This is a genomic window from Hydrogenophaga sp. YM1 (assembly GCF_016903055.1).
GTDB classification, from domain to species: Bacteria; Pseudomonadota; Gammaproteobacteria; order Burkholderiales; family Burkholderiaceae_C; genus Hydrogenophaga; species Hydrogenophaga borbori.
Window position 1 is genome coordinate 2,392,477 of sequence record NZ_CP070223.1, and the last position, 448,787, is coordinate 2,841,263.

Annotated in this window: 426 protein-coding genes, 7 tRNA genes and 2 pseudogenes (2 of these 435 only partly in view); 234 read left to right on the plus strand and 201 right to left on the minus strand. The window is 69.1% G+C overall.

Annotated elements, in window-relative coordinates; genetic code table 11:
• From JNX00_RS11160 to JNX00_RS11175, 4 genes are all read right to left on the minus strand, one after another.
• Positions 1-671: the 5' portion of a hypothetical protein gene (locus JNX00_RS11160; RefSeq protein ID WP_204742304.1), read on the minus strand. It extends 508 nt beyond the left edge of the window; only the first 671 of its 1,179 coding nucleotides appear in the window; it begins with the start codon at positions 669-671; the stop codon falls past the left edge of the window.
• Positions 668-1,285 carry a hypothetical protein gene (locus JNX00_RS11165; RefSeq protein ID WP_070398596.1) on the minus strand — a complete coding sequence of 206 codons (618 nt, stop codon included), beginning with the start codon at positions 1,283-1,285 and terminating at the stop codon, positions 668-670. Before JNX00_RS11165 ends, JNX00_RS11160 begins: the two co-directional genes overlap by 4 nt.
• A 134-nt stretch (positions 1,286-1,419) precedes the next feature.
• A complete protein-coding gene (locus JNX00_RS11170; protein ID WP_204742305.1) occupies positions 1,420-2,103 on the minus strand; it encodes a GNAT family N-acetyltransferase in 684 nt (227 codons plus the stop codon).
• Complete coding sequence (locus tag JNX00_RS11175) at positions 2,090-2,599, minus strand: MarR family transcriptional regulator (protein WP_070398594.1); 510 nt, start codon at positions 2,597-2,599, stop codon at positions 2,090-2,092. The genes JNX00_RS11170 and JNX00_RS11175 overlap by 14 nt, the downstream gene beginning before the upstream one ends.
• Before the next feature lie 146 nt (positions 2,600-2,745).
• Here JNX00_RS11175 and JNX00_RS11180 point away from each other — a divergent pair, with 146 nt between their 5' ends.
• The 5 genes from JNX00_RS11180 to JNX00_RS11200 all read left to right on the plus strand — a co-directional run bounded on the left by JNX00_RS11180 (position 2,746) and on the right by JNX00_RS11200 (position 6,385).
• Positions 2,746-3,384 carry a LysE family translocator gene (locus JNX00_RS11180; RefSeq protein ID WP_204742306.1) on the plus strand — a complete coding sequence of 213 codons (639 nt, stop codon included), beginning with the start codon at positions 2,746-2,748 and terminating at the stop codon, positions 3,382-3,384.
• A gap of 22 nt (positions 3,385-3,406) precedes the next feature.
• Complete coding sequence (locus tag JNX00_RS11185) at positions 3,407-3,760, plus strand: hypothetical protein (protein ID WP_204742307.1); 354 nt, start codon at positions 3,407-3,409, stop codon at positions 3,758-3,760.
• Between the two features lie 118 nt (positions 3,761-3,878).
• On the plus strand, positions 3,879-4,550 hold the full coding sequence (locus JNX00_RS11190; RefSeq protein ID WP_204742308.1) for a thioredoxin domain-containing protein: 672 nt from the start codon (positions 3,879-3,881) through the stop codon (positions 4,548-4,550).
• Positions 4,551-4,593: 43 nt separating this feature from the next.
• Positions 4,594-5,178 carry an NnrU family protein gene (locus tag JNX00_RS11195; RefSeq protein ID WP_070398590.1) on the plus strand — a complete coding sequence of 195 codons (585 nt, stop codon included), beginning with the start codon at positions 4,594-4,596 and terminating at the stop codon, positions 5,176-5,178.
• 88 nt (positions 5,179-5,266) lie between these two features.
• Entirely contained in the window at positions 5,267-6,385 is a 1,119-nt protein-coding gene (locus JNX00_RS11200; protein WP_070398589.1) for a PQQ-dependent sugar dehydrogenase, read from the plus strand.
• 87 nt (positions 6,386-6,472) lie between these two features.
• Here the strand turns inward: JNX00_RS11200 and JNX00_RS11205 are convergent, their stop codons facing one another.
• Positions 6,473-7,252, minus strand: coding sequence for an IclR family transcriptional regulator (locus JNX00_RS11205; RefSeq protein ID WP_239478122.1), 780 nt, complete (start codon positions 7,250-7,252; stop codon positions 6,473-6,475).
• A gap of 89 nt (positions 7,253-7,341) precedes the next feature.
• Here JNX00_RS11205 and JNX00_RS11210 point away from each other — a divergent pair, with 89 nt between their 5' ends.
• From JNX00_RS11210 to JNX00_RS11265, 12 genes are read left to right on the plus strand one after another with little or no spacing between them, the layout of a single operon-like run.
• Complete coding sequence (locus tag JNX00_RS11210; protein ID WP_204742310.1) at positions 7,342-7,542, plus strand: rubredoxin; 201 nt, start codon at positions 7,342-7,344, stop codon at positions 7,540-7,542.
• Positions 7,543-7,561: 19 nt separating this feature from the next.
• Complete coding sequence (locus JNX00_RS11215) at positions 7,562-8,899, plus strand: Rieske 2Fe-2S domain-containing protein (protein ID WP_204742311.1); 1,338 nt, start codon at positions 7,562-7,564, stop codon at positions 8,897-8,899.
• Complete coding sequence (locus JNX00_RS11220; protein ID WP_070398587.1) at positions 8,896-9,681, plus strand: aldolase/citrate lyase family protein; 786 nt, start codon at positions 8,896-8,898, stop codon at positions 9,679-9,681. Before JNX00_RS11215 ends, JNX00_RS11220 begins: the two co-directional genes overlap by 4 nt.
• 6 nt (positions 9,682-9,687) lie before the next feature.
• Positions 9,688-10,668 carry a thiamine pyrophosphate-dependent dehydrogenase E1 component subunit alpha gene (locus JNX00_RS11225; RefSeq protein ID WP_204742312.1) on the plus strand — a complete coding sequence of 327 codons (981 nt, stop codon included), beginning with the start codon at positions 9,688-9,690 and terminating at the stop codon, positions 10,666-10,668.
• Positions 10,661-11,674: a transketolase C-terminal domain-containing protein gene (locus JNX00_RS11230; RefSeq protein WP_204742313.1), complete on the plus strand. Its 1,014-nt coding sequence runs from the start codon at positions 10,661-10,663 to the stop codon at positions 11,672-11,674. Before JNX00_RS11225 ends, JNX00_RS11230 begins: the two co-directional genes overlap by 8 nt.
• 11 nt (positions 11,675-11,685) lie before the next feature.
• A complete protein-coding gene (locus JNX00_RS11235; RefSeq protein ID WP_204742314.1) occupies positions 11,686-12,678 on the plus strand; it encodes an NAD(P)H-quinone oxidoreductase in 993 nt (330 codons plus the stop codon).
• Positions 12,675-13,451, plus strand: a complete 777-nt coding sequence (locus JNX00_RS11240; protein ID WP_204742315.1) for a class II aldolase/adducin family protein — start codon at positions 12,675-12,677, stop codon at positions 13,449-13,451. The genes JNX00_RS11235 and JNX00_RS11240 overlap by 4 nt, the downstream gene beginning before the upstream one ends.
• Before the next feature lie 18 nt (positions 13,452-13,469).
• Positions 13,470-14,438: a tripartite tricarboxylate transporter substrate binding protein gene (locus JNX00_RS11245; RefSeq protein WP_204742316.1), complete on the plus strand. Its 969-nt coding sequence runs from the start codon at positions 13,470-13,472 to the stop codon at positions 14,436-14,438.
• 1 nt (position 14,439) lies between these two features.
• On the plus strand, positions 14,440-15,798 hold the full coding sequence (locus JNX00_RS11250) for an aromatic ring-hydroxylating dioxygenase subunit alpha (protein ID WP_204742317.1): 1,359 nt from the start codon (positions 14,440-14,442) through the stop codon (positions 15,796-15,798).
• Complete coding sequence (locus JNX00_RS11255) at positions 15,791-16,291, plus strand: aromatic-ring-hydroxylating dioxygenase subunit beta (RefSeq protein ID WP_204742318.1); 501 nt, start codon at positions 15,791-15,793, stop codon at positions 16,289-16,291. The genes JNX00_RS11250 and JNX00_RS11255 overlap by 8 nt, the downstream gene beginning before the upstream one ends.
• A gap of 13 nt (positions 16,292-16,304) precedes the next feature.
• Positions 16,305-16,622, plus strand: a complete 318-nt coding sequence (locus tag JNX00_RS11260; protein WP_204742319.1) for a non-heme iron oxygenase ferredoxin subunit — start codon at positions 16,305-16,307, stop codon at positions 16,620-16,622.
• Complete coding sequence (locus JNX00_RS11265) at positions 16,619-17,812, plus strand: FAD-dependent oxidoreductase (RefSeq protein WP_204742320.1); 1,194 nt, start codon at positions 16,619-16,621, stop codon at positions 17,810-17,812. The genes JNX00_RS11260 and JNX00_RS11265 overlap by 4 nt, the downstream gene beginning before the upstream one ends.
• 5 nt (positions 17,813-17,817) lie before the next feature.
• On the opposite strand, the gene phnE is transcribed toward JNX00_RS11265, so the two are convergent.
• The 4 genes from phnE to senA form a co-directional block, all read right to left on the minus strand.
• Positions 17,818-18,594: a phosphonate ABC transporter, permease protein PhnE gene (phnE, locus tag JNX00_RS11270; RefSeq protein ID WP_204745049.1), complete on the minus strand. Its 777-nt coding sequence runs from the start codon at positions 18,592-18,594 to the stop codon at positions 17,818-17,820.
• A 95-nt stretch (positions 18,595-18,689) separates the two neighbouring features.
• On the minus strand, positions 18,690-19,529 hold the full coding sequence (locus tag JNX00_RS11275) for an ABC transporter permease (protein WP_204742321.1): 840 nt from the start codon (positions 19,527-19,529) through the stop codon (positions 18,690-18,692).
• 8 nt (positions 19,530-19,537) lie between these two features.
• Positions 19,538-20,371: an ATP-binding cassette domain-containing protein gene (locus JNX00_RS11280; RefSeq protein ID WP_204742322.1), complete on the minus strand. Its 834-nt coding sequence runs from the start codon at positions 20,369-20,371 to the stop codon at positions 19,538-19,540.
• A 72-nt stretch (positions 20,372-20,443) separates the two neighbouring features.
• Entirely contained in the window at positions 20,444-21,631 is a 1,188-nt protein-coding gene (senA, locus tag JNX00_RS11285) for a selenoneine synthase SenA (RefSeq protein ID WP_239478123.1), read from the minus strand.
• Between the two features lie 13 nt (positions 21,632-21,644).
• Between senA and senB the strand changes: the two genes are divergently transcribed.
• Positions 21,645-22,673, plus strand: coding sequence for a selenoneine biosynthesis selenosugar synthase SenB (gene senB / locus JNX00_RS11290; RefSeq protein WP_204742324.1), 1,029 nt, complete (start codon positions 21,645-21,647; stop codon positions 22,671-22,673).
• Positions 22,670-23,743: a selenide, water dikinase SelD gene (selD, locus tag JNX00_RS11295; RefSeq protein ID WP_204742325.1), complete on the plus strand. Its 1,074-nt coding sequence runs from the start codon at positions 22,670-22,672 to the stop codon at positions 23,741-23,743. Before senB ends, selD begins: the two co-directional genes overlap by 4 nt.
• Positions 23,744-23,766: 23 nt before the next feature.
• Here the strand turns inward: selD and JNX00_RS11300 are convergent, their stop codons facing one another.
• The gene (locus tag JNX00_RS11300) at positions 23,767-26,397 is read right to left on the minus strand and encodes a [protein-PII] uridylyltransferase (RefSeq protein ID WP_204742326.1); all 2,631 of its coding nucleotides are present in this window, start codon (positions 26,395-26,397) and stop codon (positions 23,767-23,769) included.
• 12 nt (positions 26,398-26,409) lie between these two features.
• On the minus strand, positions 26,410-27,243 hold the full coding sequence (gene map, locus JNX00_RS11305; RefSeq protein ID WP_204742327.1) for a type I methionyl aminopeptidase: 834 nt from the start codon (positions 27,241-27,243) through the stop codon (positions 26,410-26,412).
• A 235-nt stretch (positions 27,244-27,478) separates the two neighbouring features.
• Here map and purL point away from each other — a divergent pair, with 235 nt between their 5' ends.
• The 4 genes from purL (at position 27,479) to JNX00_RS11325 (ending at position 33,971) form a co-directional block, all read left to right on the plus strand.
• Positions 27,479-31,489 carry a phosphoribosylformylglycinamidine synthase gene (gene purL / locus JNX00_RS11310; RefSeq protein ID WP_204742328.1) on the plus strand — a complete coding sequence of 1,337 codons (4,011 nt, stop codon included), beginning with the start codon at positions 27,479-27,481 and terminating at the stop codon, positions 31,487-31,489.
• Positions 31,490-31,588: 99 nt separating this feature from the next.
• Positions 31,589-32,413 (plus strand): phytanoyl-CoA dioxygenase family protein, encoded by an 825-nt coding sequence (locus JNX00_RS11315; protein WP_083293067.1) that lies wholly within the window; start codon positions 31,589-31,591, stop codon positions 32,411-32,413.
• A gap of 15 nt (positions 32,414-32,428) precedes the next feature.
• Positions 32,429-33,349, plus strand: coding sequence for a DUF808 domain-containing protein (locus tag JNX00_RS11320; protein WP_204742329.1), 921 nt, complete (start codon positions 32,429-32,431; stop codon positions 33,347-33,349).
• An 85-nt stretch (positions 33,350-33,434) separates the two neighbouring features.
• Positions 33,435-33,971 (plus strand): hemerythrin domain-containing protein, encoded by a 537-nt coding sequence (locus JNX00_RS11325; protein WP_070398575.1) that lies wholly within the window; start codon positions 33,435-33,437, stop codon positions 33,969-33,971.
• A gap of 148 nt (positions 33,972-34,119) precedes the next feature.
• On the opposite strand, the gene JNX00_RS11330 is transcribed toward JNX00_RS11325, so the two are convergent.
• Entirely contained in the window at positions 34,120-34,638 is a 519-nt protein-coding gene (locus tag JNX00_RS11330; protein WP_204742330.1) for a hypothetical protein, read from the minus strand.
• A 212-nt stretch (positions 34,639-34,850) separates the two neighbouring features.
• Positions 34,851-36,824 (minus strand): U32 family peptidase, encoded by a 1,974-nt coding sequence (locus JNX00_RS11335; RefSeq protein WP_204742331.1) that lies wholly within the window; start codon positions 36,822-36,824, stop codon positions 34,851-34,853.
• Positions 36,825-36,871: 47 nt separating this feature from the next.
• Here JNX00_RS11335 and JNX00_RS11340 point away from each other — a divergent pair, with 47 nt between their 5' ends.
• Both JNX00_RS11340 and JNX00_RS11345 read left to right on the plus strand, forming a co-directional pair.
• Positions 36,872-37,624, plus strand: a complete 753-nt coding sequence (locus tag JNX00_RS11340; protein WP_204742332.1) for an alpha/beta hydrolase — start codon at positions 36,872-36,874, stop codon at positions 37,622-37,624.
• Positions 37,621-38,367 (plus strand): heparan-alpha-glucosaminide N-acetyltransferase, encoded by a 747-nt coding sequence (locus tag JNX00_RS11345; RefSeq protein WP_204742333.1) that lies wholly within the window; start codon positions 37,621-37,623, stop codon positions 38,365-38,367. The genes JNX00_RS11340 and JNX00_RS11345 overlap by 4 nt, the downstream gene beginning before the upstream one ends.
• Before the next feature lie 10 nt (positions 38,368-38,377).
• On the opposite strand, the gene JNX00_RS11350 is transcribed toward JNX00_RS11345, so the two are convergent.
• Both JNX00_RS11350 and JNX00_RS11355 read right to left on the minus strand, forming a co-directional pair.
• Positions 38,378-38,926, minus strand: coding sequence for a hypothetical protein (locus JNX00_RS11350; protein ID WP_204742334.1), 549 nt, complete (start codon positions 38,924-38,926; stop codon positions 38,378-38,380).
• Positions 38,927-39,083: 157 nt separating this feature from the next.
• Positions 39,084-39,989: a LysR substrate-binding domain-containing protein gene (locus tag JNX00_RS11355; RefSeq protein ID WP_204742335.1), complete on the minus strand. Its 906-nt coding sequence runs from the start codon at positions 39,987-39,989 to the stop codon at positions 39,084-39,086.
• 124 nt (positions 39,990-40,113) lie between these two features.
• Between JNX00_RS11355 and JNX00_RS11360 the strand changes: the two genes are divergently transcribed.
• The 9 genes from JNX00_RS11360 (at position 40,114) to JNX00_RS11400 (ending at position 47,617) form a co-directional block, all read left to right on the plus strand.
• Complete coding sequence (locus JNX00_RS11360) at positions 40,114-40,800, plus strand: substrate-binding domain-containing protein (RefSeq protein WP_204742336.1); 687 nt, start codon at positions 40,114-40,116, stop codon at positions 40,798-40,800.
• 40 nt (positions 40,801-40,840) lie between these two features.
• Positions 40,841-41,875: an amidohydrolase family protein gene (locus tag JNX00_RS11365; protein ID WP_070398568.1), complete on the plus strand. Its 1,035-nt coding sequence runs from the start codon at positions 40,841-40,843 to the stop codon at positions 41,873-41,875.
• A gap of 29 nt (positions 41,876-41,904) precedes the next feature.
• Positions 41,905-42,588 (plus strand): 4-carboxy-4-hydroxy-2-oxoadipate aldolase/oxaloacetate decarboxylase, encoded by a 684-nt coding sequence (gene ligK / locus JNX00_RS11370; protein ID WP_070398567.1) that lies wholly within the window; start codon positions 41,905-41,907, stop codon positions 42,586-42,588.
• 117 nt (positions 42,589-42,705) lie between these two features.
• Positions 42,706-43,638: an amidohydrolase family protein gene (locus JNX00_RS11375; RefSeq protein ID WP_070398566.1), complete on the plus strand. Its 933-nt coding sequence runs from the start codon at positions 42,706-42,708 to the stop codon at positions 43,636-43,638.
• A 1-nt stretch (position 43,639) separates the two neighbouring features.
• Entirely contained in the window at positions 43,640-44,074 is a 435-nt protein-coding gene (gene ligA, locus JNX00_RS11380) for a protocatechuate 4,5-dioxygenase subunit alpha (protein WP_070398565.1), read from the plus strand.
• A 1-nt stretch (position 44,075) separates the two neighbouring features.
• Complete coding sequence (locus JNX00_RS11385) at positions 44,076-44,930, plus strand: class III extradiol dioxygenase subunit beta (protein ID WP_070398564.1); 855 nt, start codon at positions 44,076-44,078, stop codon at positions 44,928-44,930.
• On the plus strand, positions 44,931-45,899 hold the full coding sequence (locus JNX00_RS11390) for a Gfo/Idh/MocA family oxidoreductase (RefSeq protein ID WP_070398563.1): 969 nt from the start codon (positions 44,931-44,933) through the stop codon (positions 45,897-45,899).
• A gap of 37 nt (positions 45,900-45,936) precedes the next feature.
• Entirely contained in the window at positions 45,937-46,611 is a 675-nt protein-coding gene (locus tag JNX00_RS11395) for a class I SAM-dependent methyltransferase (protein WP_070398562.1), read from the plus strand.
• Between the two features lie 64 nt (positions 46,612-46,675).
• Positions 46,676-47,617 carry a class I SAM-dependent methyltransferase gene (locus JNX00_RS11400; RefSeq protein ID WP_070398561.1) on the plus strand — a complete coding sequence of 314 codons (942 nt, stop codon included), beginning with the start codon at positions 46,676-46,678 and terminating at the stop codon, positions 47,615-47,617.
• On the opposite strand, the gene JNX00_RS11405 is transcribed toward JNX00_RS11400, so the two are convergent.
• The 5 genes from JNX00_RS11405 to JNX00_RS11425 all read right to left on the minus strand — a co-directional run bounded on the left by JNX00_RS11405 (position 47,595) and on the right by JNX00_RS11425 (position 57,664).
• Positions 47,595-48,443: a class I SAM-dependent methyltransferase gene (locus JNX00_RS11405; protein WP_204742337.1), complete on the minus strand. Its 849-nt coding sequence runs from the start codon at positions 48,441-48,443 to the stop codon at positions 47,595-47,597. The genes JNX00_RS11400 and JNX00_RS11405 overlap by 23 nt on opposite strands.
• A gap of 61 nt (positions 48,444-48,504) precedes the next feature.
• On the minus strand, positions 48,505-53,523 hold the full coding sequence (locus JNX00_RS11410) for a glycosyltransferase (RefSeq protein ID WP_204742338.1): 5,019 nt from the start codon (positions 53,521-53,523) through the stop codon (positions 48,505-48,507).
• A gap of 4 nt (positions 53,524-53,527) precedes the next feature.
• Positions 53,528-55,375: a glycosyltransferase gene (locus JNX00_RS11415; protein WP_204742339.1), complete on the minus strand. Its 1,848-nt coding sequence runs from the start codon at positions 55,373-55,375 to the stop codon at positions 53,528-53,530.
• A gap of 74 nt (positions 55,376-55,449) precedes the next feature.
• A complete protein-coding gene (locus JNX00_RS11420) occupies positions 55,450-56,292 on the minus strand; it encodes a FecR domain-containing protein (RefSeq protein ID WP_204742340.1) in 843 nt (280 codons plus the stop codon).
• A gap of 52 nt (positions 56,293-56,344) precedes the next feature.
• A complete protein-coding gene (locus JNX00_RS11425; RefSeq protein ID WP_239478124.1) occupies positions 56,345-57,664 on the minus strand; it encodes a surface lipoprotein assembly modifier in 1,320 nt (439 codons plus the stop codon).
• 212 nt (positions 57,665-57,876) lie between these two features.
• Here JNX00_RS11425 and JNX00_RS11430 point away from each other — a divergent pair, with 212 nt between their 5' ends.
• The 3 genes from JNX00_RS11430 (at position 57,877) to JNX00_RS11440 (ending at position 60,615) form a co-directional block, all read left to right on the plus strand.
• Entirely contained in the window at positions 57,877-58,815 is a 939-nt protein-coding gene (locus tag JNX00_RS11430) for a WcbI family polysaccharide biosynthesis putative acetyltransferase (RefSeq protein WP_204742341.1), read from the plus strand.
• 70 nt (positions 58,816-58,885) lie between these two features.
• Positions 58,886-59,893 carry an aldo/keto reductase gene (locus tag JNX00_RS11435; protein WP_204742342.1) on the plus strand — a complete coding sequence of 336 codons (1,008 nt, stop codon included), beginning with the start codon at positions 58,886-58,888 and terminating at the stop codon, positions 59,891-59,893.
• On the plus strand, positions 59,890-60,615 hold the full coding sequence (locus tag JNX00_RS11440) for a glutamine amidotransferase (RefSeq protein ID WP_204742343.1): 726 nt from the start codon (positions 59,890-59,892) through the stop codon (positions 60,613-60,615). The genes JNX00_RS11435 and JNX00_RS11440 overlap by 4 nt, the downstream gene beginning before the upstream one ends.
• A gap of 2 nt (positions 60,616-60,617) precedes the next feature.
• Here JNX00_RS11440 and JNX00_RS11445 read toward each other — a convergent pair whose 3' ends face one another.
• From JNX00_RS11445 to JNX00_RS11475, 7 genes are all read right to left on the minus strand, one after another.
• Positions 60,618-61,490, minus strand: coding sequence for an isocitrate lyase/PEP mutase family protein (locus tag JNX00_RS11445; protein WP_204745051.1), 873 nt, complete (start codon positions 61,488-61,490; stop codon positions 60,618-60,620).
• A gap of 17 nt (positions 61,491-61,507) precedes the next feature.
• Positions 61,508-63,019: a tripartite tricarboxylate transporter permease gene (locus JNX00_RS11450; RefSeq protein WP_070398553.1), complete on the minus strand. Its 1,512-nt coding sequence runs from the start codon at positions 63,017-63,019 to the stop codon at positions 61,508-61,510.
• 10 nt (positions 63,020-63,029) lie between these two features.
• Positions 63,030-63,467, minus strand: a complete 438-nt coding sequence (locus JNX00_RS11455; protein WP_070398552.1) for a tripartite tricarboxylate transporter TctB family protein — start codon at positions 63,465-63,467, stop codon at positions 63,030-63,032.
• A gap of 64 nt (positions 63,468-63,531) precedes the next feature.
• Positions 63,532-64,461, minus strand: coding sequence for a tripartite tricarboxylate transporter substrate-binding protein (locus JNX00_RS11460; protein WP_239478335.1), 930 nt, complete (start codon positions 64,459-64,461; stop codon positions 63,532-63,534).
• Positions 64,462-64,655: 194 nt separating this feature from the next.
• A complete protein-coding gene (locus JNX00_RS11465; protein ID WP_204742344.1) occupies positions 64,656-66,080 on the minus strand; it encodes a sensor histidine kinase in 1,425 nt (474 codons plus the stop codon).
• Positions 66,077-66,745, minus strand: a complete 669-nt coding sequence (locus JNX00_RS11470) for a response regulator (RefSeq protein ID WP_070398549.1) — start codon at positions 66,743-66,745, stop codon at positions 66,077-66,079. Before JNX00_RS11470 ends, JNX00_RS11465 begins: the two co-directional genes overlap by 4 nt.
• 14 nt (positions 66,746-66,759) lie before the next feature.
• On the minus strand, positions 66,760-67,179 hold the full coding sequence (locus JNX00_RS11475) for a lysozyme inhibitor LprI family protein (protein ID WP_175442820.1): 420 nt from the start codon (positions 67,177-67,179) through the stop codon (positions 66,760-66,762).
• A 146-nt stretch (positions 67,180-67,325) separates the two neighbouring features.
• Between JNX00_RS11475 and JNX00_RS11480 the strand changes: the two genes are divergently transcribed.
• The 5 genes from JNX00_RS11480 to JNX00_RS11500 all read left to right on the plus strand — a co-directional run bounded on the left by JNX00_RS11480 (position 67,326) and on the right by JNX00_RS11500 (position 71,501).
• On the plus strand, positions 67,326-67,796 hold the full coding sequence (locus JNX00_RS11480; RefSeq protein ID WP_204742345.1) for a Spy/CpxP family protein refolding chaperone: 471 nt from the start codon (positions 67,326-67,328) through the stop codon (positions 67,794-67,796).
• Positions 67,797-67,808: 12 nt separating this feature from the next.
• Positions 67,809-68,111, plus strand: a complete 303-nt coding sequence (locus JNX00_RS11485) for a hypothetical protein (RefSeq protein WP_070398547.1) — start codon at positions 67,809-67,811, stop codon at positions 68,109-68,111.
• Positions 68,112-68,121: 10 nt separating this feature from the next.
• A complete protein-coding gene (locus JNX00_RS11490) occupies positions 68,122-68,814 on the plus strand; it encodes a response regulator transcription factor (RefSeq protein WP_070398546.1) in 693 nt (230 codons plus the stop codon).
• On the plus strand, positions 68,811-70,154 hold the full coding sequence (locus JNX00_RS11495) for a HAMP domain-containing sensor histidine kinase (RefSeq protein ID WP_204742346.1): 1,344 nt from the start codon (positions 68,811-68,813) through the stop codon (positions 70,152-70,154). Before JNX00_RS11490 ends, JNX00_RS11495 begins: the two co-directional genes overlap by 4 nt.
• 171 nt (positions 70,155-70,325) lie before the next feature.
• Positions 70,326-71,501 (plus strand): HD domain-containing phosphohydrolase, encoded by a 1,176-nt coding sequence (locus JNX00_RS11500; RefSeq protein WP_139146985.1) that lies wholly within the window; start codon positions 70,326-70,328, stop codon positions 71,499-71,501.
• Positions 71,502-71,540: 39 nt separating this feature from the next.
• On the opposite strand, the gene JNX00_RS11505 is transcribed toward JNX00_RS11500, so the two are convergent.
• Complete coding sequence (locus JNX00_RS11505; RefSeq protein WP_204742347.1) at positions 71,541-72,353, minus strand: TlpA disulfide reductase family protein; 813 nt, start codon at positions 72,351-72,353, stop codon at positions 71,541-71,543.
• 127 nt (positions 72,354-72,480) lie between these two features.
• Here JNX00_RS11505 and dusA point away from each other — a divergent pair, with 127 nt between their 5' ends.
• Positions 72,481-73,497: a tRNA dihydrouridine(20/20a) synthase DusA gene (gene dusA / locus JNX00_RS11510; protein ID WP_204742348.1), complete on the plus strand. Its 1,017-nt coding sequence runs from the start codon at positions 72,481-72,483 to the stop codon at positions 73,495-73,497.
• 28 nt (positions 73,498-73,525) lie between these two features.
• Here the strand turns inward: dusA and JNX00_RS11515 are convergent, their stop codons facing one another.
• Positions 73,526-74,407 carry a TauD/TfdA family dioxygenase gene (locus JNX00_RS11515; RefSeq protein ID WP_204742349.1) on the minus strand — a complete coding sequence of 294 codons (882 nt, stop codon included), beginning with the start codon at positions 74,405-74,407 and terminating at the stop codon, positions 73,526-73,528.
• Between the two features lie 19 nt (positions 74,408-74,426).
• On the minus strand, positions 74,427-75,389 hold the full coding sequence (locus JNX00_RS11520; protein ID WP_204742350.1) for a tripartite tricarboxylate transporter substrate binding protein: 963 nt from the start codon (positions 75,387-75,389) through the stop codon (positions 74,427-74,429).
• Positions 75,390-75,455: 66 nt separating this feature from the next.
• Here JNX00_RS11520 and JNX00_RS11525 point away from each other — a divergent pair, with 66 nt between their 5' ends.
• Entirely contained in the window at positions 75,456-76,277 is an 822-nt protein-coding gene (locus JNX00_RS11525) for an IclR family transcriptional regulator (protein WP_204742351.1), read from the plus strand.
• Positions 76,278-76,296: 19 nt separating this feature from the next.
• Here JNX00_RS11525 and JNX00_RS11530 read toward each other — a convergent pair whose 3' ends face one another.
• Positions 76,297-76,953: a GntR family transcriptional regulator gene (locus JNX00_RS11530; protein WP_204742352.1), complete on the minus strand. Its 657-nt coding sequence runs from the start codon at positions 76,951-76,953 to the stop codon at positions 76,297-76,299.
• 132 nt (positions 76,954-77,085) lie between these two features.
• On the opposite strand from JNX00_RS11530, the gene scpA reads away from it, so the two are divergent.
• The 6 genes from scpA to JNX00_RS11560 all read left to right on the plus strand — a co-directional run bounded on the left by scpA (position 77,086) and on the right by JNX00_RS11560 (position 85,082).
• Complete coding sequence (gene scpA / locus JNX00_RS11535) at positions 77,086-79,242, plus strand: methylmalonyl-CoA mutase (RefSeq protein WP_204742353.1); 2,157 nt, start codon at positions 77,086-77,088, stop codon at positions 79,240-79,242.
• A gap of 2 nt (positions 79,243-79,244) precedes the next feature.
• Positions 79,245-80,255, plus strand: a complete 1,011-nt coding sequence (gene meaB / locus JNX00_RS11540) for a methylmalonyl Co-A mutase-associated GTPase MeaB (RefSeq protein ID WP_275564526.1) — start codon at positions 79,245-79,247, stop codon at positions 80,253-80,255.
• 18 nt (positions 80,256-80,273) lie between these two features.
• Positions 80,274-81,806, plus strand: a complete 1,533-nt coding sequence (locus JNX00_RS11545) for an acyl-CoA carboxylase subunit beta (protein ID WP_070398538.1) — start codon at positions 80,274-80,276, stop codon at positions 81,804-81,806.
• Positions 81,807-81,826: 20 nt separating this feature from the next.
• Positions 81,827-83,875, plus strand: coding sequence for an acetyl/propionyl/methylcrotonyl-CoA carboxylase subunit alpha (locus JNX00_RS11550; protein WP_204742354.1), 2,049 nt, complete (start codon positions 81,827-81,829; stop codon positions 83,873-83,875).
• Positions 83,876-83,973: 98 nt separating this feature from the next.
• Positions 83,974-84,582: a methyltransferase domain-containing protein gene (locus JNX00_RS11555; RefSeq protein WP_175442819.1), complete on the plus strand. Its 609-nt coding sequence runs from the start codon at positions 83,974-83,976 to the stop codon at positions 84,580-84,582.
• A 2-nt stretch (positions 84,583-84,584) separates the two neighbouring features.
• Entirely contained in the window at positions 84,585-85,082 is a 498-nt protein-coding gene (locus tag JNX00_RS11560; protein WP_204742355.1) for a VOC family protein, read from the plus strand.
• Between the two features lie 21 nt (positions 85,083-85,103).
• Here the strand turns inward: JNX00_RS11560 and JNX00_RS11565 are convergent, their stop codons facing one another.
• Positions 85,104-85,253 carry a hypothetical protein gene (locus JNX00_RS11565; RefSeq protein WP_204742356.1) on the minus strand — a complete coding sequence of 50 codons (150 nt, stop codon included), beginning with the start codon at positions 85,251-85,253 and terminating at the stop codon, positions 85,104-85,106.
• 207 nt (positions 85,254-85,460) lie between these two features.
• On the opposite strand from JNX00_RS11565, the gene JNX00_RS11570 reads away from it, so the two are divergent.
• On the plus strand, positions 85,461-86,975 hold the full coding sequence (locus JNX00_RS11570; protein ID WP_070398534.1) for a methyl-accepting chemotaxis protein: 1,515 nt from the start codon (positions 85,461-85,463) through the stop codon (positions 86,973-86,975).
• Positions 86,976-86,990: 15 nt separating this feature from the next.
• Here the strand turns inward: JNX00_RS11570 and rsxB are convergent, their stop codons facing one another.
• Together rsxB and phaZ are read right to left on the minus strand one after the other, a co-directional pair.
• The gene (rsxB, locus tag JNX00_RS11575) at positions 86,991-87,650 is read right to left on the minus strand and encodes an electron transport complex subunit RsxB (RefSeq protein ID WP_204742357.1); all 660 of its coding nucleotides are present in this window, start codon (positions 87,648-87,650) and stop codon (positions 86,991-86,993) included.
• A 31-nt stretch (positions 87,651-87,681) separates the two neighbouring features.
• Positions 87,682-89,091, minus strand: a complete 1,410-nt coding sequence (phaZ, locus tag JNX00_RS11580) for a polyhydroxyalkanoate depolymerase (protein ID WP_204742358.1) — start codon at positions 89,089-89,091, stop codon at positions 87,682-87,684.
• Positions 89,092-89,219: 128 nt separating this feature from the next.
• On the opposite strand from phaZ, the gene ygiD reads away from it, so the two are divergent.
• On the plus strand, positions 89,220-90,032 hold the full coding sequence (gene ygiD, locus JNX00_RS11585) for a 4,5-DOPA dioxygenase extradiol (RefSeq protein WP_204742359.1): 813 nt from the start codon (positions 89,220-89,222) through the stop codon (positions 90,030-90,032).
• A 90-nt stretch (positions 90,033-90,122) separates the two neighbouring features.
• Here the strand turns inward: ygiD and JNX00_RS11590 are convergent, their stop codons facing one another.
• Positions 90,123-91,319, minus strand: a complete 1,197-nt coding sequence (locus tag JNX00_RS11590) for an amino acid aminotransferase (protein WP_070398530.1) — start codon at positions 91,317-91,319, stop codon at positions 90,123-90,125.
• 260 nt (positions 91,320-91,579) lie between these two features.
• Between JNX00_RS11590 and JNX00_RS11595 the strand changes: the two genes are divergently transcribed.
• The 16 genes from JNX00_RS11595 to JNX00_RS11670 all read left to right on the plus strand — a co-directional run bounded on the left by JNX00_RS11595 (position 91,580) and on the right by JNX00_RS11670 (position 110,328).
• A complete protein-coding gene (locus JNX00_RS11595) occupies positions 91,580-92,203 on the plus strand; it encodes an XrtA/PEP-CTERM system exopolysaccharide export protein (protein WP_070398529.1) in 624 nt (207 codons plus the stop codon).
• 69 nt (positions 92,204-92,272) lie between these two features.
• Positions 92,273-93,841 (plus strand): XrtA system polysaccharide chain length determinant, encoded by a 1,569-nt coding sequence (locus JNX00_RS11600; RefSeq protein ID WP_070398528.1) that lies wholly within the window; start codon positions 92,273-92,275, stop codon positions 93,839-93,841.
• A gap of 15 nt (positions 93,842-93,856) precedes the next feature.
• The gene (locus JNX00_RS11605) at positions 93,857-94,771 is read left to right on the plus strand and encodes an XrtA-associated tyrosine autokinase (protein WP_204742360.1); all 915 of its coding nucleotides are present in this window, start codon (positions 93,857-93,859) and stop codon (positions 94,769-94,771) included.
• A 78-nt stretch (positions 94,772-94,849) separates the two neighbouring features.
• Positions 94,850-96,382, plus strand: coding sequence for a TIGR03016 family PEP-CTERM system-associated outer membrane protein (locus JNX00_RS11610; protein ID WP_204742361.1), 1,533 nt, complete (start codon positions 94,850-94,852; stop codon positions 96,380-96,382).
• Between the two features lie 3 nt (positions 96,383-96,385).
• A complete protein-coding gene (locus JNX00_RS11615) occupies positions 96,386-97,534 on the plus strand; it encodes an XrtA/PEP-CTERM system-associated ATPase (RefSeq protein ID WP_070398525.1) in 1,149 nt (382 codons plus the stop codon).
• A gap of 22 nt (positions 97,535-97,556) precedes the next feature.
• A complete protein-coding gene (locus JNX00_RS11620) occupies positions 97,557-98,423 on the plus strand; it encodes an XrtA system polysaccharide deacetylase (protein ID WP_204742362.1) in 867 nt (288 codons plus the stop codon).
• Positions 98,416-99,471 (plus strand): FemAB family XrtA/PEP-CTERM system-associated protein, encoded by a 1,056-nt coding sequence (locus tag JNX00_RS11625; RefSeq protein WP_175442817.1) that lies wholly within the window; start codon positions 98,416-98,418, stop codon positions 99,469-99,471. Before JNX00_RS11620 ends, JNX00_RS11625 begins: the two co-directional genes overlap by 8 nt.
• A gap of 10 nt (positions 99,472-99,481) precedes the next feature.
• A complete protein-coding gene (locus JNX00_RS11630; protein ID WP_204742363.1) occupies positions 99,482-100,690 on the plus strand; it encodes a TIGR03087 family PEP-CTERM/XrtA system glycosyltransferase in 1,209 nt (402 codons plus the stop codon).
• Between the two features lies 1 nt (position 100,691).
• The gene (locus JNX00_RS11635) at positions 100,692-102,605 is read left to right on the plus strand and encodes an XrtA/PEP-CTERM system amidotransferase (RefSeq protein ID WP_070398522.1); all 1,914 of its coding nucleotides are present in this window, start codon (positions 100,692-100,694) and stop codon (positions 102,603-102,605) included.
• A gap of 58 nt (positions 102,606-102,663) precedes the next feature.
• On the plus strand, positions 102,664-103,821 hold the full coding sequence (locus tag JNX00_RS11640; RefSeq protein ID WP_204742364.1) for a TIGR03088 family PEP-CTERM/XrtA system glycosyltransferase: 1,158 nt from the start codon (positions 102,664-102,666) through the stop codon (positions 103,819-103,821).
• A 7-nt stretch (positions 103,822-103,828) separates the two neighbouring features.
• The gene (locus tag JNX00_RS11645) at positions 103,829-105,010 is read left to right on the plus strand and encodes a glycosyltransferase family 4 protein (protein ID WP_204742365.1); all 1,182 of its coding nucleotides are present in this window, start codon (positions 103,829-103,831) and stop codon (positions 105,008-105,010) included.
• A 5-nt stretch (positions 105,011-105,015) separates the two neighbouring features.
• On the plus strand, positions 105,016-106,230 hold the full coding sequence (locus tag JNX00_RS11650) for a glycosyltransferase family 4 protein (protein ID WP_204742366.1): 1,215 nt from the start codon (positions 105,016-105,018) through the stop codon (positions 106,228-106,230).
• Positions 106,217-107,812: a glycosyltransferase family 39 protein gene (locus JNX00_RS11655; RefSeq protein WP_204742367.1), complete on the plus strand. Its 1,596-nt coding sequence runs from the start codon at positions 106,217-106,219 to the stop codon at positions 107,810-107,812. Before JNX00_RS11650 ends, JNX00_RS11655 begins: the two co-directional genes overlap by 14 nt.
• An 11-nt stretch (positions 107,813-107,823) precedes the next feature.
• On the plus strand, positions 107,824-108,036 hold the full coding sequence (locus JNX00_RS11660) for a hypothetical protein (RefSeq protein ID WP_204742368.1): 213 nt from the start codon (positions 107,824-107,826) through the stop codon (positions 108,034-108,036).
• On the plus strand, positions 108,029-109,375 hold the full coding sequence (locus tag JNX00_RS11665) for a putative O-glycosylation ligase, exosortase A system-associated (RefSeq protein WP_070398516.1): 1,347 nt from the start codon (positions 108,029-108,031) through the stop codon (positions 109,373-109,375). Before JNX00_RS11660 ends, JNX00_RS11665 begins: the two co-directional genes overlap by 8 nt.
• Entirely contained in the window at positions 109,372-110,328 is a 957-nt protein-coding gene (locus JNX00_RS11670) for a glycosyltransferase family A protein (protein ID WP_083293051.1), read from the plus strand. Before JNX00_RS11665 ends, JNX00_RS11670 begins: the two co-directional genes overlap by 4 nt.
• A gap of 31 nt (positions 110,329-110,359) precedes the next feature.
• Here JNX00_RS11670 and JNX00_RS11675 read toward each other — a convergent pair whose 3' ends face one another.
• The gene (locus tag JNX00_RS11675) at positions 110,360-111,799 is read right to left on the minus strand and encodes an oligosaccharide flippase family protein (RefSeq protein ID WP_204742369.1); all 1,440 of its coding nucleotides are present in this window, start codon (positions 111,797-111,799) and stop codon (positions 110,360-110,362) included.
• Between the two features lie 177 nt (positions 111,800-111,976).
• Between JNX00_RS11675 and JNX00_RS11680 the strand changes: the two genes are divergently transcribed.
• From JNX00_RS11680 to uvrC, 3 genes are all read left to right on the plus strand, one after another.
• The gene (locus tag JNX00_RS11680) at positions 111,977-112,840 is read left to right on the plus strand and encodes a cupin-like domain-containing protein (RefSeq protein ID WP_070398514.1); all 864 of its coding nucleotides are present in this window, start codon (positions 111,977-111,979) and stop codon (positions 112,838-112,840) included.
• Between the two features lie 138 nt (positions 112,841-112,978).
• Complete coding sequence (locus tag JNX00_RS11685) at positions 112,979-114,112, plus strand: acyltransferase (protein WP_204742370.1); 1,134 nt, start codon at positions 112,979-112,981, stop codon at positions 114,110-114,112.
• Positions 114,113-114,151: 39 nt separating this feature from the next.
• Positions 114,152-116,275, plus strand: a complete 2,124-nt coding sequence (gene uvrC / locus JNX00_RS11690; RefSeq protein ID WP_204742371.1) for an excinuclease ABC subunit UvrC — start codon at positions 114,152-114,154, stop codon at positions 116,273-116,275.
• Positions 116,276-116,297: 22 nt separating this feature from the next.
• Here the strand turns inward: uvrC and JNX00_RS11695 are convergent, their stop codons facing one another.
• Positions 116,298-116,894 carry a YqhA family protein gene (locus tag JNX00_RS11695; RefSeq protein WP_070398511.1) on the minus strand — a complete coding sequence of 199 codons (597 nt, stop codon included), beginning with the start codon at positions 116,892-116,894 and terminating at the stop codon, positions 116,298-116,300.
• A 155-nt stretch (positions 116,895-117,049) separates the two neighbouring features.
• On the opposite strand from JNX00_RS11695, the gene acs reads away from it, so the two are divergent.
• Positions 117,050-119,044 carry an acetate--CoA ligase gene (gene acs / locus JNX00_RS11700; protein WP_070398510.1) on the plus strand — a complete coding sequence of 665 codons (1,995 nt, stop codon included), beginning with the start codon at positions 117,050-117,052 and terminating at the stop codon, positions 119,042-119,044.
• Positions 119,045-119,133: 89 nt separating this feature from the next.
• On the opposite strand, the gene JNX00_RS11705 is transcribed toward acs, so the two are convergent.
• The 4 genes from JNX00_RS11705 to smpB form a co-directional block, all read right to left on the minus strand.
• Entirely contained in the window at positions 119,134-119,961 is an 828-nt protein-coding gene (locus JNX00_RS11705) for an anti-sigma factor (RefSeq protein WP_070398509.1), read from the minus strand.
• 16 nt (positions 119,962-119,977) lie between these two features.
• Positions 119,978-120,508: a sigma-70 family RNA polymerase sigma factor gene (locus tag JNX00_RS11710; RefSeq protein ID WP_204742372.1), complete on the minus strand. Its 531-nt coding sequence runs from the start codon at positions 120,506-120,508 to the stop codon at positions 119,978-119,980.
• Positions 120,509-120,537: 29 nt separating this feature from the next.
• Entirely contained in the window at positions 120,538-120,915 is a 378-nt protein-coding gene (locus JNX00_RS11715) for a hypothetical protein (RefSeq protein WP_204742373.1), read from the minus strand.
• A gap of 96 nt (positions 120,916-121,011) precedes the next feature.
• Positions 121,012-121,491 (minus strand): SsrA-binding protein SmpB, encoded by a 480-nt coding sequence (smpB, locus tag JNX00_RS11720; protein WP_070398506.1) that lies wholly within the window; start codon positions 121,489-121,491, stop codon positions 121,012-121,014.
• Positions 121,492-121,604: 113 nt separating this feature from the next.
• On the opposite strand from smpB, the gene JNX00_RS11725 reads away from it, so the two are divergent.
• Both JNX00_RS11725 and JNX00_RS11730 read left to right on the plus strand, forming a co-directional pair.
• Positions 121,605-122,051: a type II toxin-antitoxin system RatA family toxin gene (locus JNX00_RS11725; RefSeq protein ID WP_070398505.1), complete on the plus strand. Its 447-nt coding sequence runs from the start codon at positions 121,605-121,607 to the stop codon at positions 122,049-122,051.
• 3 nt (positions 122,052-122,054) lie between these two features.
• A complete protein-coding gene (locus JNX00_RS11730; RefSeq protein ID WP_204742374.1) occupies positions 122,055-122,390 on the plus strand; it encodes an RnfH family protein in 336 nt (111 codons plus the stop codon).
• A gap of 18 nt (positions 122,391-122,408) precedes the next feature.
• Here the strand turns inward: JNX00_RS11730 and JNX00_RS11735 are convergent, their stop codons facing one another.
• Positions 122,409-122,966: a DUF4124 domain-containing protein gene (locus JNX00_RS11735; protein WP_239478125.1), complete on the minus strand. Its 558-nt coding sequence runs from the start codon at positions 122,964-122,966 to the stop codon at positions 122,409-122,411.
• 142 nt (positions 122,967-123,108) lie between these two features.
• On the opposite strand from JNX00_RS11735, the gene guaB reads away from it, so the two are divergent.
• Both guaB and guaA read left to right on the plus strand, forming a co-directional pair.
• On the plus strand, positions 123,109-124,578 hold the full coding sequence (gene guaB, locus JNX00_RS11740) for an IMP dehydrogenase (RefSeq protein ID WP_070398503.1): 1,470 nt from the start codon (positions 123,109-123,111) through the stop codon (positions 124,576-124,578).
• A gap of 152 nt (positions 124,579-124,730) precedes the next feature.
• Positions 124,731-126,347 carry a glutamine-hydrolyzing GMP synthase gene (gene guaA, locus JNX00_RS11745; RefSeq protein WP_204742375.1) on the plus strand — a complete coding sequence of 539 codons (1,617 nt, stop codon included), beginning with the start codon at positions 124,731-124,733 and terminating at the stop codon, positions 126,345-126,347.
• Between the two features lie 106 nt (positions 126,348-126,453).
• Here the strand turns inward: guaA and JNX00_RS11750 are convergent, their stop codons facing one another.
• Together JNX00_RS11750 and JNX00_RS11755 are read right to left on the minus strand one after the other, a co-directional pair.
• On the minus strand, positions 126,454-127,191 hold the full coding sequence (locus tag JNX00_RS11750) for a sulfite exporter TauE/SafE family protein (protein ID WP_204742376.1): 738 nt from the start codon (positions 127,189-127,191) through the stop codon (positions 126,454-126,456).
• Positions 127,192-127,308: 117 nt separating this feature from the next.
• Positions 127,309-128,286: a tripartite tricarboxylate transporter substrate binding protein gene (locus JNX00_RS11755; protein ID WP_204742377.1), complete on the minus strand. Its 978-nt coding sequence runs from the start codon at positions 128,284-128,286 to the stop codon at positions 127,309-127,311.
• Between the two features lie 142 nt (positions 128,287-128,428).
• On the opposite strand from JNX00_RS11755, the gene JNX00_RS11760 reads away from it, so the two are divergent.
• Entirely contained in the window at positions 128,429-129,337 is a 909-nt protein-coding gene (locus tag JNX00_RS11760; RefSeq protein WP_204742378.1) for a LysR family transcriptional regulator, read from the plus strand.
• Positions 129,338-129,349: 12 nt separating this feature from the next.
• Here JNX00_RS11760 and JNX00_RS11765 read toward each other — a convergent pair whose 3' ends face one another.
• From JNX00_RS11765 to JNX00_RS11780, 4 genes are read right to left on the minus strand one after another with little or no spacing between them, the layout of a single operon-like run.
• The gene (locus tag JNX00_RS11765; protein WP_083293039.1) at positions 129,350-130,135 is read right to left on the minus strand and encodes an IclR family transcriptional regulator; all 786 of its coding nucleotides are present in this window, start codon (positions 130,133-130,135) and stop codon (positions 129,350-129,352) included.
• A 9-nt stretch (positions 130,136-130,144) separates the two neighbouring features.
• Complete coding sequence (locus JNX00_RS11770) at positions 130,145-131,899, minus strand: FAD-dependent oxidoreductase (protein WP_275564507.1); 1,755 nt, start codon at positions 131,897-131,899, stop codon at positions 130,145-130,147.
• Between the two features lies 1 nt (position 131,900).
• A complete protein-coding gene (locus JNX00_RS11775) occupies positions 131,901-132,866 on the minus strand; it encodes a tripartite tricarboxylate transporter substrate binding protein (protein ID WP_204742379.1) in 966 nt (321 codons plus the stop codon).
• A gap of 26 nt (positions 132,867-132,892) precedes the next feature.
• The gene (locus JNX00_RS11780; RefSeq protein ID WP_204742380.1) at positions 132,893-134,242 is read right to left on the minus strand and encodes an FAD-dependent oxidoreductase; all 1,350 of its coding nucleotides are present in this window, start codon (positions 134,240-134,242) and stop codon (positions 132,893-132,895) included.
• Between the two features lie 182 nt (positions 134,243-134,424).
• Between JNX00_RS11780 and JNX00_RS11785 the strand changes: the two genes are divergently transcribed.
• Positions 134,425-135,063 (plus strand): lipocalin family protein, encoded by a 639-nt coding sequence (locus JNX00_RS11785; protein ID WP_070398490.1) that lies wholly within the window; start codon positions 134,425-134,427, stop codon positions 135,061-135,063.
• On the opposite strand, the gene JNX00_RS11790 is transcribed toward JNX00_RS11785, so the two are convergent.
• Positions 135,060-135,638, minus strand: a complete 579-nt coding sequence (locus JNX00_RS11790; protein ID WP_204742381.1) for a DUF2878 domain-containing protein — start codon at positions 135,636-135,638, stop codon at positions 135,060-135,062. The genes JNX00_RS11785 and JNX00_RS11790 overlap by 4 nt on opposite strands.
• A 93-nt stretch (positions 135,639-135,731) precedes the next feature.
• Here JNX00_RS11790 and JNX00_RS11795 point away from each other — a divergent pair, with 93 nt between their 5' ends.
• Together JNX00_RS11795 and JNX00_RS11800 are read left to right on the plus strand one after the other, a co-directional pair.
• On the plus strand, positions 135,732-136,637 hold the full coding sequence (locus tag JNX00_RS11795) for a class I SAM-dependent methyltransferase (protein WP_204742382.1): 906 nt from the start codon (positions 135,732-135,734) through the stop codon (positions 136,635-136,637).
• A 405-nt stretch (positions 136,638-137,042) separates the two neighbouring features.
• A complete protein-coding gene (locus JNX00_RS11800) occupies positions 137,043-137,486 on the plus strand; it encodes a hypothetical protein (protein WP_204742383.1) in 444 nt (147 codons plus the stop codon).
• Between the two features lie 49 nt (positions 137,487-137,535).
• On the opposite strand, the gene JNX00_RS11805 is transcribed toward JNX00_RS11800, so the two are convergent.
• Positions 137,536-138,531, minus strand: a complete 996-nt coding sequence (locus JNX00_RS11805; RefSeq protein WP_204742384.1) for a formylglycine-generating enzyme family protein — start codon at positions 138,529-138,531, stop codon at positions 137,536-137,538.
• Positions 138,532-138,552: 21 nt separating this feature from the next.
• The gene (locus JNX00_RS11810; RefSeq protein ID WP_204742385.1) at positions 138,553-140,142 is read right to left on the minus strand and encodes a hypothetical protein; all 1,590 of its coding nucleotides are present in this window, start codon (positions 140,140-140,142) and stop codon (positions 138,553-138,555) included.
• 71 nt (positions 140,143-140,213) lie between these two features.
• On the opposite strand from JNX00_RS11810, the gene JNX00_RS11815 reads away from it, so the two are divergent.
• Positions 140,214-142,376 carry an HAD family hydrolase gene (locus JNX00_RS11815; RefSeq protein WP_204742386.1) on the plus strand — a complete coding sequence of 721 codons (2,163 nt, stop codon included), beginning with the start codon at positions 140,214-140,216 and terminating at the stop codon, positions 142,374-142,376.
• Positions 142,377-142,438: 62 nt separating this feature from the next.
• Here JNX00_RS11815 and JNX00_RS11820 read toward each other — a convergent pair whose 3' ends face one another.
• Both JNX00_RS11820 and JNX00_RS11825 read right to left on the minus strand, forming a co-directional pair.
• A complete protein-coding gene (locus JNX00_RS11820) occupies positions 142,439-143,086 on the minus strand; it encodes a YceI family protein (protein WP_070398483.1) in 648 nt (215 codons plus the stop codon).
• A complete protein-coding gene (locus JNX00_RS11825) occupies positions 143,083-143,874 on the minus strand; it encodes a CDP-alcohol phosphatidyltransferase family protein (protein WP_204742387.1) in 792 nt (263 codons plus the stop codon). The genes JNX00_RS11820 and JNX00_RS11825 overlap by 4 nt, the downstream gene beginning before the upstream one ends.
• 112 nt (positions 143,875-143,986) lie before the next feature.
• Here JNX00_RS11825 and JNX00_RS11830 point away from each other — a divergent pair, with 112 nt between their 5' ends.
• Genes JNX00_RS11830 through JNX00_RS11845 form a run of 4 tightly spaced genes read left to right on the plus strand, consistent with a single transcriptional unit; the run spans position 143,987 to position 147,389 of the window.
• Positions 143,987-144,979 carry a zinc-binding alcohol dehydrogenase gene (locus tag JNX00_RS11830; RefSeq protein ID WP_239478127.1) on the plus strand — a complete coding sequence of 331 codons (993 nt, stop codon included), beginning with the start codon at positions 143,987-143,989 and terminating at the stop codon, positions 144,977-144,979.
• A 20-nt stretch (positions 144,980-144,999) separates the two neighbouring features.
• Entirely contained in the window at positions 145,000-145,425 is a 426-nt protein-coding gene (locus JNX00_RS11835) for a 6-carboxytetrahydropterin synthase (RefSeq protein WP_070398480.1), read from the plus strand.
• A gap of 12 nt (positions 145,426-145,437) precedes the next feature.
• Complete coding sequence (locus JNX00_RS11840) at positions 145,438-146,541, plus strand: glycosyltransferase family 4 protein (RefSeq protein WP_204742388.1); 1,104 nt, start codon at positions 145,438-145,440, stop codon at positions 146,539-146,541.
• A complete protein-coding gene (locus JNX00_RS11845) occupies positions 146,535-147,389 on the plus strand; it encodes a class I SAM-dependent methyltransferase (protein ID WP_204742389.1) in 855 nt (284 codons plus the stop codon). The genes JNX00_RS11840 and JNX00_RS11845 overlap by 7 nt, the downstream gene beginning before the upstream one ends.
• Before the next feature lie 3 nt (positions 147,390-147,392).
• Here the strand turns inward: JNX00_RS11845 and JNX00_RS11850 are convergent, their stop codons facing one another.
• The 4 genes from JNX00_RS11850 to JNX00_RS11865 form a co-directional block, all read right to left on the minus strand.
• Positions 147,393-148,334, minus strand: a complete 942-nt coding sequence (locus tag JNX00_RS11850; protein WP_204742390.1) for a RibD family protein — start codon at positions 148,332-148,334, stop codon at positions 147,393-147,395.
• A 70-nt stretch (positions 148,335-148,404) separates the two neighbouring features.
• Positions 148,405-149,307: a hypothetical protein gene (locus JNX00_RS11855; protein ID WP_204742391.1), complete on the minus strand. Its 903-nt coding sequence runs from the start codon at positions 149,305-149,307 to the stop codon at positions 148,405-148,407.
• 28 nt (positions 149,308-149,335) lie between these two features.
• A complete protein-coding gene (locus JNX00_RS11860; RefSeq protein ID WP_204742392.1) occupies positions 149,336-149,824 on the minus strand; it encodes a PaaI family thioesterase in 489 nt (162 codons plus the stop codon).
• Entirely contained in the window at positions 149,821-150,981 is a 1,161-nt protein-coding gene (locus tag JNX00_RS11865) for an acyl-CoA dehydrogenase family protein (RefSeq protein ID WP_204742393.1), read from the minus strand. Before JNX00_RS11865 ends, JNX00_RS11860 begins: the two co-directional genes overlap by 4 nt.
• A gap of 104 nt (positions 150,982-151,085) precedes the next feature.
• Here JNX00_RS11865 and JNX00_RS11870 point away from each other — a divergent pair, with 104 nt between their 5' ends.
• From JNX00_RS11870 to JNX00_RS11880, 3 genes are all read left to right on the plus strand, one after another.
• Complete coding sequence (locus tag JNX00_RS11870; protein WP_070398475.1) at positions 151,086-151,547, plus strand: MarR family transcriptional regulator; 462 nt, start codon at positions 151,086-151,088, stop codon at positions 151,545-151,547.
• Positions 151,548-151,674: 127 nt separating this feature from the next.
• Positions 151,675-152,664, plus strand: a complete 990-nt coding sequence (locus JNX00_RS11875; protein ID WP_070398474.1) for a Bug family tripartite tricarboxylate transporter substrate binding protein — start codon at positions 151,675-151,677, stop codon at positions 152,662-152,664.
• 67 nt (positions 152,665-152,731) lie between these two features.
• A complete protein-coding gene (locus JNX00_RS11880) occupies positions 152,732-154,366 on the plus strand; it encodes a long-chain-fatty-acid--CoA ligase (protein WP_204742394.1) in 1,635 nt (544 codons plus the stop codon).
• Positions 154,367-154,381: 15 nt separating this feature from the next.
• Here the strand turns inward: JNX00_RS11880 and JNX00_RS11885 are convergent, their stop codons facing one another.
• The gene (locus JNX00_RS11885) at positions 154,382-154,582 is read right to left on the minus strand and encodes a hypothetical protein (RefSeq protein WP_070398472.1); all 201 of its coding nucleotides are present in this window, start codon (positions 154,580-154,582) and stop codon (positions 154,382-154,384) included.
• 145 nt (positions 154,583-154,727) lie between these two features.
• Here JNX00_RS11885 and JNX00_RS11890 point away from each other — a divergent pair, with 145 nt between their 5' ends.
• A complete protein-coding gene (locus JNX00_RS11890) occupies positions 154,728-155,354 on the plus strand; it encodes an FMN-binding negative transcriptional regulator (protein WP_204742395.1) in 627 nt (208 codons plus the stop codon).
• Positions 155,351-156,184: an SGNH/GDSL hydrolase family protein gene (locus tag JNX00_RS11895; RefSeq protein WP_204742396.1), complete on the plus strand. Its 834-nt coding sequence runs from the start codon at positions 155,351-155,353 to the stop codon at positions 156,182-156,184. Before JNX00_RS11890 ends, JNX00_RS11895 begins: the two co-directional genes overlap by 4 nt.
• 24 nt (positions 156,185-156,208) lie before the next feature.
• Here JNX00_RS11895 and opgC read toward each other — a convergent pair whose 3' ends face one another.
• On the minus strand, positions 156,209-157,342 hold the full coding sequence (gene opgC, locus JNX00_RS11900; RefSeq protein ID WP_204742397.1) for an OpgC domain-containing protein: 1,134 nt from the start codon (positions 157,340-157,342) through the stop codon (positions 156,209-156,211).
• Between the two features lie 90 nt (positions 157,343-157,432).
• Between opgC and tadA the strand changes: the two genes are divergently transcribed.
• Together tadA and JNX00_RS11910 are read left to right on the plus strand one after the other, a co-directional pair.
• A complete protein-coding gene (gene tadA, locus JNX00_RS11905; RefSeq protein WP_204742398.1) occupies positions 157,433-158,818 on the plus strand; it encodes a tRNA adenosine(34) deaminase TadA in 1,386 nt (461 codons plus the stop codon).
• Entirely contained in the window at positions 158,815-159,762 is a 948-nt protein-coding gene (locus JNX00_RS11910) for an LD-carboxypeptidase (protein ID WP_070398468.1), read from the plus strand. Before tadA ends, JNX00_RS11910 begins: the two co-directional genes overlap by 4 nt.
• Positions 159,763-159,846: 84 nt before the next feature.
• Here the strand turns inward: JNX00_RS11910 and JNX00_RS11915 are convergent, their stop codons facing one another.
• Positions 159,847-160,182: a hypothetical protein gene (locus tag JNX00_RS11915; RefSeq protein WP_070398467.1), complete on the minus strand. Its 336-nt coding sequence runs from the start codon at positions 160,180-160,182 to the stop codon at positions 159,847-159,849.
• A gap of 287 nt (positions 160,183-160,469) precedes the next feature.
• Here JNX00_RS11915 and JNX00_RS11920 point away from each other — a divergent pair, with 287 nt between their 5' ends.
• The gene (locus JNX00_RS11920) at positions 160,470-161,420 is read left to right on the plus strand and encodes an adenylate/guanylate cyclase domain-containing protein (RefSeq protein ID WP_204742399.1); all 951 of its coding nucleotides are present in this window, start codon (positions 160,470-160,472) and stop codon (positions 161,418-161,420) included.
• 104 nt (positions 161,421-161,524) lie between these two features.
• On the plus strand, positions 161,525-164,014 hold the full coding sequence (locus tag JNX00_RS11925) for a penicillin acylase family protein (protein ID WP_204742400.1): 2,490 nt from the start codon (positions 161,525-161,527) through the stop codon (positions 164,012-164,014).
• Here the strand turns inward: JNX00_RS11925 and JNX00_RS11930 are convergent, their stop codons facing one another.
• From JNX00_RS11930 to JNX00_RS11950, 5 genes are read right to left on the minus strand one after another with little or no spacing between them, the layout of a single operon-like run.
• Complete coding sequence (locus tag JNX00_RS11930) at positions 164,015-164,803, minus strand: ATP-binding cassette domain-containing protein (RefSeq protein ID WP_070398464.1); 789 nt, start codon at positions 164,801-164,803, stop codon at positions 164,015-164,017.
• 15 nt (positions 164,804-164,818) lie between these two features.
• Complete coding sequence (locus JNX00_RS11935; protein ID WP_204742401.1) at positions 164,819-165,955, minus strand: succinylglutamate desuccinylase/aspartoacylase family protein; 1,137 nt, start codon at positions 165,953-165,955, stop codon at positions 164,819-164,821.
• 10 nt (positions 165,956-165,965) lie between these two features.
• A complete protein-coding gene (locus JNX00_RS11940; RefSeq protein ID WP_070398462.1) occupies positions 165,966-166,679 on the minus strand; it encodes an ABC transporter permease subunit in 714 nt (237 codons plus the stop codon).
• Between the two features lie 4 nt (positions 166,680-166,683).
• Positions 166,684-167,370 (minus strand): ABC transporter permease, encoded by a 687-nt coding sequence (locus tag JNX00_RS11945; RefSeq protein ID WP_070398461.1) that lies wholly within the window; start codon positions 167,368-167,370, stop codon positions 166,684-166,686.
• 23 nt (positions 167,371-167,393) lie between these two features.
• Complete coding sequence (locus JNX00_RS11950) at positions 167,394-168,239, minus strand: ABC transporter substrate-binding protein (protein WP_204742402.1); 846 nt, start codon at positions 168,237-168,239, stop codon at positions 167,394-167,396.
• Between the two features lie 262 nt (positions 168,240-168,501).
• On the opposite strand from JNX00_RS11950, the gene JNX00_RS11955 reads away from it, so the two are divergent.
• Positions 168,502-169,323 (plus strand): PhnD/SsuA/transferrin family substrate-binding protein, encoded by an 822-nt coding sequence (locus tag JNX00_RS11955; protein WP_239478128.1) that lies wholly within the window; start codon positions 168,502-168,504, stop codon positions 169,321-169,323.
• Positions 169,324-169,385: 62 nt separating this feature from the next.
• Positions 169,386-169,952 carry an NADPH-dependent FMN reductase gene (locus JNX00_RS11960; RefSeq protein ID WP_204742403.1) on the plus strand — a complete coding sequence of 189 codons (567 nt, stop codon included), beginning with the start codon at positions 169,386-169,388 and terminating at the stop codon, positions 169,950-169,952.
• A gap of 4 nt (positions 169,953-169,956) precedes the next feature.
• Here JNX00_RS11960 and JNX00_RS11965 read toward each other — a convergent pair whose 3' ends face one another.
• Positions 169,957-172,347: a heavy metal translocating P-type ATPase gene (locus tag JNX00_RS11965; protein WP_204742404.1), complete on the minus strand. Its 2,391-nt coding sequence runs from the start codon at positions 172,345-172,347 to the stop codon at positions 169,957-169,959.
• Positions 172,348-172,500: 153 nt separating this feature from the next.
• Between JNX00_RS11965 and JNX00_RS11970 the strand changes: the two genes are divergently transcribed.
• Positions 172,501-172,692: a heavy-metal-associated domain-containing protein gene (locus JNX00_RS11970; protein ID WP_070398458.1), complete on the plus strand. Its 192-nt coding sequence runs from the start codon at positions 172,501-172,503 to the stop codon at positions 172,690-172,692.
• 46 nt (positions 172,693-172,738) lie between these two features.
• Here the strand turns inward: JNX00_RS11970 and JNX00_RS11975 are convergent, their stop codons facing one another.
• The 4 genes from JNX00_RS11975 to JNX00_RS11990 form a co-directional block, all read right to left on the minus strand.
• On the minus strand, positions 172,739-173,098 hold the full coding sequence (locus JNX00_RS11975; protein ID WP_204742405.1) for a copper-binding protein: 360 nt from the start codon (positions 173,096-173,098) through the stop codon (positions 172,739-172,741).
• Positions 173,099-173,135: 37 nt separating this feature from the next.
• Positions 173,136-173,624, minus strand: coding sequence for a cupredoxin family protein (locus tag JNX00_RS11980; protein WP_204742406.1), 489 nt, complete (start codon positions 173,622-173,624; stop codon positions 173,136-173,138).
• A 63-nt stretch (positions 173,625-173,687) separates the two neighbouring features.
• Entirely contained in the window at positions 173,688-175,058 is a 1,371-nt protein-coding gene (locus JNX00_RS11985) for a copper oxidase (RefSeq protein WP_204742407.1), read from the minus strand.
• Between the two features lie 19 nt (positions 175,059-175,077).
• A complete protein-coding gene (locus tag JNX00_RS11990; protein WP_204742408.1) occupies positions 175,078-176,145 on the minus strand; it encodes a hypothetical protein in 1,068 nt (355 codons plus the stop codon).
• 180 nt (positions 176,146-176,325) lie between these two features.
• Between JNX00_RS11990 and JNX00_RS11995 the strand changes: the two genes are divergently transcribed.
• Both JNX00_RS11995 and JNX00_RS12000 read left to right on the plus strand, forming a co-directional pair.
• Positions 176,326-177,012 carry a heavy metal response regulator transcription factor gene (locus JNX00_RS11995; protein ID WP_204742409.1) on the plus strand — a complete coding sequence of 229 codons (687 nt, stop codon included), beginning with the start codon at positions 176,326-176,328 and terminating at the stop codon, positions 177,010-177,012.
• Complete coding sequence (locus JNX00_RS12000) at positions 176,999-178,372, plus strand: heavy metal sensor histidine kinase (protein ID WP_204742410.1); 1,374 nt, start codon at positions 176,999-177,001, stop codon at positions 178,370-178,372. The genes JNX00_RS11995 and JNX00_RS12000 overlap by 14 nt, the downstream gene beginning before the upstream one ends.
• Before the next feature lie 58 nt (positions 178,373-178,430).
• Here JNX00_RS12000 and JNX00_RS12005 read toward each other — a convergent pair whose 3' ends face one another.
• Positions 178,431-179,252, minus strand: a complete 822-nt coding sequence (locus JNX00_RS12005; RefSeq protein ID WP_204742411.1) for a helix-turn-helix domain-containing protein — start codon at positions 179,250-179,252, stop codon at positions 178,431-178,433.
• A gap of 86 nt (positions 179,253-179,338) precedes the next feature.
• On the opposite strand from JNX00_RS12005, the gene JNX00_RS12010 reads away from it, so the two are divergent.
• The 5 genes from JNX00_RS12010 to JNX00_RS12030 are packed head-to-tail and all read left to right on the plus strand — an operon-like array spanning position 179,339 to position 183,259.
• Complete coding sequence (locus JNX00_RS12010; protein ID WP_204742412.1) at positions 179,339-179,821, plus strand: flavin reductase family protein; 483 nt, start codon at positions 179,339-179,341, stop codon at positions 179,819-179,821.
• A gap of 16 nt (positions 179,822-179,837) precedes the next feature.
• On the plus strand, positions 179,838-180,206 hold the full coding sequence (locus JNX00_RS12015; RefSeq protein WP_204742413.1) for a VOC family protein: 369 nt from the start codon (positions 179,838-179,840) through the stop codon (positions 180,204-180,206).
• Entirely contained in the window at positions 180,203-181,282 is a 1,080-nt protein-coding gene (locus tag JNX00_RS12020; protein WP_204742414.1) for an LLM class flavin-dependent oxidoreductase, read from the plus strand. The genes JNX00_RS12015 and JNX00_RS12020 overlap by 4 nt, the downstream gene beginning before the upstream one ends.
• 41 nt (positions 181,283-181,323) lie before the next feature.
• Entirely contained in the window at positions 181,324-182,295 is a 972-nt protein-coding gene (locus JNX00_RS12025; protein ID WP_204742415.1) for a tripartite tricarboxylate transporter substrate binding protein, read from the plus strand.
• 19 nt (positions 182,296-182,314) lie between these two features.
• Positions 182,315-183,259 carry an alpha/beta hydrolase fold domain-containing protein gene (locus JNX00_RS12030; protein WP_204742416.1) on the plus strand — a complete coding sequence of 315 codons (945 nt, stop codon included), beginning with the start codon at positions 182,315-182,317 and terminating at the stop codon, positions 183,257-183,259.
• 73 nt (positions 183,260-183,332) lie between these two features.
• On the opposite strand, the gene JNX00_RS12035 is transcribed toward JNX00_RS12030, so the two are convergent.
• Together JNX00_RS12035 and JNX00_RS12040 are read right to left on the minus strand one after the other, a co-directional pair.
• The gene (locus JNX00_RS12035) at positions 183,333-184,478 is read right to left on the minus strand and encodes an acyltransferase (RefSeq protein WP_204742417.1); all 1,146 of its coding nucleotides are present in this window, start codon (positions 184,476-184,478) and stop codon (positions 183,333-183,335) included.
• Positions 184,479-184,673, minus strand: a complete 195-nt coding sequence (locus JNX00_RS12040; RefSeq protein ID WP_204742418.1) for a hypothetical protein — start codon at positions 184,671-184,673, stop codon at positions 184,479-184,481. It lies immediately after the preceding gene.
• Positions 184,674-184,777: 104 nt separating this feature from the next.
• Here JNX00_RS12040 and JNX00_RS12045 point away from each other — a divergent pair, with 104 nt between their 5' ends.
• Positions 184,778-185,734, plus strand: coding sequence for a LysR family transcriptional regulator (locus tag JNX00_RS12045; protein ID WP_204742419.1), 957 nt, complete (start codon positions 184,778-184,780; stop codon positions 185,732-185,734).
• A 165-nt stretch (positions 185,735-185,899) separates the two neighbouring features.
• Here the strand turns inward: JNX00_RS12045 and JNX00_RS12050 are convergent, their stop codons facing one another.
• Positions 185,900-186,298, minus strand: coding sequence for a VOC family protein (locus tag JNX00_RS12050; protein WP_204742420.1), 399 nt, complete (start codon positions 186,296-186,298; stop codon positions 185,900-185,902).
• A gap of 34 nt (positions 186,299-186,332) precedes the next feature.
• Positions 186,333-186,773: a DMT family transporter gene (locus tag JNX00_RS12055; RefSeq protein ID WP_204742421.1), complete on the minus strand. Its 441-nt coding sequence runs from the start codon at positions 186,771-186,773 to the stop codon at positions 186,333-186,335.
• Between the two features lie 587 nt (positions 186,774-187,360).
• Between JNX00_RS12055 and JNX00_RS12060 the strand changes: the two genes are divergently transcribed.
• The 9 genes from JNX00_RS12060 to JNX00_RS12100 all read left to right on the plus strand — a co-directional run bounded on the left by JNX00_RS12060 (position 187,361) and on the right by JNX00_RS12100 (position 193,675).
• A complete protein-coding gene (locus JNX00_RS12060) occupies positions 187,361-187,675 on the plus strand; it encodes a hypothetical protein (RefSeq protein ID WP_204742422.1) in 315 nt (104 codons plus the stop codon).
• Between the two features lie 43 nt (positions 187,676-187,718).
• The gene (locus JNX00_RS12065; protein ID WP_204742423.1) at positions 187,719-188,474 is read left to right on the plus strand and encodes an RHS repeat-associated core domain-containing protein; all 756 of its coding nucleotides are present in this window, start codon (positions 187,719-187,721) and stop codon (positions 188,472-188,474) included.
• A 393-nt stretch (positions 188,475-188,867) separates the two neighbouring features.
• A complete protein-coding gene (locus JNX00_RS12070) occupies positions 188,868-189,098 on the plus strand; it encodes a hypothetical protein (protein ID WP_204742424.1) in 231 nt (76 codons plus the stop codon).
• A complete protein-coding gene (locus JNX00_RS22365; protein WP_239478129.1) occupies positions 189,098-189,610 on the plus strand; it encodes a hypothetical protein in 513 nt (170 codons plus the stop codon). The genes JNX00_RS12070 and JNX00_RS22365 overlap by 1 nt, the downstream gene beginning before the upstream one ends.
• A gap of 369 nt (positions 189,611-189,979) precedes the next feature.
• Complete coding sequence (locus tag JNX00_RS12080) at positions 189,980-190,216, plus strand: hypothetical protein (protein ID WP_204742426.1); 237 nt, start codon at positions 189,980-189,982, stop codon at positions 190,214-190,216.
• A 477-nt stretch (positions 190,217-190,693) separates the two neighbouring features.
• Positions 190,694-191,008 carry a hypothetical protein gene (locus JNX00_RS12085; RefSeq protein ID WP_204742427.1) on the plus strand — a complete coding sequence of 105 codons (315 nt, stop codon included), beginning with the start codon at positions 190,694-190,696 and terminating at the stop codon, positions 191,006-191,008.
• Between the two features lie 29 nt (positions 191,009-191,037).
• Entirely contained in the window at positions 191,038-192,177 is a 1,140-nt protein-coding gene (locus JNX00_RS12090; protein ID WP_239478130.1) for an RHS repeat-associated core domain-containing protein, read from the plus strand.
• Positions 192,178-192,218: 41 nt separating this feature from the next.
• The gene (locus tag JNX00_RS12095) at positions 192,219-192,635 is read left to right on the plus strand and encodes a hypothetical protein (RefSeq protein WP_204742428.1); all 417 of its coding nucleotides are present in this window, start codon (positions 192,219-192,221) and stop codon (positions 192,633-192,635) included.
• Positions 192,636-193,339: 704 nt separating this feature from the next.
• The gene (locus JNX00_RS12100) at positions 193,340-193,675 is read left to right on the plus strand and encodes a hypothetical protein (RefSeq protein ID WP_204742429.1); all 336 of its coding nucleotides are present in this window, start codon (positions 193,340-193,342) and stop codon (positions 193,673-193,675) included.
• A gap of 298 nt (positions 193,676-193,973) precedes the next feature.
• Here the strand turns inward: JNX00_RS12100 and JNX00_RS12105 are convergent, their stop codons facing one another.
• Positions 193,974-195,041, minus strand: a complete 1,068-nt coding sequence (locus tag JNX00_RS12105) for a site-specific integrase (protein ID WP_204742430.1) — start codon at positions 195,039-195,041, stop codon at positions 193,974-193,976.
• A gap of 682 nt (positions 195,042-195,723) precedes the next feature.
• On the opposite strand from JNX00_RS12105, the gene JNX00_RS12110 reads away from it, so the two are divergent.
• From JNX00_RS12110 to JNX00_RS12125, 4 genes are all read left to right on the plus strand, one after another.
• Positions 195,724-196,464 (plus strand): hypothetical protein, encoded by a 741-nt coding sequence (locus JNX00_RS12110; RefSeq protein WP_204742431.1) that lies wholly within the window; start codon positions 195,724-195,726, stop codon positions 196,462-196,464.
• Complete coding sequence (locus JNX00_RS12115; protein WP_204742432.1) at positions 196,457-198,421, plus strand: hypothetical protein; 1,965 nt, start codon at positions 196,457-196,459, stop codon at positions 198,419-198,421. The genes JNX00_RS12110 and JNX00_RS12115 overlap by 8 nt, the downstream gene beginning before the upstream one ends.
• 93 nt (positions 198,422-198,514) lie before the next feature.
• A complete protein-coding gene (locus tag JNX00_RS12120; RefSeq protein ID WP_204742433.1) occupies positions 198,515-199,480 on the plus strand; it encodes an ATP-binding protein in 966 nt (321 codons plus the stop codon).
• Positions 199,461-200,972 (plus strand): hypothetical protein, encoded by a 1,512-nt coding sequence (locus tag JNX00_RS12125; protein ID WP_204742434.1) that lies wholly within the window; start codon positions 199,461-199,463, stop codon positions 200,970-200,972. Before JNX00_RS12120 ends, JNX00_RS12125 begins: the two co-directional genes overlap by 20 nt.
• Positions 200,973-201,216: 244 nt before the next feature.
• Here JNX00_RS12125 and JNX00_RS12130 read toward each other — a convergent pair whose 3' ends face one another.
• On the minus strand, positions 201,217-202,869 hold the full coding sequence (locus tag JNX00_RS12130; protein WP_204742435.1) for a tannase/feruloyl esterase family alpha/beta hydrolase: 1,653 nt from the start codon (positions 202,867-202,869) through the stop codon (positions 201,217-201,219).
• A gap of 230 nt (positions 202,870-203,099) precedes the next feature.
• Between JNX00_RS12130 and JNX00_RS12135 the strand changes: the two genes are divergently transcribed.
• Positions 203,100-203,987: an AraC family transcriptional regulator gene (locus JNX00_RS12135; protein WP_204742436.1), complete on the plus strand. Its 888-nt coding sequence runs from the start codon at positions 203,100-203,102 to the stop codon at positions 203,985-203,987.
• A 106-nt stretch (positions 203,988-204,093) separates the two neighbouring features.
• On the opposite strand, the gene JNX00_RS12140 is transcribed toward JNX00_RS12135, so the two are convergent.
• The 3 genes from JNX00_RS12140 to JNX00_RS12150 are packed head-to-tail and all read right to left on the minus strand — an operon-like array spanning position 204,094 to position 205,927.
• A complete protein-coding gene (locus JNX00_RS12140; RefSeq protein ID WP_204742437.1) occupies positions 204,094-204,501 on the minus strand; it encodes a hypothetical protein in 408 nt (135 codons plus the stop codon).
• Positions 204,498-205,112: an esterase gene (gene ypfH / locus JNX00_RS12145; protein WP_204742438.1), complete on the minus strand. Its 615-nt coding sequence runs from the start codon at positions 205,110-205,112 to the stop codon at positions 204,498-204,500. Before ypfH ends, JNX00_RS12140 begins: the two co-directional genes overlap by 4 nt.
• Entirely contained in the window at positions 205,109-205,927 is an 819-nt protein-coding gene (locus JNX00_RS12150; RefSeq protein WP_345774086.1) for a class III extradiol ring-cleavage dioxygenase, read from the minus strand. The genes ypfH and JNX00_RS12150 overlap by 4 nt, the downstream gene beginning before the upstream one ends.
• Positions 205,928-206,059: 132 nt before the next feature.
• Between JNX00_RS12150 and JNX00_RS12155 the strand changes: the two genes are divergently transcribed.
• Positions 206,060-206,626 carry an antibiotic biosynthesis monooxygenase gene (locus JNX00_RS12155; protein WP_239478131.1) on the plus strand — a complete coding sequence of 189 codons (567 nt, stop codon included), beginning with the start codon at positions 206,060-206,062 and terminating at the stop codon, positions 206,624-206,626.
• 1 nt (position 206,627) lies between these two features.
• On the opposite strand, the gene JNX00_RS12160 is transcribed toward JNX00_RS12155, so the two are convergent.
• The gene (locus tag JNX00_RS12160; RefSeq protein WP_204742439.1) at positions 206,628-207,527 is read right to left on the minus strand and encodes a LysR family transcriptional regulator; all 900 of its coding nucleotides are present in this window, start codon (positions 207,525-207,527) and stop codon (positions 206,628-206,630) included.
• On the opposite strand from JNX00_RS12160, the gene JNX00_RS12165 reads away from it, so the two are divergent.
• Positions 207,526-208,278 (plus strand): NAD(P)-binding domain-containing protein, encoded by a 753-nt coding sequence (locus JNX00_RS12165; protein ID WP_345774087.1) that lies wholly within the window; start codon positions 207,526-207,528, stop codon positions 208,276-208,278. The two genes, JNX00_RS12160 and JNX00_RS12165, sit on opposite strands and share 2 nt — an antisense overlap.
• Before the next feature lie 30 nt (positions 208,279-208,308).
• Positions 208,309-208,515 carry a 4-oxalocrotonate tautomerase family protein gene (locus JNX00_RS12170; protein WP_204742441.1) on the plus strand — a complete coding sequence of 69 codons (207 nt, stop codon included), beginning with the start codon at positions 208,309-208,311 and terminating at the stop codon, positions 208,513-208,515.
• A 74-nt stretch (positions 208,516-208,589) separates the two neighbouring features.
• Here the strand turns inward: JNX00_RS12170 and JNX00_RS12175 are convergent, their stop codons facing one another.
• Complete coding sequence (locus JNX00_RS12175; protein WP_204742442.1) at positions 208,590-209,534, minus strand: LysR family transcriptional regulator; 945 nt, start codon at positions 209,532-209,534, stop codon at positions 208,590-208,592.
• 117 nt (positions 209,535-209,651) lie between these two features.
• On the opposite strand from JNX00_RS12175, the gene JNX00_RS12180 reads away from it, so the two are divergent.
• The 11 genes from JNX00_RS12180 to JNX00_RS12230 all read left to right on the plus strand — a co-directional run bounded on the left by JNX00_RS12180 (position 209,652) and on the right by JNX00_RS12230 (position 219,218).
• The gene (locus JNX00_RS12180; RefSeq protein WP_204742443.1) at positions 209,652-210,638 is read left to right on the plus strand and encodes a 2Fe-2S iron-sulfur cluster-binding protein; all 987 of its coding nucleotides are present in this window, start codon (positions 209,652-209,654) and stop codon (positions 210,636-210,638) included.
• Positions 210,639-210,652: 14 nt separating this feature from the next.
• Positions 210,653-211,702, plus strand: a complete 1,050-nt coding sequence (gtdA, locus tag JNX00_RS12185) for a gentisate 1,2-dioxygenase (RefSeq protein ID WP_204742444.1) — start codon at positions 210,653-210,655, stop codon at positions 211,700-211,702.
• 25 nt (positions 211,703-211,727) lie between these two features.
• Entirely contained in the window at positions 211,728-212,423 is a 696-nt protein-coding gene (locus tag JNX00_RS12190; protein ID WP_204742445.1) for a fumarylacetoacetate hydrolase family protein, read from the plus strand.
• A 29-nt stretch (positions 212,424-212,452) separates the two neighbouring features.
• Positions 212,453-213,712: an aromatic ring-hydroxylating dioxygenase subunit alpha gene (locus JNX00_RS12195; protein WP_204742446.1), complete on the plus strand. Its 1,260-nt coding sequence runs from the start codon at positions 212,453-212,455 to the stop codon at positions 213,710-213,712.
• Between the two features lie 5 nt (positions 213,713-213,717).
• The gene (locus JNX00_RS12200; protein ID WP_239478132.1) at positions 213,718-214,206 is read left to right on the plus strand and encodes an aromatic-ring-hydroxylating dioxygenase subunit beta; all 489 of its coding nucleotides are present in this window, start codon (positions 213,718-213,720) and stop codon (positions 214,204-214,206) included.
• A gap of 8 nt (positions 214,207-214,214) precedes the next feature.
• The gene (locus tag JNX00_RS12205; protein WP_204742447.1) at positions 214,215-214,535 is read left to right on the plus strand and encodes a non-heme iron oxygenase ferredoxin subunit; all 321 of its coding nucleotides are present in this window, start codon (positions 214,215-214,217) and stop codon (positions 214,533-214,535) included.
• 84 nt (positions 214,536-214,619) lie between these two features.
• Positions 214,620-215,780 carry an ABC transporter substrate-binding protein gene (locus JNX00_RS12210; RefSeq protein ID WP_204742448.1) on the plus strand — a complete coding sequence of 387 codons (1,161 nt, stop codon included), beginning with the start codon at positions 214,620-214,622 and terminating at the stop codon, positions 215,778-215,780.
• Between the two features lie 14 nt (positions 215,781-215,794).
• Positions 215,795-216,715, plus strand: coding sequence for a branched-chain amino acid ABC transporter permease (locus JNX00_RS12215; RefSeq protein WP_204742449.1), 921 nt, complete (start codon positions 215,795-215,797; stop codon positions 216,713-216,715).
• A 13-nt stretch (positions 216,716-216,728) separates the two neighbouring features.
• Positions 216,729-217,730 carry a branched-chain amino acid ABC transporter permease gene (locus JNX00_RS12220; protein WP_204742450.1) on the plus strand — a complete coding sequence of 334 codons (1,002 nt, stop codon included), beginning with the start codon at positions 216,729-216,731 and terminating at the stop codon, positions 217,728-217,730.
• A gap of 2 nt (positions 217,731-217,732) precedes the next feature.
• Entirely contained in the window at positions 217,733-218,479 is a 747-nt protein-coding gene (locus tag JNX00_RS12225; RefSeq protein ID WP_204742451.1) for an ABC transporter ATP-binding protein, read from the plus strand.
• A 10-nt stretch (positions 218,480-218,489) separates the two neighbouring features.
• The gene (locus JNX00_RS12230) at positions 218,490-219,218 is read left to right on the plus strand and encodes an ABC transporter ATP-binding protein (protein ID WP_204742452.1); all 729 of its coding nucleotides are present in this window, start codon (positions 218,490-218,492) and stop codon (positions 219,216-219,218) included.
• 19 nt (positions 219,219-219,237) lie between these two features.
• On the opposite strand, the gene JNX00_RS12235 is transcribed toward JNX00_RS12230, so the two are convergent.
• From JNX00_RS12235 to JNX00_RS12245, 3 genes are all read right to left on the minus strand, one after another.
• Positions 219,238-220,101, minus strand: coding sequence for an IclR family transcriptional regulator (locus JNX00_RS12235; RefSeq protein WP_204742453.1), 864 nt, complete (start codon positions 220,099-220,101; stop codon positions 219,238-219,240).
• A 111-nt stretch (positions 220,102-220,212) separates the two neighbouring features.
• Entirely contained in the window at positions 220,213-221,412 is a 1,200-nt protein-coding gene (locus JNX00_RS12240; RefSeq protein ID WP_204742454.1) for a CoA transferase, read from the minus strand.
• Positions 221,409-222,290, minus strand: coding sequence for a hypothetical protein (locus tag JNX00_RS12245; protein WP_204742455.1), 882 nt, complete (start codon positions 222,288-222,290; stop codon positions 221,409-221,411). Before JNX00_RS12245 ends, JNX00_RS12240 begins: the two co-directional genes overlap by 4 nt.
• A 155-nt stretch (positions 222,291-222,445) precedes the next feature.
• Between JNX00_RS12245 and JNX00_RS12250 the strand changes: the two genes are divergently transcribed.
• The 10 genes from JNX00_RS12250 to JNX00_RS12295 all read left to right on the plus strand — a co-directional run bounded on the left by JNX00_RS12250 (position 222,446) and on the right by JNX00_RS12295 (position 233,410).
• Entirely contained in the window at positions 222,446-222,865 is a 420-nt protein-coding gene (locus tag JNX00_RS12250; RefSeq protein WP_204742456.1) for a VOC family protein, read from the plus strand.
• 40 nt (positions 222,866-222,905) lie between these two features.
• Entirely contained in the window at positions 222,906-223,961 is a 1,056-nt protein-coding gene (locus JNX00_RS12255) for a TRAP transporter substrate-binding protein (protein ID WP_239478133.1), read from the plus strand.
• Between the two features lie 116 nt (positions 223,962-224,077).
• Positions 224,078-225,964, plus strand: coding sequence for a TRAP transporter large permease subunit (locus JNX00_RS12260; protein ID WP_204742457.1), 1,887 nt, complete (start codon positions 224,078-224,080; stop codon positions 225,962-225,964).
• A gap of 18 nt (positions 225,965-225,982) precedes the next feature.
• Positions 225,983-226,933, plus strand: a complete 951-nt coding sequence (locus tag JNX00_RS12265; RefSeq protein ID WP_204742458.1) for an NAD-dependent epimerase/dehydratase family protein — start codon at positions 225,983-225,985, stop codon at positions 226,931-226,933.
• Between the two features lie 11 nt (positions 226,934-226,944).
• Entirely contained in the window at positions 226,945-227,715 is a 771-nt protein-coding gene (locus JNX00_RS12270) for an SDR family NAD(P)-dependent oxidoreductase (RefSeq protein ID WP_204742459.1), read from the plus strand.
• A 19-nt stretch (positions 227,716-227,734) separates the two neighbouring features.
• Positions 227,735-228,076, plus strand: coding sequence for an antibiotic biosynthesis monooxygenase (locus JNX00_RS12275; RefSeq protein ID WP_204742460.1), 342 nt, complete (start codon positions 227,735-227,737; stop codon positions 228,074-228,076).
• Between the two features lie 76 nt (positions 228,077-228,152).
• Positions 228,153-228,497, plus strand: coding sequence for a cupin domain-containing protein (locus tag JNX00_RS12280; protein ID WP_239478134.1), 345 nt, complete (start codon positions 228,153-228,155; stop codon positions 228,495-228,497).
• Positions 228,498-228,718: 221 nt separating this feature from the next.
• Complete coding sequence (locus tag JNX00_RS12285; protein WP_204742462.1) at positions 228,719-229,996, plus strand: helix-turn-helix domain-containing protein; 1,278 nt, start codon at positions 228,719-228,721, stop codon at positions 229,994-229,996.
• A 167-nt stretch (positions 229,997-230,163) separates the two neighbouring features.
• Entirely contained in the window at positions 230,164-231,897 is a 1,734-nt protein-coding gene (locus JNX00_RS12290; RefSeq protein ID WP_204742463.1) for a GMC family oxidoreductase N-terminal domain-containing protein, read from the plus strand.
• A 61-nt stretch (positions 231,898-231,958) separates the two neighbouring features.
• Positions 231,959-233,410, plus strand: a complete 1,452-nt coding sequence (locus tag JNX00_RS12295) for an aldehyde dehydrogenase (RefSeq protein WP_204742464.1) — start codon at positions 231,959-231,961, stop codon at positions 233,408-233,410.
• 64 nt (positions 233,411-233,474) lie between these two features.
• Here JNX00_RS12295 and JNX00_RS12300 read toward each other — a convergent pair whose 3' ends face one another.
• The 5 genes from JNX00_RS12300 to JNX00_RS12320 all read right to left on the minus strand — a co-directional run bounded on the left by JNX00_RS12300 (position 233,475) and on the right by JNX00_RS12320 (position 239,703).
• Positions 233,475-235,379, minus strand: a complete 1,905-nt coding sequence (locus JNX00_RS12300) for a sigma-54-dependent Fis family transcriptional regulator (RefSeq protein WP_204742465.1) — start codon at positions 235,377-235,379, stop codon at positions 233,475-233,477.
• 168 nt (positions 235,380-235,547) lie between these two features.
• On the minus strand, positions 235,548-236,702 hold the full coding sequence (locus JNX00_RS12305; protein ID WP_204742466.1) for an LLM class flavin-dependent oxidoreductase: 1,155 nt from the start codon (positions 236,700-236,702) through the stop codon (positions 235,548-235,550).
• A 64-nt stretch (positions 236,703-236,766) separates the two neighbouring features.
• Positions 236,767-237,324, minus strand: a complete 558-nt coding sequence (locus JNX00_RS12310; protein WP_204742467.1) for a flavin reductase family protein — start codon at positions 237,322-237,324, stop codon at positions 236,767-236,769.
• 66 nt (positions 237,325-237,390) lie between these two features.
• Positions 237,391-238,629, minus strand: a complete 1,239-nt coding sequence (locus tag JNX00_RS12315; protein WP_204742468.1) for a bifunctional 3,4-dihydroxy-2-butanone-4-phosphate synthase/GTP cyclohydrolase II — start codon at positions 238,627-238,629, stop codon at positions 237,391-237,393.
• Between the two features lie 177 nt (positions 238,630-238,806).
• Entirely contained in the window at positions 238,807-239,703 is an 897-nt protein-coding gene (locus JNX00_RS12320) for a LysR family transcriptional regulator (protein WP_204742469.1), read from the minus strand.
• Between the two features lie 103 nt (positions 239,704-239,806).
• On the opposite strand from JNX00_RS12320, the gene JNX00_RS12325 reads away from it, so the two are divergent.
• A complete protein-coding gene (locus JNX00_RS12325; protein WP_204742470.1) occupies positions 239,807-240,976 on the plus strand; it encodes an acyl-CoA dehydrogenase family protein in 1,170 nt (389 codons plus the stop codon).
• Positions 240,977-241,574: 598 nt separating this feature from the next.
• Here the strand turns inward: JNX00_RS12325 and JNX00_RS12330 are convergent.
• Positions 241,575-242,549, minus strand: coding sequence for a tyrosine-type recombinase/integrase (locus JNX00_RS12330; RefSeq protein ID WP_204742471.1), 975 nt, complete (start codon positions 242,547-242,549; stop codon positions 241,575-241,577).
• 129 nt (positions 242,550-242,678) lie between these two features.
• On the opposite strand from JNX00_RS12330, the gene JNX00_RS12335 reads away from it, so the two are divergent.
• Entirely contained in the window at positions 242,679-243,734 is a 1,056-nt protein-coding gene (locus JNX00_RS12335) for a DNA-binding protein (RefSeq protein ID WP_204742472.1), read from the plus strand.
• A gap of 166 nt (positions 243,735-243,900) precedes the next feature.
• On the opposite strand, the gene JNX00_RS12340 is transcribed toward JNX00_RS12335, so the two are convergent.
• The 4 genes from JNX00_RS12340 to JNX00_RS12355 all read right to left on the minus strand — a co-directional run bounded on the left by JNX00_RS12340 (position 243,901) and on the right by JNX00_RS12355 (position 247,147).
• On the minus strand, positions 243,901-244,530 hold the full coding sequence (locus JNX00_RS12340; protein WP_204742473.1) for a hypothetical protein: 630 nt from the start codon (positions 244,528-244,530) through the stop codon (positions 243,901-243,903).
• Between the two features lie 56 nt (positions 244,531-244,586).
• Positions 244,587-244,958 (minus strand): hypothetical protein, encoded by a 372-nt coding sequence (locus JNX00_RS12345; protein ID WP_204742474.1) that lies wholly within the window; start codon positions 244,956-244,958, stop codon positions 244,587-244,589.
• A gap of 355 nt (positions 244,959-245,313) precedes the next feature.
• Entirely contained in the window at positions 245,314-245,580 is a 267-nt protein-coding gene (locus JNX00_RS12350) for a helix-turn-helix transcriptional regulator (protein WP_204742475.1), read from the minus strand.
• A gap of 382 nt (positions 245,581-245,962) precedes the next feature.
• Positions 245,963-247,147 (minus strand): phospholipase D family protein, encoded by a 1,185-nt coding sequence (locus JNX00_RS12355; protein ID WP_204742476.1) that lies wholly within the window; start codon positions 247,145-247,147, stop codon positions 245,963-245,965.
• A gap of 683 nt (positions 247,148-247,830) precedes the next feature.
• Between JNX00_RS12355 and JNX00_RS12360 the strand changes: the two genes are divergently transcribed.
• Positions 247,831-247,989, plus strand: coding sequence for a hypothetical protein (locus tag JNX00_RS12360; protein ID WP_204745116.1), 159 nt, complete (start codon positions 247,831-247,833; stop codon positions 247,987-247,989).
• Here the strand turns inward: JNX00_RS12360 and JNX00_RS12365 are convergent.
• Positions 247,986-248,174 (minus strand): annotated as a pseudogene (locus JNX00_RS12365) (acyl-CoA dehydrogenase family protein); the annotation flags it as partial. The gene JNX00_RS12360 and the pseudogene JNX00_RS12365 overlap by 4 nt on opposite strands.
• Positions 248,175-248,191: 17 nt before the next feature.
• Between JNX00_RS12365 and JNX00_RS12370 the strand changes: the two are divergent.
• Both JNX00_RS12370 and JNX00_RS12375 read left to right on the plus strand, forming a co-directional pair.
• Positions 248,192-249,562, plus strand: coding sequence for an AAA family ATPase (locus JNX00_RS12370; RefSeq protein ID WP_204742477.1), 1,371 nt, complete (start codon positions 248,192-248,194; stop codon positions 249,560-249,562).
• Between the two features lie 21 nt (positions 249,563-249,583).
• Positions 249,584-249,937: a hypothetical protein gene (locus tag JNX00_RS12375; protein ID WP_204742478.1), complete on the plus strand. Its 354-nt coding sequence runs from the start codon at positions 249,584-249,586 to the stop codon at positions 249,935-249,937.
• 76 nt (positions 249,938-250,013) lie between these two features.
• On the opposite strand, the gene JNX00_RS12380 is transcribed toward JNX00_RS12375, so the two are convergent.
• On the minus strand, positions 250,014-250,445 hold the full coding sequence (locus JNX00_RS12380) for a hypothetical protein (protein ID WP_204742479.1): 432 nt from the start codon (positions 250,443-250,445) through the stop codon (positions 250,014-250,016).
• 452 nt (positions 250,446-250,897) lie between these two features.
• Between JNX00_RS12380 and JNX00_RS12385 the strand changes: the two genes are divergently transcribed.
• Both JNX00_RS12385 and JNX00_RS12390 read left to right on the plus strand, forming a co-directional pair.
• Positions 250,898-251,356, plus strand: a complete 459-nt coding sequence (locus tag JNX00_RS12385) for a type III secretion system chaperone (RefSeq protein ID WP_204742480.1) — start codon at positions 250,898-250,900, stop codon at positions 251,354-251,356.
• Positions 251,357-251,385: 29 nt separating this feature from the next.
• Complete coding sequence (locus JNX00_RS12390) at positions 251,386-252,132, plus strand: hypothetical protein (RefSeq protein ID WP_204742481.1); 747 nt, start codon at positions 251,386-251,388, stop codon at positions 252,130-252,132.
• A gap of 77 nt (positions 252,133-252,209) precedes the next feature.
• Here JNX00_RS12390 and JNX00_RS12395 read toward each other — a convergent pair whose 3' ends face one another.
• From JNX00_RS12395 to mltG, 8 genes are all read right to left on the minus strand, one after another.
• Entirely contained in the window at positions 252,210-253,721 is a 1,512-nt protein-coding gene (locus JNX00_RS12395; RefSeq protein ID WP_070398415.1) for a tripartite tricarboxylate transporter permease, read from the minus strand.
• A 19-nt stretch (positions 253,722-253,740) separates the two neighbouring features.
• Positions 253,741-254,232, minus strand: a complete 492-nt coding sequence (locus tag JNX00_RS12400) for a tripartite tricarboxylate transporter TctB family protein (RefSeq protein WP_070398414.1) — start codon at positions 254,230-254,232, stop codon at positions 253,741-253,743.
• Positions 254,233-254,345: 113 nt separating this feature from the next.
• A complete protein-coding gene (locus tag JNX00_RS12405; RefSeq protein WP_239478135.1) occupies positions 254,346-254,984 on the minus strand; it encodes an ankyrin repeat domain-containing protein in 639 nt (212 codons plus the stop codon).
• 53 nt (positions 254,985-255,037) lie between these two features.
• Positions 255,038-255,844, minus strand: coding sequence for a TatD family hydrolase (locus JNX00_RS12410; RefSeq protein ID WP_070398412.1), 807 nt, complete (start codon positions 255,842-255,844; stop codon positions 255,038-255,040).
• 72 nt (positions 255,845-255,916) lie between these two features.
• Positions 255,917-256,288, minus strand: a complete 372-nt coding sequence (locus JNX00_RS12415; protein ID WP_070398411.1) for a PilZ domain-containing protein — start codon at positions 256,286-256,288, stop codon at positions 255,917-255,919.
• A 96-nt stretch (positions 256,289-256,384) separates the two neighbouring features.
• Positions 256,385-257,392, minus strand: a complete 1,008-nt coding sequence (locus JNX00_RS12420) for a DNA polymerase III subunit delta' (protein ID WP_204742482.1) — start codon at positions 257,390-257,392, stop codon at positions 256,385-256,387.
• Positions 257,389-258,030, minus strand: coding sequence for a dTMP kinase (gene tmk, locus JNX00_RS12425; RefSeq protein WP_070398409.1), 642 nt, complete (start codon positions 258,028-258,030; stop codon positions 257,389-257,391). The genes JNX00_RS12420 and tmk overlap by 4 nt, the downstream gene beginning before the upstream one ends.
• Positions 258,030-259,037, minus strand: a complete 1,008-nt coding sequence (gene mltG / locus JNX00_RS12430; RefSeq protein WP_175442811.1) for an endolytic transglycosylase MltG — start codon at positions 259,035-259,037, stop codon at positions 258,030-258,032. The genes tmk and mltG overlap by 1 nt, the downstream gene beginning before the upstream one ends.
• A gap of 75 nt (positions 259,038-259,112) precedes the next feature.
• On the opposite strand from mltG, the gene JNX00_RS12435 reads away from it, so the two are divergent.
• Both JNX00_RS12435 and JNX00_RS12440 read left to right on the plus strand, forming a co-directional pair.
• Positions 259,113-260,027: a folate-binding protein YgfZ gene (locus tag JNX00_RS12435; protein WP_204742483.1), complete on the plus strand. Its 915-nt coding sequence runs from the start codon at positions 259,113-259,115 to the stop codon at positions 260,025-260,027.
• Positions 260,028-260,029: 2 nt separating this feature from the next.
• Positions 260,030-260,851: an NRDE family protein gene (locus JNX00_RS12440; protein WP_204742484.1), complete on the plus strand. Its 822-nt coding sequence runs from the start codon at positions 260,030-260,032 to the stop codon at positions 260,849-260,851.
• Here JNX00_RS12440 and JNX00_RS12445 read toward each other — a convergent pair.
• Both JNX00_RS12445 and JNX00_RS12450 read right to left on the minus strand, forming a co-directional pair.
• Entirely contained in the window at positions 260,838-261,707 is an 870-nt protein-coding gene (locus JNX00_RS12445) for a YbgC/FadM family acyl-CoA thioesterase (protein ID WP_204742485.1), read from the minus strand. The genes JNX00_RS12440 and JNX00_RS12445 overlap by 14 nt on opposite strands.
• Before the next feature lies 1 nt (position 261,708).
• Positions 261,709-262,692 (minus strand): alpha/beta hydrolase, encoded by a 984-nt coding sequence (locus tag JNX00_RS12450; protein WP_204742486.1) that lies wholly within the window; start codon positions 262,690-262,692, stop codon positions 261,709-261,711.
• 84 nt (positions 262,693-262,776) lie between these two features.
• Here JNX00_RS12450 and JNX00_RS12455 point away from each other — a divergent pair, with 84 nt between their 5' ends.
• Together JNX00_RS12455 and JNX00_RS12460 are read left to right on the plus strand one after the other, a co-directional pair.
• On the plus strand, positions 262,777-263,919 hold the full coding sequence (locus tag JNX00_RS12455; protein ID WP_070398404.1) for an iron-containing alcohol dehydrogenase: 1,143 nt from the start codon (positions 262,777-262,779) through the stop codon (positions 263,917-263,919).
• A 243-nt stretch (positions 263,920-264,162) separates the two neighbouring features.
• Positions 264,163-266,292 (plus strand): winged helix-turn-helix domain-containing protein, encoded by a 2,130-nt coding sequence (locus JNX00_RS12460; RefSeq protein ID WP_070398403.1) that lies wholly within the window; start codon positions 264,163-264,165, stop codon positions 266,290-266,292.
• On the opposite strand, the gene JNX00_RS12465 is transcribed toward JNX00_RS12460, so the two are convergent.
• The 5 genes from JNX00_RS12465 to JNX00_RS12485 form a co-directional block, all read right to left on the minus strand.
• The gene (locus JNX00_RS12465; protein WP_204742487.1) at positions 266,238-267,287 is read right to left on the minus strand and encodes a rhodanese-related sulfurtransferase; all 1,050 of its coding nucleotides are present in this window, start codon (positions 267,285-267,287) and stop codon (positions 266,238-266,240) included. The two genes, JNX00_RS12460 and JNX00_RS12465, sit on opposite strands and share 55 nt — an antisense overlap.
• 31 nt (positions 267,288-267,318) lie before the next feature.
• A complete protein-coding gene (locus JNX00_RS12470) occupies positions 267,319-268,416 on the minus strand; it encodes a patatin-like phospholipase family protein (protein ID WP_204742488.1) in 1,098 nt (365 codons plus the stop codon).
• 37 nt (positions 268,417-268,453) lie between these two features.
• A complete protein-coding gene (locus JNX00_RS12475) occupies positions 268,454-269,314 on the minus strand; it encodes an HDOD domain-containing protein (RefSeq protein WP_070398400.1) in 861 nt (286 codons plus the stop codon).
• 93 nt (positions 269,315-269,407) lie between these two features.
• Complete coding sequence (locus JNX00_RS12480) at positions 269,408-270,235, minus strand: HDOD domain-containing protein (protein WP_070398399.1); 828 nt, start codon at positions 270,233-270,235, stop codon at positions 269,408-269,410.
• A gap of 188 nt (positions 270,236-270,423) precedes the next feature.
• On the minus strand, positions 270,424-272,763 hold the full coding sequence (locus JNX00_RS12485; RefSeq protein ID WP_070398398.1) for a Tex family protein: 2,340 nt from the start codon (positions 272,761-272,763) through the stop codon (positions 270,424-270,426).
• Between the two features lie 242 nt (positions 272,764-273,005).
• On the opposite strand from JNX00_RS12485, the gene JNX00_RS12490 reads away from it, so the two are divergent.
• Entirely contained in the window at positions 273,006-273,980 is a 975-nt protein-coding gene (locus tag JNX00_RS12490; protein WP_204742489.1) for a response regulator, read from the plus strand.
• Between the two features lie 39 nt (positions 273,981-274,019).
• Here JNX00_RS12490 and JNX00_RS12495 read toward each other — a convergent pair whose 3' ends face one another.
• The gene (locus JNX00_RS12495) at positions 274,020-274,568 is read right to left on the minus strand and encodes a cysteine hydrolase family protein (protein ID WP_204742490.1); all 549 of its coding nucleotides are present in this window, start codon (positions 274,566-274,568) and stop codon (positions 274,020-274,022) included.
• Between the two features lie 116 nt (positions 274,569-274,684).
• Between JNX00_RS12495 and JNX00_RS12500 the strand changes: the two genes are divergently transcribed.
• Together JNX00_RS12500 and JNX00_RS12505 are read left to right on the plus strand one after the other, a co-directional pair.
• Positions 274,685-275,656: a GlxA family transcriptional regulator gene (locus JNX00_RS12500; protein WP_204742491.1), complete on the plus strand. Its 972-nt coding sequence runs from the start codon at positions 274,685-274,687 to the stop codon at positions 275,654-275,656.
• 8 nt (positions 275,657-275,664) lie between these two features.
• The gene (locus JNX00_RS12505; protein WP_204742492.1) at positions 275,665-276,750 is read left to right on the plus strand and encodes a DUF72 domain-containing protein; all 1,086 of its coding nucleotides are present in this window, start codon (positions 275,665-275,667) and stop codon (positions 276,748-276,750) included.
• On the opposite strand, the gene JNX00_RS12510 is transcribed toward JNX00_RS12505, so the two are convergent.
• The 13 genes from JNX00_RS12510 to JNX00_RS12570 all read right to left on the minus strand — a co-directional run bounded on the left by JNX00_RS12510 (position 276,740) and on the right by JNX00_RS12570 (position 289,427).
• Complete coding sequence (locus tag JNX00_RS12510) at positions 276,740-277,309, minus strand: methylated-DNA--[protein]-cysteine S-methyltransferase (RefSeq protein ID WP_204742493.1); 570 nt, start codon at positions 277,307-277,309, stop codon at positions 276,740-276,742. The genes JNX00_RS12505 and JNX00_RS12510 overlap by 11 nt on opposite strands.
• A gap of 6 nt (positions 277,310-277,315) precedes the next feature.
• A complete protein-coding gene (locus JNX00_RS12515) occupies positions 277,316-278,221 on the minus strand; it encodes an SDR family oxidoreductase (protein ID WP_204742494.1) in 906 nt (301 codons plus the stop codon).
• A 27-nt stretch (positions 278,222-278,248) separates the two neighbouring features.
• Positions 278,249-278,701: a GNAT family N-acetyltransferase gene (locus tag JNX00_RS12520; RefSeq protein ID WP_239478136.1), complete on the minus strand. Its 453-nt coding sequence runs from the start codon at positions 278,699-278,701 to the stop codon at positions 278,249-278,251.
• Positions 278,698-279,636: a glutathione S-transferase family protein gene (locus tag JNX00_RS12525; protein WP_204745062.1), complete on the minus strand. Its 939-nt coding sequence runs from the start codon at positions 279,634-279,636 to the stop codon at positions 278,698-278,700. Before JNX00_RS12525 ends, JNX00_RS12520 begins: the two co-directional genes overlap by 4 nt.
• A gap of 37 nt (positions 279,637-279,673) precedes the next feature.
• Complete coding sequence (locus JNX00_RS12530) at positions 279,674-281,323, minus strand: isovaleryl-CoA dehydrogenase (protein WP_070398390.1); 1,650 nt, start codon at positions 281,321-281,323, stop codon at positions 279,674-279,676.
• On the minus strand, positions 281,307-281,456 hold the full coding sequence (locus JNX00_RS12535; protein WP_204742495.1) for a hypothetical protein: 150 nt from the start codon (positions 281,454-281,456) through the stop codon (positions 281,307-281,309). Before JNX00_RS12535 ends, JNX00_RS12530 begins: the two co-directional genes overlap by 17 nt.
• A gap of 7 nt (positions 281,457-281,463) precedes the next feature.
• The gene (locus JNX00_RS12540) at positions 281,464-282,480 is read right to left on the minus strand and encodes an NADP-dependent oxidoreductase (protein ID WP_204742496.1); all 1,017 of its coding nucleotides are present in this window, start codon (positions 282,478-282,480) and stop codon (positions 281,464-281,466) included.
• Between the two features lie 17 nt (positions 282,481-282,497).
• Positions 282,498-282,929, minus strand: a complete 432-nt coding sequence (locus JNX00_RS12545; RefSeq protein ID WP_139146973.1) for a PaaI family thioesterase — start codon at positions 282,927-282,929, stop codon at positions 282,498-282,500.
• Positions 282,926-283,717, minus strand: coding sequence for an SDR family oxidoreductase (locus JNX00_RS12550; protein ID WP_204742497.1), 792 nt, complete (start codon positions 283,715-283,717; stop codon positions 282,926-282,928). Before JNX00_RS12550 ends, JNX00_RS12545 begins: the two co-directional genes overlap by 4 nt.
• Before the next feature lie 102 nt (positions 283,718-283,819).
• Entirely contained in the window at positions 283,820-285,643 is a 1,824-nt protein-coding gene (locus tag JNX00_RS12555) for an acyl-CoA dehydrogenase (protein WP_204742498.1), read from the minus strand.
• Positions 285,644-285,656: 13 nt separating this feature from the next.
• Entirely contained in the window at positions 285,657-286,094 is a 438-nt protein-coding gene (locus tag JNX00_RS12560) for a PaaI family thioesterase (protein WP_070398385.1), read from the minus strand.
• Between the two features lie 14 nt (positions 286,095-286,108).
• A complete protein-coding gene (locus JNX00_RS12565; RefSeq protein ID WP_204742499.1) occupies positions 286,109-287,284 on the minus strand; it encodes an acetyl-CoA C-acyltransferase in 1,176 nt (391 codons plus the stop codon).
• A 28-nt stretch (positions 287,285-287,312) separates the two neighbouring features.
• Positions 287,313-289,427: a 3-hydroxyacyl-CoA dehydrogenase NAD-binding domain-containing protein gene (locus JNX00_RS12570; RefSeq protein ID WP_204742500.1), complete on the minus strand. Its 2,115-nt coding sequence runs from the start codon at positions 289,425-289,427 to the stop codon at positions 287,313-287,315.
• A gap of 363 nt (positions 289,428-289,790) precedes the next feature.
• On the opposite strand from JNX00_RS12570, the gene JNX00_RS12575 reads away from it, so the two are divergent.
• Together JNX00_RS12575 and JNX00_RS12580 are read left to right on the plus strand one after the other, a co-directional pair.
• A complete protein-coding gene (locus JNX00_RS12575; protein WP_204742501.1) occupies positions 289,791-290,495 on the plus strand; it encodes a hypothetical protein in 705 nt (234 codons plus the stop codon).
• 88 nt (positions 290,496-290,583) lie between these two features.
• Positions 290,584-292,656, plus strand: a complete 2,073-nt coding sequence (locus JNX00_RS12580; protein WP_204742502.1) for a response regulator — start codon at positions 290,584-290,586, stop codon at positions 292,654-292,656.
• 85 nt (positions 292,657-292,741) lie between these two features.
• Here JNX00_RS12580 and JNX00_RS12585 read toward each other — a convergent pair whose 3' ends face one another.
• The 7 genes from JNX00_RS12585 to JNX00_RS12615 form a co-directional block, all read right to left on the minus strand.
• Complete coding sequence (locus JNX00_RS12585) at positions 292,742-293,437, minus strand: ABC transporter ATP-binding protein (protein WP_070398380.1); 696 nt, start codon at positions 293,435-293,437, stop codon at positions 292,742-292,744.
• Entirely contained in the window at positions 293,437-294,222 is a 786-nt protein-coding gene (locus JNX00_RS12590; RefSeq protein WP_070398379.1) for an ABC transporter ATP-binding protein, read from the minus strand. The genes JNX00_RS12585 and JNX00_RS12590 overlap by 1 nt, the downstream gene beginning before the upstream one ends.
• Positions 294,219-295,520: a branched-chain amino acid ABC transporter permease gene (locus JNX00_RS12595; protein ID WP_204742503.1), complete on the minus strand. Its 1,302-nt coding sequence runs from the start codon at positions 295,518-295,520 to the stop codon at positions 294,219-294,221. Before JNX00_RS12595 ends, JNX00_RS12590 begins: the two co-directional genes overlap by 4 nt.
• 3 nt (positions 295,521-295,523) lie before the next feature.
• On the minus strand, positions 295,524-296,558 hold the full coding sequence (locus JNX00_RS12600; RefSeq protein WP_070398378.1) for a branched-chain amino acid ABC transporter permease: 1,035 nt from the start codon (positions 296,556-296,558) through the stop codon (positions 295,524-295,526).
• Positions 296,559-296,727: 169 nt separating this feature from the next.
• On the minus strand, positions 296,728-297,960 hold the full coding sequence (locus JNX00_RS12605) for a branched-chain amino acid ABC transporter substrate-binding protein (protein WP_070398377.1): 1,233 nt from the start codon (positions 297,958-297,960) through the stop codon (positions 296,728-296,730).
• 154 nt (positions 297,961-298,114) lie between these two features.
• Positions 298,115-299,758, minus strand: a complete 1,644-nt coding sequence (locus JNX00_RS12610; RefSeq protein ID WP_204742504.1) for a 3-(methylthio)propionyl-CoA ligase — start codon at positions 299,756-299,758, stop codon at positions 298,115-298,117.
• A 116-nt stretch (positions 299,759-299,874) separates the two neighbouring features.
• Positions 299,875-301,038 (minus strand): hybrid sensor histidine kinase/response regulator, encoded by a 1,164-nt coding sequence (locus JNX00_RS12615; RefSeq protein WP_204742505.1) that lies wholly within the window; start codon positions 301,036-301,038, stop codon positions 299,875-299,877.
• Positions 301,039-301,185: 147 nt separating this feature from the next.
• Between JNX00_RS12615 and JNX00_RS12620 the strand changes: the two genes are divergently transcribed.
• Genes JNX00_RS12620 through JNX00_RS12630 form a run of 3 tightly spaced genes read left to right on the plus strand, consistent with a single transcriptional unit; the run spans position 301,186 to position 304,121 of the window.
• Positions 301,186-302,676 carry a YdiU family protein gene (locus JNX00_RS12620; RefSeq protein WP_204742506.1) on the plus strand — a complete coding sequence of 497 codons (1,491 nt, stop codon included), beginning with the start codon at positions 301,186-301,188 and terminating at the stop codon, positions 302,674-302,676.
• A gap of 13 nt (positions 302,677-302,689) precedes the next feature.
• Complete coding sequence (gene msrB, locus JNX00_RS12625; RefSeq protein ID WP_204742507.1) at positions 302,690-303,097, plus strand: peptide-methionine (R)-S-oxide reductase MsrB; 408 nt, start codon at positions 302,690-302,692, stop codon at positions 303,095-303,097.
• A 4-nt stretch (positions 303,098-303,101) separates the two neighbouring features.
• A complete protein-coding gene (locus JNX00_RS12630; RefSeq protein WP_204742508.1) occupies positions 303,102-304,121 on the plus strand; it encodes an LLM class flavin-dependent oxidoreductase in 1,020 nt (339 codons plus the stop codon).
• Positions 304,122-304,130: 9 nt separating this feature from the next.
• Here JNX00_RS12630 and JNX00_RS12635 read toward each other — a convergent pair whose 3' ends face one another.
• The gene (locus tag JNX00_RS12635; RefSeq protein ID WP_204742509.1) at positions 304,131-305,093 is read right to left on the minus strand and encodes a DUF533 domain-containing protein; all 963 of its coding nucleotides are present in this window, start codon (positions 305,091-305,093) and stop codon (positions 304,131-304,133) included.
• 108 nt (positions 305,094-305,201) lie between these two features.
• On the opposite strand from JNX00_RS12635, the gene JNX00_RS12640 reads away from it, so the two are divergent.
• The 3 genes from JNX00_RS12640 to JNX00_RS12650 all read left to right on the plus strand — a co-directional run bounded on the left by JNX00_RS12640 (position 305,202) and on the right by JNX00_RS12650 (position 306,896).
• Complete coding sequence (locus JNX00_RS12640) at positions 305,202-305,747, plus strand: septation protein A (RefSeq protein ID WP_070398370.1); 546 nt, start codon at positions 305,202-305,204, stop codon at positions 305,745-305,747.
• A 7-nt stretch (positions 305,748-305,754) separates the two neighbouring features.
• Positions 305,755-306,027 carry a BolA family protein gene (locus JNX00_RS12645; protein WP_070398369.1) on the plus strand — a complete coding sequence of 91 codons (273 nt, stop codon included), beginning with the start codon at positions 305,755-305,757 and terminating at the stop codon, positions 306,025-306,027.
• An 89-nt stretch (positions 306,028-306,116) separates the two neighbouring features.
• Positions 306,117-306,896 (plus strand): peptidylprolyl isomerase, encoded by a 780-nt coding sequence (locus tag JNX00_RS12650; protein WP_204742510.1) that lies wholly within the window; start codon positions 306,117-306,119, stop codon positions 306,894-306,896.
• Positions 306,897-306,970: 74 nt separating this feature from the next.
• Here JNX00_RS12650 and JNX00_RS12655 read toward each other — a convergent pair whose 3' ends face one another.
• From JNX00_RS12655 to JNX00_RS12685, 7 genes are read right to left on the minus strand one after another with little or no spacing between them, the layout of a single operon-like run.
• On the minus strand, positions 306,971-307,558 hold the full coding sequence (locus JNX00_RS12655) for a malonic semialdehyde reductase (RefSeq protein WP_239478137.1): 588 nt from the start codon (positions 307,556-307,558) through the stop codon (positions 306,971-306,973).
• 26 nt (positions 307,559-307,584) lie between these two features.
• On the minus strand, positions 307,585-307,893 hold the full coding sequence (locus JNX00_RS12660) for a Dabb family protein (protein WP_175442808.1): 309 nt from the start codon (positions 307,891-307,893) through the stop codon (positions 307,585-307,587).
• Positions 307,894-307,902: 9 nt separating this feature from the next.
• A complete protein-coding gene (locus JNX00_RS12665) occupies positions 307,903-308,208 on the minus strand; it encodes a YciI family protein (protein ID WP_204742511.1) in 306 nt (101 codons plus the stop codon).
• A gap of 4 nt (positions 308,209-308,212) precedes the next feature.
• On the minus strand, positions 308,213-309,532 hold the full coding sequence (locus JNX00_RS12670; RefSeq protein WP_204742512.1) for a TRAP transporter large permease: 1,320 nt from the start codon (positions 309,530-309,532) through the stop codon (positions 308,213-308,215).
• Positions 309,525-310,085, minus strand: coding sequence for a TRAP transporter small permease (locus tag JNX00_RS12675; RefSeq protein WP_204742513.1), 561 nt, complete (start codon positions 310,083-310,085; stop codon positions 309,525-309,527). Before JNX00_RS12675 ends, JNX00_RS12670 begins: the two co-directional genes overlap by 8 nt.
• A 9-nt stretch (positions 310,086-310,094) precedes the next feature.
• Positions 310,095-311,192 carry a C4-dicarboxylate TRAP transporter substrate-binding protein gene (locus JNX00_RS12680; protein ID WP_070398363.1) on the minus strand — a complete coding sequence of 366 codons (1,098 nt, stop codon included), beginning with the start codon at positions 311,190-311,192 and terminating at the stop codon, positions 310,095-310,097.
• 36 nt (positions 311,193-311,228) lie between these two features.
• Positions 311,229-312,059: an intradiol ring-cleavage dioxygenase gene (locus tag JNX00_RS12685; RefSeq protein WP_204742514.1), complete on the minus strand. Its 831-nt coding sequence runs from the start codon at positions 312,057-312,059 to the stop codon at positions 311,229-311,231.
• A 146-nt stretch (positions 312,060-312,205) separates the two neighbouring features.
• Between JNX00_RS12685 and JNX00_RS12690 the strand changes: the two genes are divergently transcribed.
• Genes JNX00_RS12690 through JNX00_RS12700 form a run of 3 tightly spaced genes read left to right on the plus strand, consistent with a single transcriptional unit; the run spans position 312,206 to position 315,112 of the window.
• A complete protein-coding gene (locus JNX00_RS12690; protein WP_070398361.1) occupies positions 312,206-313,141 on the plus strand; it encodes a LysR family transcriptional regulator in 936 nt (311 codons plus the stop codon).
• 24 nt (positions 313,142-313,165) lie between these two features.
• Positions 313,166-313,432 carry a DUF2164 domain-containing protein gene (locus JNX00_RS12695; RefSeq protein WP_070398360.1) on the plus strand — a complete coding sequence of 89 codons (267 nt, stop codon included), beginning with the start codon at positions 313,166-313,168 and terminating at the stop codon, positions 313,430-313,432.
• A 33-nt stretch (positions 313,433-313,465) separates the two neighbouring features.
• Complete coding sequence (locus tag JNX00_RS12700) at positions 313,466-315,112, plus strand: hypothetical protein (RefSeq protein ID WP_204742515.1); 1,647 nt, start codon at positions 313,466-313,468, stop codon at positions 315,110-315,112.
• On the opposite strand, the gene JNX00_RS12705 is transcribed toward JNX00_RS12700, so the two are convergent.
• A complete protein-coding gene (locus tag JNX00_RS12705) occupies positions 315,086-315,304 on the minus strand; it encodes a hypothetical protein (RefSeq protein ID WP_204742516.1) in 219 nt (72 codons plus the stop codon). The two genes, JNX00_RS12700 and JNX00_RS12705, sit on opposite strands and share 27 nt — an antisense overlap.
• Positions 315,305-315,412: 108 nt before the next feature.
• Between JNX00_RS12705 and JNX00_RS12710 the strand changes: the two genes are divergently transcribed.
• Together JNX00_RS12710 and murI are read left to right on the plus strand one after the other, a co-directional pair.
• A complete protein-coding gene (locus JNX00_RS12710) occupies positions 315,413-316,966 on the plus strand; it encodes a fumarate hydratase (protein WP_204742517.1) in 1,554 nt (517 codons plus the stop codon).
• On the plus strand, positions 316,963-317,778 hold the full coding sequence (gene murI / locus JNX00_RS12715; protein WP_204742518.1) for a glutamate racemase: 816 nt from the start codon (positions 316,963-316,965) through the stop codon (positions 317,776-317,778). The genes JNX00_RS12710 and murI overlap by 4 nt, the downstream gene beginning before the upstream one ends.
• Here the strand turns inward: murI and JNX00_RS12720 are convergent.
• The 6 genes from JNX00_RS12720 to JNX00_RS12745 all read right to left on the minus strand — a co-directional run bounded on the left by JNX00_RS12720 (position 317,769) and on the right by JNX00_RS12745 (position 322,762).
• Entirely contained in the window at positions 317,769-319,070 is a 1,302-nt protein-coding gene (locus tag JNX00_RS12720) for an MFS transporter (RefSeq protein WP_070398355.1), read from the minus strand. The genes murI and JNX00_RS12720 overlap by 10 nt on opposite strands.
• Positions 319,070-319,693 carry a DUF6806 family protein gene (locus JNX00_RS12725; RefSeq protein ID WP_116957272.1) on the minus strand — a complete coding sequence of 208 codons (624 nt, stop codon included), beginning with the start codon at positions 319,691-319,693 and terminating at the stop codon, positions 319,070-319,072. The genes JNX00_RS12720 and JNX00_RS12725 overlap by 1 nt, the downstream gene beginning before the upstream one ends.
• Positions 319,694-319,751: 58 nt before the next feature.
• Positions 319,752-319,844, minus strand: a tRNA-Leu gene (locus tag JNX00_RS12730).
• Between the two features lie 89 nt (positions 319,845-319,933).
• The gene (locus tag JNX00_RS12735; RefSeq protein ID WP_204742519.1) at positions 319,934-321,235 is read right to left on the minus strand and encodes a TRAP transporter large permease; all 1,302 of its coding nucleotides are present in this window, start codon (positions 321,233-321,235) and stop codon (positions 319,934-319,936) included.
• The gene (locus tag JNX00_RS12740) at positions 321,225-321,731 is read right to left on the minus strand and encodes a TRAP transporter small permease (protein WP_204742520.1); all 507 of its coding nucleotides are present in this window, start codon (positions 321,729-321,731) and stop codon (positions 321,225-321,227) included. The genes JNX00_RS12735 and JNX00_RS12740 overlap by 11 nt, the downstream gene beginning before the upstream one ends.
• Entirely contained in the window at positions 321,731-322,762 is a 1,032-nt protein-coding gene (locus tag JNX00_RS12745) for a TRAP transporter substrate-binding protein (protein WP_070398351.1), read from the minus strand. Before JNX00_RS12745 ends, JNX00_RS12740 begins: the two co-directional genes overlap by 1 nt.
• A 114-nt stretch (positions 322,763-322,876) precedes the next feature.
• Between JNX00_RS12745 and JNX00_RS12750 the strand changes: the two genes are divergently transcribed.
• Entirely contained in the window at positions 322,877-323,794 is a 918-nt protein-coding gene (locus JNX00_RS12750; RefSeq protein WP_070398350.1) for a LysR family transcriptional regulator, read from the plus strand.
• 47 nt (positions 323,795-323,841) lie between these two features.
• Here the strand turns inward: JNX00_RS12750 and JNX00_RS12755 are convergent, their stop codons facing one another.
• Positions 323,842-324,477 (minus strand): TetR/AcrR family transcriptional regulator, encoded by a 636-nt coding sequence (locus JNX00_RS12755; protein WP_204742521.1) that lies wholly within the window; start codon positions 324,475-324,477, stop codon positions 323,842-323,844.
• Between the two features lie 132 nt (positions 324,478-324,609).
• Here JNX00_RS12755 and JNX00_RS12760 point away from each other — a divergent pair, with 132 nt between their 5' ends.
• The 7 genes from JNX00_RS12760 (at position 324,610) to JNX00_RS12790 (ending at position 334,315) form a co-directional block, all read left to right on the plus strand.
• Positions 324,610-326,430 carry a feruloyl-CoA synthase gene (locus tag JNX00_RS12760; protein ID WP_204742522.1) on the plus strand — a complete coding sequence of 607 codons (1,821 nt, stop codon included), beginning with the start codon at positions 324,610-324,612 and terminating at the stop codon, positions 326,428-326,430.
• Entirely contained in the window at positions 326,427-327,674 is a 1,248-nt protein-coding gene (locus JNX00_RS12765) for a thiolase family protein (protein ID WP_204742523.1), read from the plus strand. Before JNX00_RS12760 ends, JNX00_RS12765 begins: the two co-directional genes overlap by 4 nt.
• A gap of 62 nt (positions 327,675-327,736) precedes the next feature.
• Entirely contained in the window at positions 327,737-328,876 is a 1,140-nt protein-coding gene (locus JNX00_RS12770) for an ABC transporter substrate-binding protein (protein WP_204742524.1), read from the plus strand.
• Between the two features lie 151 nt (positions 328,877-329,027).
• Positions 329,028-330,065: a branched-chain amino acid ABC transporter permease gene (locus JNX00_RS12775; protein WP_070398345.1), complete on the plus strand. Its 1,038-nt coding sequence runs from the start codon at positions 329,028-329,030 to the stop codon at positions 330,063-330,065.
• 1 nt (position 330,066) lies between these two features.
• Positions 330,067-331,848 carry a branched-chain amino acid ABC transporter ATP-binding protein/permease gene (locus tag JNX00_RS12780; RefSeq protein WP_204742525.1) on the plus strand — a complete coding sequence of 594 codons (1,782 nt, stop codon included), beginning with the start codon at positions 330,067-330,069 and terminating at the stop codon, positions 331,846-331,848.
• A 1-nt stretch (position 331,849) separates the two neighbouring features.
• Complete coding sequence (locus JNX00_RS12785; RefSeq protein ID WP_070398343.1) at positions 331,850-332,578, plus strand: ABC transporter ATP-binding protein; 729 nt, start codon at positions 331,850-331,852, stop codon at positions 332,576-332,578.
• 60 nt (positions 332,579-332,638) lie between these two features.
• Positions 332,639-334,315, plus strand: coding sequence for an acyl-CoA dehydrogenase family protein (locus JNX00_RS12790; RefSeq protein WP_204742526.1), 1,677 nt, complete (start codon positions 332,639-332,641; stop codon positions 334,313-334,315).
• 146 nt (positions 334,316-334,461) lie between these two features.
• On the opposite strand, the gene JNX00_RS12795 is transcribed toward JNX00_RS12790, so the two are convergent.
• The 11 genes from JNX00_RS12795 to JNX00_RS12845 all read right to left on the minus strand — a co-directional run bounded on the left by JNX00_RS12795 (position 334,462) and on the right by JNX00_RS12845 (position 346,856).
• Positions 334,462-334,535: transfer RNA gene (locus JNX00_RS12795), tRNA-Cys, on the minus strand.
• Positions 334,536-334,584: 49 nt separating this feature from the next.
• Positions 334,585-334,660, minus strand: a tRNA-Gly gene (locus tag JNX00_RS12800).
• Positions 334,661-334,742: 82 nt separating this feature from the next.
• Positions 334,743-337,175 carry an endopeptidase La gene (gene lon / locus JNX00_RS12805; RefSeq protein WP_204742527.1) on the minus strand — a complete coding sequence of 811 codons (2,433 nt, stop codon included), beginning with the start codon at positions 337,173-337,175 and terminating at the stop codon, positions 334,743-334,745.
• A gap of 99 nt (positions 337,176-337,274) precedes the next feature.
• Complete coding sequence (clpX, locus tag JNX00_RS12810; protein WP_070398340.1) at positions 337,275-338,540, minus strand: ATP-dependent Clp protease ATP-binding subunit ClpX; 1,266 nt, start codon at positions 338,538-338,540, stop codon at positions 337,275-337,277.
• A 110-nt stretch (positions 338,541-338,650) separates the two neighbouring features.
• Positions 338,651-339,268, minus strand: coding sequence for an ATP-dependent Clp endopeptidase proteolytic subunit ClpP (gene clpP / locus JNX00_RS12815; RefSeq protein ID WP_070398339.1), 618 nt, complete (start codon positions 339,266-339,268; stop codon positions 338,651-338,653).
• 187 nt (positions 339,269-339,455) lie between these two features.
• Positions 339,456-340,766: a trigger factor gene (tig, locus tag JNX00_RS12820; protein ID WP_070398338.1), complete on the minus strand. Its 1,311-nt coding sequence runs from the start codon at positions 340,764-340,766 to the stop codon at positions 339,456-339,458.
• 64 nt (positions 340,767-340,830) lie between these two features.
• Positions 340,831-340,917: transfer RNA gene (locus JNX00_RS12825), tRNA-Leu, on the minus strand.
• 106 nt (positions 340,918-341,023) lie between these two features.
• A complete protein-coding gene (locus JNX00_RS12830) occupies positions 341,024-341,686 on the minus strand; it encodes an aspartate/glutamate racemase family protein (protein WP_204742528.1) in 663 nt (220 codons plus the stop codon).
• A complete protein-coding gene (locus JNX00_RS12835) occupies positions 341,683-344,277 on the minus strand; it encodes a TRAP transporter permease (RefSeq protein ID WP_070398336.1) in 2,595 nt (864 codons plus the stop codon). Before JNX00_RS12835 ends, JNX00_RS12830 begins: the two co-directional genes overlap by 4 nt.
• A 94-nt stretch (positions 344,278-344,371) precedes the next feature.
• Entirely contained in the window at positions 344,372-345,349 is a 978-nt protein-coding gene (locus JNX00_RS12840; RefSeq protein ID WP_070398335.1) for a TAXI family TRAP transporter solute-binding subunit, read from the minus strand.
• A gap of 154 nt (positions 345,350-345,503) precedes the next feature.
• On the minus strand, positions 345,504-346,856 hold the full coding sequence (locus tag JNX00_RS12845) for an aspartate aminotransferase family protein (RefSeq protein WP_204742529.1): 1,353 nt from the start codon (positions 346,854-346,856) through the stop codon (positions 345,504-345,506).
• A 191-nt stretch (positions 346,857-347,047) separates the two neighbouring features.
• Between JNX00_RS12845 and JNX00_RS12850 the strand changes: the two genes are divergently transcribed.
• A complete protein-coding gene (locus tag JNX00_RS12850; protein WP_204742530.1) occupies positions 347,048-348,373 on the plus strand; it encodes a D-amino acid dehydrogenase in 1,326 nt (441 codons plus the stop codon).
• Here JNX00_RS12850 and JNX00_RS12855 read toward each other — a convergent pair.
• The 5 genes from JNX00_RS12855 to def form a co-directional block, all read right to left on the minus strand.
• A complete protein-coding gene (locus JNX00_RS12855) occupies positions 348,333-349,232 on the minus strand; it encodes a LysR family transcriptional regulator (RefSeq protein WP_070398332.1) in 900 nt (299 codons plus the stop codon). The two genes, JNX00_RS12850 and JNX00_RS12855, sit on opposite strands and share 41 nt — an antisense overlap.
• A 35-nt stretch (positions 349,233-349,267) precedes the next feature.
• Positions 349,268-352,453: an efflux RND transporter permease subunit gene (locus JNX00_RS12860; protein WP_204742531.1), complete on the minus strand. Its 3,186-nt coding sequence runs from the start codon at positions 352,451-352,453 to the stop codon at positions 349,268-349,270.
• A gap of 1 nt (position 352,454) precedes the next feature.
• Entirely contained in the window at positions 352,455-353,579 is a 1,125-nt protein-coding gene (locus JNX00_RS12865) for an efflux RND transporter periplasmic adaptor subunit (RefSeq protein ID WP_070398330.1), read from the minus strand.
• On the minus strand, positions 353,576-355,036 hold the full coding sequence (locus tag JNX00_RS12870) for an efflux transporter outer membrane subunit (RefSeq protein WP_204742532.1): 1,461 nt from the start codon (positions 355,034-355,036) through the stop codon (positions 353,576-353,578). The genes JNX00_RS12865 and JNX00_RS12870 overlap by 4 nt, the downstream gene beginning before the upstream one ends.
• Before the next feature lie 141 nt (positions 355,037-355,177).
• A complete protein-coding gene (gene def, locus JNX00_RS12875; RefSeq protein WP_070398717.1) occupies positions 355,178-355,717 on the minus strand; it encodes a peptide deformylase in 540 nt (179 codons plus the stop codon).
• Positions 355,718-356,055: 338 nt separating this feature from the next.
• Between def and JNX00_RS12880 the strand changes: the two genes are divergently transcribed.
• Positions 356,056-356,373 (plus strand): hypothetical protein, encoded by a 318-nt coding sequence (locus JNX00_RS12880; RefSeq protein WP_070398328.1) that lies wholly within the window; start codon positions 356,056-356,058, stop codon positions 356,371-356,373.
• Here the strand turns inward: JNX00_RS12880 and ligA (JNX00_RS12885) are convergent.
• Genes ligA (JNX00_RS12885) through smc form a run of 3 tightly spaced genes read right to left on the minus strand, consistent with a single transcriptional unit; the run spans position 356,363 to position 363,157 of the window.
• Complete coding sequence (ligA, locus tag JNX00_RS12885) at positions 356,363-358,462, minus strand: NAD-dependent DNA ligase LigA (protein WP_204742533.1); 2,100 nt, start codon at positions 358,460-358,462, stop codon at positions 356,363-356,365. The two genes, JNX00_RS12880 and ligA (JNX00_RS12885), sit on opposite strands and share 11 nt — an antisense overlap.
• A gap of 5 nt (positions 358,463-358,467) precedes the next feature.
• Complete coding sequence (locus JNX00_RS12890) at positions 358,468-359,625, minus strand: cell division protein ZipA C-terminal FtsZ-binding domain-containing protein (RefSeq protein WP_204742534.1); 1,158 nt, start codon at positions 359,623-359,625, stop codon at positions 358,468-358,470.
• A gap of 13 nt (positions 359,626-359,638) precedes the next feature.
• Complete coding sequence (gene smc, locus JNX00_RS12895; protein ID WP_204742535.1) at positions 359,639-363,157, minus strand: chromosome segregation protein SMC; 3,519 nt, start codon at positions 363,155-363,157, stop codon at positions 359,639-359,641.
• A gap of 233 nt (positions 363,158-363,390) precedes the next feature.
• Between smc and JNX00_RS12900 the strand changes: the two genes are divergently transcribed.
• From JNX00_RS12900 to JNX00_RS12935, 8 genes are all read left to right on the plus strand, one after another.
• Entirely contained in the window at positions 363,391-364,152 is a 762-nt protein-coding gene (locus JNX00_RS12900; protein ID WP_204742536.1) for an MHYT domain-containing protein, read from the plus strand.
• 50 nt (positions 364,153-364,202) lie between these two features.
• Positions 364,203-365,423, plus strand: a complete 1,221-nt coding sequence (dapC, locus tag JNX00_RS12905; protein WP_204742537.1) for a succinyldiaminopimelate transaminase — start codon at positions 364,203-364,205, stop codon at positions 365,421-365,423.
• 61 nt (positions 365,424-365,484) lie between these two features.
• Positions 365,485-366,318, plus strand: a complete 834-nt coding sequence (dapD, locus tag JNX00_RS12910; protein WP_070398322.1) for a 2,3,4,5-tetrahydropyridine-2,6-dicarboxylate N-succinyltransferase — start codon at positions 365,485-365,487, stop codon at positions 366,316-366,318.
• A 125-nt stretch (positions 366,319-366,443) separates the two neighbouring features.
• Positions 366,444-367,604: a PilT/PilU family type 4a pilus ATPase gene (locus JNX00_RS12915; protein ID WP_070398716.1), complete on the plus strand. Its 1,161-nt coding sequence runs from the start codon at positions 366,444-366,446 to the stop codon at positions 367,602-367,604.
• Positions 367,604-368,776 (plus strand): succinyl-diaminopimelate desuccinylase, encoded by a 1,173-nt coding sequence (gene dapE / locus JNX00_RS12920; protein WP_204742538.1) that lies wholly within the window; start codon positions 367,604-367,606, stop codon positions 368,774-368,776. The genes JNX00_RS12915 and dapE overlap by 1 nt, the downstream gene beginning before the upstream one ends.
• Before the next feature lie 8 nt (positions 368,777-368,784).
• Positions 368,785-369,654: a 50S ribosomal protein L3 N(5)-glutamine methyltransferase gene (prmB, locus tag JNX00_RS12925; protein ID WP_204742539.1), complete on the plus strand. Its 870-nt coding sequence runs from the start codon at positions 368,785-368,787 to the stop codon at positions 369,652-369,654.
• Entirely contained in the window at positions 369,651-371,609 is a 1,959-nt protein-coding gene (locus JNX00_RS12930; RefSeq protein WP_070398320.1) for an ATP-binding cassette domain-containing protein, read from the plus strand. Before prmB ends, JNX00_RS12930 begins: the two co-directional genes overlap by 4 nt.
• A gap of 82 nt (positions 371,610-371,691) precedes the next feature.
• A complete protein-coding gene (locus JNX00_RS12935; protein ID WP_070398319.1) occupies positions 371,692-371,937 on the plus strand; it encodes a GlsB/YeaQ/YmgE family stress response membrane protein in 246 nt (81 codons plus the stop codon).
• A 95-nt stretch (positions 371,938-372,032) separates the two neighbouring features.
• On the opposite strand, the gene JNX00_RS12940 is transcribed toward JNX00_RS12935, so the two are convergent.
• The 6 genes from JNX00_RS12940 to tolB form a co-directional block, all read right to left on the minus strand.
• Positions 372,033-372,108, minus strand: a tRNA-Lys gene (locus tag JNX00_RS12940).
• 38 nt (positions 372,109-372,146) lie between these two features.
• Positions 372,147-372,968 (minus strand): tRNA threonylcarbamoyladenosine dehydratase, encoded by an 822-nt coding sequence (locus JNX00_RS12945; RefSeq protein WP_083293010.1) that lies wholly within the window; start codon positions 372,966-372,968, stop codon positions 372,147-372,149.
• A complete protein-coding gene (locus JNX00_RS12950) occupies positions 372,965-374,083 on the minus strand; it encodes a YeeE/YedE family protein (protein ID WP_070398318.1) in 1,119 nt (372 codons plus the stop codon). Before JNX00_RS12950 ends, JNX00_RS12945 begins: the two co-directional genes overlap by 4 nt.
• Before the next feature lie 34 nt (positions 374,084-374,117).
• Entirely contained in the window at positions 374,118-374,894 is a 777-nt protein-coding gene (gene ybgF / locus JNX00_RS12955) for a tol-pal system protein YbgF (RefSeq protein WP_204742540.1), read from the minus strand.
• A gap of 8 nt (positions 374,895-374,902) precedes the next feature.
• A complete protein-coding gene (pal, locus tag JNX00_RS12960; RefSeq protein WP_204742541.1) occupies positions 374,903-375,463 on the minus strand; it encodes a peptidoglycan-associated lipoprotein Pal in 561 nt (186 codons plus the stop codon).
• Positions 375,464-375,528: 65 nt separating this feature from the next.
• On the minus strand, positions 375,529-376,815 hold the full coding sequence (tolB, locus tag JNX00_RS12965; RefSeq protein WP_204745063.1) for a Tol-Pal system beta propeller repeat protein TolB: 1,287 nt from the start codon (positions 376,813-376,815) through the stop codon (positions 375,529-375,531).
• 251 nt (positions 376,816-377,066) lie between these two features.
• Here tolB and msbA point away from each other — a divergent pair, with 251 nt between their 5' ends.
• The gene (msbA, locus tag JNX00_RS12970) at positions 377,067-378,848 is read left to right on the plus strand and encodes a lipid A export permease/ATP-binding protein MsbA (RefSeq protein WP_239478338.1); all 1,782 of its coding nucleotides are present in this window, start codon (positions 377,067-377,069) and stop codon (positions 378,846-378,848) included.
• Between the two features lie 62 nt (positions 378,849-378,910).
• A complete protein-coding gene (locus tag JNX00_RS12975; RefSeq protein WP_204742542.1) occupies positions 378,911-379,438 on the plus strand; it encodes an Mpo1-like protein in 528 nt (175 codons plus the stop codon).
• A 34-nt stretch (positions 379,439-379,472) separates the two neighbouring features.
• On the opposite strand, the gene JNX00_RS12980 is transcribed toward JNX00_RS12975, so the two are convergent.
• Positions 379,473-380,960, minus strand: coding sequence for a PLP-dependent aminotransferase family protein (locus tag JNX00_RS12980; protein WP_204742543.1), 1,488 nt, complete (start codon positions 380,958-380,960; stop codon positions 379,473-379,475).
• Positions 380,961-381,025: 65 nt separating this feature from the next.
• Here JNX00_RS12980 and JNX00_RS12985 point away from each other — a divergent pair, with 65 nt between their 5' ends.
• Positions 381,026-382,261 carry a benzoate/H(+) symporter BenE family transporter gene (locus tag JNX00_RS12985; RefSeq protein WP_204742544.1) on the plus strand — a complete coding sequence of 412 codons (1,236 nt, stop codon included), beginning with the start codon at positions 381,026-381,028 and terminating at the stop codon, positions 382,259-382,261.
• Positions 382,261-383,061 (plus strand): YggS family pyridoxal phosphate-dependent enzyme, encoded by an 801-nt coding sequence (locus JNX00_RS12990; protein WP_204742545.1) that lies wholly within the window; start codon positions 382,261-382,263, stop codon positions 383,059-383,061. Before JNX00_RS12985 ends, JNX00_RS12990 begins: the two co-directional genes overlap by 1 nt.
• A 4-nt stretch (positions 383,062-383,065) precedes the next feature.
• Here the strand turns inward: JNX00_RS12990 and JNX00_RS12995 are convergent, their stop codons facing one another.
• From JNX00_RS12995 to JNX00_RS13035, 9 genes are read right to left on the minus strand one after another with little or no spacing between them, the layout of a single operon-like run.
• Positions 383,066-384,622 carry an Rne/Rng family ribonuclease gene (locus JNX00_RS12995; RefSeq protein WP_070398311.1) on the minus strand — a complete coding sequence of 519 codons (1,557 nt, stop codon included), beginning with the start codon at positions 384,620-384,622 and terminating at the stop codon, positions 383,066-383,068.
• Positions 384,623-384,635: 13 nt separating this feature from the next.
• Positions 384,636-385,331 (minus strand): Maf family protein, encoded by a 696-nt coding sequence (locus tag JNX00_RS13000; protein WP_083293008.1) that lies wholly within the window; start codon positions 385,329-385,331, stop codon positions 384,636-384,638.
• Complete coding sequence (rlmH, locus tag JNX00_RS13005) at positions 385,328-385,795, minus strand: 23S rRNA (pseudouridine(1915)-N(3))-methyltransferase RlmH (protein WP_070398309.1); 468 nt, start codon at positions 385,793-385,795, stop codon at positions 385,328-385,330. The genes JNX00_RS13000 and rlmH overlap by 4 nt, the downstream gene beginning before the upstream one ends.
• A complete protein-coding gene (gene rsfS / locus JNX00_RS13010; protein ID WP_070398308.1) occupies positions 385,792-386,502 on the minus strand; it encodes a ribosome silencing factor in 711 nt (236 codons plus the stop codon). The genes rlmH and rsfS overlap by 4 nt, the downstream gene beginning before the upstream one ends.
• Positions 386,499-387,146 carry a nicotinate (nicotinamide) nucleotide adenylyltransferase gene (nadD, locus tag JNX00_RS13015; RefSeq protein WP_204742546.1) on the minus strand — a complete coding sequence of 216 codons (648 nt, stop codon included), beginning with the start codon at positions 387,144-387,146 and terminating at the stop codon, positions 386,499-386,501. Before nadD ends, rsfS begins: the two co-directional genes overlap by 4 nt.
• Positions 387,146-388,063: an oxygen-dependent coproporphyrinogen oxidase gene (gene hemF, locus JNX00_RS13020; protein WP_070398306.1), complete on the minus strand. Its 918-nt coding sequence runs from the start codon at positions 388,061-388,063 to the stop codon at positions 387,146-387,148. Before hemF ends, nadD begins: the two co-directional genes overlap by 1 nt.
• A 2-nt stretch (positions 388,064-388,065) precedes the next feature.
• Positions 388,066-388,662, minus strand: coding sequence for a 1-acyl-sn-glycerol-3-phosphate acyltransferase (locus JNX00_RS13025; protein WP_239478138.1), 597 nt, complete (start codon positions 388,660-388,662; stop codon positions 388,066-388,068).
• 47 nt (positions 388,663-388,709) lie between these two features.
• Entirely contained in the window at positions 388,710-389,984 is a 1,275-nt protein-coding gene (gene purD, locus JNX00_RS13030; RefSeq protein ID WP_070398305.1) for a phosphoribosylamine--glycine ligase, read from the minus strand.
• Positions 389,981-390,706 carry a YebC/PmpR family DNA-binding transcriptional regulator gene (locus JNX00_RS13035; RefSeq protein WP_070398304.1) on the minus strand — a complete coding sequence of 242 codons (726 nt, stop codon included), beginning with the start codon at positions 390,704-390,706 and terminating at the stop codon, positions 389,981-389,983. Before JNX00_RS13035 ends, purD begins: the two co-directional genes overlap by 4 nt.
• Before the next feature lie 107 nt (positions 390,707-390,813).
• Here JNX00_RS13035 and JNX00_RS13040 point away from each other — a divergent pair, with 107 nt between their 5' ends.
• Entirely contained in the window at positions 390,814-392,355 is a 1,542-nt protein-coding gene (locus JNX00_RS13040; RefSeq protein ID WP_204742547.1) for a helicase HerA-like domain-containing protein, read from the plus strand.
• Positions 392,356-392,406: 51 nt separating this feature from the next.
• Positions 392,407-393,615, plus strand: coding sequence for an MFS transporter (locus tag JNX00_RS13045; protein ID WP_239478139.1), 1,209 nt, complete (start codon positions 392,407-392,409; stop codon positions 393,613-393,615).
• A gap of 73 nt (positions 393,616-393,688) precedes the next feature.
• Here JNX00_RS13045 and clpA read toward each other — a convergent pair whose 3' ends face one another.
• The 3 genes from clpA to JNX00_RS13060 form a co-directional block, all read right to left on the minus strand.
• The gene (gene clpA, locus JNX00_RS13050; protein WP_070398301.1) at positions 393,689-396,025 is read right to left on the minus strand and encodes an ATP-dependent Clp protease ATP-binding subunit ClpA; all 2,337 of its coding nucleotides are present in this window, start codon (positions 396,023-396,025) and stop codon (positions 393,689-393,691) included.
• 77 nt (positions 396,026-396,102) lie between these two features.
• The gene (gene clpS, locus JNX00_RS13055) at positions 396,103-396,459 is read right to left on the minus strand and encodes an ATP-dependent Clp protease adapter ClpS (RefSeq protein ID WP_070398300.1); all 357 of its coding nucleotides are present in this window, start codon (positions 396,457-396,459) and stop codon (positions 396,103-396,105) included.
• A 178-nt stretch (positions 396,460-396,637) separates the two neighbouring features.
• On the minus strand, positions 396,638-397,135 hold the full coding sequence (locus JNX00_RS13060; RefSeq protein WP_204742548.1) for a ChaB family protein: 498 nt from the start codon (positions 397,133-397,135) through the stop codon (positions 396,638-396,640).
• 44 nt (positions 397,136-397,179) lie between these two features.
• Between JNX00_RS13060 and JNX00_RS13065 the strand changes: the two genes are divergently transcribed.
• Positions 397,180-397,749, plus strand: a complete 570-nt coding sequence (locus tag JNX00_RS13065; protein ID WP_204742549.1) for a DUF4142 domain-containing protein — start codon at positions 397,180-397,182, stop codon at positions 397,747-397,749.
• Here the strand turns inward: JNX00_RS13065 and JNX00_RS13070 are convergent.
• Complete coding sequence (locus JNX00_RS13070) at positions 397,744-398,238, minus strand: CBS domain-containing protein (protein WP_070398297.1); 495 nt, start codon at positions 398,236-398,238, stop codon at positions 397,744-397,746. The genes JNX00_RS13065 and JNX00_RS13070 overlap by 6 nt on opposite strands.
• Positions 398,239-398,346: 108 nt before the next feature.
• On the opposite strand from JNX00_RS13070, the gene JNX00_RS13075 reads away from it, so the two are divergent.
• Positions 398,347-398,523 (plus strand): hypothetical protein, encoded by a 177-nt coding sequence (locus tag JNX00_RS13075; RefSeq protein WP_204742550.1) that lies wholly within the window; start codon positions 398,347-398,349, stop codon positions 398,521-398,523.
• Between the two features lie 136 nt (positions 398,524-398,659).
• On the plus strand, positions 398,660-398,833 hold the full coding sequence (locus JNX00_RS13080; protein WP_204742551.1) for a YetF domain-containing protein: 174 nt from the start codon (positions 398,660-398,662) through the stop codon (positions 398,831-398,833).
• A 147-nt stretch (positions 398,834-398,980) separates the two neighbouring features.
• Here the strand turns inward: JNX00_RS13080 and JNX00_RS13085 are convergent, their stop codons facing one another.
• Positions 398,981-399,214, minus strand: coding sequence for a hypothetical protein (locus JNX00_RS13085; protein WP_204742552.1), 234 nt, complete (start codon positions 399,212-399,214; stop codon positions 398,981-398,983).
• 104 nt (positions 399,215-399,318) lie between these two features.
• On the opposite strand from JNX00_RS13085, the gene JNX00_RS13090 reads away from it, so the two are divergent.
• The 3 genes from JNX00_RS13090 (at position 399,319) to JNX00_RS13100 (ending at position 404,559) form a co-directional block, all read left to right on the plus strand.
• Positions 399,319-402,105, plus strand: coding sequence for an ATP-binding protein (locus tag JNX00_RS13090; protein ID WP_204742553.1), 2,787 nt, complete (start codon positions 399,319-399,321; stop codon positions 402,103-402,105).
• A complete protein-coding gene (locus JNX00_RS13095; RefSeq protein WP_204742554.1) occupies positions 402,102-402,968 on the plus strand; it encodes a YihY/virulence factor BrkB family protein in 867 nt (288 codons plus the stop codon). The genes JNX00_RS13090 and JNX00_RS13095 overlap by 4 nt, the downstream gene beginning before the upstream one ends.
• 208 nt (positions 402,969-403,176) lie before the next feature.
• A complete protein-coding gene (locus JNX00_RS13100) occupies positions 403,177-404,559 on the plus strand; it encodes a sigma-54 dependent transcriptional regulator (protein ID WP_204742555.1) in 1,383 nt (460 codons plus the stop codon).
• Positions 404,560-404,617: 58 nt separating this feature from the next.
• Here JNX00_RS13100 and JNX00_RS13105 read toward each other — a convergent pair whose 3' ends face one another.
• Together JNX00_RS13105 and JNX00_RS13110 are read right to left on the minus strand one after the other, a co-directional pair.
• Positions 404,618-405,073 (minus strand): PA2169 family four-helix-bundle protein, encoded by a 456-nt coding sequence (locus JNX00_RS13105; RefSeq protein WP_070398292.1) that lies wholly within the window; start codon positions 405,071-405,073, stop codon positions 404,618-404,620.
• Positions 405,074-405,134: 61 nt separating this feature from the next.
• A complete protein-coding gene (locus JNX00_RS13110; protein WP_204742556.1) occupies positions 405,135-407,234 on the minus strand; it encodes a response regulator in 2,100 nt (699 codons plus the stop codon).
• Between the two features lie 93 nt (positions 407,235-407,327).
• Here JNX00_RS13110 and JNX00_RS13115 point away from each other — a divergent pair, with 93 nt between their 5' ends.
• A complete protein-coding gene (locus JNX00_RS13115; protein WP_204742557.1) occupies positions 407,328-407,789 on the plus strand; it encodes a hypothetical protein in 462 nt (153 codons plus the stop codon).
• A 257-nt stretch (positions 407,790-408,046) separates the two neighbouring features.
• Positions 408,047-409,501, plus strand: a complete 1,455-nt coding sequence (rpoN, locus tag JNX00_RS13120; protein ID WP_204742558.1) for an RNA polymerase factor sigma-54 — start codon at positions 408,047-408,049, stop codon at positions 409,499-409,501.
• 436 nt (positions 409,502-409,937) lie between these two features.
• Here the strand turns inward: rpoN and JNX00_RS13125 are convergent, their stop codons facing one another.
• Positions 409,938-410,234: a hypothetical protein gene (locus JNX00_RS13125; RefSeq protein WP_204742559.1), complete on the minus strand. Its 297-nt coding sequence runs from the start codon at positions 410,232-410,234 to the stop codon at positions 409,938-409,940.
• Positions 410,235-410,371: 137 nt separating this feature from the next.
• Here JNX00_RS13125 and JNX00_RS13130 point away from each other — a divergent pair, with 137 nt between their 5' ends.
• From JNX00_RS13130 to JNX00_RS13140, 3 genes are all read left to right on the plus strand, one after another.
• Positions 410,372-410,647, plus strand: coding sequence for a hypothetical protein (locus tag JNX00_RS13130; protein ID WP_070398288.1), 276 nt, complete (start codon positions 410,372-410,374; stop codon positions 410,645-410,647).
• A gap of 188 nt (positions 410,648-410,835) precedes the next feature.
• Positions 410,836-411,474, plus strand: a complete 639-nt coding sequence (locus JNX00_RS13135; RefSeq protein WP_204742560.1) for a uracil-DNA glycosylase family protein — start codon at positions 410,836-410,838, stop codon at positions 411,472-411,474.
• Positions 411,465-412,538, plus strand: a complete 1,074-nt coding sequence (locus JNX00_RS13140) for an FUSC family protein (RefSeq protein WP_204742561.1) — start codon at positions 411,465-411,467, stop codon at positions 412,536-412,538. The genes JNX00_RS13135 and JNX00_RS13140 overlap by 10 nt, the downstream gene beginning before the upstream one ends.
• A 10-nt stretch (positions 412,539-412,548) precedes the next feature.
• Here JNX00_RS13140 and icd read toward each other — a convergent pair whose 3' ends face one another.
• Entirely contained in the window at positions 412,549-413,805 is a 1,257-nt protein-coding gene (gene icd, locus JNX00_RS13145; protein ID WP_070398286.1) for an NADP-dependent isocitrate dehydrogenase, read from the minus strand.
• Between the two features lie 136 nt (positions 413,806-413,941).
• On the opposite strand from icd, the gene JNX00_RS13150 reads away from it, so the two are divergent.
• Positions 413,942-414,391, plus strand: coding sequence for a DUF192 domain-containing protein (locus JNX00_RS13150; RefSeq protein ID WP_070398285.1), 450 nt, complete (start codon positions 413,942-413,944; stop codon positions 414,389-414,391).
• Between the two features lie 60 nt (positions 414,392-414,451).
• Here JNX00_RS13150 and JNX00_RS13155 read toward each other — a convergent pair whose 3' ends face one another.
• The 3 genes from JNX00_RS13155 to xseA form a co-directional block, all read right to left on the minus strand.
• Complete coding sequence (locus JNX00_RS13155; protein WP_070398284.1) at positions 414,452-416,689, minus strand: NADP-dependent isocitrate dehydrogenase; 2,238 nt, start codon at positions 416,687-416,689, stop codon at positions 414,452-414,454.
• A gap of 240 nt (positions 416,690-416,929) precedes the next feature.
• Positions 416,930-417,511, minus strand: a complete 582-nt coding sequence (locus JNX00_RS13160; protein WP_204742562.1) for a Fe-Mn family superoxide dismutase — start codon at positions 417,509-417,511, stop codon at positions 416,930-416,932.
• An 89-nt stretch (positions 417,512-417,600) separates the two neighbouring features.
• On the minus strand, positions 417,601-418,899 hold the full coding sequence (xseA, locus tag JNX00_RS13165) for an exodeoxyribonuclease VII large subunit (RefSeq protein WP_204742563.1): 1,299 nt from the start codon (positions 418,897-418,899) through the stop codon (positions 417,601-417,603).
• A gap of 352 nt (positions 418,900-419,251) precedes the next feature.
• Between xseA and JNX00_RS13170 the strand changes: the two genes are divergently transcribed.
• The 7 genes and pseudogenes from JNX00_RS13170 (at position 419,252) to JNX00_RS13200 (ending at position 424,532) form a co-directional block, all read left to right on the plus strand.
• The gene (locus JNX00_RS13170) at positions 419,252-419,893 is read left to right on the plus strand and encodes a MotA/TolQ/ExbB proton channel family protein (protein WP_070398281.1); all 642 of its coding nucleotides are present in this window, start codon (positions 419,252-419,254) and stop codon (positions 419,891-419,893) included.
• Positions 419,890-420,333: a biopolymer transporter ExbD gene (locus tag JNX00_RS13175; RefSeq protein WP_070398280.1), complete on the plus strand. Its 444-nt coding sequence runs from the start codon at positions 419,890-419,892 to the stop codon at positions 420,331-420,333. The genes JNX00_RS13170 and JNX00_RS13175 overlap by 4 nt, the downstream gene beginning before the upstream one ends.
• A gap of 7 nt (positions 420,334-420,340) precedes the next feature.
• Positions 420,341-421,381 carry a tetraacyldisaccharide 4'-kinase gene (gene lpxK / locus JNX00_RS13180; RefSeq protein WP_204742564.1) on the plus strand — a complete coding sequence of 347 codons (1,041 nt, stop codon included), beginning with the start codon at positions 420,341-420,343 and terminating at the stop codon, positions 421,379-421,381.
• A 29-nt stretch (positions 421,382-421,410) separates the two neighbouring features.
• The gene (locus JNX00_RS13185; RefSeq protein ID WP_070398278.1) at positions 421,411-421,620 is read left to right on the plus strand and encodes a Trm112 family protein; all 210 of its coding nucleotides are present in this window, start codon (positions 421,411-421,413) and stop codon (positions 421,618-421,620) included.
• Positions 421,617-422,381, plus strand: coding sequence for a 3-deoxy-manno-octulosonate cytidylyltransferase (gene kdsB / locus JNX00_RS13190; RefSeq protein ID WP_070398277.1), 765 nt, complete (start codon positions 421,617-421,619; stop codon positions 422,379-422,381). Before JNX00_RS13185 ends, kdsB begins: the two co-directional genes overlap by 4 nt.
• Before the next feature lie 141 nt (positions 422,382-422,522).
• Positions 422,523-423,179: an adenylate kinase gene (gene adk, locus JNX00_RS13195; protein ID WP_070398276.1), complete on the plus strand. Its 657-nt coding sequence runs from the start codon at positions 422,523-422,525 to the stop codon at positions 423,177-423,179.
• A 266-nt stretch (positions 423,180-423,445) separates the two neighbouring features.
• Positions 423,446-424,532 (plus strand): annotated as a pseudogene (locus JNX00_RS13200) (divalent metal cation transporter).
• Positions 424,533-424,679: 147 nt separating this feature from the next.
• Here JNX00_RS13200 and JNX00_RS13205 read toward each other — a convergent pair.
• Entirely contained in the window at positions 424,680-425,636 is a 957-nt protein-coding gene (locus JNX00_RS13205) for an asparaginase domain-containing protein (protein ID WP_239478140.1), read from the minus strand.
• A 91-nt stretch (positions 425,637-425,727) separates the two neighbouring features.
• Here JNX00_RS13205 and lexA point away from each other — a divergent pair, with 91 nt between their 5' ends.
• The 3 genes from lexA to JNX00_RS13220 all read left to right on the plus strand — a co-directional run bounded on the left by lexA (position 425,728) and on the right by JNX00_RS13220 (position 427,900).
• A complete protein-coding gene (lexA, locus tag JNX00_RS13210; RefSeq protein WP_204742565.1) occupies positions 425,728-426,411 on the plus strand; it encodes a transcriptional repressor LexA in 684 nt (227 codons plus the stop codon).
• A 133-nt stretch (positions 426,412-426,544) separates the two neighbouring features.
• Positions 426,545-426,844, plus strand: a complete 300-nt coding sequence (locus tag JNX00_RS13215; protein WP_070398272.1) for a hypothetical protein — start codon at positions 426,545-426,547, stop codon at positions 426,842-426,844.
• Positions 426,845-426,892: 48 nt separating this feature from the next.
• A complete protein-coding gene (locus tag JNX00_RS13220; RefSeq protein WP_070398271.1) occupies positions 426,893-427,900 on the plus strand; it encodes a D-2-hydroxyacid dehydrogenase family protein in 1,008 nt (335 codons plus the stop codon).
• Between the two features lie 53 nt (positions 427,901-427,953).
• On the opposite strand, the gene JNX00_RS22495 is transcribed toward JNX00_RS13220, so the two are convergent.
• The gene (locus JNX00_RS22495; protein ID WP_204742566.1) at positions 427,954-430,029 is read right to left on the minus strand and encodes a hypothetical protein; all 2,076 of its coding nucleotides are present in this window, start codon (positions 430,027-430,029) and stop codon (positions 427,954-427,956) included.
• A gap of 116 nt (positions 430,030-430,145) precedes the next feature.
• Here JNX00_RS22495 and JNX00_RS13230 point away from each other — a divergent pair, with 116 nt between their 5' ends.
• The 8 genes from JNX00_RS13230 to JNX00_RS13265 all read left to right on the plus strand — a co-directional run bounded on the left by JNX00_RS13230 (position 430,146) and on the right by JNX00_RS13265 (position 436,730).
• The gene (locus JNX00_RS13230; protein ID WP_204742567.1) at positions 430,146-431,666 is read left to right on the plus strand and encodes a 3-hydroxyacyl-CoA dehydrogenase; all 1,521 of its coding nucleotides are present in this window, start codon (positions 430,146-430,148) and stop codon (positions 431,664-431,666) included.
• A 93-nt stretch (positions 431,667-431,759) separates the two neighbouring features.
• The gene (locus JNX00_RS13235) at positions 431,760-432,539 is read left to right on the plus strand and encodes an enoyl-CoA hydratase (RefSeq protein WP_070400109.1); all 780 of its coding nucleotides are present in this window, start codon (positions 431,760-431,762) and stop codon (positions 432,537-432,539) included.
• Positions 432,540-432,620: 81 nt separating this feature from the next.
• A complete protein-coding gene (locus JNX00_RS13240) occupies positions 432,621-433,340 on the plus strand; it encodes a Crp/Fnr family transcriptional regulator (protein WP_070400108.1) in 720 nt (239 codons plus the stop codon).
• Between the two features lie 28 nt (positions 433,341-433,368).
• Positions 433,369-434,454: a phosphotransferase family protein gene (locus tag JNX00_RS13245; protein WP_204742568.1), complete on the plus strand. Its 1,086-nt coding sequence runs from the start codon at positions 433,369-433,371 to the stop codon at positions 434,452-434,454.
• Positions 434,455-434,484: 30 nt separating this feature from the next.
• On the plus strand, positions 434,485-435,744 hold the full coding sequence (locus JNX00_RS13250) for an acyl-CoA dehydrogenase family protein (protein ID WP_070400106.1): 1,260 nt from the start codon (positions 434,485-434,487) through the stop codon (positions 435,742-435,744).
• On the plus strand, positions 435,744-436,448 hold the full coding sequence (locus JNX00_RS13255; protein ID WP_204742569.1) for a glutathione binding-like protein: 705 nt from the start codon (positions 435,744-435,746) through the stop codon (positions 436,446-436,448). The genes JNX00_RS13250 and JNX00_RS13255 overlap by 1 nt, the downstream gene beginning before the upstream one ends.
• 66 nt (positions 436,449-436,514) lie before the next feature.
• Positions 436,515-436,591 (plus strand) — tRNA-Pro (locus tag JNX00_RS13260).
• Positions 436,592-436,653: 62 nt separating this feature from the next.
• Positions 436,654-436,730 (plus strand) — tRNA-Arg (locus tag JNX00_RS13265).
• 17 nt (positions 436,731-436,747) lie between these two features.
• Here JNX00_RS13265 and JNX00_RS13270 read toward each other — a convergent pair.
• Positions 436,748-437,344: an ATP-dependent Clp protease proteolytic subunit gene (locus JNX00_RS13270; RefSeq protein WP_204742570.1), complete on the minus strand. Its 597-nt coding sequence runs from the start codon at positions 437,342-437,344 to the stop codon at positions 436,748-436,750.
• A gap of 55 nt (positions 437,345-437,399) precedes the next feature.
• Between JNX00_RS13270 and JNX00_RS13275 the strand changes: the two genes are divergently transcribed.
• Together JNX00_RS13275 and JNX00_RS13280 are read left to right on the plus strand one after the other, a co-directional pair.
• Complete coding sequence (locus JNX00_RS13275; RefSeq protein WP_204742571.1) at positions 437,400-438,194, plus strand: RNA polymerase sigma factor; 795 nt, start codon at positions 437,400-437,402, stop codon at positions 438,192-438,194.
• A 121-nt stretch (positions 438,195-438,315) separates the two neighbouring features.
• Positions 438,316-438,642 (plus strand): DUF1330 domain-containing protein, encoded by a 327-nt coding sequence (locus JNX00_RS13280; protein WP_070400102.1) that lies wholly within the window; start codon positions 438,316-438,318, stop codon positions 438,640-438,642.
• Between the two features lie 3 nt (positions 438,643-438,645).
• On the opposite strand, the gene JNX00_RS13285 is transcribed toward JNX00_RS13280, so the two are convergent.
• On the minus strand, positions 438,646-441,018 hold the full coding sequence (locus JNX00_RS13285; RefSeq protein ID WP_204742572.1) for a catalase: 2,373 nt from the start codon (positions 441,016-441,018) through the stop codon (positions 438,646-438,648).
• 127 nt (positions 441,019-441,145) lie between these two features.
• On the opposite strand from JNX00_RS13285, the gene JNX00_RS13290 reads away from it, so the two are divergent.
• From JNX00_RS13290 to JNX00_RS13315, 6 genes are all read left to right on the plus strand, one after another.
• The gene (locus tag JNX00_RS13290; protein WP_239478141.1) at positions 441,146-441,634 is read left to right on the plus strand and encodes a flavodoxin domain-containing protein; all 489 of its coding nucleotides are present in this window, start codon (positions 441,146-441,148) and stop codon (positions 441,632-441,634) included.
• Between the two features lie 124 nt (positions 441,635-441,758).
• Positions 441,759-442,946, plus strand: a complete 1,188-nt coding sequence (locus tag JNX00_RS13295) for an ABC transporter substrate-binding protein (protein WP_070400099.1) — start codon at positions 441,759-441,761, stop codon at positions 442,944-442,946.
• Positions 442,947-443,008: 62 nt separating this feature from the next.
• On the plus strand, positions 443,009-443,872 hold the full coding sequence (locus JNX00_RS13300) for a branched-chain amino acid ABC transporter permease (protein WP_204742573.1): 864 nt from the start codon (positions 443,009-443,011) through the stop codon (positions 443,870-443,872).
• On the plus strand, positions 443,869-444,852 hold the full coding sequence (locus tag JNX00_RS13305; protein ID WP_070400097.1) for a branched-chain amino acid ABC transporter permease: 984 nt from the start codon (positions 443,869-443,871) through the stop codon (positions 444,850-444,852). Before JNX00_RS13300 ends, JNX00_RS13305 begins: the two co-directional genes overlap by 4 nt.
• On the plus strand, positions 444,849-445,610 hold the full coding sequence (locus tag JNX00_RS13310) for an ABC transporter ATP-binding protein (RefSeq protein ID WP_070400096.1): 762 nt from the start codon (positions 444,849-444,851) through the stop codon (positions 445,608-445,610). Before JNX00_RS13305 ends, JNX00_RS13310 begins: the two co-directional genes overlap by 4 nt.
• Positions 445,607-446,320: an ABC transporter ATP-binding protein gene (locus JNX00_RS13315; protein WP_070400126.1), complete on the plus strand. Its 714-nt coding sequence runs from the start codon at positions 445,607-445,609 to the stop codon at positions 446,318-446,320. The genes JNX00_RS13310 and JNX00_RS13315 overlap by 4 nt, the downstream gene beginning before the upstream one ends.
• Positions 446,321-446,329: 9 nt before the next feature.
• Here JNX00_RS13315 and JNX00_RS13320 read toward each other — a convergent pair whose 3' ends face one another.
• Positions 446,330-447,106: an IclR family transcriptional regulator C-terminal domain-containing protein gene (locus tag JNX00_RS13320; RefSeq protein WP_070400095.1), complete on the minus strand. Its 777-nt coding sequence runs from the start codon at positions 447,104-447,106 to the stop codon at positions 446,330-446,332.
• Between the two features lie 135 nt (positions 447,107-447,241).
• On the opposite strand from JNX00_RS13320, the gene pobA reads away from it, so the two are divergent.
• Both pobA and JNX00_RS13330 read left to right on the plus strand, forming a co-directional pair.
• The gene (pobA, locus tag JNX00_RS13325; protein WP_204742574.1) at positions 447,242-448,429 is read left to right on the plus strand and encodes a 4-hydroxybenzoate 3-monooxygenase; all 1,188 of its coding nucleotides are present in this window, start codon (positions 447,242-447,244) and stop codon (positions 448,427-448,429) included.
• 146 nt (positions 448,430-448,575) lie between these two features.
• Positions 448,576-448,787: the 5' end (the start) of a CoA transferase gene (locus JNX00_RS13330; RefSeq protein WP_204742575.1), read on the plus strand. The gene runs 679 nt beyond the window's last position; 212 of the gene's 891 nt are visible here — the first part of the coding sequence; its start codon is at positions 448,576-448,578; its stop codon lies off the right edge, out of view.

Consider the following 448,787-nt stretch of genomic DNA (forward strand, 5'->3'; position numbering starts at 1 on the left):
TTGGCCACCTTCATGGCGAACTCGGCCCAGGTCATCAGCTTGTGCTGGGTCACGCCTGGCGTCTCGGCATTGTTCTTGTTGGACCCGAAGCCCACCGATTTCATCGCGTGCAGGAACTGCTTGTGGTGGTAGTGGCTGCTGTAGTTCGCGTTGGCGTACCGGCGGTACCCCGGGTCCACCATCCAGGCCGCCCAGGCGGTGACGGTGTCGGGGCGGACCGACATATGGCAGGGGTCGTCGGGCCAGCGTGTGCCGGCGATCAGGGGTGCCAGGCGATCCGGGAAGTCCGTGTAGCGGACCCGGTCGACCACCCCGTCGCACCAGATCGATTTAGCGGTCGTGTCGCAGCAGACCCGGTTGCCGACGCGTGCCGCGTCAATCTTGCGCGCGAAGCGCTCGATGTCTTGCGCCGACACCTTGCACAGCAGTTCCCCGGGCCGCTGCCGGGCGAGCTTCAGCGAGGCCAGCGTCATGTCCTCGTGGATGGCATCGCCGAACTTGGAGCCCACGCCCTGGGTGCGTTCGTAAACGGTGTGTCCTTCGGCGTCCCGGCCGGCGATGGTGCGGTCCTCGACGGCGCGGTACTCCTCCTCATGACCCATCTTGAACGCCTGGGCGGAGCCGGCCGCCAGGCCCAGCAGCAACGCGACCACGCGGACCGTCCCGTTCATTGCCCGGCTCCCGGTTGGCCTTGCTTGGCCGCGTCCTTGGAGCCTTTGGCCTGACCCGTCTCGTCGCTCTTCAGGGCGGGCGCGGCCATGGCCGGCTGGATGGCGCCCTTGATGCCGGCGATCTCGGGGATCTCCTGGCTGATGAGCGCCACGGCCTTGTCCAGCAGCATGTCGTGCTTGCTGGCCAGCTCTTGTTGGCTGATGACGCCGTTGAGGTAGAGCGTGCACAGAAAGAAGGTCGAGGCCCGGTAGAGCTCCAGGCCTTGCGACCGGTGCGACAGCTGCAGGAGCGAGGTGGCGAGCTGTTGTTGCAGCTGGGCTTCCAGTCCGGTGATCTTGCCGGTTCCCTGCGCGTCCAGCGAGGTGCTGAGGGCGCTGGACACCGCCTCGCCCACGTCGGGCGGCGCTTCCGCGCAGAACCGCTTCTCGGGCATGCTGACCAGCACCACCCGGCGCTCGGCGGTGGTGGCCAGGACACCGATCTTCTTGACGCCCCAATCGGACACGCGGTCTTCGATGACCGGCTTGGCCTTGGGCGGTGTGAACACGGAACAGCCTGGCACCAGGCAAGCCACGCTGAGCAGGGAGACCGTTGCACCGTACGCCTTGAACATCGCGCTACTCCCCAGGGCACACCCATGGCCCGGTGCGCAACATAGCGCGGCGCTTGGGCGGCCGGCATCCCCCATCCGAGGGAGGTTCCACGCGCCGGCGCTTTGGCGCTTGACAGGCCCGGCGGGCCGCGGCCTCAGCCGGCCACGCGCTCCAGCACCGCCACGTTGACCTTCGTTCGCACCCGAAAACCCAGCGTCTCGTACAGCGCGATCGCCGGTGTGTTGGTCTCCCAGGCGTGCAGGAAGGGCTGCTCGCCGCGCGCCTGGATGCGCGCCGCCACCGCCGCCGACAGGCGCCGCGCCAGGCCCAGGCCGCGCGCCTCGGGGTGCGTGCACACGCCACTCACTTCGGCATGGCCCGGCACGCGGAAGCGCTCGCCGGCCATGGCCACCAAACGGCCTTCGCGGCGCACGCCGATGAAGTCGCCCATCGCATGGGTGCGTGCGAGGAAGGGTCCGGGCTCGGTCAGGGTGGCCAGCATGAGCATCTCGGGCGCGTCGGGCTCGCCCAGCGCGGCGATGCCCTCGCCGATGTCCTCGCCGCGCAGATCGCGCGTGGCCCCCATCTGCACGCCCAGGGCGCGCTTGACCACCCGCAGCCCGGGCGGCGCCTCGATCGGCGGCACCTGCAGCAGGAGCACGCTCTCGCCCGGCGCCAGCAGGGCCGCCAGCGCGGCCAGGGACTCGGGGCCGTCGTCGGGCGTGGCCGCGAAGCGGTTGACGTCGGGCAGGTAGCGGCGCGCCCGCGCGCCGCCCACGGAGAGGGGCGCGTGCGCGCCGGTGAGGCTGGCCCAGACGGGGTGGTCAAGCGGGTGCATGCGGGTCTCCGGCGGTGCGCTGGTGGCGGTTCACGCGCGCCAGCAAGTCTTGCGCGTCCAGGGCCTCTTCCAGGGCCTGGAGCAGGGCGAGCAGGGCGGGGCCGTGTGGCGCGCAGGCCTCGGCCACGGCGGCCTCGATGGCCGGCCAGGTGTAGCGCCAGGCATGGGCCACATGGCGCTGGCCGGCCTCGGTCAATTCGATGGTGCGCAGCCGCAGGTCGCCGGCCGATTGGCGCGCGATCACCAGGCCGGCCTCCTGCAGCTTGCCCAGCTGTCGTGTCACGCCGGGCTGGCTCACGCCCAGCGCCAGGGCGATGTCGCCCACCGTGAGCGGCCCCAGGCGCTGCAGCGTGGCCAGCACCGGCAGGTGGGACGAGGGCAGGTCCACGCCCTCGGCTTCGATGACGGCCTGCGTCTGCGCCTGCAGCCGCTCGCCGACGCGCTTCAGGCGCGTGCCCAGGGTCAGCAGCCCAAGCGCTTTGACAACGTCTTCCATGGCATAAATATAACAAGATATATGCCTGTGAATTGATTTAATTAAGCGATCGGGAAAATCGATCCGCACCTGGACCATTCCCGCCGCCAGCGCCGGAAACGGCGGACCCTCTACCATTCGAACCCACCGCCCACCGGAGATACCCCTTGGTTCCCCTGAACGACTGGCTGCTGTTCGCGGCCGCCGCCCTGTTCGTGGCCGTCACGCCCGGCCCCAACATGGTGTACCTGCTGTCGCGCTCGCTCTGTCAGGGCAAGCGGGCGGGCGTGATCTCGCTCCTGGGCGTGGTCGTGGGCTTTCTGGCGCACATGTTCGCGGCGGCCGTGGGCCTCACCGCGCTGTTCATGGCGGTGCCCCTGGCCTACGAACTGCTCAAGTGGGCTGGCGCGGCCTACCTGCTCTACCTGGCCTGGCAGTCGGTGAAGCCGGGCGCGCGCTCGCCCTTCGAGGCGCAGGACCTGCCGGCCGACCCGCCGCGCAAGCTCTTCCTCATGGGCTTCTTCACCAACCTGCTCAACCCCAAGATCGCGGTCTTCTACTTGTCGATCTTTCCGCAGTTCGTCTCGCCCGCGCACGGCTCGGTGTTCGCACAGAGCGTGCAGCTCGGCCTGACGCAGATCGTGGTGAGCTTCTGCGTGAACCTGAGCATCGTGCTGTCGGCCGCGAGGCTGGCGCTGTGGTTCGCGCGCAGCCCGCGCTGGCTGGCGGCGCAGCGCTACGTGATGGGCACGGTGCTGGCCGCGCTGGCGGTGCGCCTGGCCATGGAACAGCGGCGCGCGGCCTGAGCGCTGCCGCAAGCGTTCGCCCGTGTCCGTTCGCCGCTGGCTGTTGATCCTGCTGCTGCTGTGCGCGCCGCTGGTGTCGGCGCTGGCGCATGGCGTGCACGGCGCGGGGGCGGCGGCCAAGGTGGTGGCCGCCGAGACCGGTGATGCCGAGGCCGCGTCCGGACAGGCCGTCCAGACCGCGGTGTCCGCTGGCCTGGACGGCGACCCTTGCCACGCGCACGGCGTGGCGCTGCCACCACCCGGCGCAGTGTTGCCCGCCAGCCGCGGCGCCGCGCCGAGCGCCGCCCCCTGGCGTCCGAGCGACGGGCACCCGAGCCGCCCGGAGCGCCCCAACTGGCCCGCCGCGCGCCACGGGGCGCCGCGCCAGCCCGCCTGAGGCCCCGCGCCTGGCGGCGCGGCGCGCCATCCCTACACGCTCCCTTCCTTCGCCGCCCGCGCGGCGCCGGGCCCGCGCCGACCAGGCCACGGCCCATCCCCCTCCGATCCGATTCCCCATGAAAACCAGACCCCTCACCACCGCCGTCCTGCTGGGCGTGCTCCTGACTTTTTTCGCGCTCGGCCTGTGGGCCTGGCAGCAGCGCGCGCCGGCCGAAGCGCCGGCGCCCCAGCGGGCCGACCCGGCCCGCCTGCAGCGCATGCATTCGCCCGTGCTGGGCCCGGCCGGCGCGCCGGTGACCATCGTCGAGTTCTTTGACCCGTCCTGCGAGGCCTGCCGCGCCTTCCACCCCTTCGTCAAGGCCTTGCTGGCGCAGTACCCCAGCGAGGTGAAACTCGTGATCCGCTACGCCCCGTTCCATCCCGGCTCCGACAGCGTCGTCAAGCTGCTGGAAGCGGCGCGCCGCCAGGGGCTGTACCAGCCCGTGCTGGAAGCGGTGCTGGACGCGCAGCCCGCCTGGGCGGATCATGCGCAGCCCAATCCCTCGCTGGCCTTCGCCGCCGCCAAGCAGGCCGGGCTGGACATCGAGCGCGCCCTGCAGGACATGCAGCGTCCCGAGATGGAGGCCCTGCTGAAGCAGGAGGTGGAAGACCTCAATGCGCTCTACGTGGAGAAGACGCCCACCTTCTTCGTCAACGGCCGCGGCCTGACGCGCTTCGGTCCCGAGGCGCTGGCCGAGCTGGTCGCCGAAGAGCTGGCGATCGCCCGCCGCGCGCGGCCGGCGCCGTGAGACCATCGCGGTCTTTGCGTTCCACCCACGACGGGAGTCGACCATGGACTGGCTTGTGCTCGGATTGGTGCTGTTTCTTGGCATCCATTCGGTGTCGATCGCCGCGCCGCGCTGGCGGCACGCGGTCGCGCACCGCATCGGCGAGGGGCCCTGGAAGGGGCTCTACACGCTGGTGGCCCTGGCCGGTTTCGGCCTCATCGTGGCCGGCTACAGCGCCGCACGGCAGAACCCGGTGCTGCTGTGGACCCCGCCCGTGGCCATGCGCCACGTGGCCGCCGTGCTGATGCTGCCGGTTTTCGTGCTGCTGCTGTCGGCCTACCTGCCCGGGCGCATCCAGCGCGCCGCGAAGCACCCCATGCTGGCGGCCACCAAGCTGTGGGCGCTGGCCCACCTGCTGGCCAATGGCGGCCTGGCGGACGTGGTGCTGTTCGGCGCCTTCCTGGCCTGGGCCGTGGCCGACCGGGTCTCGCTCAAGCGCCGCGCGTCCGCCGGCCTGCTGCGCGCCCCGCACACCTTCGGACCCGGCAAGGCCAACGACGCCATCGCGCTGGTGGGCGGCCTGCTGCTGTACGTGGTGTTCGCGTTCTGGGCGCACGGCTTCCTGATCGGCGTGCGGCCGTTCGGTTAGGGCGCGAACACGCCCCGCGGGAACCCGGGCGCCGGCGCTCGCCTCCATCGGGGCACGCCTTGAACACCTCGAACCGATGGGAGATTCCATGATCCGACGCCTTCGCCCCCTGTTCTTCGCCCTGGCCGGCGGCCTGGCCTTCGCCGGTGCCCTGGCCCAGCCGGCGGTGCGCCTGACGCCCGAGGTGGTGGCCGGCGGCCTGCAGAACCCCTGGGGCCTGGCCTTCATCGGCGACGGGCGACTGCTCGTGACCGAGCGCCCCGGGCGCCTGCGGGTGGTGGAGGCCGACGGCCGCCTCAGCCCGCCGCTCAAGGGCCTGCCCGAGGTCGATGCCGTGGGCCAGGGTGGCCTGCTCGACGTCATCACCGACCGCGACTTCGCCCGCAACCGCACCGTGCACTTCTGCTACAGCGAGCCCGGGCTGGTGGGCAATTCCACCGCCATGGCCTCGGCGCGGCTGTCGGACGACCGCACCGCGCTCGAGAACCTGCGCGTGGTCTTCAGCCAGAAGCCCAAGGTGGGCAGCCGGCTGCACTTTGGCTGCCGCATCGTGCAGGCGGACGACGGCAGCTTCTTCCTCACCCTGGGCGACCGCTACCTGCGCATGCACGACGCGCAGACCCTGGACAACCACCACGGCAAGGTGGTGCGCGTGCTGGCCAATGGCCAGCCACACCCCGACAACCCGTTCACGAAGCAGGCGCGCGCGCTGCCCGAGATCTGGACCCTCGGCCACCGCAACATCCAGGGCGCGGCCCTGGGACCGGACGGCGCGCTCTGGACCATCGAGCATGGCCCGCAGGGCGGCGACGAACTCAACCGCCCCGAGGCCGGCAAGAACTACGGCTGGCCCCTCATCACCTACGGCGAAAACTACGGCGGCGGGCGCATCGGCGCCGGCCTGACGAGCCGCGCGGGCCTGGAGCAGCCGGTGCAGTACTGGGTGCCTTCCATCGCGCCCTCGGGCCTGGTGTTTCTGCGCGGCGACCGCTACGGCGCGGCCTGGCAGGGCAACGCCTTCACCGGCTCGCTCAAGTTCCGCCACCTGGTGCGCCTGCAGATGGAGGGCGGGCGCGTGGTGCACCAGGAGCGCCTGCTGACCGAACTGAACCAGCGCATCCGCGACGTGCGCGAGGGGCCGGACGGCTGGCTCTATGTGCTGACGGACGACAGCGACGGGAAGGTGCTGCGGCTGACCGTGAAATGACAAGGGCGTGCCGAACGGCTGCGCGCCCGGGCGAAGCGGAACACGCGCACCGGGGCGCCCGTCCCCTGAGGCGTGGACCTTGCGCGGCTAGCGCACGCCACCATCCAGGCTTTCGGCCAGGGCCGCCAAGCGAGGGCCGATTTCCCGCTCCAGATCGCCGGAGCGGATCTGGTAGGACTGCACCACGCAGTTCATCACGAGGATTTCCGAGTGGGCGCCGCGGCGCAGCGGGACCGCTGCAGCATAGATGTCTGGACGCAGATCGCCGTACGAGTAGCAGAACCGCAGCTGACGGAACTCGGCCAGGCTGCGTTCCAGCATCGGCCGGTGTTGGGCCCACAGCTCGGGCCTTTTGACGCGCGTTTCGTTCAGCAGGCTCTCTCTCTCCTCCGGGGTGCAGGCGCACAGGTAGGCCCGCCCCATGGCGCTGGCCACCAGGGGATGGGTGAGGCCCACTTCCGCCATGCGGGTGGAGTAAACGTTGCGCGCCCGCGCTGTCTCGACGTACACGATGTCGAGCCGATCGCGCATCCCCAGCGAGACCGAGCCCTGAATGGCGTCGGCGAACTCGTGCATCGCGGGGCGCGCGATCTGCCGCATGTTCATGCTGGCCAGGAGGGGGTAGGACAGCGACAGCACCGCCGAGCCCAGCTCGTACCGCGTGGACCGGGCTTCCGTGCGCAGATAGCCCAGCCGCACCAGCGTGTAGGTGAAGCGCGACACCGTCGCCTTGGGCAAGCCGGTGAGCGCCGCCAGCTCCTTGTTGCCCAGGGATGGGCGATCGGGAGAGAAGCAGCGAAGGATGTCGAGGCCGCGCGCCAGGGTGGTGGCGAACTGGCGGTCCGTGCTGTCGTCTTCGGTCTGCAATCCAGGGTTTTTGTTCTGCATAGTCGAACAATATTCCGTTAATCCGAACTCACGTTGATTCTAGTTCGGCCTGTCGCAACACTGGCGCCATGCGATCCGAAGCAGCCCCTCCAGACGGCCCTCCCTTCAGCACCTGGCTGTGCGTGGTGTGTGGTTGGGTCTATGACGAGCGGACGGGCGCCCCGCAGGCCGGCCTCGCCCCCGGCACCCGCTGGGAAGAGGTGCCCGACAGCTGGACCTGCCCGGATTGCGGTGTCTCGAAGCAGGACTTCGAGATGGTGCGCCTTTGACCGTGAAAGAAACCTCCCCATGCTGAGTCAAGAAGACAACGACCTGCTCACCCATTCCGGGCCGGCCACACCGATGGGCCAGTACCTGCGCCGCTTCTGGATGCCCGTGCTGCTGTCCCGCGAGCTGCCCGAGCCCGACTGCCCGCCGAAGAAAGTGACGGTGCTGGGCGAGGATCTGTTGGCGTTCCGTGATACCCAGGGCCGCATCGGTCTGGTCGATCCGGTGTGCCCGCACCGCGGCGCGAACCTCTACTACGGCCGCAACGAAGAATGCGGCCTGCGCTGTGTGTTCCATGGCCTGAAGTTCGATGTCGATGGCCACTGCGTCGACATTCCCATCGCGCCGGCCGGCACCAACAGGGAGCGGCTGCGCATCAAGGCCTATCCCACCCGCGAGGCGGGCGGCTACGTCTGGGCCTACATGGGGCCGCCGCAGAACATCCCCGAACCGCCCCTGCTGGAGTTCATGACGCTGCCGGCGTCGCACTGCTACGTGTCGAAGAAGTGGCAGGACTGCAATTGGGTGCAGTGCCTGGAGGGGGCCATCGACACGGCCCACTTTTCTTTCCTGCACATGGTGGTGGCCCAGGACGAAGCCCAGGCGCTGGCCATGCTCCAGCACGCGGCCATCGGCGCGCAGGGCGAACAGAACGCCCGCATCCGCTGGGTTCGCGACGATCCGATGCCGCGCTTCGAGATCAACGAGACCCATGTGGGGCTGACCATCGGCGGCGCACGGCGGGCCGATGACGGGCAGCTGTACTGGCGCATCGCCCAGTTCATGCAGCCGAACCACGCCCTGGTGCCCAGCGCGTTCCCCGGCGAGAACTACCACGGGCAGACCTTCGTGCCGGTGGATGACCGGTCCTGCTGGATCTACACCTACACCTGGAACCCGGATCGGCCTTTGACGGAGCAGGAACTCGAGCGCTGCCGCCGGGGGCATACGGTGCACGCGGAGGTGGATGAGCGCTACGTGCCCTTGCGCACCAAAGGCAACGACTACCTCATCGACCGGGAGGTGCAGAAGAAGACCAGCTTCACCGGTATCGAAGGTGTGTCCGAGCAGGATGCGGCGATCCAGGACAGCCAGGGCGAGATTGCGGACCGCACCCGCGAGCACCTGTTCGCCACCGACATCGGCGTCGTGCGCTTTCGCCGCGCCATGCTTCAGGCCGTGCGCGCCTTGGCCGAGCGCGGCGAGGAGCCCGCCGCCCGCGGGTTTCCGCGGGGCTACACGATGCGCTCGGGCGGCTGGGTGGCCGACCAGGGCAAGTCGCTGTCTGACGTCATGATGGAACGGTTCGGGCACGTGCAAGGCGTGGTGGTGCCGCGCGGCCAGGAGGAGAACGCATGACACGCGCCGCTTCCTTCAAGCGCCGCCTGTTGGGCGCCGAGATGACGGCCGGCCTCTTCTGCTGTTCCTATGGCGTGCAGGTGGTGGAGGCCCTGGCGGGCAGCGGATTCGACTACCTGTTGTTCGATGCGGAGCACACGCCGAACTCGCTGCCCCAGTTGCACGCCCAGTTGTGCGCCCTCGCTGACAGCCCCACGGTGCCCATCGTGCGCCTGGCGAGCCTGGACCTCGTGGCCATCAAGCTCCTGTTGGACATGGGCGTGGCCGGGCTCATGGTGCCCAATGTGCAGAGCGCCGAAGAAGCGGCTCAGGCCGTTCGCTTCACCCGCTACCCGCCGCACGGCGTGCGGGGCGTCGCCGGCTCGGTGCGCGCCACCCGCTACGGGCGCGATCGCGACTACCTGGCCCGCGCGGAAGACCGCTTCAGCCTCATCGTCCAGGTCGAAACGGCGGCGTCCGTGAAAGACGCCGAGCGCATCGCGGCCACGCCCGGCGTGGATGGTGTGTTCGTCGGCCCCAACGACCTGGCCGCCGACATGGGCCTGCTCGGGCAGCCGGGGCACCCGGAGGTCGTCGAGGCGGTTTCTGCTGGCCTGCGGCGGATTCGACAGGCCGGCAAGAGCGCCGGCGTTCTGTGCGCGGAAGCCGACGTGCCCCTCTACCGCGCTGCGGGCGCCAACCTTTTCGCCCTCGGCTCCGACCTGGGGCTGCTCGTCAAGACCGCCGATGCGCTGGCCCAACGCCATTGCAGCGCGCTGGCGGCGAGTCCACGACAAGACTGAACCAACATGAACTACACACTTGAACCATTGGCCGCTGACGCGGTGAGCGAAGCGCTCGATCTTTTGCTGACGATGCACCGCATCCGCTTCTTGGAGGAAAAAATTTCCGAGCTGCGCAGGCAAGGTGACATCCAGGGGTCGGTGCATCTCTGCATCGGCCAGGAGGCCATCTACGCCGGCGCCTGCGCCGCGCTGCAGCGCGGCGACCGCGTGTTCTCCACCTACCGAGGCCACGGCTGGGCCCTGGCCTGCGGTGTGCCTTCAGAGGGCATCCTCGCCGAGCTCCTGGCCCGCGAGACCGGCGTCTGCCGGGGCCGTGGCGGCTCCGCGTACTTCAGCGCGGTGGACTGGGGCTTCTACGGCGAGAACTCCATCGTCGGCGCCGGCGCACCGATCGCCTGCGGCGCGGCCCTGGCCAGCCTGCACGCCGGCGACGGCGCCATCGCCGTCACGGCCTTTGGCGACGGCGCCATGAACCAGGGGGCGATCGCCGAAGCGATGAACTTCGCCTCGTACCAGCGCCTGCCCGTGATGTTCGTCTGCGAGAACAACACCTACGCGGAACTGACCCCGATTGCCGAGACGGTGCGCGACCCGGCGCTGTTCAGGCGGGCCCGTGCGTTCGGCATGGATGGCGTGCGCATCGACGGCAACAACGTGCACGAAGTCCAAACCTGCGTGGCGCACTACGCCAAGCAGCTGCGCGATGGCAAGGGTCCTGTCCTGATCGAGATGATGACGCAGCGCCTGGTGGGCCACTACTACGGCGACATGCAGTCGTACCGCCCCGCTGGCGAGGTGACGCAGGCCAAGCTGCACGAGCCCATCGTCCGGTTGCGGGAGCGTTTGAGGCGAAGCGGTGTGTCCGAGGACACGCTGGACGCCCAGTGCGCCAAGGCAGCGCTCGACATCAATGAGGCCACGCAGCGCGCGCTCGAAGCCCCCCTGGCCAGCGAGGCCACCGTCATGGAGCACCTGTATGCATGAACCGAAAGCAGACGCGGTCACCGTCGAACTGAGCTACGCGAAGGCCGTGAACGCGGCGCTTCGCCGAGCGCTGACCGAGCGCCGCGAGACCATTTTGTATGGCGAAGACGTGGGCAAGCCCGGCGGCGTGTTCGGCGTCACCAAGGACCTGCAGCGCGAGTTCGGCGTTGCCCGCGTATTCGATACGCCCATCAGCGAAACGGCGATGCTGGGGGCGGCGGTGGGCGCGGCCATGTGCGGCTTGCGTCCCATCGTCGAGATCATGTGGATCGACTTCAGCCTGGTGGCCATGGACCAGATCGTGAACCAGGCCGCGAACGTCCGCTATGTCTCGGCCGGGAAGATGCAGGCGCCGCTGACGATCCGCACGCAGCAGGGCGCGCTGCCGGGTTCCTGCGCCCAGCATTCGCAAAACCTGGAAGCGATGTACGCCCACGTGCCGGGGCTGCGTGTCGGTCTGCCGGCGACGCCGCAGGACGCGTACGACATGCTGCTGGCGGCCAACGAGAGCGACGATCCCTGTCTGGTGATCGAGAACCGGGGTCTGTACCACGGCGCTGCCGCCCCGGTGCGCATCGACGGCCCGGTCCAGAGCGCCAGCGGGGCCCGCCTGGTCCTGGCGGGCACGGACCTCACGATCGTGAGTTGGGGTGCGATGGTGGAGCGCGCCCGGCAGGCGGGCGAAGCGCTGGCGCGCGAGGACGGCATCCGCGCGGAGGTGATCGACGCGCGCTGGATCGCGCCCTTCGACTGGGAGGCCTTGCGCGCCAGCGTGCGCAAGACGACCCGCCTGCTGATCGTTCACGAAGCCAACGTGACGGGTGGCTTTGGCGCCGAGATCGCGGCGCGCATCCAGCAGGAGTGCTTTGGCGCTCTGGCCGAACCCGTGCAGCGGCTCGGTGTGCCCGATGTGCGCATGCCCGCGGCGCCGCACCTGCAGGACGTGCTGGTGCCCTCCGTCGCCGCCATTCGAGACGCGGCCCGGCGCATGTACAAACTGATGTGAGGAACAACACCATGCGTTACATCGACCACGGCGGTGGCGGTGGCCCCGAGGTCCTGGCCGTGCGCGAGATGCGCCAGCCCGTGCCGGGGCCAGGGGACATCCTGATCCAGGTGGCGTATGCGGGTGTGAACCGCCCCGATTGCGCGCAGCGCATCGGGCGTTACCCGCCACCGCCGGGAGCCTCCACGGTGCTGGGCCTGGAAGTGGCGGGGCGGGTGGCTGCGGTGGGCGAAGGCGTAGAGGGCTGGCGACTGGGCGATCGCGTGTGCGCGCTGACCCCTGGCGGTGGTTACGCCGACTACTGCGTGGCGCCCGCGGGGCACTGCCTGCCGGTGCCGCAAGGCTGGAGCCTGCGCGATGCGGCAGGCCTGCCCGAGGCCGCCTTCACCGTGTGGGACAACCTCTTTCGCCGCGCCCGCCTGGCGGCCGGCGAGGTGGTGCTGGTCCATGGTGGCTCCGGCGGCGTGGGCAATGCCGCCATCCAGATGGCGCGGGCCATGGGGGCCACCGTGCTGGCCACCTGCGGCTCCGAGGCCAAGGCCGCGCGCTGCCGCGAGCTGGGCGCCCACCACACGATCCTGTACCGCGAGCAGGACTTCGTGCAACAGGCCTTGGCGTTCACGGGTGGACGCGGCGTGGACGTGGTTCTGGACATGGTCGCCGGGCCCTACCTGGCGCGCGATCTGGAGGCGCTGGCCGTGGATGGCCGCATTGCCGTCATCGCGTTCATGGGCGGCACGCAGGCCACGATCGATGTGATCCCGCTGCTGCGCAAACGCGCCCAGGTCACGGGAAGCACCCTTCGTCCCTGCACCGTCGAACACAAGGCCGCGATCGCACAGGAGCTGCTGGCCCGGATCTGGCCACACCTGGACAAGGGCCATGGCCGCCCGGCCATCGAGGCCGTGTTCTCCCCGGCGCAAGCGGCGGACGCGCACAGGCTCATGGAAAGCGGATCGCACTTCGGCAAGCTCTTGCTCGAAATGGATGGGAGCCTCACGTGACGACAGACATCGACTGGAACAGCCTCTCGCTGCAAGGCCAGGTCAGCGAGGCGGAATGGCAAACGCGGGTGGAGCTGGCGGCCTGCTACCGCCTGGCGGCCCACTACCGGATGTCGGACCAGATCTACACCCACATTTCGGCGCGTATTCCGGGTACGGAGCATCTGCTGCTCAATCCTTATGGCACCTTGTTCGATGAGATCCGCGCCTCGCTGCTGGTGAAGGTGGATCTGCACGGCGCGGTGCTGGCCGATCCGAGCGGCCTGGGCCTGAACAAGGCCGGCTTCCTGATCCACAGCGCGATCCACAAGGCCCGTCCGCAGGCCGGCTGCGTCATGCACACCCATACGCGGGCGGGCGTGGCGGTGGCGGCGCAGCGGCGCGGGCTGCTCCCTTTGTCGCAGCACGCCATGCGCTTTCACGGCTGCCTGTCCTACCACGACTACGAGGGCGTGGTGCTGGACCCGTCGGAGCAGGAGCGGCTGATCCGGGACCTGGGCGAGAACCAGGCCATGATCCTTCGCCAGCACGGTCTGCTGACCTGGGGCCGGACGGTGCGCGAAGCCTTCGAGCTGATGTACTTCCTGGAAATGGCGTGCCAGATCCAGATCGACGCCCAGTCGGGTGGTGCGGCCGTGATCGAGGCCGCGCCAGAGCTTGCCCGCAAGGTCGCCGACCAGTTCCGCAACCCAGGGCGCACGCCGGTCCACGACCGGGACTGGCCCGCCCTGTGCCGCTTGCTTGAGCGCCAATCCCCCACCTACCGAACCTAAACCCCAACAGGAGACATGATGAAAACAATCGGTAAAGCCTTGATCGTTGCGCTGGCGAGCGCGTTGTTGTGCACGGTGGCCCAGGCCCAGGCCTACCCCAACAGGCCGATTCGCCTGGTGGTGCCGTATCCGGCGGGCGGCATCGCCGACACGGTGTCGCGCTCGGTGGGCCAGCAGCTGGCCCGCCGCCTGGGGCAACCCGTCGTCATCGACAACCGGCCGGGTGGCAAGCAGATCATCGCCACGGAGGCGGTCACGAAGGCCGCGCCGGACGGCTACACCCTGCTGCTGGGCAGTGTGACCAACCTGAGCCTCAATCCCGCCGGCATCGCGCGCTTGCCGTACAACGTGGAGCGCGACCTTACCCCGGTGTCCCAACTGTTCCATGCGCCGCTGCTGCTGGTGACCAACCAGCCCGTGGCCAATGCGCAGGAGCTCATCGCGCGAATCAAGGAGAAGCCGGGCAAGTTCGCCTACGCGTCCATCGGCGCCGGCACCTCGACGCACATCGCCGCCGAGCTGCTGTCCCTCCAGGCGGGTCTGGACATGGTCCACGTGCCCTACAAGGGCAGCGCGCCGGCCGTCACCGATCTGGTGGGCAAACAGGTCCAGCTCATGTTCGACGGCGGCACCTCGTCGTTGCCTTTCGTGCGCGAAGGCAAGCTCAATCTGCTGGCGGTGACGACGCCCAAGCGATTCCCCTATCTGCCCGATGTGCCCACCATGGCCGAGGTGGGCTTGAAGGACTACGACGTCACGGCCTGGTGGGGGATCGTTGCGCCCGCCGGCACGCCAAAGGACATCGTGGAGCGGCTGGCGCGGGAGCTCAAGGCGGTCACGGAGGACGCCGCCCTGCGCGAGCAGCTGGCCCCGAACGGCGTCGTGCTGCAGGCCGACGGGCCGCGCGAATTCCGCGAGTTCATCCAGTCCGAGACCGTGCGTTGGCGCGCCTTGCTGAAGAAGACCAAGATCGACCTGGAGAACTGACATGGATCTCCAAGACCGCATCGCTGCCCTGATCGGCGATCGTGCAGACGAGGGGTGGTTCGATGTGCACCGGGACGTCTTCCGTGACCCGGCCATCTTTCAGCTGGAGCTGGAGCACATCTTCGAGGGCACCTGGGTCTTTGTCGGCCTGGAGTCCCAGGTGCCCCGGGCGCACGACTTCCTGACGACCTGGGTGGGCCGAACGCCCGTCGTGGTGACCCGGGCCGGCGATGGGCAACTGCACTGCGTGATCAACAGCTGCCGCCATCGGGGGGCGGCGCTGTTCCAGACCCGGCAGGGCAATCGAAAATTCCACGCCTGCCCCTACCACGGCTGGGTCTACGACTCGGGCGGCAAGTGCATCGACATCAAGGACCGGTCCTCCGGCGGCTACCCGGCGGCGTTTGACTGCCTCGATCACAACCTGGTGCCGGTCGCGCGCTTTGGCAACTACCGCGGGTTCCTGTTCGCCAGTCTGCGGCCGGACGTACCGGACCTGCTCGACCACCTCGGTGATGCGCGGCGGTTCCTGGACCTCGTGGTGGACCAAAGCGAGGAGGGCGTCGAGATCGTTCCCGGCGAGGTGGTCTACACCTACCAGGGCAACTGGAAGATGCAGGTGGAGAACGCCCTGGACCTGTACCACTTCACATCGACCCATCCGTCGTATCTGCAGGTTCTGCAGCAGCGTGGCCGCCGCCGGCAGCAAGACGGCGCGGGCCAATCTGGGGCGGCACAGTCGATCTACGAAAACCTGGGGGCGCAGCGGCAGGCCCAGCGCGGCAGCATGTCCTTCGCGCACGGCCACGTGGCGTACTGGGGTGACAACCCCAATGCCGCGGAGCGGCCGCTGTACGCGGGGTATGAACCCCTCGTGCAGCGGGTGGGCCGGGAGGTGGCCGACTGGATGCTGCGCGTGCGCAACCTGGTGATCTACCCGAACCTGCAGATCGTGGAGAACGCGTCCCTGCAGATGCGGGTGCTGCGGCCGCTGGCGGTGGACCGCACCGAGGTGACGTCCTATTGCCTGGCGCCCCGCAACGAGCCGGCACAGGCGCGCGAGAAACGCATCCGCCAGTACGAGGAGTTCTACAACCCCAGCGGCATGGCGACACCCGACGACGTGGCCGTGTACGAGGCCTGTCAGCGTGGCCATGGTGCCCGCGGCCTGAGCGACCAGCAGGGCTATCTGCGTGGCCTGGGGCTGGGCGCGGTGGCGCCCGGGCAAGGCGCGCGGGAACTGGGCATCGCGCCCGTGAGCGCCATGCAGGGCGGCTACGACCTCGCGGACGAGACCTGCTTTCACGCGGGCTACCGCGAATGGCAGCGGCTGATCCTCAAGGGGGTCGAACATGCATGAGGCCATGGCCGAAGCGCAAAGGCTGATCTACCGGGAGGCGCTGGCGCTCGATGAGCAGCGCTGGACCGATTGGCTGGACGGCCTGCACAGCGAGGCGGTGTTCTGGGTGCCGGCCTGGCGCACCGACCATGAAACCACCGCGGACCCGCAGCGCGAAGTGTCCTTGATCTACTGCGCTGGGGTGCAGGCCTTGCGGGATCGGGTGGATCGGGTGCGCGGCGGCCGTTCGCCGGCCGGCACGCCCCTGCCGCGCACCGTGCACGCGGTCTCCAACGTCCTGGTGGAGGAAGCCAGCGACACGCTGTTGCGCGCGACATCGGTGTTCACCAGCACGGTCTACGACCTTCGGCGCGGCGAGTCGCACGCCTTCGTGGGGCGCTACGAGCACCGATTCGTGCGGGAGGCCCCGGGCCAAGCCTGGCGCATCGGGCGCAAGCACGTCGTTCTGGTCAACGACCGCATCCCGGGCATGCTCGATTTCTACTCCGTGTGAGGCGGCGATGGTGATGAAGCAATTGGGGCCCGTCGGCGGCTTTGCCCCCGGAACGGTCACGCAGGTATGGGTCGACGACGAGCCGGTGGCCGTCTTTCATCTGGACGACGGCCGCCTCTGCGCGACCAGCGACCAGTGCACGCACGGCAACGGCCTGCTGTCGGACGGATTCCTGTGCGGCAGCGAGATCGAGTGTCCGCTGCACCAGGGGCGGTTCGATGTGGTGACGGGCCGCGCCGTGGGCGTGCCCTGCACGCAAGACGTGCGCACCTTTGCCCTGAGCGTTGAGGACGGCGTGCTGTGGCTGCACACGCAGGAGGCCGCGCCATGAGCGGTGTCTGGGTGGTGGGCACGGGGCTGGCCGGCCACACGCTCGCGCGCGAGCTGCGCAAGTTGCGGCCCGAGGTGGCGATCACCCTGGTCACGCGCGATGCCGGCGACTTCTATTCGAAGCCGGCGCTGTCCAATGCCGTGTCGGCCGGGCTGGCGCCCGAGCAACTCGTGCAGCGCTCGGCCGAACAGATGGCCGCTCAACTGCAGGTCCGCATCCTGCAGCAGGCCACGGTCGAATCGCTGGACACGGCCGGGCAGCGCCTGTGCATCGACGGCGAATGGCATCGCTACGACCAACTGGTGCTCGCGCTGGGCGCGGACGCGGTGGTGCCGCCCGTGGCGGGCCTGGCGCCTGATGCGCTGCTGCGCCTCAACGACCTCGACGACTACCGGGCGTTGTGGGCTCGCCTGGGCGGCGCGCGCCGGATCGCGGTCCTGGGCGCCGGTCTCATCGGTTGCGAAATCGCCGACGACCTGTCTCGCGCCGGTCACCAGGTGTGCCTGTTCGACCTGGCCGAGCACCCTCTGTCGCGCTTGGTGCCCCGGGAAATCGGGGAGGGCTTGCGCGCCGCCCTGCAAGCGCGGGGAATCGTCTGCCACTTCGGGGCCCCGGTCACGCACGCCCAGGCGCAGGGCGCTGCCTGGCGGCTGTTCACATCGAGGGGCGACAGCACGGTCGCCGATGTCGTGCTGGGCGCGGCGGGGGTGCGGCCCCGCGTTGAACTGGCCCGGCAGGCGGGCCTTTTGACGGACAAGGGCATCGTGGTGGACCGCCGCTTGAAAACCTCCGCCGAGCGGGTGTACGCCTTGGGGGACTGCGCGCAGATCGACGGGCTGCTGCTGCCGTTCGTGATGCCACTGATGCGCTCGGCCAAAGCGCTGGCGCGCACGCTCGCGGGCGATCCCACCGACGTGGTCTTTCCCTGCATGCCGGTGGTGGCGAAGACGCCCTCGTTTCCCGTGGTGGTCGCGCCGGTGGTCGACGGCTCGCCGTTCCGCTGGGAGAAGGCCGGGGAGGGCAGCGGCCACCGCGCCTGGTGCAAGGATGCCAACGATCAGGTCCGGGGCTTCGCGCTGGGGGGCGAGGCGGTCGGTGAGCGGTTTCGCTGGGAGCGCAGCGTTGCGGCCTGGCTCGCGGCGGACGCACCCATCTCCGAGGCCGCGCCGGTCCAGGCGTCAAACCCCTGAGGGGTTCAGCGCGTCATCCACCGCCGCGCCCCATGGCTGGCCGCGTCCACCAGCGCCACCATCAGCAGCATCGCGCCCAGGATGGTGGCCGTCTTGCCCATGTGGAACAGGCCCATGTGAAAGGCCAGCATCTGGCCCAGGCCGCCCGCGCCCACCACGCCCAGCACGGCGGCGGCGCGGATGTTGTTCTCCCAGCGGTAGAGCGTGTAGCTCAGCAGCTGCGGCAGCACCTGCGGCAGCGTGGCGTAGGAGAAGACCCGCGCGCCGCCCACGCCCTGCACGCGCAGCGCGGCGGCCGGGCCGGGCGGGGCGTTTTCGATCGCTTCGGCGAACAGACGGCCCAGCACGCCGGCCGTGTGGAAGGTCAGGGCCAGGGTGCCGGCGAAGGGCCCCAGGCCCGCGCTGATGAGCAGCAGCGCGGCCCACACCAGCTCGGGGATGCTGCGCAGGGCGTTGAGCAGCAACCGCGTTGGGCCGCGAGCCCAGGACGCGCCACCGTCCCCGCGCCGGCTGGCCGGCAGCGCGAGCGCCAGGCCCGCCACCGCCGCCAGGCCCGTGCCCAGGGCCGACATGGCCAGCGTTTCCCAGGTGCCCTGGACCACGCGGCGCAGGAACTCGGGTGAGGTGTCGGGCGGGAAGAACTCGCCGAGGAAACGGCCCATGCTGCGCGCCGCGTCCAGCGACAGGAATTCGCGCCACTGCAGGTCGAGCGACCAGAAGCTGGCGACGACCAGCGCCGCCAGCGCCAGCAAAAACCACAGGGCCTTGCTGTGCCAGCCCAGGAGCGCGGACGACCCAGGGGCGCCGGGGAGCCGGCTTTGCCGGGCCCCAGGTGCCGCCCCCTTGAGGGGGTCGCGCGAAGCGCGGCGGGGGTGTTTCAACCCAGTGCCTTTCGCAGTCCCGCGCTCACGCGGTCGGCCAGCCCCACCAGCAGCATGAAGACCAGCAGCATGGTGGCCACCTCGCCGCCGTTGAACATCTTCATGGCGTTGTCGAGCTGCTGTCCCAGGCCGCCCGCGCCCACGAAGCCCAGCACCACCGAGGATCGGATGGCGCATTCCCAGCGGTAGACGGTGTAGCTGGTGAGCTCGGCCGCGTTGGTGGGCAGCAGGCCGTAGCAGAAGGCCTGCAGGCGCGAGGCGCCGTTGCGCAGCAGGGTCTGCGTGGCGTGGGCTTCGCCGCTTTCCAGGATCTCGCCGTAGACCTTGCCGAGCATGCCGCCGTAGGTGAGGGCGATGGCCAGCACGCCGGCGGTGGGCCCCAGGCCCACCACGCGCACGAAGACCAGGGCCCAGACCAGCTCGGGGACGCTGCGCAGCACGATCAGCAGCCAGCGCACCGCCTGGCGCACCACCCAGGGCCCGCGCGCCATGCGCCCCGACAGGGCGGACAGCGAGAGCACGCGGGTGGCGGCGAGCGTGAGCGGCGCGGCGATCAACAGGGCCAGCGCCATGCCGGCGGTGGCGATGGCCACGGTGCGCCAGGTCTCGCGCGCCACCAGCGCGAGGAAGTCGCCGTCCAGTGTGGGCGGCAGAAAGCTGCCGAGGAACTGCGCCGAGACCCGCAGGTTGCGGGGCTCGAACAGCACCCAGGGCCGGAACTCGGTGGCCACGCCCAGCGGCCACAGCAGCACCAGCGCGGCGCCGATCCAGAACACCCGGGTCAGCCAGGCCGGGTCGCGGGTGGGGGCGGCGCGGGGCGCCGTGGCGGTGTTCATCGCAGGCTTCAGCGGCACATCAACACGGGTGGCACGGCCGCCTCGGGCTCGGGCGATGGGTTCGCGGGCGCGCCGCCTTGCAGCTCGTGCTCGAACCGGTCGTACAGGCCCGCCAGGCGCTCGCGCGTGACCTCGGCCGCGGGCAGGTCGAAGGCCAGGCGGCCGTCGCGCAGGCCCACGATGCGCGGGAAATGCGCCAGCGCCACGTCCACCTGGTGCAGGGTGGCCACCAGCGTGGCGCGGCGCTCGCGCGCGCCCTCGACGAGGGTGTGGATGGCCTGGCGCGCGCGCGTCGGGTCGAGGGCCGAGAGCGGTTCGTCCACCAGCCAGGCCGTGGCCGGCGCCAGCAGGGTGCGCGCCAGGCCCACGCGCTGGCGCTCGCCGCCGGAGAGGCGGTCCACGCGCTCGAAGAGCTTGTCGCCAAGGTCGAAGCGCTCCAGCGCGGCGAAGGCGGCGGGGATGTCGGACGGGTGCAGCAGCGAACGCAGGCTGGCCCACAGGCCCATGGCGGGCAGCCGGCCCGCCAGCACGGCCGTGACCACGCGCTGGCGCGGCGGCAGCGGCGGGACCTGCGGCGCGAGCAGGAGGCGCCCGCGCAGGCGGCGCAGCTCGGCGCGTGGCAGCGACCAGGGATCGGCGCCATCGAGCCGCAGGGCCCCTTCGCTGGGCGGCATGGCGCAGGCCATGAGCTGCAGCAGCGTGGTCTTGCCAGCGCCCGACGGACCGATCACCGCGAGTTGTTCGCCCGCGGCCACGCGCAGGCTCAGGCCCTGCACGGCGGCGGGCTGGGCGGCGCGCGCGGCGGGGTGGCGCGCGCTGAGCTGTTCGAGGGCGATCTGCAAGACGACTGGCTCCGGTGCGGGGCGAAGCCCGGATTAGACCGCGAACGCCCCACCCGGCCGCGGGGGCGGTGTTCAGCGCGGGGCCGGCAGCGCCACGCTGCGAAAGCCCGCCAGGATGTCGGTGCGCGGCGCGCCGAAGAAATTGCGGTAGCGTGGGTGGCGCATTTGCGGCGCGGTGGCCCAGCTGGCGCCCTTGAGCACGGGCCGGCCGTCGAACCAGGGCTGGGAGTAGTCGCGGTAGGGGTGCGGCTCGAAGCCCGGGTGCGGGGCGAAGGCGCTGGCGGTCCACTCCCAGACCTGGCCCCAGGCGAAGCCGGGCGTGCTGAGCGCCGCGCGCTCCCACTCGGCTTCGCTGGGCAGGCGCCGGCCGGCCCAGGCGCACCAGGCCTGTGCTTCGGTGGCGCTGACGTGGCAGACCGGGGCCCGCGGGTCCAGGGCCCGCCAGCGGCCCTGGGCGCGCTGCCACCAGCCGCCGGCCTCGCGTTGGAGGAAACGCGGCACGGGCACGGCGCCGGCCTCGACGGCGGGCAGGTAGCGCGCCCAGTTCACTGGGGCCGCATCGATGTCGACGGCGGCGAGCTCGACCGCCTGGCCTGGCAACTCGTTGTCGAAGGCGAAACCCGGGCCGCGCCAGCCCAGGGTCCAGGGACCGGCCGGCAGACGCAGCGTGCCTTCGCACGCGGCCAGCGGCGGCGCGGTCTCGCCCGGGTCGATGTCCAGCACCTGGGCCATGTACACCCAGGCCTCGCCGTGCATGTCCTCGTGGAAGAGGGCCAGGCGAAAGGCGTACAGGCCGTCGTCGGTTTCGGGCGCGTGCGCCAGCAGGGCCAGGGTGTCGTCCAGGCTGGCCCGCAGGTCGGCGCGGGTAGCGGCCAGGTCGGGCAGGGGCAGCGACCATCGGGTGTCGTGCGGCACCGCGCTGCTGTCGTAGAGCGCGTCGGCGTCGAGGCCGCGCATGGCCTGGCGCGCCGGGGCCAGCGGCGCCGTGGGGTCGGCGCGCGCGCCGCGCTCGCGTTGCGGTGCGGGCTGGCGCGCGATCCAGCGGTCGGCGAACCAGCCGAGGTGGCCCAGCTCCCACAGCGGCGGGTTGAGTTCGGGCGACCGCGGCACGCGCAGGCCGGGGCCCAGCGCGGCCTCGTAGGCCTGGGCCAGGCGCAGGGTGCGCGCGCGCGTGCGGCGCAGCAGGGCGGCCAGCGTTTCCCGACCGCCCCGGCGGGCCTGCTCGGCCGCCGCGCCGGGGGCGTCGCCGGGCTCCGACACAATCCCTTGTTCGATGGCCACCATCCACAAACCCCTGTTGTGCCTTGTCACGCCGGCGCTGGCCGACGCGAACAACGGCAATTGGCAGACCGCGCGGCGCTGGGCGCGCCTGCTGGCGGGGCATTATCGGGTGGTGGTCGTGCGCGAATGGCCCGAGGCCACGCTGCACGAGACGCCGGCGGTGCTGATCGCGCTGCACGCGCGGCGCTCGGCGGCGTCCATCGCGGCCTGGGCAAGGGCGCATCCGCTCGCGCCCCTGGTGGTGGTGCTGACGGGCACCGACCTGTACCGCGACATCCAGGGCGACGCCGACGCCCGCCGCTCGCTGGCACTCGCGCACCGCCTGGTGGTGCTGCAGGAGCGCGGGCCGCTGGCGCTGCCGCCGCCGCTGCGCGAGCGCTGCCGGGTGGTGTTTCAGTCCGGGCCCGCGCGCGCGCCCCTGCCCAAGCCCCGCCGCTTCCTGCGCGCGCTGATGGTGGGCCACCTGCGCGACGAGAAATCGCCGCAGACGCTGTTCGAGGCGGCGCGGCTGATCGCCCCGGGCGAAGGCATCCGCATCGACCACATCGGCGAGGCCCTGGACCCCGCGCTCGGCGCGGCCGCGCGGGCCACCGCCGCGGCCTGCCCGCACTACCGCTGGCTGGGCCCGCTGCCGCACGCCGAGGTGCTGCGCCGCCTGCAGCGCGCGCACGTGCTGGTGCACGCCAGCCGACTGGAGGGCGGCGCGCACGCCGTGCTGGAGGCGGTGCGCGGCGGCACGCCGGTGCTGGCCTCGCGCATCGAAGGCAACCTCGGCATGCTCGGCGAGGCCTATGGCGGCTACTTTCCGGTGGGCGATGCGCCCGCCCTGGCGGCCCTGCTGCGCGGATGCCGTGCGGACATGGCCGCGCCCGATGGCAGGCTCGCGCGCCTGGCCGCACAATGCGCCGCACGCGCGCCGCTGTTCGAGCCCGAGGCCGAACGCCAGGCGCTGCTGGCCCTGTTGAACGACGTCCGCCCGCGCGAGCCCGCGCCGGCCACCGAACCGGAGACCCCTTCGTGAACGCCCCCATCCCCACCGCCGCCGCCCAACCCCGCCTCACCAGCCTGTCGCATGGCGGCGGCTGCGGCTGCAAGATCGCCCCCGGCGTGCTCAGCGACATCCTCAAGGGCAGCACCGGCATGCCCATGCCCAAGGAGTTGCTGGTGGGCATCGAAACCGCCGACGACGCGGCCGTCTACCGCCTCAACGACGAGCAGGCGCTGATCGCCACCACCGACTTCTTCATGCCCATCGTGGACGACCCCTACGAGTTCGGGCGCATCGCGGCCACCAACGCCATCAGCGACGTCTACGCCATGGGCGGCACGCCCATCATGGCGCTGGCGCTGGTGGGCATGCCCATCAGTGTGCTGAGCACCGAGACCATCGGCCGCATCCTGCAAGGCGGGCAGGACGTGTGTCGCGCCGCTGGCATTCCCATCGCGGGCGGCCACACCATCGATTCGGTGGAGCCCATCTACGGCCTGGTGGCCATGGGCCTGGTGCACCCGGCGCGGGTCAAGCGCAACGCCGACGCCCAGGCTGGCGACCGCCTGGTGCTGGGCAAGCCGCTGGGCGTGGGTGTGCTGTCGGCCGCGCTCAAGAAGGAGCGGCTCGATCCGGCCGGCTATGCCGCCATGATCGACACCACCACCCGCCTGAACACGCCAGGCCCCGACCTGGCCAAGCTGCCCGGCGTGCACGCCCTGACCGACGTGACCGGCTTCGGCCTCGCGGGCCACGCGATGGAGATGGCGCGCGGCGCGAACAAGACCGTGCGCCTGGACTGGTCGCGCGTGCCGCTGATCCCCGGCGTGCGCGAGCTGGCGGGCGCCGGCATGGTGACGGGCGCCTCGGGCCGCAACTGGGCGGCCTATGGGCACGAGGTGCGCCTGGGCGCGGGCCTGCAGTTGGTCGATCAGGCCTTGCTGAGCGACCCCCAGACCAGCGGCGGCCTGCTGGTGGCCTGCGAGGCCGCCAGCGTGGACGAGGTGCTGGCCACCTTCCGCCGCCATGGCTTCGAGCAGGCGGCCGAGATCGGCGAGGTGCTGGACGCCACCGGCGATGGCGCGCGCCTGCGGGTGGATTGAGGCTGGGGGCGCGGCCGGCGCCCTCAATGGCCTTCGAGCGTTTCCAGCAGCTCCGTCTCGATCTGGATCTGCCGCTTGTTCACCTGCAGCTCGGGCCCGCTGATGAGGAAGGTGTCCTCCACGCGTTCGCCCAGGGTGGTGATCTTGGCCAGCTGCACGCTGATCTCGTGGCGCGCCAGCACGCGCGAGATGCCGTAGAGCAGGCCCGCGCGGTCGCTGGCCGACACCGACAGCAGCCAGCGCTGGGCCTTCTCGTCGGGCCGCAGGTCCACGCGCGGCGTGATCGGAAAGCTCTTCACGCGCCGCGACAGCCGGCCCTTGGTGGGGGGCGGCAGCGGGCCGCGCTCGTCGATGACCTGCGGCAGCCGGGCCTCGACCATGGCCACCAGTTCGCGGTAGTGCTCGGCCATCTCGGGCACGATGACCTGGAAGGTGTCCAGGGCGTGGCCGGTCAGGGTGGTGTGCACGCGCGCGTCCAGGATGCTGAACTGCGACATGTCGAAGTAGCCGCAGATGCGCGCGAACAGGTCGGCCTGGTCGGCCGCGTACACCAGCACCTGCAGGCCTTCGCCGGCCGGTGAAAGGCGCGCGCGTACGATGGCGCGGCTCGGGTCGCGCCCGGGCTTGGCGAGCTCGCGCGTGAGCACCCGCGTGTGCCAGGCGATCTCGTCGGCCTGGTGGCGCATGAAGTAGCTCACGTCCAGCGTGTCCCACAGGGCCTTGTGCGCGTTGTGGGGCAGGGCGTGCAGCGCGAGCATCTGCAGCGCCTCGCGCTTGCGGCCTTCGATCTCGGCGCCCGGGTCGGGCGCGCGCCCGCCCAGCACGCGCAGCGTGTAGCGGTACAGGTCTTCCAGCAGCTTGCCCTTCCAGGCGTTCCACACCTTGGGGCTGGTGCCGCGGATGTCGGCCACGGTGAGCAGGTACAGCGCCGTGAGGCGGCGCTCGTCGCCCACGCGCTGCGCGAAGGCGGCGATGACGTCGGGGTCGGACAGGTCGGCCTTCTGCGCCAGCCGGCTCATGGTGAGGTGCTCGGCCACCAGGAATTCGATGAGGCGCGTGTCCTCGCGCGGGATGCCGTGCTGGCGGCAGAAGCTGCGCACGTCGCGCGCGCCGAGCTCGGAGTGGTCGCCGCCGCGGCCCTTGGCGATGTCGTGGAAGAGGGCGGCGATGTAGAGCAGCCAGGGCTTGTCCCAGCCGGCCGCGAGCTGCGAGCAGAAGGGGTACTCGTGCGAGTGCTCAGGGATGAAGAAGCGGCGCATGTTGCGCAGCACCATCAGGATGTGCTGGTCCACGGTGTAGACGTGGAACAGGTCGTGCTGCATCTGCCCCACGATGTGGCGGAACACCCAGAGGTAGCGGCCCAGCACCGAGGTCTGGTTCATCAGCCGCATGGCGTGCGTGATGCCCTGCGGCTCCATCAGGATGCGCAGGAACAGGGCGCGATTGGCCGGGTCGGCGCGGAACTTCGCGTTCATCACGGGGCGCGCGTTGTACAGCGCGCGCAGGGTGCGCGCCGACAGGCCCTTGATGCCGACCGTGGTCTGGTAGATGTGGAAGGTCTCGAGGATGGCGTTCGGCTGCTGGAAGTAGAGGTTGTCGCTGGCCACCTCCAGCATGCCGGCCTTGTCGAAGAAGCGCTCGTTGATGGGGCGCAGGCGCATCACGCCAGGCTCGGTGTCGCCCAGGCGCTCCTCGATGTTGAGCAGCAGGATCTGGTTGAGCTGCGCCACCGCCTTGGCCGCCCAGTAGTAGCGCTTCATCAGCGCCTCGCTGGCGCGGCGCGTGCCGCGCGGGTTGGTCTCGCCGGGCGCGGGCAGCTGGGGCTTGAAGCCGAAGGTCTCGGCCACGGCGGTCTGCAGGTCGAAGACCAGGCGGTCCTCGCGGCGGTGGGCGAGCAGGTGCAGGCGCGCGCGGATCAGGCTCAGCAGGGCCTCATTGGCCTTGATCTGGCGCGCCTCCAGCGGCGTGGCCAGGCCGCGGCGGGCGAGTTCGTCCCAGCTGCGGCCCAGGCCGGCGGCTTTCGCCACCCAGAGGATCATCTGCAGGTCGCGCAGGCCGCCGGGCGATTCCTTGCAGTTGGGCTCCAGCGCGTAGGGCGTGTTCTCGAACTTGTGGTGGCGCTGTCGCATCTCCAGCGTCTTGGCCACGAAGAAGGCCTTGGGGTCCATGGCCTCGCCCAGGCGGGCCACCAGGCGCCGGAAGCCCTCCTGGTGACCGGCGATGAGCCGGCACTCGAGCAGCGAGGTCTGGACGGTCACGTCCTTCTCGGCTTCGGTGGCGCACTCGTCGACGGTGCGCACGCTGGAGCCGATCTCCAGGCCGAGGTCCCAGCAGGCACCGATGAAGCCTTCGATGCGGGCCTTGAGGGCGTCGTCGGCGTCGGGCTCGCAGCCCTCGGGCAGCAGCACCAGCACGTCGACGTCGGAATGCGGGAACAGCTCGCCGCGCCCATAGCCGCCCACGGCCACCAGGGCGAAGCGCGGGCCGAAGCCGGCGCGCTGCCACAGGGTGCGCAGGGTCTGGTCGGTCAGGCGGGCGAGCTGGTGCAGGGCCCGGCGCACGCCGCGGGTGGAGGCCCCGGTCTGCAGCAGGGCGGCGAACACCGCCTGCTTGTGCTCGCGGTACTGCTGGCGCAGGCTGGCCAGGTCGTCCACCGGGACGCCCCTTCAGGCCGCGACGCTGGCCGGGGCCGGGTTCACGAAGGCCGGCGGCGCGATGTTGCCGGCCGACCAGGTGAGCACCTCGTAGCCGGTCTCGGTGACCAGCACGGTGTGTTCCCACTGGGCCGAGAGCGAGCGGTCGCGCGTGACGATGGTCCAGCCATCGCCCAGTTCCTTGATCTCGCGCCGGCCGGCGTTGATCATGGGCTCGATGGTGAAGGTCATGCCGGGCTTGAGCTCTTCCAGCGTGCCCGGGCGGCCGTAGTGCAGCACCTGGGGTTCTTCGTGGAAGCGCTGGCCGATGCCGTGGCCGCAGAACTCGCGCACCACGCTGAAGCCGTTGCCTTCGGCGTAGGTCTGGATGGCGTGGCCAATGTCGCCCAGGCGCGCGCCCGGGCGCACCAGCACGATGCCCTTCCACATGGCCTCGAAGGTCACCTGGCACAGGCGGCGGGCCTGGAGGGAGCAGGCGGCCTCGCCGCCGATCAGGAACATGCGGCTGTTGTCGCCGTACCAGCCCTCGGGCGTGATGACGGTGACATCCACGTTGAGGATGTCGCCCTTCTTGAGCGGCTTTTCGTTCGGGATGCCGTGGCAGACCACCTGGTTGATGGAGGTGCACAGGTGGCCGGGGTAGGGCGGGTAGCCGCTGGGCTGGTAGCCGATGGTGGCCGAGCGGGTGCCCTGCTGCTTCATGTAGTCGGCCGCCAGGCGGTCGATCTCGAGCGTGGTCATGCCGGGCTGGATCAGCGGCGTGAGGTAGTCCAGCACTTCGGAGGCGAGGCGGCAGGCGGTGCGCATGCCCTCGATGCCGGCGGCGTCCTTGTAGGTGATGCTCATGGGGCGCGATTATCCCACCGGACCCCGCCCGCACACGCCCCGCCGGGCCAATCGCCATGGGGGCGGCGGGTAGAATTCGAGGCTTCCCAACGCCTTAGCCAACCACTTCGCTTCGCGCGACCCGCACCGCTTGCCGGGGTCGAACCAAGAGGCACCACGGAACCGGCTTTGCCGGGCCGCAGGTGCCGCCCCCTGGAGGGGGGCGCGCGCAGCGCGGCGGGGGTGATTCCATTTCATGTCCCTGCACCTGCGCACTTTTGATGGCGGGCACGCCATCAGCGACTTCAAAGTCCAGCAGCTCCTCCCCCGCCTTCAAGCCATCCACGACCGGATCGTCGGCCTCAGCGCCCGTTTCGTGCACCTGGCGGCCTTCGACGCCGCGCCCGACGCCGCCACCGAGCAACGCCTGGGCGAGCTGCTCACCTACGGCGAGCCCGCGCAGCCCGCCCACCTGGCGCTCGAGACCGAGGGCGCGCCGGCCCTGCTGGTGATGCCCCGCCTGGGCACCGTCTCGCCCTGGGCCTCCAAGGCCACCGACATCGCCCGCAACTGCGGCCTGGTGGTGCACCGGGTGGAGCGCCTCGTCGAGTACCGCCTGGCGCTCAAGCCCGGCCTGCTTGGCGGCAAGCCCAGCCTCACGCCGGAGCAGACCTGGGCCGTGGCCAGCCTGTTGCACGACCGCATGACGGAGGCCGTGGTGGCCACGCGCGAGGAGGCCCACGCCCTGTTCACCGAGCTGCAGGCCGCGCCCATGGAGCGCGTGGACGTGCTGGGCGGTGGCCGGGCGGCGCTGGAGCGCGCCAACGCCGACTGGGGCCTGGCCCTGGCCGAGGACGAGATTCACTACCTCATCGAGGCCTTCCAGGGTCTGGGCCGCAACCCCACCGACGTGGAGTTGATGATGTTCGCGCAGGCCAACAGCGAGCACTGCCGCCACAAGATATTCAACGCCCAGTTCACCATCGACGGCGTGGCGCAGGACAAGAGCCTGTTCGGCATGATCCGCCACACCCACCAGCGCAGCCCGCAGCACACGGTGATCGCCTACGCCGACAACGCCTCGGTGATGGAAGGCCACGCGGTGCAGCGCTTCGTGGCGCGCTACGACGGCGGCCAGGCGCCGGCCTACCGCGCCGAGCCCATCACCCAGCACGTGCTCATGAAGGTGGAGACCCACAACCACCCCACGGCCATTTCACCCTTCCCCGGCGCCTCCACTGGCGCCGGCGGCGAGATCCGCGACGAGGGCGCCACCGGCCGCGGCGCCAAGCCCAAGGCCGGCCTCACGGGCTTCACGGTCGGCAAACTCTGGGGCGGCCTGAGCGACCAGCCGGGCGGCAAGCCCGAGCACATCGCCAGCCCGCTGCAGATCATGACCGAGGGCCCGCTGGGTGGCGCGGCCTTCAACAACGAGTTCGGCCGACCCAACCTGCTGGGTTACTTCCGCGAGTACGAGCAGCTCGTCGACGGCGTTCAGCGCGGCTACCACAAGCCCATCATGATCGCCGGCGGCGTCGGCACCATCGACGCCGCGCTCACCCAGAAGGTGCTGTTCCCGGCCGGCACGCTGCTCATCCAGCTCGGGGGGCCGGGCATGAAGATCGGCATGGGCGGCGGCGCGGCCAGCTCCATGGCCACCGGCACCAACGCCGCCTCGCTCGACTTCGACTCCGTGCAGCGCGGCAACCCCGAGATCGAGCGCCGCGCGCAAGAGGTCATCAACCACTGCTGGGCGCAGGGCGAGAAGAACCCCATCCTCGCCATCCACGACGTGGGCGCGGGCGGCCTGTCCAACGCCTTCCCCGAAATCACCCACGACGCCGGCCGTGGCGCGCGCTTCGACCTGCGCGCCGTGCCGTTGGAAGAAAGCGGTCTGGCGCCCAAGGAGATCTGGAGCAACGAGAGCCAGGAGCGCTACGTGCTGGCGATCGCGCCCGAATCGCTGCCGCAGTTCCAGGCCTTCTGCGAGCGCGAGCGCTGCCCCTTCGCGGTGGTCGGCGTGGCCACCGAGGAACGCCAGTTGCAGCTGGTCGACGAAGGCCAGGACAGCCCTGTGGACATGCCCATGGACGTGCTGCTCGGCAAGCCGCCCAAGATGCACCGCGACGTGACGACCGTGGCGCGCCACTCGCCGGCCATCGACCTCACCGGCGTTGACCTGCAGAAGAGCGTGATCGACGTGCTGAGCCACCCCACGGTGGCCTCCAAGCGCTTTCTCATCACCATCGGCGACCGCACGGTGGGTGCCTTCAGCCACCGCGACCAGATGGTGGGCCCCTGGCAGTTGCCCGTGGCCGATTGCGCCGTGACCCTGGCCGACCACGCCGGCTTCGCGGGCGAGGCCATGGCCATGGGCGAGCGCACGCCGCTGGCCGCCACCAACGGCGCCGCCTCGGGCCGCATGGCCGTGGCCGAGGCCATCACCAACCTGCTGGCCGCGCCCATCGAGCTGCCGCGCGTGAAGCTCAGCGCCAACTGGATGGCGGCCTGCGGCGAACCCGGCGAGGACGCCGCCCTGTACGAGACCGTGAAGGCCGTGGGCATGGAGCTGTGTCCCGCGCTGGACGTGTCCATTCCCGTGGGCAAGGACAGCCTGTCCATGCGCACCCAGTGGCAGTCCGATGGGCAGACGAAGAAGGTCACCGCGCCGGTGAGCCTGATCGTCAGCGCCTTCGCCTCGCTGGCCGACGTGCGCGGCACCTTCACGCCCCAGCTGAACCGCGACATCGACGACACCACCCTGGTGCTGATCGACCTCGGCAAGGGCCGCCACCGCCTGGGCGGCAGCGTCCTGGCCCAGACCCTGGGTCACCCCGGCGGCGAGGTGCCCGACCTCGACAGCCCGCAGGACCTGAAGAACCTGGTGAACGCGGTGAACACCCTGCGCGCGCAGGGCCGGGTGCTGGCCTACCACGACCGCAGCGACGGCGGCCTGCTGGCCACCGTGGCCGAGATGGCCTTCGCTGGACGGGTGGGCGTGGCGCTCAACATCGACCAGCTGATCACCGAGGGCGACGGCATCAGCGACAGCCGCGCCGAGACCGGCGACGCCAAGAACTGGGCCCAGCAGGTGGGCGCGCGGCGCGAAGAGCTCACGCTGCGGGCCCTGTTCAACGAAGAGCTGGGCGTGGTGCTGCAGGTGCGCACCGAGCAGCGCAACGAGGTGATGCAGGTGCTGCGCGAGCACGGCCTGTCCAAACACAGCCACTTCATCGGCAAGACCCGTCCGGCCTCGTCGGCGATGGACGCTGGCAAGGGCGAGCTGCAGGTCTGGCGCGACACCAAGGCGGTGTTCAGCGCCCGTCTGTACGACCTGCAGCAGGTCTGGGACAGCGTGAGCTGGAAGATCAACCAGCGGCGCGACAACCCCGAGTGCGCCGACGCCGAGCACGCGGCGGCCGGCGACCCGGCCGACACCGGCCTGCACACGCACCTCACCTTCGACCCCAACGAGAACGTGGCCGCGCCCTTCCTGAACCTCTCGCGCCCCCGGGTGGCGATCCTGCGCGAGCAGGGCGTCAACTCGCACGTGGAGATGGCCTGGTGCTTCACCCAGGCCGGCTTCGAGGCATTGGACGTGCACATGACCGACCTGCAGGCCGGTCGCGCCGATCTGAAGGACGTGCGCGGTGTGGTGGCCTGTGGCGGTTTCAGCTACGGCGACACGCTGGGCGCGGGCATCGGCTGGGCGCGCTCCATCACCTTCAACCCGCGCCTGGCCGATCAGTTCCAGGCCTTCTTCGCGCGAGCCGATACCTTCGGCCTGGGCGTGTGCAACGGCTGCCAGATGTTCGCCGAGCTGGCCGACATCATTCCCGGGGCCCAGGCCTGGCCGCGCTTCACCACCAACCGCAGCGAGCGTTTCGAGGCGCGCCTGTCGCAGGTGGAGGTGCTCGATTCGCCCAGCCTGTTCTTCCAGGGCATGGCCGGCACGCGCCTGCCCATCGCCGTGGCGCACGGCGAGGGCTACGCCAACTTCCGCCACCGGGGCGACCCGGCCCAGGCCATCGCCGCCATGCGCTTCGTCGACAGCCAGGGCCAGGCCACCGAGCGCTACCCCTACAACCCCAACGGCAGCCCGGCCGGCCTCACGGCCGTCACCACCGCCGATGGCCGTTTCACCGCGCTCATGCCGCACCCCGAGCGTGTCTTCCGCAACGCGCTCATGAGCTGGACCGACCAGGACGTGTCCGCCCCCAGCGGCTGGACGCGCATGTGGCGCAACGCGCGCCGATGGGTGGGCTGAACATGCCCCCCCGAAGCGCCTGCGGCGCCTCCCACCGGGGGGCAACACCTGCAGCCCGGCGGAGCCGGTTCTGTGGTGTTCCCGATGAAGGCACGGCACATGGCCCGCACCCACACGCTTGACCTGCCCACCATTGAGGCCTACGCGCGCGACGGCGCCGTGGTGCTGCGCGGCGTCTTCACCCCGGCGGAGCTGCGGCGCCTGGAGGAGGGCATCGAGCACAACCTGGCGCACCTGAGCCCGCTGGCCCTGGTGGCCAGCGAACCCGACGACCCGGGCCGCTTCGTCGAGGACTTCTGCACCTGGACCCACAACCCGGCCTACGCGGACGTGCTGCGCCACTCCGCGCTGCCGCACCTGTCGGCCCAGCTCATGGGCAGCCGCCAGGTGCGGCTGTACCACGACCACCTGCTGGTCAAGGAAGCCGGCACGCGCCAGCCCACGCCCTGGCACCAGGACCAGCCCTACTACAACGTGGACGGCGCGCAGAACGTGAGCTTCTGGATCCCGGTGGACCCGGTGCCGCTGGCGAGCACGCTGCGCTTCGTGGCCGGCTCGCACCACGGCACCTGGTACATGCCGCGCACCTTCCGCGACCAGCAGGCCAAGTGGTTTCCCGAGGGCACGCTGGCCGAGCTGCCGCCGGTGGAGCAGGAGCCGCAGCGCTACCCCCAGCTGGCCTGGGCCCTGGAGCCAGGCGACTGCGTGGCCTTCCACATGCTCGCGCTGCACGCCTCCAGCGGCACCGGCCCGGGCGCGCGCCGCCGCGTGTTCTCGGCCCGCTACCTGGGCGACGACAGCGTGCACGCGCCGCGCCGCTGGCGCACCTCGCCCCCGTTCCCCGGGCTGGACGCCCGCCTGTCCCCCGGCGCGGCCATGGACGATCCCCTGTTTCCCGTGGTCTGGCCCCCAACGCCCACCTAAACCCGCGGAGCCCCCATGGCCGGAACCAGCCTGCTCGCCCTCATCGACGACATCGCCACGCTGCTCGACGACGTGTCGGTCATGACCAAGGTCGCGGCCAAGAAGACGGCGGGCGTGCTGGGCGACGACCTCGCGCTCAACGCCCAGCAGGTCACCGGCGTAAAGGCCGACCGCGAGCTGCCCGTGGTGTGGGCGGTGGCCAAAGGCTCGCTGCTGAACAAGGCCATCCTGGTGCCGGCGGCGCTGCTCATCAGCGCCTTCGTGCCCGCGCTCATCACGCCGCTGCTCATGCTCGGCGGCCTGTTCCTGTGCTTCGAGGGCGTGGAGAAGCTGGCCCACGCGCTGGGCGCGCACAAAGCCGAGGACACGAAGGGCCGCGAGGCGCTGGTGAAGGCCGCGGCCGACCAGGCCGTGGACCTCGTGGCCTACGAAAAGGCGAAGATCAAGGGGGCCATCCGCACCGACTTCATCCTCTCGGCCGAGATCATCGTCATCAGCCTGGGCACGGTGGCCAGCGCCACCATGGGGCAGCGCATCGGTGTGCTGGTGGGCATCGCCCTGGTGATGACCGCGGGCGTGTACGGCCTGGTGGCCGGCATCGTGAAGCTCGACGACCTGGGCCTGCACCTGACCCGGCAGGCGCGGGCCTGGAAGCAGGCCATCGGCCGCGGCATCCTGGCCTTCGCGCCCTGGCTGATGAAGTCGCTGTCGGTGCTGGGCACGGCCGCCATGTTCCTGGTGGGCGGCGGCATCCTGCTGCACGGCCTGCCGCTGCTGGCGCACGGCGTGGACACCTGGGCCGAGAGCCTGGGCTGGTTCGGCGCCTTCGTGCCCAGCCTGGCCGGCGCGCTGATGGGCATCGCGGCCGGCGCGGTGGTGCTGGCCGTGGTGGAAGGCATCCAGCGCCTGCGCGGCGCGCGGTCCACGGCCGGCTGAGCTTTGTGGCCTTGACCTGGGTCAAGGCGCCGCGGCGGGCGCGGCATAGACTGGATTGGCCCACCGATTCCGCAGGAGTCCTGCCATGAACAGCACCGCCACCCCCGATCAAGCGCCCCTGACCAACTTCACGCAATGCCACGCGGGCATCGTGCGCCGGCTGCACGCGCTCGATGGGTTGCCCGCGCTGCTGGAGCCCGCGATGCAGGCCCGGCGCATTGCCGAGGAGTCGCTTGCCTTCTTTCGCGAAGCCATCTTCGAGCACCACCTCGACGAGGAGCGCGAGCTCTTTCCCGCCGTGCTGGCGAGCGCCGAGCCGGGGCCCGAACGCGAGCGCGCACAACGCCTGGTGGAGCACCTGACCACCCAGCACCGACAGTTGGAGGCGCTGTGGCGCTCGCTGGAGCGAGAGCTCAAGCGCGTGGCGCGCGGGCAGGACAGCGAGCTCGATGTCGGCGACGTGCGCCGGCTGGTGGCGGACTACACCGCGCACGCGCGGCTGGAAGAGTCGGAGTTCCTGCCACTGGCCGAGGCCATCCTCGGGCGCAACGGCAACCACATGGCGGCGCTGGGCCTGTCGCTGCACCTGCGGCACGCGCCGCAACCGGTGCCCTACGTCTGAGCCGGCCTGAGCCTGCGGAATCCAGGTCGGCGGCGGCTCGCCCTCAGTGCGAGCTTTGTGCGCCGTGGGCCTGCGTGGTGGTAGGCAGGATGGAAGCGGTCAAGCGCCTGCGCGGCGCGCCCAAGGCTGGCTGAGAGCCGCGCGGCCCTCAGTCAGCGGTCATTTCCACTTCATTGCATGGGCGGACGCCCCCTTCCCTTGCGTGGGCCGACGCCTTGAGCGCCTCATTCAGTTCGTTCATCGCGGCTCGCAAAGCAGGGATGTTGGTCGTTCTCTTCAGATGGATGTACGCCTGTAAGTTGCTGGCCGCTTCTCGAACCCGGGAATCCCCATGCCACTTCTTCAGGATCCTGCAAGCAATGTTCAGTTGCCCGGCACCGCGTTTTTGTTCTTGTTTATAAGAGAAGGGGTTGCTATGAAAAAAGCCCTTCACCGCCACACGCAGCCGTCCCTCTGAGTTGAAGCCCATGACGATGGCCTTGTTCGCATGACTGTTATAGAGGACGCCGTAGAGGCTTTCTATCACTATGGCCGCACCTCTGAGCGCCTGCTCTTTCGCGTCTTGGCGGGAGCCCTTGTGGCGGTCGTAGATGAGGGTGAGCGACTCGCCCTCAAAAGTGGCCGGCAACTGCTGGGCCGCTTGCTGCCGAGCTTGCTTGATCTTCACGACCAAAGCAGCCAAAGAAGAGCTTGTGGAGCTTGTGCTTATGTGGCTCGCGGGAGTGTGGTGTGTTCTGCTGGTGGATTTCATGAGAAGTGGGGCGGTGCAACGACAATCCCGCCTTCTGTAAGAGCGGGGTACCCCTGGTTCCAGGATCAGCCATGAGGCCAGGGAGTACCGTGGCAGCGGCTTGGCGCGTGAAATCTGCCGTCGAGCCCTCAGTGGGCCCCGCTCGCCGTCGGCCGCGTGCGGTGGAAGGTGAGCGGACTGGCCGCCGCGGCCTTCATCACCGAGGGCTTGATGCGGCCCACCACATGCATCTCGCAGGGCTTGCAGTCGAAGCGCAGGGTGAGCTTCTCATCGTTGTGGGTGATGGTCAGCGGCTCGGCGCGCACCGTGCCCTGCACGCCGGTGACGCCCTTGGCCTGCTTGGGGCACAGGCTGAGCGAGAAGCGCACGCAGTGCTTGGTGATCATGAGGCTGACCTCGCCGGTCTCCTCGTGCGACTCATAGGCGCTGGCGATCACCTTCACGCCGTGCTTTTCGTAGAAGGCGCGCGCCCGGTGGTTGAACACGTTGGCCAGGTAGGTCAGCGTGTCCTCGGGGTAGGGCGCGGGCGGCTCCACCGCCTGGCCGCGCGGCAGCCGCCGAAAGGCCTTGGCGCGCGCGGCTTCCAGCGCAGCCACGGCCTCGCGGCGCAGCGGGTTCAGCAGCGAGGCCGGCACGAACCAGGGCTCGCTGAAGGCGAGCGAGATGTCGATGGGCGCGAACAGCGTGTCACCCAGCCGGCCCAGGGCCTCGCGCAGCTTGTCGTGCGCCTGCGCGGCGTCGCGCGCGGGCTCCAGCGCGCAGGCCAGCTCGGCGTGGGCGGCGTGGCCGTCTTCGTCGGTGAGGTCCAGGCGCAGGCCCTCGGCCGTGCGGGAAAGGGCCATCCAGACGCCGATGCGGCGCTCGGCGGACTTCTTGTCCAGCGCGCGCACCCAGTCCATGTCGCGGTTGCGGTTCACCACCGTGCCACGCTTGAGGTGGCGCAGGCCTTCCAGGGCGTCCTTGGGGAAGACGCGGAAGCGGCCCGGCGCGCCAGCGGGCTCGGCGCGGTTGATCTGCAGGCCCACGAGTTCGCGGTGCAGGTCCAGGTAGCACAGGCCGTCGCCGTTGTGGATGACCGTGGCCTCGTCGTCGCACTGCAGCTCGACCCAGTTCGGGCCCAGCTGCGTGACGAAGCCGATGGGGCGGCCCGGGTTCTTGGGCGTGTCGAAGGCGCCGATGTCGTCCTGGCGGCCATTGACGAAGTAGTCGGTGAATTCGCGGTTGAAGTTCTGGTCGGGGTCGGGCGTGAAGCTGAAGTGGCAGCGGCCCGAGGAGGCGCGGCCCAGCTCGGGGCGCTCTTCCAGGATCTCGTCGAACAGCCGGCGGTAGTGCGCGGTGATGTTCTTGACGTAGCCCAGGTCCTTGTAGCGGCCCTCGATCTTGAAGCTGCGCGCGCCGGCCTCGATGAGGGCGCGCAGGTTGCCGCTCTGGTTGTTGTCCTTCATCGAGAGCACGTGCTTGTCGTGCGCCACGATGCGGCCCTGGCTGTCCTTCACCTCGTAGGGCAGGCGGCAGGCCTGCGAGCAGTCGCCGCGGTTGGCGCTGCGGCCGGTGTGGGCGTGGCTCACGTAGCACTGCCCGCTGTAGGCCACGCACAGCGCGCCGTGGATGAAGAACTCGACGAGGCAGCGCTGCTCGTCCAGGGCCTCATAGATGGCGCGGATCTGCGGCAGCGTGAGTTCGCGCGCCAGCACCAGCTTGGACAGGCCCGCGTTCTGCAGGAACACGGCCTTGTCCACCGTGCGGATGTCGGTCTGCGTGCTGGCGTGCAACTGGATGGGCGGCAGGTCGATTTCCAGCAGGCCCATGTCCTGGACGATGAGCGCGTCGGCGCCCGCGTCGTAGAGCTGGTGGATGAGCTTTCGCGCGGGCTCCAGCTCGTCGTCGCGCAGGATGGTGTTGACCGTGACGTAGATGCGGCTGCCGAAGCGGTGCGCGTGCTTGGCCAGGCGGGCGATGTCCTGCACGCTGTTGTCGGCCGAGGTGCGCGCGCCGAACGAGGGGCCGCCGATGTAGACGGCGTCGGCGCCGTGGTTGACGGCCTCGATGCCGATGTCGGCCGTGCGGGCGGGGGAGAGCAGCTCGATCTGGTGGGGCAGCATGGGGGCGGGCAGAATCGCGGAACCGCGTATTGTCCCGGAGAAGGCCTTTGTCCGCACACACGTCCATCGTCCTGGTCCACGGCGCCTGGCACGGCGCCTGGCACGGCGCCTGGTGCTGGCGCCGCGTGCTGCCGCTGCTGCGCGCGGCCGGCGCCGAGGCGCACGCCGTTACGCTCACCGGCCTGGGCGAGCGGGCCCATCTCATGGGCCCGGCCATCGACTTGCACACGCACATCCAGGACGTGGTGGGCCTGATCGAGGCCGAAGAACTGGGCCGCGTGGTGCTGGTGGGCCACAGCTACGCGGGCATGGTCATCACCGGCGTGGCCGACCGCCTGCTGCGCGAGCGCCCGGGCTGCCTGGCGCAGTTGGTCTACCTGGACGCCGCGCTGCCGTACCCCGGCGACAGCTGGAGCAGCCACCACAGCGAAGAAACGAAGGCCGCCCGCACCGCCGCCGCCCAACCCAGCGGCGGCCTGCACTTTGCGCCGCCGGATGCCTCGCTGTTCGGCCTGCAGGGCGCGGACCGCGATTGGGTCAACCGCCGCCAGACGCCGCAGCCGTTTCGGCTCTACCAGCAGCCGCTGGAATTCGACGGCGAGGCCTGGGCCCGCGTGCCGCGCTGCTTCATCGACTGCACCTCGCCGGCCCTGGCCACCATCGCGCCGTCGCGGGCGCGCGTGCGGCAGGAGCCTGGCTGGCGGCTCATCGAAATGGCCACCGGCCACGACCCCATGGTGAGCGAGCCCCAGGCCCTGGCAGGGCACCTGCTGGCGCTCTGGCGCGGCGCTTCGGCATGAGCGGCACCCGGTACGACCGCATCGACCAGCTGCGCGCCCTGGCGCTGCTGTGGATGACGGTCTACCACTTCTGTTTCGACCTCGATTACTTCGGCCTGATCCACCAGGCCTTCCTGAGCGACCCGTTCTGGACCATGCAGCGCACGGCCATCGTGAGCCTGTTCCTGTTCACGGCCGGCCTGTCGCAGGCGGTGGCGCTGCAACAGGGCCAGGGCTGGCCGCGCTTCTGGCGCCGCTGGGCGCAGGTGGCGGGCGCGGCGCTGCTGGTCACGCTGGGCTCGTGGTTCATGTTCCCCAAGAGCTTCATCTACTTCGGCGTGCTGCACGGCATCGCGGCGATGGTGGTGGTGGCGCGGCTCACCGGCGGCTGGGGGCGCTGGCTGTGGCCGCTGGGCGCGCTGGCGATCGTGCTGCCCTGGCTGGCGCCTGCCGCCATGGCGCAATGGCCCGCGCTGGAGGTGCTCAACCTGCGCGGCTGGAACGCACTGGGCTTCATCAGCCGCAAGCCCTTCACCGAGGACTACGTGCCCCTGCTGCCGTGGATGGGCGTGGTGTGGTGGGGCCTGGCCGCCGGGCGCTGGGTGGGGGCGAACCGCCCGCAGTGGCTGGGCGGTTCGGGGCAGGGCGGCGCGCTGGGCCGCTTCATGGCGCGCTGGGGCCGCTGGAGCCTGAGCTACTACCTGCTGCACCAGCCCGCGCTGATGGGGCTGGTGGGGCTGGCGGTGATGGTCGGACCGGGCTGAGGCGCTGCGCTCACTGAGAGGGCAGGAATGTATTGGCGCGGCACGCTGCCTGCACCGCATCGTTCAGCGCCTTCACCGCCTCCCTCAATTCGCGGGTGATGTTGGTTTCCTTCAGGTGGATGTACCCCAGCAATTCGCTGGCGGCTTCCCGGATCCCGGCGTTGGGGTGCGCCATCAGGGCCCGGCAAGCCAGATTCAGCTGCCGGGCGCCGGCCGCCTTTTCCGCCTTGTGGTTCTTGAAGAGCAGACGGGTGAGAGAAAAGCCCTTGGCCGCGAAACGTTCTGTGCCATGCGCGTTGTTGCCCTCAACAAGGGAATGGCCTTTCTTGCCCTGGGTGATGACCTCGCCGATGCCCTGCATCACGTTGGCTGCAGCGACGAAGAACGGTTGCCGGGCGGGGCCGGCGTTGCTCTGCCAAACGATGCGCTGGCTGGCCGCCAACTGGGCGTTCTTGAGCGCTTGTCGCGCCTGGTCTTGTTTCTGAAGCGCTTGGCTGTTGGCTCGCCAATAGGACTTCGTGCCAGAGGATGGGTGGGACTTGGTGGTTTGAGGTCTCATGCTGAATCCGGGGTAAACAGAGTGGGAACGCCGATTCAGTGGGGGCCAGGGCGCTCCAGTTCCGGACCCGTCCATGTGGTCGATGGCCTGCCTGGTCATCTGCATCTTGCGGGAGGGGGCCGGTCCACGGGCCCCAGACGTCGGACCGATCCGCGCCTCAGCGCGGCGCCGTGGCCGCCAGCGTCTCGCGGATCAATTCCAGCGTGGACTGCTGCGTGAGCGTGGTCGGTCGCTGCGCGCTGGTGGCCAGGCTCAGGCGCGTGCGCAGGGGCGGATCGATGCCGCGCAGCCGGTAGGCCGAGGGCCGGATCGAGCTGGCCACGGCGTTGCGCGAGAGCAGGGCGGCGCCCGCGCCGTCGGCCACCAGGTCCAGGATGGCCGAGACGCCATCGATCTCCAGCGCCACCTTCGGGCGCAGGCCGATGGCCGCGAGCTCGTGCTCCAGCTGCATGCGCACCGCGTTGGGCCGGCTGGGGATGATCAGCGGCAGATCGGCCAGGTCGCGCAGCGCGATGGGCGAGGGCGGCGGGTCTTCCGGCAGACCGGGCGGGCGCGGCTGCACCAGCCACAGGTCCTCTTCGGCCAGGGGCTGGATCTCCAATTCCGGCACCGGCTGGGCGTTGTAGAGCACGGCGATGTCCAGCCGGCCGGTGAGCAGCCATTCCTGCATGGTGGCCGACAGGCCCTCGGTGATGGACAGCGAGGCCTCGGGCAACTGCTGGCGGAAGGCCCGCGTGAGCGGCACCGACAGCGTGCGCGCCAGCGTCGGCGGCAGCCCGATGGCCACCCTTCCGGCCAGCGCGCCGCGCACGCGGCCCAGTTCCTCTCGCGCGCGCTCCACCTGGTGCAGGATGCCGCGCCCGTGCGCCAGCAGCAGCTTGCCGGCCTCGGTGGGCGTGGCGCCGCGGCCGTTGCGCACCAGCAGGTTCTGGCGCAGCTCCACTTCGAGCAGCCGCACCTGGCGCGACAGGGCGGGCTGCGCGACGTCCAGCGCGATGGCGGCGCGCGTGAAGCTGCCGAGCTCGGCCACGCGCACGAAGTATTCGAGTTGCTTGAGGTCCATGGGGGGAAAGGCCGAATCGGCGTTGGACAGCAGGTATGTGATTTTGTTCTAGCTGCTAGCCGGTTGTATGGGTTTTCGTACAGCGCCAGGCTGCCGACAATGACCGTCTTTCTTCTGGACGCCCATGAACGCCCCCCTGACCGGCATTTCTTCCATGGCCACCCGCCAGGTACTGGCCGAACTCACCGGTGCCTACACGGCGCGCACCGGACAGGCCGTGGCCATCGAGTCGGTGGGCGGCGTGGACGCGGCCAAGCGCGTGGTGGCCGGCGAGGCCTTCGACGTGGTGATCCTGGCCTCGGACGCCATCGACAAGCTCATCGCCGCCGGCCACCTGCAAGCGGGCCGCGTGGACCTGGTGCGCAGCGGCGTGGCCGCCTGCGTGCGCGACGGCGCGCCAGCGCCCGACCTGTCGAGCGAGGCGTCGGTGCAGGCCGCGCTGCTGGCGGCGGACAAGATCAGCTACTCCACCGGCCCCAGCGGCGTGGCCTTGCAGAAGCTCTTCGAGCGCTGGGGCATCGCCGAGGCCATGGCCGCCAAGACCGTGCAGGCGCCGCCCGGCGTGCCGGTGGCCTCGCTGGTGGCCAAGGGCGAGGTGGCGCTGGGTTTCCAGCAGCTCAGCGAGCTGCTGCACGTGCCGGGCATCGCCATCGTCGGCGGCCTGCCCGAACCGATCCAGATCGTCACCGTCTTCAGCGCCGGCATCCCGGTGAACGCGCCGCGCGCCGAAGCGGTGCGCGCGCTGCTGGCCTTCATGACCTCGCCCGACGCGGCCGAGGCCAAGCGGCGCCAGGGCATGTCGCCCGCCTGATTTTTTTGAATCCCCAGAACACCCGAGAGGAGCCCCCCACATGTCCCTGATCATCGACTGCCACGGCCACTACACCACGGCACCCAAGGCGCTGGAGAACTGGCGCAACGCCCAGATCGCGGGCATCAAGGACCCGGCCCAGATGCCCAAGGTCGCCGACCTGAAGATCAGCGACGACGAGCTGCGCGAGTCCATCGAGACCAACCAGCTCAAGCTCATGAAGGAGCGTGGCAGCGACATCACGCTGTTCAGCCCGCGCGCCAGCTTCATGGCCCACCACATCGGCGATTTCGGCGTGTCCAGCACCTGGGCCGCGATCTGCAACGAGCTCTGCTACCGCGTCTCCACGCTGTTCCCCGAGCACTTCGTGCCCGTGGCCATGCTGCCGCAAAGCCCTGGCGTGGACCCGGCCACCTGCATCCCCGAGCTGGAGAAGTGCGTCAAGGAATACGGCGCGGTCGGCATCAACCTCAACCCCGATCCCTCCGGTGGCCACTGGACCAGCCCGCCGCTGACCGACAGGCACTGGTACCCCATATACGAAAAGATGGTCGAGTACGACCTGCCGGCCATGATCCACGTGAGCACGAGCTGCAACGCCTGCTTCCACACCACCGGCGCGCACTACCTCAACGCCGACACCACGGCCTTCATGCAGCTCATCCAGGGCGACCTGTTCAAGGACTTCCCGACGCTGAAGTTCCTGATCCCGCACGGCGGCGGCGCGGTGCCCTACCACTGGGGCCGTTTCCGCGGTCTGGCGCAGGAGATGAAGAAGCCGCTGCTGGACACCCACCTGATGAACAACGTGTTCTTCGACACCTGTGTGTACCACCAGCCCGGCATCGACCTGCTCAACACCGTGATCCCGGTCAAGAACGTGCTGTTCGCTTCGGAGATGATCGGCGCGGTGCGCGGCGTGGACCCGACCACGGGCCATTACTACGACGACACCAAGCGCTACATCGAGGCCTCGAAGATCCTGTCCGCCGAGGACAAGCACGCGATCTACGAAGGCAACGTGCGCCGCGTGTTCCCGCGCCTGGACGCGCGCCTGAAGGCCAAGGGCCTGTAAACCACCGATACCGAAAGAGGAGCACAAACATGTACGAACTGGGCGTCGTCTACCGCAACATCCAACGCGCCGACAAGGAAGCCGCCGATGGCCTGGCCGCGCTGGGCTCGGCCACCGTGCACGAGGCCATGGGCCGCGTCGGCCTGCTCAAACCCTACATGCGCCCGATCCAGACCGGCGTGCAGGTCAGCGGCACCGCCGTCACCGTGCTGCTGCAGCCGGGCGACAACTGGATGATGCACGTCGCCGCCGAGCAGATTCAGCCGGGCGACATCGTGGTCGCCGCCGTCACCGCCGAATGCACCGACGGCTACTTCGGCGACCTGCTGGCCACCAGCTTCCAGGCCCGCGGCGCGCGCGCCCTGGTGATCGATGCCGGCGTGCGCGACGTCAAGACCCTGAAGGAAATGAACTTCCCGGTCTGGAGCAAGGCCATCAGCAGCAAGGGCACGATCAAGGCCACCCTGGGCTCGGTGAATATCCCCATCGTCTGCGCCGGCATGCTGGTCACGCCGGGCGACGTGATCGTGGCCGACGACGACGGCGTGGTCTGCGTGCCCGCCGCGCGCGCGACCGAGACGCTGGCCGCCGCCCGCAAGCGCGAGAGCTTCGAAGGCGAGAAGCGCGACAAGCTCGCCAGCGGCGTGCTCGGCCTGGACATGTACAAGATGCGCGAGCCGCTGGCCGCCGCCGGCTTGAAATACATCGACTGAACAAGGAGCACCCCCGCCGCGCTTCGCGCGATCCCCTCCAGGGGGCACAGCTGCGGTCCGGCAAAGCCGGTCCCGCGGTGTTCTCGCCAGCTTCACCTCACGCGTAGGACTTTGCGAATGACCAAACCGACATCAGGAGACTTCACCAAGACCGCCGGCTGGCTCGACTGGTTCGACGGCCCGAGCAAGCCCCGCTTCCAGCTGCCCCCGGGCAGCGTGGACGCGCATTGCCACGTGTTCGGCCCCGGCGCCGAATTCCCTTACGCGCCCGAGCGCAAGTACACGCCCTGCGACGCCAGCAAGCAGCAGCTGTTCGCCCTGCGCGACCACCTGGGCTTCTCGCGCAACGTGATCGTGCAGGCCACCTGCCACGGCGCCGACAACCGCGCCATGGCCGACGCCTGCCGCAGCAGCGGCGGCAAGGCGCGCGGCGTGGCCACGGTCAAGCGCAGCGTCACCGACCAGGAGCTGCAGGACCTGCACGCCAGCGGCGTGCGCGGCGTGCGCTTCAACTTCGTCAAGCGCCTGGTGGACTTCACGCCCAAGGACGAGCTGATGGAGATCGCCGGCCGCATCAAGGCCCTGGGCTGGCACGTGGTCATCTACTTCGAGGCCGTGGACCTGCCGGAGCTGTGGGACTTTTTCACCGCGCTGCCCACCACCGTGGTGGTGGACCACATGGGCCGCCCCGACGTGAGCAAACCCATCGACGGCCCCGAGTTCCAGCTCTTCCTGAAGTTCATGCGCGAGCATGAGAACGTCTGGAGCAAGGTGAGCTGCCCCGAGCGCCTCAGCCTGGGCGGCCCCAAGGCCCTGAACGGTGAGCAGGCCGCCTACCGCGACGTGGTGCCCTTCGCGCGCCAGGTTGTCGAGAGCTTCCCCGACCGCGTGCTGTGGGGCACCGACTGGCCGCACCCCAACCTCAAGGACCACATGCCCGACGACGGCCTGCTGGTCGATTTCATCCCGCACATCGCCACGACGGCCGAGCTGCAGAAGAAGCTGCTGGTCGACAACCCGATGCGCCTCTACTGGCCCGAGGAGGTCTGACATGGCTCTCGACAAACCCTACAAGGACGTGCCCGGCACGACCATCTTCGACGCCGAGCAGAGCCGCAAGGGCTACTGGCTCAACCAGTTCTGCATGAGCCTGATGAAGGCCGAGAACCGCGAGCGTTTCAAGAAGGACGAGCGCGCCTACCTCGACGAGTGGGCCATGACGGAAGAGCAGAAGCAGGCCGTGCTGGCGCGCGACCTCAACTGGTGCATCCGCCTGGGCGGCAACATCTACTTCCTGGCCAAGATCGGCGCCACCGACGGCAAGAGCTTCCAGCAGATGGCGGGCTCCATGACCGGCATGACCGAGGAGGAGTACCGCAACATGATGATCGGCGGCGGCCGCTCGGTCGAAGGCAACCGCCGCATCGGCGAGGACGGCGACGCGCAGGCGCACCGCCAGCCCCAGGGTTCGCAAGGGAAACATTGATATGGCACGCATCACCGCATCCGTCTACACCTCGCACGTGCCCGCCATCGGCGCGGCCATGGACCTGGGCAAGACCGGCGAGCCGTACTGGCAGCCGCTCTTCAAGGGCTACGAGTTCTCCAAGCAGTGGATGAAAGACAACAAGCCCGACGTGGTGTTCCTGGTCTACAACGACCACGCCACCGCCTTCAGCCTGGACTTCATCCCCACCTTCGCCATTGGTACGGCCGCCGAGTTCCAGCCCGCCGACGAGGGCTGGGGCCCGCGCCCGGTGCCCGTGGTCAAGGGCCACCCCGAGCTGGCCGCGCACATCGCGCAGAGCGTGATCCAGCAGGACTTCGACCTCACCATCGTCAACAAGATGGACGTGGACCACGGCCTGACCGTGCCGCTGTCGCTGATGTGCGGCCAGCCCCAGGCCTGGCCCTGCCCGGTGATCCCCTTCGCGGTGAACGTGGTGCAGTACCCCGTGCCCAGCGGCCAGCGCTGCTACAACCTGGGCAAGGCCATCCGCAAGGCGGTGGAGAGCTACGACGAAGACCTGAACGTGCACATCTGGGGCACGGGCGGCATGAGCCACCAGCTGCAGGGCCCGCGCGCCGGCCTCATCAACAAGGACTTCGACAACCGCTTCCTCGACCTGCTTGAGACCGACCCCGAGGCGGCGGCCGCGATCCCGCACATCGACTACGTGCGCGAGGCCGGCAGCGAGGGCATCGAACTCGTGATGTGGCTGATCGCGCGCGGCGCCATGGCCGACGCCGCCGGCGGGCCGCGCCCGAAGGTGGCGCACCGCTTCTTCCACGTGCCCGCGAGCAACACCGCCGTGGGCCACCTGATCCTGGAGAACCAATAAATGAGCACCAACAAGACCATCAAAGTGGCGCTGGCCGGCGCCGGCGCCTTCGGCGTCAAGCACCTGGACGGCATCAAGAACATCGCCGGTGTCGAGGTCATCTCGCTGATCGGGCGCGAGCTCGACAAGACCCAGGAAGTCGCCAGCAAGTACGGCATCGGCCACGTCACCACCGACCTGAACGAGTCGCTGGCCATCCAGGAGCTGGACGCCGTCATCCTGTGCACGCCCACGCAGATGCACGCCGAGCAGAGCCTGGCCTGCCTGAAGGCCGGCAAACACGTGCAGGTGGAGATTCCCCTGGCCGACAGCCTCAAGGGCGCGCAGGCCGTGGTGGACCTGCAGAAGCAGACCGGCCTGGTGGCCATGTGCGGCCACACCCGCCGCTTCAACCCCAGCCACCAGTTCGTGCACCAGAAGATCCAGGCCGGCGAGTTCAACATCCAGCAGATGGATGTGCAGACCTATTTCTTCCGCCGCACCAACACCAACGCGCTGGGCCAGGCCCGCAGCTGGACCGACCACCTGCTGTGGCACCACGCCGCGCACACCGTGGACCTGTTCGCCTACCAGGCCAACAGCCCCATCGTGCTGGCCCACGCGATCCAGGGCCCGATCCACCCGGTGCTGGGCATCGCCATGGACATGAGCATCCAGCTCAAGGCCGCCAACGGCGCCATCTGCACGCTCTCGCTCTCGTTCAACAACGACGGCCCGCTGGGCACCTTCTTCCGCTACATCGGCGACACGGCGACCTACATCGCGCGCTACGACGACCTGTTCAACGGCAAGGACGAGAAGATCGACGTGTCCAAGGTGGACGTGAGCATGAATGGCATCGAGCTGCAGGACCGCGAGTTCTTCGCCGCCATCCGCGAAGGCCGCGAACCCAACGCCAGCGTGGGCCGCGTCTTCGCCTGCTACCAGGTGCTGCACGACCTGGAGCAAAAGCTCAACGCCCAGGGCTGAGCCCGGCCGCTTCTGCGCAGGCCGCTAGGATCGGGGCATGCATCCCAGTGCCCTTGACAACGGCGGCCTCTTTTTCGACACCTACCTGAACGCGGGCGAGGCGCTCACGGTCCTGGACATCGGCGCCCAGGACGTGAACGGCTCGCTGCGCGCGCGGGCACCCGCCGCCTGCCGCTACATCGGCGTGGACTTCGCGCCCGGTCGCGGCGTCGACGTGGTGCTCGACGACCCCTACCGGCTGCCCTTCGCCGACCAGAGCATCGACGCCGTGGTCAGCAGCTCGTGCTTCGAACACGTCGAGATGTTCTGGCTCAGCTTCAACGAGATCCTGCGCGTGCTCAAGCCGTCGGGGCTCTTCTACCTGAACGCGCCCTCCAACGGCGACTTCCACCGCTACCCGGTGGACTGCTGGCGCTTCTATCCCGACGCCGGCGTGGCGCTGGTGCGCTGGGCCGTGCGCTCGGGGTACCGGCCGGCCTTGCTGGAGTCGTTCACGGCCTACCAGAAGCTCGACGTGTGGAGCGATTTCGTGGCCGTCTTCGTGAAGGACGAGGCCCAGGTGGCGCGCCACCCGCGGCGCATGCTCGACCGCCTGGACCGCTACATGAATGGCCGCCGCCACGGCGAGGAGGGCATCCTGTGCCCCCACGAGCACCCGGAGGACGGCGCACGCCTGCGCCGCCTGACCGGCCACCCCAAGGGCCTGGACTGAAGCGTTCGAGCCGGCCCGCCGAGGCCACAATGAGACCCGCACCGCGACCGCCCCACCACCGCCCATGCCGCACGCCGACCCTTCTGCCCGATTCGATCCGCGCACCGTGGCCCAGCTGGACGCGGCCTGGGGCGACCCCGCGAGCTGGACCGAGCACGGACTGCAGTGGACCCATCTGTCCACCGTCAAGGCCCGCATCGCCCAGGCGGTGTCGGGGGACCCGGCGGTGCACCCGCTGCAGTGGTTCTTCCAGCGGGTCGCCGCCGAGCGCCCGCTGCCGCTGCGCCGCGTGCTGGTGCTGGCCTGCGGCGAGGGCCACGTCGAACGCGAGACCGTGAGCGCCGGCTGGGCCGAGTCCGCGGTGGCGCTGGACCTGTCCAGCCGGGTGCTGGAGCGCGCGCGCGAGGCCGCCCAGGCCCAGGGCCTGGCGATCGACTACCTCCAGGCCGACATGAACCAGCTGCCCGTCGGCGCACCCGGCTTCGAGCCCGGCAGCTTCGACGCCGTGCTCGGCGTGGCCGCGGTGCACCACTGCAGCGCGATCGAGCGCCTGTACGCGGACGTGGCGACGCTGCTGCCCCCCGGGGGCTGGTTCTTTCTCGACGAGTACGTCGGCCCGGACCGCTTCCAATGGTCGCCAGGCCATGTGCGCCACCTCAATACTTTGCTGGAGCTGCTGCCGCCGCGCCTGCGCACGACGCTGGACGGCCGCCTCAAGGCCCACGCGCGCCGGCCCACGCCGCAGGAGGTGATCGCGGTGGACGCGAGCGAGGCGGTGCGTTCCTCCGAGCTGCTGCCGCTGCTGTCGGGCCATTTCGAGCGCCTGGCCTGGCGCCCCTACGGCGGTGCGTTGCTGCACGTGCTGCTGAGCGACATCGCGCAGAACTTCCTCGGCGATGCCGAGGCGCCTTACCTCGATGCCCTGCTGGAGGCCGAAGAGGAGCTCTTGCGCAGCGGCCAGCTTGACCCCTGCTTCGGCTGCGTCATCGCGCGCCGGCCGCGCTGAGCCAGCGCGCCAGCCACACCGGGTCGTTGGGGCCCAGCGCCAGCACGCGCCCGGGCTCGGCCACCACAGCTTCGGGGGGCAGGGCGGCGTAGCTCTCGCGGATGGCCTGGCGCCGCTCCGGCAGCCGCGTGGACGATGGGTCCAGGCCCGTCACCACCGTGAGGCCGGTGGGCGCCGTGGACAGGGTCACGACGCGCAGATCGGGCCGCAGGGCGCGCAGGCAGGGCACGATCTTCCAGCCGTCTCCCGTGTGAAAGCCCGTGCGCCGCTCGCGGCCCGCCGTCGCGGCCGTCAGCGGCACGGTGTCGTGCAGCAGCAGCACGGCGCCCGGCGCGGCCAGGCGTTCGGCGCCGATGAAGTCGTCCAGCACCGCGTCGAAGGCGTGGTCGCCGTCGATGAACGCGAGGTCGAAGCCCTGTGCGGCCAGCGGATCGTCCGCGCCCAGCTCGGCGAAGAACGCGGCGCTGGTGCAGGGGAACAGGCGCGTGGGCGCCTCGCAGCCGCTCAGCGGGTCGCCGCGCGGCGCGGGGTCGACGCCGGTGGCCTGGGTCCCCGGCCGCGCCAGCCTCAGGGTGTGGCCGAACTCGACGCCGATCTCCAGGTAGAGGCGCGGTTTCAGGTGGGCGTGGAACCAGGCCAGCCAGTGCCGGTAGTCGGGGCCCGGCCAGCGCTGGTGCGCCAGGGCCACGTGCACGCCGGGCAGGTTGGGCTCCTGGGCCAGCGCGTCCCACAGCACGGCATCGGCGTCGGCGCCGCGGCCTTCGGCACGCAGGCGGCGCCAGCGGCGCAGCGCCGCGGTTTCGAGCGGGTGCACAGCAGCGCTCATGGGATGGCCCTCCGCGCGGCGCACGGCAGGGCTGAACGCCTTGGGATCGGCGCGGCGGCGCTCATGCCGGCCCCTCGGGACGGCCCCGCAGCGCCTGGCGCAGGACCTGGGCGAAGCGCTCGGGCGCGTAGCGCTCGGCGCAGCGTTGCCAAGCGGCCGCCTGCTGGCGCTGCCACAGGGCGTCGTCGCGCAGCAGACGCAGGACGCCGGCGGCGAAGGCCTCGGCGTCGCGCGCGGACTGGATATCGCGGCCGGCGATCCAGCCGAGCTGGCGCACCAGCAGTGCCGAGGCCACGACCGGGATGCCCTGGGCCGCGGCCTCGATGACCTTGGCCGGCACGCCACCGGCGAAGCGCACCGGCGCGATGAAAACCCGCGCGCCGTCGTAGTGCGGCGCCAGCGCCTCTTGCGGACCCAGCAGGCGCACGTGTTCGCTGGCCAGGCGCGTCAGCCGGGGCGAGCGGTTGACGCCGACCACGGACAGCACGGGCGGCTGCGGCAGTCGCTCGCGCAGCCGCGGCATCACCTGCTCGATGAACCAGAGCAAGCCGTCCTCATTGGGCGTGTCGGGGTGCAGCGCGCCCACGAAGAGCAGGCCCTGGCGCGTGGCCGGGCCGGGCACCTCACGGCGCACCGCCATGCCGTGGCTCAGCAGGCTGACGCGGTGGCCGGCGGCGGCAAAACACGCGGCGTCGCGCTCGGAGACCACCAGCACCTCGCTGGCGCCGCGCGCCAGGGCGATCTCGCGCGCCAGGTGCGCCTGCGCGGCCGCGCGGGGCATGGGCTGGCCGCGCACCGCCGCCTCGGCGATCTCGCGCAGCGCGAACAGGGCCTCGGCGTCGTAGACCAGGCGCATGCCGGCGAAGAGTTCGGGCCGGCGCGCGCGCAGCGGCTGCAGCGCCTTCAGGTTGGGTGGGCGGCTCACCAGCAGCACGTCGTAGACGCCGCGGCGGCGTTCCAGGAAGGCCTCCAGCCGCGCCATGCCGTGGCCCAGCACCACTTCCACGCTGCTGGGCAGCGAGGCCTGGATGTCGCGCCAGTCGTCCTCGGTCTGCCAGAGCGGGAAGAAGCTCACGGGCCAGTCGCGCAGGGCCTGCAGCATGAGGCGCGCGCGCGGCAGGCCGCCGCCCTTGTGCATGTGCGGCACCTCGTTGTCGATGATGAGCACGCGCGGGCGGCGCGGATGGTCCTCGGGCGAGCGCCAGCGGTCGCCGTCCAGGCGTGGCGTGTGCGGGTGGGGCTGGCCGCGCAGCCAGTCCGCGTGGCGGGCCTGGAAGCGCGCGCGGTTCTCGCGCATGCGGCGTTCGGCTTCGTCACCGGGCGCACTGCCCCATTCCAGGTGCTCGACCAGCACGTCGGGGTCGACCACCACGCGAAAGCCCGCGCGCCACACGCGCAGGCAGAAGTCGCTGTCTTCGTAGTAGGCGGGGGCGAAGGCCTCGTCGAAGCCGCCCAGCATGCGCCACAGCGGCGCCGGCACGGCCAGGAAGACGCCGGAGACGTAGTCGGTGGCGCGGCTGCACATGGCGGCCGGGCAGAAGGGGTCTTCGCCGCGCCCCACGCCGTGGGCGCTGCCGTCGCGAAAGAGGACGTTGCCCACCTCCTGCAGCCCGCCGGCGCTGAGCACGATGCGCCCGCCCAGGGCGCCGATCGCGGGCTCGGCGTCGAGGCGGCGCACGGCGGCCCGCAGGCTGCCGGCTTGCACGATGGCGTCGTTGTTGAGGAACAGCAGGTGGCGCCCGCGCGCCAGGGCCGCGCCCTGGTTCGCGGCGCGCAGGAAGCCCAGGTTCTGTTCATTGACCACCACGCGCGCGCCCGAGACGCGCGCGAGCAGCTCGGCCGTCTCGTCGCCGGACGCGTTGTCGATGACGATGGTCTCGAAGCGCAGGCCGCGCTCATCGGCCAGCGCCTGCAGGGTGCGGCGGGTGAGTCCGGCCTGGTTGTAGAGCACGACGATGACCGACAGATCGGGCGGCGTGTCGCCATCGGCCGGCGGCAGCGCCAGCCGCGTGGGGCGGTCCAGCCAGGCGCGCAGCGCGCGGCGCGCCTGGGCGCGCTGGCGGGCCTTGGGGTCGGCGCCGAACTCGGCGGGGTCGGCGCTGTCGACCGCTTGCTGGCAGAGGGCTTCGATCTGCCGGGCCACGCGGCGACCGTCGCAGAGCGGCGAGTCCAGAAGGCGCTGGCGCAGGCTGGCGCGGTGCTGGGCCAGCGCGTCGGGGTCCTGGGCCAGGGCCGCGGCGGTGGCGACGAAGGCCTCGGGCGTGTCGGCCACCCAGTCCTGCAGGCCCAGGGCGGCCAGCAGCGAATGGCCCTGGCGGGCGCCGGCCCAGGCGCCGCTCAGCGTGAGCACGGGCACGCCCATCCAGAGCGGGTCCAGCAGGCTTAGGCCCCCGTTGCCGGGGAAGCTGTCGAGCACCAGGTCGATCCGCTGGCACCAGCGCAGCAGGTCTTCGTAGGCGCAGGGCGGGTCGAAGGCCACGCGCGTGGTCGCCACGCCGTGCGCGTCCAGAGTGCGCAACACCTGGGCGCGCTGCGGCCAATCGAGTGCGAGTTCGCCGATGAAGCGCAGGCTGGCCCCTGGCGTGGCCAGCAGGACGCGGGCCCAGGCCCGCAGGCTGGCCTCGTTGATCCGCAGGCCGCGCGCGAGCACCCCGAAGGTGGGCGCACCGGTGGCCTGCATGGGCAGAGTCAGCGGCGGGGGCGCGTGCAGCGGCGGGTCCCAGCACCACTGGCCGCCGTCCAGGCGCCACAAGGCTTCCTCGTGCAGCGCTTCGTGCGCGGGTGGCACCGAGGCGGCGTCGCACAGCAGGGCGTCGAACAGGCCGCCGGACGTGCCCCAGCAGCCCAGCCAGCCGATCTGCAGCGGCGCGGGTCGCCGCGCCAGGGCCTGAAGGACCTCGAACTGGCCTTCGAAGGGGTGCAGTCCGCCGGCGTCGATCAGCACGTCGATGCGCAGCGCGGCGCAGCGGCGCGCCAGTTCGGCCGGGTCCAGGGCCCGCTGGTGGATGTGGGCCGGCAACCCGGCCATCGGTCGGTTCGTGAAGACATGGACCTCGGCGGCCTGCGCCTCGTGGCTCGCCAGCACACGGCGCAGCAGCCGCTCGTGCCCTTGGCCCGCGAGGTAGGCGATGCGGGGCCGTGATCCGGGCCGGCGCGCGGGCGCACCGGGGGCCTGGCGGTCCAGGCCCGCGCGCAGCTTGAGCGCGCGGTAGGCGTGGCGTGAGGCCAGGGCCAGCCCCTGCGCCGTGGACCGCTCGCTGAGCGAACGCGCGTACAGCGCGGCGCTGCCGAGCCAGAGGTCGTCGGGACAGTCCGCCTCGGCCCACTGGGCCAGGCGCAGCAGCGCGCCGTGGCCGTGGCGGTGGGAGGCCTCGGCCAAGGCCTCGCGCAGCGCGGCGCGGCGGTCGCCGCGTGGCAGCAGCGCCAGCACCGGCGCCGCTTCTTCCACGCCCAAGGCGTGCAGGCGCAGCAGCGAGCGCGCCGCGTCGCTGGCGCGCTCGCGGGCACCGATGAGTTCGCGGCACAGGGCCACGGCCTGGCGGTGGTCGGTGGCGGTAGAGCGGGGGTCTTCGCTGAGCAGGCGCGCGAGCAGCAAGCGCGCCGGCGTTTCGCCGGGGCGCAAGGACTGCAGCCGCTCCACGGTCCGCCGGCCCAGCGCGAACTCGCCCGAGCGCAGACAGGCCTCGGCCAGCTCGCGCAGCGGCACCGGGTTCTGCGGGTCGAGTTCGCCGGCGTGCAGGAAAGCCAGCCGCGCCGCGCCGAAGCGCTGCGCGTCGAGCAGGATCCAGCCGAACTGGCGCAGCGTGGCGGGGTCGGCGGGCGCCAGCGCCAGGGCGGTTTCGGCGGCGGACTGGGCCTCGTCCAGGCGCCGCTGCTGGCAGCGCACCTGCGCCAGCGCGCGCCAGGCCGGCGCGAAGGCCGGGTCCTGCGCGACGGCGGCCTCGGCCTGCTGCTCGGCCGCCGCGAGGTCTTGCGCGGCCGCGAGCACGAAGGCGGCCTGCACGCGCACCGCGAGGTCTTCGGGGCGGCGGCGCAGCAGCTCGCGCACGGCGCCCGCGGCGGTGGGCAGATCGCCCTGGTCCTTGGCGAGCCAGGCGAGCTGGCGCAGCACATCGACCGCGTCGGCGCCGGCGCGGTCGGCGCGGGCCAGGCAGCGGCGCGCCAGCGCCCAGCGGCCGCGCTGCGCGTGCACTCGCGCGAGCACCTGCCAGGCGTCGGGGTGGCGCGGCTGGGCGCGCAAGGCCTGCAGCAGATGGCGGCGGGCTGCGTCCCGCTGGCCCAGATCGAGCTGCGCCTGACCCAGCAGCGCTTGCGCGGGCAGGCAATGGGGCTGGCGCGCCAGCACCTGCATCAGCAGCCACTCGGCGTCCAGCGGGCGTTGCCAGTGCAATTGAATCTGGGCCCGCCGCAGCAGCGCGTCCCAGCGGTCCATGTCGCGCTGCTGCACTTCGTTGAAGCTGGTGTCGGCGCCGCTCAGGTCGCCGGCGCGCTGTTGCAGCGCGCCCAGCAGGTGCCAGGCGGCGGCATCGTCCGGCGCGGCGTCCACCCGCTGGCGCGCCAGGGCGATGGCGCGTTCCAGGTGGCCGTGCCGGCATTCCCATTCGATCAGGGCGTCCAGCAGTTCGGGGTGGGCGGGCCAGCGCTCCAGGCCCTCGGCCAGGCACGCGGCGGCGCGCAGGGGTTGGCCGAGCGCGGCCAGGCACTGGGCGCGGTGCAGGTGCAGGCGCACCTGCTCGGGCGCGGCCCAGGCGTAGGCGGCGATGGCTTCTTCGTACAGGTCCAGCGCGGCGGCGGGATCACCGCTCTTTTGGCGCAGCCAGGCCAACTGCAGCAGCCGCCCCGGCTGGCGTTCGGCCTGCAGGGCGCGCTCGGCCCAGGCCACGGCCTCGGGCAGCTGGTCCAGGTCGTGCAGCACCCAGGCCAGCGTGAAGACGGCCTCATGCCGCGAGGGATCGAGCAGGCAGGCCATGCGCAGCGCCTCGGCGGCCCGCGCCAGCTCGCCGTGCCGCTGGTGCTGCAGGCCCTGTTGCCAGTACCGCGCGGCCTCGGCGGGGGCGTCGTCCGGTTCCTGGCCGCTCACGCCCTCAGGCCCCCGGTCGTTCGCAGACCACGGTGAACATGGGCACCTGGCGGTTCTGCGAGGGCTGGCTCTGCTCGTGCAGGATGACCCGCGCCTCGGTGAAGCCCAGCAAGCCCAGCGTGGAAACGAAGAACTGCGGCGTGAACTGCCACCAGGTGTCGACCTGCTGCACGCCGCGGTGCGGCTGCAGCTGGCACAGCGCGCGCGGGCCGAGCGACGGGTCGTACAGCTCGGTGACGATCACCGTGCGCCGCGTGCGCGCCGCCACGCTTTGCACCATGTCGAAGGGCCGGCGGCAGTGCAGCAGCACCGAGGCCATCAGGCCGATGTCGAACTCGCCGAGCTCGGCCGGCAGGGCATAGGGATCGGCCTCGATCAGGCGCACGCGCGAGCGGCGTTGCCGGTGCACGTACCAGAACGAATGGCGCACGCCTTCGATGGAGCGCGTGAAACCGTGCCGCCACCGCGGCGTGTCGAAACCCTCGTGGGGCACCACGTCCCACAGGTGCGACATGGGTGGCTCCAGGCAGGTGACCTGGGCGCCGGCGGCTTCCATGTGGAAGGACAGGTGGCCGCTGGCGGGGCCGATCTCCAGCACCGACCGGCCGTTGAAGTCCACGCCGCCCAGGTACTGCGCGGTGTTGGGCCGCAGGTCCCAGTCGCCCACCACCTCCTCGCCATCGGGCAGCGTGGTGGAGTGGTAGAAGAGGCAGTCCTCGCGGCGTGGCTGGCGGGGCGGCACCTCGCGCACGGCGGCGAGCGCGGGCGTCGGCGACGGGGCCGGGGCCGGGGGCGGCGCGGGCACTGGCTCGCGTGGCGCCACGCTCGCGGCGTGCAGCTGCAGCAGGCCCAGCAGCCGGGCCACGGTGGACGCGGTGCCCGCCACGTGCGCGGCGCCGCGGCGCAGGGCGGCCGCGCGCTGGGCTGCCGCGCCGGGGCCGTGCAGGTGGCGCAGCGCCGCCGCCCAGTCGGCCAGCGGCGCCTCCAGGTCCAGCACGGCGCCGCCGTCGCCCACCAGCTCGGGCAGCGCACCGCGCCGGCTGGCCAGCACGGGCAGGCCATTGAGCTGGGCTTCCACCACGGTGCGGCCGAAGGATTCTTCCCAGACCGAGGGCATGAGCAGCACGCGCGACTGACCGAACACCTCGCGCATGCCATCGCTGGGCCCGCGCCATTCGACGTTGCCCAGCCGCGCCGCGCGCGCCTGGCCGTGGGCGCGCCAGGCCGGGTCCAGCGGCCAGCTTTCCATCACCAGGAAGGGCAGCTCGGGGCAGGCCGCGGCCAGCTCGAACAGGCGCTCCACGCCCTTGATGGGCGTGGGGTTGACGAACAGCACCTTGTCGCCCTGGCGCTCGGCCCGGTAGCTGGGGGCCGAGACGATGGGCGGGATCACCGCGCAGTCCAGGCCGTAGAGCGCGCGCCAGCGCCGCGCCGTGAAGTCGGAGTTGGCCAGGTAGAGCAGCGAAGGGTCGGCCACCAGGTGCCCGCCGAGCTGGTGGGTTTCGACGTTGTGCAGGTAGACGGCCGTGGGCCGGCCGGTGTCCAGGCTGGCCAGCACCAGCGAACTCAGGTAGGTGCCGCTCTGCACCACGATGGCGTCGGCCTCCCAGGCGGCCGCCACCTGGGGCAGGGCCTCCAGAGGCCGCGTCGCGCGCAGCACCGGGTAGCCCAGGTGCTCGTCGCGGGTGAGCGTGTCGTCGGTGTCCGTGGCCACGGCCGGGGCCCGTCCGCACAGCACGGCGGCCTCGGCCCCCAGTTCGCGGATCGCGAGGCAGAGGTCGTGGGTGGTGGTCTGCAGCCCGCCGGTGACGTCCGGCAGGTGCGGGTAGCTGGAAACAAAAAGGACGCGCATGGCGGCGAGGGGCGGCGCTCGCGCCAGGGCGCGGTGGGCCGCCGGTCAGGGAGGAGGGCGCCGGCGGCCGGGGCTCAGGACACCTGCAGCACTTGGCTGCTGCCCAGGAGGTCTCTCAAGGTCAGGGAAGGGCTGCTGCCGGTGTTGACGTCCACGACGTTCTTCAGGCGGTCGTTGGCCAGGGTGCTGCCGGGGTTGCTGGCGCCGCCAGGGCGGTTGCCCGTGGAAAGGAGCTGGCCGGCCGGCGCTGGCGGGGGATTGGCATTGCCGGTGTTCGTCGGGCGCGACTCGAGCCGATTGAGCAGGGCGTTGAGGTCGCTCGTGGGGGGGGGCCGCGGCGTGCTCATGGAGGTGCCCGACAGGTCGACGCCAAAGCCGGGGCGGGTGACCGTCGTGGTGTCGCCGCTGTTGCTGGTCGCGCGCATCTGCTGGCCGAACAGGAAGATGCCGCTCGTGCGATCGCTGTTGGTCTCCGCCAAGGCGATCCCGCCCAGGAGTTCGAGCTTGCCGTGCGGCGTGGCGATGACGGTGGCGGTGTTCTTGCTGATCTGTCCGCCCACGACGCGCACCACGCCCTTGGCCAGGCCGAGCCGGATCTGGCCCTGGCGGGTGGCGGGGTCGAAGCGGAACTCGTCGATGGTGAGTTCGGAGTCGGGGCCCAGGGTCAGGGCCGACTGGTCGAGGAAGAGCAGGTGCAACTGGCCGTTGGCGTCGGTGCGCAGCCGCTGGCCGGGCAGCACGCTGCTGCCCACCACCATCACTTCGTTGTTCCCGGTGACGGTGCCGCCGGGCGCGACCGCGGTCACCACGCCGGTGCGGTTGGCCGATGCCGAGGGGGCCTGGGCCATGGTCGTGGGCAGCGCGGCGGTCGACAGGGCGGCGGCGAGCCACCAGTCCTTGGAAATCGGCGGGGTCATATCGGGTCCTCGGGAAACGGTCTTGAGTGGGGGCCGTGGGTGGGCGCGCGCGTCAGAAACGGTAGGCGGCTGCCACGAACAGCGAGGTGTTCTTGTTGTCGTAGTTGGGCAGCTTGCTGTCCGTCTTCACGTGCTCCAGCTGCACCAGCAGGGACCAGGCCGCCGACAGCGGCACCGTCTGGCCGATGCCGATGCGCCATTCGGTGTCGCGGCGCGCGGTGTTCGGGTCGATGGCCGGGTCGGCCGCGTCGTAGGCGCGCCGCTGCAGGCCGCCCCAGACCGAGGTGGTCCACAGGCCGCCGCCCTTGAGCGGGCTGGCGTAGCTGTGCAGGTAGGTCACGCGCGCTTCCTGGCTGTCGTTGTCGTAGTAGCGCCGGTCGGTGCGCTGCCAGTACGCGCGCAGCTCGCCGCTGAGCAGCTGGCCCGGTGCGAGTTCGCGCGTCAGGCGCACGCGCAGCAGCTTGCTGGGGCCGCCGAGTTCGCTGGCGGCGGGCACGTCGATGCGGGTGGCGTAGTCGACGTCGCGGTACTCGAGGCCGCCGTCGACGAGGGTGCGCTCGTTGAGGCTGTAGGCCGCGTCCAGGCCCAGGCCGTGGTTGCTCAGGTAACGGTGGCCCTGGGCCGAGAGCGTGGCGGCGATCAGGTGCGGGCGGATGCTCAGGCCGGGCAGGCCGGCCGGCGAGGGCTTGAAGCGCAGGCCGGAGGTGAGCTCGACCAGGGCCAGGTTGTACGGGTCGGTCTGGTTCATCTGCAGCGTGCTGCCGGACGAGGAGCTGAACTTGACGATCTGCGCAGCGAGCGAGCTGACGATGGCGGCCTCGTTCTGGCGGCCCAGGTCGTACTGGTGGTCCAGGCGCAGGCCCAACTGCAGGTCGGTGTCCGACTGGGGCTTGAGCGCGTCGGGCACGGCCACCGGCGCGCCAGCGGCCAGCACCGTGTCGCGGCTGGTGCGCGAGCTGGGGTTGGTCTGGGCCCGCAGGCCCAGCAGCACCTGGCCGTCGAGGCGCGAGACCTGGGTGCGCTTGCCGATGTCGCGCAGCAGGGTTTCGGCCTGGCCTCGCTCCACCGGCCCCAGGCGCGGGTCGTCCAGGGCGCGGCGCAGCATGCCGGCGGCCATGTCGTAGGAGCCGAGGCGGTAGTACAGCACGCCCAGGTCTAGGCGCACGGAGGGCGGTGCGTTCGGGTCCAGCAGCAGGCGCTCGAGGGCGGCGATGGCGCCTTCGTGGTTGCCCGACTGTTCCAGCAGGCGCGCATAGCGCGCGGTGGCGTTGCCGTCGGCGGGCGATTGCAGGGTCTGGCGGAAGGCTTCGTCGACCTGGCTTTGCAGGGGCGCGTTGGGCGCGGTCTGGGCCCAGGCGCTGGAACAGAACAACGCCGTTGCCAGCAATTTGATAGCGAGAACCTCAGAAGAATGGCTGGCCGCGGGGCGCTTCAATTGGGGTTCCTCCTGGATGGCTGGGCTGGCTGAAAGGGCGCGGACGATTGTTACACATTTGCAAGCACGCTTATCATTCCTGGCCCGAACCCGGAGGGCCCTGCGCACCTCGGGCCGACTGTGTTTCGACCGACGCCGAGCGTCTTCTGATGGCCGCGATTCCTTCTCTTCCCGTGGCGCCGCCGGCGCCCCGGCACCCGCTCGACTTCCGCTTTGGCGCCCAGGGCCCGAAGGCCCGCACGGTGTTGGTATATGGCAACTGCCAGACCCCCTACCTGGCGCGCATGCTCAGCGCGCTGGACGACCTGAACGACGACTACCGCTTCGTGGCGGCCCTCAACCACGCGCAGCCGGGCGATGCCCAGGCGCTGCCGGTGGCCGACGAGGACATGAAGAACGTGGCGCTGCTGCTGCGCCAGCACGAGATGGCGCCCGGCAACCCGGCCTTGGCGGCGATCGAGGCGCGCCTGCCCCCGGGCTGTCCGGTCATCACCTTCCCGAGTTACCTGCTGAACTGCCTGTGGCCCTTCGAGTGCGCCGAGCCGCGCGAGCGCCACGACCCGGCCTATCCGACCTGGAAGCGCTACCCGACGGGCGACCTGGTGGCGCTCGAAATCGCCGAAACCGGCCTGAGCGGTCCGATCGCCGTGGCCGCCTACATGGACCTGTCCGCGCGCCGGATGCCCGACCTGCAGCGCCGCCTGGAGGACGACCTGGACCTGATGCGCCTGTTCGACGCCCACTGCGATGTGCGCCTCGCCGACCACGTGGCGGCGAACTTCCGCGACCAGCACATGTTCTGGACGCGCGGCCACATGTCGGCCGCCGCGATGCGCGAGCTGGCGCGCCGCGTCGCCGATCAGGCCCGCCACGTGATCGGCGGCCAGGCGCAGCGCGCCGAACTGTGCCTGGACGCGGCCATGGACTTCGAGGGCATGGGCGGCGTGCAGACGCCCATTCACCCGCTGGTGGCCGACGCCCTGAAGCTGAGCTATTGCCCACCCGAGCGCACCTACCAGTGGGTGACGCAGCAGTGGACCTTCTACGAGTACATCGAGCGTTACATCGCCTACGACACGAGCTGGTAGCCTGGGGCCGCAGTGCCTGGGCACGCGCCCGCTTCCATTCCCCCTTTCCTTTTTCCGACCGGATCCCGCCATGCCGCAGCAACGACCACTTGGACCCTTCACCGTCTCAGCCATCGGCCTGGGCTGCATGAACATCTGCCACGCCTACGGTCCGCCCGTGCCCGAGGCGCAGGCCGAGCGCCTGCTGCTGGCCGCGCTGGACGACGGCGTGACGCACTTCGACACCGCCGCGCTCTACGGCTTCGGCGCCAGCGAAACCCTGATCGGCAAGGTGCTGGCCCCGCACCGCCACCGCTTCACCCTGGCCAGCAAGTGCGGCATGCAGGGCGTGGACCTGAAGGGCGACGGCCAGCTGGTGCGCGTGATCGACGGCCGGCCCGAGACCCTGCGCGCCACCTGCGAGGCCTCGCTGCGCCGCCTGCGCACCGAGGTGATCGACCTGTACTACCTGCACCGCTGGGACAAGTCGGTGCCGATCGAAGAAAGCGTGGGCGCGCTGGGCGACCTGGTGCGTGCGGGCAAGATCCGCGCGGTCGGCCTGTCCGAGGTCTCGGCCGCCACCTTGCGCAAGGCGCACGCCGAGTACCCCATCAGCGCGGTGCAGACCGAGTACTCGCTGTGGACGCGCAACCCCGAGATCGCGGTGCTCGACGCCTGCCGCGAGATCGGCGCGGCCTTCGTGGCCTTCAGCCCGACGGCGCGCGGCTTCCTGGCGATCGACCTCGACCCGCAGGCCTTCGACGCCAAGGACATCCGCCGCGCGATGCCGCGCTTCACGCCCGCGCACTGGGCCGCCAACCAGCGCCTGCTGCCGGCCTACCGCGCCCTCGCGGCCGAGGTGGGCTGCACGCCCGCGCAGCTGTCCATCGCCTGGCTGCTGCACAAGGCGCCGCACATCCTGCCGCTGCCGGGCACGGGCAACGTGGACCATCTGCGGGAGAACAACCGCGCCGACGGCGTGCGCCTGAGCGCCGACGTGATGCAGCGCCTGGAGGCGCTGATCAACCCGCAAACCGTGAGCGGCAACCGCTACAGCGAGCAGTCCAACCGCGAGGTGGACACCGAGGTGTTCGCGTGAGCGCCACCCCGGGCGCCGAGCGCCCCATCCTGGTGGTGGCCGCCGGCCAGACCGTCGAGGAGCTGAGCCGCGCCGAAGGCGATTTCCCCGACTGGATCGCGCACGGCCTGGGCGATGGCGTGCCGCTGCGCCACGCCGACGCGCGCGAGGCGCCGGACTACCCCGACCCGCGCACGCTCGGCGGGGTGGTGGTGAGCGGCTCGCACGCCATGGTCAGCGACCGCGCGCCCTGGAGCGAACACCTGGCCGGCTGGCTCAAGGACTGCGTGGCGGCGGAACTGCCGGTGCTGGGCATCTGCTTCGGCCACCAGCTGCTGGCGCACGCTCTGGGCGGCGAGGTGGACCGTTTGCCCGAGGGGCCGGAGGTGGGCACGCGCGAGGTGCGGCTCGGCCCCGAGGCCGGCGACGACGCCCTGCTGGGCGCCTTGCCGGCCCGCTTCCCCGCGCAGCTCATCCACTACCAGTCGGTGCGGCGCCTGCCGGCGGGCGCGGTGCCGCTGGCGCGCAGCGACATCGAATCCCACCAGGCCTTCCGCGTGGGGCGGCGCGCCTGGGGCGTGCAGTTCCATCCGGAGTTCTCGGCCACGGCCATGCGCGGCTACCTGGAGCGCCTGAAGGGCGAGCTGGGCGAAGAGGCGGCGCGGCGCCTGGACGAGGTGGGCCCCACGCCGCAGGCGGCGCAGGTGCTGCGCCGTTTTGCCGAGGTGGTGCGGGCTGGCTGAGCTCAGGCGCCGCCCGTGGCGTAGCGCTCGGCCAGCGCGTCCCAGGCGGGCTTGCCCACCAGGGCCTGGCGCTCCAGGAACGGGGCCACCCGCTCGGGGTCTTCGGCCAGCAGGCCCTCGGCCTGGAGCGCGCCGAGGGCGCGCCGCATGCCCAGCAGCGCCGACTGCAGGGCCGCGTTGGCGTACAGCACGAAGCTGTAGCCCTGGGCGCCGAGCGCGTCCGCCCGCTGCAGCGGCGTCTTGCCGCCCAGCACCAGGTTGATCAGCAGGGGCTTGTCCACCAGCGTGGGCAGGCGCGCGATGTCGTCGGACCGGGTGAGCGCCTCGACGAACAGCAGGTCGGCGCCGGCCTCGGCAAAGCGCTGGGCGCGTTCCACCGCGGCCTCGAAGCCCAGGCTGGCCGCGGCGTCGGTGCGGGCGACCACCATCAGGTCCGGGTCGCGGCGGGCGTCGACGGCGGCGCGGATCTTCGCGACCGCTTCGTCGAGCGGGATCACCTCCTGCCCGCTGAAGTGGCCGCAGCGCTTGGGCGCCACCTGGTCCTCGATCTGGATGGCGTCGGCGCCGCAGCGCTCGAGCACGCGCACCGCGTGGCGCACGTTCAGGGCGTTGCCGAAGCCGGTGTCGGCGTCCACGATCAGGGGCAGCTCCACCGCGTCGCGCAGGCGCGCGGTGTGCTCGGCCAGCTCGCTCAGGCCCACGAAACCCAGGTCCGGCAGGCCCAGGGCCATGTTGCTCAGGCCGGCGCCCGTGAGGTAGACGGCCGGGTAGCCCAGGCTTTCGATCACCCGCGCCGACAGCGCGTTGAACGCGCCCGGCAGGATGAGCCCCTGCCGCCGCTCGGCCAGGGCGCGCAGCGCCCGCTTGGGCGGCAGCGCCGCCGGTGCCGCGCTCACCGCGCCGCCTCCACGGCGCGTTCGCGCGTGGCCCGCAGCCGCAGCAGGGCCGGCACCGTGAGGATGAGCGCGGTCGCGATCCACAGGCCGGTGGCGATCGGGCTGTGCACCAGCACCGCGGCGTCGCCGTTGCTGATGGACAGGGCGCGGCGCAGGTTCTGCTCCATCAGCGGGCCGAGCACGAAACCCAGGATCAGCGGCGCCATGGGCACGCCCTGCTGGCGCAGCAGGTAGGCCGCGAAGCCCAGCGCGGCCATCAGCAGCAGGTCGAAGGTGGTGGCGTGCACCGCGTAGACGCCCACGCTGGAGACCGCCAGGATGCCGGGCACCAGCACCCAGTAGGGCACGTTCAGGATGCGGGTGAACAGGCCCACCATGGGAATGTTGAGCACCAGCAGGATCACGTTGGCCAGGAACATCGAGGCGATCAGGCCCCACACCAGGTCGGGCTGCTGGCTGAACAGGGCGGGGCCGGGCGTGATGTTGTAGAGCGCCAGCGCGCCCATCATCACGGCCGTGGTGCCCGAGCCCGGCACGCCCAGGGTCAGCATGGGCACGAAGGAGCCGGTGGCGGCCGAGTTGTTGGCGGCCTCGGGCACGGCCACGCCACGGATGTCGCCCTGGCCGAACGTGCCGTCCTTGTCGATCAGCCGCTTCTCCATGGCGTAGGTCATGGCGCTGGCCACGGTGGCGCCCGCGCCGGGCAGCACGCCCACCACGAAGCCCACGACGCTGGCGCGCAGGGTGCTCCACCACGTGTGGGCCATCTCGCGCAGGTTGAAGAGCGTGCGGCCGGTCTGGGGAATGGGCCCCGCGCTGGCGTGGTGTTCCCTCAGCATGAGCAGGATCTCGCTGATGGAGAACACGCCGATGACCACCACCACGAACTGGATGCCGTCGGACAGGTGCACGTCGCCGCCGGTGAAGCGGTAGACGCCGGAGTTGGCGTCCAGGCCCACGCAGGACATGGACAGGCCGATGAGGGCCGCCAGGCCGGCCTTCACCGGCGCGTTGCCCAGCAGGCCGGCGATGCAGGCGAAGGCGAAGCACATCAGCGCGAAGTACTCGGCCGGCCCGAAAGACAGCGCCCAGGCGGCCAGCAGCGGCGCGAACATCACGATGCCCAGCGTGGCGATGAGCGAACCCACGAAGGAGCTCCAGGCCGAGATGGACAGGGCCACGCCCGCCAGGCCCTGGCGGGCCATGGGGTAGCCGTCCAGCGCGGTCATGATGGCGCCGGCGTCGCCCGGCACGTTGAGCAGGATGGAGGAGATGCGCCCGCCGTACTCGCAGCCGATGTAGACGGCGGCCAGCAGGATGAGCGAGGCCTCGGGCGGCAGTTTCATCGCGAAGGCCAGGGGCATGAGGATGGCCACGCCGTTGATGGGACCCAGGCCAGGCAGCAGGCCGACCACGGTGCCGATGAAGGAGCCTATGGCGGCGATCAGCAGGTTGATGGGGCTGAAGGCCACGCCGAAGCCGTCCATCAGGTGTCGCAAGGTGTCCATGGCGCGGCCCTCAGAGCAGGAAGGACAGCAGGCCGGCGGGCATGGTCACGTCCAGCAGCCGGTCGAAAAGAAAATGCAGGCCCACGCCCAGCGCGGCGCCGCTGGCCAGCGACTGCTTCCAGCCGCCGCCGAAGGCCCTGCCCACGGGCAGGGCCATGAGCAGCGTGGCGAGAATGAAGCCCAGCCACTGGAACAGCGCCGCGTAGGCCAGCACCGTGCCCGCGCACAGCAGCGTGCCCTTCCAGGGCACCTGGGCGAAGGCGCCGCCGCCGGCCGAGGGGCGCAGCACCAGCCACAGGCCGCCCAGGCCCATGCAGGCCGCCAGCAGCAGGGGAAAGGCCTTGGGCCCCAGCGGTTCGTAGGAATAGGCGGCGGTATAGCCCTGCGCGGCCCAGGCCATGGCCGCGGCCGTGGCGACGCACACCGCGCCAAGAAGGCGGTCACTCATGGAGACTCCAAGGGAAAGGGCGGGCCGCCGCGCGGGCGGCTCGCGGGACAGCGGAGGGGGCCGCTCAGTTCGCCGGCTTGGTCGACAGGCCGAACTCTTCGGCCAGCTTGCGGTAGCCGGCCACCTGCTGCTTCACGTAGGCGTCCAGCGGCGCCCCGGTGATGGCCAGGGGGAACAGGCCGCGCTCTTCGCGCAGCTTGTCGTAGGCCGGCGTGGCCATCATCTTGGCGAAGGCCTCGGCCCAGGCCTGGTAGTCGGCGTCGCTGACCTTGGGGCCGAGGTAGAAGCCGCGCACGATGGGCCATTCGACGTTGAAGCCCTGTTCGGCGGCGGTGGGGATGTTGGCCATCTCGCCCGGCAGGCGCTTGTCGTTCATGACGGCCAGGATGCGGATCTTGGCGCCCGCCTTGCGCTGCTGCAGGGCCTCGGCCGCGTCGCCGGTGAAGACGTGGATGTGGCCGCCCTGCAGGGCGGTCATGGCCTCGCCGCCGCCTTCGAAGGCCACGTAGCGCATGGTCTTGGGGTTCACGCCGCCGGCGCGCGCGGTCAGGGCGGCCTTCATCCAGTCCTGGCTGCCCACCGTGCCGCCCGCGCCCAGCACCACCTTGTTCGGGTCGGCCTTGATGGCCGCCATGACGTCCTTGAGCGACTGGTAGGGCGAGTTCTCGGCCACGATGACCGCGCCGTAGTCGGTACCGATGGCGGCCAGCCAGCGCACGTCGTTCTCGGTGTAGCGGCCGAACTTGCCCTGCGCCAGGTTGAGCAGCGAGCCGCCGGAGAAGGCCACGATGGTGCTGGCCGCGTCGGGGCGCTGGGCCACGATGGTGTTGTAGGCCACCGCGCCGATGCCGCCTGGCATGTAGGTCACGCGCATCGGGTCGGCGATGAACTTGCCGTCCTGCAGCGCGGACTGGGCCAGCTTGCAGGTCAGGTCGAAGCCGCCACCGGGTTTGGCGGGGGCGATGCACTCGGTCTTGGCCAGCGGGTTGGCCATCGCGCCCAGCGCGCTGGCCGCCAGGGCCGCGGCCACGAGGTGCCTGGAAAGCGTCATGGTGTGTCTCCTCGGAATGGAATCAACGGGCGGCATTCGGGGATGCCGCGGAGGCACTGTAGGAGGCGGGCACTTTCAGGCCGCTTTCAGCCGAGGCGCGATAAACCGCGGGTAAACCCGCGGCCCATGGCCGCGCGTCAGGCCCCGCCGGCCGGCAGCGGCAGGACCATCTCCACCTGAAGGCCGCGGCCGTCCGGCCCCGGCCGGGCGCGCAGTTCGCCGCCGTGCCGCTGCGCCACGGTGCGCACGAAGGCCAGGCCCAGGCCGGAGCCCGGCACGGCCGCGCCGCTGCCGCGAAAGAAGCGCTCGCCCAGGCGCTCCAGGTCGGCCGCGGGCAGCCCGGCGCCGTCGTCGACCACGGCCAGGCAGGCCTCGCGCTGGCCCGAGGGCATGACGCGTTCGCGCACCGACAGCGTGACGTGGCAGCCCGCGCCACCGTGCCGGATGGCGTTGTGCACCAGGTTCGACAAGGCTTCGCGCAGCAGGTCGGCGTCGCCGGTGAAGGCCAGGCGCCGGGCCGGGGCGTCCAGGCCCAGGTCGACCGACTGGTCGCGGGCCGCGTGCCAGCCGTCGCGCACCACGGATTCGGCCAGCCACACCAGGTCGACGGCCTGGAAGTCCAGCGGGGCGCTGTCGGCGCGCGCCAGCGAGAGCAGCTGGTTGGTCTGGCGGATGGTCTGGTCGAGTTGCGCCCGGATGGACTCGAGCACCGGGCGCTGCTGCGCGGGGTCCTGCTCGCGCAAGGCGTAGGCCACCTGGGTGGAGAGCGTGGCCAACGGCGTGCGCAGCTGGTGCGAGGCGTCGTCGACGAAGCGCCGGCGCAGCTCGGCCTGCTCTTGCGCGCGCGCGACGTGCCGGTTGATGGCCTGCACCAGCGGCAGCACCTCGGCCGGCACGCCGTCGGGCGACATGGGCGTGAGGTCGTCCGGCTGTCGCGCCTCGACCTCCTGGCGAAAGCGCGACAGGGGGTGCATGGCCCAGGCGATCGACACGGTGAGCAGGCCGGTCGCCAGCACGATCAGCAGCAGGTCGCGCGCCAGGCTGCGCAGCAGCAGGTCGCGGCGGAAATCGTTGCGCGCCTCCAGGGTTTCGGCCACCTGCACCACCACGCGCTGCGGCGGCCGCTGGCCGGCCAGCGGCTCGGCCAATTCGCGCGCGTAGCTGCCCACGCGCACCGGCTGGCCCAGGTATTCGCCGTCGTGGAACTGCGGCTTGCCGGACTCCAGCGGCCGGGGCGGGCGGGGCAGGTCGGGGCTGCCGATCTCGACCAGGCCGTCCTCGGACGCGACGCGGTAGTGCACCTGCCCCTGCGCGGTGAGTTCAAAAAACTCCAGCAGGCGGTAGGGCAGCTCCACGCCCAGGCCGCCGCTGGCGGTGGAGATGCTGGAGTCGATGGACTTCACCGCGCCCAGCAGCGAGCGGTCGTAGGCGGCGTCGGCGGCGTCGTTGGCGGTGGTCCAGGACAGCCAGAGCTCGGCCGCCGTCACCGCCAGCATGCCCGGCAGCAGCATCAGCAGCAGCAGGCGCCGGATGCTGGCCAGCGGCCAGCGCGGCCGCTTCATGCCTGAGCCTCGAGCATGTAGCCCAGGCCGCGCAGGGTCGTCACGCGAACGGGGCTGTTCTCCAACCGTTTGCGGATGCGGTGGATCAGCACCTCGATGGCCTCGGGGTGCACGTCCTGCTCGTCCGAGAACACGCGCTCGAGCAGCTCGCGCTTGGACAGCGGCTCGCCCGGGTACTGGATCAGGGCCCGCAGCACGGCGTGCTCGCGCGGCGTCAGGGCCAGGGGCTCGTGCTGCAGGCGGAACTGCTTGGACGCGCTGTCGTAGCTCAGCGGGCCGCAGGCAAAGCGTGGGTGTTCCTGGCCCCGGGCGCGGCGGATCAGGGCCGTCAGGCGGGCCTCCAGCTCGGCGACGTCGAAAGGCTTGGCCATGAAGTCGTCGGCGCCGCCATGCAGGCAGCCCACGCGCTCGTTCAGGGAGTCGCGCGCGGTGAGGATCAGCACCGGCAGCCGCTGGTCCGCTTCGCGCAGGTCGCTCAGCACGTCGTGCCCGTCCAGCCCGGGCAGGCCGAGGTCGAGGATCAGGGCGTCGTAGCGCGTGGCCTTGAGGCTGCGGCGCACCAGGCGGCCGTCGGCGACCCAGTCGACCTGGAAGTCGTTCTGCCCCAGGGCCTTGACCAGCCAGGTGGCCAGATCGGCTTCGTCTTCGGCGAGCAGGATGCGCATGCCGTGGGTCCGCCTCAAGGCCGCACCGGGCGCAGGCAGCCCAGGTCGCCTTCGGGGCAATGGAGCTGGCGGCGCAATGCCTGGGTGCGCTCGCGGGTCAGCCGCGTCTGGCAGTGCAGCCGCACCATGGGTTCGGCGCTGCCGCCGCGCACCGCGCTGGCCTCGAACCCGCAGGTGGCGGTGCGGTAGGTCAGCCAGTCCTTCTGGGCGGTGCGCAGCAAGGTGCGCCTGGCGGGGTCGAGGCTCGCGGACAGCTCGCGCAGAACCGCCGCGTGGGCCGCTTGCGCGTGTTCGAAGTCCTGGTAGGCGCAGGCGGTGAGCTGGCGCTGCGTCTCGGCCTGGGCGCAGTCGGCCGGCAGGTCCTGCGCGGGCGCGGTAGCGCCGGCCCAGGGGGCGAACAGCCCCAGGCAGAGCAGGGCGGCGAGACGTGGCATGAAAGGTCCTTCCCGGCGGAACGCGGCGACGGGCCATTCTCCGCCGAAACAAAACGACAAGAAGCGATACCGCCCCGAGACCCGGTGTCGGCGCCCGCCGCGCACCATGGCGGCCACGTTCCACCCCGTCCAAGAAAGGACCCGTCATGAAACCCTGGATCAAGCGAACCCTCATCGGCCTCACCAGCGTCACCGTGCTCGCGGGCGGCCTGGCGGCCTGCGGCCACCGCGCCCACTACGCCGACGGCCCGTCCTCGCCCGAACGCGTGGCCGAGTGGCGCGGCAAGGCGGTCGATCGCGTGACCCGCAAGCTCGACCTCACGGCCGAACAGCGCCAGAAGCTGGAGCTGCTGGCCGACAAGCTGATCGCGCAGCGCAGCGCCATGATCGGCCAGACCCCCAACCCGCGCGCCGAGATGAAAGCCCTGGTGGCTGGCGAGAAGTTCGACCGCGCCCGAGCCCTGCACCTGCTCGACGAAAAGACCCGCGCGCTGCAGCTCACCACGCCCGAGGTCATCGCGGCCCTGGCCGATTTCTATGACGGCCTGAACCCCGCCCAGCAGGCCGAGGTGCGCGAGTTCCTCGAAAAGCGCCGCGGCTGGTTCCACCGCGGTTGAGCGGGGCGCGCCATGTCGCCCGCGCTGCAAGCCATCGCCCATCCGCTGCGCGAGCACGGCCCCGTGCTGCTGGCCGATGTGAACGACCCGCACGACGAGGTGCTGGCCCTGGTGTGGGGCCCGCGCTTCGACCGCGAGCACGCGATGTGGCTGTGGTCGCGCCTGTCGCGGCGCGCGCCGCAGCAGGCCGTGCCGGTGCTGCCCGCGCTCATGGGCGCGGCGGAGCGCTTCGACGCGCTCGATGTGCCCGCGCAGCGGCGCGTGCGCCGGCTCATCCTGCGCCACCGCGCCCTGCGGGCCGCACTGGCGGTGTGAGAATGCACGAATGCCCCGCATCCTGCTGATCGACGACGACACCCAGCTCGGGCCGCCCCTGGCGAGCTACTTCCAGCGGTTCGATCTGGCGCTGGTGCACGCGCACACGCCCAGCGAGGGCCTGGAGCATCTGCGCCGGGGCGGCTTCGACGCCGCCATCCTGGACGTGATGCTGCCCGAGATGGACGGCTTCGAGCTCTGTCGCACCATCCGCAAGGACAGCGACATCCCCATCGTCATGCTCACCGCGCGCGGCGACGTGATGGACCGCGTGGTGGGCCTGGAGCTGGGCGCCGACGACTATTTGCCCAAGCCCTTCGAGCCGCGCGAGCTGGTGGCGCGCGTGCAGACCGTGTTGCGCCGCCGCCCGGCGGTGGCGGCGGCCGCGCCCGACGTGCTGGCCTTCGAGGGCCTGAGCATCGACCCCGCGCGGCGCCAGGTGCTGCGCCAGGGCGAGGCGGTGGAACTCACGGGCACCGAATTCGAGCTGCTGCACCTGCTGGCGCGCGAGGCCGGGCGCGTGCTCAGCCGCGACGACATCCTCAACCACCTGCGCGGGCACGAGGCCGAGCTGCTCACGCGCGCGGTGGACATCGTGGTGAGCCGGCTGCGCAAGAAGCTGGAGCCGCTGGACTGCATCAAGACCCTGCGCAACGCGGGCTACTCGCTCGCGCTGCGGCGCGCACCGGCACCGCGCCCATGAAGCCGGCCGCCGACCCGAGGCCGCGTTGGCGGCATTCGCTCAAGCTGCGCCTGCTGGGCGTGTTCCTGCTGCTGGCCTTCCTGGTGGCCTTCATCTTCATCGGTGGCGCCCAGAAGGCTTTCACCCTGGGCTGGAAGGAGGCTGGGCGCCCGCTGCTGATGGACTACGTGACGCGGCTGGCGAACGACGTGGCGCCCCAGGGCCGGCCCGACGTCGAGAAGGCCCGCGCGCTGGTGGAGCGTCTGCCCATCGTCACCATCGACATCACCGGGCCGGTCGTGCAGTGGCGCTCGCACCCGGCACTGCCGCGCCCGCACTGGCGCAAGGACAGCGGCGCCGACGACTGGAACGACGACGAGACCTGGCGCGCCCTGGTGCAGCGCCGCACGGCCGACGGGCACGTGATCGAGTTCGGCCTGAACGATGCCGCCATCGAACGCCGCCCGCGCCTGTTCGTCTTCGCGCTGGCGGCCCTGCTGGTGGTCACTGGGCTGGCCTTCTGGTACGTGCGCCGCCTGCTGAGCCCGCTCGACGCCATCCGCGCCGGGGCCATGCGGTTCGGCGCGGGCGATTTCTCGCAGCCCATCGCCGTGCCCGCGCGCCGCTGCGACGAGCTGGGCCAGCTCGCGCAGACGGTGAACACCATGGGCCAGGACATCGAGCAGATGCTGCAGGCCCAACGCGCGCTGCTGCTGGCCATCAGCCACGAGCTGCGCAGCCCGCTCACGCGCGCGCGCCTGAACACCGAACTGCTGCCCGAATCGCCCGAGGTGAACCCGCAGCGCGAGGCCCTGCTGCGCGACCTGGGCGAGATGGCGCGCCTCATCAGCGACCTGCTGGAAAGCGAGCGCCTGGCGGGCCGCCACGCGGCCCTGAACCGGGAGCCCACCGAGCCGGCCACGCTGGCGCGCGAGGTGATCGCCGAACTGGCGGCGACGCGGCCCGAGGCGCGGCGCATCGGCCTGCGCCTGGACGAGGGCTTGCCCCCGGCCTTGCTGGACCGCGTTCGGGTTCGCCTGCTGCTGCGCAACCTGCTCGACAACGCGCTGCGCCATGGTGCGGAGGCCGCCACGCCGCCGGAGCTGCGCGTGGAGCGCGTGGACGCTGGGGGGCTGCGCTTCGTGGTGCGCGACCACGGCCCGGGCGTGCCCGACGACCAGATCGCGCACCTGGCCCAGGCCTTCTACCGCCCCGATAGCGCCCGCACCCGGCACGCGGGCGGGGTGGGGCTGGGGCTCTACCTGTGCCGGCTGGTGGCGCAGGCGCACGGGGGCCGCTGCGAGATCCGCAACGCCCGTCCGGGGCTGGAGGTGAGCGTCACGCTGCCGGCACAGGCGTGAGGCGCAGGGCGCGGGGCCTGCCGGCATGGGGCAGGCGAATCGGGTGTCCGGAACCGCTTCGCAGGGGCCGTTCTGCGCCCGTTTTTTGCCGGTTTTCGACCGATTGGCCGAGGGGTTTCCGGCCTAGAGTCGCGGGCTATGTACCGGCCGCTGCCCCTGGATTCCTTTGCCTTGCACGAACCCGTTCCGGTCAACATCTGGGACGCCAAAGGCGTTCTGCTGCTGCGCAAGGGCGAGACCATCACCTCGGAGCAACACCGTGGCGTGTTGCTGCTGCATGCGCCGGTGGTGCTGGCCAGCGACTGGCAGGCGCTGAACTACGGCTACACCGCCTCGCTCGACCGCATGGTGCGGGACAACCAGGCGCTCAATCGCATCGCCGGGCTGAGGGCGCTGTCGGCTTCGCCGGCCGAGGTGGCGGCGCGCGACGCTGGCGTGTCGGTGCCCGAGGCCTGGGCCGAGCTGCACGCCACACTGGCGGCGCTGCTGCACCAGGGGGCCAGCGCGCACCAGTTCCTCGAACGTGTGCTGCGCGTGCAGTCGCAGGGTGAGCAGCTCTGGCACGACCAGGCCGACAACAGCCTGCTGGTGCTGGTGCAACTGCTCTTCGACACGCGCGTGTCCTACAGCGCCACGCACGCGCTGCTGGCCGCCGGCCTGTGCGCCCTGGTCGCGCCGCTGGCCGGGCTGGACGAGAAGCAGCGGCGCGCCCTGGTGCTGGCCGCGCTGACCATGAACCTGGGCATGACCCGCGAGCACGACGAGATGGCCCGCCAGCCGGGGCCGCTCAGCTCGGCCCAGCGAAAGGTGGTGCGCGAACACCCCCAGCAAAGCGTGGCCCTGCTGCGCCAGCTGGGCGTGCTGGACGCCGAATGGATCCGCCTGGTGGCGCAGCACCACGAGAAACCCGACGGCACGGGCTACCCCAAGGGCGAGCGCGTCGACCGCATCACCCACCGCCTGCTGCAAATGGCCGATGTGTACGTGGCCTGCATCAGCCCACGCAAGAGCCGCGGCGCGCTGCTGTCGCAGCAGGTGGCGCGCGAGCTGTACATGGGCGGCCATCGAGCACCCGACCAGCTGGGTGCGCTGTTCGTCAAGAGCGTGGGCTTCTACCCGCCCGGCAGCTACGTGCGGCTGGCCAGCGGCGAGCTGGGCGTGGTGGTGCGCCGGGGCGAGAAGGCCAACGAACCGCGCGTGGCCGCGCTGGTGGGCCGCCAGGGCCTGCCGCTGGGCGAGCCCGTGCTGCGCGACACGGCCGATCCGACCTGGGCGGTGGCCGCCAGCCTGCCGCCGGGGGAGGTGAAGGTCATCGTCAACGTGGACCGGCTGATCGCGCGCGGCTGAGCCCGCGCCGGTGGACGGCGGCCCGCGGCGAGGGCGGCCTCAGCGCCGGATGCGCGCCAACCGCTCCTGCAGCGTCGCGGCCGACAGCTCGCCGATGCGCGTGCCCACCAGGCGGCCGTCCGCGTCGAAGAACAGCGTGGTCGGGAACGCCTTCTGCTCAAAGACCGCGCCGGCGGCGCGCGTCTCATCGATCAGCGCGTTGTCCAGTCCCAGGCCGCGCGACCGCAGCCAGGCCCGCACCTGGTCCGCCGCTTCGCCCTGGTTGAGGAACACGACGTTCACGTCCGGCGATTGCCGCTGCGCGGCCGCCAGCACGGGCATTTCCCGCACGCAGGGTGGGCACCAGGTGGCCCAGAGGTTGATCACGGTGGGCTTGCCCTGGAAGGTCCGCAGGTCCACCTCCGCGCCTTGCAGGGAGCGCACCGTGAGCGCGGGAAGGCGCCGGTCGGTGTCGGGCAGCGCGCTCAGCGCGCCGAGGCCGGCGACGAAAACGGCCGTGCCGGCCATCAGCGCGGAACGCAAGGCTGGCCAGGCCTGGGGCGCACGCCGGCGGGCGCGGACGAGGGCGTACAGCCAGGCGCCCAGCAGACCGGCCACGGGGTTCCAGCCGCCGTCGCGGATGTCGAGCATGCTGAGCGGCTCGGCCAGGTAGGCCGAGCGGTACTCGACGATGAATGCGATCCGCGCGAGCAGGGCGCCGGCCCAGAACGCGCCCCACAAGGCATCGCCCGGATCGGCGCCCTGGCGCCGGCCCAGCCACCGGCCCAGGGCCCAGGCCACCAGCAGCGAGGCCAGCACGGCGCCCAGGCCCCAAGGCAGCACCAGCGGTCCCAGGGTGATGGCGGGGTTCATGTCGTGTGGGCTCCTGGGAGGGGTGGCGGCGCGCTGGCGCCGGGATGGGACAATAGCGGGTTCGGGTGCAGGCCCTGTGCGCCGCGCGAGGCGCACAGGGCCGCCGCACCCGATGGACCATTCGCCGATGGAAAAGATTCCCCCCACACCGCCCTTCAGTCCCTGGCGCCTGTCCGTCGCGCCGATGATGGACTGGACGGACCGCCACTGCCGCTTCCTGCACCGCCTGCTGACGAAGCGCACGCTGCTCTACACCGAGATGGTGACGACCGGCGCGCTGATGCACGGCAGCGTGCAGCGCCACCTGCGCTTCAACGCCGAGGAGCACCCGGTGGCCCTGCAGCTGGGCGGCAGCGAGGCCGACGAGCTGGCCCAGGCCGCCCGCCTGGGCCAGCAGTGGGGCTACGACGAGATCAACCTCAACTGCGGCTGCCCCAGCGAGCGCGTGCAGCGCGGCGCCTTCGGGGCCTGCCTGATGGCCGAGCCGCAGACCGTGGCCGACGGCGTGAAGGCCATGCGCGACGCGGTGTCCCTGCCGGTGACGGTGAAGCACCGCATCGGCATCGACAAGACCGAGAGCTACGGCTTCGTGCGCGACTTCGTCGGCACCGTGGCCGAGGCGGGCTGCGAGGTCTTCATCGTGCACGCGCGCAACGCCTGGCTGCAGGGCCTGTCGCCCAAGGAGAACCGCGAGGTGCCGCCGCTGCGCTACGAGCTCGCGCACCGCCTCAAGCTCGACTTCCCGCGCCTGACCATCGCGGTCAATGGCGGCATCACCACCAACGAGCAGATCGCCGATCAGCTGCAGCACGTGGACGGCGTGATGCTGGGCCGCGAAGCCTACTACCGTCCCTGGGCGCTCACCCGCTGGGACGAAACCTTCTTCGGCGCGCCGCCCAGCGACGTGGACCGCGACGCCGTGGAGGACGCCATGGTGCGCTACATGGAGCGCGCGCACGCCGAGGACGGCTGCCCCTGGTATGCCATCGCGCGCCACATGCTGGGCCTGCGCCACGGCTTGCGCGGCGCGCGCAAGTGGCGCCAGGTGTGGAGCGACCACCGCCTCAAGCCCCTGCCGCCGCGCGAGGTGTGGCGCCTGGCGCGGGCGCACGTGAGCGACGAGGCCGAGACGCTCGCCGCCTGAGCGGCGCAGCGCCCGCGGACGGTGGCGCTCAGGCCGCCCGCAGCATCGCCTCGGGCGTGTCGTTGATGGTGGTGCGGCGCAGTTCGCGCCGCTCGCTGATGTCGTAGCGGCGGCCGCGGTGCAGGGTGCTGCGGTTGTCCCAGATCACCAGGTCGCCCGGCGACCATTCGTGCACGTAGACGTTCTCGCGCCGCGTGGCGTGCTCCAGCAGGTCGCTCAGGTACATGCGGCCTTCGGCGATCGGCCAGCCGATCACCTCGCGCGCGTGCACGCCGACGAACAGCACCTTGCGGCCCGAGCCCGGGTGGGTGTCCGCCAGCGGCCAGACCGCCGGCGGGATCTCCTTCTTCTGGTCGTCGGTGTAGGCGTCGTCGCCCAGCAGGATGCGCGTGTGCAGCGCGAAGTGCTCGGCCTGGAGGTCCTCGATCTCGGCCTTGGTGCGCTCGTCCAGCGTGTCGTAGGCGTGGCGCAGGTCGGCGAACTCGGTGTTGCCGCCCCAGCTGGGCGTGATCACGCAATGCAGCATCGAGTAGGCCGCGCGCGGGTTCATGAAGGAGCTGTCGCTGTGCCAGAGCTGGTTGGCGAAGTTGGAGAGGTTCTTGGGCGAGTCGCGGCGCGCGATCTTGCCCTGGGCGTCGACGTTGGAGATGTCGATCAGGCGCTCGTCTTCCAGGCGCTCGGGGCGCTTGAACACGCGCTTGAGGCCGATGTCCAGCGGGCCGAAGTGCCGGGCGAAATCGAGCTGCTGCTGAGCCGTCAGCGGCTGGCCGCGAAAGACCAGCACGGCGTGCTCGTTCATGGCCGCGTTGATCGCGCGCACGTCCTCGGCCGCGAGCGGGCGGGTGAGGTCCAGGCCGCTGGCCTCGGCGCCGAAGACCGGGTGGATGGGCTTGAGTTGCAGGGAGCTCACGGTGCGGGGTCCTTCCAATTCATTCCTGTTCGATCTTGGCGTCGGTGACGATGCGGCCCCAGCGCTTCATCTCCGAAGCGATGAAGGCATCGAACTGCTCGGGCGTGGAGCCCACCACCTGCAGGCCGAATTCCTGGGCGCGCTTTTGCACGTCGGCGCTGGCCAGGGCCTTGGCGGTGTCGGCCTGGATCTTCTGCAGCACCGGCTTGGGCGTGCCGGCGGGTGCCACGAAGCCGAGCAGGGCGCCGACGTTGAAGCCGGGGATGGTTTCGGCGACGGTGGGGTAGTCGTGGCCGGCCACGCGCTTGTCGCCCATGGTGGCGATGATCTTCATGCGGCCGCCCTGCACGTAGGGCAGGATGGACAGGAAGGGATCGACCACCAGGTCGAGCCGCCCGCCCATGAGTTCGGTGTGCGCGGGCGCGCTGCCCTTCATGGCGATGTGCTGCATCTCGAAGCCGGCCTCGCGCTTGAGCAGCTCGGCGCCCAGGTGCGTGGTGCTGCCGGCGCCGGGCGTGCCGTAGTTCAGCTTGCCGGGGTTCTTGCGGGCGTAGTCGATCAGTTCGCGCAGGTTGTTGAAGGGCGCGTTGGGGTGCGCCACGATGGCCAGTTGCATGTTGAACAGCTGCGTGACGCCGGCCAGGTCCTTCTGCGTGTCGTAGGGCAGCTTCTTGCGCAGCGTGGGGTTCACCGCCAGGGACGAGTTCACCATGCCGATGGTCTGGCCATCGGGGACCGACTTGGCGACGAAGTCGGCGCCGATCACGGTGCCGGCGCCGGGCTTGTAGTCGATGATCACCGGCTGGCCCCAGGTCTCCTGCAGCTTCTGGCCGAGCAGGCGGCCCACGGTGTCGGTCGGTCCGCCGGGCGGGAAGGGGATGATGATTTTCACCGGGCCCTTGGGAAAGTCCTGGGCGGCGGCCGGCGCGAGGGCGGCCAGCCCGAGGGACAGGGCGAGGGCGGTTGTCTTGATCCAGTTCAAGGTGTGTCTCCGGGTGGTGTAATTAAAATGGAACGTCGTCTCAAAATTATATAGGCGCAATAAAAAATGGAACATCGTCTCGAAAAACGCGCGATCGGTGGCGCAGCGGAAGAGGCCGTCGCTTCGGGCAAGGACGAGGTCAGTGCGCTGGCGCGGGGGCTGGCGGTGCTCAAGGCCGTGGCGGAGGCGGATGAGCCGCTCTCCAACCGCGAGCTGGCCGAGGGCACCGGCATCCCCAAGGCCACGGTGTCGCGCCTGGCGGCCACGCTGCTGTCCAGCGGCTTTCTGAGGCAGGCCGCGGGCAGCGAACGCTTCAGCCTGGGCCCGGCCACGCTGCAGCTGGGCAACGCCTACCTGCGCACCTTCGATTTCCGCCAGCGGGCCCGGTTGCACTTGGCGGAGCTGGCCGAGGTGGCGGGCGCCAACGTCCACCTGACCGTGCGCGACGGGCTGGACATGCTGCTGATCGACACCCTGCGGCCGCGCTCGGCGCTGATCCTGTCGCGCATGGACGTGGGCTCGCGCATGACCATCGCCACCTCGGCCGCCGGCCGGGCTTATCTGTCGGCACTGCCACCGGCGCAGCGCGCCGCCTTGTATGAAGAGATCCGCGCCTCGGTGGGCGAGGCGGCCTGGCCCCAGACGCAGTCGCGGCTGGAGGCGGCGGCGCAGGAGCACGCGCGGCTCGGCTACTGCAGCTCGTTCGGCGAGTGGCACCCCGACATCCACGCCCTGGGTTTCAGCCTGCGCGGCATCGAAGGCGAGCTGTACGGCGTGAGCGTGGGCGGGCCGGCCTACAAGCTGCCGCGCGAATGGCTGGTGGAGAAGGTCGCGCCCAAGCTGCTGGAGACGCGGCGCGCGATCGCGCGGGAGATCGGCGAGGACTGAGCCGGGCGGGGCGCCGGCCTCAGGTGGCGGCTTCGAGTCCGCTGGCGAAGTGCTCGCGCATGCGCTGCACGGCCAGCGCACCGTCGCGCCCGCGCAGGGCGGCCATCACGGCGCGGTGCTCGGCCAGCGATTCTTCGATGCGGCCCGCCTTGAACAGCGAATGGTGGCGGTTGAGCTTCATCACCTTGCGCAGGTCACTCACCATCTGCAGCCGCCAGCGGTTGTCGGCCAGCTCCAGCAGGCGCAGATGGAAGCGCTCGTTGATGGCGAAGAAGCGGTCGCGCTGGTGCACGGCGCTTTCCAGCTCATCGTGCAGGGCGGCCAGTTCGTCCAGCGCGGCGGGCTCGCCGCGCGAGGCCACTTCGCCGGCGGCGTCCGATTCGAGCAGCGACAGCAGGTGGTAGACGTCGCGCAGGTCCTTCTCGGACACTTCGGTGACGTAGGCGCCCCGGCGCACCTTCATGGTCACCAGGCCTTCGGCGGCCAGCACTTTCAGGGCTTCGCGCAGGGGGGTGCGGCTGATGCCGTACGCCTCGGCGATCTTGAGTTCGTCGATCCAGCTGCCCGGCTCCAGTTCGCGCTGGAAGATGCGCTGGCGCAGCCGTTCGGCCACTTCCTCGTACAGCGCGCGCGGCGCCAGGGAGGGGGCGGTGGGGGTGGCGGTGTCGGTGTCCATGCAGGCGCCGATTCTATCCGCGCATTGAAATTCTGCATCAATAATTATGAATGATGTACACTCACCGTGGTGCCTGAGCCGCAGAACACCTGCGCCCCTGCCTTGCTCCCGCCGTTTTCCACGTCCGCCGCCATGAGCCAACACCCCGACGCCTTCGCGCGCGCCACGCTGTCCGACTGGACCCAGGCCGCCTCCCGATCCGCCCCTGGCGGCCAGCTTGACGCGCTGACCTGGACCACGCCCGACGGCATCGCCGTCAAGCCGCTGTACACCGCGGCCGACCTGCAGGGCCTGGCCTACACCGACACGCTGCCCGGTTTCGAGCCCTTCATCCGTGGTCCACAGGCCACCATGTACGCGGTGCGGCCCTGGACCATCCGCCAGTACGCGGGCTTTTCCACCGCCGAAGAGTCGAACGCCTTCTACCGCAAGGCCCTGGCGGCCGGCGGGCAGGGCGTGAGCGTGGCCTTCGACCTGGCCACCCACCGCGGCTACGACAGCGACCACCCGCGCGTGACGGGCGACGTGGGCAAGGCCGGCGTGGCCATCGACAGTGTCGAGGACATGAAGATCCTGTTCGACGGCATTCCGCTCGACAAGGTCAGCGTGTCCATGACCATGAACGGCGCGGTGCTGCCGGTGCTGGCGGGCTACGTGGTGGCGGCCGAGGAACAGGGCGTGCCGCAGGACCAGCTCAGCGGGACCATCCAGAACGACATCCTCAAGGAGTTCATGGTCCGCAACACCTACATCTACCCGCCCGAGCCGAGCATGCGGATCATCGGCGACATCATCGAGTACACGGCCAGCCACATGCCGAAGTTCAACTCGATCAGCATCTCGGGCTACCACATGCAGGAGGCCGGCGCCAACCAGGCGCTGGAACTCGCCTTCACCCTGGCCGACGGCAAGGAGTATGTGAAGACCGCCATGGCCAAGGGCCTGGATGTCGACGCCTTCGCGGGCCGCCTGTCCTTCTTCTGGGCGGTCGGCATGAACTTCTACCTGGAGATCGCCAAGATGCGCGCGGCCCGCCTGCTGTGGTGCCGCATCATGAAGGGCTTCGGCGCGAAGAACCCCAAGAGCCTGATGCTGCGCACGCACAGCCAGACCTCGGGCTGGAGCCTGACCGAGCAGGACCCGTACAACAACGTGGTGCGCACCACCATCGAGGCCATGGCCGCGGTGTTCGGCGGCACGCAGAGCCTGCACACCAACGCGCTCGACGAAGCCATCGCGCTGCCCACCGAGTTCAGCGCGCGCATCGCGCGCAACACCCAACTCATCATTCAGGAAGAGACCCACATCACCAGCGTGGTCGATCCCTGGGCCGGCTCCTACATGATGGAGACGCTGACGCAGCAGATGGCCGACGCGGCCTGGGCCATCATCGAGGAGGTCGACGCCATGGGCGGCATGACCCGCGCGGTGGACAGCGGCTGGGCCAAGCTCAAGATCGAGGCCGCCGCGGCCGAGAAGCAGGCGCGCATCGACTCCGGCAAGGACGTCATCGTCGGCGTCAACAAGTACAAGCTCAAGAACGAAGACCCGGTCGAGATCCTCGACATCGACAACGTGAAGGTGCGCGAGGCGCAGATCGCGCGCCTGAAGCGGGTGCGCGACGCGCGCGACGATGCCGCGGTGAAGGCCGCGCTGGCCGCGCTCACCGAGGCCGCCCGTTCGGGGCAGGGCAACCTGCTCGATCTGTCCATTCAGGCGGTGCGCCTGCGCGCCACCGTGGGAGAAGTCAGTGATGCCCTCGAAACCGCCTTCGGCCGCCACCGCGCCGACACCCAGAAGGTGACCGGCGTGTACGCCGCCGCCTACGACAGCGCCGAAGGCTGGGCGCAGCTGCAGAAGGAGATCGCCGATTTCGGCGAGCAGCAGGGCCGCCGCCCGCGCGTGATGATCGCCAAGCTCGGCCAGGACGGCCACGACCGCGGCGCCAAGGTGGTGGCCACGGCCTTCGCCGATCTGGGCTTCGACGTCGACATGGGCCCGCTGTTCCAGACGCCCGAGGAGTGCGCGCGCCAGGCCATCGAGAACGACGTGCACGCCGTGGGCGTGAGCACCCTGGCCGCGGGCCACAAGACCCTGGTGCCCGCGATCATCGCGGAGCTGCGCAAGCAGGGCGCCGATGACATCGTGGTCTTCGTGGGCGGTGTGATTCCGCGCCAGGACTACGACTTCCTCTACGAGGCCGGCGTCAAGGGCATCTACGGCCCCGGCACGCCCATTCCGGCCAGCGCCAAGGACGTGCTGGAACAGATCAAGAAGGCGGTGGCTTGAGCCTGGCCGCGTCGCCGCAAGCCTTGCTCGACGCCATCGTGCAAGGCCAGGGCATGGCGCAGCGCCGCGCCATGGCCAAGGCCATCACGCTGCTCGAGTCCACGCGCGCCGACCACCGCGCCCAGGGCGACGAGCTGCTCACCGCGCTGCTGCCGCGCACCGGCCGGGCCTTCCGCCTGGGCCTGAGCGGCGTGCCCGGCGTGGGCAAGAGCACCTTCATCGAGGCGCTGGGCCTGCACCTGATCGAACAGGGCCAGCGCGTGGCCGTGCTCACCATCGACCCGTCGAGCACGGTCTCGGGCGGCTCCATCCTGGGCGACAAGACGCGCATGGAGCGGCTGTCCATGGACGAGCGCGCCTTCATCCGCCCCAGCCCCAGCGGCGGCACCCTGGGCGGGGTGGCCGAAAAGACGCGCGAGGCCCTGCTGGTGTGCGAGGCCGCCGGCTACGACGTGGTGATCGTCGAGACCGTGGGCGTGGGCCAGAGCGAGACCGCCGTGGCCGCCATGACCGACTGCTTCGCGCTGCTGCAGCTGCCCAATGCGGGCGACGACCTGCAGGCCATCAAGAAGGGCGTGATGGAGATCGCCGACCTGGTGGTCATCAACAAGGCCGACATCGACGCCGACGCCGCGACGCGGGCGCGCGCGATGATCACTTCCGCCCTGCGCCTGCTCGGCCAGCACGGCCGGCCGGAGCACGCGGCGCACGACACCGCGCACTGGCACCCCACGGTGCTGCAGCTCTCGGCCCTCAAGGCCGAGGGCATCGCCGCCTTCTGGGCCGAGGTTCAGCGCTTTCGCCAGGTGCAGAGCGCCAATGGCGAACTCGCCGCGCGCCGCCAGCGCCAGGCCAAGGCCTGGATGTGGGAGCGCATCGACGCCGGACTCAAGCAGCGCTTCCGCGAACACCCGGCGGTGCGCGCCGCGCTGGCCGACACCACCACGCAAGTGCTCGATGGCCGTCTGCCCGCCAGCACCGCGGCGCGGCAGCTGCTCGCGCTGTTCGACTGAATTCTCTGGAGAAGAACCATGCAAGACATCCTGCAACAGCTCGAAGACAAGCGCGCCCGCGCGCGCCTGGGCGGCGGCGCCAAGCGCATCGAGGCGCAGCACGCCAAGGGCAAGCTCAGCGCGCGCGAGCGCCTGGAGGTGCTGCTCGACGAGGGCACCTTCGAGGAATGGGACATGTTCGTCGAGCACCGCTGCACCGACTTCGGCATGGCGGACAACAAGATCCCCGGCGACGGCGTGGTCACCGGCTACGGCATGATCAACGGCCGCCTGGTCTTCGTTTTCAGCCAGGACTTCACCGTCTTCGGCGGCGCGCTCTCCGAGGCGCACGCCGAGAAGATCTGCAAGGTGATGGACCAGGCCATGAAGGTTGGCGCGCCCGTCATCGGCCTCAACGACTCGGGCGGCGCGCGCATCCAGGAAGGCGTGGCCTCGCTCGGGGGCTACGCCGACGTGTTCCAGCGCAACGTGCTGGCCAGCGGCGTGGTGCCGCAGATCAGCATGATCATGGGCCCCAGCGCGGGCGGCGCGGTGTACTCGCCCGCCATGACGGACTTCATCTTCATGGTGAAGGACTCCAGCTACATGTTCGTCACCGGCCCCGAAGTGGTGAAGACCGTCACGCACGAGGAAGTGACGGCGGAGGAACTGGGCGGCGCCATCACCCACACCACGCGCAGCGGCGTCGCCGACCTGGCCTTCGACAACGACGTGGAGGCGCTGCTGATGCTGCGCCGCCTGTTCAACTACCTGCCGCTCAACAACAGGGAGAAGGCGCCGGTGCGGCCCAGTGGCGATCCGATCGACCGCATGGAGCTGAGCCTGGACACCCTGGTGCCCGACAACCCCAACAAGCCCTACGACATGAAGGAGCTCATCCTCAAGATCGTGGACGACGGGGACTTTTTCGAGCTGCAGCCCGAGTACGCCAAGAACATCGTGATCGGCTTCGCGCGCATGGACGGCCAGACCGTGGGCATCGTCGCCAACCAGCCGCTGGTGCTGGCGGGCTGCCTGGACATCAAGAGCTCCATCAAGGCCGCGCGCTTCGTGCGCTTCTGCGACTGCTTCAACATCCCCGTCGTCACCTTCGTCGACGTGCCCGGCTTCATGCCCGGCACCAGCCAGGAGTACGGCGGCATCATCAAGCACGGCGCCAAGCTGCTCTATGCCTACGCCGAGTGCACCGTGCCCAAGATCACCGTGATCACGCGCAAGGCCTACGGCGGCGCCTACGACGTGATGGCCTCCAAGCACCTGCGCGGCGACGTGAACTTCGCCTGGCCCAACGCCGAGATCGCGGTGATGGGCGCCAAGGGCGCGGTGGAGATCATCTTCCGCGAGGAGAAGAAGGACCCGGCCAAGCTCGCGCAGCGCGAGGCCGAGTACAAGGCCCGCTTCGCCAACCCCTTCGTGGCCGGCGCGCGCGGCTTCATCGACGACGTGATCCTGCCGCACGAGACGCGCAAGCGCATTGGTCGCTCGCTGGTGATGCTCAAGGACAAGAAGCTGGAGAACCCGTGGCGCAAGCACGGGAACATTCCGCTCTGAAGGCCCGAGGAGAGAAAGACATGTTCAAGAAGATCCTGATCGCCAACCGCGGCGAGATCGCCTGCCGCGTCATCGCCACGGCCAAGAAGCTGGGCATCGCCACCGTGGCGGTGTACTCCGACGCCGACAAGGAAGCGCGCCATGTGCAGCTGGCCGACGAGGCCGTGCGCCTGGGGCCGCCGCCCTCGCGCGAGAGCTACCTGTTGGGCGAGGCCATCATCGCCGCCGCGAAGCAGACCGGCGCCGAGGCCATCCACCCCGGCTATGGCTTCCTGTCCGAGAACGAGGACTTCGCGCGCCAGGTGGAAGAACAGGGCCTGGTCTTCATCGGCCCCAAGCACTACTCCATTGCGGCCATGGGCGACAAGATCGCGTCCAAGAAGCTCGCGAACGAGGCGAAGGTGAGCACCATTCCGGGCCACAACGAGCCCATCCAGTCGCCCGAGGAGGCGGTGGCCATCGCGCAGAAGATCGGCTACCCGGTCATGATCAAGGCCAGCGCCGGCGGCGGCGGCAAGGGCCTGCGCGTGGCCTTCAGCGACAAGGAGTGCTTCGAGGGCTTCACGAGCTGTCGCAACGAGGCGCGCAACAGCTTCGGCGACGACCGCGTCTTCATGGAGAAGTTCGTCCAGGAGCCGCGCCACATCGAGATCCAGGTGCTGGGCGACGCGCACGGCAACGTGATTTACCTGAACGAGCGCGAGTGCTCCATCCAGCGCCGCCACCAGAAGGTGATCGAGGAGGCGCCGTCGCCCTTCATCAGCGAGGCCACGCGCCGGGCCATGGGTGAGCAGGCCGTGGCCCTGGCCAAGGCCGTGAAGTACCAGAGCGCGGGCACGGTGGAGTTCGTGGTGGGCAGGGACCAGGACTTCTACTTCCTGGAGATGAACACCCGCCTGCAGGTGGAGCACCCGGTCACGGAATGCATCACCGGTCTGGACCTGGTGGAGCTGATGATCCGCGTGGCCGCCGGTGAAAAGCTGCCGCTGGCGCAGGCCGACGTGAAGCGCGAGGGCTGGGCCATCGAGTGCCGCATCAACGCCGAGGACCCGTTCCGCAACTTCCTGCCCAGCACGGGCCGTCTGGTGCGCTTCGCCGCGCCGCCGCAGACCATGTGGCAGGCCGACACGGCGCACCGTTTCGGCGTGCGCGTGGACACCGGCGTGCAGGACGGCGGCGAGATCCCCATGTACTACGACTCGATGATCGCCAAGCTCATCGTGCACGGCCGCGACCGCAACGAGGCCATCGCCAAGATGCGCGAAGCGCTCAACGGTTTCGTCATCCGCGGTGTGCAAAGCAATATTCCTTTCCAGGCCGCGCTGCTCGCGCATCCCAAGTTCGTGGCGGGCGACTTCAACACCGGCTTCATCGCCGAGCATTACGGCCAGGGCTTTCGCGCCGAGGACGTGCCGCACGACGATCCCGACTTCCTCGTGGCGTTGGCGGCGTTCGTGCGCCGCAAGAGCCGCGAGCGCGCGGCCGGCCTGAGCGGCCAGCTGCCCGGCTACGGCGTGAAGGTGGGGCACGACTACACGGTGATCGTGCTCGACAAGGCCGGCGCGCACCGCCGCGTGAACGTGCACGTGGACGAGGTGCTGGGCCAGGTGGGCGCGGCGGTGGTCATGGTGGGCGAGAAGCGCTACGCCTTCCAGAGCCCGTCGCGGCTCAACGACATCTGCACCGTCGGCGTGTGCAACGGCCAGCCGTTCACGGCCCAGCTGGAGCGGGGCACGCCACGCAACCCGCTGGCGCTGGTGGTGCAGCACAACGGCACGCGCATCGAGGCCATGGTGGTCTCGCCGCGCATGGCCGAGCTGCACGCGCTCATGCCCTTCAAGGCGCCACCCGACATGAGCAAGTACGTCCTGTCGCCCATGCCAGGCCTGCTGGTGCAGGTGGCCGTGCAGCCGGGCCAGAAGGTACAGGCCGGCGAGCGCGTGGCCGTCATCGAGGCCATGAAGATGGAAAACGTGCTGTTCGCCTCGGCCGACGGCACGGTGGCCAAGGTGCTGGCCCAGCAAGGGGAGTCCCTGGCCGTTGACCAGGCCATCGTCGAGTTCGAATGAAGGCCGTGCCGGCCCGACCGGCTGTTTCCTCCGCTGCCGCCACAAGCCCGCCGGGCTGGGTTACCCTGCGGACTCCACGGCTTGTTGGAGCACGGCACATGGCGGACGGACGCGGTCAGGGGCTGAGTGGTTTGGCGTTTGCATTGGCCTGGGTGCGCAACCCGCGGCGGGTGGGGGCCATTGCCCCGGCCTCGCGGGCGCTGGCGCAGGCCGTCGCGGCGGAGGTGTCCCGCGTGGGGCCCGAGCTGCTGTTGGAAATCGGCGCCGGCACCGGCGCCATCACCCGGGCACTGGCCGACCTCGGGCCACCGCCCGACCGCTTCTTCATCATCGAACGCGACCCCGGCCTGGTGCGCCACCTGCACCACCGCTTTCCGCGCGCCGAGGTGCTGCACGCCTGCGCCACGCGGCTGGACGTGCTGCCCCTGCCGGCGGCCAGCTCGCTCATGCTGGTGTCCTCGCTGCCCCTCTTGTCCATGCCGCGCGACGAGGCCAGGCGCTGCGTGCAGGCCATGCTGGCGCTGCTGGAGCGCCAGCCCAACGCGCGCCTGCTGCAGTACACCTACGCGGCGCGCCACGTGCGGCCATTCGATCAATTGCCGCCGGGCTGGCGCTGGCGGCGTGTCACCACCGTCTGGGCCAACCTGCCGCCGGCGACCGTCTGGTCGCTGGAGCCGGCGGCCCACGCCACCCACGGCATCCATTGACCATGAACACCGCTTCCCCCCGTCCCTTCCGTGTCCTCGGTGTGCAACAGATCGCCATCGGCGGCCCCGACAAGCACCGCTTGCAGACCCTGTGGGTGGACATGCTGGGCCTGGAACTGACGGGCAGCTTCCGCAGCGAACGCGAGAACGTGGACGAGGACATCTGCGCCATCGGCAGCGGGCCGTTCAAGGTCGAGGTGGACCTGATGCAGCCGCTGGATCCCGACAAGAAGCCCGCGGTGCATGCCACGCCGCTCAACCACATTGGCCTGTGGATCGACGATTTGCCCAAGGCGGTGGAGTGGCTCACCGGGCGCGGCGTGCGCTTCGCGCCCGGCGGCATCCGCCAGGGCGCGGCGGGTTTCGACATCACCTTTCTGCACCCCAAGGCCAGCGAGGAATTCCCGATCGCCGGCGAGGGCGTGCTGATCGAGCTGGTGCAGGCGCCGCCCGAGGTGGTCAGCGCCTTCGATGCGCTGGCCACGGGGACGCCCGCCTGAGGCGCGCTGCGCCCCGGCGCCTCATTCCTCGAAGCGAGGGCGCGAGGCCGGCGGCCATTCGAACCGTTCGATCAGCTCCGGCGATCGGCGAAAGCGCGCGAACAGGGCGTCCTCTTCCTCGGCGGGAAGGGGCGGGCGGCGGCGCTGCGCGTTGGCCACCCAGCGCACCACGTTCGCGTGGCGGCTGGGTGGCCTTGGCAGGGCTGTGGTGGCTTCCGCTTCGCTGACCGGGTGATGGCCGGCGCAGATGGCCGGCGCAAATGGGCCGGCGCAAATGGCCGACTTTCGGGGGTTTGTTTTCGCCATTGCCGGGCGCGGGGTCCTTCTACAGTCGTCAGCAAGCCCCTGTGGGCCCTACGGCAGAGGAGCACAAGCCCCATGACCCCCTCTTCGAATCCCCTGATGCGCCCGGGCGTGTGGCTCATGCGCCGCTGGCGCCTGGGCGGCAAGCTGGCCTGCCTGGCCTTGGCCGCGGCCTGGCCACTGGTGGCCGCGCTGGCGCTGGCCGCCACGGACCGCACCGGCGCCATCGCCCCCGTGGCGGCGTCCGGCCTGGTCCTGCTGGCCTACCTGTTGATGGCCTTTCGCGCCGCTTTCCTTGGTGATTTCCGCCGCCTGCTCGACGCCATGGCCGACACGGCCGGCGGCAACCTGCGCGCGCACCCGCGCGTGGACGGCCACGACGAGCTGGCCGACCTGGCGCGCCTGCTCGACCGCATGATCGGCAGCCTCTCGGGCATGGTGGCCGAGGTGCGCAGCAACTCGGCGCTGGTGGCGCACGCCGGCCGCAGCCTGGCCGTGGGCAACCGCGACCTGGCCGAGCGCACCGAGCAGCAGGCCGCCAACCTCGAGCAGACCGCGGCCAGCGTGCAGCAGCTCACCGGCGCGGTGGCGCAGAACGCGCAGACGGCCAGCGACTCGGACCGCCAGGCCGCGCAGGTGCGCGACGTGGCCGAACGCGGCGCGGGCGCCATGCACCAGGCGGTGGGCACCGTGGAGGGCATCCAGAAAGGCGCCGCGCAGATGAACGAGATCATCGGCGTGATCGACAGCCTGGCCTTCCAGACCAACATCCTTGCGCTCAATGCCGCCGTGGAGGCCGCGCGCGCCGGCGAGCAGGGCCGCGGTTTCGCGGTGGTGGCCGGCGAGGTGCGTTCGCTGGCCCAGCGCTCGGCCGCCTCGGCGCGCGAGATCCGCGCCCTCATCGAGGCCTCGCGCGCCCAGGTGGAAAGCGGCGCCGCGCAGATCCGCGATGCCGGCCAGAGCATGGCAAGCATCGTCGACGGCGTGCGCGGCGTGGCCGGCAAGCTGTCGTCGATTTCCGCCTCCAGCGCCGAGCAGAGCACCGGGCTGGCCGAGATCAGCACCGCCGTGAGCCAGCTCGACCAGATCACCCAGCGCAACGCGCAGATGGTGGAGCTGGCCGTGCAGCAGGCCAACCGGCTGGAGCAGCGCGCGGCGCACCTGTCGCGCGCGGTGAGCCGTTTCATGCTGCAGCAGGGCACGGCCGAGGAGGCCATGGCCCTGGTGGACAAGGCCCTGACGCACCGCCGCCAGGTGTCGGCCGAGACCTTTGTGCGCGACCTGACCGAGCCCGCGCGCGGTTTCCACGACCGCGACATGTACGTGTTCGCGCTCGACGCCTCGGGCGTCTACCGCGCCTTCGGCGGCAAGCCCGACAAGCTGGGCAGCCGCGTGCACGACATCGCCGGCGTGGACGGCGCGGCGCTGCTGGCCGCCATCGTGAGCCAGGCCGAACAGGGCCCGGGCTGGGTGGAGTACGACATCGTCAACCCGGCCAGCGGCGCGGTGCAGGCCAAGATGTCCTATGTGGTGAAGGTGGACGCCCTGTACGTGGGCTGCGGCGTCTACAAGACGGTCGCGGCGCGTTGAGGCAGCGCCCGCGGCTCAGCCGCCGGGCTGGCGTTTCGCCCGCGCACGGGCCAGCGCGGCCTCGATCACCGCTCGCTTGCGATCGAGCGCCTCGGGGTCGGTGATGGTCGACGCCGCGGGCAGGTCGGCGAGCTTGGCCTCGGCCTTGGCTTGCAGACGGGCCTCGTGCTCCTGCGCCTCGCGGGCCAGGCGCTCGCGCCGCGCGTCGTAGCGCGTCTTGGCCAGGATCGCCTGCGCGACCGACCAGCCGGCCCAGCCGGTGCGCTCGCCGCTCACGTTCTCCAGCGAAATGCAGTCCACCGGGCAGACGGGGATGCAGAGCTCGCAGCCGGTGCACCAGGGCTCCACCACGGTGTGCATGCGCTTGTTCGCGCCCGCGATGGCGTCGGTGGGGCAGGCCTTGATGCACAAGGTGCAGCCAATGCACCAGTCCTCGTCGATCACGGCCACGGTCACCGGCCCTTCGATGCCGTGCTGGCGGCTCAGGGGCAGGGCGGGGCGGCCGGTGATGGTCGCGAGGCGATCGACGCCTTCGGCGCCGCCGGGCGGGCATTGGTTGATGCCGGCCTCGCCGCCGGCCACGGCCTGGGCGTAGCTGGCGCAGTCGGGGTAGCCGCAGCGCTGGCACTGCGTCTGCGGCAGGGCATCGTCGATGCGCCGGGCGAGTGGATTCATGCCGTGTTGGGCGGCCGGGGGCCGCCGGGTCTCAGACCGTGGCCGGCTTGCGGCGCGCGGGGGATTTCGGCGCCGCCTTGGCGGCCGGCTTCGCGCGGGCTTGGGCGGCGCGCTTCGCGGCGCCGGCCTTGGCCGCGGCCTTCGGCGCCGGACGCACGCCGGCTGTCGCCGCCTGGGGCGGCTGGTGTGCCGCGATGAAGGCCTTGACCACCGGGTAGACCATCTCGCGCCAGCGCCGGCCGCTGAAGATGCCGTAGTGGCCGGCGCCCTTGGCCTCGTAGTGCAGGTGGTGCGCTGGGGGGATGCCGGAGCACAGCCCGTGGGCGGCGGCGGTCTGGCCGGCGCCCGAAATGTCGTCGAGTTCGCCCTCGATGGTCAGCAGGCCGCCCTCGCGGATGTCCTGCGGGCGCACGCGCTCCAGCTGGCCCTGTTCATTGCGCACGTCCCAGGTGCCCTTGACGAGCTCGAAGTCCTGGAACACGGTCTTGATGGTTTCGAGGTAGTAGTCGGCGTCCATGTCGAGCACGGCGTTGTACTCGTCGTAGAACTTGCGGTGCGCCTCGGCGCTGTCGTTGTCGCCTTTCACCAGGTCCTGGAAGTAGTCGTAGTGGCTGGAGGCGTGGCGGTCCGGGTTCATGGCCACGAAGCCGCTGTGCTGCAGGAAGCCCGGGTACACGCGCCGGCCGGCGCCGGGGAACTTCTCCGGCACACGGTAGATGACGTTGTTCTCGAACCACTCGTGGCTGCGCTGCATGGCCAGGTTGTTCACCGCCGTGGGCGACTTGCGGGCGTCGATCGGGCCGCCCATCATGGTCATGGACAGGGGCACCTTTTCGCCCCGGCTGGCCATTAGCGACACCGCGGCCAGCACCGGCACCGTGGGCTGGCACACGCTCATCACGTGGCAGTTGCCGTAAATGCCCTGCACGTGGCCGATGAACTCCTGCACGTAGTTGATGTAGTCGTCCAGGTGGAACTCGCCCTCGGCCAGCGGCACCAGGCGGGCGTTCTTCCAGTCGGTGATGTAGACCTTGTGGTCCTTGAGCAGGGTGCGAACCGTGTCGCGCAGCAGGGTGGCGTAGTGACCCGACAGCGGCGCCACCACCAGCACCACCGGCTGCACCTTGAGCGCGGTCAGGGTGTTGGGGTCGTCGGTGAAGCGCTTGAAGCGGCGCAGCTCGCAGAAGGGCTTGTCGATGTCCACGCGCTCATGGATGGCCACGTCCACGCCGTTCACGTCCACGGTCCGGATGCCGAATTCGGGCTTCTCGTAGTCCTTGCCCAGGCGGTGCAGCAGGTCGTAGCCGGCCGAGATGCGCTGGGCCAGGGGCAGCTGCGCGAAAGGCAGCTGCGGGTTGCTGAACATCCGCGAGGCGACCTCGGCCAGGTCGGTGAAGGGCTCCATGAAAGAGCGCTGGGTTTCGTAGATCTGGTACAGCATGGGTCATGCCTTCGTGAAATGTTGCAGTGCAATGTAGCAGGATGCCGATGGCCTTGTTCTGGGGAGAACACGGGGGCAAAGACCCCAACTGTCGCCTTTGTGCACCAGGCTGGCCGACAATTCCGCCCATGAACACCCCCCATCGCCTGCCCGTGCTCTTCGTCGGCCACGGCAGCCCCATGAACACCATCGAGGACAACCACTGGCGCCGCACCTGGCAGGCGCTGGGGCCTCAGCTGCGCGAGCGCCTCCCCGGGGTACGCCTGATCCTGTGCGTCTCGGCCCATTGGCTGACCCATGGCTGGTGGCTCACCGGCATGGACCGGCCGCGCACCATCCACGATTTCGGCGGTTTCCCCCAGGCGCTGTTCGACCAGCAGTACCCCGCGCCCGGCGCGCCCGGCCTGGCGCGCGAGATCGCGCAGTCGCTCCAGTTGCCCGAGGGGCAGGGCGCGGTGGGTGTCGACGAAGGGGAGTGGGGGCTGGACCATGGTGCCTGGTCGGTGCTCAAACCCATGTTTCCGCAGGCCGACATCCCCGTGGTCCAGCTCAGCATGGACTATGGCCGGCCGCCGGCCGAGCACCTGGCCATCGGCCGCCAGTTGAAGGCCTGGCGCTCGCGCGGCGTCTTCATCGTGGCCAGCGGCAACATCGTGCACAACCTGCGCGTCATGCGCCGCGACGTGCCCGACAACCAGGCCTACGACTGGGCGGTGGACTTTGACACCCACGTCGGGGGCCTGATCCAGGCGGGCGACGCCCCCGGCCTGGCGGCGTTCCAGTCGCAGGGCGAGATGGCCCAGCTGTCGCAGCCCACCTGGGACCACTACCTGCCACTGCTTTACGCGGCCGGCGCCGTCGACCCGGACGAGCCCATCGAGTTCTTCAACGAGGGCTTCCAGGCCGCCGCCATCTCGATGAGATCGGTCATCTGGGGGTGATCCCCGGCGCGCTTCGCGCGTTTCCCTGACAGGGGGCGGCGCCTGCGGCCCCGCGAAGCCGGTTCCGCGGGCCCCCTGGCCAGGCGGTGCTCAGAGCACCGCGGCGATGGACTTGCAGACGTGCCCGATGTTCTTGCCGTTGAGCGCGGCCACGCACATGCGGCCGGTGTCGGTGCCGTAGACGCCGAACTCGCTGCGCAGGCGCACCATCTGGTCCTTGGTCAGGCCGGAGTAGCTGAACATGCCGATCTGGTCGGTGATGAAGCCCATGTCCTGCTTCACGCCGGCGGCCTTCAGCCCTTCCACCAGTTGCTGGCGCATGGCCTTGATGCGCACGCGCATTTCGCCCAGCTCTTTCTCCCACAGCGCGCGCAGCTCGGGGTTGGTGAGAACGGCCGCCACCACCGCGCCGCCGTGGATGGGCGGGTTGGAGTAGTTGGTGCGGACCATGATCTTGAGCTGCGAGAGCACGCGGTCGGCCTCGGCCTTGTCGGCGCACAGCACCGACAGGGCGCCCACGCGCTCGCCGTACAGGCTGAAGCTCTTGGAGAACGAGGTGGAGACAAAGAACACCAGGCCGGCCGCCACGAACTTGGCGATCACCGCGCCGTCTTCGGCGATGCCGTGGCCGAAGCCCTGATAGGCCATGTCCAGGAAGGGCGTGAGGCCGCGCGCCTTGACGACCTCGATCACGCGATCCCATTGCGTGGGCGTGATGTCGTAGCCGGTGGGGTTGTGGCAGCAGGCGTGCAGCACGGCGATGGTGCCGGGCGCGGCGGCCTGCAGGCTGGCCAGCATGCCGTCGAAGTCCACGCCGCGCTTGGCCGCGTCGTAGTAGGTGTACGTGCCGACCTCGAAGCCGGCCTGGGTGAAGAGGGCGCGGTGGTTTTCCCAGCTCGGGTCGCTGATCAGCACCTTGGCGGACGGGCTCAGGCGCTTGAGGAAGTCGGCGCCGATCTTGAGGCCGCCGGTGCCGCCCAGGGCCTGCACGGTGGCCACGCGTCCGCTCTTGACGGGTTCGCTGTCGGCGCCGAAGACCAGGCCCTTGACCGCGTTGTCGTAGGCGGCGATGCCGTCGATGGGCAGGTAGCCGCGCGCGGCGGGCTTGTCCATCATGGCCTTCTCGGCCGCCTGCACGCACTGCAGCAGCGGCAGCTTGCCGTTCTCGTCGAAATACACGCCCACCCCAAGGTTCACCTTGTTGGGGTTGCTGTCGGCGGCGAACTGCTCGTTCAGACCCAGGATCGGGTCGCGGGGGGCCATTTCAACGGCGGAGAAGAGGCTCATGAGGGGGCTGGGGAAGAGGTGGAAGACCCGGAATTCTAGAGCGCTGGCCACCGCACAGCCGGGGGTATCGGAGCTTCGTCAGGTGTCGACCTTTGACTGCGCTTGCGTCGCCATGATGTACTGCGCGTGCAGTACTGCATGGAGTCCCACGTTTGAATGAGTTTCCCGAGGCGTGAAGGTGGTTCACCATAGGGTGCTGGGGTATATTCGCCGACTGTTTACTTTTATTAACACTTGTCCCTTCTTTGGAGGCCGTGAGCATGCAAAAACATACGTCCATCCGCTTCCGCGTGGCCATGTTGGCGGCTGCGGCCATCCTGGCTGGCTGCGCCAGCGGCGGTTCGTATCCGCCCGCGCCTCCGACCGCATCCGCGGGCGCCAGTTACAACTACCTTGTCGGCCCGGGCGACACGCTGTCCATCAGCGTGTGGCGCAACCCGGAGCTGTCGGCCGTGGTGCCCGTGCGGCCGGACGGCAAGGTCTCCGCCCCGCTCGTCGATGAACTCCTTGCCCAGGGCAAGACCTCGCAGGAAATCGCCCGCGACGTCGAGAAGGCGCTCGGCAAGTACGTGCGCGATCCGGTGGTGACCGTGATCGTCACCAACTTCGTGGGCTCGCACAGCGAGCAGGTCCGTGTGGTGGGCGAGGCCGTCAAGCCCCAGGCCCTGCCGTTCCGCCACAAGATGACGGTGATGGACGTGCTGATCGCCTCCGGCGGCCTGACCGAATTCGCCAGCGGCAACAAGGCCACCATCGTGCGCGCCGCCGAAGGCAACAAGCGCTACAGCGTGCGCCTGGACGACCTGGTCAAGCGCGGCGACATCTCGGCCAACGTCGAGATGCTGCCGGGCGATGTGCTGATCATTCCCCAAGGCTGGTTCTGACCAAGCCCTTCCGATTGATCACCGTCGTCCGACGGTGATCGCGCTTGCCCCGATCGTCCCGCCATCCGCATGCATGAACTGATCCACCAACTCACCAACGCGCTGCGCGGCATGTGGCTGTACCGCCGCACCGGTGTGGCCGTGGCATGGGCCGTGGCCCTCCTGGGCGCCGCCGCCGTGATGTTCATCCCCGACCGCTTCGAGGCATCGGCCCGGGTGTACGTCGACACGCAATCCATCCTGCGTCCGCTGATGGCGGGTCTGACGATCCAGCCCGACGTCGAGCAGCAGGTGGCGATGCTGGGCCGCACACTCATCAGCCGGCCCACCATCGAGAAGCTGGTGCAGACCGAGGACCTGGGCGTGCCCCTGGCCGGCAAGGCAGAGCGGGACGCGCTGGTCGGCCGCATCATGGGCAACATCCAGCTCAAGTCCACCGGCCGCGACAACCTGTACACCATCTCCTACCGCGACCAGAACCCGCAGCTGGCGCTGCGCGTGGTGGACGCGCTGATGAAGACCTTCATTGCCTCGCGCACGGGGGCCTACACGGCCGATGCGCAGAACGCGCGCAAGTTCATCGAGGAGCAGATCCGCAACTATGAGTCCAAGCTCACCGACGCCGAGACGCGGTTGAAGGACTTCCGCCTGCGCCACATCGACATGCAGACCCAGGGTGGGGTGGACATGGCCGGTCGCATGGCCGAGATCAGCACCACGCTGAGCCAGGCGCGGCTGGAGCTGCGCGAGGCCGAAAGCGCCCGCGAAGCGGCCCGTGCCCAGCTCGAGCAGGCCCGCGCCGCGGCCCGCAACGCCGCCGCCACCTTGCCTGCCCAGACATTCGCCACGCCCGAGATCGACGCCCGCATCGACGTGCTGCGCCGCAACCTCGACGGCCTGCTGCAGCGCTTCACCGAGCAGCACCCCGACGTGCAGAACACCCGCAAGCTGATCGCCGAGCTCGAGCAGCAGAAGGCGCGCGAGGTCGAGGCCCTGCGCAAACGTGCCCAGCAGGCCGAGGCCGCCGGCCGGCCCATGCCCGACATGAACCCCGCGATGCAGGAGATGTCGCGCACGCTGGCCGCCACCGAGGTGCAGGTCGCCTCGCTGCGCGCGCGCGTGGCTGAATACGAAGGCCGCGCGGCCCGCATCCGCGAACAGGCCAAGGTGGCGCCGCAGGTCGAGGCCGAACTGGCCCAACTCAACCGCGACTACGACGTGCACCGCAAGAACTACGAGGACCTGGTCGCGCGGCGCGAGACCGTGGCCCTGAGCAACGAGCTGCAGAGCGACGCGCACGTGGCGCAGTTCCGCGTGGTCGAGCCGCCTCAGGTGTCGCGCCGCCCGGTGGCCCCCAACCGCGTGGTGCTGCTGCCCGGCGTGCTGCTGCTCTCGCTGGTGGCCGGCGCGGCGGTGGCGTTCATGGTGAGCAACCTGCGGCCGGTGTACTTCGATGCCGCCGGCCTGCGCAGCGCGGTCGACCTGCCCCTGCTGGGCGTGGTCACCCAGGTGCGCAACGAGGTGATCCGCCACCGCCAGGGGCGCAGCTTGCTGCGGGTGATCGTCGCGATCGCCGCGCTGGTGCTGCTGTTCGCGCTGGGCATGGTGGCGCTGTCCATTCACCAGTCATCCGTTTGAATGGGGCCTGAAGCGATGGCAAGTCTGATCGAAAAAGCGGCGCAACGGCTGGAGCAGCTTCGCCAGGCCGGGGCCGACATACCCGACACGCCCGAGGCCCCGCCGGCTGCCGCGGCGCGCCCGCCTGTGGCCATGCCGCGGCCCACCCAGCCCCTGCGTCCGCAGAGCAGCTCCAAGGTCGTGCAGCTCGACCTGGACGCCCTGACGGAAGCGGGCTTCGTCACGCCCAAGGCCCAGCGCTCGCTCACGGCCGAGCAGTTCCGCGTCATCAAGCGCCCGCTGCTGGCCAACGCCATGGGCAAGGGCGCCGCGCCCGTGACCCACGGCAACCGCATCATGATCACCAGCGCGCTGGCGGGCGAGGGCAAGACCTTCACCGCCATCAACCTGGCGGTGAGCATCGCCATGGAGCTCGACCACACGGTGCTGCTGGTCGACGCCGACGTCTCGCGCCCCTCGGTCATGAAGACCCTGGGCCTGCCGTCCGGCCGGGGCCTGATGGACCTGCTGGTGGGCAACGAGACCGAGATGTCCGAGGTGCTGCTGCGCACCAACATCGACAAGCTCACGCTGCTGCCCAGTGGCACGCCGCACGCGCGCGCCACCGAACTGCTGGCCAGCGACGCCATGAGCACGCTGGTGGAGGAGATGGGGCGCCGCTACCCCGAGCGCATCATCATTTTCGATTCGCCGCCGCTGCTGATGACCACCGAGTCGCGCGTGCTGGCCTCGCACATGGGCCAGATCGTGATGGTGGTGCAGGCCGGCCAGACGCAGCGCGCCCAGGTGCGCCACGCGCTGGAGGCGATCGAGAACTGTCCGATCAAGCTCATGGTGCTCAACCAGGTCCGCGAGGAAGAGCGCAACTCCTACGGCTATGGCTACGGCTACGGCACGGATGCGCCGGCCGAGGCGAACACCACGGCCTGACGGCCAGCGAGGCAGACCATGCGCCCGATAGCGACCCCCTCGATCCCGCGCCTCCGGTGCCGCCTGCCACTGAGCGCCGTGGCCCTGGCCACCCTGGCGCTGGCGGGAACGGCGCGCGCGCAGGTGCCGATGGAAGTGCCGGGCGCCACCACCCAGGTGCAGGAGTCGATCACACCGCAGGGGCCGCCGCCGCGCGTGTGGATCGAGCCGCGCGTGTTCGCCCGCCAGTGGTACACCGACAACTACCTGCTCAGCGGCACCGACCGCCAGTCCGAATGGACCACCGAGCTGGGCGCCTCGGTGCTGGCCGTCTTCAACCTGCCGCGCCTGACCGGCAGCGTCGACTACTCGCTCAGCGGCCTGTACCAGGCGCAAGGCGTGGGGCAGGAGGATCACCTGCAGGGCCTGGACGCCAACTTGCTGCTCGACGCCTGGAACAACACCGCCTTCGTCGAGTTCAACGGCAACGTCGGCCGCAGCCGCGTGTCGGCCTTCGATGTGCAACCGGTGGGCGATTTCGAGCGCCCGAACCTGGCGGAGACCAAGCAGTTCCGTATCTCGCCCTACCTGCGCGGCAGCTTCAACGACGCCGTCGACTACGAGTTGCGCTACAGCCGCTTCACCTCGCGCACCCAGGCCGACAACCGATCGGACATCGACGAGAACACCGTCTCGGGCCGCCTGGCCAGCAGCGAGGGAGTGGCCCGCCTGGGCTGGGCGCTGGACGCCTCGCGCAGCAACCTCGACTACAGCCTGGGCCGCAAGGTCACGCTGCAGCAGGTGATCGGCCAACTGAACTACGCGGTGACCCCGACGCTGCTGGTCTACGTGCAGGGCGGCCGCGAATCCAACAACGTGCTCACGGCCGACACCGAGTCCTACTCCACCTGGGGCGGCGGCTTCAACTGGCGACCGACGCAAAACGCGCGCATTGCCATGGGCGCGAACAAGCGCTTTTTCGGCCACGACCACAACCTTCAGGCCGAGTACCAGATGCGCCGCGCGGTGGTGCGCTTCACGGACTCGCGCGACATCTCCACCAGCCAGCTGGGACTGGGCGACGGCAGCACCACCCTGTCGGGCCTGCTCGACGCCCTGTACGGCGGCAGCATCCCCGACCCGGTGCAGCGCGCGCAGCGCGTGCAGAGCGAGCTGGAGCGCCTGGGCCTGCCGGGCAACACCACCAACTTCCCCGGCTACCTCACGTCCTTCGTCACCGAGCAGCGCATCCAGGAACTGGCCTTCGTGCTGATGCTCAACCGCGGCGCCCTCACGGCCGCGATCCAGCGCACGCGCTCGAACCAGCTCAACAACAGCCTGGTCACCGGCGACGACTTCAACTTCGCCAGCGAGATCCTGCAAAAGGGCTGGAGCGTGGCCTACGCGCACCGCCTCTCGCCGCGCTCCGCGGCCAGCATCACCTTCCAGCGCCAGGAAAACGTGGGCGTGGGCACGACGCTGTTCAACCGGCTCGATTCGATCACCCTGGCGCTGACCACGCGCCTGAGCGCTCGCACCACCGGTGTCGTGATGCTGCGCCGCTCGTCGTTCGACGCCACCACCCCTTACCGGGAAACGGCCATCCAGGCCATGGTTTCCCATCGGTTCTGATCCATGTACGAAGCCTTCTACGGGCTCAAGAGCAAGCCTTTCCAGCTCAACCCGGACCCGCGTTTCTATTTCTCGGGCAAGCCGCACCGGCGCGCGCGCTCCTATCTGGTGTACGGCGTCATGCGCGGCGAGGGCTTCATCGTCATCACGGGCGAGGTGGGCGCTGGCAAGACCACCATCGTGCGCGACCTGCTCGACAGCCTGGAGAACGGCTCGGTCGTGGCCGCCCAGCTCGTCAGCACCCAGCTGGGCGCCGAGGACGCGCTCAAGCTGGTGTGCGCCGCCTTCGGCGTGTCCGTCAAGGGCAACAGCAAGGCCGACATGCTCATGGCCCTGGAGGCCTACTTCATCACCCAGGTCTCGCAGGGCAAGCGCTGCCTGCTGATCGTCGACGAGGCGCAGAACCTGCAGCCCCAGGCGGTGGAGGAGTTGCGCATGCTCTCCAACTTCCAGTTCGGCGACCAGGCGCTGCTGCAGACCTTCCTGATCGGCCAGCCCGAGTTCCGCGACATCCTGCAAAGCCCGCGCATGCTGCAGCTGCGCCAGCGCGTCACGGCGCGTTGCCACCTGGGCCCGCTGGACGAGGAAGACACGCGCGGCTATGTGGAGCACCGCCTCAAGTGCGCCGGCGCCACCGACAAACCCACCTTCGACGAAGGCATCTTCGCGCTGCTGCACCAGGAGTCGGGCGGCATCCCGCGCCGCATCAACCTGCTGGTGGACCGGCTGCTGTTGCAGGGCTTTCTGGCCGAGACGCCGCACCTCACGCTGGAAGCCTTCCAGGACGTGGTGAACGAGGCCCGCGCCGAGACCGCCGCCTCGCCCACGCGCACCGAGCAGGACGCCAGCCGCTGGGGCCCATTGGCCGAGATTCCCCTGCGCGGCATGCCGCCCACGCTCACCGACCAGGTCGAGCCGCTGGACCTGGACATCGACCCCGGCATGGTCGAGGGCATGTCCGAGCAGCTCACGCAGGTGGCGGCCGAGCAGCTCAGCGCGCGCCTGCTGCGCATCGAGCGCAGCGTGCTGCGCCAGGAGCGCATCAGCCTGGAAATCCTCAGCTCGCTGCGGCGCATCGTCGCGGGCGCCCGCAAGGGACGCAATGGAAACGGTCCGCAGGGCGGCGCGCCCAGCGACACGCCGCCGGGCTGACCCCTTTCAGGGAGAGCACCTCATGCTGATGAAAACCGATCGCCTGAATGCCCTCACCATCGACGTCGAGGACTACTTCCAGGTCTCCGCCCTGGCGCCCTACATCCGGCGCAGCGACTGGGACCGCTGCGAGTGCCGCGTCGAACGCAACGTGGACCGCATCCTGCAGATGCTGGCCGACGAGGGCGCGCAGGCCACCTTCTTCACCCTCGGCTGGATCGCCGAGCGCTACCCGGCCATGGTGCGCCGCATCGTCGAGCAGGGCCACGAGCTCGCCAGCCACGGTTATGGGCACCAGCGCGTGAGCGACCTGGACGCCACCGACTTCCGCGACGACGTGGTGCGCGCGCGGCGCGTGCTGGAAGACACCGGCGGCGTGGAGGTGCTGGGCTACCGCGCGCCGAGTTTTTCTATCGGCGAGGGCAACCTCTGGGCCCTGGACGTGCTGGCCGACACCGGCCACCGCTACAGCTCCAGCATCTACCCGGTGCGCCACGACCACTACGGCTCGCCCGACGCGCCGCGCTTCGTGCACCCCGTGCGCGAGGGCCTGATCGAGGTGCCGCCCACCACGCTGCGGGTCTTCAGCCACAACCTGCCGTCCAGCGGCGGCGGCTACTTCCGCTTGCTGCCCTACAGCCTGTCGCGCTGGATGATCGAATCGGTGAACCGGCGCGACGGCGAGTCCGCCATCTTCTATTTCCATCCCTGGGAGATCGACGCCGAGCAGCCGCGCGTGCCCGGCATCGACCTGAAGACGCGCTTTCGCCACTACGTGAATCTCGAGCGCAACGAGGCCAAACTGCGCCGGCTCCTGAAGGACCTGCCCTGGGGCCGCATGGACCAGATCTTCCTCGGGCGCCGGCAGGCAGAGGTGGCGCTTGCCTGAGACCACGAACCTGAGCCTGCACCGCCTCGATGGCTCGCGCGCCGCGGATGCCGCGCGCTGGGACGCCTTCGTGACGGCCTGCCCCGAGGCCACCTTTTTCCACCGCGCGGGCTGGGAGCGCATCACGCGCGAGGTGCTGCGCCACGACACGCATTTCCTGTGGGCCGAATCGAACGGCCAGATCCGCGGCGTGCTGCCGCTGGCGCGCGTGCACAGCCGCCTGTTCGGCCATTCGCTGAGCAGCCTGCCGTTCGCGGCCTATGGCGGCGTGGCCGCGCTGGACGACGAGGCCCGCGCCGCGCTGGAGGCCGAGGCCCAGGCCATCGCCCAGCGCCTGGGCGTGGACCACCTGGAACTGCGCCACCTGCAGCGCCGCCACCCCGACTGGCCCGCGCAGGACGCGCTGTACGTCACCTTCCGCAAGCCCATCGAGCCGACCGAAGAGGCCAACATGCTGGCCATTCCGCGCAAGCAGCGCGCCATGGTGCGCAAGGGCATCAAGAACGGCCTGGTCTCGCACATCGACCCCGGCGTGGACCGTTTCTTCGCGCTCTACGCCAGCAACGTGCACCGGCATGGCACGCCGGCGCTGTCGCGGCGCTACTTCCAGGCCTTGCGCGACACCTTCGGCGACGACTGCGAGGTGCTCACCGTCACCGACGACCAGGGCAAACCCCTGTCCAGCGTGCTGAGCTTCTACTTCCGCGACGAGGTGCTGCCCACCTTCGCGGGCGACGACACCGCCGCGCGCGACCTGGCCGGCAACGACTTCAAGTACTGGGAACTCATGCGCCGCGCCTGCGCGCGCGGCCTCAAGGTCTTCGACTACGGCCGCAGCAAGGTCGGCACCGGGCCGTTCTCGTTCAAGCGCAACTGGGGCTTCGAGCCCACGCCGCTGCACTACGAGTACCGGCTCTACAAGCGCGACAGCATCCCCCAGAACAACCCGGCCAACCCCAAGTACAAGCTGATGATCGAGACCTGGCGGCGCCTGCCGCTGCCGGTGGCCAACTGGCTGGGCCCGCACATCGTCAGGAACCTGGGGTGAGGGCAGGGCGATGACACCGCTGCTCTACCTCGTCCACCGCATGCCTTACCCGCCCGACAAGGGCGACAAGGTGCGCTCGTACCACCTGCTGCGCCACCTGCAGCAGCGCCACCGGGTCTTCCTGGCCACCTTCATCGACGACCCCGCCGACGAGGTCCACCTCGACGCCCTGCGCGCCCTGTGCCCGGACCTGTACGTGGCGCGCCTGAACCCGCGCTGGCGCAAGCTCGCCAGCGCGCGCGCGCTGCTCACGGGCGAGGCCCAGTCGCTGGCCTACTACCGCCACGCCGGCCTGCGCGACTGGGTGAGGCGGGTGGCGGCCGAGCACCAGCCCGTGGCCAGCGTGGTGTTCTCGTCCACCATGGCGCCCTACGCCCACGAGCTGCTGCCGCGGGTGCCCATGCTGGTCGACCTGGTGGACGTGGACTCGGCCAAGTGGACGCAGTACGCGCCCGCCCACCGCTGGCCCATGTCCTGGGTGTACCGCCGCGAGGGCCGGCGCCTGCTCGCGCACGAACGCGACATGGCCCTGGCCGCGCGCCGCAGCTTTCTCGTCACGCCGCAGGAGGTGGAGCTCTTCGTCTCGCTCGCGCCCGAGTGCCGCGACCGCGTGGAAGCCGCCGGCAACGGCGTGGACGCCGAGCGCTTCCGGCCCGACCCCGCGCTGCCATCACCGTTTGCCGCCGACGAGCGCGCCATCGTCTTCACCGGCGCCATGGACTATTGGCCCAACGTGGACGCCGTGGTCTGGTTCGCCACCGAGGTGCTGCCGCGCATCCGCGAGCGCGAGCCCCAGGCCAGCTTCTGGATCGTGGGCCGCAACCCCACGCCGGCCGTGCAGGCGCTGGCGGGCGGCGCGGTTCACGTCACCGGCACCGTGCCCCAGGTGGAACCCTACCTGCAGCACGCGGGCGCGGTGGTGGCGCCGCTGCGCGTGGCGCGCGGCATCCAGAACAAGATCCTGGAGGCCATGGCCATGGGGCAGCCCGTGATCACGGTCCCGTCCTGCGCCGAGCCGATCGGCGCCACGGCCGAGCAGGGCCTGTGGCGCTGCGACGAAGCCGAGTGCTTCGCGCAAGGCGTGCTCGCCTGGCTGGCCGATCCGGCGCGCCGCGAGCGCCTGGGCGCGGCGGCGCGCGAACACGTTGTCCAGAACTTCAGCTGGCAGGCCAACCTGGACCGCCTCGCGGCCTGGCTGCCCACCACGGAGAGCTCCTGATATGTGCGGCATCGCCGGCCTGTTCGACCCCGTGGGCCTGCGGCCCTTCGACCCGGCGCTGATGCGCCGCATCAACGACGTGCAGTCGCACCGCGGCCCCGACAGCGACGGCCTTCACCTGGAGCCCGGCCTGGCCCTGGGCCACCGGCGCCTGTCGGTCATCGACCTGTCCACCGGCGACCAGCCGCTGTTCAGCGAGGACGGCAGCATCGCCATCGTCTTCAACGGCGAGATCTACAACTTCCAGCAGCTCGTGCCCGAGCTGCGCTCGCTGGGCCTGAAGTTCCGCACGCGCAGCGACACCGAGGTCATCGTCAACGCCTGGCGCGCCTGGGGCCCGGCCTGCGTGCAGCGCCTGCGCGGCATGTTCGCCTTCGCGCTGTGGGACCGCCACCAGCAGACCCTGTTTCTGGCGCGCGACCGCCTGGGCGTGAAACCACTGCACTACGCCTGGCTGCCCGACGGCAGCTTCGTCTTCGGCTCCGAACTCAAGACCATCACCTCGCACCCCGGCTTCCAGCGCCGCATCGACCCGCTGGCGGTGGAGGAGTACTTCTCGCTGGGCTACGTGGCCGACCCGCGCTGCATCTACGAGGGCGCGCACAAGCTGCCTTCGGCGCACACGCTCACGCTGCGCCGCGGTGGCGCGGCGCGCCCCGAGCCCCAGGCCTACTGGGACGTGCGCTTCACCACCGACAACCCCATCAGCGCCGCCGACGCCCAGGCCGAGCTGCGCGAGCGCCTGCGCGAGTCGGTGCGCCTGCGCATGATCGCCGACGTGCCGCTGGGCGCCTTCCTGTCGGGCGGCGTCGATTCGAGCGCCGTGGTGGCCACCATGGCCGGCCTGTCCGAATCGCCCGTGCACACCTGCGCCATCGGCTTCGACGATCCGCGCTTCAACGAGTCGGACTTCGCCAAGATGGTGGCCGATCGCTACCGCACGAACCACACGCTCGACGTGGTGGGCAGCGACGACTTCGGCCTCATCGACACCCTCGCCTGGCTCTACGACGAACCCTTCGCCGACAGCTCCGCCATCCCGACCTACCGCGTCTGCCAGATGGCGCGCCGGCACGTGACCGTGGCCCTGTCGGGCGACGGCGGCGACGAGAGCTTCGGCGGCTACCGCCGCTACCGCCTGCACCTGGGCGAGGAGGCCGTGCGCCGCCGCCTGCCGCTGGGCCTGCGCCGGCCGGTTTTCGGCCCGCTGGGCCAGATCTACCCCAAGGCCGACTGGGCGCCGCGCCCGCTGCGCGCCAAGACCACCTTCCAGGCCCTGGCCATGGACAGCGTGGAGGCCTACCACCACAGCATGTCCCACCTGCGCGCCGACCAGCGCAGCGCGCTCTTCAGCGAGGGCTTCAAGCGGGGGCTGGGCGGCTACAGCGCGCTGGACGTCTTCACCCAGCACGCCGACCAGGCGCAGACCGACGACCCGCTGGCCCTGATCCAGTACCTGGACTACAAGACCTGGCTGGTCGGCGACATCAACACCAAGGTGGACCGCGCGAGCATGGCGCACTCGCTGGAGGTGCGCGAACCGCTGATGGACCACGAGCTGATCGAGTGGCTGGCCACCTTGCCGAGCCACCTGAAGATCGATGGCAGCGAAGGCAAGGCCCTGCTCAAGCGCGCCATGGAGCCCAAGCTGCCGCACGACGTGCTCTACCGGCCCAAGATGGGCTTCTCCGTGCCGCTGGCCGACTGGCTGCGCGGTCCGCTGGCGGGCCGCGTGAAAGAAGCCGTGCTGGGCGATCGCCTGCGCGACTCGGGCTACTTCCAGGAGCGCCAGCTCCAGCGCCTGGTGGACGAGCACCAGCGCGGCACCAGCGACCACGCCACGCCGCTGTGGATGCTGGTGATGTTCGAGGCCTTCCTGCGCCGGCACGAACTGAGCCCGGAGGACAAACCGTGAACGCCGCACGGCCGCCCGAAGGCGTTCGTACCGCAGCGCAAAGCGCGGAGGCGTGCCGATGAACGCCGGGGCGCGCCGCCTGCGGGTGCTGCACGTGGTCTACCGATTCGACATCGGCGGGCTGGAAAACGTCATCGTGCAGCTCATCAACCGCCTGCCGGCCGAGCGCTTCGAGCACGTGGTGCTCTCGCTCACCACGGTGAGCGACTTCCGCCAGCGCGTGGAGCGCGAGGGCGTGCGCTTCATCGCGCTCGACAAGCCGCCCGGCCACGCGCTCAAGCAGTACCCCGCCATCTGGCGGCTGCTGCGCGAGATCCGCCCGGACGTGCTGCACAGCTGCAACCTCGCCCCGCTCGAGGTGGTGCCCGTGGCCTGGGCCGCGGGTGTGCCCTGGCGCGTGCACGTCGAGCACGGCTGGGACGCGCACGACCCCCAGGGCCAGAGCGCCAAGTACCGCTGGTTGCGCCGCGCCTACGCGCCCTTCGTGAGCCGCTTCGTGTCCGTCTCGGCCGACCTGGACCGCTACCTCGGCGAGGCCGTGGGCGTGCCGGCGGCCAAGCGCCACCTGATCGGCAACGGGGTGGACACGCGCCGCTTCTCGCCCGGCCCCGCGCCGGCCATCGAGGGCTGCCCCTTCGAGCCCGGCCGCCACTGGCTGGTGGGCACCGTGGGCCGGCTCATGACGGTGAAGAACCAGCCGCTGCTGGCGCGCGCCTTCGTGCGCTGGCTGCGCGAGCGGCCCGAACTGGCCGCGCGCGCGCGGCTGGTCATCGTGGGGGAGGGCGGCCTGCGCGCCGAGGTCGAGCGCGTGCTCGACGAGGCCGGCCTGCGTTCCCTGGCCTGGCTGCCGGGCGCGCGCAGCGACGTGGCCGCCATCCTGCGCGCGCTCGACGTGTTCGTGCTGCCTTCGCAGGCCGAGGGCACCTCGTGCACGCTGCAGGAGGCCATGGCCAGCGCCCGCCCCGTGCTCGCCACGGCCGTGGGCGGCACGCCCGACGTGTTCGAGGACGGTGTCAGTGGCCTGCTGGTGCCCTCCGACGACGAAGCCGCCATGGCCCGCGCCCTGAACCGCCTGCACGACGACGCTCCCTTTGCCCAGGGCCTGGCCCGAGCCGCGCGCGAGCGCGCCGAGCAGCACTACTCCATCGACCGCATGGTCGACGCCTACGCCGCGCTGTTCGCGCGCGCCGCGGCGCCGCGCCTGCAGGTCGCCTGAACCCGCCATGCGCATCCTGTACCACCACCGCACCGCCAGCAAAGACGGCCAGGCCGTGCACATCGAAGAAATGATCGAGGCCCTGCGCGGCCTCGGCCACGAGGTACGCATCGTCGCGCCCGCCAGCGGCGGCGACGAGGGCCGCATGGGCGGCGGCGTGGGCTGGGTGCACCGCCTGAAGGCCGTGCTGCCGCGCGCGCTCTATGAGTTGATGGAAATCAGCTACAGCGCCGTGGCCTACCGCAAACTGGTGGCCGCCGCGCGCGAATTCCAGCCCGACGTGATCTACGAGCGCTACAACCTGTTCCTGCTGGCCGGTGTCATGGCCAAGCGCAAGCTCGGCCTCCCGCTGCTGCTGGAGGTGAATGCCCCGCTGGTGCACGAGCGCGAGCAGCACAGCGGCGGCCTGTCGCTGCAGCGCCTGGCGCGCTGGGCCGAAGGCACCGCCTGGCGCGGCGCCGACGCGGTGCTGCCGGTGACGGCCGTGCTGGCGGACCACGTGAAGGCCTACGGCGTGCCGGCCGAACGCATCCACGTGGTGCCCAATGGCATCAACCGCTCACACTTCGCGCAGGCGCCGGGCCGCGACGAGGCCAAACGCCAGCTCAAGCTGCAAGGCCGCCTGGTGCTGGGCTTCACCGGTTTCGTGCGCGAATGGCACGGCGTGGACCGCATCATCGACTGGATGGCCACGCCCGACGCGCCGCCCGAGGCCCACCTGCTGATGGTGGGCGATGGCCCGGTGCGCGGCGCGCTGGAGGCGCAGGCGGCGCGCCTGGGCCTGTCCGATCGGGTCACCTTCACCGGCGTGGTGCACCGCGACGCCGTGCCCGCGCACGTGGCGGCCTTCGACATCGCGCTGCAGCCGGCCGTCACGCCCTACGCCTCGCCACTCAAGCTCATGGAGTACCTGGCGCTGGGCAAGGCGGTGGTCGCGCCCGCCACGCCCAACCTCATGGAGGTGCTCACGCACGGGCTCAACGCGCTGCTGTTCGAGGAACAGGGCCGCGGCGCGCTGGAAGCGGCACTCACCCGCGTGTGCCGCGACGCGGAGCTGCGCGAGCGCCTGGGCCAGGGCTCCGCGAACACCATTGACCGGCTGGAGCTCACCTGGACGGGCAACGCCCGCCGCGCGGTGGCGCTGGCCCAGGCGGCCCAGACGACACAACACCGCGGGGCGGCCGCATGACACCCATGAAGGTGCTGCTCTTCTCCTCGCTGTTCCCGAGCGGCGTGCGGCCCATCCACGGCATCTTCGTGGAGACGCGGCTGCGCGAGCTGGTGAAAAGCGGCGAGGTGCAGGCCAAGGTCGTGGCGCCGGTGCCCTGGTTCCCGTCCACCGCCAAGCGCTTCGGCGAATACGCCCAGTTCGCCGCCACCCCCCGGCGCGAGGAACGCAATGGCCTGGAAGTGTTTCACCCGCGCTACCTGCTGCTGCCCAAGGTGGGCATGAACCTCGCGCCCTGGGCCATGGCGCTGGCGGCGCTGCCGCTGCTCAGGCGCCTGCAGCGCGAGGGCTTCGATTTCGACCTCATCGACGCCCACTACTACTACCCCGACGGCGTGGCCGCCGGCCTGCTGGCGAAGTGGCTGGGCAAGCCCTTCGTGGTGACGGCGCGCGGCACCGACCTCAACCTCATCCCGCAGTACGCCTACCCGCGCCGCCTGATCCTGGACACGGCGGCGCGCGCCAGCGGCTCCATCGGCGTCTGCCAGGCGCTCATGGACACGCTGCGCGACCTGGGTGGCGAGCCGTCCAAGCTGCACACCCTGCGCAACGGCGTGGACCTGGAGCGCTTCGTGCCCGAGCCGCGCGCGGCGGCGCGCGAGCGCCTGGGCCTGCCGGTGGACGGGCGCTACCTGCTCTCCGTGGGCCTGCTGATCGAGCGCAAGGGCCACCACATCGCCATCGAGGCGCTTACGCAGCTGCCGCAGGTCACCCTGCTGATCGCCGGCTCCGGTCCGGACAGGGCGAAGCTGGAGGCCCTGGCCGCGCGCCTGGGCGTGGCCGATCGCGTGCGCTTCGCGGGCGTGGTGCCGCAGGCCGAGCTGAAGTGGTGGTACGCCGCGGCCGACGTGCTCACGCTGTGCAGCAGCCGCGAAGGCTGGGCCAACGTCTTGCTCGAAGCCATGGCCTGCGGTACGCCCGTGATCGCCACCAACATCTGGGGCACGCCCGAGGTGGTGAGCACGCCGGACGCCGGCCGGCTCATGCGCGAGCGCGACGCCGCCTCGCTGGCGGAAGCCTGGCGCGAGCTCATGCTGATGCCGCCGGCGCGCGAGGCCGTGCGCCGGCACGCGGAGCGCTTCTCGTGGGACGACACCACCCGCGGACAGCTCGAGCTGTTCCGGTCGGTGATCGGGCGGCCCCCTCTCGCGCTGCGAGGTCAAGGGCATGAAGCGGCGTAGTTCATGGTGGCTCGCCAGCGCCGTGCTGGTCGCGGTGCTGGCGCTGCTCTACTGGCAGTCGCCGCGCGGCGGTGCCTTCTGGTGGAGCGACGCGGCGCGCCACGCGCTCAACAGCGCCTTCGTGACCGACCTGCTGCGCGACCGGCCCTGGCAAGACCCGGTGGGTTATGCCTACCACTACTACGCGCAGTACCCGGCGCTCACCATCCTCTTCTACCCGCCACTGCTCTATGCGTTGACCGCCCCGTTCTACCTGCTGTTCGGCGTGTCGCACGAGGTGGCGCTGCTGGTGGTCTTCCTGCATTACTTCGCCTTTGGCCTGGGCTGCTGGCGCCTGGCGCGCTGCTGGCTGGCGCCGCTGCCCGCGCTGGCCTTTGCGCTGCTCATGGTGCTGATGCCCGAGATCGCGCTGTGGGGCCGGCAGGTGATGACCGAGGTGCCTGCCTACGCCTTCCTGGTCTGGAGCCTGGTGGCTTTCGTGGAGCACCGGCGCAGCGGGCGCATCGGCTGGCTCTACCTGAGCGCGGCGCTGCTGGTGCTGGCCATGAACACCAAGCTCACCGTCGGCTTCGTGGGCCTGGTCTACCTGGCCGTGTTGGCGCGCGACCAGGGCCTGGGCCTGCTGAGGCGCGGGCACCACTGGGCGATCGCCGCGCTGACGCTGGCCGCCCTGGTGCCGGTGGTCCTGATGACCCTGAAATTCGGCCAGGCCAACCTGCAGTCCGTCGCTGGCGTGGCCGACGCCGTGGCCCCGCGCTGGAGCGTGCAGGGCTGGCTGTGGTACCTGCGGCAACTGCCTTCGCAGATGGGCTGGCCCCTGCTGGCCGCGGCGCTGTGGGGCGTGTGGCGCGCCTGGCGCCAGCGTGCCGCGCTGCCCTGGTGGGGGCTGTGGCTGAGCTGGTTCGTGCTGGGCTACGTGTTCTTCTCGCTGATCGACCTCAAGGAAGCGCGCCACAGCGTGTTCCTGCTGCTGCCCCTGGCCTTCGTGGCTGTGTGGGCGGTTCAGGACGCCCTGCCGGCGCTCAGCGGCCAGGCGGCGCTGCTGGCCCTGGTGCTGTCCACCGGCGCCATCACCCTCTGGTGGCGGCCCGTGCCTTACGTGGATGGCTACGCGCGCGTGGTCGACCAGATCGCGCGCCTGGCGCCGCGCCACAGCGTGGTGCTGTTCTCGGGTTACCGCGACGGCTCCTTCATCTTCAACCTGCGCGCGCGCGAGGACCGGCGGGACCTGAGCGTGCTGCGCGCCGACAAAATCCTGCTGCGCCTGTCCGTGCGGCGCGAGCTCGGCGTCGAGGAAAAATCCCTGAGCGAAGCGGAACTCGGCCAGCTGCTCAACGATCAAGGCGTGCACTACGTGGTGATGCAACCGGGGTTCTGGACCGACCTGGAGGCCATGCGCCGCTTCGAGCACCTGATGGCCAGCCCCCAATTCGAGGAGGTCGCGCGCATCCCCACGCCCGCCAATCACCACGCGCACGAGACCGAGCTGGTGATCCTTCGCAACAAGGGGCCCGTCAATCCGACCCCGAAACCGCTGAACATCGAACTCAAGATGATTGGCCGGACGATTCCCGCGAACTGAAGCGAACCCTCATGGAAGCCCTCATCTTCATGTTCGACGTGGCCTGCATGACCTACGTCTGCTGGCGCATCTACAAGGCCGACCCGAAGCGGCCCACGCCCAACGACCTCGGCTACTTTCAGTACCGCGTGCACGAGCAGCATCCGCCGACCGATGCCGGCGATGGCAAGCGCAAGCGCAAGGGAGCGGCGAGCAGCCGGCCTGGGGAGCGTCGCGGTGCGTGACCTGCTCTTCGCCCTCGCCATGCTGGCCCTGATCCCGCTGGCCTTCGTGCGCCCGTTCAACGCCTACATGCTGTGGGGCTGGACGTCCGCGATGATTCCCACGGGCTTCCTGTTCGGCTTCATGGCCAGTGCGCGGGTGAACTTCATCTTCGCCGGCATCACCTTGCTGCTGGTGGTGCTGCGCCGCGTGGACTGGAGCCAGTACCGATTCAACTGGGCCGTGGTCCTGTACCTGGTGTTTCTGCTGCACGCCACGGTCTCCTGGCTCACGGGCTACGCCGGCAACGACAACAACTTCAAGTACTTCGACCTGCTGATGAAGGGCCTGGTCTTCAGCATGCTCATGCCGATGTTCGTGCAAACGCGCATGCACTTTCACGCCATCCTGTTGGTGGTGGTGTTCGGCCTGGGCCTGCACGGGGTGATCGAGGGCCTGAAGACCGTGGTCTCGGGCGGCTCGCACAACATGTTCGGTCCGGCCGGCAGCATGCTGTACGACCGCAACCACCTGTCGACCGCGCTGGCCATGGTGCTGCCCATCGCCTATTACCTTTACCTGCACTCGGTGCACCGCTTCGCGCGCTGGGGCTTTCTGAGCGTGTTCGTGCTCATTGTTCTGGCCATCATGGGCGGCGGCTCGCGCGGCGGTTTCGTGGCGCTGGCGGTGGTGGCCTTCTGGCTCATCCTCACCTCGCGCCACCGCTGGCGCACGCTGTTCATCGTGCTGGCCATGGGCCTGCTGCTGTCGCAGTTCGTGCCCGACTCGGTGGTGGCCCGCCTGGAGACCATCGGCGAAGCCAAGGAAGACGACTCCTTCATGGGCCGCGTGCACGCGTGGAAGATCAGCTCGGCCCTGGCGCTGGAGCACCCCTTCTTCGGCGGTGGCTTCCATGCGGTGCAGGTGCAGTACGTGTGGGACCATTTCAAGACCGCGCCCAGCCTGCTTGACTTCCTCAACTTGCCCGAGCCCGAATTCGTGCGGGCCAAGGCCGCGCACAGCGTGTACTTCGAGGTCATGGGCGATCTGGGCTTCCTCGGGCTGTTCCTCTACCTCTTGATCTTCTCCCTGCCGCTGCTGAACCGCTTCTCCGTCAAGCGCATGGCCACGCGGCTGGGACCCGACTACGTGTGGGCGCGCGACCTGGGCGACATGCTGATGCTGGCCGTCATGGCGTATCTGGTGGGCGGCGCCAGCGTGAGCGTGGCCTATCTGGAAATGGCCTACTTCATGGTCATGCTGATGGCGGTGCTGCAGGTGCATTTGCGCCAGCGCCTGAACGAGCACGAGCGCGAACAGGCGCGCCTCGCGCGCGCGGCGCCGAACCGGGGCGTGGCGTGAGCCAGCCTGTGCAGCGCGACGCCGCGCCGATGGTCTCGGTGATCATGCCGGCGTGGAACGCCATGCGCTACATCCACGCCGCCATCGACAGCGTGCTCTCGCAGTCCTACCGCGACCTGGAGCTGATCGTCATCAACGACGGCTCCAGCGACGGCGACTACGCCGCGCTGGAGCGCATCGACCCCCGCGTGCGCGTGATCGATGGCCCGCGCGGCGGCGTCTCGCGCGCGCGCAACCTGGGCATGGAACAGGCGCGCGGGCGCTACCTCGCCTTCATCGACGCGGACGACCTCTGGGTGCCCGGCAAGCTGAAGGTGCAGGTGGACTACCTCGAAGCCCATCCCGAAGTCGGCATCGTGTTCGCCGAGATCCACCGCTGGCGGCCCGGGCCCGATGGCACCTGGCCCGACCCGTCCGAGCACTACCCCGACGAGCAGGCCCTGGCGCGCACCAACCCCGAGTGGAGCGGCTGGATGTACACGCGCATCCTGATGGGCTGCACCCTGGGCATGATCACGCCGCTCATGCGGCACGAGGTCTACCGCCAGGCCGGCGGTTTCGACGAGAGCATGGAGCGCGGCGAGGACTACGATTTCTGGCTGCGCTGCTCGCGCCATGCGCACATCCAGGGCTTCTCGTCGGTGATGGCGATCTACCGCATCCACCCGGCCAGCGCCATGCACCGGATGATCGAGCGCAACCACCTCGCGGAGCTGCTCGAGCGCGCCCGCGAGCGCTGGGGGCTGAGCGACCCCGACGGCCATCGGCTGCCCGCGCTGCACTACCGCTACCGCCTGGGCCGCGCGCATTTCGACCACGGCTACACCCACTACTGGTCGGGCGACCCGGCCGTGGCGGCGCGCGAGTTCGCGCAATCGTTGCGCCGGGGCTGCCTGGTGGGCCGCTCGGCCGCGTTCTGGGTGCTGAGCCAGGTCAAGCGCCTGCGAGGCTGACACCTCGCCCCGGCGCGAACCCGCGCCGCGCTCAGGCCCCGCGCTGGCGCCAGCGCACGAACAGCGTGCGCAGCTCCCCATACAAGGGCAGGCCGAACAGCCGCAGCAGCAAGGCCCAGCCGATCGCCGCCGGCAGGCCCAGCGCCAGCACGGTGGCCCAGGCGGGCAGGGGCGGCAAGGCCCACTTCAGCGCCAGCATGCAGCCCAGCAGCACCAGCGTGAGACCGACCACCCGCGAGGCCATGGCCAGCCAGCGCCCGGGGGCGATGCCCAGGTAGCGGTACTGGATCCACAGACCCATGGGCACGGTCAGCACCTGCGCGACCACCATGGCCTCGGCGAAGCTCTGCAGCGAGCCATTGAACAGCAGCAGGATGAACACCGCCTTCAGGCACAGCAGCAGCACCATGGGCAGCCCCGCCACGTAGGGCTTGCCGATGCCCATGAGCGCCGCCGGCACGAAGGAGAACAGAACGCCCAGGCCCGCCGACACGCACAGCCAGGGCACGGCCACGGCGCTGGGCAGCCACTTGGCGCCATAGAGCAGGAAGATCACCTCGTTGGCCAGCAGCGCCGTCATGGCCATGGCCGGCAGCAACAGCGTGGCCAGGTAGGAGGTGACCCGGCAGACCTCGGCCGCGATGTCGCCCTGGCCGTGGTGCAGGCGGGCCATGTAGGGCAGGGCGAAGTAGTTCACCGCCGGCATCACGCCGCTGCTGGCGATGTTGATGGTGGAGTTGGCCTTGCTGAAGAAGCCCACGTTGGTGGGCGTGCTGAGCCGGCCCAGGGCGATGTCGGGAATGGCGTTGTCGATCGCTGTCATGGCCGAGGTGATCATGGCGCCGACGCCGAAGTTGGCCACGCGGCCCCAGTGCTTGAGACCGGGAATCCAGGGGGTTTTCGTGGTGGACAGCAGCCGCACCGCCGTGACGTGGGTGGCGATGTTGATCAGGTTGGCCCAGGCCATGGTCATGTGGCCGAAGCCTTGCAGCGCCAGCACCACGGACACCACGAAGTAGACGCCGAGCGCGATCAGCCCGGCCTTGGCGGTGCGCACGACCTCCATGTTGCGCACCAGGATGGCGCCGGGTAGGGCGCCGAAGGGGATGAGCACGAAGCCCATGGCCAGCACCTGCACCACGTGCTCCACCCGCGGTTCTTTGAAGAAGGCCGACCACAGCGGCGCGCTCAGGAACATGACCAGCGCCATCGTCCACGACGTGCACATCACCACGCCCAGGGCGGAGCGCAGGGTGTCTTCGCTCAGCTCCTTCTGCCGCTTGATGAAGGCGGTGACGCCGAAGTCGCGGAACAGGTGGGCCACGGCCACCAGCACGGCGCTCATGGAGTACACGCCGATGTCGTCCGGGTCGAGCAGGCGAGCCAGCACCATGCTCAGGATCAACTGCCCGGCGACTTCCGCATTGCTGAAGATCAGCTGGAAACCGAATTTCTTGCGGGTGGAGTTCAAGGGCGGCCTTGGATGTGTGCGAAATCCGGCATTCTGAAGGAAGCCGGACGGCTGCCCCTTGGCACGGTCCGGGCCGGCGAGCAGAATGCCGCACAAACACGCGCCGCCAGAGGCGCGGATGCGATGGGGGCATCGCTTGAACGGGAATGCGGCCGATGCGCCGCAGGAGGATTCGGCATGCTGCGCTGCTTTGATGAGGGCGTCGACGCTTCTTTGCTCGACCGGGGTTCGTTTGTCTGCGGCCACCGGCTGATGGGGCATCCCGCCCTGTCCATGGAGAACCTGGCCAAGGTCATTCCGCGCTTGCCGCAGGGGCAGGTGATGTTCGCCACCCGGCGCCTGGACACCGGGGACAACTTCGAGAAGACCTTCCGCCAGAAGCCGCTGGACCGCTCGATCGAGGAAACCATCGAAACCATCCGCGAGTCCGACGCCTACATCATGGTGAACTCGCCGCAGGCGGACCCCAGCTTCGCCGAGCTCTACCAGGACCTGATCCACGACGTCGAGTCCCTCATGTGGGAACGCGGCGTGGGCGACAAGGCGATCTCGCCCAAGCTCTACCTGTTCATCGCCTCGCCCAACAGCGTGACCCCGTTCCACATCGACCGCTACTCCACCTTCCTGCTGCAGTTTCGCGGCAGCAAGTGGGTCACCGTGTCCGATCCCTGGGATGATCGCGTGGTGACCTCGCCCGACCGTGAAAACTACGTTTCCTACGTGAGCACCCAGCTGCCCTGGACACCCGAGAAGGACGGCATCAGCACACGCTACTGGTTCGAGCCCGGGCAGGCGCTGCACATCCCCTTCGTGGCCGGCCACCATGTACACAACGGCGCCGACGATGTGTCCATCTCCATGTCCATCATCTTCAACACGCCGCAGACCACGGACTGGCGCGACGCGCTCAACTTCAACCAGCGCGCGCGCAAGGTGCTCAAGCGCGTCGGCCTGGGGCCGGGCCCGGTGGGCGTGAACCCCGGCCGCGACGCCATGAAGGCCAAGGCCTGGCGCACCTGGGCCGGCTGGCGCGGGTACTAGCTTTGGTCCACCCCCGCCGCGCTGCGCGCGACCCCCTCGAGGGGACGACACCGACGGCCCGGCAAAGCCGGTTCCGCGGTGTCTCTCGGCTCGACCGTTTCGGGCGTGGCGGGTCGTGTCTTGCCATACACCCATGAAATGAGTCCTCTTTCTCCCTCGCTCTCCATCTGGCTCGATCTGTGCCGCGTCGTGGCCGCGCTGGCGGTCTATGTGGGCCATTCGGTGGTGCTGGAACTGGCGCCCGCGTCGCTCTCGCTCACCTGGCACCGTTCGGCCGACGACGCGGTGATCGCCTTCTTCGTCATCTCGGGCTTCGTCATCGCCCACAGCACGCTGTCGCGCCATGGCAGCGCCGGGCACTACGCGCTCGCGCGGGTCTCGCGCATCTATTCGGTGGCCATTCCCGCGGTGCTGCTGGCGCTGCTGCTCGACCGCATCGGCCTGGGACTGAACCCCGACGCCTACGCCGGTTATGCCTGGCAGTACCCCAAGGCCGCGCTGGTGCCACCCTTCCACTGGCTGTTCCTGGGCGAGGGCTGGTTCGGCTCCTGGCAGCCCTTCAGCATGGAGCCGTATTGGTCGCTGGCCTATGAGGTCTGGTACTACGCGCTGTTCGGCGTGTTCGTTTACGCGCGCGGCTGGTGGCGCTGGCCCCTGCTGCTGCTGGTGCTGGGTTTCATGGGGCCGGCCATGCTGATGCTTTTGCCGGTGTGGTGCCTGGGCGTGTTCCTCTGCCGCCACCTGGGCGCCCTGCGCCTGGGGCCTTGGCCGGCGCGCGCCTTGATGCTGCTGTGCGCCCTGGCGTACGTGGCCTTCTTCCTGTCGGGTGCCCGGCAGGCCACGGACGGGGCCTCGCGCGCCCTGTACGCCGCCATCGCGGCCTGGGCGCCGTTCCCGTTCGAGCCGGGCTCCACCGAGCACGTGTTGTCCGACTACGTGACGGGCCTGCTGTTCGCCGGCTTCGTGGTGGGCTGCGCGGGGGGCGGCTGGAACTTCCCCGCGCGCGCCGGCCGGCTGATCCGTTGGCTGGCCGACCGCACCTTCAGCTTCTACCTCATCCACTTCAGCCTGCTGGTGCTGGCGCGCGCGGCGGGTGTGCCGGCCTCGGGCTGGGCGGGCTACGCCGCTCTGCTGGCCGGCGTGCTGCTGGCGACCTGGGCACTGGGGCAGATCGGTGAGCAGCGGCGCGAGGCCTACCGCGTGGTGTTCCGGCGCGCGGCCGACACGCTGCGGCGCGGCCTGGGTGCGCTGCTGCCGCGCCCGCGCCCCTGAGGCCCGGACGGGCACTGGCGGGGCGCGACAATACGCCCCATGTCCGAGGCGCATTCCGAACAACTGCTGGGTGAGGTCGCGGCGCTGCCCGCGCTGCCGGGGGTCTACCGCTACTTCGACGCCCAGGGCCAGCTGCTCTACGTGGGCAAGGCGCGCAACCTGAAGAAGCGCGTTTCCAGCTACTTCCAGAAGAACCACGACGGCACGCGCATCGGCCACATGGTGAGCCGCATCGTGCGGCTGGAGACCACCGTGGTGCGCAGCGAGGCCGAGGCCCTGCTGCTCGAAAACAACCTCATCAAAACGCTCAACCCGCGGTTCAACATCCTGTTCCGCGACGACAAGAGCTACCCCTACCTCAAGATCACCGGCACGCGCGAGGCGCTGCGCCCGCTGACGGGCCGCGTGCCCAGCGCCTCCACGCTGTTCCCGCGCATGGCCTACTACCGCGGCGCGGTGGACAAGCGCCACAGCTACTACGGCCCTTACCCCAGCGCCTGGGCGGTGAAGGAGTCCATCCAGCTGCTGCAGAAGGTCTTCAAGCTGCGCACCTGCGAGGACACGGTCTTCGCCAACCGCACGCGGCCCTGCCTGCTGTACCAGATCAAGCGCTGCAGCGGCCCCTGCGTGGACCTGATCCACCAGGCCGAGTACCTGAGCGACGTGGCCAACGCCGAGCGTTTCCTGCGCGGCGAAACGCAGCAGGTGCTGCAGACGCTGGAGCGGCGCATGCTGGCGCACAGCGAGAAGCTGGAGTTCGAGCAGGCGGCCGAAATCCGCAACCAGATGACCGCGCTGTCGCGCGTGCTGCACCAGCAAAGCATGGAAGTGGGCGGCGACCAGGACGTGGACATCCTGGCCGTGAAGGTGCTGGGCGGGCGTGCCTGCGTGAACCTGGCCATGGTGCGCGGCGGCCGCCACCTGGGCGACCGGCCGTACTTTCCGGCCCACCTGGACGATGCCAGCGCGATCGAGGAGCAGATGGCGCAGGCCGAAGCCGAAGGCCCCGAGGCCGTCGGGCCGTCCGCGGCCGAGGCGGTAGAGCCCGGCGAGCGCGCCGCGCGGCGCGTGCTGGAAGCCTTCATCGCCCAGCACTACCTGGGCGCGCCCATGCCGCCGGTGCTGGTGACCAGCCAGCCCGTGGGCCGGCCGCTGCTGGACGCGCTGAGCGAGCAGACCGGCCAGAAGGTGCACGCGGTGCACCAGCCCCGTGAGCACCGCCGGGCCTGGCTGGAGATGGCGCAGAAGAACGCGGACATCGCGCTGGCGCGGCTGTTGGCCGAGGAGGGCAGCCAGCAGGCCCGCACCCGCGCCCTGGCCGAGGCCCTGCAACTGCCCGACGACGATCTGGAGGCGCTGCGCATCGAGTGCTTCGACATTTCGCACACGGCGGGTGAATCCACGCAGGCCTCCTGCGTGGTGTTCGAGGGCCACAAGCTGCAGAACAGCCAGTACCGGCGCTACAACATCGATGGCATCACGCCCGGCGACGACTACGCCGCCATGCGCCAGGTGCTGACGCGCCGCTACGGCCGCATCGCGGAGGCGCTGAAGGCCGAGGCGGGCGAGGCCGCGCTGCCGCCGGGCACGGAGGTGGCGGTGGCCGCCGGGCCCGATGGCGGGGCCGAGCCGCCGCCATCGGCGGTGGAGGACACACCGGCCACACCCTCAGCCCCCAAGGACTCGGGCAAGGACATGCCGGCCACCGGACCGCGCCTGCCGGACATCGTGCTCATCGACGGCGGCAAGGGCCAGGTGGGCGTGGCGCGCGAGGTGTTCCAGCAGCTCGGGCTGGACCTGGGCAGCATCGTCGGCGTGGAGAAAGGCGAGGGCCGCAAGGTGGGCCTGGAGGAACTGGTCTTCGCCGACGGCCGCTCCAAGGTCTACCTGGGGCACGACTCGGCGGCGCTGATGCTGATCGCGCAGATCCGCGACGAGGCGCACCGTTTCGCCATCACCGGCATGCGCGCGCAGCGCGCCAAGGTGCGGGTGGGGGCGAGTCAGCTCGAAGACATCCCGGGCGTGGGCCCCAAGAAGCGCGCGCGCCTGCTGCAGCGCTTTGGCGGGGTGCGCGGCGTGGCCTCGGCCAGCGTGGAGGACCTGGCCACGGTGGAAGGCATCTCGGTCGATCTGGCCGATGCGATCTACCGGGCCCTGCACTGAGGGCGCGCGCCGCGCGCCAGGCTCAGTGGTCCTGCGAGGGCGCGGACATCAGCCGGTCGGCCAGCGCGATGGCCAGGGCGCTGAACAGGAAGGCGATGTGGATGAGCGTTTGCCACATCAGCACCTTGACCTCGTAGTTGCCGGCGTTGATGAAGGTTTTGAGCAGGTGGATGGAGCTGATGCCGATGATGGCCGTGGCCAGCTTCACCTTCAGCACGCTGGCGTTCACGTGGCTCAGCCACTCCGGCTGGTCGGGGTGGTCTTCCAGGTTCATGCGGCTGACGAAGGTCTCGTAGCCCCCCACGATCACCATGATCAGCAGGTTGGAGATCATCACCACGTCGATCAGCGCCAGCACCACCAGCATGATGATGGTCTCGTTCAGGCTGGTCGGCACCACGTCGCTCTTGTAGCCGATGCTGCTGACCAGCTTCTGCAAGGCGATCTCGCTGCCGAAGGCGGCTTCGATGAGGTGCACCAGTTCCACCCAGAAGTGGTAGACGTAGATGGCCTGCGCGGCGATCAGACCGATGTACAGCGGCAGCTGCAGCCAGCGGCTGGCAAAGATCAGGTTGGGCAGGGGCCGGATCGGGCGGGCGGCTTTGAGGGGGTCGGTCATGGTGTGTCGGGGCCAAAAAAAGCGGCGCACCGAATGGGCAGCCGCAGGCGTCGGTTATTGTAGAAGCCTCGCCCCGTGTCAGTTGGCCGTAAGTGCCTTTGCGCACAGTGCCGCCGGCCCCGTTTTCCAGCACAACAGTCGAGGAGACACCCGCCATGTCATCGCCTTCGTCGTCGATCGAATCCGTCCTGGTCGAGAACCGGGTGTTCGAGCCCAGCGCCGCCACCGTCGCCGCCGCCCGTGTCTCGGGCATGAAGGCCTATGAAGCCCTGTGCGCCGAGGCCGACAAGGACCCCGAGGCCTTCTGGGCCCGACTGGCCAGGGAGCACCTGGCCTGGCACAAGCCCTTCACCCAGACCCTGGACGCCAGCGACAAGCCCTTCTACAAGTGGTTCCAGGACGGTCAGCTCAACGCCTCCCACAACTGCCTGGACCGCCACATGGGCACGCCGGTGGAGAACAAGACGGCGATCGTCTTCGAGGCCGACGACGGCGCGGTGACCCGCGTCACCTACAAGGAGCTGCTGGCCAAGGTCTCGCAGTTCGCCAACGCGCTCAAGGCTCGGGGCGTCAAGCCGGGCGATCGCGTCATCATCTACATGCCCATGACCATCGAGGGCGTGGTGGCCATGCAGGCCTGCGCGCGCATCGGCGCCACGCACAGCGTGGTGTTCGGCGGCTTCTCGGCCAAGGCCCTGCAGGAGCGCATCCAGGACGCCGGCGCGGTGGCCGTCGTCACCGCCAACTACCAGATGCGCGGCGGCAAGGAGCTGCCGCTCAAGGCCATCGTCGACGAGGGCATCGCCATGGGCGGCTGCGAGTCGATCAAGACCGTCATCACCCTGCAGCGCACCCCCACGGCCTGCCACATGGTGGCGGGCCGCGACATCACCTGGGCCGAGGCCATCGCCGGCCAGGGGACCGACTGCCCGCCGGTGTTCGTCGGCGCCGAGCATCCGCTGTTCGTGCTCTACACCTCCGGCTCCACGGGCAAGCCCAAGGGCGTGCAGCACAGCACCGCGGGCTTCCTGCTGTGGGCGCGGCTCACCATGCTCTGGACCTTCGACCTGCGGCCCGAAGACCTGTTCTGGTGCACGGCCGACATCGGCTGGATCACCGGCCACACCTACGTGGCCTATGGCCCCCTGGCCGCCGGCGCCACGCAGCTGGTGTTCGAGGGCGTGCCCACCTACCCGCACGCGGGGCGCTTCTGGCAGATGATCGAGAAGCACAAGGTCAGCATCTTCTACACCGCGCCCACGGCGATCCGCTCGCTCATCAAGGCGGCCGAAGGCGACGAGAAGGTGCACCCGAAGAACTGGAACCTGGACAGCCTGCGCCTGCTGGGCTCGGTGGGCGAGCCCATCAACCCCGAGGCCTGGATGTGGTACTTCCGGAACGTCGGCCATGAGCGCTGCCCCATCGTGGACACCTTCTGGCAGACCGAGACCGGCGGCCACGTGATCACGCCGCTGCCGGGCGCCACGCCGCTGGTGCCGGGCTCCTGCACGCTGCCGCTGCCGGGCATAGCCGCCGCCATCGTGGACGAGGCGGGCCACGACGTGCCCAACGGCGCGGGCGGCATCCTGGTGATCAAGAAGCCCTGGCCCTCGATGATCCGCACCATCTGGGGCGACCCGGAGCGCTTCAAGAAGAGCTACTTCCCGCCGGAGCTCAAGGGCTACTACCTGGCCGGCGACGGCGCGGTGCGCAGCGCCGACCGCGGCTACTTCCGCATCACGGGCCGCATCGACGACGTGCTCAACGTCTCGGGCCACCGCATGGGCACCATGGAGATCGAATCGGCCCTGGTGGCCAAGACGGACATGGTGGCCGAGGCCGCCGTGGTGGGCCGCCCCGACGACGTGACCGGCGAGGCCATCGTGGCCTTCGTGGTGCTCAAGCGCGCCCGCCCCACGGGTGACGAGGCCAAGGCCATCGCCAAGGAGCTGCGCGATTGGGTGGGCAAGGAAATCGGCCCGATCGCCAAGCCCAAGGACATCCGCTTCGGCGACAACCTGCCCAAGACACGCAGCGGCAAGATCATGCGCCGCCTGCTGCGCGCCGTGGCCAAGGGCGAGGCGATCACGCAGGACATCTCCACGCTGGAGAACCCGGCGATCCTGGAGCAACTGGCGCAGAACAACTGACGCCTCCCGCGCCGCCGCTGCGCGGGTCGCTGCCTGCCGAGGGGGCGCGTGTCGCCTTGGGGCGGCCGGCGGCGAAACAGCCGGCGGCTTCAGAGCTGGCGGTACACCGCCTCGGCCAGCGCCATCAGCGCCTCGCGCGGCAGCGGGCCGCTGAGCGCGTAACCGAAGCCCTGGTCCACCCAGTAGAAGCCCGGCACCGGACCGTCCGGCGCGAAGCGGAAGGCGGTTTCGCGGCCGGCGGGCGCGGCCGCCGAGGCCGGGTCCACCGCCCCCAGGTACAGGGTCACGCGCTGACCGCCGGCGTTCTGGAACATGAACTGGGCGCGTGCGCCGGCCTCGCCCGGCAGCAGCCGCCCGCCCACCAGGGCGTAGCCTTGGGCCTGCAGATCGGGCACCTTCAAGGGCCGACCGGTGCGGCGCGAGAGCCACTGCACCAGGTGTTCCTGCTCGGCGGCGGCCACCTCCACGGGGTGGCGCTTCTCGGGCGAGTAGACGGCGTGCGCCAGGGCCGCGTCGTGCGCGAAGGCGGGCAGGGCGGTGGCCGGGCCGCGCGCGGCCAGACGGGCCTCGGCCGGCGCGCGCCACTGGCCGTGGGCGAGCCATCCGGCGCCAAAGGCCAGCAGCACGCCGGCGGCCATGCCACCCCAGCGCCACCAGCGCTCGCCTCGCTGGCGGGCCTCGCCCATGCGCTGGGCGGCGTCCAGCAGGGCGGGGGGCAACGGTTCGTCGAGCAGCCCGCGGTGCAGGCCGCGGATCGCCTCGCGCTGCGCCCGCCAGGCGTCCAGGCGGGCGCGCGCGGCGGCGTCGTGCGCCAGGCGCTGGTCGAGGGCGGCGCGCTCGGCCTCGCCGAGCTGCCCGTCGAGCAGAGCGTTGATCTCGGCGTCGCTCAATGGGGGATGGGAAGGGGGCTTGTCCATGGCAGCGGGGGCGGCGTCATTTCAGCCGCTTCAGGTGCGGGGAAGGTGGGGCGCTGGCCGCGCCCCGGGCCGGCGCGTCCAACAGGGCCTGCAGGCGCGCGCGAGCGCGGGACAGGCGCGACATGACCGTGCCGATGGGCGCGTCGGTGATGCGGGCCACCTGCTCGTAGCTCATGTCCTCCAGGCTCACCAGCAGCAGCACGGCGCGCTGCTCCTCGGGCAGTTGCAGCAGGCAGCGCTGCAGGTCCAGCGCCAGGTCTTGCGCGGCGTCGGGCGCGGCCAATTCGTCCGCTGCCTCGTCCACGTCGACCGGTGTGAAGGCGGCCGATCGCCGCAGTTGTTGTCGCACGCCGCTCACGTGCAGGTTGTGCATGAGCGTGAACAGCCAGGCCCGCAGGTCGGTGCCCACGGCCCACAGCCGCCACTTGCCGCAGGCGCGCTCCAGCGTGTCCTGCACCAGGTCGTCGGCGGCCCAGGCGTCGCCGGTGAGGGCCCGCGCGTAGCGGCGCAGCGCGGGGATCTGGGCGATCAGCTCGGGCGGGTTCATGGGCGGCGGCGACCCGTGCTCGAGCGGCCTCAGGGCTTGGCGGCGCGCCAGACGTTGTTGAAACCGTCGCCGGTCTTGTCGCCAGGCTTGGTGTCGCGCACCCAGTAGTACAGGGGCTTGCCCTTGAAGGCCCATTGCTTGGCGCCGTCGTCGCGCGTGACGATGCTGTAGTCGCCGGCGGCCTTGTCGCCGGCGCCGGCCATGAAAGGCGGCCAGTTGGCGGCGCAGGGCCCGTTGCAGACCGACTTGCCGCTGCCCGCCGCGTCGCGGTCGAAGGTGTAGAGCGTCATCTGGTTGGGGCCGACGAGCACGCCGTCGGCCATCTTGGCCGGTGCGGCGGGGGCAGCCATCGAGGCGCAGCCGCCGAGCAGGGCGGTGGCCAGGGCGAGGGACATCAGCGATTTCATGGCGTGTTCTCCGGGTGGATGGTGGCGCAGGACGGGGCGTCCTGCACTGGAGTCAACGCCGGGTGCGGGCGGTTTATTCCCGCGCGCCGAAAAAAATCAGCGCTTTTGCTCTTTCATCGCCCGCTCCACCTCACGCTTGCCTTCGCGGTCCTTGATGGTGTTGCGCTTGTCGTGCTCGCCCTTGCCCTTGCCCAGAGCGATCTCGCACTTCACGCGACCGCCTTTCCAGTGCAGGTTCAGCGGCACCAGAGCGAAGCCCTTCTGTTCGACCTTGCCGATCAGGCGGTGGATCTGCGCCTTGTGCAGCAGCAGTTTCTTGGTGCGCGCGGACTCGGCGCTCACGTGCGTGCTGGCGGTGCGCAGGGGGTTGATCTGGCAGCCGATGAGGAAGAGCTCGCCGTCGCGGATGACCACGTAGCCATCGGTGAGCTGGACCTTGCCTTCGCGCAGGGCCTTCACTTCCCAGCCCTGCAGCACCATGCCCGCCTCGAAGCGTTCCTCGATGGCGTAGTTGAACAGCGCCTTCTTGTTGTCGGCGATGCGGCTGTCGCTGGGCTGGTGTTGACTGGTGGACATGGGTGGGAGGTGGGGGCGAAAGCCCGGGCGGCAAGGGCGGGGGCGACACTAGAATCGCCGAGGCCCTGTCGCGGCGCCCGCGGGCGTGGTGCCCGCGCGGGACCGGCGATTGTATGAAAACCATTCACAAGTCCGTGCTGTTGTGGCACAGCGCCCACGAGATGTTCGCGCTGGTCACCGATGTGCAGCACTACCCCCAGTTCCTGCCCTGGTGCGACCGCGCCGACGTGATCGAGCGCACGCCCGAGGGCATGGTGGCCCGCGTGGGCATGTCCATCGGCGGCCTGCAGCAGGGCTTCACCACCCGCAACACCCATGTGCCGGACCGCGAGGTCCACATGGCGCTGGTCGATGGCCCCTTCTCCCAGCTCGACGGGGTCTGGAAGTTCCTGCCCCTGGGCGACGGCTCGCAGCGCGCCTGCAAGGTCGAGTTCACCCTGCGCTACGGTTTTTCCAGCGGCGCCCTGGCCGCGGTGGTGGGGCCGGTGTTCGACCGCATCGCGGGCAACCTGGTGGACGCCTTCGTCAAGCGCGCCGACCAGGTCTACGGCACCGCCTGAACCATGCGCGTGACCCTGCTGTACGCGAGCGCGCCGCGCATGGTGCACCAGGCCGAGGTGGACCTGCCCGACGGCGCCAGCGCCCGGGACGCCTTGCGCGCGGCAGGCTGGCTGATGCAGTTTCCCGAAACGGCGTTGCTGGGTGATGGCCTGAGCCTGGCCGTCTGGGGCCGCCGCTGCGAGCCCGACCAGGTCTTGCGGGAGGGCGACCGCCTGGAGCTGCTGCGCGCCCTGCGCGTGGACCCCAAGGTGGCGCGGCGCGAGCGCTTCGCGGGGCAGGGCGCCCGCGGCGCCGGTCTGTTCTCGAAACGCCGGCCGAACAGCAAGGCCGGGTACTGAGGTCCGTTACCGAGGCTGCTACTGCGGCAGCGGCCCGCAGTCGCTGGCGATGATCTGCTGCAGGCGCTGGGCCTCGCTGGCCCGGCGCGCATCGTCCATGATCTCGCGTTCGCCCTTGGCGTTGGTGGTGGCCAGGCGCTGGCCCGAATCGAGCGTGGTCTTGGCCGTCTTGGCGCGCTGACAGTTCTCGGCCCGGGCGCGCGCCAGTTTTTCGGCCTCCTGCTTTTTCTTGGCGGCCTCGGCGGCCTCCGCCTCCTTTTTGCGCGCCTCGAGTTCCTTGTCGACGCCCGGGGCCTGGGGCACGAGCGGCGCGGCGGCCTCACCCGGGGCGGACGGCGAGGCGGCGGCGGGTGCCGGCGGATGGGCCGGTGACGCGGACATGGGCCCGGCGGCGGCGGGGCGCTTGAGGATGTTCTTGTCGGGCGTGCCCGCCGGCGGCGCGGTGTCGCTGTAGACCTTGCGGCCGGCGTTGTCGATCCATTGCCACTGGGCCAGGGCCGGGGCCGCCATCGCGGCGGTGAGTGCCAGGGCAGCCAGCGAGCGCAGGGCGAGGGGAGCAAAGGGGGCGTTCGGCATCCGGCCAGTGTATGTCCGGGGTGCCGCGCCCGGCCCCCCGCGGCCGCCGAAGCGATGCCCTCAGGCAACGGACGGCACCGGCCCGGCGCCGGACGGGCGACCAGGGGGCCACGTTTACAATCCGCTTTTTGGAGTCTCCCTCATGCGCCTCCTCGGCAACGCGCTCACTTTCGACGACGTTTTGCTGGTGCCCGCGTACTCCCAGGTCCTGCCCAAGGACACCTCGCTGGCCACCCGTTTCTCCCGCAACATCCAGCTCAACCTGCCGCTCGTGTCCGCCGCCATGGACACCGTCACCGAGGCCCGCCTGGCGATCGCCATCGCCCAGGAGGGCGGCATGGGCATCATCCACAAGAACCTCACGGCCACCGAGCAGGCCGCCCAAGTGGCCAAGGTCAAGCGCTACGAAAGCGGCGTGCTGCGCGACCCGGTGGTCATCCCGCCCGACACCACGGTGCGCCAGGTGATGAAGCTCTCCGACGAGCTGGGCGTTTCCGGCTTCCCCGTGGTGGATGCGGGCAAGGTGGTGGGCATCGTCACCGGGCGCGACCTGCGCTTCGAGACCCGCTACGAGTTGCCGGTGCGCGAGATCATGACCCCGCGCGAGCGCCTGATCACCGTGCCCGAGGGCACCACCCCCGACGCCGCCAAGGCCCTGCTCAACAAGCACAAGCTCGAGCGCCTGCTGGTCGTCAACGAGGCCTTCGAGCTCAAGGGCCTGATCACGGTCAAGGACATCACCAAGCAGCTCAACTTCCCCAACGCCGCGCGAGACGCCGCCGGCCGCCTGCGCGTGGGCGCGGCGGTGGGCGTGGGCGAGGGCACCGAGGAGCGTGTCGAGGCCCTGGTCAAGGCCGGTGTGGACGCCATCGTGGTGGACACCGCGCACGGCCACAGCCGCGGCGTGATCGAGCGCGTGCGCTGGGTCAAGCAGAACTACCCGCAGGTGGACGTGGTCGGCGGCAACATCGCCACCGGCGCGGCCGCGCTGGCACTGGCCGAGGCCGGCGCCGACGCGGTCAAGGTCGGCATCGGCCCGGGCTCCATCTGCACCACCCGCATCGTGGCCGGCGTGGGTGTGCCGCAGATCATGGCCGTGGACAGCGTGGCCACCGCGCTGCGCGGCAGCGGCATCCCGCTCATCGCCGACGGCGGCATCCGCTACAGCGGCGACATCGCCAAGGCCATCGCGGCCGGCGCCAGCACCGTGATGATGGGCGGCATGTTCGCCGGCACCGAAGAGGCGCCGGGCGAGGTCATCCTCTACCAGGGCCGCAGCTACAAGAGCTACCGCGGCATGGGCTCCATCGGCGCCATGCAGCAGGGCAGCGCCGACCGCTACTTCCAGGAAAGCAGCACCGGCAACCCCAACGCCGACAAGCTGGTGCCCGAAGGCATCGAAGGCCGCGTGCCCTACAAGGGCTCGGTGGTGTCCATCCTGTTCCAGCTCGCGGGCGGCGTGCGCGCCAGCATGGGCTACTGCGGCTGCGCCACCATCCAGGAGATGAAGGACCGCGCCGAGTTCGTGCAGATCACGGCCGCGGGCATGCGCGAGAGCCATGTGCACGACGTGCAGATCACCAAGGAAGCGCCCAACTACCGAGCCGATTGATCCCCCCGCGCCGCCTGCGGCGTCACTCCCCAGGGGGCGGCACCTGCGGCCTGGCAAAGCCAGTTCCGCGGTGCCCTGGAAGGGGTGGCCTCTTGCTCAACGGGTCGTCTTTCGAGACGGCCCGTCTCTTTTTTTGACGTTCACCGACCACCATGCAGCACGACAAGATCCTCATCCTCGACTTCGGCTCCCAGGTCACCCAGCTCATCGCGCGCCGCATCCGCGAGGCGCACGTCTACTGCGAGGTGCACCCCTGCGACGTCAGCAGCGACTGGGTGCGCGGGTTCGCCGCCGACGGGCGCCTGAAGGGCGTGGTGCTCTCGGGCAGCCACGCCAGCGTGTACGAGGTGGACGACAAGGCGCCCGAGGCCGTCTACGAACTGGGCGTCCCGGTGCTGGGCATCTGCTACGGCATGCAGACCATGGCGCAGCAGCTGGGTGGCAAGGTCGAGGGCTCCCACACCCGCGAGTTCGGTTACGCCGAGGTGCGCGCGCGGGGCCACACCGCGCTGCTGAAGGACATCGCCGACTTCACCACGCCCGAAGGCCACGGCATGCTCAAGGTCTGGATGAGCCACGGCGACAAGGTGACCGAGCTGCCGCCTGGCTTCAAGCTCATGGCCAGCACGCCCAGTTGCCCCATCGCCGGCATGGCCGACGAGGCGCGCCGCTTCTATGGCGTGCAGTTCCACCCCGAGGTCACGCACACGGTGCAGGGCCGCGCCCTGCTCGAGCGCTTCGTGCTGGAGATCTGCGGCACCAGCCCCGACTGGGTGATGCGCGACCACATCGCCGAGGCGGTGGAGAAGATCCGCGAGCAGGTGGGCGACGAGGAGGTCATCCTGGGCCTGTCCGGCGGGGTGGACTCCTCCGTGGCGGCCGCGCTCATCCACCGCGCCATCGGCGACCAGCTCACCTGCGTCTTCGTCGACCACGGCCTGCTGCGCCTGAACGAGGGCGACATGGTGATGGAGATGTTCGCCGGCAAGCTGCACGCCAAGGTGGTGCGCGTGGACGCCAGCGAACTCTTCCTGGGCGAGCTGGCCGGCGTGAGCGACCCCGAGCAAAAGCGCAAGATCATTGGCCGCCTGTTCGTTGACGTCTTCAAGGCCGAGGCCGCCAAGCTCACTTCAAGTGGTGCTTCAACAAAAGGCGCCAAGTGGTTGGCACAAGGCACTATTTACCCGGACGTGATCGAGTCCGGTGGCGCCAAGAGCAAGAAGGCCGTCACCATCAAGAGCCACCACAACGTGGGCGGCCTGCCCGAGCAGCTGGGCCTGAAGCTGCTGGAGCCGCTGCGCGACCTGTTCAAGGACGAGGTGCGCGAACTTGGCGTGGCCCTGGGCCTGCCGCACGACATGGTCTACCGCCACCCCTTCCCGGGGCCGGGCCTGGGCGTGCGCATCCTCGGTGAGGTGAAGAAGGAGTACGCCGACCTGCTGCGCCGCGCCGACGCCATCTTCATCGAGGAGCTGCGCTCCACGATCGAGCCGCATTCCGGCAAGAGCTGGTACGACCTCACCAGCCAGGCCTTCACGGTGTTCCTGCCGGTCAAGAGCGTGGGCGTCATGGGCGACGGGCGCACCTACGACTACGTGGTGGCCCTGCGCGCCGTGCAGACCAGCGACTTCATGACCGCCGACTGGGCCGAGCTGCCCTACAGCCTGCTCAAGCGCGTGTCGGGCCGCATCATCAACGAGGTGCGCGGCATCAACCGCGTGACCTACGACGTGAGCTCCAAGCCGCCGGCGACGATCGAGTGGGAGTGATCCGTCGCAGAATTGTTTTTCATGCAAAACATGAGAAACAATCAAAAGTCAATTGATTTTGTTCAAATAACTCCTTTCTAAGGGCCTCCCCGCGACCCCGTGTGCCTTAGGCCGGGGTCCAGGCGTGCCGCACCAGCATCAGCCCGCTGATCACCAGCAGGCCGCAGATGAGCTGGCGAAGCCTCGGCGCCGGTACGTGGCGGGCCAGGCGGTTGCCCATCAGCACGCCGAGCAAGGCCAGGCCGATCAGGCCGGCCCAGCGCCACCACAGTGCGCCGCTCGACAGACGACCGACCCAGGCCATGCCCAGCAGAACCGTGCCGGCGCCGGCCACGATGATCAGCGGGGTGCTGGCGCGCAGGGCGTGCACGTTCTGCAGCCGGCGGCTCAGCCAGGCCACGACCAGGGGGCCGGCGGTGCCGAACAGCATCTCCACCAGGCCGATGCCGAAGCCCATGCCATGGGCCCAGGGTGCGGCCAGGGGCCGTGGCGCGGCCAGGCGCGGGCGCAGCGCGTTCAGGCCCACGGCGGCCACGTAGAGGCCCAACGCGAGCAAAGGCCAGCGGGCGTCCAGCACCCCGCTCAGCCACAGTCCGGCCACGGCGCCGGCGGCCATGCCAGGCAGCAGGCGGCGCAGTTCGCCGAAGTCCACCTGGCGCAGGTTCAGGCCGCTCAGCAGGATGGACGCGGGCACGTCCATGAGCAGCGTGAGCGCCACCACCTCGGGCAAGGGCCAGCGCCAGGCCAGCAGGGGCACGACGATCAGCGCCGAGCCGAAGCCCGTGATGCCCAGCACCACGTAGCCCAGCAGCACCACGGCGGCGGGGTAGATCAGTTCGGTCATGCGCGCCAGCTTATCGCCAGCCTTGGTCGACGCGGTCGTCGGCGCCGGCGCGCCAACCGGTCACGCCGCCCGCTCGGCCCAGGCCGGCGCGCGCCCGGGCGGCCGGCCAGAGCGGGCTCACTCCGCCTTCAGCCCCAGCCGCTTGACCACCGGCTCCCAGCGCTTCATTTCGGCGCTCATCACCTGCTGGGCCATCGCGCTGGTGCTGCCCACGGCGGTCAGGTCGTAGTTCTTCAGGCGCTCGCGCACGTCCGCCTGTTTCATGATCTCGGCCGCGTGCTTCTCGATCTCGGCCACCACCGCCGGCGGCGTGGCCTTGGCGGCTTGCAGCACCAGGCGGAAGCTCACGTCCAGTCCGGGCTGGTTGAGCGCCTTGGCCAGCGTGGGCACGTCCGGCGCCAGCGAGGAGGGCGCTTCGGACGACACCGCCAGCGCCACCAGGCGCCCGCTCTTGACGTGCGGCAGCACCGTGGGCGTGGCCAGGAAGCCGCAGGCCACCTCGCCCCCCAGCACGGCCTGCGTGGCCGGCGCCGGGCCCCGGTAGGGCACGTGCTCCATGCGCACCTTGGTCTGCTCCAGCAGCATTTCGCTGGCCAGGTGGCCGGGCACGCCGGGGCCGCCCGAAGCGTACATCAGGGGGGCGCCGCCCTTGGCCTTGGCGACCAGCTCGGCCACGCTGCGCACGCCCGCGGCGGTGTTGCAGACCAGCATCTGCGAGAAGCTGGCGACGACCGAAATGTTCACCAGGTCGCGCGCGGCGTTGAAGTCGCCGCTGGTGTAGACAAGGGGGTTGACCGTGAGCACCGTGTCCGGGCTCAGCACCAGGGTGGTCCCGTCGGGCTCGGCGCGCGCGGCGGCCGCGGCGGCCAGGTTGTTGCCGGCGCCAGGGCGGTTCTCCACCACCACGGGCTGGCCGATGCGCTTGCCCAGCTGGTCGGCGAAGGTGCGCGCCGTGATGTCGGACGGGCCGCCGGGCGGCGAGCCCACCAGCAGGCGGACCGGCTTGCCTGGCCAGCTTTGCGCATGAACGGCGCCAGTGGCCAGGGCGAAGAGCCCGGCATGGGCGAGCGCGCGAAGCAGGCGGGAAAAAGTCATCGGTCTGTCTCCTGATGGGGGGTGGTTGGCGGCGCCCCGGGCGTGCCTCACCATGGCACGCCTCGATGGGGCCTGCGCGCAGCTTAGAGGGGCCGATCGCATCCGTAAAATTGAAAATTGCTCGCCAAATATAAAAATTCCTATGGACCCAAGGCACCTGGTGCAGCTCGCCGCGATCCTGGAGAAGGGTTCCATCACCCAAGCCAGCCGCCACCTGCACCTGACCCAGCCCACGCTGACGCACAACATGCAGACGCTGGAGATGCAGGCCGGCGGGCGCTTGTTCGAGCGCAGCCGCTACGGGGTGCGCAGCACGCCGCTGGGCGAGATGCTGGCGCGCGAGGGCCGCGCCATTGCGCGCCGCCTGAAGGACGCGGCCGAGGTCACCGCCCGCCACCGGGGGGGCATCCGCCACCAGGTGCGGCTGGGCATCGGCCCGGTGATCGGCGCGGCGGTGATGGGCGAGCTGGCGCCGGTGCTGCTGCGGCAGTTCCCCGATCTGGCCCTGGCGCTGCAGAACGACCGGCCCCACCTGTTGCTGGAGCAGCTCATCGACGGCGGGCACGACTTCGTGATCGCGCCGTCCTGGCTGGAGCACCCGCCGCCGGGCATCGTGCGCCAGCTGCTGGCCGACGACGAGCTGGGCGTGTTTTGCGCGCGCCAGCACCCCCTGGCGGGAAAGGCCGAGCTGGGCGCCGAGGACGTGGACGACCGCGCCTGGATCAGCCTGGGCACGGCCTCGCCCTTCGATCAGGACGTGCGCGGCAAACTGGAGGCCGTGGGCGTTCAGCGCCTGCGCGTCGAGATCACCGTGTTGGGCGACGCCGCCATGCTGCTGGACATGCTGGCCCAGGGCCAGCACCTGGCGGTGTTGCCGCGCTTCCCGCTGCGCCGCCTGGCGGCGCGCTTCGGCCTGGTGGAGCTGCCCCTGTCCGGCCCGCCCACGCCGCGCCCCATCTACCTGTGGTGCCGCGCCGGCCTGCTGGAGGACGCGGTGATGGGCGAGGTCTCGGAGTTGATCGTGGGGACCGTGCGGGCGTGGGCGCGGTGAGCGCGGCCCGCATCAGGCCGCCGATACCTGGGTGAAGATGCCGTGGGCCGCTTTTCGCAAAGTCACCAACAGGGCGTCCTTGCGGGCGTCGAATTCCATGGACGGAACCGCCAGCCCCAAGGAGGCGGTCATTCGCCAGTGGGCACTCAGGATCGGCACCGAGACGCCGACGATGCCGTTGGTGAACTCGTCCTTGGAATAGGCAACGCCTTCTTCGCGCGCCAACCGGATCTGGCGCCGCAACTCCTTGCTGGAGTGCAGTGACCGGCTGGTGATGGGCCGCAGTTGCACCCGCGCCAGATACGACTCCACGTCCTCGCTGGCCATGTGCGCCAGAAACAGCTTGCCGGACGAGCTGGCGTACAGCGGCGCACGCACCCCCTCGTGCATGGCGTACCCCTGGGCATCGGCGGCCGTCACCCCCAACACCCGCTCGACGATGTCGCCGCGCAGGATGTTCAGCCCACACGAGTACCGGGCCTCGAGCGCCAGCTTCTCCATGTGCGGTCGGGCCTGTGTCACCAGACGCTGGATGTGCAGCCCATGGCGGATCAGGTTCACCGCCGAGGCGCCCAGGCGGTAGGGGCCGTTGGGGCCGAGGGATTGAATGTAGTCGCGGCTTTGCAGCGTCCTCAGCAGTTGGCTCAGGCTGCTCTTGGGGATCGCCGCGCGCAATGCCAGCTCGGCGTGAGAAAGCGAGCGGTCTGAATTGGCCAGGATCTCCAGCAGGTCCAGGGTCCTGTTCGCCGACTTCACCGCACCGCTGCCTGTCGGGGAACTCGGCGGATGGCGCGGCACGGCAACTCCCTAACTGGCGGAAAACCCATTCTGCCCGATGGTGCTGGCCATGTGGTACGCCATCGCCATGTGCGGGCCATGGTTGATGCCTGGGCCAGGGTAAGCACCGCCCATCATGTTCACGCGGTCTGCCCCGACCACATACAGACCGTTGATGGCGCTGCCATCTTGCGCGAGCACTTGGCCCCTCAGGTCGGCCTGCAATCCGTCAAACGTGCTCAGGTCGCCCACCAGCAACTTCAGGCCAAAAAAGGGCGGTCGTTCTATGGGGGCGACGCAGGGATTGGGCTTCCAATCCGGGTCGCCCAGAAAGCGGTTGAAGGCGGTCGAACCCCGCCCGAACTGGGGGTCCCTGCCGGCCGCCGCCGCCCGGTTGAAATCCTCGACGGTCTTGCTCAGCCCGGCGCCGTCAACGCCGAGTTTCTCGCCCAGATCGAACAAGGTGTCGGCCATGCAAAGGTAGCCACTTCTCAGGTGCTGGCGAAACGGCAGCGGTGCCGGTTTGACGAAGCCCAGGCCATAGCGCGCCAGCGCACGGCTGTCACAGATGAGCCACATCGCGGCCTCGGAGCGGTCAGATGCCTCGCGCAGGGCGGCCGAGCACACGTCGTGGTAGGAGTTGGCCTCGTTGGTGAAGCGCCGGCCGCTGCGCAGCACCGCGATGACACCGGGCTTGTAGCGATCGAGCAAATGGGGAAAGACCGCGGGTCCAGAGCGCCCCCTGGGCACGAGGGACAGGGGCATCCAGGCGGCCGGCTGCGGCAACGGTGCCGCCAGGCATCCCCCGGCCGACAAGGCCAGGCGGATACCGTCTCCCGTGATGGATGGCGGGGTGGCGGACAGGGGCTTTCGATCGGCCAGCGCTGTCGGGAAGCGCGCGGCCGTGAGCGCCTGGTCGTGCGAAAACCCGCCGCAGGCCAGCACCACCCCGCACGGCGCCACCAGCCGAAAGGGCTGGCCCCGGAAGGTTCCCGACACGCCTTTGATGCCGTGCTCGTCCCGGATCAGGCCCGTCACCTCGGCGTGGGTGAGCACCGGGATATTGAGGTCGATGGCCACCGCCTTGAACAGCGCGGCAGCCAAGGCGTTGCCACCGGTGACATGCACCGCGCTGCCGTAGCGCAGCAGGTCGACACCATGCGACACCAGGCGTCTGGCGACATACAGGAACGAGGCGAACGACCGGGTGGCCTTGAAGAAATGCTTCAGGTCGGCGTTCGACGAGTTGAACATCATGCCCATGAAGGTGATCGTCTTCAGGGGCGGACGCAGGCGGCGGCGTTCGTGTCGCAGCCGCCGGGTGTCGAACGGCGCGGCCACGAGGGCGCGTCCGATCAGGCTGGCTCCCGGCGCCTCGGGGTGGTAGTCGGGGTAGAGCGTCGAACAGAACCTCACATCGGTCTCGCGTTCGAGGAATTCGACCATTTCCGGCCCCTTCTCCAGGAACAGCTCCACCGAATCCGATGCATAACGATCGGCCATCTCGTGGCGAAGGTACTCGCGCACGGCCGCTGGCGAATCCTGCGGGTTCTGCTGGCGCCCCCTGGCCGTGAGCGGCACCCACAGCACGCCGCCGGAAACCGCCGTGGTGCCGCCGACCAGGGCGTCCTTCTCCAGTACCACCACGCGCATGCCCCGGCGCTGGGCGACGATGGCCGCCGTGAGCCCCGCCGCGCCCGAGCCGACGACGACCAGATCGGCCTCGGGAAGGGCCATGTTGTCGTGGCGCCGGGCCCCGCCGGCGCCGTCACGCTGTGGCGACATGTCATTCCAGCCGGATGTTCTTTTCCCGGATGACCTGGCCCCACAGGGCCGTGTCCCTTTCGATGACCGCTTGGAACGCGTCGGCCGAACCGCCCACCGAGGTCGCGCCCAGCTCCACGGCGCGGGCCGAAAACCGGCGGTCCTGAACGATCTGGTTCAGCGCCTCATTCAAGCGCTGGACGATCGGCCCGGGCGTGCCGGCCTTGGCCACCACCCCGAACCAGGAGTAGAGGTCCAGCCCCGCAATGCCTTGTTCGGCGAATGTCGCCACGGCCGGAAACTGCGCCAGGCGGTCGGCGCTCGATACCGCCAGCGATTTCAGGCGGCCGCTGGCCAGCAAGCCCTTGGACGACATCAGAATGTCGAAGTAGACAGACACCTCGCCGCTCAGCACGGCGGCAAGGGCGGGCGCCGATCCCTTGTACGGCACGCTCACCATCGAGGCCCCCGTCTGGCGCTGGAATATCTCGCCGAACAAGTGCGGGCCAGTGCCACTGCCGGCGGTGGCGTAGTTGACCGCGCCAGGCCGCTCGTTGACCCATCGCACCAGGTCCTGGATGCCATTGCCCCGGAAGGAGTCGGCGACCACCGCCATGTACGGACTTTTCAAGGCCATGCCGATGCCGCGAAAGTCCTTCAACACGTCAAACGAAATGCGGGGGTACAGCCATTTGCCCGTGGTGATGGAATTCGACGCGAGCAACAGGGTATGCCCGTCGGCGGGCCGCGCCATCACGGCTTCCGCGCCGATGATCCCGCTGGCGCCGGGTTTGTTGTCCACGACCACCGGCTGACCGAGCGCCTCGGCCAGCCCCGTGGAAATCGCCCGGGCGGTGATATCCGCCGCACCGCCTGGCGAAAAGGGCACGATCATCGTGATCGGTTTGGACGGATAGGTCTGCGCCCGGCCGACGCCAGCGGCGGCGAGGGCGGTGGCTGATATCAACAATTCGCGTCGGCTGAGCATGGTGGTCTCCTGTGGGGTAGGCAAATTCATTGGCTGACGAATGTTTCGGTGGCGTCTTTGGCGCTGGCGAAGCCGCCGCGGGCGTGAATGACGCCGCGCACGGCGTCCGCGTTCGGGCTGGCACCGCTCGCCGCTTCCAGGGCGGCCATGACGCCCGCCGCTTCGCCCAATGCCATGGCCGTGGCCATATGCCGCGCGCCGCCATTGGCGTGCCGGGTCGCGGAAATCGCCCTGCCCGTGACCACCAGGCCGGACATCGACTCCGGCATGAGGCAACGCATGGGAATTTCGAATGGCCGAGCCGGCACATGAAGCGATATCCCGGTGCCTCCGGTTTCGTGGATATCCATCGGCCCGGCGCCCAGCGCGATCGAATCCGGGAAGTGCTTGAACGACAGGATGTCCTCTTGAGTGAGCGTGTAGCGGCCGGCCATCCGGCGCGTTTCGCGCACCCCGATGTGCCCGGCGACGGCGGCCAGCGTCGCCCGCTGAAAACCCGCCACATGCTCTTTGAGAAACGACAGGATGGAGCCGATCTGCTGTCGCCCCTCGACTTCGGCGCGGCTGAGGTCGCCCGCCTGGGTCGCATCGATCCCGGAGACCCGGCTCATCAGGCAAATGGCGTCCGTGTTGCCCGGGGTGCTGCAAAAGGACAGGCTTTCCCAGAAGATCCGTCCTTCGCGAATGCCTTGCAGGGCCAATTCCCGTTTGCGTGCGCGTGGAATGGCCCGAAAGCTGGCCACGTCGACATTCGACAGGCGAAACATCAACGTGCACGGCTGGACATCCGCGCCATCGGACAATTCGGAAGGGGCCATGGCCACGCCCGCGCCGAAGGCGACCGCGGCGTCGCCGGTGGCGTCAATCACCATGCGCGCGCGGATGGCGCTGCGCCCGGAAATGTCTTCGATGACCACGCCCGTGACGCGCCGATTCGCCACGATCGGGGCGACGACCCGGGTATGGAAACGCACATGCAACGGCGTCGATGCCGCAAGGGCATCGGCGGCGATTTTCAAGACCTCCGGATTGAACGCGAAATGAACGATGGGAATCGGATGTTCGCTGGCTTCCGCCATGAGGTATTGCTTGAATCCCTCGCTGCCATCGAGCGCCACCACCCGGTCGGCCAGCTCTTTGGCGATGCCGCCGACCACGCGGGTATCGCGGTTGTAGAAGCCGATCCACTGGGCCACCATGCCGTAGGTTGCGGTGCCGCCGAGGCAATTGGCGTGTTCAAGCAATAGCGTTCGTGCGCCCAGGCGGCTGGCCGATACCGCGGCGATCAATCCGGAGGCCCCGCCGCCGGCCACCACCACATCAAATTCGTCGGTATAGGGCGTTGCCAATACTTCGTTCAAAACCGGCCGTTGCATGGTTGTCGCTGCTCCAATGGCTTGCAATCGGTCCATGCTATGGGGGCCCCTGAAGGCCGGCCAGGCCTTGTTCACATCCATGAACAGTATTTGCCGAGGGGGCGGTGATCCGTGGGGCCGCGGGCTGCGTAAATCCGACGACTGCCTCCGACGACGACCAGCCGAACGCCAGCCGAACCGCCATGGACCAAAACCCCTCCCATCCGCGATGGCGCCTGCGGGCCGCCCTCGCGTTCGCGGCCGCCGCACTGGCCGCCTGCGCCAGCCGCGGCGGCGCGCCCGCCGCGCGCCTGCCCACCATCCCGACCGCGGGCCAGGTCGACCTGGCCCGCTTCATGGGCGATTGGTACGTCATTGCGCACGTGCCCACCTGGCCCGAACGCGCGGCCTTCAACGCGGTGGAGTCCTATTCCCTGCGCGAGGACGGCAGAATCGCCACCCGGTTTCGCTTCCGCCATGGCGGCTTTGACGCACCGGTGAGCACCATGCACCCCGTGGGCACGGTGCGCCCTGGCACCGGCAACGCGGTGTGGGACATGCAGTTCCTGTGGCCGTTTCAGGCCGAATACGTCATCGCCGAGTTGTCCCCGGACGGGCAGCGCACGCTGATCGCCCGGTCCGATCGCGACTACGCCTGGTTGATGGCGCGCACGCCGCAGATCGCGCCGCAGGCCTACGAGCAGGCCATGGCCCGCCTGCAGGCGCTGGGCTACGACCTCCAGAAGGTGCGGCGCGTGCCGCAGCGCTGGCCTGAGTCGGGGCCCGATGCGGCGCCGCCGCAGCGCGCCAATGAAGGCCCAACCGGGGAAGTGGCGCGCTAAGGCGCGCAGGCCTTGCCGGCCGGCGGGGTGGGGCCTCCCACCCCGTCAAGCCGGCGCGCCCACAGGGTGAGCACCGGCAGCACCAGCGCCCACTGCAGCGACAGCAGAGCCATGGCGATCCCGGGCTCGAGCAATTGGGCCGCGCCCAGGCGCGCGCCCGACAGGAAGGCCAACGGCCCCGCCACGGCGCCCAGTGCGGCGGCCAGCAGGGGGCGGCCATGCAACCAACGCAGGGTCACATTGAGCGAGGTGGCGAAGACCGCCCAGAGCGCGGTCATCCAGAAGGGAGGCAGGGCGGCGCTCCACTGGCCGCTGGCATAGGCCAGCACGCCCTGGCGCAGCACCAGCGTGTCGGCGACGGCACCCAGCCCGGCGGCGAGCAGCATGAGCCGGGCCTCGGCGCGCGGCCGCGGGGCCCGTCGCAGGTGCCACAGCAGCACGGCCAGCGCGGGCAGGGTCCCCCACACGGGCAGGCCATGGGCCGCGCCGAGCACGGCGGCGAACCAGGCGAGCTGGGTCCACAGCACATTGCTCCATTGCCAGCGGCGGTCGGGCGTGGTCTGTGGGGCGGGCATGGCCCTTATACGGAGGAGGCCACGGCTTGGATGCCCCGGCCGGCGCCAGGCGCTGGCGCCGCGCTGCCGATGCCGGTCCCAGAATGCCGCCCCATGCAAGCCTTGCTCGACGCCATCGCGACGATGGCCTTTCCCCTGGGCGCCCAGCGCGTCTTCCATGGCCGGGGCGGTCTCTACCCCGGCTGCGAACACCTGGCGCTGGACGCCTTCCCGCCCGCCCTGTTGCTCACGTCCTTCCAACCCCTCGACGAGGCCGCGCTGGCGGCCGTGGGCGAGGCCCTGGCCGCGCGCTGGCGCGAACTCACGGACGAACCCCTGAGCTGGGTGTACCAGTGCCGCGGCCACGGCGCCGCCACGCGCCTCATGGCCGGGGCACTGCCCGAGCCGCACGTGGTCACCGAGGCCGGCGCGCGCTACCTCGTGCACCTGCTGCGCGGTCAGAACCACGGCCTGTTCCTGGACATGGCCGAGGGCCGGCGCTGGGTGCGCGAGCGCGTGCAGCGCGGCGACCGCGTGCTGAACCTGTTCGCCTACAGCTGCGCCTTCTCGGTGGTCGCGCTGCAGGCCGGGGCCAGCGAGGTGGTCAACGTGGACATGGCCGCCGGCGCGCTGGCCACGGGCCGCGCCAACCACGAGCTGAACGGCCTGCAGGCCGGCGCCCGCTTCCTGGCCCACGACATCTTCAGCTCCTGGGGCAAGCTCACGCGCGGCGGGCCGTACGACCTCGTCATCTGCGACCCGCCCAGTTTTCAGAAGGGCAGCTTCGTCGCCACCAAGGACTACGCCCGCCTGGCCCGGCGCCTGCCGGCGCTGCTGGCCCCGGGCGGGCAGGCGCTGCTGTGCCTGAACGCGCCGGAACTGGGCCTGGCGTTCCTGCGCGAGGCGGTGGAGTCGAACGCGCCGGGGCTGGCGTTCGTGGAGCGCGTGGCCAACCCGGCGGCGTTCCAGGACGCTTCGCCGGAGCGCAGCCTGAAGGTGCTGGCGTATCGGCGGGACTGAGTGGACGCCCGCCCAAGAACTGGTCCGCCACCCTCGGCCTGCCGCGCTCCCTGCTGATCTACCGCGCCATTCCCTGGCGCGGCGCGCAGCGGCGGTGCTTCTACCGCCGCTTCGTGCCGGCGGGCGGCCTGGCCTTCGACGTCGGCGCGCACCTGGGCAACCGCGTGGCGGCGTTCCGCTCGCTGGGCGAACGGCAGCGCCTGCTGCGGCCCGAAGGGATGGGGCCGAGGCGATGCGCGGCTGGCTGCGGGGGCTGCCGGCGGACGCCCGCTCGGGTGACGTGCCCGCCTGGCGGGTGCAGTAGCGGCGCGGCCGCCGCGGCCACGGGGGGACCGGCGGCTCGACTAGGATGGCGGCCCTCGGCCAGAACCCACGGGCCCCGTTCGGCCAGGCCCGGCGTCCCGCATGAACCAACTCACCACCCGCCAAACCACGGTCACGCTCGAAGACGGCTCGCGCCACGCGGCGCTGGAGCTGCTGATCGATGGCGAAAGCCTGATCGAGGCCGTGCTCCGGTACGAGCGGCCCATGGCCGAGGCCGAAGGGCACCCGGGCCTGGCCGCGGCCTACGTGTGGCCGGTGCCGCCTGCGCGGCAACTGGCCGCGCTGCGGCGAGGGGCCGCCGACGCCGACGACAAGCGGGCCTTGCTCGAATGCGCCTGTGGCGAACCGGGCTGCTGGCCGCTGCTGGCCACCGTCACCGTGGGGTCCGCCCAGGTCATCTGGTCGGGTTTCGAGCAACCGCACCGGCGCGCGGACTCGGCCGGCGGGCACTGGGACTACGGCGGCTTCGGGCCGTTCGTGTTCGAGAGAGCGGCGTACGACGCGGCGCTGCGGCCGGCGGTTTAGCTGGGGCCTTGGCCAAGCATGGGGGCTTGCCACGGCCCATGCCGCCCCATCACCGCCCCAGCTCCCTCACCAGGCGAATTCCCACCAGCGTGTACCGCGTCTGCACGGTGTTCCAGTTGCGGAATCCGCAGCGCGCGTACAGCGGCCAGGTGTGCCAGGAGCCGCCGCGCCGCACCTTGACGCTGCCGTCGGCCGGGCCCTTGGGGTCGTCCGGCGGGGAGCGCGCGTAGTAGTCCTCCCCGTACCAGTCCGACACCCATTCCCACACGTTGCCGTGCATGTCCTGCAGGCCAAAGGCGTTCGGCGCGTAGGAACCCACGGGGGCGGTGAAGGCGTGGCCGTCGCGGCCGGGCAGGGCGCGGTCGCGCCAGGCGGGCCAGTTGGCGGCGGCGTCTTCGTCGAAGGTGTTGCCCACGCGGACCAGGCCCGCCGGGTCGTCACCGTGCTGGTAGCGGCCCGTGCCGCCGGCGCGGCAGGCGTATTCCCATTCGGCCTCGGTGGGCAGGCGGTAGGTCCGGCCTTCCTGTTGCGTCAGCCAGCGGGCCAGGGCGGTGGCGTCGTTCCACGTGACGTTGACCACGGGGTGGTCGTCGCCTTGCGCGAAACCCGGGTTCTGCCAGGAGTAGCGGGGCGAGCGGCCCTCGAAGGCGTCGCGCCGGGGGGTGGTGGCGGGGTCGTAGTCGGGGTTGTAGCCATAGCCACCCGTGCCGTCGGCGATGGATTCGGGCACGTGGCCCGAGCGCTGGAGGAAGGCGCGGAACTGGCCCACCGTGACTTCGTGGCGGGCCATCTCGAAGGGCCGGGTGATGCGCACGCGGTGCACCGGCGCTTCGTCGGACAGGCCCTCGAAGCGGGACGGTTCCAGGCCAGGGTAGCTGGCCGCGAGCCTCGACGCCGGCTCGTCGCTGCCCATCGAGAACTCGCCCGCCGGCACCCGCACGAAGGCGATGCCCAGGGTGTCGGTGGCGGGTGGGGGCGCGGCGCAGGCGGCCAGCAGCAGCGGCAAGGCCAACAGGGCCGGGGGGGATGAGCGTCGGAGCGGCATGGGCTTTGCGTTCGGGTGGATTCAGTGTGGCTCGGCCCGGCCGTCGAAGGCCAGCAGCAGCCAGCGCGTCAGATCGTGCATCGCCCCCAGCGCCGGTCCCTGCGGCTGCAGGCCGGGCGTGAAGCCCAGGGCCTGGAACCGCCGGGCCAGCGTGGCGTCGCTGGTGATGAGGTGCACCGGCACGTCCCACGGGGCGTCGCGCCCCGCCACGCCGCCGGGCGGCTGGTGGTCGCCGACGACGATCAGCACCAGTCCCTGGCCGGCCGTGCGCTCGAGGTGGCGCGCCAGCCATTGGAACTGGTAGCGCAGGCTGTCGGGATAGCCCGCGCTGCCCGATTGGCCCGAGGTGCCCGGGGGCGGGCCGCGCAGCGGATCGTCCAGCAGCGCCGGCAGCGGCCGGAAAGGCGCGTGCGTGCTGACCGTGGGGAACACCGCGAACACCGGCCGGCGCGTGGCGGGCGGCGCGCCCAGCTCCTGTTCGTGCAGCAGCGCCATGGCCACCTGGTCGGGGATGCGCCAGTAGCCGATGTCCGGGCCGCGGTAGCCCAGCTGGGCGTCGTCGGCGAAGCGCTCGAAGCCGTAGAAGGCGCCCTCGGGCCAGGGCCGCTTGATGCCGGGCATCCAGCCCACCGTTCGGTAGCCGTGCCGCGCGAAGTGGCTCACCAGCGTGGGCCGCTGGCTGGCCATCAGCAGGTTGTGAAGCGCCGGGTCGGTGATGGCCAGGCCCGACAGCAGGCTGGCGTGCGACAGCCACGAGGCGCCGCCGAAGGTGGCCGCGCGCACGCGGGCCGACAGCACGCGCCGCCCGCTGGCGTCGATGGCGGCCTGCAGCCGCTCGCGCGCCGGCGCCAGCGCGCCCGACAGGGCCGCGTCGTCCAGCGCGACGGCGCCGTAGGACTCCGCGAACAGCAGCAGCACGTCGGCCGCGCGCGCCCCGTCCGCGCCGCGCAGCGATTGCAGGTCGGTGTCGAAGGCCGGACCGGCGCCCAGCGCGGCCTCGCCGCGCCCCGGCCCCAGCACCTGGGCGAACAGCGTGGCCTGGTTCCACAGCGTGGGCGCGAGCGGCAGCGAGAAGAACCAGCGCGTGTCGCGCTGGCCGGGCACGTAGGCGGCGAAGCACAGGCCCAGCGCGGCGGCCGACAGCAGGCTGCCGCGCCGCAGCGCCGGCCAGGCGGCCAGTGCCTGAGACAGCGCGTCGATGGCCCAGCGCGCCAGCGCCAGCAGCAGGGCCGCGCCCAGCGGCAAGGCCAGCGCCGCGAGGGCCACTTGCCACGCCGGCCAGGACCGCGCCGCCAGCGCCACCAGGTCGAGCGCATAGCGGCCGTCCCAGTAGAGGTTGACCGGGCGACCCATCATGGCGGGCGCGGTCACGTCGGCGTAGCGCGCCGCCGCCAGCGCCACGGCGCCCAGCGCCAGCCCCGTGGCCGCGCGCGCCGAGGGGGCGCCGCGCCAGGCCACCCAGGCCGCCAGCAGCGCCAGGCCCAGGCAGAGCTCGAAGGACAGGCGCGGCATGAAACGCACGCCCAGGCCGGGCCACCGGTTTTCGAAGGTCAGCAGGGTGTTGAGCAGCACAAACGCCAGCGCGGCGCGGCCCGCGGTAACGGCCGTCATGGGGGCGCCTTCCCGCTTGCTTCACAATGGCCGGTTTTTTTTCCCGCCACAAGACCGCAGAAAGGACCTGGATGCTTCAATTCAAGAACAAGACGATCGATACCGCCATTTTCGATATGGATGGGACCATGTTCGACACAGAGCGACTGAGGTTCCGTACCCTGTCGCAAGCCGCCGAAGAACTGTTCGGCAAGCCTTTCACCGAGGATGTGCTCATGGGCTCGCTGGGCCTGAGCGCCACCAAAGCTGAAGAACTTGCCAAACAGCACTATGGAGCGGCCTTCCCGTACGCCGACATCCGCCGCCGCGCCGACGAGCTGGAGCTGCAGCATGTGCGCACGCACGGGGTGCCGGTCAAGCCCGGGCTGCTGCCGGTGCTGGAGCGCCTGCGCAAGTCGGGGCTGAAGATGGCGGTGGCCACCTCCAGCCGGCGCGCCATCGCCGAGGAATACCTCATCAACGCGAACATCTTCAAGTACTTCGACCTCTGCGTCTGCGGCGACGAGGTGAAGCAGGGCAAGCCGCACCCGGAGATCTTCCTGCGCGCCGCCGAGGCCCTGAACAGCCAGCCCGAGCGTTGCCTGATGTTCGAGGACTCCGAGAACGGCCTGCGTTCCGCGGCCGACGCCGGCGGCCTGGCCATCCTGGTCGAGGACATCAAGCCGCCGCGGCCGGCGGTGGCCGAGCGTGCCTTCGCGCGCTACGCCAGCCTGCGCGGCTTCCTGCAGGAGCTGGCGGCCTGCACGCCCCGGCTGCCCATGCCAGCGCTCACCGAGCCCTTCCCTCAGGCGGTCAACCAGCTCAAGGCCGGCATCCATGGCTTCGGCGCCATGGGCGGCGGCTATCTGGCGCAGGTGTTCTCGCACTGGGACGGCTACACCCGGCCGGGCGAGATCATCGCCTCCACCGGCAACGCGCTGCTGCGCGACGCCGTCAACGCCTTCGGCAAGTACAGCGTGCGCTACGGCAGCCTGGCCTTTGACCAGACCATCCAGCGCATGCGCCTGGTGGACGCGGCCGACGACGCGGCCGTCGCCGGCATGTACCGCGACTGCGAGATCGTGGCCCTGTGCCTGCCCGAGCAGGCCATGGTGGCCCAGGCCCCGGTGATCGCCCGGGGCCTGGCCGAGCGCTTCGCCGCGCACGGCCGCTCGCTGACGGTGCTGGTGGTGCTCAACAAGGTGGGCGGTGCGCGCTTCGTGCAGGCGCAGGTGGCCAGCGCCCTGCGCGAGCGGCTGCCGGCGCGCCAGGCTGAGCAGGCGCTGGAACGCACGCACTTCTGCGAGACGGTGGTCACGCGCATCGTCTCCAAGCTGTCCGAGGAGGCGCTGCTGCGCCAGCTGCGCATCAAGCACGACCTGTACGAGAAGAACGTCGCCGCCGTGCGCGAGGCCGCGCTGGAGACGGCGGCGCCGGACTACGGCATCGGCGACGACCAGGCCGAGGCGATCTCGCCCATCGTCAGCACCTTGCGCGACGCTGGCGCCCCGGCCAGCGCCCTGGCGCCGCTGCACCTGATCCTGTTCAACAGCGAGACCGACATGCCGCTGTACGCGCAGCGGGGCGGCGAGCTGCTGGAGCACCTGCGCCAGATCGACACCGTGGACGACATCGGCGAGGTCCAGGCGCTCAAGAACCGGCTGTGGAACGGCACGCACGCCATCATTGCCTGGTACGCGGCCTTGCTGGGCTACCCCACCATCGGTCACGCCATGGGCGATGTGCGCGTGCAGGCCCTGATGGACCATCTGCTGGACGTGGAACTCGCCCCCGCGCTCAGGGCCCGGTTCCCGGCGCTGGGGCCGCACCTGTCGGAATTCGTGCACACCTTCCGCCGCCGCTGCGCCCATGCCTTCAAGGACCCCTGCGCACGCGTGGGCCGCGACCCGCTGCGCAAGCTGCAGCGCGATGAGCGCGTCTTCGGCAGCCTGGCGATGGCGCAGGCCCACGGCGTGCCGGCCTCGGGCCTGGCCTTCGGCGCGGCGCTGGCCGTGTGGTACGCGCTGCACCACCCCAATGCCCTGGAGGACGGCGAGTGCCGCACGATCCGCGAGGTCCACGCGCGGGAGGGCTCGCTGCGCGGGGTGCTGTGCTGGCGGGGGGATTACCACGGCCAGGCCTTCGCCGGGCTGGACGCCGACCGCGACGCGGCCCTGCTGGACGCCGTGCAGGCGCACTTCGACCGCCTGCTGGCCGACGGCGAGGCCTACCTCTCGGCGCCCGCCCTGGCGTGATCGCCCGGCGCGCGTGAACGCCCGACCGGCCGGTGGCGCGCGCCGCCGACCGGGCCGGGCCTTCACTGCCGCACCGCCTCGAACTCGATGATCAGCGGCACCTCGTCGCCCACCCAGCCGTTGGCCACCGCGTAGTTCATGCCGTAGGCGCTGCGCTTGAAACTGCCGCGCGCCGATACGCCCATGGTGTAGGGCTTGCGGCCCGGCCCGCCCAGAGGCGACTCGGCGCTCTTGTTCCAGGTGGCCTGCAGGGTGAGCGGCAGGGCCTTGCCCAGCAGCTCCAGCTGGCCGGCGACCTCGAACTGGCGCTCGCCGGTGCGCTTGGCGCCGCTGGCGGTAAAGACCATGCGCGGGAATTCGCCGCTGTTGAGGAAGTCCGGGCCCTTGAGGTGTTCGTCGCGCTTGCGCTGATTGGTGAAGACGCTGGCGGTCTCCACCTCGATGCGCACGTCCGTCAGCGTGCCGCTGGCCTCGTCGAAGCGGTAGCTGCCGCGCGCGGAGCGGAACAGGCCCAGCACCTTGGCATAGCCGATGTGCTCGACCAGGAAGGCGATGGTGATGTGGTCGGGGTCGAGCTCGTAGCGCGCGGCCTGGGCCATCGCGGCCGTGGGAGGGAGCAGCAGCGCGGCGGCCAGGGCGGCGCCGGCGGCCAGCAGGCGGCGGCGCGGGTGGGGGGGCAGGGGGGCGAAGGGGGCGGGGACGGTGTTCATGCGCGGGTCTCCGGGGCGGCGGCGCGCTGGCGCGCCAGGTAGACGATGTCGGTGCCGAACGAGGCGCCGAGCAGCAGCAGCGCCCCCGCCGCCAGGGCCGAGGCCAGCGGCGCCGGCACGCTGGGCCCCAGGCAGACGATGAGCGCGGTGATCTGCGCCACGCACACCGCCTGGCGGCGCACGCTGGGCCGCAGCGGGCCGCCCAGCCAGGGCCAGCACGCGGCGGCGGCCACGAAGGCGTAGCGCATCAGGCCCGAGGCCAGCACCCAGGGCCCCGCCTGGCCGGCCTGCCAGACCAGGGCGCTGAGCGCCAGCAGGAAGGCCGCGTCGGTCTCCATGTCGAAGCGCGCGCCGAAGGGGCTGGCCAGGCCCTGGCGGCGGGCGAGGGCGCCGTCCAACGCGTCCAGCAGCGCGACCACCGTCGCCCAGGCGATCAGCGCCCAGCCACCCCCGGGCTGGGCCGAGGGCGGCGCGGCGGGCACGGCCTCGCCCAGCAGCGCGGCCACCAGCGCCATGCCGGCCAGGCGGCCCAGCGTGACGCGGTTGGCCGCGCCGAAGCGGCGGTGCGGGTGGCCACCCAGGGCCAGACCGCGCCACACCAGCGCGGCGCCCAGGGCGTAGGCCAGCAGGGCCTTGAGCGGGTAGTCCAGGCCCAGTCCACCCCACAGGCCGATGCCGCCGGCCGCCAGCAGCAGCGCCAGCCCCGCGCCGGCCAGGGCGCGGGCGGCCTGCAGCCGCAGGGCCGGGTCCGGGGCCGGCGGGGCGAGGGTCGCGGCGGCGGGGTGCATGGCGTTGGCGCGAGGGGGCCTCTAAGATGAACGGCGAACCCTGAGGTTCCTCGTCTTGGCGCCTGGGCGCAAGCCCTGCTGTCCGGTCCGACCCACGCCACCGCCCACCACCTTGACCGCCGCCACCACCGCCGCCACGGCCCAGGCCTGCTGGATCACCGGGCCCTTGCGCGCCGAGATCCGCGCGGAGACCCTGCCCCCCTTGCGCGAAGGCGAGGTGCGCGTGCGTGCCCTGCACAGCGGCGTGAGCCGGGGCACCGAGACCCTGGTGTTCCGCGGCGAGGTGCCCGCCAGCGAGGCCCGGCGCATGCGCGCGCCATTCCAGGCCGGTGAGTTTCCGGCGCCGGTGAAGTACGGCTACGTGAGCGTGGGCGTGGTCGAGGCCGGCCCGGCGCACCTGCGGGGCCGCGCCGTGTTCTGCCTGCACCCGCACCAGACCCTCTACCAGGTGCCCGCCGACGCCGTGGCGCCGCTGCCCGAGGGAGTGCCGCCCGCGCGCGCGGTGCTCGCGGCCAACCTGGAGACCGCCATCAACGCCCTGTGGGACGCCGCGCCGCGCCTGGGCGAGCGCATCAGCGTGGTGGGCGGCGGCACCCTCGGCCTGCTGGTGGCCTGGCTGGCCGCGCGCCTGCCGGGCTGCGAGGTGCAGGTGGTGGACACCGCGCCCGCGCGCGCCGAGGTGGCGCGCGCGCTCGGCGCCGGCTTCGCCCTGCCCGGGGCCGCGCGGCCCGAGGCCGATCTGGTCATCCACGCCAGTGGCCAGCCCGACGGCCTGTCCACCGCCCTGGGCCTGGCCGGTTTCGAGGCCACGGTGCTGGAGCTGAGCTGGTACGGCACCCGCGCGGTGCCGTTGCCGTTGGGCCAGGGGTTTCACGCGCAGCGGCTCACGCTGCGCAGCTCCCAGGTGGGGCAGGTGGCCACCGCGCAGCGCGCGCGCTGGACCCACGCGCGCCGGCTGGGGCTGGCGCTGTCCCTGCTGAAGGACCCGGTGCTGGACCGGCTCGTCACCCACCACGCGCGCTTCGACGAGCTGCCCCAGGTGCTGGCGCGCCTGGCCGGCGGCGACAGCGAGACCCTGTGCCAGCGCATCGACTACCCCGACTGACCCCCACCCGACCCCACCGCATGTTCACGCTCACCGTCCGAGACCATTTCATGATCGCGCACAGCTTCCGCGGCGCGGTCTTCGGCCCCGCGCAGGCCTTGCACGGCGCCACCTACGTGGTGGACCTGGCCTTGCGCCGCCCGGCGCTGGACCCGGACGGCCTGGTGGTCGACATCGGCCTGGCCACGCAGCTGCTGCGCGAAGAGCTGGCGCGGCTGAACTTCCGCAACCTCGACGAGGCGCCCGAGTTCGCCGGCCGCAACACCACCACCGAGTTCCTGGCGCACGCCCTGTTCGAGCGCCTGGCGGCGCGCATCGCCGCCGGCGCGCTGGGCCCGCACGCGGTGCCGGGCGGCGCCACGGGCGGGCTGGCGGCGATGCGCGTGACGCTGAACGAATCGCATGTGGCCTCGGCCTCGTACGAGGCGGCGCTGCCCGCCGCCTGAGGGCCCCCACGCATGCCCGCCGCGCGCCACTGCCGGCTGCTGATCCCGGGCGACTGGCGCACGCTCACCGGCGGCTACCGGTACGACCGGCGGCTGGTCGAGTCGCTGCGCGCGCGCGGCGCCTCGGTGGAATGGCTGCGCCTGGACGGCGCCTGGCCCCGGCCCGACGAAGCCAGCCTGGCCGAGGCGCGCCGCGCCATCGCCGCGCTGCCCGATGGCGAGTGCGTGGTGGCCGACGGCCTGGCCTTCGGCGCACTGGGCGAGGTGGTGGCGCCGCACGCGCGGCGGCTGCGCTGGCTGGCGCTGGTGCACCACCCGCTGCACCTGGAAACCGGGCTGGACGCGGCCGCCGCCCAGGCGCTGCGCGAGCGCGAAAGCGCGGCCCTGCGGCACGCGCGCTGGGTGGTGGCGGTGAGCGGGCAGACCGCGCGGGACGTGGCCGAGCTGGGTGTGCCGCCGGACCGCATCACGGTGGTGGAACCGGGCAACGATGCGGTGGCGGCGCCGGGCTTCACCGCGGCCGGCGCGGGTGCGCCGGGCCGTGCCGGCCCGGAGGGCGGCGGCGTGCAGCTGCTCTGCGTTGCCACGCTCACCCCGCGCAAGGCGCATGCCGTGCTGCTGGACGCGCTGTCCGGCCTGCTGGCGCTCGACTGGACGCTGCACTGCGTGGGCAGCGCCGCGCGCGACCCGGCGCTGGCCGCCGCGCTGCACGCGCGCACCGCGGGCGGTCCGCTGGCGCAGCGGGTGCACTGGCACGGCGAGCTGAGCGCCGAGGTGCTGCAGGCGCGCTACGCCAGCGCCGACCTGTTCGTGCTGGCCTCACTGCACGAGGGCTTCGGCATGGTCGTCAACGAGGCCCTGATGCACGGCCTGCCTATCGTGGCCAGCCGCGCGGGCGCGCTGGCGCACACCGTGCCGGCGGGGGCCGGCCTGCTGGTGCCGCCCGGCGACGCGGGCGCCTGGCGGGCCGCGCTGGCCACGGCCATCGCCGACCGGACCCTGCGCGAACGCTGGGCCGACGCCGCGTGGCAGGCCGCGCGGGCGCTGCCGTCCTGGGACCAGCAGGCCGAGCGCTTCGAGGCCGTGCTGGACCGCGTGCGGGGGCTGGCGTGGTGAAGGCCCGCGGCGCGCGCTTCAGCGCCGGCTGGCTCGCGCTGCGCGAGCCCTTCGACGCGGCCGCGCGCGACACGGCCGCCGCGCGGCTGCTGCCACCCCTGCTGGCATGCCGGCCCGCCGACGGCCCCTGGCGCGTGATCGACCTGGGCTGCGGCACGGGCGCCAACCTGCGCTGGCTGGCGCCGCGCCTGGGCGGCGCGCAGCAGTGGCTGGTGCTCGACCACGACGCCGCGCTGCTGCGGCGATGGGCGTCGCGGCCCGGATTCGAACCGATCGCGGGCGACCGGCTGCGATGGCGGGACGGCGGCGTGGAGATCGTGCGCCGGCATATCGACCTCGCGCGCGATCTGCCCACGCTGCCCTGGCACGCGGCCCACCTGGTCACCGCCTCGGCCCTGCTCGATCTGGTGGGGGCCGATTGGCTGGAGCAACTGGCCGCGCTGGCGGCAGCGGCCCGCGTGCCGCTGCTCCTGTCGCTCAGCGTGGATGGCCACCACCACTGGGGCCCGGCGGACGCGGACGATGGCGCCATCCAGCGCCTCTTCGCCGCCCACCAGCAAGGCGACAAGGGCTTCGGCCCCGCGCTGGGCGCGCGGGCGGTGCCGCAGCTGGCCGCGCGCCTGCGCGAGCAGGGCTACCGTGTGCGGCTCGCGCGCAGCGACTGGCGCATCGGGGGGGACGGCCTGGCCCTGCAGCGCGCGCTGATCGAGGGCATGGCGCGCGCCGCCGCCGAGCAGGACCCCTCGCAGGCGGCGCGGGTGGGGGCGTGGCGGCAGCGCCGCCTGGCGCTCGCGGCCACGGGGCGCGTGCGCGTGGGGCACCTGGAGCTGCTGGCGGTACCGGCGTAGCGCTCAGCCCAGCGCCGCGAGGTCCAGATCCCAGAGCATGTCGTCGCCCAGCACCACCAGGCGCGCGGGCGGGCGGGGGCACTCCGCCATCACCTCGCGCGCGGGCACGCGCAGGCCGCGCCGGCCGTCGCCCACCAGCACCGGCGCCACCGACAGGTGCAGCCGCTGCAGGACGCCGGCCGCGAAAAAGCGCGACACCGTGACGCCGCCGCCTTCCACGAAGAGCACGCGCAGACCCCGTTCGGCCAGCGCGGCGAGCAGGCGCCGCGCGTCGGGGCCGCGCGCTTCGCCGGGCCCCGCGCTCAGTCCGGCCACGGGCAGCACCTCGGCGCCGGGCGCGCCGCGGCCCAGGCGCTCGCGCGCCCGGGCCGCGTGGCGTGCGTCGCACAGCCACAGCGTGGGGGACTGGCCATCGCGCAGCGCGCGCGAGGTGCCGTCGAGCCGGGCCTCGGGGTCCAGCAGCAGGCGCACCGGGTTCGGGCCGGGCACGCGGCGCGTGGTGAGCTGGGGGTTGTCGATGGCCACCGTGCCGGCGCCCACCAGCACCGCGTCGCAGAGCGCGCGCAGGCGGTGCAGGTGCACCAGGCTGTGCGCCCCGTTCACGTAGTAGGAGTCGCCCGTCGCCGTGGCCACGAAGCCGTCGAGGCTCTGGCCCATCTGGGCCACCACCCAGGGCGCGTCGCGGGCGGCGCGCGCGTCGAGCAAGGGTTTGTAAAGATCGAAAAGGGCGGCGGCGCGGGCGCTCACCGGGCCCCGGATGCACCAGCCGGCATCCGCCCGCCAGGCCAGCGTGGCGCGCCGGGACGCCGGCACCGCGCGGCCCTCGCGCGCCGCCAGCACCTGCTCCCACAGGGCCGGCCAGTCGGCCGGCACGTCCGACAGCGCGGCCGAGCCGGGCTCGTTGGGGGCTGGGGCAGGGCGCGCGGACCGGGGGCTGGACGGCATGCGGCCATCATCGCATCGGGTTCGCCGAACGCCTACCCAGGGCCGGCCCCGATGGCGGCGCGGGCGCCGCTCACCAGCGCGGCGTGTAGTAGGGGTCGTCGCCGGCCGCGCCGGCGCCCGCATCGCCCGGCCACATGGCCTGCCAGCCCAGCGCGGCCAGCACGGGAATGGCCGCCAGCAGCGCCACCACCAGCGGCCGCCAGCGCCAGTGCCGCGCGGCCCCGGCCCGGCGGGCCAGCCACCAGGGCGCCGTGAGCGCGAGCAGCAGCAGGGCCGGCACGCCCGCCGGCACCTGCCCACTGAGCAGGTTGAGGCAGAGCAGGGACAGGGCCGCGCTGGCCAGCGGCATCAGCGCGGCGGCCCCCACGCGCACCCCCGCGCGTGGTCCGATCCAGGCCCACAGGCCCAGCACGGCGGTGGCGACGGCCGCCATCAGCGCCAACTGCGCCAGCAGCAGCGAACCCGCCAGGACCCCCATGCCCACCAGGCCCATCAGCAGCACCGCCAAGGCCCCGGCCGAGCCGGCCGCTGCCGTGGGCTCGGCGCCCGGCGCTTCGGTGGACCACGCCAACACGCCCAGCGCCAGCGCGCCGCCGCCGGCCGCCAGCAGCAGGCGCAGCGGCGAGGCCAGCCCCAGCAGCCAGGCCGAGGCGGCGCCCCAGGCCAAGACCGCCAGCAGCCAAGGCCACATCGGATGGTGGCGGGCGGCGGGGCGCGTGCTGGCCAGGGCCAGGACCATGGCCAACAGGCTCGCCAGCACCACCCAGGGCAGCTTGTGCGCCTGGGTGGACGCCGGCCAGTTCAGGCCGGGCCAGGCCGCCAGGGCCAACACCAGGCCCAGCGCCGCGCCCAGCGAGACCCAGGGCCCGCGCGCGGTGCCCAGCCCCGCACGCAGCGCGCCCAGGCAGGCCAGGCACAGCAGCGCCGGCAGCAGCAGGCTCTGGAAAGCGGGGTGGTGGACGAAGGAGGCCATCGCGGGCTGGCGGGACCGGGGTCCGCCATCATCCCACCGGCCCGCGCGGCTGCAAGGCCGGGCCGATCACCGCGAGGGTGGACGAGGCCGTGGCCACCAGCCGCCCGCTGGCCGCTTCCAGCAGACGGGCCTGGGCGAAGGCCAGGGCCTTGCCGCAGCGGTCCACGCTGCCGCTGGCGCGGTAGCGGCCGAGCGGCGCGGGCCGCAGGAAGGCGGTGCTCATGTTCGTGGTGGCGCAGCTGCCTTCGGGCGGCAGTCGCGCCAGCGTGGCAAAGGCCATGGCGAAGTCCAGCATGGCGCTGAGCGCGCCGCCCTGCAGCACGCCCGTGCCTTGCACGAACAGGGCCTGGGGCTGGAAATCGATGGACACCGTGCCGGCTTCGCGCTCCAGCGCCACCAGCGTGGCGCCCAGGGCCAGGGCCATGGGGTTGGAGTCCACGGGCAGGGGCAGGGCGCCCTGGTCGAGGAAGCGCTGGATGAGCGCCTGGTCGGGGTTGCCGAAGCGGCTGGGGTTCATGGGGCGGGCTGGTCGCACACGGCGCGCGCGATGACTTCTTTCATGATTTCCGAGGTGCCAGCGTAGATGCGCTCGATGCGGGCGTCGACGTAGGCGCGGGCGATGGGGTATTCGGCCATGTAGCCGTAGCCCCCGTGCAGCTGCAGGCAGGTGTCGGTGACCCGGCCCAGCAGCTCCGAGTGCCAGAGTTTGCCCGCCGAGGCGTCGACCGCGTCCAGCCCGCCGTCCAGGTGGCGGGCGATGAGCTGGTCGCAGTAGGCCCGCCCGGCCTGCAGCTCGGCCCACAGGCCGGCGAGCTGGAATCGGGTGTTCTGGAAGTCGGCCACGCGCTGGCCGAAGGCCTGGCGCTGCTGCGTGTAGCGCACGGTGCCTTCGAAGGCCGCCTCGGCGCGCGCCTGGCACTGCACGGACACCAACAGGCGCTCCTGCGCGAGCTCCTGCATGAGGTAGCGGAAACCCTGGTTGGCCTCGCCCAGCAGGTGGTCCGCCGGCACGCGCACGCCGTCGAAGAACAGCTCGGCCGTGTCCTGCGCGTGCTGGCCGATCTTGTGCAGCTTGCGTCCGCGCGAAAAGCCGGGCGTGTCGGCCGTCACCACGAACAGCGAGACGCCGCGCGCGCCGCGTTCGGGCTCCGTCTTGCAGGCCACCACGACCACGTCGGCGTGATGGCCGTTGGTGATGAAGGTCTTCTGGCCGTGGATCACCCAGTGATCGCCGTCGCGCTCGGCCCGGGTGCGGATGCGCGCGAGGTCGCTACCGGTACCGGGCTCGGTCATGGCGATGGCGCCGACCCGCTCGCCGCTGGCCATGCCGGGCAGCAGGCGCGCCTTCAGCGCGGGCGTGCCGTGGTGGGCGATGTAGGGCGCCACGATCACCGAGTGCAGGGGAAATCCCGGGCCGGTGGCGCCGATGCGGCCCAGTTCTTCGCAGACGATGAGGTCGTACAGCAGGTCGGCGCCCGGGCCGCCGTCGGCTTCGGGCAACCAGGCGCACAGCAGGCCCAGCTCGCCGGCGCGGCGCCACAGCTCGCGCGGCACGCCGTGCGCGGCCTCCCAATCGGCGTGGTGAGGCGCGATCTCGCGTTCGCAGAAGCGGCGCACCTGGTCGCGAAAGCTCTGGTGCTCGGGGCCGAACAGGGGCCGGCTGGCGTGGGACATGGACAATCTCCTCGGGTGGTTGGCTTGAAACTGCTATTTTGTCAATTTTGGTTGACAAATACGACGGCTCTGCCACGCTCGCCCACCGAGCCCCGAGGAAACCCATGCCCAAGACCCCGACCGCCACCCCGCACAAGCAGTTGCTGCGCCACCTGCTGATGGCCCGATCCGACTGGATGGAAGCGCGCGTGGTGCAGGGGGCCCACCTGGAGGGCTACCCGCACCTCACCACCGCCATGAACCGCCTGTTCGCGCAGTTGGGCGGGCGCCCGCTGGGCCTGTCGGAGCTGGCGCGCCGGCTGGGCGTGTCGCGCCAGGCCGTGCACAAGCTCGCGCTGGAGGCCGAGCGCCTGGGCCTGGTGGAGTTCGTGCCGAGCGAGGAGGACGGCCGCGTCAAGCTGCTGCGTTTCTCGCAGAAGGGCTGGCGCATGTCCGAGGAAGCCGCCGCCGCCTTCGTGCGCATGGAGGAGGAGCTGGCCCGCCACATCGGCAAGGACAACGTGGAGGAGCTGCGCCGCATCCTGGCCTTGCCCTGGCCGGAAATGGGCGCGCCAGAAGGCGATTGACGGGCGACTAGGGAAAGCCCTGGCGCCGAAGCGCCCCAGGCGGGTTGACGCGTCCGGTGGACGGTTTGAGAATCCATTAAGTCAACCAAGGTTGACAATTTGAGTTCATCACACCGGAGACAAACCCATGCCCCTTCACCGCCGCCACCTCCTCGGCGCCGCCGGCGCCGGCTTGCTGCTGGGCGCCGCCCCCCTGGCCCGCGCCCAGGCCGCCGACACCGTGCGCCTCTTTGTCGGCTTCCCGGCCGGCACCACGCCCGACACCCTGGCCCGCAAGGTGGGCGAGAAGCTGGTGCAGGCCGGCCACGCCAAGGCGGTGGTGGTGGAAAACCGCGCCGGCGCGGGCGGCCAGCTCGGCGTGACCGCGCTCAAGGGCGCGCCGGCCGACGGCAGCCACTTGCTGCTCACGCCCATGTCCATGCTGGGCGTCTACCCCTTCACCTACAAGAAGCTGCCCTACGACCCGGCGGCCGACGTGACGCCGGTGAGCATGGGCGCCAGCTTCGACTACGGCATCGCCGTGGGCCCGGGCGTGCCGGAGAGCGTGAAGGACATCCCCGGCCTCATGGCCTGGTTCAAGGCCAACCCGGCCAAGGCCAACATCGGCTCGCCGGCCACCGGCTCCACGCTGCACTTCACCGCCGTGACGCTGGGCCGCGCCGCGGGCGTGGAGGTCACGCACGTGGGCTACCGGGGCTCCACGCCGGCACTGCAGGACCTCATCGGCGGCAGCCTGCCCGCGCTGTGCTCGCCGCTGGGCACCTTCCTCAGCCACATGACGCCCAACAGCAAGCTGCGCCTGCTGGCCAGCTCGGGCGCCAAGCGCAGCCGCTTTTCGCCGCAGGTGCCCACGCTGGCGGAGCAGGGCTTCAAGGACCTGGTGTTCGACGAGTGGTATGGCTTCTACCTGCCCGCCAAGGCGTCCGACGAGGCGGTGCGCCGCCTCAACGCGGCCTTGCACCAGGCGCTCAAGGCGCCCGAGGTGATCGAGACCCTGCACAGCGCGGGCATGGAGTCCAGCCCTTCGACGCCCTCGGAATTGGCCGCCGCACTGCAACGCGACATCAAAATCTGGGGGCCGATCGTCAAGTCCATCGGGTTCACGGCGGACAGCTGAGCGGCACCACCACCCACTTCCCGGGCGCACCGCACGCCCGGGACCAGCCTACGGAGACAAGACCCCCATGCTCAAACCCGGCCTGATGATGGACCGCCCGCTGCTGATCTCGGGCCTGTTGGAACACGGCGCCGCGCAGCACGCCACGCAGGAGGTGGTGTCGCGCGAGACGCACGGTCCCACGGTGCGCCTGAGCATCGCCCAGATCGCGCGGCGCTCGCGCCAGCTCGCCAACGCGCTGCGCGGCCTGGGCCTGCAGCCCGGGGACGCAGTCGCTTCCATCGCCTGGAACAACCACCGCCACCTGGAGGCCTATTACGCCGTCTCGGGCAGCGGCATGGTGATGCACACCTGCAATCCGCGCCTGCACCCCGAGCAGTTGGTCTACATCCTCAACCACGCCGAGGACCGCGTGGTGCTGTTCGACAGCACCTTCGCGCCGCTGGTGCAGGCCATCGCGGCGAAGTGCCCGCGGGTGCTGGCCTGGGTCTGCCTGAGCGAGCGTGAGCACCTGCCCGACACGCCGAGCCCGGCGGCGGCCACGCCGCTGGCCTACGAGGACCTGATCGCCGGCCAGCCCGACACCTTCGACTGGCCCGAGTTCGACGAGAAGACCGGCGCGGTGCTTTGCTACACCTCGGGCACCACCGGCCACCCCAAGGGCGTGCTGTATTCGCACCGCTCCATCGTGCTCAACGCCACCACCGCCTGCCTGCCCGACGTGCTGGGCCTGTCCACGCGCGAGAGCGTCCTGCCCGTGGTGCCCATGTTCCACATCAACGCCTGGTGCATTCCGTACGCGGCCATGGTGGCGGGCGCGCGCATCGTGCTGCCCGGCCCGCGCCTGGACGGCGCCAGCCTGTATGAGCTGATGGAGGCCGAGAAGGTGACCATCAGCGCCGGCGTGCCCACCATCTGGATGGGCCTGCTGCAGCACGTGGAGCAGGGCGGCCTGCGCTTCTCCACCATGCATCGCACCTGCGTGGGCGGCTCGGCCATGCCGCGCGCGCTGATCGAAAAGTTCAACGAGGCCTACGGCGTGGAGGTGCGCCACGGCTGGGGCATGACGGAAACCACCGCCATCGCCACGCTCAGCAACCTGAGCGCCGCCGACTGGGAGCGACCGGCCGAGGAGCGCCACGCCATCGTCGCGCGCCAGGGCAAGGTGGTCTCGGGCATCGAGATCAAGGTGGTGGACGAGCAGGGCGCCACGCTGCCGCGCGACGGCGTGTCGCAGGGCGAGCTGATGGTGCGTGGGCAGTGGATCGTGGAGCGTTACCACAAGGCCGATCGCACGGCCCTGGTGGACGGCTGGTTCCCCACCGGCGACATCGCCACCATCGCGCCCGACGGCGTGATGACCATCCGCGACCGCACCAAGGACGTGATCAAGAGCGGCGGCGAATGGATCAGCTCCATCGACCTGGAAAACGCCGCCGCCGGCCATCCGGCGGTGGCGCAGGCGGCGGTCATCGGCATCAAGCACCCCAAGTGGGACGAACGTCCCCTGCTGCTGTTGGTGCGCAAGCCCGGTGCCGCGCTGGAGAAGCCCGAGATCCTGGCGTTCCTGGCCGAGCGCGTGGCCAAGTGGTGGGTGCCGGAGGACGTGGTCTTCCTCGACGCGCTGCCCGTGGGCGGCACGGGCAAGGTGCAGAAGAACGAGCTGCGCAAGCGCTACGGCGGCGTGTTCAGCGGCGGCTGAGACCGGTGCGAACCGTCAGAAGCTGGCCCAGCGCTCTGGGTCCACGCGGCGGGACCGGCGGCGCAGGCGCAAGGCGCCGACCAGCGCCACCACGGCCAGGCCTTCCGCGCCCCACCAGGCCAGCCGCCCCGTGCGCCAGGCAGCGACGGCGAAAGCCAGGCACAGGAGCACACCGGCGAACAGGGTCAGCGACAGGGACTTGAACGGGTTCGGCATGGGAGGCTCCGGCGGCGACGGGTGTTGGCGCCGATCATGGTTTCCCCCCGTGACAGCGGCAACACACCGGGCGGCGGCGCCGATTGCATATGAAACAATCCACTGGATGGACCGGGCCTGGGCCCGCCCCCGGTCCACCCGCCGCATGTACCTACCGCCCCAATTCGCCGCCAAGGACCCCGCGATCGCGCTCGAGCTGATGCGCGCGCACCCCTTCGCGCAGCTCATCTCCACCGACGACGAGGGCTTTCCCTTCGTCACGCCGCTGCCGCTGCACGTGCTGGAAGAGGGCGGCGGCCTCACCCTGCTCGGCCATGTGGCGAAGCCCAATCCGCAGGCCGCGCACCTGCGCGCCCGGCCCCAGGCGCTGGTGGTGTTCAACGGCCCGCAAGCCTACCTCACGCCGCGCGTCTACCCCGACCTGCAGCGCGTGCCCACCTGGAACTACCTGACAGTGCAGGCGCGCGTGCAGGTGGGCTTCATCGAGTCCTTCGAGGACAAGGACCGCCTGCTCAAGCACCTCATCCACGACCACGACCCAGCCTACGCCGAGCAGTGGCGTGGCCTGCCCGAGGACTTCCAGCAGAACATGATGAAGGGCATCCACGCCATGGAGCTGCGGGTGCTGGAACTTCGCTGCAAGGTGAAGCTCAACCAGCACCGCCGCGAATCCCACGCGGCGATGCTGCGCCTGTACGAACAGGGCGGCGAGCAGGCGCAGGCCCTGGCGGGCTGGATGCGCCGGCTCGGCCTGGGCACCCCCGACACATGAACGACCGCTCCGCGATGTTCCGCCGGCTGGCCGCGTGCGCGCTCGGCGCCGCGCTGGCCCCGCTGGCCTCGGCGCAAGGCGCCGCCCCCGCTTCGCCCGCCTCGACTGGCGCCACGCCGGCCGGCCTCGCCACCACCAGCGCCGTCGAGCGCCTGGTGAACCTGCCGCCGCCGGTCGGTGCCGCGCCGGCCGCACGGCCCACACCCAACCCCGCCCCATTCGACATGGCAGCGGCCGAGCTGCGCTGGCGCAGCAGCCTGCAGGCCTTTGCCGAACAGGACCGGCTGGCCCGTCCGCCGCCCGGTGGGGTGCTGTTCGTGGGCAGTTCCTCCATCCGCCTGTGGGACAAGCTGGAAGCGGCCTTCCAGCAGCAGCCGGTGGTGATCAAGCGCGGCTTTGGCGGCTCGCGCTTGGCCGATTGCGTGGCCTTCGTCGATCGGCTGGTGCTGCCCTACCAGGCGCGCCAGGTGGTGCTCTACGCCGGCGAGAACGACCTGGACGAAGGCGCCACGCCGGCCGAGGTGTTGTTGCGCTACGAGCGCTTCGTGCAGCAGGTGCTGCAGGCGGCGCCGAACACGCGCATCGCCTTCGTCTCGATCAAGCCCAGCCCGGCGCGCGAGGCGCTGCTGCCCGCGATACAAACCACCAACCGGCTCGTCAAGGCCTACACCGAAGGCCACCCGCAGCTCGATTTCATCGACGTGTACGGCGCCATGCTGGACGAGGCCGGGCGGCCGCGGCCCGACCTGTTCGGCGCCGACCGCCTACACCTCAACGCCACGGGCTACGGCATCTGGCGCGAGCTCATCGCGGCACGCCTGAAGCTCTGACACGGCGGGCCGCCGCCCCGCCGCTCAGCGCAGCGCGCTGGCCAGGCGTGGGCGCCGGCGGCCGCCCTGGTCGCGCCACTGCGCCGCCAGGGCCACCGCGAACAGGCCGGCGAAGGCGGCGGCCAGCAGCAGGGCGTCGGTCTGCCGGGGCCGCAGGGTCTCGACCGAGCCGAAGAAGGCCAGGGTGAACAGCACGATCACCAGGTGGGCGCAGAACACCGGCAGCGACTGGCGGCCCAGCAGCTCCAGCGGGCGCGGGCGGGGCAGCGCCCGCCACAGGGGCGCACTGGCCAGCAGCAGGACGACCAGGGCCGCGCCATTGAGCAGGCGCAGCGGGCCCAGGGACCACTTGTCGAACAGCGCGGCCACGGCCGGCACGCCGGGCATCGGGTCCTGGCCCACCATGTGGCGCCAGAGCAGGGTGCTGCCGGCCAGCAGCAGCGCCGGTCCCCAAAGCCACCAGCGCACGCGCGGCCAGGGCTGGCGGCGCGTGCCCAGGCACAGACCGCCCACCCACAGCAGCTGCCAGGCGAAGAGGTGGAAGGCCCCCATGTCCTTGTAGGGCACGGGCCAGCCGGCCGACGCCGCCAGCCCGTGCAGGGCCGCGCCCAGGCCCCATTGCTCGGCCAGCCACAGCAGCAGGCTGGCGCAGAGCAGGCCGCGCCAGCCGTGGCGCCGGCCGTGCGCCAGCAGCCAGGGCGTGATCAACATGAACAGGATGTAGAGCGGCAGCACGTCCAGCAGCGGCGGGTTGTGCAGCAGCACCAGGGCCGCGCCCACGGCGCTGGCGGGGGCGATGAAGAAGTACTCCAGCAGGCCGGTGACGCCGCCCTGGTGGCGCACCACGCCCAGCCAGGCGATCAGGGTGAAGGCCAGCAGCAACAGGGCCAGCTGGCACAGGTACAGGCGGCCCGCGCGCCGCCACAGGCCGCCGCGCAGTTCGGCGAAACTCTGCCGCTCGGCGCGCGCCCCGTACACGCGCCCGGCCAGCAGCGCCGACAGGAAGACGAAGCCCTCCGCCGCCGAGACGAAGCCGAACGGCTGGCTCAGCACCGGCGAGAAGCCGGTCGGCATGTGGGTGAGGGTCATGAGGACCAGCATGAGGCCGCGCAGCGCGTCGAGCTCCCACTGCCGGCCGCTCGCGCGGGGGGCGGTCATTTGTTGAGGGTTTTCCCTGGGCAACCCAGGATCATGCCAGAGCGCGAGGGCCCCAGGGGGCATTCGGCGCGCTCGCCTACACTCGCCCGCATGACGCCGAGCCCGGAACGCGACGAAGCCTTCATGCGCCTGGCGCTCGACGAAGCCCGCGCCGCCGCCCAGGCCGGCGAGGTGCCGGTGGGCGCGGTCCTGGTGAAGGACGGCCAGGTGATCGCCACCGGCCGCAACGCCCCCATCGCCACACACGACCCGAGCGCGCACGCCGAGATGCTGGCCCTGCGCGAGGGCGCGCGGCGCCTGGCCAACTACCGGCTCGATGGCTGCACGCTTTATGTGACCCTGGAGCCCTGCGCCATGTGCAGTGGCGCCATGCTGCACGCGCGGCTGGACCGCGTGGTCTTTGGCGCGAGCGACCCCAAGACCGGTGCGGCCGGCTCCGTGATCGACCTGTTCGCCCAGGCGCCACTGAACCACCAGACCCAGGTGCGGGGCGGCGTGCTGGCCGAGCAGGGCGCCGAGCTGCTGCGCAGCTTCTTCAAGGAGCGGCGGATGAACCCCCACCCCCTGCGCGAGGACGCGCTGCGCACGCCCGATGCCGCGTTCGAGGGCCTGCCCGGCTACCCCTGGGCGCCCCGGTACCTGAGCGACCTGCCCGCGCTGAACGGGCTGCGCCTGCACTACCTCGACGAAGGCCCGCGCGACGCCCCGCTGACCTGGCTCTGCCTGCACGGCAACCCGGCCTGGAGCTACCTCTACCGCCACATGCTGCCGGTGTTCCTGGCGGCCGGTCACCGCGTGGTCGCGCCCGACCTCATCGGCTTCGGCAAGAGCGACAAGCCCAAGAAGGACGCGGCCCACCGCTTCACCTGGCACCGCCAGGTGCTGCTGGAATTCGTCGAGCGGCTGGACCTGCGCGACGTGGTGCTGGTCGTGCAGGACTGGGGCGGTCTGCTGGGCCTGACCCTGCCGCCGGCCGCGCCCGGGCGTTACCGCGGCCTGCTGGTAATGAACACCACCCTGGCCACGGGCGACTCGCCGCTGTCGCCCGGCTTCCTGGCCTGGCGCGAGATGTGCGCCAGCAAGCCCGAGTTCTCGGTCGGCCGCCTGTTCGCGCGCGGCAACCCGCAGATGAGCGAAGCCGAGTGCGCCGCCTATGACGCGCCGTTTCCCGACAAGGGCCACCGCGCGGCGCTGCGCGCCTTCCCGCCCATGGTCCCCGAGTTCCCCGGCAGCGACGGCGCCGCCGTCAGCCGCGAGGCGCGCCGCTTCTGGCGCGAGCAGTGGCAGGGGCGCAGCCTCATGGCCATCGGCCAGCAAGACCCGGTCCTCGGCGAGCCCGTCATGCGCGCGCTGCGCGAGCAGATCCGAGGCTGCCCCGAACCCCTGCTGCTGGCCCAGGCCGGCCACTTCGTGCAGGAACACGGTGGGCCCATCGCGCGCGCGGCGCTCGCGCATTTTTCATCCCCGAACCCATGAGCCACATCTACATCTACTCTCCCGCCAGCGCCGTGCGCGACAAGGCCGCGTTCCGCCGCGGCGTGCAGCGCCTCAAGGCCTTGGGCCACGAGGTCGAGATCGACACCGACGCCCTGCGTGCCCACATGCGCTTCGCGGGCGACGACGCCACGCGCCTGGCCGCCATCGGCCGCGCGGCGGCCAGCGGTGCCGACGTGGCCCTGATCTCGCGCGGGGGCTATGGGCTCACCCGCCTCCTGCCCGAGCTGCCCTACAAGGCCCTGGCCAAGGCGATCGAAAAAGGCACGCGCTTCGTCGGCCTGAGCGACTTCACCGCGCTGCAGCTGGCGCTGCTGGCCAAGACCGGCGCCAGCACCTGGGCCGGCCCGGCGCTGGGCGAAGACTTCGGCCCCGAGGTCGAGCCCGACGAGATCATGCTGGCCTGTTTCGGCGACCTGCTCGATGGGTCGGCCGAGGGCTCGGGCTGGACGCTGCCAGCGGCCGACGCCCCGGCCCACGCCGCCAAGCCGAAGCGGCACGTGCGCGAGGCCACGCTGTGGGGCGGCAACCTGAGCGTGCTGTGTTCGCTGGTCGGCACGCCATACCTGCCGGCCGTGAAAGGCGGGGTGCTGTTCCTGGAAGACGTGGGTGAGCACCCGTACCGGCTGGAGCGCCAGCTCACCCAACTGCTGCTGGCGGGCGTGCTGGACGCGCAGAAGGCCGTGCTGCTGGGGGCGTTCAACCGCTTCAAGCCGGTGCCGGGCTACGACCGGGGCTTCTCGCTCAAGACCGTGACGCAATGGCTGCGCTCGAAGACCAAGACGCCCATCTACACCGGGCTGCCGTTCGGCCACGTTCCCACCAAAGTGCTTCTGCCCGTGGGCCGCACGGTCGATCTGGTGGTGGAGGGGCGCGACGCGCTGATCTTCTGGGGGCATGAGCCCCATGGGCACCACGGGCATTGAGCCCGGAGGCACCACGGAACCGGCTTCGTCGGGCCGTCGGTGCCGTCCCTTGCGGGGGACGCGCGAAGCGCGGCGGGGTGGGGCTTACACCCGCCGGATGCGCGAAGCGTCGATCAAGGCCTTGGGCACCAGGCCCTGGAACACCGGCGAGAGGCTTTGCACGCGGTGCACCGCCAGCGCCTCGCCGTGCACGCGGCTCAGCACCGCGACCAGTTCGCCGCGCGCATACCAGAGGCTGTGCGCGTCGTGCATGAACTTCAGCCGGCGCTTGAGCGAAGGGTTCAGGCGGGCGCCTTCTTCACCCAGCACGGCCAGCATGGCCTCACGCACCGGCTCCAGCTCGTCCTCGTCGTCCGCGCGCGCGCTCGGCCCTAGCAGGGCCGAGATGCTGTTGCGGAGACTGGGCTTGAACCAACGCATGACCGTGAGAGTTCCATCACAGGGAGGGCTGGCCAGAATACGACCTGAAGCATGTCGATGCAATCGTGCATGTCTTGATACGGCAAAAAAAACAACAGCAAATCATGTGCTTAGCGCGGGAGTTTCATGGACTACCTCAATTTAGTAATCCTTTTGCACTCATTGTTGGCTGGGTGCCACAACCCGGTCGGCCTTTCGGGGCGCACAAACGCCACTTGCATCGGTTGAGGATGTAACGGTCTGCGAGAACCGCCATGCTCTAATCGCCCGCAGGTTTTCCCAGCCCCATGCCCGAACTCACGATCGCCTTCGTCGACCTCACCGGTAGCACCTCCGTGTTCGAGACACTGGGCAACGACCGGGCCACCAAGGCGGTCACCAAGCTGACGCAGTGGATCGGCGCACGCGGCCAGTCGAACGGCGGCACCGTGGTCAAGATGCTGGGCGACGGCGTGCTGATGGCCTTCGCCGACAACCGCGCCGCGGTCGATGCCATGGTGCAGATCCAGCAGGAGCACGCCAAGCGCGTGCAGCAGTGGCCGGCCCACCTCAAGCTGCTGATGCAGATCGGCCTGGCGCGCGGCTCGGTGGTGTGGGTGGACGGCGACTGCTTCGGCGACGCGGTGAACCTGGCCTCGCGCCTGAGCGACCTGGCCGGCCCGGAACAGATCTTCGCCAGCGACACCGTCATCCAGTCGCTCGGGCCGCGCTCGCTGGTGCGCAACCGCAGCCTGGGTGCCATGCGCATCAAGGGCAAGGTCGACACCTGCGAGGTGTTCCGCATCGAGTGGCAGGCGGACATGCAGTCCGAGTTCCTCACGGTGCCGGCCGACCTGCACGCCATCACGCCCAAGGACGACTCCGATTTCGCGGGCATCGAGCTCGCCTGGCTGGACGCCACGCGCACCTTCAATTCCAGCGACCTGCCGCTGCGCATCGGCCGCGTGCCCGAGGCCAGCTTCGTGGTGAGCGACCCGCGCGTCTCTCGCATGCACGCCACCATCGGCATGGTCTCCGGCAACTACGTGCTGGAAGACGTGAGCAGCTACGGCACCTGGGTGCGTTTCGCGGGCAGCGAGTCGGTGGTGCAGTTGCGCCGCCAGGACTGCGTGCTGCACAGCGACGGCGAGATTTCCCTGGGCGCGCCGTTCTCCGATTTCAGCGCCCCCACCGTGAGCTTCAAGCTCATGGACGGCAGCATGGCGCTCGCCCGCAGCGCCGCCGCCAGCGCGCGCTGAAGGCGCTGGGCGCGCCGCGCCTGCGCGACAGCGCCCGCGCCGCCGGGTCATCGGGCGGGGTATATCCTCGCGGCTCCTCATAAGAAGCCCGAGAGACAAACACCATGCGCTGGATCCGCCGCCTCGCCACCCTCATCGGTCTGCTGCTCGTGCTGGCCGCCGCCCTGGGGCTGTGGTACGCCCGCCAGACCCTGCCGCGCACCGACGGGCACCTGCAGGTCAGCGGCCTGGGTGCGCCGGTGCAGGTCAACCGCGACGGCAGCGACGTCACCCACATCCTGGCCCAGAACCCGCGCGACGCCTGGATGGCGCTGGGCTACGTGCACGCGCAGGAACGTGGCTGGCAGTTGGCCTTCAACCGCGCCGTCATGCGCGGTACGCTGTCCGAGTTCCTGGGCCCGGCCACGCTGGAGACCGACAAGCTCATGCGCACCCTGGGCATTCGCCAGGTGGCGCAGCGCCAGCTGGCCAAGTTGCCACCAGACGTCAAGGCCGCGGTGGAGGCCTACAGCGCCGGCATCAACGCCTTCTTCGCCGGCGGCGAACAGGCGCTGACGCCCGAATTCCTGCTGCTGGGCGTGAATCCGCGCGAAGAGGCCCTGCGGGGCGCCTGGTGGGACCCGGCCGACAGCGTGGGCTGGTCGATCATGATGGCGCTGGACCTGGGCGGGAACTGGGGCAACGAGTTCGCCCGGCTGACGGCGCTGCAGGTGCTGGACACGCCCGCGCTGTGGGAGCTGTTCCCGCCGTACCCGGGCGAGGCGCCCGCCGCCAGCGCCGACCTGGGCCGGCTGTACCGCGAACTGGGTGTGTTCAACAAGGCCAACGGCACCGCCACCTCGCAGGCCCCGGCGGCCCCGCAGGCCGGCTGGCGCGAGCGCATCGCGCTGGACCTGCGCGACTGGACCGATGGCTTCGGCTTCAACGAAAACAAGGGCTCGAACAACTGGGTGGTGGCCGGCTCGCGCACCCAGAGCGGCCAGCCGCTGCTGGCCAACGACCCGCACCTGGGCCTGAGCGCGCCCGCCATCTGGTACTTCGCGCGGCTGCAGGCGCCCGACGCGGGTGGCCTCAAGGGCATGGACGTGATCGGCGCCACCCTGCCGGGCACGCCCTTCGTGGTGCTGGGCCGCACGGCCGGCGTGGCCTGGGGCTTCACCAACACCGGGCCTGACGTGCAGGACCTCTACCTGGAACAGATCAACCCGGCCAACCCCGGCGAGTACCGCGTGCCCTCGGCCGGCACCGAGCCCGCCTGGGAACGCTTCACCGTGCGCGCCGAGACCATCCGCGTGAAGGGGCAGGCCGACGTCACACACCTGGTGCGCGCCACGCGCCACGGCCCGGTGCTGAGCGACGCCCAGGCCCAGCACGGCAAGGTGCTCGACACCACGCGCTTCGTGCTGGCGCTGCGCTGGACCGGGCTCGACGACGAGGACAACGTGTCCGCCACGCTGGCCTCCAACCGCGCGCAGAGCGTGGAGGAACTGCTGGCGGCGTTCTCCACCTTCCGCGCGCCCATGCAGAACATCGTGATGGCCGACCGCACCGGGCGCATCGCCTACAAGGCGGCCGGGCGCGTGCCGCTGCGCGCGGCCGACAACGATATCCGCGGCGTGGCCCCGGCGCCGGGCTGGGAGCCGCGCTACGACTGGACCGGCTGGCTGCCGTACGCCGACACGCCGCAGGACGATGGCGCGCGCGGCTGGATCGCCACCGCCAACCAGCGCATCCACGCGCCGGACTACCCGCATTTCCTCACCCAGGACTGGGCGCCGCCATACCGCCAGCAGCGCATCGAGACCCTGCTGGAGGCCACGCCCAAGCACGACGTGGCCAGCATGCGCGCCATCCAGGGCGACCAGCGGGCCGAGGCCACGCTGCGCCTGCTGCCGCACCTGTTGAAGGCGCCGTCCACGCATTCGCTGGCCGAGGCCGCGCGCGCCGCGCTGCAGGGCTTCGACGGCGTGATGCGCGCCGACTCACCCGCGCCGCTGATCTACAGCGCCTGGATCGACGAGTTCACGCGTGGCGTGATCGGCCAGCGCCTGGGCAAGGAGCGCTTCGAGTCCCTGTACGGCAAGCGCCTGTTCCGCCAGGCGGTGGAGGGCTTCCTGGAGAGCGACAACCGCGCCTGGTGCGGCGTGCAGGGTTGCCCGCACGCGGCGGGCGAGGCGCTGTCGCGCGCACTGGACAGGCTGTCGGCCCAGTACGGCGCCGACGTGGCCGCCTGGCGCTGGGGCGAGGCGCACCCGGCCATCTCGGCGCACCGGCCGTTCTCCAACGTGAAGCCGCTGGCCCGCTTCTTCGAGGTGCGCGAGCCCACCGGCGGCGACCCCTTCACGGTGAACGTGGGCCAGTACCACCTGGACAAGGCCGACGCGCCCTTCGCCAACCGCCACGCGGCCAGCCTGCGCGCGATCTACGACCTGGCCGACCTGGACCGCTCGCTGTTCATCTACCAGACGGGGCAGAGCGGCAACGTGTTCTCCAGCCGCTACCGCGACATGAGCGCGACCTGGCTGGCCAACAAGCACCGCACCCTGAGCCTGAAGCCGCCCAAGTGGGCGAGCGAGCTGTCGCTGACGCCCTGACTACTTCAGGTTGCCCTTGAGGAACTGGGCGAGCCGTTCGCTCTTCGGGCTGGCGAGCACCTCGCGCGGCACACCCTGTTCCTCGATACAGCCCTTGTGCAGGAAGATGAGGTGCGAGGACACCTCGCGCGCGAACCCCATCTCGTGCGTCACCACCAGCATGGTGCGGCCTTCCTCGGCCAGCAGGCGCATCACGCGCAGCACCTCGCCCACCAGCTCCGGGTCGAGCGCGGAGGTGGGCTCGTCGAACAGCATCACCGCCGGCTCCACCGCCAGCGCGCGCGCGATCGCCACGCGCTGCTGCTGGCCACCGCTCATGTGCGCGGGGTAGCGGTCTTCCACGCCGCTCAGGCCCACGCGCTCCAGGTACTTGCGCGCCGTCTGCACCGCCTGGTCGCGCGGCACGCCCAGCACGTGCACCGGCGCCTCGATGATGTTCTGCAGCACCGTCATGTGCGCCCACAGGTTGAAATGCTGGAACACCATGGCCAGGCGCGTGCGCAGGCGCTGCAGCTGCTTCGGGTCGGTGGCGTGCAGCTCGCCGTGGCGGTCGGGCGCGAGCTTGAGTTCCTCGCCGCCGAGCACGATGCGCCCCGCGTTGGGCTTCTCGAGCAGGTTGATGCAGCGCAGCAGCGTGCTCTTGCCCGAGCCCGAACTGCCGATCAGGCTGATGACGTCGCCCGCGCGCGCCTCGAGAGACACGCCCTTGAGCACCTCGTTGGCGCCGAAGCGCTTGTGGATGTCGTGCACGGCCAGCAGCGGCGCGGAAGAAGGGGTGGGGGCATTCATGGGAGCGGGGCAGGGTCAGGCACCGAGCAGGTGGCCGGTGCGGAACGGGGTGGCGCCGGCGATCTTGCCGATCTCGCCGCCGGCGACGACGTAGCGCTCGCCAATGGCCGCGTAGAGCACGCCCGCGACACCGGCGGTGATCCGGTGCACGCGCGAGGCGCCGGGCGCGGTGGGGTCGATGACCTCGGCCACCACCTCGCCGACGGCCAGGGTATCGCCTGGGCGCACGCAGAAGGCCACCACGCCGGCCACCGGGCTGTGCAGGGTCTCCGAGCCAGCCAGCGGCGTGGCCTCGCAGCTCGGCCGGGGGATGGCGGGGGCGGGCCCATCGAGCACGCGCAGGTGCAGCAGGTAGTCCATCAGGGCCTTGGCGTCGATCCGCGCGTTGTCGTGCGAGACGTCGGCCTCGCCGCGCAGCTCCACCGTGGCGCTGGCGCAGGCCTGGGGCAGCGGGTGGTGGATGCCCTGCGCGCGCAGTCGCTCGGCCAGTCGCCACCACAGGCCCGAGAGGGTTTCGTCGAAGGGCTCGCCACCCGAATCGCGCGCCAGCAGCACGGCGCGGCAGCCCAGCAGCCAGGCCAGTGGCGCCAGCGGGGCCCAGCAGGCCTCCTCGGCGTACAGGTGCAGCGCGGCTTCCCAGTCGCAGTGCAGGTCCAGCACCACGTCGGCGTCGTGCGCCAGCAGGAAGAGCTGGCGGCGCAGGCTGTCCAGCTCGGTGGCGGGCCGCCAGTCGCGCAGCCAGCGGGTGGCGGCGGCGCGCACCAGGGCCACGTTGGCCTGCGGGTCGGGGCCCAGGCGGTCGCGCAGCTCGTCGAACAGCGCGTCCGCCAGGTTCGGGTAGTGGCGATTGAAGTTCTGCGACGTGCCGAATTCGAAGCGGCCCATGGCGCGGTGGTTGAGCCGCTGCGTCAGGCCGATGGGGTTGGCCGCCGGCACCAGCACCACCTGGCCGCGCAGGCGGCCCTCGCGTTCGGCGGCCTCCAGCTGGGGGCGCAGGTGGTGCGCCACCAGCATGCCGGGCAGCTCCTCGGCGTGCAGGCTGGCCTGCAGGTAGACCTTGGGCCGGGCGTCTTCGGCGCCATAGCGGAACGACACCAGATGCTTCTGGTGGCCCAGGCTGGGACTCAGCAGGGGGTGTTCGGTCCGTTCCATGCGTTTCCCGTCAGTGCGTGCGCGGCGCCAGGTGGGCGAGGAAATGCCGCTCGCCGAGCTTGAACAGGCCTACCAGGGTGAAGGTGATGGTGAGGTAGATGCCGGCGGCGAAGAGGTAGGCTTCAAAAGGCAGGTAGTAGTCGGAGTAGATGCGGCTGGCGGCGGCGGTCACGTCCAGCATGGCCGGCACCGCGCTGGCCAGGCTGGTGCCGTGCAGCATCATCACCACCTCGTTGCTGTAGGCCGGCAGGGTGCGGCGCATGGCGCTGGGCAGCACGATGCGCCGCAGCGCCTGCCAGCGGCCCATGCCCATCGCCTGCGCGGCCTCGATCTCGCCCGGCGCCGTCTCGCGGATGGAGCCCGCGAGCATTTCGGCCGTGTAGCCGGCGGTGTTGAGGGCGAAGGCGAGCAGGGCGCAGAAGAAGGCGTCCTTGAACATCGTCCAGGGCCAGATGTCGTCCCAGCGCGCCTGGATCCAGTCGAGCTGGGCCAGGCCGTAATAGATCATGTACATCTGGATCAGCAGCGGTGTGCCGCGGATCACGTAGGTGTACGCGCCGACCAGCCAGCGCAGCGGCGCCGGCCCGTGGGTGAGCGCCAGGGCAAACACCACGGCCAGCACGCCGCCGATGGCCAGGCAGGACAGCAGCAGGCTCAGCGTGGTCAGCACGCCCTGGCCATACATGGCGAGGTGGGCCGGTTCGAAGATGACTTCCCAGCGCATGGTGTCAGTGGGTCAGCCGCTTGACGCCCAGGCTGAAGCGCCGGTTCACCCAGCGCAGCGCCCACAGCGAGACCGTGGTGTAGACGAGGAACAGCGCCGCCGCGAACAGGAAGAAGGTGAAGGGCTCGCGCGTGGCCGCGCTGGCCTGCTTGGCCAGGTAGGTCATCTCGTGCAGGCCGATCAGGCTGACCAGGGCCGTGGCCTTGATGAGCACCAGCCAGTTGTTGGTGAAGCCCGGAAGCGCGTAGCGCACCATCTGCGGCGCGGTGATGCGCACGAAGGTGCGCACGCGCCCCATGCCGAAGGCCCAGGCCGCTTCCATCTGCCCGCGCGGGATGGCCAGGATGGCGCCGCGGAAGGTCTCCGTCATGTAGGCGCCGTAGATGAAGCCGATGGTCAGCACGCCCGCCGCGAAGGGGTTGATGTCCACCGAGCGGCGGCTGCCCAGGGCCTCGAGCAGGTGGTTCAGGCCGATGGTGCCGCCGTAGAAGATGAGCAGCATCAGCACGAGTTCGGGCACGCCGCGCACCACGGTGGTGTAGGCGGTGGCCAGCCAGACGAGCGCGCGGCGGCCCGACAGCTTGGCCGCCGCGCCCGCCAGGCCCAAGAAAATGGCCACCACGAGGGCGGCCAGTGAGACGCCCACCGTGAGCAGGGCGCCTTGCAGGATGGACTGGTAGTAGCCGGACAAACCGCGCTCGGTGGGCTGACCGCTTACTTGCCGTAGACGTCGAAGTCGAAGTACTTCTTGGCGATCGTCTCGTAGACGCCGTTGGAGCGAATCGTCTTGATGGCCGCGTTCAACTCGTCCTTGAGGGCGGTGTCGTCCTTGCGCAGGGCCACGCCCACGCCGGTGCCGTAGTACTTGGGATCGTCCAGCACGGGGCCCACGAAGCCGTAGTCCTTGCCCTCGGGCTTGCGCAGGAAGCCGCCGTTGACCTCCACCTGGTCGGCCACGGTGCCGTCGAGGCGGCCGGACTTGATGTCCAGGTAGACCTGGTCCTGGGCCTCGTAGGGAACGATGCTCACGCCCGCGGGCTTGAGCTCGCCCAGGGCGTACTTCTCTTGCGTGCTGCCCTTGAGCACGCCCAGCTTCTTGCCCTTGAGCGAGGCCGGTTCGGTGTAGGCGGTGCCGTTCTTCACGACGATGCGGCTGGGGGTGAAGTAGTACTTGTCGGTGAAGTCCACGACCTTCAGGCGCTCCTCGGTGATGGACATGGAGCTGATGATCGCGTCGTACTTCTTGGCCTGCAGGCCGGGGATCATGCTGTCCCAGACCTGTTCGACGTAGACGCACTGGCGCTTGATTTCCTTGCACAGGGCGTCGGCGATGTCGACGTCGAAGCCGGTGGGCTTGCCGTCGGCGGTCTTGAAGGTAAAGGGTTCGTAGGTCGGGTCGATGGCGACCTTGAGCTCGGGCAGGGCGGCCGGAGCGGGCGCTGCGGCCGGCGCGGCGGCGGGCGCGGGTGCGGCTGCCGGGGCGGGGGCCTCCTCTTTCTTGCCGCAGGCCGAGAGGGCCAGGGCGCCGGTGAGGGCGGAATACAGGGCAAGGTGCTTCATGAGAAATCTCTCGGTTGCCGCCCGCCCGGGCCATCCGGGCGGTGCGAAGTAGGCGGGATTGTAGGTCTGAGCTCCTGGGGGGCTGGCTCCAAAAAGGGCGAGGTTTCCCGGGGCCGGTGGCGCCTGCGGGACGTCAGCAAGATGCAAGCCAGACGGCCGTTTCCCCGCCATGAACGGAACCCGCCGTCCGCGCCATCGGCGATACATTCGTTCATCCCAATATGCTGAACCGGCCAGGGTGTCTGGCCACCGCACCGCCACCATGCCACTGCCCACCCGACTCATCGCCCTTCTGCTTCCCCTGTTGATGGCCAGCGCGGCGCGGGCCGCGGAACCGGAATACACGCTGGCGGTGAGCGAAGGCACCTCGGGCGGGCTGGACCACGCGCGCGCCACCGCCAAGTACGCCGGCCTGGCCGAGGCCCTGGGCCGGGCGCTGAAGGGCAAGGTGACGGTGGTGTTCGCGCGCGAGTTCGCGCTGCTCGAAGACGGCCTGAAGGCCAAGCGCTTCGACCTGGCGCTGGCCCGGCCCAGCGACTACCCGGCGCGCGCCATGCGCGACAACGGCTACCGCTTCGTCGCCAGCGCCAAGCCCGAGGGCCAGTGCCTGATCGTCACCCGCAACGACTCGCCACTGAAAACCATCGCCGACGCCAAGGGCGCGCGCTGGGTGCTGCCCGAGCAGGTGTCGTACATGTCGCGTTTTTGCAATGCCGAGCTGCGCGACCGGGGCATCCCGCTCAAGGGCGAGAAGGTGCAGTTCGTGCGCGAGCAGGGCGCGGTGCAGTTCTACCTGGAGCACAAGCTGGCCGACGTGGGCGGCGTGGCCTCCTATTCGGGCGTGGCGCGTTCGCTGGACAAGGCCGGCCTGCGCGTGCTGCACCGCAGCGTGATGCAGCCGTACTCTCCCATGGTCGCCGGCCCGCGCCTGACAGCCGAGCAGCTGCAGGCCGTGCAGGCCGAACTGCGCGCCATGGACCAGGCCGACGCTGGCCGCGGCGTGCTCAAGACCCTGGGCATCCAGGGCTTCGACACCGGCACCGGGCCGCGCGTGCTGAGCCTGCTGGAGTGGCTCGGGACCTGAGCGGGTCCGGGCCCCGGGGGCGCCGGGTGTAGCCTTGCGGCTCCCACCAGGAGTCCCACCCCATGACCACCTTGCTTGGACTGTCCGGCAGCCTGCGCGCCGGCTCCTTCAATACCGCGCTGCTCAAGGCCGCCCAGTCCGCCGCCGGCGCGGACACCCCACTCGACGCCGCCACCGTGCACGGCGTGCCGCTGTACGACGGCGACCTGGAGCAGGCCAGCGGCACGCCGCCGGCCGTGCGCGCCCTGAAGGAGCGCATCCTGGCCGCCGACGGCCTGCTGCTGGTTTCGCCCGAATACAACAACGGCATCCCGGGCGTGTTCAAGAACACCATCGACTGGCTCTCGCGTCCCACGCCCGGCCTGCCCGACGTGTTCCGCGACCGGCCGGTGGCCGTCATCGGGGCGTCGCCCGGGGGCTTCGGCACGGTGATGGGCCAGGCCCATTGGCTGCCTGTGCTGCGCACCCTGGGCGCCCAGCACTGGAGCGGCGGGCGCCTGATGGTGTCGCGCGCCGGCTCGGTGTTCGGGGCCGACGGCGCGCTGCTGGACGAGGCGATCGCCCGTCAGCTGGCCGACTTCGTGCAGGGCTTCGCGCGCTTCGCGGCCGCGGCGGCGCGCGGCCACTGAGCCTTCAGCGCCGCCAGCCGCGCAGCAGCAGGGCGTTGCTCACCACGCTCACGCTGCTCAGGGCCATGGCGGCGCCCGCCACCATCGGGTTGAGCAGGCCGGCCGCCGCCAGCGGGATGCCGATCACGTTGTAGGCGAAGGCCCAGAACAGGTTCTGGCGGATCTTGCGGTAGGTGCGGCGCGAGATGTCGATGGCGTCGGCCACCAGGGCCGGGTCGCCACGCATCAGCGTGATGCCGGCCGCGTGCATGGCCACGTCGGTGCCGGTGGACATGGCGATGCCCACGTCGGCCGAGGCCAGCGCCGGGGCGTCGTTGATGCCGTCGCCCACCATGGCCACCGCATGCCCGCCCTGCTTGAGCTGGCCGATGATGCCGGCCTTGTCGGCGGGCAGCACCTCGGCCTCGATGCGGGCGATGCCCAGGCGCTGGCCCACGGCCGCCGCGCTGCCGCGGTTGTCGCCGGTGAGCATGACCGTGCGCACCCCCATGCCGTGCAGGCGTTCCACGGCGCGCGCGGCGCTGGCCTTGGGCGCGTCGCCGAAGGCCAGCAGGCCGACCAGGCGCGGCGCCTGGGTCACGTCGGCCAGCCAGGACACGGTGCGGCCCTCGTCCTGCAGGCGCTGCGCCTGCGCGGCCAAGGCCGCGGTGTCCACGCCCAGCTCCTGCATGAAGCGCGGGCTGCCCAGGCGCAGCGCGTGGCCGTCGACCTCGGCCGACATGCCGCGGCCGGGCACCGCGCTCACCTGACTGGCCGGCAGCGGCGTCAGGCCGGCGGCCTGGGGCGACTCCAGCACGGCGCGCGCCAGCGGGTGTTCGCTGCCGGCCTGCAGTGCCAGGCTCCAGGGGATCAGGCGCTCTTCCTGGCCCGGCGCGGCCAGGGCGGCCACCAGCTGGGGCCGGCCCTCGGTCAGGGTGCCGGTCTTGTCGAAGGCCACGGTGTCCACGCGGTGCGCCACCTCCAGCGCCTCGGCGTCCTTGATCAGGATGCCCTGGCGCGCGGCCACGCCGGTGCCGGCCATGATGGCCGTGGGCGTGGCCAGGCCCAGCGCGCAGGGGCAGGCGATCACCAGCACCGCCACGGCGTTGAGGATGGCGCGCTCCCAGTCGCCCGTGAGCACGCCCCAGCCGACCAGCGTGATCAGCGACAGCAGCAGCACCACCGGCACGAACACCGCGCTCACGCGGTCCACGATGCGCTGGATGGGCGCTTTCTTCGCCTGGGCCGACTCCACCATGCGCACGATGCGCGACAGCGTGGATTCGGCGCCGACGGCGGTGGTCTGGATCTCCAGCAGGCCTTCGGCGTTCACCGCGCCGCCGGTCACCTTGTCGCCGGGGTGCTTGGCGATCGGCAGGCTCTCGCCCGTGATGAGGGATTCGTCCACCTGGCTCGCGCCGCTGAGCACGGTGCCGTCCACCGGCACCCGCTCGCCGGGGCGCACGATCACCACGTCGCCCACCTTCACGCGGGCCAGCGGCAGGTCCACGTCGCCCTGGGGCGTGCGCACGCGTGCGATCTCGGGCTTGAGCGCGTTGAGCGCCGCGATGGCGGCCGTGGTCTGGCGCTTGGCACGCGCCTCCAGCCATTTGCCCAGCAGCACCAGGGTGATGACCACCGCCGAGGCCTCGAAATACAGGTGCGGCGCGCCATGCGCCTGGTGGCGCAGCAGCAGGTAGACGCTCAGGCCATAGCCCGCGCTGGTGCCGAGGGCGACCAGCAGATCCATGTTGCCGGTGCCCGCGCGCACGGCCTTCCAGCCGGCGCGGTAAAAGCGTGCGCCCAGCCAGAACTGCACCGGCGTGGCCAGGGCCAGCTGCAGCCAGCCGTTGAGCGTCCAGTCGCTGCCGGACAGCATGGCCACCATGGGCAGCACCAGCGGCAGCGACAGCAGCGCGGCCAGGGCCACGGGCCACCAGGGCTCGCCACCACCCTTGTGGGCACCGGGCGCGGCCGGCGCCTGCTCGTCGTGGGGCAGGGCGGTGTAGCCGGCCTTCTCGACGGCGGCCATCAACTGGGCCGCCGTGGCGCCGGTGGCGCGCACGCTGGCGCGCTCGGTCGCCAGGTTGACCTCGGCCTCGCTCACGCCGGGCACGGCCTTCAGGGCCTTTTCGACACGGCCGACGCAGGAGGCGCAGGTCATGCCCTCGATCTCGAATTCGAATTGCTGCGCGGCCACCTGGTAGCCGGCCTTCTCGACGGCCGCGACCAGTTGGCTGGCGGCCGCCGGCGCGGCGGCACTGACCGAGGCGGTCTCGGTGGCGAGGTTGACGCTGACCTCGCTCACGCCAGGCACGGCCTTCAGGGCCTTCTCGACCCGGCCCACGCAGGAGGCGCAGGTCATGCCCTCGATGGGCAGGCGGTACTCGGTCAGGGGCGGTGCAAGGGAGTTCATGGCGGTCTTCCAGATGAATTGACGTGGAAACCCGATGCTCAGGCCTGACATGGTGTCAAGGTCAAGCCTGTCCACGACGGGCCGTCGCCGCTTGACCTTGCCACCGTGGCAAGGCCTACCGTGAAGCCTTCATCCACTTTCACGGAGATTGTCGTGCACGAATTCCAACTGCCCTCCATGACCTGCGGCCACTGCGCGGCCCGCGTCAACCGGGCGCTGAAACAGGCCGACCCCGCCTGCGCCGTCGAAGTCGACATGGCGCAGCGCAGGGTCGTGGTCAATAGCGACGAGGACCGCGCGGTGCTGGCCGAGGCCCTGGCCGACGCCGGCTACGCCCCGGCCTGAGCGGCGGCCGCCGAGGCCCTTCGTCGCGAAGGGCCTCGGCGTGGGTTCAAGGCTTGAGGGGCTTGATCGACTCGACCACCATCTGGCCCTTGTCCTGCACGGCGGTGAACTGCACCTTGTCGCCCACGGCGATGCCGTCCAGCATGGCCTTGTCGCGCACGACGAAGACCATGGTCATGGGCGGCATGTCCATGTTCTTGATCTCGCCGTGGCGCAGGGTGATCTTGCCGTTCTCCTTGTCGACGCGGCGGACCTCTCCCTCCACCAGCGGATGGTTCTGCTGCATGCCCATCATGGCGCCCGAGCCCATCCTGCCGTGGTCCATGCCTTGCGCGAACGCGGGCGGGGCGAGCGAGAACAGGGCGGCGAGGGCGCTCGACGCGAGGGCGGGGACGATCTTCTTCATGGGGTGCTCCTGAAAGGGGAATCGGACGGCCGCCGGCTCACTGGGCCACGACCTTGATCTTGCCGAACATGCCGGCCTCGTAGTGGCCGGGCAGCAGGCAGGCGAAGTCGAACTCGCCGGCGCGGTTGAACCGCCAGACGATCTCGCCGCGCTGACCCGGGGCCACGTGCGACATGTAGGGCTCGTCGTGCTCCATGCCGGGGAACTTCTTCATCAGGGCCGCGTGCTCGTCGAGGTCCTTCTGGGTGCCCAGCACGAACTCGTGCATCACCTGGCCCGCGTTGCGGTGCACGAAGCGGATGGTCTCCCCTTGGCGCACCTCCAGCCGGTCGGGCGTGAAGCGCATGGCATCGGTCATGCCGATCTCGATGGTGCGGCTCACGGCCTTGGCCTCGCCGGCGATGCCCCAGGGCTTCTGTTCCATCTTGACCGGCCCCGCCAGCTTGTGGTCTTCGTTGCCATGGGCCAGCGCCAGGCCGGTGATCGAGGCCAGGGAGAGCAGCAGGGCCGCGGTGCGAAACGTCATGAAAGGCTCCAGTGGTGTTGAACGGCAAAGAATGGGAAAAGGGGGGCAGGCCCGCCCAAGGGATCAGTGGTGCTTGCCATGGCCCGGCTTCACCACGGTGGCGTCGGCCTGTCCCGGGGGCGTGGCCGCGCGCGGGGCCGCGGGCGTGGCGCCGGTCCACTCGCGGGCGACGGTGCCCGGCGGAAACGGGTAGGGCCCCGGGTCCTTGTAGTCGCCGGGCTTCTGGTCCTTGCGGACCTTGAACACGCTGAACATGCCGCCCATCTCGATGGGACCGAACTGGCCGGTGCCGGTCATCATGGGCGCGGTGTTGTCCGGGAGGGGCATCTGCATCTCGCCCATGTCGGCCATGCCGCGCTCGCCCATCACCATGTAGTCGGGCACCACACGCTGCAGCTTGTTCACCAGACCGCGGTGGTCCACGCCGATCATGGTGGGCACCGCATGGCCCATGGCGTTCATGGTGTGGTGGCTCTTGTGGCAGTGGAAGGCCCAGTCGCCTTCTTCGTCGGCGATGAGCTCGATCTGGCGCATCTGGCCCACGGCCACGTCGGTGGTCACCTCGTACCAGCGGGTGGCGGGCGGGGTGGGGCCGCCATCGGTGCCGGTCACCTGGAACTCGTGGCCGTGCAGGTGGATGGGGTGGTTGGTCATGGTGAGGTTGCCCACGCGGATGCGCACACGGTCGTTCAAGCGCACGTTGAGCGTGTCGATGCCCGGGAAGATGCGGCTGTTCCAGCCCCAGATGTTGAAGTCGGTCATGGTGTTGACCTTGGGCGTGCGGCTGCCGGGCTCGACGTCGAAGGCGTTGAGCAGGAAGCAGAAGTCGCGGTCGACCTCGCTGATGTGCGGGTGCCTGGCCTTGGGGTGCGTGACCCAGAAGCCCATCATGCCCATGGCCATCTGCACCATCTCGTCGGCGTGCGGGTGGTACATGAAGGTGCCGGGCCGGCGGGCCTCGAATTCGTAGACGAAGGTCTTGCCCGCCGGAATGTGGGGCTGGGTGAGGCCGCCCACGCCGTCCATGCCGCTGGGCAGGCGCTGGCCGTGCCAGTGGATGGTGGTGTGCTCGGGCAGCTTGTTGGTGACGAAGATGCGCACGCGGTCGCCCTCGACGACCTCGATGGTCGGCCCCGGGCTCTGGCCGTTGTAGCCCCACATGTTGACCTTGAAGCCGGGCGACATCTCACGCACCACGGGCTCGGCGACCAGGTGGAACTCCTTGACGCCGTTGTTCATGCGCCAGGGCAAGCTCCAGCCGTTGAGCGTGACCACCGGGTTGTAGGGGCGGCCCGTGTTCGGCACCAGCGGCGGCGCGGTGTCGACGGAGGTCTGGATGACGGGCTCGGGCAGTGCGGCGAGCGCCGAGCGGGCGACGCCCAGGCCGGCCATGGTGGCGGCGGCGCCGGCGAAGAATTGACGACGGTTGTTCATGTTGGTGTCGAAGGGGGTTTCAATGAGCGGCCGCGGGGGCCTCGCCGGCAGCGGCGCCACCGGGCGCGACGAAGGCCGTGGGTTCGCCGCCCTGCAGCACCCACATCAGGTCGGTGTCGGCGAGCCAGTAGTCGCGCACGGCGGCGATGGTCTCGCGCTGCGATTGCGCATGGGCCTGCACCTCGGTAAGCAGCTCCCACACGCTCTTGAGCATGCCGTTGTACTGCAGCACGCTCTCGTCCACGATCAGCTGGCGCTGAACCATGACGTCGTCGCGCAGGCCGCGCGCCACCGCCAGGGTGGCGTCGCGCGAGGCGAGGGCCTGCCCGAAGTTGGCTTCCACCTTCCATTGATCCACGCGGGGCAGCTGGGCCTTGATCTCGGCCAGCCGGGCGCCCAGTTCAGCGGGTGACAGCGATTGTTTGGGCAGGTCCGGCAGGGTGTCGGGCAGCGCCAGGCGTTCGTGCACGCCATTGAGTTGCAGGGTGTGCAGCAGGGCGCGCTCCGACTGCCGCGCGGCCGCGGCGGCCTGCTGCAGCGCGCGCCGCTCGCTCGCCAGGCCCAGTTCGACGCGGCTTTGCTGGTAGGCGCTCCAGTTGCCCACCTTCACCATGCGCCGGCCCAGCTCGGCCGCGGCCTCGGCCGCCTCCAGCGAGGCGCGCTGCAGCCGCACGGCCTGCTGGTCCGCCACGGCGCGCAGCCAGGCGCGGCGCGCGTCGGCGGCCACCTCGAAGACCTCGCCCACGCCCTCGATGCGGCGCTGGTGGCGCGCGTCCACTTCGTGCCAGCGGCCCTGGGCGATGCGCGCCACGTTGTCATCGCCCAGGCGCGGCAGCACCTTCTGCAGTTCCAGGTGCGGCCGCCAGGCCAGGCGCGTGGCCGCTTCCAGCGAGGGCACCGGAAAGCCGGCCGTGGCGGCGGCGTCCGGGGCGGCGTTCGCCCCATGGGCCGCTTCCCACTTGAGCAGGTCCGCGTGCCCGCGCTTGAACTGCCCGACGGCCTCGTTGGCCGCCTTCCAGTCCGAGGACTGTTCAACCGCCGGCTGCGCGCCAGCCAAGGCCGCCGTGGCCAGGAATGCCGCGGCCACCAGAGCCCTGGGCCCGCGCGGGCTGAATGGATGCTTCACTCACCGACTCCTTGGATTGACTTCTTGAGCCGGCGCATTGTTCTGGCCGGGCAGGAACAGCGACCTGTCGGCTTCATGACAGATTTGTCATGTGGCGAAATTCCGCGACCCGCGTGGCACACTCGTTCGACCCCGCCGACCATGAAGATTCTGATCGTTGAAGACGAGGCCCACACGGGCGAGTACCTGCGCCAAGGCCTGCGCGAGGCGGGCTACTTCGTCGAACTCGCGCGCAACGGCGTCGACGGCCTGCACGAGGCCACCGAGGGCGGCCACGACCTGCTCATCCTGGATGTGATGCTGCCCGGCATCGACGGCTGGTCGCTGCTGCAATCGCTGCGCCGCAAGAACCAGCGCGTGCCGGTGCTCTTCCTCACCGCGCGCGACAGCGTGGAGGACCGCGTCAAAGGCCTCGAACTCGGCGCGGACGACTACCTCATCAAGCCGTTCTCGTTCTCCGAACTGCTGGCGCGCGTGAAGTCCATCCTGCGGCGCGGCGCTGCGGCGCAGGACGCCACCTCGCTGCAGGTGGCCGACCTCCACCTCGACCTGGTGCGCCGGCGCGTCACGCGCAAGGGCCAGCGCGTGGACCTCACCGCCAAGGAATTCGGCCTGCTCGAGCTGTTCATGCGCCGGCACGGCGAGGTGCTGCCGCGCACGCTCATCGCCTCCATGGTCTGGGACATCAACTTCGACAGCGACAGCAACGTGATCGACGTGGCCGTGCGCCGCCTGCGCGCCAAGATCGACGAAGGCTTCGACCTGAAGCTGCTGCGGACGGTGCGCGGCATGGGCTACGTGCTCGAAGACCCCCATGAAACGGCTTGAGGCATCGGGGGTGTCGCTCACGTTTCGCCTGACGGCGCTGTTCGCGCTGGTGGTGGGCGCGGTGTTCTCGGGTCTGGGCTACGTGGTCCACCGCGAAACGGCCGCGCACTTCGTCGAGCTGGACCAGGCGCTGCTGCGCGACAAGCTGGCGCTGATCCGCGGCATCGCCGAGCGCAGCGCGGACCTGCCCGATCTGGCGGCGCGCCTCCATACGGCGCTGCGCGGCCACGAGGGCCTGCTGCTGCGGATCGACGCGGCCGAGCGCGAGGTCTTCCGGCTCGGCGACTTCGAGCCCCCACCGGCGCTGCGCGACGCGGGCGAGGGCCTGTCCTGGTCGGATGGCGACATGAGCTACTACGGCGAGTTCGCCACCCTGCCGCTGAGCTGGAGCGCGAACACCGACCTCCAGGTCTTCGCCGCCGTCGACACCCACCACCACCGCCACTTTCTGGCTCTGCTGCAGCGCAAGCTGCTGATCTGCATCCTGCTGGCCGTCGCCGCCAGCACGCTGCTGGGCGCGGTGGCGGTGCGGCGCGGCCTCAAGCCCCTGCTGGCCATGAAGCACCGGGCCGAGCGCGTGAATGCCCAGGACTTCACCGAACGCATGCCGGTGGCCAGCCTGCCGATCGAGATGCGCGGCCTGGCCAGTTCCATCAACGACATGCTCGACCGCCTGCAGCGCGACTTCGATCGCCTGAGCGCCTTCTCCACCGATCTGGCGCACGAGCTGAGGACCCCGCTGAGCAACCTGCTGACCAATGCCCAGGTGACGCTGGCGGTGCCGCGCGGCGGCGACGAGTACCGCGCCAGCCTGGAGGTCATTTCCGAAGAGCTGCAGCGGCTGGCCAAGACCGTGTCCGACATGCTCTACCTGGCCAAGACGGAGAACGTGGCCAGCCTGCCCAGCGTGGAAGACGTGGACCTGTCCGCCGAAGCGCGCTCGCTGATCGATTTCTACGAGGCCGTGGCCGACGAGAAGGGCGTGCGCTTGCGCCTGAGCGGCGAAGCGCGTGTGCGCGGCGACCGGCTGATGGTGCGCCGCGCGATCGGCAACCTGCTGTCCAACGCCGTGCGCCACGCGCCGCCCGGAGACCCGGTCGACCTGCGGATCGTGCTCACCGAGCGCTGGGCGCAGCTGCAGGTGAGCAACACGGGCGAGCCCCTGACGGCCGACCAGCGCCGGGCGATGTTCGACCGCTTCTTCCGCCTGAGCCAGGGGCGCCAGCGGCTGGAAGGCGAGGGCGTGGGACTGGGTTTGCCGATCACCCGGGCCATCATGTCCAGCCACCGGGGCGAAGTGGATGTGCAGTGCGAGCAGGGCCGCATCCGCTTCACCCTGAGCTTCCCCCGGCAGGCGTGACGCGCATGGGCCGGTGCGCCGTCACCGCGCTGCGGCTGCGCCGGGCGCGATGGCGGCCTTACGGCGCCCAGCGCCGGGGAGGCGCCCCCAGCAAGCGGCACAGTTCCTGACCCGCCAGCACCAGCCGCTTCAGGTGCGGCCCATCGGGGCGCTTGTCCATGAGCTCGACCGGCGCGGTGATCGTCAGGGCGTAGGCCAGCGCGTCCTGCGCGTTCCAGACCGGGACGCTGAGTGCGCCGTAGCCGGGCAGCGCGTCGAGCATCACGTCGGAGTGGCCGGCGGCGCGCACCGTCGCCTGGATGCTGTCCAGCAGGCGATCGCATTCGCCGTCCGTCGCGCCCTGCCCGAGTTCGCGCTGTGCCACCGGGCGCGTGGCCTCGCGGGGCAGCCAGGCAGCGAACACATGGCCACCCGCGGTGGACAGGAAGGACACCGGCCCGTTGCGCAGCTCGAACACGTGGTTGCGCGGGTCGGGCCGGTTGAACACGATGACCGGCCCCAGCGCGCTCCAGGTGAGCACCGCCACGCCCAGGCCCGTGTCGTCGCTGAGCGCCACCGCCTTGGCGCGGATCAGCTCGTAGTGGTCCACCTGCCGCGCAGCCGCCAGCCCCAGCGCCGCCAGGCTGGGCCCCAGCCGGTACTGGCCCCGCGCGTCCGCGCCCACCATGCCGGTGCGCACGAAGCTGGCGAGGTAGTTGTGCACGGCGCTGGGCGACATGCCCGCTCGCGCAGCGATGGTCTTCAGGGCCACGGCGTCCGGGCCCTGCTGGATCGCCGTGAGGATGCGGTAGCCCAGTTCGATCGACTGGATGCCGCGCGGGCCGCTGGCGCGGGCGGGCGGGGCGGCATGGCCGCTGGAGGGTGCGCTGGCGTCGCTCATGTGCGTATTTTCCCGGGTGTTCCGATCGGCTTTGGTCCGTAGAATATTCTCTATTATCCAATAATTCAACAATAGAGAATTTCAAGATGCCCATCACCGCCGACGCCGAGGCCTTCCGGCGCGCCATGCGCAAGGTGCCGTCCGCCGTCACGGTCGTGACCGCCGAGCACGGCGGACGGCGCCGCGGCCTGACCGCCACCGCCGTCTGCAGCGTGAGCGCCGATCCACCCCAGGTGCTGGCCTGCGTCAACCGGGTAGGGCGAGCCCACGCCTGCATCGAGCAGGCCCAGGCCTTCGCCATCAACTACCTGTCCGACGGACAGGTGCCCGTCGCCCAGGCCTTCTCGCGCCAGGCCGACGACCCGGACGACCGCTTCGCCGCCGAGGACTGGGCCAGTGGAGCCCAGGGCGTGCCCCTGCTGCGCGAGGCGCTGGTGTCCTTCGCCTGCCGCGTGGTGCAAAGCCTGGACTGCGGCAGCCACACCATCTTCGTCGGCGAGATCCTCGAGATCCGCCAGCGCGACCAGCGCTCGCTGCTCTACAAGAGCGGCGAGTTCCTGCCGGCCTGAGGCCCTGGAGAGCGACATGGCGATCACCAAGCTGCGCCTGGCCTACCACGTCCACGACGACGTGGCGGCGCTCAGCGCGTTCTACGAGAAGGCGCTGGGCTTCGAATACCTGTTCCAGGACGCCGACCGCTGGCTCGAAATGAAGGTCGGCGACGCCCGCTTCGCGCTCGCGTCGCGGGCCGAGGCCGCCGAGGCCTGCCGCGGCCCCGTGCTGGTCTTTGACAGCGACGACCTGGAGGCCGACGCCGACGCCATCCGCCGCCACGGCGGGGAAATCACCGGCCAGCGCGACATGGGCGCGCACGGCCGCACGCTGACCGCGCGCGATCCCTCCGGCACCGTTTTCCAGTTGTTCGCCCGTCCCAAGGGCCGCCACCCCACATGAGCACACATCCCCACCCGCCACGCGAACTGTCCTTCGGCGTCTTCGACCACATGGACCGGGGCCGGCTGCCGCTGGCCGACCAGTACGAGCAGCGCCTGCAACTGGTCCAGGACTACGAGCAGGCCGGCTTCTACGCCTACCACCTGGCCGAGCACCACTCCACGCCGCTCGGCATCGCGCCGTCGCCCAGCGTGTACCTGGCGGCGGTGGCGCAGCGCACCCGCCGCCTGCGCTTCGGCCCGCTGGTCTACACCCTCAGCATGCACCACCCCCTGCGGGTGGCCGAGGAGATCTGCATGCTGGACCAGATGAGCCGCGGGCGCCTGGAGGTCGGCTTCGGCCGCGGTGTGTCGCCCTACGAGATCGGCTACTACGGCGTCGATCCGGCGCAGGCGCAAAGCCTCTACCACGAGGGTTATCAGGTCATCCAGCAGGCGCTCACGCGCGAGCGGGTGGATTTCGCCGGCACGCATTTCCATTTCCGCGAGGTCCCGGTCGTGCTGCAGCCTTACCACCAGACGCCACCGCCGATCTGGTACGGCGTCGGCCTGCCCCAGGGCGCGGACTGGGCGGCCGAGAACGGCATCAACATCGTCTGCAATGGGCCGGCCAGCGGCGTGCGCGCCGTCACCGACCGCTACCGCGAGCGCTGGAACGCGATCGGGGCCACCGGTCCGCTGCCGCGCCTGGGGGTGAGCCGGCACGTGGTGGTCGCCGACACCGATGCCCAGGCCATGGCCATCGCCAGCCGGGCCTACACGCTGTGGCGCGAGCGGCTGATGCACCTGTGGGTCAAGCACGGCACCCAACCGGCCTCGCTGGCCTTCCCGGAACGCTTCGAGCAGGCCCAGGCCGCGGGGCTCGGCATTGCCGGCGCCCCGTCGACGGTGCGCCAATGGGTCGAGGAGGAGGTGGCGCGCACGGGCATCAACTACCTCGTGTGCCGCATGGCCTTCGGTGACCTGAGCTACGAGGAATCCGCGCGGTCCACCCGGCTGTTCGGCGATCAGGTACTGGCGCCCCTGAGCCGGGCGCCGGTCGGTGCCGCCGCCGACAGCAGCGCCCTGACGGCTTGACCATTTCCCTTCCGCCCCCCTTGAAAGAAAGAGCGAGACACATGAACAAAACCCTCTGCGGCCTGGTGTGCGCCACCCTGATGGCCTGCGCCCCCTTGTCCTCCCTGGCCCAACAGGCCTGGCCATCCAAGACGGTGAGGATCGTGCTGCCCGGCCCGCCGGCCAGCAGCCCGGACCGCATCACGCGCCTGCTCGCGGAGCGGCTGAGCAAGAAGTGGGGGCAGTCGGTGGTGGTGGACAACAAGCCCGGCGCGTCCACCCGCATCGGCGGGGAAATCGTGGCCCGCGCGGCGCCCGACGGCCACACCCTGCTGTCCACCTTCGTCACCCACTCCACCGTCAAGCTGCTGTACCCCGAAACGCCGTACGACCCGGTCAAGGACTTCGTGGCCATCACCCAGTACGCCACGCCCGAGTCCATCTTGGCCGTGCGCGCCGACTCCCCCTACAAGACGCTGCAGGAACTGGTGGCGGGCATCAAGGCCGCGAAACGGCCGCTGCGCTACGCGCACTTCGGCAATGGCTCCAGCTTCCACGTCTACGGCCTGATCGTTGGCCGCGAGACCGGCATCGAGGTGCTGCCCGTGCCCTACAAAGGCGAGGCGCTGCAGATGAACGACCTGCTGGGCGGCCACGTCGAGTCGAGCTTCAACTCGGTGGGCACCGCGCTGCCGCACATCCGCGCCGGCAAGGTGCGGCCGCTGGGCATCATCACCTCGGAGCGCTCCAAGGTCCTGCCCGACGTGCCCACGTTCAAGGAACTGGGCATCAAGGGCATGGAGCGCGGCGGCTGGTTCGGCTTCCTGGCGCCCGCGGGCACGCCCAAGCCCATCGTCGATCAGATTCAGCGCGACGTGAAGGAGCTGCTGGCCGACCCCGAGATCGCGAAAACCATGCGCGACCAGGGCATCGAACCCGTGGGGTCCACCCCCGAAGAGTTCGGCCAGACGATCCGCGCGGAAGTGGAGCAGTGGGGCAAGCTGCTGACGGAGTTCAATGTCCAGGCCAACTGAGCCCCCGCTGCCCGCAGGCGTGGACCCGCAGCTCGCGGCCGCGCTGCGGCGCCACGAGGACATCCTGGCCGGCTTGGGCCCCTCGGACACCAGCGCGGCCGCGGCGCGGGCGCAGTTCATGGCGTCCCGGGCCTGGTGGAACGGGGGCGGTCCCCGGCTGGCGGTCGATCGGGACGAGGTGATCCCGCTGTCGGCCGAGCGCGGCCTGCGGGTGGCCGTCTATGCGGCTCAGGCCTCGCAGGCGCCACGCCCGGCCTATGCCTTCTTTCATGGTGGCGGCTTTCGGCTGGGCGAGCCGCGTTCCAGCGACCGGCAGCTGCGCGAACTGGCGCTGGCCTGGGGCGGCATCGTCGTCAGCCTGGACTACGCCCATGTGCCCGAAGCGGTGTTTCCGGTGGCGGTGGAGGAGAGCGCCGCGGCGCTTCGGTGGCTGAGCGTGCACGGCGCACGCTGGGGCATCGACCCGGCGCGCCTTGCTGTCGGTGGCTCATCCGCCGGGGCCAGCGTGGCCATGGGCGCCGCCGTCCACCTCGGCCCTGGCCGCGCCGGTTTTCTCCGGGCGGGGGCTTTCGTGGTCGGCGTGTTCGACGACGACCTCGACACGGCGTCCATGCGGGCGCACGGAGACGGCCCGATGCAGCCATCGCGCCGCAGCGCTGCCGCGATGTTCGAGGCGTACGCGGGCGGTCCCGGCCAGCGACGGGACCCGCGCCTGGACACCCGCCAGGCCGACCTGGGCGACATGCCGCCGCTGTTCCTGGCGGCGGCGGAGCTCGACGTGTACCGGGACAGCTCGGTGCTGCTGGCCCGGCGCCTGAACGGCGCGGGGCGAAGCGCCGAACTCGTGGTGTACCCGGGGACGACGCATCTGTTCTGGGGCTACAGCCGCACGGTGGCGGTGGCGCAGGCCTGCACACGTGACCTGGCGGGCTTCCTCGGGAAGCACTTGCCGGTGGCAGCTTAGGGAAGGGGCCTGGCGTCGGCTTCGGGCTCCGGCCGCCTGGCTGATGCCCTGCTCGCGGCTGTGGAATGGCCCCTCAGAGAATCCGGTCAACGCCTGGCAGCGCCCGCAGAGCGCGCGCCAGCAAGAAGGACAGCGCCGTTCCGATTCCTGCAACCAGACCGAACTTCAGCAGCGGCGGTGCCGGCCAGGGGGCAAGCAGAACGCTCAGGGCGACAACAACCGGTGCGTGAACGACGAACGCGCCATAGGCCTCCTCGCCCCAGCCTTTCCAACGCAAGCTCTGTGTGTTGAATCGCTGGCGGAACCGCACCAGCAGAAGCGCAATGATTCCCCATGCCACGAACGGCTCCCAGAACGCGTAGAGGACGGCGGCTGCACTCAAACCGCCATCGAAGTCAACGGCCTTGCCCTCGAGTGCACCGAACAGCGCCGCCCCAAGCGGCAGGAGCGGAATCGAAACCAGCGAAATGACTCCCCAGAATCGGGCCTGCTCGGGGCTCACCCGTTCAAGCCAGCGGCCGGCCGAGGCGCGCGTGCCAAGGAAGAACAGAAAGACATACGAGGAAAAGTAGCCGAGCTGCAGCCCCAGCACGTTCTGCCCGACCGGAACCCATTGCCGGATGGTCAATGCGGCGAAGCCGACCAGCACGGCGCTCAAAAGCCATGTTCGCCCGCTTGGCAAGGCCTCGTTCCTCAGCAGACTGGAGCGCTTCACCCCCTGCGTCGCCCGCGACCAGATGACCCAGGCGAAGGCAAAGAGAAGCAGTGCGAAGGCGAACCAGAGTGGGCCCATCACAAAGGTGCCGGAACGAAGCAGCGAAGACCAGTGGGCCAAGGCCGGCTGGCCTTGCGGAATGCTGCCCAGCGCGACCACCAGCGGCCCCAGGACGAAGCCGAACACCAGCAAGGGCACGCCGAGCCTGACGCCCCGGTCCATCATGAAACGAACCGCTCCCTTCCGGTTCAGCGAGCCTGGCGTGAAGTAGCCGGCCAGTAGGAAGAACATGCCCATGAAGAAGGACTGGTTCACCGCGCAAAAGAGCGTCAGCAGCAGGCTGCTGGGTCTTCCCTCGTCGGTCACTTCCCGATAGAACCACGAGCCCGAGCCTCCGTAGGTAATGGCCGTGTGGTGGGCGATGACCAGTGCGGTGAGCACGACGCGCAAACGGTCGATGAAGTTGGTCCGGCTGTTCTGGCTGGCGAACGGTGCTGCGGACATTCAGACCGCCCCCTTCTTGTCCACCACGAGGATGCCGTCGCCGTCGTTCATATGCCATCGATACGGCGCATCGGTCGAGTGCAGGCGAGCTGTGATGTCGCCCATCTCGGCGAGGTCCGTCGTACCCCAGGCCCACTCGCCGGCGCGCTTCGTGGCCCTTGTCGCACGGTGGATCTTTGGTTGCGATTCGCGCATCTCTGCGACTCCTACAGTTCGGGTTCCTCGTCCGAGAAGCGGACGGCTCATAGCCGTGGGCTGCTAGCATGCAGGCTGTTCATGTTTGGAAGGCTCCATCCACGATGGCCAGAACGGACCTCAACGCGCTCAGCGTGTTTGCAGCCCTGTTCACGGAGTTGCACGTAACCCGGGCAGCTGCCAAGCTGGGCGTGACCCAGTCGGCGGTCAGCCACGCGCTGCGCGGCCTGCGTGACCGCTTCGATGACCAGCTCTTCGAGCGTACCGCCAAGGGACTGAGGCCGACCAAGCGTGCGATTGAGCTCGCGCCCCGGGTCATCGAGGCCGTTCAGGCGGCGGAGGACGTCTTTCGCCTGCGTCCTGGCGCCATCGCGCGCGTGCCGAGGGCACTTCACGTTTCCATGTCCGACTACGGCGTGGCGGTCTTCCTGCGAGGGCTTTCTCATTGGCTATCCTCCGAGCACGAGGGTGTGAATCTTCGCGTGAGCAACCGGCCGCGTTCGGAGGCCATCGCCGAGGTGGAAGCGCGAAAACTTGATGTGGCGGTCGGGGTGTTCCCCGCCATGGACCACGACAGGTTGCGACAGACCCTGCTGCTGCAGGACCCGTTCGTCACGGTCGCCTGGAAGGACAACCCGCACGTGGCCAAGGGCCTGACCCTCAGCACCTTCGTTGAGCTGCCGCATGTGCTGGTCAGCCTCGGGGGGGGCGCCAGGGGCACGGTCGACGAGAGCCTGGAAAGGCGCGGGCTACGCCGCCGGGTGGAGTTGGCCGTGCCGAGCTTCATCCTGGCGCCGGAGCTCGTCGTCGGGACCGACAGGCTGCTCACCATAACCAGCACGACGCTGACCCTGCGGCCCGAACTGGGAGACCAGCTCGTCGTATTCAAACCACCGGTGGATCTTCCACTGATGGACATCGTTGCAGTCACACATGCCCGTTCGGACGCCGATACGCTGCTGCAGGACTGCTGCCGCACGCTTGCTCTCGTGGGCAGGCAGGCGATAGCCCAGGGCCGCTCGATGGGACGACGGCTGCGCCCCGCCAGCAAGCCGCGATGAAGCGGTGCCACTCGGCGCCGGTCACACAGGGCGCACGCAGGAGCACCACGCGGTGCCCGAGCCCGCAGGAGCGCCCGCGCATCGTCGGTCGGTTGTGCAATGCGGAGATTCGGTGCGGCGTCCATGGCTGTTTCTCAGCAGAACGGCCCTCTGATTCGACATGGGTCAGGCGGCGTCTTGCCAGTGGGCTCGCTGGAAGACCACGCGATAGCCGTCGGCGTCCTCGAAGGTGGCGCCCATGATGTCCCAGTAAGGGTTGTAGGACGGCACTGGCTCGAAGCCTGCACGGCGCATACGGGACACGGCGGCTTCCCAAGCCTCACGCTCGGGAAGGTAGAAGACGACCAGGTTGTCTTGTGTCGGGGCGCGGCCGACTGTGTGCCCGCGCTGGTGGGTGAACTCGAAGTGGTACGGCGCCCCGGGCAGACCGAGCATCACGCCGTCGAAACCGGCATGGTCCTCGAAGTGCCCAAGCACCGACAGGCCCAGTCCGTCGCGGTAGAAGGTGAGCAAGGCGTCGAGGTTGTCCGTGGGGCGCGCGACGCGAAGGGTTGGTATCGACATAACAGCTTTGACAAAGGTAAGGAGGACAGACGGGTCATCTGGAACGAATCACGAAGAGGGCGCCGACGGCAACCAGGCCGACCCCCACCACCATCGCAGGGCTGGCCGGCTTGGGCGTCCCGGTGACCCAGCCATAGTGGTCGATGACAAGCGAAGCCGCCAACTGGCCGGCTAGCACCAGCAGGAAGGTGGTTGCCAGACCCAGCCTCGGCGTGACGTAGGCGTTCATCGTGATGAAGGCGGCGCCAAGCAGACCTGCGCACCAGTGAAGGAGCGGCACAGAGCGGACGCTTGTGGCGTCCGGCAGTCGGGCGCCCACAAGAAGCAACGTCAGGCATAGGCCGACCAAGCCGACGGCGTTGTTCGCCAGCGCCGCCCAGAGCGGACCTCCGAGCGAGCTCCGGTTCTGGCCGTTCAAGGCCAGTTGGATGGCGACCGCGACGCCACCAAGCAGTGCAGCCAGCGGGTAGAGCATCATGCGCTCCGCGCGATGCCGGTCGACGGGCCCGACTCGAACGAGACCGGTGTTTCTCGGATGACCATGCCGACCATCGAGGCTGGGGCGTCGCGATCCTTGGCGTCACAGATGGCGCTGCGTTTGGGCAGGGGGCAGGGTGCTGTCATTGGGGTGGCTTGGTGGCAGCCCAGACAATAGTCTGGCTCATGGTTTATTGCCATCAGAATGAACAGAACTCACATCGCTATTGATTCCTGCGCACAGTCGTTCCGTCCCACCTCTGGGCCGCCTATCGTGAGGCTCACAGCAGGAGTCAGCGCAGCGCAAATGAATACACCGCCTGGTAGGCCACCACAGAACAGCGCTGGGGAAGTTTGTGGCAGGCCATTCACTGGACATGCAGTCGACCGTATGCAGGGTCGAGGCTTGACGCCCAGTGTGGTGTTGGACGCGATCCAAAATGGTCGACGGTCTCCCGGTCAAACCGGGTTTGAAACCCAGCACTACTCGCCTACAAACAACATTCCCGTTGTAGTGGACACCGCCTCGGGTCGAGTGGTGACTGTCAGAGAAGGTCCACCCAGCGGAACATTCGGGGGATTCTGATGAACGAGCACCAGCCAAGCAATCTTCAGCAGTACCGCCGAATCGTGGAAGTGTGTCTTGAGTACCTCGATTCCCGAAGATCGATCGCCTCGACCATTGCAGACCTAGAGGGACTGATTCAGGCACTGGAAGGTGTTTCCTCGGATCTGAAAAACCAATTCCTTGCGCGTTCTGGCGTACTGGAAGATATCTATGCGGCGTCGTTGGATCACCCTGAGTTAGACCTGTTGAATGTCCATCGCGAGAGGCTTGTCGCTGCTGTGACGGAAATACTGGATGCATCGCGACGACGCGCAACGGTAGGAGAACGGTAGGACATCAAGGCAAAGTCAGGGCAACCGTACGAGCGAGACGATTGTGGGCAATACCTACAGCAACACGATATCGAGCACCAGCAACCGGCTCACGCAAAGCGAGGACGTCAACGGAACCAGCAGCCTGAGCCACGACGCGGCGGGCAACGTGACCGGCCACGGAGCGCAAACGCTCGGCTACAGCGACCGGGGTCGCCTGGCCAGCGTGACCAACGCCGCAGGCACCACCAGCTACCTGTACAACGGCCTGGAGCAACGGGTGAGAAAGAGCGGGCCCACGGCCATGGTGCCCACGGGGCAGTCGCACTACGTCTACGACGAGGCCGGGCAGTTGCTGGGCGAGTACGACGCCAATGACTACCCGCTGTACGAGACCATCTACCTCAAGGGCTATCCGGTGGGGGTGATCCGACTCATGGGCAGCGCGGGCAACGGGGACCTCAGCGCCCTGGTGCTCAACCTGTACGCCGATCACATCGCCACGCCGCGCATCGTCACGCTGCAGGACCACAGGATCGTGTGGTGGTGGGGTTCGGACGAGCCCTTCGGCGGCACGCCGCCCCTGGAGAACCCCTATGGCTTGGGCAGCTTCGTGTACCACCCCAGGTTCCCGGGGCAGGTCTTCGATGCCGAGAGCGGGCTGCTGCAGAACTGGCACCGCGACTACAACGCGCGCTTGGGGCGCTACATGCAGAGCGATCCCATCGGGCTCACTGGCGGCATCAACACCTATGCCTATGTGGGAGGTGATCCACTGAGCCGCATTGACCCGTTCGGCCTATTCAATGAATGTCACTGATGCTGCAACTTGGCCCCCCATTCCCGAAGGAGTCGTAAATGTCTGTGCCGGGTTTGGAGACGGCGTATCACTTGGGATTACCGCTGGTATTCGCTCTGCGATGGGGACAAATCATGTTGTCAACTTTGATTCCAACGAATATCTTGGAGGAGCCATAGCCGGCGTGGTTGTGACGACACGGGGATACTCCGCAGGAGCTGAATTGTCTTTGGGTCGAAACTTTAGACTTGCGCCATGGGGAAATCGCACGGGGCATGCAACCGGTCGCTATCCCCACTACCACCGCAGAGGTGCGCCTGACGCCAGCGGTGCCACGCCAGCTGGCCAAGGAATTGGTCGCCATCGCCCATGGGATGGGAAGCCTGTTGATACATCTATTTGGGATCGATTCTGATGAAACTACCAATCTCAATCAACGAAAACGGCGATGTGAGTTTTTTTTCGTCCGTTGAGGAGGCTGAAGCATATATGGAGCCATTGGATGTTGAAAGAGGTGAGTACGTTGTGACAGACGCGGATCGACGTCTGTTGAGGGTTGAAGTTGTGTCTGAAAATATCCCGCTGCTTTGGGGCTTGTGGCGATCACGAATAAAGAGAGTGCGGATTAAAGATTCTGCTTTGTGATGGGAAAGAATTGCCAGCAGACCGACGCCGCAGGCACCACCAGCTACCTGTACAACGGCCTGGAGCAGCGGATGAGAAAGAGCGGGCCCACGGCGATGGTGCCCACGGGGCAGTCGCACTACGTCTACGACGAGGCGGAGCAGTTGCTGGGCGAGGACGACGCCAATGACTACCCGCTGTACGAGACCGTCTACCTCAACGGTTATCCGGTGGGGGTGATCCGGCTCTTGGGCAGTGCGGGCAACGGGGACCTGAGCGCCCTGGTGCTCAACCTGTACGCCGATCACATCGCCACGCCACGCATCGTCACGCTGCAGGACCACAGGATCGTGTGGTGGTGGGGCTCGGAGGAGGCCTTCGGGGGCACGCCGCCGCTGGAGAACCCGTATGGGCTTGGGCAGCTTCGTGTACCACCCCAGGTTCCCGGGGCAGGTCTTCGATGCCGAGAGCGGGCTGCTGCAGAACTGGCACCGCGACTACAACGCCAGGCTGGGCAGGTACATGCAGTCTGACCCCATCGGGCTTGACGGGGGGATCAATACCTACGCTTATGTGGGGAGCGATCCACTGAGATACGTTGATCCGAAAGGGTTGACTCCAATGCCCACATGGTGGACGACCGGTTGGAGTCGATCACTGCCAGTTGCACACTGTGCCACTGCCGAATGCATCGCTGGACTACTTCCTACTCCTAGCGAAAATCGTTCTGTCGAACAAATAGATCGGGATTTGAGTCGAAGAGTATGCGAAGTGGCATGTGGTCTAGGCATGCCAATTCCAGGGACTTCGTTGCCAAAAAATGTATGTGATATTCCCAAAAGGGTCGGCGAATACTTTGGAAAAGACATGGCCTGAAGTGGAATTTGCTCCCTCATTTGCAAATGAAAAACTCGAATTTTCAAGCGAAATCAATTTTGACTGGCGCAATCTTTGCGCTATTGGCGCTCCCGATTGCCATCTGGCTCGGCAGCTTAGCCGTTGGACTTGCGCCGTTGCGCGCACTTTTCTTTGGATCGGACTGGTTCACCTTCAAAGCGGTGGTAGGAAGCATAGAAATACTAGTTTTCGGCGTGGCGGCCTATGCTGCAGATACACATGCAAAGAAGCGAAAGAAGTAACGGGCACAGTCTATCGGGACATAGGCGTAACAGGAGTGATCCGCTCCGATATGTCGATCCCTACGGGCTATACGAGGTCAGCATAGAGTTTTATGCAGGATTAGGAGGCGGCATAAATTTTGGTCGAGATCCAGCAACTCGGCAAGGATTTGTGACCCTTAAAACGGGAGTGGGAATAGGAGGTGGAATTACTTCCGATCCTTTGGCTGGAAGGCCGGGAGGACCCAAGGCACAGCCCGGTCAAGGAGGCGTAACCGCCGGCTTCTGTACTAGTGCAGGGGGAACCGCGAGCATCGCTGGAGTTTGCGTCAGTGGTCAATTAGATGGGAGTAGAGGCTATGATTTTGGAATGGGGCGCGAGTATAACGACCCAAGTCTCAAGGGCAATATTGGGTTCGAACCCGGAGGCCGAACAGGCCTTAGTTTAGGCGGATCCCTCGGTATTCAATTTGGGATCTATGACAGGGGGCGTAGGCCATGAAGATGAAAATTTGGTTGATTGTAGGAGCTGTTTTTCTAGGGGGCGCTGGTTTTGGTTTTGCATGGTACAAAGCGGCTACCTCTGAAGAGGTGGCAGTTGCCAAAGCTTACTTGGCGCAGGCCCCAGAGATGGAGAATAGGTATCCACGAATTGAAAATCCAATTCTGGTTGGCTTTCGCATATATGCCGGAAGTGGCGGGCGATCGTACTTCACATTCTTTGTCAACACGTCCATGGGGTATAAATTTGTGCAGGTCGTTGTTGATAAACAAGTCGAGCCTTGGGTTGTTCATGAGGTTGGCCTCGAATAGGATTTGACCCAACTTAGTGTTGAATCAAAGTGATCTCCGGCTCCAGCAATCGGCTCACGCAATGCGAGGATGGCAAAGGCAGCTCCAGCCTGAGCCACGACGCGGCGGGCAACGTGACTGTGCATGGAGCGCAAACGCTCGGCTACAGCGACAGGGGTCGCCTGGCCAGCGTCACCAACGCCGCGGGCACCACCAGCTACCTGTACAACGGCCTGGAGCAGCGGGTGAGAAAGAGCGGGCCCACGGCCATGGTGCCCACGGGGCAGTCGCACTACGTCTACGACGAGGCGGGGCAGTTGCTGGGCGAGTACGACGCCAACGACTACCCGCTGTACGAGACCATCTACCTCAACGGTTATCCGGTGGGGGTGATCCGGCTCATGGGCAGTGCGGCCAACGGGGACCTGAGCGCCCTGGTGCTCAACCTGTACGCCGACCACATCGCCACGCCGCGCATCGTCACGCTGCAGGACCACAGGATCGTGTGGTGGTGGGGCGCGGACGAGCCCTTCGGCGGCACGCCGCCCCTGGAGAACCCCTATGGCTTGGGCAGCTTCGTGTACCACCCCAGGTTCCCGGGGCAGGTCTTCGATGCCGAGAGCGGGCTGCTGCAGAACTGGCACCGCGACTACAACGCGCGCTTGGGGCGCTATGTTCAATCCGACCCGATTGGGCTCGCGGGCGGCATCAACACCTATTCGTATGTAGGTGGAAATCCGCTGTTGTTCGTTGACCCGAATGGGTTGCAGGCGATTCCGCTTCCCCCAATTCCGGTTCCGGGGGTACCGAACCCAAGTGCGGATGCTCAGCAGCAATTGGCACAGCAGCTCACGGACGCCCTGAGAAGAGCCTTCCCTGAGAGGACATACCAGACTTACACACGCTACAACCCCAGAACGGGGAAGTGCTACAGCGGGCGGACTTCTGTCTTGAACGCTGAAGGCTTCTTTCCGCCTGTGCTTGATAGGTCGTCAACGAACAGGGGCGCCATCAGAGGGAGAGAGCAGCAGCTCATCGACATCAATGGCGGGGCGCGAAGCGTTGGTGGGACATCCAGAAATATGATTAACGGCATCAGCCCGATGAACCCGTTTGGGGACGCCTATCTTGACGAGGCGACTGGTGAATTCGGTATCCCTGTTCCCGCAGAGAACTGCACTTGCCAGTGACCGAAATGACAGAAGCGGAATATGAAGGTCTCAAGAGGTTCATGAGCCTCTTCTATGAGTGGTTCAATGCCAAGCCCTCTCATCGTCCAGAAAGTCATCCTCTGGCCGTGTTGGAGAGGTTGGAAAAGAAGTCGCGTTCGCAGGCAAAGCGAGGGCTTGAGATGGCCATCAATGACTGCATCGAGGATTCCAGTGAATGGGGTCCCGAGGTCGTTGCACTGGCGGATAAGCGGTTCGTTCTGAATAGCGCGCCATCGCTGTCTGAGGTCCGAGCGAAATACTCGCGCAAGTACCTTCAGGTGCTGAAGCGCGGGAGCATCAAGTCGCTCAATGAGTATTACCTGGTCAAGGGGATAGTCGATGGCGGTGGCATTGAGCCTGGCGCGGACGAAGCTGAAAAGCTGGCCGCCATGCTGACGGACTACGAGAGCCGTCTGCCACCTGGGGCTGAGAAGTAGCGGGTTCTAGGCAAGCCGCCGAGTCCAGGCTGGCCGCAGGCCACCCGAAGGGCTCGGCCTTGACGCGGTGGCGTGCCGTTCGACGCTCGCCGTGGGCGGTGCATGCGGACGAAGTGGCATGCACCGCTGACGGCAGAGGGCGACTCGCTCCCCTTCCTGGGAAGGGCGGGGGGATGGGTTGGAGCCGCCGCCGAAGGACGGCGGGCAGGTCAGGCAGGCGCCTGGCCTGACGCGAAGGAGCGCCCGCCCCAGCGGGCCGACGCAGCGCCGGGGGAGCCGGAGCCATCGAAGCGCGGCCCAAGCGCTGGTGCGCCCCCAGGCGCACGATGGTTCCGGGACCGCAGCCGCCAGGCGTGAGGTCCGCCGCTGACGAAGCGAGAGCGCAGGAAGCCACCCTGTGGGCCGGCGAGCGTCCAGCTCGAAGCGCGCATCGGCACGATGAACGCTGCCCGGTGCACGGGGTGGCTTCCTGCGCGGGCCGCCGACGTTCAGGCGGTGGTTCGTGCAGGCAGCGGCGCCCATGACGGGAGACGGAGGGCGTCCAGCCCGCAGAGGTGGCGTGCGGCTCCAGCCGCCGAAGAGCCGCCGTTCGCCCGCCCGCAGTTCCTGCGCGCTGGCAGCGTCTGCTGCGAGCGTGCTGGGGCTGCAGACGCATCGGCAGATGCGTCATCGCTACACCTTGCATCCCCGATGCGAGGTGTTCCATGCGAGTCTCATCCGATGCCCTGGCCGGCCTGCTGCGCCCGCCGCCCCCTAGACCGAAGCAACCGACAGCGCGCGAGCGCGCGGCGGCCAACGCGCAGCGTGTGCTGCAGGCCATTGCCCAAAACGGAACGCTGCGGTGCACAGACTTGGCTGCCGCGTGCTGGCCGGGTGCAAAGTTCGGGGAGCAGATGGCGCAGAGGACCACCCGCGCGCTCGTGCAGGCTGGCCAGCTCAAGGTGCGCGCCAACGCCCTGGGTTCCGGCATGACGCCGGCGCACAAACCGTGCAGTGCGTCTTCCGTACAGCGGAGGGCCAAGACGCAGTTCTTCTGTTAAGCGGGGTGACTGCGTTTCGGTGCACCGACTTCGGGCTTCAGAACGTCGTGCTGGAGTTGGTAAGTACGGCTTGGCAAGAAGTTGGTCTTGAAGACTTGCGCTCGTATATCTCGTGGGTGTCCTCCATTGCTGATGGCGAGCGACTGACCGGTGCCGACGAACTTGAGGCGACCGTGCAGGAGGTTGTGGCAGGAAGGCTGCAGTGCGTGTTCTTGGTTCCTTCGTGGGGGAGCACAGGTTGCCGCAACCGCTGCCAAAGTGGAACTGCGTTGAGAGCTGCAACCGCCACTTTGTGAGCCTACAGCTCTCGCGTGAGCCGTTTGGCGCTGGCGAAAGTCGCGTCGGACCCTCGGGCATAGCCCATCAAGGTCTGCACACTACGGTGACCGGTCATACCCATGGCCTCAGGTAGTGAGACTTGCTGTCTGAGCGCTTCAGTCACGAAACCCGCGCGCAATGAGTGCGCCGAATACTGGCCCTCGATGCCGGCCAGCCGACAGCGCTCGTTGACGATACTGCGCACAGCAGCGGCTGACAGCGGCGCCCCCAGCTTGCCGCCCTTGAGCACACGACGGAAGAGGGCGCCCTCGCGGATCCGTGCTGCTGTAAGCCACTCATGCAACGCCGAGCCTGCGGCGCCCCGCACCGGCTTGTGGTTCTCGGGTCGATCGGCTCCGCTCTGGTTGGTCTTGGAGTATGCGAGCTCGTAAGAAAACTCTCCTGGCCCGGTCTTCTTCAAGAACTTCATGTCCGCCGCTGCGACCTCCGAGCGCCGCCGCCCGCCGCTGGCCCACGCAAAGAGGAGGAGGGCGCGGTCGCGTTTGCCGCGCAGCGAGTCGTCGCAGGTGGCCAGCAGCAGTTTCAAAGGATCCTTGGTTAGCGCGTCCTTCTTTTGCGGTAGCTCGCCACGCTTGGCATATGCCTTGCGCGTGCGCGACAGCAACTCGCGCACCTTGGGGTCGCGGCAGGGATTCTTCAGTTCCTTGACCTGGTGGGCTTTGGACAGCACGGCGATGCGGTGCACGAGCGTGTTGTTGGCCAGGGCGCCGACTTTTCCCTTGAAGCCGCTGTTGACAAGCGCCTGGTCGATCTCGAGCGGCAGCTCGTGTACCAGGCCCTTGGGGCCGGTGCGCTGGGCGTGGTCGACGATGAACTGCAGCACGCAGGCGGCGGGCAGCGGCAGCGCAATCGGATCGCCGTAGCGCATCGCGTACCAGGCGGCCCAGTAGCGCAGCGCGCTTTGGTAGTTGCGCTGGGTGTTGGCGGACTCGCCTTCGCGCAGCAGATCGGCCACCGCTTGCTCGGTGACGGCGCTGAGCTCGTGCGGTGCGAGCGCTGGGGTCTTCAGGAGGGTGGGCAGCGCCATGTTGCGATCGAGCTTGTGTGGTCGGTCAGCAAAGTTGACGCGCAAGCGAATCCGGCGGGAAAGTTGGTCCGGACTCGACAAATGTGGCAGGGAAGTTGGTCTGCGTTCGAATATCCACATACTGGCTACGTCGCAGGCCAAGTTTCCTTCCGTGTAGCCGGCCAACTTTACTGCCGTAGTGAGCCGACACAAGAGCACCTGATCTCCGTCTTGCTGGATTCCCAGTAGGCGAGGTCTGTAAGGGGGTGAAATTGCGTCGCAACCCAGCGAAGCAATTCCCCAAGTCAACTCACAAGCGACAGAAAAGCCCAACTCAACTCACAGCGTAGGCGCAGTTAGGCCGATTCGCACATGCCTTCTTCTTGACGACTGGGCCAATTCTCGGCGAGAGTCCTGTCCCTTCATCAAGGAGCACACGGAACGAACTACGCGTAAAAAAGAAAAAGGGCCACTGTTGGCGCAGTGGCCCCGATCTGTAACCAGCGTCTGCTATTACGCACGCGAACGATAGGCCTGGATCAAAGGCTTGTCAAGCAGCATGCGCGAGGGTGCTTTTTCGCCCGAAATGTATCGCTGGAAACGTAGTCGTTCCTGTATCGACAACAGGAATCGCAATGCGAAAACCACCTCCAGTAGATGCAAACACAGACATCGCGTACTGCGCGTCCATCTGAGTGCTGACATGAGCAACTCAAAAAAGAAGGGCGTGCGCCTTGGCACGCGCATGCGTGGCGCACTCAACGATGCCTATGACCGTCGAGGCCATCACAGCAGCAGTCTCTATCTTGTCTACAGCGTCAAGGCCAGTCGAGACGTAGTGTTAAAGGGTGATTTGGAGTACTTGCACTACCTTCACGCGGAGAGCGACCCACAAGTGAAAGATATCACATACACCGAGAAGAAGCTACATGCAGATCTGTTGGGAGTGGAAATGGCTGCGCTTATCGATGCCGAGGTCACTCTCAGAGCTGGGGGTACTGAATGGCGCGAAATCAAGCCTAGAGAGGCCATAGAGCAGGGTGAAGAAAACCGAGCTCATCGGCAAATACTGGTCCAACAAATCGCCGCCAGAAAAATGGGGGTGACGCATCGCATCATAACAGAAGACACCCTTACGAAAGATTTGACACGTATTGAGAATGCCAGGCAGATCATTTCTTGGATAGCCCAAGCCAGGTCTTGGCCACTCCATGAAGAAAGTCAATATGCACTGGAGCGTCTACGGCGAAAGAAGGAAATGGAGTTGAGGCAATTCGCCGAATGCGCGACGGTCGACTTCGGAAAACTCCGCGCAAGTTTGTGCGTATCCGCTCTGATGAAGCTCGCGATTTACGGGAAAGTTGGATCCAATCTGGACGCCTCACCAATGTCGGCGCGATCAAGATTCTGGGCTGCAGGAAAGGTGGGGATGCAAGATGGGTAGCCTCTCTTACAGTCGACTTTCGGAGGACGACCGCAACTACGAATCTTGGGATCCGGTTGATGTCAGCTACCTCACCGAGGAGGATGCCAATCGTTTTGAGCGCTTAAGGCGAGCAATTCAACTGTATTTAAGGACTGGCAAGCTTACAGCGGCCGCGCTGGAAGCCGGCTGTTCACAAAGTGTATTGTTGGAGCAATTGAGGCGCTGCCTCTCTTTCGATGAAACGGGCCACCTAGTCGGCTGGAGTGGATTGATAAAAGGAAAAAGAATAAAACCATACCGCCGCGAAGCACCAATCAATACAGAGAAAGAACGGGCGAATTCTGGGAAGGCAGGGGCATTCGAAAAGTTCTTGAGCGACCATGAGAATCTTCGGGAGGTGCTCCATCGGATCATTCGCAAAGGCGGTGCGAGGGGGGCTGTTGCCAATAAAAGTCCAGATAAGCGGTCAGTGTTCAAAACCTTTCAGACCCATTGCTTATCAGATCGAGGGGGCATGACGGTCAATGACTATCCCTGGAATACAAAATCTCGAGGTCGACGTTCCGTAGAGCGATACATCATTAACTTTATTGAGAATGATCGAAAGGCCGCACGTATCTGGCTAGATAACTCTAGTCAGTTTAAAAAGCTAGGAACAGGGCATATCAAGCTTCCGCAGGCCGTCGCACCATTGGATTGCGTGTGCTTTGATGCTCACAAATTTGATTGTCTTGGAACTGTGGTAATTCCAGGGCCTGCTGGGCCAATGCCAATAGTGATCAATCGCCTATGGGTGGTCTGGTTCATGGATGACGTAAGCAAAGCTTGCGTTGCTGTTGCACCCTGCATCGGTCAAGAAATTCGGGCGGGTGATATTGTGCGTGCAGCCAAATCAATGGTCACGACTTGGCGACCCAAAGAACTGGTCGAGGGCTTGCGGTATTTGCCTGGAGCATGCCTTCCTGCGGGGAATCTCCCTGGGCTGGAAGAATGTAGACCAGCTCTTATAAGGTGTGACAATGCCGCCCAGAACTATGCCCGTAGAGTTCTTCAGGATCTGCGCATTCAGCTAGGGGCAAATTTGTCATTCAACCCCATACATGCTTGGTGGAGGAATTCACTTGTGGAGCGGACATTTAGCACGCTCGAAATATGCGGATTTAGAAGGCTTCCCTCTACCACTGGCAAGGATGCGCTGGATCATCGCGGTGATCATGCAGCTGAAGCAGCCATTAAACACGCCATCACATGGGATGCCCTGTTTGACGCTATTGAATCAGTTGCAGCCAACTTTAATGTTACGACAACACAAGGTCTTGGGAATCGATCTCCGATTGATAGTTTGAAATGGGAGCTAACAAAGGTCAATGGTGAATTTTTCCCTCGAATGCCTGCGCCAACATCGGCAATTGCGCCGCCAGTTGGCGTCACAAGGGAATTAAAGCGCGTAGGTGGTCTGAGTGAAAAGGCAAAGGGGAGGGCTCCCTATATTGAGATCGATAGGGTGCGTCATACTGGCAAAGAGCTCTACGGTAGATCTGACTTGATGGGTGAGGAAGTTATTGTTCATATCGATGAGGAGAATTTGTGCTCTGTGGACGTTTTTGAAACCTCGGGGAAGTTCATCGGCGCAGCTATTCCTACCAAGGCGCAATGGCAAAAGACCAAGCACACGCGCGATATGAGAAAGGCTATTAATCAGCTGATAGATGTTGGCGCCGTAAAGGACACATCCGGCGATGTGGTGCTCGAGTATCTAGGTTACCTCGCAAAGAATGTGCTTTCGAAAGCACAAGATAGAAGTCCAAGTGAAAGGGGAAAGATTGTGAGGGAAGCAACCCACTTTTCGCAGCAGTTGATGTCTTCAGGACTTAAAGCTTCGGACGTTCAACTGCCGAATCCCTTAGTGCCTTCACCGGCCAAGCCAAGGCCAAAACCGGCATTTGTCAAATCGCCGAAGTGGAAGGCGGTTTAGCAGGATGAGGCGTTGATTCGCATGGGAGACAGGGGCGAAAACTCAGCGGATGGCGATGCCGCTGGCCAATCGCGCGCAAAGCTGCGAGCGTCTTTGCTCCAGGAAGGTCAGGAGCGCGATCATTGCTACGAACACCACACGCTGATCACCAACAAAGTCCGTTTGCCGACGCCATCTGTGAGGGCGGCGTATGAGCTTGTGTCGCAGGCAGTGGTGCACAGGGAAACCGGCTTGGTGCTGGTCGCTGACTTTCGTATAGGCAAGACAACCGCTTTGGAGGTGATCTCGATCCTCATCCAGGACGTCTATCCGAACCTGGCTATCGGGGCGGTGATCGCAAAGGCGCACCACCGACCAAGCGACGCCAAATTCTTCGGCGATCTGCTTTTCTCCTTCGGTCACAGCGCATGGAAGCATGGCACCGCGTCGGTGAAGAACTTTCGACTGATCGAGGCCATGCGTGCGCAAGCCCATAGATCCGGTGGTGATCGCTACTTGCTCTTTGTGGACGAGGGGCAAAACTGGGGTGAGAGCGAGCTGACCCACTTACGCGACTTGGCCAACGAGCTTCGCAGCGCTGGCATCTCACTCATTACGGTGTTCTTCGCTCACCCATTGCTTCTCGATACACGTTCCGAGTTGTTGAACAAGCGTCGAACCGATCTGGTTGGTCGGTTTCTCAGGCGCTTCTACTACTTCCACGGCGTCAGGACGTGTGATGAACTTCGCGAGATTTTGACCATGCACGATGACCCTAGCGTTGCGGAGTACCCAGCGGGCAGCGGGATCTCGTACACAGAATTCTTCATGCCACGCGCTTGGTTGGGTGGCTGGCGCATGGCACATGAGGCACAGGCGCTTTTCAATGCGTTTACTGGCGCTGGCGTGAACGGTGGGGCAGTCGCGGAGGGACCTGAGTTCGCGATGGAGTGGGTGTCTGGCGCGATACGCAACTTTCTCCTGTCTCAGGCAGAGAGTGACAGCGTTGACTTCAGCCCTGCAAAGTCCGCATGGGACGATGCAGTTCTCTCGAGTGGATATGCATCCGTTCTTCGGTAGCGACTCCGCCAAGTCGCTGGGTCAAGCTGCCGCCCACAGCCTCACTGACTGCAGCGCCTCGTTTGTCGAACTCGAGGGACCCTACACCCGACTCGGCAAGCTGTGCATTGTGAATGCGATGAATGCACAACAAATTTGCCACGCCCTCACCAAAAAGTCTTTATCGCATTCAGACAACAGCTTCCATCACTCACGCTCACTTCTACACAGCCCCTGGCTCAAGGAGGTGGAAGCAAACAGTTTGATCGGAAAGGAGATCACTGCATTCTCCATGGATGGTCTCTGTGGCAATTGGGCATCGCGCATCGCGTCTGACGAGCACCTGAGGTTCTGCTCATCTTGCTTACGCGTTGGATTTCAGTCTTCTCTCTTTCAAATCGATGCGCTCACACGATGTCCGATCCACGATGATCCGCTTCTTGAACATTGCCCGCATTGCCAGCAACCAACACCTCGCTACGCACTCACTGCAGAAGGGTTTGATGCGCCCTTACATTGCGTCCGATGCGGGCTGCCTTACGCTGCTTTTTGGGGTGAGAAGAGACTCCGGTATGAGGCTGCAAGAACACTTGAACTCGAGCGCTTGCGGATCATCGCGCGGGAACTCGGTGCTTCTAAGTCTTTGGTCACCCGATGGCCTGACTTCGATGCTTGGCGGATGGAGCCACAGCACTCTTCGGCTTCGCGGACTGTGCGTGCAGCGACTGCCACTTCCCTCGGTGAGGTGTTGCACTTGACTGCGTTTCGAAACGACGCCTTCACCATCTATGCTGAAGACGCGAGATCAGACATCTTCTCAGACCAACCCCAGACCAACCTGGTAGTTTTGAATCTGGCTCGACGCCGGCAGATCTACAAGTCCGTGAGACGGCAAATCGAGGAGACAATTCAACCGATCGTTCGTCTTCGCCGCCTGGGCATCCGTCACATCCATGATTTTTTGGATATCGACTGGGTGTCAGGTACTGCCTTGCCGATCTCCCGGGAACTACCGGAAGAGGTGCACGCATGGGTGCTTTGGCGACACCGATGCGAGTCAAACTTCCTGAGCGCCTTGATGCTTGGTAGCGCTGATCCCGGCTGTGTGAACGTCCGCTGCGAAGAACTGGAACTGAGAGCCGCTGTTTGTCAGTGGCCCGCACGCTGGGAAGCCAGCCCCGAGCTTTGGGGAAGGTTCGTTTGGCACTGCTTTTGGGAGGATCTGAAGACGGCCTCTGACTGGAAGCGGCTAGCCGAAGACGCCCTCAATGAGACTGAAAGGTCTTTCGTTCCAAGAAGATGGCCACTCGCGGTTGCCAAATCCTGGGCGATTCATGAATCGCTGAGGGGGCGATTGAGCCCTCTGTTCAAGCCTTGGCCGGAGGCTTTGACTGCCTACGCTTGCTGCCTGCAGGATGCCAGTAGTCCTAGACTGATCATGATCGCCCGATCACATGCAAACCAGCTGCAAGCGTGCAGCCCCAAGACAAGAGCTGCTTTACTGCCAATCTAAACTTCGACCTGAACAAAGTGTCTGTGAAAGCGGTAGAGGCTCGCTTTTTGATTGTCGATCCGAGCCTGAGCCAAAGTTAGCTTCTCGATCGCATTAAGCCCGGTGGGGCTTAATGCGAAAGGCCTGCGAACAGAGGGCGATCAGGCTTGCCCGGTTCTGCACGCGCACCGGACTTAAGTCACCGTCGGCGGTTTCATACCATACGCCGGTGATTCACGTTACATAGCGCCCTTGCAGCCGAACATCAAGGTGTTGCGCAGAAATAGTTGGCTGCCTCATCCGTACTGCCAACGCCTCGGTACTTCGCCACCTGCGGGTAGGGACACAGTGGGCGCGTGCGTGTGACCACGCCGCCTGCGATGCGGGACGCGACGATCTCGTTCGGCGCCACGCCCTTCTCCGACCAGGCCATGAGGGCGCGGAAGACGTCGGTCTTCGGCTCCATCGGCACCGCGCCGCTGGAACCCTGGCCGAACTGATCGACACCCGTGCCGCCACTGCAGTGGCCCATGCCCCCCACCATGTACAGGCGCGAGAAGGCGCTGGCGTTGGCTGCGCCCATGGTCTGCTTCACGCGCTCGTAGTAGTTCACCGTGCCGCGCGGCATGATCAGGTTGTCGGACCAGCCGTGGTACAGGATGAGCTTGCCCCCGCGTGCCTGGAACGCCGACAGGTCGGGGTTGTCGGTGGCCATGCGCGGGCCCACCTGCGCGATGTTGTCGCTGAAGAAGGCCTCGTAGTTGAGGTAGTCCAGCGTGTTCCAGTCCCAAGCCGGATCGAAGTACACCCAGTAACGCGCCTGCTCGATCGGGATCGGGAACGGGTTGGCACCCGCCAGCGCGGCCAGGCTGGTACCGCGCTCCAGCCCCGGCCACAGCAGGTTGCCGCCCGCGCCGCGCGCGCCGCCCCAGATCTTCTTGATGGCGCTGGCCTCGCCCGGCGTGAGGCAGCTGTTGTCGGCGCATGCCGGGGTGGTGATGGTGAGGTCGTTGGTCGGGTCGTAGTCGCAGGTGCGCGGGTCGTCGATCACGCCATCGATCACGCCGTCTTGGGCGTCGCAAACCGCGACCGCGCGATTGGTGGCCAGCGTCTGCTTGGCGGTGGCGATCGGTCCGCCCGCGTCCTCGCGCATCGCGATCTGCGGCCAGATGTGGTACGCCTGAAAGCGGTCCCAGTGAATGGCGGGCGCACCCGCGAGGATGGCGTCGAAGTCTTCCGGGTATCGTTGCGCCATCATCAGACCCTGGCGCCCGCCGGTGGAGCAGCCGTACCAGTACGAACGCACCGGGTCCCGCCCGTAGAAGGCCTTGGTGAGCTGCTTGCCCACCACCGCCATGAGGTGCATGGAGCGGTGCGCGAAGTCCTCTTGCGCCGGCACGTTGGGGTTGCCGGGCGAGAGCATGCCAAAGGCGCCCGAAAGGGGGCTGCCGGTGTGGCCGGTGTCGGTCTTGACGCCCACGAAGCCCTGGCGCACGGAGTCGGTGGTCACGCCCAGTTGCGTGTTGCCCGCGTACACGCCATTGCCCTCGGCGCGGAAGCGCCCGTTCCAGTTGGCAGCCGGGAGCGTCACCCACACATTGACGGCAGGGTCGATGCGTACCTTGACCAGGCAGTAGTCTCGGTCGCGCGCGCCGCCGCCGGTGGTGGTGCCGGTGAGCACTTCGGTGATGGTCACCGGTGCGTCGGCCGTGAGCGCGGCTGCGCCGATGCCGGCCATGTCGCAGCTGGTGGTCGGGTTGATGGAAATGTTGTCGAAGTCCACCTCGGGGGTGGGCGTGGCGGGGGCGGTGCCAGATCCTCCACCGCCGCCGCAGGCTGCCAGCAGCAGGGCGGTGACACTGGCCGCCACGGCGTGGCGGCGGGGGCGGCGCATGGGCGCTCGGGGCTGTTCTTTCACGTCGGTCTCCTCGGTCGCGGGTTGTCGGGGAGCCGCATTGCATCGTCGCCACGCGCGACCGTCTTTCAACATCGGACCAGGATTTCACCGAAGCACCGCGGACCTAGGGATTGCCCGGAAGTGAAAACGCGCTAGCAGCTATGCCGCGGATGTATGGCGCACGGGTGCCTTGCGGTGCCAGACTTGGCGATGCCCGCGCATCGACGGGATAGTGAATTGAGGAGACGCGGATGGCTCGATCAATGGCGCGCGAGGCGCCGGTCAACCCCTTGCAGGAGCGCAACCTGCTCAGCGCACAGGCTGTGTCGCGCTGGGCTGGCCTTCCCATCGGATGGGTACAGGCGGTGCCCGAAGTGGCGGGTTCGTGCGAGACGGCCGGCCAGACCTTGCTGGCCCTGCTCGAGTGCGGTCAGGCGCAGGCCGAGTTCCACTACGGCGCGCGCAGCTTCGGCTTCGATCTGGGGGCAGGCGCCATGGGCCTGTTCACGCCCGGCGGTCATGCGGACGTATCGCGCTGGCGCTGCCAGGGGGTGCGGCGCATCATGCTGCAGTTCGATCACGCGGGACTGGCCGACCCGGTTCTGTCGGATCAGCTGGCGCGCATGCCGCTCAGGCCCGAGCTGGAATTCCACGACGATGGCCTCGCCTCGGTACTGCGCGCCATGGTGCGTGAGGTGGCCGAGGGTTGCCCCAGTGGCACGTTGTTCGCCGAATCACTTTCCCTGGGTGTGGCCATGCGGCTGCAGGAGCGTGCGGCCCGACGGCACGCACCCGCGCGCGAACGCGGCAGGCTGTCGCTGGCCCAGGCACGCCGCGTGGAGGATCTGGTGCGCGTGCGCCTTGCTCAGGCGCTGACGATCGGTGATCTCGCGCAGGCTGCCGGCTTCAGCCGAACGCAGTTTGTGCGGCTTTTCAAGAACACGTTTGCCTGTACGCCTTACCAGTACGTTCTCGACATGCGTTTGCAGCGCGCGCGCACACTCGTGATGGGCGGCGATGCGCCGCTGGCCGGCATCGCTGATGAGACTGGCTTTTCGAGCCAGAGCCACATGACGACCGCCTTCTTGCGCGCTTTCGGTGCAACACCGGGTGAGCTGCGGCGCGCAGGGAGGTGTTAAGTCACCGGCGCCCCGCGGAAGGACCTTGAGATAGTTGTCGGTCAGCACGAAGGGAAGCATGCTGGTGCCCTGCCGGCGCGGTGGCACGACCTGTCCGGGCAGCAGGTCACTCGATCTCGACACGCGACAGGGCACCGTGGTGGACAAGCTCGCGTAACAGCACCAGGCCTGCGAGGAGCACGCGGTCCATGGGGCGCCCGAAGGCAATGTCGTCAGCCGCGCGGGTGAAGACCTGCTCGACGTCTGCCGGCTCCAGGGTCACGGGCGCTGCGAGGAACTGGCGCAGCTGACCCTGAGTGTCCTGAACGTGTAGGACTGCGCCACGCAGCGACTTGCTGAACGGCATGAGCCAGTCCTCTGCCCGCTCGATGGCCGATTCGATATCGATGCTGTGCAGCGGCCTTGCAGCGGTTGGAAGGATCGCAGTGGCGCCACCCTCGAGACGTCCGAGGACATGGGTGCCGTCGCGGATCTCGATCACGTCCGATCGCAGTACAAGGTCAGTGCGGCTCACGCCAGCGCCTCCACCACGCCTTGGGCGGCTCGCGCGTCGATGCCATGGCCCAGGTCGGGCACGATCTGCGCGTAGCCGTCGGAGCCCAATGACCGCAACCGTTCGGCCGCCTCCTGGCTGAAGTGCGGGGAGATGACGCCGTCGAGATCGCCGTGGACAAAGCGGAACTTCACGCCTTGCGGTGCAAGGCGCGGAGGTTGGGCAAAACGCCCAGCAACCGCCACCACGCATTGCGCCAGCACGTTCGCCTGGGTCGATTCCAGGGACATGATGGCGCCCTGCGAAAAACCGACAAGGCTGGTCTGAGGGGGGCCCAGACCGGTTTCGGCCTGCCATTGCTCGACCTGCGCAACGAACGCAGGCAGTGCCTGGGCCACGCGCGCCGGCCGGTTTTCTTCCGTGACGCCCGCGACAGAGAACCACTCACGCCCGCCGCCCATGGACGAAGGGTGCGGGCCGTCCACGCTCACCACTATGGCGTTCGGTATGGCGTTGGCGATATGCCGACCCAGCGGAACGAGGTTTGCAGCAGACGAACCGACGCCGTGGAACAACAGGATCAGTTGCGATGCGTTAGAGGGCCGGGCGACGACCACCGACGCGGCGTTCATGGCGCCACCTCATCGCCCAGGGTCAGGTCACGCCCGAACAGGTAGGACTCCATGGCCAGCACGCCGTGCGTTATGCCGCCATCCAGGACTGTCGCGCGTCGGGTGTCGCGCGCTGCACCCAGTGCCACCGGCAGTGGCAGGAAGTGCTCCGTGGTGGGGTGCGCGCGCTGCGCATGGGGCGCACGCTCTAGCGCATTGACGACCTTCGTCACATCGCCCTGCTGAACGGCCGCTCGCACCCACTCGGTGAATTCGCGCGCGTAGGCCGCTTCGGCGCTCGTGCGCGCTCGAAACTCGTACAGGTTGTGTGTCAGGCTGCCTGAGCCAATCACCAGAACCCCCTCGTCGGACAGAGGAGCCAGGGCCTGGCCCAGTGCATAGGCCTTGCGCTCATCGAGGTCGCTGGGCATCGAGACCTGCAGAACCGGGATCTCGGCGTTGGGATAGAGGTGCAGCAACGGCACCCATGCACCATGGTCGAGCCCGCGCTGCGGATCGATGCCCGCCGACCATCCCGCCTCGGTCAGCAAGGTGACGATGCGTTGCGCGAGCGCCGGGTCGCCCACGACAGGGTAGTGGATTTCGTAGAGCTTGGAATCGAACCCGCCGAAATCGTGGATGGTCTCGGGACGACGGGCTCCCGTCACCTTCACATTGCCATGCGTAATCCAGTGGGGAGAGACCACCACGATGGCGCGTGGGCGGTCCAGTTGATGGCCGAGGGCCGCCAACTGCGCGCCGGAAACGCCGGGTTCGATGGCAAAGGTGGGCGCACCGTGCGAAACGAAGAGGGCGGGCTGGCTGATCATGTTCATGCCACCACTGTAGGTGCTGCATCAACACCAATAAAGAGGCGCACGCGAGACGCTTTATCCCGGCTAACGAAACAATGGGGGCCTGCGCAGCGAACACAATCCGGTGTTCCACCTGTGCGGAGATCGGCCAACGTGAGCGAAACCCAGGAACATGCCGTGATGATGTTGGTCAGCCGCCGCGTCAAGCCAGGCAGCGAGGCTGCCTACGAACAGGCTTGCCAGCACATGATGGCTGCCGCCTCTCGCTTTGACGGTTACCTGGGCGCACAGCTCGTACATCCGGGCGAAGAGCCGGATGTCGAGGATCCGTTGTTCCATGTGATCCTTGCGTTCGACTCAGCCACACACTTGGCTCGCTGGCAGGAGTCCCCGGAGCGTCAACTAGGTATCGCTGCAACAGTGCCACATGTCGAAGGGGGGACTCAGATCCGGCATATCAATGGTCTGGCCCATTGGTTCAAACCCCCGGGTTCATCGAGCCTTCGACCGCCGCCCCGGTGGAAAGTGGCCATAGTGACATGGCTGGGGATCTGCCCGACCGTTTATGTCTTGTTCAAGCTGCTGGATCCTTGGCTTGCGAGCTGGCCGCTGCTGCCTCGGGTGATCGTGTTGACACTGCTCGTTGTAGCAGCAATGACATGGCTGATTGCGCCCCAGCTCACGCGTGTCTTCAGGCGCTGGCTCTACGTCTCGCCCTAGTTCAATCGGGCCACGAGGGCTTGCGGAAAGCTTCCACCAGAAAATCGATCATCAGACGAACCTTCGGAGATACGTGCTTACGTGTCGGGTACACCGCATAAACACCCAATTCGATCGAGCGGTATCGCGGCAGCACCTCGACCAGGGCCCCCGAGAGCAGGTGCGGCCCAATCAGGAAGGTCGGTTGCAGCACCAGCCCTTGCCCCTGCAACGCCGCCGCACAGCAGGTGTCGCCACTGTTGCTTCGCATGCGGGGCGACACCTTGACCGTTACTTCACCTTCTGGACCCTGGAATTGCCAATGCTCTCCCATGGCCAGCAGCGCGTACGTGATCACGGCATGCTGACCCAGATCAGTGGGTTGTCGCGGCACCCCGTGGCGGCGTAAGTAGTCGGGCGAGGCGCACAGTACCAGCCGGGTAGTGGCCAGTCGGCGCGAGATCAACGATGAGCTGGGCAGGCGGGCAATGCGCACGGCCAGGTCGTAGCCCTCGTCCACGAGGTCTACCATGCGATCGCCGATTGTCACGTCCAGCATGACCTTCGGGTTTCGCTCCATGAACGTGGGCCACAGCGGCGCGAGGTAGAGCATGCCGAACGTCACGGGCACATTGACGCGCAGCTGACCTGCGGCCTCGCCGATGCGGGCGGTGATCTCGGCCTCGGCCTCTTCGACGTCGCTCAGGAGTTCGGTGCAACGCTCGCGGAAGACGTCGCCCTCTTCGGTCAACGAGAGCTTGCGTGTTGTTCGCTGCAGCAGGCGAACCCCGAGCCTTGCCTCCAGATCGCCCACCAGTCGCGAGACCGCTGATTTCGACATACCAAGGTGGTCTGCAGCCTTCACGAAGCTGCCCGACTCGACCACGGCCACAAAGGCCCGCATTTCCATGAACTTGTCCATGGGCGAGATCGTCCCAGATTTCGGGAAGGTTCGTCCACTTGCAGGTGGTTTTATCCCGAGATCGAAACTTCTACAGTCCTTCTCATCGCAGCGATGTCGCTGCTTCAACGAAGGAAATGTCATGAAGATCACGGTCATTGGCGCTGGCAACATGGGCGCCGCGTTCGTCAAGCAACTCACCCGCGCAGGCCACCAGGTGTCCGTTACCGCGCGCGACAGCGCCAAGGCGCAAGCCATTGCCTCTGCAAATACGGGTGCAAGGGCGGTGGCTGCCGCCGGCGCAGCCGACGATGCCGATCTCGTGGTGCTGGCCACCGGCTACGCCGATGCCGTGGATGCCCTGCGTTCGGTGGGCGACCTCTCCGGCAAGCCGGTGCTGGACATCACCAACCCGCTCACCGCCGACTACATGGGTCTCACGCTGGGCCACAGCACCTCGGCCGGCGAAGAGCTCGCCAAAGCGTTTCCCGGCGCAGCGTTCGTGAAGGGCTTCAACACCGTGTTCGCGCAGGTGCTGGCCGACGGCCCGTACCTCGGCGGCCAGACCGTGAGCGTTTTCCTGGCCAGCGACAGCGAGCGCGCCAAGCAGACCGCGCGCGCAGTGGCCGAAAGCCTGGGCTTTGCCGTGGTGGACGCCGGCAGCCTGAAGAACGCGCGCTACCTCGAGCCCCTCGCTGGCCTGAATATCTACCTCGGCTATGGCGCCGGCCTGGGCACCAACATTGCCCCGACCTGGATTCGCAAGGCCTGACACCCTTTTCAAACCTGAGAGGAACCCACCATGCCAGTCGTTCGCGTTTCCTGGTTCAGCGGCAAGGACGCTGCCGCCAAACAGGCGGTGGCCGAGGACATCACCCGCAGCATCGTTGATCGCACCGGAACCCCGGCCGAGTACATCTACGTCATCTTCGAAGACGTGGCACCCTCGAACTGGGCGGGTGCCGGCAAGTTGTTTGGTCCCGGCGACAGTCCAACTAACGGCACTTGATCCCGCTGGGAGCAGCGTCTCCCCGTTGGAACCCTGAGCCCGATCCTGGCGGACCGGCTCAGGGCACTTACGCATCAGCGTTCCCCGGTGGTCGGCCGACGGCGCGAGGAACTTGCGTCTTGAGCGAACAGTTCGAACACCAGTCCTCTCAACCACTGGTTGGCTGGCGAGCGATGCACCTTCGCGTGCCAGAACGCGTTGATGGCGATCTCGGGCAACCGGGCCGGGTGCGTAACGTAGGTCAAGCCGAAAGGGTGGGCCAGACCTTGCGCCAACCGCTCAGGCACCGTGGCGAGCAGATCCGAACTCTGCAGGATGTGCCCCACGCTCACGTAGTGGGGAACGGTCAGGCGCACCGTGCGGTCGATCCCGGCGCGCCGGATCAACTCGTCGACTTTGCCGTGTCCGGTGCCCGCCGTGATCACGACCAGATGCTCCGCAGCGCGGAACTCGTTGAGCGACATGCGCTTCTTCTCCAGCGGATGCCCCTTGCGAAACAGGCACACATAGCGTTGCATGAAGAGGCGGCGCTGGAAGAAGCCCGCCTTGAGCTGCGGCAACAAGCCGATGGCCAGATCGACCTTGCCCGACTCCATGTCCTCCCGCAGGTTGACAGCCGTGGTGCGCACGGTGTTGATCATCAGGCTCGGTGCCTCGCGCTTGAGTCGATCCAGCAGAGTGGGCAGGAAAACGATCTCGCCGATGTCAGTCATACCGATCGTCATGGAGCCCTTCACCTTGGCCGGCTCGAAGCGAATCTGCTGGTTCAGGCCGCTGTGAATCATGCCCAGCGCGTAGCCGATTGGCTCTGAGAGTTGTTCGGCGTAGGGCGTCGGGACCATGCCCGCCGGCGTTCTCAGAAAGAGCTCGTCGCCCAGGGTCCGGCGCAGCTTTGCCAAGGTGTTGCTCACCGCGGGCTGGGTGATGCCCAGCTTCTCCGCCACCTTGGAAACCCGCCGCTCCACTATCAACTCCTGAAATAGTACGAGCTGGTTGAGATCGATGTCGGTGAGGTCCATGGGGGGTCTCCTTCATCACTGAACGTGATGTGATGTATTTCCCGAATTCTATTGGCTGATCGGCCTGCAAGCGGGAAGATGCGCCCCATTGCAGCCCCCAATGGCCACATTGCACCCATGGAAGTTCTCGTTCAGCCTCTCAACCGCGTGATTCGCGTGGAAGCCGGTGCCAACCTGCTCGACGCGCTGCGCGAGGCGCAGGTGCCCATGTCGTATTCGTGCATGGCCGGTCGCTGCGGAACCTGCCGCTGCAAGGTGCTGGACGGGGAGGTGCTCGAAGGCGGCGTGGATCAGCAGCGCCCTGGCGCGGGACGAGATTCTTATGTTCTGGCTTGCCGCACCTACATCACCGAGCCCTGCACCATCGAGATTCCCGAGCCCGACGAGGTGGTGGTCCACCCGGCACGCATCGTCAAGTCCACGGTCGAGGCGATCGAAGACCTCACTCACGACATCAAGCGGCTGCTGCTTAGGCCAGCCAAGCCGATCGATTTTTCGCCCGGCCAGTACGTGCAGCTGCAGTTCACGCCCGATCACATTCGGCCGTACTCGATGGCAGGCCTCAGTGGCGATGGGCTCTACGAGTTCCATATCCGCCTGGTGCCAGATGGACGGGTGACCGGCTATGTGGCCAACACGCTCAAGGTGGGCGATTCGGTGCGCATCAGCGGCCCGCTGGGTTCGGCCTACCTGCGCCGCAAACACGAAGGACCGATGTTGTGCGTGGCGGGCGGAACAGGGTTGGCGCCCATCCTGTCGATCCTGCGCGGCGCCGTCCGGGACGGCATGACGAACCCCATTCACCTGTATTTCGGTGTGCGATCGCCGCAGGACATCTACGGACTGAACGATCTTGAAGCGTTGCAGGCAGAACACCCGCAACTCAAGACGCACATCGTCGTGAGCTCAGGTGGCATTCCTTCGAAGCATCGATGTGGCCTGGTCACCAAGGCTATTGAGGACGACCTTGGTGATCTGGATGGCTGGCGAGCCTATCTGTGTGGTTCGCCACCCATGGTCGAAGCGGCCACGCTGGTGGTGCGCAACAAGGGCATCACGCCCGAGCACGTATACGCCGACGCGTTCTATACCCAAGGCACTTGAAAAGGGGACCGTTCATGGACACTGCAACCAGTCCGAAGACTGCGGCCAAGGCCGAGCGCTACGAGTATTACAGTCGAATCAGCGCAGAGAACATGACACCGCTGTGGGAAGTGCTGTCTGCGCTCGTGCCGCCGCACCCGCGCACGCAAGCCAAGCCCGCGATATGGAACTATCGGCAGGTCCGGGAGCAGGTGATGGAGGCCGGTCGCCTCATCACGGCGGAGGAGGCCGAGCGGCGCGTTCTCATTCTTGAAAATCCAGCACTGCGCGGACAGTCCTGCATCACGCAGACCCTGTATGCCGGCTTGCAACTGATCCTGCCTGGGGAGGTGGCCCCGGCGCACCGACACACACAATCCGCGTTGCGCCTTGTGCTCGATGGCGAGGGTGCGTACACCGCGGTGGATGGCGAGCGAACCACCATGCGCCGTGGCGACTTCATCATCACGCCTGCGTGGACCTGGCACGACCATGGCAACGAGGGTGACCAACCTGTGGTCTGGCTGGACGGTCTGGACATCCCGATCGTGAGGTTTCTGGACGCCGGGTTTGCCGAAAAGAGCGAAGACCAGACGCAGCGGCCCTTGCGACCCGAAGGTGATGCCCTGGCACGGTACGGCGCCAACATGGTGCCGCTGGACTACGCCCCGCGCCCGACCGACCCCACGAAGGTGTTCGTGTACCCCTTTGCTCGCACGCGCGAGTCGCTCAAGGCCATCGCCCATGGTGCACCAGATACGCACCATGGATTCAAGCTGCGTTACGTCAATCCGGCCACCGGCGCATCGCCAATGCCGACCATCGGCGCTTTCGCCCAGCACCTGCCCGCGGGCTTTCAGACCAAGCCTTACCGAAGCACCGACGCCACCGTGTATGTGTGCCTGGAAGGCGCGGGCCACGTCAAGGTCGGCGAAAACCACTGGCGCTTCGAGGAGAACGATGTGTTCGTCGTTCCCTCGTGGCATTCGGTTGAAGTCCAGGCCGAGCGAGACACCATCTTGTTCAGCTTCTCCGATCGCCCTGTGCAGCAGGCGCTTGGACTGTGGCGCGAACAACGCCTCTAACCCCACACAGAGACAAGGAACATTCATGAATCTTGCTGTTGCAGCACCCCGTGTGCACACGCTTAGCGTGGCAGGCCGGGAGGAGCGTTTTCCGGTCAACCGTGTCTTCTGCGTCGGGCGCAATTACGCTGCCCATGCGCGCGAGATGGGTAAGGACCCGGACCGTGAACCGCCGTTCTTCTTCATGAAACCTGCCCACGCGGTGGTGGACGCTGCACAGCCAGCCACCGTCCCGTACCCGAGCATGACGCGCAACTACCACCACGAGATCGAACTGGTGGTGGCCATCGGTGCCGGCGGGCGCGATATCCCCGTCGACAAGGCACTCGACCTGGTCTACGGCTATGCCGTGGGTCTGGACATGACGCGCCGCGACGTCCAGCTTGAAGCGCGGGACAAAGGGCGTCCCTGGGAGTTCGGGAAATCGTTCGCGCTGTCGGCGCCCATCGGCCGGATCCACCGCAGCGCCGACATCGGTCACCCCAAGTCGGGCGCCATCACGTTGACCGTCAACGGTCAGCCGCGCCAGTCGTCGGACATCGATAAGCTGATCTGGTCGGTCGCCGAATGCATTGCCCATCTGTCGGCGTACGAAGCGTTGGAGCCGGGCGATCTCATCATGACGGGAACGCCCGAGGGCGTGAACGCCGTCGTGGCCGGCGACACCATGGTCGGCGCGATCGCCGGCCTGGAGCCGATCGAGGTCAAGGTCACGCCCTGAACGCCAGGGCATATTCCAAGGAGACAACGATGGAAGCGACGATCAAGGTCTTTCCGCGCGAGCCGCAATGGGAAACCGAGGGTACCCACCGCATCCCGTTCCTCGCCTATACGGACGAGGAGCTCTACAAACGCGAGCTTGAGCGCTTCTTCTACAAGGGGCATTGGTGCTACGTCGGCCTGGAAGCCGAGGTGCCCAATCCGGGTGACTTCAAGCGCACCGTGGTGGGGGAACGCTCGGTGATCCTCACCCGGGATGCCGACGGACAGATCAACGTGGTGGAAAACGTGTGCGCGCACCGTGGCATGCGTTTCTGCCGGGAACGCCACGGCAATCGCAAGGAATTCGTCTGTCCCTACCACCAGTGGAACTACACGCTCAAGGGTGACCTGCAGGGTGTCCCCTTCCGCCGCGGGGTGAAACAGGACGGTCAGGTGCACGGTGGCATGCCGGCGGACTTCAAGACCAGCGACCACGGACTCACCAAACTCAAGGTGGCGGTGCGCGGCGGTGTCGTCTTCGCCTCTTTCGATCACGACGTCGAATCGCTCGAGGAATACCTGGGCCCGACCATCCTGGGCTACTTTGACCGCCTCTTCAACGGGCGAAAGCTCAAGATCCTCGGCTACAACCGCCAGCGAATTCCGGGCAACTGGAAGTTGATGCAGGAGAACATCAAGGATCCGTACCACCCAGGCCTGCTGCACACCTGGTTCGTGACCTTCGGCCTCTGGCGCGCCGACAACAAGTCGCAGCTGCGCATGGACGACAAGTTCCGCCACGCCGCCATGATCAGCACACGTGGCAACGCAGGCAAGGCGGACCAGGTAACGCAGGTGTCCAGCTTCAAGGAGAGCATGCAGCTCAACGATCCGAGTTTCCTGGACATCGTCCCAGAACCCTGGTGGGGTGGCCCCACGGCGGTGATGACCACCATCTTCCCGAGCGTGATCCTGCAACAGCAGGTCAACAGTGTGTCCACGCGCCACATCCAGCCCAACGGACACGGCAGCTTCGACTTCGTGTGGACGCACTTCGGCTTTGAGGACGATACGGAAGAGATGACCCAGCGCCGCCTGCGCCAGGCCAACCTTTTTGGACCCGCAGGTTTCGTGAGTGCAGATGATGGTGAGGTGATCGAGTTCTCGCAGCAAGGATTCGAGAGCAAGCCCTTCCACCGCGCGGTGGCCGAGCTCGGGGGCAAAGAGGTCGAGAACACCGAACACATGGTGACCGAGACGCTGATTCGCGGCATGTACCGCTACTGGCGCAACGTGATGGAGGCCTAAAGATCATGAGCATCAGCAGCAAGATGAGCTTCGATGACTGGCTCGCGCTGAATCAGCTCTACGCTGACTACGCCGCTGCCGTGGACTCTGGTCAGTGGGACCTGTGGCCCGAGTTCTTTACCGAAAAATGCGTCTACCGTTTGCAGCCTCGCGAGAACCACGAGCGCGGGTTTCCGCTCGCCACGCTCTCCTTCACCAGCAAGGGCATGTTGAAGGACCGGGTTTACGGTATCCGGGAGACGCTGTTCCATGACCCGTACTACCAGCGACACGTGGTGGGCACTCCCGTGGTCCGTCATGCAGACAACGGTCGCTACCAGTGCGAGGCGAACTACGCTGTGCTGCGCACCAAGCTGTCCGAGGCGAGCACCGTGTTCAACGTGGGTCGCTACATCGACACCGTGGTGAAGACGTCCGAGGGTCTGAAGTTCGAATCGCGTCAGTGCATCTATGACAGCGAGATGATCCCCAACTCCATCATCTATCCCATCTGAGGTTGTCCATGAGCAATGCCGCCCCCTGGTTCGATGTACTGGCCACTGATGATCTGCCTAACGATGACGTGATCGGCATACAGGTGGCCGGCAAGGACATTGCCCTTTACACCGTCGGCGAAGACGTTTTCGCCACCGACAACCTTTGCACGCACGGTAATGCTCGGCTCTGTGATGGTTTCCTCGATGGCCATGAAATCGAGTGTCCGCTGCATCAAGGCAAGTTCGACGTTCGTGACGGTCGACCTGCCTGCGACCCGGTGACCGAGCCGCTGCGCACGTATCCCGTGCGCATTGAAGGCAGTCGCGTGTTTCTTCAGATCGGTTAGAGCCGGTCTTCCATCGCCGCTTCCGGACCCGTCTTCATGCGGGTCTTGAGGTTTCCTTTGCCCTATTGCATCCCGGAGACAAACATGAACAGACTCTTTCCTCGAGTGGCGGTGGCCGCCGCGCTGACGGTCGGCCTCTGTGGCCTCACATTTGCGCAGACCAAGATCGGGTTCGTCGCCCCATTGTCCGGGCCCCAGGCCCTGGTGGGGCAGGACCAGCTCGATGGCTTCCTGCTGGCGCTCGATCAACTGGGAGGCAAGCTCGGTGGTCAGCCTGCCGCGGTGGTGCGCGAAGACGATCAGCTCAAGCCGGAGGTGGGCCAACAGGCCGTCCGCAAGCTGATTGATCGCGACAAAGTGGATGCCATTGTCGGGTTGTCGTTCTCGAACGTGCTGATGGGCAGCTTGCCGCGCCTGGTGGAGTCGGGCGTGGTCACGATTGCAACCAATGCCGGCCCGTCACCGATCGCAGGGGCCCAGTGCAAGGCCAACCTGTTCTCGATGGCCTGGCAGAACGATGGTGCGGCCGAGGCAATGGGCAAGTTTGTCCAGGACCGTGGCATCAAGCGCGTGTACCTGATGGCCCCAAACTACCAGGCTGGCAAGGACATGCTGGCTGGCTTCAAGCGTCATTACAAAGGGCAGATCGTCGATGAGGTCTACACCCAGGTGAACCAGCCTGACTACTCGGCAGAGATTGCGCAGTTGCAGGCATCGGGTGCAGAGGCGGTCTTTGTCTTCTATCCAGGTGGCATGGGCATCAACTTCGTCAAGCAGTTCAACCAGGCGGGTCTCACCGGCAAGCTACCGATGTACTCGGTGTTCACCGTCGACGGCACAACGTTGCCATCGCTGCGGGATGCCGCAGTTGGTGTTGTTGGCGGCGCCATGTACGACGCGTCGCTGGACACGCCCGAGAACCGCAAGTTCGTGAGTGCCTTCGAGGCGCGATTCAAGCGCACACCCAGCCTGTACGCCGCGGCCGGATACGACGCCGCGAATGTGCTCGACCTGGCTTTCAAGAAAGCCGGTGGCGATGCCAGCAAGCTGGCCGCGTCGGTCAAAGCGGCGGGCAGCGAGTTCAAATCGGTTCGCGGACCGTTCCGCTTCGGCAAGAACAACATGCCGGTGCAGAACTACTACGCGTTCGAGACGGTTCGCGAAGGTGGAAAACCTGTGACCCGCCAGATCGGCGTGCCGCTGACCGCACACGTCGACCCCTACGCTGCCCAGTGCACGCTCTGAACCGGTAGGCGATCATGAGTGCGACGCTGTTGCTGGCGCAGTTGCTCAACGGCCTTCAGTACGGCGTCCTGCTGTTTCTGTTGGCCGCGGGGCTGACGCTGGTATTCGGGATCATGAGCTTCGTGAACCTGGCGCATGGTTCCCTCTACATGATGGGCGCCTATGCTGCCGCCGTGGCCTATGGCCAGACGGGCTCCTTTCTTGCGTCGATTGCGGCGGCCATGGGCGTTGCACTGGTCATCAGCCTGGTGCTGGAGCGAACCATCATTGCCCGCCTGTACCGGCGTGATCACCTCGACCATGTGCTCGCCACGTTCGGCCTGGTGATGTTCTTCAACGAGGCGGTTCGACTGATCTGGGGGCCACAACCCATGTTCGTCGAGGTTCCCGAAGTCCTGGCGGGTACGGTGAACCTGTTCGGCTTCAGCTACCCGTCCTACCGCTTCGCGATCATCGTCACCGGTTTGCTGGTCGCGGTTGGCGCCTGGTTGTTGATTCACAAGACGCGCATCGGGATGTTGATCCGCGCCGGTGCCCAGAATCCGCAACTGGTGGGCGCGTTGGGCGTCAACATCGGCTTTCTCAATGCCATGCTGTTCGGTGTCGGCGCGGCACTGGCGGGCCTTGCAGGTGCCATGGCCGGGCCGCTGCTGTCGGTGCAGTCGGGCATGGGCGAGCCTGTGCTGATCACCACGCTGGTGGTGATCGTGATCGGCGGCATCGGATCGGTTTCCGGTGCGTTCTACGCCGCGCTTATCGTGGGTCTGGTGGATACGCTGGGGCGCGTGATGTTGCCGTTGCTGTTGCGCCAGGTATTCGAGCGTTCGGTGGCTGATGCCGCCGGCCCCGCGCTGGCATCCATGAGCGTGTATCTCCTGATGGCCGCGGTCCTCGCGATCAAGCCGCAAGGGCTGTTCCCGGCCCGCAAGGGTTGAAGGGGTAAATCGCATGAAATCCGCATCCTTTTTCTCACCGACTACCCTGGTCGCGATCATCCTGTTTGCCAGCTTTGCGACGGTGCCCTTTGTGGCAGCTGTCATCGACGAACCGTTCTGGACTTCCTTCTTCGCACGCATCCTGATCTACGCAGTGGCCGCTTCAGCGCTCAATCTGGCGTTGGGTTATGGCGGGCTGGTGAGCTTTGGCCACGCGCTCTTTCTCGGGCTGGGCGTTTACGCGGTGGCGCTGCCTTCCCACTATGGCGTGGCCAATGGCTTCGCGCATCTGGGATTCGCGCTGCTGGCCTGCGGCCTGGTGGCACTGGCGGTGGGCGTCGTGAGCCTGCGCACGTCGGGCATGGCGTTCATCATGATCACGCTGGCCTTTGCGCAGATGGGTTACTTTCTTTTCGTGAGCCTGAAGCAATACGGTGGTGACGACGGACTGGCGATCATGTCGACCAGCGTCTTCGGCCCCTTCGATCTCGGCGGAACCACCAAGGTGTATGTCGCGGCATGGCTGGTGCTGGCCGCACTGACGCTGTGGATGGCAAAGCTGCGTGCATCACCCTTCGGCATGGCGCTGCGCGGCAGCCGGCAGAACCCGCGCCGCGTCAATGCCATGGGGTTGCAGACGCGGCAAGTGCAATTGGTGGCCTTTGTGCTGTCGGGCACCGTTTGTGGCGTGGCCGGTCTGTTGCTGGCCAACCTCAATGCCTTCGCCTCACCCAGCTCCATGGCCTGGACGGTCTCTGGCGAACTCATCGTCATGGTGGTGCTCGGTGGTATGGGCACTGTATTCGGACCCGTGGTCGGCGCTTTGCTCTACCTCGGCCTGGAAGAGATCCTCAAGGCCTGGACGGAGCATTGGATGGCCGTGTTCGGTCCATTGATCGTGCTGTTCACGCTGATGGGCAAGCGTGGCATCGTGGGCGTGATCGAGGCCGCCCTCGACGCGCGTGGCGACAAGGCCCGGGCGGCGTCCACCGCCGCCGTATCGGAGGGCCACTGACCATGACGGCATTGCAGACACATGGCCTCGTCAAGCGGTACGGGGCATTGCTGGTGACCGATGACGTGAGCCTGGATGTGCGCCCGGGCGAGTTGCATGCGGTAATCGGTCCCAACGGCGCGGGCAAGACCACGCTGATCAACCAGTTGAGCGGTGAACTCGCGTCCGATCAGGGGCGCGTGGTTTTCCAGGGCAACGACCTCACGCCGCAGCCGGTGCACCTGCGCGCGCGTGCGGGCTTGCTTCGTTCCTACCAGATCACCTCGATATTTGAGGAGTTCACCGTGCTGGAGAACGCAGTGCTGGCAGCCATGGCGGTTCGTTCGAGCGTGTGGCGCTTCTGGCGTCCCATGCTGTCGGATCCGCAGGCATTGGCCAACGCGCGCGAGGCGGTGGACCTGGCCGGGCTGAGCGCTCAGGCCGAGTGGGTGGCGGGCGAGCTGGCATACGGTCAACGCAGGCAGCTCGAGCTGGCGATGGCGCTTGCGGCGAAGCCGAAGTTCCTGCTGCTCGATGAGCCCATGGCGGGCATGAGCGTTCAGGAGTCCGCAGCTGTCGTGGCGCTGCTCCAGCGCCTGAAGCGGCAGTACGCCATCCTGCTGGTGGAGCACGACATGGACGCCGTGTTCTCGCTGGCTGATCGGATCACGGTGCTTGTCTATGGGCGTGTGATGTTCACTGGAACCGTGGAGGAGGTTCGTGCCCACCCCGAGGTGCGCGCGGTCTACCTCGGCGAAGAATCGGTGTGAGGCGCACGAGATGAGCGAAAGTTTTCTGAATGTGCGTGGTCTGCAGGCCGGGTACGGCCGTGCGCAGGTTCTGTTCGACGTGAGCTTCGATGTGAAGCCTGGTCAGGTGGTCACCCTGCTCGGACGCAACGGAATGGGTCGATCCACCACCATCAAGTGCCTGTTCGGCATGCTGCCTGCGCTGGGAGGCGAGATCCGCATCGGCGGAGAACGGGTCAATGGACTTCCCTCGCACCGGATCGCTCGAAAGGGCCTGGCCATCGTGCCCGAAGGACGTCAGATCTTCACAGAGCTCACGGTGGAGGAAAACCTGGTGGCCACGGCACGTAATGCGAGTCCTGCGGGCAGCCAGCGCCAAAAGGCCTCCTGGGGCCTTGATCGCGTCTACGGATTCTTTCCCCGGCTGCAGGAGCGACGCAACAACCTGGGCTGGCAGCTTTCGGGTGGCGAGCAGCAGATGCTGGCGATTGGCCGTGCACTGATGACCAACCCCAGCCTGCTGGTGCTCGATGAGGCCACCGAAGGCCTGGCGCCCGTCATCCGCGAAGAGATCTGGCGCACGCTGGATCAGCTCAAGCAGGACGGGCTCGCGCAGATCGTGATCGACAAGAACGTGCGCCGCCTGATGGACCTGGCAGATCAACACTACGTGATCGAGAAAGGACGCATCGTCTGGAGTGGCGATTCCCGGGCTTTGCGCGCATCGCCCGACATCGTCCATCAGTACATGGGTGTCTGAGCGCAAGGCCGGGTGGCGATCAGCGCCCCCTGGCGGGTCGCTTGGAAAGGCCTTCGCGCTCGATGGCATTCAATCCGGTCGACGACACCATGCCGCCGATGCGGGTCGACAGGGTTTTTGCGGCGCTGCCGAGCGCTTCGATCACTTCGGGAATCGACTTGCGCTGCTGCTGGTCCAGCCTTTCCGCGTAAGGGACCGTCAATGCCGCGATCGCGCGGCCTTGCGTATCCAGGATTGGGAAGCTCACGGCCCAGAGACCACGCACCTGAACGCTGGGGATCGACTCGTAACCCGCTACGCGGATCCGATTGAGGATGCTGTCGATCTGGACGTCGGCTTGCTCGGGCCGGCGCTGCAGCGATTCCTCGATGCGCAACTTGGTAGTCTCCTCGTCCTGGAATGCGAGAAGAACTCGGCCCGATGCGGAGATGAGCACGTCGAGTTCAGCGCCAGCGCGCACAGCAAAGCCCATGCCGCTCGGGGTGTCGATCTTGGACAACACGACCTGCTTGCCTTGTCCGTACACCGTCAAATGGCAGGATTGATCAAGTTCGCTGGCAAGGCGCTGCATGATCGGTGTGGCTTCGAACAGCAGTCGATGCGTGGGCGGATTGATGTGTGCCAGCTCGAACAGCTTGGTGGTGATGCCGTAGCTGGTCTCGTCGACCAGCGTGACGTAGTTGCGATTGACCAGGCACGCCAGCATGCGGTAGATCTCGCCGACGCTGCGGCCCAGACGCTGAGCCAGGTCCTTCTGCGAAAGTGGCCCCTCGCTGCGACACAGCGTCTCGAGGATATCCAGGCCCTTTTCGAGCGCCGGTGCCGAATAGGAGCGGCTTTCTGCCTCGGCCAGGGTGCTGGTCTCGTTCGGATCGTCTTTCATCGCATTGCCTCTGTGTATCGGGGTCGCGCCTTCAAGGCGCGGCAGTTGACGCCATTTTCGCTGGACGCTGCAGCGGCCGATTTCACGCGATCGGTTGCGTCGGACATCGGGCTACCCGACCTGGACCGACTCGCTGCCCAGCAGCGCCTGGATTTCCTGGGACGAATAGCCAATCTCCTGGAGCAGGTCCCGCGTGTCAGATCCCCTGGGTTGCGCGGGCGAGCGGCGGGGCAGGTACTGGTCATCGACCCGGATGGACGCTCGAATGGCTGCCGTGCGTCCTTCTGTGGGATGCTGCTCGTAGTCGATAAGGCCGACCGCTTCCAGGTGCGGATCGTGGGGGAGGGTGTCCAGCGTGTGGCAGGGCTGCACGGCGATGTCGGCGTCCCGGAGCAGCTTGAGCCATTCCGCGGTTGTCCGTTGGGTGAGGGGTGCGCCACGGATCTCGAACCATTGAGCGACGTGCTTCGCGCGCGCGGCCACGCTGTTGAAGCGGGGGTCATCCAGCAGGTCATGCCGGCCGGTCACGCTCAGAAAGGCACGCACCTGCGGGTCGGTGTTGATCGTGAACGAGATCCACCCATCTGCCGTCCTGACGGGTTTGTTGTGCGGGCTCAACAGGCGCAAGTCGCCTGGGGGGCCCACGGGTGGGTCGAAGCTGTGCTGCGCCAGGTGTTCCTGCAGCACGAAGGCAGCCATCGTCTCGAACATCGGGACTTCGATGGTGCAGCCAGCACCGCTGACTTGTCGCTGCGTGAGGGCCGCGAGGATGGAGCCGGCCGCGATCTCGCCTGCCACGTGGTCGCAGATCAGCATGGGTACATAGGCTGGTGCACCATCGCGCGCAAGCATCAGGCCGGCCATGCCAGTGGCGCCCTGAACCACGCTGTCGTAAGTGGGCAGCCCCGCGTATGGGCCATCCGTGCCATAGCCGGTGATCAGGCAGTAGATCTTGTCCGGGTGTCGAGCACGCACGGTGGCAGCGTCGATGCCCAGGCGCTCAAGCGCTTGCGGTCGCATGTTGGCCACGATCACGTCGGCCGATGCGATCAGTCGCGCGAGCGCTTCGCGGGCACCGTCCTTCTTGAGGTCGAGACCGATGTTGCGTTTACCGCGGTTGAAGTGCAGGTACGCGCCGGAGTGCTGGCCGGTGGGAGAAATGCCTCCAAGGCCGCGCATCAGGTCGCCTTCGGGCCCTTCGACCTTCACGATCTCCGCGCCGTATTGACCCAGGCGCCACGTGCATACCGGCCCGACGACCACGCTGGTCAGATCGAGTACGCGGATGCCCTTCAGGGGTTCGAAGCTCATTGGACAGTCACCTCCATGTCGACGGCCAGTTGTTGGCGGTCGTCGAATGCTTTCAGATGCCATTGCTCTGAGTCCCTTTGGGCGGTGAGCGTGATGGGTCTATTGCAGTACAGCGGTGCGACATGACGGACCTTCAACGAAGCCGGGATCAGCCCCAGGTCGCGACGCAGGAATTCCGTAAGCAGGAGCGTTGCGAGCCCCCCGTTGACCACGAGATCAGGGAAACCTTCGACAGCGCGCGCATGGTCGCGATCCAGGTGGATTCGATGCGAGTTGAATCCCATCGCCGAGTACTGGAAAAGCAATGTTTCGTCGGGTACGACGGTGGTCTGGTGCTCGGGCCTGCCGAGCAGCCCTGGAATGCTGGCCGGGCTGGAGTGAGTGGCCCGCCGTTGCGAGAGCAGCAGATAGGTCTGCGTTTCCAACAACACCGGGTCGGTCCGGCCTTCGAGGCACAACTCGTGCCCCAAGGTGACGATGGCCATGGGGCCGCCCTCACCATCCTTGTGACGGATCTCTTTCACTGCGCTGGTACGGCGCAGGCTGGCTCCGATGGGGATGTCCGCGTGAAAGGCGACTGTGCGCCCCCCCAGCATCAACTGCGGCAGGCCGAGGTCAGGCATCGGTACCCCGAGCCCGGGAAAGCCATCGGCGCGGAGCTCGGAGCGCCGCGTGTCTGCTCCCAGCAGGATGAATTGCCAGCCGCGTGGCAAGGGTTCGCCGGGCGAGAACCGATCTGGATCGAGGTCCAGCATGGCCGCGATCCGGCGCACGGCGGCGAGGCCGCAGGCCTCTTGCCGGATGGTCGTGGCCGGCTTCGGGGCGCCAGGCGCAGGGGGAGTGTGATTACTCATGGATGCATAAAAAATTGCATCCATGAAGTCTAACGGCAAGAAAGCGGCGGTAGGAGGCGAAAGTACGCCCTAGGTGTTTTCACCTATGATGCTTTATTTTCACTGATGAATCGCCTATGCTGGCGGCCTGCGTTCGTTTGCAGCGCCTTTTTCAACCCACCACACCGCCGAAGGACCCCATGAATTTCAAGTTCCACCACCTCAACCTGTGCACCGACAGCTTGCCGCGCTTGACCAAGTTCTATCAGACGCTGTTCGACCTCGGCACCATCAAGGACGAGGAGCACACCCGGGTCGATGCCAACAGCGATCGCACGGGCTACAACGGCAAAGTCGACTTCCTGAGCGACGGTGCAATCGAGTTCCACTGGGCCGAACGCGATCTGAACACCGGTTTCAAGATGAAGCAGTTCGTCAATCCCATGGCCCGGGGCCACTTCTGCTTCCGCACCGACGACATCAAGGGCTTCATGCGCAAGTGCGACGAACTCGGCATTCGCTACTCCGACTACGGCAAGTGGGCCATTGCCGGCTGGCATCAGGTGTTCCTTCAGGACCCCGATGGCAACGTGATCGAAGTCCATCAGCCCAACCTCTGATCCCCCCTCCCAACCCCGACAACCGATCCAGGAGACAACCGTGACCCAAGCCATCCAGATTCCATCCGATCAAGCACTGCGCGGATCCAGCCGCCGCACCCTGCTCAAGCAGTTCGCCGGGGCGGCCGCTGTTTCGCTGGCGCCCGGCGCCGTGTTGGCACAGGGTGCCGGCAAGATCACCATGAAGATCGCCATCTCCATTCCAGACAGCCACCCGACCACGGTTGCCCTGAAGGCCGCATGCGCAGAGATCCTCAAGGAGTCGAATGGCCGTCTGGCGATCGACGTGTATCCGAATGGCCAGCTGGGAAGCGACACGGACACCGTGTCGCAAGTACGATCCGGCGCCATCGACTTCGTCTGCACGGCCGGCACGATCTGGGGCAACCTGGCGCCAGTGACCTCCATCAATACGCTCGCTTTTGCGTTCCCGGACTACGCCACGGTCTGGCGCGCGATGGATGGCGAACTCGGCGCCCATATTCGCACCGCCTTCGACAAAGTGAACCTGGTGCCGGTGGGCAAGGTGTATGACCACGGCTTCCGGCAGATCACGAATTCGGCCAAGCCGATCAACACGCCGAAGGATCTTGCTGGCATGAAGATCCGCGTGCCGGCCAGCCCCATCATGACCACGATGTTCAAGGGTCTGGACGCCTCGCCGACCACGGTGCCGATCGGTGAGCTCTACACCGCTTTGCAGACCAAGGTCGTGGACGGTCAGGAGAACGCCCTGCCGACGATCGAGTCGACCAAGGTCTACGAGGTGCAGAAGTACTGCTCATACACCTCACACGTCTGGGATTGCTTCACGCTGGTGGGCAACAAGCGCAACTGGAGTGCGCTGCCCGACGATTTGCGCGCACTGGCAACGCGCATCTTCGATGCACACGCCGTCAAGCAGCGCGCTGCACACGAGACGCTCAACGCCACGCTCGAGGCCAAGCTGAAGTCAGCCGGCATGCAGTTCAACACTGTCGACGGCAAACCCTTCCGGGACGTCCTTCAGAAGTCCGGCTACTACGCCGAATGGCAGAAGAAGTTCGGCCCGGAGGCCTGGGCCATTCTCGAGAAGTACTGCGGAAAGCTGGCCTGACGCCAAGGCATTGACGCAATTCAACGACGAGGGGGCGTACCCGCCCGCGCCACGCGGCCAGGGTCACGTCTCCTCGGTCTGAGTTCGCCCAGAGCACGTCCCTTGCGGGGGCGCCCATGACACAAGCCAGCCTGACCACCGCCGTGACCGCCGATCAACTGGAAGCCGATCCGCCTGACGAGAGCGCGATCAACAAAACCCTCAACCGGTGGATCGCCCCCATAGAGGCGATCTCGGCCGCACTGATGGTGGCGATCGTGCTGATGCTGTTCAGCGGCGTCGCCATGCGCTACCTGTTTCACCACCCGATCGGGTGGATCGATGAAGCAGTGTCGCACGCCTTCATCTGGGTTGCCATGCTGGGTGCGGTGCTGGCCATGCACCGCAACGAGCACCTGCGCCTGACCATGTTCGTGGACCGCATGCCGCCGCGAATGCGCGGCCTGGTGCACGCGTTCGCGATCGTGGCCATCGCTGCGTTTCTCGTGGGATTGATCGGACCTGCTATCGAGCACGTCGAGTCGGAGTGGGTCATGACATCACCGGCCCTGGAGATTCCGGGCGGTGTGCGGGTGGCTGCGATCGCGACCGGCTTGATCCTGATGTTGGTCATCGTGGCGGTGTACTCCCTCAAGACAGTGACCAAGAGCAACCTGGTCATTGCCATTGCGGGGGTGAGCGCGTTCGTGTCTGTGTGCCTGTGGCTGGCCCCGCAGTTTGCCCAGCTGGGCCTGCTCAACATCCTGATCTTCCTGACCGGCCTGGTGGCGCTGTGTCTTGTGGCAGGCGTACCCATCGCATTCTGCTTTGGCTGCGGGGTGATGGCGTTCCTTGCCTTTTCCACCAACGTGCCGCTGGTTGTCATGGTGGGCCGCATCGATGAGGGCATGGCCAGCATCGTTCTGGTGTCGGTTCCGATCTTTGTGCTGCTTGGATGCGTGCTCGACGCGACAGGCATGGGCAAGGCCATCGTGGATCTGCTGGCCTCACTCATCGGTCACGTCAAGGCGGGCATGTCCTATGTGCTGCTGGGGTCGCTGTTCATAGTCTCCGGCATCTCGGGTTCGAAAGTCTCCGACATGGCGACGGTCGCGCCAGCACTCTTTCCGGAGATGAAACGCAGGGGCAACAAGCGACCCGAGATGGTGGCGTTGCTCGCCACAGGTGCTGCCATGGCCGACACCGTGCCACCCAGCATCGTTCTCATCGTTCTGGGCTCGGTCGCCGGGGTCTCCATCGCTGGCCTGTTCGAAAGCGGCTTTGTGGTGGCGATGGTGCTCCTGCTGGCCTTGCTGGTCCTCGCTCGCTGGAAAGCCCGCAAGGAGGAAACCGGTAGCGTGAAGCGCCCCTCCATGAAGGTGATCGGTCGCCTCGCACTCATTGCTGCTCCGGCCCTGGTGCTGCCTTTTCTCATCCGAAGTGCCGTGGGGGGTGGCGTGGCCACAGCCACCGAGGTATCGACCATCGCCGTGCTGTACGCCATGCTGATCGGCCAGGTGCTGTACGGTGGCATTGGCTGGAAGCGCCTGTACGCAATGCTGGTGGAGACCGCCGCACTCAGCGGCGCCATCCTGCTCATCCTGGGTACTGCGGCAGCGATGGCCTGGGCCATCACGCAAAGCGGCGTGGTTCAGGAACTCTCCCAGTTCCTCACCACCCTTCCAGGCGGCTGGATCACCTTCATGGGGGTCACGATTCTCGTGTTCCTGGTGCTGGGCTGCCTGCTGGAGGGCCTGCCGGCGGTGTTGCTGCTGGCACCCATCATGTTCCCGATTGCCAAGAAGCTGGGCATTCACGAAATCCACTACTCGATGGTAATCGTGTGCGCCATGAACATTGGTTTGATGATGCCCCCCATCGGCGTGGGCTTCTACGTCGCCTGCCGCATCGGCGACGCCAAGCCGGACGAGGTGATGGTTGCCATCTGGCCCTATATCGCGGCACTCCTGGTGGGTGTGGTTGTGATCGCGCTCTTTCCGTGGTTCTCCACTTTCATGCTGTAACCGCAGGGAGCACATTCCGTGAACATCTTCATCACCGGTGCTGGTGGCTACATCGGCGGTTCCGTTGCCCATGCCTTGCTTGCAGCAGGTCACCGCATACGCGGTCTCACGCGCGCAAAGCAGTCCGCAGAGCGGATGGAAGCACTTGGCATCACGCCGGTCATTGGAACGCTGGATGACGCAGAGCTGCTTGCCAGCGAAGCGCGCGCCAGCGACGGCGTGATCAACACCGCCAGCGCCGACCACGCGGGTGCGGTGCAAGCCCTGATCGGCGGATTGATTGGCTCTGGAAAGCCCTTTCTTCACACCAGTGGCTCCAGCGTGATTGGCGACGACGTTCGAGGAAGCAGGCGCTCCGAACAGGTGTTCGACGAGGACACGCCATTCGTGGTGAGCCCGCTGAAGCGCGCCCGGCGGGAACTCGACCTGCATGTGCTCGCAGCCGCCCAGCGGGGCGTGCGCTCGGCGGTGATCTGCCCGAGCAACATCTATGGCGTGGGTCACGGATTGAACCCGAACAGCGTCCAGATTCCCTTCCTCGTCGAGAACGCGCTGGCTCACGGGGCCGTGCAGCTCGTGGGGACGGGGCAGAACGTCTGGTCGAATGTCCATATCGACGACGTCGTGACGCTGTACCTGCTGGCCTTGGAGAAGGCTCCCGCTGGCGCTTTCTATTTCGCGGAGAACGGTGAGGCTTCGTTCCAGGACCTGGGGGAGGCCATCCGCCTGCGCCTGGGCCTTTCCCGCATCGACGCCATCGACCCGGAGGAGGCCGCCGCCCGATGGGGTGAGGCCAAGGCCTACTACACCCTGGGCAGCAACAGCCGGGTGCGTGCCAAACGCGCACGCGAGGAGCTGGGCTGGAGGCCGCGGCATGGCTCGGTGATCCGCTGGATCCAGAGCGAGATGCCGATCGATCTCAATGCAACCGCGAGCGCTGCTTCTTCAGCATCGAATTTTCAATCGTGACAAGGTATTCCATGCTTCTTCAAGACAAGGTTTGTGTGATCGTGGGGGCAGGATCGCTTCGAGGCATTGGTTATGCCACTGCCGAACTGTGCGCTGAGCACGGTGCAATGCTGGTAGTAGTCGACATCGCAATGAATGATGTTTTGCTGGCCAGCTTCAAGACATCCATTCAGGACAGGCTGCAAAGGGGCATCCAGATCGATGGCATGCGATGCGACATCGGCAATGCTGACGACTGCGAACGCCTGGTTCAGGATGTGCTGGCTCGCCATGGGACCGTCGACTGCCTCATCAACACGGCGGCCATTGTCAAGTCTCAGCCGTTCCTAGACATCAACGCCAAGGACCTGGAGCTGATGCTCGGGGTGAACCTGAAGGGCGCCTTCCACTTGTGCCAGAGCTTTCTGAAGGTGTTCTCCGAACGACGAACGGGTTCCATCGTCAACGTGGCCTCGGTGGCAGCCCAGCGGGGCGGCGGTCTCGTGGGTGGGGCGCATTACGCAGCCTCCAAGGGGGGCGTCATCAGCCTGACACGCACCATCGCACGTGAGTTCGGCCCGCTGGGTATCCGTGCCAACGTGGTCTGCCCGTCAATGACCGAGACCGGCATGATCGATGGCATGTCGGATGCGCAGTATCAAGACATCGTATCCGCGATTCCGCTGCGCAGAGCCGCCAAACCCCGCGAAGTGGCGGGTGCATGCCTATTCCTCGCCTCCGACCTGTCCGCTTACGTCACCGGCGCCACAATCGACGTCAACGGTGGCAGCCACATTCATTGATGGCGAAACGGAGCGAACCATGATCCTTGAGGTCGCTGACATTCGTGTGCTGCCAGGGCACCAGGCTGAATTCGAGTATGCCGCGCAACTCGGGCTCACCACCGTGTTTCCCAAGGCCAAGGGCTTTCGGGGGCATCAAGTGCGGCACAGCATCGAGTCACCCGAGCGCTACGTGCTTCTTCTCGAATGGGAAGCCCTTGAAGACCACACAGTGGGTTTTCGTGAGTCCCCCTTGTTCCACGAGTGGCGCGATCTCGTGAAGGCGCACTTCGCCGAACCTCCTCATGTCGAGCACTTCACTTTGGTCGGCGCAGCCGATACGCGTGACGCCTTGCGTGATCAACCGTTTCTCTTCATGTGAGATTAACGTGACTCAGAAAAGCCTGCACTTCCTGCCTTTCGCTTCGTTGCCCGCCATTTCGCGCGGAAAGGGCATCGTGAACTACCTGATCGCCACCAAGAAGACCGGGGCTCGGGTGGTGCATACGGGAATTTCTGAGCTACCTGTGGGCGTACCGGTTCCACGTCATTCGCACAACGCCGAAGAGCAAGTCACTGTGCTGGAGGGCAAGGTCAAGATCATGCTAGGAGACCAGGAGCAGATCTGCGAACGCTTCGACTCGACCTTCATTTCCGCCGGCGTGGAGCATGAACTGGTCAATGTGGGCGAGGAGACGGCTTATGTACTGGTGGTCTATGGCTCTTCCGCAGTCAATCGGACCTTCGCTGCTACTGGTGAGACGGTCGGCATAGGTTCCCCTGAAGACCGATTCGCGACCTGACGGAGCGTTGCCGGTTGAAGGGTCGCCTGTCGGCTGGTTCGTGAGAGAGCGGCCAGGCGTCGCTCGATGCTGCTGCGCAGCATCACTGCATGTGATGAGCACTATTTCCAGTGAGTGGTTGTGGCGTCACCCAACTCGCATCAGGATAGGGGACGGCACCGGCACGCATCAATCGATGCGTGACCTGCAGGGCCTTTCCAGGGTTTGCGCCCATGCGAAGCATGACTCCTTCATCGATCTTCTACACGTCACACAGTGAACGCGTGGAGCTGGCGCGCCGGCGCTACTTCGAGGAGGGAGAGACACCGTCCGGGGCCATCAGCGAGGCCGTCTTCCAGTCATGGGCGCGCTGTCAGCGACTGCATGCAGGGCCCGCCGGCCGGGTGGAGTTCGAGCCGGTCACCAAGAGCCGTGCGCACCTCGCATTACAGAAGAACCGCTCGCTGATCGAGGCCTGGAAGGCCGAGCTACCTCAAATGGAGGCCATGCTTCGCTCCACCTCATGTGCGGCCATGTTGACGGACGCCACCGGGGTGCTCGTGGGATCGACCTGCGCAGGCAGATCGCACGAGCACATCATGCCGGTGGCCACCCGAATCGGAGTGAACCTCTCTGAAGAAGCCGTAGGCACGACAGCGCCCGGTGTGGTGACGCGCACCGGGCAGCCGGTCAGTGTGATCGGTGGGGAACATTTTTTCGAATCCGTGAAGGTGATGCATTGCTCGGCGGCGCCGATCCGGGATACCCATGGCCGGCTGGCCGGCGTGCTCGATCTTTCGAGCGAAGTCATGCAATTCGGGTTCGACGCCGCCTCCGTGGTAGGGCTGTTTGCGGCATCGATTGAAAACAGGCTTCTCGTGGCCAGTTCAACCGATCACCTGGTCGTTCGCATGCAGGTGGCGCCAGCCTTGCTGGAGGCACCCACGGTTGGCTTGATCGGGATTGACGGTCTTGGCCAGATGGCGTGGAGCAACGGTGTGGCCCGCAGACTGCTCGGCATGACCGATATGCCGCCGGATGCCGATGCAAGATCTGTCGAGGCTGTGCTGGGTGTGAGCCTGGGTCAGCTGCTGGCTTGCCTGGGTGATCAGGCCCAGATCTTGAAACTGCCCAGCGGGCTTCAAACCTGGATCAAGGCAGAGCTGCATGCCTCTGACGGGCATGTGCGTGCGATGACCACACGCACTGCTGCGGTTCCTGTGCCATCCGTCATTGCGAGCGATCAAGGCGCGGTGTCGTTTGACGACCCTCCGATCGAGATAGCCAGTGAGGCGCCCGCGATGCCGATCATGGCCGAGGCACGACCTTCCGAAGCGGAGTCGATCGATCGTCCGCAGAAGGTCTGCGCGGCAGAAAGCCTGCGCGAGGTGGATCTCGATCTGATCCGCCGAACCTTGCTTGAGTGTGAGGGCAACGTCAGCCGTGCCGCCAAGAAGCTTCGCGTGTCGCGGGGCCTCATCTACCGCCGACTCCGGCAAAAGGATCAGGCCGCAAGCTGATCAGCGCGGTCGGGGACGGTTCCTTTTCCACTGTTCCGTTCCAGAACAGCCGGGTACTCAAGGGAAAACCCGATGTTCATCGCGTGGTGGGTCTCTCGTTAGTGTGCGACCCGTGCAGCAACAGGTGACTGCACGGCGTTCACCGAACATCAACGAGAGACACCACCATGATTTTCCCTTCGTTACCACCGTCGGCGTGCGATGACGTCCTAGAGCGGATGGAGCGCGCGTATCTGGGCGGACGACTGAGTCGCCGCGGTTTCATGCAGGCTGCCGTTGCAGCGGGCGTGATGTCAAGCTCGCTGTCCGCATGGGCTGATCAGCTCGAGGCCATTCGAGCCAACCAGAACCAACGTGCCAAATCGCTGCAACCCAAGTACGACTACATCGTTGTCGGTACCGGCAGCGCAGGATCCGCACTGGTAGGGCGCCTTGCCGCCGCCAAGCCCAATGCGACGATCCTCGTGGTCGAGGCTGGCGACTGGGACACTGCACCCTCGGTGCTCAACCCAGGTGTCTGGTTCACCAACCTGGGCAGCGAGCGCGACTGGCAGGACGTGGCCATTCCTGCCACCAGCACGAACGGGCGTGCCATCCCCGAACACATGGGCAAGGTCGTGGGTGGCGGCAGCAGCATCAACGCGACGATCTGGGCGCGTCCGTTCAAGAACGACCTCGATCACTGGGCATCGGAAAGCGGGGACGCCAAGTGGGGCTATGAGCACGGCCTGTCCATCTACCGCCGCATGGAGAACTGGCAAGGCAAGCCTGATGCCCGCTACCGCGGCAAGGGTGGCCCCGTGTGGTGCCAGCCGGCTAACAATCCGCACCCGCTCGCGCCGGCCATGCTCAACGCCTGCCGCAGCCTGGGCATGCCCGTGCTCGACGACCTCAATGGCCGTCGGGAGGAGGGCGCCGGCGGCTTCGCCCTGATGAACCAGATCATTCGAGACGGTCAGCGCCAGAGCATGGCGAGGTCCTATCTCTATCCGGTGCTGGCACAGAAGAACGTCACGCTGCTCGTCAAGACGCACGTTGATCGCCTGATGTTCGCAGGAACCCGTGTCACCGGCGTGCAGCTGTCTGGCGCGGCAGGCACCCGGTCGATCCAGGCGGGATCCGAAGTGATCCTCTGCTCGGGGGGCATCAACACGCCCAAACTGCTCATGCTCAGCGGTATCGGCAATGAGGCCCACCTGCGCGAGCACCAGATCAAGACGGTGGTGCATTCGCCTGACGTGGGTGAGCACTTCCAGGATCATCTGCTGCACGGGGGATGCCTTTGGGAACCCAGAGAGCACATGCCCCATCGCAACAGCGCTGCCAACGCGTCGGGCTTCATCAAGAGCGATGCCTCGCTGGCAGCTCCAGACCTCAACCTGGTGCAGATCGAGTTGCCCTATGCAAGCGATGTCGTGGGCAAGCAGTTCACACCACCCAACACCAGTTGGGCACTTTGCGCCGGTTTGGTGGCACCCAAGAGCCGTGGGGCAGTCCGCTTGCGCTCCGCGAATGCCGCGGACCGGCCAATCGTCGATGCCCGCTTTCTCAGTCACCCGGACGACGTCAAGGCGCTGGCGCATGGTATCGAGGTGGCGCGCGAGATCGGCAACTCGGCAGCCATGCGCGACTTCGTCAAACGCGAGGTTGCGCCGGGCAGGAAGCTGAGTGGCAAGGAGATGGAGGACTTCGTGCGCAACGGCGCCACCACGTACTTCCACCAGGCCGGGACCTGCCGCATGGGCAAGGACGACAAAGCCGTGGTCGATGCCCAGCTGCGCGTGAAAGGCGTGCAAAACCTGCGCATCGCCGACAGCTCGATCATGCCTCGGATCGCCGCCGTGGCCACCATGGCCTCCTGCGCACTCATTGGCGAACGCATGGCCGAGATCCTGAGCTGAGCGAAGCCCAAACATCACCCCTTGACCCCATTTTCTTGAGACCCCAACTGGAGAACCCATCATGGAAGCCCAACTGTTGATCGACAACGAAGCCCGTTCCGCCAAAGGTGGCGCTACGTTCGAGCGCGTGCATCCCACCAGCGGTCAAGTGGTCACGCGCGCCGCCGCCGGCAGCGTGGAAGACGCGATCTCCGCAGTCGAGTCCGCATCCACCGCCTACAAGACCTGGCGCCACTCGGCGCCGTCGGAGCGACGCCGCATTCTCTTGAAGGCTGCTGATGCGCTGGAGGCCAAGACGCCCGCCTTCATCGAAGCCATGGCCGCCGAGGTGGGCGCCTCCGCTCTGTGGGCCGGCTTCAACGTCTTCCTGGCGGCGAACCTGTTCCGCGAAGCCGCGTCGCTTGCGACGCAGGTTCAGGGCGAGACCATCCCCACCGACAAACCCGGCACGCTATCGATGACGGTTCGCCAACCGGTGGGTGTTGTGCTTAGCATCGTGCCCTGGAACGGGCCGGTCGTCCTCGCCGCACGTGCCATCGCCTATCCCATCGTGTGTGGCAATACCGTGGTGTTCCGTGCCTCCGAGGCCAGTCCGCGTACGCACATGCTGGTTGCCGAAGCGCTGGTGGAGGCGGGCCTGCCCAACGGGGTTCTGAACTTCCTCACCAACGCGCCGAGCGATGCGCCCCAGGTGATCGATGCGCTGATCGCGCACAAGGCTGTGCGACGCGTCAACTTCACGGGTTCCACCCGCGTCGGCCGCATCATTGCGCAGAAAGCCGCAACCCAGCTCAAGCGCTGCCTGTTGGAGCTCGGCGGCAAGTCACCCCTGGTGGTTCTTGATGACGCCGACATCGACGAAGCGGTGAAGGCAGCTGTGTTCGGGTCATTCCTGTACCAGGGGCAGATCTGCATGTCGACTGAGCGCATCGTGGTTGACGAGTCGATTGCGGACGTGTTTGTTTCCAAGTTTGCGGCTGCCGCCAAGGCCTTGTCGGTGGGTGATCCGATGAAGAATGGCCAGTGCGTCATCGGCCCCATGGTGACCCGTGAATCGGGCCCGCGCCTGAACGCCTTGCTGGACGACGCGCTGTCCAAGGGCGCCAAGCTGGCCTGCGGAGGCAAGGCCAATGGTGCAGAGATGCCAGCAACCATCGTGGACCATGTCAAGCCCGGCATGAAGATCTTCGACGAAGAAACCTTCGGTCCGGTGACGACCGTGGTGCGTGTGAAAGGCGCGCAGGAGGCCATTGCCGTGGCTAACGATACCGCCTATGGCTTGTCCGCAGGCGTGTTCGGCAAGGACGTGATGCGCGCGCTCGATGTGGCGATGCAGATTGAGACCGGCTCTGTGCACGTCAACGGGGCCACGGTGCAGAACGAAGCGCAGGCACCCTATGGTGGTACCAAGGACAGCGGCTACGGACGCTTCGATGGTCGAGCCGTCATCGATGAATTCACCGAACTCAAGTGGATCACGCTGGAGCCGCTGAAGCAGCAATACCCGGTCTGATCGCAGACGCGACGATTTGACGATAGTCCGGCGGGCATCCATGGCCCGCCGGACTTTTTTTCGCTCAGCGGGTATCGGAGCGTGAGATCTTCAGATCTCGGAGGCGTCGATGCAGGGTCGCGCGCGACATGCCCAGATACCGGGCCGCAAGGGTTACGTTCCACTCCATCTGCACAAGGGCATCCCGGATGGTTGATGCGTTGCGTGTTCGTACCTTCGGCAAGCCAATGTCATCTGTTCGATCTCGGGTCTCGGCGATACCCTCCCGCTGGTGCAGCTGGGGCGGCAGGTCTTCCAGCTCCACGCATGCGCCTTCGTGGATCGCCAAGACGTAGCGCGCTACATGCTGCAGTTCGCGTATGTTGCCGGGCCAACGGTAGTTCGCCAGGGCATCCTGAGCAACGGGGGAGAGGCGCGGAACTTGAGCACCGATCTCTTCGGCCACTCGCTTGAAAACGCGTTGTATGAGTTCCTCGAGGTCGTCGCGCTCACGCAAGGGTGGCAGCGCCAGCGAGGCGCCCTGGATCCGGTAAAACAGGTCGTCGCGGAAGCGCTTGTCCTGCACCATGGCATGGATGTCCCGCAGGCTGGCCGACACCAGGCTGAAGTTGACGCGCACGGGCTGGGTCGCCCCAATCGGAACGAATTCGCGGTCGGACAATACTTGCAGGAAGCGACTTTGCAGATCGAGCGGCATATCCCCGATTTCGTCCAGGAACAGAGTGCCGCCATCGGCCTCCAGGATACGACCGCGGGAGCCACTCCTGGAAGCGCCCGTGAACGCGCCAGGTCGATAGCCAAAGAGCTCACTCTCGATCAACTCGGCAGGCAGCGCAGCGCAATTGATGGCCACAAACGGACCTGCGGCGTTGGGACCAGCCTCGTGAAGAGCGCGTGCCAGCATCGTCTTACCCGAACCGCTTTCGCCCTGTAACAGCAAAGGCACGCCACGATCGAAAAGGCGTCGCGCCTTGTGCAGGCGGTTGATGGCCAGCGGGTCGCTGCCAGCAAAGTCTTCGACACACAGTCTGCCGGCAGAAGCCGATCCCTTACGCAGCACGGGGACGGGCGTCGCGTGCCGCTTGCTGCGGTCGTCGTGCCGGCCGAACTGCACCGACGTGTCCGCGAGACGGATGCCAACGCGACCCATGCGCGTCCGGATGGACGGAACGGGACTGCGCAGCAATCTCCCCAGTTCCTCGGGATCGTCCACGCCTGGTAACCGATGGCCAATCAGACTGTCATGGATACCAAGAATGCGGCAGGCGGCGGGCGTTGCATCCACCACCCTGGCATGGTCGTCCAAGGCGACGCGTGCCTCGCCAGCGGGGTCGCAGAAATCGTCGTGTGGCGAGAGCCGCAACACGATATGCCCCGCACAGCGGATATCGAACACCCGGTTCTCGATGCGGCGAGCCGAGTTTTGAACCACTTCGCGTGCGATCGCGTGAACGGTCCGACTCGATGGCTTCAGCGAAGAAACATTGAGGACGGCCTGGAGTTGTCCGCCTCTGCCGAAGATGGGCGCAACAGTGCACGAGATGCTGGACAGGCGCGTTGCAAAGTGATCGTCCATGACCACGGAGACGGGGGCTCGTTCCTGAAGGCAAAGACCGATACCGTTCGTTCCTTGCGATTCTTCTCGCCAGATCGAACCCGGCAGGATTCGCGCTGCAGCGCAGGCCGCGTCCAGACTGGGGTCGCAACGCATCACCATCAGTGTGCCGGTCGCGTCGGCCAGCATCAGCAGGTGGACGTGATCCGACAGTTGCTGGAATAGCCGGTCGATTTCCCCTCGGGATATCGCTGCCAGTTCTTCCGTCGGTGCACAGGCAAAGCCGAACTCTGCATGTGTGAGCACATCAGGATCTGGCACGCGGTCTGGCTCGAGGTGGTGAACACTCAGGCACCGTTCCCACGATGCATTGACCGCGGGCAGACGATCGGCTTCCCCCGGTTGGGAATCCATGACGGTTCTCGTGTGCTGGTGAACGCCCATGACAGTGCCTTGCATGGTCAAGCTGCTCGACTCGCCATATTGCTATGGCGGCGATGCATGAACCATAGGGTTTCCCCCTCGCATTGGCCGACGGGAGCCGGTGTTGCCAGCCCCCGTCATCGTGAGGCGAACGTTCCGTCAGGCCTGTGTCGCTACGGCCCGGTCGTGCGAGCGTGCGGTAGCCTGTTGCGGGGCGCGCTGGCCAATTCCCTTGCGAACGGACGGCATGACTTCGGACGCCAGGCGCGACATGGTCTCCCACTCCCAGGCCTTGTTGGGGCCCGAGCCGTCCATCGACGCCATGAGCAGCGTGTGGAAGGGGCCGGTGCGCTCGCGGAAGGCGAGGATCTTCTCGACCACGGTGGCCGGCGAACCGTAGATCACCATGCTGTCGATGAGCGACTCGACCGTGATGTCGTCGTCGCGCTGCTTCGGGTCGTCCTTCATCACGGCGGTGTAGTCCACGGCCTTGAGAACGCGCCACAGGTAGTCGAAGTAGTAGTAGTTGCTGCCCTCGGGATTCATGGCGCGGTCCCTGGCTTCGGCGTCGCTGGAGGCGATCAGGATGTTCCTGGCGACACGCCAGTCGCTGCCCGTGGGCTCGCGGCCCACCGCCTCACAGCCTTCGACGTACTTCTTCCAGTGGCTCTTGATCGAGTACTCGGGGCAGAAGTTGGCGCTCATCGGGCCGAAGCCGCGCATCGCAGCTGTCTTCACGCTGTCGGAGAAGGGCGACATGGCCGTCATCGTGATCTCGGGATGCGGCTTCTGGTAGGGCTTGGGCATGAAGCCGACGCCCAGTTCCTCGATCACCATCTGCTTGAGCGACAGCGCCCAGTGCTTTCCCGGAATGTCGTACGGTGGATCCTGGCTCCAGAGCTTCAGGATGGTGTCGATGGATTCCATCATCCGTTCGCTGCGGTAAGCGTTGTCCAGCACCTGGAACAGCTCCATGTCGCTGGCAAGGCCGCCCGGGCCGATGCCGAAGAGCAGGCGGCCTTTGCTCAGGTGGTCGAACTGGGCCACCTCGGCCGCCACGATGGCAGGGTGGTGATTCGGCAGCGCGATGACGCCGGTGCCGAACTTGATGCGCTTGGTCTGGCGGATCAGCGAGGCCATGAACATCAGGGGCGATGCCACCGGTTCGGTGGTACACGACATGTGTTCACCGACCCAGAACTCGTCGAAACCGAGTTGATCGGCGTAGATGACCTTCTCCGAGTCCTCCTCCAGCGTGTCCCACATCGGGCGACCGGGAGGGTGCAAGGGCATGGCAAACATTCCGAGTTTCATGGGTTGTCTCCTTCAGAGGGCAGCGTTGAAATGAGCGATGCAGGCATCGCGGACGGGGAATGGATCAGGTTGGTGAGAGGGACACGCATTGGCCCGCCAACCAGACCATTGGCAGGCGTTGCGCGTCGTCGCCCGTGGGCAGAACGACGTCCAGCACACGCGCCAGAAACAAGGTGTGGGTGGCGTGTTCGATGGCGGTCTCGACTTCGGCAAAGGCGACCGCGCTGGCTTGTGCGTGCCAGGGAAGGCGGCCTTCGGGATTGCCCTGAACGTTCTGCCATCCGTCCGATTCAAAGCGCTGGTGTTTGAGCTCGCTTCGCGAGAAGGGCGTCAGCAGCGGTTGCTGCTCCTGCGACAGGAAGTTGACGCACAGGCGTTTCGTGGCCTTCGCGACTGGGTTCAAGCCCGCACCGCGATTGATGGCGACCAGCAAGGTGGGCGGCGACATCGAGACCGAGATCACCGCTGATGCCGCCATGCCATGAGGCTGGCCTTCATCGTCCCTGCTGGTGACGATGGTGACGGCCGATGGCACCTTGCGCATGGCCGCTTTGAACACGGCCTCCACGCTGGCGCATGGTTCCACCGGCGCGACTCGTTCGAGCACTTCACAACTGGACATGGTTCTGCTCCTTTCGGGCGATGACCGATCAACTGAGTGTTGGGGCCTGATGCCTGGCCGCAGGCGTCAGAACAGGGAGAGCGGTGCTTCCTCGTCTGGGGCTGTCGGGTCCAGGTGGTGACCCATGTGGTCCCGCTTGAACCGCAGGTAGGCGGCGTTGTCCGGTTGCGATGGCGTGATCAAGGGCACGCGTTCGACGATGGCCAGCCCGTGGTCGGTGATGCCGGTGTACTTGCGCGGGTTGTTGGTCATCAGGCGCAAGCGACGCACGCCCAGGTCTGCGAGGATCTGAGCGCCGACGGTGTAGTCGCGGCTGTCCACCGGCAGGCCCAGCTGCCGGTTAGCTTCAGCGGTATCGGCGCCGAGGTCCTGCAATGCGTAGGCGCGCAGCTTGTGCGTGAGGCCGATGCCGCGCCCCTCCTGCCCCCGCAGGTAGATCACCACACCCGCACCCTCGGCGGCGATGCGTTCGAGCGCGAGGTCGAGCTGGGGCTTGCAGTCGCAGCGCAGGGAGCCGAACACCTCGCTGGTCAGGCATTCGGAGTGCACGCGAACCAGCGGGGCAGGCGATTGCGCAAGATCGCCCAGCGTCAGCGCCACGTGCTCGATGCCCGACTGCGTGTCGACGTAGGCATGAACCTGGAAGCGTCCCCATCGCGTGGGCAGTTCGGCGCTTGACTGGCGCTGAACGAGCTTTTCCGTGCGCTTGCGGTACTGGATCAGGTCCTTGATCGTGATCAGCGGGAGGCCGTGTGCCTGCGCGAAGGCGCTGAGCGCAGGGCGCCTGGCCATGCTCCCGTCGTCGTTCACGATTTCGGCTAACACGCCTGCGGGGTGCAAACCGGCCAGTCTGGCCAGGTCCACCGAGGCCTCGGTGTGGCCCGCTCGATGCAGCACACCGCCGGCCACGGCGCGCAAGGGAAAGACATGGCCCGGGCGTGTGAAGGCGCCGGCTCCGAGTGCCGGGTCGGCAAGGGCTCGGATGGTGGCGGCACGCTCTTGCGCCGAGATCCCAGTGGTTGAGCCTTCCCTGAGGTCCACTGACACGGTGAAGGCCGTTCGGCGCGGGTCGCTGGAGTCGACGACCATCAGCGGAAGCTGCAATTCGCGGGTGCGTTCTTCCGTGATCGCGACACAGAGGACGCCACTGGTCCAGCGCACCATGAATGCGATCGACTCGGGGGTGGCTTTCTCCGCGGCGACGATGAGGTCGCCCTCGTTCTCCCGGTCCTCGTCGTCCACCACCACCACCGGAATACCGGCCTGCATGGCGATGAGCGCCCGCTCGATGGAATCTGCCTTCATGTTGTCTCCTGTTGCCTGCGGCCCGGCGGGAGCCGGGTGCCGCAAGGGCGTTTTCCTGATGCATCGCGAAATGCGTGCCAGGCGCCAAGGAGAGGGAGAAGCCCGCGGATCGACCCGAAAATGTGTTGCAGGACCGACCAGAACTGTCGCAACACATGCATTTGCGACAGTTCTGATTCACCTCGACCAGGCGCGTGCCTTCTGCACGATGAAGTCGATGAGCGTGCGGGTGGCCATGGTCTGGTAGCGGTTCGGCATGCGCAGCAGGAACATGCGTGTGCCGAAGATGCTGAGCCGCCACTCGTTCAGTGTGGTGAGCACGCGCCCGGCCGCCACGTCCGGGCCAACCACGTAGTCCGGGACCAGCCCCGTACCCAACCCCGCGAGGATGGCCTCGCGCAGGAACTGGAAGTTCTCCGAGGCCAGGGTCGGGCGCAGCGTCAGCTCCTGCCGCATCTCACCCTGATAGGCGGAGACGCGCAGTTCCCGCCCTGCGACGGCGGAGGTGATCAGGGGGCAGCGTGCAAGGTCTTCCAGGGCCGATGGCAGGGGGTGTGTACGGGCGTGATCGGCCGATGCACAGACGACGTAGCGCACGCTGGCCAGTTCGGTGGCGACCATTTGCTGTGGCGGATCGGACATGACCCGCACGGCCACATCGACCTCGTCGCGCAGCAGGTCATCGACACGGTTGTCGAACAAAACGTCGAGCGCGATGTCCGGGTACTGTTGCTTGAACTCGATCAACCAGCCCGACATCACCATGTGCCCGAAGCCGGTGGGCAGGCTCAGCCGCACTTGTCCGTGGGGCGACTTGCCCAGCATGGCCACCGACTCGCGCGCGGCGGCCACTTCATCCCGGATCACACGCCCATGCCGATACAGGCGTTGCCCGGCTTCCGTGAGTTCGACCCGGCGAGTGGTGCGCCGCATCAGCTGAAGCCCGACCGAGCGTTCCAGTTGACTCAGGTGGTAGCTGATGTTGGCGCGGCTCATCTTCAGGTGGCGAGCAGCCAGGCTGAGGTTGCCCGCTTCGACGATGTCCACAAAGAGCACCAGCGCGTTGGAATCCATGGCTTTTATTCGTCGATTTGATTTGACGGTGTGTTCACGACCTTTGTGATTGTCAAGCCTGATCGATCATTCAACAATGCAGCCCACTTTGCAGGAGAAGCCCATGCCGCTCGACGAGGAAACCTTTCAATTGCTCAAGGACAGTGTTCAGCGCTTCGTGCGCGAGCGGCTCATGCCCGCCGAAGACCACGTGGAGGAGCACGACGAGGTGCCGGCCGAGATCGTGGCCGACATGAAGGAGCTGGGCTTGTTCGGGCTGTCGATCCCGGAGGCCTATGGCGGCATCGGGCTGAGCATGGCGCAGGAATGCGAGGTGGCCTACGAGCTGGGCCAAACCGCGCTCGCATTTCGCTCGGTTGTCGGCACCAACATCGGCATCGGTTCACAGGGCATCCTCATGGACGGCACCGATGCGCAGAAAGCCGAATACCTGCCCCGCATCGCCAGTGGCGACCTGATCGTCTCCTTCGCCCTGACCGAGCCGGATGCAGGCTCGGACCCCGCCTCGCTCAAGACCCGCGGCGTTCGCGAGGGCGACGACTATGTGATCAGCGGCACGAAGCGCTTCATCACCAACGCGCCGCGTGCGGGTGCGTTCACGCTGATGGCCCGCACCGAGGGCCCTGGAGCCGGAGGCATCTCCGCCTTCATCGTGCCGGCGGGTCTGCCGGGCCTGTCGCTGGGAAAGGCTGACAAGAAGATGGGGCAACGCGGTACCAAGACCTGCGATGTGAACCTGGACAAGGTGCGTGTGCCTGCTGCCAACATCATCGGCGGTGAGCCTGGCAAGGGGTTCAAGACCGCCATGAAGGTGCTCGATCGCGGCCGCCTGCACATGTCGGCACTGGCCTGCGGCATGGCCAGCCGCATCCTGCGCGAGAGCGTGTCCTACGCGCAGCAACGCAAGCAATTCGGCCAGCGCATCGGGGACTTCCAGCTCGTACAGGCCATGCTGGCCGACAGCCAGGCCGAGTTGCTGGCCAGCTGGTCCCTGGTGCAATCCGTGGCAAGGCGCTATGACGCCAAGCCGTCGGGCGCGGCCGATCCCGAAGTGAGCATGCAGGCCTCATGCGCCAAGCTGTTCAGCACCGAAAGCCGTGCATCTCCTCCAGCGAAAGCACCTTGGGTAGCAACAGGCGCAAGTCGTGCAGCAGCACGTTCGAGGCTGGCAGTTCGTCGAAACGGAATCTCAACTGTCGCGACACTCTTGCCAGCGCGCCCGCACGCAAGTTTGATGGGGACTCGGGGTCGACTGCCATCGCCAAGAGGATGAACAAGGCGTCACTCGAAGTGACATCGCATGTGAAGTCAAAGGCTGCGTGCGTGGCACCCTTGTCGCGTGCCCACTGAGTGAGCCAAGCGAGTCGCTCCGCTGAAGGAGTCGGGCTGAGAACCAGATCGCTGGATTCCATGTTGCTCTCCGCAAGTGAAGTTGCGGTTCAAGCTGCGGGCCACGCGGCAGGGTTGGCAGCTGTCGGAGAGCAACGGAAATGGGCCTGGCGGCCCGCCGAATCAGTAGTTTTTTCAAGGCAGGCTCTGCCGTCAAGCCCCCCCCTCGCTCGCGGATATCACATACGCAAACATGAGAACGGTGCATGAAATTCTTGGTGTGGTCTAAGCCCTTGAAAATCCGCCACTTTGTGTTCAACGTCGCGTGGTGCGCCGTTCGTCGGATCAATGACTCAACGAACAGCGCCGAAACTGCGGTCGTCGAAAGCGAAAGAAGCGTTTGCAGCGGGAGCTGCCCGTCGATCTTCTCCGCTGAACGTACGCTGTGGGCCGCGTTGTGGTCATTCGTTAAGAAGACGACTAGGTCGACCGACTGCCAAATACTGGGTGGCGCCTAGACTGCTGCAACCGGTCAGCGGCGGTCACGAGGGAGCAAGCCAAGCAGATACCTGCTGCAGGACGGCCTCTGTCACGAAACCCGAGCGCAATGAGTGAGCGGAGTAGGTTCCCTCGATGCCCGCAAGTCGGCAGCGCTTGTTCACGATGTCGCGCACCGAAGCGGCGGACAGCGCTGCACCCAGATTGTTCCCCTTGAGCACCCTGCGAAAGAGGGCGCCTTCGCGAATCTGGCTCTCAGCAAGCCAGTCTTGCAGCGCCGCGCCGGCAGCCCCCAGCACCGGCTTGTGGTTCTCGGGTCGATCGGCGCCACTCTGGTTCGTCTTGGAATGCACGAGCTCGTAAGAAAACTCCCCCGGCCTGAGCTTCTTCAAGAACTTCATGTCGGCAGCCGCGACCTCCGAGCGCCGCCGCCCGCCACTGGCCCAGGCGAAGAGGAGGAGGGCGCGATCGCGTTTGCCGCGCAGAGAGTCGTCGCAGGTGGCCAGGATCAGTTTCAGCGGATCCTTGGTCAGCGCGTCCTTCTTTTGCGGTAGCTCGCCACGCTTGGCATAGGCCTTACGCGTGCGCGAGAGCAACTCGCGCACCTTGGGGTCGCGACACGGGTTTTTCAGTTCCTTGACCTGGTGGGCTTTTGACAGCACCGCCACACGATGCACCAGCGTGTTGTTGGCCAACGGGCCGACTTTTCCCTTGAAGCCGGCGTTCACGAGTGCCTGGTCGATCTCGGGCGGCAGCTCATGCACCAAGCCCTTGGGGCCGATGCGCTGGGCGTGGTCGACGATGAACTGCAGCACACATGCCGCAGGCAGCGGCAAGGCCATGGGTTGGCCGTAGCGCATCGCATACCACGCAGCCCAGTAACGCAGCGCGCCCTGGTAGCTGCGCTGGGTGTTGGCGGACTCGCCCTCGCGCATGAGGTCGGCGACTGCCTGCTCGGCGACAGCGCTCAGCTCGTGCGGCGCCAGGGCAGGGGTCTTGAGGAGGGCGGGCAGCGTCATGTTGTGCTCAGGCCTCGATAGTGAGATATTTGTTATGTACTACATACGAGAACATACAAAATCACTCAATACGTCACGATAACATTCTTTTATCGTGGGTAATTTAAACCCTGGAGCAGGGCGGTGCAAATGAAAAGTTCGAGCGTCAACGAAGACGAAATCCGCCCGCGACGCGGTGTACAGCGCGAAGACGTCTGGGCCGCGGCCGACGCTGTGCTGCTCGCGGGAGAAAAACCCACGATTGAGCGCGTGCGCCAGCATCTTGGCAGCGGCTCGCCAAATACCGTCGGCCCGCTGCTGGAGCAGTGGTTCAAGCACCTAGGGCGGCGTATTCAGGACCCTGGCTCCTTCGCGGCCCCTGCCGGCGTGCCCGAACCGGTGCTGCAGGCTGCCCAGCACTTCTGGGAGACCGCCCTCGCGCACACGAGGGGGGACTTCGAGGATCGCCTGCGCCAAGGCCTGGCGGACGCCGTGGCCAATGTGGAGGCCGAGAAGGAGCGTGCAGAAATCGCGGGTGCGGCCGCCTTCGAAGCGACCGCCAAAGCGGGTCGGCTGCAGAACGAGCTGAACGAACAGCAGCAGCTGCTTCGCCTAGCGCATGAAGAACTGGCGGCCGAGCGAGCTCGACTACAGGAACTTCGAGCTGCCCTCACCCTTGAAAAGGAGCGGTTGATCGATGAGCGCCGGAATGCTGCCGGCCATTTGGAGGATCTCAAGAAGCAGGTGGCCGCGGCGAACGAGCGGGCCGACGCTGCAGACCGGCGCGTCGCTATGGAACTCGAGCGAGAACGCATTGCGCGAGCCAAAGCCGAACGGCAGATCGACATGCTTCTTAAAGCCGCAGAGGCCGCCAGAGACGCGGAGGGAGCGGCTCAGAAGAGTGCGCGACAGCAGCAGGAGGTGGCACGTCAGCGAGAAGAAACCTTGCTGACCCGCTTGGCGTTGGCTGAAGCGGAGCTGGTAGCACACCAAAGGCTTTCCGATCTGCGATCACAGGACGTAAATAAGACCGCCGAATTGACCGCCACATTGACAGAAGTTCTCGCATTGCGCGAGTCGGTGGAGCGACTCGCTTATAGTTTTCAAGCTAACGACTCGAAAGTGTCGAAAGGGCGAAAAAATGTGGTTACGCCGGTACCCCGTCCGCGCTCTCCGAAGAATCTCGTCCCACAGAAGTCAAGTTAGCAGCGGTTGCGGAAGTTCAATGTTCACGCTTAGGCGTCCATTACCACCGAGAAATCGGCCTCTCGCGAGCTAACTCCACGCTGAGGTGTCCAGAGCATCTGGTGCTCTAGATGTGACCTGTCCGTCAACGACCTTTCCATTTTGATCGGGTACTGATTGCATGAAATCAGCGTGTGTCCTCTAAGTACTGACCGAACTTCGCAAGCAGATCTGCAACCTGTGAATCAGGAGGAGGCGATCTGTCGAAAGCCACCGATTGGTGCCGATGCGCGCTAACAACGCGCGGAACAACTGGGCTGGTGTCGTCAGCCAAGGTGGCTAACACGGTCAAGGCTTGCTCCGAGACAAGTTCACTTGAATGCAAAACGCCTGCATCCAAGGAGTAGATCGTTCCGGGTGACTCCTCGGTGTCTGCGCAAACCTTCAGGCCTACTCCCTCTCGGATCAATTTCATTGAAGACTCAGACCCGTTGTAGAAAACTTCGTATATCGAGTATTCACCCCTAGCACTTGGCGTCTCGTCAATGCGGTACACGCGATTCCTCAGCGAGCCCTCCAAAAGAAGGCTGGAAAAGGAAAACACATGGTCGTGAATCTCCCACCCTGGCTCTTGTGCCCACTCGAACGCCTTGCTCCACAGATGAAGACGCAGCGAGCGTCCTTCGCCCAATGCCCATTTGCACGCAAAGAACCCGAGCGGATGCCGTTGAGCAATCGCTGTGGGGTAAGAATCTTGTGATCGCCGTTCTGCTTCCGTACGCATTAGCTGTACCACGTCGGCGCGCACGTCATTCAAAGAACTCTTCGTCCGCACAGCGGAGAAGATTCTCTCTAGGATCAGTTGGTATGTCATCAATAGGGACGTTTTGGCCGGCCAATCAGCTTCGCTGCTTTCGATACAACGGCCGAATTTGCCGCCAAAGGCTTCAGATGCTGGGCGAAGCGCAGCAGGGCATGAAGCGAACTCTCGAGCTCGACGTACGAGCCCGTCGGGTGTGCAAGATTCAGGTTGCGCAGACCATCCCGCGATGCGGTGAAATCAAACGCCTCGCTCTGGCCCTTCTGCGCGTCGGCTTCCTTCTGGTACCAACCATAGAAGTGACCACGTGCAGAGAATGCGACAGCAGCTTCCGCCGCAGACTCCTGAGTGAGGACCGCCTCTTGATCGGAGATGTCGGCCCTGAATGGCGTGAAAGAACGTCGAAGACATATGGAAATGTTCATGCCGGGATGCGGTGGTTTCGGCTCTGGGGTAGGTCGTTGCTAGTTTGACGCATTGAGGGTCGATCGATTCAAGTTTGGAAATTCGTCTGATACAGGTAGTCAGCATCAGGCAGTCACCGGATACCTCCGGATAGCATGTTAGGCTACCGATGAGCTCCGCGTGCCCGCTCCATTGGACAAGGAGCGCGGCCATTCTGAACGAAAGCGTTTTGACGGAAAGGTCCGCTCAACTGGGCCGCAGCAGTCATTCGTCTAGTCGCGGCCGAAAGGCAGCACCCAGTCTGAAGCGGGTGCCATGCACGCCTTGCAATAAAGCGGCAGAGGTCATGCAGCGCGAGCAGTTCGCGCCGCCAGGTCAGTTGGCCTCGATCACTTTCCAAGCTTCGCGCTTGCCCATACTCATAGCCGCAAAGTAGCGCTCGAGCATCGAGGCGCGCGGGGTAACCTGACCGGATTCCCATTTCCACAGGCTGAGGGAGGAGATGCCAAGCAGCCGCGCCATCTGCGCCTGACTCATCCCCAGCGCCAGGCGCTTCGCCTTGAGACGATCTGCATTGAAGCTTCGCTTACGCCCCGGGCGCTCCATGTCCATCTGCTCGACAACGGCCGGGGCGGCGCGCATCACCGCCTTCTGTGCCGAGCGTAGAGGATGTTAAGCCGCTGGAACGGCTTGACGTTCTTGCCACTGTCTCGGACGGTCTTCCTCCATTCCAAACCCCGAAAGCTGCCAAAGCTGGCTATGTCGATCTGAGTAATCACCGATCCCATCCCTCTATAGTCGCCTTGCGGCTGTTTGCATCTAAACGTTGATTTAGTCTACAAAAGATGCACAAGGGGGACTAGCCCTAAAAGTCAACAGAACTGGCAGCAGCCCGGACCCTCCAAATCGACCCTGACACGTCTGCCGGGGGGCATGTCGCTAATCCGCCACTTTACGGTTATTCGCGTTCTGTCTGCGGAGGGTCAGCAAACGCTTCAAAGCTATCGGTGGGGTTGTCCCATAGTCAGCCCACGTCGAAGAAGATGGCATCTAGCATGGCGGCTCGTGCCTGCCACACGGCATTCTCGGTCGCATGGGTAGGCTCAGGCGATTGCCACCACGGAGCATCCATCAGTCGACGGACAACCTCTTCCCAGTACCGTTCATAGTCGAGCCCAGCCTTAACCATGCCGACATCCCTTGCCAGCTTGTCTAAGTTCTTGGAGTCCACACAAAGGAAAACATCAGGTCGCTTCATGGATAGAAGGCGTGTCGCAGTCGCTAGGCCATCGCGACCTTCGGGATATGCCTTCCTATACTCGGTGATGTAGCGGTCGTAGTGTTCCTTGCGAACCTCCCCCATGCGAGGAATCTCATCAAGGGCAAGAGAGAAGGCTTCGTGCCCCTTGTTGATGAGACTGTAGAACTTGCCGGCTCCCGTCATGCTGCCAAACCATTTCGAATTCGGAATCGTCTCGCTATCCAACCCTGCAATTCCACGTCGGGCATCAAAGGGGATGTCGTTGAAGGTCTCATACCGGTCGAACTGCTCTCGCACAGCCTTGAGCATGGCAAGCCGCTCTTTGAAACCGTGTGTCTTATCCTTCTTCACCTCGGCAAAGTAGCTGGCCCAGTCCATCGGCATGACAGTGGATTGGATAGCCGGTTTGCTGCTCTTCTTTTCGCCGAAGATGTCGGCAACCCTCTTCAAATCACGAGTCTTGAGCTTCCACAGGATTCGGTAGTTTTCGGCATCTTGTCGTTTGATGGTTTCAGCCTCGGCCCAATAGCTAGCGATGACATCAGCGACTTCAGACTTCAGCTCAGGCTGATGATCGTCGCTGGTGATGAGAACAGACAACTCAGAGTTCTTTGTAAGTGCCCCAACCGTCAGGTTAGGACTGCCAACGATGACTTCCCATGCTTCCTTGCTCCAGAAGAGGTACACCTTAGGGTGAAACACCCCATCAGGTTGCAGCATGAACTTGACCGACTTCGAGCCAACGAATTGGTCTAGGACATCAGGGTCAGTTTGGTAGAAGTGGGTGCCGATAACGGCCTGAGCGATGCGGTTTTTGTGCTGGATCAAGGCCTCAAAGACATCTGTCTTGGCTGATGCCCAAGCAGTTGCAATGGCCATGTGCGGGTACTTCTTGATTAGCCGCTTGAGCTGTTTGTCCAGATCCCTACTGGTGTTGATGAGCTTCATGCTCCTCCCTTTCATTGTTGTGACGAGCAGAGTCCTAGGCGGAACGTGAATGCCCAGTGGAAAGACAGGCATGCATGAAGCAGTCGCAATAGTCGGCTCGTGGCTGATTGCGGAAGTCTAGTCATGACGTCCTCGACTGCAAGTGATCGACCAAGCTAGCAATTCTTGAACGTCCGCAAAGTGGTGAAGAACACACGTCCGGCGGTTGCGGTCGTACGACCGCAACCGCTGCATAAGAATGCTTCTTCAAACGCTTCAGCACCGCGGCCGTAACCTGATGTGTACGCGAGTTCAAGGAGACACATAGATCGCCGCTAACTGACTACATACCTTGATTCATTACTGAACAGGAAACCATCAAGCTTTCAGCGCAGGACGTGTCTTTCCTCTCGCTGAGTTGCTTCGCCCGTTGCAGGTAGTGCATACCTCTGCCCGAAACCATGGCTATGACGGGACACCGAAGCATCTCCAGTGTGCTCGGGTATTCCCGCCGATTGCCGAGTCGGTCTTTCAAGGGGGCGGCCTTAGCCGACGATTGACATGGCCGGGAAACCTCGTCGGCGCGCGAGGTGTCCTTCTTTCGCGCTACTCATCTCGGCCCCCGCAGCACCCGGTTTGTGCGAGCGCTATTCGTCGCCCGGTACAGCCAACGTTACCTTCTCGAGCAGCTCCACCAACATGGCTTGCTCGGCCTTGGACAGACGTCGAAGCCAACCCTGGTCCATGTCCTCGCCAGCAGCCATAGCCTGAGCGATCTGCGCCTGGTTGCCGAACTGCCGCGCAGTGCAATCGGCAAGGTGCTCAAGCGCGAGTTGCGCGAGCGCTACCTGGGCAGCTCCTAGTCCGCCTTCATCAAGTGCTTGCCGATCACGAGTTGCTGGATCTGCGTCGTGCCTTCGTAGAGCCGCAGCAGGCGCACGTCGCGGTAGAAGCGCTCTACCTTGTAGTCGTTGATGTAGCCGGAGCCGCCATGGATCTGCACACCCCGGTCCGCGACCCTACCAACCATTCCTGCACGTTGCGTACAGCCTTCACAACATCCGGGTGCTGTACCGAGAGCCCCTGGACCCTACAAAGCCCAACTTCGAGCTGACGGAGCAGGGCAAGACCGTGGCGGCAGGTCATCCCCTTGAGTTCGCGACCGATTTGCTCGGTCAAGCCAATGCCTACCTGGAGCGACTGCCCCAGAGCGATTTCGAAGCGATGAGTCTTCAGACTCGCAGGCAAGCCGGTGAGCTTCTCCTGACCCACTACCTTCACGGCAGCTCGAAAGCCCCTTCCTGGCCCAACAAGAAGCGATGGCAGCAGATCGTGACCAAGGGCTGGCGCGTTTGGGCGCATTTGAAACCTCACGGGTTCGTCGCGACGGGCGACGGTGCAGCATGTTCAAACACGCTGAGTGGGAGCAGTCTTCAGATCGTGTGTGAGCGGTTGAGGGGGGAAAGCGAGGAGCAGGGCCAGAAGGTGGCATGCAGGGCCGACAGTGAGCCGGCTCTTGCTTCCTCCAGGGACACAGCAACCGCGCTTGGCGAGATGCTCGTGGTGATCGCCGGCGCTATCCCCCCAGCAAAGGACGCCGAGGACAACGCGACGATCAAGCGCTTTAGCGAGCTGCAGGGCCCGCTGGGCGTAGTGCTGCTGCCCGAGCTGTCCATGCTCATGGTCATCAAGGATCGGCTCTGCGGCGAGTTCCCCTGGGCCGTGGGTGCCATCGAGGAGATCTTCAGTGGTCTCCTACTGAAGCGCCGGTGCGGCGTTCTGCGTTGTCAGCTGCCCCCCACCTTGATCGCCGGACGGCCTGGCGTGGGCAAGACCCGCTTTGCCCGGCGCCTAGCAGAGGAGCTGAGCCTGCCGTTTCGGGCCATCGGCGTAGGCGGCATGAACGATTCGTTTGCCCTGCTGGGGACCAGCCGCGGCTGGAGCACCGGACACCCTTCGCCGCTGCTCGATCTGCTTGCGAAATCGCGCAGCCCGTCCGCCCTGGTGCTGCTGGATGAGGTGGAAAAGGCTTCGGATCGGGTTGCCAACAGCACATCGGTCACCAGCGCTTTGCTCGGATTGCTTGAGCCGCAGTCGGCCAGGCGCTGGTACGACACCTTCCTGCAAACCGAGTGCGATCTTTCCGCGATGAGCTTCATCCTCACCGCGAACGCGCTGCAGTCGCTCCCCACGCCGTTCCTGTCGCGCTGTCAACTGGTGATGTTCGACGAGCCCCGGCGCGAGCACATCGAAGCGGTGGTGCCGCACGCCCTGGCCGATTTGGCCAGGGACTGGGGGCTGCCTGGGGATGTCTTTGTCGGCTACGAGTCGATCGCGCGATCGTTGCCAGTTCGCAGCATGCGCGAGCTCAAGGCCGCGCTGACCTACCGGCTCAAGTCAGAGCTGATCACAGGCCCAGCCCGTTGGCTCCACTGAACTCTTAACAGGAGAACAATCATGACGACTGCCAAGGTTCAATCGATCCCGGCAGATTTTCCACGACAAGGTTCGCTGAGTGCGGTCGCTGGTGCGCAGCCCAAGCTGCTGGCCAGAAAGATCGACGGAAAATTCGTTGCTGGTCTGACGCAAGAAGAACTCCACGCGCGCCACGACAATTGCGCGGACTTGGTCGAGCAACTGACCGCGTACACCCGGCGCAAGCTGGCCGCGATGCCAGACACGACGCTGGACGATCTGTTGCCGCGTGTCCGCAAGGGCGCGGAGAACAAGGGGTGGGACGTCTCGAGCCTGGAGATGGATTGGATCTTTAGCAACGTGGCTGACAGGCTGAGGAAGCAGGGCAGTGAATGACGAACTTCATTCACCGAGCGCTGGCCGCTTCTCTCGGTTCCTCGGAAGAAGCGGATTCCCCGCTCATGTCCTGCGTTTACTGCTGGAGTCGCCAAAGCTCTTCCTGCACCAGATCGAGAAGGACTTCATCGCGATCGTTCTTGGTCAATTCTGCGACCTCGGCAGCGTGATGACCCAAGAGACACTCCGCGGCGGTCATGCCACCCAGAGCCGTTTGGGCCGTGCGCAGGAAATTCCAACGATCCAGATCGGAGTACCCGTTCGTCTGGAAAGTGGCGCGCAGCACGCCGAACATCTTTAGATCGAGTGATGCGTAGAACTGAAAGGCCGGGTACTGAGCAACTCTTTCGAGGCCAGATTTGATGCTCATGGGCTGAGCAAATACCGAGTCGCTCAAAGACGAAGCAGAGGCCCGTGAGAGCCGCAGCTCATATTCGGCTTTGGTCAGCAGGCGGTGGCAGAGCGATAGCGCTTCTGCATCCGTTTTCGGTGTCGGAGCTTCGTCCATAGTTAACTCATACCACGCCGTTTCAAGTTGACCAATGGTCAGTGGTGCTCGCGGATTGAGGTCACACCATGCGTCGGCGCGTTGGCGGGGAGTAGCTTGACCCGCATCGGACTTCAGGCTTCAATTGAATGAGTCCAAGTGGCGCATCTTGGAACGTGATCTGGCGACGTCGCAACGTGCGACACAAAAGTCCAACTAGGCTCGCCAACCAAATAGTTGGGCTTTTGTGTCGCAGTTTTTGAGTGTTTGCGGTGTGTTTTTCCGTCGGCTCACTGCCGTCGCGCAGATGGGGCGTTTTGCCAGGCCTCGGCCAATTCGGCTTGCGTATCCTTTTATTAACATAATATACATCGTGGAATCTAAAGATGGAACCGCGCTCATGGCTTCATCACAGAACGCCCAACGGTTCACCCGCGCCAGGGCTGGCCGCCGAACCTTGGAAAGGACATCGAATGGACGTCGACATCATCGAAGACTGTCTTCAGCGGGCCGCCGCGCTGTCCACGGTCTGGGCCGTGGTGCGCGAACAGGATGAGGACGCCTGGATCGTCGTGCTGGAAGACGAATCCCTGCTGGACGTCGAGCACGACGCCGAGAGCGGCCGCTTGATGCTGCGCACGGAACTGGGCCAGATCAACCAGGCCGACACCCGGGCCGTCTTCAACGACTTGCTCGTCCGCTGTGCCTCGGCTTTTGAGCTGCCGCGGATCGGCATGGGCCCGGAGCACCGGTACGAATTGCTGGCGTCTTGGCCGATCGATCCGATGCAGATTGATGGGCTGACGGCGCTGCTCAATCGCGTCACCACACAGGCCCGGGCTTGGCGAGACATCGTGGCTCGGCCTTTGAACCTGGACGGCTCACCGCTGACCTGCGCTCAACCCCTGGATACGCTGGCCCTGAAGGCCTGAGTCCTTGCCATCGATTGGACCGATACATCATGTCCTGGAACAAAACATCCATTGCGTCGACGGCCTCGCTGAATCAAATCGCACAGACATTCAGCCTGAAGAAAAACTTGGCCGGATCTCATCACCTGCGAGCAAAAACGGACGGACAGGGCAATACCGTTATTTACCAAAAGCATTTTTCTACCACCAAGTTTCTAGCGATCTTGGGCAGCGCGGACGCCAAAGCAACCATTCGCAAACAACGCCAATTGGCCAACCACCTTCTTTCGGAGAAGGTGGGTAAAGAATACGGCAGCGGCACGGTGGACCACATTCAACTGCGGGGCCACGCTCCTCTGCGGGGCTATCAGGTGGAGGCCATGCAAGCGCATGCGGCCGTGGCGGCTGCCGTCGATCAGATGGAACTGCCGCAGCGCAATGCCGACAAGGACTTCATCGATCGCGTGTGCGAAATGGCGCGAGACCATGTCTATCAGCTCCCGCCCGAAGCAAGCGCCGGACGGCGCATCTCTGAGGCCAAGCTATTCATCATTCGGACCATCGTCGAAGATGGATTGAGTTTTCACTTCCGACATCAGCCAGAGACGCTCGAGAAAAAGCTGTCCGAGCTGAACAGTCTTTGCAGATCATTGCAATACTCGCCTTTTGCCCAAAGCCTGGATCTGACCGTGGTGGCAGGACTTTCGTCCCTGCTCAAGAGCGATGAAAACCCGGTCATTCACCATCTCGAGACGCACATCGCGAATGCCAGGCAAGGGCGTGGCGCAAGGAGTTGATTGAGCGAGCGCCCCTCCCCCATCACCATGAAAAAAGCCCAGTCCGTGGACTGGGCTTTTTTCTGGTTGGGAGAGGATCACTCCTCCACGAAGGCCTCTTCCCTCTTCTTCTTCACCGCCGGCAGCAGCACGATCACCAGCAGCAGCAAGGCGGCAACCAGCAGCGAGGCGGAGATGGGTCGGGTGACGAACACGCCCCAGTCGCCGCGGGAAATCAGCAGCGCGCGGCGCAGGTACTCCTCCATCATCGGGCCCAGGATCAGGCCCAGCAGCAGCGGCGCGGCCTCGCAACCCAGCTTGATGAAGATGTAGCCGATCAGGCCAAACAGCGCGACCATCCAGATGTCGAAGCTGTTGTTGTTGGTCGAGTACACGCCCACGGCGCAGAACAGCACGATGGCCGGGTACAGCCAGCGGTAAGGCACGGTCAGCAGCTTGATCCACATGCCGATCAGGGGCAGGTTCAGGATGATCAGCATGGCGTTGCCGATCCACATCGAGGCGATCAGGCCCCAGAACAGGTCCGGGTTGCTGGTCATCACCTGCGGGCCCGGCTGGATGTTGTGGATGGTCATGGCACCCACCATCAGCGCCATCACGGCGTTGGGCGGAATGCCCAGCGTGAGCAGCGGAATGAACGAGGTCTGCGAACCGGCGTTGTTGGCCGATTCCGGCGCGGCCACGCCGCGGATGTTGCCCTGGCCGAACGGCACTTCACCGGGCTTGAGCTTGGTCTTCTTCTCGATGGTGTAGGCCGCGAAAGACGACAGCAGCGCGCCGCCGCCCGGCAGGATGCCCAGCGCCGAGCCCAAGGCCGTGCCACGGACCATGGCCGGGAACATGCGCTTGAAGTCCTCGGCCGTGGGCATGATGCCCTTGACCTTGCCGACGAAGACCTCGCGCTCGGACTCGTCCTGCGACAGGTTGGAGATGATCTCGCCGTATCCGAAGATACCCATGGCGATCACCACGAAGCTCACACCGTCGGTGAGTTCGGGCACGTCGAAGGAGAAGCGTGCCACGCCCGAGTTGATGTCGGTGCCGATCAGGCCGATGAGCAGGCCCAACACGATCATGGCCAGCGCCTTGACCAGCGAGCCCGAGGCCAGCACCACCGCGCCGATCAGGCCCAGCACCATGAGCGAGAAGTACTCGGCCGGGCCGAAGCTCAGGGCGATTTCGGTGAGCGGCGGCGCGAAGCCGGCCAGCACCAGGGTGCCCACGCAGCCCGCGAAGAACGAGCCGATGCCGGCCGCCGCCAGGGCGGGACCCGCCCTGCCCTTGCGCGCCATCTGGTAGCCGTCTAGCACGGTCACCACCGAGGACGATTCGCCCGGCAGGTTGACCAGGATGGCGGTGGTGGAGCCGCCGTACTGCGCGCCGTAGTAGATGCCGGCCAGCATGATCAGCGCCGACACCGGCTCCAGGCCGTAGGTGACGGGCAGCAGCATGGCGATGGTGGCCACGGGGCCCAGGCCCGGCAGCACGCCGATCAGGGTACCCAGCAGGCAGCCGACGAAGGCGTACAGCAGGTTCTGCCCGGTGAAGGCGACGCTGAAGCCCAGTGAGAGGTGTTCGAACAGTTCCATGGTGTTGTTGTCTCCGTGATCAGTGGCCCAGGAACCACGGCAGAACCGGGAACTGCAGATTGAGGGCGTAGACGAAAGCGCCGTAGCTGCCCACCGCGAGCACGGTGGCCAGCACGATCGATTCCTTGACCTTGTGGTTGGGTCGCGCGTAACCCGAGACGATGACCAGCGCGTAGATCGCCACGATCAGGCCGAAGGGCGGCAGGCCGATCGAGGGCAGGCCCACCAGCAGCACGCCGAAGACCAGGTTGGCCAGCAGGATGAAAACCAGCGGGCGCCAGGCGATGGCGCCGATCGAGCCGTCGTCGCCGCCCTTGGGCCGGCCGAACGACTGCAGAGTCACCACCAGCCCCAGCAGGGCCAGCACGATGCCCAGCAACAGGGGGAAGTAGCCCGGCCCCATGCGGGCGGCGCTGCCGATATCGAAGTTGGTGGCGCCCACCGCGAAGGCAATGCCCACGGCGGTGAACATGAGGCCGGACACGAAGTCCTTCTGGCTCGTTGGTTTCACGACGTCTGTCTCCTCGGGATGCAAAAAAAAGCTTGCGCATTGTCTGCGCATGGCCGCCCCATAGGCATGTGGGATACACCTATGGCTGACGTCAGCCTGACTGGCCGACGGTTTTACCAGCGACCGGTCGGCTGCTTGGCGCGGATGGCCGCGGCGATGGCCTCGGCGGTGTCGCCCCGCCCCGCCCGACGGGCGAAGTCGATGGCGCTCAGGCCCTGCTCGTTCTTCAACAGGGGATCGGCGCCCGACTCCAGCAACAAGCGCACCACCTGCGGATGGCCGTAGAGCGCGGCCATCATCAGCGGCGTGCTGCCGTTGGGCGACTGGGCGTCGATGTAGGCGTGGTGTTCCAGCAGCAGGTGCACCATGGGCACGGCGCGCTCGCTGGGGTGGGTGGCGGCGTAGTGCAAGGGCGCCCAACCGGGCTTGTTCACCTCGGCCTGGCGCTCGATGAGCCGGCGCGCCAGGTCCAGCTTGCCTTTGAGCGCGGCCATCATCAGCGGCGACTCGTCTTTGGCGTTGCGGACCTCCACCTTCAGCTCGGGCCGGCTGAGCAGGTACGTCGCGGCACGGTCGGACTCGTCCCGCAGCGCCAGGTACAGCGGGTGCTGGCCGCTGGGGTCCAGGGTGTTGAGGTCGAAGCCGCGCGCGGCGAGGTTGGCCAGGGTGTCCGGGTCGTTGCGCTTGATGGCGGTGAAGAAATCGTCGTACGAACTCGCCCAGACAGCGGGACTGAGAACGAGAAAGGACATTAATCCTTTTAAAACAATGCGCTTTTTCATTTTTCTCAAGTAACTTCTTGGACTCAGGTCGCCGTCACACGGTCGAACAGGCGCTCGAAATTGCGGCCGGTGGCCTCGGCCACGGCCTCCACGGACAGGCCTTTCAGCTCCGCCACCTGCGCCGCCACGTGCGGCACCAGGGCCGGCGTGTTCACCTTGCCGCGGTGCGGCACGGGGGCCAGGTAGGGGCTGTCGGTTTCGATCAGCAGGCGCTCCAGCGGCACCAGGCGCGCGGTCTCGCGCAGGTCGGCGGCGTTGCGGAAGGTCAGGATGCCCGAGAAGGAGATGTAGAAATCCAGGTCCAGCGCGGCTCGAGCGACCTCGGCGGTTTCCGTGAAGCAGTGGAACACGCCCCGGGCCGGGGCGCGCCCGTCGCCAGGGCCAAAACCGCCCTCCTCGCGCAGGATGTCCAGGGTGTCGTCCGACGCGCTGCGGGTGTGGATCACCAGCGGCAGCCCGGTCTGGCGCGCAGCGCGGATGTGCACGCGGAAGCGCTCGCGCTGCCAGGCCATGTCGGCCAGGGTCCGTTCGCCCAGGCGGTAGTAGTCCAGGCCGGTTTCGCCAATGCCCACCACCTTGGGCCGCGCCGCGCCGTCGAGCAGGTCTTGCAGGGAGGGTTCGCGCACGTCCTCGTTGTCGGGGTGGACGCCCACCGTGGCCCAGAGGTGGGCATGGTCGCGCGCCAGGGCATGGACCTCGTCGAATTCTTCCATCGTGGTGCAGATGCACAGGGCGCGACCGACCCGGGCGGCCGCCATGGCGTCCAGGATGGCGGGGAGCTGCTCGCGCAGCTCAGGGAAATTCAGGTGGCAATGCGAGTCGGTGAACATCCGCCAATGATCCCCCAAAAACGCTGTGCCTCACGGCCGGTGGCGGTGAGGCACAGGGGGAGCGGGCCCGGCTCAGAGCGTCTGCGTCTGGCGATCGGAGTTCACGTTGGCGCCCAGCACTTCCTCGATCTTGAGCTTGAGCTGCTTTGACTTTTCATCCGCCGGGAAGCGGATGCCCACGCCCTGGGTGCGCCCGCCCTGGGCCTTGGCCGGCGTGACCCAGGCCACCTTGCCGGCCACTGGGTAGCGCTGCGGGTCGTCGGGCAGGCTCAGCAGGACGTAGACGTCGTCGCCCAACCGGTACTCGCGCGAAGAAGGAATGAAGATACCGCCGTCGGCGAACAAGGGGATGTAGGCGGCGTACAGCGCGGCCTTCTCCTTGATCGAGAGCTGGATCACGCTGGGCCGCGCCGCGGCGCCGGCGGTGGCTGGGTTGGTGCTCATGGCGGTCGAGTGTACGGGCAAGGACCAGGTCGAAAGGTCGATAACAGAGCGCGGCGGTCGTGCAGTTTTCAGCGCGGCGTCGTGGCCGGTCGCCGCTCAGCGACGAGCGGTCGCCAGGGCCTGACGCGCCCGCGCGGCCCAGGCCTCTTGCAGCAAGCCGGCCTGGTAGGGGTGCTCCACGCTGCGGGCCGCCTGCGCGAGTTCGTCGGCCCAGCGCGCCAGCACGCGCCAGGGCGGCGGCGGCGGCAGTTGCTCGGCCGGAAAGAAGCGCGGCGCCGCGCCGGCCGCGCGCGCCATGAGGTCGTGGCAGAGCTTTTGCAGTACGTCGAGCTGGGCCGCGGGCGCCTGCTCGCTCAGCACCTTCCAGTCGCCGCGCGCCAGGGCCTGCGGCAGGCCGGCCCATTGCTCGGGCGTGAACCCACGCTGAGACAGCGCCAGGGCCTCGTCGGGCCGGCCACCGGACGCGCGCCACCAGGCCTGGGCCGCCGCCGGCGTCATCTCGCCACTGACCTGCAGCCAGGGCAAGGCCTCGGTCTCGTCGGGCCACTGCAGGGTGTGCGTCTGGCAGCGGCTGCGGATGGTGGGCAGCAGCAGGTGCGCGGCCTCGGTGGCGAGCACGAAGCGCACGCTGGGACTGGGCTCTTCCAGGGTCTTGAGCAGGGTGTTGGCGGCCTCGACGTTCAGCCGTTCGGCCGGGTAGACCAGCACCACCTGGGTGCCGCCGCGCGCGCTGGTGGTCTGGGTGAAGGCCACGGCCTGGCGCGCGGCCTCCACGCGGATCGCCTTGCTGGGCTTGCGCTTCTTGTCGTCGAGTTCGCGCTGGGTGGACTCGTCCAGCGGCCAGCCCAGCTCCAGGCTCAGGGTTTCGGGCAGCAGCGCGCACAGGTCGGCGTGCGTGCGCACCTCGATGGCGTGGCAGCTCGGACACTGCCCACAGGCGCCGTGCGGCTGGGGTCGCTCGCACAACCAGGCGCGGGTGAGGGCCAGGCCCAGTTCGTACTGGCCCAGGCCGGACGGGCCGGACAGCAGCACCGCGTGGGCGCGCCAGCCCAGCAGGGCGTGAAGCTGGCGTTGCAGCCAGGGGGCCAGGGCGGTATCGCTCATAGCCAGCCGCGCCGCTGGAAGGCCTCGCGCACGATCGCCGCCACGCGCTCGCGCGGTTGGTTGGCGTCGATGCGCACGAAGCGCGCGGGCTCGGCCTGGGCGCGCGCGGCGTAACCCGCGCTGACGCGCTCGAAGAAGGCCTGGGGCTGGGACTCGAAGCGGTCGGGCACGCGGGCACCGGCCAGGCGCTCGGCCGCCACGGCGGCCGGCAGGTCGAACCACAGGGTGAGGTCGGGCTGGCGCAGGCCGCCCTGCTCGCGCGCCTGCACCCAGCGTTCCAGCTGGCCCAGCACGGCCAGGTCGAAACCGCGGCCATGGCCCTGGTAGGCGAAGGTGGCGTCGGTGAAACGGTCGCACAGCACCACCTCGCCGCGCGCCAGGGCGGGCTCGATGACCTGCTGCAGGTGGTCGCGCCGCGCGGCGAACATCAGCAGCGACTCGCTCAGCGGGTCCATGGTGTCGTTGAGCACCAGGGCGCGCAGCTTCTCGGCCAGCGGTGTGCCACCGGGCTCGCGCGTGAGCACCACGCGCCGGCCGGCGGCGTCGAAGGCTTTGGCGAGCATGTCGATGTGCGTGGACTTGCCCGCACCGTCGATGCCCTCGAAGCTGATGAAAAGACCGGTGGTGGCGTTGGACATCAGCGGCGCAGGATGAAGCGCCGCACGGCGGCGTTGTGCTCGTCCAGCGTGGCGCTGAACTGGCTGGAGCCGTCGCCGCGCGAGACGAAGTACATGGCGTTGGTGCGCGCGGGTCGCACGGCAGCCATCAGCGAGGCCTGTCCCGGCAGCGCGATGGGCGTGGGCGGCAGGCCGGCGCGCGTATAGGTGTTGTAGGGCGAGTCGGTGTCCAGGTGCTGGCGGCGCAGGTTGCCGTTGAAGGCATTGCCCAGGCCGTAGATCACGCTCGGATCGGTCTGCAGGCGCATGCCGATGCGCAGCCGGTTGCTGAACACGCCGGCGATGCGGTCCCGGTCGGCCGGCAGGCCGGTCTCCTTCTCGATGATGCTGGCCAGGATCAGCGCCTGCTCGGGCGACTGCAGCGGCCCGTTCGGGTCGCGCTGGGCCCAGGCCTGGGCCAATCGCTCGTCCATGGCGCGCGCGGCCTGGCGCAGCACGGCGGACACCGGCGTGTGCTTGGCGACGCGGTAGGTGTCGGGGAAGAAGCGACCCTCGGGGTGCACGCCGGGCCGGCCGATGCGCTCCATCACCTGGGCCAGGTTCAGGCCTTCCAGGTCCTGGCGCAGATCGGGCGAGCGGCGCAGCGTGTCGATGGCCTGGCTGGAGGTCCAGCCCTCGACGATCAGCGCTTGGGTCATGGCCTGCTCGCCGCGCACCAGCTTGCCCAGCAGGCTGCGCGGCGTGGTGCCGGGAGCGATCTCGTAGACGCCGGCCTTGATGTCGCGCGACTCGCCCGAGAGGCGGAACCAGGCGTACAGCAACTCGGCCGGCGCGTTCACGCCGGCGGCCTCGATGCGGTTGGCCGCCGCGCGAGCGGAACTGCCCGCCGGAATCTCGAACTCGAGCGGCGCGCTGTCGCTGACCGTGGCCGGCAGGCTCAGGGGATGGTGGACCCACCAGTGGGCCGCCATGGTGGCCAGGCCCAGGAGCAACAGGGGGTAAACCACCAAATACTTGAACAGGCGCATGAAGGCGTGCTGAAGACAGGGAGAACGCGCCGGGCGGCGACGGCGCGACAGACGGGCCATGATAATTCAGCGCGCATGTCCCAGCCCTCCCCCCTCCTCCCCCTGAACGGCGTGGCCCCGCTCGGTTCGCTCGGTGTCATCGCCGCCGAGGGCGACGAAGCCGCCGCCTTCCTCCACAGCCAGCTCACGCAGGACTTCGCCCTGCTCGGCGTCAGCGAGGCCCGCCTGGCGGCCCTGTGCACCGCCAAGGGCCGCATGCTGGCCAGCTTCATTGCCTTCAAGCGCGCGCACGATCGCATCCTGCTGGTCTGCCGCCGCGACCTGCTGCCACCCACGCTCAAGCGCTTGCAGATGTTCGTGCTGCGCGCCAAGGTAAAGCTGCGCGACGCCAGCGACGGGTTCGCGCTGCACGGCCTGGCCGGCGAGGCCGTGCCCGCTGGCCTGGGCGCCGCCCCCTGGACCCACCTGGCCGACGGCGACACCAGCGTGGTCCGCCTGTACCCCGGCGCCGGCACGCCGCGCGCCCTGTGGGTGGGGCCGGCCGGGACGGCGCCAGCCGGCGCGGCGCTCAGCGAGGCCCAATGGGACTGGCTGGAGGTGATGAGCGGCGTTGCCACCCTCGGCCAGCCCGTGGTCGAGGCCTTCGTGCCGCAAATGCTCAACTACGAATCCGTCGGCGGCGTGAACTTCAAGAAGGGCTGCTACCCGGGCCAGGAGGTCGTGGCGCGCAGCCAGTTCCGGGGCACGCTCAAGCGCCGCGCCTACCTGGTGCAGGCCGACGCGCCGCTCCAGTCCGGCCAGGAAGTCTTCCACGCCAGCGACGCCGAGCAGCCCACCGGCACCGTGGTGCAGGCCGCGCCGAACCCGCAAGGCGGCTGGGACGCCATCGTGTCCATGCAGACCGGCTCCGCCGACGGCGCGGCTCTGCGGGCGGGCGAGGCCACCCTGCAGCTCCTGCCCCTGCCCTACCCCCTGCTGGAAGACATCTAGGCATGTGCCTGATCGCCTTCGCGATCAACGCCGCGCCCGGCGTGCCCCTGCTGGTGGCGGCCAACCGCGACGAGTACTGGGCCCGGCCCACGGCCGCGCTGCACCGCTGGGCCCTGGACGACGGCACCCCCGTCATCGGCGGACGCGACCTGCGCGAGGGTGGCACCTGGCTCGGTCTGAGCCCGGCGGGGCGCATCGCCTGGCTGACCAACGTGCGCCAGCCCGGCGCCGAGCGGCGCGGCCGCAGCCGCGGCGAACTGGTGGCGCGCTGGCTGCAGAGCGATGCCGACAGCACCGGCTTCATCGACACCCTGGACCCCGCCGCCTACGCCGGCTTCAACCTCGTGGTGGGCGATCTGCGGCGCGGCGAATGGGCCTGGATCGGCAATCGCCACCCCGATGCGCCCCACGCCGAGCAAGCGCCCGAGCGCCACTGGCGGGCCATCGGCCCCGGCGTGCACACCTTGTCCAACGCCACGCTGAACACGCCTTGGCCCAAGGCGCGCCGGCTCGCCCAGGCCCTGGGCGAGGCCCTGAACGCCAGCGACGAAACGCCCGCGCCGCTGGGCGGTGCGCTCATCGACACCACGCTCGCGTCCGACGCCGAACTGCCGCGCACCGGCGTGCCCGACGCGGTGGAGCGCGTGCTGTCCAGCCCCTTCGTCCATTGGCCGGACCACGCCTATGGCACGCGTTGCTCCACCGTGCTGCGCTGGGACGCCGACGGCGAGCTGCGCATCGACGAATGGACCCACGACGGCGCCGCAGCCACGCCCGCGCTGAGCGAGCGGGCGCACCGGCGCGAGCGGATCAGAGTGCCTTGACCATGGTCTGATGCGGAATGCCGGCTTCCTCGAACGCCTCGCCCAGCGGCACGAAGCCCAGTCGCGCGTAGAAACCCACGGCGCTGCGCTGCGCGTGCAGCCGCACCTCGCGGTCGCCACGCGCGCGCGCCGCGTCCATCAGCGCGAAGAGCACGCGCCGGCCCAGGTTGCCGCCGCGCAGCACGCGGTGCACGGCCATGCGGCCGATCTTTGACACCCCCGGCGCATCGCCGCGCAGCAACCGGCCCGTGGCCACCACGCGGCCCAGGCGGTTGCGGGCCACGGCGTGCACCGCGTCCGCGTCGGCCGCGTCCATTTCCAACTCGAGCGGTATGCCCTGCTCGCGCACGAAGACCTCGGCGCGCAGCTGGCTCGCGCCTTCGCCAAGCTCGGCCCAAGCGCTCACGCGCAGGTCCACCATGTCCTCGCCCGCCTCGTGGCCCAGCAGGATGGCGCGCAGCGAATCGGGCACAGGCCGCGAGCGCTGCGTGGCCGGATCGGCGAAAACGTAGACGATCTCGCCCGTGATGAGGTGTTCGTCGCCACGGAAGATCGCGCCCGTGAAGGCCATGGAGCTGGTGCCCACGCGGCCGCATTTCATCGCCACGTCGATCTGCTCGTCCGCGCGCGCCGAGGCGTGGTACTCCACCGTGGCCTTCACCACGTACAGATCGCCCTCGAGCGAGTGCATCGTCTCTTCGTAAGGCAGCGCCAGCGCGCGCCAGTAGTCGCTGATGGCGGTGTCGAAGTACATCAGGTAGTGCGCGTTGAACACGATCTTCTGCATGTCCACCTCGGCCCAGCGCACGCGCAGGCGGTGGAAAAAGCGGAAGTCGTCGCGGCTCAGTCGGGTCATGTCAGTGGTCTCCAAAAGCGCTTCTCAAGGCTCTCGCGGCGTGCTGGTGGGCGGTGCGCGCCTCGGGAATGGCGCGGCCGAACTGCACAAAGTTGTGCACCACGCCCGGGTAGATGTCCAAGTCGACCGCCACACCGGCCAGGCGCAGCCGGTCGCAGAAGGCCAGGCCCTCGTCCACCAGCGGATCGCACTCGGCCAGGCCCATCCACACGGGGGCCACGCCGTCCAGGTCCTTCGGCTCGCCATGCCCGTCGCGTCCGTCCAGCGGGGCGAAGCGCCAATCGTCGCGGTCGGCCGGGGTGCGCAGGTAGTGGCCAAAGAAATAGCGGATGGTCGGCTCGTCCAGGATGAAGCCTTGCGCGTAGGTATGGTGCGAGGGCGTGTCCTGGTGGCCCGCGCAGCCCGGATAGAAAAGCAGCTGCAGCGCCAATGGCCAGCCCGCGTCGCGCGCCTGCAGCGCTGTCACGATGGCCAGGGTGCCGCCCGCACTGTCGCCCCCCACGGCGATGCGCCCGGCGTCCAGCCCCAGGGCACCCGCCCGGCCGCGCAGCCACGCCAGGCTGTCCCAGGCGTCGTTCACTGCGACGGGGAACTTGTGCTCGGGCGCGAGCCGGTAGTCCACCGACAACACCGCGCAGTCCGCCTGGTGCGCCAGCGCGCGGCACAACGGCTCGTGCGTGGCCACGCTGCCGATCGTGAACCCGCCGCCATGGAAATACAGCAGCACCGGCAGGCCATCCGCCTCACTTGGGGCGAACAGGCGCGCGGGCAGCTCGGCGCCGTCGCGCGTGGGAATGCGCAGGTCCTGCACGCGGGCCATCGCCGGCGGCGAGATCTCGAGCACGCCGGCCCCGGCGGCATAGGCCTGGCGCGCCTGCTCGGGCGTGAGCGCGTGGAACGGCGGATGGCCGGCGCGCGCGATGCGGTCGATCACGCCGCGCATCGCTGGCGTCAAGCGCGAGCGCGGATTCGAAGGGTGGGACATGGGAGGGCTTGTCGGCTCGGCGACCGCGCTGGCGCATCGCGTCCGTATAGTTTTCGCTTCCCCGAACCATAACCGGAGACAGACGTGGCCCAGATCCTCTACGTGACAAACATCCTCATCGACTACGGGGCCTTGTCGCAGTTGCCCGCCGAATGCGAGCGCGTGGGCATGCGCCGTCCGTTGATCGTCACCGACGCCGGGGTGCGCGCCGCCGGCCTGCTCGACAGGCTGCAGGCCGCGCTGCAGGGCACGCCCGCTGCGGTGTTCGACCAGACCCCTTCCAACCCCACCGAGGCCGCGGTCCGGGCCGCGGTCGAGATCTACCGCCGCGAACGCTGCGATGGCCTGATCGCGCTCGGCGGCGGCAGCGCCATCGACTGCGCGAAAGGCGTGGCCATCGCCGCCGCGCACGAAGGGCCGCTCAAGACCTACGCCACCATCGAAGGCGGCTCACCCAAGATCAGCGCCGCCGTGCCCCCCCTGATCGCCGTCCCCACCACCGCCGGCACCGGCAGCGAGGTCGCGCGCGGCGCCATTCTCATCGTCGACGACGGCCGCAAGCTGGGCTTCCACAGCTGGCACCTCGTCCCCCGCACCGCGCTGCTCGACCCCGAACTCACCCTGGGCCTGCCGCCCCTGCTCACCGCCGCCACCGGCATGGACGCCATCGCGCATTGCATGGAAACCTTCATGAGCGCGGCCTTCAATCCGCCGGCCGACGGCATTGCGCTCGATGGCCTGCGCCGCGGCTGGGCCCACATCGAACGCGCCACCCGCGACGGCAGCGACCGCGAGGCCCGCCTGCACATGATGAGCGCCAGCATGCAAGGCGCCATGGCCTTCCAGAAGGGCCTGGGCTGCGTGCACAGCCTCAGCCACAGCCTGGGCGGCATCAACCCCCGCCTGCACCACGGCACGCTCAATGCCGTCTTTCTGCCCGCCGTGATCCGTTTCAATGCCGAGGCCGACAGCATGCGGCGCGAGCAGCGCCTGGACCGCATGGCCCAGGCCATGGGCCTGGCCGCCGGCGCCGACGTTCCCCAGGCCGTGGCCGACATGAGCGCGCGGCTGGGCCTGCCCAATGGCCTCGCCGCCATGGGCGTGGACCGCTCGCTGTTCGACCGCGTGATCGAAGGCGCCCTGGCCGACCACTGCCACAAGACCAATCCCCGGCTCGCTTCGCCGCAGGACTACCAGGCCATGCTCGAAACCTCGCTAACGGTCTGATTGGCAGGATGGTCGGTCGACTTATTTCCTAGCCCTTTTGTATTCTCAATTATGGAAAAATGACGACTTTTGGAGTGCTGTAATCGGCTTTTCAGGTGAGGAAAAGCCAAAATGCGAAAGCACAGCGCAGTGGGGCGCGTCAGGGCTGCCCCGGTTTCGCTTGTCCAGTCCACAGGCGCCCCGGCCGCCCCTCCGCCGGTCGGCCACCCCTCGGGGTGCGACGAATTCACCTTCGGACCGTTCGTGCTGCGTTCCGACCACCGCGAACTGACCTGCGACGGCGTGCTGCGCCCCCTTGAACGGCGAGCCTTCGACCTGTTGCTCTACCTGCTCAAGAACCATGGCCGGGTGGTCGCCAAAGAAGAGTTGCTGGAACAGGTCTGGCAGCGCCGCTGTGTGACCGACTCCGTCATCGCCCAGGCCGTGCTCAAAGTGCGCAAAGCCCTGAGCGACGCGCCTGGCTTCGAGTGCCCCGTGCACACCGTGCATCGGGTGGGCTACCGCGTGGTGGGCGAAGTGCGCCACCGCCGCGTGGCCCCAGGTCAAACGTCGCGGGGCGCCGCCCTGCTGGTGGTGCGCTGGCCACTCACCCGCCTGGATGACGGACTGAATCTGCCCACCTGGATGCCTGTCGCCCTGGCGGGCTTCGGCGTGTTGTCGCTGCAAGCGCATGGGGTGCAGCCGCTGGACACCGAGCAAACCCCCACCGCGGGCGACGACTCCGTGCGCGCGCAAAGCCGCCTGCGCTTGACGAACGCCCGGGACAAGGACGCAGCGCCGGCGCCCGAGGCCGAGAGGGTTCGCCCGGCATTCACCATGGACATCGAGATCTCGGCCCCCGACTGGCGCACGCGCGTCAGCGCGAGCGCCGATTCGCCGTTCGAAGCCGCCTGGCAAGCCGCCGGTTCGGCCGCACTCGCCATGCGCCTTCGCCAGATCCTGCTGTCCACCTCGCCGGGCGAGGTGGAGCGCCGCTGGGAGCGTCTGGCCGCCTTGATTGGCCACCCACCACCGCTGATGGGGCCCGCCAGTCCCCACCTGCCCGCCCTGTGGTGCCGGTCGCTGGTCGAGCGCGGCCTGGACGCCGAGGCCGACATCCTCATGGAAAGCGCTTGGCGTGGTGACCCTCGAACACCTCAGGAAGCCTTGGAGCTGCGACGGCGGGCCTCCCGCTCGAACGCCCCTCACCACGAAGGCTGGGCGGACCTGTGCCTGGCTGTATACGAATGGACCGCTGGCGACTCGCGCCGCGTGGCCCATCTGGTGGACCGCGCCTTGACCCACTTCGATCACGTCACCACCACGCCTCAAGCGGTGCGGGCCGGGGCGACGGCCGAACACCTCATGGCGGTGGTGGGGGTCGACTGGGCGCCGCCCGCGTGGTGGCGCAGCCTGCGCGACGCGCCCGCGGTGGACGGCTCGGCAGGCATCCGACGCTGGCACCGCCTGGCCAACTTGCACCGACAGATCACGCGCGAGGCGTCCGGCGGGCCAGCCTTCCACCGCAGCAGCGAAGCCGGCAGCAACGTCTCGCCGGGCTGCGAAGGCCTCCAAGCCCTGTTGCATGCCCTCTCCGGCCTGACACGGCACGCCGATGGCGACCTCGACACCGCCTTGAGCGAATGGACCCGCGCCCAAGAGCTCGCCGAACGCTCGCCCTGGCTCACACCCCGGATCCTGTGCCGGCTCGCGCTGGGCGATCTGGCCGCTCGGCTGGGTGACGAGGCGCGCCTCGGCGCCTGTCTGCAAGGCTTCGACGCCCTCCCCCTCACCGGCCTGACCCGCTGGAATGCCACACGCGATTGGTTGTTGGCGCGGCGCCTGCGGCTGAACGGCCTGCCCCATGAAGCGTGGCGGTTGGTGGAGAAAGCCCTGCCGGTGCTCTCGCACTGCAGCCTGTGGTTTCGTGACGAGGCCTGGCTCTTTGCCATCGACACCGCTTGGCATACGCGCTCGCGCACGGCACTGCAGGGTTTGCGCGAGACCCTGGGTGGCCACACACAGCGCGACAACCGCAGCATCACCGCCATCGTGCTGGCCACCGACGCCACCATCGCCTTGCTCGACAACGATGTCGCCCACGCGCACCAACTCATCCTGCGCGCCTGGCAAACAGCGCCTTCGTCGGGCGCCAAGCGCCAGCTCGCCATGGCGGCGGCCACCGCCATGCTGTGGCGCCGGCCGGCCTCGTCTCAAACCCTTGATCAGGCCCTCCTGCAGGCCGGAGCCTGGCTGCAGCGCTCGGCGAGCGGCCTTCGTCTGAGCCAGCTGCACCGTCGGCCACACAGCGTGCCCATCACGGTGCAGGCCCCGTCGTTCTATCGGGTGACGGAACCCGCCGAAGACAACACCGGCTGGCTCTGGGCCCCCTGAACGCCGGTAGGCCGCGCCGGCCCCGCCCCGCTATCGGCGGCGCCTTCGGGCCCGGTCGGCGCTGCCGCCGTGGGGGTGGGAGAGCCGATATGGGGCAGACCGCGTTCTCGCGCCAGAGTGACCTGGCGCTGGCGCTCGGCCAGGCGCTCCCGGTCCGCGTCGCCGCGCCGGGCGTGGCAATGGGGGCAACTCACCCCTTCTTCGTAGAGCGGTGAGGCGCGGTCGGTCTCGTCGAGCGGCCATCGGCAGGAGCGGCACAGCGCGTGCCCGCCCGGCTGCAAACCGTGGCCCACACTCACCCGTTCATCGAACACAAAACACTCGCCACGCCAGCGGCTCTCGGCCTCGGGCACGGTTTCCAGGTACTTCAGGATGCCGCCCTGCAGGTGGTACACCTCCTCGAACCCTTGCTGGCGCAACAGGGCCGTGGACTTCTCGCAGCGGATGCCACCGGTGCAGAACATGGCCACACGCGGCTTTACCGGGCCTTGCAGCGCCGGCTGGCTCGCCAGCCAGGCGGGCAGCTCCGTGAAAGCGCCGATACCCGGGTCGAGCGCTCCCTCGAAGCTGCCGATCTTGACCTCGTAGTGATTGCGTGTGTCGATCAGCAGCACGTCCGGCTGGGCGATCAGGGCGTTCCAGTCCTCAGGCTTCACGTAGCGGCCGGCGTGCTCTTGCGGCCGCAGGCCGGGCACGCGCAGGGTCACGATTTCACGCTTGAGCCGCACCTTGAGGCGGTGGAACGGCGGCCGCTCGGACCAGGAGGCTTTGTGCTCCAGGTCGCTCAGGCGTGGATCGCGCCGCAGCCAGGCCAGCACCGCCTGCACGCCCGCCTCAGGCCCTGCGATGGTGCCGTTGATGCCCTCGGGCGCCAGCAACAGCGTGCCCTTGACCTGATGCTCCCGGCACAGCGCGATGAGCGGTTCACGCCAGTCGGCATGGTCGGGCAGGTCGACGAACTTGTAGAGGGCGGCGGTGAGGTACGGTGCGGTCACCGAGGGATTATCCCGCGCGGCCTCGCGGGGCTCACAGCGGTTCGACCCGGCGGACGTCGGGCCGGGCCAGCCACTCCCCCAGTTCTTCCGCCAGCTGCCGCGCCGCCTTCACCGCCGCGCCCCAGGCCTTGACGCGCGCGGCCAGGTCCTGGCCGTAGCGCCCGAAGTCGCTGCGATCGGGCAGCTTGCCGTCCGGCAAGGCCTGCTTCACCCAGTCGGGGTCGGGCGCCAGCACCAGCATGTGGTCCAGCGCGGCGCTGCTGCGGTGGCGGCGCTTCCAGGCCTTGTCCAGCCAGCCCGGCACCACCGCCCGCTGGAAATGCGGGTACAGCACGATGGGCGCGGCGGCGTCGTGCCGGTAGTGCAGGTGCAGGTGGTAATCGGTGATGCCGCCGTCCCAGTACGGCCCGTGCGGCGCGCCGGGGATGTCCACCACCGGTCGCAGCACGAAGGGAATGGAGCAGCTGGCCTGCAGGGCCTGCATGAAGTTGTGCGGGCCCATCGGGATCTGGCGCGTGCGCAGGTCGTGGGTGGCGAAGGGCAAGGCGCTGGTGGTGCCGGCCGCCGCGTCCGGCCCCGAGAACACCACCCGCTCCAGCCACTGGCCGAGCGCCGGGCGGCGCACGGCATTGGCCGCATAGGCGCTCAGGTAGCCCAGGGGCGTGCGCCAGCGCCCATCGTGCGCGAGCAGGCGCCGCCCGCGCGAGGTGACGATGTGCAGCCGCCAGCGCGGGTGCCGCAGCACGGGCTCGACGCGCCCACCGTAGAAGGATTGGAGATTGAGCGAGAACTGCTCGCTCACCTGCTGCGCCGTGGGCCGGCGCTGGCCGGGCGGCAGTTCATAGTGCTGGTGGATGTAGTCGTGCTCGAGCCGCTCGAAGCTGCCCACCGCGTCGGGCAGGCAGGCCGTGGCCATGCGCCAGGCGCCGATGGAGGCGCCCACCAGGTGGATGGGCTGGGGCGCGTCGGCCAGCCAGTGGCCGAACAGCAGGCGGTCGATGGGCCCCAGGATCAGGCCCTTGGGTCCGCCGGCCGCGGCGGGGACGACACCGACGTCCGAGGGGCGCAGGCCCCGCTCACTCAGGTGCTCGAGGGCGGAAGGTCCGGCATAGAGGCGCAGGGCTCGCATGGGCCCGGATTGTCACCGAGCGCTATGGCCCCGGCCCTCAGTGGGGCACGGAATCGCTGGCCGGCTCGACGCGCGGCTTGGCCTCGTCTTCCACCGGGTGCCGGGAAATCGAGGGAATGCGCTCGGCCACCACGGTGTCCGGATCGATGCCCAGCACCACGCCCACCGGGTCTGGGTAGGTGTTGATGAGCAGCTCGCCGCGGAGGTCCTGCTCCTCGGCGCGCGCGCGCCAGGAGCCGATGTGGATGACGCCGGCGATCGGCTCGTACACGTCGTTGTCGAAGGGCGCCGTCTGGTGCTCGATGGCATTGATCATGCGGCGCGGGAACTTCCATTCGCGCGCCAGCGCCGCGCCCACCTCGGCGTAGCTGTACCCGAACAGGCTGCGCTCGGCCTTGGCGCGCTTGAGGTCGAGCATGGGAATGTTGCGGTCCAGTTCGATCATGGCCTCGGGCATGCCCACGTGCATCACCAGCTCGCCGATGGCGTGGATCAGGCCGGCCGTGAAGGCGGTGTTCTCGTCGATGCGGATGGGCAGCGCGATGTAGCGCGACAGGTTGGCCGTGTTCAGGCTGTAGCGCCAGAACTGGTTGAGGTTGACGCCGCCCACCATGTGGAAGCTCTCGCCCAGGGCGCTGGCCACCACCAGCGCGCGCACCTTGATCAGGCCCAGGATGTTCATGGCCTCGCGCGCGTTGGTCACGTTGCGCGACAGGCCGAAGAAGGCCGAGTTGGCCGTTTTGAGCAGCTTGGCCGTGAGAACCGGGTCCTCTTCGATCAGCGAGGCCACCAGCATGGGATCGACGTCGGCCTGCTCGAAGGTTTCGATCAGGCGCCGCACCACCTTGGGTACGGACGGAAGGGCCTGAGGCTGCTTGAGCAGTTTTTCGAGATGCATGGCGATCCTCTTGCGGCTGGAACGTCGGGTGTTTGCTTTGTTTATCGTTACCGGCAGGCGTTTCTTTAGAACTATCGACGACATGGGGCGCGATCAATCCAGGAAGGCCGACAGCGCGTCGGTGAACTCCCATTCGGCCGGGTCTTTGCCCAGCACGCTGCCCAGATCCAGTCCCAGGGTCAGGCCCACCATGTCGGGGAAGGTGGCGGCCAGGCCGCCATCGTCGAGCTGGATTTCCTCGGCGCGCGCGCGCCAGGACGCCAGGTGCAGGATGCCGGCCAGCGGGTCGTACACGTCGCCGTCGAAGGGCGCGGTCTGGTGCTTGAGCGCGCTCACGATGGCAGGGGGAAAATTCCAGCGCTCCACCATGCCCGCGCCGACCTCGGCGTAGGTGTAGTCGAAACGGTTGCGTTCGGCCTGGGCGCGCTGCAGGTCCAGCGGTGGCGTGCCCATGTCCAAGGGGGCGATCTCATCGGGCATGGCGATGTGCATCACCAGGTCGCCGATGGCGTGGATCAGGCCGGCCGTGTAGGCATTGGACTCCTGCTGGCGCAGCAGGCCCGCCAGGGATTTGGAGATGTCGGCCACGCGCAGGCTGTAGCGCCAGAACTGCGGCAGGTTCACGCCGGGCACGTTCTTGAAGCTGGAGCCCAGCGCGGCGGCCATCACCAGGGAGCGCACGTGCGTCATGCCCAGCATGGCCACGGCCTCCTGGGCGCTGCCGATCTTGCGGCTGGCGCGGAAGAAGGAGGAGTTGGACAGGCGCAGCACCCGGGTGGTGAGCGAGGGGTCTTGCCCCACCAGCTCGGCCACCCGCTTGGGGCTCGGGTCGTCCTTGTTCATCTCCGACATCAGGTCGGCGACGGTGCGGGACATCGCCGGCAAGGCGCCGGGGTAGTTCAGGAGCGCTTCAAGATCCATGGCGGGCGGTGGGGATGAATACCTCGGACTGACATCGACCCCCCCGCGGCGCTGCGCGCGTCCCCACAAGGGCCGCACCGACGGCCCGGCACGGCCGGTACCGCGGCGCCCCCGATCAAGGCACGCCAGCCAACGAAGTTGTCGCTTCCTGCCCTATCGGCAGGTGGCCGCGGAACTTGATGCGCCGCTCAGCGCGGCTTGGCGCCGCGCAGCTTCTCGAAAGCCGAGGCCATGGCCGAGGGCGCAGCCACCGCGTCCCGCCCGCCCGAGTAGCGAGCGAAGCCCTCGCGCCCGCCGCGCGGCCCGCCCGCACCCGCCCCGCCGCCGTCGCGCCGCGCGGGCGCGGCGTCGAGCTTCATGCTCAGTGAGATGCGCTTGCGCGCCGTGTCGACCTCCAGCACCTTGACCTTCACGATGTCGCCGGTCTTGACGACCTCGCGCGCGTCGTTGACGAACTTGTGGCTGAGCTGGCTCACGTGAACCAGGCCGTCCTGGTGCACGCCCAGGTCCACGAAGGCGCCGAACTGGGCCACGTTGCTCACCGTGCCCTCCAGGATCATGCCTTCGCGCAGGTCCTTGATGTCCTCTACGCCCTCGTTGAAACGCGCGACCTTGAAGTCCGGGCGCGGGTCGCGGCCAGGCTTCTCCAGTTCTTTCAGGATGTCTTTCACGGTGATGGCGCCCACGCCGTCCACCGCGAACTGCTCGGGCTTGAGCCGGCCTTGCCAGTCGGCGCGGCCCATGAGCTTGTTCACCGGCTCGCCCACGCTGGCGATGATCTTCTCGACCACCGGATAGCTTTCGGGGTGCACGCCGGTCATGTCCAGCGGGTTGTCGCCGTCGCGGATGCGCAGGAAACCGGCCGCCTGTTCGAAGGTCTTGGCGCCCAGGCCGCTCACCTCGAGCAGTTGCTGGCGGCTGCGGAAGGCGCCGTGCGCCTCGCGCCAGCGCACCACGGCCTTGGCCTGGGAGGCCGACAGGCCCGACACGCGCGACAGCAGCGGCGCGCTGGCGGTGTTCAGGTCCACGCCCACGCCGTTCACGCAATCCTCGACCACGGCGTCCAGCGTGCGCGCCAGCTCGCTCTGGTTCACGTCGTGCTGGTACTGGCCCACGCCGATGCTCTTGGGGTCGATCTTCACCAGCTCGGCCAGCGGGTCCTGCAGGCGGCGCGCGATGCTGGCCGCGCCGCGCAGGCTCACGTCCACGTCGGGCATTTCCTGGCTGGCGTACTCGCTGGCCGAATAGACCGAGGCCCCGGCCTCGCTCACCACCACCTTCTGCACGGCCGGGAAGCGTTTGAGCAGGTCGGCCGCCAGCTTGTCGGTCTCGCGGCTGGCGGTGCCATTGCCGATGGCGATCAGGCTCACGCCGTGCTTCTCGCACAGGCGGCCCAGGGTGTGCAGGGCACCGTCCCAGTCGCGGCGCGGCTCGTGCGGGAACACGGTCGCGGTGTCCACCAGTTTGCCGGTGGCGTCCACCACGGCCACTTTCACGCCGGTGCGGATGCCCGGGTCCAGGCCCATCACCACCTTGGGGCCGGCCGGCGCGGCCAGCAGCAGGTCGCGCAGGTTGGCGCCGAACACCTGGATGGCCACGCCCTCGGCGCCTTCGCGCAGGCGGGCGAACAGGTCGCGCTCGCTGGACAGGCTCAGCTTCACGCGCCAGGTCCAGGCCACGCACTTGCGCAGCAGGTCGTCGGCGGGGCGGCCCTGGTGGCTCCAGCCCAGGTGGCGCGCGATGCGGCCTTCGGCCAGGCTGGGCTGGCCGGGCTGCGGGTCCTCGGGCAGGGCCAGCTTCACGTCCAGGATTTCCAGCCCGCGGCCTCGGAACATGGCCAGCGCGCGGTGCGACGGCACCTTGCCGATGGGTTCGCGCTGGTCGAAGTAGTCGCGGAACTTGGCCACCTCGGGCGCGTTTTCATCCTTGCCGGCCACCAGCTGGCTGGTGATCTGGCCTTCGGCCCACAGCCACTCGCGCAAGGCCTGCACCAGCGCGGCGTCTTCGGCCCAGCGCTCGGACAGGATGTCGCGCACGCCGTCGAGCACGGCCGCCGCGGTGGTGAAGTCGCTGCCGTCCTCGCCCTTCTCGCTTTTCACGTACGGCGCGGCGGCGGTGGCCGGGTCCAGCGAAGGGTCAGCCCAGAGGGCGTCGGCCAGGGGCTCGATGCCCGCCTCGCGCGCGATCGTGCCCTTGGTGCGGCGCTTGGGCTTGTAGGGCAGGTAGAGGTCTTCCAGTTCCTGCTTGCTGTCGGCGCCGTCGAAGGCCGCGCGCAGCGCGTCGGTCATCTTGCCCTGCTCCTCCACGCTCCTGATCACCGCCGCGCGGCGGTCTTCCAGCTCGCGCAGGTAGGCCAGGCGCGCGTCGAGTTCGCGCAGCTGTATGTCGTCGAGGCCGTCGGTGGCCTCCTTGCGGTAGCGGGCGATGAAGGGCACCGTGGCGCCGCCGTCGAGCAGCTCGATGGTGGCCCGCACCTGCTGCTCACGAATCTTCAGGTCTTGCGCCAGGCGCGCAACGATCTTCTGCATGGGTCTCCCGGTGGCCCCCCAAGGGGTGCCTCACTTCACGAAGCGCGGGAGTTTGCCACAGGCCACCACCCCATCCGGTTCCTTTGCGAGCCATCAAGGAATGCACCTCGGACGCCGGCGAAGGCCCGAATACTGCCGCGGCAGTATGTGGCCGACCGCGCGCCGTTCCTAGCATGCCGCGCCTGAGCCCGTCGGCGCTCATGCAGCGGATGAACCACCGGCCCTTCCCCCGAAAGCACGGCATGAAGAACGAAGCCAGGCACCTGCCCAAAGTGCTCTGCGTGGACGACGAGGCCCCGCTGCGGCGCTCGCTGCGCTGGCTGCTGCGCGGCGAGTTCGACGTGGTGGTGGCCAGCGACGGCGCGCAGGCGTTGGCCCTGCTCGGCGCCCAGCGCTTCGACGTGCTGCTGTCCGACCAGCGCATGCCCGGCATGTGCGGCACCGAGCTCCTGCGCCAGGCCCGGGAAGCCTCGCCGCACACCGTGCGCCTGCTGCTCGCGGGCTGCGCCGATTTTTCCTCGGTGGTGTCCGCGCTGAACGAGGGCGACGTGTTCCGCTGCATCAGCAAACCCTGGAACGACGCCCGGCTGATCCGCAGCGTGCAGGACGCGGCCCGCCTGTCGCGCCTCACGCGCCTGGCCTGGAGCGACTTCCAGGACACGGGCACCGACGGCGGCGCGCCCGCGCGGCACGAAGAAGTGCTGCTCGTGCAGGCCGACGCCGGGCTGGCCCGCGCCTGCACCCAGGCCTGCGCGGCCCAGGCAACGCCCCCCGCCCGCCTGCTGCTGGCCCAGGACATGGCCGACGCGCTCACCCTGCTCGCGCAGCGCCGGCCGGCGGTGCTGCTGCTGCAACAGGCCGGCGACCCGCGCGGCGCGCTGGAACTGGTGCGGGCCGCCAAACGGCGCACGCCGGCCCTGTCGGTGGTGCTGGCCAGCGCCTCGCACGACCTGAACGCCCCGCAGCAGCTCATCGACGAAGGCCTGATCTGCCACTACCTCGGCCTACCGGCCGACGGCGCCCACCTGGCGCTGATGCTGGAGCGCGCCATCGAGCGCCACCTGGTGCTGCGCCGCAAACCGCACTGGCTGGCGAGCGCGCGCCGCCAGCGCCGCGACGAAAGCCGGCTGGGACTGGAAGCCCAGCGAGAAACCGCGCCGCGCCGGCACCACCGCCACTGGCTCCTGCGCTGGTGGCCCGGCGCCGACGGGGACTGAGCGGCGGCCCCGGCCCTGCGCGGGCCAACGAAGCCCCCTTCAGCGCGCCAGCCAGGCCTCGGTGTCGACGAGTGTGGCGTACGACGAACCCAGCGCCGCCATGAAGGCCCCGTGCACCTGCGCGGCCGGCACCGTCTGACCATCGAAGATCAGATCGCGCGTGGCGCAGGCGTCGTGCACCACGGTCACGGCGTAGCCCTGGTCGGCGGCGGCGCGCGCGCCGGCGTCGATGCACATGTGGCTCATGGCGCCCACGATCACCAGCTCGCGCACGCCCAATTCGTCCAGCAGCGCCTTCAGCGGCGTCTCGCGGAACGCATTGGGAAAGTGCTTGACGATCACCGCTTCGCCCTCGGCGGGCGCCACCGAGGCGTGGATCTGCACGTTGGGCGTGCCTGGCGTGAACACCGGCGCGTCGGGTCGGCCGGCCTCGTGACGCACATGGACCACCGGCACCCCCTGGGCGCGCGCCTTGGCGATCACGCGCGCCGCGTTGGCGCTGGCCGCCTCGATGCCGACCAGGGGCAGTTTGCCAGTGGGGAAATACTCGTTCTGCAGGTCGATCACGACCAGGGCGCGGGAGGGCATTCGGGGCTCCGTGGGTTCAAGCGTCGTTGGTCCCGGATGGGGACCAGCGAATGATCCCGGGGGGCCAGCCCGGCGCACAGTGGCGTCATCGACATTCCAAAGGGCAAAATCGACACATGCCCTCCCCCGCCCCCACCGAAATCGGTCTGGTGCTCTACCCCGGCGCGCAGCAGGCCGCCGTGCTGGGCATGAGCGACCTCTTCGACTACGCCTCGCGCACCGCCACCCCGCGCGTGGGCGGCGCCGCCCACGCCCTGCGCGTGAGCCACTGGCAGTTGCATGAGCAGGGCCCGCCCTCGCGCGTGTTCGACAGCGCCCCCGGCCAGGCCGGCACGCCCGCCGTGCTGGTGCTGCCGCCCAGCCTGAACCCGCCGCTGGCGCGCGAGGCCGCCGCGCCCTTCGGCGCCTGGCTGCGCGAGCGGCACGCGGCCGGCGTGGCGCTGGCCTCGGTGTGCGCGGGCGCCTTCGTGCTCGGGGAGACCGGTCTGCTGGCCGGGCGCACCATCACCACCCACTGGCGCTACGCCGAGGCCTTCCAGGACCGCTTCCCCGGTGTGCGGCTCGACACCGACCAGCTCATCGTCGACGACGGCGACATCCTCACCGCCGGCGGCGCCATGGCCTGGACCGACCTGGGCATGCGCCTGATCGACCGCACCCTGGGGGCCACGGTGATGGTGGAGACGGCGCGCTCGCTGCTGGTCGATCCGCCCGGGCGCGAGCAGCGCTACTACAGCGCCTTCTCACCCCGGCTGCGCCACGGCGACGCCGCCGTGCTCAAGGTGCAGCACTGGCTGCAGGCCACCGACGCGAAGGACATCGCCCTGACCACGCTGGCCGCGCGCGCCGGGCTGGAGGAGCGCACCTTCCTACGCCGCTTCCAGAAGGCCACCGGCATGACCACCACCGAGTACTGCCAGCGCCTGCGCGTGGGCCGGGCGCGCGAGATGCTGCAGTTCGGCCGCCTGCCGGTGGACCGCATCGCCTGGGACGTGGGCTACGGCGACACCAGCGCCTTTCGCAAGGTGTTCATCCGTTTCGTGGGCCTCACGCCGGGCGAGTACCGCCGGCGCTTCCACGCGGGTTGACGGGACCGATGCAGGACGACCTGTTCGGCGGACCACCTTCACCGCCCGCCTCCCCGCCGCCAGCGCCCGCCGCGCCGCCGCCCGCCGATGGCCCACCCGCGCGCCGCCGCGGCGGCGCCGGCGTCTTGCCCGCCGAGCACAGCGAGGCCCTGCGCGCCCTGGCCGCCGCCCTGCCGCCGCGCCTGCGCCTGGGCACCTCGTCCTGGACCTACCCGGGCTGGGCCGGCCTGGTCTGGGACCGCGAGTACCCCGACGCCACACTGTCCAAACAGGGACTCGCCGCCTACGGCCAGCACCCGCTGCTGCGCTGCGTCTGTATCGACCGCAGCTTCTACCGCGCCCTCACCGAGCTGCAGTTCCGGCGCTACGCCGAGCAGGTGCCGAGCGATTTCCGCTTCGTCGTGAAGGCCCCCGCGCTGGTCTGCGACGCCCAGGTTCGCGGCGAGGACGGCATGGGCCGCCAGCCCAACCCGCTGTTCCTGGACCCGGCCGTGGCGGTGAGCGAGTTCATCGAACCCGCCCTGGCCGGCCTGGGACACAAGGTCGGCGCGCTGGTGTTCCAGCTGAGCCCCCTGCCCTTCGCGCAGTTGCAGCGCCTGCCGCTGCTGCTGGAGCGCCTGCGCGCCCTGCTCAAGGCCCTGCCGGACGTGCGTGGCGCCACGCCCGACGGCGTGGTCGCGGTGGAGGTGCGCGACCCCGAGTGGCTGTCGCCGCGCATCGCGCCCGCGCTGGCCGAGGTGCTGCGCGAGGCCGGCGCCACCTACTGCCTGGGCCTGCACGCCAAGATGCCGCGCATGCAGGACCAGCTGCCGCTGCTGCGCGCCCTGTGGCCCGGCCCCCTGGTCTGCCGCTGGAACCTCAACCCCCTGCATGGCGCCTACGGCTACGAAGACGCGCAGCGGGAGTACAGCCCCTACGACCGCATCCACGACGTGGACGAGGACACGCGCGCGCTCATCGTGCGCACGGTGCGCGGCGTCACCGGCGCGGGACAGAACGCCTACGTGACCATCAGCAACAAGGCCGAGGGCTGCGCGCCGCTGTCGGCGCTGGCGCTGGCCGAGCGCCTGGCCGAACCGCCCCTCAGCGACTGAGGCCAGGCGGGGGCGGATCGAACAGGTCGGGCTCCAGCGCGCCCTCGATGCCCAGCATGCGCAGCTTGGTCACCGCCCCGCCGCGCGCCGAGAAGCCGCCCGGCTGGCCGCCCGCCGCCATCACGCGGTGGCAGGGCACGATGGGCGCGAAGGGGTTGGCCCCCATGGCTTGCCCCACGGCGCGCGCCAGTTGCGGGTCGCCCAGGGCCTGGGCCACCTCGCCATAGGTGCGCGTCTGGCCCGGCGGGATGCGCCGCGCGACGTGGTAGACCCGCTGGTGGAACGCGCTCACGCGCGCCATGTCGAGCACCACCTCCAGCAGGTCGCGCCGCTCGCCCGCCATCAGGGCCACCACCCCCGCGATGGCGTCTTGCACCGGCGGCAGTGGCTCGGCCTCGGGCGGCTCACCGGCGCAGTGGCCCCACAGGCGCCGGCGCGTGGCCGCGTCGTCGGCCTCGGGCAGCTGCACGGCCACGATGCCCGCCGGCCCCCAGGCGATGCCGCAGCGGCCGATGGCGGTGTCGAACAGGCAGTGCCCGTTGGCGGCCGCGGCGTCCATGCGGCCTCAAGCTTCGCGCAGCGCGGCGCGCAGCTGCGCCCCCACCTCCGGGCGTTCCATGAAGGGGTCGGGCGGGTTCTGAACGTTCACGATGGCCTCCATGCGCGAGCGCACATTGCCCAGGGCCTTGGGGTGGCTGAAGACGTAGAAGCGGTCGGCTTCGATGGCCTCGAACACCTTGTGCGCCACCTCGGGCGCCGTCACCTTGCCCGACCCCACGGCCTTGTCCGTCATGGCCTGGCCGATGAGCTGGCTTTTCGTCAGGCGCTCGCCGGCCAGCTCGGCCGGCTGGTTGCGCTGGCTCTGGCTGATGCCGGTGGGCACGAAGTAGGGGCAGAGCACGCTGGCGCCGACCTGTTCGCTGACCAGGCGCAGGTCCTGGTAGAGCGTTTCGGTGAGCGCCACCACCGCGTGCTTGCTCACGTTGTAGATGCCCATGTTGGGCGGCGTGAGCAGGCCCGCCATGCTGGCGGTGTTGACGATGTGGCCGCGCCAGGCCGGGTCGGCCTTCGCGGCGGCCAGCATCATGGGCGTGAACAGGCGAACGCCGTGCACCACGCCCCAGACGTTCACGCCCAGCACCCACTGCCAGTCGCGCACCGAGTTCTCCCAGATCAAGCCGGCCGAACCCACGCCCGCGTTGTTGAAAACGAAGTGCGGCGCGCCGAAGGTCTGCTGCACCTCGGCGGCCAGGGCCTCCATCTGCGCGGCGTCGGACACGTCCACGCGGCGCGCCAGCACCTTCGCGCCGCTGGCCTTCATCTCGGCCTCGGCGCGCGCCAGGGCGTCGGCCTGCACGTCCACCAGCACGAGGTTCATGCCGCGCCGGGCGCCGATGCGCGCGCACTCCAGGCCGAAGCCCGAGCCCGCGCCGGTGAGCACGGCGGTCTTGCCGTGGAAGTCCTGGATCATGGTGTCGTCTCCTGTGGTGTCGTGTGTTCAGCGGCGCAGCATTTCGACGTGCGGGATGCCGTCCTCGTCGTAGGGCGGGCCCTCGGTCTCGAAGCCGTGCTGGCGGTAGAAGCCCTGCAGGTGCGCCTGCGCGCCGATGCGGATCGGCTGTTCACCCCAGAGCGCGTGCAGCTGGCGCACCGCCTCGCGCATGAGCGCGTGGCCCATGCCGGAGCCGCGCGCGGACGGGTCGCTCACCACGCGGCCGATGCTGGCCTCGGCGAACTTCAGGCCGGCCGGCACCAGGCGCGCATAGGCCAGCAGCACGCCGTCGCGTTCGCCCAGCAGGTGGTGGCAGGCGGGGTCGGCGCCGTCCATGTCCTGGAACACGCAGTGCTGCTCCATCACGAACACCTCGGTGCGCAGGCGCAGCAGGTCGTACAGCGCCTGGGGCTTCAAGGCGTCGAAGGCTTCGCAGCGCCAGTTCAGCGCGCCGCTCAAGCCCGAACCTCGCGCAATACGTAGCCCACGCGCGGAAAGTGCACGTGCACCGTGCCGGCGCGCTCGTCCTGGCGCTCGATGGTGTAGCGCGTGCGCGTGGCCGCGCGCAGCAGGCCTTCGCTGGTTTCGGTGCCGAAGGCCTCGGCGGCGATGCTGACGCGGCTGCCCAGCGCAATGCCGTGGTCGTCCTGGAAGGACCCGTCGGGCCCGATGGGTTCGGGCGTGGCGGCGTGCGCGATGCCCACGGCGTCGGCGCTGCTCAGGCGCTCGCTGCGGCCATGGCCGATGGCAGCCAGTCGGTCCATCCACTCCAGCACGTCGGGCGTGGCGTCCAGGATGCTGGCCAGGCCCGGGTTGAGCGTGCGCGTGAACCACAGCGGGTGGTAGGCCGCGAAGTCGGCGATGCAAGGGACCTCGCCCAAGAGGTAGGGCTGGTCGTCCAGCATGTTGGCCAGGCGGCGCAGGTAGCTGCGGTAGGCGCTGGTGGCGTCGGCGGGGCGCAGCAGCGTCATGTTCTGGCGCATGGCGGCGCGGTCGCTGGCGAAGGCCTGGCCCTCGCCGGCCGGGCGGCTGGCGAACATCGCCGCCGCGCCCTTGGGGCTGAGCGTGTAGCCCATGGAGGCCCAGAACAGGGAGGAATCGGCCCACTGCGCCACGGTGCGCGACAGGCCACGCGCGTGCGCCGGGAACAGCGGGGGCTCGGGCTCGCGGTGTTCCAGCACGTCGGCGATGAGGGCGGTGTCGCAGTAGATGTCGGCGCCGATCTGCAGCAGCGGCGTCTTGCGGTAGCCGCCGGTGAGGGCCACCACGTCGGGCTTGGGCATCACCGCGGGAATGTGCACGCTGTGCCAGACCAGGCCTTTGTGGCCGAGCATGAGCCGCGCCTTCTCGGCGAAGGGCGACATGGGGTAGTGGTGGAGGATCAGGTCGTGCATGGTGGTGGCGTGCATGGCCGTGGACTCGTTCATCGGGTCAGCGCGGCATGGCCCGCTCGATGATGGCGTCGACCCCGGTGCCGGCGGACAGCGAACCGAAGCTGTGGCCCCAGTGCCCGCCCAGCCGCGAATCGCAGAAGGCGTTGAACACGGCGGCCGGCGCGGTCTGCGCCAGCAGCGCGGCCTGCACGGCCAGCGCCACGTCCTGCGCCAGGCGGCGGGCCTCCATCTCGGTGGCCATTTCTTCCACGCGCAGCGGCAGGCGCGCGGCCAGGTGGTCCAGCGCGGCGTGCTGGCCCCTGGCGGGCGCCAGCTCCTGCGCCAGCGCGGCGGCGGCATCGGCCTTGCGGATGGCCCGCAGCAGGTCCAGCGCCATGATGTTGCCGGCGCCTTCCCAGATGGAGTTGAGCGGCATCTCGCGGTAGATGCGGGCCATGATGCCCTCACCGCCCTCTTCCACGTAGCCGTTGCCACCCAGGCACTCCATGGCCTCCTGCGCGAAGTGGCTGCCGCGCTTGCAGATCCAGAACTTGGCCACCGGCGTCAGCAGGCGGGCCATCACCTGCTCGTGCGGGTCGTGCTGGCGGTCGAAGGCGCGCGCCAGGCGCAGCGCCAGCGCGGTGGCGGCTTCGGATTCGAGCGCGAGGTCGGCCAGCACGTTCTTCATCAGCGGCTGGTCGATGAGGAACTTGCCGAAGGCCTTGCGCTGCGTGGTGTGGTTGAGCGCGATGGACAGGGCCTGGCGCATCAGCCCGCTGGTGCCCAGGGCGCAGTCCAGGCGCGTCATGGTGCCCATGGCCAGGATCTGCGGCACGCCGCGCCCTTCCTCGCCCACCAGCCAGGCCGTGGCGCCCAGGAACTCCACCTCGGAGCTGGCGTTGGCCTTGTTGCCCAGCTTGTCCTTCAGGCGCTGGATGCGGATGGCATTGAGCGAGCCGTCGGGCAATACGCGCGGCAGGAACAGGCAGCTCAGGCCGCTGGCGGTCTGCGCGAGGATGAGGAAAGCGTCGCACATGGGCGCCGAGAAGAACCACTTGTGGCCGGTGACCGCGAAGCGCTGGCCCCAGCCGTCGCGGCCCGCGGGCTCGGCGCGCGTGGTGTTGGCCCGCACGTCGGAGCCGCCCTGCTTCTCGGTCATGCCCATGCCCATGGTGGCACCGGGCTTGTCGCGCCAGAGCTTCAGCGCGGGGTCGTAGTCGCGGCTGGTGAGCTGCGGCGCCCAGTCGCGGTAGATGGCGGCGTTGTCCTGCAGCGCGGGCGTGACCGCGTAGCTCATGGAGATGGGGCACAGCACCGAGGGCTCCAGCTCGGTGAACAGCATGAAGCCAGCGGCGCGGCGCAGGTGGGCGTTGCCGCTCGCCTGTTCCGCGGCGCCAAAGGCGGCGCCATGCAGGCCGGCGCCCACCGCCTCGCGCATCAGCGCGTGGTAGCTGGGGTGGAACTCCACCTGGTCGATGCGCTCGCCCACGCGGCTGTGGGTCTTGAGCTGCGGCGTGAACACGTTGGCCAGGCGCGCATGGGCCTGCATCCCGGCGCTGCCCACGGTGGCGCCCAGGGCGCGCAGGCCGGCGGTGTCCAGCCCCGGCGCGTTGAAGGCCAGCGCGGCCTGCAGCGCGCGGTTGGTGTCGAAGAGGTTGACGTCCACCAGCGGCGCGGGCTGGTTAAAGACTTCATGCGTGGACAGCATGTCGGGCCTTTCTCGTGGCAAAGATCAGGGACCAGGTCTGGTGGACATCGCGCACCTCGGCGGCGTGGAGCGCGCCCTTCTCGCGCAGCAGGGCCTCGCGAAACGCCTCACCGAGCGCCGGCGCCACGTGCATGGCCGCCTCAGACCAGCTTGACCAGCTGCTTGCCGAAGTTCTTGCCCTTGAGCAGGCCCAGGAAGGCCTCGGGCGCAGCGGCGATGCCCTGCGCGACGGTCTCGCGCGGGCGCAGCTTGCCGGTGCCCACCAAGGTGCCCAGCTCCTTGAGCGCCTCGGGCCAGACCTCCATGTGCTCGCTGACGATGAAGCCCTCGACCTTGAGCCGGTTGACCAGGATGAGCGCCGGGTTGGCCAGCGGCAGCGGCTGGCCGTCGTAGCCGGCGATCATGCCGCACACGGCGATGCGGCCGAAGGCGTTCATGCGCAGCAGCACGGCGTCCAGGACCATGCCGCCCACGTTCTCGAAGTAGCCATCGATGCCGTTCGGGCAGGCCTCCTTGAGCGCCTTGGCCAGCGAGTACATGTCCTTGTGCAGGCGGTAGTCGATGCAGGCGTCGAAGCCCAGCTCTTGCACGGCGTATTGGCATTTCTCGGGTCCGCCCGCGATGCCCACCGCGCGGCAGCCGCGCGCCTTGGCCAGCGCACCGAAGGCGCTGCCCACGGCGCCCGTGGCCGCGCTCACCACCACGGTGTCGCCGGCCTTGGGGTTGATGATCTTCACCAGGCCGTACCAGGCCGTCACGCCGGGCATGCCCACGGCGCCCAGGTAGTGGCTCAGCGGCACATGGGTGGTGTCCACCTTGCGCAGCGCGCCGGGCTGCTCGGCATCGACCACGCTGTACTCCTGCCAGCCGCCCATGCCCACCACCTGGTCGCCGACGGCGTACCTGGGGTGCTTCGATTCGGCCACCACGCCCACGGTGCCGCCGATCATCACCTCGCCCAGAGGCTGGGAGGCGGCGTAGCTCTTGCTGTCGTTCATGCGGCCGCGCATGTACGGGTCCAGGCTGAGGAAGTGGTGCCGCACCAGCACCTGGCCGTCTTTGAGCGGGGGTGTCTCGGTGCTGACGAGCTTGAAGTTGTCGACGGAGGCCTCGCCCTTGGGGCGGTTGTCGAGCAGGATCTGGCGGTTGGTGGGCATGGGGGTCTCCCGTTGGGTCAGTCGGTGGGGATGCGGTTGAGCGGGTTCACGCGGCCCGGTCCCGTGGGCAGGCGCGGCACGAACTTGAAGGTGCCCGTGGCGTGGCTGCACAGCTGGCCGCCGGCGTCGAGCACGCGGCCCTCGGTGAAGGCCATGGTGGCGGTTCGGTGCAGCACCAGGCCGCGCGCCAGCAGCGGGCCCTTGGCGGCGCGCACGAAGCTGGTTTTCATCTCGATGGTGACGCAGCCCATGTCGGGCTGCAAGGAACGCGCGGCGTGCGCCATCACCACGTCCAGCAGGGTCATGCCGACGCCGCCATGCACCACGTCGAAGGAGTTCAGGTGCTCGGGCGCGGGGTCGTAGGCCATCTGGGCTTCGCCGCCCTCCATGCGCTCGAGGCGAAAGCCGAGCAGATCGACAAAGGGAATGCGTACCGAGAATTCCATCAACCGCCCGTGATGATCGAGACGCCGCCGTCCACGGCCAGCCATTGGCCGGTGATGTGCTTGCCGGCGTCGCTGGCGTACAGCACGGTCAGGCCCTTCAGGTCCTCGTCGTCGCCCAGGCGGCCCAGCGGGGCGTGCGCGGCCAGCTTGTCCTCGCCCATGGCCTTGAGCGTGCCCTGGGTCATCTTGCTGGGAAAGAAACCCGGACAGATGGCGTTGACGCGGATGCCATGGTCGCCCCACTCGGCCGCCAGCGCGCGCGTGAAGTTGATGACCGCGCCCTTGGAGGTGTTGTAGGCGATGGTCTTCATGCCGCGCGGGTTGCCGCCCAGGCCGGCGATGGAGGCGGTGTTGATGATGCTGCCGCCCTTGCGCGGGATCATGCTGCGGCGCGCGACCTCCTGGGCCAGGATGAAGTAGCTGCGCACGTTGAGGTCCATGACCTTGTCCCAGGCGTCCACCGGGTGGTCCTCGGCCGGCGCGCCCCAGGCCGCGCCCGCGTTGTTCACCAGGATGTCGATATGGCCCAGGCGCCGCATCGCCTCGTCGACCAGCCGGCGGCACTCGTCCTCGCTCTGGCCGTCGGCGGCCACCCATTCGGCGGCGATGCCGGCGGCCGTGAGTTCCGCGCAGGCCTCCTCCAGGTCCTTGGCCTTGCGCGAGCTGATCAGCACGCGCGCGCCGGCCTCGCCCAGCGCATGCGCCATCTGCAGGCCCAGGCCGCGCGAGCCACCGGTGATGAGGGCGGTGCGGCCCTTGAGGTCGAAGAGTTGGGAGAGGGTGCGGGTCATGTCTGGTCTGCCTCGTGTGTGGTTCGGGGTGGCGGAAACCGGGTCATTGTGGACCGTGGCGCGGCGCCTGTGTGTCGCCCGGGTGGCGCCGGCGCGCCGGGCTCAGAACGCCTCTTCCGGCAGCTCGGCGCAGGTCGGGTCGCGCCGGCTCACCACGGCGAGCCAGGCGCCGGTCTTGGGCAGCTCGTAGTGGAAGAAGAAGCGCGCGGCAGCCAGCCGCCCGGTGCGCGCCGCGCCCTCGGGCGCGGCCTGCGCGGCCAGGGCCACGTCCAGCCAGACCCAGGCCAGCACCGTGTGGCCGAAGGCCTGCAGGTAGGGCACGGCGTTGGCCAGGGCCTCGGCCGGGTCGCCGGTGGCCCAGGCGGCCTGGGTGGCCGCGCCCAGCTGCGCCAGGGCCTGGCCCAGCGCGTTGGCGTGCGCGGCCAGAGCGGGCACCTGAAGGGCGCGCTCGATGGTGGCGTTGAAACGCTTGGCCAGCAGCTGCAGGCCGCGGCCGTTCTCCATCAGCACCTTGCGGCCCAGCAGGTCCATGGCCTGGATGCCGTGCGTGCCCTCGTGAATCATGTTCAGGCGGTTGTCGCGCCAGTACTGTTCCACCGGAAAGTCGCGCGTGTAACCGTAGCCGCCGTGCACCTGGATGGCCAGGCTGTTGGCCTCCAGGCACCACTCGCTGGGCCAGCTCTTGGCGATGGGCGTGAGCACCTCCAGCAGCAGCCGCGCCTCGTCGGCGGCCTCGGGCGCACCGGTGTGCTGCTCGTCCACCAGGCGCGCGCAGTACAGCTCCAGCGCCAGCGCGCCCTCGCAGTAGCTCTTCTGCGCGAGCAGCATGCGCTTGACGTCGGCGTGTTCGATGATGCGGCTCTGCGGCCGGCTCGGGTCCTTGCCCTGCGGCCCCACGGGGCGGCCCTGCGGGCGGTTCTTCGCGTAGTCCAGGCTGGCGTGGTAGCCCGCCATGCCCAGCATGGTGGCCGCCATGCCCACACCGATGCGGGCCTCGTTCATCATGTGGAACATGCAGCGCAGGCCCTCGCCGGGCTGGCCCACCAGGTAGCCGATGGCGCCGGCCGCGCCCCGCACCGGGAAGCGGCCCTCGCCGAAATTGAGCAGCGTATTGGTGGTGCCGCGCCAGCCGCACTTGTGGTTCAGGCCGGCCAGGGCCACGTCGTTGCGCTCGCCGGTGAGTCGCGCGTCGGCGTCCACCAGCTTCTTGGGCACCACGAACAGCGAGATGCCCTTCACCCCCGGCGGCAGCTTGCCGTCCGGCCCGGGGATCTTGGCCAGCACCAGGTGAACGATGTTCTCGGTCAGTTCGTGCTCGCCGGCCGAGATCCACATCTTGTTGCCCTTGAGCCGAAAGCGCGGGCCCAGCGGGTCGTCCATGAAGCCCTCGCCGTCGGGCACGGCGCGCGTGGCCACGTCGCTCAGGCTGGAGCCGGCCTGCGGTTCGCTCAGGCACATGGTGCCGGACCAGCGGCCCGCGAACTCGTTGAGCGCGAACACGCGCTTCTGCGCCTCGGTGCCGTGCGCCATCAGCAGGTTGGCGTTGCCCACGGTGAGCATGCCGCTGCCGATGCTGACCGAGGCCATGGCGAAGAAGGCGTTGGCCGCCGCCTCCACCGTGTAGGGCAGCTGCATGCCGCCGATGGCGTAATCCTGCGCGGCGCTGAGCATGCCGCTTTCGGCATAGGCCTGGTGCGCGTCGTGCGTGGCCTGCGGCAGCACCACGCGCTCGCCGTCGAAGTGCGGCTCCTGCGTGTCCACCGTGCGGTTGAAGGGTGCGTACTTTTCGCGCGCGATGCGCTCGCAGGTATCGAGCACGGCGTCGAAGGTCTCGCGGCTGTGGTCGGCGAAGCGCTCGCGCTGGTTCAGCGCCTCGACCCCCAGCCAGTCGTTGAGCAGGAAATCGACGGTGGGGCGAAGGCTCATGACAGGTCTCTCGTCAGGTTCTGGGTGGCAAGGCGGCGATGGTGCCCTGCGCCACGGCGCACAGCTTCTCCTCGCCATCCCGCAGCACGAACACGTCGCAGCGGCACACGGCCTGGTTGCGGCCGGTGTGCACCGCCTCGGCGCGCGCGATCAGGCGCTCGCCCACCGCGGGCCTCAGGTAGTTGATCTTGAATTCGCTCGTGACCACGGGCACGCGCATGGCCGTGCCACCCGCGTAGGTGAGTGCGTTGTCGGCGGCGTAGCTCACCACACCGCCGTGCACGAAGCCGTTCTGCTGCTTCACCGCCTCGCCGATCGGCACCTGCAGCTCGCAGCGCCCGGGCGTGAGCGCTGCGAGCTCGGCGCCGATCAGGCGCGAGAACGGCTGCTGCGCGAGCAGCTCACGTCCCATGGCCAGGAACACCTCGGGGCTCACGCCGGCGGCGTCCATGGCGGCGCGTGCGCTTACAGGACCTCGAACACGCCGGCGGCACCCATGCCGCCGCCGATGCACATGGTCACGCAGACGCGCTTGGCGCCGCGGCGCTTGCCTTCGATCAGCGCGTGGCCGGTCAGGCGCTGGCCCGACACGCCGTAGGGGTGGCCCACGGCGATGGCGCCGCCGTTGACGTTCAGGCGGTCGGCTGGAATGCCCAGCTTGTCGCGGCAGTAGATCACCTGCACCGCGAAGGCCTCGTTGAGCTCCCACAGGTCGATGTCGCTGACCTTCAGGCCCAGCTTCTTGAGCACCTTGGGCACGGCGAAGACCGGGCCGATGCCCATCTCGTCGGGCTCGCAGCCGGCCACGGCGAAGCCCAGGAAGCGGCCGATGGGCTTGAGGTTGTGGGAAGCGGCGTACTGCTCGCTCACCACCACGCAGGCGCCGGCGCCGTCGCTGAACTGGCTGGCGTTGCCGGCCGTGATGACACCGCCGGGCAGCGCCGGCTTGATGCCGCTGATGCCCTCTTTCGTCGTGCCCTCGCGCAGGCCCTCGTCGGCGCCCACGGTCACCTTCTTGGTGATCAGGCCCATCGTCTTGTCGGCCACGCCGGCGGTCACCGTGATGGGGGCGATCTCGTCGTTGAACTTGCCGGCGGCCTGGGCCGCGCAGGCCTTTTGCTGGCTGGCGGCGCCGTATTCGTCCATGGCGTCGCGCGAGATGTTGTAACGCTTGGCCACCTGTTCGGCGGTCTGCAGCATGCTCCAGTAGATCTCGGGCTTCTTCTTGTCGAGGTCGAGGTCGCGCAGCATGTGCAGGTTCATCTCCTGCTGCACGCAGGAGATGCTCTCCACCCCGCCCGCCACGTAGACATCGCCCTCCCCGGCGATCACGCGCTGGGCGGCCAGGGCGATGGTCTGCAGGCCGGAGGAACAGAAGCGGTTGACGGTCATGCCCGACACGCTCACGGGCAGGTCGGCCATCAGCGCGATCTGGCGCGCGATGTTGGCGCCGGTGGCGCCCTCGGGGTTGGCGCAGCCCATGATCACGTCCTCGACGGCGGCGCCCTCCACGCCCGCGCGCTCCAGCGCGGCGCGGACGGCGTGGCCACCCAGGGTGGCGCCGTGGGTCATGTTGAAGGCGCCCTTCCAGCTCTTGGTCAGCGGCGTGCGGGCGGTGGAAACGATGACGGCGTTGCTCATGTGATATCTCCTGATTCGGTGCGGGCCATCAGCCGTTGAAATTCTTGCCTTCGGCGACCAGCCGCTGAATGAGCGGGGCGGGCTGCCAGAAGGCCGCGTCGTCGAGCGGGTTCTTCTGGAAGCGCTTCATGGCCTGCATCACGTTGAACAGGCCCACCTCGTCCGCGTACTTCAGCGGGCCGCCGCGGTGCACCGGGAAGCCGTAGCCGAAGATGTAGACCACGTCGATGTCGCTGGCCTTGTTGGCGATGCCCTCTTCCAGGATGTGCGCGGCCTCGTTCACCAGCGAGAACACCAGGCGCTGCACGATCTCCTCGTCGGAAATCTTGCGCGGCGTGATGCCCAGCGCCTGGCGGTGCTCGGCGATCATCTGCTCGACCTCGGCGTTCGGGATGGCGTCGCGCTTGCCCGGCTTGTAGTCGTACCAGCCCTTGCCCACCTTCTGGCCGAAGCGGCCCTTCTCGCACAGCAGGTCGGCGGTCTTGCTGTATTTCATGTCGGGCTTTTCCTGGTAGCGGCGCTTGCGGATCGCCCAACCGATGTCGTTGCCCGCCAGGTCGCCCATGCGGAAGGGCCCCATGGCGAAGCCGAACTTCTCGATCGCGCGGTCGACCTGCGCGGGCGTGCAGCCCTCATCGAGCAGGAAGCCGCCCTGGCGGCCGTACTGCTCAATCATGCGGTTGCCGATGAAGCCGTCGCAGACGCCGGACACCACCGCCGTCTTCTTGATCTTCTTGGCGACGGCCATCACGGTGGCCATCACGTCCTTGCCGGTCTTGTCGCCGCGCACCACCTCCAGCAGCTTCATCACGTTGGCGGGGCTGAAGAAGTGCAAGCCCACCACGTCCTGCGGGCGTTGGGTGAAGGCGGCGATCTTGTTCAGGTCCAGCGTGGAGGTGTTGGACGCCAGGATCGCGCCGGGCTTCATCACCTCGTCGAGCTTCTTGAACACGGTCTCCTTGACGCCGATGTCCTCGAACACGGCCTCGATCACGAGGTCGGCGTCCTTGATGTCCGCATAGTCCACCGTGGTCTTGAGCAGGCCCATGCGCTGGTCGAGCTTGTCCTGCTTGAGCTTGCCCTTCTTCACCTGGGCCTCGTAGTTGCCGCGCATCACGCCGACGCCGCGGTCCAGGGCCTCCTGCTTCATCTCCAGGAGGGTCACGGGAATGCCCGCGTTCAGGAAGTTCATGGAGATGCCGCCGCCCATGGTGCCGGCGCCGATGACGGCCACTTTTTCGATCTTGCGCTGGGGCGTGTCTTCCGGCACGTCGGGGATCTTGCTGGCCGCGCGCTCGGCCATGAAGAGGTGGCGCAGCGCACGGCACTCGGGCGTCCACATCAGGTTGATGAACATCTCCCGTTCGGTGGCCATGCCCTGCTCGAACTTCTGCTTGGTCGCGGCCTCGACCGCGTCCACGCACTTGGCGGGTGCGGGGAAGTGCTTGGCCATGCCCTTGACCATGTTGCGCGCGAACTGGAAGTAGGCGTCGCCGTCCTTGTGTTTGCAAGGCAGGTGGCGCACCAGGGGCAGCGGGCTGCCGTCCGCGTGCTTGGCGGCCACTTCCCGGGCCAGGGCGAAGGCTTCTTCCAGCAGGGTTTCGGGGCTGCTGGCCATCTTGTCGAACAGCCGCTGGCCGGGCAGTTGGGCCAGCATCTCGCTCTTCACGGGCTCGCCGCTCACGATCATGTTGAGCGCGGCCTCCACGCCCAGCACGCGCGGCAGGCGCTGCGTGCCGCCGGCGCCAGGGATCAGGCCCAGCTTCACCTCGGGCAGCGCGATGTTGGCGCCCGGTGCGGCGATGCGGTAGTGGCAGCCGAGCGAGAGCTCCAGCCCGCCGCCCATGGCCACGCTGTGGATCGCGGCCACCACGGGCTTGCTGCAGTTCTCCACCGCCAGGATCACGCTCAGCAGGTTGGGTTCGGCCAGCGCCTTGGGCGTGCCGAACTCCTTGATGTCCGCGCCGCCCGAAAAGGCCTTGCCGGCGCCGGTGAGCACGATGGCCTTGACGGCCGGATCGGCCTGCGCCTGCTCCAGACCGTTCGTGATGCCCAGGCGGGTGGCCAGGCCCAGCCCGTTGACCGGCGGGTTGTTCAGCGTGATGAGGGCGATGTCTCCGTGGACCTTGTACTCAGCCGTCATGTGGGTTCCTTCGATGGCGGTTTTGGGAAAAGAACGATCGTTCGATTTTGGCATTCTAGAAAGACCCTTCGGGGGCGCCAAACGGGTTTGTCGCGGTCGGGACAAAACGCCCGGGCGCACCTTCTCGCTACGCCTGGCAGCTCGCACCGCCAAAACGAATACGGCTGTGCTAATCGGCCCGCGCTTTGCCGCTGCCCGCTTCAAAAGCCGGAGCAGCGCGCGCGCCGCCGAACTGCGTAGGACCCACGCGACACCGGGGTTTCTCGGCGCGTCACGTGAGACAAGGGCCATTGACAATCTCAAAGTGCCAACTTTGGCACACCTCGCCGCCCCCGTTCGTCGCCTTTCGTTTGGAGAACCCTCATGGACATGATTCAGACCCTGACCACCATCGCATCTTCCCCGACCAACGGACACGCCTTCGGGCAAGCCGTGGTCCCCTGGTCCGCACCCGGTGCTGCGCCCTGGCAGGCGCCAGAGCCCCTGAGCGCGCTCGTGCTGCCCACGCGCGCCGACCGCATGCGCATCGCCCACCTGCGCGACCTGGCCGACTTCAAGTCGGAGTACCTGCTGGACCCGGGCCTGGCCGCGCTGGAAGACAGCAAAGACGACGCGGGCGTGGTCATGGCGCTGATGCGCGGCCACGAGGCCATCGCCACCATCCGCTTCATTCCCTCGGGCCACGGTTTGACGCTGACCGAGCGCTTCTGGTCCGACCTGGTCACCAACCCCGCCATCCTGGGGCGCAACAGCTGGGAAGTCGGCCGCCTGGTGATGGCGCCCGAGCACCGCCGCGCCGACCTGCTGACGCCGCTGCTGCGCCTGTCCCTGATGGAGCTGATGCGCCGCGAGCCGGTGGAGCACATGCATGGGTCCTGCGTCATGCGCATGACCCGCCTGTACCGCCGCTTCGGCTTCCAGATCCACGCCCTGCGCAGCCAGGCCGGCCTGGACTGCGCGCTGGTGGAGGCGACGCTGGAAGCCTCCATGCGCGCCTTCCACATCGACGAACCCGTCACCGCACCCGCCCCGCTCGAGGCCCGCGGCGAGGCGCTGCTGCTACAGTGAGCCGAGCACCAGCGGCCCGTGCGACAGCGGCGGGCCGCGCCTCCCCCCGGGCCGGCAAGGGGGATGACATCGCGAGGCGAGGAGACGCATGAGCAAACGCGGGGGGAGTCTGTTCGACCGCTACCGGGCCCACCACGAGCTGGACCGGCCACTGCTGCAATGGATCGGCGTGGTGGGTGTCGTTGCCTTCCCTATCCTGTACCTGCTGCGCCGCGCGGCCGCCGACAGCGGCTACGACGACCTGTGGTGGCGCCTGCCCGCCGTCGTCCTGTGCCTCGGCCTGGCCCTGCGCCGCTGGTGGCCCGAGCGCCTCAAGCCCTACTACATCGTCTACTCGTGGTGGGTGGTGTTCTACTGCCTGTCCTTCCTCATGTCGTACACCATGCTGCGCAACGGCGGCGGCACGCCCTTCGTGGTGAACATGGTGATGTGCGCGGTGCTCATCGTGCTGCTGGCCGACTGGCGCAACAGCGTCGCCATCCTGCTGCTGGGCTACGCGCTGGCGCTGGCCCTGTTCTTCCTGCTGGCGCCCCACCCCGTCGTGCCGCGCGACTTCGTCTTCGCCGCCGGCGGCTCGGCCCTGCTGGTGGCGGGCGGAGCCCTGTCGCACCAGGGCCAGAAGCGCGTCGAGCTCGAGCGCATGCGGCGCGTGTACATCGGCCTGGCGGGGTCCGTGGCGCACGAAATGCGCACCCCGCTCGCCCAGGTGCGCCACGCGCTCGACAACATCGCCAGCGCCCTCGGCCGCCGCGGCGCGGGCCAGCCCGTGGCGCTCACGCCGCCCCAGGTGCAGCAGATGCTGACCCATGTCCAGCAAGGCCACGAGGCCATCGCGCGCGGCCTGCAGGCGATCGAGCTCACCCTCAAGCAGTTGCAGCCCGACGCGCCCGACCAGGGCCGGCTGCACACGCTGTCGGCCGCCGACGCCGTGCGCCAGGCCGTGGACCGTTTCGCCTACGACGCCGCCGATCAGCGCGGGCGCGTGCAGGTGGTGGTCGAGCAGGACTTCCGCTTCCGCGCCGACCCCACCGCGGTGGAGCTGGTCTTTTTCAATCTGCTGAAGAACGCGCTGTACTACGCGCCCCTGCACCCGGAGATGACGGTGCGCTTCACGGTCAGCACCCAGCCGGTGCCCAGCGTCGTGGTGCGAGACAGCGGTCCGGGCATCGTGCCCGAATTCGTCTCCCACCTGTTCGAGGAATTCCAGACCACCGGCAAGGCCGAGGGCACGGGCCTGGGCCTGTCCTTCTGCCGCCGCGTCATGCGCGGCCTGGGCGGCGACATCGAGTGCCGCTCCGAGTGGGGCCATTTCACCGAGTTCACGCTGCGCTTCCCGCTGGCGCCCGCCGGCGCGCCGGTCACCACGGTGGCCCCGGCCAGCGTGGCCCTGGCCGGCCGCAGCGTGCTGATCGTCGACGATCAGCCCCTCAACCGCACCATCGCGCGCGCCCTGGTGGGCGAACTGGGCCTCACGGTGATGGAGGCCGAGCACGGCCAGCAGGCGCTGGACATGCTGCAGGCGGGCCAATTGCCCGACGCCATCCTCATGGACATCAACATGCCGGGGCTCGACGGCATCGCCGCCACGCGGCGCCTGCGCGCCCTGCCCGGCGACGCCGGCCGCGTGCCCGTGCTGGCGCTCACCGCCAACGACTCGGCGGCCGTGCAGGCCCGCGCGAGCCAGGCCGGCATGCAGGGCGTGCTGGGCAAGCCCATCGACCCCGCCGCGCTGCAGCGCGCGCTGAGCGCCGCGCTGGAGGGCCGCAGCACCGCGCCCGCGGCGCCGCCACCGGCGCCCGCGGCCGACCTGCTCAGCACCACGCGCATCGAGAACTTCCGTCGCCTCGGCCTGCTGGACGACCTGCTGCCGCGCGCCTTGCTGGACCTGCGGCGCCACGTTCAATCACTGGAGCAGGCGGCCACCTCGGACGACCGGGAAGGCGTGTCGGCCGCGCTGCACGCCCTGGTGGGCCTGGCCGGTGAGGTGGGCGCCCAGGCCCTGCACGCCCGCGCGCGCGAACGCTACGCGGGTTGGCTGGAAGGCCAGCGGCCCGGCGGCGAGGCTTGGACGCGGGAACTGCGGGAGCTGCTGGAGGCCACCGAGCGGGCGCTGTGGCAGTACTGCGGCGTGCGCGCCGAGCGCGTGCCCCCCCTCGCCTGAACGCTGCCGCGGCCAGTGCGCGTGCGGCCGCCATCCGGCCGTTGTACCAGGCCTGCGACCTCAGGGTCGGTCGCTGGCCCCTGGGCTAGACCTCCAGCCACTCCTTGCGCACCGCCGGATCGGCCTTGAGCTGCTGCGGCGTGCCGTCGAAGACGATGCTGCCGTGCCCCATCACCAGCGCACGGTCGGAAATGCTCATGGCGATGGTGAGCTTCTGCTCGATCAGCAGCACCGAGATGCCGCGCGCCTTGAGCTTCTGCAGGTACTCGGCCACCAGCTCCACGATCTTGGGCGCCAGGCCCTCGGTGGGTTCGTCGATGATGATCAGGTCCGGGTCGCCCATCAGGGTGCGGCACAGGGTCAGCATCTGCTGCTCGCCGCCCGAGAGCACGCCGGCCTCGGTGTGCTGGCGTTCCTTCAGGCGCGGGAACATGGCGTACATGTCGTCGAATCCCCAGCGCGAGCCCTTGCCGGCGCCCTTTTGCCCCAGCAGCAGGTTCTGGTGCACGGTGAGCGTGGGAAAGATGTCGCGGCTCTCGGGCACGTAGCCCAGGCCCAGGTGGGCCACCTCGTAGGCCTTGCGGCCCACGATCTCCTGGTCCTTCCACCGCACGCTGCCCTCGCAGTCCACCAGGCCCATGATCGCCTTGGCGGTGGTGGAACGGCCCGAGCCGTTGCGGCCCAGCAGCGCGACGATCTCGCCGCTGCGCACCTCGAAGTCCACGCCGTGCAGCACGTGGCTTTTGCCGTAATAGGCATGAAGGTTCTGGATCTTCAGCATCAGTGCCCCGCTCCCTGCGCCTCGGCCACGTGCGAGCCCAGGTAGGCCTCCTGCACGCGTTCGTTGGCGCGCACCGCCTCGGGCGTGTCGAAGGCCAGCACCTCGCCGTACACCACCACGGCGATGCGGTCGGCCAGGCCGAACACCACGCCCATGTCGTGCTCCACGGTCAGCAGGGTCTTGCCTTCGGTGACGTCCTTGATCAGGCCGATGAAGCGGCTGGTCTCGCTCTTGCTCATGCCGGCCGTGGGCTCGTCGAGCAGGATCACGTTGGCGCCGCCGGCGATGGTGATGCCGATCTCCAGCGCGCGCTGCTCGGCGTAGGTGAGGTTCATGGCCAGCACGTCGCGCTTGCGGTCGAGCTGGATCATGTGCAGCAGCTGCTCGGCGCGCTGGTTGGCGTCGGTCAGGTTGGCCAGGAACTTCAGGAAGGTGTAGCGGTAGCCCAGGCTCCACAGCACCCCGCAGCGCAGGTTCTCGAACACGCTGAGCTTGGGGAAGATGTTGGTGATCTGGAAGCTGCGCGACAGGCCCGCGCGGTTGATCTCGAAAGGCCGCTTGCCGTCGATGCGCTGGCCGTTGAGCAGCACCTGGCCACTGGTGGGCGCGAAGCGCCCGCTGATGAGGTTGAACAGCGTGGACTTGCCCGCGCCGTTCGGTCCGATGATGCCCACGCGTTCGCCCGCCTTCACCGACAGGTTCACGCCGCGGATGATCTCGGTCTTGCCGAAGCTCTTGCGCAGGTCCTTGAGCTCCAGCGCCGGAGTGGATGTGGTGCCGCTCACAGCGCCTCCCTCTGCTTGATCTGGTTTTCGATGTCTTCCTGGATGGCGCCCCAGCGGCGCGCGAAGCCGCGCCGCGCCCATTCGAAGAGGCCGAAGCCGCCGAACGCCAGCGCCAGCGCGCCCAGCCAGCTGGCCCAGCCACGCGCGTGCAGCGTCAGGCCCAGGAAGTTCAGCTCGTCGCCCAGCGTGGTGCTGAGCTGCAGGTGGTAGACCATCTCGATGATGGCCGCCACGCCCAGCAGCATCACCACAGCCGAGGCGATCAATGCCAGGTAGCTGCCGCCGAGCTCGCGCAGGCGGCCATGGGCGGCCACGCGCACGTTCATCATGATCAGGCTGGCGATGCCGCCGGGCGCGTACATCACCATGAACAGGAAGATGAGGCCCAGGTACAACAGCCAGGCCTTGGTGAGCTCGGACAGCAGGATCAGCGCCAGCACCATCAGCACGCCGCCGATGATGGGGCCGAAGAAGAAGGTGGCGCCGCCCAGGAAGGTGAACAGCAGGTAGGCGCCCGAGCGCGCCGCGCCCACCACCTCGGCGGTGACGATCTCGAAGTTGAGCGCGCCCAGGCCGCCCGAGATGCCCGCGAAGAAGCCCGCGATGATGAAGGCCAGGTAACGCACCTTCTGCGTGTCGTAGCCGACGAACTCCACCCGCTCGGGGTTGTCGCGCACGGCGTTGAGCATGCGGCCCAGCGGCGTGCGCGTGAACGCGTACATGGCGGCCACGCAGACGAAGGTGTAGAGCGCGATCAGGTAGTACACCTGCCGCTGCGGCCCGAAGGTAATGCCCATGAAGGGTTCGCCGGCCATGCGGTCGCCCGACACGCCGCCCTCGCCACCGAAGAACTCGGGGATCATGAGCGAGAGCGCGAACACCAGCTCGCCCAGGCCCAGCGTGATCATGGCGAAGGTGGTGCCGGACTTGCGCGTGGTGACGTAGCCGAACAGCACCGCGAAGCCCAGGCCCGCCACGCCGCCCACCAGTGGGATGAGCGAGACGGGCATGTGCATCGCGCCCTCGGTCACGCGGTTGAGCGCGTGGATGGCCATGAAGGAGCCCAGGCCGGTGTAGACCGCATGCCCGAAGCTGAGCATGCCGCCCTGCCCCAGCAGCATGTTGTAGGACAGGCAGGCGATGATGGCGATGCCCATCTGCGAGAGCACCGTCAGGCCCAGGCCGCTGCCCCAGATCAGTGGCGCCACGATCAGCAGCAGAGCAAAGCCGCCCCAGGTGATCCAGCGGCCGGTGTTGAAGCGGCGTGGCGCCGCCAGCGTGGAGGTGGTGGTGTTCATGGCTCAGCTCTCCCGTTTGCCCAGCAGGCCACGCGGGCGGAAGATCAGGATCAGCACCAGGAACAGGTACGGCAGGATAGGCGCCACCTGCGACAGCGTGAGCCGGATGTAGGAGTTGTTGCGCAGGCCCTCCGACAGCGGCACGCCAATCTGCTCGAACAGCGTGAGCAGCGAGTACTCGAAGGCGACGGCGAAGGTCTGGATCACGCCGATGAGCAGCGAGGCCACGAAGGCGCCCGACAGCGAGCCCATGCCGCCCACCACCACCACCACGAAGATCACCGAGCCCACGGTGGCGGCCATGGCCGGCTCGGTGAGGAAGGTGCTGCCGCCGATGACACCGGCCAGACCCGCGAGTGCCGAGCCGGCGCCGAACACCAGCATGAACACGCGCGGCACGTTGTGGCCCAGCGACTCCACCGCCTGCGGGTGCGTGAGCGCGGCCTGGATCACCAGCCCGATGCGCGTGCGCGTGAGCAGCAGCCAGACCGACAGCAGCATCACCACCGCGACCAGCATCATGAAGCCGCGCGTGGCGGGGAACGGCGAGCAGACCACGCGCACCGCCGCGTCGGTGGCGCTGCACAGCTCGGGCGCGGCCGCGCCCCAGACCAGGCGCAGGCCGTCCACGGAATGGTTGATGAGGGTGAAGGCCGGGCCCTGCAGCAACTCGGGCGGACGGAACTCCACCGCGATGCGGCCCCAGATGAGCTGAACCAGCTCGACGATGACGTAAGACAGGCCGAAGGTCACCAGCAGTTCGGGCACGTGACCGTACTTGTGCACCTTGCGCAGGCACTGGCGCTCGAAGGCCGCGCCCAGCAGGCCCACCACGATGGGCGCGATCACCAGCGCCGGCCAGAAGCCCACGAACTGCGCCACCTGGTAGCCCACGTAGGCGCCCAGCATGTAGAAGCTGGCGTGCGCGAAATTGAGCACGCCCATCATGCTGAAGATCAGCGTGAGCCCCGAGCTGAGCATGAACAGCAGCAGCCCGTAGCTGAGCCCGTTCAGCATCGAGATGATGAAAAACTCCATTCCCTCAGACCTTCATCGTTGAAATTGAAAGAGCCCGAAACGGCACCCCGCCTCGGGCTCCTGCGGCGTGACGTGCCTCGACCCAGAGACACCGCGGAACCGGCTTTGCCGGGCCGCTGGTGTCGCCCCCTTGAGGGGGTCGCGCGAAGCGCGGCGGGGGTGCGTCACATCACGGGCGCTTCATCTGGCAGCTCGTCGGGGTGCTCGACACATAGTTCGGGTACTCCGCCACCGGCGCCAGTGTCATGCCGGTCTTCTCGGGGCTGTAAGGGTGCTTGGCGTCCGCCTTCTGCCACACCGACATGTACAGCGGCTGCTGCAGCTGGTGGTCGGTCTTGCGCATTTGCACCTCGCCGTTGAAGCTCTTGACCGTGAGGCCTTCCATGGCGGCGGCCACCTTCACCGGGTCGGTGGACTTGGCCTTGGCCATGGCAGCGCCCAGCATCTCGTAGATGCGGATGGTGGAGCCGGTGTAGAAGTCGTCGTTGTACTTCTGGTTGAACTCCTTCATCCACTTTTCCATCTGCCCACCCATGTTGTAGTGGTTGTAGGCGATCTGGTAGACGCGGCCGGCGCCGTTGGTGCCCAGCGCGGTGGGCGTGCCGGTGACGCCCGCGTAGTAGGTGAAGAACTTGCCGTTGTAGCCGTTCTCGTTGGCGGCCTTGATGAGCAGCGACAGGTCGGAGCCCCAGTTGCCGGTGATCACGGTGTCGGCGCCCGCCGCCTTGATCTTGGCGATGTAGGGCGCGAAGTCGCGCGTCTGCGCCAGCGGATGCAGGTCCTCGCCCACGAACTGGATGTCGGGGCGCTTGCGGCCGATGGTTTCCTTGGCGTACTTCACGACCTGGTGGCCGTGCGAGTAGTTCTGGTTGAGCAGGTAGATCTTCTTGATGTCCGGCTGCGTGGCGATGAAGCTGGACATGGCCTCCATCTTCATGGACGTGTCGGCATCAAAGCGGAAGTGCCAGTAGCTGCACTTGCTGTTGGTGAGATCGGGGTCGACCGCGGAGTCGTTGAGGTACAGCACTTCCTTGCCGGGGTTGCGCGCGTTGTGCTTTTCCACCGCGTCAGACAGCGCCAGCGCGACCGAGGAGCCGTTGCCCTGGATGATGTAGCGCGCCCCCTGGTCGATGGCGGCCTTCAAGGCGTTCAGGCTCTCCGCCGGGCTGAGCTTGTTGTCGATCGCGGTGATCTCGAACTTCACGCCGGCCGGGTTGCCCTTGCCGCTGAACTTCTCGGCGAAGAACTGGTAGCCCTTGAACTGGCTCACGCCCACCGGCCCCAGCAGGCCGGTCAAGGGGTCGATGCGCACCATCTTGACGGTTTCGCCCGCCTGGGCGAAGGACGCGCCGGACGCCACCAGCAGGGCCGCCGCGGCCAGGGCCTTCATGCTCGATTTCATGCCTTGTCTCCTTGATGAGGGTGTTGAACCACAAAACCCGAGCAGCGTAAGGCGCGGTGGCGCGGAGGCGCTTCAGGGATTGCCCGGACCCCTATCCCCTGGGCGACACCCGCGCCCGCCCCCTGCACCGTTGCGGGGCGGCGCGGGCCCACCCTCACACCCCCGGCAGCACGTAGTCGTGGAGCTGCTGGCGCAGCACCATCTTCTGCATCTTGCCGGTGGCGCCCAGCGGGATCGCGTCGACGAAGACCACGTCGTCGGGCACCTGCCACTTGGCGATCTTGCCTTCGTAGAACTTGAGCAGCTCGTCGCGCGTCACCTCGGCGCCGGGCTTCTTCACCACCACCACGATGGGCCGTTCGTCCCACTTGGGGTGCTTCATGCCGATGCAGGCGGCCATGGCCACGGCCGGATGGGCCATGGCGATGTTCTCCACGTCGATCGAGCTGATCCACTCGCCGCCGGACTTGATCACGTCCTTGCTGCGGTCGGTGATCTGCATGAAGCCGTCGGCGTCGATGGTGGCGACGTCGCCGGTGGGGAACCAGCCGTGGCCCTGGGCGTCGTAGCGCAGCGGGTCGCCGCCCTCGCCCTTGAAGTAGCTGGCGATGATCCAGGGCCCGCGCACCAGCAGGTCGCCGTAGCTCTTGCCGTCCCAGGGCAGCTCGTCGCCGGCCTCGTTCACGATCTTCATGTCCACGCCGAAAATGGTGCGGCCCTGCTTGAGCCGCACCTTGAGCTGTTCGTCGGCCGGCAGCGCGAGCTGGGCGTTCTTGAGCGTGCACACCGTGCCCAGCGGCGACATCTCGGTCATGCCCCAGGCGTGCAGCACGTCGACACCGTACAGGTCCTTGAAGGCGCTGATCATGGCCGGCGGACAGGCCGAGCCGCCGATCACCGTGCGCTTGAGGGCGCTGAACTTCAGCTGGTTTTGCTGCAGGTGCGCCAGCAGCATCTGCCAGACCGTGGGCACGCCGGCGGCCATGGTCACGCCCTCGGCCTCGATGAGTTCGTAGACCGACTTGCCGTCCAGCGCCGGACCGGGGAACACCAGCTTGCAGCCCACGGCCGCCGCGGAGTACGGCAGGCCCCAGGCGTTGACGTGGAACATGGGCACCACGGGCAGGATGCTGTCGCGCGCCGAGCAGCCCATGGCGTCGGGCATGGCCGCCCCGTAGGCGTGCAGCGTGGTGGAGCGGTGCGAGTACAGCGCGGCCTTGGGGTTGCCGGTGGTGCCGCTCGTGTAGCACATGCTGGAGGCGGTGTTCTCGTCGAACTCGGGCCAGGCGTAGCTGTCTTTCTGCGCGCCGATCCAGGCCTCGTAGCTCTGCAGGCCGGGAATGCCGCTGTCGGCGGGCAAGGCGGACGCATCGCACAGGGCGATCCAGTGCTTCACCGTCGGGCACTTGCTCCACACCGCCTTGACCAGCGGCAGGAAGCTCATGTCGAAGCACAGGGCCTTGTCTTCGGCGTGGTTGACGATCCACACCAGTTGCTCGGGGTGCAGCCGCGGGTTGAGGGTGTGCAGCACCCGGCCGGTGCCGCTGACGCCGAAATACAGTTCCAGATGGCGATAACCGTTCCAGGCCAGCGTGGCCACGCGATCGCCGAAGCCCAGGCCCAGCGCGTCCAGGGCATTGGCCACCTGGCGCGAGCGGCGCGAGACCGCCCGCCAGTTGGTGCGGTGGATGTCGCCCTCGACCCGGCGCGAGACGATTTCGGTGGCGCCGTGGTGCCGCTCGGCGTGCACGATGAGGTTGGAAATCAGCAGCGGTTGGCTCTGCATCTGGCCCAGCATGAGTCGGTCTCCGAAGTGGTTGGAATCGTGGCGGCCATGCTAGCCCGGCGCGCAGCGCCCGGCGGACGGGGTTGTCCCGGAGGCAACACCCCCCGGGGGACGGCCGTGCCGCGCGCTCAGGCCGCGCCGACCGCCGGCTGCACGCCGCGCTCGAAAGCCAGCTCCACCGTGGTGCCTTGGCCCAGCGCGGACTGCAGGCGGATGGCGCCGCCAGCGGCCTGCATCACGCGCTGGCAGAACATCAGGCCCATGCCGTTGCCGCCAGTGGCCGCGCGCGTTGTGACCGGCTCGCGCGTGAGGCGCGCCAGCACCTCGGGCGCGATGCCGGGGCCGTTGTCGATGAAGCGGATCCAGGCGCGCGGGGCGCCCGGCCCCGGCGCGCAGTCCACCTCGATGCGCAGGCGCGGTTCGGCCGTGTCGCGCAGCGCCAGGATGGCGTTCTTGGTCAGGGTGCACAGCACCAGGTACAACAGGTCGCGCCGCCCGGGCAGGCGGAAGTCCTGCCGCAGCTCGGTGCTCACCCAATGGCGTTCGCGGTCTTCGAAGGGGTACTCGTCGACCAGCGAGCCCAGCAGGCTGGCCGCGCTCACGGTCTGCGGGGCGGCGCCCGGGTAGGCGTCGCGCGCCGACTGCACGAAGGTGGCCACCAGCGACTGGCAGTACAGCGCCCGTCGCTCGGCGCGCTGCAGCGCCGCCAGCAGCTCCTGCGGGCCCAGACCCTCGAAGCGCACCGTGCCCGGGGCGTCGCCCGGCTCCGGCGGTCGGTGGCGCTCCAGCACCGCCGCCACGCTGCCGCGCACGGTGGCCAGCGGCGTATTGAGCTCGTGCGCCAGGAAGCCCAGGGTTTCGCGCAGCGCGGCGGCGCGGCCCTCGTTGAGCGCACGCTCCAGCGCCTGGTGGCGGTAGAGCGACAGCGCCTCGCGCAGGGCCTCGCGCGTGGGCTCGTCCTCCAGGGGCTTTTCCAGGATGCGCATCACCTGGCCCTGGTTGACCGCCGCGATGGCCACGTCTTTCTCGGCATAGGCCGTGACCAGCAGGCGCACCAGGTGGCGGTGCTCGCGCCGCACGAAGCGCAGCAGCTTCATGCCGTCCTGCTCGGGCATGCGGTAGTCGGTGATGAGGGCCGCGAAGCTCTCTCCGCGCTCGGTGAGGATGGCCAGCGCTTCGTCCACGCTGGCGGCGGTGGATATCTCGAATTCGTCGCCAAAGCAGCGCGAGAACCACTGCCGGGACACGGCTTCGTCGTCAACGAACAGGATGGCCTGGGCGTCAGTCCGCATTGTTCTTCTTCATGGTTGTTATTCCCCCTGGCGCCAGCGTGCGGCCGACGCATAACCGGCGCCTATTATCAAGTGCGGCCCGGTGCTGGCAATCCGCCATGGCCCTGGTGCCACGCCGGAATACCCCCTGCGGGGACAATTCACCAGATGAACGACACCGCGCTCGCCGCGCCCGCGGCGCTGGACCTCGCCCGGCCCTGGCGCCACCGCTTCGCCGACCTGGGGCCGGCCTTTTACACCGAGGTGCAGCCCACCCCGCTGCCCGACCCCCACCCGATCGGACTGAACGCCCCGCTGGCGGCCGCGCTGGGGCTGGACCCGCAGCGCCTGCGCCAGGCCGACGCCGTGCGGGCGCTGGCCGGCTCGCTGCCCATCGAGGGCACGCGCCCCCTGGCCACCGTCTACAGCGGGCACCAGTTCGGCGTCTGGGCCGGCCAGCTCGGCGACGGCCGGGCCATCCTGCTCGGCGAGCTGGACACGCCCGAGGGGCCGATGGAGGTGCAGCTCAAGGGCGCCGGCCTCACGCGCTACTCGCGCATGGGCGACGGCCGCGCCGTGCTGCGCAGCTCCATCCGCGAGTACCTGTGCAGCGAGGCCATGCATGGCCTGGGCATACCGACCACGCGCGCGCTCAGCCTCACCGGCTCGCCGCAGCCGGTGGTCCGCGAGACCGTGGAAACCGCCGCCGTGGTGGCGCGCGTGGCGCCCAGCTTCATCCGCTTCGGGCACTTCGAGCATTTTTCGGCCAACGGCCACACCGCCGAGCTGCGCCGCCTGGCCGATTTCGTCATCGACAGCTGGTACCCCGAATGCCGCGACGGCCAGGGCAATGCCTACGCCCGGCTGCTGCAGGCCGTGAGCGCGCGCACCGCCGAGCTGATGGCCCAGTGGCAGGCCGTGGGCTTCTGCCACGGCGTGATGAACACCGACAACATGAGCGTCCTGGGCCTCAGCATCGACTACGGCCCCTTCCAGTTCATGGACGCCTTCAACCCGGCGCACATCTGCAACCACAGCGACCATGGCGGGCGCTACGCCTACCACCGCCAGCCCAACGTGGCCTACTGGAACCTGTTCTGCCTGGGCCAGGCCCTGCTGCCGCTGATGGACGAGCAGCAACAGGCGCTGGACGCGCTGGAGCCGTACAAGGCCCTGTTCCCCGCCGCGCTCACGCGCCGCATGGGCGCCAAGCTGGGCCTGGCGGACACCCGGGACGGCGACGCCGAGCTGGTCGAATCGCTCATGCAGCTCATGGCCCAGGACGCGGTGGACTTCACCATCCTGTTCCGCCGCCTGGGCGACGCCGCCGAGGGCCGACTGGACCCCGCGCGCGACCTCTTCCTGCAGCGCGAGGCCTTCGACGCCTGGGCCGCTCGCTGGCAGGCGCGCCTGCGCGCCCAGCCCGGCTTCGACGCCGCCGCCACCGCGGCCGCCATGCACCGCGTCAACCCCCGCATCGTGCTGCGCAACCACCTGGCGCAGACGGCCATCGAACGCGCCCAGCAAGGCGATTTCAGCGAGGTCGACCGGCTGCTGAACGCCTTGGCGGCCCCGTTCGACGAACGAGCCGGCGAGGACGACCTCGCCGCCTTCCCCCCCGACTGGGCGCAGCACATCGAAATCAGCTGCTCCTCCTGAAAGGACCGCCGACATGGACTTTCCCATCAAGAAAACCGAAGCCGAGTGGCGCGAGATCCTCGCCGCCAAGGGCGCCGAGCCCGGCGCCTTCGAGGTCACGCGCAAGGCCTACACCGAGCGCCCCTTCACCGGCAAGTACGAAGAGATCTGGGCCGATGGCAGCTACCACTGCGTCTGCTGCGGCAACCACCTGTTCGACGCCGGCACCAAGTTCGACGCCGGCTGCGGCTGGCCCAGCTTCTGGAAGGCCATCCCCGGTGCCATCACCGAAATCAGCGACCGCAGCCACGGCATGGTGCGCACCGAAACCGTGTGCAGCCAGTGCGGCGCCCATCTGGGCCATGTGTTCGACGACGGTCCCGCGCCCACCGGCCTGCGCTACTGCATGAACTCGGCCGCCATCGACCTGCAGGAGAAGTGAGCCGATGCCGAACCTCGCCGACATCCGACTGTCCATGCTTGACCTCGTCGCCGTGCGCGAAGGCGGCAGCGTGGCCGACGCCCTGGCCATCGCGCGCCAGACCGCCCAGCACGTGGAGCGCCTGGGTTTCACGCGCTACTGGCTGGCCGAGCACCACAACATGAGCGGCATCGCCAGCTCGGCCACGGCCGTGCTGGTGGGCCACATCGCGGGCGCGACGCAGCGCATCCGCGTGGGCTCGGGCGGCGTGATGCTGCCCAACCACGCGCCGCTGGTGGTGGCCGAGGCCTTCGGCACCCTGGCCGAGCTGTACCCGGGCCGCATCGACCTGGGCCTGGGCCGCGCGCCCGGCACCGACGGCCTGACCATGCGCGCGCTGCGGCGCGACCGCGTGGAGACCGAAGCCGATTTCCCGCGCGAGGTGGCCGAGCTGGCCGCCTTCCTGGGCCCGGTGCAGCCGGGCCAGCGCGTGGTGGCCGTGCCGGGGCAGAACACCCACGTGCCGATCTGGCTGCTGGGCTCCAGCCTGTTCTCGGCCCGGCTGGCGGCGCAGCGCGGCCTGCCCTTCGCCTTCGCCTCGCACTTCGCGCCGCGCCTGCTGCTGCAGGCGCTGGAGGTCTACCGCGCCGAGTTCCAGCCCTCCGAGACCCTGTCCAAGCCCTACGCCGCCATCGGCGTGCCGCTGATCGCCGCGCCGACCGACGAGGAGGCGGAGTACCTGGCCAGCAGCACCTACCAGCGGGTGCTGGGCATCCTCACCGGCAAGCGCGGGCAGCTGCCGCCGCCGGTGGAAGGCTTCGTGGCCTCGTTGGCCCCGCACGAGCGCCAGGGCATCGGCGACTTCCTGGCCGCCGCCGTCATCGGCAGCCCCGATTCGGTGCGCGCGGGCCTGCAGCGCCTGGCCGACCTGACCGAGGCCGACGAGTTCATCCTCGTCAGCGACGTGTTCGACCCGGCGCTGCGCCTGCGCTCGCTGGACATCGCGGCGGCGGTCATGCGCGAGGGCGCACCGGCGCCCGCCTGAGCGGCGCGTTCAGCGCCCGCGCACCATCGCCATTACCTGGCCCGCGTCCAGGGTGGCGGCCTTCTGCTGGATCTGCGGCAGGTACTGCGACTGCATCTGCTTGGCCGGGCCGAGCAGATCCTGGAAGCTCTGCTTGAGCAGGTCCGTGCTCATCTGGCGCCCGCCCGCGTAGTAGCGCTTGGCCACCTGTCCCAGCGCATAGGTGGTGGCGAACGAGAACGCCATGCCGGTGGCCGCGCGGCCCACCCCGCCCAGCGCGCGCCCCGCGGCCTTGCCCAGCAGGCCACCGATGAGCTTGCGGCCGAATTGCTCCAGGTACTGCGAGGTCAGGCCCACGCCCACCGCCGCGATGAACTCGCGGATGTGGCCCTGGTCCAGCTCCACGCCGTGCGCCTTGCCGATCTCGTAGACCATCTTGACCTGCAGCGGAATGATGGCCATCGAGGCCCAGGACTGCGGCAGCAGCTCCAGCGCGCCGTTGAGCAGCGCGTAGTTCAGGATGGACTTGTCCAGCGCCGCCCCGTCGGGCCCGCGCCGCTCGCTCTCGACCGGGGCCGCGGCGGCGGCCACCGCCACGGGCGCCACGGTGGCGGCCGCGTCCACCAGCTCGGCCTCCGCCTTCTCGAACGCCGCCGATTCGGCCGCATCCGGCCGCAGCCGCGCCTTCAGGTCGGCCAGGAACGCCGTTTCGGCCGGCGAGCGGGCGCCGTCGGCGTCGCACACGCAGACCGCCATTTCGTAGGCCAGTTCCCGCTGGCCCGGGTCGCCCAGCCGGGCCACGCAGGCCGCCAGGTCCACCCGCTTGAGCAGCACGTCCTGGTACACCCTGGCCAGGCCGGCGGCCCCACCCTCCCCGCCCAGGGATTCGGCGATGCCGCGGATGCTCTCGCGCTCGGCGTCGGCCTTGGCGCCGTCGGCCAGGGCGGCCATGAGGGCGATGGTGAGGATGGCTTGCTGTTCTTGCGGGCTCATGAAATCTCCAGACGACGAACGGGAATGGCCGCCAGGCGGCGGCCGGACGTCAGAGCCGCCCGGCCCCGCCGCGGTTCCCTGGTGCGGGCTCCACGGATAATCGCACCCATGCGCCTGCTGATCGACTTTTTCCCCATCCTGCTCTTCTTCGCCGCCTACAAGATGCAGGGCATCTACCTGGCCACCGGCGTGCTCATGGCCGCCACCGTGGCGCAATGCGGCATCGTCTACGCCATCGACCGCAAGCTGCAGAACATCCACAAGATCACGCTGGTGCTGGTGCTGGTGTTCGGCGTGCTCACCCTGGTGCTGCAGGACGAGCGCTTCATCAAATGGAAGCCCACGGTGCTCTACGCGGGCATGGCCGTGGTGCTGGGCGCCGCGCTGTGGGGCTGGAAGAAGAACTTCCTGCAGATGCTGCTGGGCAGCCAGCTCACCCTGCCCCAGCCCGTGTGGGCGCGCCTGACGGTGGCCTGGGTCGGCTACTTCTTGTTCATGGCCGCCATCAACGCCTGGTTCGCCGCCTATCAGACCACCGAGCAATGGGTGAACTTCAAGCTCTGGGGCTACATCTTCCCGGTGCTTTTCATCGTCGCGCAGGGCCTGTACATCGCGCGCCACATCAAGGACGACGAGCCCCGCTCCGAAACCTGAGCCACCCATGAGCCCCACCGTCCCCACCGCCGCCGCCATCGAGGCACGGCTGCGCGACACCCTCGCGCCCAGCGCCCTGGAAGTCATCGACGAAAGCGCCGCGCACGCGGGCCATGCGGGCGCCAATGGCCTGGGCTACGGCACGCATTTCCGGGTGCGCATCGCGGCGCCCGCCTTCGCCGGACTGGGCCGGGTGGCGCAGCATCGCCTTGTGTATGATGCCCTGCGTCAATTCACCGACGCCGGGCTGCACGCCCTGGCCATCGAGATCCAGCGCTGACACGGCCCCCGGCTACCTTCTGTCACATCCCCCGCGAACCCGCGCGGGCGCGTCGGCTCCAACCCCTTTTTCCAACTCCGAGGATTTCCATGAAAGTCACCCTCACGGCACTGACCGCGGCGGCGCTGATCACCACCGCTCCCTGGGCGGCCGCGCAGAACGTGGCCATCGTCAATGGCAAGCCCGTGCCCACGGCGCGCGTCGAGGCGCTGGTGCAGCAGATCGAGGCCACGGGCCGGCCAGTGGACGACGCCGTGCGTGCGCAGATCAAGGAAGAAGTGGTGCTGCGCGAAATCTTCATGCAGGAGGCGCAGAAGAAAGGCGTGGCCAACAGCACCGAGTTCAAGAACCAGATGGAACTGGCGCGCCAGACCATCATGATCCGCGCCCTCTTCGCCGACTACCAGAAGAAGCACCCGGTGACCGACGAGGAGATCAAGGCCGAGTACGACAAATTCGCGGCCGCCAGCGCCGGCAAGGAATACAAGGCCCGCCACATCCTGGTCGAGAAGGAAGACGAGGCCAAGGCCATCATCGCCAGCCTGAAGAAAGGCGCCAAGTTCGAGGACATCGCCAAGAAGCAGTCCAAGGACCCGGGCTCCGGCGCCAACGGCGGCGACCTGGACTGGGCGCCCGCGGCGAACTACGTGCCCGAGTTCTCGCAGGCCCTGCTCAAGCTGGAAAAGGGCCAGCTGGCCGACGCGCCGGTGCAGAGCCAGTTCGGCTGGCACGTGATCCGCGTGGACGACATCCGGGACGCGGAAATCCCCAAGCTGGAAGAGCTCAAACCGCAGATCGCGCAGCAGCTGGCGCAACAGAAGATGCAGAAATACCAGCAGGAGCTGCGCGACAAGGCCAAGGTGCAGTGAGCGGCGCCCGGCCCGTCCCGGCATGAAAAAAGCGCGGCCCGGCCGCGCTTTTTTGTGTCCGCCGCCGGGGCCGTTCAGAGCACGCGGCAGGCCTCGTCGAAACCCAGGCGCGCATTGCGCTTGAACAGCAGGCTGTCGTCGCCGTAGCCGAGGTTGATCAGGAAATTGGTCTTCCAGCGGCCGTCGGGGAAGAACTCGGCGTCGACCTTGCCAATGTCGAAACCGCTCATGGGACCGCAGTCCAGGCCCAGGGCGCGCGCCGCGACGATGAAGTAGGCGCCACCGAGGGTGCCGTTGCGCGTGGCGGTGGCGCTGGCCAGGGCCGCGTTGGCCTCGAAGTTCTCCTTGGCGCCCTCGCGGTGCCAGACCTGGGGCATGTACTCGTAGAACCGGGTGTCGGTGGCCACGATCACGGTCACCGGCGCGGTCCGCGTCTTGTCCAGGTTGCCCGGCAGCATGGCCGGCAACAGGCGCTCGCGCGCTTCCTTCGAGTTCAGGAACACGTAGCGCGTGGGCTGGGTGTTCATGGAGGTGGGGCCGAGCGCGGCCAGCTCGTACACCTGCTTGAGCAGCGCCTCGGGCACGGGCTTGTCGAGGAAGCCGTTGGCGGTGCGCGCCTTCAGGAACAGGGTGTCGAGGGCGGCGTTGTCCAGGGGGGTCACGGAGAAGGGTCCTTTCGGTTCGGGCATCAGTGGGGGAAGTAGTCGACCTGGTGGCGCGCGATGCGCAGGCCTTCGAGCGCCTGGCGCACGCGCAGGTGCTCGGGGTGCGTAGCGTAGTCGGCCAGGGCTTGTGCTGTCTCGAACTCGGAATAGAGCACCACGTCGCAGGCGTAGTCCACGCGGCTGATGTCCACGCCGATCTCCAACGCGAGCAGGCCCGGGATGCGCCCGCGCATGCCCTCGAAGGCGGCCTTCAGGCGCTGTGTGTTGCGGGTCTTCTCCTCCGCGCTGTCGCCGAGGATGTTCCACATCACGATGTGTTTGACCACAGGCATGTTGTCGGCTCAGGCGGTGGGCGGGAATCCCGCCTTCTGTGGCCACAGGTTCTGGAACGCATAGACCGAGACGCTGGCGTACAGCCCGGCCCGCGTGAACGGCTCCTGCGCCTGCCATTGCAGCGCGGACTCGCGGCTGTCGAAGTCGATGGCCAGCACGCTGCCCACCATGGTGGCGCCGTCGTCGGCCAGCAAGGGGCCGGCGAAGGCGATGCGATCGGCCATGGCGCCCAGATAGGCCTTGTGTTCGGGGCGCATGCGCTGGCGCAGCTCGAGGCCGCCGGGTTTGTCGAGAAGGTGGAAGACGTAGATCATGGGTTCACATGCGCGCCAGCCAGGTGGACAGGCTGGGGAAGATGGCGAGAACGAACAGCGAGAACACCATCACCAGCACGAAGGGCAAGGTGCCGGCGAAGATGTCCTTGATGGTGATGGAAGGATTGTTGAGCGCGCTCTTGACCGTGTAGACAGAGACACCGAACGGCGGGGTGAGCAGGCCGATCTCCACCGCCACCACGGTGAGCACGCCGAACCAGATCTTGTCCATGCCGAAGCTGGCCGCGATGGGCAGCACGATGGGCAACATGATCAGCATGATCGAGACCGAGTCGATGATGCAGCCCAGCGCGATGACGATCAGCAGGTAGGCAGCGAGAAAGCCCCAAGGCCCCAGACCCATGTCGGTGATGCCCGTGGTGATGGCCGCCGGCATGCCGGTGAGTGCGAGCATGCGGCTGTAGAGCGAGGCCGCCACGATGAGGAACAGCACCGACACCGACACGTAGCCCGTTTCGGTGAGCACGCTCCACAGCTTGCGCCAGGTGAGGCGGCGGCGCGCGATGGCGATCACGAAGGCGCCCGCCGCGCCCACGGCGCCGGCCTCGGTGGGCGTGAAAAAGCCGCTGTACAAACCGCCCAGCACCAGCACGATGAGCAACAGGATGGGAAAAAACTTTACCGATGCGCTGGCCCAAGTTTCAGTGTCCTGGTTGGCCGCCGACGCGGCCTGGCCCGAGGAGTAAATGCTGCTCGGGCGCAGATAGGCCAGGCCCAGGATCAAGGCGCAGAACAGCAAGGCCAGGAGCAGGCCGGGCAGGATGCCCGCGAGAAACAGACGGCCGATCGACTCCTCTGCGATCACGCCATAGATGATCATCAGCAGGGAGGGCGGAATCAACATGCCGAGCACCGACGACCCCGCCACCACACCCACGGAAAAGCGCGGCGTGTAGCCGTGGCGGATCATCTCGGGCGTGGCCACCTTGGTGAACACCGAGGCCGAGGCGATGGAGATGCCGGTGATGGCCGCGAACACCGCGTTGGCACCCACCGTGGCCAGGCCCAGGCCGCCTCGCAGGCGGCGCAACAGCCACTGGAACACGTCGAAGGTGTCGCGCCCCACCCCGCTCACGCTCACGAACATGCCCATGAGCACGAACAGCGGCACCACGCCGAAGAGGTAGTCGCGGATCGCGTCGTTGGCTGCCGCGCCGACGAAGCGGGCGGCGATCTCCGGCGAGCGCATCAGCCAGACCGTTGCGAAGGACGTGACGATCAGCGCGATGCCGATGTGCATGCCCAGGATGATGAAGGCCAGCATCACCCCGATGGCCATGAAGCCGAGCAGCAGGTCAGACATGGTCGCCCCCCTGGCTGCTCTCGCGCCAGTCCTGCCAGGCCAGCAGCACGTACTGCAGCGCCGCCAGCGCCGCGCCCACGAACACCACGATGCGCATCGGCCAGGTGGGGAAGGTGAACACGCCCTCGACGCCGAAGAACTCATTGTTCGCCCAGGCGCGCTGGAACAGCGGCCAGGTGGCGTAGGCGATCACGCCGCAGGCGAAGACGCCCGCAAGCGAGAACACCGCCCGCAGGCGTTTGCCCGCCTGGGGCCGCCGGGCCACGAAAGGGTCGATGAACAGGTCGGCGCGGCTCATGCGGCCGTGGCGCAGCGTGGCCGGCAGTTGCAGAAACACGATCACGATGATCGAGGCCGCGACCATCTCGGCCACGCCGTCAAGGGGATGGTTGAAGGCGTTGCGCATGAACACGTCGGCGCACATCAGCACCATGACGAGCGCGATGACGATCGAGCCCAGGCCGTTGAGCGCGTCGACCACGTGCCCGAAGGGGCTGGACGGCGCCGCCGGGACCGGCGCCTCTTCCAGGTTGGTGTTGGCTTCGTAGCTCATGAAGGGCGATCAGAGTTCCTTGTCCCAGTCGCGCAGGGGCTTGGCGCCGCGCTTGCGCAGCTCCTCCAGGTAGGTCTTCACGATTTGCGCGGCCGGGCCGCGCGAGGCATTGGCCTTGACCCAGTCGCCCGCGATGTTGGGCATGGTCTTGGCCCACTTCTCGCGTTCGCCGGGGGCCATGGGCGCGATTTTCACCGGCACGGCCTGCTTGGCGCCCTGCTCGCCGATGGCCTTGAGCGCGGCCTCGTAGCGCTGCATGAGCGTGTCGCCCAGCACGCGCGAGTACTCCAGGCCCACGTCCTTGATGATCTTCTGCACCTCGGGCGGCATGCCGTTGAAGGTGTCCTTGTTGATGGCCATGCCGCCGTTGTAGAGCGCGCCGATGTCCACCGTGGTCACATAGGGTGCCACCTCGTACACCTTGCTGGGCAGGATGCCGGTGGCGATGGAGATGGTGCCCTCGCTCACACCGGTCTGGATGTCGGTGTAGTAGCTGGTGAGCGAGCCGTCCACCGGCACCGCACCCGAGCCCTTGAGCCACAGGCCCAGCGCGCCGGGCGCCGAGATCTTCTTGCCGCTGAGATCGGCGTAGGTGCTGATGGGGCTCTTGGTGAACAGGTGGTAGGTGTCCACGCCCGAGGCGCCCAGGAACACCAGGTTGTTGCGGTCCCACTCGGCCTTGAGCGCGGGGATCTTCTCGTTCAGCTCGTTGGCCACCTGCAGCAGGGTGCGCACGTCGCCGGTGGCGAAGGGCGTGACGGTGGCGTACTGGGTCAGCGGCATCTTGGCCGCTTCGAGGTTGGCGAACACCCAGCCGATGTCGGCGATGCCCTGGCCCACGCTGGTGAGCGTGGCGTTCATCTTGTAGAGCTGGCCGCCGTAGGCCTCCTTCCATTCGATCTTGTAGCCCTTGCCCAGGGCCTCCACGCGCTTGTTCACCTCGGGCACGAAGAGCGTGCTCATCAGCCCCACCCAGGGCAGCGAGGTGGGGTGGCTGGACGCGATGGTGAGCTTGAAGGTCTGCTGCGCGTGGGCCGGGGCGAGGCCCGCGGCCATCAGGGCGGCGGCCAGGGCACTGGCCACGAAAGCGCGTTTCTTGATCGTCATGGTCTTGTCTCCTCGTTGTGTCTCAGGGGGTCGAAATCAGGGGGACGGGTTCAACACGAAGTCGAAATCCAGGGTGACGCGGCCGTCGGGCTGTTCCACCCAATCGGCCACCAGGGAACTGCGCACGCCGAACACGGCGTCGGAATCGAGGTAGGGGTCGCCGTCGCGGAAGACGTGCGTCACCAGGGTCTCGTAACCGGGCGCCTGCAGGCGGAAATGCAGGTGCGCGGGCCGCCAGGGGTGGCGCTTGGTGGCCGTGAGCATCTCGCCCACGGGACCGTCGTTGGGGATGGGGTACGGCTCGGCCACCACGCTGCGGAAGTGAAAGCGCCCCTCGGCGTCGCTGCGCAGCACCGCCCGGCCCTGCGGCTCGGCCAGGCCTTCGCGCTGCACGTCGTACAGGCCGTCGGCGTCGGCCTGCCAGACGTCGATGACCGCGCCCGCCACCGGCTCGCCGCCCAGGCCGCGCACGCGGCCCGAGACCTCGCAGGGCCGGCCGGGCGCGCCGTTGGCCACGTCGGCGCCGTGCGGCATCTCGGGTGCGCCTTCCACGTGGAAAGGCCCGAACACCGTGGCCTCGGTGCAGCCCGGGGGCTTGTGGTTGTTCAGCGCCACCGTCAGCATCGACAGGCCCAGCGTGTCCGACAGCAGGATGAACTCCTGGCGCTGCTCGTCGCAGGTGTGGCCCACGCGGGTCAGGAAGTCGATGCCGTAGGCCCATTCGGCCTCGGTCAGCTTGACCTCGCGGGCGAAGGCGTGCAGGTGCTGCACCAGGCTGGTCAACACCTGCTTGAGGCGCGGGTCGGGTGTCTGGGCCAGGCGGGCGATGACCGCCTGGGTGATGTTGTCCTGGTTGAGGTTCCTCACCGTCGTGTCTCCGGTTGGGTGCCGCGGGGCCACCGTGGCGGCAGAATGTAGGCGGCCCGAAATGGAAAACCAATGCCCGGGAAACAAAAGACTTTTCCGGCGCGCGAAAGAAACCAAGGGACAACCCGGAGACGACGAGAGAGCCGATGGACCGCTGGACCGAGATCGAACTGTTCGTGCAGGTGGCCGAAACCGGCAGCCTGTCGCGCGCGGCCGAAGCCCTGAACCTGAGCAACGCCAGCGCCAGCCGCCACCTGGCGGCCCTGGAGGAGCGCCTGGGCGTGCGCCTGGTGGAGCGCAATACGCGCCGCCTGTACCTCACCGACACCGGGCAGGAATTCTTCCAGCGCGCGCGCAACATCCTGAGTGACCTGCGCGACGCCGAGTCCGACGTGAACGCCGCGGCGCTCAACCCCACGGGCCTGCTGCGCGTGACGGCCTCGCTGAGCTTTTCCATGCACCACATCGCGCCGCTGCTGCGCGAGTTCACCGAGCGCTACCCCCATGTGAGCGTGCACGTGGAGGCGGCCAACCGCTACCTGGACATCATCGACAACAACATCGACGTGGCGATCCGCACGCGCGAGTACGAGCCCGACAGCAACATCACCATCCGCCGCCTGGGCGAAACGCGCCGCGTGCTGGCCGCCTCGCCGGGCTACCTGGCCCGGCATGGCTTTCCCAAGGGGCTCGACGACCTGCAACAGCACAAGCTGCTGGTCTACCTGCACGCCAACACGCCGAACGAACTTCGCTTCACCCAGGTGGCCACGGGCGAGCAGAAAACCATCCAGATCAAGGGACTGCTGGAGACCAACGACGGCCAGATCGTGCGCGCCGCCGCGCTCGACGGCATGGGCATCCTGATCCAGCCGAGCTACATCGTCTACGACGACATCGTGGCCGGCCGCCTGGTGCCGGTGCTGGAGGACTGGGACCTGCCCCACCTCACCATCAACCTCGCCTACCCCAGCCGCAAGCACCTCTCGGCCAAGGTCCGCGCCTTCATCGACTTCATGGCGGGGCACTTCGCCAAGATGGACTACGAGCGGAAATGGACCGGGCGATTTGCGGTGTACTGACCTTCCCTCGACCACGCCACGCCAATGCCCATCGAACTTCCCCGCGACGAACGCGCGCAAGCCATCGCCTCCATCGAACGCTACTTCCAGGAAGCGCTCGACCAGCGCATTGGCAACATCGGCGCCGGCGCGCTGCTGAACTTTTTCCTCGAGGAGATCGGCCCGCTGGTCTACAACCAGACGGTGGCCCAGGTGCAGGAGCGGCTGCAGCAGCGCATGCAGGAACTCGACATCGAGTTCCACGAGGACGAGTTCCAGTACTGGCGGCGACAGGCAAAAGCGCGGCGCTGACCCACCCCCACCCTGCACTCTTCGAGACCCACCATGAGCCTCACCTCCGGTTTGCCTCGCGTTGTCATGCTGGCGATCGCCCTGCTCATGCCCGTGCACGCCCACCTGGCGGTGGCCGCGGACCCCGCCACCAGCGCGGAGCCGATTCCCGTGGTGGCCGGCAAGCTGCACAACGGGCAGATCCACGGAGGGTCGACGGCATTCCTCTCGCAGAACGCGGTGGCGGACGTTCGGCTGCCCCACCACGCCAGGCATGTGTTCACGGCCGACGCCCCGGGAGAACTGAGCATCTCGGCGCATTCCGACACGCGCCACCTGGTGCTCGCCGTTCTGCAGAACGGGCAGTTGCTGAAGACCGCACAGCCCCACCCGTCACGGCTCGCCACCCAGCAACTGTCGGTGACGGTGAGCGCCGGAGACCGCCTGGAAATCATGGTGGGCGGGGACGCCTCGCAAACCCCTGTGCCCTATAGCCTCTGGGTGATCGATGCCCATGCGCCGGCGCTCGTTCCCCCCTTGCCGCGCGCCGTTCGGGTCGACGTCAAGAAGAGCGCCGGACAGGGGCTCAGCCCGGCCACACCGTTCCAGTCCCAACCGGCGCACTGGTTTTCGGTGCCAGCCGCCAAGGACAGCAAGGACTGGTACACCATCCGCGCGTCGTCCAAGGACTTCGACCCGATGCTGGTGATGCTGGACGACAAGAACCAGGTCATCACCTGGCAAGACGATGTCAGCCGCCAAGACCGCTCCGCGGTGTTCACCTTCCGGGCGTCCCAGGCGCCTGAGCATTTCGTGCTGATCCCGGCGGAAGAATTGGGCGCGAAGGACCCCACCAGCCTGAAGTACGACCTTGACGTCAGCCGCCGGCCCTACGACCCCAATCGCCCCTTCATCGCCGGGATCGAGTACTACCTCGGCAGCACACTGGGCGCCTTCATCCTCGGCGTCGTCGCCTCGGCGCTCATCTCGTATTACTTCTATGTGCGCTCCATCCGCACGAAAGAGCTGCATTGGGAGGTCATCTCGGACGAGATCTTTGTCGACAGTTCGTCCACGGCCCAATCACTCAACATCACGGTCAACGGGGTGGAGGTTCAGGAGGCCAGCCGGCTGCGGGTCCGCTTCGTGGCCAAGGGGCCGCACCAGATCGCCAGCAACCTCGTGGCGACACCCCTGAAGCTCCAGCTGAAAAATGCCCTGGCCATCCTTGCCATGTCCGAGCGGCGCAGCGAGTCATCGGGCTGGAGGGCCTTGCCGGTGCCGAATGAGGCCAGCATCCGCCTGGACTTTGACCGGCTCAACCCCAAGGACTCCATCGAGCTGGACATCATCTACTCCCAAACAGGCGATCAACTGCCCGAAGTGGCGGGCGCCGTGCTGCACGGCGCCATTGCCGAGGTGGCGATCCACAAGGACCACGACCGCCCGGCCACGGTGGTCACCCGGATCGCGACCCTGGCGCTCAACCTGATCGCCCTCCTTCTCCTGCCCCTGTTGCTGCTGGACTCTGTCTTTCGCTTCATGCCGGGCTGGTGGGCGCAGCTGTGGATCTACTACATGCCCTGGTTGCTGCTGATCGTGATGTTCTATTCCTTCGCCACCGCGGAAGGCCGGTCGTCGCTCATGAAGATGCTTCGTTACCTGGCCTCGGTGTCACTGTTCTGGCGCCGGCGGACCTGAGGCGGCGGCGCACCGCGCTTCGACCGCGTGCCTGAACGCGCGGATGCAGTCGGCAAGCTCGTCGGGATGCTTCGCCAGACCGTCCTTTTCCATCCCCAGGTAGGCGGCGCGCGCCTGCGCCAGCAGCCCGTCCGGCAGGGCGACGGCCGCCGACACCTGCGCGCGGATGGCCGGGGGGACAAGTGAATGCATGTGCGGCATGCTAGCCAGCGCCAAGGGGCGGCCTGGCCCCCGGCCTGCGCGCCCATTTCCGCAGAGGGATAATCCCCAAGTTATCCACCCCCCAGCCCACGACCGACCATGCCCACCACCATCAAGGCCGACGACCTCATCGAATCGATCGCCGGTGCGCTGCAGTACATCAGCTACTACCACCCCGCCGACTACATCGCCCACCTGGCCCGCGCCTACCAGCGCGAACAGAGTCCCGCGGCCAAGGACGCCATCGCGCAGATCCTCACCAACAGCCGCATGAGCGCCACCGGCCACCGGCCGATCTGCCAGGACACCGGCATCGTCAACGTCTTCCTCAAGATCGGCATGGACGTGCGGCTCGAGGGCTTCAGCGGCAGCCTGGACGACGCCATCAACGAAGGCGTGCGCCGAGGCTACAACCACCCCGACAACACCCTGCGCGCCAGCGTGGTGGCCGACCCGCAGTTCGCGCGCAAGAACACCAGGGACAACACGCCCGCGGTCATCTTCACCGAGATCGTTCCGGGCAATACCGTTGACGTGACCGTCGCCGCCAAGGGCGGTGGCAGCGAAAACAAGAGCAAGTTCGTGATGCTCAACCCCAGCGACTCGCTGGTGGACTGGGTGCTCAAGACCGTGCCCACCATGGGCGCGGGCTGGTGCCCGCCGGGCATGCTGGGCATCGGCATCGGCGGCACGGCCGAGAAGGCCATGCTGATGGCCAAGCAGTCGCTCATGGACGACATCGACATGCACGAGCTGCAGACCAAGGCCGCCAAGGGTGAGAAGCTGACGCAGGTGGAAGAGCTGCGCCTGGAGCTGCACGAGAAGGTCAACGCCCTGGGCATCGGCGCGCAGGGCCTGGGCGGCCTGACCACGGTGCTGGACGTGAAGATCGCCATGTACCCCACCCACGCGGCCAGCAAGCCCGTGGCCATGATCCCCAACTGCGCGGCCACGCGCCACGCGCACTTCGTGCTCGACGGCAGCGGCCCCGCCTACCTGGACGCGCCCAGCCTGGACCTGTGGCCCGACGTGCACTGGGCGCCCGACTACAACAAGAGCACGCGCGTCAACCTGGACACCCTCACCAAGGAAGAAGTGGCCAGCTGGAAGCCCGGCCAGACCCTGCTGCTCAACGGCAAGATGCTCACCGGCCGCGACGCCGCGCACAAGCGCATCCAGGACATGCTGGCCAAGGGCGAAAAGCTGCCGGTGGACTTCACCAACCGCGTCATCTACTACGTGGGCCCGGTGGACCCGGTGCGCGACGAGGCCGTGGGCCCCGCCGGCCCCACCACCGCCACGCGCATGGACAAGTTCACCGGCATGATGCTGGAGAAGACCGGCCTGATCGCCATGATCGGCAAGGCCGAGCGCGGCCCGGTCGCCATCGAGGCGATCAAGCAGCACAAGAGCGCCTACCTCATGGCCGTGGGCGGTGCGGCCTACCTCGTGTCCAAGGCCATCAAGACGGCCAAGGTGGTGGGCTTCGAAGACCTCGGCATGGAAGCCATCTACGAGTTCGACGTGGTCGACATGCCCGTGACCGTGGCCGTGGACGCCGGCGGCACCAGCGCGCACATCACCGGCCCGGCCGAGTGGAGCCAGCGCATCGCCTCGGGCGAGTTCAAGGGCATCGCACTGGCCAGCGTTTGAGCGACTCGCCCGTCACCGCCGTCGGCGTCTTCGACAGCGGCGTCGGCGGGCTGAGCGTCTGGCGCGCCCTGCGCGCGGCGTTGCCCGGCGCCCACCTGAGCTACCTGGCCGACAACGCCTGGGCGCCCTACGGCGAGCGGCCCGCCGAGGCGCTGCGGGGGCGCGTCACCGCCCTCGTGCGCGACTGGCGGGCCTGCGAGCCCCTGGACCTGCTGGTGCTGGCCTGCAACACGGCCACCGCCGTGGCCATTGACGCGCTGCGGCAAGAGCACCCCGACCTGCCCATCGTGGGCATCGAGCCCGCCGTGCGCCCGGCCCTGGCCGTCACGCGCAGCGGACGCGTGGGCGTCGTCGCCACGCGCGCCACGCTGAACAGCGCGCGCTACCAGGCCTTGCGCTCGGCCTGCCTGGCGGGCGCGGCAGGCGGGCCGAGCGTGCATGAGCGCGCGGCCGACGGCCTGGCCGATGCCATCGAACGCGGCGACGAAGCGCTCGCGCGGGCACTGTGCCACCGCCACCTGCGGGCGCTGCTGGACGAAGCCCCGGCCATCGACACCCTGGTGCTGGGCTGCACGCACTACCCGCTGGTGCGCGAGGCCTGGCTGGCCGCCAGCGAGGGGCCGCTCGCGTTGATCGATCCGGCCGAAGCGGTGGCGCGCCGCGCGCGGCACCTGCTGCCGGGCGCCGGGCCAGGGAGCGGCGAGGCCCTGCCCTCGCCAACGTGGCGCAGCACCGGCCATCCGGAATCGCTGCGGCGCGCCACGCGGCAGTGGCTGAACCTGCCGGCCGAGGTGCGGTCGCCTCAGAGCTGAGCGGTGCTCGGCGCGGTGAGCGCGGCCTCGCGCCCGCGCCGCATGTTCACCGGCAGCAGCAGCAGCAGTCCCAGCGCGAACAGCACGGCGGTGGACACGATGGCCAGGCGCTGGTTGCCACCGGTCATCCAGGTGATGGCGCCGTAGCTGAGCGGCCCCACGATGCTGGCCACACGCACGGCGAAGGTCCACAGCCCGAAGAATTCGGCCAGCTGCGCGGGCGGCGCCAGCATACCGGCCATGGCGCGTCCGGCCGACTGGCTGGAGCCCATGCACAGGCCCGCGATGGCGGCGGCGTACCAGAACATGCCCTTGGTGGTGCTGAGCGCGGCGATCACGCAGGTGGCGATCCAGCCCAGCAGGGTGAGGCTCAGCGCGAGCTTGTGGCCCAGGCGGTCTTGCCCGTAACCGAAGGCGAAGGCCCCCGCCATGGCCGCGACGTTGAGCACGAAGATCAGCGCCATGGTTTCCTGCTGCGCGAAGCCGATGACCTGCTCGGCGTAGATCGCCGCCAGCGCCACGGCCACCGCTACGCCACCCTGGTAGGCCGCCGTGCAGGCCAGCAGCCACATGAAGTCGCGGTAGTGGCGTGCCTGCTGGAAGGTGGCGCGCAGCCGGCGCAGCGAGGCGCGCCAGCCGCCCTCGCGGCCGGCCTGGGGCTGGGCGCGCTCGCGCAGCAGCGACAGCGTGACCAGCGAAGCCAGACCGAAGATGGCGGCGGTGACGATCATGGTGACGGGCACGAACTGCCCCGCCTTCTGCCCCTGGGCCTGGGCCCACAGCACGTAGGCCAGGCACAGGCCCAGCGTGAGCATGCCGCCCACGTAGCCCAGGCTCCAGCCCCAGCCACTCACCCGGCCCATGGCCTCCGGCCGGGCGATCTCGGGCAGGAAGGCCGCGATGAACGATTCGCCCCAGGCGTAGCAGACGTTGGACAGCACGATGAGCACCACGCCCAGCGCCACCGCGCCGGGCTGTACCAGGGCCAGACCCGCCGTGGCGGCCACGCAGCCCAGGGTGGTGAGCATCAGCAGGCGCTTCTTGGCGGCGTGCCGGTCGGCCCAGGCGCCCATGGCCGGGACGGTGAACATCACGATCAGGTTGGACAGGCTGAGCGCGGCGGTCCAGGCGAAGGTGGCCCAATGGGCACCGCCGGCCACCCCACCAACGAAGTAGGCGGCGAATACGGCGGTGAGCACCACCGTGGTGTAGCCCGAGTTGGCGAAGTCGTACATCGCCCAGCCGAACACCTCGCGCTTGCGCACGCCGGGGTTCAGGGCGCTGGCGAGCATCAGTGCAGGTGCCGCGGTTTGCGCGGTCCGCCGTGGCCCGAGGGTCCGTGGCCGCGCGGCGGCTTGCCCAGCTGCATGGAGCTGACGAGGGCGTCGAAGCGCTGGTTGAACAGCTTGTCGATCGAGGCCACCACGTCACCCAGCTCCGAGGCGTCGAAGTGGCGCTCCATCACCTGCACCACGTCCTGCACCAGCAGGTCGCGCTGAACCTGCATGATGGCCGCGGGCGTGGGACCGACGAAGCACATGACGAAATCGTCGCGCGCCTCTTCCTCGTTGTTCTCGTCTTCCTCGTCGAACTCGGTGTCGTAGAACGACACCTCCAGCGGCGCGCCGGCCGAGGCGATTTCGTTCAGCCCCATGCAGGCGTCCTCGACGGCCTGGCGGAAGTCCTCGTCGCCATTGACCGTCCAGCAGATCTGCAGGGTGTGCGACTCGGCGTCGAAGCGGATGCCGGGCTCGTCCTCGTAGCTGCTCTCGGCCACCGCCGCGAGCGAACGGCCGCCCGCGTACTGCCACAGGGGCTTGAGGGCCTCCTGGATCTGCTCGAACACCACGTCCTCGCGCAGGGGCACGTCACCGTGCACGTGGATTTCAAAAGGGGCGTCGTATCGGCTGCTCATGGAAACTCACTCTACCGGGCTGTCCGGAAAAAACCTAGGCCCCCGCGCGGAAAGCGCCTGGTGCCTCGAACCGGGGTCGAACCGGTACGCCCCCTTGCGGGCAAGCGGCGGAGTTTAAGTCCGCTGTGTCTACCAATTTCACCATCGAGGCAGGGGCCAGGGGCGCGATTGTCGCAGGTGAACGCGAACGGCCCCACCGGCCGTGGGGCCGGGGGGCGTCGGATCGGGGGAAGGCCCTCGCTAGGCCAGCAGGCCGGGCAGCCAGAGAGAGAGCGAGGGGAAGGCGCAGAGGATGAACAGCCGGACCACGTCCGCCGCGATGAACGGCATGGTGCCCCGGTAGATGTGCCCCAGCGACAGGTCGCGCGCAATGGAATTGATGACGAACACGTTCATGCCCACGGGCGGGCAGATCATGCCGAAGGTCACCGCCATCACCACGATCACGCCGAACCAGACCGGGTCGAAGCCCAGGTGCACCATCGCGGGAAACACGATGGGCACGGTGAGCAGCAGCATGGCCAGCTCGTCCATCACGGCGCCCAGGACCAGGTAGCCCAACATGATGAGCGCCAGCACGCCATAGGGCCCGATCGGCAGGTTCACCAGGAATTCCACCGCGTTCTGGGTGAACTGGGTGATGGTGAGGAAGTAGCCGAACAGGTAGGCGCCGACCACGATGGTCATGATGGCCGAGGACACGCGCAGCGCGCTGATCAGCGCCTCCTTGATCTGCGGCCAGCGCAGGCGCCCGCGCGCCATGCCGATCACGAGCGTGCCCGTGGCGCCCACGCCCGCCGCCTCCTGTACCGTGAACAGGCCGCCGTAGATGCCGCCGAGCACGAACACGAAGAGCACCACCACGGCCCACAGCGGCTTGAGGCTGGCGAATCGCTCGGCCCAGCCGTGGCGCTCGCCCCGCGGCATCCACTCGGGCTTCACCCGGGCGATGATGGCCACCACCACCGAGTAGAAGACGACCGCCATCAGGCCCGGTATCACCCCGGCCGCGAACAGCGCGGTGATGTCCACCTCGGTCATGATGCCGTAGAGCACCAGGATCACCGAGGGCGGGATCATGATGCCCAGCGTGCCGCCGGCCGCGATGAGGCCGGCCGAAATGCCGGGCTCGTAGCCGGCGCGGCGCATCTCGGGCAGCGCCACCTGCGTCATGGTGGCGGCCGTGGCCACCGACGAACCGTTGATGGCCGAGAAGCCGCCACAGGCCGCCACCGAGGCCAGCGCAAGGCCGCCGCGGCGGTGGTGCAGCCAGGCGCGTCCAGCCGCGAACAGCTCCGCACTCATGCCCGAATGCGAGGCGAAGGCCCCCATCAGGATGAACATCGGGATGACGATGAGGTTGTAGTCGGTCAGCACCGACAGCGGCACGTTGGCCAGCAGGTTCAGGCCAGGCGTGAGGCCGCTGAGCGCGGCGAAGCCCGCCACGCCCGCGATGCCCATGGCCACGCCGATGGGCACGCGCAGCGCCATCAGCGCGAACATGCCGACGAAGCCCAGCAGGGCCACCAGGTCACGATCCATGAATGCCCTCTGCGGTGATTTCGTCGACGGCCTCGGCGTGCGCCTCGCGGCCAAAGGGCAGCAGCCCCAGGCGCACCGCGGCCAGCACGGCGGCCACGGTCGCGCCCACGGCGGCCGCGCTGTAGAACCACTTGAGCGGCAGGCGCAGGTCCATGGTGCCCTGGCTGCCCGTGCCGCCCACCTTGACCCAGACCATCCAGGCCAGCGGCACCAGGAATGCCAGGGTCACGGCGGTGGCCAGCACGTCGATGACGCGCTTGCCGCGCGGGCCCAGCGCCTCCCACAGCAGGTCGACCGCGATGTGGTTGCCGTACCAGGTGGCCAGCGCGATGCCCCAGAACATCGCGATGCCCAGCAGCATCTGCGTGCCGTCGAACCAGTCGGGAACCTGCCAGCCGAAGGTGTAGCGCACGAGCACGTTGCCCGCCGTCAGCAGCGCGATCACGAGCAGCGAGAGCGCGGCCAGCGTCTCGACCGCCGACAGCAGCCGCTTCATCAGTTCGCGCCCCCGCGGGCGGCCAGCTCCTTGCGCAGCTCATCGAGCGCGGCCTGGCCGTTGACGCCGGTGGCGCTGGCGGCCTTCACCCAGTCGGCGTAGACGGGCTGCACGGCCTTCTTCCAGGCATCCATCTGCGCGGGCGAGATTTTCACCAGCGTGTGGCCGGCGGTTTTCTCGAGCTTCTCGCGGCCGCTGTCCTCTTCGTCGCCCCAGCTGGCGCCGACCTTGCCGGCCCATTCGTTGCTGCAGTGGTCGTCGATGACCTTCTTCTGGCCGGCGGCCAGGCCGTCGTACCAGGGCTTGTTCATCACCCAGACGAAGTCGGAGGCATAGAAACGCATGTCGCTGTGGTACTTCACCGCCTTGTCGATGCCGAAGGAAATGATGGAACCCCAGGGGAAGGTGATGGCGTCGGCCAGGCCCTTCTGGATCGCGTCGCGCGACTCGGGCGCCGAGACCTGCACGTTGGTGGCGCCCAGCAGGCTCATGGTCTGCGCCACGGTGCCGTTGGCCGAGCGGATCTTCAGGCCCTTGAGCTGGCCGGGTTCGGTGATGGGGTTCTTGGAGTGGAAGGTGCCCACGTGCACGTGCGCGAAGCAGAACTTCACGTCCTTCATTTCCTTGTCCGAGTACTTGCGGTACCACTGGTCCAGCGCGGCCGAGGCCGGGCCGGGCTTGCCGAGCAGGAAGGGCAGCTCGCCGGCCGCGATGAGCGGGAAGCGGCCGGCCTGGTAGCCGGGGTTCACCCAGGTCATCTGAGCGATGCCGTCGCGCGCCATGTCGTAGTGGTCGGCGGCCTTGCCCAGCTGCTGCGCGGGGAACAGCATCACCTTGATCGAGCCCTTGGAGGCCGCTTCCACCGATTTGGCCCAGGGTTCGAAGCCGAGCTTGGACAGCGGGTGCGTGCCCGGCAGCCAGTGCGCGAACTTGAGTTCGACAGGCTTGTCCTGCGCCTGCGCGCTCAGGGCGCCGAGGGCGAGGGCCGACAGGGCGGCCAGGCGGAAGAGGGTCTTGCGAGAGGGCTGCATCGTTTGTCTCCTTGGTGTGAAAGGCGGGTTGGGGCGGCAATGTAGGGGCGACGCGCCTATCTGTCCAACCGAATCTGTCGATGAGGTATATCCACAGCGTGGATATCATTCGCCATGAACTTCCGCCAGCTCGACCTGAACCTGCTTCGCGTGCTCGCCGCCATCCACCGCACCGGTTCGGTCACGGCGGCCGGCAAGGCGCTGTCGCTGTCCCAATCCGCCACCAGCAGCGCCCTCGCCCGCCTGCGCGGCCACCTCGACGACGAGCTCTTCGTGCGCACCCCTGGCGGCCTGAAACCCACGCGCGTGTGTGAGCGCATCGCCCCCGAGGTCACCGAGCTGCTCCAGCGCCTCGAGTCGACCATGAGCGTGCACGAGGCCTTCGACCCCGCGCGCAGCGAGGTGCACTGGAAGACCTCCCTGTCCGACCTGGGCGAGATGATGTTCATGCCGCCGCTGGCCGCCGCGCTGCGCGAGCAGGCGCCGCACGCCCGGCTGTCCAACGTGGCCGTGGCCGCCGAAGACCTGGCTGGCGCGCTGGAGGCGCGCGAGATCGACTTCGCCATCGGCATCCTCAACCCGCGCCACCGCGGCATCCGCGCCGACCTGCTGTTCCGCGAACACTACGTGGCCATGAGCTCCGGCGGTTGGCGCCCGTCCGCAGGCCGCGCCAGCGGGCGGCTCACGCCCGAACAATTGGCCAGCGCCCCGCTGGTGGTGGCCTCGCCCACGGCCACCTTCCATGGCAGCGTGGAGAAGATGCTGGTGCGCCTGAACCTGTCGGACCGCATCGTGCTGCGCGCGCGCCACTTCGGCGCCCTGCCCGATCTGGCGCTCAGCACCGACCTGCTCACCATCGTGCCGCAGATGTACGCCGACAACCTGAGCCGGCGCCACGACATGCGCGTGTGGGAGCTGCCGCACGACAGCTCACCCGACTACGAAGTGCGCCTGGTGTGGCACAGCAGCACGGCGAACGACCCGGCGCAGATGTGGATACGGGAGCAGGTGCACCGGCTGTTCCGGCGGTAGACCGACCAAGCTTGGGGTTGAGGCGCGGGCCTGCTGGCCGACGCACATCAGCCCGCCGCGCCCAGCTTCTGCGTGAACAAGCGCTCGGCGAAGCGGCGCCTGTCGTCTTTCTGCGCCGGGGTGCTCAGCGTGGGCATCAGCGACTCCGACACCACGTAGCTGTACAGCAGGAAGGCCCGCGAGCGCGCCTCCACCACCGGAAAACCCAGGGCCGAGAACAGCTGCGCGATGTAGCCGATGCGGCTCGAATCCGCCTCGTCGACCGCGAAGCGCGCCATCTGGTCGCGCCGCGCCCAGGCGCGGATCGCCAGCTCGATGCGCGCGGCACGCGCCGCCGCCCGGCCCCGGAACGGCAGCGACAGCACACCGCGCAACTGTTCCATCGGGTCCTCGTTCGCCGACTCCAGGCGCACCGTGAGGTTCTCGGTGGCCGTTTCGCGCCAGGCCTGCAGCACGCGGCGCAGCAGGTCCTCGCGGTCCTTGAAATGCCAGTAGAAGCTGCCGCGCGTGACGCCCAGGTGCTGCGCCAGCAGGTCCACCCGCACGTGGTCGATGCCCTGGTCCACCAGCACCCCGGTGGCGGCCTCGATCCAGGTGTCGGGCGTGAGCGGAGCGCGCGCGACCTCGCCAGCCCCACGGGACTTGCGCGCGGGGCTAGCGGGAGAAGCGGCGCCGGAACTCACGCGGAAATTCTATCGGCGGCGCCCCGCGAATCTTCCATACAGAAATGTATGGAGATAGGGATAAACCCTGTACTAACCCAGTAGAAACCCTCGCTAGGATTCGTTATGAAACATACATATCTGTATGGAGACATGAACAATCCTCTCGACTGGCTGAACGACCCGGCGTGGCTGGCCCCACCCGCCGCCACGGTGGAGCACCGGGCCGACGGCAGCTTCGTCCTGCGCTCGCCCGAACCCCTGGGCGACTACGCGCGCTGCATCGGCGAATGGCTGGAGGACTGGGCCGCGCACACGCCCGACGCGCCCGCCCTGGCCGAACGCACCCCCACCGGCTGGCGCCGCCTGAACTGGGCCGAGCTGCGCGCCCAGGTGGGCCGTGTGGCCCAGGCCCTGCTGGACATGAACCTGGCCCCCGACGCGCCCGTGGTGGTGCTGTCGGACAACGCCATCGACCACCTGCTGCTGGTGCTGGCCACGCAGCACATCGGCCGCGCCAGTTGCACCGTCTCCAGCGCCTACTGCCGCCTCACCAAAGACCACGAGAAGGTGCACGGCATCCTGCGCACGCTGCAGCCGGCCCTGGTCTATGCCTCGGACGCCGCGGTCTATGGCCCGGCCATCGCCAGCAGCGGCCTGGACGTGCCCGTGGTGCTGAGCCAGGGCGCCGACGCCCTGCCCGGCGCGATCCCCTTCGAGCGCCTGCTGGCCACGCCGGAAACGCCCGCGGTGCGCGCGGCCTTCGAGGCCATCACGCCCGACACCACGGCCAAGTACCTGCTGACCTCGGGCTCCACCGGCACGCCCAAGGTGGTCATCAACACGCACCGCATGCTGTGCGCCAACCAGCGCATGATCGCGCAGGCCTGGCGCTTCCTGGAGCGCGAGAAGCCCGTGCTGGTGGACTGGCTGCCCTGGAGCCACACCTTCGGCGGCAACCACAACCTGCACATGGTGATGTGCCACGGCGGCACCCTGGTCATCGACGAAGGCCGGCCCGCGCCCGGGCTGGTGGACAAGACCGTGGCCAACCTGGCCGAGGTGCAGCCCACCATCTGGTTCAATGTGCCGCGCGGCTTCGACATGGCCATGCCCCTGCTGGAGGCCGACGAGGCGCTGGCGCGGCGCGTGCTGGAGCGCCTGCGCGCGGTCTTCTACGCCGGCGCTGCGCTGCCGCAGGCCAGCTGGGAACGGCTGCAGGCCCTGGCGAAGCGCGTGCTGGGCCGCGAGATCTGGCTCACCACCTCCTGGGGCTCCACCGAGACCGCGCCGGCGGTGACCAGCGCGCACTGGCGCATGGAGCGCGCGGGCGTCATCGGCGGCGTGCTGCCCGGCGTGTCGCTCAAGTTCGTGCCCAACGGCGAGAAGCTGGAGCTGCGCATCCACGGCGTGAACATCTTCCCCGGCTACCGCCACGCGCCCGAGCTGAGCGCCCAGGCCTTCGACGAAGAGGGCTACTACCGCATCGGCGACGCCGGTTTCCTGGCCGATGCCCAGCGGCCCGAACAGGGCGTGGTGTTCAACGGCCGCGTGGCCGAAGATTTCAAGCTCACCACCGGCACCTGGGTGTCGGTGGGCACGCTGCGCCTGCGCGTGGTCTCGGCCCTGGCGCCGCACGCGCAGGATGTGGTCATCACCGGCCACGACCGCGACGAGATCGGCGTGCTGGTGTTCCCCACCGCCGCGGCCATGCAGTTGCCGCGCGAGACGCTGCACGCGCACATCGCCCAGGGCCTGGCGGCGCTGCGCGCCGAAGGCGGCGGCTCCTCGCAATCGCCCGCGCGCGCCGCGGTGCTCGACGAGCCGCCCAACGCCGACGCCGGTGAAATCACCGACAAGGGCTACCTCAACCAGCGCGCGGTGCTGCAGCGCCGCGCCGCGCGCGTGGCGGCCCTGTACGCCGATGCCCCGGGCGTCATCCGCCCGGCCACTTCTTCGAAAGTTTCCCGATGAGCCGCGGACAGAGCCAGCTTTTCAACGACGTCTACATCCTCGATGGCGTGCGCACGCCCATGGTGGACTACCAGGGCGCCTTCGCCGACGCCAACCCCATCGACCTGGGCATCAAGGTCGCGCGCGAGGTGCTCAAGCGCACCGGCGTGTCGCCCGAGGCCATCGACTCCGTGCTCGCGGGCAACATGGCCCCGGGCGGCTTCGACCAGTTCTACGTGCCGCGCCACATCGGCCTGTACGCTGGCGTGCCGGTGGAGGTGCCGGCCCTCATGGCACAGCGCATCTGCGGCACCGGGTTCGAGCTGTTTCGCCAGGCCGGCGAGCAGATCGGCGCCGGCATCGCGCAGAACGTGCTGCTGGTGGGCACCGAGTCGATGACGCGCAACCCCATCGCCGCCTTCGACCACCGCGGCGGTTTCCGCCTGGGCGCGCCCATCGGTTTCAAGGACTACATGTGGGAGGCCCTCACCGACCCGGCGGCCGACATCAGCATGATCCGCACGGCCGAGAACCTGGCGCAGCGCTATGGCATCACCCGCGAGGCGGTGGATGCCTTCGCCTCGCGCTCCTTCGAGCGCGCCGTGGCCGCGCAGGCCGCCGGCTGGTTCGACGGCGAGATCGTGCCCGTGGGCCATGAGAGTTTCGAGCGCGAGGGCTACCGCCCGCGCGGCATCCGCCTCTCGGGCAAGGCCAGCGTCGCCGACCGCGACACGCACCCGCGCCCCACCCCGCCCGAGGTGCTGGCCAAGCTGCGCACCGTGTTCAAGGACGGCGTGCAGACCGGCGGCAACAGCTCGGCCCTGACCGACGCGGCCGCGGCCGCCGTGGTCACCAACGGCACAGGCCTGAAGGCCCACGGCAAGCCCGCGCTGGCGCGCCTGGCCGCCGCCGCCGTGGTGGGCGTGCCGCCCGAGATCATGGGCATCGGTCCCGCGCCCGCCATCCGCCTGCTGCTGGAGCGCGCGGGCCTGTCGCTCAACGACGTGGCGCGCTTCGAGATCAACGAGGCGCAGGGCGCGCAGACCGTGGCGGTGTCGCGCGAACTCGGCCTCGACGAGGACAAGCTCAACGTGCACGGCGGCGCCATCGCGCTGGGCCACCCCTTGGCGGCCACCGGCGTGCGCCTCACCATCACCTGCGCGCGCCAGCTGCGCGACATCGGCGCGCGCTGGGGCGTGGCCTCGGCCTGCATCGGTGGCGGCCAGGGCATTGCCCTGCTGATCGAAAACCCCTCGGCCACCTGAACCCTTTTCAAGCCCTCGCGGGTGCGGGCCACGAGCACACGCAACACCAACGGAGACAACGCATGAAACAACTGCTGAAGACCACCCTGGCCACGGCCGTGGCCGCCACCCTGGCCAGCGCCGCCTGGGCCGACCTCACGGTCGGCGTGAGCGTGCCGCTCACCGGCCCCGCCTCGGGCCTGGGCATCCCCATGGCCAACGGCGTGAAGATGTGGCCGGCCACCGTCGGCGGCGAGAAGCTCAACGTCATCATCCTGGACGACGCCACCGACCCCACCAAGGGCGTGCAAAACGCGCGCCGCTTCGTCAACCAGGACAAGGTGGACGTGATCGTGGGTTCGGGCGCCACGCCGGTGGCCATCCCCATGGCCGACGTGGCCACCGAATCGGGCACGCCGCACCTGGCGCTCTCGCCCATCGGCCTGCCGCCCGGCAAGGACGCCTGGAGCTTTCGCATGCCGCAGAGCAACGGCGTGATGGCCGAGGCCATGGTCGAGCACATGAAGAAGCAAGGCGTCAAGAGCGTGGGCTTCCTGGGCTACACCGACGCCTACGGCGAGCAGTGGCTGCAGGCCCTGACGCCGCTGCTGGAGAAGGCCGGCATCAAGCTCGCCGGCGTCGAGCGCTTCGCGCGCTCCGACACCACCGTGACCGGGCAGGCGCTCAAGCTCGCCTCGGCCAACCCCGACGCGATGGTGGTCGTGGCCTCGGGCAGCGGCGCCGCCATGCCGCAACTGGGCCTGATCGAGCGCGGCTACAAGGGCAAGTTCTACCAGACGCACGCGGCCGCCACGCGCGACCTCATGCGCGTCGGCGGCAAGGCCGTCGAAGGCACCTTCGTGACAACCGGCCCCGTGGTGGTGGCCGAGCAGCTCCCTGACAGCCACCCCAGCAAGGCCCTGGGCGTGAAGTTCAACGCCGAGTACGAAAAGATCTACGGCGCCGGCACCCGCAACCAGTTCGGCGCGCACTCGTACGACGCCTACCTGCTGCTCGACAAGCTGGTGCCCGTGGCCGCCAAGAAGGGCAAGCCCGGCACGCCCGAATTCCGCGCCGCGCTGAAGGCCGCGCTGGAAGACGCGCCGGCCATGCCCGTCACGCACGGCATCATCGACTTCACGGCCACCGACCACTGGGGCTTCAAGACCGGTTCGGGCGTGGTGATGAAGGTCGTCAACGGCGACTGGAAACTCGAGCAATAAGGTCCACCCCGCCGCGCTTCGCGCGCCCCCACAAGGGGCGGTGCCTGCGGCCCGGCCAAGCCGGTTCCGCGGCACCCCGGGTTGCGTGCTCTCGCGCGCAGCCGGCGGGCGTTAAAAGACAAGAGATGAAAATGACGGGAGACCGCAACCCATGGACCTGAGCATTGCTGCGATCCTCGGCGTCGACGGCGTCATCAACGGTGCGATCTACGCGCTGGTGGCGATCGCCCTCGTCCTGGTGTTCGCGGTCACCCGCATCGTCTTCATTCCGCAGGGCGAGTTCGTCGCCTTCGCGGCGCTGACCATGGCGCTGTTCCAGACCGGCGCCCTGCCCGGCACGGTCTGGCTGCTGCTGCTCATGGTGGCGCTGGTGCTCGTGCTGGACGCCGTGCGCGCCTGGCGCGAGGCCTGGCCGCTGGCGCGCTGGGCGCGCCTGGCCCTGCGCACCGCGGCGCTGCCACTGGTGGCCTGCGCCCTCACCGCCTGGCTGGTGCCGAAACAGCCCCCCATGGTCGTGCAGGCCCTGCTCACGCTGGCCCTGGTCACGCCCATGGGCCCGCTGGTGTACCGGCTGGCCTACCGCTCGCTGGCCAGCGCCAGCGTGCTGGTGCTGCTCATCGTCTCGGTCGGCGTGCACTTCGCGCTCACCGGTCTGGGCCTGGTGTTCTTCGGTGCCGAAGGCTTCCGCAACCCGCCGTTCTGGGACGAGCGCCTGAGCCTCGGGCCGGTCACGCTCAGCGGGCAGGCCATCATCATTCTCGGCGCCTCGGTCGCGCTCATCGTCGCGCTGTTCGTGCTGTTCGATCGCACGCTCACCGGCAAGGCGCTGCGCGCCACCTCCGTCAACCAGACGGGCGCGCGGCTCATGGGCATCTCCACCGACGCCGCCGGCTCGCTGAGCTTCACGCTCGCGGCCTTCATCGGCGCGCTCTCGGGGCTGCTCATCGGCCCCACCACCACCGTGTTCTTCGACAGCGGCTTCCTCATCGGCCTCAAGGGCTTCGTGGCCGCCGTCTTCGCCGGCCTCACGAGCTTCCCGCTGGCGCTCGTGGGCGCGCTCGGCGTGGGCCTGGTCGAGGCCTTCGGCTCCTTCTGGGCCAGCGCATTCAAGGAAGTGATCGTGTTCACCGCCATCCTGCCGGTGCTGCTGTGGCGCTCCTTCGTCGACCCGCATGACGAGGAGCATTGAGATGGATATCCGTCGCTACGGCCTGCTGGCCTTCACCGTGATCATGGTCGCCGTGCCTTTCCTGCCGGTGCCCGACTACTGGATCACCAAGCTCAACTACGTGGGCCTGTTCGGGCTCGTCGCGCTCGGCCTGGTGCTGCTCACCGGCATCGGCGGCCTCACCTCCTTCGGCCAGGCGGCCTTCGCCGGCCTGGGGGCCTACGCCAGCGCCTACCTCAGCGTGAAGCTGGGCCTGTCGCCCTGGCTCGGCCTGCTCGCGGGCCTGGCCGTCACGGTGGCCGTGGCCCTGGTGCTGGGCTGGGTCACGCTGCGCATGTCGGGGCATTACCTGCCGCTGGCCACCATCTGCTGGAGCCTGGCCTTGTTCTACACCATGGGCAACCTCGACGCCCTGGGCAAGTACGACGGCCTGCTGGGCGTGCCCGCCATCCAGTTCTTCGGCATCAGCCTGCAGGAGGAGCGGCGCATCTACCTCCTGATCTGGCTGGTGGCCATCGCCGCGGCCATCGCCATCACGCGCCTGCTCGACTCGCGCCCCGGCCGCATCATGCGCGCGCTCGACGTGCACCGCGGCGGCGGCAAGACCATGCCCGAGGCCATGGGCGCCTCCACCTTCCGCCACAAGCTGCTGATGTTCGTGATCGCCGCCATCCTGGCCTCGATCTCGGGTTGGCTGTTCGCGCACATGCAGCGCAGCGTCAACCCCTCGCCTTTCGGCATCAAGTTCGGCATCGAATACCTTTTCATGGCGGTGCTCGGCGGCGTGGGCCATGTGTGGGGCGCCTTCACGGGCGCGGCCCTGGTCAAGCTGGCCGAAGACCAGCTGCAGACATGGCTGCCGGCGCTGCTGGGCACGTCAGGCAGCTACGAGATCATCGTCTTCGGCGTGGTGCTGGTGCTGGTGCTCAAGTTCGCGCCCAACGGCCTGTGGCCCTCGATCGAGCGCCTGCTGCCCGCGAGGCGGCCCCGCGCCACGGCGGCGGCCGCCACCGAGCCCCTGCCCGCGCGCGACAAGCCCGCGACCGGCAGCGTGCTGCTCGAGGTGAAGGACGCGCGCCGCACCTTCGGTGGCCTGGTCGCCGTCAACGGCGTGGGCTTCACGCTGCGCGCGGGCGAAATCTTCGGCCTCATCGGCCCGAACGGCGCGGGCAAGTCCACCACCTTCAACCTGGTCTCGGGCGTGCTGCCGCTCACCAGCGGCGAGGTCTGGCTGCGCGGCGAGCGCGTGGACGGCAAGGGCGCGCGCGAAATCGCTCGCCGCGGCCTGTCGCGCACCTTCCAGCACGTCAAGCTGGTGCCCGACATGACCGTGCTGGAGAACGTCGCCCTGGGCACCTACCTGCGCACGGGCAGCGGCACCCTGGCCGCCATGCTGCGCACCGACCGCGCCGAAGAAGCGCGCGCCCTCGCCGAGGCCGAGCGCCAGCTGCGCCGCGTGGGCCTGGGCGAGCACCTGCACGAGCTCGCCGGCAACCTGGCCCTGGGCCCGCAGCGCCTGGTGGAGATCGCGCGTGCCCTGGCCAGCGACCCCGCCCTGCTGCTGCTCGACGAGCCCGCCGCCGGCCTGCGCCACCGCGAAAAGCAGGCCCTGGCCGAGGTGCTGCGCCAGCTCAAGGCCGAGGGCCTGAGCCTGCTGCTGGTGGAACACGACATGGACTTCGTGATGAACCTGACCGACCGCATCCTGGTGATGGAGTTCGGCACGCCGCTGCTGGAAGGCACGCCGGCCGAGATCCAGGCCAGCGAAAAGGTGCGCGCGGCCTACCTCGGAACGGAGCATTGACATGGCTGAGCTGCTGCTTGAAGTGAAAGACCTGCACGCGGGCTACGGCAAGGCCGAGGTGCTGCACGGCATCCACCTGCCGGTGCGCGCGGGCCAGGTGGTCACGGTGATCGGGCCCAACGGCGCCGGCAAGTCCACGCTGCTGGGCGCCCTGATGGGCCTGCTGCCGCTGCGTGGCGCGGTGCGCTTCGCGGGCCAGGACATCACGCGCCTGACGCTGGAAGAGCGCGTGATGGCGGGCCTGGCCCTGGTGCCCGAGCGGCGCGAGTTGTTCGGCACCATGAGCGTGGAAGACAACCTCGTGCTCGGCGGCTGGCGCCCGATGAAGCAGCGCCTGCCGCGCTGGCGCGATGGCCTGGAGCAGGTCTACGAGCTGTTCCCGCGCATGAAGGAACGCCGCGCGCAGGCGGCCGGCACGCTGTCGGGGGGCGAGCGCCAGATGCTGGCCATCGGCCGAGCGCTCATGGGCCAGCCCAAGCTGCTCATGCTCGACGAGCCCAGCCTGGGCCTGGCACCGCTGATCGTGCGCGACATCTTTCGCATCATCGAGACCTTGCGCGAGCGCGGCGTGAGCATCCTGCTGGTCGAGCAGAACGCGCGCGCGGCCTTGAACGTCGCCGACGAAGGCCACGTGCTGGAAACCGGCGACGTGGTGCTCGCGGGCCCGGCCGCGCAGCTCGCGGTGGACCCGCGCGTGATCGACACCTACCTCGGCACGAAGAAGCAGTAACCCCCGCCCGGCCGCGCCCCCAAGGGCACCGGCCGCGGCGCGTCACCCCAGAGTTTGCGAATGAGCTGGACCTACGAAGCCCCCCTGGACCACATGCGCTTCGTGCTTGAGCACGTGCTCGACGCGCCCACCCACTGGAAAGCCTGCGAGGCCTTCGCCGACCTCGACCTCGACACGGCCGACGCCGTGCTGCAAGAGGCCGCGCGCTTCGCGAGCGAGGTGCTGCAGCCGCTCAACGCCGTCGGCGACGTCGAAGGCTGCGTGCGCGACGCCGAGGGTCGCGTGCGCACGCCCAAAGGCTTTCCCGAGGCCTACCAGGCCTTTGTGGCGGGCGGCTGGCCGGCCCTGCCTTGCACGCCCGACTGGGGTGGCCAGGGCCTGCCACTGCTGCTGGACGCCGCGCTGCGCGAGATGCTCGACGCCTGCAACCACGGCTGGAACATGTACCCCGACCTGCTGCACGGCGCCTACGAGACGATCAAGGCCCACGGCAGCGAGGCGCTGAAGGCCCGCTATCTGCCCAAGATCGTGAGCGGTGAATGGCTCGCGGCCATGGCGCTCACCGAGCCCCAGGCCGGCAGCGACCTGGGCCAGCTGCGCACGCGCGCCGAACCGCAAGCCGACGGCAGCCTGCGCATCAGCGGCAACAAGATCTTCATCAGCGGCGGCGAACACGACCTCACCGACAACATCGTGCACCTGGTGCTGTGCCGCTTGCCCGATGCGCCGGCGGGCACCAAGGGCCTGTCGCTCGCCCTGGTGCCCAAGGTGCTGCCCGACGGTTCGCGCAACGCGCTGTTCTGCGACGGCGTGGAAAAGAAGATGGGCATCAAGGCCAGCGCCACCTGCGCCATGCGCTACGAAGGCGCCACCGGCTGGCTCATCGGCGAACCGCACCGCGGTCTGGCCGCAATGTTCCTGATGATGAATTCGGCGCGCCTGCACGTGGGCCTGCAGGGCCTCGGGCACCAGGAAATGGCCGCGCAAAACGCGCGCCGCTATGCCGCGGAACGGGTGCAGATGGGACGCGCCATCGCCGAGCACCCGGCGGTTCGTCTGCTGCTCGACCGCCTGGAGGTGATGGCGCAGTCCCAGCGCGTGCTCGCCTACCGCGCCGCGCTGGCCCTGGACCTGGCCGAACACCATGGCGACGGTGCCGTGCGCGAGCGCGAGAAGCGCTTCGCGGCCCTGCTCACCCCCATCGTCAAGGCCTTCTGCACGCACCAAGGCTTCCATGGCCCGGCCGCCGCGCTGGGCGTGTGGGGCGGCTACGGCTACGTGCACGAATACGGCATCGAACAGACGGTGCGCGATGCGCGCATCGCCATGATCTACGAGGGCACCAACGAGATCCAGGCGATCGACCTCGCGCAGCGCAAGCTGTTGGCCGATGGCGGCGCCACCGCCTTCGAGCTGCTCGACGCCCTGCGCGCCGAGCAGGCCACCGGCGACCCGCTGCGCGACTTCGTCGATGCGTCGCGCGCGCAGCTGCGGGACTGGCTGGACCGTGCCAGGCAAGACAACTCACTGCTGCTGGAAAGCGCCGACGATCTGCTGCACGGCATGGCCCACACCCTGCTGGCCTGGGCGGTGGGCCGCATGGCCAGCGCGGCCCACAGACTGCCGGAGGCCGCGGCCGCGCGGCAGCAAGCCCTCACAGGCGCATTCGTTCGCCATGCGGTTCCCCTGGGCCGCCTGCATTGGGAGCGCGCCCTGGCTGCCGCGACGCCGGCCTAGGACTTCCTCAGGCCATCGAGGCCGCTGAAGCCACGGCCCAAGGCGGACCACACACGGAGGCGCTGTCACCCATCTGGGGGGCGACAGCGCCAACAAAAAAGCACCTGGCAGAAACCTGCACAGGTGCTTTTTTTCATCGAATCGTCTGGAGGCGCGTGGCGGAGTCGAACCGCCCTAGACGGATTTGCAATCCGTTGCATAACCGCTTTGCTAACGCGCCGGAGCGGGTCCGATAAAAAAGGGAAGCCGAGCTTCCCTTTTTGCGAATCTGGAGCGGGAAACGAGGTTCGAACTCGCGACCTCAACCTTGGCAAGGTTGCGCTCTACCAACTGAGCTATTCCCGCATTTTCTAGCAGTTCTTGCGTTCTGCAGAAGCTAGAAGTATAGCGCAAAAATCGAGGTCCCTTCAAGGGGCCTCGATTTTTTTCAGTGTTTGACCGCGTCGGTTTCGCCCGTGGCCGCGCGCACCGACGCCGCCGCGAGTTGCGCGGCGACTTCTTCGTCCGTCAGCGGCACAGGCTGGCGTTCCAACGCAATGGACAGCACCTTGTCGATCCATTTCACCGGAACGATCTTCAGGCCTTCCTTCACGTTGTCGGGAATCTCGGCGAGGTCCTTCACGTTCTCTTCCGGGATCACCACGGTCTTGATGCCGCCGCGCAGCGCGGCCAGCAGTTTTTCCTTCAGGCCGCCGATGGCCGTGACCTCGCCGCGCAGCGTGATCTCGCCCGTCATGGCGACGTCGGCACGCACCGGGATGCCGGTGAGCGCCGACACCAGCGCGGTGGTCATGGCCGCACCGGCGCTCGGACCGTCCTTGGGCGTGGCGCCGTCGGGCACGTGGATGTGGATGTCGCGCTTGTCGAACATCTCATCCTTGATGCCCAGCACGCGGGCGCGGCTGCGCACCACGGTGCGCGCGGCCTCCACGGACTCCTTCATCACGTCGCCCAGCGAGCCGGTGCGCGTGGTGGCGCCCTTGCCGGGCATGATGGCCACTTCGATGGTGAGCAGATCGCCACCCACCTCCGTCCAGGCCAGGCCCACGACCTGGCCGACCTGGTTCTGCTGCTCTGCGCGGCCGTAGGTGTACTTGCGCACGCCCAGGAACTCGCTGAGGTTGTCGGCCGTGACCATCACCGTGGGCGTGAACTTCTTGAGCAGGAGGCCCTTGACCACCTTGCGGCAGATCTTGGAGAGCTCGCGCTCCAGCGAACGCACGCCGGCCTCGCGGGTGTAGTAGCGAACGATGTCGCGCACCGCGTCCTCGCGCACCTCGACCTCGCCGTCCTTGATGCCGTTGTTCTTGATCTGCTTGGGCAGCAGGTAGCGCATGGCGATGTTGGTCTTCTCGTCCTCGGTGTAGCCCGAGAGGCGGATGACCTCCATGCGGTCCAGCAGCGCCGGCGGGATGTTCATCGAGTTCGAAGTCGCCACGAACATCACGTCGGACAGGTCGTAGTCGACCTCGACGTAGTGGTCGCCGAAGGTGTGGTTCTGCTCGGGGTCCAGCACCTCCAGCAGCGCGCTGGACGGGTCGCCACGGAAGTCGGTGCCGAGCTTGTCGATCTCGTCGAGCAGGAACAGCGGGTTGCGCGTGCCGACCTTGGTGAGGCTTTGTAGCACCTTGCCCGGCATGGCGCCGATGTAGGTGCGGCGGTGCCCCCGGATCTCGGCCTCGTCGCGCATGCCACCCAGGGCCATGCGCACGTACTTGCGGCCGGTGGCCTTGGCCACCGACTGCCCCAGCGAGGTCTTGCCCACGCCCGGCGGGCCCACGAGGCACAGGATGGGTGCCTTGACCTTGTCGACGCGCTGCTGCACCGCGAGGTACTCGAGGATGCGGTCCTTCACGCGCTCCAGGCCGTAGTGGTCTTCGTTGAGCACGGCCTCGGCGTGCGCCAGGTCGTGCTTGATCTTGGTCTTCTTGCTCCAGGGCAGGCCGACCAGCACGTCGATGTAGTTGCGCACCACGGTGGCCTCGGCCGACATGGGCGACATGAGCTTGAGCTTTTTCAGCTCGCCCTCGGCCTTCTTGCGCGCCTCGGCGGGCATGCGGGCCGCCTTGATCTTCTTCTCGATCTCCTCGATGTCGGCGCCCTCTTCGCCTTCGCCGAGTTCCTTCTGGATCGCCTTGACCTGCTCGTTGAGGTAGAAGTCGCGCTGGTTCTTTTCCATCTGGCGCTTGACGCGCCCGCGGATCTTCTTGTCGACGTTGAGGATGTCGACCTCGCGCTCGAGTTGCTCGAACAGGTTCTCCAGGCGTTTGATGACCGGATCCAGATCCAGCACCACCTGCTTGGACTCCAGCTTGAGCGGCAGGTGCGCCGCGATGGTGTCGGCCAGGCGGCCGGGGTCATCGATGCTGGAAATGGAGGTGAGGATCTCGGACGGAATCTTCTTGTTCAGCTTGACGTACTGGTCGAACTGCTGCATCACCGCGCGGCGCAGCGCCTCCAGTTCGTTGGCCGCCGCCTCGGCGCGCTCATTCGCCGGGTCGATGGGCGACACGTTGGCCACGAAGTGCGTCTCGCCGTCGTTGATGGACAGCACCTTGGCGCGCTGCACGCCCTCCACCAGCACCTTCACGGTGCCGTCGGGTAGCTTGAGCATCTGCAGGATGGTGGCGACGCAGCCCATCTCGAACATGTCCTCGGGCGAGGGCTCGTCCTTGGCAGCGGCCTTTTGGGCCACCAGCATGATGCGGCGCTCGGCCTCCATCGCCGCTTCCAGGGCCTTGATGCTCTTGGGTCGGCCGACGAACAGCGGGATCACCATGTGGGGGAACACCACCACGTCGCGCAGGGGCAGCAGCGGGAGTTCCACGGGGGTGCTGGGCAGAGGGGTTTGTCCGGACATCTGAACCTCGGTGACTCAGTGGTTGGGGCTCTGGTGGGCGGTGTCAACCGCGGCCCGGGCGGTCATGCGGAGCCAGATGGGGCTTCGCATGCCTGTCGTTCACGCCTGCTTGGCGGCCTCGCGGTACACCAGCAGCGGTGGCTTGTTCTCGTCGATGGTGGATTCGTCCACCACGACCTTTTCCACGTTGCTCAGGCCAGGGAGCTCGAACATGGTGTCGATCAACGCGTTTTCAAGGATGGAGCGCAGGCCGCGCGCACCGGTTTTGCGCGCCAGCGCCTTGCGGGCGATGGCCTTGAGCGCGGCGGGCCGCACCTCCAGTTCGGCGCCCTCCATCGACAGCAGCTTGGAAAACTGCTTGACGACGGCGTTGCGCGGCTGGGTGAGGATGTCCACCAGCGCGTCCTCGCTCAGCTCGGCCAGGGCGGCGATGACGGGCACGCGGCCGACCAGCTCGGGGATGAGGCCGAACTTGATCAGGTCTTCCGGCTCGACTTCCTTGAACACCTCGGTGACGCTGCGCTGCTTCTTGCTGCGCACGGCGGCCGAGAAACCGATGCCCGAGGCCTCGGTGCGGTTCTCGATGATCTTCTCCAGGCCCGCGAAGGCACCCCCGCAGATGAACAGGATGTTGGTGGTGTCGACCTGCAGGAAGTCCTGGTTGGGGTGCTTGCGCCCGCCCTGCGGCGGCACGCTGGCCATGGTGCCCTCGATGAGCTTGAGCAGGGCCTGTTGCACGCCCTCGCCCGACACGTCGCGGGTGATGGATGGGTTGTCGGACTTGCGCGTGATCTTGTCGATCTCGTCGATGTAGACGATGCCCTGCTGGGCACGCTCGATGTCGTAGTTGCAGCTTTGCAGCAGCTTGGCGACGATGTTCTCGACGTCCTCGCCCACATAGCCGGCTTCGGTCAGCGTGGTGGCGTCGGCCATGACGAAGGGCACGTTGAGCATGCGGGCCATGGTCTGGGCGAGCAAGGTCTTGCCCGAGCCCGTGGGGCCGATGAGCAGGATGTTGCTCTTGGCCAGTTCCACCTCGTCCTTGCGCGAGCCCTGCTTGTGGCGCAGGCGCTTGTAGTGGTTGTAGACCGCCACAGCCAGCGCGCGCTTGGCAGCGTCCTGGCCGATGACGTAGTTGTCGAGGTTGCTCTTAAGCTGGGCCGGCGTGGGCAGGTCGTCCGAGGACGCCTTCACCGACTCGATGCCGGGCAACTCGTCACGGATGATGTCGTTGCAGAGGTCGATGCACTCGTCGCAGATGAACACCGAGGGCCCGGCGATCAGCTTCTTCACCTCGTGCTGGCTCTTGCCACAGAACGAGCAGTACAGCGCTTTTTCGCTGGAGGCGGCTTTCTTGTCGGCCATGGTGCGGTGTCAGGGAAAAACGGTGTTCAATGATAGTGGATGGTCCGCCAGGGCCAAATCCGGAAAAAGGGCCGCAAAAACGGTGTTTGGCCGCCCTTCTCCCGGCGGCGTCAGCCCGCCGTGGGACGCTTCTCGATGACCTTGTCGATCAGGCCGTAGTCGGCCGACTCGGCGGCCGAGAGGAAGTAGTCGCGCTCGGTGTCGCGCTCGATCTTCTCCAGCGGCTGGCCGGTGCGTTCGGCCAGGATGCGGTTGAGCTGCTCGCGGGTCTTGAGGATTTCGCGCGCGTGGATCTCGATCTCGGTGGCCTGGCCCTGGGCGCCGCCCAGCGGCTGGTGGATCATGATCTTGGAATTGGGCAGGCTGAAGCGCTTGCCCTTGGTGCCAGCGGCCAGCAGGAAGGCGCCCATGCTCGCGGCCATGCCCACGCACAGCGTCGACACGTCGGGCTTGATGAAGTTCATGGTGTCGAAGATCGCCATGCCGGCGCTGACCGAACCACCGGGCGAGTTGATGTAGAACGAAATGTCCTTGTCCGGATTCTCGCTCTCCAGGAACAGCAGCTGGGCCACGATGAGGTTGGCCGACTGGTCGTTGACCGGACCGACGAGGAACACCACGCGTTCCTTGAGCAGGCGCGAGTAAATGTCGTAGGCGCGCTCGCCGCGGCCCGATTGTTCGATGACCATGGGCACCATGCCCAGGCCTTGGATATCCATAGCGCTCATGAGGCTCTCCGAGTGAGTCCGTACAGGTTCAAAGCAATGGCCCAACTGTAACCAACCCGGCCACCCCACTTCGGGCGGTAGGGCCATGGTTCGTTCGCGGGGAATGCAAGGGGACAGATGGGGGGTCCAGCGGCAAAAAAAAGGGGCGGATCGCTCCGCCCTCTTCCGTGCGCCAGAGCACCGGCGATCAGGCCTGGGCCATCAGCTCGTCAAAGCTCACGGTCTTGTCGCTGACCTGGGCCTTGGCGAGCACGAAGTCGGTGACGTTGTTCTCGATCACGATGGCCTCGACCTCGGCCAGGCGGCGGTTGTCGCCCTGGTACCAGCGCACCACGTCGGCGGGCTTTTCGTAGGAAGCGGCCAGCTCGTCGATGTGGGCCTTGATCTGCTCGGGCTTGGCGTGCAGTTCGTTGACCTTCACCAGCTCGGCCACCACCAGGCCCAGGCGCACGCGGCGCTCGGCCTGCGGGCGGAACAGCTCGTCGGGGATGGGGGCCTTGTCGGCGTCCTTGATGCCGCGCTGCTTGAGGTCGGCGCGGGCACCTTCGACCAGACGGTCGAGTTCGGCCTGCACCACGGACTTGGGCAGGTCCAGCTCGGCCACGGCCACCAGGGCGTCCATCACGGCGGCCTTGTTGCGGGCCTGCAGACGGAACTTGACCTCGCGCTCCAGGTTCTTGCGGATGTCGGCGCGCAGACCTTCGACGCTGCCGTCGGCCACACCCAGCGACTTGGCCAGGGCCTCGTCGACGGCGGGCAGGTTCGCCTGCTCGATCTTCTTCACCGTGACCAGGAAGTCGGCCGTCTTGCCGGCCACGTCCTTGCCGTGGTAGTCCTCGGGGAAGGCCAGCGGGAAGGTCTTGCTCTCGCCGTTCTTCATGCCGCGCACGGCGTCTTCGAACTCCTTGAGCATCTGGCCGTCGCCAACGATGAACTGGAAGGCCTCGGCCTTGCCGCCCTCGAAGGGTTCGCCGTCGATCTTACCTTCGAAGTCGATGGTGACGCGGTCGCTGTCCTGGGCGGCCTGGTCCTGCGCGCGCTGCGCGAAGGTGCGGCGCTGCTTGCGCAGGATGTCCAGGGTGCGGTCGATGGCGGCATCGTCCACCTCGGCGGCCAGCTTCTCGACCTTGGCGCCGGCCAGGTCGCCGATCTTCACCTCGGGGTAGACCTCGAACACCGCGTCGAAGGCCAGCTGGCCCTCGGGCGCGCCTTCCTTCTCGGTGATGCGGGGCTGGCCGGCCACGCGCAGTTGCGCTTCGTTGGCGGCGCTGGCGAAAGCCTCGCCCACCTTGTCGTTCATGACCTCGTAGTGCACCGAGTAGCCGTAGCGCTGGGCCACGACGTTCATCGGCACCTTGCCGGGGCGAAAGCCGTCCATCTTGACGTCGCGGGCGATGCGCTTGAGGCGCGCGGCGACTTCGTTCTGGATCACGTCGGCGGGCAGCGTGAGCGTGATCTTGCGCTCGAGCTTCTCCAGGGTTTCAACGTTCACGGTCATGGTGTTCTCCAAGGGAAGGCCGGCCGTTCAGGCCGACGCGGGGCATAGCGGGGTTCCGTGGGGCTGGTGCGCGGGGGGGGACTCGAACCCCCACACCATTGCTGGCGTCAGGACCTAAACCTGGTGCGTCTACCAATTTCGCCACCCGCGCGCCGGGAGGGTGTCTGGCGCCGCCGGATTGAGGCCCGGCGGGGCGGGTAGCCCACTCACGGAAACCCGCGATTGTAGCTGTTGGACGGGCCTCGACCGACCGGGGATCAGGCCGCCAGGCGCCGGCGCAGCGCCCGGATGGCGCTGCCCGGCGTGGTGAGCACCGGCAGCCCGGTGGCCGCCTGCACCGCCGGCGCCGAGCGGGCCAGGCTGAACTGGGCCAGCGCGATGAGCGCGCAACCTTCGGCCTGCAGTCGCTTCGCCGCCTCCACCGCGAGCGCGTCGTGGCGGGCGGTGTCGCCCGCGTTCAGGGCGTCCAGCGCACCCTCGGCCAGCGCGGTGCGCAGCGGCACGCCAGCCGGGAACTCCGGCGGCATGGACTGCAATGTGGGACCGAAGGTGGCCAGCAGGCCGATGGGGCCCCCCAGTCGCGCGGCCTCGGCCACGGCCTCATCCACCATGGCCTCGTTGGGCTTGAGCACCGGCAGATGAGGCCGGCGCGCAGCCGCCGCCTCGATGCAGGGCCCGAAGGCCGAGCAGGTGAACAGGATGCCCTGCGCGCCCGTGGACTCGGCGTAGGCCGTGAGCGTCTCGAAGCGCGCGTGCATGGCGGCGTCCAGCCCCCTGCCCTCGCGCGCCAGGTCGGCCGAGAGGCTGTCGTCGAGCAGGTTCATGCGGATGGCCTCGGGCCAGTCGCGCGCCATCGCCTCGTTGATGGGCGCGACCGAATGGGCCAGCGCGTGGATCAGTGCGATGCGGGGCGCGCTCATGCCGAGGCGGCGGCCACGCCGGTCTTCTCGCGCCGCAGGCGACCCATCTGCAGCCACATGACCAAGGCCAGCAGCACCAGCGCCGGGACAAACAGCCACTCCTTCGCAGGGCGATCGGCGGGCACTTCCAGAGAGGTGATGTGAAAGCTCTGTTCGATGCCGAGCTTTTCGGCCGGGCTGCCGAACTTGACAGCGGCCACCATCAGGCCGTTGCCATCGGCCATCACCGTCAGCCCCGCGCTGGCCAGCCGCTCCTTGGCGGTGCCCGCAGGCCCCAGGGGCAGCAGCACGCCCTTGCGCACCTCGTCGCCATTGAGGTTCAGGCCTTCCACCCACACGCGCTTGCCGCTGTTCGGCGGTGCCTGTTCAATGGCCGCGGTCATGGCCTCGCCTTTGATTTCGTCGAAGGGCGGATGAACGAGGTCCATCCAGAAGCCCGGGCGAAACAGCGTGAAGCACACCAGCAACAGGGCCAGGGTCTCGTACCACTTGGTCTTGGTCAGGAAGTAGCCCTGCGTCGCCGCCGCGAACACCAGCATCGCCACGATGGCGATGGCGATGGTCAGGATCAGATGGAACGGCCCGTCCAGACCGATCAGCAGCAACTGCGTGTTGAAGATGAACAGGAACGGCAGGATCGCCGTGCGCATGCTGTAGTAGAAGGCCGTGATGCCCACCTTGATGGGGTCGTACTTCGCGATGGCCGCTGCCGCGAACGAGGCCAAACCCACCGGGGGTGTGACGTCCGCCATGAGACCAAAGTAGAAAACGAACAGGTGAACGGCGATCAAGGGCACGATCAGCCCGCTTTGGGCGCCCAGTTCGACGATCACGGGCGCCATCAGCGTGGAAACGACGATGTAATTGGCCGTGGTCGGCAGGCCCATGCCGAGGATCAGGCTGATCACCGCCACCAGCACCAGCATGAGCATGAGGTTGCCGCCGGACAGGATCTCGACGATTTCCGTCATCACCAGGCCCACGCCCGTGAGCGAGACGGTACCGACGATGATGCCGGCCGCGGCCGTGGCCACACCGATGCCGATCATGTTCCGCGCGCCCGTGGCCAGACCATCGACCAGGTCGTTCACGCCGGCCTTCACATGCGACAGGGCGTTGCCCTCTCCCCGCATCAGGCCCAGCAGGGGCCTTTGCGTCAGCATGACGAAGACCATGAACATGGTGGCCCAGAACGCCGACAGCGCCGGCGAGAGCTGCTCCACCATCAGGCACCACACCAGCACGACGACGGCCAGCAGATAGTGCAGGCCGGAGCGCACGGTGGGGCCCGTTTCCGGCAGTTCGAACACCGGGGCATTGGGATCGTCGATCGCCAGTTCGGGCTGGCGCGAGCTCACCCACAGCAGGCCCAGGTAGGCCAGCAACAGTCCGACGCCGATCACGGGCACGGCGGCCGCTCCGAGCATCGACTTGACGAAACCGATGACGTAGTACGTGACACCCGCGATCACGATGAACCCGGTGACCGTCATCAGGAACGACACCAGCCGCTGCGACACCGAGGCCTGTGTTCGGCGCGGCAGGCCTTGCATGCCGGCCTTCAGCGCCTCAAGGTGAACGATGTAGAAGAGCGCGATGTAGGAAATGATCGCCGGCAGGAAGGCATGCTTCATGACCTGCACGTAGGGAATGCCCACGTACTCCACCATCAGAAATGCGGCCGCGCCCATCACGGGCGGCATGATCTGGCCGTTCACGGAACTCGACACCTCCACGGCGCCGGCCTGATCGCCTCGGTAGCCCACGCGCTTCATCAACGGAATCGTGAAAGTGCCGGTGGTCACGACGTTGGCGATGGACGAGCCGGAAATGAGGCCTGTGGCCGCCGACGACACGACGGCCGCCTTGGCCGGACCACCGCGCATGTGGCCCAGCAGGGCGAACGCGCTCTTGATGAAATAGTTGCCCGCCCCGGCTTTGTCGAGCAGCGAGCCGAACAGCACGAACAGGAAGATGAAGCCACTGGAAACGCCCAGCGCCACCCCGAACACGCCTTCGGTGGTGAGCCAGAAATGCGATGCCGCGCGATCAAGTGAAGCGCCGCGGTGCGCCAGCATGTCCGGCATGTAGGGACCGGCAAAGGTGTAGACCAGAAACACGAGGGCCACCACCACCATGGGCAGGCCGAGCACGCGGCGCGTGGCCTCCAACAGCAGCAGCACGCCGATCACCGACGCCCAGACGTCGAGCGTGTTCGGCTGGCCCGGGCGACCGGCCAGTTCACGATAGAAAAGAAACAGGTAGCCCGCGCAGAACGCCGCCACCAAGGCGAACACCCAGTCGCCGACGGGCACGCGATCGCGCGGCGAGCGCTTGGACGCTGGGTAGGCCAAGTAGGCCAGGAACACCGCGAACGCCAGGTGAATGGCCCGGCTCTCGGTGTCGTTGAGCAGAAAGACGCCCAGGCTGAAGGGCAGCGGCGAGGCGATCCAGAGTTGGAACAGCGACCAGGCCACGGCCACGACCAGGATCAGGCGGTTGACCAGAGGCCCCGCGTCTCGGCCTCCGGCGTCGTTGTCCTTCACCAGCTGGTTGACGTCCACGTCGGCGATGTTGTCGGCTTTATTCATGATGGATGAGGTGGATGCTCAGGGGCCCTCAATGCAGAACACCCCATGAGCGGCGGGCCGCACATGGGGTGCTCAGCGGCAACGGATCAGCAGATTACTTGATCCAGCCCTTTTCCTTGTAGTACTTGGCGGCACCGGGGTGCAGCGGTGCGCTCAGGCCATCCTTGACCATGTTCTCGGCCTTCAGGTTGGCAAAGGCAGGGTGCAGCTTCTTGAATTCGTCGAAGTTGTCGAACACCGCCTTCACCAGGGTGTAGACCTGATCGTCCGAGGCCTTGGCCGAGGTCACGAAGGTCGCCAGCACGCCGTAGGTGTTCGTGTCCTGGTCATTGCCCTTGTACAGACCGCCGGGGATCACGGCCTTGGCGTAGAACGGGAACTCGGCCACCAGCTTGTCCACGGCCGGGCCGGAGATGTTCACCAGCTTGGCGCCGCAGGTCGTGACCGGGTCCTGGATGTTGGCGCTCGGGTGGCCCACGCCGTAGAAGAAGGCGTCGATCTTGTTGTCGCACAGCGCGGCGCCGTGCTCGTCGGCCTTGAGCTCGGCCGCCAGACCGAAGTCACTGAGCTTCCAGTTCATGGCCGTCAGCAGCTGCTCCATGGACGCGCGGGTGCCGGAACCGGGATTGCCCACGTTCACGCGCTTGCCCTTGAGTTCGCTGAAGTTCTTGACGTTGGCGTCGGCGCGGGCGAGCACGGTGAAGGGCTCGGGGTGCAGCGAGAACACGGAGCGCAGGTCGCTGAAGGCACCGTCTTTCTGGAACGTGCTGGTGCCCTTGTAGGCGTGGTGGTTCCAGTCGGACTGCGCCACGCCGAAGTCGAGGTCGCCTGCCTTGATGGTGTTGATGTTGGCGACGGAGCCACCCGTGGACTCCACCGTGCAGCGGAAGCCGTGCTTGGCGCGGTCCTTGTTCACCAGGCGGCAGATGGCGCCGCCCGCGGCGTAGTACACGCCGGTCACGCCACCGGTACCGATGGTCATGAACTTCTGTTGGGCGAAGGCGGGGGCGGCGGGCGCCATCATCGCGGCCGATGCGGCCACGGCGCTGAGACAGGCGGTGAGTTTTTTCATGGTGGTTCTCCTGCGGGTCACTGGTTGTGGAAAGGCGTGATGCTCTTGTGGAACGGTCGCGCGCAGGCCGGGAATGCTAATGCAATCGCCCGGCCCGCCCCCGCCGCGACGTCACGGGGTTTACCCCGTGACGCCATGCAGAGCGGGCATGGCGTCAGGCGGTGGCCAGCTTGGGCACCCCGGCCAGCGTCTTGTCGATCGCCGTGCGCAGGCGATGCACGATCTGGGCCAGCTCGTCGGGGGTGCTGATGAAAGGGGGCGCCAGCAGGATGTGGTCGCCGCAGCGGCCGTCCACCGAGCCGCCGGCCGGATAGACCATCAGGCCTTCGGCCATGGCGGCGCGCTTGAGGCGCGCGTGCAGCTTGAGTTCGGGGTCGAACCACTGCTTGCTGGCGCGCTCGGCCACCAGCTCCACGCCCCAGAACAGGCCGCGGCCGCGCACGTCGCCCACGTGCGGGTGCTCGCCGAAGGCGTCCTGGAACAGCGCCTGCAGCTGCGCGCCGCGCTCGCGCACCTGGGCCAGCAGGCCGTCGCGCTGGATCACGCGCTGCACCGCCAGCGCGGCCGCGCAGGCCACGGCGTGCCCCAGGTAGGTGTGGCCGTGCTGGAACAGGCCGCTGCCCTTGCGGAAGGTCTCGACGATGCGGCTTTGCGCCAGCACCGCGCCGATGGGCTGGTAACCCCCGCCCAGGCCCTTGGCGATGGTGAGCAGATCGGGCACCACGCCCTCCTGTTCGCAGGCGTACAGCGTGCCGGTGCGGCCCATGCCGCACATCACCTCGTCCAGGATCAGCAGGATGCCGTGGCGGTCGCACAGCTCGCGCACGCCCTTGAAGTAGCCCGGCACCGGCGTCAGCACACCGGCCGTGGCGCCGCCCACCGTCTCGGCCACGAAGGCGATGACCTTGTCGCCGCCCAGGCGCTCGATGGCGGCCTCCAGTTCGGCCACCAGGCGCTGGCCGTACTGCTCGGGGGTCTCGTCGGCGCGCTTGTCGCGGTATTCGTAGCAGGGCGAGACGTGCTCGACCTCGATCAGCAGCGGCTTGAACTGCTCGCGGCGCCAGGCGTTGCCGCCCACGGCCAGCGCGCCCAGGGTGTTGCCGTGGTAGCTCTGGCGGCGCGCGATGAAGTGCTGGCGCTGCGGCTGGCCGATTTCCACGAAGTACTGGCGCGCCATCTTGAGCGCGGCCTCCACGGCCTCCGAGCCGCCGCTCACGAAGTACACGTTGCTCATGCCCTGCGGCGCGGTGTCGATCAGGGTGTCGGCCAGTTCCTCGGCCACGGCCGTGGTGAAGAAGCTGGTGTGCGCGTAGGCCAGTTGATCGAGCTGCTTGTGCATGGCCGCGATCACGTCCGGGTGGCCGTGGCCGAGGCAGGAGACCGCCGCGCCGCCGGAGGCGTCAAGGTAGGTTTTGCCTTGGCTGTCGGTGAGCGTGATGCCCTTGCCGCTGACGGCGACGGGCATGTCCTGGAGCAACTGGCGGTGGAAAACGTGGCTGGATTGCATGGGCGGGCTGGGGGGCGGTGAGGGGGAATGCGCCAGTCTAGGCACGCGCCCGCGGCTGTCCACATGCTTTTATCGGCCCGGGCCATGCCTTCAGGTTATGCCTCGCCATCCTGTCCATGAGTTCCGGTCATGGGCGATGCCTCGGTCTGCATTTCACAGGCGCCGGGCGCCTGCCTACAGTGCGGCCCACCATGCACAACCCCCCTGCCCTGTCCCTGAACCCACCCGCCGCGCGCCGCGTGGCCGTGCTGGGCGCCGGCATCGTCGGCCTGGCCACCGCCTGGCAATTGCAGCGCGACGGCTTCGACGTCACCGTCATCGACGCCCAGCGCCCCGGCCAAGGCGCCAGCTTCGGCAATGGCGCACAGCTGAGCTACGCCTACGTGCAGCCGCTGGCCGACCCCTCGATCTGGGCGCAACTGCCCAAGCTGCTGCTCTCGCGCGAATCGCCCTTCTCGCTGCGCCTGCGCCTGGACCCGGCGCAGTGGGCCTGGGGCCTGCGCTTCCTGGCCGCCTGCCGCGCGGAGGTGTCGGCCCGCAGCACCGGCACGCTGCTGGCCCTGGCCGAGGAAAGCCGCGAGGCCCTGCAGCAGCTGCTGGCCGACACCCAAGCCCACTGCGACTTCACCACCAGCGGCAAGCTGGTGATGTACGGCAGCGAGGCCTCTTTCGCGGCGGCGCGCCGCCAGCTCGATCTGCAGCGCGCCCTGGGCGGCGCCGAGCAGCACGCGCTGTCGCTCGCCGACTGCCTGCGCGTCGAACCGGCGCTGGCCGGCAGCGCGGCGCGCTATGTGGGCGGCATCCACACGCCGGGCGAATGCGCGGCCGACTGCGCCCGCCTGTGCGACGCCCTGCACGGCGCCCTACAGGCGCGCGGCGTGCGCTTCGTGCTCGGCGCGCCCGTGGGCGCGCTGCGGCGCGAGGGCGATCGCCTGGTCGCCGTGCAGGCGGGCAGTGACTGGATCGAGGCCGACGGCTTCGTCGCCGCCCTGGGCACCGGCGTGGCCGCTTTCGCGCGCCGGCTCGGGGTGAGCCTGCCGGTCTACCCGCTCAAGGGCTACAGCCTCACGCTGGACGTGCCGGCCGGGGGCGGCCTGGCGCCGAACGTGAGCGTGACCGACGCGCAGCGCAAGCTGGTCTTCGCGCGGCTGGGCCAGCGCCTGCGCGTGGCCGGGCTGGCCGAGCTGGCCGGCCACGACACGCGCATCGAGACCCACCGCGTCGAGCAGCTGCGCCGCGCCGCGCGCGAGGTCTTCCCGCTGGCCTGCGCCGGCACCGAGGCCCGCCCCTGGGCCGGCCTGCGGCCCGCCACGCCCACGGGCGTGCCCATCCTGGGCCGCGTGGGCGGCGCGCCCGCCAATCTGCTGTTCAACGCCGGGCATGGCGCCCTGGGCTTCACCCTGGCCGCCGGCAGCGCACGGCGGCTGTCGCGCCACTGGCAAGGCGTGGCGGAGCGGCCGCGCGCAGCCGCCGCGCTCATCCGATCTGCTGCAAGGCCTGCTGAAAACAGCGCGTGAAGGCGCGCGCCACCACCGAATGCGGCCGCGCGGTGGGGCGCAGCATGTGCACGGCGGTGAGCATGGCCGGCTCGAAGGGCAGCACGTCCACGCGCGTGCGATCGGCCGAGGTCGCCGTGCAGCCCTCCACCAGGGCCACGCCCACGCCGTGCTGGGCCAGCGCCAGCGCCACGTGGTAGGTCTGCACGGTCATGATCGGGCGCAGGTCCACGCCGTGGTCGCGCATGGCGTGCGAGAGCTGCACGCCCAGCGGGTCCTGGCCGTCCAGGGCGATCACGGGCAGCCGCGCCAGCTGCGACCAGCCGATGCCACCGGCCTTGAGCACGCGCGGCGGCAGCAGGCCCTTGGGCGCCACCACCATCACGCGCCGCTCGCCCAGGCGCTCCTGCACCAGGGCCGGGTGCGAGCCAGGGTTGAACACGTAGCCCACGTCGGCCTCCTGCAGGGCCAGGGCCGAGACGATCTGCACCGAGTGCAGGGCCTGGTGGTGAACCAGCACGTCGGGGTGCCGTTCGCGGAACAGGCGCATGGCGCGCGGCAGCACCTCGTAGCTCAGGCCCAGCACGGTGAGCACGCGCAGCTCGCCATGGGTGCGGCCGGCTTTCAGGCTGGTGGCCAGGCGCTGCACCTCGTCGAGCTGGGCGAACAGGCGCTCGATGTGCGGGTACAGCGTCTGGGCCTCGGTGGTGGGCACCAGGCGCCCGCCGGCGCGCTGGAACAGCGGGAAGCCCAGCTGCAGCTCGGCGTGCTGCAGGGTGCGGCTCACCGCCGGCTGGGTGACATTGATCATGCGGGCCGCCGCGCTCACGCTGCCGGTGAGCATGACGGCGTTGAAGACCTCGATGTGGCGCAGGCGCATGGGCAGCTATTGTGCTCGGGCCGCGCCAGGCGCCTTCAGGACGTCGGCTGCCCCGCCGCCGGTGGGGCCGCGCCCGGCGGCGGGACCGCCGGCATCGAAGCGTCGCGCCGGTGGAACAGCCTCGCGAACCAGAGCGCCACGTCGTCGACGATGGTGAACACCGCCGGGATCACCAGCAGGCTCAGGAAGGTCGAGGTGATGAGCCCGCCGATCACCGCCACCGCCATCGGTGAGCGGAAGCTGCCGTCCGCCTCGCCCCAGCCGATCGCGATGGGCAGCATGCCCGCGCCCATGGCGATCGTGGTCATCACGATCGGCCGCGCGCGCTTGTGGCAGGCGTCCAGGATGGCGTCCAGCCGCGACAGGCCGTGCGCGCGCCGCGCCTCGATGGCGTATTCCACCAGCAGGATGGAGTTCTTCGTCGCCACGCCCATCAGCATGATCAGGCCGATCAGCGAGGGCATGGAGAAGCTCTTGTTGGCGATCAGCAGCGCCACGAAGGCCCCGCCCAGCGACAGCGGCAGCGCCGCCAGGATGGTCATGGGGTGCAGGAAGGCCTTGAACAGCAGCACCAGCACGATGTAGATACACAGCACGCCGGTGAGCATGGCCAGGCCGAAGCTGGCGAACAGCTCGCCCTGCACCTCGGCATCGCCCACCTCCAGCACCGACACGCCCGGCGGCAGGTTGCGCAGGCTGGGCAGCTTCTCCACCGCCGCCTTCATGTCGCCCAGCGCGATGCCCGCGAGTTCGACCTCGAAGTTGATGTTGCGCGAGCGGTCGTAGCGGTCGATCACCGCCGGGCCGCCGCCGAACTCGAGCGAGGCCACCTGGCCCAGCATCACCGGCCCTTTGGCGCCGGGCACGGCCAGGCGGCGCAGCACGTCCAGGTCGTGGCGCGCGCCGACGTCGAGCTTGACCACGATGGGGATCTGCCGCTGCGGCAGGTTCATCTTGGGCAGCAGGTTGTCGTAGTCGCCCACGGTGGCGATGCGCAGCGTCTCGGCGATGGCCGAGCTGGTCACACCGAGCTCGGCGGCGCGCGCCAGGTCGGGCGTGACGATGATTTCGGTGCGCACCAGCGCGGCGGTGGACTGGATGCTGCCCACGCCGCGCACGGTGCGCAGGTCGCGCTCGACCGCGCGCGCGGCGGTGGTCATGGCGTGCGCGTCGCTGCCGGTCAGGGTCAGGATGTACTTCTCGCCCGAGCCGCCCAGGCCCACCTTGCTGCGCACGCCGGGCAGGTTGGACATGGCGTCGCGGATCTGGTTTTCGATGCCCTGCTTGCGCGGGCGCTGGCCGCGCGGGTCGAGCTGGATGGTGAGCGCGGCCTTGCGCGACTCCGCCGCGCCCTGCGGCGCGAACGGATCGGTGCCGGCCGTGCCCGAGCCGATGGTGGTGTAGACCGAGCGCACGTGCGGCACCGCCACCACCAGCTGGCGCGCGCGCTCGGCCGTGGCCACGGTCTGCTCCAGCGTGGTGCCGGGCGGCAGCTCCAGGAAGACCTGGGTCTGCGAGTTGTCGTCGGGCGGCACGAAGCCCTGCGGCAGCAGCGGGATCAGCATCAGCGAGCCGATGAAGAACAGACCGGCGCCCAGGCTGGTGAGCCAGCGGTGGCGGATGCACCAGCGCGCCCAGTTCTGGTAGGTGTCCACCCAAGCCGGCTCGTCCTGGTTGTGCGCCCAGCGCCAGAGGCCGCGCGTGAGGGCGTTGGAGGCCGCCCAGCGCGGCATCTCCTTGGCCATCACCACGGGCTTGAGCAGGTAGGCCGCCATCATGGGCGTGAGCGCGCGCGCCACCACCAGCGAGGCGAACACCGCCAGCGCGGCCGTCCAGCCGAACTGCTTGAAGAACTTGCCCGGGATGCCCGCCATGAAGGCCGTGGGCAGGAACACCGCGATCAGCGTGAAGGTGGTGGCGATGACGGCCAGGCCGATTTCGTCGGCCGCCTCCATGGCGGCCTGGTACGGCGTCTTGCCCATGCGCATGTGGCGCACGATGTTCTCGACCTCGACGATGGCGTCGTCCACCAGGATGCCGATCACCAGCGACATGGCCAGCAGCGTCACCACGTTGATGGTGAAGCCCATGGCGTACATGCCGATGAAGGCCGGGATGGCCGACAGCGGCAGCGCCACGGCCGAAACCACGGTGGCGCGGACATCGCGCAGGAACAGCCAGACCACCAGCACCGCCAGCAGGGCGCCTTCGTACAGCAGGGTCATGGAGGCGTCGAACTCCTCCTTCACCGGCGTGACGAAGTCGAAGGACTCGGTGATGTGCAGGTCGGGCCGGGCGGCGCGCAGTTGCTCCAGCTTGGCGCGCACGCCGTCGCCCACCTCGATCTCGCCGGCGCCGCGGCTGCGCGCCACCTCAAACCCCACCACGGGCTTGCCGTCCAGGAAGGCGGCTGCCGTGGGGTCGGCCACGGTGTCGCGCACCTCGGCGATCTGGTCCAGGCGGATGTAGCGGCCGTCGCTCAGCGCCACCTGCATGCCCGCCAGCGCCTCGGCCGAGGCCAGCTGCGACAGCGTGCGCAGCGGTTGCTGGCTGCCGCCCAGGTCCACCCGGCCGCCGGCGCTTTCGATCTGCACGCGCGCCAGCTGGCGCGACACGTCGGTGGCCGTGGTGCCCAGGGCCTGCAGCTTGAGCGGGTCCAGCAGCACCTGCACCTCGCGGTCCACCCCGCCCACGCGGTTGACCGCGCCCACGCCGGGCACGGACAGCAGCAGCTTGGAGACGTCGTTGTCCACGAACCAGGACAAGGCCTCGGCGTCCATCTTGTCGGACGCGACCGTGAAGGCCAGCACCGCGCCGCCGGCCAGCTCCACCTTGTTGACGATGGGGTCGCGCAGGTCGGTGGGCAGTTCGCTGCGCACCTTGGCCACGGCCGAGCGCACGTCGTCCAGCGCCTGCTGGGTGTCCTTCTCGATGCGGAACTCCACGGTGAGCGAGACCGTGCCGTCCTGCACCTTGGTGTAGATGTGCTTGAGCCCCTGCAGCGAGGCCAGGCTGTTTTCGATGATGCGCGCGACGTCGTTCTCGAGCTGGTTGGGCGAGGCACCCGGCAGGGCCGCCACCACGGTGATGGTGGGCAGGTCCAGGTCCGGGAAGTTCTGCACCTTCATCTGTTTGAAGGAGAACAGGCCCGCCAGCGTCAGCATGACGAACAGCATCGCCGCCGGAATGGGGTTGCGGATCGACCAGGCGGAGACGTTCATGTCACTGCACCACTTTCACCAGGTCACCTTCGTTCAGGAAACCCGCGCCCTGCACCGCCACGGATGCCCCGGCCTGCAGGCCTTCGAGCACTTCCACGCGTTCGCCCACGCGGCGGCCGGTGCGCACCTTGAGCTGGCTGGCGCGGCTCTGCGCGTCGATGGCGAAGACGTAGTTGCTGCCGTCGCGCACCACCACGGACTGGCTGGGCACGGTCAGCGCCTCGCTCTGCCCCAGGTCGAAGGCGCCGTGCGCGAAGGTGCCGGCCTTGAGCTCGGCGTGGCGCGGCAGGTCCACGAAGACCAGGATGTTGCGCGTCTGCGGGTCGGCGCTGGGCGCGATGGCCCGCACCTTGCCCTGCACCTCGCGGCCGGTGGCGGCCGTCACCGCCACGGACTGGCCGATCTTCACGCGGTCCACCTCGCTGGGCGTGACCTCGCCGCGCCACTCCAGGCGGCCCTGGCGCACCAGGCGGAACAGCTCCTGGCCCGCGCCCACCACGGCGCCCACGGTGGCCGCGCGGGCGGAGATCACGCCGTCGTCGGGCGCCAGCACGCGGGTGTTGCCCAGTCGCACCTCGGTGGCGCCGAGAGCCGCCTTGGCGGCCTCCCATTGCGCCAACGCCACCTTCTCCTGCGTGAGGTACTGCGCCACCTGCGACTTCGAGAGCGCGCCGGTGTTCTCGATGGCGCGCGCGCGGTCGGCGTCGGCCTTGGCGTTCTGGTAGCTGGCCTCGGCCTGCATCAGGCTGGCGCGCGCCTGCAGGGTGTCGGCCTGGGTGGTCTCGCGCACGAACTCGGCCAGCACCTGGCCCTTGCGCACGGCGTCGCCCACGTTCACGTTCACGGTGGACAGGCGCAGGCCGTTCACCTCGGCGCCCACGCTGGCCTCTTGCCAGGCGGCGATGTTGCCGTTGGCCTGCAGGCGGATGGGCATCGACTCGCGCTGCGGCTGGGCCACGGTGACGGTGAGCGCGGGCCGGGGCTGGTCGCCCGCGGCTTTCGGGTCGGCGGCCGGTGCTTCGGCGGATGGGCGCAGCAGCAGCCAGGCGGCCAGGGCGAGGATGAGCAGGGCAAGCGCGGCCAGGGGCCAGAACCAGCGGCGCCGGGGATGGGAAGTGGCGTTCATCGGACGTCGTTCGAGGCGTTGGGATTCAGGGCATCACCGGTGTAGGTGGCGGGGATCGCGGCGGGATCGAAGCCGCCGCCCAGGGCGACGTAGAGCTGCAGCCAGGCGTCCATTCGCTCCTGCTGCAGGGCCACGGCGCTGCTGTCGGCGCTGAGCTTGAGGCGGCGCGCCTCTTCCAGCTCGTTGAGGTTGGCGAAGCCCACGCGGTAGCGCGCCTCGGTGGCCTCGAAGGAACGGCTGTAGCCGGCCACCGCGGTCTCAGTGGCGGCCAGGCGCTCGCTCAGGCCCGAGAGCGTGACCAGCGACTGCTCCACCTCGGCCACGGCCTGGCGCAGCGTGCGCGCGTAGGCCATGGCGGCGGCCTCGTAGCGCGCCTGGGCGCTGTCCGCGCTGGCGTGCAGGGCGCCGCGCCCCAACAAGGGCAGGCTCAGGGTGATGGGGCCGATGGACCAGGAATTGGCGGCGAAATCCAGGCCGCCGCCCGAGAAGTGGTTGCGCAGTACGCTGCCCTGCAGCGTGAGGCCCGGGCGCAGCGCGGCGCGGGCCACGCCCACGTCCTCGCTGGCGGCCACCAGCTCGCGCTGGGCGCGGTACACGTCGGGACGCTGGCGCAGCACCTCGGCCGGCACGGCGTTCACGCCCAGCAGCCGCTCGACCCGGCCGGAGGCGAGCCAGGCCTTGAGGTCGGGCGCGCCGCCGAGCTGGGCGCGCACGTCCGCTTCGGGCTGGGCGGTGATGGCGGCGATGGACTTGACCTGGCGCTCGCACAGGGCGTCCTGGCTGCGCCAGCGCGCCACGCCCTCGGCGGCACTGGCGCGCGCCAGCGCCGCCACGGCGGGCGCGGTGAGGCCGGCGCGCTCGGTCACCTCGTTGCTGTCGGCCGTGACGCGGCGCGAATCGCGGTCGTTCAGGGCCACGGTCAGTTGTTCGCGGCACAGGCGCTGGCCGAAATAGAGCTGCGCCACCTCGGAGGCGACCAGCACGCGGGCCTCGTGCCAGCGCGCGCCGGCGGCGTCCTGTTGGGCCTGCGCGCTGTCCACGCGCCCCTGGCCCTCGTCCCACAGGCCCACGGCCCAGGAGGCCTGCACCCCCGCGCTCAACGTGGTGCCCAGGGGCGTGTTCACGTCGGTGCGGCCCCGGCTGGCGATGGCCACCGCATTCGCCTGGGGGCGGCCCTGCGCCTCGGCGCCGGCCAGCGCGGCGCGCGCCGCGAACACCTGGGCCCGGGCGGACGCGATGTCGGGGCTGTGGCGCTGGGCGCGTGCGATCCAGTCGCTGAGCACCGGGTCGTCGAAACGGGCCCACCAGTCGCCCAGGGCCTGGGTGCTGCCCTGGTGCGCCAGCGGCGGCGCCATCCAGCGCTCGGGCAGGTCGACGGGTACTTCGGTCGGTGGCCGGCCCACGCTGCACGCGCCCAGCAGGGCGCCAGCGGCCAGCGCCACGAGCAGTCGCTTCATGGTGCGAAAGGGGATGCCCCCCTGAGTGTTGTTCTTGGCGCCGAGACTCTAGTCGAAGCTCAGGCCTGAACATTTCAAATCATTTCAATGGCGTAACAGCGTTTGCGCGGCGGGTGGCGCCTGTGCGCGCCCGCGCCGCGCTCAGTCGTCGTCACTGGCGTCCAGCCCCGGGAACAGCACCTCGGTGAAGCCGAAGCGGCGGAAGTCGCGCACCCGCATGGGGTACAGCGTGCCCCAGAGGTGGTCGCACTCGTGCTGCACCACGCGCGCATGAAAGCCCTCGGCCTCGCGCACGATCGCCTGCCCGAATTCGTCGAAGCCCTGGTAGCGGATGCGCCGCCAGCGCGGCACCACGCCGCGCAGCCCGGGCACCGACAGGCAACCTTCCCAGCCCTCTTCCTCTTCGTCGCCCAAAGGCGTGATGACCGGATTGATCAGCGTGGTGCGCGGAACCACCGGCGCGTCCGGGTAGCGGGGGTTGGGCGCGCCGCTGCCAAAGATGACAACCTGCAGGTCGACGCCGATCTGCGGCGCCGCCAGGCCCGCGCCGTTGGCGTCGGCCATGGTGTCCTTGAGGTCGGCCACCAGCCGGTGCAGCTCGGGCGTGTCGAAGGCGGTGACGGGCTGGGCGTGGCGCAGCAGGCGCGGATCACCCATTTTCAGGATGGCATGAATGGTCATGGCAATGACGAACAAGCAACGGGGCCATTGGGCGCGGAGCCCGTTGGAGGGGTGGAAAGGGGCAATGCCTCGGCGCATCGGGCCAGACGGCGCACCAGGGGTCAGCTACAGCCGAGTGCAAGCCTTGACGCGGCGCATTCGGTTCCGGCAGACAACCCCCATCCATTGAACCGCATTCAGCGCCGCCTTGCTGGCGCCGGGGGGCGGTGGCGGCGTCTCGGGCGGCGGGCCGAACACCCCGGCCAGCGCTCCTTCGCCATGGGCCGGGGTGGTCCGCGAGCTTGACGGGGGCCGCGCCATGGGCGAAGGTCGGCCGATCGACCCCACGGAACCACGCCATGAAGCCCCTGCTACCCGCCCTTGTCCTCGCGCTGCCGGCGCTCGCCCATGCCCAGGGCGCCGCCATCTTCAAAGACGCCGACCTCGCGCTGGGCGAAAAGCTGCTGGCCGACAACCAATGCGCCCAATGCCATGTGAAGCAGGTGGGTGGCGACGGCAGCGCCATCTACCGCCCCCAGGGCCGCATCAACAACGCCGGCCTGTTGCGCGGCATGGTGGAGAACTGCAGCACGCGGCTGAACCTGCAGCTGTTTCCCGAAGAGGTCACGGCCATCGCGGCGGTGCTCAACCGGGACCACTACCGGTTCAAGCCGTAGGCGGGTCCTGTGCCGGCGTGGCCAGCAGTGCCAGCATCGCCGCCTCGTCGATCACCGCCACGCCCAGCTCGCGGGCCTTGTCCAGCTTGCTGCCGGCCTCCTCGCCGGCCACCACGTAGTCGGTCTTCTTGCTCACCGAGCCGGCCACCTTGGCGCCGGCCGCCTCGAGCAGGGCCTTGGCGTCCTCGCGCTTGAGCGTGGGGAAACTGCCCGTGAGCACGAAGGTTTTGCCCAGCAGGGGCTGCGGGGTGTTGTGCTCGCCCTCGTTCTCGGGCCAGTGCACGCCGGCCGCGCGCAGCTGTTCCACCACCTCGCGGTTGTGCGGCTGCTCGAAGAAGGTGCGGATGCTCTGCGCCACGACCGGGCCCACGTCGTTGACCTGCAGCAGCTCGTCCACGCTGGCGTCCATGATGCGGTCCAGCCCGCCGAAGTGGCGCGCGAGGTCCTTGGCCGTGGCCTCGCCCACGTGGCGGATGCCCAGGCCGAAGAGCAGGCGCGGCAGCGTGGTCTCGCGGCGCTTGTTCAGGGCGTCCAGCACGTTCTGCGCCGATTTTTCGGCCATGCGCTCCAGGCCCGCGAGCGCGGTGAGGCCGAGCTTGTACAGGTCCGGCAGGGTCTTGATGAGCCCGCTGTCCACCAGTTGCTCGACCAGCTTGTCGCCCAGGCCCTCAATGTCGACCGCGCGGCGCTGCGCATAGTGCAGGATGGCCTGCTTGCGCTGGGCGGCGCAGAACAGGCCGCCGGTGCAGCGGTGGTCGGCCTCGCCTTCCTCGCGCACGGCGGCGCTGCCGCACACCGGGCAATGGCTGGGCATGGTGAACGGCGGCGGGTCGCCGACGCGCTTGTCCACCAGCACCGAGACCACCTCGGGAATGACGTCGCCCGCGCGGCGCACGATGACCGTGTCGCCCACGCGCACGTCCTTGCGGCGCGCCTCCATCTCGTTGTGCAGGGTGGCGTTGGTGACGGTGACGCCGCCCACGAACACCGGCGCGAGCTTGGCCACGGGCGTCAGCTTGCCGGTGCGGCCCACCTGCACGTCGATGGCGTGCACCGTGGTGAGCTGCTCCTGCGCCGGGTACTTGTGCGCCACGGCCCAGCGCGGCTCGCGGGTGACGAAGCCCAGGCGCTTCTGCGTCTCCAGGCTGTTGACCTTGTAGACCACGCCATCGATGTCGTAGGGCAGCGCGTCGCGCCGCTCGCCGATGCGGCGGTGGAAGGCCACCAGCTCGTCGGCGCCGCGGCACACGGCCGTCTGCTCGGCCACGGGGAAGCCCCAGGCCTTCAGGCGCATGAGCCAGTCGTACTGGCTGGCGGGCGGGTGCGGATCGCCGAGCACCTCGCCCCAGGAGTAGGCGAAGAAGCTCAGGGGCCGCTCGCGCGCGATGCGCGAGTCGAGCTGGCGCACGGCCCCGGCGGCGGCGTTGCGCGGGTTCACGAAGGTCTTTTCGCCCTTGGCGCCCTGGGCGATCTTCTCGCGCTGGCGCTCGTTCAGGGCCTCGAACTGGTCGCGGCGCATGTAGACCTCGCCGCGCACCTCGAGCACCTCGGGCACGCCGTCGGGAAGCTTCAAGGGAATCTGCTTGATGGTGCGCACGTTGTGCGTCACGTCCTCGCCGGTCTCGCCGTCGCCGCGCGTGGCGGCGCGCACCAGCACGCCGCGCTCGTAGCGCAGGCTCATGGCCAGGCCATCGAACTTGAGTTCGGCCAGGTACTCCACCGGCGGGTCGGACTCGGCCAGGCCCAGCTCGCGGCGCACGCGCGCGTCGAAGGCGGCGGCGCCGCTGGCCTCGGTGTCGGTCTCGGTGCGGATGCTGAGCATGGGCACCGCGTGGCGCACGGGCGCCAGTTCCTTCAGCACGGCGCCGCCCACCCGCTGCGTGGGCGAGTCGGGTGTCAGCAGTTCGGGGTGCCGCGCCTCGATCGCCTGCAGTTCCTGGAACAGGCGGTCGTACTCGGCGTCGGGGATCTTCGGCGCGTCCAGCGTGTAGTACAGGTGGGCGTGGTGGTGCAGCAGCGCGCGCAACTCGGCGGCGCGCTCGGCGGCCGACGCGGGGGGCGTCGGCTCGGCAAACATATCGGCGGTCATGGGGTCTAGGAGAACAAGCGGCGCGCCTGCGGCGAGCCGGCGGCGAGGTCGCGTTCGTCGAGCGCGTCGTACAGGCCTTCCAGGTCCAAGCCGATCTGGTCCATGGCCTCGGCCGGCAGCGGCGCGCCGGTGTCGTCGGTGACGACGCCGTCCATGGCCTCGGCCAGGGCCTGGGCAGCCTGGCGCAGGCGCGCGAAGGGCAACTCGCCGCGCGCAACGTGCGTCACCTCCAGCGAGAGGGTGATCTCACGCAGCGCGCTCTGCTCGGGGTCGTCGGCCATGGCGGCCTGGGAGTCGTAGGCCAGGGCCAGCAGCGGCGGCTGGCCCGGCTGGCTGGCCGGCAGCACCATGCGGCCGGGCAGCGTGCCCGCCACGAAGCCCAGGCGCCCCGCGTGCTGCGAGACATAGCCCGGGCTCCAGGCCGCGCGGCGCGCGCGCAGGGTGAAGCCGAGCTGGGCGTCGTGGCCGCTGGCGAAGGCGTCGAGTTCACGCGCGCGCGCCACCTCGGCCCGCATGTCGGGGAAGTCGGGGCTGGCGCCCACGGCGTCGGCAAAGGCCTGGGCCTTCACCACGAACTCGGAGAACTCGATGTCGTTGAGCGGGCCGGCGCGGTTGGCCAGTTGCACACCGGCCTGCAGCGCCCGGTAGCGCTGGTGCGGCCGCGCCACCTCCCACTCGCCGCTCTGCGCGTTGAGGCCTTCCACCGCGAAGGGCTTGCTGCCCACGCGCCGCGTGGCGGGCAGCGCCGCCAGCACGGCCTCACCCGACACCTCGTGCTCCAGCGCCAGCGGCGCGATGACGTCGATCAGCGCGTCCAGCGCGGGGCCGGGACGGCGCTCGGGCAGCGGGGCCAGGGTGGGCTCGATCGGCCCCTCGTCGCCGCCGACGGGGCCGGCGGCCTCGCCGTCCAGGCCCTCGCGCGGCGACTCGGCCACCACCGCATCGCCCTCGCCGTCCGGCGCGACGTCACCGAAACCTGGCTCGCGCCGCTCGGCCAGCGGGTCGCCCTGGGGCCCCAGCGCGGGTTCGAGCGCCTCGCCCGGCGTCAGGCGCTCGCGCGCCGTGCGCGGCGCGCTCTGGCGCGTGATCCAGGCGTTGTAGGCCACCACCGCCGCCAGCACCAGGCCGCCGACGATGACCAGTCCGATCTGCAGGCTGCTCATGGCGCGGGGCTCCTCAAGTGGCTTCCATCATCCCGGCGGCGGACTCCATGTCCACCGCCACGATGCGCGAGACGCCCTGCTCCTGCATGGTCACGCCGATGAGCTGCTGGGCCATCTCCATCGCGATCTTGTTGTGGCTGATGAAGAGGAACTGCGTTTCCTTGGCCATGGCGCTCACCAGCTTGGCGTAGCGCTCGGTGTTGGCGTCGTCCAGCGGTGCGTCCACCTCGTCCAGCAGGCAGAACGGCGCGGGGTTGAGCTGGAAGATGGCGAACACCAGGGCAATGGCGGTGAGCGCCTTCTCGCCGCCGGACAGCAGGTGGATGGTCTGGTTCTTCTTGCCGGGCGGCTGGGCCATCACCTGCACGCCGGCGTCCAGGATCTCCTCGCCGGTCATCACCAGGCGGGCGTTGCCGCCGCCGAACAGCTCGGGAAACATCTTGCCGAAGTGCTGGTTGACGGTCTCGAAGGTGGAGCCGAGCAGCTCGCGCGTTTCGTTGTCGATCTTCTTGATCGCGTCTTCCAGCGTGGTGATGGCCTCGTTGAGGTCGGCGGTCTGCGCGTCCAGGAAGGTCTTGCGCTCGCGCGCGGCGGTGAGTTCGTCCAGCGCGGCGAGGTTGACCGCGCCCAGCGCCTGGATGTCGCGGTGCAGGCGGTCGATCTCGCCCTGCAGGCCGGCAAGGCGCACATTGCCTTCGGTGATGCTCTGCGCGATGGCCGCGCGGTCGGCCTCGGCCTCGTCGAGCATCTGGCTGTATTGCTCCACGCCCAGGCGCGCGGCCTGCTCCTTGAGCTGGAAATCGGTGATGCGGCTGCGCAGCGGCTCCAGCTCGCGCTCGAGCTGCAGGCGGCGCTCGTCGCTGGCGCGCAGCTTCATGGTGAGGTCGTCGTACTGGCTGCGCAGCGCGGCCAGGGCCTGTTCGCGCTCGGTCTTGGCGGCCAGCGCGGACTGCAGGCCGGCCTGCGCGGCGGCGTCGGTCAGGCGCGAGAGCTCGTCCTGCGCGCGCCGCTGCTCGTCGGCCAGCGACTGTTCCTGCTGGCCGGCGGTGTCGATGGAACGCTGCAGCTCGGCCTGGCGCGCCTGCAGGCTGCGCAGCGAGAAGGTGGCCTCCTGCGCCTGGCGCTCCAGCGCGCGCTGCTGCTCGCGCGCGTGATTGAGCTTGCGCTCGGCCTCGATCACGGCGTCGTCGAGCTGGGCGTGGCGCTCCTGGCTGTCGGCCAGCTGCATGTCCAGTTCCTCGAAGCGCGCCTCGGCGGTCACGCGGCGCTCCTGCAGGGCTTCGAGCTGGGCGTCGACCTCGGCGAGGTCGGCGTTGATCTGCTCGCTGCGCGCGCGCGTCTGCTCGGCCTGCTGGGTCAGGCGCATCGCCTCGACCTGCAGCTCGTGCGAGCGGCTCTGCGCCTCGGCGGCCTCGCGGCGCGCCACCACCAGGCGCTGCGAGGCGTCGGTGAACGCGGCGTCGGCGCGCACCAGGGCCGAGCGCGCCTGCTCGGCGATCAGTGCCTGGGCCTTGAGCTGCTTGTCCAGGTTCTCGATCTCCTGCGCGCGCGCCAGCAGGCCGGCCTGCTCGTTGTCGGGCGCGTAGAAGCTCACGCTGTGGGCGCTGACGGCGTGGCCGCTGGCGACATAGAGGGTCTCGCCGGGCTGCAACTGGCCGCGCTGGGCCAGGGCCTCGTCCAGCGTGGCGGCGCTGTAGCAGCCGCGCAGCCAGTCGCCCAGCAGGGCCTGCTGGGCGGCGTCGTTCAGGCGCAGCCAGCTGGCCAGGGGCTTGAGCGCGCCGTTGCCCTCGTTCGCGGCGCCGGCCGGCGGCGGCTGGTAGAAGGCCAGGCGGGTGGGCGGCGCGTCGCTGGCGAAGGCGCGCACCATCTCCAGGCGCGACACTTCCAGCGCGCCCAGGCGCTCGCGCAGGGCGGCCTCCAGGGCGTTCTCCCAGCCGGCCTCCACATGGATGCGGCTCCACAGGCCCTGCAGGCCGTCGAGCCCGTGCTTGCTCAGCCAGGGTTTGAGCTTGCCGTCGGTGCGCACCTTCTCTTGCAGGGCCTTCAGGGCCTCCAGGCGCGCGCTCAGGTCGGCCTGTTTCGCGGACTCGGCGTTCACCGCCGCCTGCGCCTGGCGGCGCGCGTCGTCGAGCTGGGGCACGCTGTCCTGCAGCTCGTGCAGGCGGGCGTCGGTTTCCTCGGCCAGGGACTGGGCCGTGGCCATGGCCTGCTGGGCCGCGCTGACGCGCGCCTCGTCGGGCGCGGCCAGGGCGTTTTTGTCGGCGGCCAGGCGCTCGCGGCGCTGGCTCAGGCCGCGCGTCTGTTCTTCGATGCTGCGCTGCTCGGCCGCCAGCACCTGGATCTGCTGCTGCACCTGGGTGACCGCCGTGCGCTGCTCGGCGGAACGGGCCTGCGCGGCGCGCAGCGCGTCGTCCAGCGCGGGCAGCGCGCCGGCCTGCTCCTCGCCCTGGGCGGCCAGCACCACGGACTGCTCCTCGGCACCGACGATGTTCTCGGCCAGTTGCTCCAGCTCCACGGCGGCGTCCTGGCTGCGCGTGGACCAGGAGGCGATCTGCTCCTTCAGCTGAGCCAGGCGCTGCTCCACGCGCTGGCGGCCTTCCACCACGAAACGGATCTCGGCCTCCAGCTTGCCGACCTCGGCACTGGCCTCGTACAGCTTGCCCTGCGCCTGGTTCACCTGGTCACCCGCCGCGTAGTGGGCCTGGCGAATGGTCTCCAGCTCGCTTTCGATCCGTCGCAGGTCGGCCGTGCGCGACTCCAGGTCGGTCGCGGCCTGGGCGGCGTCCTTCTGCACGCGGGCCTGCTCGGCCTCGGCGTCGGCGCGCTTGAGGAACCACAGCTGGTGCTGCTTGAGCGTGGCGCTGGCGTTCAGCGCGTGGTATTGGGCCGCCACCTCGGCCTGCTTCTCCAGCTTGTCGAGGTTGGCGTTGAGTTCGCGCAGGATGTCTTCCACCCGCGTCAGGTTCTCGCGCGTATCGGCCAGGCGGTGCGCGGTCTCGCGGCGGCGCTCCTTGTATTTGGAGACGCCGGCGGCCTCCTCCAGGAACAGGCGCAGCTCCTCGGGCTTGCTCTCGATGATGCGGCTGATGGTGCCCTGGCCGATGATGGCGTAGGCGCGCGGGCCCAGGCCGGTGCCCAGGAACACGTCCTGCACGTCGCGCCGGCGCACGGGCTGGTTGTTGATGTAGTAGCTGCTGGTGCCGTCGCGCGTCAGCACGCGCTTGACGGCGATCTCGGTGAACTGGCCCCATTGGCCGCCGGCGCGGTGGTCGCTGTTGTCGAACACCAGTTCCACGCTGGCGCGGCTGGCCTGCTTGCGGCTGGTGGTGCCGTTGAAGATCACGTCCTGCATGGACTCGCCACGCAGCTCGGAGGCCTTGGATTCGCCCAGCACCCAGCGCACCGCGTCCATGATGTTGGACTTGCCGCAACCGTTGGGGCCCACCACGCCCACGAGTTGGCCGGGCAGCATGAAGTTGGTGGGTTCGGCGAAGGACTTGAAGCCGGAAAGCTTGATGGAATTGAGGCGCACGGCGGTCCGGGTGAGGCGGCGTTGGCGGGAGGCGGCGGTCCGGCGGGCGGACCGTCGCGGGATGATACCTGCGGGGCTATTGAGGCCCTGAACGGCAGCGAGGTGCGGTTTTTAACGGGACGTTTTAACGCCCGCCGCCTTGGGGGCTGGGTAACAGCTTGTTTCACTGGAAGCATGCCAACAGAATCGGCGGCGCCCTTTCTGAAAACCAAGTCATCACTTCGCGCCCGCCCATGAACACCATCGTCAACACCTCCTGGGACCCCGGCCTCATCGCCCTGTCGTTCGCCTTCGCCGTCATCGGCTCCTTCGTGGCCCTGAGCGCCGCCACCCGCCTGCGCAACCGCCGCGGCGCGCTGGACTGGAACAGCGTGTTCACCGTCGGCATCGCCCTGGGTGGCGTGGGCGTGTGGTCCATGCACTTCATTGGCATGCTGGCCCTGCAGATGGACGTGGGCAGCAGCTACTCCATGCTGGAAACGATCACCTCGCTCGTGGCCGCGGTCCTGGCCACGGCCGGCTCGGTGGCCTTTGCCGCGCGCCGGCCCGAGAGCTTCACGCGCCTGCTGAGCGCCGGTTTCCTGCTGGGCATGAGCGTGGTCGTCATGCACTACCTGAGCATGTTCGGCCTGAAGATCTACGGCTTCATCACCTGGGACATGGCCCTGGTGGCCGCCTCCATGCTGATCGCCGTGGTGGCCGCCACCGCCGCGCTCTGGCTGGCCTTCAACAGCAAGACCCTGGCGCGCCGCCTGGCGGCCTCGGTGGTGATGGGCATCGCCGTCTGCGCCATGCACTACACCGGCATGGCCGCCGCCGAGTTCGTCTGCACCACCGGCGAACGCGCCGCGATCCCGCAGGGCGCGGGCTTCATCTCGGCCTTCCGCCTGCCGCTGCTGGTGATCGCCACCACGGTGATGCTCACGGTGCTGCTGTCGCTGGACCAGATCTACCAGCACCTGCGCGGACGCACCCTGCGCGCGCAGCGCGCCTGAGGGCCGGGGACGGCCGGGGGTATGCCCCGCACCCCCGATAATCCCCGGCCATGAACCCCCTGTTCCAGCGGCTGCAGCCCTACCCCTTCGAGCGGCTGCGCCAGCTCTTCGCGGGCGTCACGCCCTCGCCCGCCCACCGCCCCATCAGCCTGGGCATCGGCGAACCCAAGCACGCCGCCCCCGACTTCCTCAAGCGCGCCCTGGCCGACGCGCTGGACGAGGGCCTGTCCAACTACCCCGCCACCGCCGGCACCCCGGCGCTGCGCGAGGCCTGCGCCGGCTGGGTGCGGCGCCGCTATGGCGTGGCGCTGGACCCGGCCACGCAGTTGCTGCCCGTCAACGGCTCGCGCGAGGCGCTGTTCGCCTTCGCCCAGGTGGTGGTCGACCCCACCCGGCCCGGCGCCACGGTGCTCTGCCCCAATCCCTTCTACCAAATCTACGAAGGCGCGACCCTGCTCGCGGGCGCGCGGCCGCACTACGTGCCCAGCGTGGCCGAGCGCAACTTCGCGGTGGACTGGGACAGCGTGCCCGATGAGGTCTGGGCCCGCACGCAGCTCATCTACGTCTGCTCGCCCGGCAACCCGGCCGGCGCGGTCATGCCGCTGGACGAATGGCGCCGACTGTTCGAGCTGAGCGACCGCCACGGCTTCGTCATCGCCTCGGACGAGTGCTACAGCGAGATCTACTTCCGCGACGAGGCGCCCCTGGGCGGCCTGCAGGCTGCCGCGCAGCTGGGCCGCAGCGACTTCCGCCGCCTGATCGCCTTCACCAGCCTGTCCAAGCGCAGCAACGTGCCGGGGCTGCGCAGCGGCTTCGTGGCGGGCGACGCCGCGCTCATCAAGCCCTTCCTGCTCTACCGCACCTACCACGGCGGCGCCATGAGCCCGGTGGTGCAGGCCGCCAGCATCGCCGCCTGGAACGACGAGGCGCACGTGGTGGAGAACCGCCGCCTGTACCGCGAGAAGTTCGCCCAGGTCACCCCGCTGCTGGCCGAGGTGCTGGACGTGGCCCTGCCGGACGCGTCCTTCTACCTGTGGGCCGGGGTGCCCGAACGCTTCGCTTCGCACACCCCGGGCCTGGGCGCCGACGAGGCCTTCGCCCGCGAGCTGCTCGCTCAATACAATGTGACCGCCCTGCCCGGCAGCTACCTGGCGCGCACCGTGCAAGGCGCCAACCCCGGCGCCGGCCGGGTGCGCCTGGCCCTGGTGGCCGGCGTCGACGAATGCCTCGAGGCCGCGCAACGCATCGTCGCCTTCTGCCGCGGTGGCTGACGCCACCGGCCGCCCCGCCCCCCGCTTTCCCTGAAACCCTGAACCTCAACGCAGCACTTCCATGAGCCAACAACTGCAAGCCATCATCGACACCGCCTGGGACAACCGCGCCACGCTCTCGCCGTCGGCCGCGCCAAAGGAAGTGAGCGATGCGGTCGAGCACGTGATCGCCGAACTCAACAAGGGCCGCCTGCGCGTGGCCACGCGCCAGGGCGTGGGCCAGTGGACGGTGAACCAGTGGATCAAGAAAGCCGTGCTGCTGTCCTTCCGCCTGAAGGACAACGAGATCATGCGCGCCGGCGATCTGGGCTTCTTCGACAAGGTGCAGACCAAGTTCGCCCACCTCAGCGAAGACGAAATGAAGGCCACCGGCGTGCGCGTGGTGCCGCCGGCCGTGGCCCGCCGCGGCAGTTTCGTCGCCAAGGGCGCGATCCTCATGCCCAGCTACGTGAACATCGGCGCCTATGTGGACGAAGGCACCATGGTCGACACCTGGGCCACCGTGGGCAGCTGCGCCCAGGTCGGCAAGAACGTGCACCTCTCCGGTGGCGTGGGCCTGGGCGGCGTGCTCGAGCCCCTGCAGGCCAACCCGACCATCATCGAGGACAACTGCTTCATCGGCGCGCGCTCCGAAGTCGTGGAAGGCGTCATCGTCGAAGAGAACTCGGTGCTGGGCATGGGCGTGTACATCGGCCAGAGCACGCCCATCTTCAAGCGCGACACCGGCGAAATCCTCTACGGCCGCGTGCCCGCTGGCAGCGTGGTCATCAGCGGCGGCCTGCCCAAGCAGACCGCCGACGGCAAGGCCTACAGCACCTACGCGGCGGTCATCGTCAAGACGGTGGACGCGCAGACCCGCGCCAAGACCAGCCTGAACGACCTGTTGCGCGACTGACATGAAACACCCCCGCCGCGCTTCGCGCGCCCCCCTCGAGGGGGCCACCCCTGCGGCCCGGCACAGCCGGTTCCGCGGGGTGCCGCGACGGGGCTCCCCCTCGGGCATATGACGAAAGGATGGTCATGAGCAGCGGAACGATGGAGCGCATCCTGCGCCTGATGGCCGAGAAACGCGCGTCCGACGTGTACCTCACGGCGCACGCGCCGGCGATGATCAAGATCAACGGCCAGGTCATCCCCATCAACAGCCAGGTGCTGCCGCCCGAGGCCCCGCGCAACCTGCTGGCCGAGATCATTCCCGCCACGCGCATGGAAGAGCTGCTGGAGACCGGTGAGCTCAACATGGGCGTGCCACTCGACGGGCTGGGCAACTTCCGCGTGAGCGCCATGCGCCAGCGCGGCTCCATCGCGGTGGTGGTGCGCTATGTGCCGGGCGACATTCCCGCGCTGGACACGCTCAACGTCGCGCCGGTGCTGGCCGACCTGGTCATGGAAAAGCGCGGCCTGATCCTGATGGTGGGCGCCACCGGCGCGGGCAAGAGCACCACGCTGGCCGCCATGATCGACCACCGCAACGAGCGCGTCAGCGGCCACATCCTCACGGTGGAAGACCCGATCGAGTACACCTACCGCAACCGCAAGTCGGTGGTGAACCAGCGCGAGATCGGGCCCGATACCGCCTCGCTGCAGGTGGCGCTGAAGAACGCACTGCGCCAGGCGCCCGACGTCATCCTCATCGGCGAGATCCGCGACCGCGAGACCATGTCGGCGGCCATCGCCTACGCGCAGTCGGGCCACCTGGTGCTGGCCACGCTGCACGCCAACAACAGCTACCACGCGCTCAACCGCATCCTCAGCTTCTACCCGGTGGAGGTGCGCCCCACCATGCTGGGCGACCTGGCCGCCGCGCTGCGCGCCATCGTCTCGCAGCGCCTGCTGCGCACCCAGCAGGGCAACGCGCGCGTGCCGGCCATGGAGGTGCTGCTCAACACGGCGCTGATCGCCGACCTGATCCAGAAGGCCGACTTCTCGGGCGTGCGCGAGGCGATGGAGAAATCGCTCGCCGAAGGCTCGCAGACCTTCGAGCAGGACCTGGCGCGCCTCATCCACGAAGGCCTCGTCACGCGCGAGGAAGGCCTGGCCCACGCCGATTCCCCCAACAACCTGCTCTGGCGCCTGCAGAACGATTTCGAGCACAGCCGCGCCAGTGGCTACGAGGCCGCCGAAGAAGAAGCCAGCGACGCGCCGTCGTTCACCGAGTTCACGCTCGACGTCAAATTCTGATGACCGATACCCTGCGCCTCGCCGAGGCGCTCATCGCCCTGCCCTCCGTCACCCCGCGCGACGCGGGCTGCCTCGATCTGATCGCGGCGCGCCTGCGCGCCATCGGCTTCCAGTGCGAGCGCCTGGACAGCGGCCCCGACGACTTCCGTGTCAGCAACCTCTGGGCGCGGCGCGGCAGCGGCCAGCGGCCCACGCTGGTGTTCGCTGGCCACACCGACGTGGTGCCCACCGGACCGCTGGAGGCCTGGGCCAGCGACCCCTTCGTGCCCAGCCACCGCGACGGCGCGCTGTACGGCCGCGGCGCGAGCGACATGAAGACCTCGATCGCCGCCATGGTCGTGGCCTGCGAGCGCTTCCTCGCCGAGCAGCCCGACCCCGCCATCGACATCGCCTTCCTGCTCACCAGCGACGAGGAAGGCCCCGCGCTGGACGGCACGGTGGTGGTCTGCAACGCCGCGAAGGCGCGTGGCGAGCGCCTGGACTGGTGCATCGTGGGCGAGCCCACCTCGGTCGAGCGCACCGGCGACATGATCAAGAACGGCCGGCGCGGCACGCTCAGCGGCAAGCTCACGGTCAAGGGCATCCAGGGCCACATCGCCTACCCGCACCTGGCGAAGAACCCCATCCACATGGCCGCCCCCGCGCTGGCCGAGCTGGCCGCCACCGAATGGGACCGCGGCAATGACTTCTTCCCGCCCACCAGCTGGCAGATCAGCAACATCCATGGCGGCACCGGCGCGAGCAACGTCATCCCCGGCACGGTGGTGATCGACTTCAACTTCCGCTTCAGCACCGAGCGCACGCCCGAGTCGCTGCAGGCGCAGGTGGTCGACATCCTGGCGCGCCATGGCCTGCACGCGGGCAGCGAGCACGACCTCGCCTGGACCCTGGGTGGGCGCCCCTTCCTCACCACCCCGGGCACGCTGGTCGACGCCGTGCGCGCCGCCATCCGCGAGGAAACCGGCATCGAGACCGAGCTCTCCACCACCGGCGGCACCAGCGACGGCCGCTTCATCGCGGCCGTGTGCCCGCAGGTGATCGAGCTCGGCCCGCCCAACGCCACCATCCACAAGGTCAACGAGCACGTGAAGCTCGCCGACATCGAACCCCTCACCGCGGTCTACCGCCGCACGCTGCAGCACCTGCACGCGCAGGCGCGGCAGACCGCCTGATACCCACCGTGAACCTGCAAGAACTGATGGCCCGGGCCGAAGCCCGCCTGGCCAGCGCCAACCTGGCCTATGGCCACGGCACCACCAATGCCCACGACGAGGCCGCCTGGCTCGTGCTGTGGCGCCTGGGCCTGCCGCTCGACACCGACCTCGACGCACACGCCGCCGACACCGTGGACGCCGACGCGGCCGCCGCCGTCGATGCCCTGATCGAGCGGCGCATCGCCACGCGCGAGCCCGCCGCCTACCTCACGCAAGAGGCCTGGCTGCAGGGCGTGCCCTTCTATGTGGACCGCCGCGCCATCGTGCCGCGCAGCTTCATCGCCGAACTCATCGCCGACGGAGGCATCGACCCCTGGCTGAGCGACGACACCGTGCGTGTGCTGGACCTGTGCACCGGCAATGGCAGCCTGGCCGTCCTGGCCGCCCTGGCCTGGCCCGAGGTGCGCGTGACCGGCGCCGACCTGTCGCCCGAGGCGCTGCAGGTCGCGCGCATCAACGTCGACCGGCACGGCCTGGCGGACCGCATCGCGCTCGTGGAAAGCGACGGCCTCGCGGCCTGCCCCGGCCCCTGGGACCTGATCCTCTGCAACCCGCCCTACGTGAACGCGCACAGCATGGCCGAGCTGCCACCCGAGTTCCGGGCCGAACCCGCGCTGGCGCTGGCCGGCGGCGCCGACGGAATGGACTTCGTCCGCGCCCTGCTGCGCGACGCGCCCGCGCGCCTGAGCCCGCGCGGCGTGCTGGTGCTGGAGATCGGCCACGAGCGCGCGCACTTCGAAGCCGCCTTCCCCGCGCTCAACCCGGTCTGGCTGAGCACCAGCGCGGGCGACGACCAGGTGCTGCTGCTCACCCGCGACGCACTGGAGGCCGCATGATCGTCGTCCGCGATGTGGTGCTGCGCCGCGGCACCAAGGTGCTGCTCGACCGCGCCTCGCTCACCATCAACCCCGGCGAAAAAGTGGGCCTGGTGGGCCGCAACGGCGCCGGCAAGTCCAGCCTGTTCCGCCTGCTCGACGGCAACCTGCACGAAGACAAAGGCGAGTTCAGCGTGCCTGCGCAGTGGCGCCTGGCCCAGGTCGCGCAGGACATGCCCGAGACCGAACTCGACGCCACCCGCTTCGTGGTCGAAGGCGACACCACCCTGCTCGCGGCCGAGCGCGAGGTGGCCGAGGCCGAGGCCAGCGGCGACGGCGAGCGCATGGCCCATGCCTACATGGCGCTCAACGACGCTGGCGCGCACGACGCCACCGCGCGCGCGCAGGCGCTCATCCTCGGCCTGGGCTTCCAGACCAACCAGCTCGATCGCCCGGTCAACAGCTTCTCTGGCGGCTGGCGCATGCGCCTGCAACTGGCGCGCGCGCTCATGTGCCCGAGCGAGCTGCTGCTGCTCGACGAACCCACCAACCACCTGGACCTGGACGCCCTGGTCTGGCTGGAGGCCTGGCTGGCGCGCTACCCCGGCACGCTGCTCGTCATCAGCCACGACCGTGAGTTCCTCGACGCGGTGACCAACGTGACCGTGCACATCGAGCACGCCCAGCTCAAACGCTACGGCGGCAACTACAGCCGCTTCGAGGACATGCGCGCCGAGCAGATGGCCCTGCAGCAGGCCGCGTTCTCGCGCCAGCAGGACAAGATCGCGCACCTGCAGAAATTCATCGACCGCTTCAAGGCCAAGGCCAGCAAGGCCAAGCAGGCCCAGAGCCGCGTGAAGGCGCTCGAGCGCATGGAGCGCATCGCCCCTGTGCTGGCCGACGCCGAGTTCAGCTTCGAGTTCAGCGAGCCGGCCAGCCTGCCCAACCCCATGCTGGTGCTGGACGGCGTGGACGTGGGCTACCCCGGCGATGGCGGCGAGCCGATCACCATCGTGCGCGGCATCCAACGCTCGGTGATGGCCGGCCAGCGCATCGGCATCCTGGGCGCCAACGGCCAGGGCAAGTCCACGGTGGTCAAGACCATCGCGCGCACGCTCGCCCCCCTCGCGGGCACGGTGACCGAAGGCAAGGGCCTGAACATCGGCTACTTCGCGCAGCAGGAACTCGACGTGCTGAGCCCGCGCGACAACCCGCTGGAGCACATGGTGCGGCTGGTGAAGGAGTGCAGCGCGCAAGGCCGCCTGAGCGGCCAGCCCACGCGCGAGCAGGACCTGCGCAACTTCCTCGGCATGTTCCAGTTCACCGGCGATCAGGTCTTCCAGGCCGTGGGCAGCATGAGCGGCGGCGAGAAGGCGCGCCTGGTGCTGTGCATGATCGTCTGGCAGCGCCCCAACCTGCTGCTGCTCGACGAACCCACCAACCACCTCGACCTGGCCACGCGCGAGGCCCTGTCCATCGCGCTCAACGAGTTCGAGGGCACGGTGATGCTGGTGAGCCACGACCGGGCCCTGCTGCGCGCCGTGTGCGACGAGTTCTGGCTGGTCTCGCGCGGCGCCCTGTCGCCTTTCGACGGCGACCTCGACGACTACCAGCGCCACCTCATCGAGATGGCCCGGCAGGCGCGCGAGGCGCAACGCGCCGCCGCGCGCGCCGAGGCCCCCGCCCCAGCCCCCGTGGCCGCGCCGGCGGAGGACCGCCGCGCGGACGCGCAGCGGCAGAAAGCCCTCACCGAGCGCCTGCGTCCGATCAAGAAGGAACTGGCCCAGGTGGAACAGCGCATGGCCGCCTTGGCCCAGGAGCGCGAGCGCCTGGAGGCCGAGCTGCTTGCCGCGCCCGAACCGGCGAAGCTGGCCGAACTGGGCAAGCGCCTGAAGGTGGTGGAGGCCGAGAACGGGACCGTCGAGGCGCGCTGGCTGGAGCTCAGCGAAGCCATCGAGCAAGCGCAGCAGGCCTGAGCCGCGCGTGCCCTAAGCGCGCTACAGTGGGTCCGGGCCGTCGAGAGGCGGTCCGTTCAACATCCCACAGGAGGCTCACACCATGATGTCCATTCTCGGCACCATCCTCATCGGTCTCGTCGCCGGCTTCGTGGCCCGCATGCTCAAGCCCGGCAACGACAGCATGGGCTGGATCATGACGGCCGTGCTCGGCATCGCCGGCTCCTTCCTGGCGAGCTACCTCGGCGCCGCCATGGGCTGGTACGCCCCGGGCCAGGCGGCGGGCTTCATCGCCTCCGTGGTCGGCGCGATCGTGATCCTGGTGATCTGGGGCATGTTCAAGAAGTGAGGCCCTGGCGCTGCGGCCCTCGCGGCGCCGCAGCGGGCCATCGCCGCGGCACAAAGAAAAAGGCCCTGGTCTCACGACCAGGGCCTTCCTGTTGGTGGTAGGACGTGGCAGGCTCGAACTGCCGACCAACGGATTAAAAGTCCGCTGCTCTACCAACTGAGCTAACGTCCCACACGCTTCACAACTTGCGTATCGCTTGCTGCGAAGCCTCAGATTATAGCGTGGTTTCGATGGCTCTCTGAAGGCCGATCGCTTTTTTCTTGCGATGCGTTCGCCAGGGTGTCGAGCAGCCAGCCCGCGGCGCACAGGCCGAAGGTCGCGGTAACCGTGACCACCGAGCCGAAGCCGTGGCAGTTCAGCGAACCATCGCCACCATCGAGCCCACACGACGGGTCCGGCGGCGCCACCGCTTCGCGGCTGAACACGCAGACCGTGTCCATGCGACCCTGGCGCGCGCCGCCGTGGTGCTTGCGCAGGCGGTAGCGCAGTTGTGCCAGCAAGGGGTCGTGCGTGACCTCGGCCAGGTCCGCCAGCTGCACCGCCTCCGCGCGGCGCTTGCCGCCGGCCGCGCCCACCGCCACGAATGGCACCCGCTCGGCGCGGGCCCAGGCAGCCATCGCTGTCTTGGCGCGCACCTGGTCGCAGGCGTCGATGAGGCCGTCGGGTCGCTGGCCTTGCAGCAGGCCAGGCCAGTTCTCGGGCGTCACGAAGTCGTCCACCAGGTCCAGTTCGATGCCGGGATGAAAGCCCAGGATGCGGTCCCGCAGGGCCTCGATCTTGGCCTGGCCCAGCGTGGCGTCCAACGCATGCACCTGGCGGTTGATGTTGGATTCGGCGACGTGGTCGAGGTCGATCAATGTGAGACGGCGCACGCCGCTGCGCGCCAGCGCCTCGGCCGCCCAGGAGCCCACGCCCCCCAGGCCCGCCACCACGCAATGCGCGTCGAAGATGCGCTGCGCGCCTTGCACGCCGTAGAGCCGCCGCAGCCCGCCGAAGCGGCGCTCGAAGCGCTCGGCGTCCAGCGGATTCACCCCGCGCGCTCCAGCAACCACATTTGGAACTTGAAGCCCAGCACCGCGCCACCCACGATGCCCGCGACCGCGATGGCACTCAAGAGGCTGAGCGTGGACAGGCCGGAAAGCCCTTGGCCCACGGTGCACCCCAGGGCCGTGACCCCCCCCACACCCATGAGCGCCGCGCCCACGAGGTGCAGCGCGGTGTCGCGCGTGTCGCGGAAGCCTTCCCAGCGGAAGCTGCGCTCGATGAGCGCGCAGAGAAAGGAACCCGCAACCACGCCGAACACGGTGACGACACCGAAGGTCAGCACCTTGCTCTTGTCGCTGAAGAAGATGAACCAGTCGAGCACGTAGGCCATCGGCGCGGTGAAGGTCAAGGCCTCCATGCGGCCGCTGTTGCTGCCCGTGTAGACAGGTTCCAGCGTTTCCGGGTGCTCCGGCAGGAAGCCCAGGTGGCCGCTCACCCACCACATACCCACAATGGTGAGACCGATGCCGATCCCCGCGAGCAGGTTGTTGCCGGTGCGGAAATCCGCGCTGCGCAGGCACCAGGCGATCAGCACGACGCCGATCACCAGCGCGCAGAGCAGGCCCACCAGGCCCGGCTCCATGCCCAGGGCCTTGGCCACCCAGGTGGGCAGCGCCGAGCCCGACGGCAGCTCAAGGCTCACGCGGTCGACGGTGTTGACGCGCACCACGCCGAAGATGCCGCGCAACGTCATGAACGCGGCCAGGCCCATGACGAAGAACACCACCAGCGACTTCAGGCTGCCGGCGCCGATGCGCACCAGCGTCTTGCTGCCGCAGCCCGAGGCCAGCACCATGCCGAAGCCAAACAGCGAGCCCCCCACCAGGGCCGAGAGCCAGAGGAAGCGGCTGCCGGTGTAGAGCGACTGGCTGGTGTCGATCCAGCCCAGCCAGCCCATGCCATAGAAGCCGATGGCCGCCACACCCACGGCCATGACCCACATGCGCATGCGGGTCCAGTCGCCCATGTTCACGATGTCGCTGATCGCGCCCATGGTGCAGAAATGGGTGCGCTGGGCGATGAAACCGAACACCGCGGCCACGCCGAAGGCGGCCCACAGCACGGTCTGGTTCAGGGATTGCAGGGTGGCGAGTTCGTCCATAGGGCCGCGATTGTAGGGGCGGCCCCATGGTCCCTCACTTCAGTCGGGCCAGGCGTTCCTTGGCCGCGCCGGCGGCCTCGCTCTGCGGGTGCTGCTTGACCAGATCTTCCAGCGTTCTGCGCGCGCCCTTGGTGTCCTTGAGCTCGACCTGGCTGTTGGCCAGGGCCAGCATGGCCTCGGGCGTGCGCGGGTGGTCGGGGAATTCGCGCACCAGGCGCTGGTGCGTTTCCACCGCGTCCTTGTAGGCGCGCGCGGCGTACTGGGCGTTGCCGAGCCAGTACAGCGCCACGGGTGTGTAGCCGCTGGTGGGGTAACGCCGCAGGAAGGCGGTGTAGGCGACCGTGGCGCCCGTGAAGTCGGACTTGCGCAGGGTGGCCATGGCGGCGTCGAACTCGGCCTTCTCGGCCGGTTGTGCCGTGAAGCTTCGGCCGTCGAGTTCGACCTTCACCGGCTCGACCTGGCGCAGGCGCTCGTCGATGCCGGCCTGCACGTCCTTCTGCGCACGCTGCAGCTCGGACACCTCGCGCGCGAGCTGCTCGTTCTGCCCGCGCAGGCGGGCGATCTCGCCGCGCAGCTGCTCGATCTGGTTGGCCAGTTCGAGCATGCTGCGCTTGATGGTCGCGTCGCCCTCGCGCTGCTGCGCGGCGGCGGCATCGGTGGCCTGGCGGTTGGCGTCGACCTGGCGGCGCAGCTCGATGATGGCCTGGCGCGCCTCGTCGTCACCGAACAGGGCGTGCGCGGACGGCGCCCACAGGCCGCCCAGCAGCAGGGCACCCGTGGCCAGCGTGGGTTTCCAGCGCGCGGTGCTCATTCCCTGGTTCAACGGTAGGTGAGCTCGACGCGGCGGTTCTTGGACCAGGCGGCTTCGTCGCTGCCGGTCTGCGCGGGCTTCTCTTCACCGAAGCTCACGGCTTCCATCTGGCTGTCCTGCACGCCCAGCAGCGAGAGCGCGCGGCGCACGGCCTCGGCGCGCTTCTGGCCCAGCGCCAGGTTGTATTCGCGGCCGCCGCGCTCGTCGGTGTGGCCCTCCAGCTGCACGCGCACGCTGCGGTTGGCATTGAGGTAGCGCGCGTTGGCCTCGAGCAGGGCGGTGGCGTCGGGCTTGACCTCGAAGCTGTCGTAGTCGAAGTAGATGATGCGCTGCATTTGCGCGGGCTGGGCGCTGGTGCTGGACGGCACCTGCACGCCGGCCACGCCGCGCGGGTCGACGCCGCTGCCCTGCCCGCCCGCGCCAGCCGCGCCGCCCGCGGCCGTGCCCGAGCGGTCTTCGACCGGGGGCTCATCCAGGCGGACGTTCGAACCGCAGGCCGCGAGCACGGCGGCGGCGATCAGCGCGGCGAACAGGCCGCTGAGGCGTCGGAAGGGGGTGGTACGGGACATGGCGGTTCCTGAGGTGCGTTGTTGATGAGGAAACAATCGGGACGGGAGGATCGATCGGCGCGGGTTCAACGAAGGAAGGGTCCCCATTCGGGTTCCCGGATGTCGCCCTGCGCGCCGGCCAGGCGGGTCTTGATGCGGCCATCCACGGTGGTGGTCATGAGCGCGTCGCCCCCCTTGTCGCGGGTGGCATAGATGATCATGCGGCTGTTGGGCGCGAAGCTGGGGCTCTCGTCGCCGCTGGTGTCGGTGAGGGCGGTGACGGTGCCGCTGGACAGCTCCATCACGTGCAGGCGGAAGGCGCCGTTGATGCGCGAGATGAACGCAAGCCAGCGGCCGTCGGGGCTGAGCGCGGGCGAGATGTTGTAGTTGCCGGTGAAGGTAACGCGCTGCGCGTTGCCGCCCTGAGCGGGCATGCGGTAGATCTGTGGCGAGCCGCCGCGGTCGCTCACGAAGTAGATCTGCTTGCCGTCGGCGCTGAACACGGGTTCGGTGTCGATGCTGCCGCTGCCGCTTTGCGTGAGGCGGCGCGGCTCGCCGCCGTTGGCGTCGATCGCGTAGAGCTGGGCGTTGCCGGACAGCGTGAGCGCGGCCACCACGGTCTTGCCGTCGGGCGACCAGGCCGGCGCGCTGTTGGAACCGCGAAAGCTCGCGAGCACGCGCCGGCGCCCGGTGGCGACCTCGTGCGAGACGATCTCGGCCTTGCGCTTCTCGAACGAAACATAGGCCAGCTGCGCGCCGTTGGGCGCCCAGCTCGGGGAGATGATGGGCTCGTTGCTGGTGAAGGCGGCCTGGGCGTTCTCGCCGTCGGCGTCGGCCACCCACAGGCGGTGCGTGCTGCCCGCCTTGGTGACGTAGGCGATGCGGGTGGAGAACACGCCTTTCTCGCCGGTGATCTTCTCGTAGACGTAGTCGGCGATCTTGTGGGCGGCCAGGCGCAGGTTGTTCGGCGTGCTGGGGTGGCTCATGCCACCCAGATCCTGGGCGCGCACCACGTCCCAGAGGCGGAAGCGCACATCGAAGCGGCCGTCGGCCAGGCGGGTGACGCTGCCGGTGAGCAGGGAGTCGGCGCCGCGCTCGCGCCAGGGGGCCAGGTCAGGGCGCGAGGTTTCGTCGAGCGCGCCCGACAGCGGCGGCACGGCCACGAACTGGCCGGAGCGCTCCAGGTCGGCGCGCACGATGGCGGCGATGTTCTCGCTCGCGGCGTCGTTGCCGCGAAAGTTCACGGCCGAGAAGGGGAAGCGGGTGAGGCCGACGCCGGTGACCTCGACCCGGAACTGCGCCAGCGCGCCCGAGGCGGGCCAGCCCAGCAGGGTGGAAGCGGAGATAAGGCCCAGGGCATGCCGGCGCGGCATCCCGGTGGAGGGATGGAGTCGGGGCGGTTGGTGCATGGTGTTGGGATTGTCGGGCAGTGCGGGACGCGAGGCCCGGTGCCCTTGTAAGTAGCGGCCGATAATACCGGACACCCGCAGGCAAGCCGTGACAAGATGTGTGCCCTCGCGGCCTGCTGGACCGCGATCGCGCCCATTGGTTCCCCACCATCCGCCCCGATTTGAACCCCTCCGACCCGTCCGCCGCCCTCCCCTCCGGCCCGCTGCGCCAGCGGCTGCTGCGCGTCTGGCCCTATTTCCGGGACGCAAAGACCGGCATCGTCTTCGCCGCGCTGGCCACCGTGATCGGCGCGCTGACCGAGCCGCTGATCCCCGCCCTGCTCAAGACCCTGCTCGACGAGGGCTTCAACGACGGCCGCATTCCGCTGTGGATGGTGCCGCTGGCCTTCATGGGCCTGTTCGGCGTGCGCGGCATCGCCTCCTTCGTGGCGCAGTACGCCCTGTCGTACACGGCCAACGTGGGCATGCTCAACCTGCGCCGCGCCATGTTCGCCAAGCTCAACGCGGCCCAGCTGGCGCTGTTCTCGCGCCAGAGCGCGAGCAAGCTGTCCAACACGCTGGTCTATGAGGTGCAGACCGGCTCGCAGATGCTGGTGTCGTCCCTGCTCACCCTCACCCGCGACAGCCTCACGCTGGTGGCGCTGATGGGCTACCTGCTCTACCTGAACTGGAAGCTCACGCTGATCGTGATCGCGGTGTTCCCGGGCCTGGCCTGGATCATGCGAGTGCTCTCCAAGCGCCTGTACCGCCTCACGCGCGCCAGCCAGCAGGCCACCGACGAGCTGGCCTACGTGGTGGAGGAAAACGCCCTGGCCCACCGCGTGGTGCGCCTGCACGGCGCGCAGCGCCGCCAGGCCGAGCGCTTCGACCAACTGAGCGTGGCGCTGCGCCGCCTGGCGCTCAAGAGCACCATCGCCATGGCCGCCATGACGCCCTTCACCCAGCTGCTGGCCTCGGCCGCGCTGTCGGCGGTGATCGCGGTGGCGCTGTGGCAGAGCAGCACCACGGGCGTCACGGTGGGCAACTTCGTGGCCTTCGTCACCGCCATGCTGATGCTGATCGCCCCGATCCGGCACCTGGCCGAGATCGCCTCGCCCATCACGCGCGGCCTGGCGGCGCTGGAGCGCGGCATCGAGCTCATCGAGCAGACGCCCGAACAGACCGGCGGCACGCACGTGGCCGAACGCGTGCAAGGCGCCATCGCGCTGCGCGGCGTGTGGGTGCGCTACCCGCCCAAGGCCGACGGCGCCGACGCGGCCGAGGCCGGCCTGGCGCTGCGCGGCATCGAACTGGACATCCGCCCCGGCGAAGTGGTGGCCTTCGTCGGCCCCTCGGGCTCGGGCAAGACCACGCTCATCAACCTGCTGCCGCGCTTCGTGGAGGTCGAGCGCGGGGTGGTCACGCTGGACGGCGTGCCCCTGCCCGACTGGGACCTGGCCAGCCTGCGCCGCCAGTTCGCGCTGGTGAGCCAGGACGTGGTAATGCTCAACGACAGCCTGGCCGCCAACGTGGCCCTGGGCGCGGTCGACGGCGAACTCGACGAAGCCCGCGTGCACGCCGCCCTGCTCTCGGCCAACCTGGGCGAGCTGCTGGAGCGCCTGCCGCAGGGCATGCACACCAACGTGGGCCACAACGCCACCGAGCTCTCGGGCGGCCAGCGCCAGCGCCTGGCCATCGCGCGCGCCATCTACAAGGACTCGCCGGTGCTGATCCTGGACGAGGCGACGTCGGCGCTGGACAACGAGTCCGAGCGCCTGGTGCAGGACGCGCTGTCGCGCCTGATGAAAGGCCGCACCACCCTGGTCATCGCGCACCGGCTGTCCACCATCGAGCACGCGGACCGCGTGATCGTGCTGGCCGAGGGCCGCATCGTGGAACAGGGGCGGCACGCCGATCTGCTGGCGGCCGACGGCGTGTACGCGCGGCTGCACGCGCAAGGACTGGGCACGGCGGGCGCGGACGCCCCGGCCAGCCCACCCCAGGTCACCCCGGATTGAGCGCCGCGGCGCGTGGGTGTACAAGCGCGGGACAACACGCCCGCCCCGGCCGGAGACCCGCCATGCGCAACCTCAGCGAACAGCTCACGCAGTACGCGGCCTACCACCGCGACCGCCGCAACATCCTCACCCATTTCGTCGGCATCCCCATGATCGTGCTGGCCGTGGCCGTGCTGCTGGCGCGGCCGGTGCTGGCGCAGTGGGGCGCGGTGGCGCTGTCGCCCGCCACGCTGGTCACGCTGCTCACGGTGCTGTACTACCTCAAGCTGGACCTGCGCCTGGGCGCGGTGATGGCGGCGCTGATGGCCCTGTCGCTGTGGTTCGCGCAGGCGGTGGCGGCGCAGACCACGGCCGTGTGGCTCTCGGTGGGCGTGGGCCTGTTCGTCGTGGGCTGGGTGATCCAGTTCGTCGGCCACTACTACGAGGGGCGCAAGCCCGCCTTCGTGGACGATCTGGTGGGCCTGGTCATCGGCCCGCTGTTCGTGGTGGCGGAAGCCGGCTTCCTGCTCGGCCTGCGGCGCGAGCTGCAGCAGGCCATCGAGGCGCGCGTGGGCCCGGTGCGGGACCACGCCCCCGCCCGCGCGGCCTGAGGCCCGCGCCGGGCGCGATCGATCGCCCCTGCCCTCAGCGCGCCAGCGCGCGCAGCACCTTCGCGAGTTGCCGCACGGCGGCCTCCAGCTCGTTCGGCGCGTGGGCCGCGAAGCCCATGAGGAAGCCCGCCTCGTGCCCGCCGGGCGAGGCGTGCAAGGCCGTCAGCCCGAGCAGGTCGATGCCCGCGCGGCGGGCCGCGTCCACGGCCTCGCGCTCGGGGACGCCGCAGACCAGCACGCAGGGCATCTGCAGGCCGCCGTCCGGCACCCGGGGCTCCACCAGGCCGGCCAGGTGCTGGCGCACCAGGCGCGCCAGCGCGTCGCGCCGCTCGGCGTAGACGGCGCGCATGGTGCGCACGTGCGCGCCGAAGTGGCCGCCTTCGATGAAGCGGGCCAGCGTGAGCTGCGGGATCGGCGCGCTGTGCCCGTCCAGCAGCGTGCGCGCCACCGTCATGGGGGCCACCAGCGGCGGCGGCAGCACCATGTAGCCGATGCGCAGGCCCGGGAACAGCGACTTGGTGAAGGTGCCGATGTAGACGGTGCGCTCGTGCGGATCGAGCCCCTGCACGCAGGCCGTGGGCCGGCCGGCGTAGTGGAATTCGCTGTCGTAGTCGTCCTCGATGATCCAGGCCTGCTGCTGGCGCGCCCATTCGATGGCGGCCAGCCGCCGGTCCAGCGACAGCGTGGCCCCGCTCGGGAACTGGTGGGACGGCGTCAGGAACACCGCCCGCGCCTGCGGTGCCGCCTGGTGCAGCTGGTCCACCCGCATGCCCTCGGCGTCCAGCGGCACCGGCACGCACGCCAGACCGGCGGCCTCGAAGGCCTTGCGCGCACCGTGGTACATGGGGTCCTCGACGAGGATGCGCTCGCCGGCGTCCAGCAGCACGGTGGCGCACAGGCTCCGCGCCTGCTGGGAGCTGGTCAGCACCAGCACGCGCTCGGACGTGGCGCGCGCGCCGCGCTCCAGGTTCACGTAGGCCGCGATGGCCCGGCGCAGCGCCTCCATGCCCTGCGGCGGGCTGTGCAGCAGGGCCGCCGCGCCGTGCGCCTTCAGCACCTGGCGCTCCAGTCGCTCCCAGGTGGCCAGCGGAAAGGCCCGGACCTCCGGCACGCCGGGCGCGAAGGCGCGCGGCGCGACAAAGTCCCGCACGCCGCCGCCCTGGAACAGGGCGGCGCCGCGCCGGCTCAGGCGCGCCTCCCCCGGGTGGGCGGGTGGGTGCCCCGCCGGCGCGCGCGCCCCCAGGCCCCGGGCCCGCGCCGACACGGCGCTGCCGCGGCCCACGCGTCGCTCGATGAAACCCTCCGCGTGCAGCTGGCCGTACGCGGCTTCCACCGTGTCGCGCGACACACCCAGCGACCGGGCCAGCGCGCGCGAGGCCGGCAAAGGCCGGCCGGCCTCCAGCGCGCCGTCGAGGATGAGCTGGCGCACGGCGCGCTGCACGCGCGCGTGCAGGGGCAAGGTGGCCCGTGCCGGATCGGCGACACCGGCCTTGACCGATTCGAGCAGGGCGTGTTTGAACAATTGGTCTGGGTAAGGTCAGAAAAATGGCAGGAGATGTCCAACCATTTTCACCCTACAACACCCCCATGCCTCCCACCCCCTCTCCCACGCCCCTTCGCTGGAGCGACTTGCCCCACCCCGTCGTCGCCGGGCTGGTCTCGGTCCTCGTCAACTACGGCGGCACCTTCATCCTCGTGTTCCAGGCCGCCCAGGTGGCGGGCCTGAGCGCGGCGCAGACCGCCTCCTGGGTCTGGTCGGTGTCCATCGGCGTGGGCGTGACCGGCCTGCTGCTGAGCTGGCGCTCGCGCGAGCCCATCATCACCGCCTGGTCCACGCCGGCCGCGGCCTTCCTGGTGACGGCCCTGGCCACCACGCCCTACCCGCAGGCCATCGCGGCCTACCTGGTGTCGGCCGCCGCCTTCGTGGTGCTGGGCCTGTCGGGCGGGTTCGAGCGGCTCATCCGCCTGATCCCACCCGGGGTGGCCGCCGGCCTGCTCGCCGGCATCCTGTTGCCCTTCGGCATCAAGGCCCTGGGCGGTCTGAGCGTGGACCCCACGCTGGCCGGCCTGCTGATCGTGGCCTACGTGCTGCTCAAGCGGGTCACGGCGCGCTACGCCGTGGTCGGCATCCTGGCCCTGGGGCTGGCTTTCCTGCTGGTGCAGAACCGCGTCGATCTCTCGGGGTTGGCGCTGCGCTTCGCCGCGCCGGTGTTCACGCCGCCCGAGTTCACGCTCAACGCCCTGCTCAGCGTGGCGCTGCCGCTGTTCCTGATCACGCTCACCGGCCAGTACATGCCGGGCATGCTGGTGTTGCGCAACGACGGCTTCCAGAGCCGAGCCGATCCCATCGTGGGCGTCACCGGGCTGGGCTCGCTCCTGATGGCGCCCTTCGGCTCGCACGCCTTCAACCTCGCGGCGATCACGGCGGCCATCTGCACCGGCCGCGAGGCGCACGAGGACCCGTCCAAGCGCTGGATCGCCGGCATCGCCGCGGGCCTGTTCTACGTGCTGGTGGGCGTGTTCGGGGTGACGCTGGCCGCTGCCTTCATGGCCTTGCCGGCCACCTTCATCACCACCCTGGCGGGTCTGGCGCTGCTGGGCACCATCGGCGCCAGCCTGTCCGGCGCCCTGGCCGACGCCCGCACGCGCGAGGCCTCGCTGATCACCTTCCTGGCGGCGGCCGCCAACATCAGCCTGTTCGGCATCGGCGGCGCCTTCTGGGGGCTGCTGATCGGGCTGGCCGCGCACGCGGCGCTGCACGGCCACTGGCCGGGGCGGCTGGCGCGCACGACGGCACTGGCGGACAAGGGAGCGAGACCCTGATGGCGATGCCGACGCCCGACACCCCCACCCGGCACGACCGGCACGGCCGCTACCCCCAGGCCCTGACGGTAGCGGACCTGCGCCGCCACCTCGACGAGGTGCAGGCGCGCATCGCCGCGGCCTGCCGGCGCGTGGGGCGAGACCCCGCCGAGGTGCGCCTGCTGCCCGTCAGCAAGACCCAGCCCGTGGAACGCGTGCGCCTGGCCCACGCGGCGGGCTGCCGCCTGCTGGGCGAGAACAAGGTGCAGGAGGCCCTGGGCAAGTGGGAGGCCACGCCGGACCTGGCCGGTCTGCGCTGGTCCGTCATCGGCCACCTGCAGACCAACAAGGCCAAGCTGGTGGCGCGCTTCGCCAGCGAGTTCCAGGCCCTGGACAGCCTGCGCGTGGCCGAGGCGCTGGACCGCCGCCTGCAACTGGAAGGCCGTTCGCTGGACGTGTTCGTCCAGGTCAACACCTCGGGCGAGGCCAGCAAGTACGGCCTGGCGCCCGATGAGGTGCCGGCCTTCCTGCGGGCCCTGCCGGCCTTCGCGGCGCTGCGCGTGCGCGGCCTGATGACGCTGGCGCTGTTGTCGTCCGAGGCGCAGCGCGTGCGGCGCTGCTTCGTCTTGCTGCGCGAACTGCGCGAGCGGCTGCGCCAGGACGCGCCCGCCGGCATCGGCCTGGAGGAGCTGTCCATGGGCATGTCCGGCGATTTCGAGATCGCGATCGAAGAAGGCGCCACCGTGGTGCGCGTCGGGCAGGCCATCTTCGGGGCGCGCGCGCTGCCGGACAGCCACTACTGGCCGGCGGCGGGCGGCTGAGGGCTCACATCAGCACGATGTCGTACTGCTCCTGCGTCATCGAGCTCTCGCTCTGCAAGGAGATTGGCTTGCCGATGAACTCCGACAGGCCCGCCAGGTGCGCGCGTTCCTCGTCGAGGAACAGCTCCACCACCTTGGGCGAGGCCACCACGCGGAACTCGCGCGGGTTGAAGGCGCGCGCCTCGCGCAGGATCTCGCGCAGGATGTCGTAACACACGCTGCGCGGCGTCTTCACCGCACCCTTACCGCCACAGGCCTCGCAGGGCTCGCTGAGCATGTGGGCCAGCGATTCGCGCGTGCGCTTGCGCGTCATCTCCACCAGGCCCAGCTGTGAAAAGCCACCGGTCATGGTCTTGACCCGGTCGCGCGCGAGCTGCTTGCGGAACTCGGCCAGCACCGCCTCGCGGTGGTCGTCGCGCGTCATGTCGATGAAGTCGACGATGACGATGCCGCCCAGGTTGCGCAGCCGCAGCTGGCGCGCGATCGCCTGTGCGGCCTCCAGGTTGGTGCGGAACACCGTGTCGTCGAAGTTGCGCGCGCCCACGAAGCCGCCGGTGTTCACGTCCACCGTGGTCAGGGCCTCGGTCTGGTCGATGACCAGGTAGCCGCCCGACTTGAGCTCCACCCGCCGGCCCAGGGCGCGCACGATCTCTTCGTCCACGTTGAACAGGTCGAAGATCGGCCGTTCGCCGCTGTAGTGCTGCAGCTTGGCCACCGTGTCGGGCATGAACTCGCCGGCGAAGCCCTGCATCAGGCCGAACTGCTCGCGCGAGTCGATGCGGATGGACTGCGTGCCGGCGCCCGACAGGTCGCGCAGCACGCGCTGCATGAGGTTCAGGTCCTCGTGCAGCAGCGAGGCCGGCGGCTGGCGCAGCGCGGCCTCCTTGATGCGCAGCCAGGTCTTGCGCAGGTAGGCGACGTCGTCGGCCAGCTCCTCGTCGTCGGCGTCTTCGGCGTTGGTGCGCAGGATGAAACCGCCCGCCGGGCTGCCGTCGGCGGTGGCGGTGAGGGCCAGCAGGCGCTGGCGCAGGGCCTCGCGCTGGGCGGCCGGGATCTTCTGCGACACGCCGATGTGGTTGTCCTGCGGCAGGAACACCAGCAGTCGGCCCGCGATGCTGATCTGGGCCGTCAGCCGCGCGCCCTTGGTGCCGATCGGGTCCTTGAGCACCTGCACCATCAGGGCCTGGCCTTCGAAGATCTGCTTCTCGATCGGCAGCACCGGGTTGGGCGCCAGGACCTTGGGCGCGGCGGCCGGCGCGGCACCGCCCGCGGCGGGCGCCGGCTCGGCGTCGGCCGGTGCCGGCGCGCGCGGCGTGGCGTGCTTGGCCTGGATGTTGGGCATCAGGTCGGCCACGTGCAGGAAAGCCGCGCGGTCCAGGCCGATGTCCAGGAAGGCCGACTGCATGCCCGGCAGCACGCGCGAGACCTTGCCCAGGTAGATGTTGCCCACCAGCCCGCGCTCCAGCGTGCGCTCGATGTGCACCTCCTGCACGGCGCCCTGCTCCACCACCGCCACGCGCGTCTCCTGCGGAGACCAGTTGATCAGGATGTCCTGGTTCATGGCTTGAGCCCCGTCAGAGGATGGGAAGGCCGGCCGCGCGCAGCAGCCCGGCGGTTTCAAAGGCGGGCAGGCCCACGATGCCCGTGTGGCTGCCGGCGATGCGGCTCACCCACAGGCCCGCGTGGCCCTGGATGGCGTAGGCGCCGGCCTTGCCCATGGGCTCGCCGCCCTCGACGTAGCGGCGGATCTGCGTCGGCGTGAGCGTGTCGAAGCTGACCAGGGAGGTCGAGAGCGCGGACCAGCGCCGCGCGCCCCGGCCCACGGCCACGGCCGTGAGCACGCGGTGCGTGCGGCCCGACAGGTCGGCCAGCATGCGCCGCGCCTCGGCGGCGTCGGCGGGTTTGCCCAGGATGCGCCGGCCCAGGGCCACGGTGGTATCGGCGCACAGCACGGGCGCCGGCGGCAGGCCGCGGCGCTTCAGTCGCGCGAGCGCGGCCTCCAGCTTGAGCGCGGTGACGCGCTGCACGTAACGCGCGGGGGCCTCGTTCGGCCGCGCGGCCTCCAGCGACTCGGCGTCCTCGTCGGCGTCGGGCAGCAGCAGTTCGTGGCGCACGCCCCACTGCGTGAGCAGCTCGCGCCGGCGCGGGCTCTGGGAAGCCAGGTAGATGAAGTTCAAGCGGGTTTCGCCGCCGGGTCGCGCCAAGGCGACACCCGCCCCGTCGGGGGACAGCGACCCGCGCAGCGGCGACGCGAGGGGGCTTTTTTTCATTCGCGGTGGTAGGGGTGGTTCGCGTTGATGGACCAGGCCCGGTAGAGCTGCTCGATGAGCAGCACGCGCACCATGGCGTGCGGCAGGGTCAGGTCGGACAGCCGGATGCGCTGGTGCGCGGCCTCGCGAAAGGCCGGGTCCAGGCCGTCGGGCCCGCCGATGACCAGGGCCACGTCGTCCCCACCCAGCTGCCACTGCCGCAGCTGCTGGGCCAGCGCCTGGGTGGTGAGCGGCGTGCCGCGCTCGTCGAGCGCGACCACGCGCGCCCCGCGCGGAATGGCCGCCTCGATGCGCTGGCGTTCGGCGGCCCAAAGGGTCTCGGTGGTCTTGGAGCCGCGCGGCTCGGTCTTGACGGCCTTGAGCTCGACGCGCAGCTCGGGGGGGAAGCGTTTGGCGTAATCGTCGTAGGCGGTCTGTGCCCAGTCGGGCACCTTCTGCCCGACCGCGACGATCACGAGCTTCATGCCTTCTTCTTGGCGGCGGGCCTGGCCGGCTTGCGGGCCGCCGAGGGCGCGGCCTTGGGCGAGGCCTTCTTCTTCGCCGCCGGCGCGTTGACCACCACCTTGGCCATGCCGGCGCGCGGCTTGGCGGGCGCCGCCTTCTTGGCGGCGGGTGCCCGGCCGGGCGCGGCTTTCTTGGCCGGCGCCTTCTTGGCCGGGGCGGCCTTGCCCACCGGCGTGGCGCCGCGGCCCGCGCCCTTGGCCGCGGCCTTGCGCGCCACGGCCTTGGCCGACACCGGCTTGGCCTCAGCGGCGCGTTCGGCGGCCGGCTTGGCCGGCTTCTTCGCCGCGGCGGCCTTCTTCGCGGCCGACGTCAGGCGCACGGGCTTGGCGCCCCAGATCTCTTCGAGCCGGTAGTACTGGCGGATGGCGGGCTGCATCACATGCGCCACGGCCGGGCCGCAGTCCACGATGATCCATTCGCCGTTCTCCTCGCCCTCGATGCGCGGCTTGTCGAAGCCGGCTTCGCGCACCGCGTCGCGCACGCTGGCGGCCAGGGCCTTGGTCTGGCGGTTGGAGGTGCCGCTGGCGACGATCACGCGCTCGAACAGCGGCGAGAGCTCCTCGGTGTTGAAGACCACGATGTCCTGGCCCTTGACGTCCTCCAGGCCATCGACGATGGCCCTCTGCAGTTTCTGGATGTCTTTCTTCGCGGCGGATTCGCTGGTCATGAAGCGGTCTGGTAGAGGTGGTGCTGTGAAATATAGCTTGCGACCGCGTCCGGGACCAACAGGTCCAGCGGCGGTCCCTCGGCCGGGTCGGCGGCGAGTTTGGCGCGCAGCGCGGTGGCGCTGATGTGCTGCAGCGGCATGCGCAGCGGCATGAAAGGCAGGTCGACGCGGCTGAGATCGATGAGCGGCGCGTCGCCGCGCAGGGCCTGGGCGCCAATGTCGGTGGGTCGGTTGGCCACCGCCAGGGTGGCCAGCGACAGCACCTCTTCCCAGCGCACCCAGGACTTGAAGGCGAGCAACTGGTCGGCGCCGAGCACCAGGTACAGCGTGGCCTGCGGGTACTCGGCGCGCAGTTCCGCCAGCGTGTCGGCGGTGTAGCTGGGGCCCTGGCGCTCGGTCTCGCGACGGTCGACACGCACGCGCGGCAGGTCGCCGAAGGCGCGCTCGCACATGGCGATGCGGTGGTGCGCGGGCGACAGCGTGCGCGCCTTGTGCCAGGCCTGGCCGGTGGGCATCACGTGCAGCGCGTCCAGTTGCAGCTGTTCCAGCGCGGCCTGGGCCAGCGCGCGGTGCGCGGTGTGCGGCGGATCGAAGGCGCCGCCGAACATGCCGACGCGCTGGAGCGGAGCACCGGAACCGGCCATCAGACCCAGTCCCGGCGCACCAGGAAGTCGCGGTAGAGCCGGTCCTCGGGCGTGCCCTTCTTCGTCTGGCGGTTGTAGGCCCAGCTCACCAGCGGCGGCATGGACAGCAGGATGGACTCGCTGCGCCCGCCGGACTGCAGGCCGAAGTGCGTGCCCCGGTCCCACACCAGGTTGAACTCCACGTAGCGGCCGCGCCGGTAGAGCTGGAAGCTGCGCTCGCGCTCGCCGTAGGCGGTGTTCTTGCGCTGATCGACGATGGGCAGGTAGGCGTCGAGGAAGGCGTCGCCCACCGAACTCATCATGGCGAAGCTGCCGTCGAAGCCGAGTTCGGAGAAATCGTCGAAGAAGACGCCGCCGACGCCGCGCTGCTCGTCGCGGTGCTTCAGGTAGAAGTACTCGTCGCACCAGCGCTTGAAGCGCGGGTACTTGTCGACGCCGAAGGGGTCGAGCGCGGCCTTGCAGGCGCGGTGGAAATGCCGCGCGTCGTCCTCGAAACCGTAGTACGGCGTGAGGTCCATGCCGCCGCCGAACCAGCACACCGGCGCGCCGCCCTTGGGCGTGGCGGCGATCATGCGCACGTTCATGTGCACCGTCGGCACGTAGGGGTTGCGCGGGTGGAAGACCAGCGACACGCCCATGGCCTCGAAGGGCGCGCCGGCCAGTTCGGGCCGGTGCTGGGTGGCCGAGGGTGGCAGCTGGCGCCCGCGCACGTGCGAGAAGCCGCAGCCCGCGCGCTCGAACACCGGGCCGTCTTCCAGGATCTGGGTGATGCCGCTGCCCTGCAGCTTCTCGCCGGGCTTTTTCTTCCAGCGGTCCACCACGAACTGGCCGCCGTCGACCAGGGCCACGGTGGAGGTGATCCGCTCCTGCAGATCGACGAGGTATTCGCGGACGTTGGCGATCGGGTTGTCGGACATGCTCACACCGTATCAGTCTTGGGCAGGGCTTGCACCGGGCTGGCCTGCGCGGGGCGCAGGCCGCGCACCCCGGCGAAGGCCTCGGCCAGGCAGGCATAGTCGCGCGCGGCGTCGCCACTCAGGCGCACAAAGCCACACACCCTCACCTCCCGGCGACTGTAATCCAGGGCCACCAGCGCCAGCGGCACGCCGGCGTCCAGCGCCACGCGGTAGAAGCCGCTGCGCCAGCCCGGCGTGCGCCGGCGCGTGCCCTCGGGCGAGAGCGCCAGCCACAGCAGTTCGCCGCGCGCCACGGCCTCGCGCATGGTGTGCACCATGGCGCCCACGGCGCCGCGCGGCGAGCGGCGTTCGATGGGAATGCCGCCGAGCCAGCGCAGCCAGCGGCCGAACAGCGGCACGTCGAACAGCGTGTCCTTGCCCCAGAAGCGCACCGGAATGCCGATGGCCCATTTGGCCAGCACGCCCACCACGAAGTCCCAGTTGCTGGTGTGCGGGTAGACGATGGCGACGCCCTGGCGGCCCGGGAAGCCGTCCTCGACGACGCGCCAGCCCGCCAGGCGCAGCAGCGCGCGCGCCAGGCGGGAGCCGCGAAAGCGCACCGCGTGGGGTGGCGGCAGCGGGACGGGCCCGCGCGGATCCGGGGCGATCAAAGCGCGCGGAAACCGATGTCGCGGCGGCATTGCATGCCGTCGAAGGCGATCGCGTCGACCACCTCATAGGCGCGGCGCTGCGCCTGCGCGACCGAGTCGGCCAGCGCGGTGACGCAAAGCACGCGCCCGCCCGACACCCGCACCGCCGCGCCGTCCTGGGCGGTGCCGGCGTGGAAGACCATGCGGTCGGCCTCGTCGGCGGGCAGGCCGGTGATGGCGTCGCCCTTGCGCGGGTCCAGCGGGTAGCCGGCCGCGGCCATCACGACGCCCAGCGCGACGCGCGGGTCCCAATCGAGTTGCACGCGATCGAGTTCGCCGCGCGTGGCGGCCAGCAGCACCTGCGCGAAGTTGCTGCGCAGCCGCATCATGATGGGCTGCGTTTCGGGGTCGCCCATGCGGCAGTTGAACTCCAGGGTCTTGACCGCGCCGTCGGGCGTGACCATGAGGCCCGCGTAGAGGAAGCCGGTGTAGGGAATGCCGTCGGCCTTCATGCCGCGCAGCGTGGGCAGGATCACCTCGTCCATGGCGCGTCGGTGCACCTCGGGCGTGACCACCGGCGCGGGGGAGTACGCGCCCATGCCGCCGGTGTTGGGGCCCTGGTCGGCGTCCTTCAGGCGCTTGTGGTCCTGGCTGGTGGCCAGCGCCAGGGCGTGCTCGCCGTCGCACAGCACGATGAAGCTGGCTTCCTCGCCCTGCAGGAACTCTTCGATGACGACGCGCGCGCCGCCTTCGTTGTGGGCCACGCCGAGCTTGTTATCCAGCAGCATGAAGTCGATGGCCTCGTGCGCCTCGGCCGCCGTCATGGCCACCACCACGCCCTTGCCGGCCGCCAGCCCGTCGGCCTTGACGACGATGGGCGCGCCCTTTGCGTCGACGTAAGCGTGGGCCTGGACCGGATCGGTGAAGGCCTGGTACTCGGCCGTGGGGATGCCGTGGCGCTGCATGAAGGCCTTGCTGAAGGCCTTGGAGCTTTCCAGCTGCGCGGCCTGGCGCGTGGGGCCGAAGATGGCCAGGCCGTGCGCGCGGAACTCGTCCACCACGCCCGCCGCCAGCGGCGCCTCGGGCCCCACCACGGTGAGCGCCACCCCATGGGCCTGCACCCATTCGCGCAGCGCCACCTTGTCGGTGATGGGCAGGTTGGTGAGCTGCGGGTCGCGCGCGGTGCCGGCGTTGCCCGGGGCCACGACCACCTGGTCCACGCCCTCGGACTGCTTCAGGCGCCAGGCGAGCGCGTGTTCGCGGCCACCGCCGCCGATGACAAGAACCTTCATTCCGAGATTTCAGCGTTGTGGTAGACGTTCTGCACGTCGTCCAGGTCTTCCAGGATGTCCAGCAGCTTCTGCATGCGCGCGGCGTCTTCGCCGGCCAGGGCCACGGTGTTTTCGGCGCGCATGGTCACCTCGGCGATCTCGGGCTTGAGGCCCTTGGCTTCGAGCGCGTCCTTCACGGCCTCGAAGTCGCCCGGCGCGGTCAGCACCTCGATGGCGCCGTCCTCGTCGGTGATGACGTCCTCGGCGCCAGCCTCCAAAGCCACCTCCATCACCGCGTCTTCCGAGGTGCCGGGCGCGAAGATGAGCTGGCCGCAGTGCTTGAACTGGAAGGCCACCGAGCCTTCGGTGCCCAGGTTGCCGCCGTACTTGCTGAAGGCGTGGCGCACCTCGGCCACGGTGCGCACGCGGTTGTCGGTCATGGTGTCCAGGATCACCGCCGCGCCACCGATGCCATAGCCCTCGTAGCGGATTTCCTCCAGCGACAGGCCTTCCAGCGTGCCCGAGGCCTTGTCCACGTTGTACTTGATGCGGTCGGCCGGCATGTTGGCCGCCTTGGCCTTCTCGATGGCCAGGCGCAGGCGCGGGTTCATGGCGGGGTCGCCGCCGCCGCTGCGCGCGGCCACCGTGATTTCACGGATCACGCGGGTCCAGATCTTCCCCCGCTTCTCGTCCTGGCGCCCCTTGCGGTGCTGGATGTTCGCCCATTTGCTGTGTCCGGCCATGGGAAGTCCTCGAAATGCCTGCTGGCTTTGATCTAATGAGCCCGCGATTTTACGATTGCGCCCCTTCCCGTCCCTTTGCGCCCCGCCCACCCCCTCAGGACCCTGCCATGGCCGACCCCCTGCTGATCGCCAAGAACGCCCACACCACCTGCCAGCTGCTGCCCGGCCTGGCCAACCGCCACGGCCTCATCACCGGCGCCACCGGCACGGGCAAGACGGTGACGCTGCAGGCCATGGCCGAAGGCTTCTCGCGCATCGGCGTGCCGGTGTTCATGGCCGACGTCAAGGGCGACCTGTGCGGCATCAGCCAGACCGGCAAGATCGGCGAGAAGATGGCCGGTGTGCTGGCCGAGCGCGGCATCGAGCTGCCCCAGCCCACCGAATGCCCCACCACGCTGTGGGACGTGTTCGGCGAACAGGGCCACCCCGTGCGCGCCACCATCAGCGACATGGGCCCGCTGCTGCTGGCGCGCATGCTCAACCTGAACGACACGCAGTCCGGCGTGTTGAACCTGATCTTCAAGATCGCCGACGACAACGGCCTGCTGCTGCTCGACATGAAGGACCTGCGGGCCATGCTGCAGCACGTGGGCGACAACGCCAAGCAGTTCACCACCGAGTACGGCAACATCAGCGCCGCCTCCATCGGCGCCATCCAGCGCGGGCTCATGCAGGTCGAATCACAGGGCGGCGACAAGTTCTTCGGCGAGCCCATGCTCGACATCGCCGACTTCATGCAGACCGTGGACGGCAAGGGGGTGATCAACATCCTGGCGGCCGACAGGCTGCTCAACGCGCCGCGCCTGTACGCCACCTTCCTGCTGTGGATGCTCTCGGAACTGTTCGAGGCCCTGCCCGAGATCGGTGACCCCGACAAGCCCAAGCTGGTGTTCTTCTTCGACGAGGCGCACCTGCTGTTCGACGAGGCACCCAAGGCGCTGGTCGAGCGCATCGAGCTCGTGGTGCGCCTGGTGCGCTCCAAGGGCGTGGGCGTGTACTTCGTGACGCAGAACCCGCTGGACATCCCCGACAGCGTGCTGGGCCAGCTCGGCAACCGCGTGCAGCACGCGCTGCGCGCTTTCACGCCGCGCGACCAGAAGGCGGTGAAGTCCACCGCCCAGACCATGCGGCCCAAGGCCGGCCTGGACATCGAGGCCGCCATCACCGAACTCGCCGTGGGCGAGGCCCTGGTGAGCTTTCTCGACCCCAAGGGCCGCCCTTGCGAGACCGAGCGCGCCTACGTGGTGCCACCAGGCAGCCAGATCGGCCCCATCACGCCCGAGCAGCGGCGCGCGCTGATCCAGGGCTCGCTGGTGGCTGGCACCTACGAAAAGCTGGTGGACCGCGAGAGCGCGTTCGAGATCTTCCGCGGCCGCGCCGGCGGTCGCGGCGAAGAAGCGGCCGAGGCGCCCGAGGGCAAACCCGCCGTCAAGACCCCGCGCATCCCGGGCGCGGCCAAGGACGCGCCGGCCGCGGAAGAAAAAAGCGTGATCAACGAGGTGCTGTTCGGCCGCACGGGCCCGCGCGGCGGCCAGTACGACGGCCTGGTGCAGACCATGGCCAAAACCGCCGCGCGCACCGTGGCCAGCGGCCTGGGCCGCCAGATCCTGCGCGGGGTGCTGGGCGGGCTGCTGGGCGGCAAGCGCTGAAGCGAACCCGGGCCCCTCGACCCGCCACGCGTTCGGAGCGAAAGCCCGCCCGTGCCGCACACGCCCACCCCGGCACCGCAGGCTCGGCCCGCCCTGCCCCGCGCCATCTGGGTGCTGGGCTTCGTCAGCCTGCTCATGGACATTTCTTCGGAGATGGTCCACAGCCTGCTGCCGATCTTTCTCGTGGGCTCGCTGGGCGTGAGCGTGCTGGTGGTGGGCCTGATAGAGGGCGTGGCCGAATCGACGGCGCTCATCGTCAAGGTCTTCTCTGGCGTGCTGAGCGACCATTTCCGGCGCCGCAAGTGGCTCGCCGTGGTCGGCTACGGCCTGGGCGCACTCACCAAGCCGGCCTTCGCGCTGGCGCAGGGCGCCGGTGTGGTGGTCACGGCGCGTTTCGTCGACCGCATCGGCAAAGGCATACGTGGCGCGCCGCGCGACGCCCTGGTGGCCGACCTGGTGCCGCCCGAACAGCGCGGCGCGGCCTACGGCCTGCGCCAGTCGCTCGACACGGTGGGGGCCTTTGTCGGCCCGCTGCTGGCCACCGTGCTCATGGTCCTGCTGGCCAACGATTTCCGCGCCGTGTTCTGGTTCGCCGTGATCCCGGGCGTGCTCGCCGTGCTGCTGCTCATCGTGGGCGTGCGCGAGCCCGCGCAGCCGCCGGGCACCTCGGGCCGTGGCAGCCCCATCCGGCGCGAAGCCTTGCGGCGGCTCGCCGGCCCCTACTGGAGCGTGGTGATCATCGGCGCGGTCTTCACGCTGGCGCGCTTCAGCGAGGCCTTCCTGGTGCTGCGTGCGCAGCAGCTCGGCGTGGCAGCTTCCCTGGTGCCGCTGGTCATGGTGGCGATGAACGCGATCTATGCCCTCAGCGCGTACCCCTTCGGCAAGCTCTCGGACTCGATGAGCCACACCCGGCTGCTGGCCTGGGGCCTGGCGGTGCTGATGGTCGCCGATGTGGTGCTGGCCTTCGCGCCAGGATGGCCGACCCTGCTGCTGGGCGTGGCGCTGTGGGGTCTGCACATGGGCATGACGCAGGGCCTGCTGGCGGCGATGGTGGCCGACACCGCGCCGGCCGATCTGCGTGGCACGGCCTTTGGCCTGTTCAACCTGATGAGCGGGATCGCGATGCTGCTGGCCAGCGCCATCGCCGGCCTGCTGTGGGAGCAGCTCGGCTCGCAGGCCACGTTCCTGGGCGGCGCCGGCTTCGCGCTGCTGTGTGGCCTGGGCCTGCTGCTGAACCGTCGCCGCCGGCGCCCGGCCTAAAAGCGCAGCCCCCCCAAAGAAAAGCCCGGCGGAGCCGGGCTTTTCTCTCGGGCGTTCGACACGCCGACGGTCCTTAGACCTCGGTTGCCTCTTCCGGCTTGGCCTTGCCCTCTTTCTTGGGCAGGGGCTGGATGTCCAGATCGACTTCCTGCGTTTCCTTGCCGTCTTCGCCGGTCTTGGTGACCAGGTCCACGGTGAGGCGACCGCCTTCGGTGAGGCGACCGAACAGCAACTCGTCGGCCAGCGCACGGCGGATCGTGTCCTGGATCAGGCGTTGCATCGGGCGCGCGCCCATGAGCGGGTCGAAGCCCTTCTTGGCCAGGTGCTGGCGCAGCGTGTCGGTGAAGGTGACCTCGACCTTCTTCTCGGCCAGTTGCGTTTCCAGCTGCAGCAGGAACTTGTCGACCACGCGCAGGATGATCTGCTCGTCCAGCGCCTTGAAGTTCACGATCGCGTCGAGGCGGTTGCGGAACTCGGGCGTGAACAGGCGCTTGATGTCGGCCATCTCGTCGCCGGCGGCGCGCGGGTTGGTGAAGCCGATGGTGGCCTTGTTCATGGTCTCGGCACCCGCGTTCGTGGTCATGATGATGATCACGTTGCGGAAGTCGGCCTTGCGTCCGTTGTTGTCGGTCAGCGTGCCGTGGTCCATCACCTGCAGCAGCACGTTGAAGATGTCCGGGTGCGCCTTCTCGATCTCGTCGAGCAGCAGCACGCAGTGCGGCTTCTTGGTGATGGCCTCGGTCAGCAGGCCGCCCTGGTCGAAGCCCACGTAGCCCGGAGGCGCGCCGATCAGTCGGCTCACCGCGTGGCGCTCCATGTACTCGGACATGTCGAAGCGGATCAGCTCGATGCCCATGATGTAGGCGAGCTGCTTGGCCGCTTCGGTCTTGCCCACGCCGGTGGGGCCGCTGAACAGGAAAGCGCCGATCGGCTTGTCGGCCTTGCCCAGGCCCGAGCGCGCCATCTTCACGCTGGCGGCGAGCACCTCCAGCGCCTTGTCCTGGCCAAACACCACGCTCTTGAGGTCGCGCTCCAGCGTCTGCAGCTTGCCGCGGTCGTCGTTGGACACGTTGGCGGGCGGGATGCGCGCGATCTTGGCCACGATCTCCTCGACCTCGGTCTTGGAGATGGTTTTCTTGCGCTTGGACGCCGGCAGGATGCGCTGCGCCGCGCCGGCCTCGTCGATCACGTCGATGGCCTTGTCGGGCAGGTGGCGGTCGTTGATGTACTTGGCCGACAGCTCGGCCGCGGCCTGCAGGGCCGCCACGGCGTACTTGACGTTGTGGTGCTCCTCGAAGCGCGATTTCAGGCCCTTGAGGATGTCCACGGTCTGCTCCACCGTCGGCTCGACCACGTCGACCTTCTGGAAGCGCCGCGACAGCGCCGCGTCCTTCTCGAAAATGCCGCGGTACTCGGCGAAGGTGGTCGCGCCGATGCACTTGAGCTGGCCGCTGGAGAGCGCTGGCTTGAGCAGGTTGGACGCGTCCAGCGTGCCGCCCGAGGCCGCGCCGGCCCCGATCAGGGTGTGGATCTCGTCGATGAACAGGATGGCATTGGGCTTGTCCTTGAGCGACTTGAGCACGCCTTTGAGGCGCTGCTCGAAATCGCCGCGGTACTTGGTGCCGGCCAGCAGCGCGCCCATGTCCAGCGAATACACGTTGGACTCGGCCAGAATCTCCGGCACATCGCCTTGGGTGATGCGCCAGGCCAGGCCCTCGGCGATGGCCGTCTTGCCCACGCCGGCCTCACCCACCAGCAGCGGGTTGTTCTTGCGGCGGCGGCACAGGATCTGGATCACGCGCTCGACCTCGTACTCGCGGCCGATGAGCGGGTCGATCTTGCCGTCCTTGGCCATCTGGTTCAGGTTCTGGGTGAACTGCTCCAGCGGCGAGGCCTTCTCGTTGCCTTTGGCTTCGGTGGCCTCCTCGTTCTCGGCGGCGCTCTCGTTCGACTTGGTCGGCTCGGGCGGGTCGCTCTTGCGGATGCCGTGGGCGATGAAGTTCACCACGTCCAGGCGGGTGACGCCCTGCTGGTGCAGGTAGTACACGGCGTGCGAGTCCTTTTCGCCGAAGATGGCGACCAGCACGTTGGCGCCGGTGACTTCCTTCTTGCCGTTGCCGGTGGACTGCACGTGCATGATGGCGCGCTGGATCACGCGCTGGAAACCCAGGGTGGGCTGGGTGTCGACCTCGTCGGTGCCGGCCACCTGCGGGGTGTTGTCCTTGATGAAGTTGGTCAAGGACTTGCGCAGGTCGTCGATGTTGGCCGAGCAGGCGCGCAAGACCTCGGCGGCGCTGGGGTTGTCGAGCAGGGCCAGCAGCAGGTGTTCCACCGTGATGAATTCGTGCCGCTGCTGCCTGGCCTCAACGAAGGCCATGTGCAAGCTGACTTCAAGTTCCTGGGCAATCATGTGGCACGTCCTTTGTGCTGGGGGTCGGAATACGCGTCCTGAGACGAATGTAGGCTCTAGATTGGGCGTTTGAACGCTTATTCAACAGGTTCGCTCAAGCATTGCAAGGGGTGTCCCGCCGAGCGGGCGGCCTGCAGCACCTGATCTACCTTGGTACTGGCCACGTCGCGCGAATACACGCCGCAAACCCCTTTTCCCTCCAGGTGAATCTTCAGCATGATCTGGGTGGCCGTTTCTCGGTCCTTGCTGAAGTACTCCTGGATGACCTGCACGACGAATTCCATGGGGGTGAAGTCGTCGTTGAGCAGCACCACCTGGTACATCTGGGGCGGCTGGACGCGCTGGGTGCGCCGTTCCAGCACGACCGCATCGTCGCTGCCCGTCGCGGGCGGGGCCGCCGGGGTCTCTGGTTTCTTGGGTATCTGCGAAGCCATGAATTTCATTCTAGCGAGCGCACCGCGCCCCCAATGGCATCCGGGACACCGACCATTGGCCGGGCGACGGATACCGCCAGGGGCTATTGTGCGATCAGGCCGTGCGGCCTAGGCGCCAAGCAGCGCACGCAAAACCGGTCCAATTCCGCCCATCGGGCGCTGGCGTCGCTGGCGCGGCTCAGGATTTCTGCCGGTCGCCGATCGCTTGGGCCAGTTCCGCCTTGCGCATGGTGGAGCGGCCCCGGATGCCCAGGGCGGTGGCGCGCCGGTACAGCTCGGCCCGGGTGTGGCCGATGCCGTCGACGCCCCCATAGGTTTCGCCCCGGTTGCGGCGGGCGGCCGAGCGCGGGCCGGCCGAGCGCGGGTCCGAGGGGCCTTTGCGGCGCTTGGCCACCCAGCGGTCGTCCACCTTTTCGAAGCCGCGCTTGAGCGTGGCGAAGGCGGTGCGGCTGGCGCGCTCGCCCGGGCCGTATTGCTGCTCGGCGCTGAGCAGGGTTTTGGCGTAGGTGCGCTGGGCCTTGGGGAAGACCGCTCCAGCGTGGCGGGCAGATCGACAGCGGCATGGGACTTTTTCATGGGGACTCCTGCATCGCGGGTTCGAAGGGCCCGCGATGGTGGGGCGGCAAGGCCTGTGCCCGGCCGCCGCCACGGCGGCAGAGCCGTGGCACAGGCACATGGCTTGCCGCCCGCGGGGCCCTTTCGTTCACCGGAGATCCCGCCATGCCCTCCCTTCATCGCCGCCGCGCCATCGCACTCGCCACCCTGCCCCTGCTCTCGCTGCCGTCCTGGGCGCAGACAGGCGCCGCGTCCCCCTCTCCCCCGGCCGCCGCGCGCGCCAGCCGGGCCGACAGCGGCTTCATGGAACAGGCCGCGCAGAACGGCCACGCCGAGATCGAGGCCAGTCGCCTGGCCGTGCAGAGAGCCAGCGACCCGCAGGTCCAGCGCTTCGCGCAGACCATGGTGGAGGAGCACACCCGACTGGCCGAAGAACTCGCCGCCCTGGCCCGCGCCAAGGGCGTGGACCTGCCGCGCGAAGCCTCGATGCTGCAGCGGGGCCGGCTCAAGCTGCTGTCCACCTCGGCGGGCGATACCTTCAACCGCCGCTACGTCGAGACGTTCGGCATCGGCGCCCACGAAGACGCCATCAAGCTGTTCGACAAGGCCGCCGCCCGGGCCGACGACCCGGACGTCAAGGCCTTCGCTTCGCGCGGCCTGCCCGGCCTGCAGCGCCACCTCACGATGGCGAAGGAGCTGCCCCCGCCCAAGGGCAGCGCCTCCAAAGGTTCATGAGCGCCGGCCGGCGGCGTCGGCACCGCCACCCGCCGGGCCACTGGCCTGCGACAGGCCGCCGCGCTCCGGCTTCGCGGGTCGCGAAATGTCCTGCAAGGCCTGGGCGGCGTCGCCTGGGCCGGCCTTCACCGCCACGTCGCCCAGGGACAGCAGGCCCACCAGGCGCTTGTCGTGGTCCACCACCGGCAGGCGGCGGATTTGCGCGTCGCACATCAGCTGCGCGGCCTCTTCGATGGACTGGTCCTCGTAACACCACTGCACATGCGGGCTCATCACCTCGCTCAGGGTGGTGCGCTCGGGCGCCAGGCCCTGGGCCAGGCCGCGCACCACGAGGTCGCGGTCGGTCACCATGCCGAGCAGGCGCTGGCCGTCGCACACGGGGATGGAGCCGATCTCCATCTCTTCCATGGCCTGCGCCGCCAGACGCAGGGTGTCTTGCGGCGACAGGGTGCGCACGCCACGGGTCATCACTTCGCTGACTTGGTTCATGGGTAGGTCCTTTCCAAAGGCTTGAGGGAGGGGGTTCCGGTCCCTGGCAAGCGGCGCGCCCAGGGCACGCCAGCCACCGGGCACGCCGTTTGCCAGCCCGGAGCCACCATGCCGCCCACGCCGCCGCCCGCCCTGCCACGCCCCTCGCCCGCCTATCGCCGGGTGGTGCGGATCGGGCCGCTGGAGGCAGACGACTGGGGTCGCCTGCCGGGCTGGGTCGAACTGAGGGGTCCCGACCGGCCCGCGCTCGCGCGGCTGGCGTTTTCTACCCTGGTGCTGCTGTGAAGCGGCCCAAGCCCCATGGACACCGTGCTGCGCGTCGCCGTCATCTGCCTGTTCGTGCTGGTCGGTCTGCGCATCCTGGGCAAGCGCGAATTCGGCCAGCTCGCGCCGCTGGAGTTGGTGTCGCTGCTGATGATGCATGCGCGTCACGCCCGACGAGGTGTTCACCGAGATGCACAAGGCCGGTCTGCAGCGGCTGCAGGACGTGAAGTGGGCCATGCTGGAACCCGACGGCGGCATCGCGATCCTGGCCCGCGACCCATCCCCCGATCACCTTCCCCACCCGCGCGACGAGCGCAAGAAAGCGGTATGACTTCCATGCACACCCCCCCTCCACCGCCGGTGCAGCCCCCGGCGCCGCCGCCCCTCACCGACCCCGTACCGCCGCCGATGGGCGATCCGCCGCCGGCACCGCCGGTGCCCGGCCCGACCGAGCCCCCGCCTCCGGCGGGCGACCACCTCAGCCGCGCGGCGGCCCACCCGCCCTGATCGCCTCCGGCGACGGCGGCCGGGTATCGAGCAGATCCACACTGGCGCCGGGGTCTTCCTCGCCCACCGCCGAGCGGGCCGCCCAGTCCGCGTCACCCAGTGGCGCCGCCCGGGCCGCGGTATCGCGACCCGGCCTCGCCAGCAGGCCGGCCATCTGGCGCAGCGCGCGTTGCCACAGGGAGAGGGTCGGGCTTGTCCGTTCCATCGCAGCGTCCTTGTCGCATGGAGCCGGCGGCCGCGGCGAACGTTCCTTTCCCGGCGCCGGCACCGATGACCGGGCGCCTACGCTTTCTTCTGGATACGGACACCATGAACCAATGGCGCTACGGTAAAGAAATGTCGAATGCGCAACGTTATGCCATTGCCCTGGTGATCGCCGTGCTCGCCGGCGCGCTGCACTGGCTGCTGTGGCCGTCGGTGGGCGCTCTGCGGCCCTTCGTGTTCTACCTGCCGGCGGCCGCCGTGGCGGCCGCCGCGCTGGGCCCGGGGCCGGGCGTGCTCTTGCTGCTCGCCGGAGCCATCGGCACCGGCTGGCCCCTGGCCGCGCTGGACGCCTGGACCAGCCCCACCGGCGCCGACCCGATGCGCCTGGCGCTGTACCTGCTGCTGGGTGGGCTGTTGGTCGGCCTGGGGGGGTCACTGCGCAACACGCGGGCGCGCGCGGCGCTGGCGGAAGACCGGCTCTCCATGGCCATCGAAGGCACGGGGATCGGCGTGTTCGACATCGACCTCGTCGCCCGGACCGTGCGGGCCTCGCCCGTGCTGGCCCGGCTGGCCGGCGCGCCGGTGTCGAATGGGGCCGTGCCCCTGCATGACTGGACCGCGCGCATCCCGCCCCACCTGCTGGCCGACAGCCGCGAGCACATCAGGCGCCGACTGAAAGAGGGCGCGGCCTACTACGAGCGCGAACTGAGCGTGCCCTCGGCCGACGGCGCGCCGCCCCGGCAGCTGCTGCTGCGCGTGCACGTCGTCTGGCGCGGCCAACGCGCGGTGCGCCTGCGAGGCGCCTGCGTGGACGTCACCGAGCGCAAACGCGTCGACGCCCAGCTGGAGGCCGCGCGCGAACAGCTCGGCCAGCAGGTCGATGACCTGAACCACCTGCACGAACTGAGCACGCAATTGCTGGAGACGCCGCAGCTCGCGCGGCAGCTGAACATGATCCTGGCCGCGCTGGTGCACTTCCATGGCGCGCGCCGTGGCATGGTCGCGCTGTGCGAGCCCGGCGCGGACGGCCTGCGCGTCGAGGCCAGCCTGGGCTTCGACGAGGCCGCGCTGGCCATGGCCGAGGGCCTGAGCACCGGCGCCTGCGCCGAGGCCTGCCGCCAGGGCGCGCGCGTGGTGGTGGAAGACACCCGCACCAGCGAAACCTTCAAGGCCTGCCGCGACTTCTTCGAGACCCAGGCGATCCGCGCGGTCCACAGCACGCCCCTGATCAGTTCCCAGGGCCAGGTGCTGGGGGCGATCACCGTGCACCTGGACGAATCGCGCCCACCCACCGAGCGCGAGCGCCGCCTGGCCGACATCTGCGCCCGCAAGGCCGCCATGTTCACCGAGCGCGCGCGCACCCGGGACGAGCTGCTCGCCACGCAGGGGCGCTTCGAGGCGGTGCTCACGTCTTCCGGCGCGCCCTTCGTCATCCTGCGGCCCGTGCGGCAGGGCGAGCGCATCGTCGACTTTCTGTGGGTCTACCTCAACCGCGCGGCCGCGCACGCGCTGGACTGCGCCCCGGGCGAGGTGGTGGGCCAGCGCGTGCTGCAGAACCCGAGCTGCCGCTGGATGGGGCACCCCGCCTTCAGCTACTGCGTCACCGCCATCGAATCGGCCAGCACCTGCGAGTTCGACGCCGTCGACCACGCGGGCGCCGAGCCGCGCTGGCTGCACTGCATCGCCTCGCCCATCCCCGACGGCCTGGGCGTGTGGTTCACCGACATCTCCGAGCGCATGCGCAACGAACAGCTGCTGCGCGACAGCGACCGCCGCAAGGACGAGTTCCTGGCCACGCTCGCGCACGAGCTGCGCAACCCGCTCGCGCCCATCCGCCAGGCCACGCTGCTGGCCATGTCGCCGCACGCCAGCGAGGAGCAGAAACGCTGGAGCTGCGAGGTCATCGACCGCCAGGTCTCGCACATGGCCCTGCTGCTGGACGACCTGCTCGACATCTCGCGCATCACGCGCGGCGCGCTGGCCCTGCGCCGCTCGCCCACCGACCTGGCCGGCGTGCTGGCCTCGGCGGTGGAGACGGCCCGCCCGCTGATCGACGCCAAGGGGCATCAGTTGCTGAGCTTCGTCGATCAGCGGCCCACCGTGTTCGACGCCGACCCCCTGCGCCTGGCGCAGGTGGTGGGCAACCTGCTCACCAACGCCGCCAAGTACACCGACCCGGGCGGCACCATCGAGTTGCACGCCGGCCAGCGAGGCGACGCCATCGTCATCGAGGTGCGCGACAACGGCATCGGCATTCCGCCCGAGTCCATCCCCGAGGCCTTCCGCATGTTCACCCAGCTGCACCACGCCGGCGAGCGCACCAGCGGTGGGCTGGGCATCGGCCTGGCCATGTCCAAGGGGCTGGTGGAGCTGCATGGCGGCACGCTCACGGCCGCCAGCGACGGCGCCGGCCGGGGCAGCGTGTTCACCGTCCGCCTGCCGGCGGGCCCGGCCTGTCTGCCGGCGCCGGCCGGGGATGGCGAGCCGGCCGCGCGCGAGCGGCGGCGCCTGCGCGTGCTCATCGCCGACGACAACCGCGACGCCTCCGACACCCTGGCCGCCCTGCTGCAGGCCGACGGCCATGAGGTGCACATGGCCTACGACGGCAACGAGGCCGTGGCCCAGTGGCGCGAGGAGCGCCCCGACGTCTGCCTGCTCGACATCGGCATGCCCGGGCGCACCGGCCACCAGGTGGCGCGCGAGATCCGCCGCTCGCCCGGGGGCGGGGACACGCTGCTGGTGGCCGTCACCGGCTGGAGCCAGCTGCACGACCGCGAACTCGCGCTGGAGGCCGGCTTCGACCTGCACCTGACCAAACCCGTGAGTCCGCTGCAGATCAGCCACCTGCTCGACCACCAGCGCAGGCCTGCGGCCTCGGCCGCCGCGCCGTGAGGCCGGCGATGCGCGCGGCCTGGTCCTTCCTGCGCGAGGTCTACGCCGCCTGGCGCGACGACGGCGCCACCAGCATGGGCGCGGCCATCGCCTACTACGCGCTGTTCTCCGCCGCCCCCCTGCTGTTGATCGCGGTCTCGGTGGCCGGCCTGTTCTTCGGCGAGCGGGCGGCCACCGGTGAACTCACGCACCGCCTGGCGCCCCTCATCGGCGAGGCCCCGGCGCGCTCGGTGCAATCCGTGCTGCAAGCCCTGCACCGGCCCGAGGCGGGTTGGGCGGGACTGGCCGGTGGCGCCGCCCTGCTGTTTGGCGCCACCACCGTGCTGGCCGAGCTGCAGTCCGCGCTGGACCGCATCTGGCGCAGCGAATCGCTGCCGCCGCCGCCCTGGTGGGTGGGCCTGCGCGCGCGGGCGCTCGCCGTGTTGGCCATACTGGCCTGCGGCCTGCTGCTGATGGGCTCCATCGCGCTGAGCGCGGCGCTGGCCGCGGCCGCCACCTGGTGGTGGCCCGCCTGGCTGGCGCCCGGACTGCCGGGGCTGGCCGAGGCCTTCAACTTCACCCTCAGCCTGGCCCTCATGACCGCCGTGTTCGCCGCGCTCTACAAAGGCATGCCGCGCCTGAGCCTGCCCTGGCGCGACATCTGGCTGGGCGCGGGCGTGGCGGCGCTGCTGTTCTCGCTGGGCAAGACCGCGCTGGGCTGGTACATCGGCGGCAGCGCCGTGCTCTCCGCCTTCGGCGCGGCGGCCTCGCTGGTGGCGCTGCTGATGTGGGTGTACTTCTGCGCCCAGGTCTTCCTCATCGGCGCCGAGTTCACCTGCGTGTCCGCGCGCCGGCGTGGGCAGCGCGGGCCACGGGGCGATTGAGCCGGGCCTCCGAGGGCCTCCAACGCCCGCCTCGACCGCCTGTCGGCCGGTCGCGTGTCACGGGGCGATGTCCGCGAGGCATCGGGCCGCGGGGGGCAAGCGGCGTGCCCGACGCGCTCACATATCGAAACAGACGCTGGCCCATGCGGCGCCCATGATGGCCGGTCCAGTCCCGTGACAACCAAGACCGACAGGGGGAACGCCACGAATGAACCATGTGCTGATCGTTGACGACGACACCGACTCCGCCACCACGCTGCGCGAACTCGTGCGCGCAGACCGCTTCTCGGTGGCCGTGGCCCACACCCTGCGCGACGCGCGCCGCCAGATCGCCCTGCAGCCGCCGGACCTGGTGCTGCTCGACCTGCAACTGCCCGATGGCAACGGCCTCGATCTGTTCTCCGACCCTCAGCTGATCAACGACTCCGACATCGTGCTCGTCACCGGCCACGCGAGCCTGGACTCGTCCATCGAAGCCATGCGCCGCGGCGCGGCCGACTACCTGGTCAAGCCCATCGCCATGCAGCAGCTGCAGCGCGTGCTCACGCGCTGCGGCGCCCGGCCCGCCAGCGAGGCCGCGCCGGCGCCGGCCCCCACGCCGCGCGACCCCGCCGCCGACGGCGGCCGCTTCGGCCTGCTGTGGGGCCAGAGCCCCGCCATGCGCCGGGTCTACGAACAGATCCACCGCGTCGCGCCCACCTCGGTCACGGTGCTGATCACCGGCGAAAGCGGCAGCGGCAAGGAGCTGGTGGCGCAGACCGTGCACGGCTTCAGCCGCCGCCACGCGGGCCCCTTCCTGGCGGTGAACTGCGGCGCCATCTCGCCCCACCTGATGGAAAGCGAGATCTTCGGCCACGAGAAAGGCAGCTTCACCGGCGCCGACCGTCAGCACCTGGGCTTCTTCGAGCGCGCCGGTGGTGGCACCCTGTTCCTCGACGAAATCACCGAGATGCCGCTGGACCTGCAGGTCAAGCTGCTGCGCGTGCTGGAAACCGGCCGCTTCATGCGCGTGGGCTCCACGCAGAGCATCCAGACCGACGTGCGCATCATCGCCGCCACCAACCGCGTCCCGCACGAGGCCGTGGCCCAGGGCAAGCTGCGCGAGGACCTGCTCTACCGCCTGGCGGTCTTCCCGATCGAACTGCCGCCGCTGCGCGAGCGCCTGGACGACGTGCCCCTGCTCGCGCGGCACTTCCTGGAAGACATCTCGCGCCGCGAAGGCGCGGTACGGCGCTTCGACGCCTCGGCCCTGCGCCAGCTCGCGGCCTACCCCTGGCCCGGCAACGTGCGCGAGTTGCGCAACGCCGTGCACCGCGCCTATGTGATGGCCGACGGCGAGGCCATCGACGCGCAGTGGCTGCCCCTGCCCGCCGCCGAAGCGGCCCCGGCCCTGCCCGGCCCCGGGGGCACACCCGCCATCACGCTGCCGGTCGGCGTATCGATGGCGCAGGCCGAGCGCCTGCTGATCGAGGCCACGTTGAACGCGTGCCAGCAGCAGAAGGAGCGCACGGCCGCCGTGCTGGGCATCAGCCTGAAGACGCTCTACAACCGGCTCAAGGAATACGCGGGCGAGCCACCGGCGCGGCCTTGAGGGCTGCCCGGTGCGGGCGGCCCGGCCGCCCAAGCAGCGCGGGCCGCGCCCGTGCGATTCACTCCGCCATCGCCCGGGCCTGGTCGCGCAGCGCCCTCACCTGCGTGTGGTTGCGCTTGGCGCCTTCGTGCTGGCGCTCGACCACCACGCGCACATCGGGCGGCAGGTCCTTGGCCAGGGCCTCGCGGTAGCGTTCGATGGCCACGTCCTCGCCGCGCTCGGCTTCCTCGAGCATGGTGACGTCGCTGTAGCCGGCGAGCGTGCCCTTGACCGCGACCCAGCCGCGGTGCGCGGCACCGGCGACCGACCCACGATCCTGCGCGTTGCCGCCCAGCTGCAGCACCAGGGCCTGCAGCTCGGAAGCCGCCTGGCGGCACTCCTCGGCGCGCGCCAGGAACAGGCGCTGCAGTTCGGCGGCGTGCAGGTGCTCGCCCGTGCTGCGGAAGCCGAACTCGCCGTCCTTGCAGGTTTCAATCAGGTCGTTCAGGCAGTTGATCAGTGCTTTCTGGTCCATGGTGGTGTGTCCTCGAAGGGGTTGAACAAGGTCACGCGCGCAGTCGCGGTGCGCGACACGCTTATGGGGCACATGGCGTGCCCGCCCCCGGCGCGGCAGGCCGCCCCTCCGCCGACGCCGGCCGCAGCGCCGCCATCAGCACCGCCGGCGCGCAAGGCTTGCGCAGCACGGGGAAGTTCTCCCCCTCGGCCAGCGCGTCGCCCTGCGCGCTGATCAGCACCACGCGCACGCCGGGCCAGCGCCGGCGCACGGTGCGCGCCAGGCCCAGGCCGTCGAGTGCGCCGGGCATGGTCAGATCGGTCAGCAGCACGTCCACGGCCGGCCCGCGCTCCAGCCGCTCCAGTGCCTGGGCGGCGTGCGCGGCGCGCTCCACGCGCGCGCCCATGCTTTCAATGAGCGCCACCGTCACGTCGCCGAGCGCGTCGTTGTCCTCGGCCAGCAGCACGCGGGCGCGCAGCGGCGCCAGCCCGTCGCCACCCGCCGCGGTCTTCAGCGGCACCTCGTCCGGCACCTCGGCCGGCACCTCGGCCGCCACCGCGGGCAGCACCAGCACGACCTCGCTGCCCTGCCCGGGCCGGCGGCGCCGCACGGCCTGGCCGCCCGCCTGCGCGCACAGGCCGCGCACCTGGTTGAGGCCGAGGCCGGCCTCCGGGATCGGTTCCTGAGCGGTGCCGACGGGCTCGAACGCGTGCGAGCCCCCCGCGGCCTCCGTGCCCGGCCCGCTGTCGCGCAGCGCGATGCCCAGGTAGCGGCCGTCCGGCAGGTCCGCCGACAGCGCCGCGCTCGCGCGCTCGGCACCGACCCACACCCGACCGCCCTCGGACAGCGTGTCGCGCGCGTTCAGTGCGAGGTTGATCAGCGCGAGCTCCAGCTCGTCGGGATCGACCCAGACGTTCAGTTCCTCGTCGGGCACCTCGATGCGCAGCTCGACGCGCCGGCCCAATACCACGCCCAGCAGGTCGCGCCGCTCGGGCAGCCATTCGCTCAGCGAGAGCGTGCGGGGCCGCGCGCGCCGGCGCGCGCCGAAACGCAGCAGTTGCTGCGTGAGCCGGCTCGCGGCCTCTACGGCGCGCAGTGTGGCGGCCACCGGCATGGCCAGCGCCGGCTGCGTGGCCTGGCGCTGGATCAGGTAGGCGCTGTTGCTGATCACGCCCAGCAGGTTGTTGAACTCGTGCGCCACGCGCCCGGTCAGGCGCCCCAGCGCCTCCACCCGCTCGCGGCCGGCGTCCCCGCGCTCGGCCTGGCGCGCGCGCTCCCCCGCCTCGGCCAACTGGCGGCGCAACTCGGCGCGCGCCACCCACCCGGCCCCGGCCACCGCCAGGGCCAGCAGCGCGAGCGCGGCCAGCAGGGGGCCACCGGGCCCGCTGGCGAACGCCGGCTGGGGCGGCGCGCGCGGCACGGTGGTGAGCGCGGTCCAGCCCTGCGGCGTGCGGCTGAAGTGCACGCGCAAGGGCACGCCCGCGGGCGTGCGCAGGGCGAAGCGGCCCTCGCCCCGGCCCGCCAGGCTCTCGCGGATCAGGCCGTCGAGCGAGCGCTCGGCTTCGCCCGCGACCGGCGCCGGGCGGCGCGCCACCACCCGCCCGCGCGGATCGAGCAGCAGCGTCCCCCAACCCTCGCGCAAGGGGCGCTGGTCCATGAGCCGCTGCAGTTCGGCCGGCGGCATCACCAGGCGCAGGTTCATCGCCGGACCCGGCCCCTGGCGAAACACCGGCTCCACCCAGGCCAGGCCGTCGTCCACGTCCAGCGCGCGCACACCGGACGAGGACACCAGCGCGGTGGTCCCCGGGGCGCGGCGGCTCGGTGGCGCGCCCACCGGCAGTCGGGTGTCCAGCCAGCGCACCGATGCGCTGAGCAGCTCCACCGACACCGGCGAGCCGCCGATCGCGCGGCGCACGCCCTGGTCGAAGGCGGCGCGCTCCGGCTCGCTCAGGCGCGGCGCACGGTCCAGCAGCGGCGAGGCCGCCAGCGCGCGCGCGATGGCGCCGTAGCGGGTGAATTCGCGGTCGATCGCGCGGCTCAGGGCGCGCGCGTCCTCGCTGGCCTGACGCTCTAGCGCGGCCTGGCCCGAGCGCCAGGACGCCAGCGTGGCCCAGGCCACCGCCCCCAGAACGGGCAGCAACACGGCCAGGACCAGAAGGATCAGGCGAACGCGCAGAGCCATAGCGAAAAGGGTTCTTTTGTTCTTCTGACGCCCACGGGCAAATCGCGCGCCTACCCGGGTGCGCCACGGGTGCGCCGTTTGCCTGCACTGGCCATGAACGCCACCCCTACCGCCACCCCCTCGCCCCTGCCCGCGCTGGAACAGGAATTCGACCGCCTCGAGCGCTTGTTCGCCGAATATGAACGGCTGGTGGACGACGGCACCGGCCCCACCGACCTGGGCGCGCGCCTGGGCCGCATCGGTGGCCGCGTGCGCGCCATCGTGGACTTCGAACGAGAAGAGGTGCTGCCGCGTCTGCCCGCCCCGGCCCTGCGCGGCGAAACCGAATCGCAGCTCGCCGATCTGCTGGCCCGCGTGGAGCGCCTGGCCACCCGCGTGAGCGACCGGGCGCACACCGAACGCGAGGCGCGCGCGCTGGCGCAGGCGCTGCGCACGCACGCCGCCTGGCAGCGGCACCACGTGTGGCCCCGACTGAACGGGGGCGAGCGGTCCCTTTTGGAGACCGAGCTGGCCGAGCGGCGCGCCGCCTGGCTGCAGGACGAAGCGCCCGACTGAACCGGCACTGAGCGGGCACTGAGCAGGCGATCGAGCGGTCTGCAGCTTTTGCGGCAATTCGCGCGCCCGGGGCGGCAGATTCTTCCCTTCGGCGCCGCCCGGCGGGCCACTCGAGCGCTGCCACTGCCGCCGCAACGCCAGGCACGGCGCGGCTTGCGCGCCGATCGACCGCCCGTCGGCCGGCGGCGGCACAGGCCTTGCGACACAGGCGCTTCCGGCGCCGGCGGGCGGCGCCCCCACACACCAGAGGAGGTTCCATGGGACTTGCGCTGCGCAACGAGATCCGGCCATTGCAGGCTCCCACGCCCACACAGGCGCTGTCGCCGCGCCTGCAGCGCGCCGTGCAGCTGCTGCAGATGTCCTCGCTGGACTTCGCGGCGCTGGTGCGCCAGAAGCTGGGCGACAACCCCTTCCTGGAAAGCGAGGACGACAGCGACCCGGCCACTGCGCCGGCCGAGACCCCGGACCGCGAAGACGGCTCCGCACCCCGGACGGAGGCCTCCAACGACGCCTGGGACAGCGGGCCGATCGGCGGCACCGACGACCGCGAGCTGTGGATCAACGACGGCGGCTCGCCACTGCGCCCCGCCGGCGACGGCGACGCCACGGCCATGGACCTCACGGCCAGTGCCACCACGCTGGCCATGCACCTGCACGGCCAGCTCAACGTGATGGCCCTGACGCCGCGCGACCTGGCCCTGGCGCGCGCGGTGGTCGACTCGCTGGACGACGACGGCTACCTGCGCACGCCGCTGGAGGAGATCGCCGGCCTGGTGCCCTGCACACCGCCCGCGGCCCCGGCCGAGATGCTGGTCGCGCTGCGGCTGGTGCAGTCGCTGGAGCCCGTCGGCGTGGCCGCGCGCGGCGTGGGCGAATGCCTGCTGCTGCAGGTGCGGCAGATGGAGGACGGCCCCTGCCGCGCGCTGGCCGAGCGCATCGTGGGTGAGCACCTGCAGGCGCTGGCCGCGCGCGACGTGCCCGGCCTGGCCGCCACGCTGCGCGAGCCCTTGCGCCGCGTGGAAGCCGTGGTCGACCGCATCCGCCACCTGGACCCGCGGCCCGGCTGGCGCGTCGGCGATTCGCGCGTCGACTACATCGTGCCGGACGTGATCGTGCGCCGACAGCGCGGCCAGTGGTCGGTGCAGCTCAACCCCGCCGTGGTGCCGCGCGTGCGCCTGAACCAGGTCTACGCCGAGCTGTACCAGCGCCACCGGAGCCGCAGCAGCGGCGCGCTCGGCGAGCAGCTGCAGGACGCGCGCTGGACCCTGCGCAACGTGGAGCAGCGCTTCTCCACCATCCTCGACGTGGCGCAGGCCATCGTGCGGCGCCAGCGCCACTTCCTGGAGTTCGGCCCCATGGCCATGAAGCCGCTGGTGCTGCGCGAGATCGCCGAGGAAGTCGGCGTGCACGAGTCCACCGTCTCGCGCGTGACGAACAACAAGCACATGGCCACGCCGCTGGGCGTGTTCGAGCTGAAGTACTTCTTCTCGCGGCCCATGGTCAGCGCGGCCGGCAACGCCTGCTCGGGCACCGCCATCCGCGGGCTGATCGGCGACATCATCCAGGCCGAGAACCCGGCGCGCCCGCTGTCGGACGCCGACATCACGCGCCAGCTCACCGCCCAGGGCCTGGTGGTGGCGCGGCGCACCGTCACCAAGTACCGGCAGCTGCTGCGCATCGAGCCGGTGGACAAGCGCCGCCGGCACGGCTGAGGCGGCCACCGCGGCGCGGAGGCCGGCCCCGAAAAAAGGCCGGCGCGGGGGCCGGCCAATGGGCCCACGAAGGCGGGCCCGCCAAGTGTTCAGCGGCCGCGCGAGCCGCTGGCAACCCTGTCCTTTGTCCCGTTCGATGGGCCCTCCGGGTTGGGGGCCCCGGTCGGGCCACGGCCGGCACCCGGCGGGGACGGGGGCTGGGTGCGCCGCTCGTCCTCCCGCTCCACCTGGCCGGGCGTGCGACCGTAGCCGCCCCGACCGCCATAGGGGTGCTGGTCCGCCCCCGGGGCCTCGCCGCCCTGGGAGCGGCCGGTTTCTTCAGGTTCGTGCTGTGCCATCACGCGCTCCTTGCTGTGTGAAATGAATGCGCCAGCGTGTCCTGCCGGCCTGACGATTGCCGGCAAGCGCCATGCCCGGCCGGCGGCCGACCAGGGCCTCAGCCGCCCCGGCGCAGCAGCGCCTCGCGGCGCCGCGCGTCCAGGCCTGGTGTGGCGCGCAGGTCGGTGTCCACCAGACCCGATTCAAGGTCCCGCCCGGCCTGCTCGATCACCGGATCGGGCTCGGCCCGGGTGGCGCGCAGGCCTTCGTCGCGCTCGTGCGGCAATTCGAGGGCTTCGTTTCGCGGCCGGGGACCGGCGCCCGGCGTCAGCGGTGGTTGGCCGGTGTTGACGGACCGTCGCGGTGCGGCGCGGGGCACCGCCGCGTCACGGCGCGGTGAAGGGGGCTTGGGCATGTCGGACCTCCTGCAAAGACACCGGCGCGGGCAAGCCGCGTGCCGCGTCCCCGGCGCGTGCGATGGGCACGGGGATTGCCAACACCGGTCTGTCGGCGCCGCGTTGGCGACGGCTTCATCAACCCCAGGAGATCGACATGCCGAACCAGCAGAACCAGAACCCGAACCAGCAAAACCCCAGCGCGGGACAGAAGCAGCAGGAGGCGCAACAGAACCCGTCCCAGCAGCAGAACCAGAACCCCCAGAACCCGAATCAGAACCGCAACCAGGCCGGCCAGCCGCGCCCGGACGACAGCCCCAGCCCGCGCAAGCAGGAGCAGCAGCGCGCCGAGGACAGCCCGCGCCACCAGCAAGGCGGCCAACAGGGTGGCCAGGGCGGTCAACGCGGCGGCCCTTCCCAGCAACAGCGCTGACCCCGGTCCGCGCCCCGCCGGAACGCCCCCGCTCGCCCGCGCGGGGTGTTTCTTCCACCCGCCCCAGTGCGCCTTGACGCACCTGGCGGCGGCACTGCCGCGCGATGCGCGCGCCCGCGCGCTCGGCCGCGCCCCACCGGCGCGCCCATCGTCGCCTGGGCGCGACAATGGGCGCCTTCCGGTCCGCCATGGCTTCGCGCACCCCACCCTCTCCCTCCGCGAGCGCCCTCGAACGCCTGCTCGGCGAGGTGCGCCATTGCCGGCTCTGCGCGGACCGGCTGCCGCATCCGCCCCGGCCGGTGCTGCAGCTGGGCGCCACGGCCCGCGTCCTGGTCGCGGGCCAGGCGCCGGGGCGGCGCGTGCACCTCAGCGGCATTCCCTTCGACGACCCGAGCGGCGAGCGCCTGCGCGACTGGATGGGCGTGGACACCCGCACCTTCTACGACCCGCGCGCCGTGGCCCTGCTGCCCATGGGCCTGTGCTACCCCGGCACCGGCCCGGGCGGTGACCTGCCGCCCCGCCCGGAATGCGCCCCGGCCTGGCGCGCCCACTTGCTGGCCCAGCTGCCACGGGTGGAACTGGTGCTGGCGGTCGGCCGCCACGCCCAGGCCTGGCACCTGGGACCGGCAGCCCGCGCCACGCTGACCGAGACGGTGCGCGCCTGGCGCGACGGCGGCCCTGGCCTGCTGCCCCTGCCCCACCCCAGCCCGCGCAACAACCGCTGGCTGCGCAACAACCCCTGGTTCGAGCATGAGGTGCTGCCGGCCCTGCGCGCGCGCGTGGCCGCCGCGCTGGCACGACCGCCGGCGAGGAACCCATGGCCCTGAAGCCTTTTCTGCTCAACGAATGGCGCCAGCTGGCGCGCGTGAACCGCAGCGACCGGCCCTGGGAAATGCCGGTGGCCGCCGCGCTCGCCAGCGGCCTGCCGATCTTCATCGGCGCGGCCTACGGCGAGCTGGGCCTGGGTCTGGCCGGCTCGCTGGGCGGTCTGGTCTTCCTGCACCTGCCCGCCACGCGGCTGGCCCACCGCATGGCCTGGCTGATGGCCTGCGCCTTCGGCATGGGCTGCAGCTACGCGCTGGGCCTGCTGGGGCACCTGGTCCCGCCGCTGGTGGTGCCCTTGCTCGTGCTCATCACCGTGCTCGTCACCATGGTCTGCCGCTTCTACGCGGCCCCCCCGCCCGGCAGCCTGTTCTTCGTCATGGCCGCGGCGATCGGCGCCTACAGCCCCGTGCATGGGCGCGACGCCATCCTCCAGGTGGGGGCCGTGGCGCTGGGCACGGTGCTGGCCGTCGCCATCGCCTTCTTCTACAGCCTGCACATCGTGAGCCGGCACGGCGTGCCGGCGCCGAGCGCGCCCGCGCAACCGGGGTTCGACCACGTGGTGGTGGACTCGGTGATGATCGGCGGCTTCGTCGGCCTGTCGCTGCTGGCGGCGCACGCCCTGCAGCTGGACCGGCCCTACTGGGTGCCGGTGAGCTGCCTGGCCATCATTCAGGGCGCGTCGCTGCGAGCGGCCTGGACGCGGCAGGTGCAGCGCACCCTCGGCACCGCGCTCGGCCTACTGGTGTTCCTCGGCATCGTCCAGCTGCCGCTGGGGCCATGGACCGTGGCCGCCGTGGTCACGGCGCTGACCCTGGTGATCGAAACCCTGGTGGTGCGCCACTACGGGCTGGCGGCCGTCTTCATCACACCGCTGGCGCTGCTGCTGGCGGAGGCGGGACAGGGTTTCGTGGCGGCGCCGCAGCCGCTGATGCAGGCCCGCCTGCTGGACACCGTGGTCGGGTCCACGCTGGGCCTGGTGGGCGCGGCCTGCCTGCACAGCCCGCGCGTCCGCGCGGCGGTCGGCGCCGGCCTGCGGCGGCTGCGGCCCCAGGGCCCGCCGCGCTGAGCCGCACCGCTCACTCCATCTGCTCGATCATCACCTGGCCGAAGCCCGAGCAACTCACCTGCGAGGCGCCGTCCATGAGGCGCGCGAAGTCGTAGGTGACCTTCTTGGACAGGATGGCCTTTTCCATCGAGGCGATGACCAGGTCGGCGGCTTCCTTCCAGCCCATGTGGCGCAGCATCATCTCGGCCGACAGGATCATGGAACCCGGGTTCACGTAATCCTTGCCCGCGTACTTGGGCGCCGTGCCGTGCGTGGCCTCGAAGCAGGCCACGGAGTCGCTCATGTTCGCGCCCGGCGCGATGCCGATGCCGCCCACCTGCGCGGCCACCGCGTCGGAGATGTAGTCGCCATTGAGGTTGAGCGTGGCGACCACCGCGTACTCGGCCGGGCGCAGCAGGATCTGCTGCAGGAAGGCGTCGGCGATGACGTCCTTGACGACGATGTCGCGGCCGGTCTTCGGGTTCTGCAGGCGGCACCAGGGACCGCCGTCGATCGGCGCCGCGCCGAACTCGCGCTGGGCCAGCGCGTAGCCCCACTCGCGGAAGCCCCCTTCGGTGAACTTCATGATGTTGCCCTTGTGCACGAGCGTCACGCTGGGCTTGTCGTGGTCGATGGCGTACTGGATCGCCTGGCGCACCAGGCGCTCGGTGCCCTCGATGGACACCGGCTTGACGCCGATGGCCGAGCTCTCGGGAAAGCGGATGGTGGTCTCGCCCATCTCGTCCTGCAGGAAGCGGATGAGCTTTTGCGCCTTGGCCGAGCGGGCCTCGTATTCGATGCCGGCGTAGATGTCTTCCGAGTTCTCGCGGAAGATGACCATGTTGGTCTTCTCGGGCTCCTTCAGCGGCGAGGGCACGCCCTTGAAGTAGCGCACCGGGCGCAGGCAAACGTACAGGTCCAGCTCCTGGCGCAGGGTCACGTTGAGCGAGCGGATGCCCCCGCCCACCGGCGTGGTCAAGGGCCCCTTGATGGAGACCACGCACTCCTTGAGCGCGGCCACGGTCTCCTCGGGCAGCCAGACCCCGGGGCCATAGACCTTCACCGACTTGTCGCCCGCGTAGACCTCCATCCAGTGGATCTTGCGGCGCCCGCCGTAAGCCCGGGCCACCGCCGCGTCGACCACCTTGAGCATCACCGGCGTGACGTCCACGCCCACGCCGTCGCCCTCGATGTACGGCACGATCGGCTCATCAGGCACTTGCAGCGACAGGTCGGCTCGGACGGTGATCTTCTGGCCTTGTGGCGGCACCTTGATGTGCTGGGTCATGTCGGGGAACGTTCCGGGTGGCGAATGAGAGAGGGGGACCGGAAATTCTAGACGGTGGCCTTTCGCCGGGCGCCCTGGCCCGCCCTGCCCCGATGGCAGACAATGCAAGCCCCTCGTCACCGCCCCCACACGCCGCATGAAAGCCCTGTTCACCCGACTGCTTGGCCTGTGCCTGCTGGCCTCGGGCCCGGCCTGGTCCCAGGACGGCCCGCAGCTCAACCTGCCCCGCATCAGCCTGTCGGCCAACATGCACCTCATCCACGCGCAGGTGGCCGCCACGCCGCAGGCGCGCACCATCGGCCTCATGTTCCGCCGGGAGATGCCGGCCAACGAAGGCATGCTCTTCGTGTTCGAGCAGGCCGCCACCCAGTGCTTCTGGATGAAGAACACCCTGCTGCCGCTGACCGCGGCCTTCGTGGCCGACGACGGCACCATCGTCAACCTGGCGGACATGCAGCCGCAGAGCCTGGACTCGCACTGCTCGGACAAGCCGGTGCGCTACGTGCTGGAGATGCACCAGGGCTGGTTCAAGAAGCGCGGCATCCAGGCCGGCGCGCGGTTGAGCGGACAGGCCTTCGGCAAATAAAAAGGCCGCCGGATCCGGCGGCCTCTTCGTGCGGGCCCCTGGCGGGCGGCCCACCCGGGCTCAGGCCTTCATCGAGGCCAGCACCTTGTTGAAGGTCGCGCTGGGCCGCATCACGGTCTCCAGCTTCTTGAAGTCGGGCTTGTAGTAGCCGCCGATGTCGACCGGCTTGCCCTGCACCTCGGTCAGCTCCTTGACGATGGCCTGCTCGTTGTCCGCCAGGGCCTTGGCCAGGGGGGCGAACTTGTCCGCCATCTCCTTGTCCTCGGTCTGCGCGGCCAGTTCCTTGGCCCAGTACATCGCCAGGTAGAACTGGCTGCCGCGGTTGTCGAGCTGGCCGGTCTTGGGGCTGGGGTTCTTGTTGTTGTCCAGCAGCTGGCCGGTGGCCGCGTCCAGGGTCTTGGCCAGCAGCTTGGCGCGGGCGTTGTTGTTCTTGATGCCGAGATCTTCGAAGCTCACGGCCAGGGCCAGGAACTCGCCCAGCGAATCCCAGCGCAGGTGGTTTTCTTCCACCAGCTGCTGCACGTGCTTGGGCGCCGAGCCGCCGGCGCCCGTCTCGTACATGCCGCCGCCGGCCATCAGCGGCACGATGGACAGCATCTTGGCGCTGGTGCCCAGCTCCATGATGGGGAACAGGTCGGTCAGGTAGTCGCGCAGGATGTTGCCGGTGGCGCTGATCGTGTCCAGGCCGCGGATCACGCGCTCCAGCGTGTAGCGCATGGCGCGCACCTGGCTCATGATCTGGATGTCCAGGCCGGCCGTGTTGTGCTCGTGCAGGTACATCTTGACCTTGGTGATCAGCTGCGCCTCGTGCGGGCGGTACTGGTCGAGCCAGAACACCACGGGCATGCCGGAATTGCGGGCGCGGTTCACGGCCAGCTTGACCCAGTCGCGGATGGCGGCGTCCTTCACCTGGCACATGCGCCAGATGTCGCCCTGCTCCACGTTCTGGCTCATCAGCACCTCGCCGGTGGCCAGGTCGGTGATGTTGGCCACGCCGTCCTCGGGGATCTCGAAGGTCTTGTCGTGCGAGCCGTATTCCTCGGCCTGCTGCGCCATGAGGCCCACGTTGGGCACCGTGCCCATGGTCTTGGGATCGAAGGCGCCGTGCCACTTGCAGAAGTTGATCATCTCCTGGTAGATGCGGGCGAAGGTGCTCTCCGGCATCACGGCCTTGACCTCCTTCAGGCGGCCGTCGGCGCCGTACATCTTGCCGCCGGCGCGGATCATCGCGGGCATGGAGGCGTCGACGATCACGTCGTTGGGCGAATGGAAGTTGGTGATGCCCTTGGCCGAGTCCACCATGGCCAGTTCGGGGCGGTGCTCCTGGCAGGCGTGCAGGTCGCGCTTGATCTCGTCCTGCTTGCTCTGCGGCAGCGTGGCGATCTTGTTGTACAGATCGACCATGCCGTTGTTGACGTTGATGCCCAGCTCGTCGAACAGCTTGCCGTGCTTCTCGAAGGCTTCCTTGTAGAAGATCTTCACGCAGTGGCCGAACACGATGGGGTGCGAGACCTTCATCATGGTCGCCTTCACGTGCAGCGAGAACATCACGCCGGTCTTGTGCGCGTCCTCGATCTGCTGCTCGTAGAAGGCCAACAGGGCCTTCTTGCTCATGAACATGGAGTCGATGACCTCGCGGTCCTGCAGCGAGACCTTGGGCTTGAGCACCACGGTCTTGCCGCTCTTGGTGATCAGCTCCATCTTGACGTCGCGCGCCTTGTCCAGCGTCATCGACTTCTCACCGTGGTAGAAGTCGCCGTGGTGCATGTGGGACACGTGCGAGCGCGAGGCCTGGCTCCACTCCGCCATGCTGTGCGGGTTCTTGCGGGCGTACTCCTTCACCGCCTTGGGCGCACGGCGGTCGGAGTTGCCCTCGCGCAGCACCGGGTTCACGGCGCTGCCGGTGCACTTGTTGTAGCGCGCGCGGATGTCCTTCTCTTCGTCCGTCTTCGGGTTCTCGGGGAAGTCGGGGATCTTGTAGCCCTTGTCCTGCAGTTCCTTGATGGCGGCCTTGAGCTGGGCCACCGAGGCGCTGATGTTGGGCAGCTTGATGATGTTGGCCTCGGGCTTGAGGGTGAGCTTGCCCAGCGCGCTGAGGTTGTCGGGCACGCGCTGCTCTTCCGTCAGCAGCTCGGGGAACTGGCCCAGGATGCGGCCGGCCACCGAGATGTCGCTGGTCTCGACGTTGATGCCCGCCGGCGCCGCGAAGGTGCGGATGATCGGCAGGAACGCACTGGTGGCCAGCAGGGGCGCCTCGTCCGTCAGGGTGTAGATGATGGTGGGTTGCTGGCTGCTCATGGCTTATCTCCGGAGGTTGTTGGGTGCGGCGCTGGCCGGCCGGCGGGCGGACAGGTCGCGCGGATACGGTGATCCGTATCCCGTGATTGTGCTTTCAGCGCAAGCGCCAAACCTTTGATTTTGGGATCGAACTCCCACAATACAAAACAGGCACGAAGAAATTTGCACGCGCCAGGCGGGCCGGGCAGCAAAAAGGGCCCGAAGGTCGCCCCTCGAGCCCTTGTGCCTGGCGCATGCCGGTCAGGCGAAGTTCTTCTCGGCGAAGGACCAGTTCACCAGCTTGTCGAGGAAGGTCTCGACGAACTTGGGACGCGCGTTGCGGTAGTCGATGTAGTAGGCGTGCTCCCACACGTCCACGGTCAGCAGGGCCTTGTCGGCGGTGGTCAGCGGCGTGCCGGCGGCACCGGTGTTGACGATGTCCACGCTGCCGTCGGCCTTCTTCACCAGCCAGGTCCAGCCCGAGCCGAAGTTGCCCACGGCGCTCTTGGTGAAGGCTTCCTTGAAGGCGGCGTAGCTGCCCCACTTGGCCTTGATGGCCTCGGCCAGCGCGCCCGACGGCTCGCCGCCGCCGTTGGGCTTCATGCAGTTCCAGAAGAAGGTGTGGTTCCAGATCTGGGCGGCGTTGTTGTAGATGCCGCCGCTGGACTTCTTGACGATGGACTCGAGGTCCATGCTCTCGAACTCGGTGCCCTTTTGCAGGTTGTTGAGGTTCACCACATAGGCGTTGTGGTGCTTGCCGTGGTGGTACTCCAGCGTCTCGCGGCTGTAGTTCGGGGCCAGGTCGTCCAGGCCATAGGGCAGCGGGGGCAGGGTGTGTTCCATGTGCGTCCTCTTTTTGATGGGTTGTGGGTGGGGTCGGGCGGATTGTAGGCAGCACCGGTGACGGCACCGCCCGCGGGGTTATGCGCGGCCTATGCGCCAGGCCCGCGCACGCGCAGCGGCAGCACGCCATCGGCCAGCGTGGCCTGCACGTCGCTCCCCGGCAAAGCCTGTGCCACGCGGGTGATGGCCTGGCCTTGCGGATCGGTCAGGTAGGCGTAGCCGCGCTGCAGCACCAGGCGCGGATCGAGCAGGGCCAGCGAGTCCTCGGCGCGCTGCAGGCGTTGCGCGCGCGCGTCCAGGCCGCGCCGCAGGGCGGGCGGCAGGCGGGCCTGCAGTTCGTCGAGCCGCCAATGCTGGCGCTGCACCGCGAGCGCCATGCCCTTGTGCAGCCGCCCCTGCCAGCGCGCCAGTTGCTCGCCCGCCTGCGCCAGGCGGGCCGAAGGCCGGCCCAGGTGGGCCGCGAGCCGGTCGAGCCGCTGCGCGCGACCATCGAGCGCGTCCTGCACGCCCTGGCGCAGCAGGCCCTGCAGGCGCTCCAGTTCGAGTTCGCGCTGGCGCCGGTCGGGCGCGCAGAGCTCGGCCGCCGCGGTGGGCGTGGGCGCGCGCAGGTCGGCGGCGAAGTCGGCCAGGCTGAAATCGGTCTCGTGTCCCACGCCCACCACCACGGGCACGGGCGAGGCCGCCACCGCGCGCACCACGGCCGCGTCGTTAAACGCCCAGAGGTCTTCGAGCGAGCCGCCGCCGCGCACCAGGAGCAGCACGTCGCAGGCGCCGCGCGGGCCGCGGTGCGCCGCCGCCGCGGCCAGCGCGGCCACCAGCTCGGCCGGGGCCTGCGCCCCCTGCACCGAGGCGGGAAACACCGTCACCGGGATGTGCGGCACGCGCCGGCGCAAGGCGGTGGCCACGTCGCGCAGGGCGGCCGCGCCCAGCGAGGTGACCACGCCGATGTGCCGCGGCTGGGCGGGCAGCGGCCGCTTGCGTTCGGCGTCGAACAAGCCCTCGGCCTGCAGCGCGGCCTTCAGCTGCAGGAACTGCTCGTACAGGCTGCCCTGCCCGGCCAGGCGCAGGCTTTCCACGATCAGCTGCAGGTCGCCGCGCGGGCCGTAGACGTCCAGCCGGCCTTGCACCTGCACGCGCTGGCCGTCGCGCACCGGGAAGCCCACCTGTTCGGCCGCGCGGCGGAACATGGCGCAGCGCAGCTGGCCAGCGTCGTCCTTGAGCGAGAAGTAGCAATGCCCGCTGGCCGCGCGCGAGAAGCCCGAAATCTCCCCCTGGACCGCGACGGGATTGAAGCGCGAAGCCAAGGCGTCCGCCACCGCTCGCACCAGCGCGCCAACCGCCCAGAAACGCGCGCCGCCTGGGCCGTCGGCCACGCGTTGTGGCTTCACTGCTGGCTCGAAAGGGTCAAACGTGTCCACAAGCCGCACCGATACTGGGGTTGATGTCGCCAAAGCCCGACAGCACAAGGCCTGGCGCGCAGTGCCTTGATTCCAAAGCACTTTGTACTGCCCAAATTTTCATCAATCTGTCGAAAAGCGCGCAAACGCTGGGGTTGTGGGGCTTGTCCGCCGGGTTCTTCACAAAGATGTCCACAGGCGGTGTGGACTTCAGGGGGAGTATCCGGCCGTCACGGCGGAGGGCGCGCGCATCGTTCGAAGGAGGGAAAGCGCGCGAAGGGCTGGGCCATAATCCGGCGCTGTTGCCCGGCGCCGCCAGCGCGCCCTAGACCGGAGCCCTGAGTTGTTGTCCATCATACAAGCGGCCGGATGGCCGATCTGGCCCCTGATCGTGTGTTCCGTGCTCGGTCTGGCCCTCGTCATCGAGCGCTTCGTCAGCCTCAAGGCCAGCCGCATCGTGCCCCCCAAGCTGCTCGATGAAGCCATCATGGTCTCGCGCAACGGCATCCCCGGCCCCGACGTGGTGACCCAGCTCGAACAGAACTCGGTGCTCGGCGCGGTGCTGGCCACGGGCTTTCGCACCTTCAACGCCAACCCCAAGGCCACGGCCGAGGACCTGCGCGCCAACCTGGAAGGCGCGGGCCGCCATGCCGCCGCGAAACTGCAGCGTTACCTGGGCGCGCTGGCCACCATCGCCTCGGCCGCGCCGCTGCTGGGGCTGCTGGGCACGGTCATCGGCATGATCGAGATCTTCGGCTCGCAGGCCGGCGACGGCATGGGCCTCTCGGCCGGCGGCGGCAACCCGGCGCAGCTCGCGCACGGCATCTCCATCGCGCTGTACAACACCGCCTTCGGCCTGATCATCGCGATCCCGGCGCTGATCTTCTGGCGCTACTTCCGCGCCCGCGTGGACGAGTACCTCCTGGCGATGGAGGTCTCGACCGAGCGTTTCGCCCGCCACCTGCTCAGCGTGCGCAAGCCATGAACTTTCGCCCACGCGGTCACCGCGACGAACCCGAGATCAACCTGATCCCGTTCATCGACATCCTGCTGGTCGTCGTCATCTTCCTGGTGCTCACGACGACCTACAGCAAGTTCACCGAGCTCAAGGTGAACCTGCCCGTGGCCGACGCCGAAGCCCCCAAGCAGAACCCCAAGGAGGTGCTGGTGACCGTGGGCGCCGACGGCCGCTACGCGGTCAACCGCACGGTGCTCGAAGGCACCAGCGTGGAGCTCATCGCCAGCGCCCTGCAGTCCAGCGTGGAAGACGGGCGCGACACCGTGGTGGTGATCAGCGCCGACGCCGCCGCCGCCCACCAGTCGGTGATCAACGTGATGGACGCCGCCCGCCGCGCGGGCCTGGTGCAGATCACCTTCGCCACTCAGCAGAGCGGCAGCGCCGCGCCGGTGCGCAAGCGCCCCTGACAAGCCCATGACGGTCCGGGCCCGCCTCGAGGCCTGCTGGCGCGCGCTGAGCCTGCGCCGAGGCCTGGCCGCGCGCGCGCTGCTGCCGCTGGCCTGGCTCTATGGCGCGCTGCTGGCTTGGCGCCGATGGGCCTACCGGTCGGGGCGCCGCCAGCCCACGCGCCTGGCCGTACCGGTGCTCGTGGTCGGCAACGTGGTCGTCGGCGGCGCCGGCAAAACCCCCACCACGATCGCCCTGGTCGGGCACCTGCAGCGGCTTGGCTGGCGACCGGGCGTGGTCTCGCGCGGGCACGGCCGCGCGGGCGCAGCGGCCCAGGCCGTGCCCGCCGACGCCGACCCCGCGCTCAGCGGCGACGAACCCTTGCTGATCCGCCGCGCGACCGGCGCGCCGGTGTGGGTCGGCCGCGCGCGCGGCGACGCCGCGCAGGCCCTGCTGCGCGCCCACCCCGAGGTCAATCTGATCGTCTGCGACGACGGCCTGCAGCACTGGGCCCTGGGCAGCGACCTGCGCGTGGCGGTGTTCGACGACCGCGGACTGGGCAACGGCTGGCTGCTGCCCGCCGGCCTGCTGCGCGAGCCTTGGCCGTCCACCGATGCCCCGCGCGCGCCGCAGGTGGTGCTGCAGCAGGCGCGCGACGGTGGCCCGCCCCCTGCGCCCCTGCCCGGCGGCCTGCCGGCCTTTGGCGCGCGGCGCTCGCTCGCGCCGCGCGCCGTGAACGCCCGCGGCGACACGCTGGCGCTGGAGTCCCTGCGGGGCCAGGCGCTCACCGCCGTGGCCGGGATCGCGCGGCCCGAGGCCTTCTTCGACATGCTGCGCGCGCGCGGCCTGCGGCTGGCCGCCACCCTCGCGCTGGCTGACCACGCCGGCGCCGCCAGCCTCGCGCAGGCCCTGCACGGCGCGCCGGGCCCGGTGCTGTGCACCGAGAAAGACCTGGTGAAGCTGTCCGCCAGCGCACGCCCCGACCTCTGGGCCGTGCCACTGGTGCTCGACATCGACCCGGCCTTCTTCGCGGCCGTAGACAAGCGGCTCGGCCCGCCGCCGACCTGAGCGCCCCCCGGCGCGCCTATCATCGCCGGATGGATTCCAAACTCCTCGAACTGCTGGTCTGCCCGGTCACAAAGGGCCCGCTCCTGCTCGACCGCGAGCGCCAGGAACTGCTCTCGCGCAGCGCCCGGCTGGCCTACCCGATCCGCGACGGGATCCCCATCCTGCTGGAGCACGAGGCGCGGCCCCTGAGCGAAGAAGAGGCCGCCCGCCCGCCCAAGCCCGCCACCCCGCAGGACTGAGCGTGGCCCAGGGCTTCACCGTGCTCATCCCGGCGCGCCTGGCGTCCAGCCGCCTGCCGGACAAACCCCTCGCCGACATCGGCGGGCTGCCCATGGTGGTGCGCGTGGCGCGCCGCGCGGCCCTGAGCGGCGCCACGCGCTGCGTGGTGGCGGCCGACGACCCGCGCATCCTGGCCGCCTGCGCGCAGCACGGCGTCGCCGCGCTGGCCACGCGCGCCGACCACCCGAGCGGCAGCGACCGCCTCGCCGAGGCCTGCGTGGCGCTGGGCCTGGGCGACGACGAGGTGGTGGTCAACGTGCAGGGCGACGAACCCCTGATCGAGCCCGCGCTGATCGATGCCGTGGCCGCCGAATTGCAGGCGCGCACCGACTGCGCCATGAGCACGGCCGCGCACGCCATCGAGCGGCGCGCCGATTGGCTGGACCCCAACGTGGTGAAGGTGGTGACCGACGCGCGCGGCACCGCCCAGTACTTCAGCCGCGCGCCCATTCCCTGGTGGCGCGACGGCATGGCCGGCGACGAGCTGCCTTCGCCCGCGCCGCTGCGCCACGTCGGCATCTACGCCTACCGGGCCGCTTTCCTGCGGCGCTTCCCCACCCTGCCCGTGGCGCCCACGGAGCGGCTGGAGTCGCTCGAGCAGCTGCGCGCGCTGTGGCACGGCGAGCGCATCGCGGTGCACCTCACGGCGCACGCGCCGGGTCCCGGCGTCGACACCCCGCAAGACCTGGCCCGCGTGCGCGCCCTGATCGGCGCGGCCTGAGCCCCGCACCGGCCTGGTGCGCCGCAAGGCGCTTGTCAAGGGGCGCGTGCTATCCTCCGTCGGTTCCCCGGCGGCACGCCCTGGGGCCGCCGCGCGAGGGGGCAGCGGCGACGCCGTTGAAACTCTGACAAAAGGAAAGCGATGAGATTGATTCTGTTGGGCCCACCGGGGGCGGGCAAAGGGACGCAGGCCGCGTTCATCTGCGAGAAGTACCGCATTCCGCAAATCTCCACCGGCGACATGCTGCGCGCCGCCGTCAAGGCCGGCACGCCACTGGGCCTGCAGGCCAAGGCCGTGATGGAAGCGGGCGCCCTGGTGAGCGACGACCTCATCATCAATCTCGTCAAGGAGCGCATCGCCCAGCCCGACTGCGCCAACGGCTTTCTCTTCGACGGTTTTCCGCGCACGATTCCGCAGGCCGATGCCATGAAGGCGGCGGGCGTCAAGCTCGACTACGTGCTCGAGATCGACGTGCCCTTCGACGCCATCATCGAGCGCATGAGCGGGCGCCGCTCGCACCCCGCGTCGGGCCGCACCTACCACGTCAAGTTCAACCCGCCCAAGGTGGACGGCAAGGACGACGTGACCGGCGAGCCGCTGATCCAGCGCGACGACGACAAGGAAGACACCGTCAAGAAGCGCCTGGAGGTCTACAGCGCGCAGACGCGTCCGCTGGTGGACTACTACAGCCAGTGGGCCAAGGCCGAACCGGCGGCCGCGCCCAAGTACCGCGCCATCAGCGGCCTGGGCAGCGTGGACGAGATCACCGCGCGCGCCCTGCAGGCGCTCGGTTCCTGAGCGTCCCCGCCCGAGAGGCACCCAGCACAATGCCCCGCACCCGCGGGGCATTGTGCTTTTGGCGGCGCGGCCGCCCCCATGGCGGCCATGGACCCGGCGGGGGTGACGCCGGGGTGGCCCCTCGCACCACTCGCACCACTTGCTCCAACGGTTCACCGAATGGTTCCCACCGGTAAACGGCCAGGGCCATTGACGCGCGGCGGACCGCCGGGCCACGATCCGCGCCTCGCCCCGGCCGCCTCGGGGCCCAACGGGCCGGGAGCCCCATGAAAGCGATCCGTCCATTCGGCCTTCGGCGCGGTCTGCGCAAGCTCGGGCCCGGCCTGATCACCGGTGCCGCCGACGACGATCCCAGTGGCATCGCCACCTACTCCCAAGCCGGCGCGCAGTTCGGCTTCTCCATGCTGTGGACGGTGGTCTTCACCCTGCCGCTCATGATCGCGATCCAGATCGTCAGCGCGCGCATCGGACACGTCACCCGGCGGGGCCTGGCCGCCAACATCCGGGCGGGTTTCCCGCGCTGGGTGCTGCTGGCCGTGGTCGGCCTGCTGCTGCTGGCCAACACGCTCAACCTGGCCGCGGACATCGCGGCCATGGCGGAGGCGCTGCGCCTGCTGGTGGGCGGATCGGCCCACGTCTACGCGGTGACCTTCGGCCTGCTCTGCCTGGTGCTCCAGGTCTTCCTGCCCTACCAGACCTACGTGCGCTGGCTGGCAGGCGGCGCAGGAAATGGAAGACGCCAACGGCAAGCCGCCCCAGACCCGACAGGACGTGCGCCGCCACCTGCGGCGCATCAAGATCGACACCAGCATCGGCATGGCGTTCTCCAACCTGATCGCCTTCTTCATCATCCTGAGCACGGCGGCCACGCTGCATGCCGCGGGCGTCACCAACATCCAGACCTCGGCCCAGGCGGCCGAGGCCTTGCGTCCCGTGGCCGGGCCATTCACCTTCATGCTGTTCAGCCTGGGGATCATCGGCACCGGCCTGCTGGCGGTGCCGGTGCTCGCGGGCTCCGCCGGCTACGCCGTGGCCGAGGCGGCGGGCTGGTCGGGCAGCCTGAGCGCGCGCCTGGACAAGGGAGAAGGCCGCGGCTTCTACGGCGTGATCGCCACCGCCACGGTGGGCGGCGTGCTGCTGTGCTTCACGCCGATGGACCCCGTGCGGGAGCTGTTCTGGTCGGCGGTGATCAACGGCGTGATCGCCGTGCCCATCATGGTCGTGATGATGCTGTTGGCCGCACGACCCTCGACGATGGGCCCGCACGTCATCGGCCCGCGCCTGCGCGTGCTCGGCTGGATCGCCACGGTCGCCATGGCGCTGACCGTGAGCGCCATGCTGGCCACGCGGTGAGCCGCGCCGGCCGCGCCGCGCCCTGCCCCCCACACGCACCTCCTGCAACCGCTTGCCCAGCAGCCCGGCGACACCCCGCGATATGCGCCCCCTCCAGCATGGGGTAGGTCCAGGGATGGGCGCCCAGCGCGGCGAAGGCGTCCAGCCTCAGGCGTCCAGCAGCTCGAGCGCCAGCGCCCAGCGCGCCTTGGGCGGCGACAGGCCGTCGATGTCGGCGAAGGGCTGCTGGGGGTACGGCACCGGCGGCGCGCCGTTGCGGTTGGCGATGGCCACGCGCACGCCGGCCGCCTCGGCCTCGCGCAGCGCGGCCTCGAGTTCGGCGTGCAGCGACGCATTGCCCGTGCCCGACACCACGATGCCCTGCACCCGCGCCGCGGGCGGCGCGGCCAGCAGCGCGCGCACCGGCCAGGCCGCCGCGTCGGCGTGGCTGCTCAGCCAGGCCACGCGCGGCATGGCCGGCGCGCGCAGGAAGGCCTGCAGCCGCGCCGCGTGGCGCGCCGCCGCGGGCCAATCGCGAAAGCGCCGCACACGCCCCTCCTCCACCAGCGCAATCACGCCGGCGTCGCCGGAATCGAAAGGGTCGGTGCGGTATGGGTGCTGCTTGGCCACTTCAAGGGGGCCGTGCACGCGCCCCGCGCACACCACCAGCACGCCGCGTGCGCCCGGTTCGGTGGCCACGGCCACGGCATCGCTGAGGTTCTGCGGGCCGTCGGGCGACACCGCCGTGGCCGGGCGCATGGCGCAGGTCAGCACCAGGGGCTTGGCCGGCGCCAGCAGCGTCTGCAGCAGGTAGGCGGTCTCCTCGATGGTGTCGGTGCCGTGCGTGACCACCAGCCCTTGCACGGCGGGGTCGGCCAGGTGCCGGCCCGCGCGCTCCACCAGCCGCTGCAGATCGGCCAGGCGCATGTCCTTGCTGTTGATCTGCGCCACCTGCTCGAAGGCCAGGTCCCGCCCGCGCAGCGCGGGCAGGCCGGCCGCGAGGTCCTCGACCGGCACCGCCCCCGCGTCGTAGCCCACGTTGTCGCCCGCACGCTCGGCCCGGCCGGCGATGGTCCCGCCCATGCCCAGCACGACGATCCGCGTGGCCTTTGTGCCTTCACCCACTTGCCTTCTCCCAATAACTGGTTAAAAATACAGATACTGGATACCCAAACAGTATCCAACTCCGGCCCACCAGCCCTTGATGCGAGGTTCCATGCTCGACACCCAAGCCGCTCCCAAGCTCACCGCCCGCCAACAGCAGATCCTGGCGCTGATCCAGACCGCCATCGCGCGCACCGGGGCACCGCCCACGCGCGCCGAAATCGCGGCCGAACTGGGCTTCAAGTCGGCCAACGCGGCCGAAGAGCATCTGCAGGCCCTGGCGCGCAAGGGCGTCATCGAACTGGTCAGCGGCACCTCACGCGGCATCCGCTTGCGCCGGGCCGACCTGCAGAGTATCCATGCGGCCCGCGACAGCCAGCTCTCCCTGCCGCTGCCCGGTCTGGCGCAGCTGGTGCTGCCCCTCATCGGCCGCGTCGCGGCGGGCTCGCCCATCCTCGCGCAGGAGCACGTCGACCAGACCTACAGCGTCGAGCCCAGCCTGTTCCAGCGCACCCCCGACTACCTGCTGCGCGTGCGCGGCATGTCCATGCGCGACGCCGGCATCCTGGACGGCGACCTGCTCGCCGTGGCCTCCACGCGCGAGGCGCGCAACGGCCAGATCGTGGTGGCCCGCCTGGGCGACGACGTCACCGTCAAGCGCTACATGCGCCTGCGCGACCACATCGAACTGCACGCCGAAAACCCCGACTACCCCACCATCATGGTCGAGCCCGGTGAGCCCTTCGAAATCGAGGGCCTGGCCGTGGGCCTGATCCGCAACAACTTCCAGAACTGACCCCAGGGGTCGGCGCCGCCACTGCGGGTGGCGGGCGTTGCCTGAATCGGCCACCGGCCGCTCACGCAACCCCGCAGCGACGGCATTCCAGATCAATCCTGCCTGTGTTCAACCCCTTGACGAGGTGTTTCACATGGGACTGTTCTTCCACTCCTTTGCATCGAACAGCTGGCGCAAGCCCCTGCAACTGATCGACTGCTGGTTGCCCGAGCCGCACGCGCGCGATACCCCCAAGGCCACGCCGCCCACCACCCCCGCCGTGCGCCGCTTCGCGCGCGCGGGCTGGCTGGGCCGCTCGGCGGCCAATACCTCGCACGCCCACGACGGCCGCGTCGCGCTCGCGGGCCGCATCGACGAGGTCTGCCGCGAGCTGGACCGCCTCGCGGCGCTCGACGGCGCCGCGCCCGCCACGCTGCAACGCCGGGTGGCCTGAGCGCGCCGCTGCCCGGCCGCCACGAGGGGGCCGGGCACAATAGGCGGCATGAACATCGTGATCCTCGACGACTACCAGGACGCCGTGCGCAAGCTGCATTGCGCCGAGAAGCTCGAGCCCTACCCCGCCAAGGTCTTCACCAACACCGTCAAGGGTGTCGGCCAGCTGTCCATCCGCCTGCGCGACGCCGACGTGCTCGTGCTGATCCGCGAACGCACGCCCATCACCCGTCAGCTCGTCGACAAGCTGCCCCGCCTCAAGCTCATCGCCCAGACGGGGCGTGTGGGCAGCCACGTCGACGTCGGCGCCTGCACCGAGCGCGGCATCGCGGTGGCCGAGGGCGTCGGCTCGCCCGTCTCCACGGCCGAACTCACCTGGGCGCTGGTGCTCGCGGCCATGCGCCGCATCCCGCAGTACGTCGCCAACCTCAAGCACGGCGCCTGGCAGCAGTCGGGGCTCAAGTCCTCCGCCATGCCGCCCAACTTCGGCGTGGGCATGGTGTTGCGCGACAAAACCCTGGGCGTGTGGAGCTACGGTCGCATCGGCCAACTGGTGGCCGGCTACGGCCGCGCCTTCGGCATGCGCGTGGTGGTGTGGGGCTCCGAGGAGGCCCGTGCCCGCGCCGTGAGCGACGGCTACGACGTGGCCACGTCCAAGGAAGGCTTCTTCGAATGCTGCGACGTGCTCAGCCTGCACCTGCGGCTGGGCGAACGCAGCTTGGGCTGCGTCAAGCTCGACGACCTGCTGCGCATGAAACCCACCTCGCTGCTGGTGAACACCTCGCGCGCGGAACTCATCGAACCCGACGCCTTGATCACCGCGCTCAACCGGGGTCGCCCCGGCATGGCGGCCGTGGACGTGTTCGAGTCGGAGCCCATCCTGCAGGGCCACGCGCTGCTCCGGCTGGAGAACTGCATCTGCACCCCGCACATCGGCTACGTGGAGCAGGACAGCTACGAGATGTACTTCAGCGCCGCTTTCGACAACGTGGTGAATTTCATCCGGGGCACGCCGACGAACATCGTCAACCCCGGGGCGCTGCAGGTGCGCCGCTGATAAAAAAAGCCGGGTCAAGTGACCCGGCTGGCTTGGAGAGGGAATGCCCCCGCTCAGGAACGGCGCCCTCCGCCCTCGCCGTCGCCCTCGTCGCGCGGGGCGCGCGCCTCGTTGAGGCGGGGATCGTTGTCCACGATCTCGAAGTCGATCAGGCTGCTCTCGCCGCTGCGCAGCGCACCACCGCGCCCCGCAGTGGGTTCCACCGGCACGTCCACCTCGGGCAGCGAGGCCTCGAACTGCGACTCGGCCTCCATGTCTTCCAGGTTCACGTCCAGCCCCTGGCGGGCCGAGGCGGGCGGGATCACGTGCAGGTCCATCGGCACGGTGCGGCGCTGCGGGTCGTCGCCCGTGACCGTCAGCGGCGCGTTGCGCGACACCGCCTTGAGCGGCTGCATGGAGGTGTTGCGGAACTCCTGCGGCGGCAGCGTCTGCGATTCGCGCTGAACGATGTCCTTGGCGATCGCGTGCAGCATCAGCAGTTCGCGGTAGGCCTCCAGGTCGAACACCTCCGTGTCGCCTTCCTCCGCGTCGCGGAACAGGCTGCGCTCGATGAGGTCCAGCACGCGCGGCTGCGGCCACAGGGCCTGGATGCGCCCAAAGGCCGACTCGTAGGCGTCCAGGCCGCGGCCTTTGTCGGCGTAACGGTCGAAGGGCGGCGCGCCGGCGTTGAACACGCGGTTGAACTCTTCGCGCAGCGCCCCGTATTCGTCGCGGCGGCCCAGGCGGTGGTACAGGCGGAACAGGTCGAGGTAGGCCAGCGGGCTGGGCTCGTGGCTCTCGGCCAGGTGGTTGCGCAGCACGGCGATGGCCTGATCGTCCTCGCCGAGCGAGACGAAGAAGTCGGCTTGCTGCTGCACGTCGAACAGTTCCTCGGCGGCCACGGAGCGCGAGACGTTCATCGCGCTGGGCGCGAAATCGCGCCGGTCCTGGGGCGGCACCGTGGCGCCAAAGCCCGGTGTGCGGCGCGGCGCCGCCTGCAGGGGCGCGGGCGTCGAATCCACGTCCAGGTCAACGTCCACCGCATCCAGGGGCACCGGTGCGCTGGGCTGCAACGGCGCATGGCGCGAGGCGCGCGGCTGGGCCTCGCCCCCCTCGTCCGGACCGTCGGTCCACCAGGCGCGCGACGCGTCGGAGGCGATGGGGGTGTCCTGCCGCTGACGGCGCACCAGGGCGACCAGCGCCGCCAGGGACACCAGCAGCAAACCACCGAGCAGGAAGACGAGCCAGTTGGCGTAGCGCTGCTCCTGGGCCTGCGCGAGCTGCGCGCTCAGTTCGGCCACGCGCGCCTGGTCGCGCTGCTGCGACTCGCGGAAGCGGGCCATGTCCGCCTCCAGCGCGGCCAGGCGCTCGGCGTTGCGGCGCGACTCCTCGTTGGCCGCCGCCAGCGCGGCTTCCAGCGGGCTGGGTTCGGCGGGCGCCGCGGCCGCCGCCTCGGGCGCGGCGTTGGGCGAGGTTCCCGCGCTCAGGTCGGGCGGGTCGAGCCGCAGGCGCGGCGCACCGGCCGGCGCCTTGGCGGCGCCGTCCTTGGCGCTGGGTGCGGGCGTGGGGGCTGGCGCCGCCGCGGCGGAAGCGGCCGGCGCGGGCGCCGCCGCCGGCTTCGGGCGCGGCGCCACGGGCACCTTGGACGGCTTGATCGGCGCGCGCGGGCGCTCCCGCACCAAGGGCGCGGGGGCCCGCTCGGGCGTGGCGGCCCGCGCGGGCGCCGCCGCCACCTGGGGCGCCGGGGCCGGTGCCGGCATGGGGGCGGCGGGCACGGGCAGCGCGTCGACGGCGCGGGGCGCGGGAGCCGCCGCCACCGCCGGCTCGCTCACCAGATCGGCGAGCAGCACGTAGCGGCGGGTGAACGGCAGGCCGCAGCCGGCGCGCACCGACAGGGTGACGATGGGCTCGTTGACTGGCAGGCTGGCGACGACGCGGGCGATGCCCGTGAGTTCGCCGGGCGCGGCGCGCGGGGTGACGGTGACGAGATTCGGTGTGACCTGGACGTCGCCGTAGAAGACGTCGGCCTGGAGACACTGGGTGGCGATGTCTTCGCCGGGGGCCAGCATCACCTGGAACTGCACATCGAGCGGCTGGCCGATCAGCGCCGCCCCACTGTGGCGCCCGAGCGTGACCGCCGGGCTGCTCACGGCGGTTGATAGCAAAATGCAGGCTGTCCAGATCTGGCGCACGTCGGATTTCCCTCCAGAAGGTTGAAACATTTTGTCATAGGCAAACTGGCTATCAACCGAAATACAACACACATATGCAATCCTTTTTTAAACGTGCAGCGGTCGTGGGCACCGGTGCCATGGGCCGGGGCATCGCCCAGATGGCCGCTCAGGCCGGCGCCGAGGTCTGGCTGTTCGACGGCCAGGCCGGCGCCGCCGCCGGCGCGCGCGACGCCCTGACCAAGACCTGGGACACCCTGCACGGCAAAGGCAAGCTCGACGCCCCCACGCGCGACGCCTGCGTGCAGCGCCTGCGGGTGGCCGAGTCCCTGCAGGACCTGGCGGCTTGCGACCTCGTGATCGAGGCCATCGTGGAGCGGCTGGACGTCAAGCAGTCCGTCTTCAAGCAACTGGAGGACGTCGTGGCCGCCGACGCGGTGCTGGTCAGCAACACCTCCTCGCTGTCGGTCACCGCCATCGGCGCCGCGCTCAAGCACCCGGCGCGCTTCGCGGGTTACCACTTTTTCAATCCGGTACCGCTCATGAAGGTGGTGGAGGTCATCGCCGGCCTCAAGACCGACCCGGCCGTCTGCGAGCGCCTGGCCGGCTTCACTCGCGCCTACGGCCACACGCCCGTGAGCGCGCAGGACACGCCGGGCTTCATCGTCAACCACGCGGGCCGCGGCTACGGCACCGAGGCCCTGCGCGTGGCGGGCGAGCGGGTCACCGACTTCGCCACCATGGACCGCATCCTGAAGGACCAGATGGGTTTCCGCCTCGGGCCCTTCGAGCTGATGGACCTCACCGCCCTGGACGTGTCGCACCCGGTGATGGAGTCCATCTACCACCAGTACTACGAGGAGCCGCGCTACCGCCCGAGCGTGATCACCGCGCAGCGCCTGGCCGGCGGCGTGGTGGGCAAGAAGGTGGGCGACGGCTTCTACCGCTACGTGGACGGCGCGGCGCAAGTGCCGCCCGAGCCGCCCGTGCCCGCCGTGAACACGCTGCCGCCGGTGTGGGTCTCGCCCAAGGCCGCGCGCCGCCAGGAGCTGTACCAGCTGCTCAAGAACCTGGACGCCCGCATCGAAACCGGCGCCGCGCCCAGCGAACAGGCCCTGATCCTGGTGGCGCCGCTGGGCATGGACGTGACCACCCTGGCCGCCGTGGAGCGCCTGGACGCCACGCGCACCCTGGGCATCGACATGATGCTGGAGGACGGCGCCACCAAGCGCCGCGTGCTCGCCACCAACCCCGCCACCCGCCCCGACATGCGCGACGCCGCCCACGCCCTGTTCGCCCGCGACGGCAAGGCCGTGAGCGTGGTGCGCGACAGCGGCGGCTTCGTCACACAGCGCGTGGTGGCCACCATCGTCAACATCGCGGCCGACATGTGCCAGCAAGGCATCTGTTCGCCGGCCGACCTGGACGTGGCCGTCACCCTGGGCCTGGGCTACCCCATGGGCCCGCTGGCCATGGGCGACCGCATCGGCCCCACCAACGTGCTCGAGATCCTCTTCAACCTGCAGACGGTGTACGGCGACCCGCGCTACCGCCCCTCGCCCTGGCTGCGCCGCCGCGGCGCACTGGGCCTGAGCCTCACGCACGAAGAGATCTGAACACATGAACCCGCACGCTCCGCACTTCGTATCGTCGCGGCTCCCCGAGGGGGCGCAGGCCTCCCTTGGGAGCGACCCGGCGGGAGACCTCGCATGACCGCCAGCCTCAAGAGCCACAGCGTGGGCGCCACCATGGTGCTCACCATCAGCAACCCCGAGCACCGCAACGCGCTCGGTCCCGAGATGTACGCGGCCGGGGTGGAAGCGCTCAACGTGGCCGAGAGCAGCGCCGACGTGCGCAGCGTGGTCATCGTGGGCGAAGGCCGCCACTTCTGCGCCGGCGGCAACCTGCAGCGCCTGCAGGGCAACCGGCAGCAGCCGCCCGAGGTGCAGGCCGAGACCATCTCAGGCCTGCACAACTGGATCGAGACCATCCGCGCCTTCCCCAAGCCGGTGATCGCGGCCGTCGAGGGCGCCTGCGCGGGCGCGGGCTTCTCGCTCACGCTGGCCTGCGATTTCATCGTCGCCGCGCGCGACGCAGTCTTCGTCATGGCGTACAGCAACGTCGCCATCTCGCCCGACGGCGGCGGCAGCTGGGCGCTGGCGCGCGCCCTGCCGCGCGCCACGGTGATGCAATTGCTGATGGCCGGCGAGCGCATCACACCCGAGCGGCTGCAGCAGCTCGGCGTGCTCAACACCCTCACCGACACCGGCGCCGCGCTGGGCGAAGCCCTGGCGCTGGCCGAGAGGCTGAACGGGCGCGCGCCGAACGCGCTGGCCAGCATCAAGGAGCTCGTCAACGAGGCGGACACGAATCCGCTGCACACGCACCTGGCGGCCGAACGTGAGCACTTCGTGCGCAACCTGCACCACCCCAACGGCGGCGAAGGCATCGCGGCCTTCCTGGAGAAGCGGACCGCCCAGTACCGCTGACCCGCACCCGGCCGCACCGGCTCGGCGGGCCGGTCCCCGGCGCGACAGGCCAGCCCCCTCCAGTCACTCAAACGACAGACCATGGACGAGCCGATTCTGACAATGGAAGAACGCGAGGCGATCAACAGCGGTCGCTGGTTCAACACCCTCTCACCTTCCCTGCGTCACGACATCCTTCGATGCGCCTACGTCAAGCGATTCAAGGACGCCGACCTGATCGTCGCGCGCGGCGAGCCGCCGTCCGAATGGACGGCGGTGGCCAAGGGGGCGGTGCGCGTGAGTTCGACCTCGCTGTCGGGCAAGCAGATCACGCTGACCTACGTGGAGCCGGGTGTGTGGTTCGGCGACGTGGCGATGTTCGACGGCGACCAGCGCACGCACGACGCCTACGCGCATGGCGCGACCACGCTGCTGTGCGTGGCCCGCAACGATTTCCAGAAGATCCTGTCCTCGCACGTGGAGCTGTACGAGGCGCTGATGCGCCTGCAGGCGCGGCGCATCCGCACCCTGTTCGGGCTGGTGGAGGACCTCAACACCCTGCCCTTGCGCGCGCGACTGGCCAAGCAGTTGCTGCACCTGGTGCGCAGCTATGGCGTGCCGTGCCTGAACGACGGCAACGAGACGCGCATCGGTCTGCAACTGGCGCAGGAGGAGCTGGCACAACTGCTGGGTGCCTCGCGCCAGCGCGTGAACCAGGAACTCAAGTCCATGGAGCGCGAGGACGCCATCCGCATCGAGCAGGGAGGCCTCGTGATCCGCAACCGGGCCGCGCTGATGCGCATCGCCGAAGCCGACAGCTGAACCTTCCCCACCAGCCGACCACCGCCGCATGAACGACGCACAGAACTTCACCGGCACGCGGCCGGTGTCCGAGCAACACGCCTTCGACGCCACCGCGCTGGAGCGCTGGCTGGCCCCGCGGCTGGAGGGTTTCGCGGGCCCGCTCACGGTGGAGATGTTCAAGGGCGGCCAGTCCAACCCCACCTACAAGCTGGTCACGCCCACGCGCGCGTACGTGATGCGCGCCAAGCCCGGCCCGGTGGCCAAGCTGCTGCCCTCGGCGCACGCCATCGAACGTGAGTTCCGCGTCATGAGCGCGCTGGCCGGCACCGGTGTGCCGGTGGCGCGCATGCACGCGCTGTGCGAGGACGAATCGGTGATCGGCCGCGCCTTCTACGTGATGGAGTGCGTGGACGGCCGCGTGCTCTGGGACCAGTCCCTGCCCGGCCTCGGCAACGCGGAGCGCGGCGCCATCTACGACGAGATGAACCGCGTGCTGGCGGCGCTGCATTCGGTGAAGCCCGCGGCCATCGGCCTGGCCGACTACGGCAAGCCCGGCAACTACTTCGAGCGCCAGATCGGCCGCTGGAGCAAGCAGTACCAGGCCTCCATCACCCAGCCCATCCCCGAGATGGACCGCCTGATCGACTGGCTGCCGAAGAACATCCCCGCGATGGCGCGCGACGAGACCCTGGTCTCGGTGGTGCACGGCGACTACCGGCTCGACAACCTGATGTTCCACCCGAGCGAGCCGCGCATCCTCGCGGTGCTCGACTGGGAGCTGTCCACGCTCGGCCACCCGCTGGCCGACTTCAGCTACCACTGCATGTCGTGGCACATCCCGCCGGGCCTGTTCCGCGGCATCCAGGGCCTGGACCTGCCGGCGCTGGGCATCCCCAGCGAGCAGGACTACATCGCCCGCTACTGCGAGCGCACCGGCTTCGCCACGCCCGAGCAACTGCGGGCCGACTGGGCCTTCTACCTCGCCTACAACATGTTCCGCCTCGCCGCGATCCTGCAAGGCATCGCCAAGCGCGTCGAGGCCGGCACCGCGTCCAGCGCACAGGCCGTGAAGTCGGCCGCGGGCGCACGTCCCATGGCCGAGATGGCCTGGCGCTTCGCCAACGGCGGCTGAGCCGCCCCGCCCCATACAACAGGAGAAACCATGGAATTCGACTACAGCGACAAGGTCAAGGGCCTGCGCGAACGGCTGCTCGCCTTCATGGACGAGCACATCTACCCCAACGAGGCGCGCTTCTTCCAGGAGATCGAAGCCAACCGCGCCAAGGGCAACGCCTGGGTACCCACCAAGATCATCGAGGAGCTCAAGCCCAAGGCGCGCCAGGCCGGGCTGTGGAACCTCTTCCTGCCGCGCAGCCCGCGTGCGCCCGAGGGCCTGTCCAACCTGGAGTACGCGCCGCTGTGCGAGATCATGGGCCGGGTGCCCTGGGCGCCCGAGGTCTTCAACTGCTCGGCGCCCGACACCGGCAACATGGAGACGCTGGAGCGCTATGCCTCCGAGGCCCTGAAGGACCAGTGGCTGGAGCCGCTGCTCAAGGGCGAGTTCCGCTCGGCCTTCCTCATGACCGAGCCCGAGGTCGCCTCCAGCGACGCCACCAACATCCAGTGCCGCATCGAGCGAGACGGCGACCACTACGTCATCAACGGCCGCAAGTGGTGGTCCTCGGGCGCGGGCGACCCGCGTTGCGCGGTCTACATCGTGATGGGCAAGACCAGCCCGGACGCGCCGCGCCACTCGCAGCAGAGCATGATCGTGGTGCCCTCGAACGCGCCCGGCATCACCGTGGTGCGCCCGCTCTCGGTGTTCGGCTACGACGACGCGCCGCACGGCCACATGGAGGTGGTGCTCAAGAACGTGCGCGTGCCGGCCGGCAACATCCTGCTCGGCGAGGGCCGCGGCTTCGAAATCGCGCAAGGCCGCCTGGGCCCGGGCCGCATCCACCATTGCATGCGCTCCATCGGCGCCGCCGAGCGGGCGCTGGAGCTCATGTGCCAGCGCCTCAACAGCCGCGTGGCCTTCGGCAAGCCGGTGTCGGCGCAGTCGGTCTGGCACGAGCGCATCGCCGACGCGCGCTGCCGCATCGAGATGGCGCGCCTGCTCACGCTCAAGGCCGCCTACATGATGGACACCGTGGGCAACAAGGTCGCCAAGGCCGAGATCGCCATGATCAAGGTGGTGGCGCCCAACATGGCCTGCGAGGTGATCGACATGGCGATCCAGGCCCATGGAGGCGGTGGCGTCAGTGGGGACTTTCCCTTGGCCTACAGTTACGCCAACCAGCGCACCCTGCGCCTGGCCGACGGGCCCGACGAGGTGCACCGCCAATCCATCGCCAAGCTCGAACTCGCCAAGCACATGGCCGTGCCCGGTGAGGTCGAGATGCCCATCACACGAGGAAGCTGATGATCGACGTCCACTCCTGGCCCACGCCCAACGGGCACAAGGTTCACATCATGCTGGAGGAGTGCGGCCAGCGACTGGGCCGGGACTGGCAGGTGCACGCGGTCAACATCGGCGCGGGCGACCAGTTCAAGCCCGACTTCCTGGCCATCAGCCCGAACAACAAGATCCCGGCCATCATCGACCCCAACGGCCCGGGGGGGCAGCCCATCAGCCTGTTCGAATCGGGCGCCATCCTGGTCTACCTGGCGAGCAAGTTCGGCCGTTTCCTGCCCAAAGGCGACCGCGAGCGCTTCCAGGTGCTGGAGTGGCTGATGTTCCAGATGGGCGGCGTGGGCCCCATGCTGGGCCAAGCGCACCACTTCCGCCTCTACGCACCCGAGAAGATCGACTACGCCGTCAACCGCTACACCAACGAGGCCAAGCGCCTGTACGGCGTGATGGACCGCCAGCTCAAAGGCCAGCCCTGGATCGCGGGCAAGCAATACACCATCGCCGACATCGCCATCTTTCCCTGGCTGCGCAGCTGGCAGAACCAGGGCATCGACTGGGCCGACTACCCGCGCCTGAAGGACTGGTTCGACCGCATCGCCGCGCGCCCGGCGGTGCAGCGCGGCGTGGCCGTGCTGGCCGACGCGCGCAAGCCGCTCACCGACGACAAGTCGCGCGACATCCTGTTCGGGAAGACGCAGTACGAGAAACGCTGAACGCCACCCGAGGCCGAAAGGCCGGGCCGGGCACCATGCGGCCTGAGGGTAGAATCCGCGCCTTGTCGGAGCGTAGCGCAGCCTGGTAGCGCATCTGCTTTGGGAGCAGAGGGTCGCGAGTTCGAATCCCGCCGCTCCGACCATTTCACACCGAGAACGAAGGCCCACCCCCGTGGGCCTTTTTTCCAGCGGCACCCGCACCGCACTGCCCGTAGCTCAACTGGATAGAGCAGCTGCCTTCTAAGCAGCAGGTCGGGGGTTCGAGTCCCTCCGGGCAGGCCAGGACTTCGGTTCCAAGCTCAGAGCCCCAATTCCTCGCGCCGCCGAATCACGCGCGAGGCCAGGCCATAGGCGACGGCCTCCTGCGCCGGCATCCAGCGGTCGCGCTCGATGTCCTGGCGCACCCGCTCGAGCGGCTGGCCGGTTTCGAGCGCAATGACCTCGGCGATGCGCTCGCGGGCCTTGAGGATTTCCTGGGCCTGGATCGCCATGTCGCTGGCGGCACCGCCCGCACCGCCGCTGGGCTGGTGGATCAGGAAGCGCGTCTGGGGCAGGCAGACACGGCGCTCGCGGGCCGCGCCCAGATAGAGGTGGGTGGCGGCGCTGCCCACCCAGCCTGTGCCGACCATGTGGACCGGCGAGGCCACGAAACGCACCACGTCGTGGATGGCGTCGCCCGATTCGAGGTGGCCGCCCGGCGAGGAGACGATCATGGTGATCGGCGCGCGCGCCTCGGCGTCCAGGGCCAGCAGCTTGCGCACCGTCTCCGCGGCCAGCGCGTCGGTGATTGTTCCGAACACCAGCACGGTGCGGGCGCGAAAGGCCTTCTCCTCCAAGAAGGCGCTGTCCTGGGCGTTGGCGGGGCGGGTGGGCGTGTCGGTGTCCGGGTAAAGCATGGGAATCGCTCCTATGTGTTAGCTTCATCCGGTAAACGAACGAGCGGGTTTTTTCGTGACACCTCCGGCCGACTCCCACCCCCTGATCGACGATGAAGCGCTGCGCCACCGCCTGGTCGCGCTGGCGCGGCACTGGCTGGCGCACGGCGATGAGGCCGAAGACCTGGTGCAGGACACCTGGCTGCGCACGGCGCAGGGCGGCCTACCACCCGATGCCAGTGGTCGGGAGGCCTGGCTGGTCACCGTGTTGCGCCACCTGTGCATCGACGCCTGGCGGCGGCGTCAGCGATACCACGCCCTGCTGGAACGAGCGGGTGACCACGGCGCGACAGCCGTCGAGAGCGAAGCGCCACAGGCACTGGCCGAACAGGCGCAACGGGTCGAGCAGGCCTTGCGGCATGTGGTCCACACCTTGCCGGCAGCCGAGGCCGCGGCCGTCCTGCTGGTCGAGGTATTCGACTTCAGCCACGCCGAGCTGGGGCGCCTGACCGGGCGCAGCGAGGCGGCCTCGCGCCAGCAACTGCACCGCCTGTTGCAGCGCTTGCGCCGGCCGGCGGCGCCGGCGCGGCCCTCGGACGAGGACACCGACTGCCTGCTGGCCCTGTGCCAGTGGGCACTGGCGCAGCGCGATCCAGCGGGGCTGGTCGCCGTGTTGCAGGTGTCGAGTCCCCGGGCGATGGCCGCGTCAGCCCCCTTCGCCCATGCCGGGGCGCGCGAGGCCGCAGCGCCTGCGCCGGCGCCGATCGCGCGCCTCGTGCAGTTCGGCGACTTCCTGGCCTTGCAGGTCCGCACACCGGCCGGGCTGCTGGCCTGTCTGCCGCTGGGTGAGGCGGTCCGCGAGACGGTCTGACCAGACCCGGACCGCGGGCATGACCTCACGGGTCATCGCCAGCCGGGACACCCCGGGGGAAGATGAAGGCAGGCCAAGGGGAGGTCCCGAGGCCCACCCACCGTCCGCCCGGAGATCCGCCATGACTGCCTACGCCATCGCTCACCTGCGCCACGTCGAGTGGGGCCCCGACATCGTCACCTACATCCAGGAGATCACCGACACGCTGGACGCGCACGGCGGCCGCTTCCTGGTGCATGGCGACAACCCGGTGGTCATGGAGGGACCCTTCCCCGGACACCTCGTGGTCATCGAATTTCCCTCGATGGACCACGCGCGCGCCTGGTACCAGTCCGATGCCTATCAGGCCATCCTGCCGCTGCGCACGCAAAACGCGGACGGCGCCACGGTGCTGGTGCAGGGGGTGGCGCCGGGCTATCGGGCCTCCGAGCTGCTGGCCAAGCACTGAGGCTCACACCTGCGGCGGGTCCGTCTCGCGCTCGGGGTGGCGGTGCCGCGCGATGGCGGCGACGAAAGCGTCCACGCCCTCCTCGCCATCCGCCAGCACCAGGCCAGGGTCCGGATCGCCCGTGGCGGTGGTGGTGGGCACGCCCGCCATGTCCAGCAGCGTCTGCGCGGCGCCCACCAGCAGCAGCGCCTTGGCGTGGCGGTAGCCATCCTTGAGGGCCTCCATCGTGTGGCCATCCCGCGCCAGCGTGGCCACACCCTCCTCGCCGTGCGGCCAGGCGAGCGCGTCGAACAGGACGCCCGGCTTGTTCTCCAGCGAGGCCGTGGCCTCCAGGTCCACCCCATCGGCCCCCCGCACGCGGCCCACGCGCGGGGCCACGAACTCCACCACCGCACCCTGCGCCGCGAGCGCCGCCTGCAGCCGCTCGGCCGCCGCCCCCTGCACCCCCTGGGCCACGATCACGGCAATGCGCCGTCCAGCGATGCGGCCGTCGCCCGGACGGGCCATCAGCGAGAGCGCGGGCGATTGCCTCACTTCGGGCTTGGCCGGCGTCGCCAGGGCGCGCGGCAACGGCGGGGGCAGTTCGTCCATCCCCAGGCCATCGGCCACCGCCTGCGCCAGCGCCTCGGATGCGTTGCGCAGCGAGGCGACCATGCGCGCGCGAATGGCCGGCACGGTGACCTTGCTCAGCTCGAAACGGAAGGCCGCCGCGATGTGTGCCTGCTCCACCGGCGTCTGGCTGTCGTAGAACAGCGTGGCCTGCGTGTGGTGGTCGGCAAACTTTTCCGGCTTGGCCCGCACCTTGCCCTGCTCTTCCTTGGCCTGCAGGCGCGCGGGCACGGAGACGAAGCCCTGCGCTGCGCCGGCCTGAAAGGGGCAGCCGCCGCCAAGCGAGTTGGGCTCGTAGGACACGCGGCCGCGGTGAATGGTCTGGCGGTGCATGCCGTCGCGCTGGTTGTTGTGCACCGGCGCAATGGGCGCATTGATCGGGATCTCGTGAAAGTTGGGCCCGCCCAGGCGGCTGATCTGCGTGTCCACGTACGAATGGATGCGCCCGGCCAGCAGCGGGTCGTTGGAGAAGTCGATGCCCGGCACCACGTTCGCGGTGCAGAAAGCCACCTGCTCGGTTTCGGCGAAGAAGTTGTCGGGGTTGCGGTTGAGCACCATGCGCCCCACGGGCCGCAGCGGCACCAGCTCCTCGGGCACGATCTTCGTCGCGTCGAGCACATCGAAGCTGAAGCGCTCGGCCTGCTCCTCGGTGAACACCTGCAGGGCCAGTTCGTACGTCGGGTAGGCACCGGCCTCGATGCGCTCCCACAGGTCGCGGCGGTGGTAGTCGGGGTCGGCACCCGAGATCTTCACCGCCTCGTCCCACACCAGCGAATGCGTGCCCGCCTTGGGCAACCAATGGAACTTCACGAACACCGACTCACCCGCCGCGTTCACGAGCCGGTAGGTGTGCACGCCAAAGCCCTGCATGGTGGCGTAGCTGCGCGGAATGGCGCGGTCCGACATGAGCCACATCAGCATGTGGGTGGACTCCGGCATCAGCGAGACGAAGTCCCAGAAGGTGTCGTGCGCACTGGCGGCTTGCGGCATGGCGTGGTGCGGCTCGGGCTTGACCGCGTGCACGAGGTCGGGAAACTTCATCGCGTCCTGGATGAAGAAGACCGGCATGTTGTTGCCCACCAGGTCCCAGTTGCCCTCGTCGGTGTAGAACTTCACCGCGAAGCCGCGCACGTCGCGCGCGGTGTCTTTGGAGCCGCGTTCGCCCGCCACGGTGGAAAAGCGCACGAACACCGGCGTGACCTGGCCCGCCGCCTGGAACGGCGCCGCGCGGGTGAGTTCGGTGAGCGGCTCGTAGCACTCGAAGTAGCCGTGGGCCGCGGAGCCGCGCGCGTGCACGATGCGCTCGGGAATGCGCTCGTGGTCGAAGTGCGTGAGCTTGTCGCGCAGGATGAAGTCTTCCAGCAGCACCGGCCCGCGCAGGCCGGCCTTCAGCGAGTTCTGGTTGTCCGCGATGGCCACGCCCTGGTTCGTGGTGAGGGCCTGGCCGGCGGCGTCCGCGCGCACGCGGTCGAGCCGCCCATGCACCGCATTGAGACCCTCGGCCACCGGGTCGCCGGTTTTCTCCGAGGTGTTCGCCTCGGACACGGTGCTGCCGGTCGGCAGCGGACTCCGGGGCTGGGCCGTGACGCCTTTCGCGGGCGCCAGGCCCTGGGAAAAGCCGTGCTCCAGCGATTTGTTGTCGTTCCACGGCACGGCCTTGGCCAGGTCGTCGGTCTGCTGCGCCTTGCGGCGCAGGATCGCGTCCGCGGCGGAGGTCTGGCCGGGCGGGCCCTTGGCCGTGGACCGGGTGGGTGGGGATTTGGCCATGCGGTTCTCCTGGGGTTGTCGCTCGCGCTGTTCGCGATCCCCGCCTTAGGCAAACGGCACGCCCACCCGTCCCCGCTACGGGTTAACCCGATGCTTCCCCATCAGAACATGCACTAAAGTGCGTGTTATGCCCTCGATGCCCCCCGCCAAGCTGCTCATCCTCGTGGGCACCATGACCGACACGGCCACCTCCGTCGCTCGGGCGATCGAGATGGAGTGCGCGCATCTGATCGGCGCCATCGAGGTGCGGATGATGGACGGCCTGGACCCCAGTGTCTTCGATCAGGATGCACTTTACGTCATATGCACATCCACTTATGGCTCGGGTGATGTACCCGACAACGCCCAGGCCTTCTGCGCCTCGCTCGACGCGCAGCCGCGCTACCTGGGCCACGTGCGTTTCGGCGTCATCGCCCTGGGCGACAGCGCGCAATACCCCATGACGTTCGCCAACGGCGGGCGCCAGTTCGATGAGCGCCTGCGCGACCTGGGCGCGGTGCGCGTGGGCGAGCTCTGCACCCTCGATGCCTCGACCGAGACCGCCCCCGAGGCGGCCGGCGCAGCCTGGTGCCGCGACTGGCTGGCGCTGGCCCTGGCGCCCAGCGAGGTGTCCTGAAGAACAAAACTGTTTGGAATTCAATCATTCAGGCTTCAAGCGGCTAGGGTAATTCTGGATCGCCAAGCCCCAGGCCCCCACCTACAGTGAGCCGCAGTCCGACCACAACCCCAGGAGACCCCAGATGACCACCCGCCGCCTCGTTCTGACCCGCAGTGCCGCCGTCATTGGCGCCGCGTCCACCGGCCTGCTGCTGCCGCAGATCGCGCGCGCCCAGTCCGACAAGGTGCGCGTGGGCTTCATGCTGCCCTACACCGGCACCTTCGCGCAGCTCGGCGTGGCCATCGAGAACGGCTTCCGCATGGCCGTCAACGAACAGGGCGGCAAGCTCGGCGGGCGCGAGATCGAATTCTTCAAGGTCGACGACGAGTCCAATCCCGCCAAGGGCATCGAGAACGCCACCCGTCTGGTGCAGCGCGACAAGGTCGACGTGCTGATCGGCACCGTGCACTCGGGCGTGCAGATGGGCATCCACAAGGTGGCGCGCGAGTCCGGCGTGCTCAACCTCATCCCCAACGCCGGCGTGCACATCGCCACGCGCGCGCAGTGCGCGCCCAACGTGTTCCGCACGTCCTTCACCAACAGCCAGCCCACGCTGGCCCTGGGCAAGCCCATGATGGAGAAGGGCCACAAGAAGGCCGTGTGGATCTCCTGGGCCTACGCCGCCGGGGACGAGGCCTTCGAAGGCTTCGAAAAGAGCTACACCGAGGCGGGCGGCCAGATCGTCAAGAAGCTGAGCCTGCCCTTCCCCAACGTGGAGTTCCAGGCCCTGCTGACCGAGATCGCCGCCATCAAGCCCGACGCCGTGGCCTGCTTCTTCGCCGGCGGCGGCGCGGCCAAGTTCCTGCGCGACTACCATGCGGCCGGCCTGAGCAAGAACATCCAGCTCTGGGGCTCGGGCTTCCTCACCGAAGGCGTGCTCGACGCCGCCGGTGACGCCGCCAACGGCGTGCTCACCACCATGCACTACAGCGACTCGCTGGACACGCCGCGCAACAAGAAATTCCGCCTCGACTACGCCAAGGCCTTCAAGCTGCAGCCCGACGTCTACGCCGTGCAGGGTTACGACACCGGCCTGCTCATGGTCAAGGGCGCGAACGCCGTCAAGGGCGACCTGAACAACAAGCAGGCCCTCTACGCGGCCATGCGCGGCGCCGAGATCGACAGCCCGCGCGGCAAGTGGAAGATGAGCCCCGCGCACAACCCCATCCAGGACATGTACCTGCGCCGCGTGGAAAACGGCGAGAACAAGGTGATCGGCATCGCCGCCAAGGCCGTGGCCGATCCGGCCACCGGCTGCCGCATGGCCTGAAGCTTGCGTCCTCCCTCCTGCAAGCCGGCGCCCTAGCGGCGCCGGTTTGACGTCTGCACCCCATGGACTTCGCCAACTTCCTCATCCAGCTCCTCAACAGCGTCCAGTACGGGCTGCTGCTGTTCATGCTGGCCGCCGGCCTCACGCTGATCTTCGGCATCATGGGCGTGGTCAACCTCGCGCACGGCAGCTTCTACATGATCGGTGCCTACCTCGCGTGGTACCTCAGCTCGCAGCTGGGCAGCCTCACGCTGGCCATCGTGCTGGGCACGGTGCTGGCGGTCATCTTCGGCTGGCTGCTGGAGTGGCTGCTGTTTCGCCACTTCTACCAGCGCGACCACCTCGACCAGGTGCTGCTCACCTTCGGCCTGATCTACATCTTCGAAGAGATGCGCTCCATCTTCTGGGGCGACGACGTGCATGCCGTGCAGGTGCCCGAGGTGCTGAACTGGTCCATCCCCTTGACCGACACCCTCTCCTACCCGGTCTACCGTCTGGTGATGTCGGGCGTTTGCCTGCTGCTCGCCGTGGGGCTCTACCTGCTCATCAGCAAGACCCGCCTGGGCATGAAGATCCGCGCCGGCGCCTTCAACCGCGAGATGGCCGAGTCGCTGGGCGTGAACATCCGGCTCATCCATGGCGTGGTGTTCGCGCTGGGCGTGGGCCTGGCCGCCATCGCCGGCATGATCGCCTCGCCCATCGCCAGCGTGTACCCGGGCATGGGCAGTTCGGTGCTCATCATGTGCTTCGTGGTGGTGGTCATCGGCGGCATCGGCTCGGTGCGCGGCGCGCTCGTGGCCGCGCTGCTGGTGGGCCTGGTCGACACCTTCGGCAAGGTGCTGGTGCCGCAGATCGCCGGCATGGCCGTCTACATGCTCATGGCCCTCGTGCTGCTCTACAAACCCGAAGGGCTTTTCAAGCAATGAGCACCGCCAAGGCCCAACTCGAAAAGCTGCCGCGCAGCATCCAGTTCGTGCTCGCCCTGGGCGCGATCGCGCTGGCGGCCTTCCCGCTGCTGCCCGTGGAGGGCGGCGACTTCTACCTCGGCATGCTCTCGCAGATGATGATCCTGGCCATCTTCGCGATGAGCTTGGACCTGCTTCAGGGCGTGACTGGCCTGGTCTCGCTCGGCCATGCGGCCTTCTTCGGCCTGGCCGGCTACGCGCTGGCCTTCGTCACGCCGCAGGACGCGCCGATCGCGCTGTGGTGGTCGCTGCCGCTGGCCGCCGCCGCCGCCGGCCTGGCCGCGCTGGTCATCGGCTTCTTCGTGGTGCGCACCCACGGCATCTACTTCATCATGGTGACCATGGCCTTCGCGCAGATGGTCTATTTCCTGTTCTTCGACAACAAGGCCCTGGGCGGCTCGGACGGCATCTACGTCACCTTCCGTCCCGACGCCACCGCCCTCGGCATCGATCTCGACAACAAGCTGGTCTTCTACTACTTCACGCTGGTGGTGCTGCTGGCGCTGTACTTCGCGCTGCGCCGCTTGCTGTTCTCGCCTTTCGGCCGCGTGCTGGCGGGCATCCGCGTGAACGAGCACCGCATGCGCGCCGTGGGCTACGGAACCTTCGGCTACAAGCTCACGGCCTTCACGCTGGCCGGCGCGCTGGCCGGCGTGGCGGGCTACCTGTGGGCCGCGCAGACCGGCTTCGTGAATCCCGAGCTCATGGGTTTCCACATGAGCGCGCACGCGATCATGATGGTCATCCTGGGCGGCATGGGCAACTTCGCGGGCGCCATCGTCGGCGCCTTCGCCTTCGAGTACGTCATGCACGTCTTCAAGGACCTGACCAAGCACTGGCAGCTGCTCATGGGCGGCTTCATCGTGCTGGTGGTGATCGTGGCGCCGCGCGGCCTGCTGGGCCTGGTCGAGCGCTTCACCAAGCGCGGGGAGAAGGCATGAGCGATCCGCTGCTCTCCGCGAAGAACCTCACCAAGCGCTTCGGCGGCCTGGCCGCGGTGAACGATGTGTCGGTCGATCTGCACCGCGGCCGCATCCACGCGGTCATCGGGCCCAACGGCGCGGGCAAGTCCACGCTGACCAACCTGCTCTCGGGCGACCTGCCGCCCACCAGCGGGCAGATCCGGCTCAACGGCGAGAACATCACCGGCCGATCGCCGGAACGCATCGCCCGCCAGGGCCTGGGCCGCAGCTACCAGAAGACCAACATCTTCCTGCCCTTCACGGTGTGGGACAACGTGCGCCTGGCCGCGCAGTCGCGCGAACGGCACGCCGCCTTCAACCCGCTGCACTGGTTCAGCGCGGCCAGCCGGCTGACGAACGTGAACCAGCGCTGCGAGCGCGCGCTGGAACTCGCAGGCCTCACCGCACGCGCGAGCAACGTCGCGGCGGCCATCAGCCACGGCGAGCAGCGCCAGCTGGAGATCGCCATGACCCTGGCCACCGAACCCACCGTGCTGCTGCTCGACGAGCCCCTGGCCGGCATGGGCGCGGCCGAGGCCGAGTCCATGGTGGCGCTGCTGCAGCGCCTCAAAGGCGAGCACGCCATCATGCTGGTGGAACACGACATGGACGCCGTGTTTGCCCTGGCCGAGGTGCTCACCGTCATGGTCAACGGCCAGGTGATCGCCAGCGGCACGCCCGAGCAGATCCGCAACGACGCCGGCGTGCAGGCCGCCTACCTGGGCGAGGAACACTGATGACGGCGCTGATCGAAGCCAAGGGCCTGCACACCCACTATGGGCAGAGCCATATCCTGCGCGGCGTGGATTTCCACGTGGGTGCGGGCCAGACCATCGGCCTGATGGGCCGCAACGGCATGGGCAAGACCACGCTGCTCAAGTCGCTGATGGGCATCGTCAAGCCCAGCGGCGGCACCGTGCAGGTGAAGGGCCGGCACATGACCGGCGCCACGCCCTACGCTGTGGCGCGCGAAGGCATCGCCTACGTGCCCGAAGGGCGCGGCATCTTCGGCAACCTGAGCGTGAAAGAAAACCTGGTGATGGCCGCGCGTCCTGGCACCCGGGGCCAGCGCGAATGGACCTACGAACGCGTGCTCGACACTTTCCCGCGCCTGGCCGAGCGCCTGGGCCACGGCGGCCAGCAGCTCAGCGGCGGCGAGCAGCAGATGCTCACCATCGGCCGCGCGCTGATGACCAACCCGGACCTGCTCATCCTCGACGAGGCCACCGAAGGCCTGGCGCCGCTGATCGCGCGCGAGATCTGGCGCATCTGCGGCCTGATCCGCGAAAGCGGCATCAGCAGCGTCATCGTCGACAAGAACTGGAAACACGTGACCCAGATCACCGACCGCAACCTCATCCTGGTCAAGGGCGAGGTGGTGTTCGAAGGCAGCACCGAGGCGCTGCTGGCGCAGCCGGGGCTGCTGGAGCAGCACCTGGGGGTCTGAACCCACCGCCTAGAGCAGCGGCCGCAGCTCGCGCGCGGCGTCCATCAGCACCGGCAGCAGCTCGCGCCGCAGGCCGGCCGCGTCCATGCGGCCCGGCGACACCACCACGTTGAGCGCGGCCAGGGTCTCGCCCTTCATGTTGCGCAGCGGCACGGCGAGCGCGATCACGCCGAGTTCGTGCTCCTCGCTCGCGATCGCGAAGTCGTCGCGGCGCACGGTGTCGATCACCGCGCGGAAGGCCTTGGGCTCGTCCGTGGTGCGCGGCGTCAGGCGCGGCAGCGACCGGCCCTTGAGCCAGGACGTGAAGGCCGCGCGCGGCAGTGCCGCCAGCAGCACCCGCCCGGTGGAGGTGGCGTGCGCCGGCATGCGCGAGCCCAGGTGCAGGCCGTAGGGCATGAGGCGCGGCGCGCCCGGGGCGGCGCTGCGCGCGACGATCACCACCTCGTCGCCGTCCAGCACCACCGCGGAGAACGACTCGCGCGTGGCCGATGCCAGGCGGTTCAGCGTGGGCTGCACCAGGCGCGGCAGGCGCGCCGAGGACAGGTAACTGCCGGAGAAGCGCAGCACCTTGGGCGAGAGCCAGTAGTGGCTGCCGTCGGTGTCCAGGTAGCCCAGGTGGGCCAGGGTGAGCAGGTGCCGCCGCGCGGCCGCGCGCGTGAGGCCGGCGCGCTCGGCCGCCTGCGTGGCGTTCAGGCGCTGGCGCTCGGTGTCGAAACTCTCGAGCACGGCCAGGCCCTTGGCCATGCCCTCGATGAAGTCGGCCTTGGCGATGGTCGGGTCGGGCATGGCGGGGCGCTCCAGGAAGTGCGCGATGATCGCACAAAGCGCGCGATGATCGCGCAATGCTCGCCAGCCCTGCTTGTGGCGGATGCGGCGGCGCCCTAGCCTGCGGGTTTCGCCCGTTCCCCGGAGACAAGACCCATGCGAACCCAGGTCGCCATCATCGGCGCCGGCCCCTCGGGGCTGCTGCTCGGCCAGTTGCTGCACAAGGCCGGCATCGACAACGTCATCATTGAACGCCAGAGCCCCGACTACGTGCTGGGCCGCATCCGCGCCGGCATCCTGGAGCAGATCATGGTCGACCTGCTGCACGAGGCCGGCGTGGGCGAGCGCGTGGCCAAGGAAGGTACCGTGCACCACAGCATCGAGCTGGTCTACAAGAACACGCGCCACCCGATCGACGTGACCGGTCTCACCCAGGGCAAGGTGGTCACGGCCTATGGCCAGACCGAGATCACGCGCGACCTGATGGACGCGCGCCAGGCCGCCGGCCTGCCCACCGTCTACAACGCCGCCAACGTCAGCGTCCATGGCTTCGATGGCGCCAAGCCCAGCGTGCGCTACGAGAAGGACGGCCAGACGCACGAACTGCAGTGCGACTTCATTGCCGGCTGCGACGGCTTCCACGGCGTCTGCCGCGCCACCGTGCAGGACTCGATCACCGAGTACGAAAAGGTCTACCCCTTCGGCTGGATCGGCGTGCTGGCCGAAGTGCCGCCGGTGTCGCCGCACGCGGTGGTGTACGCCAACAGCGAGCGCGGCTTCGGCCTGTGCTCCATGCGCAGCCTCACGCGCAGCCGCTACTACGTGCAGTGCCCCATCGACGACAAGGTCGAGCAGTGGAGCGACGACCGCTTCTGGGACGAGCTGCGCCGCCGCCTGGACCCGGCCATGGCCGAGGCCATCGTCACCGGCCCCAGCATCGAAAAGAGCATCGCGCCGCTGCGCAGCTTCGTCGCCGAGCCCATGCGCTTCGGCCGCCTGTTCCTGGCGGGCGACGCCGCGCACATCGTGCCGCCCACGGGCGCCAAGGGCCTGAACCTGGCGGCCAGCGACGTGAAATACCTGTCCACCGCCTTCATCGAGCACTACCGCGAGAAAAGCGACGCCGGCATCGACCACTACTCGCAGCGCGCGCTGGCCCGCGTGTGGCGCGCTGAACGCTTCAGCTGGTGGCTCACCTCGCTGATGCACCGCTTCCCCGACACCGGCGGCTTCGGCCAGAAGGTGCAGGAAGCCGAGTTGGAGTACCTGGTGAACTCCGAGGCCATGTCGCGCTCGCTCGCGGAAAACTACGTGGGCCTGCCGCTGGACTTCGGCCAGAAGTAGCACTTACCCCCGCCGCGCTTCGCGCGACCCCCTCCGGGGGGGCGACACCTGCGGCCCGGCAACGCCGATTCCGCGGTGTCTCTGGGTCAGGCCATCGCCGGCGTTACAGTGGCCGCACCGTCAACACCGACCTGCGACCACTGCCCATGCCCACCCCCCGAAGCCCCCTGCCCTTGCGCGGCGTGCGCGTGCTCAGCCTCGCGCTCAATCTGCCCGGTCCGGCCGCCCTCATGCGACTGCGCGCCCTGGGCGCGGCCTGCACCAAGCTGGAGCCGCCCGCACGCGACGGCGCCAGCGGCGACCCCATGGGCCAGTACAACCCCCCGGCCTATGCGCGCATGCACGAAGGCGTGAAGCG

Coding starts and splice junctions, on each gene's coding strand:
- JNX00_RS11490 (WP_070398546.1), top strand. CDS start 68,122: ATGCCCCGCATCCTGCTGATCGACGACGACACCCAGCTCGGGCCGCCC.
- smpB (WP_070398506.1), bottom strand. CDS start 121,491: ATGTCCACCAGTCAACACCAGCCCAGCGACAGCCGCATCGCCGACAAC.
- JNX00_RS12440 (WP_204742484.1), top strand. CDS start 260,030: ATGTGCCTGATCGCCTTCGCGATCAACGCCGCGCCCGGCGTGCCCCTG.
- JNX00_RS12305 (WP_204742466.1), bottom strand. CDS start 236,702: ATGAAACTCGGAATGTTTGCCATGCCCTTGCACCCTCCCGGTCGCCCG.
- JNX00_RS12850 (WP_204742530.1), top strand. CDS start 347,048: ATGCACAACCCCCCTGCCCTGTCCCTGAACCCACCCGCCGCGCGCCGC.
- JNX00_RS11730 (WP_204742374.1), top strand. CDS start 122,055: ATGCGCGTGACCCTGCTGTACGCGAGCGCGCCGCGCATGGTGCACCAG.
- JNX00_RS11325 (WP_070398575.1), top strand. CDS start 33,435: ATGAACAGCACCGCCACCCCCGATCAAGCGCCCCTGACCAACTTCACG.
- JNX00_RS11605 (WP_204742360.1), top strand. CDS start 93,857: ATGGCAAGTCTGATCGAAAAAGCGGCGCAACGGCTGGAGCAGCTTCGC.
- JNX00_RS11760 (WP_204742378.1), top strand. CDS start 128,429: ATGGACCCAAGGCACCTGGTGCAGCTCGCCGCGATCCTGGAGAAGGGT.
- JNX00_RS12000 (WP_204742410.1), top strand. CDS start 176,999: ATGAAACGGCTTGAGGCATCGGGGGTGTCGCTCACGTTTCGCCTGACG.
- JNX00_RS12500 (WP_204742491.1), top strand. CDS start 274,685: ATGCCCTCCCCCGCCCCCACCGAAATCGGTCTGGTGCTCTACCCCGGC.
- JNX00_RS11715 (WP_204742373.1), bottom strand. CDS start 120,915: ATGAAATCGCTGATGTCCCTCGCCCTGGCCACCGCCCTGCTCGGCGGC.
- JNX00_RS11480 (WP_204742345.1), top strand. CDS start 67,326: ATGAAACCCTGGATCAAGCGAACCCTCATCGGCCTCACCAGCGTCACC.
- JNX00_RS12985 (WP_204742544.1), top strand. CDS start 381,026: ATGCCTCCCACCCCCTCTCCCACGCCCCTTCGCTGGAGCGACTTGCCC.
- JNX00_RS11695 (WP_070398511.1), bottom strand. CDS start 116,894: ATGACCGACCCCCTCAAAGCCGCCCGCCCGATCCGGCCCCTGCCCAAC.
- JNX00_RS11655 (WP_204742367.1), top strand. CDS start 106,217: ATGAAGCGGCGTAGTTCATGGTGGCTCGCCAGCGCCGTGCTGGTCGCG.
- JNX00_RS13310 (WP_070400096.1), top strand. CDS start 444,849: ATGAGCGATCCGCTGCTCTCCGCGAAGAACCTCACCAAGCGCTTCGGC.
- JNX00_RS11545 (WP_070398538.1), top strand. CDS start 80,274: ATGCAAGACATCCTGCAACAGCTCGAAGACAAGCGCGCCCGCGCGCGC.
- JNX00_RS11800 (WP_204742383.1), top strand. CDS start 137,043: ATGAACCAACTCACCACCCGCCAAACCACGGTCACGCTCGAAGACGGC.
- JNX00_RS11225 (WP_204742312.1), top strand. CDS start 9,688: ATGAACTACACACTTGAACCATTGGCCGCTGACGCGGTGAGCGAAGCG.
- JNX00_RS13255 (WP_204742569.1), top strand. CDS start 435,744: ATGATCGACGTCCACTCCTGGCCCACGCCCAACGGGCACAAGGTTCAC.
- gtdA (WP_204742444.1), top strand. CDS start 210,653: ATGGACACTGCAACCAGTCCGAAGACTGCGGCCAAGGCCGAGCGCTAC.
- JNX00_RS13280 (WP_070400102.1), top strand. CDS start 438,316: ATGACTGCCTACGCCATCGCTCACCTGCGCCACGTCGAGTGGGGCCCC.
- JNX00_RS11265 (WP_204742320.1), top strand. CDS start 16,619: ATGAGCGGTGTCTGGGTGGTGGGCACGGGGCTGGCCGGCCACACGCTC.
- JNX00_RS12855 (WP_070398332.1), bottom strand. CDS start 349,232: ATGCGCCTGCGCCACATCGAGGTCTTCAACGCCGTCATGCTCACCGGC.
- map (WP_204742327.1), bottom strand. CDS start 27,243: ATGAGCATCACCTACAAGGACGCCGCCGGCATCGAGGGCATGCGCACC.
- JNX00_RS11960 (WP_204742403.1), top strand. CDS start 169,386: ATGACCACCTTGCTTGGACTGTCCGGCAGCCTGCGCGCCGGCTCCTTC.
- JNX00_RS11345 (WP_204742333.1), top strand. CDS start 37,621: ATGAGCGGCACCCGGTACGACCGCATCGACCAGCTGCGCGCCCTGGCG.
- JNX00_RS13125 (WP_204742559.1), bottom strand. CDS start 410,234: ATGCCCAAGCCCCCTTCACCGCGCCGTGACGCGGCGGTGCCCCGCGCC.
- JNX00_RS11420 (WP_204742340.1), bottom strand. CDS start 56,292: ATGACCCCGCCGATTTCCAAGGACTGGTGGCTCGCCGCCGCCCTGTCG.
- clpX (WP_070398340.1), bottom strand. CDS start 338,540: ATGGCCGACAAGAAAGCCGCCTCCAGCGAAAAAGCGCTGTACTGCTCG.
- JNX00_RS11350 (WP_204742334.1), bottom strand. CDS start 38,926: ATGAGACCTCAAACCACCAAGTCCCACCCATCCTCTGGCACGAAGTCC.
- JNX00_RS11505 (WP_204742347.1), bottom strand. CDS start 72,353: ATGAACCCCGCCATCACCCTGGGACCGCTGGTGCTGCCTTGGGGCCTG.
- uvrC (WP_204742371.1), top strand. CDS start 114,152: ATGTCCGAGGCGCATTCCGAACAACTGCTGGGTGAGGTCGCGGCGCTG.
- JNX00_RS12725 (WP_116957272.1), bottom strand. CDS start 319,693: ATGAGCAGCCGATACGACGCCCCTTTTGAAATCCACGTGCACGGTGAC.
- JNX00_RS12540 (WP_204742496.1), bottom strand. CDS start 282,480: ATGCCCACCAACCGCCAGATCCTGCTCGACAACCGCCCCAAGGGCGAG.
- JNX00_RS12610 (WP_204742504.1), bottom strand. CDS start 299,758: ATGCTGGGCCAGATGCAGAGCCAACCGCTGCTGATTTCCAACCTCATC.
- dusA (WP_204742348.1), top strand. CDS start 72,481: ATGGAAAAGATTCCCCCCACACCGCCCTTCAGTCCCTGGCGCCTGTCC.
- JNX00_RS12635 (WP_204742509.1), bottom strand. CDS start 305,093: ATGAGCCCGCAAGAACAGCAAGCCATCCTCACCATCGCCCTCATGGCC.
- JNX00_RS12435 (WP_204742483.1), top strand. CDS start 259,113: ATGTCCCAGCCCTCCCCCCTCCTCCCCCTGAACGGCGTGGCCCCGCTC.
- JNX00_RS13150 (WP_070398285.1), top strand. CDS start 413,942: ATGAAAGCCCTGTTCACCCGACTGCTTGGCCTGTGCCTGCTGGCCTCG.
- JNX00_RS13285 (WP_204742572.1), bottom strand. CDS start 441,018: ATGGCCAAATCCCCACCCACCCGGTCCACGGCCAAGGGCCCGCCCGGC.
- JNX00_RS12215 (WP_204742449.1), top strand. CDS start 215,795: ATGAGTGCGACGCTGTTGCTGGCGCAGTTGCTCAACGGCCTTCAGTAC.
- JNX00_RS12890 (WP_204742534.1), bottom strand. CDS start 359,625: ATGAGCAGCCTGCAGATCGGACTGGTCATCGTCGGCGGCCTGGTGCTG.
- JNX00_RS12835 (WP_070398336.1), bottom strand. CDS start 344,277: ATGAATAAAGCCGACAACATCGCCGACGTGGACGTCAACCAGCTGGTG.
- JNX00_RS11435 (WP_204742342.1), top strand. CDS start 58,886: ATGCCGCAGCAACGACCACTTGGACCCTTCACCGTCTCAGCCATCGGC.
- clpP (WP_070398339.1), bottom strand. CDS start 339,268: ATGAGCGCTATGGATATCCAAGGCCTGGGCATGGTGCCCATGGTCATC.
- JNX00_RS12300 (WP_204742465.1), bottom strand. CDS start 235,379: ATGGATTCCCAACCGGGGGAAGCCGATCGTCTGCCCGCGGTCAATGCA.
- JNX00_RS12235 (WP_204742453.1), bottom strand. CDS start 220,101: ATGAAAGACGATCCGAACGAGACCAGCACCCTGGCCGAGGCAGAAAGC.
- JNX00_RS11570 (WP_070398534.1), top strand. CDS start 85,461: ATGACCCCCTCTTCGAATCCCCTGATGCGCCCGGGCGTGTGGCTCATG.
- JNX00_RS11750 (WP_204742376.1), bottom strand. CDS start 127,191: ATGACCGAACTGATCTACCCCGCCGCCGTGGTGCTGCTGGGCTACGTG.
- JNX00_RS11995 (WP_204742409.1), top strand. CDS start 176,326: ATGAAGATTCTGATCGTTGAAGACGAGGCCCACACGGGCGAGTACCTG.
- JNX00_RS11935 (WP_204742401.1), bottom strand. CDS start 165,955: ATGGAACGGACCGAACACCCCCTGCTGAGTCCCAGCCTGGGCCACCAG.
- JNX00_RS12275 (WP_204742460.1), top strand. CDS start 227,735: ATGATCCTTGAGGTCGCTGACATTCGTGTGCTGCCAGGGCACCAGGCT.
- JNX00_RS12785 (WP_070398343.1), top strand. CDS start 331,850: ATGGCTGAGCTGCTGCTTGAAGTGAAAGACCTGCACGCGGGCTACGGC.
- JNX00_RS12020 (WP_204742414.1), top strand. CDS start 180,203: ATGAGCACACATCCCCACCCGCCACGCGAACTGTCCTTCGGCGTCTTC.
- def (WP_070398717.1), bottom strand. CDS start 355,717: ATGACCATTCATGCCATCCTGAAAATGGGTGATCCGCGCCTGCTGCGC.
- JNX00_RS11980 (WP_204742406.1), bottom strand. CDS start 173,624: ATGACGTTTCGCACCGCGGCCCTGCTGCTCTCCCTGGCCTCGATCACC.
- JNX00_RS11590 (WP_070398530.1), bottom strand. CDS start 91,319: ATGAGCCTCTTCTCCGCCGTTGAAATGGCCCCCCGCGACCCGATCCTG.
- JNX00_RS12450 (WP_204742486.1), bottom strand. CDS start 262,692: ATGTCCCACCCTTCGAATCCGCGCTCGCGCTTGACGCCAGCGATGCGC.
- JNX00_RS11405 (WP_204742337.1), bottom strand. CDS start 48,443: ATGAGCGCTGCTGTGCACCCGCTCGAAACCGCGGCGCTGCGCCGCTGG.
- JNX00_RS11685 (WP_204742370.1), top strand. CDS start 112,979: ATGAGTCCTCTTTCTCCCTCGCTCTCCATCTGGCTCGATCTGTGCCGC.
- JNX00_RS12615 (WP_204742505.1), bottom strand. CDS start 301,038: ATGCGGACTGACGCCCAGGCCATCCTGTTCGTTGACGACGAAGCCGTG.
- JNX00_RS12640 (WP_070398370.1), top strand. CDS start 305,202: ATGCGCCTGCTGATCGACTTTTTCCCCATCCTGCTCTTCTTCGCCGCC.
- JNX00_RS12650 (WP_204742510.1), top strand. CDS start 306,117: ATGAAAGTCACCCTCACGGCACTGACCGCGGCGGCGCTGATCACCACC.
- JNX00_RS12405 (WP_239478135.1), bottom strand. CDS start 254,984: ATGTCCTTTCTCGTTCTCAGTCCCGCTGTCTGGGCGAGTTCGTACGAC.
- JNX00_RS12665 (WP_204742511.1), bottom strand. CDS start 308,208: ATGATCTACGTCTTCCACCTTCTCGACAAACCCGGCGGCCTCGAGCTG.
- JNX00_RS12050 (WP_204742420.1), bottom strand. CDS start 186,298: ATGTCGATACCAACCCTTCGCGTCGCGCGCCCCACGGACAACCTCGAC.
- JNX00_RS12125 (WP_204742434.1), top strand. CDS start 199,461: ATGCATCCGTTCTTCGGTAGCGACTCCGCCAAGTCGCTGGGTCAAGCT.
- JNX00_RS13105 (WP_070398292.1), bottom strand. CDS start 405,073: ATGGACCAGAAAGCACTGATCAACTGCCTGAACGACCTGATTGAAACC.
- JNX00_RS11860 (WP_204742392.1), bottom strand. CDS start 149,824: ATGAACCCCAGCCGCTTCGGCAACCCCGACCAGGCGCTCATCCAGCGC.
- JNX00_RS11985 (WP_204742407.1), bottom strand. CDS start 175,058: ATGAACAACCGTCGTCAATTCTTCGCCGGCGCCGCCGCCACCATGGCC.
- JNX00_RS13000 (WP_083293008.1), bottom strand. CDS start 385,331: ATGAAAAAAAGCCCCCTCGCGTCGCCGCTGCGCGGGTCGCTGTCCCCC.
- JNX00_RS11770 (WP_275564507.1), bottom strand. CDS start 131,899: ATGTCGCCACAGCGTGACGGCGCCGGCGGGGCCCGGCGCCACGACAAC.
- tig (WP_070398338.1), bottom strand. CDS start 340,766: ATGACCGTGAACGTTGAAACCCTGGAGAAGCTCGAGCGCAAGATCACG.
- JNX00_RS12135 (WP_204742436.1), top strand. CDS start 203,100: ATGGCTCGATCAATGGCGCGCGAGGCGCCGGTCAACCCCTTGCAGGAG.
- JNX00_RS12600 (WP_070398378.1), bottom strand. CDS start 296,558: ATGGAGTTTTTCATCATCTCGATGCTGAACGGGCTCAGCTACGGGCTG.
- JNX00_RS12575 (WP_204742501.1), top strand. CDS start 289,791: ATGGACATGATTCAGACCCTGACCACCATCGCATCTTCCCCGACCAAC.
- JNX00_RS11400 (WP_070398561.1), top strand. CDS start 46,676: ATGCCGCACGCCGACCCTTCTGCCCGATTCGATCCGCGCACCGTGGCC.
- JNX00_RS11320 (WP_204742329.1), top strand. CDS start 32,429: ATGGCCGGAACCAGCCTGCTCGCCCTCATCGACGACATCGCCACGCTG.
- JNX00_RS13295 (WP_070400099.1), top strand. CDS start 441,759: ATGACCACCCGCCGCCTCGTTCTGACCCGCAGTGCCGCCGTCATTGGC.
- ygiD (WP_204742359.1), top strand. CDS start 89,220: ATGAACACCCCCCATCGCCTGCCCGTGCTCTTCGTCGGCCACGGCAGC.
- JNX00_RS12770 (WP_204742524.1), top strand. CDS start 327,737: ATGAAACAACTGCTGAAGACCACCCTGGCCACGGCCGTGGCCGCCACC.
- JNX00_RS12505 (WP_204742492.1), top strand. CDS start 275,665: ATGCAGGACGACCTGTTCGGCGGACCACCTTCACCGCCCGCCTCCCCG.
- JNX00_RS11620 (WP_204742362.1), top strand. CDS start 97,557: ATGCTGATGAAAACCGATCGCCTGAATGCCCTCACCATCGACGTCGAG.
- JNX00_RS11910 (WP_070398468.1), top strand. CDS start 158,815: ATGAGCCACATCTACATCTACTCTCCCGCCAGCGCCGTGCGCGACAAG.
- JNX00_RS12780 (WP_204742525.1), top strand. CDS start 330,067: ATGGATATCCGTCGCTACGGCCTGCTGGCCTTCACCGTGATCATGGTC.
- JNX00_RS11810 (WP_204742385.1), bottom strand. CDS start 140,142: ATGACGGCCGTTACCGCGGGCCGCGCCGCGCTGGCGTTTGTGCTGCTC.
- JNX00_RS11850 (WP_204742390.1), bottom strand. CDS start 148,334: ATGCCGTCCAGCCCCCGGTCCGCGCGCCCTGCCCCAGCCCCCAACGAG.
- JNX00_RS12765 (WP_204742523.1), top strand. CDS start 326,427: ATGAGCCGCGGACAGAGCCAGCTTTTCAACGACGTCTACATCCTCGAT.
- ligA (WP_070398565.1), top strand. CDS start 43,640: ATGGCTCTCGACAAACCCTACAAGGACGTGCCCGGCACGACCATCTTC.
- JNX00_RS13235 (WP_070400109.1), top strand. CDS start 431,760: ATGACCGCCAGCCTCAAGAGCCACAGCGTGGGCGCCACCATGGTGCTC.
- JNX00_RS12325 (WP_204742470.1), top strand. CDS start 239,807: ATGCCGCTCGACGAGGAAACCTTTCAATTGCTCAAGGACAGTGTTCAG.
- JNX00_RS11455 (WP_070398552.1), bottom strand. CDS start 63,467: ATGAGTGACCGCCTTCTTGGCGCGGTGTGCGTCGCCACGGCCGCGGCC.
- JNX00_RS13215 (WP_070398272.1), top strand. CDS start 426,545: ATGGGACTGTTCTTCCACTCCTTTGCATCGAACAGCTGGCGCAAGCCC.
- JNX00_RS12165 (WP_345774087.1), top strand. CDS start 207,526: ATGGGCGAGATCGTCCCAGATTTCGGGAAGGTTCGTCCACTTGCAGGT.
- JNX00_RS12320 (WP_204742469.1), bottom strand. CDS start 239,703: ATGGATTCCAACGCGCTGGTGCTCTTTGTGGACATCGTCGAAGCGGGC.
- JNX00_RS11385 (WP_070398564.1), top strand. CDS start 44,076: ATGGCACGCATCACCGCATCCGTCTACACCTCGCACGTGCCCGCCATC.
- JNX00_RS13135 (WP_204742560.1), top strand. CDS start 410,836: ATGGCTTCGCGCACCCCACCCTCTCCCTCCGCGAGCGCCCTCGAACGC.
- guaA (WP_204742375.1), top strand. CDS start 124,731: ATGCAGCACGACAAGATCCTCATCCTCGACTTCGGCTCCCAGGTCACC.
- JNX00_RS12005 (WP_204742411.1), bottom strand. CDS start 179,252: ATGAGCGACGCCAGCGCACCCTCCAGCGGCCATGCCGCCCCGCCCGCC.
- JNX00_RS11815 (WP_204742386.1), top strand. CDS start 140,214: ATGCTTCAATTCAAGAACAAGACGATCGATACCGCCATTTTCGATATG.
- JNX00_RS11465 (WP_204742344.1), bottom strand. CDS start 66,080: ATGAAGCGGCCGCGCTGGCCGCTGGCCAGCATCCGGCGCCTGCTGCTG.
- JNX00_RS11175 (WP_070398594.1), bottom strand. CDS start 2,599: ATGGAAGACGTTGTCAAAGCGCTTGGGCTGCTGACCCTGGGCACGCGC.
- JNX00_RS12880 (WP_070398328.1), top strand. CDS start 356,056: ATGAAGCCCCTGCTACCCGCCCTTGTCCTCGCGCTGCCGGCGCTCGCC.
- JNX00_RS12015 (WP_204742413.1), top strand. CDS start 179,838: ATGGCGATCACCAAGCTGCGCCTGGCCTACCACGTCCACGACGACGTG.
- JNX00_RS11790 (WP_204742381.1), bottom strand. CDS start 135,638: ATGCCCGCCCCACAGACCACGCCCGACCGCCGCTGGCAATGGAGCAAT.
- JNX00_RS11215 (WP_204742311.1), top strand. CDS start 7,562: ATGCTGAGTCAAGAAGACAACGACCTGCTCACCCATTCCGGGCCGGCC.
- JNX00_RS11705 (WP_070398509.1), bottom strand. CDS start 119,961: ATGGACAAGCCCCCTTCCCATCCCCCATTGAGCGACGCCGAGATCAAC.
- JNX00_RS12285 (WP_204742462.1), top strand. CDS start 228,719: ATGACTCCTTCATCGATCTTCTACACGTCACACAGTGAACGCGTGGAG.
- JNX00_RS12175 (WP_204742442.1), bottom strand. CDS start 209,534: ATGGACCTCACCGACATCGATCTCAACCAGCTCGTACTATTTCAGGAG.
- rlmH (WP_070398309.1), bottom strand. CDS start 385,795: ATGAAGCTCGTGATCGTCGCGGTCGGGCAGAAGGTGCCCGACTGGGCA.
- JNX00_RS12475 (WP_070398400.1), bottom strand. CDS start 269,314: ATGCATCTCGAAAAACTGCTCAAGCAGCCTCAGGCCCTTCCGTCCGTA.
- JNX00_RS11965 (WP_204742404.1), bottom strand. CDS start 172,347: ATGAACTCCCTTGCACCGCCCCTGACCGAGTACCGCCTGCCCATCGAG.
- senB (WP_204742324.1), top strand. CDS start 21,645: ATGGCCACCATCCACAAACCCCTGTTGTGCCTTGTCACGCCGGCGCTG.
- pobA (WP_204742574.1), top strand. CDS start 447,242: ATGCGAACCCAGGTCGCCATCATCGGCGCCGGCCCCTCGGGGCTGCTG.
- JNX00_RS11950 (WP_204742402.1), bottom strand. CDS start 168,239: ATGAAGCACCTTGCCCTGTATTCCGCCCTCACCGGCGCCCTGGCCCTC.
- JNX00_RS12045 (WP_204742419.1), top strand. CDS start 184,778: ATGGCCAGAACGGACCTCAACGCGCTCAGCGTGTTTGCAGCCCTGTTC.
- JNX00_RS11470 (WP_070398549.1), bottom strand. CDS start 66,745: ATGCGCATCCTGCTCGCCGAAGACGAAGCCGATCTGGCCACCTGGCTG.
- JNX00_RS12445 (WP_204742485.1), bottom strand. CDS start 261,707: ATGACCCGACTGAGCCGCGACGACTTCCGCTTTTTCCACCGCCTGCGC.
- JNX00_RS11600 (WP_070398528.1), top strand. CDS start 92,273: ATGCATGAACTGATCCACCAACTCACCAACGCGCTGCGCGGCATGTGG.
- JNX00_RS12700 (WP_204742515.1), top strand. CDS start 313,466: ATGAGCCTCACCTCCGGTTTGCCTCGCGTTGTCATGCTGGCGATCGCC.
- JNX00_RS11930 (WP_070398464.1), bottom strand. CDS start 164,803: ATGAATGCCCCCACCCCTTCTTCCGCGCCGCTGCTGGCCGTGCACGAC.
- scpA (WP_204742353.1), top strand. CDS start 77,086: ATGAGCCAACACCCCGACGCCTTCGCGCGCGCCACGCTGTCCGACTGG.
- JNX00_RS12645 (WP_070398369.1), top strand. CDS start 305,755: ATGAGCCCCACCGTCCCCACCGCCGCCGCCATCGAGGCACGGCTGCGC.
- JNX00_RS12870 (WP_204742532.1), bottom strand. CDS start 355,036: ATGAAGCGACTGCTCGTGGCGCTGGCCGCTGGCGCCCTGCTGGGCGCG.
- JNX00_RS11890 (WP_204742395.1), top strand. CDS start 154,728: ATGTACCTACCGCCCCAATTCGCCGCCAAGGACCCCGCGATCGCGCTC.
- JNX00_RS12865 (WP_070398330.1), bottom strand. CDS start 353,579: ATGAACGCCACTTCCCATCCCCGGCGCCGCTGGTTCTGGCCCCTGGCC.
- adk (WP_070398276.1), top strand. CDS start 422,523: ATGAGATTGATTCTGTTGGGCCCACCGGGGGCGGGCAAAGGGACGCAG.
- JNX00_RS11525 (WP_204742351.1), top strand. CDS start 75,456: ATGGAACATCGTCTCGAAAAACGCGCGATCGGTGGCGCAGCGGAAGAG.
- JNX00_RS12620 (WP_204742506.1), top strand. CDS start 301,186: ATGAACGACACCGCGCTCGCCGCGCCCGCGGCGCTGGACCTCGCCCGG.
- JNX00_RS12100 (WP_204742429.1), top strand. CDS start 193,340: ATGCGAGTCTCATCCGATGCCCTGGCCGGCCTGCTGCGCCCGCCGCCC.
- JNX00_RS12915 (WP_070398716.1), top strand. CDS start 366,444: ATGAGCAGCGGAACGATGGAGCGCATCCTGCGCCTGATGGCCGAGAAA.
- nadD (WP_204742546.1), bottom strand. CDS start 387,146: ATGGCCGGTTCCGGTGCTCCGCTCCAGCGCGTCGGCATGTTCGGCGGC.
- JNX00_RS11315 (WP_083293067.1), top strand. CDS start 31,589: ATGGCCCGCACCCACACGCTTGACCTGCCCACCATTGAGGCCTACGCG.
- JNX00_RS12480 (WP_070398399.1), bottom strand. CDS start 270,235: ATGGATCTTGAAGCGCTCCTGAACTACCCCGGCGCCTTGCCGGCGATG.
- JNX00_RS12995 (WP_070398311.1), bottom strand. CDS start 384,622: ATGAACCAGGACATCCTGATCAACTGGTCTCCGCAGGAGACGCGCGTG.
- opgC (WP_204742397.1), bottom strand. CDS start 157,342: ATGACCGCCCCCCGCGCGAGCGGCCGGCAGTGGGAGCTCGACGCGCTG.
- JNX00_RS12380 (WP_204742479.1), bottom strand. CDS start 250,445: ATGGACGAAGCTCCGACACCGAAAACGGATGCAGAAGCGCTATCGCTC.
- JNX00_RS12415 (WP_070398411.1), bottom strand. CDS start 256,288: ATGAGCACCAACCCAGCCACCGCCGGCGCCGCGGCGCGGCCCAGCGTG.
- JNX00_RS11365 (WP_070398568.1), top strand. CDS start 40,841: ATGTCCCTGATCATCGACTGCCACGGCCACTACACCACGGCACCCAAG.
- JNX00_RS13220 (WP_070398271.1), top strand. CDS start 426,893: ATGAACATCGTGATCCTCGACGACTACCAGGACGCCGTGCGCAAGCTG.
- hemF (WP_070398306.1), bottom strand. CDS start 388,063: ATGTCCGACAACCCGATCGCCAACGTCCGCGAATACCTCGTCGATCTG.
- JNX00_RS11640 (WP_204742364.1), top strand. CDS start 102,664: ATGAACGCCGGGGCGCGCCGCCTGCGGGTGCTGCACGTGGTCTACCGA.
- JNX00_RS11430 (WP_204742341.1), top strand. CDS start 57,877: ATGGCCGCGATTCCTTCTCTTCCCGTGGCGCCGCCGGCGCCCCGGCAC.
- JNX00_RS12705 (WP_204742516.1), bottom strand. CDS start 315,304: ATGCATTCACTTGTCCCCCCGGCCATCCGCGCGCAGGTGTCGGCGGCC.
- JNX00_RS12250 (WP_204742456.1), top strand. CDS start 222,446: ATGAATTTCAAGTTCCACCACCTCAACCTGTGCACCGACAGCTTGCCG.
- JNX00_RS12845 (WP_204742529.1), bottom strand. CDS start 346,856: ATGCAATCCAGCCACGTTTTCCACCGCCAGTTGCTCCAGGACATGCCC.
- JNX00_RS11660 (WP_204742368.1), top strand. CDS start 107,824: ATGGAAGCCCTCATCTTCATGTTCGACGTGGCCTGCATGACCTACGTC.
- phaZ (WP_204742358.1), bottom strand. CDS start 89,091: ATGCTGTACCAGATCTACGAAACCCAGCGCTCTTTCATGGAGCCCTTC.
- JNX00_RS12070 (WP_204742424.1), top strand. CDS start 188,868: ATGAAACTACCAATCTCAATCAACGAAAACGGCGATGTGAGTTTTTTT.
- JNX00_RS13040 (WP_204742547.1), top strand. CDS start 390,814: ATGGCCGACCCCCTGCTGATCGCCAAGAACGCCCACACCACCTGCCAG.
- tolB (WP_204745063.1), bottom strand. CDS start 376,815: ATGCCGCGCCGGCATGCCCTGGGCCTTATCTCCGCTTCCACCCTGCTG.
- JNX00_RS12095 (WP_204742428.1), top strand. CDS start 192,219: ATGAGCCTCTTCTATGAGTGGTTCAATGCCAAGCCCTCTCATCGTCCA.
- dapD (WP_070398322.1), top strand. CDS start 365,485: ATGAGCCAACAACTGCAAGCCATCATCGACACCGCCTGGGACAACCGC.
- JNX00_RS12210 (WP_204742448.1), top strand. CDS start 214,620: ATGAACAGACTCTTTCCTCGAGTGGCGGTGGCCGCCGCGCTGACGGTC.
- JNX00_RS13140 (WP_204742561.1), top strand. CDS start 411,465: ATGGCCCTGAAGCCTTTTCTGCTCAACGAATGGCGCCAGCTGGCGCGC.
- JNX00_RS11275 (WP_204742321.1), bottom strand. CDS start 19,529: ATGAACACCGCCACGGCGCCCCGCGCCGCCCCCACCCGCGACCCGGCC.
- JNX00_RS12840 (WP_070398335.1), bottom strand. CDS start 345,349: ATGAAAAAACTCACCGCCTGTCTCAGCGCCGTGGCCGCATCGGCCGCG.
- JNX00_RS13305 (WP_070400097.1), top strand. CDS start 443,869: ATGAGCACCGCCAAGGCCCAACTCGAAAAGCTGCCGCGCAGCATCCAG.
- JNX00_RS11795 (WP_204742382.1), top strand. CDS start 135,732: ATGCAAGCCTTGCTCGACGCCATCGCGACGATGGCCTTTCCCCTGGGC.
- JNX00_RS12150 (WP_345774086.1), bottom strand. CDS start 205,927: ATGAACATGATCAGCCAGCCCGCCCTCTTCGTTTCGCACGGTGCGCCC.
- JNX00_RS11780 (WP_204742380.1), bottom strand. CDS start 134,242: ATGCAACGGCCGGTTTTGAACGAAGTATTGGCAACGCCCTATACCGAC.
- JNX00_RS12630 (WP_204742508.1), top strand. CDS start 303,102: ATGCCGAACCTCGCCGACATCCGACTGTCCATGCTTGACCTCGTCGCC.
- JNX00_RS12115 (WP_204742432.1), top strand. CDS start 196,457: ATGGGTAGCCTCTCTTACAGTCGACTTTCGGAGGACGACCGCAACTAC.
- dapE (WP_204742538.1), top strand. CDS start 367,604: ATGACCGATACCCTGCGCCTCGCCGAGGCGCTCATCGCCCTGCCCTCC.
- JNX00_RS11355 (WP_204742335.1), bottom strand. CDS start 39,989: ATGGACCTCAAGCAACTCGAATACTTCGTGCGCGTGGCCGAGCTCGGC.
- JNX00_RS11220 (WP_070398587.1), top strand. CDS start 8,896: ATGACACGCGCCGCTTCCTTCAAGCGCCGCCTGTTGGGCGCCGAGATG.
- JNX00_RS11390 (WP_070398563.1), top strand. CDS start 44,931: ATGAGCACCAACAAGACCATCAAAGTGGCGCTGGCCGGCGCCGGCGCC.
- JNX00_RS11835 (WP_070398480.1), top strand. CDS start 145,000: ATGTTCACGCTCACCGTCCGAGACCATTTCATGATCGCGCACAGCTTC.
- JNX00_RS12055 (WP_204742421.1), bottom strand. CDS start 186,773: ATGCTCTACCCGCTGGCTGCACTGCTTGGTGGCGTCGCGGTCGCCATC.
- JNX00_RS12170 (WP_204742441.1), top strand. CDS start 208,309: ATGCCAGTCGTTCGCGTTTCCTGGTTCAGCGGCAAGGACGCTGCCGCC.
- JNX00_RS13115 (WP_204742557.1), top strand. CDS start 407,328: ATGAACGCCACCCCTACCGCCACCCCCTCGCCCCTGCCCGCGCTGGAA.
- clpA (WP_070398301.1), bottom strand. CDS start 396,025: ATGATTGCCCAGGAACTTGAAGTCAGCTTGCACATGGCCTTCGTTGAG.
- ybgF (WP_204742540.1), bottom strand. CDS start 374,894: ATGAGCACCGCGCGCTGGAAACCCACGCTGGCCACGGGTGCCCTGCTG.
- ypfH (WP_204742438.1), bottom strand. CDS start 205,112: ATGAACGCCGCGTCGGTGGTCGTCGCCCGGCCCTCTAACGCATCGCAA.
- JNX00_RS13130 (WP_070398288.1), top strand. CDS start 410,372: ATGCCGAACCAGCAGAACCAGAACCCGAACCAGCAAAACCCCAGCGCG.
- JNX00_RS12570 (WP_204742500.1), bottom strand. CDS start 289,427: ATGACGGCTGAGTACAAGGTCCACGGAGACATCGCCCTCATCACGCTG.
- acs (WP_070398510.1), top strand. CDS start 117,050: ATGTCATCGCCTTCGTCGTCGATCGAATCCGTCCTGGTCGAGAACCGG.
- JNX00_RS12355 (WP_204742476.1), bottom strand. CDS start 247,147: ATGAAGCTCATCAACACCAGTAGGGATCTGGACAAACAGCTCAAGCGG.
- JNX00_RS13175 (WP_070398280.1), top strand. CDS start 419,890: ATGAACTTTCGCCCACGCGGTCACCGCGACGAACCCGAGATCAACCTG.
- JNX00_RS12350 (WP_204742475.1), bottom strand. CDS start 245,580: ATGCGCGCCGCCCCGGCCGTTGTCGAGCAGATGGACATGGAGCGCCCG.
- JNX00_RS11335 (WP_204742331.1), bottom strand. CDS start 36,824: ATGCTGCCCCACCAGATCGAGCTGCTCTCCCCCGCCCGCACGGCCGAC.
- JNX00_RS11875 (WP_070398474.1), top strand. CDS start 151,675: ATGCCCCTTCACCGCCGCCACCTCCTCGGCGCCGCCGGCGCCGGCTTG.
- JNX00_RS12860 (WP_204742531.1), bottom strand. CDS start 352,453: ATGAACGTCTCCGCCTGGTCGATCCGCAACCCCATTCCGGCGGCGATG.
- JNX00_RS12035 (WP_204742417.1), bottom strand. CDS start 184,478: ATGTCCGCAGCACCGTTCGCCAGCCAGAACAGCCGGACCAACTTCATC.
- guaB (WP_070398503.1), top strand. CDS start 123,109: ATGCGCCTCCTCGGCAACGCGCTCACTTTCGACGACGTTTTGCTGGTG.
- JNX00_RS11820 (WP_070398483.1), bottom strand. CDS start 143,086: ATGAACACCGTCCCCGCCCCCTTCGCCCCCCTGCCCCCCCACCCGCGC.
- JNX00_RS12025 (WP_204742415.1), top strand. CDS start 181,324: ATGAACAAAACCCTCTGCGGCCTGGTGTGCGCCACCCTGATGGCCTGC.
- JNX00_RS11855 (WP_204742391.1), bottom strand. CDS start 149,307: ATGGCCTCCTTCGTCCACCACCCCGCTTTCCAGAGCCTGCTGCTGCCG.
- JNX00_RS12205 (WP_204742447.1), top strand. CDS start 214,215: ATGAGCAATGCCGCCCCCTGGTTCGATGTACTGGCCACTGATGATCTG.
- JNX00_RS12680 (WP_070398363.1), bottom strand. CDS start 311,192: ATGACGATCAAGAAACGCGCTTTCGTGGCCAGTGCCCTGGCCGCCGCC.
- JNX00_RS11165 (WP_070398596.1), bottom strand. CDS start 1,285: ATGTTCAAGGCGTACGGTGCAACGGTCTCCCTGCTCAGCGTGGCTTGC.
- JNX00_RS13080 (WP_204742551.1), top strand. CDS start 398,660: ATGCGCGTCACGCCCGACGAGGTGTTCACCGAGATGCACAAGGCCGGT.
- JNX00_RS12695 (WP_070398360.1), top strand. CDS start 313,166: ATGCCCATCGAACTTCCCCGCGACGAACGCGCGCAAGCCATCGCCTCC.
- JNX00_RS12225 (WP_204742451.1), top strand. CDS start 217,733: ATGACGGCATTGCAGACACATGGCCTCGTCAAGCGGTACGGGGCATTG.
- JNX00_RS12180 (WP_204742443.1), top strand. CDS start 209,652: ATGGAAGTTCTCGTTCAGCCTCTCAACCGCGTGATTCGCGTGGAAGCC.
- JNX00_RS12230 (WP_204742452.1), top strand. CDS start 218,490: ATGAGCGAAAGTTTTCTGAATGTGCGTGGTCTGCAGGCCGGGTACGGC.
- JNX00_RS13185 (WP_070398278.1), top strand. CDS start 421,411: ATGGATTCCAAACTCCTCGAACTGCTGGTCTGCCCGGTCACAAAGGGC.
- JNX00_RS12290 (WP_204742463.1), top strand. CDS start 230,164: ATGATTTTCCCTTCGTTACCACCGTCGGCGTGCGATGACGTCCTAGAG.
- JNX00_RS12990 (WP_204742545.1), top strand. CDS start 382,261: ATGGCGATGCCGACGCCCGACACCCCCACCCGGCACGACCGGCACGGC.
- JNX00_RS11975 (WP_204742405.1), bottom strand. CDS start 173,098: ATGAAGAAGATCGTCCCCGCCCTCGCGTCGAGCGCCCTCGCCGCCCTG.
- clpS (WP_070398300.1), bottom strand. CDS start 396,459: ATGGCTTCGCAGATACCCAAGAAACCAGAGACCCCGGCGGCCCCGCCC.
- JNX00_RS13060 (WP_204742548.1), bottom strand. CDS start 397,135: ATGTGCCTGTGCCACGGCTCTGCCGCCGTGGCGGCGGCCGGGCACAGG.
- JNX00_RS11460 (WP_239478335.1), bottom strand. CDS start 64,461: ATGGCCAACCCGCTGGCCAAGACCGAGTGCATCGCCCCCGCCAAACCC.
- JNX00_RS12930 (WP_070398320.1), top strand. CDS start 369,651: ATGATCGTCGTCCGCGATGTGGTGCTGCGCCGCGGCACCAAGGTGCTG.
- JNX00_RS12040 (WP_204742418.1), bottom strand. CDS start 184,673: ATGCGCGAATCGCAACCAAAGATCCACCGTGCGACAAGGGCCACGAAG.
- JNX00_RS12315 (WP_204742468.1), bottom strand. CDS start 238,629: ATGAAGGCAGATTCCATCGAGCGGGCGCTCATCGCCATGCAGGCCGGT.
- JNX00_RS11395 (WP_070398562.1), top strand. CDS start 45,937: ATGCATCCCAGTGCCCTTGACAACGGCGGCCTCTTTTTCGACACCTAC.
- JNX00_RS11550 (WP_204742354.1), top strand. CDS start 81,827: ATGTTCAAGAAGATCCTGATCGCCAACCGCGGCGAGATCGCCTGCCGC.
- JNX00_RS12200 (WP_239478132.1), top strand. CDS start 213,718: ATGAGCATCAGCAGCAAGATGAGCTTCGATGACTGGCTCGCGCTGAAT.
- rsxB (WP_204742357.1), bottom strand. CDS start 87,650: ATGAATCCACTCGCCCGGCGCATCGACGATGCCCTGCCGCAGACGCAG.
- JNX00_RS11190 (WP_204742308.1), top strand. CDS start 3,879: ATGAAAACCAGACCCCTCACCACCGCCGTCCTGCTGGGCGTGCTCCTG.
- JNX00_RS12375 (WP_204742478.1), top strand. CDS start 249,584: ATGACGACTGCCAAGGTTCAATCGATCCCGGCAGATTTTCCACGACAA.
- JNX00_RS12745 (WP_070398351.1), bottom strand. CDS start 322,762: ATGCAGCCCTCTCGCAAGACCCTCTTCCGCCTGGCCGCCCTGTCGGCC.
- JNX00_RS12950 (WP_070398318.1), bottom strand. CDS start 374,083: ATGGACGAACTCGCCACCCTGCAATCCCTGAACCAGACCGTGCTGTGG.
- JNX00_RS12525 (WP_204745062.1), bottom strand. CDS start 279,636: ATGCACGACCTGATCCTCCACCACTACCCCATGTCGCCCTTCGCCGAG.
- JNX00_RS13035 (WP_070398304.1), bottom strand. CDS start 390,706: ATGGCCGGACACAGCAAATGGGCGAACATCCAGCACCGCAAGGGGCGC.
- JNX00_RS12565 (WP_204742499.1), bottom strand. CDS start 287,284: ATGAGCAACGCCGTCATCGTTTCCACCGCCCGCACGCCGCTGACCAAG.
- JNX00_RS12790 (WP_204742526.1), top strand. CDS start 332,639: ATGAGCTGGACCTACGAAGCCCCCCTGGACCACATGCGCTTCGTGCTT.
- JNX00_RS12900 (WP_204742536.1), top strand. CDS start 363,391: ATGAACACCATCGTCAACACCTCCTGGGACCCCGGCCTCATCGCCCTG.
- rpoN (WP_204742558.1), top strand. CDS start 408,047: ATGGGACTTGCGCTGCGCAACGAGATCCGGCCATTGCAGGCTCCCACG.
- JNX00_RS12410 (WP_070398412.1), bottom strand. CDS start 255,844: ATGTTCACCGACTCGCATTGCCACCTGAATTTCCCTGAGCTGCGCGAG.
- JNX00_RS11940 (WP_070398462.1), bottom strand. CDS start 166,679: ATGCGCTGGGAAGTCATCTTCGAACCGGCCCACCTCGCCATGTATGGC.
- JNX00_RS11775 (WP_204742379.1), bottom strand. CDS start 132,866: ATGCTCAGCCGACGCGAATTGTTGATATCAGCCACCGCCCTCGCCGCC.
- JNX00_RS11805 (WP_204742384.1), bottom strand. CDS start 138,531: ATGCCGCTCCGACGCTCATCCCCCCCGGCCCTGTTGGCCTTGCCGCTG.
- JNX00_RS12260 (WP_204742457.1), top strand. CDS start 224,078: ATGACACAAGCCAGCCTGACCACCGCCGTGACCGCCGATCAACTGGAA.
- JNX00_RS11415 (WP_204742339.1), bottom strand. CDS start 55,375: ATGCGCGTCCTTTTTGTTTCCAGCTACCCGCACCTGCCGGACGTCACC.
- JNX00_RS12345 (WP_204742474.1), bottom strand. CDS start 244,958: ATGAACATTTCCATATGTCTTCGACGTTCTTTCACGCCATTCAGGGCC.
- JNX00_RS12390 (WP_204742481.1), top strand. CDS start 251,386: ATGTCCTGGAACAAAACATCCATTGCGTCGACGGCCTCGCTGAATCAA.
- JNX00_RS11450 (WP_070398553.1), bottom strand. CDS start 63,019: ATGGACACCTTGCGACACCTGATGGACGGCTTCGGCGTGGCCTTCAGC.
- JNX00_RS11195 (WP_070398590.1), top strand. CDS start 4,594: ATGGACTGGCTTGTGCTCGGATTGGTGCTGTTTCTTGGCATCCATTCG.
- JNX00_RS11630 (WP_204742363.1), top strand. CDS start 99,482: ATGACACCGCTGCTCTACCTCGTCCACCGCATGCCTTACCCGCCCGAC.
- JNX00_RS12595 (WP_204742503.1), bottom strand. CDS start 295,520: ATGAACACCACCACCTCCACGCTGGCGGCGCCACGCCGCTTCAACACC.
- JNX00_RS12580 (WP_204742502.1), top strand. CDS start 290,584: ATGAGCAAACGCGGGGGGAGTCTGTTCGACCGCTACCGGGCCCACCAC.
- JNX00_RS11475 (WP_175442820.1), bottom strand. CDS start 67,179: ATGCCACGTCTCGCCGCCCTGCTCTGCCTGGGGCTGTTCGCCCCCTGG.
- JNX00_RS12735 (WP_204742519.1), bottom strand. CDS start 321,235: ATGGATCGTGACCTGGTGGCCCTGCTGGGCTTCGTCGGCATGTTCGCG.
- JNX00_RS12515 (WP_204742494.1), bottom strand. CDS start 278,221: ATGATCCAGGACTTCCACGGCAAGACCGCCGTGCTCACCGGCGCGGGC.
- JNX00_RS11955 (WP_239478128.1), top strand. CDS start 168,502: ATGCCACTGCCCACCCGACTCATCGCCCTTCTGCTTCCCCTGTTGATG.
- JNX00_RS11635 (WP_070398522.1), top strand. CDS start 100,692: ATGTGCGGCATCGCCGGCCTGTTCGACCCCGTGGGCCTGCGGCCCTTC.
- JNX00_RS11210 (WP_204742310.1), top strand. CDS start 7,342: ATGCGATCCGAAGCAGCCCCTCCAGACGGCCCTCCCTTCAGCACCTGG.
- JNX00_RS12470 (WP_204742488.1), bottom strand. CDS start 268,416: ATGCGAGCCCTGCGCCTCTATGCCGGACCTTCCGCCCTCGAGCACCTG.
- ligA (WP_204742533.1), bottom strand. CDS start 358,462: ATGACCGCCGATATGTTTGCCGAGCCGACGCCCCCCGCGTCGGCCGCC.
- JNX00_RS12935 (WP_070398319.1), top strand. CDS start 371,692: ATGATGTCCATTCTCGGCACCATCCTCATCGGTCTCGTCGCCGGCTTC.
- JNX00_RS12335 (WP_204742472.1), top strand. CDS start 242,679: ATGAAAAGTTCGAGCGTCAACGAAGACGAAATCCGCCCGCGACGCGGT.
- JNX00_RS12775 (WP_070398345.1), top strand. CDS start 329,028: ATGGACCTGAGCATTGCTGCGATCCTCGGCGTCGACGGCGTCATCAAC.
- msrB (WP_204742507.1), top strand. CDS start 302,690: ATGGACTTTCCCATCAAGAAAACCGAAGCCGAGTGGCGCGAGATCCTC.
- JNX00_RS12490 (WP_204742489.1), top strand. CDS start 273,006: ATGAAGAACGAAGCCAGGCACCTGCCCAAAGTGCTCTGCGTGGACGAC.
- JNX00_RS11255 (WP_204742318.1), top strand. CDS start 15,791: ATGCATGAGGCCATGGCCGAAGCGCAAAGGCTGATCTACCGGGAGGCG.
- JNX00_RS11555 (WP_175442819.1), top strand. CDS start 83,974: ATGGCGGACGGACGCGGTCAGGGGCTGAGTGGTTTGGCGTTTGCATTG.
- JNX00_RS11915 (WP_070398467.1), bottom strand. CDS start 160,182: ATGCGTTGGTTCAAGCCCAGTCTCCGCAACAGCATCTCGGCCCTGCTA.
- JNX00_RS12245 (WP_204742455.1), bottom strand. CDS start 222,290: ATGGATGCAATTTTTTATGCATCCATGAGTAATCACACTCCCCCTGCG.
- JNX00_RS13100 (WP_204742555.1), top strand. CDS start 403,177: ATGAACCATGTGCTGATCGTTGACGACGACACCGACTCCGCCACCACG.
- JNX00_RS13110 (WP_204742556.1), bottom strand. CDS start 407,234: ATGGCTCTGCGCGTTCGCCTGATCCTTCTGGTCCTGGCCGTGTTGCTG.
- JNX00_RS12530 (WP_070398390.1), bottom strand. CDS start 281,323: ATGCTGTCCACGCATGAAGTCTTTAACCAGCCCGCGCCGCTGGTGGAC.
- ligK (WP_070398567.1), top strand. CDS start 41,905: ATGTACGAACTGGGCGTCGTCTACCGCAACATCCAACGCGCCGACAAG.
- JNX00_RS12720 (WP_070398355.1), bottom strand. CDS start 319,070: ATGCTCGCCAGCGCCCTGAACCCCGGCGTGCGCAAGCGCGAGGTGTTC.
- JNX00_RS12195 (WP_204742446.1), top strand. CDS start 212,453: ATGGAAGCGACGATCAAGGTCTTTCCGCGCGAGCCGCAATGGGAAACC.
- JNX00_RS12495 (WP_204742490.1), bottom strand. CDS start 274,568: ATGCCCTCCCGCGCCCTGGTCGTGATCGACCTGCAGAACGAGTATTTC.
- mltG (WP_175442811.1), bottom strand. CDS start 259,037: ATGCGCCTGTTCAAGTATTTGGTGGTTTACCCCCTGTTGCTCCTGGGC.
- tmk (WP_070398409.1), bottom strand. CDS start 258,030: ATGTCCAACGCCACCACCGGTCTTTTCATCAGCTTCGAGGGCATCGAC.
- JNX00_RS11615 (WP_070398525.1), top strand. CDS start 96,386: ATGTACGAAGCCTTCTACGGGCTCAAGAGCAAGCCTTTCCAGCTCAAC.
- JNX00_RS12190 (WP_204742445.1), top strand. CDS start 211,728: ATGAATCTTGCTGTTGCAGCACCCCGTGTGCACACGCTTAGCGTGGCA.
- JNX00_RS12740 (WP_204742520.1), bottom strand. CDS start 321,731: ATGAAGCGGCTGCTGTCGGCGGTCGAGACGCTGGCCGCGCTCTCGCTG.
- JNX00_RS12080 (WP_204742426.1), top strand. CDS start 189,980: ATGAAAAACTCGAATTTTCAAGCGAAATCAATTTTGACTGGCGCAATC.
- JNX00_RS12560 (WP_070398385.1), bottom strand. CDS start 286,094: ATGGACGCCGCCGGCGTGAGCCCCGAGGTGTTCCTGGCCATGGGACGT.
- JNX00_RS13075 (WP_204742550.1), top strand. CDS start 398,347: ATGCCGCCCACGCCGCCGCCCGCCCTGCCACGCCCCTCGCCCGCCTAT.
- JNX00_RS11250 (WP_204742317.1), top strand. CDS start 14,440: ATGGATCTCCAAGACCGCATCGCTGCCCTGATCGGCGATCGTGCAGAC.
- JNX00_RS11725 (WP_070398505.1), top strand. CDS start 121,605: ATGAAAACCATTCACAAGTCCGTGCTGTTGTGGCACAGCGCCCACGAG.
- dapC (WP_204742537.1), top strand. CDS start 364,203: ATGAACCCCCTGTTCCAGCGGCTGCAGCCCTACCCCTTCGAGCGGCTG.
- JNX00_RS12550 (WP_204742497.1), bottom strand. CDS start 283,717: ATGACCCGCACCCTCTCCCAACTCTTCGACCTCAAGGGCCGCACCGCC.
- JNX00_RS11880 (WP_204742394.1), top strand. CDS start 152,732: ATGCTCAAACCCGGCCTGATGATGGACCGCCCGCTGCTGATCTCGGGC.
- rsfS (WP_070398308.1), bottom strand. CDS start 386,502: ATGACCAGCGAATCCGCCGCGAAGAAAGACATCCAGAAACTGCAGAGG.
- JNX00_RS12660 (WP_175442808.1), bottom strand. CDS start 307,893: ATGCCTGTGGTCAAACACATCGTGATGTGGAACATCCTCGGCGACAGC.
- JNX00_RS11885 (WP_070398472.1), bottom strand. CDS start 154,582: ATGCCGAACCCGTTCAAGTCCCTGTCGCTGACCCTGTTCGCCGGTGTG.
- JNX00_RS11925 (WP_204742400.1), top strand. CDS start 161,525: ATGCGCTGGATCCGCCGCCTCGCCACCCTCATCGGTCTGCTGCTCGTG.
- JNX00_RS13320 (WP_070400095.1), bottom strand. CDS start 447,106: ATGCCCGACCCGACCATCGCCAAGGCCGACTTCATCGAGGGCATGGCC.
- JNX00_RS11680 (WP_070398514.1), top strand. CDS start 111,977: ATGCTGCGCTGCTTTGATGAGGGCGTCGACGCTTCTTTGCTCGACCGG.
- JNX00_RS11755 (WP_204742377.1), bottom strand. CDS start 128,286: ATGACTTTTTCCCGCCTGCTTCGCGCGCTCGCCCATGCCGGGCTCTTC.
- JNX00_RS11230 (WP_204742313.1), top strand. CDS start 10,661: ATGCATGAACCGAAAGCAGACGCGGTCACCGTCGAACTGAGCTACGCG.
- JNX00_RS11595 (WP_070398529.1), top strand. CDS start 91,580: ATGCAAAAACATACGTCCATCCGCTTCCGCGTGGCCATGTTGGCGGCT.
- JNX00_RS12485 (WP_070398398.1), bottom strand. CDS start 272,763: ATGCAGAAGATCGTTGCGCGCCTGGCGCAAGACCTGAAGATTCGTGAG.
- JNX00_RS13300 (WP_204742573.1), top strand. CDS start 443,009: ATGGACTTCGCCAACTTCCTCATCCAGCTCCTCAACAGCGTCCAGTAC.
- JNX00_RS11865 (WP_204742393.1), bottom strand. CDS start 150,981: ATGTCCCACGCCAGCCGGCCCCTGTTCGGCCCCGAGCACCAGAGCTTT.
- JNX00_RS11495 (WP_204742346.1), top strand. CDS start 68,811: ATGAAGCCGGCCGCCGACCCGAGGCCGCGTTGGCGGCATTCGCTCAAG.
- JNX00_RS13290 (WP_239478141.1), top strand. CDS start 441,146: ATGCCCTCGATGCCCCCCGCCAAGCTGCTCATCCTCGTGGGCACCATG.
- JNX00_RS13085 (WP_204742552.1), bottom strand. CDS start 399,214: ATGGAACGGACAAGCCCGACCCTCTCCCTGTGGCAACGCGCGCTGCGC.
- JNX00_RS11645 (WP_204742365.1), top strand. CDS start 103,829: ATGCGCATCCTGTACCACCACCGCACCGCCAGCAAAGACGGCCAGGCC.
- JNX00_RS13270 (WP_204742570.1), bottom strand. CDS start 437,344: ATGCTTTACCCGGACACCGACACGCCCACCCGCCCCGCCAACGCCCAG.
- JNX00_RS12270 (WP_204742459.1), top strand. CDS start 226,945: ATGCTTCTTCAAGACAAGGTTTGTGTGATCGTGGGGGCAGGATCGCTT.
- JNX00_RS22365 (WP_239478129.1), top strand. CDS start 189,098: ATGGGAAAGAATTGCCAGCAGACCGACGCCGCAGGCACCACCAGCTAC.
- JNX00_RS12060 (WP_204742422.1), top strand. CDS start 187,361: ATGAACGAGCACCAGCCAAGCAATCTTCAGCAGTACCGCCGAATCGTG.
- JNX00_RS12160 (WP_204742439.1), bottom strand. CDS start 207,527: ATGGACAAGTTCATGGAAATGCGGGCCTTTGTGGCCGTGGTCGAGTCG.
- purL (WP_204742328.1), top strand. CDS start 27,479: ATGTCCCTGCACCTGCGCACTTTTGATGGCGGGCACGCCATCAGCGAC.
- JNX00_RS11485 (WP_070398547.1), top strand. CDS start 67,809: ATGTCGCCCGCGCTGCAAGCCATCGCCCATCCGCTGCGCGAGCACGGC.
- JNX00_RS12690 (WP_070398361.1), top strand. CDS start 312,206: ATGGACCGCTGGACCGAGATCGAACTGTTCGTGCAGGTGGCCGAAACC.
- JNX00_RS12535 (WP_204742495.1), bottom strand. CDS start 281,456: ATGCACGTGGCGCCGGCGCTCGGTGAGGCGTTTCGCGAGGCCCTGCTG.
- JNX00_RS12675 (WP_204742513.1), bottom strand. CDS start 310,085: ATGAGCTACGAAGCCAACACCAACCTGGAAGAGGCGCCGGTCCCGGCG.
- tadA (WP_204742398.1), top strand. CDS start 157,433: ATGACGCCGAGCCCGGAACGCGACGAAGCCTTCATGCGCCTGGCGCTC.
- JNX00_RS13065 (WP_204742549.1), top strand. CDS start 397,180: ATGCCCTCCCTTCATCGCCGCCGCGCCATCGCACTCGCCACCCTGCCC.
- JNX00_RS11785 (WP_070398490.1), top strand. CDS start 134,425: ATGGACCAAAACCCCTCCCATCCGCGATGGCGCCTGCGGGCCGCCCTC.
- JNX00_RS11825 (WP_204742387.1), bottom strand. CDS start 143,874: ATGCACCCCGCCGCCGCGACCCTCGCCCCGCCGGCCCCGGACCCGGCC.
- JNX00_RS12710 (WP_204742517.1), top strand. CDS start 315,413: ATGCCCACCACCATCAAGGCCGACGACCTCATCGAATCGATCGCCGGT.
- JNX00_RS12110 (WP_204742431.1), top strand. CDS start 195,724: ATGAGCAACTCAAAAAAGAAGGGCGTGCGCCTTGGCACGCGCATGCGT.
- lpxK (WP_204742564.1), top strand. CDS start 420,341: ATGACGGTCCGGGCCCGCCTCGAGGCCTGCTGGCGCGCGCTGAGCCTG.
- JNX00_RS11920 (WP_204742399.1), top strand. CDS start 160,470: ATGCCCGAACTCACGATCGCCTTCGTCGACCTCACCGGTAGCACCTCC.
- JNX00_RS12670 (WP_204742512.1), bottom strand. CDS start 309,532: ATGTCTGACCTGCTGCTCGGCTTCATGGCCATCGGGGTGATGCTGGCC.
- lexA (WP_204742565.1), top strand. CDS start 425,728: ATGCTCGACACCCAAGCCGCTCCCAAGCTCACCGCCCGCCAACAGCAG.
- JNX00_RS11735 (WP_239478125.1), bottom strand. CDS start 122,966: ATGCCGAACGCCCCCTTTGCTCCCCTCGCCCTGCGCTCGCTGGCTGCC.
- JNX00_RS11235 (WP_204742314.1), top strand. CDS start 11,686: ATGCGTTACATCGACCACGGCGGTGGCGGTGGCCCCGAGGTCCTGGCC.
- JNX00_RS11245 (WP_204742316.1), top strand. CDS start 13,470: ATGAAAACAATCGGTAAAGCCTTGATCGTTGCGCTGGCGAGCGCGTTG.
- JNX00_RS12085 (WP_204742427.1), top strand. CDS start 190,694: ATGAAGATGAAAATTTGGTTGATTGTAGGAGCTGTTTTTCTAGGGGGC.
- JNX00_RS12240 (WP_204742454.1), bottom strand. CDS start 221,412: ATGAGCTTCGAACCCCTGAAGGGCATCCGCGTACTCGATCTGACCAGC.
- JNX00_RS12510 (WP_204742493.1), bottom strand. CDS start 277,309: ATGGACGCCGCGGCCGCCAACGGGCACTGCCTGTTCGACACCGCCATC.
- JNX00_RS12760 (WP_204742522.1), top strand. CDS start 324,610: ATGAACAATCCTCTCGACTGGCTGAACGACCCGGCGTGGCTGGCCCCA.
- JNX00_RS11710 (WP_204742372.1), bottom strand. CDS start 120,508: ATGAACCCGCCCGAGCTGATCGCCCAGATCCCCGCGCTGCGCCGCTAC.
- JNX00_RS11530 (WP_204742352.1), bottom strand. CDS start 76,953: ATGGACACCGACACCGCCACCCCCACCGCCCCCTCCCTGGCGCCGCGC.
- JNX00_RS12395 (WP_070398415.1), bottom strand. CDS start 253,721: ATGGAACTGTTCGAACACCTCTCACTGGGCTTCAGCGTCGCCTTCACC.
- JNX00_RS12220 (WP_204742450.1), top strand. CDS start 216,729: ATGAAATCCGCATCCTTTTTCTCACCGACTACCCTGGTCGCGATCATC.
- JNX00_RS13230 (WP_204742567.1), top strand. CDS start 430,146: ATGCAATCCTTTTTTAAACGTGCAGCGGTCGTGGGCACCGGTGCCATG.
- JNX00_RS12295 (WP_204742464.1), top strand. CDS start 231,959: ATGGAAGCCCAACTGTTGATCGACAACGAAGCCCGTTCCGCCAAAGGT.
- JNX00_RS11260 (WP_204742319.1), top strand. CDS start 16,305: ATGAAGCAATTGGGGCCCGTCGGCGGCTTTGCCCCCGGAACGGTCACG.
- pal (WP_204742541.1), bottom strand. CDS start 375,463: ATGTCCCGTACCACCCCCTTCCGACGCCTCAGCGGCCTGTTCGCCGCG.
- JNX00_RS11375 (WP_070398566.1), top strand. CDS start 42,706: ATGACCAAACCGACATCAGGAGACTTCACCAAGACCGCCGGCTGGCTC.
- JNX00_RS11360 (WP_204742336.1), top strand. CDS start 40,114: ATGAACGCCCCCCTGACCGGCATTTCTTCCATGGCCACCCGCCAGGTA.
- JNX00_RS11650 (WP_204742366.1), top strand. CDS start 105,016: ATGAAGGTGCTGCTCTTCTCCTCGCTGTTCCCGAGCGGCGTGCGGCCC.
- JNX00_RS11895 (WP_204742396.1), top strand. CDS start 155,351: ATGAACGACCGCTCCGCGATGTTCCGCCGGCTGGCCGCGTGCGCGCTC.
- JNX00_RS12385 (WP_204742480.1), top strand. CDS start 250,898: ATGGACGTCGACATCATCGAAGACTGTCTTCAGCGGGCCGCCGCGCTG.
- purD (WP_070398305.1), bottom strand. CDS start 389,984: ATGAAGGTTCTTGTCATCGGCGGCGGTGGCCGCGAACACGCGCTCGCC.
- JNX00_RS13250 (WP_070400106.1), top strand. CDS start 434,485: ATGGAATTCGACTACAGCGACAAGGTCAAGGGCCTGCGCGAACGGCTG.
- JNX00_RS12975 (WP_204742542.1), top strand. CDS start 378,911: ATGCGCAACCTCAGCGAACAGCTCACGCAGTACGCGGCCTACCACCGC.
- icd (WP_070398286.1), bottom strand. CDS start 413,805: ATGACCCAGCACATCAAGGTGCCGCCACAAGGCCAGAAGATCACCGTC.
- JNX00_RS12830 (WP_204742528.1), bottom strand. CDS start 341,686: ATGAGCGCGCCCCGCATCGCACTGATCCACGCGCTGGCCCATTCGGTC.
- JNX00_RS12585 (WP_070398380.1), bottom strand. CDS start 293,437: ATGCTGAAGATCCAGAACCTTCATGCCTATTACGGCAAAAGCCACGTG.
- JNX00_RS13160 (WP_204742562.1), bottom strand. CDS start 417,511: ATGGAACACACCCTGCCCCCGCTGCCCTATGGCCTGGACGACCTGGCC.
- JNX00_RS13070 (WP_070398297.1), bottom strand. CDS start 398,238: ATGAACCAAGTCAGCGAAGTGATGACCCGTGGCGTGCGCACCCTGTCG.
- JNX00_RS12330 (WP_204742471.1), bottom strand. CDS start 242,549: ATGACGCTGCCCGCCCTCCTCAAGACCCCTGCCCTGGCGCCGCACGAG.
- JNX00_RS12750 (WP_070398350.1), top strand. CDS start 322,877: ATGAACTTCCGCCAGCTCGACCTGAACCTGCTTCGCGTGCTCGCCGCC.
- JNX00_RS12105 (WP_204742430.1), bottom strand. CDS start 195,041: ATGGCGCTGCCCACCCTCCTGAAGACCCCAGCGCTCGCACCGCACGAG.
- JNX00_RS13090 (WP_204742553.1), top strand. CDS start 399,319: ATGAACCAATGGCGCTACGGTAAAGAAATGTCGAATGCGCAACGTTAT.
- JNX00_RS12420 (WP_204742482.1), bottom strand. CDS start 257,392: ATGAGCGATACCGCCCTGGCCCCCTGGCTGCAACGCCAGCTTCACGCC.
- JNX00_RS11200 (WP_070398589.1), top strand. CDS start 5,267: ATGATCCGACGCCTTCGCCCCCTGTTCTTCGCCCTGGCCGGCGGCCTG.
- JNX00_RS13245 (WP_204742568.1), top strand. CDS start 433,369: ATGAACGACGCACAGAACTTCACCGGCACGCGGCCGGTGTCCGAGCAA.
- JNX00_RS12555 (WP_204742498.1), bottom strand. CDS start 285,643: ATGAGCCTTCGCCCCACCGTCGATTTCCTGCTCAACGACTGGCTGGGG.
- JNX00_RS11840 (WP_204742388.1), top strand. CDS start 145,438: ATGCCCGCCGCGCGCCACTGCCGGCTGCTGATCCCGGGCGACTGGCGC.
- JNX00_RS11170 (WP_204742305.1), bottom strand. CDS start 2,103: ATGCACCCGCTTGACCACCCCGTCTGGGCCAGCCTCACCGGCGCGCAC.
- JNX00_RS12310 (WP_204742467.1), bottom strand. CDS start 237,324: ATGTCCAGTTGTGAAGTGCTCGAACGAGTCGCGCCGGTGGAACCATGC.
- JNX00_RS13240 (WP_070400108.1), top strand. CDS start 432,621: ATGGACGAGCCGATTCTGACAATGGAAGAACGCGAGGCGATCAACAGC.
- JNX00_RS13155 (WP_070398284.1), bottom strand. CDS start 416,689: ATGAGCAGCCAGCAACCCACCATCATCTACACCCTGACGGACGAGGCG.
- JNX00_RS12605 (WP_070398377.1), bottom strand. CDS start 297,960: ATGAAATCGAGCATGAAGGCCCTGGCCGCGGCGGCCCTGCTGGTGGCG.
- lon (WP_204742527.1), bottom strand. CDS start 337,175: ATGTCCGGACAAACCCCTCTGCCCAGCACCCCCGTGGAACTCCCGCTG.
- JNX00_RS11870 (WP_070398475.1), top strand. CDS start 151,086: ATGCCCAAGACCCCGACCGCCACCCCGCACAAGCAGTTGCTGCGCCAC.
- JNX00_RS11560 (WP_204742355.1), top strand. CDS start 84,585: ATGAACACCGCTTCCCCCCGTCCCTTCCGTGTCCTCGGTGTGCAACAG.
- JNX00_RS12010 (WP_204742412.1), top strand. CDS start 179,339: ATGCCCATCACCGCCGACGCCGAGGCCTTCCGGCGCGCCATGCGCAAG.